The organism is Aeromicrobium sp. Leaf350 (genome assembly GCF_916858655.1).
Lineage (GTDB): Bacteria > Actinomycetota > Actinomycetes > Propionibacteriales > Nocardioidaceae > Aeromicrobium.
This window is the reverse complement of the sequence record NZ_CAKASL010000003.1, coordinates 230,687-680,383: the sequence shown is the minus strand read 5'-3', so window position 1 is coordinate 680,383 and position 449,697 is coordinate 230,687. Positions and strand designations below refer to the sequence as shown.

General features: G+C 71.3%; 453 protein-coding genes, 7 tRNA genes, 1 other RNA gene, 4 pseudogenes and 2 riboswitches (2 of these 467 only partly in view). Of the genes and pseudogenes, 166 read left to right on the top strand and 299 right to left on the bottom strand.

Annotation, left to right across the window (positions count from 1 at the left end; translation table 11 throughout):
* The 4 genes in view from LO931_RS17035 to moeZ are tightly spaced (at most 28 nt apart) and all read right to left on the bottom strand, a layout consistent with a single transcriptional unit that may run on beyond the window.
* Positions 1-762: the beginning of an ATP-dependent DNA helicase gene (locus LO931_RS17035; protein ID WP_229055055.1), read on the bottom strand. Its footprint begins 2,391 nt before the window's first position; 762 of the gene's 3,153 nt are visible here — the first part of the coding sequence; the start codon lies at positions 760-762; its stop codon lies beyond the left edge, outside the window.
* Entirely contained in the window at positions 759-3,878 is a 3,120-nt protein-coding gene (locus tag LO931_RS17030; RefSeq protein ID WP_229055054.1) for an ATP-dependent DNA helicase, read from the bottom strand. Before LO931_RS17030 ends, LO931_RS17035 begins: the two co-directional genes overlap by 4 nt.
* Before the next feature lie 28 nt (positions 3,879-3,906).
* Positions 3,907-4,206: an MGMT family protein gene (locus LO931_RS17025; protein WP_229055053.1), complete on the bottom strand. Its 300-nt coding sequence runs from the start codon at positions 4,204-4,206 to the stop codon at positions 3,907-3,909.
* A gap of 18 nt (positions 4,207-4,224) precedes the next feature.
* Positions 4,225-5,397: an adenylyltransferase/sulfurtransferase MoeZ gene (gene moeZ / locus LO931_RS17020; protein WP_229055052.1), complete on the bottom strand. Its 1,173-nt coding sequence runs from the start codon at positions 5,395-5,397 to the stop codon at positions 4,225-4,227.
* A 163-nt stretch (positions 5,398-5,560) separates the two neighbouring features.
* On the opposite strand from moeZ, the gene LO931_RS17015 reads away from it, so the two are divergent.
* Both LO931_RS17015 and LO931_RS17010 read left to right on the top strand, forming a co-directional pair.
* Positions 5,561-6,208 (top strand): TetR/AcrR family transcriptional regulator, encoded by a 648-nt coding sequence (locus LO931_RS17015; protein WP_229055051.1) that lies wholly within the window; start codon positions 5,561-5,563, stop codon positions 6,206-6,208.
* A gap of 43 nt (positions 6,209-6,251) precedes the next feature.
* Positions 6,252-6,482, top strand: a complete 231-nt coding sequence (locus tag LO931_RS17010; RefSeq protein ID WP_229055050.1) for a DUF3107 domain-containing protein — start codon at positions 6,252-6,254, stop codon at positions 6,480-6,482.
* Positions 6,483-6,500: 18 nt separating this feature from the next.
* On the opposite strand, the gene LO931_RS17005 is transcribed toward LO931_RS17010, so the two are convergent.
* The 5 genes from LO931_RS17005 to LO931_RS16985 all read right to left on the bottom strand — a co-directional run bounded on the left by LO931_RS17005 (position 6,501) and on the right by LO931_RS16985 (position 11,292).
* Complete coding sequence (locus tag LO931_RS17005; protein ID WP_229055164.1) at positions 6,501-7,142, bottom strand: response regulator transcription factor; 642 nt, start codon at positions 7,140-7,142, stop codon at positions 6,501-6,503.
* Positions 7,139-8,362, bottom strand: a complete 1,224-nt coding sequence (locus tag LO931_RS17000; RefSeq protein ID WP_229055049.1) for a sensor histidine kinase — start codon at positions 8,360-8,362, stop codon at positions 7,139-7,141. Before LO931_RS17000 ends, LO931_RS17005 begins: the two co-directional genes overlap by 4 nt.
* 17 nt (positions 8,363-8,379) lie before the next feature.
* Positions 8,380-9,723 carry an ABC transporter permease gene (locus tag LO931_RS16995; RefSeq protein WP_229055048.1) on the bottom strand — a complete coding sequence of 448 codons (1,344 nt, stop codon included), beginning with the start codon at positions 9,721-9,723 and terminating at the stop codon, positions 8,380-8,382.
* The gene (locus tag LO931_RS16990; protein ID WP_229055047.1) at positions 9,720-10,478 is read right to left on the bottom strand and encodes an ABC transporter ATP-binding protein; all 759 of its coding nucleotides are present in this window, start codon (positions 10,476-10,478) and stop codon (positions 9,720-9,722) included. Before LO931_RS16990 ends, LO931_RS16995 begins: the two co-directional genes overlap by 4 nt.
* A 94-nt stretch (positions 10,479-10,572) precedes the next feature.
* The gene (locus LO931_RS16985; protein WP_229055046.1) at positions 10,573-11,292 is read right to left on the bottom strand and encodes a ferritin-like fold-containing protein; all 720 of its coding nucleotides are present in this window, start codon (positions 11,290-11,292) and stop codon (positions 10,573-10,575) included.
* A 274-nt stretch (positions 11,293-11,566) separates the two neighbouring features.
* Between LO931_RS16985 and LO931_RS16980 the strand changes: the two genes are divergently transcribed.
* Positions 11,567-12,949 carry a DEAD/DEAH box helicase gene (locus LO931_RS16980; RefSeq protein ID WP_370636165.1) on the top strand — a complete coding sequence of 461 codons (1,383 nt, stop codon included), beginning with the start codon at positions 11,567-11,569 and terminating at the stop codon, positions 12,947-12,949.
* Positions 12,950-13,026: 77 nt separating this feature from the next.
* Here the strand turns inward: LO931_RS16980 and LO931_RS16975 are convergent, their stop codons facing one another.
* Positions 13,027-13,788 (bottom strand): ParA family protein, encoded by a 762-nt coding sequence (locus tag LO931_RS16975; protein ID WP_229055045.1) that lies wholly within the window; start codon positions 13,786-13,788, stop codon positions 13,027-13,029.
* A gap of 74 nt (positions 13,789-13,862) precedes the next feature.
* On the opposite strand from LO931_RS16975, the gene LO931_RS16970 reads away from it, so the two are divergent.
* Together LO931_RS16970 and LO931_RS16965 are read left to right on the top strand one after the other, a co-directional pair.
* The gene (locus LO931_RS16970) at positions 13,863-14,621 is read left to right on the top strand and encodes an SDR family oxidoreductase (protein WP_229055044.1); all 759 of its coding nucleotides are present in this window, start codon (positions 13,863-13,865) and stop codon (positions 14,619-14,621) included.
* Complete coding sequence (locus tag LO931_RS16965) at positions 14,618-15,454, top strand: alpha/beta fold hydrolase (RefSeq protein ID WP_229055043.1); 837 nt, start codon at positions 14,618-14,620, stop codon at positions 15,452-15,454. Before LO931_RS16970 ends, LO931_RS16965 begins: the two co-directional genes overlap by 4 nt.
* A 129-nt stretch (positions 15,455-15,583) precedes the next feature.
* Here the strand turns inward: LO931_RS16965 and LO931_RS16960 are convergent, their stop codons facing one another.
* Positions 15,584-16,414, bottom strand: coding sequence for a PHP domain-containing protein (locus tag LO931_RS16960; protein ID WP_229055042.1), 831 nt, complete (start codon positions 16,412-16,414; stop codon positions 15,584-15,586).
* 25 nt (positions 16,415-16,439) lie between these two features.
* On the opposite strand from LO931_RS16960, the gene LO931_RS16955 reads away from it, so the two are divergent.
* On the top strand, positions 16,440-16,742 hold the full coding sequence (locus LO931_RS16955) for a hypothetical protein (protein WP_229055041.1): 303 nt from the start codon (positions 16,440-16,442) through the stop codon (positions 16,740-16,742).
* Here LO931_RS16955 and LO931_RS16950 read toward each other — a convergent pair.
* The 7 genes from LO931_RS16950 to ftsE all read right to left on the bottom strand — a co-directional run bounded on the left by LO931_RS16950 (position 16,739) and on the right by ftsE (position 22,851).
* A complete protein-coding gene (locus LO931_RS16950) occupies positions 16,739-17,311 on the bottom strand; it encodes a histidine phosphatase family protein (RefSeq protein ID WP_229055040.1) in 573 nt (190 codons plus the stop codon). The genes LO931_RS16955 and LO931_RS16950 overlap by 4 nt on opposite strands.
* Complete coding sequence (locus LO931_RS16945; protein WP_229055039.1) at positions 17,311-18,345, bottom strand: MaoC family dehydratase; 1,035 nt, start codon at positions 18,343-18,345, stop codon at positions 17,311-17,313. The genes LO931_RS16950 and LO931_RS16945 overlap by 1 nt, the downstream gene beginning before the upstream one ends.
* 23 nt (positions 18,346-18,368) lie before the next feature.
* The gene (locus tag LO931_RS16940; protein WP_229055038.1) at positions 18,369-19,265 is read right to left on the bottom strand and encodes an amidohydrolase family protein; all 897 of its coding nucleotides are present in this window, start codon (positions 19,263-19,265) and stop codon (positions 18,369-18,371) included.
* Entirely contained in the window at positions 19,265-19,738 is a 474-nt protein-coding gene (smpB, locus tag LO931_RS16935) for an SsrA-binding protein SmpB (protein WP_229055037.1), read from the bottom strand. The genes LO931_RS16940 and smpB overlap by 1 nt, the downstream gene beginning before the upstream one ends.
* Before the next feature lie 42 nt (positions 19,739-19,780).
* Positions 19,781-21,094 (bottom strand): M23 family metallopeptidase, encoded by a 1,314-nt coding sequence (locus tag LO931_RS16930; protein ID WP_229055036.1) that lies wholly within the window; start codon positions 21,092-21,094, stop codon positions 19,781-19,783.
* 148 nt (positions 21,095-21,242) lie between these two features.
* Positions 21,243-22,142, bottom strand: coding sequence for a permease-like cell division protein FtsX (gene ftsX / locus LO931_RS16925; RefSeq protein ID WP_229055035.1), 900 nt, complete (start codon positions 22,140-22,142; stop codon positions 21,243-21,245).
* A 19-nt stretch (positions 22,143-22,161) separates the two neighbouring features.
* Complete coding sequence (gene ftsE, locus LO931_RS16920; protein WP_229055034.1) at positions 22,162-22,851, bottom strand: cell division ATP-binding protein FtsE; 690 nt, start codon at positions 22,849-22,851, stop codon at positions 22,162-22,164.
* 106 nt (positions 22,852-22,957) lie between these two features.
* Between ftsE and glpX the strand changes: the two genes are divergently transcribed.
* Genes glpX through LO931_RS16905 form a run of 3 tightly spaced genes read left to right on the top strand, consistent with a single transcriptional unit; the run spans position 22,958 to position 25,593 of the window.
* Positions 22,958-23,965: a class II fructose-bisphosphatase gene (gene glpX / locus LO931_RS16915; protein ID WP_229055033.1), complete on the top strand. Its 1,008-nt coding sequence runs from the start codon at positions 22,958-22,960 to the stop codon at positions 23,963-23,965.
* A gap of 34 nt (positions 23,966-23,999) precedes the next feature.
* The gene (locus LO931_RS16910) at positions 24,000-24,941 is read left to right on the top strand and encodes an alpha/beta fold hydrolase (RefSeq protein WP_229055032.1); all 942 of its coding nucleotides are present in this window, start codon (positions 24,000-24,002) and stop codon (positions 24,939-24,941) included.
* 13 nt (positions 24,942-24,954) lie between these two features.
* Positions 24,955-25,593 carry an FMN-binding negative transcriptional regulator gene (locus LO931_RS16905; RefSeq protein ID WP_229055031.1) on the top strand — a complete coding sequence of 213 codons (639 nt, stop codon included), beginning with the start codon at positions 24,955-24,957 and terminating at the stop codon, positions 25,591-25,593.
* Between the two features lie 60 nt (positions 25,594-25,653).
* Here LO931_RS16905 and LO931_RS16900 read toward each other — a convergent pair whose 3' ends face one another.
* From LO931_RS16900 to LO931_RS16870, 7 genes are read right to left on the bottom strand one after another with little or no spacing between them, the layout of a single operon-like run.
* The gene (locus LO931_RS16900; RefSeq protein WP_229055030.1) at positions 25,654-26,007 is read right to left on the bottom strand and encodes a VOC family protein; all 354 of its coding nucleotides are present in this window, start codon (positions 26,005-26,007) and stop codon (positions 25,654-25,656) included.
* A 60-nt stretch (positions 26,008-26,067) separates the two neighbouring features.
* Positions 26,068-27,360 carry an ABC transporter substrate-binding protein gene (locus tag LO931_RS16895; protein WP_229055029.1) on the bottom strand — a complete coding sequence of 431 codons (1,293 nt, stop codon included), beginning with the start codon at positions 27,358-27,360 and terminating at the stop codon, positions 26,068-26,070.
* A gap of 32 nt (positions 27,361-27,392) precedes the next feature.
* On the bottom strand, positions 27,393-28,583 hold the full coding sequence (locus LO931_RS16890; RefSeq protein WP_229055028.1) for a branched-chain amino acid ABC transporter permease: 1,191 nt from the start codon (positions 28,581-28,583) through the stop codon (positions 27,393-27,395).
* Complete coding sequence (locus LO931_RS16885) at positions 28,580-29,467, bottom strand: branched-chain amino acid ABC transporter permease (RefSeq protein ID WP_229055027.1); 888 nt, start codon at positions 29,465-29,467, stop codon at positions 28,580-28,582. The genes LO931_RS16890 and LO931_RS16885 overlap by 4 nt, the downstream gene beginning before the upstream one ends.
* Positions 29,464-31,338, bottom strand: coding sequence for a long-chain fatty acid--CoA ligase (locus LO931_RS16880; protein ID WP_229055026.1), 1,875 nt, complete (start codon positions 31,336-31,338; stop codon positions 29,464-29,466). The genes LO931_RS16885 and LO931_RS16880 overlap by 4 nt, the downstream gene beginning before the upstream one ends.
* On the bottom strand, positions 31,335-32,225 hold the full coding sequence (locus LO931_RS16875; RefSeq protein ID WP_229055025.1) for an ABC transporter ATP-binding protein: 891 nt from the start codon (positions 32,223-32,225) through the stop codon (positions 31,335-31,337). The genes LO931_RS16880 and LO931_RS16875 overlap by 4 nt, the downstream gene beginning before the upstream one ends.
* Positions 32,222-33,007, bottom strand: a complete 786-nt coding sequence (locus LO931_RS16870) for an ABC transporter ATP-binding protein (RefSeq protein WP_304523522.1) — start codon at positions 33,005-33,007, stop codon at positions 32,222-32,224. The genes LO931_RS16875 and LO931_RS16870 overlap by 4 nt, the downstream gene beginning before the upstream one ends.
* 242 nt (positions 33,008-33,249) lie before the next feature.
* Between LO931_RS16870 and LO931_RS16865 the strand changes: the two genes are divergently transcribed.
* Positions 33,250-34,635: an aspartate ammonia-lyase gene (locus LO931_RS16865; RefSeq protein WP_229055023.1), complete on the top strand. Its 1,386-nt coding sequence runs from the start codon at positions 33,250-33,252 to the stop codon at positions 34,633-34,635.
* A 180-nt stretch (positions 34,636-34,815) separates the two neighbouring features.
* On the opposite strand, the gene LO931_RS16860 is transcribed toward LO931_RS16865, so the two are convergent.
* The 7 genes from LO931_RS16860 to LO931_RS16830 form a co-directional block, all read right to left on the bottom strand.
* Positions 34,816-36,132, bottom strand: a complete 1,317-nt coding sequence (locus LO931_RS16860) for a DUF2079 domain-containing protein (protein ID WP_229055022.1) — start codon at positions 36,130-36,132, stop codon at positions 34,816-34,818.
* Positions 36,129-37,289, bottom strand: a complete 1,161-nt coding sequence (locus tag LO931_RS16855; protein ID WP_229055021.1) for an ABC transporter ATP-binding protein — start codon at positions 37,287-37,289, stop codon at positions 36,129-36,131. The genes LO931_RS16860 and LO931_RS16855 overlap by 4 nt, the downstream gene beginning before the upstream one ends.
* A complete protein-coding gene (locus LO931_RS16850) occupies positions 37,286-38,275 on the bottom strand; it encodes an ABC transporter permease (RefSeq protein ID WP_229055020.1) in 990 nt (329 codons plus the stop codon). Before LO931_RS16850 ends, LO931_RS16855 begins: the two co-directional genes overlap by 4 nt.
* Positions 38,272-39,129 (bottom strand): carbohydrate ABC transporter permease, encoded by an 858-nt coding sequence (locus tag LO931_RS16845; RefSeq protein WP_229055019.1) that lies wholly within the window; start codon positions 39,127-39,129, stop codon positions 38,272-38,274. Before LO931_RS16845 ends, LO931_RS16850 begins: the two co-directional genes overlap by 4 nt.
* A complete protein-coding gene (locus LO931_RS16840; protein WP_229055018.1) occupies positions 39,126-40,367 on the bottom strand; it encodes an extracellular solute-binding protein in 1,242 nt (413 codons plus the stop codon). The genes LO931_RS16845 and LO931_RS16840 overlap by 4 nt, the downstream gene beginning before the upstream one ends.
* 89 nt (positions 40,368-40,456) lie before the next feature.
* On the bottom strand, positions 40,457-41,761 hold the full coding sequence (locus LO931_RS16835) for a PhoH family protein (protein ID WP_229055162.1): 1,305 nt from the start codon (positions 41,759-41,761) through the stop codon (positions 40,457-40,459).
* A 187-nt stretch (positions 41,762-41,948) separates the two neighbouring features.
* Entirely contained in the window at positions 41,949-42,707 is a 759-nt protein-coding gene (locus LO931_RS16830; RefSeq protein ID WP_229055017.1) for an isoprenyl transferase, read from the bottom strand.
* Between the two features lie 18 nt (positions 42,708-42,725).
* Between LO931_RS16830 and LO931_RS16825 the strand changes: the two genes are divergently transcribed.
* Positions 42,726-43,424, top strand: coding sequence for a hemolysin III family protein (locus LO931_RS16825; RefSeq protein WP_229055016.1), 699 nt, complete (start codon positions 42,726-42,728; stop codon positions 43,422-43,424).
* A gap of 129 nt (positions 43,425-43,553) precedes the next feature.
* Here the strand turns inward: LO931_RS16825 and LO931_RS16820 are convergent, their stop codons facing one another.
* The 3 genes from LO931_RS16820 to mca are packed head-to-tail and all read right to left on the bottom strand — an operon-like array spanning position 43,554 to position 46,661.
* Complete coding sequence (locus tag LO931_RS16820; protein WP_229055015.1) at positions 43,554-45,545, bottom strand: thioredoxin domain-containing protein; 1,992 nt, start codon at positions 45,543-45,545, stop codon at positions 43,554-43,556.
* Positions 45,545-45,775 (bottom strand): hypothetical protein, encoded by a 231-nt coding sequence (locus tag LO931_RS16815; RefSeq protein WP_229055014.1) that lies wholly within the window; start codon positions 45,773-45,775, stop codon positions 45,545-45,547. Before LO931_RS16815 ends, LO931_RS16820 begins: the two co-directional genes overlap by 1 nt.
* Positions 45,776-45,779: 4 nt before the next feature.
* Positions 45,780-46,661 carry a mycothiol conjugate amidase Mca gene (mca, locus tag LO931_RS16810; protein WP_229055013.1) on the bottom strand — a complete coding sequence of 294 codons (882 nt, stop codon included), beginning with the start codon at positions 46,659-46,661 and terminating at the stop codon, positions 45,780-45,782.
* Between the two features lie 75 nt (positions 46,662-46,736).
* On the opposite strand from mca, the gene LO931_RS16805 reads away from it, so the two are divergent.
* Positions 46,737-47,114 carry a DUF4307 domain-containing protein gene (locus LO931_RS16805; RefSeq protein WP_229055012.1) on the top strand — a complete coding sequence of 126 codons (378 nt, stop codon included), beginning with the start codon at positions 46,737-46,739 and terminating at the stop codon, positions 47,112-47,114.
* A gap of 67 nt (positions 47,115-47,181) precedes the next feature.
* On the top strand, positions 47,182-47,685 hold the full coding sequence (gene greA, locus LO931_RS16800; protein WP_229055011.1) for a transcription elongation factor GreA: 504 nt from the start codon (positions 47,182-47,184) through the stop codon (positions 47,683-47,685).
* A 1-nt stretch (position 47,686) separates the two neighbouring features.
* Here the strand turns inward: greA and ilvA are convergent, their stop codons facing one another.
* Together ilvA and LO931_RS16790 are read right to left on the bottom strand one after the other, a co-directional pair.
* A complete protein-coding gene (ilvA, locus tag LO931_RS16795) occupies positions 47,687-48,886 on the bottom strand; it encodes a threonine ammonia-lyase (protein WP_229055010.1) in 1,200 nt (399 codons plus the stop codon).
* Positions 48,883-50,004, bottom strand: coding sequence for an AI-2E family transporter (locus LO931_RS16790; RefSeq protein ID WP_229055009.1), 1,122 nt, complete (start codon positions 50,002-50,004; stop codon positions 48,883-48,885). Before LO931_RS16790 ends, ilvA begins: the two co-directional genes overlap by 4 nt.
* An 86-nt stretch (positions 50,005-50,090) precedes the next feature.
* Between LO931_RS16790 and msrA the strand changes: the two genes are divergently transcribed.
* The 3 genes from msrA to LO931_RS16775 all read left to right on the top strand — a co-directional run bounded on the left by msrA (position 50,091) and on the right by LO931_RS16775 (position 51,836).
* Entirely contained in the window at positions 50,091-50,726 is a 636-nt protein-coding gene (gene msrA, locus LO931_RS16785) for a peptide-methionine (S)-S-oxide reductase MsrA (RefSeq protein ID WP_229055008.1), read from the top strand.
* A 122-nt stretch (positions 50,727-50,848) separates the two neighbouring features.
* On the top strand, positions 50,849-51,313 hold the full coding sequence (locus LO931_RS16780; protein ID WP_229055007.1) for an Hsp20/alpha crystallin family protein: 465 nt from the start codon (positions 50,849-50,851) through the stop codon (positions 51,311-51,313).
* An 85-nt stretch (positions 51,314-51,398) separates the two neighbouring features.
* Complete coding sequence (locus LO931_RS16775; RefSeq protein WP_229055006.1) at positions 51,399-51,836, top strand: VOC family protein; 438 nt, start codon at positions 51,399-51,401, stop codon at positions 51,834-51,836.
* On the opposite strand, the gene LO931_RS16770 is transcribed toward LO931_RS16775, so the two are convergent.
* The 5 genes from LO931_RS16770 to LO931_RS16750 all read right to left on the bottom strand — a co-directional run bounded on the left by LO931_RS16770 (position 51,837) and on the right by LO931_RS16750 (position 56,655).
* A complete protein-coding gene (locus LO931_RS16770; RefSeq protein ID WP_229055005.1) occupies positions 51,837-52,394 on the bottom strand; it encodes a Uma2 family endonuclease in 558 nt (185 codons plus the stop codon).
* Positions 52,395-52,500: 106 nt separating this feature from the next.
* On the bottom strand, positions 52,501-54,012 hold the full coding sequence (locus LO931_RS16765) for a cytochrome P450 (protein WP_229055004.1): 1,512 nt from the start codon (positions 54,010-54,012) through the stop codon (positions 52,501-52,503).
* 3 nt (positions 54,013-54,015) lie between these two features.
* Positions 54,016-54,843: an SDR family oxidoreductase gene (locus tag LO931_RS16760; RefSeq protein WP_229055003.1), complete on the bottom strand. Its 828-nt coding sequence runs from the start codon at positions 54,841-54,843 to the stop codon at positions 54,016-54,018.
* A gap of 205 nt (positions 54,844-55,048) precedes the next feature.
* Entirely contained in the window at positions 55,049-55,963 is a 915-nt protein-coding gene (locus LO931_RS16755) for a pirin family protein (RefSeq protein WP_229055002.1), read from the bottom strand.
* A complete protein-coding gene (locus tag LO931_RS16750; protein ID WP_229055001.1) occupies positions 55,960-56,655 on the bottom strand; it encodes a tyrosine-protein phosphatase in 696 nt (231 codons plus the stop codon). The genes LO931_RS16755 and LO931_RS16750 overlap by 4 nt, the downstream gene beginning before the upstream one ends.
* 62 nt (positions 56,656-56,717) lie before the next feature.
* On the opposite strand from LO931_RS16750, the gene LO931_RS16745 reads away from it, so the two are divergent.
* Positions 56,718-57,632 (top strand): SGNH/GDSL hydrolase family protein, encoded by a 915-nt coding sequence (locus LO931_RS16745; RefSeq protein WP_229055000.1) that lies wholly within the window; start codon positions 56,718-56,720, stop codon positions 57,630-57,632.
* Positions 57,633-57,701: 69 nt separating this feature from the next.
* On the opposite strand, the gene LO931_RS16740 is transcribed toward LO931_RS16745, so the two are convergent.
* From LO931_RS16740 to LO931_RS16725, 4 genes are all read right to left on the bottom strand, one after another.
* Positions 57,702-58,568 (bottom strand): Bax inhibitor-1/YccA family protein, encoded by an 867-nt coding sequence (locus LO931_RS16740; RefSeq protein ID WP_229054999.1) that lies wholly within the window; start codon positions 58,566-58,568, stop codon positions 57,702-57,704.
* 122 nt (positions 58,569-58,690) lie between these two features.
* Positions 58,691-59,635: a hypothetical protein gene (locus LO931_RS16735; protein WP_229054998.1), complete on the bottom strand. Its 945-nt coding sequence runs from the start codon at positions 59,633-59,635 to the stop codon at positions 58,691-58,693.
* Positions 59,632-59,961 (bottom strand): PadR family transcriptional regulator, encoded by a 330-nt coding sequence (locus LO931_RS16730; RefSeq protein WP_229054997.1) that lies wholly within the window; start codon positions 59,959-59,961, stop codon positions 59,632-59,634. Before LO931_RS16730 ends, LO931_RS16735 begins: the two co-directional genes overlap by 4 nt.
* A gap of 65 nt (positions 59,962-60,026) precedes the next feature.
* Positions 60,027-60,572, bottom strand: a complete 546-nt coding sequence (locus LO931_RS16725; protein ID WP_229054996.1) for a DinB family protein — start codon at positions 60,570-60,572, stop codon at positions 60,027-60,029.
* Between the two features lie 35 nt (positions 60,573-60,607).
* On the opposite strand from LO931_RS16725, the gene trmB reads away from it, so the two are divergent.
* Entirely contained in the window at positions 60,608-61,348 is a 741-nt protein-coding gene (gene trmB, locus LO931_RS16720; protein WP_229054995.1) for a tRNA (guanosine(46)-N7)-methyltransferase TrmB, read from the top strand.
* A 17-nt stretch (positions 61,349-61,365) separates the two neighbouring features.
* Here the strand turns inward: trmB and LO931_RS16715 are convergent.
* From LO931_RS16715 to LO931_RS16675, 9 genes are all read right to left on the bottom strand, one after another.
* Positions 61,366-61,439, bottom strand: a tRNA-Leu gene (locus LO931_RS16715).
* Between the two features lie 9 nt (positions 61,440-61,448).
* On the bottom strand, positions 61,449-61,760 hold the full coding sequence (locus tag LO931_RS16710; protein WP_229054994.1) for a transcriptional regulator: 312 nt from the start codon (positions 61,758-61,760) through the stop codon (positions 61,449-61,451).
* Positions 61,757-62,227: a hypothetical protein gene (locus LO931_RS16705; protein WP_229054993.1), complete on the bottom strand. Its 471-nt coding sequence runs from the start codon at positions 62,225-62,227 to the stop codon at positions 61,757-61,759. The genes LO931_RS16710 and LO931_RS16705 overlap by 4 nt, the downstream gene beginning before the upstream one ends.
* Positions 62,228-62,299: 72 nt before the next feature.
* On the bottom strand, positions 62,300-63,217 hold the full coding sequence (locus tag LO931_RS16700) for a Ppx/GppA phosphatase family protein (RefSeq protein ID WP_229054992.1): 918 nt from the start codon (positions 63,215-63,217) through the stop codon (positions 62,300-62,302).
* 14 nt (positions 63,218-63,231) lie between these two features.
* Positions 63,232-63,747 (bottom strand): DUF501 domain-containing protein, encoded by a 516-nt coding sequence (locus LO931_RS16695; protein ID WP_370636163.1) that lies wholly within the window; start codon positions 63,745-63,747, stop codon positions 63,232-63,234.
* A complete protein-coding gene (locus LO931_RS16690) occupies positions 63,744-64,172 on the bottom strand; it encodes a septum formation initiator family protein (RefSeq protein ID WP_229054991.1) in 429 nt (142 codons plus the stop codon). The genes LO931_RS16695 and LO931_RS16690 overlap by 4 nt, the downstream gene beginning before the upstream one ends.
* A 190-nt stretch (positions 64,173-64,362) precedes the next feature.
* On the bottom strand, positions 64,363-65,640 hold the full coding sequence (eno, locus tag LO931_RS16685; protein WP_229054990.1) for a phosphopyruvate hydratase: 1,278 nt from the start codon (positions 65,638-65,640) through the stop codon (positions 64,363-64,365).
* Positions 65,641-65,743: 103 nt separating this feature from the next.
* Positions 65,744-66,382 (bottom strand): MazG family protein, encoded by a 639-nt coding sequence (locus LO931_RS16680; RefSeq protein ID WP_229054989.1) that lies wholly within the window; start codon positions 66,380-66,382, stop codon positions 65,744-65,746.
* Positions 66,383-66,414: 32 nt separating this feature from the next.
* Positions 66,415-67,173, bottom strand: coding sequence for an SDR family NAD(P)-dependent oxidoreductase (locus tag LO931_RS16675; protein WP_229054988.1), 759 nt, complete (start codon positions 67,171-67,173; stop codon positions 66,415-66,417).
* Between the two features lie 121 nt (positions 67,174-67,294).
* Between LO931_RS16675 and LO931_RS16670 the strand changes: the two genes are divergently transcribed.
* Positions 67,295-68,137 carry a helix-turn-helix transcriptional regulator gene (locus LO931_RS16670; RefSeq protein ID WP_229054987.1) on the top strand — a complete coding sequence of 281 codons (843 nt, stop codon included), beginning with the start codon at positions 67,295-67,297 and terminating at the stop codon, positions 68,135-68,137.
* Between the two features lie 19 nt (positions 68,138-68,156).
* On the opposite strand, the gene mfd is transcribed toward LO931_RS16670, so the two are convergent.
* From mfd to glmU, 5 genes are all read right to left on the bottom strand, one after another.
* Positions 68,157-71,702, bottom strand: a complete 3,546-nt coding sequence (gene mfd / locus LO931_RS16665) for a transcription-repair coupling factor (protein ID WP_229054986.1) — start codon at positions 71,700-71,702, stop codon at positions 68,157-68,159.
* Positions 71,686-72,252, bottom strand: coding sequence for an aminoacyl-tRNA hydrolase (gene pth, locus LO931_RS16660; RefSeq protein WP_229054985.1), 567 nt, complete (start codon positions 72,250-72,252; stop codon positions 71,686-71,688). The genes mfd and pth overlap by 17 nt, the downstream gene beginning before the upstream one ends.
* Positions 72,249-72,920: a 50S ribosomal protein L25/general stress protein Ctc gene (locus LO931_RS16655; protein WP_229054984.1), complete on the bottom strand. Its 672-nt coding sequence runs from the start codon at positions 72,918-72,920 to the stop codon at positions 72,249-72,251. The genes pth and LO931_RS16655 overlap by 4 nt, the downstream gene beginning before the upstream one ends.
* Positions 72,921-73,115: 195 nt before the next feature.
* Positions 73,116-74,129, bottom strand: a complete 1,014-nt coding sequence (locus tag LO931_RS16650) for a ribose-phosphate diphosphokinase (RefSeq protein ID WP_370636169.1) — start codon at positions 74,127-74,129, stop codon at positions 73,116-73,118.
* A gap of 5 nt (positions 74,130-74,134) precedes the next feature.
* A complete protein-coding gene (gene glmU, locus LO931_RS16645) occupies positions 74,135-75,577 on the bottom strand; it encodes a bifunctional UDP-N-acetylglucosamine diphosphorylase/glucosamine-1-phosphate N-acetyltransferase GlmU (protein WP_229054983.1) in 1,443 nt (480 codons plus the stop codon).
* 89 nt (positions 75,578-75,666) lie between these two features.
* Between glmU and LO931_RS16640 the strand changes: the two genes are divergently transcribed.
* Positions 75,667-76,578 carry an NAD(P)H-binding protein gene (locus LO931_RS16640; RefSeq protein WP_229054982.1) on the top strand — a complete coding sequence of 304 codons (912 nt, stop codon included), beginning with the start codon at positions 75,667-75,669 and terminating at the stop codon, positions 76,576-76,578.
* A 30-nt stretch (positions 76,579-76,608) separates the two neighbouring features.
* On the opposite strand, the gene LO931_RS16635 is transcribed toward LO931_RS16640, so the two are convergent.
* Positions 76,609-77,301 (bottom strand): CPBP family intramembrane glutamic endopeptidase, encoded by a 693-nt coding sequence (locus LO931_RS16635; RefSeq protein ID WP_229054981.1) that lies wholly within the window; start codon positions 77,299-77,301, stop codon positions 76,609-76,611.
* 97 nt (positions 77,302-77,398) lie between these two features.
* Here LO931_RS16635 and LO931_RS16630 point away from each other — a divergent pair.
* Positions 77,399-77,722: pseudogene (locus LO931_RS16630) on the top strand (YnfA family protein); the annotation flags it as partial.
* A 98-nt stretch (positions 77,723-77,820) separates the two neighbouring features.
* Here LO931_RS16630 and LO931_RS16625 read toward each other — a convergent pair.
* The 3 genes from LO931_RS16625 to LO931_RS16615 form a co-directional block, all read right to left on the bottom strand.
* A tRNA-Gln gene (locus LO931_RS16625) sits at positions 77,821-77,902 on the bottom strand.
* A gap of 16 nt (positions 77,903-77,918) precedes the next feature.
* Positions 77,919-78,689: a methyltransferase domain-containing protein gene (locus tag LO931_RS16620; RefSeq protein WP_229054980.1), complete on the bottom strand. Its 771-nt coding sequence runs from the start codon at positions 78,687-78,689 to the stop codon at positions 77,919-77,921.
* Positions 78,686-80,044, bottom strand: a complete 1,359-nt coding sequence (locus LO931_RS16615; RefSeq protein WP_229054979.1) for an amidase — start codon at positions 80,042-80,044, stop codon at positions 78,686-78,688. The genes LO931_RS16620 and LO931_RS16615 overlap by 4 nt, the downstream gene beginning before the upstream one ends.
* Before the next feature lie 75 nt (positions 80,045-80,119).
* Between LO931_RS16615 and LO931_RS16610 the strand changes: the two genes are divergently transcribed.
* Positions 80,120-80,620 (top strand): MarR family winged helix-turn-helix transcriptional regulator, encoded by a 501-nt coding sequence (locus tag LO931_RS16610; RefSeq protein WP_229054978.1) that lies wholly within the window; start codon positions 80,120-80,122, stop codon positions 80,618-80,620.
* 18 nt (positions 80,621-80,638) lie between these two features.
* On the opposite strand, the gene LO931_RS16605 is transcribed toward LO931_RS16610, so the two are convergent.
* The 8 genes from LO931_RS16605 to LO931_RS16565 all read right to left on the bottom strand — a co-directional run bounded on the left by LO931_RS16605 (position 80,639) and on the right by LO931_RS16565 (position 89,974).
* Positions 80,639-82,432, bottom strand: coding sequence for an ABC-F family ATP-binding cassette domain-containing protein (locus LO931_RS16605; protein WP_229054977.1), 1,794 nt, complete (start codon positions 82,430-82,432; stop codon positions 80,639-80,641).
* Entirely contained in the window at positions 82,429-83,343 is a 915-nt protein-coding gene (locus tag LO931_RS16600; RefSeq protein WP_229054976.1) for a 4-(cytidine 5'-diphospho)-2-C-methyl-D-erythritol kinase, read from the bottom strand. The genes LO931_RS16605 and LO931_RS16600 overlap by 4 nt, the downstream gene beginning before the upstream one ends.
* A 16-nt stretch (positions 83,344-83,359) precedes the next feature.
* Positions 83,360-84,190, bottom strand: a complete 831-nt coding sequence (gene rsmA, locus LO931_RS16595) for a 16S rRNA (adenine(1518)-N(6)/adenine(1519)-N(6))-dimethyltransferase RsmA (protein WP_229054975.1) — start codon at positions 84,188-84,190, stop codon at positions 83,360-83,362.
* 74 nt (positions 84,191-84,264) lie between these two features.
* On the bottom strand, positions 84,265-85,431 hold the full coding sequence (locus LO931_RS17610; RefSeq protein ID WP_304523521.1) for a resuscitation-promoting factor: 1,167 nt from the start codon (positions 85,429-85,431) through the stop codon (positions 84,265-84,267).
* 109 nt (positions 85,432-85,540) lie between these two features.
* Positions 85,541-86,428 (bottom strand): TatD family hydrolase, encoded by an 888-nt coding sequence (locus tag LO931_RS16580; RefSeq protein ID WP_229054974.1) that lies wholly within the window; start codon positions 86,426-86,428, stop codon positions 85,541-85,543.
* A 4-nt stretch (positions 86,429-86,432) separates the two neighbouring features.
* Positions 86,433-88,019 carry a methionine--tRNA ligase gene (gene metG / locus LO931_RS16575; protein WP_229054973.1) on the bottom strand — a complete coding sequence of 529 codons (1,587 nt, stop codon included), beginning with the start codon at positions 88,017-88,019 and terminating at the stop codon, positions 86,433-86,435.
* 28 nt (positions 88,020-88,047) lie between these two features.
* Complete coding sequence (rsmI, locus tag LO931_RS16570) at positions 88,048-88,875, bottom strand: 16S rRNA (cytidine(1402)-2'-O)-methyltransferase (protein WP_229054972.1); 828 nt, start codon at positions 88,873-88,875, stop codon at positions 88,048-88,050.
* 154 nt (positions 88,876-89,029) lie between these two features.
* Positions 89,030-89,974, bottom strand: a complete 945-nt coding sequence (locus tag LO931_RS16565) for a hypothetical protein (RefSeq protein WP_229054971.1) — start codon at positions 89,972-89,974, stop codon at positions 89,030-89,032.
* Positions 89,975-90,194: 220 nt separating this feature from the next.
* On the opposite strand from LO931_RS16565, the gene LO931_RS16560 reads away from it, so the two are divergent.
* A complete protein-coding gene (locus LO931_RS16560; protein WP_229054970.1) occupies positions 90,195-91,673 on the top strand; it encodes a dolichyl-phosphate-mannose--protein mannosyltransferase in 1,479 nt (492 codons plus the stop codon).
* Between the two features lie 27 nt (positions 91,674-91,700).
* Positions 91,701-91,764: riboswitch (guanidine-III (ykkC-III) riboswitch) on the top strand.
* Between the two features lie 11 nt (positions 91,765-91,775).
* Complete coding sequence (locus LO931_RS16555; RefSeq protein ID WP_229054969.1) at positions 91,776-92,090, top strand: multidrug efflux SMR transporter; 315 nt, start codon at positions 91,776-91,778, stop codon at positions 92,088-92,090.
* Between the two features lie 10 nt (positions 92,091-92,100).
* Here LO931_RS16555 and LO931_RS16550 read toward each other — a convergent pair whose 3' ends face one another.
* The 12 genes from LO931_RS16550 to LO931_RS16495 all read right to left on the bottom strand — a co-directional run bounded on the left by LO931_RS16550 (position 92,101) and on the right by LO931_RS16495 (position 102,393).
* A complete protein-coding gene (locus tag LO931_RS16550; protein WP_229054968.1) occupies positions 92,101-93,930 on the bottom strand; it encodes a hypothetical protein in 1,830 nt (609 codons plus the stop codon).
* A gap of 73 nt (positions 93,931-94,003) precedes the next feature.
* Positions 94,004-94,609, bottom strand: a complete 606-nt coding sequence (locus LO931_RS16545; RefSeq protein WP_229054967.1) for a TetR family transcriptional regulator — start codon at positions 94,607-94,609, stop codon at positions 94,004-94,006.
* 31 nt (positions 94,610-94,640) lie between these two features.
* Positions 94,641-94,808: a rubredoxin gene (locus LO931_RS16540; RefSeq protein ID WP_229054966.1), complete on the bottom strand. Its 168-nt coding sequence runs from the start codon at positions 94,806-94,808 to the stop codon at positions 94,641-94,643.
* Positions 94,805-95,074 carry a rubredoxin gene (locus LO931_RS17605; RefSeq protein ID WP_304523520.1) on the bottom strand — a complete coding sequence of 90 codons (270 nt, stop codon included), beginning with the start codon at positions 95,072-95,074 and terminating at the stop codon, positions 94,805-94,807. The genes LO931_RS16540 and LO931_RS17605 overlap by 4 nt, the downstream gene beginning before the upstream one ends.
* Position 95,075: 1 nt before the next feature.
* Positions 95,076-96,329, bottom strand: a complete 1,254-nt coding sequence (locus LO931_RS16530) for an alkane 1-monooxygenase (protein WP_229054965.1) — start codon at positions 96,327-96,329, stop codon at positions 95,076-95,078.
* A 268-nt stretch (positions 96,330-96,597) separates the two neighbouring features.
* Entirely contained in the window at positions 96,598-97,470 is an 873-nt protein-coding gene (locus tag LO931_RS16525) for a type II secretion system F family protein (RefSeq protein ID WP_229054964.1), read from the bottom strand.
* 10 nt (positions 97,471-97,480) lie between these two features.
* Positions 97,481-98,428 (bottom strand): type II secretion system F family protein, encoded by a 948-nt coding sequence (locus tag LO931_RS16520; RefSeq protein WP_229054963.1) that lies wholly within the window; start codon positions 98,426-98,428, stop codon positions 97,481-97,483.
* Complete coding sequence (locus LO931_RS16515; protein ID WP_229054962.1) at positions 98,422-99,828, bottom strand: CpaF family protein; 1,407 nt, start codon at positions 99,826-99,828, stop codon at positions 98,422-98,424. The genes LO931_RS16520 and LO931_RS16515 overlap by 7 nt, the downstream gene beginning before the upstream one ends.
* A complete protein-coding gene (locus tag LO931_RS16510) occupies positions 99,828-101,024 on the bottom strand; it encodes a P-loop NTPase (protein ID WP_229054961.1) in 1,197 nt (398 codons plus the stop codon). Before LO931_RS16510 ends, LO931_RS16515 begins: the two co-directional genes overlap by 1 nt.
* A complete protein-coding gene (cpaB, locus tag LO931_RS16505) occupies positions 101,024-101,746 on the bottom strand; it encodes a Flp pilus assembly protein CpaB (RefSeq protein WP_229054960.1) in 723 nt (240 codons plus the stop codon). The genes LO931_RS16510 and cpaB overlap by 1 nt, the downstream gene beginning before the upstream one ends.
* Positions 101,747-101,902: 156 nt before the next feature.
* Positions 101,903-102,088: a Flp family type IVb pilin gene (locus LO931_RS16500; protein ID WP_229054959.1), complete on the bottom strand. Its 186-nt coding sequence runs from the start codon at positions 102,086-102,088 to the stop codon at positions 101,903-101,905.
* A gap of 146 nt (positions 102,089-102,234) precedes the next feature.
* Positions 102,235-102,393 (bottom strand): Flp family type IVb pilin, encoded by a 159-nt coding sequence (locus LO931_RS16495; protein WP_229054958.1) that lies wholly within the window; start codon positions 102,391-102,393, stop codon positions 102,235-102,237.
* 366 nt (positions 102,394-102,759) lie between these two features.
* Between LO931_RS16495 and LO931_RS16490 the strand changes: the two genes are divergently transcribed.
* From LO931_RS16490 to LO931_RS16475, 4 genes are all read left to right on the top strand, one after another.
* Complete coding sequence (locus LO931_RS16490) at positions 102,760-103,227, top strand: TadE/TadG family type IV pilus assembly protein (RefSeq protein WP_229054957.1); 468 nt, start codon at positions 102,760-102,762, stop codon at positions 103,225-103,227.
* Positions 103,227-104,804, top strand: a complete 1,578-nt coding sequence (locus LO931_RS16485) for a TadG family pilus assembly protein (protein WP_229054956.1) — start codon at positions 103,227-103,229, stop codon at positions 104,802-104,804. The genes LO931_RS16490 and LO931_RS16485 overlap by 1 nt, the downstream gene beginning before the upstream one ends.
* An 88-nt stretch (positions 104,805-104,892) precedes the next feature.
* A complete protein-coding gene (locus LO931_RS16480; protein ID WP_229054955.1) occupies positions 104,893-105,444 on the top strand; it encodes an RNA polymerase sigma factor in 552 nt (183 codons plus the stop codon).
* Positions 105,441-106,421 carry a DUF4349 domain-containing protein gene (locus LO931_RS16475; protein ID WP_229054954.1) on the top strand — a complete coding sequence of 327 codons (981 nt, stop codon included), beginning with the start codon at positions 105,441-105,443 and terminating at the stop codon, positions 106,419-106,421. Before LO931_RS16480 ends, LO931_RS16475 begins: the two co-directional genes overlap by 4 nt.
* Positions 106,422-106,497: 76 nt before the next feature.
* Here the strand turns inward: LO931_RS16475 and rpsN are convergent, their stop codons facing one another.
* The 3 genes from rpsN to rpmB are packed head-to-tail and all read right to left on the bottom strand — an operon-like array spanning position 106,498 to position 107,209.
* Entirely contained in the window at positions 106,498-106,803 is a 306-nt protein-coding gene (rpsN, locus tag LO931_RS16470; RefSeq protein WP_229054953.1) for a 30S ribosomal protein S14, read from the bottom strand.
* The gene (gene rpmG, locus LO931_RS16465; protein ID WP_229054952.1) at positions 106,803-106,973 is read right to left on the bottom strand and encodes a 50S ribosomal protein L33; all 171 of its coding nucleotides are present in this window, start codon (positions 106,971-106,973) and stop codon (positions 106,803-106,805) included. The genes rpsN and rpmG overlap by 1 nt, the downstream gene beginning before the upstream one ends.
* Complete coding sequence (gene rpmB / locus LO931_RS16460) at positions 106,973-107,209, bottom strand: 50S ribosomal protein L28 (protein ID WP_229054951.1); 237 nt, start codon at positions 107,207-107,209, stop codon at positions 106,973-106,975. Before rpmB ends, rpmG begins: the two co-directional genes overlap by 1 nt.
* A 57-nt stretch (positions 107,210-107,266) precedes the next feature.
* Between rpmB and LO931_RS16455 the strand changes: the two genes are divergently transcribed.
* Genes LO931_RS16455 through ykgO form a run of 4 tightly spaced genes read left to right on the top strand, consistent with a single transcriptional unit; the run spans position 107,267 to position 108,957 of the window.
* Entirely contained in the window at positions 107,267-107,512 is a 246-nt protein-coding gene (locus LO931_RS16455) for a type B 50S ribosomal protein L31 (RefSeq protein WP_229054950.1), read from the top strand.
* Positions 107,509-108,603, top strand: coding sequence for a GTP-binding protein (locus LO931_RS16450; protein WP_229054949.1), 1,095 nt, complete (start codon positions 107,509-107,511; stop codon positions 108,601-108,603). Before LO931_RS16455 ends, LO931_RS16450 begins: the two co-directional genes overlap by 4 nt.
* Before the next feature lie 31 nt (positions 108,604-108,634).
* The gene (rpmF, locus tag LO931_RS16445; protein ID WP_229054948.1) at positions 108,635-108,838 is read left to right on the top strand and encodes a 50S ribosomal protein L32; all 204 of its coding nucleotides are present in this window, start codon (positions 108,635-108,637) and stop codon (positions 108,836-108,838) included.
* Positions 108,835-108,957, top strand: a complete 123-nt coding sequence (gene ykgO / locus LO931_RS16440; protein WP_229054947.1) for a type B 50S ribosomal protein L36 — start codon at positions 108,835-108,837, stop codon at positions 108,955-108,957. The genes rpmF and ykgO overlap by 4 nt, the downstream gene beginning before the upstream one ends.
* A gap of 16 nt (positions 108,958-108,973) precedes the next feature.
* On the opposite strand, the gene LO931_RS16435 is transcribed toward ykgO, so the two are convergent.
* The 3 genes from LO931_RS16435 to LO931_RS16425 all read right to left on the bottom strand — a co-directional run bounded on the left by LO931_RS16435 (position 108,974) and on the right by LO931_RS16425 (position 112,906).
* Complete coding sequence (locus LO931_RS16435; RefSeq protein ID WP_229054946.1) at positions 108,974-109,612, bottom strand: anti-sigma factor; 639 nt, start codon at positions 109,610-109,612, stop codon at positions 108,974-108,976.
* Positions 109,609-110,175, bottom strand: a complete 567-nt coding sequence (locus LO931_RS16430) for an RNA polymerase sigma factor (RefSeq protein ID WP_229054945.1) — start codon at positions 110,173-110,175, stop codon at positions 109,609-109,611. The genes LO931_RS16435 and LO931_RS16430 overlap by 4 nt, the downstream gene beginning before the upstream one ends.
* A 181-nt stretch (positions 110,176-110,356) precedes the next feature.
* A complete protein-coding gene (locus tag LO931_RS16425) occupies positions 110,357-112,906 on the bottom strand; it encodes a right-handed parallel beta-helix repeat-containing protein (protein WP_229054944.1) in 2,550 nt (849 codons plus the stop codon).
* Between the two features lie 204 nt (positions 112,907-113,110).
* Between LO931_RS16425 and LO931_RS16420 the strand changes: the two genes are divergently transcribed.
* Positions 113,111-113,890, top strand: coding sequence for a L,D-transpeptidase (locus LO931_RS16420; protein WP_229054943.1), 780 nt, complete (start codon positions 113,111-113,113; stop codon positions 113,888-113,890).
* Positions 113,891-113,923: 33 nt separating this feature from the next.
* Here LO931_RS16420 and LO931_RS16415 read toward each other — a convergent pair whose 3' ends face one another.
* On the bottom strand, positions 113,924-114,364 hold the full coding sequence (locus tag LO931_RS16415; protein WP_229054942.1) for a DUF6326 family protein: 441 nt from the start codon (positions 114,362-114,364) through the stop codon (positions 113,924-113,926).
* A gap of 161 nt (positions 114,365-114,525) precedes the next feature.
* Here LO931_RS16415 and LO931_RS16410 point away from each other — a divergent pair, with 161 nt between their 5' ends.
* Together LO931_RS16410 and LO931_RS16405 are read left to right on the top strand one after the other, a co-directional pair.
* A complete protein-coding gene (locus LO931_RS16410) occupies positions 114,526-115,671 on the top strand; it encodes a sensor histidine kinase (RefSeq protein WP_229054941.1) in 1,146 nt (381 codons plus the stop codon).
* Positions 115,668-116,327 (top strand): response regulator transcription factor, encoded by a 660-nt coding sequence (locus tag LO931_RS16405; protein ID WP_229054940.1) that lies wholly within the window; start codon positions 115,668-115,670, stop codon positions 116,325-116,327. The genes LO931_RS16410 and LO931_RS16405 overlap by 4 nt, the downstream gene beginning before the upstream one ends.
* A 161-nt stretch (positions 116,328-116,488) precedes the next feature.
* Here LO931_RS16405 and LO931_RS16400 read toward each other — a convergent pair.
* The 5 genes from LO931_RS16400 to LO931_RS16380 all read right to left on the bottom strand — a co-directional run bounded on the left by LO931_RS16400 (position 116,489) and on the right by LO931_RS16380 (position 121,124).
* Positions 116,489-116,561 (bottom strand) — tRNA-Ala (locus tag LO931_RS16400).
* Positions 116,562-116,601: 40 nt separating this feature from the next.
* Positions 116,602-117,537 carry a hypothetical protein gene (locus LO931_RS16395; protein WP_229054939.1) on the bottom strand — a complete coding sequence of 312 codons (936 nt, stop codon included), beginning with the start codon at positions 117,535-117,537 and terminating at the stop codon, positions 116,602-116,604.
* Positions 117,538-117,638: 101 nt separating this feature from the next.
* Positions 117,639-118,220 (bottom strand): GNAT family N-acetyltransferase, encoded by a 582-nt coding sequence (locus tag LO931_RS16390; protein WP_229054938.1) that lies wholly within the window; start codon positions 118,218-118,220, stop codon positions 117,639-117,641.
* Position 118,221: 1 nt separating this feature from the next.
* Entirely contained in the window at positions 118,222-119,751 is a 1,530-nt protein-coding gene (gene glp / locus LO931_RS16385) for a gephyrin-like molybdotransferase Glp (RefSeq protein ID WP_229054937.1), read from the bottom strand.
* A 5-nt stretch (positions 119,752-119,756) separates the two neighbouring features.
* Positions 119,757-121,124 (bottom strand): UTP--glucose-1-phosphate uridylyltransferase, encoded by a 1,368-nt coding sequence (locus LO931_RS16380; protein WP_229054936.1) that lies wholly within the window; start codon positions 121,122-121,124, stop codon positions 119,757-119,759.
* Between the two features lie 52 nt (positions 121,125-121,176).
* Here LO931_RS16380 and LO931_RS16375 point away from each other — a divergent pair, with 52 nt between their 5' ends.
* The gene (locus tag LO931_RS16375) at positions 121,177-121,776 is read left to right on the top strand and encodes a 5-formyltetrahydrofolate cyclo-ligase (RefSeq protein ID WP_229054935.1); all 600 of its coding nucleotides are present in this window, start codon (positions 121,177-121,179) and stop codon (positions 121,774-121,776) included.
* Positions 121,777-121,785: 9 nt separating this feature from the next.
* Here LO931_RS16375 and LO931_RS16370 read toward each other — a convergent pair whose 3' ends face one another.
* Positions 121,786-122,823 (bottom strand): hemolysin family protein, encoded by a 1,038-nt coding sequence (locus LO931_RS16370; RefSeq protein WP_229054934.1) that lies wholly within the window; start codon positions 122,821-122,823, stop codon positions 121,786-121,788.
* Positions 122,820-124,217, bottom strand: a complete 1,398-nt coding sequence (locus tag LO931_RS16365) for a hemolysin family protein (protein WP_229054933.1) — start codon at positions 124,215-124,217, stop codon at positions 122,820-122,822. Before LO931_RS16365 ends, LO931_RS16370 begins: the two co-directional genes overlap by 4 nt.
* Positions 124,218-124,351: 134 nt before the next feature.
* Here LO931_RS16365 and LO931_RS16360 point away from each other — a divergent pair, with 134 nt between their 5' ends.
* The 3 genes from LO931_RS16360 to mscL all read left to right on the top strand — a co-directional run bounded on the left by LO931_RS16360 (position 124,352) and on the right by mscL (position 125,841).
* A complete protein-coding gene (locus tag LO931_RS16360; RefSeq protein ID WP_304523526.1) occupies positions 124,352-124,693 on the top strand; it encodes an FmdB family zinc ribbon protein in 342 nt (113 codons plus the stop codon).
* Between the two features lie 65 nt (positions 124,694-124,758).
* On the top strand, positions 124,759-125,358 hold the full coding sequence (locus LO931_RS16355; protein ID WP_229054931.1) for an SAF domain-containing protein: 600 nt from the start codon (positions 124,759-124,761) through the stop codon (positions 125,356-125,358).
* Between the two features lie 96 nt (positions 125,359-125,454).
* Positions 125,455-125,841, top strand: a complete 387-nt coding sequence (mscL, locus tag LO931_RS16350; RefSeq protein ID WP_229054930.1) for a large conductance mechanosensitive channel protein MscL — start codon at positions 125,455-125,457, stop codon at positions 125,839-125,841.
* 62 nt (positions 125,842-125,903) lie between these two features.
* Here the strand turns inward: mscL and LO931_RS16345 are convergent, their stop codons facing one another.
* From LO931_RS16345 to LO931_RS16335, 3 genes are all read right to left on the bottom strand, one after another.
* Positions 125,904-126,092, bottom strand: a complete 189-nt coding sequence (locus LO931_RS16345; protein ID WP_229054929.1) for a hypothetical protein — start codon at positions 126,090-126,092, stop codon at positions 125,904-125,906.
* On the bottom strand, positions 126,085-126,999 hold the full coding sequence (locus LO931_RS16340; RefSeq protein ID WP_229054928.1) for an NAD(P)-dependent oxidoreductase: 915 nt from the start codon (positions 126,997-126,999) through the stop codon (positions 126,085-126,087). Before LO931_RS16340 ends, LO931_RS16345 begins: the two co-directional genes overlap by 8 nt.
* 61 nt (positions 127,000-127,060) lie before the next feature.
* Positions 127,061-127,999, bottom strand: coding sequence for a PHB depolymerase family esterase (locus LO931_RS16335; RefSeq protein WP_229054927.1), 939 nt, complete (start codon positions 127,997-127,999; stop codon positions 127,061-127,063).
* A gap of 85 nt (positions 128,000-128,084) precedes the next feature.
* On the opposite strand from LO931_RS16335, the gene LO931_RS16330 reads away from it, so the two are divergent.
* Both LO931_RS16330 and LO931_RS16325 read left to right on the top strand, forming a co-directional pair.
* Positions 128,085-128,564 carry a DUF2975 domain-containing protein gene (locus tag LO931_RS16330; RefSeq protein ID WP_229054926.1) on the top strand — a complete coding sequence of 160 codons (480 nt, stop codon included), beginning with the start codon at positions 128,085-128,087 and terminating at the stop codon, positions 128,562-128,564.
* Positions 128,564-128,770, top strand: a complete 207-nt coding sequence (locus tag LO931_RS16325; protein ID WP_229054925.1) for a helix-turn-helix transcriptional regulator — start codon at positions 128,564-128,566, stop codon at positions 128,768-128,770. Before LO931_RS16330 ends, LO931_RS16325 begins: the two co-directional genes overlap by 1 nt.
* Before the next feature lie 17 nt (positions 128,771-128,787).
* On the opposite strand, the gene LO931_RS16320 is transcribed toward LO931_RS16325, so the two are convergent.
* The 3 genes from LO931_RS16320 to LO931_RS16310 all read right to left on the bottom strand — a co-directional run bounded on the left by LO931_RS16320 (position 128,788) and on the right by LO931_RS16310 (position 129,267).
* Positions 128,788-128,861, bottom strand: a tRNA-OTHER gene (locus LO931_RS16320).
* A gap of 19 nt (positions 128,862-128,880) precedes the next feature.
* Positions 128,881-128,953 (bottom strand) — tRNA-Arg (locus tag LO931_RS16315).
* A gap of 44 nt (positions 128,954-128,997) precedes the next feature.
* Entirely contained in the window at positions 128,998-129,267 is a 270-nt protein-coding gene (locus LO931_RS16310) for a MerR family transcriptional regulator (protein ID WP_229054924.1), read from the bottom strand.
* 189 nt (positions 129,268-129,456) lie between these two features.
* On the opposite strand from LO931_RS16310, the gene LO931_RS16305 reads away from it, so the two are divergent.
* The gene (locus LO931_RS16305) at positions 129,457-129,717 is read left to right on the top strand and encodes a WhiB family transcriptional regulator (RefSeq protein ID WP_370636158.1); all 261 of its coding nucleotides are present in this window, start codon (positions 129,457-129,459) and stop codon (positions 129,715-129,717) included.
* Here the strand turns inward: LO931_RS16305 and LO931_RS16300 are convergent.
* Positions 129,710-130,693 carry a 1-aminocyclopropane-1-carboxylate deaminase/D-cysteine desulfhydrase gene (locus LO931_RS16300; RefSeq protein WP_229054922.1) on the bottom strand — a complete coding sequence of 328 codons (984 nt, stop codon included), beginning with the start codon at positions 130,691-130,693 and terminating at the stop codon, positions 129,710-129,712. The genes LO931_RS16305 and LO931_RS16300 overlap by 8 nt on opposite strands.
* Positions 130,690-131,232, bottom strand: coding sequence for a PGPGW domain-containing protein (locus LO931_RS16295; RefSeq protein ID WP_229054921.1), 543 nt, complete (start codon positions 131,230-131,232; stop codon positions 130,690-130,692). Before LO931_RS16295 ends, LO931_RS16300 begins: the two co-directional genes overlap by 4 nt.
* 89 nt (positions 131,233-131,321) lie before the next feature.
* Here LO931_RS16295 and LO931_RS16290 point away from each other — a divergent pair, with 89 nt between their 5' ends.
* Positions 131,322-132,629, top strand: a complete 1,308-nt coding sequence (locus LO931_RS16290; RefSeq protein ID WP_229054920.1) for a cyclopropane-fatty-acyl-phospholipid synthase family protein — start codon at positions 131,322-131,324, stop codon at positions 132,627-132,629.
* Positions 132,626-133,429: a DUF1295 domain-containing protein gene (locus LO931_RS16285; protein WP_229054919.1), complete on the top strand. Its 804-nt coding sequence runs from the start codon at positions 132,626-132,628 to the stop codon at positions 133,427-133,429. Before LO931_RS16290 ends, LO931_RS16285 begins: the two co-directional genes overlap by 4 nt.
* Positions 133,430-133,467: 38 nt before the next feature.
* Here the strand turns inward: LO931_RS16285 and LO931_RS16280 are convergent, their stop codons facing one another.
* Entirely contained in the window at positions 133,468-134,157 is a 690-nt protein-coding gene (locus LO931_RS16280) for a metal-dependent transcriptional regulator (protein ID WP_229054918.1), read from the bottom strand.
* A 55-nt stretch (positions 134,158-134,212) separates the two neighbouring features.
* Here LO931_RS16280 and LO931_RS16275 point away from each other — a divergent pair, with 55 nt between their 5' ends.
* Positions 134,213-135,556: a deoxyribodipyrimidine photo-lyase gene (locus LO931_RS16275; protein WP_229054917.1), complete on the top strand. Its 1,344-nt coding sequence runs from the start codon at positions 134,213-134,215 to the stop codon at positions 135,554-135,556.
* Between the two features lie 34 nt (positions 135,557-135,590).
* Entirely contained in the window at positions 135,591-136,295 is a 705-nt protein-coding gene (locus LO931_RS16270; protein WP_229054916.1) for a hypothetical protein, read from the top strand.
* Between the two features lie 33 nt (positions 136,296-136,328).
* On the opposite strand, the gene LO931_RS16265 is transcribed toward LO931_RS16270, so the two are convergent.
* The 3 genes from LO931_RS16265 to pdxH all read right to left on the bottom strand — a co-directional run bounded on the left by LO931_RS16265 (position 136,329) and on the right by pdxH (position 139,071).
* On the bottom strand, positions 136,329-137,600 hold the full coding sequence (locus LO931_RS16265; protein ID WP_229054915.1) for an MFS transporter: 1,272 nt from the start codon (positions 137,598-137,600) through the stop codon (positions 136,329-136,331).
* Positions 137,601-137,653: 53 nt separating this feature from the next.
* Positions 137,654-138,331, bottom strand: a complete 678-nt coding sequence (locus tag LO931_RS16260) for a DedA family protein (RefSeq protein WP_229054914.1) — start codon at positions 138,329-138,331, stop codon at positions 137,654-137,656.
* A gap of 101 nt (positions 138,332-138,432) precedes the next feature.
* Positions 138,433-139,071, bottom strand: a complete 639-nt coding sequence (pdxH, locus tag LO931_RS16255; RefSeq protein ID WP_229054913.1) for a pyridoxamine 5'-phosphate oxidase — start codon at positions 139,069-139,071, stop codon at positions 138,433-138,435.
* A gap of 35 nt (positions 139,072-139,106) precedes the next feature.
* Here pdxH and LO931_RS16250 point away from each other — a divergent pair, with 35 nt between their 5' ends.
* From LO931_RS16250 to LO931_RS16240, 3 genes are all read left to right on the top strand, one after another.
* Entirely contained in the window at positions 139,107-140,213 is a 1,107-nt protein-coding gene (locus tag LO931_RS16250; protein ID WP_229054912.1) for a citrate synthase 2, read from the top strand.
* Positions 140,214-140,275: 62 nt separating this feature from the next.
* A complete protein-coding gene (locus LO931_RS16245) occupies positions 140,276-141,103 on the top strand; it encodes an aldo/keto reductase (protein ID WP_229054911.1) in 828 nt (275 codons plus the stop codon).
* A gap of 58 nt (positions 141,104-141,161) precedes the next feature.
* Entirely contained in the window at positions 141,162-142,025 is an 864-nt protein-coding gene (locus tag LO931_RS16240; protein WP_229054910.1) for a hypothetical protein, read from the top strand.
* Positions 142,026-142,499: 474 nt separating this feature from the next.
* On the opposite strand, the gene meaB is transcribed toward LO931_RS16240, so the two are convergent.
* Positions 142,500-143,471 carry a methylmalonyl Co-A mutase-associated GTPase MeaB gene (gene meaB, locus LO931_RS16235; protein WP_229054909.1) on the bottom strand — a complete coding sequence of 324 codons (972 nt, stop codon included), beginning with the start codon at positions 143,469-143,471 and terminating at the stop codon, positions 142,500-142,502.
* A 112-nt stretch (positions 143,472-143,583) separates the two neighbouring features.
* Between meaB and LO931_RS16230 the strand changes: the two genes are divergently transcribed.
* Positions 143,584-143,895: a hypothetical protein gene (locus LO931_RS16230; protein ID WP_229054908.1), complete on the top strand. Its 312-nt coding sequence runs from the start codon at positions 143,584-143,586 to the stop codon at positions 143,893-143,895.
* A 14-nt stretch (positions 143,896-143,909) separates the two neighbouring features.
* Here the strand turns inward: LO931_RS16230 and scpA are convergent, their stop codons facing one another.
* The 8 genes from scpA to LO931_RS16190 all read right to left on the bottom strand — a co-directional run bounded on the left by scpA (position 143,910) and on the right by LO931_RS16190 (position 155,655).
* Positions 143,910-146,096, bottom strand: coding sequence for a methylmalonyl-CoA mutase (gene scpA / locus LO931_RS16225; RefSeq protein WP_229054907.1), 2,187 nt, complete (start codon positions 146,094-146,096; stop codon positions 143,910-143,912).
* A gap of 2 nt (positions 146,097-146,098) precedes the next feature.
* Positions 146,099-147,922, bottom strand: a complete 1,824-nt coding sequence (locus LO931_RS16220; RefSeq protein ID WP_229054906.1) for a methylmalonyl-CoA mutase family protein — start codon at positions 147,920-147,922, stop codon at positions 146,099-146,101.
* Between the two features lie 88 nt (positions 147,923-148,010).
* Positions 148,011-148,550: an RNA polymerase sigma factor gene (locus LO931_RS16215; RefSeq protein ID WP_229054905.1), complete on the bottom strand. Its 540-nt coding sequence runs from the start codon at positions 148,548-148,550 to the stop codon at positions 148,011-148,013.
* A gap of 81 nt (positions 148,551-148,631) precedes the next feature.
* Positions 148,632-150,140, bottom strand: a complete 1,509-nt coding sequence (locus LO931_RS16210) for a dynamin family protein (RefSeq protein ID WP_229054904.1) — start codon at positions 150,138-150,140, stop codon at positions 148,632-148,634.
* A 3-nt stretch (positions 150,141-150,143) separates the two neighbouring features.
* A complete protein-coding gene (locus LO931_RS16205; RefSeq protein WP_229054903.1) occupies positions 150,144-150,452 on the bottom strand; it encodes a hypothetical protein in 309 nt (102 codons plus the stop codon).
* Between the two features lie 24 nt (positions 150,453-150,476).
* Positions 150,477-151,721, bottom strand: a complete 1,245-nt coding sequence (locus LO931_RS16200; protein WP_229054902.1) for a C39 family peptidase — start codon at positions 151,719-151,721, stop codon at positions 150,477-150,479.
* 28 nt (positions 151,722-151,749) lie between these two features.
* Positions 151,750-153,672 (bottom strand): dynamin family protein, encoded by a 1,923-nt coding sequence (locus LO931_RS16195; protein ID WP_229054901.1) that lies wholly within the window; start codon positions 153,670-153,672, stop codon positions 151,750-151,752.
* Between the two features lie 15 nt (positions 153,673-153,687).
* On the bottom strand, positions 153,688-155,655 hold the full coding sequence (locus LO931_RS16190; protein WP_229054900.1) for an Hsp70 family protein: 1,968 nt from the start codon (positions 155,653-155,655) through the stop codon (positions 153,688-153,690).
* Between the two features lie 172 nt (positions 155,656-155,827).
* On the opposite strand from LO931_RS16190, the gene serC reads away from it, so the two are divergent.
* A complete protein-coding gene (gene serC / locus LO931_RS16185; protein WP_229054899.1) occupies positions 155,828-156,934 on the top strand; it encodes a phosphoserine transaminase in 1,107 nt (368 codons plus the stop codon).
* A gap of 58 nt (positions 156,935-156,992) precedes the next feature.
* Here the strand turns inward: serC and LO931_RS16180 are convergent, their stop codons facing one another.
* Genes LO931_RS16180 through LO931_RS16170 form a run of 3 tightly spaced genes read right to left on the bottom strand, consistent with a single transcriptional unit; the run spans position 156,993 to position 160,036 of the window.
* Entirely contained in the window at positions 156,993-157,514 is a 522-nt protein-coding gene (locus tag LO931_RS16180; RefSeq protein WP_229054898.1) for a gamma carbonic anhydrase family protein, read from the bottom strand.
* Between the two features lie 34 nt (positions 157,515-157,548).
* Positions 157,549-158,988, bottom strand: a complete 1,440-nt coding sequence (locus LO931_RS16175; protein ID WP_229054897.1) for an NCS2 family permease — start codon at positions 158,986-158,988, stop codon at positions 157,549-157,551.
* A 52-nt stretch (positions 158,989-159,040) separates the two neighbouring features.
* The gene (locus LO931_RS16170) at positions 159,041-160,036 is read right to left on the bottom strand and encodes an esterase-like activity of phytase family protein (RefSeq protein WP_229054896.1); all 996 of its coding nucleotides are present in this window, start codon (positions 160,034-160,036) and stop codon (positions 159,041-159,043) included.
* 80 nt (positions 160,037-160,116) lie between these two features.
* On the opposite strand from LO931_RS16170, the gene LO931_RS16165 reads away from it, so the two are divergent.
* Positions 160,117-160,512 carry a DUF2530 domain-containing protein gene (locus LO931_RS16165; protein ID WP_229054895.1) on the top strand — a complete coding sequence of 132 codons (396 nt, stop codon included), beginning with the start codon at positions 160,117-160,119 and terminating at the stop codon, positions 160,510-160,512.
* Positions 160,513-160,614: 102 nt separating this feature from the next.
* On the opposite strand, the gene LO931_RS16160 is transcribed toward LO931_RS16165, so the two are convergent.
* The gene (locus tag LO931_RS16160; protein WP_229054894.1) at positions 160,615-162,183 is read right to left on the bottom strand and encodes an MDR family MFS transporter; all 1,569 of its coding nucleotides are present in this window, start codon (positions 162,181-162,183) and stop codon (positions 160,615-160,617) included.
* 45 nt (positions 162,184-162,228) lie between these two features.
* Positions 162,229-163,158: a DUF3027 domain-containing protein gene (locus tag LO931_RS16155; protein ID WP_229054893.1), complete on the bottom strand. Its 930-nt coding sequence runs from the start codon at positions 163,156-163,158 to the stop codon at positions 162,229-162,231.
* A 59-nt stretch (positions 163,159-163,217) separates the two neighbouring features.
* Here LO931_RS16155 and LO931_RS16150 point away from each other — a divergent pair, with 59 nt between their 5' ends.
* The gene (locus LO931_RS16150; RefSeq protein WP_229054892.1) at positions 163,218-164,681 is read left to right on the top strand and encodes an MFS transporter; all 1,464 of its coding nucleotides are present in this window, start codon (positions 163,218-163,220) and stop codon (positions 164,679-164,681) included.
* A 12-nt stretch (positions 164,682-164,693) separates the two neighbouring features.
* Here LO931_RS16150 and LO931_RS16145 read toward each other — a convergent pair whose 3' ends face one another.
* The 8 genes from LO931_RS16145 to LO931_RS16110 all read right to left on the bottom strand — a co-directional run bounded on the left by LO931_RS16145 (position 164,694) and on the right by LO931_RS16110 (position 171,388).
* Positions 164,694-165,116: a GNAT family N-acetyltransferase gene (locus LO931_RS16145; protein ID WP_229054891.1), complete on the bottom strand. Its 423-nt coding sequence runs from the start codon at positions 165,114-165,116 to the stop codon at positions 164,694-164,696.
* A 33-nt stretch (positions 165,117-165,149) separates the two neighbouring features.
* The gene (locus LO931_RS17600) at positions 165,150-165,542 is read right to left on the bottom strand and encodes a cold-shock protein (protein ID WP_304523519.1); all 393 of its coding nucleotides are present in this window, start codon (positions 165,540-165,542) and stop codon (positions 165,150-165,152) included.
* Between the two features lie 72 nt (positions 165,543-165,614).
* On the bottom strand, positions 165,615-166,685 hold the full coding sequence (locus LO931_RS16135) for a YihY/virulence factor BrkB family protein (protein ID WP_229054890.1): 1,071 nt from the start codon (positions 166,683-166,685) through the stop codon (positions 165,615-165,617).
* Entirely contained in the window at positions 166,682-167,062 is a 381-nt protein-coding gene (locus LO931_RS16130) for a type II toxin-antitoxin system PemK/MazF family toxin (RefSeq protein ID WP_229054889.1), read from the bottom strand. Before LO931_RS16130 ends, LO931_RS16135 begins: the two co-directional genes overlap by 4 nt.
* Before the next feature lie 52 nt (positions 167,063-167,114).
* Positions 167,115-168,734, bottom strand: coding sequence for an AMP-binding protein (locus LO931_RS16125; protein WP_229054888.1), 1,620 nt, complete (start codon positions 168,732-168,734; stop codon positions 167,115-167,117).
* A 50-nt stretch (positions 168,735-168,784) separates the two neighbouring features.
* Positions 168,785-169,192: a DUF779 domain-containing protein gene (locus LO931_RS16120; RefSeq protein ID WP_229054887.1), complete on the bottom strand. Its 408-nt coding sequence runs from the start codon at positions 169,190-169,192 to the stop codon at positions 168,785-168,787.
* An 87-nt stretch (positions 169,193-169,279) separates the two neighbouring features.
* Complete coding sequence (locus LO931_RS16115; protein WP_229054886.1) at positions 169,280-170,803, bottom strand: aldehyde dehydrogenase family protein; 1,524 nt, start codon at positions 170,801-170,803, stop codon at positions 169,280-169,282.
* A gap of 123 nt (positions 170,804-170,926) precedes the next feature.
* Positions 170,927-171,388, bottom strand: coding sequence for a PaaI family thioesterase (locus LO931_RS16110; RefSeq protein WP_229054885.1), 462 nt, complete (start codon positions 171,386-171,388; stop codon positions 170,927-170,929).
* 54 nt (positions 171,389-171,442) lie between these two features.
* Between LO931_RS16110 and LO931_RS16105 the strand changes: the two genes are divergently transcribed.
* Positions 171,443-171,928 (top strand): helix-turn-helix domain-containing protein, encoded by a 486-nt coding sequence (locus LO931_RS16105; protein WP_229054884.1) that lies wholly within the window; start codon positions 171,443-171,445, stop codon positions 171,926-171,928.
* Between the two features lie 11 nt (positions 171,929-171,939).
* Here LO931_RS16105 and LO931_RS16100 read toward each other — a convergent pair whose 3' ends face one another.
* The 11 genes from LO931_RS16100 to LO931_RS16050 all read right to left on the bottom strand — a co-directional run bounded on the left by LO931_RS16100 (position 171,940) and on the right by LO931_RS16050 (position 183,367).
* Positions 171,940-173,229 (bottom strand): GAF domain-containing protein, encoded by a 1,290-nt coding sequence (locus LO931_RS16100; RefSeq protein ID WP_229054883.1) that lies wholly within the window; start codon positions 173,227-173,229, stop codon positions 171,940-171,942.
* A 31-nt stretch (positions 173,230-173,260) separates the two neighbouring features.
* The gene (locus tag LO931_RS16095) at positions 173,261-173,818 is read right to left on the bottom strand and encodes a dihydrofolate reductase family protein (RefSeq protein WP_229054882.1); all 558 of its coding nucleotides are present in this window, start codon (positions 173,816-173,818) and stop codon (positions 173,261-173,263) included.
* 110 nt (positions 173,819-173,928) lie between these two features.
* Entirely contained in the window at positions 173,929-174,621 is a 693-nt protein-coding gene (locus LO931_RS16090) for a methionine ABC transporter permease (RefSeq protein ID WP_229054881.1), read from the bottom strand.
* Positions 174,618-175,670: a methionine ABC transporter ATP-binding protein gene (locus LO931_RS16085; RefSeq protein ID WP_229054880.1), complete on the bottom strand. Its 1,053-nt coding sequence runs from the start codon at positions 175,668-175,670 to the stop codon at positions 174,618-174,620. Before LO931_RS16085 ends, LO931_RS16090 begins: the two co-directional genes overlap by 4 nt.
* 84 nt (positions 175,671-175,754) lie before the next feature.
* On the bottom strand, positions 175,755-176,660 hold the full coding sequence (locus tag LO931_RS16080) for a MetQ/NlpA family ABC transporter substrate-binding protein (RefSeq protein ID WP_229054879.1): 906 nt from the start codon (positions 176,658-176,660) through the stop codon (positions 175,755-175,757).
* A 153-nt stretch (positions 176,661-176,813) separates the two neighbouring features.
* Entirely contained in the window at positions 176,814-177,515 is a 702-nt protein-coding gene (locus tag LO931_RS16075; RefSeq protein ID WP_229054878.1) for a hypothetical protein, read from the bottom strand.
* Positions 177,516-177,556: 41 nt separating this feature from the next.
* Positions 177,557-178,762 (bottom strand): ROK family protein, encoded by a 1,206-nt coding sequence (locus tag LO931_RS16070; RefSeq protein ID WP_229054877.1) that lies wholly within the window; start codon positions 178,760-178,762, stop codon positions 177,557-177,559.
* 10 nt (positions 178,763-178,772) lie between these two features.
* Positions 178,773-180,047 carry a sugar ABC transporter permease gene (locus LO931_RS16065; RefSeq protein WP_229054876.1) on the bottom strand — a complete coding sequence of 425 codons (1,275 nt, stop codon included), beginning with the start codon at positions 180,045-180,047 and terminating at the stop codon, positions 178,773-178,775.
* A gap of 44 nt (positions 180,048-180,091) precedes the next feature.
* Positions 180,092-180,862, bottom strand: coding sequence for an ATP-binding cassette domain-containing protein (locus LO931_RS16060; protein ID WP_229054875.1), 771 nt, complete (start codon positions 180,860-180,862; stop codon positions 180,092-180,094).
* A 99-nt stretch (positions 180,863-180,961) separates the two neighbouring features.
* Positions 180,962-182,032 (bottom strand): sugar ABC transporter substrate-binding protein, encoded by a 1,071-nt coding sequence (locus LO931_RS16055; RefSeq protein WP_229054874.1) that lies wholly within the window; start codon positions 182,030-182,032, stop codon positions 180,962-180,964.
* A 135-nt stretch (positions 182,033-182,167) separates the two neighbouring features.
* Positions 182,168-183,367, bottom strand: a complete 1,200-nt coding sequence (locus tag LO931_RS16050) for an ROK family protein (protein ID WP_229054873.1) — start codon at positions 183,365-183,367, stop codon at positions 182,168-182,170.
* 63 nt (positions 183,368-183,430) lie between these two features.
* On the opposite strand from LO931_RS16050, the gene xylA reads away from it, so the two are divergent.
* Both xylA and LO931_RS16040 read left to right on the top strand, forming a co-directional pair.
* Positions 183,431-184,612, top strand: a complete 1,182-nt coding sequence (gene xylA / locus LO931_RS16045) for a xylose isomerase (RefSeq protein WP_229054872.1) — start codon at positions 183,431-183,433, stop codon at positions 184,610-184,612.
* A complete protein-coding gene (locus LO931_RS16040; RefSeq protein ID WP_229054871.1) occupies positions 184,612-186,018 on the top strand; it encodes a xylulokinase in 1,407 nt (468 codons plus the stop codon). The genes xylA and LO931_RS16040 overlap by 1 nt, the downstream gene beginning before the upstream one ends.
* Here the strand turns inward: LO931_RS16040 and LO931_RS16035 are convergent.
* The 14 genes from LO931_RS16035 to LO931_RS15970 all read right to left on the bottom strand — a co-directional run bounded on the left by LO931_RS16035 (position 185,985) and on the right by LO931_RS15970 (position 197,333).
* Complete coding sequence (locus LO931_RS16035; RefSeq protein ID WP_229054869.1) at positions 185,985-186,863, bottom strand: aldose epimerase family protein; 879 nt, start codon at positions 186,861-186,863, stop codon at positions 185,985-185,987. The genes LO931_RS16040 and LO931_RS16035 overlap by 34 nt on opposite strands.
* A 10-nt stretch (positions 186,864-186,873) precedes the next feature.
* Positions 186,874-187,245, bottom strand: a complete 372-nt coding sequence (locus tag LO931_RS16030; protein WP_229054867.1) for an MmcQ/YjbR family DNA-binding protein — start codon at positions 187,243-187,245, stop codon at positions 186,874-186,876.
* A gap of 117 nt (positions 187,246-187,362) precedes the next feature.
* Positions 187,363-188,994: a chaperonin GroEL gene (gene groL / locus LO931_RS16025; RefSeq protein ID WP_229054866.1), complete on the bottom strand. Its 1,632-nt coding sequence runs from the start codon at positions 188,992-188,994 to the stop codon at positions 187,363-187,365.
* Between the two features lie 203 nt (positions 188,995-189,197).
* Positions 189,198-189,527: a hypothetical protein gene (locus tag LO931_RS16020; RefSeq protein WP_229054864.1), complete on the bottom strand. Its 330-nt coding sequence runs from the start codon at positions 189,525-189,527 to the stop codon at positions 189,198-189,200.
* Between the two features lie 9 nt (positions 189,528-189,536).
* The gene (locus LO931_RS16015) at positions 189,537-190,793 is read right to left on the bottom strand and encodes a hypothetical protein (protein ID WP_229054862.1); all 1,257 of its coding nucleotides are present in this window, start codon (positions 190,791-190,793) and stop codon (positions 189,537-189,539) included.
* The gene (locus LO931_RS16010) at positions 190,793-191,218 is read right to left on the bottom strand and encodes a hypothetical protein (protein ID WP_229054861.1); all 426 of its coding nucleotides are present in this window, start codon (positions 191,216-191,218) and stop codon (positions 190,793-190,795) included. Before LO931_RS16010 ends, LO931_RS16015 begins: the two co-directional genes overlap by 1 nt.
* On the bottom strand, positions 191,215-191,406 hold the full coding sequence (locus LO931_RS16005) for a hypothetical protein (protein ID WP_229054859.1): 192 nt from the start codon (positions 191,404-191,406) through the stop codon (positions 191,215-191,217). The genes LO931_RS16010 and LO931_RS16005 overlap by 4 nt, the downstream gene beginning before the upstream one ends.
* Before the next feature lie 20 nt (positions 191,407-191,426).
* On the bottom strand, positions 191,427-193,265 hold the full coding sequence (locus LO931_RS16000; protein ID WP_229054858.1) for a hypothetical protein: 1,839 nt from the start codon (positions 193,263-193,265) through the stop codon (positions 191,427-191,429).
* A 192-nt stretch (positions 193,266-193,457) separates the two neighbouring features.
* Entirely contained in the window at positions 193,458-193,739 is a 282-nt protein-coding gene (locus LO931_RS15995) for a ubiquitin-like small modifier protein 1 (RefSeq protein WP_229054857.1), read from the bottom strand.
* Positions 193,740-193,776: 37 nt separating this feature from the next.
* Positions 193,777-195,051, bottom strand: a complete 1,275-nt coding sequence (gene thrC / locus LO931_RS15990; protein ID WP_370636155.1) for a threonine synthase — start codon at positions 195,049-195,051, stop codon at positions 193,777-193,779.
* Positions 195,052-195,062: 11 nt separating this feature from the next.
* A riboswitch (SAM riboswitch) is annotated at positions 195,063-195,171 on the bottom strand.
* Positions 195,172-195,224: 53 nt separating this feature from the next.
* Positions 195,225-195,665 carry a hypothetical protein gene (locus tag LO931_RS15985; protein ID WP_229054854.1) on the bottom strand — a complete coding sequence of 147 codons (441 nt, stop codon included), beginning with the start codon at positions 195,663-195,665 and terminating at the stop codon, positions 195,225-195,227.
* A 7-nt stretch (positions 195,666-195,672) separates the two neighbouring features.
* Positions 195,673-196,491, bottom strand: a complete 819-nt coding sequence (gene otsB, locus LO931_RS15980) for a trehalose-phosphatase (RefSeq protein WP_229054853.1) — start codon at positions 196,489-196,491, stop codon at positions 195,673-195,675.
* Positions 196,488-197,030, bottom strand: coding sequence for a LytR C-terminal domain-containing protein (locus LO931_RS15975; protein ID WP_229054852.1), 543 nt, complete (start codon positions 197,028-197,030; stop codon positions 196,488-196,490). Before LO931_RS15975 ends, otsB begins: the two co-directional genes overlap by 4 nt.
* A gap of 6 nt (positions 197,031-197,036) precedes the next feature.
* Positions 197,037-197,333, bottom strand: coding sequence for a DUF3263 domain-containing protein (locus tag LO931_RS15970; RefSeq protein ID WP_229054850.1), 297 nt, complete (start codon positions 197,331-197,333; stop codon positions 197,037-197,039).
* 100 nt (positions 197,334-197,433) lie between these two features.
* Between LO931_RS15970 and LO931_RS15965 the strand changes: the two genes are divergently transcribed.
* Together LO931_RS15965 and LO931_RS15960 are read left to right on the top strand one after the other, a co-directional pair.
* Positions 197,434-198,879, top strand: coding sequence for a trehalose-6-phosphate synthase (locus tag LO931_RS15965; protein ID WP_229054848.1), 1,446 nt, complete (start codon positions 197,434-197,436; stop codon positions 198,877-198,879).
* A gap of 11 nt (positions 198,880-198,890) precedes the next feature.
* Positions 198,891-199,478, top strand: coding sequence for a GNAT family N-acetyltransferase (locus LO931_RS15960; RefSeq protein WP_229054845.1), 588 nt, complete (start codon positions 198,891-198,893; stop codon positions 199,476-199,478).
* 169 nt (positions 199,479-199,647) lie between these two features.
* Here the strand turns inward: LO931_RS15960 and LO931_RS15955 are convergent, their stop codons facing one another.
* Positions 199,648-200,892, bottom strand: coding sequence for an MFS transporter (locus tag LO931_RS15955; RefSeq protein ID WP_229054843.1), 1,245 nt, complete (start codon positions 200,890-200,892; stop codon positions 199,648-199,650).
* Between the two features lie 22 nt (positions 200,893-200,914).
* Here LO931_RS15955 and LO931_RS15950 point away from each other — a divergent pair, with 22 nt between their 5' ends.
* On the top strand, positions 200,915-201,613 hold the full coding sequence (locus tag LO931_RS15950; RefSeq protein WP_229054842.1) for a uracil-DNA glycosylase: 699 nt from the start codon (positions 200,915-200,917) through the stop codon (positions 201,611-201,613).
* Between the two features lie 9 nt (positions 201,614-201,622).
* Entirely contained in the window at positions 201,623-202,813 is a 1,191-nt protein-coding gene (locus LO931_RS15945; protein WP_229054840.1) for an AI-2E family transporter, read from the top strand.
* 10 nt (positions 202,814-202,823) lie between these two features.
* Here LO931_RS15945 and LO931_RS15940 read toward each other — a convergent pair whose 3' ends face one another.
* Genes LO931_RS15940 through LO931_RS15930 form a run of 3 tightly spaced genes read right to left on the bottom strand, consistent with a single transcriptional unit; the run spans position 202,824 to position 204,851 of the window.
* Positions 202,824-203,720: a dihydropteroate synthase gene (locus LO931_RS15940; protein ID WP_229054839.1), complete on the bottom strand. Its 897-nt coding sequence runs from the start codon at positions 203,718-203,720 to the stop codon at positions 202,824-202,826.
* Positions 203,717-204,484, bottom strand: a complete 768-nt coding sequence (locus LO931_RS15935; protein WP_229054838.1) for a dihydrofolate reductase family protein — start codon at positions 204,482-204,484, stop codon at positions 203,717-203,719. The genes LO931_RS15940 and LO931_RS15935 overlap by 4 nt, the downstream gene beginning before the upstream one ends.
* 31 nt (positions 204,485-204,515) lie before the next feature.
* The gene (locus tag LO931_RS15930) at positions 204,516-204,851 is read right to left on the bottom strand and encodes a gamma-glutamylcyclotransferase family protein (protein WP_229054836.1); all 336 of its coding nucleotides are present in this window, start codon (positions 204,849-204,851) and stop codon (positions 204,516-204,518) included.
* A 77-nt stretch (positions 204,852-204,928) separates the two neighbouring features.
* Between LO931_RS15930 and LO931_RS15925 the strand changes: the two genes are divergently transcribed.
* Positions 204,929-205,732, top strand: a complete 804-nt coding sequence (locus tag LO931_RS15925) for an enoyl-CoA hydratase-related protein (RefSeq protein ID WP_229054834.1) — start codon at positions 204,929-204,931, stop codon at positions 205,730-205,732.
* A gap of 106 nt (positions 205,733-205,838) precedes the next feature.
* A complete protein-coding gene (locus LO931_RS15920; RefSeq protein ID WP_229054833.1) occupies positions 205,839-207,665 on the top strand; it encodes a phosphoenolpyruvate carboxykinase (GTP) in 1,827 nt (608 codons plus the stop codon).
* 85 nt (positions 207,666-207,750) lie between these two features.
* On the opposite strand, the gene LO931_RS15915 is transcribed toward LO931_RS15920, so the two are convergent.
* A complete protein-coding gene (locus LO931_RS15915) occupies positions 207,751-208,905 on the bottom strand; it encodes a serine hydrolase (RefSeq protein ID WP_229054832.1) in 1,155 nt (384 codons plus the stop codon).
* 55 nt (positions 208,906-208,960) lie between these two features.
* Here LO931_RS15915 and LO931_RS15910 point away from each other — a divergent pair, with 55 nt between their 5' ends.
* Positions 208,961-209,365: a DUF6314 family protein gene (locus LO931_RS15910; protein WP_229054831.1), complete on the top strand. Its 405-nt coding sequence runs from the start codon at positions 208,961-208,963 to the stop codon at positions 209,363-209,365.
* A 151-nt stretch (positions 209,366-209,516) separates the two neighbouring features.
* Here LO931_RS15910 and egtD read toward each other — a convergent pair whose 3' ends face one another.
* Complete coding sequence (gene egtD, locus LO931_RS15905) at positions 209,517-210,494, bottom strand: L-histidine N(alpha)-methyltransferase (RefSeq protein WP_229054830.1); 978 nt, start codon at positions 210,492-210,494, stop codon at positions 209,517-209,519.
* Positions 210,491-211,765, bottom strand: a complete 1,275-nt coding sequence (gene egtB / locus LO931_RS15900) for an ergothioneine biosynthesis protein EgtB (RefSeq protein WP_229054827.1) — start codon at positions 211,763-211,765, stop codon at positions 210,491-210,493. Before egtB ends, egtD begins: the two co-directional genes overlap by 4 nt.
* A 132-nt stretch (positions 211,766-211,897) precedes the next feature.
* On the opposite strand from egtB, the gene LO931_RS15895 reads away from it, so the two are divergent.
* From LO931_RS15895 to LO931_RS15885, 3 genes are all read left to right on the top strand, one after another.
* On the top strand, positions 211,898-212,107 hold the full coding sequence (locus tag LO931_RS15895; RefSeq protein ID WP_229054826.1) for a hypothetical protein: 210 nt from the start codon (positions 211,898-211,900) through the stop codon (positions 212,105-212,107).
* Between the two features lie 75 nt (positions 212,108-212,182).
* Positions 212,183-212,362 carry a hypothetical protein gene (locus LO931_RS15890; RefSeq protein WP_229054825.1) on the top strand — a complete coding sequence of 60 codons (180 nt, stop codon included), beginning with the start codon at positions 212,183-212,185 and terminating at the stop codon, positions 212,360-212,362.
* The gene (locus LO931_RS15885; protein WP_229055159.1) at positions 212,296-212,811 is read left to right on the top strand and encodes a GAF and ANTAR domain-containing protein; all 516 of its coding nucleotides are present in this window, start codon (positions 212,296-212,298) and stop codon (positions 212,809-212,811) included. Before LO931_RS15890 ends, LO931_RS15885 begins: the two co-directional genes overlap by 67 nt.
* A gap of 4 nt (positions 212,812-212,815) precedes the next feature.
* Here the strand turns inward: LO931_RS15885 and LO931_RS15880 are convergent.
* A tRNA-Thr gene (locus tag LO931_RS15880) sits at positions 212,816-212,891 on the bottom strand.
* Between the two features lie 49 nt (positions 212,892-212,940).
* Between LO931_RS15880 and LO931_RS15875 the strand changes: the two genes are divergently transcribed.
* Together LO931_RS15875 and LO931_RS15870 are read left to right on the top strand one after the other, a co-directional pair.
* The gene (locus LO931_RS15875) at positions 212,941-214,098 is read left to right on the top strand and encodes an alanine racemase (RefSeq protein ID WP_229054822.1); all 1,158 of its coding nucleotides are present in this window, start codon (positions 212,941-212,943) and stop codon (positions 214,096-214,098) included.
* A complete protein-coding gene (locus tag LO931_RS15870; protein WP_229054821.1) occupies positions 214,095-215,399 on the top strand; it encodes a D-arabinono-1,4-lactone oxidase in 1,305 nt (434 codons plus the stop codon). The genes LO931_RS15875 and LO931_RS15870 overlap by 4 nt, the downstream gene beginning before the upstream one ends.
* A gap of 28 nt (positions 215,400-215,427) precedes the next feature.
* Here the strand turns inward: LO931_RS15870 and LO931_RS15865 are convergent, their stop codons facing one another.
* The 4 genes from LO931_RS15865 to cysS are packed head-to-tail and all read right to left on the bottom strand — an operon-like array spanning position 215,428 to position 219,594.
* Positions 215,428-216,672, bottom strand: coding sequence for a hypothetical protein (locus LO931_RS15865; RefSeq protein WP_229054820.1), 1,245 nt, complete (start codon positions 216,670-216,672; stop codon positions 215,428-215,430).
* A 47-nt stretch (positions 216,673-216,719) separates the two neighbouring features.
* Positions 216,720-217,199 (bottom strand): SRPBCC family protein, encoded by a 480-nt coding sequence (locus LO931_RS15860; RefSeq protein ID WP_229054819.1) that lies wholly within the window; start codon positions 217,197-217,199, stop codon positions 216,720-216,722.
* A gap of 44 nt (positions 217,200-217,243) precedes the next feature.
* A complete protein-coding gene (gene rlmB, locus LO931_RS15855; protein ID WP_229054817.1) occupies positions 217,244-218,188 on the bottom strand; it encodes a 23S rRNA (guanosine(2251)-2'-O)-methyltransferase RlmB in 945 nt (314 codons plus the stop codon).
* Positions 218,188-219,594, bottom strand: a complete 1,407-nt coding sequence (cysS, locus tag LO931_RS15850) for a cysteine--tRNA ligase (protein ID WP_370636152.1) — start codon at positions 219,592-219,594, stop codon at positions 218,188-218,190. The genes rlmB and cysS overlap by 1 nt, the downstream gene beginning before the upstream one ends.
* A 75-nt stretch (positions 219,595-219,669) precedes the next feature.
* Between cysS and ispF the strand changes: the two genes are divergently transcribed.
* Positions 219,670-220,137, top strand: a complete 468-nt coding sequence (gene ispF, locus LO931_RS15845) for a 2-C-methyl-D-erythritol 2,4-cyclodiphosphate synthase (protein ID WP_229054816.1) — start codon at positions 219,670-219,672, stop codon at positions 220,135-220,137.
* Positions 220,138-220,215: 78 nt separating this feature from the next.
* On the opposite strand, the gene LO931_RS15840 is transcribed toward ispF, so the two are convergent.
* Positions 220,216-220,701: a CarD family transcriptional regulator gene (locus tag LO931_RS15840; protein ID WP_229054815.1), complete on the bottom strand. Its 486-nt coding sequence runs from the start codon at positions 220,699-220,701 to the stop codon at positions 220,216-220,218.
* A 174-nt stretch (positions 220,702-220,875) separates the two neighbouring features.
* Between LO931_RS15840 and LO931_RS15835 the strand changes: the two genes are divergently transcribed.
* Entirely contained in the window at positions 220,876-221,481 is a 606-nt protein-coding gene (locus LO931_RS15835) for a copper chaperone PCu(A)C (protein ID WP_229054814.1), read from the top strand.
* A gap of 68 nt (positions 221,482-221,549) precedes the next feature.
* Here the strand turns inward: LO931_RS15835 and phoU are convergent, their stop codons facing one another.
* The gene (gene phoU / locus LO931_RS15830; protein WP_229054813.1) at positions 221,550-222,200 is read right to left on the bottom strand and encodes a phosphate signaling complex protein PhoU; all 651 of its coding nucleotides are present in this window, start codon (positions 222,198-222,200) and stop codon (positions 221,550-221,552) included.
* A gap of 134 nt (positions 222,201-222,334) precedes the next feature.
* Here phoU and LO931_RS15825 point away from each other — a divergent pair, with 134 nt between their 5' ends.
* Positions 222,335-223,471 (top strand): cell wall metabolism sensor histidine kinase WalK, encoded by a 1,137-nt coding sequence (locus tag LO931_RS15825; RefSeq protein ID WP_229054812.1) that lies wholly within the window; start codon positions 222,335-222,337, stop codon positions 223,469-223,471.
* A complete protein-coding gene (locus LO931_RS15820; RefSeq protein ID WP_229054811.1) occupies positions 223,472-224,152 on the top strand; it encodes a response regulator transcription factor in 681 nt (226 codons plus the stop codon). It abuts the gene before it with no gap.
* 14 nt (positions 224,153-224,166) lie between these two features.
* Here the strand turns inward: LO931_RS15820 and LO931_RS15815 are convergent, their stop codons facing one another.
* The 7 genes from LO931_RS15815 to LO931_RS15785 all read right to left on the bottom strand — a co-directional run bounded on the left by LO931_RS15815 (position 224,167) and on the right by LO931_RS15785 (position 230,101).
* Entirely contained in the window at positions 224,167-224,499 is a 333-nt protein-coding gene (locus LO931_RS15815) for a TfoX/Sxy family protein (protein ID WP_229054810.1), read from the bottom strand.
* Positions 224,500-224,514: 15 nt separating this feature from the next.
* Positions 224,515-225,261 (bottom strand): phosphoglyceromutase, encoded by a 747-nt coding sequence (locus LO931_RS15810; protein ID WP_229054809.1) that lies wholly within the window; start codon positions 225,259-225,261, stop codon positions 224,515-224,517.
* Positions 225,262-225,286: 25 nt separating this feature from the next.
* Positions 225,287-225,769 (bottom strand): hypothetical protein, encoded by a 483-nt coding sequence (locus LO931_RS15805; RefSeq protein ID WP_229054807.1) that lies wholly within the window; start codon positions 225,767-225,769, stop codon positions 225,287-225,289.
* A gap of 4 nt (positions 225,770-225,773) precedes the next feature.
* Positions 225,774-226,295: a hypothetical protein gene (locus LO931_RS15800; RefSeq protein WP_229054805.1), complete on the bottom strand. Its 522-nt coding sequence runs from the start codon at positions 226,293-226,295 to the stop codon at positions 225,774-225,776.
* Positions 226,283-227,116 carry a hypothetical protein gene (locus LO931_RS15795; protein WP_229054804.1) on the bottom strand — a complete coding sequence of 278 codons (834 nt, stop codon included), beginning with the start codon at positions 227,114-227,116 and terminating at the stop codon, positions 226,283-226,285. The genes LO931_RS15800 and LO931_RS15795 overlap by 13 nt, the downstream gene beginning before the upstream one ends.
* Before the next feature lie 80 nt (positions 227,117-227,196).
* Positions 227,197-227,877, bottom strand: a complete 681-nt coding sequence (locus LO931_RS15790) for a DsbA family protein (RefSeq protein WP_229054803.1) — start codon at positions 227,875-227,877, stop codon at positions 227,197-227,199.
* A 49-nt stretch (positions 227,878-227,926) separates the two neighbouring features.
* The gene (locus LO931_RS15785; protein ID WP_229054799.1) at positions 227,927-230,101 is read right to left on the bottom strand and encodes a glutamine synthetase III; all 2,175 of its coding nucleotides are present in this window, start codon (positions 230,099-230,101) and stop codon (positions 227,927-227,929) included.
* A gap of 162 nt (positions 230,102-230,263) precedes the next feature.
* Between LO931_RS15785 and LO931_RS15780 the strand changes: the two genes are divergently transcribed.
* The 6 genes from LO931_RS15780 (at position 230,264) to LO931_RS15755 (ending at position 236,489) form a co-directional block, all read left to right on the top strand.
* Entirely contained in the window at positions 230,264-230,800 is a 537-nt protein-coding gene (locus LO931_RS15780; RefSeq protein WP_229054798.1) for a hypothetical protein, read from the top strand.
* A 204-nt stretch (positions 230,801-231,004) separates the two neighbouring features.
* Positions 231,005-232,150 carry a dimethylsulfone monooxygenase SfnG gene (gene sfnG, locus LO931_RS15775; RefSeq protein ID WP_229054797.1) on the top strand — a complete coding sequence of 382 codons (1,146 nt, stop codon included), beginning with the start codon at positions 231,005-231,007 and terminating at the stop codon, positions 232,148-232,150.
* Positions 232,151-232,280: 130 nt separating this feature from the next.
* A complete protein-coding gene (locus LO931_RS15770) occupies positions 232,281-233,522 on the top strand; it encodes an acyl-CoA dehydrogenase family protein (protein ID WP_229054795.1) in 1,242 nt (413 codons plus the stop codon).
* 129 nt (positions 233,523-233,651) lie between these two features.
* Positions 233,652-234,122, top strand: a complete 471-nt coding sequence (locus LO931_RS15765) for an OsmC family protein (RefSeq protein ID WP_229054794.1) — start codon at positions 233,652-233,654, stop codon at positions 234,120-234,122.
* Entirely contained in the window at positions 234,119-235,297 is a 1,179-nt protein-coding gene (locus LO931_RS15760) for an SfnB family sulfur acquisition oxidoreductase (RefSeq protein ID WP_229054793.1), read from the top strand. Before LO931_RS15765 ends, LO931_RS15760 begins: the two co-directional genes overlap by 4 nt.
* Positions 235,298-235,358: 61 nt before the next feature.
* Positions 235,359-236,489, top strand: coding sequence for an LLM class flavin-dependent oxidoreductase (locus LO931_RS15755; protein ID WP_229054792.1), 1,131 nt, complete (start codon positions 235,359-235,361; stop codon positions 236,487-236,489).
* Positions 236,490-236,565: 76 nt separating this feature from the next.
* Here LO931_RS15755 and LO931_RS15750 read toward each other — a convergent pair whose 3' ends face one another.
* Positions 236,566-237,063, bottom strand: coding sequence for a flavin reductase family protein (locus LO931_RS15750; RefSeq protein WP_229054791.1), 498 nt, complete (start codon positions 237,061-237,063; stop codon positions 236,566-236,568).
* A 148-nt stretch (positions 237,064-237,211) separates the two neighbouring features.
* On the opposite strand from LO931_RS15750, the gene LO931_RS15745 reads away from it, so the two are divergent.
* The 3 genes from LO931_RS15745 to LO931_RS15735 are packed head-to-tail and all read left to right on the top strand — an operon-like array spanning position 237,212 to position 239,875.
* Positions 237,212-238,036, top strand: a complete 825-nt coding sequence (locus LO931_RS15745) for an ABC transporter permease (RefSeq protein ID WP_229054790.1) — start codon at positions 237,212-237,214, stop codon at positions 238,034-238,036.
* A 4-nt stretch (positions 238,037-238,040) separates the two neighbouring features.
* Complete coding sequence (locus LO931_RS15740; protein WP_229054789.1) at positions 238,041-239,099, top strand: ABC transporter substrate-binding protein; 1,059 nt, start codon at positions 238,041-238,043, stop codon at positions 239,097-239,099.
* 5 nt (positions 239,100-239,104) lie between these two features.
* On the top strand, positions 239,105-239,875 hold the full coding sequence (locus tag LO931_RS15735) for an ABC transporter ATP-binding protein (RefSeq protein ID WP_229054788.1): 771 nt from the start codon (positions 239,105-239,107) through the stop codon (positions 239,873-239,875).
* Positions 239,876-239,994: 119 nt separating this feature from the next.
* Here LO931_RS15735 and LO931_RS15730 read toward each other — a convergent pair whose 3' ends face one another.
* From LO931_RS15730 to mshA, 4 genes are all read right to left on the bottom strand, one after another.
* Positions 239,995-241,446 (bottom strand): aspartate aminotransferase family protein, encoded by a 1,452-nt coding sequence (locus LO931_RS15730; protein WP_229054787.1) that lies wholly within the window; start codon positions 241,444-241,446, stop codon positions 239,995-239,997.
* Positions 241,433-242,776: an MFS transporter gene (locus tag LO931_RS15725; RefSeq protein WP_229054786.1), complete on the bottom strand. Its 1,344-nt coding sequence runs from the start codon at positions 242,774-242,776 to the stop codon at positions 241,433-241,435. Before LO931_RS15725 ends, LO931_RS15730 begins: the two co-directional genes overlap by 14 nt.
* Before the next feature lie 123 nt (positions 242,777-242,899).
* Positions 242,900-243,400: a YbjN domain-containing protein gene (locus tag LO931_RS15720; RefSeq protein WP_229054785.1), complete on the bottom strand. Its 501-nt coding sequence runs from the start codon at positions 243,398-243,400 to the stop codon at positions 242,900-242,902.
* A complete protein-coding gene (gene mshA, locus LO931_RS15715; protein WP_370636150.1) occupies positions 243,387-244,643 on the bottom strand; it encodes a D-inositol-3-phosphate glycosyltransferase in 1,257 nt (418 codons plus the stop codon). Before mshA ends, LO931_RS15720 begins: the two co-directional genes overlap by 14 nt.
* A 75-nt stretch (positions 244,644-244,718) precedes the next feature.
* Between mshA and LO931_RS15710 the strand changes: the two genes are divergently transcribed.
* A complete protein-coding gene (locus LO931_RS15710) occupies positions 244,719-245,222 on the top strand; it encodes a septum formation family protein (protein WP_229054784.1) in 504 nt (167 codons plus the stop codon).
* 43 nt (positions 245,223-245,265) lie between these two features.
* Entirely contained in the window at positions 245,266-246,024 is a 759-nt protein-coding gene (locus LO931_RS15705) for an SDR family NAD(P)-dependent oxidoreductase (RefSeq protein ID WP_229054783.1), read from the top strand.
* A gap of 112 nt (positions 246,025-246,136) precedes the next feature.
* Here LO931_RS15705 and LO931_RS15700 read toward each other — a convergent pair whose 3' ends face one another.
* A complete protein-coding gene (locus LO931_RS15700; protein ID WP_229054782.1) occupies positions 246,137-246,865 on the bottom strand; it encodes a TIGR02206 family membrane protein in 729 nt (242 codons plus the stop codon).
* An 88-nt stretch (positions 246,866-246,953) separates the two neighbouring features.
* Here LO931_RS15700 and rarD point away from each other — a divergent pair, with 88 nt between their 5' ends.
* Positions 246,954-247,868 (top strand): EamA family transporter RarD, encoded by a 915-nt coding sequence (gene rarD, locus LO931_RS15695; RefSeq protein ID WP_229054781.1) that lies wholly within the window; start codon positions 246,954-246,956, stop codon positions 247,866-247,868.
* An 80-nt stretch (positions 247,869-247,948) separates the two neighbouring features.
* Here rarD and LO931_RS15690 read toward each other — a convergent pair whose 3' ends face one another.
* The 15 genes from LO931_RS15690 to LO931_RS15620 form a co-directional block, all read right to left on the bottom strand.
* The gene (locus LO931_RS15690) at positions 247,949-248,968 is read right to left on the bottom strand and encodes a polyprenyl synthetase family protein (RefSeq protein WP_304523525.1); all 1,020 of its coding nucleotides are present in this window, start codon (positions 248,966-248,968) and stop codon (positions 247,949-247,951) included.
* 38 nt (positions 248,969-249,006) lie between these two features.
* Entirely contained in the window at positions 249,007-250,515 is a 1,509-nt protein-coding gene (gene nuoN / locus LO931_RS15685) for an NADH-quinone oxidoreductase subunit NuoN (protein WP_229054780.1), read from the bottom strand.
* A complete protein-coding gene (locus tag LO931_RS15680) occupies positions 250,512-251,990 on the bottom strand; it encodes an NADH-quinone oxidoreductase subunit M (RefSeq protein WP_229054779.1) in 1,479 nt (492 codons plus the stop codon). Before LO931_RS15680 ends, nuoN begins: the two co-directional genes overlap by 4 nt.
* Positions 251,987-253,867 carry an NADH-quinone oxidoreductase subunit L gene (nuoL, locus tag LO931_RS15675; protein ID WP_229054778.1) on the bottom strand — a complete coding sequence of 627 codons (1,881 nt, stop codon included), beginning with the start codon at positions 253,865-253,867 and terminating at the stop codon, positions 251,987-251,989. The genes LO931_RS15680 and nuoL overlap by 4 nt, the downstream gene beginning before the upstream one ends.
* Complete coding sequence (gene nuoK / locus LO931_RS15670; protein WP_229055155.1) at positions 253,864-254,133, bottom strand: NADH-quinone oxidoreductase subunit NuoK; 270 nt, start codon at positions 254,131-254,133, stop codon at positions 253,864-253,866. The genes nuoL and nuoK overlap by 4 nt, the downstream gene beginning before the upstream one ends.
* Positions 254,134-254,149: 16 nt before the next feature.
* Positions 254,150-255,010 (bottom strand): NADH-quinone oxidoreductase subunit J, encoded by an 861-nt coding sequence (locus tag LO931_RS15665; RefSeq protein ID WP_229054777.1) that lies wholly within the window; start codon positions 255,008-255,010, stop codon positions 254,150-254,152.
* Entirely contained in the window at positions 255,007-255,564 is a 558-nt protein-coding gene (nuoI, locus tag LO931_RS15660; protein WP_229054776.1) for an NADH-quinone oxidoreductase subunit NuoI, read from the bottom strand. Before nuoI ends, LO931_RS15665 begins: the two co-directional genes overlap by 4 nt.
* A gap of 76 nt (positions 255,565-255,640) precedes the next feature.
* Complete coding sequence (gene nuoH / locus LO931_RS15655) at positions 255,641-256,867, bottom strand: NADH-quinone oxidoreductase subunit NuoH (RefSeq protein WP_229054775.1); 1,227 nt, start codon at positions 256,865-256,867, stop codon at positions 255,641-255,643.
* Positions 256,864-259,275, bottom strand: a complete 2,412-nt coding sequence (locus tag LO931_RS15650; protein ID WP_229054774.1) for an NADH-quinone oxidoreductase subunit G — start codon at positions 259,273-259,275, stop codon at positions 256,864-256,866. Before LO931_RS15650 ends, nuoH begins: the two co-directional genes overlap by 4 nt.
* Positions 259,272-260,582 (bottom strand): NADH-quinone oxidoreductase subunit NuoF, encoded by a 1,311-nt coding sequence (gene nuoF / locus LO931_RS15645; protein WP_229054773.1) that lies wholly within the window; start codon positions 260,580-260,582, stop codon positions 259,272-259,274. Before nuoF ends, LO931_RS15650 begins: the two co-directional genes overlap by 4 nt.
* Entirely contained in the window at positions 260,575-261,420 is an 846-nt protein-coding gene (gene nuoE, locus LO931_RS15640) for an NADH-quinone oxidoreductase subunit NuoE (RefSeq protein WP_229054772.1), read from the bottom strand. Before nuoE ends, nuoF begins: the two co-directional genes overlap by 8 nt.
* Complete coding sequence (locus tag LO931_RS15635) at positions 261,417-262,751, bottom strand: NADH-quinone oxidoreductase subunit D (RefSeq protein ID WP_229054771.1); 1,335 nt, start codon at positions 262,749-262,751, stop codon at positions 261,417-261,419. The genes nuoE and LO931_RS15635 overlap by 4 nt, the downstream gene beginning before the upstream one ends.
* A complete protein-coding gene (locus LO931_RS15630) occupies positions 262,751-263,449 on the bottom strand; it encodes an NADH-quinone oxidoreductase subunit C (protein WP_304523518.1) in 699 nt (232 codons plus the stop codon). Before LO931_RS15630 ends, LO931_RS15635 begins: the two co-directional genes overlap by 1 nt.
* Positions 263,446-264,000 carry an NADH-quinone oxidoreductase subunit B family protein gene (locus tag LO931_RS15625; protein ID WP_229054770.1) on the bottom strand — a complete coding sequence of 185 codons (555 nt, stop codon included), beginning with the start codon at positions 263,998-264,000 and terminating at the stop codon, positions 263,446-263,448. Before LO931_RS15625 ends, LO931_RS15630 begins: the two co-directional genes overlap by 4 nt.
* A complete protein-coding gene (locus LO931_RS15620; protein ID WP_229054769.1) occupies positions 264,000-264,359 on the bottom strand; it encodes an NADH-quinone oxidoreductase subunit A in 360 nt (119 codons plus the stop codon). Before LO931_RS15620 ends, LO931_RS15625 begins: the two co-directional genes overlap by 1 nt.
* A 165-nt stretch (positions 264,360-264,524) precedes the next feature.
* Between LO931_RS15620 and LO931_RS15615 the strand changes: the two genes are divergently transcribed.
* Positions 264,525-265,058: an AAA family ATPase gene (locus LO931_RS15615; protein WP_229054768.1), complete on the top strand. Its 534-nt coding sequence runs from the start codon at positions 264,525-264,527 to the stop codon at positions 265,056-265,058.
* Between the two features lie 93 nt (positions 265,059-265,151).
* Here LO931_RS15615 and LO931_RS15610 read toward each other — a convergent pair whose 3' ends face one another.
* Complete coding sequence (locus LO931_RS15610) at positions 265,152-265,847, bottom strand: demethylmenaquinone methyltransferase (protein WP_229054767.1); 696 nt, start codon at positions 265,845-265,847, stop codon at positions 265,152-265,154.
* Between the two features lie 33 nt (positions 265,848-265,880).
* On the opposite strand from LO931_RS15610, the gene LO931_RS15605 reads away from it, so the two are divergent.
* Positions 265,881-267,137 (top strand): isochorismate synthase MenF, encoded by a 1,257-nt coding sequence (locus tag LO931_RS15605; protein ID WP_229054766.1) that lies wholly within the window; start codon positions 265,881-265,883, stop codon positions 267,135-267,137.
* Positions 267,138-267,244: 107 nt separating this feature from the next.
* Here LO931_RS15605 and LO931_RS15600 read toward each other — a convergent pair whose 3' ends face one another.
* From LO931_RS15600 to LO931_RS15575, 6 genes and pseudogenes are all read right to left on the bottom strand, one after another.
* Positions 267,245-268,003 carry an SGNH/GDSL hydrolase family protein gene (locus LO931_RS15600; protein WP_229054765.1) on the bottom strand — a complete coding sequence of 253 codons (759 nt, stop codon included), beginning with the start codon at positions 268,001-268,003 and terminating at the stop codon, positions 267,245-267,247.
* 251 nt (positions 268,004-268,254) lie between these two features.
* Positions 268,255-268,779: pseudogene (locus LO931_RS15595) on the bottom strand (SGNH/GDSL hydrolase family protein); the annotation flags it as partial.
* 118 nt (positions 268,780-268,897) lie between these two features.
* Positions 268,898-270,463 (bottom strand): aldehyde dehydrogenase family protein, encoded by a 1,566-nt coding sequence (locus LO931_RS15590; protein ID WP_229054764.1) that lies wholly within the window; start codon positions 270,461-270,463, stop codon positions 268,898-268,900.
* On the bottom strand, positions 270,460-272,037 hold the full coding sequence (locus LO931_RS15585) for a GMC family oxidoreductase (RefSeq protein WP_229054763.1): 1,578 nt from the start codon (positions 272,035-272,037) through the stop codon (positions 270,460-270,462). Before LO931_RS15585 ends, LO931_RS15590 begins: the two co-directional genes overlap by 4 nt.
* Before the next feature lie 45 nt (positions 272,038-272,082).
* Positions 272,083-273,624, bottom strand: coding sequence for a 2-succinyl-5-enolpyruvyl-6-hydroxy-3-cyclohexene-1-carboxylate synthase (gene menD / locus LO931_RS15580; protein WP_229054762.1), 1,542 nt, complete (start codon positions 273,622-273,624; stop codon positions 272,083-272,085).
* Positions 273,621-274,568, bottom strand: a complete 948-nt coding sequence (locus tag LO931_RS15575) for an o-succinylbenzoate synthase (protein ID WP_229055153.1) — start codon at positions 274,566-274,568, stop codon at positions 273,621-273,623. The genes menD and LO931_RS15575 overlap by 4 nt, the downstream gene beginning before the upstream one ends.
* Before the next feature lie 57 nt (positions 274,569-274,625).
* Here LO931_RS15575 and LO931_RS15570 point away from each other — a divergent pair, with 57 nt between their 5' ends.
* Positions 274,626-275,297 carry an SDR family oxidoreductase gene (locus tag LO931_RS15570; protein ID WP_229054761.1) on the top strand — a complete coding sequence of 224 codons (672 nt, stop codon included), beginning with the start codon at positions 274,626-274,628 and terminating at the stop codon, positions 275,295-275,297.
* A 67-nt stretch (positions 275,298-275,364) separates the two neighbouring features.
* On the opposite strand, the gene LO931_RS15565 is transcribed toward LO931_RS15570, so the two are convergent.
* From LO931_RS15565 to LO931_RS15540, 6 genes are all read right to left on the bottom strand, one after another.
* Positions 275,365-277,806 carry an FtsX-like permease family protein gene (locus LO931_RS15565; protein WP_229054760.1) on the bottom strand — a complete coding sequence of 814 codons (2,442 nt, stop codon included), beginning with the start codon at positions 277,804-277,806 and terminating at the stop codon, positions 275,365-275,367.
* Positions 277,803-278,585, bottom strand: a complete 783-nt coding sequence (locus LO931_RS15560; RefSeq protein ID WP_229054759.1) for an ABC transporter ATP-binding protein — start codon at positions 278,583-278,585, stop codon at positions 277,803-277,805. Before LO931_RS15560 ends, LO931_RS15565 begins: the two co-directional genes overlap by 4 nt.
* A gap of 112 nt (positions 278,586-278,697) precedes the next feature.
* Entirely contained in the window at positions 278,698-279,405 is a 708-nt protein-coding gene (locus LO931_RS15555; RefSeq protein WP_229054758.1) for a response regulator transcription factor, read from the bottom strand.
* A complete protein-coding gene (locus LO931_RS15550) occupies positions 279,402-280,583 on the bottom strand; it encodes a sensor histidine kinase (RefSeq protein ID WP_229054757.1) in 1,182 nt (393 codons plus the stop codon). Before LO931_RS15550 ends, LO931_RS15555 begins: the two co-directional genes overlap by 4 nt.
* A 176-nt stretch (positions 280,584-280,759) precedes the next feature.
* Positions 280,760-281,752, bottom strand: coding sequence for an AMP-binding protein (locus LO931_RS15545; RefSeq protein ID WP_229054756.1), 993 nt, complete (start codon positions 281,750-281,752; stop codon positions 280,760-280,762).
* Positions 281,749-281,970, bottom strand: coding sequence for a hypothetical protein (locus LO931_RS15540; protein WP_229054755.1), 222 nt, complete (start codon positions 281,968-281,970; stop codon positions 281,749-281,751). The genes LO931_RS15545 and LO931_RS15540 overlap by 4 nt, the downstream gene beginning before the upstream one ends.
* A 56-nt stretch (positions 281,971-282,026) precedes the next feature.
* Between LO931_RS15540 and LO931_RS15535 the strand changes: the two genes are divergently transcribed.
* Complete coding sequence (locus LO931_RS15535) at positions 282,027-282,935, top strand: 1,4-dihydroxy-2-naphthoate polyprenyltransferase (protein ID WP_229054754.1); 909 nt, start codon at positions 282,027-282,029, stop codon at positions 282,933-282,935.
* 24 nt (positions 282,936-282,959) lie between these two features.
* Here LO931_RS15535 and LO931_RS15530 read toward each other — a convergent pair whose 3' ends face one another.
* A complete protein-coding gene (locus LO931_RS15530) occupies positions 282,960-284,036 on the bottom strand; it encodes a PLP-dependent cysteine synthase family protein (protein ID WP_229054753.1) in 1,077 nt (358 codons plus the stop codon).
* A complete protein-coding gene (locus LO931_RS15525; protein WP_229054752.1) occupies positions 284,017-284,289 on the bottom strand; it encodes a DUF4229 domain-containing protein in 273 nt (90 codons plus the stop codon). The genes LO931_RS15530 and LO931_RS15525 overlap by 20 nt, the downstream gene beginning before the upstream one ends.
* A gap of 66 nt (positions 284,290-284,355) precedes the next feature.
* Here LO931_RS15525 and LO931_RS15520 point away from each other — a divergent pair, with 66 nt between their 5' ends.
* Positions 284,356-284,610, top strand: a complete 255-nt coding sequence (locus LO931_RS15520; RefSeq protein ID WP_229054751.1) for a PLDc N-terminal domain-containing protein — start codon at positions 284,356-284,358, stop codon at positions 284,608-284,610.
* 16 nt (positions 284,611-284,626) lie between these two features.
* Here LO931_RS15520 and LO931_RS15515 read toward each other — a convergent pair whose 3' ends face one another.
* From LO931_RS15515 to hemL, 8 genes are all read right to left on the bottom strand, one after another.
* Positions 284,627-285,772, bottom strand: coding sequence for an ABC transporter permease (locus LO931_RS15515; protein ID WP_229054750.1), 1,146 nt, complete (start codon positions 285,770-285,772; stop codon positions 284,627-284,629).
* Complete coding sequence (locus tag LO931_RS15510; protein ID WP_229054749.1) at positions 285,769-286,671, bottom strand: ABC transporter ATP-binding protein; 903 nt, start codon at positions 286,669-286,671, stop codon at positions 285,769-285,771. The genes LO931_RS15515 and LO931_RS15510 overlap by 4 nt, the downstream gene beginning before the upstream one ends.
* 80 nt (positions 286,672-286,751) lie before the next feature.
* Positions 286,752-287,696, bottom strand: a complete 945-nt coding sequence (ccsB, locus tag LO931_RS15505) for a c-type cytochrome biogenesis protein CcsB (RefSeq protein ID WP_229054748.1) — start codon at positions 287,694-287,696, stop codon at positions 286,752-286,754.
* Positions 287,693-289,309, bottom strand: coding sequence for a cytochrome c biogenesis protein ResB (locus LO931_RS15500; RefSeq protein WP_229054747.1), 1,617 nt, complete (start codon positions 289,307-289,309; stop codon positions 287,693-287,695). The genes ccsB and LO931_RS15500 overlap by 4 nt, the downstream gene beginning before the upstream one ends.
* On the bottom strand, positions 289,306-290,052 hold the full coding sequence (locus LO931_RS15495) for a cytochrome c biogenesis CcdA family protein (RefSeq protein WP_370636149.1): 747 nt from the start codon (positions 290,050-290,052) through the stop codon (positions 289,306-289,308). The genes LO931_RS15500 and LO931_RS15495 overlap by 4 nt, the downstream gene beginning before the upstream one ends.
* Positions 290,052-290,648: a TlpA disulfide reductase family protein gene (locus LO931_RS15490; RefSeq protein ID WP_229054746.1), complete on the bottom strand. Its 597-nt coding sequence runs from the start codon at positions 290,646-290,648 to the stop codon at positions 290,052-290,054. Before LO931_RS15490 ends, LO931_RS15495 begins: the two co-directional genes overlap by 1 nt.
* Positions 290,645-291,295, bottom strand: coding sequence for a histidine phosphatase family protein (locus LO931_RS15485; protein ID WP_229054745.1), 651 nt, complete (start codon positions 291,293-291,295; stop codon positions 290,645-290,647). Before LO931_RS15485 ends, LO931_RS15490 begins: the two co-directional genes overlap by 4 nt.
* Positions 291,296-291,319: 24 nt before the next feature.
* Complete coding sequence (gene hemL, locus LO931_RS15480; RefSeq protein ID WP_370636147.1) at positions 291,320-292,651, bottom strand: glutamate-1-semialdehyde 2,1-aminomutase; 1,332 nt, start codon at positions 292,649-292,651, stop codon at positions 291,320-291,322.
* Positions 292,652-292,816: 165 nt separating this feature from the next.
* Between hemL and LO931_RS15475 the strand changes: the two genes are divergently transcribed.
* Complete coding sequence (locus LO931_RS15475) at positions 292,817-294,004, top strand: lytic transglycosylase domain-containing protein (protein WP_229054743.1); 1,188 nt, start codon at positions 292,817-292,819, stop codon at positions 294,002-294,004.
* A gap of 55 nt (positions 294,005-294,059) precedes the next feature.
* Here the strand turns inward: LO931_RS15475 and LO931_RS15470 are convergent, their stop codons facing one another.
* The 3 genes from LO931_RS15470 to LO931_RS15460 all read right to left on the bottom strand — a co-directional run bounded on the left by LO931_RS15470 (position 294,060) and on the right by LO931_RS15460 (position 296,655).
* On the bottom strand, positions 294,060-295,232 hold the full coding sequence (locus LO931_RS15470; RefSeq protein WP_229054742.1) for an RNA polymerase sigma factor: 1,173 nt from the start codon (positions 295,230-295,232) through the stop codon (positions 294,060-294,062).
* Complete coding sequence (locus tag LO931_RS15465) at positions 295,229-295,636, bottom strand: YciI family protein (protein ID WP_229054741.1); 408 nt, start codon at positions 295,634-295,636, stop codon at positions 295,229-295,231. The genes LO931_RS15470 and LO931_RS15465 overlap by 4 nt, the downstream gene beginning before the upstream one ends.
* 119 nt (positions 295,637-295,755) lie before the next feature.
* Positions 295,756-296,655, bottom strand: coding sequence for a LysR family transcriptional regulator (locus tag LO931_RS15460; RefSeq protein WP_229054740.1), 900 nt, complete (start codon positions 296,653-296,655; stop codon positions 295,756-295,758).
* Between the two features lie 71 nt (positions 296,656-296,726).
* Here LO931_RS15460 and LO931_RS15455 point away from each other — a divergent pair, with 71 nt between their 5' ends.
* A complete protein-coding gene (locus tag LO931_RS15455; protein WP_229054739.1) occupies positions 296,727-297,653 on the top strand; it encodes an EamA family transporter in 927 nt (308 codons plus the stop codon).
* On the opposite strand, the gene hemB is transcribed toward LO931_RS15455, so the two are convergent.
* The 6 genes from hemB to LO931_RS15425 all read right to left on the bottom strand — a co-directional run bounded on the left by hemB (position 297,617) and on the right by LO931_RS15425 (position 304,936).
* Positions 297,617-298,591 carry a porphobilinogen synthase gene (hemB, locus tag LO931_RS15450; RefSeq protein WP_229054738.1) on the bottom strand — a complete coding sequence of 325 codons (975 nt, stop codon included), beginning with the start codon at positions 298,589-298,591 and terminating at the stop codon, positions 297,617-297,619. The genes LO931_RS15455 and hemB overlap by 37 nt on opposite strands.
* 385 nt (positions 298,592-298,976) lie before the next feature.
* On the bottom strand, positions 298,977-300,626 hold the full coding sequence (locus tag LO931_RS15445; protein WP_370636146.1) for a uroporphyrinogen-III synthase: 1,650 nt from the start codon (positions 300,624-300,626) through the stop codon (positions 298,977-298,979).
* Between the two features lie 70 nt (positions 300,627-300,696).
* Positions 300,697-301,638, bottom strand: coding sequence for a hydroxymethylbilane synthase (hemC, locus tag LO931_RS15440; protein ID WP_229054736.1), 942 nt, complete (start codon positions 301,636-301,638; stop codon positions 300,697-300,699).
* Positions 301,635-302,924 (bottom strand): glutamyl-tRNA reductase, encoded by a 1,290-nt coding sequence (locus tag LO931_RS15435; RefSeq protein ID WP_229054735.1) that lies wholly within the window; start codon positions 302,922-302,924, stop codon positions 301,635-301,637. The genes hemC and LO931_RS15435 overlap by 4 nt, the downstream gene beginning before the upstream one ends.
* A 172-nt stretch (positions 302,925-303,096) precedes the next feature.
* The gene (locus LO931_RS15430) at positions 303,097-303,366 is read right to left on the bottom strand and encodes a glutaredoxin family protein (RefSeq protein WP_229054734.1); all 270 of its coding nucleotides are present in this window, start codon (positions 303,364-303,366) and stop codon (positions 303,097-303,099) included.
* Between the two features lie 10 nt (positions 303,367-303,376).
* On the bottom strand, positions 303,377-304,936 hold the full coding sequence (locus tag LO931_RS15425; protein WP_229054733.1) for a class I adenylate-forming enzyme family protein: 1,560 nt from the start codon (positions 304,934-304,936) through the stop codon (positions 303,377-303,379).
* 81 nt (positions 304,937-305,017) lie between these two features.
* Here LO931_RS15425 and LO931_RS15420 point away from each other — a divergent pair, with 81 nt between their 5' ends.
* The 3 genes from LO931_RS15420 to LO931_RS15410 all read left to right on the top strand — a co-directional run bounded on the left by LO931_RS15420 (position 305,018) and on the right by LO931_RS15410 (position 307,821).
* A complete protein-coding gene (locus LO931_RS15420) occupies positions 305,018-305,914 on the top strand; it encodes an HAD family phosphatase (protein ID WP_229054732.1) in 897 nt (298 codons plus the stop codon).
* 76 nt (positions 305,915-305,990) lie between these two features.
* Complete coding sequence (locus LO931_RS15415) at positions 305,991-306,692, top strand: sigma-70 family RNA polymerase sigma factor (RefSeq protein WP_229054731.1); 702 nt, start codon at positions 305,991-305,993, stop codon at positions 306,690-306,692.
* A 94-nt stretch (positions 306,693-306,786) separates the two neighbouring features.
* Complete coding sequence (locus LO931_RS15410; RefSeq protein ID WP_229054730.1) at positions 306,787-307,821, top strand: DUF5667 domain-containing protein; 1,035 nt, start codon at positions 306,787-306,789, stop codon at positions 307,819-307,821.
* Positions 307,822-308,123: 302 nt separating this feature from the next.
* Here LO931_RS15410 and LO931_RS15405 read toward each other — a convergent pair whose 3' ends face one another.
* The 6 genes from LO931_RS15405 to proC all read right to left on the bottom strand — a co-directional run bounded on the left by LO931_RS15405 (position 308,124) and on the right by proC (position 313,068).
* A complete protein-coding gene (locus LO931_RS15405; protein ID WP_229054729.1) occupies positions 308,124-309,434 on the bottom strand; it encodes a lysophospholipid acyltransferase family protein in 1,311 nt (436 codons plus the stop codon).
* Positions 309,434-310,402 carry an NAD-dependent epimerase/dehydratase family protein gene (locus LO931_RS15400; RefSeq protein WP_229054728.1) on the bottom strand — a complete coding sequence of 323 codons (969 nt, stop codon included), beginning with the start codon at positions 310,400-310,402 and terminating at the stop codon, positions 309,434-309,436. Before LO931_RS15400 ends, LO931_RS15405 begins: the two co-directional genes overlap by 1 nt.
* 14 nt (positions 310,403-310,416) lie before the next feature.
* Positions 310,417-310,518 carry a 30S ribosomal protein bS22 gene (locus tag LO931_RS15395; RefSeq protein WP_012359487.1) on the bottom strand — a complete coding sequence of 34 codons (102 nt, stop codon included), beginning with the start codon at positions 310,516-310,518 and terminating at the stop codon, positions 310,417-310,419.
* 132 nt (positions 310,519-310,650) lie between these two features.
* A complete protein-coding gene (locus tag LO931_RS15390) occupies positions 310,651-310,836 on the bottom strand; it encodes a helix-turn-helix domain-containing protein (protein WP_370636145.1) in 186 nt (61 codons plus the stop codon).
* A 196-nt stretch (positions 310,837-311,032) separates the two neighbouring features.
* A complete protein-coding gene (locus tag LO931_RS15385; protein ID WP_229054726.1) occupies positions 311,033-312,214 on the bottom strand; it encodes an acetoin utilization protein AcuC in 1,182 nt (393 codons plus the stop codon).
* 56 nt (positions 312,215-312,270) lie between these two features.
* Positions 312,271-313,068, bottom strand: coding sequence for a pyrroline-5-carboxylate reductase (gene proC, locus LO931_RS15380; protein WP_229054725.1), 798 nt, complete (start codon positions 313,066-313,068; stop codon positions 312,271-312,273).
* A gap of 120 nt (positions 313,069-313,188) precedes the next feature.
* On the opposite strand from proC, the gene LO931_RS15375 reads away from it, so the two are divergent.
* Positions 313,189-314,145: a bile acid:sodium symporter family protein gene (locus LO931_RS15375; RefSeq protein ID WP_229054724.1), complete on the top strand. Its 957-nt coding sequence runs from the start codon at positions 313,189-313,191 to the stop codon at positions 314,143-314,145.
* Position 314,146: 1 nt separating this feature from the next.
* Here the strand turns inward: LO931_RS15375 and LO931_RS15370 are convergent, their stop codons facing one another.
* From LO931_RS15370 to LO931_RS15355, 4 genes are all read right to left on the bottom strand, one after another.
* Complete coding sequence (locus tag LO931_RS15370; RefSeq protein WP_229054723.1) at positions 314,147-314,782, bottom strand: LysE family translocator; 636 nt, start codon at positions 314,780-314,782, stop codon at positions 314,147-314,149.
* Entirely contained in the window at positions 314,782-315,567 is a 786-nt protein-coding gene (locus LO931_RS15365; RefSeq protein ID WP_229054722.1) for a sugar phosphate isomerase/epimerase, read from the bottom strand. Before LO931_RS15365 ends, LO931_RS15370 begins: the two co-directional genes overlap by 1 nt.
* Before the next feature lie 62 nt (positions 315,568-315,629).
* Positions 315,630-316,469, bottom strand: a complete 840-nt coding sequence (gene purU / locus LO931_RS15360; protein WP_229054721.1) for a formyltetrahydrofolate deformylase — start codon at positions 316,467-316,469, stop codon at positions 315,630-315,632.
* 14 nt (positions 316,470-316,483) lie between these two features.
* Entirely contained in the window at positions 316,484-317,392 is a 909-nt protein-coding gene (locus LO931_RS15355) for a Ppx/GppA phosphatase family protein (protein WP_229054720.1), read from the bottom strand.
* Positions 317,393-317,456: 64 nt separating this feature from the next.
* Between LO931_RS15355 and LO931_RS15350 the strand changes: the two genes are divergently transcribed.
* Complete coding sequence (locus tag LO931_RS15350; RefSeq protein WP_229054719.1) at positions 317,457-318,209, top strand: hypothetical protein; 753 nt, start codon at positions 317,457-317,459, stop codon at positions 318,207-318,209.
* Positions 318,210-318,246: 37 nt separating this feature from the next.
* Positions 318,247-318,885, top strand: a complete 639-nt coding sequence (locus LO931_RS15345; RefSeq protein WP_229054718.1) for a VOC family protein — start codon at positions 318,247-318,249, stop codon at positions 318,883-318,885.
* Between the two features lie 94 nt (positions 318,886-318,979).
* Here LO931_RS15345 and LO931_RS15340 read toward each other — a convergent pair whose 3' ends face one another.
* Positions 318,980-320,623 (bottom strand): FMN-binding glutamate synthase family protein, encoded by a 1,644-nt coding sequence (locus LO931_RS15340; protein WP_229054717.1) that lies wholly within the window; start codon positions 320,621-320,623, stop codon positions 318,980-318,982.
* 76 nt (positions 320,624-320,699) lie between these two features.
* Between LO931_RS15340 and radA the strand changes: the two genes are divergently transcribed.
* Together radA and disA are read left to right on the top strand one after the other, a co-directional pair.
* Positions 320,700-322,076, top strand: coding sequence for a DNA repair protein RadA (gene radA, locus LO931_RS15335; protein WP_229054716.1), 1,377 nt, complete (start codon positions 320,700-320,702; stop codon positions 322,074-322,076).
* 44 nt (positions 322,077-322,120) lie between these two features.
* On the top strand, positions 322,121-323,197 hold the full coding sequence (gene disA, locus LO931_RS15330) for a DNA integrity scanning diadenylate cyclase DisA (RefSeq protein WP_370636168.1): 1,077 nt from the start codon (positions 322,121-322,123) through the stop codon (positions 323,195-323,197).
* 66 nt (positions 323,198-323,263) lie between these two features.
* On the opposite strand, the gene LO931_RS15325 is transcribed toward disA, so the two are convergent.
* The 3 genes from LO931_RS15325 to LO931_RS15315 all read right to left on the bottom strand — a co-directional run bounded on the left by LO931_RS15325 (position 323,264) and on the right by LO931_RS15315 (position 326,402).
* A complete protein-coding gene (locus LO931_RS15325) occupies positions 323,264-323,776 on the bottom strand; it encodes a hypothetical protein (RefSeq protein WP_229054714.1) in 513 nt (170 codons plus the stop codon).
* 144 nt (positions 323,777-323,920) lie between these two features.
* On the bottom strand, positions 323,921-325,444 hold the full coding sequence (locus tag LO931_RS15320) for an MFS transporter (RefSeq protein ID WP_229054713.1): 1,524 nt from the start codon (positions 325,442-325,444) through the stop codon (positions 323,921-323,923).
* Between the two features lie 61 nt (positions 325,445-325,505).
* A complete protein-coding gene (locus tag LO931_RS15315) occupies positions 325,506-326,402 on the bottom strand; it encodes an ABC transporter substrate-binding protein (RefSeq protein ID WP_229054712.1) in 897 nt (298 codons plus the stop codon).
* A gap of 222 nt (positions 326,403-326,624) precedes the next feature.
* On the opposite strand from LO931_RS15315, the gene LO931_RS15310 reads away from it, so the two are divergent.
* The 4 genes from LO931_RS15310 (at position 326,625) to LO931_RS15295 (ending at position 331,849) form a co-directional block, all read left to right on the top strand.
* Positions 326,625-328,214, top strand: a complete 1,590-nt coding sequence (locus LO931_RS15310) for an ABC transporter substrate-binding protein (RefSeq protein WP_229054711.1) — start codon at positions 326,625-326,627, stop codon at positions 328,212-328,214.
* Positions 328,215-328,287: 73 nt separating this feature from the next.
* On the top strand, positions 328,288-329,337 hold the full coding sequence (locus tag LO931_RS15305; RefSeq protein ID WP_229054710.1) for an ABC transporter permease: 1,050 nt from the start codon (positions 328,288-328,290) through the stop codon (positions 329,335-329,337).
* Complete coding sequence (locus LO931_RS15300; RefSeq protein WP_229054709.1) at positions 329,334-330,236, top strand: ABC transporter permease; 903 nt, start codon at positions 329,334-329,336, stop codon at positions 330,234-330,236. The genes LO931_RS15305 and LO931_RS15300 overlap by 4 nt, the downstream gene beginning before the upstream one ends.
* Positions 330,236-331,849, top strand: a complete 1,614-nt coding sequence (locus tag LO931_RS15295; RefSeq protein WP_229054708.1) for an ABC transporter ATP-binding protein — start codon at positions 330,236-330,238, stop codon at positions 331,847-331,849. The genes LO931_RS15300 and LO931_RS15295 overlap by 1 nt, the downstream gene beginning before the upstream one ends.
* Positions 331,850-332,038: 189 nt before the next feature.
* Here the strand turns inward: LO931_RS15295 and LO931_RS15290 are convergent, their stop codons facing one another.
* A complete protein-coding gene (locus LO931_RS15290) occupies positions 332,039-333,130 on the bottom strand; it encodes an LLM class flavin-dependent oxidoreductase (RefSeq protein WP_229054707.1) in 1,092 nt (363 codons plus the stop codon).
* Between the two features lie 127 nt (positions 333,131-333,257).
* Complete coding sequence (locus tag LO931_RS15285) at positions 333,258-333,701, bottom strand: hypothetical protein (protein ID WP_229054706.1); 444 nt, start codon at positions 333,699-333,701, stop codon at positions 333,258-333,260.
* Between the two features lie 340 nt (positions 333,702-334,041).
* Between LO931_RS15285 and LO931_RS15280 the strand changes: the two genes are divergently transcribed.
* Entirely contained in the window at positions 334,042-335,817 is a 1,776-nt protein-coding gene (locus LO931_RS15280) for a family 16 glycosylhydrolase (RefSeq protein WP_229054705.1), read from the top strand.
* 104 nt (positions 335,818-335,921) lie between these two features.
* Entirely contained in the window at positions 335,922-337,400 is a 1,479-nt protein-coding gene (locus LO931_RS15275; RefSeq protein ID WP_229054704.1) for a potassium/proton antiporter, read from the top strand.
* Between the two features lie 17 nt (positions 337,401-337,417).
* On the opposite strand, the gene LO931_RS15270 is transcribed toward LO931_RS15275, so the two are convergent.
* Positions 337,418-337,927, bottom strand: a complete 510-nt coding sequence (locus LO931_RS15270) for a LytR C-terminal domain-containing protein (RefSeq protein WP_229054703.1) — start codon at positions 337,925-337,927, stop codon at positions 337,418-337,420.
* Positions 337,924-338,226 (bottom strand): type II toxin-antitoxin system VapB family antitoxin, encoded by a 303-nt coding sequence (locus tag LO931_RS15265; protein ID WP_229054702.1) that lies wholly within the window; start codon positions 338,224-338,226, stop codon positions 337,924-337,926. The genes LO931_RS15270 and LO931_RS15265 overlap by 4 nt, the downstream gene beginning before the upstream one ends.
* 47 nt (positions 338,227-338,273) lie before the next feature.
* Between LO931_RS15265 and LO931_RS15260 the strand changes: the two genes are divergently transcribed.
* From LO931_RS15260 to LO931_RS15250, 3 genes are read left to right on the top strand one after another with little or no spacing between them, the layout of a single operon-like run.
* Positions 338,274-339,887, top strand: a complete 1,614-nt coding sequence (locus LO931_RS15260) for a helicase HerA-like domain-containing protein (protein ID WP_229054701.1) — start codon at positions 338,274-338,276, stop codon at positions 339,885-339,887.
* Between the two features lie 15 nt (positions 339,888-339,902).
* On the top strand, positions 339,903-340,163 hold the full coding sequence (locus LO931_RS15255; RefSeq protein ID WP_229054700.1) for a hypothetical protein: 261 nt from the start codon (positions 339,903-339,905) through the stop codon (positions 340,161-340,163).
* A gap of 2 nt (positions 340,164-340,165) precedes the next feature.
* Complete coding sequence (locus LO931_RS15250; RefSeq protein WP_229054699.1) at positions 340,166-340,651, top strand: hypothetical protein; 486 nt, start codon at positions 340,166-340,168, stop codon at positions 340,649-340,651.
* Between the two features lie 4 nt (positions 340,652-340,655).
* Here LO931_RS15250 and LO931_RS15245 read toward each other — a convergent pair whose 3' ends face one another.
* Positions 340,656-341,819: a zinc-binding dehydrogenase gene (locus LO931_RS15245; protein WP_229054698.1), complete on the bottom strand. Its 1,164-nt coding sequence runs from the start codon at positions 341,817-341,819 to the stop codon at positions 340,656-340,658.
* A gap of 120 nt (positions 341,820-341,939) precedes the next feature.
* On the opposite strand from LO931_RS15245, the gene LO931_RS15240 reads away from it, so the two are divergent.
* Positions 341,940-342,557, top strand: a complete 618-nt coding sequence (locus tag LO931_RS15240; protein WP_229054697.1) for a 2-phosphosulfolactate phosphatase — start codon at positions 341,940-341,942, stop codon at positions 342,555-342,557.
* Between the two features lie 20 nt (positions 342,558-342,577).
* On the opposite strand, the gene LO931_RS15235 is transcribed toward LO931_RS15240, so the two are convergent.
* Complete coding sequence (locus LO931_RS15235; protein WP_229054696.1) at positions 342,578-343,168, bottom strand: TetR/AcrR family transcriptional regulator; 591 nt, start codon at positions 343,166-343,168, stop codon at positions 342,578-342,580.
* A gap of 99 nt (positions 343,169-343,267) precedes the next feature.
* Here LO931_RS15235 and LO931_RS15230 point away from each other — a divergent pair, with 99 nt between their 5' ends.
* The 4 genes from LO931_RS15230 (at position 343,268) to LO931_RS15215 (ending at position 348,617) form a co-directional block, all read left to right on the top strand.
* Positions 343,268-345,529 (top strand): MMPL family transporter, encoded by a 2,262-nt coding sequence (locus LO931_RS15230; RefSeq protein ID WP_229054695.1) that lies wholly within the window; start codon positions 343,268-343,270, stop codon positions 345,527-345,529.
* A gap of 169 nt (positions 345,530-345,698) precedes the next feature.
* Positions 345,699-347,075: a hemolysin family protein gene (locus LO931_RS15225; RefSeq protein ID WP_229054694.1), complete on the top strand. Its 1,377-nt coding sequence runs from the start codon at positions 345,699-345,701 to the stop codon at positions 347,073-347,075.
* Positions 347,068-348,090: a hemolysin family protein gene (locus LO931_RS15220; protein WP_229054693.1), complete on the top strand. Its 1,023-nt coding sequence runs from the start codon at positions 347,068-347,070 to the stop codon at positions 348,088-348,090. Before LO931_RS15225 ends, LO931_RS15220 begins: the two co-directional genes overlap by 8 nt.
* Entirely contained in the window at positions 348,087-348,617 is a 531-nt protein-coding gene (locus tag LO931_RS15215; RefSeq protein WP_229054692.1) for a C39 family peptidase, read from the top strand. Before LO931_RS15220 ends, LO931_RS15215 begins: the two co-directional genes overlap by 4 nt.
* A gap of 6 nt (positions 348,618-348,623) precedes the next feature.
* Here the strand turns inward: LO931_RS15215 and LO931_RS15210 are convergent, their stop codons facing one another.
* The 3 genes from LO931_RS15210 to LO931_RS15200 all read right to left on the bottom strand — a co-directional run bounded on the left by LO931_RS15210 (position 348,624) and on the right by LO931_RS15200 (position 350,397).
* Entirely contained in the window at positions 348,624-348,905 is a 282-nt protein-coding gene (locus tag LO931_RS15210) for a hypothetical protein (protein ID WP_229054691.1), read from the bottom strand.
* 65 nt (positions 348,906-348,970) lie between these two features.
* Positions 348,971-349,651, bottom strand: coding sequence for a GAF and ANTAR domain-containing protein (locus LO931_RS15205; RefSeq protein WP_229054690.1), 681 nt, complete (start codon positions 349,649-349,651; stop codon positions 348,971-348,973).
* A 59-nt stretch (positions 349,652-349,710) separates the two neighbouring features.
* Positions 349,711-350,397: a GAF and ANTAR domain-containing protein gene (locus LO931_RS15200; RefSeq protein WP_229054689.1), complete on the bottom strand. Its 687-nt coding sequence runs from the start codon at positions 350,395-350,397 to the stop codon at positions 349,711-349,713.
* Positions 350,398-350,463: 66 nt separating this feature from the next.
* Here LO931_RS15200 and LO931_RS15195 point away from each other — a divergent pair, with 66 nt between their 5' ends.
* From LO931_RS15195 to LO931_RS15180, 4 genes are read left to right on the top strand one after another with little or no spacing between them, the layout of a single operon-like run.
* Positions 350,464-351,174 (top strand): GAF and ANTAR domain-containing protein, encoded by a 711-nt coding sequence (locus LO931_RS15195; RefSeq protein WP_229054688.1) that lies wholly within the window; start codon positions 350,464-350,466, stop codon positions 351,172-351,174.
* Position 351,175: 1 nt separating this feature from the next.
* On the top strand, positions 351,176-351,877 hold the full coding sequence (locus LO931_RS15190; RefSeq protein ID WP_229054687.1) for a GAF and ANTAR domain-containing protein: 702 nt from the start codon (positions 351,176-351,178) through the stop codon (positions 351,875-351,877).
* A 49-nt stretch (positions 351,878-351,926) separates the two neighbouring features.
* On the top strand, positions 351,927-352,487 hold the full coding sequence (locus LO931_RS15185; protein WP_229054686.1) for a cytochrome b: 561 nt from the start codon (positions 351,927-351,929) through the stop codon (positions 352,485-352,487).
* 50 nt (positions 352,488-352,537) lie between these two features.
* A complete protein-coding gene (locus LO931_RS15180; protein WP_229054685.1) occupies positions 352,538-353,122 on the top strand; it encodes a hypothetical protein in 585 nt (194 codons plus the stop codon).
* Here LO931_RS15180 and LO931_RS15175 read toward each other — a convergent pair.
* A complete protein-coding gene (locus tag LO931_RS15175) occupies positions 353,100-354,323 on the bottom strand; it encodes an HNH endonuclease signature motif containing protein (protein ID WP_229054684.1) in 1,224 nt (407 codons plus the stop codon). The two genes, LO931_RS15180 and LO931_RS15175, sit on opposite strands and share 23 nt — an antisense overlap.
* Before the next feature lie 163 nt (positions 354,324-354,486).
* Between LO931_RS15175 and LO931_RS15170 the strand changes: the two genes are divergently transcribed.
* On the top strand, positions 354,487-355,203 hold the full coding sequence (locus LO931_RS15170; RefSeq protein ID WP_229054683.1) for a GAF and ANTAR domain-containing protein: 717 nt from the start codon (positions 354,487-354,489) through the stop codon (positions 355,201-355,203).
* 2 nt (positions 355,204-355,205) lie between these two features.
* Positions 355,206-355,928, top strand: coding sequence for an ANTAR domain-containing protein (locus LO931_RS15165; RefSeq protein WP_229054682.1), 723 nt, complete (start codon positions 355,206-355,208; stop codon positions 355,926-355,928).
* Here the strand turns inward: LO931_RS15165 and LO931_RS15160 are convergent.
* The 5 genes from LO931_RS15160 to LO931_RS15140 are packed head-to-tail and all read right to left on the bottom strand — an operon-like array spanning position 355,825 to position 362,412.
* On the bottom strand, positions 355,825-356,745 hold the full coding sequence (locus LO931_RS15160) for a hypothetical protein (RefSeq protein ID WP_229054681.1): 921 nt from the start codon (positions 356,743-356,745) through the stop codon (positions 355,825-355,827). The genes LO931_RS15165 and LO931_RS15160 overlap by 104 nt on opposite strands.
* A complete protein-coding gene (locus LO931_RS15155; RefSeq protein WP_229054680.1) occupies positions 356,735-358,204 on the bottom strand; it encodes a polysaccharide deacetylase family protein in 1,470 nt (489 codons plus the stop codon). Before LO931_RS15155 ends, LO931_RS15160 begins: the two co-directional genes overlap by 11 nt.
* 14 nt (positions 358,205-358,218) lie before the next feature.
* On the bottom strand, positions 358,219-360,021 hold the full coding sequence (gene glmS / locus LO931_RS15150; protein WP_229054679.1) for a glutamine--fructose-6-phosphate transaminase (isomerizing): 1,803 nt from the start codon (positions 360,019-360,021) through the stop codon (positions 358,219-358,221).
* Position 360,022: 1 nt separating this feature from the next.
* Positions 360,023-361,063, bottom strand: coding sequence for a GDP-mannose 4,6-dehydratase (locus LO931_RS15145; RefSeq protein WP_229054678.1), 1,041 nt, complete (start codon positions 361,061-361,063; stop codon positions 360,023-360,025).
* Complete coding sequence (locus tag LO931_RS15140; protein WP_229054677.1) at positions 361,060-362,412, bottom strand: nucleotide sugar dehydrogenase; 1,353 nt, start codon at positions 362,410-362,412, stop codon at positions 361,060-361,062. Before LO931_RS15140 ends, LO931_RS15145 begins: the two co-directional genes overlap by 4 nt.
* A gap of 279 nt (positions 362,413-362,691) precedes the next feature.
* On the opposite strand from LO931_RS15140, the gene LO931_RS15135 reads away from it, so the two are divergent.
* On the top strand, positions 362,692-363,942 hold the full coding sequence (locus LO931_RS15135; protein ID WP_229054676.1) for a glycosyltransferase family 2 protein: 1,251 nt from the start codon (positions 362,692-362,694) through the stop codon (positions 363,940-363,942).
* 27 nt (positions 363,943-363,969) lie between these two features.
* Here the strand turns inward: LO931_RS15135 and LO931_RS15130 are convergent, their stop codons facing one another.
* Positions 363,970-366,624 carry a LuxR family transcriptional regulator gene (locus tag LO931_RS15130; protein WP_229054675.1) on the bottom strand — a complete coding sequence of 885 codons (2,655 nt, stop codon included), beginning with the start codon at positions 366,622-366,624 and terminating at the stop codon, positions 363,970-363,972.
* Between the two features lie 282 nt (positions 366,625-366,906).
* Here LO931_RS15130 and LO931_RS15125 point away from each other — a divergent pair, with 282 nt between their 5' ends.
* Positions 366,907-368,064: a helix-turn-helix domain-containing protein gene (locus LO931_RS15125; protein ID WP_229054674.1), complete on the top strand. Its 1,158-nt coding sequence runs from the start codon at positions 366,907-366,909 to the stop codon at positions 368,062-368,064.
* A 66-nt stretch (positions 368,065-368,130) separates the two neighbouring features.
* Entirely contained in the window at positions 368,131-369,780 is a 1,650-nt protein-coding gene (locus LO931_RS15120) for an FAD-binding dehydrogenase (protein ID WP_229054673.1), read from the top strand.
* Between the two features lie 13 nt (positions 369,781-369,793).
* Here LO931_RS15120 and LO931_RS15115 read toward each other — a convergent pair whose 3' ends face one another.
* Positions 369,794-372,211 (bottom strand): PP2C family protein-serine/threonine phosphatase, encoded by a 2,418-nt coding sequence (locus LO931_RS15115; RefSeq protein WP_229054672.1) that lies wholly within the window; start codon positions 372,209-372,211, stop codon positions 369,794-369,796.
* A gap of 116 nt (positions 372,212-372,327) precedes the next feature.
* Positions 372,328-373,938 (bottom strand): peptide chain release factor 3, encoded by a 1,611-nt coding sequence (locus LO931_RS15110; RefSeq protein WP_229054671.1) that lies wholly within the window; start codon positions 373,936-373,938, stop codon positions 372,328-372,330.
* A gap of 110 nt (positions 373,939-374,048) precedes the next feature.
* Here LO931_RS15110 and LO931_RS15105 point away from each other — a divergent pair, with 110 nt between their 5' ends.
* The gene (locus LO931_RS15105; protein WP_229054670.1) at positions 374,049-374,669 is read left to right on the top strand and encodes a flavodoxin family protein; all 621 of its coding nucleotides are present in this window, start codon (positions 374,049-374,051) and stop codon (positions 374,667-374,669) included.
* On the opposite strand, the gene LO931_RS15100 is transcribed toward LO931_RS15105, so the two are convergent.
* The gene (locus LO931_RS15100; protein ID WP_229054669.1) at positions 374,648-375,574 is read right to left on the bottom strand and encodes a B12-binding domain-containing protein; all 927 of its coding nucleotides are present in this window, start codon (positions 375,572-375,574) and stop codon (positions 374,648-374,650) included. The two genes, LO931_RS15105 and LO931_RS15100, sit on opposite strands and share 22 nt — an antisense overlap.
* Positions 375,575-375,732: 158 nt before the next feature.
* Here LO931_RS15100 and LO931_RS15095 point away from each other — a divergent pair, with 158 nt between their 5' ends.
* Positions 375,733-375,897 (top strand): zf-HC2 domain-containing protein, encoded by a 165-nt coding sequence (locus tag LO931_RS15095; protein ID WP_229054668.1) that lies wholly within the window; start codon positions 375,733-375,735, stop codon positions 375,895-375,897.
* Between the two features lie 12 nt (positions 375,898-375,909).
* Here the strand turns inward: LO931_RS15095 and LO931_RS15090 are convergent, their stop codons facing one another.
* A complete protein-coding gene (locus LO931_RS15090) occupies positions 375,910-376,362 on the bottom strand; it encodes a sigma-70 region 4 domain-containing protein (RefSeq protein WP_229054667.1) in 453 nt (150 codons plus the stop codon).
* 311 nt (positions 376,363-376,673) lie between these two features.
* On the opposite strand from LO931_RS15090, the gene LO931_RS15085 reads away from it, so the two are divergent.
* On the top strand, positions 376,674-377,036 hold the full coding sequence (locus LO931_RS15085; RefSeq protein WP_229054666.1) for a DUF1801 domain-containing protein: 363 nt from the start codon (positions 376,674-376,676) through the stop codon (positions 377,034-377,036).
* A gap of 237 nt (positions 377,037-377,273) precedes the next feature.
* Positions 377,274-377,717, top strand: coding sequence for a nuclear transport factor 2 family protein (locus LO931_RS15080; protein WP_229054665.1), 444 nt, complete (start codon positions 377,274-377,276; stop codon positions 377,715-377,717).
* Positions 377,718-377,784: 67 nt separating this feature from the next.
* Here the strand turns inward: LO931_RS15080 and LO931_RS15075 are convergent, their stop codons facing one another.
* A complete protein-coding gene (locus LO931_RS15075; protein WP_229054664.1) occupies positions 377,785-378,627 on the bottom strand; it encodes an SDR family oxidoreductase in 843 nt (280 codons plus the stop codon).
* 148 nt (positions 378,628-378,775) lie between these two features.
* On the opposite strand from LO931_RS15075, the gene LO931_RS15070 reads away from it, so the two are divergent.
* On the top strand, positions 378,776-379,681 hold the full coding sequence (locus tag LO931_RS15070) for a helix-turn-helix transcriptional regulator (RefSeq protein WP_229054663.1): 906 nt from the start codon (positions 378,776-378,778) through the stop codon (positions 379,679-379,681).
* Positions 379,682-379,694: 13 nt separating this feature from the next.
* On the opposite strand, the gene LO931_RS15065 is transcribed toward LO931_RS15070, so the two are convergent.
* A complete protein-coding gene (locus tag LO931_RS15065) occupies positions 379,695-379,898 on the bottom strand; it encodes a DUF2945 domain-containing protein (protein WP_229054662.1) in 204 nt (67 codons plus the stop codon).
* Positions 379,899-380,093: 195 nt separating this feature from the next.
* Positions 380,094-380,978 (bottom strand): M48 family metallopeptidase, encoded by an 885-nt coding sequence (locus tag LO931_RS15060; RefSeq protein WP_229054661.1) that lies wholly within the window; start codon positions 380,976-380,978, stop codon positions 380,094-380,096.
* Positions 380,979-381,273: 295 nt separating this feature from the next.
* On the opposite strand from LO931_RS15060, the gene LO931_RS15055 reads away from it, so the two are divergent.
* Complete coding sequence (locus LO931_RS15055) at positions 381,274-382,134, top strand: EamA family transporter (RefSeq protein ID WP_229054660.1); 861 nt, start codon at positions 381,274-381,276, stop codon at positions 382,132-382,134.
* Here LO931_RS15055 and LO931_RS15050 read toward each other — a convergent pair whose 3' ends face one another.
* Positions 382,135-382,887 carry a GntR family transcriptional regulator gene (locus tag LO931_RS15050; protein ID WP_229054659.1) on the bottom strand — a complete coding sequence of 251 codons (753 nt, stop codon included), beginning with the start codon at positions 382,885-382,887 and terminating at the stop codon, positions 382,135-382,137.
* A gap of 196 nt (positions 382,888-383,083) precedes the next feature.
* On the opposite strand from LO931_RS15050, the gene LO931_RS15045 reads away from it, so the two are divergent.
* From LO931_RS15045 to LO931_RS15020, 6 genes are read left to right on the top strand one after another with little or no spacing between them, the layout of a single operon-like run.
* On the top strand, positions 383,084-384,007 hold the full coding sequence (locus LO931_RS15045) for a phosphate/phosphite/phosphonate ABC transporter substrate-binding protein (RefSeq protein ID WP_229054658.1): 924 nt from the start codon (positions 383,084-383,086) through the stop codon (positions 384,005-384,007).
* A gap of 39 nt (positions 384,008-384,046) precedes the next feature.
* Positions 384,047-384,904: a phosphonate ABC transporter ATP-binding protein gene (gene phnC, locus LO931_RS15040; RefSeq protein ID WP_229054657.1), complete on the top strand. Its 858-nt coding sequence runs from the start codon at positions 384,047-384,049 to the stop codon at positions 384,902-384,904.
* The gene (locus LO931_RS15035; protein WP_229054656.1) at positions 384,901-386,640 is read left to right on the top strand and encodes an ABC transporter permease subunit; all 1,740 of its coding nucleotides are present in this window, start codon (positions 384,901-384,903) and stop codon (positions 386,638-386,640) included. The genes phnC and LO931_RS15035 overlap by 4 nt, the downstream gene beginning before the upstream one ends.
* Positions 386,637-387,767 (top strand): TIGR03364 family FAD-dependent oxidoreductase, encoded by a 1,131-nt coding sequence (locus tag LO931_RS15030; protein ID WP_229054655.1) that lies wholly within the window; start codon positions 386,637-386,639, stop codon positions 387,765-387,767. The genes LO931_RS15035 and LO931_RS15030 overlap by 4 nt, the downstream gene beginning before the upstream one ends.
* Positions 387,764-388,486: a phosphonatase-like hydrolase gene (locus LO931_RS15025; RefSeq protein WP_229054654.1), complete on the top strand. Its 723-nt coding sequence runs from the start codon at positions 387,764-387,766 to the stop codon at positions 388,484-388,486. Before LO931_RS15030 ends, LO931_RS15025 begins: the two co-directional genes overlap by 4 nt.
* Positions 388,483-389,616 carry a zinc-binding dehydrogenase gene (locus LO931_RS15020; protein ID WP_229054653.1) on the top strand — a complete coding sequence of 378 codons (1,134 nt, stop codon included), beginning with the start codon at positions 388,483-388,485 and terminating at the stop codon, positions 389,614-389,616. The genes LO931_RS15025 and LO931_RS15020 overlap by 4 nt, the downstream gene beginning before the upstream one ends.
* Before the next feature lie 328 nt (positions 389,617-389,944).
* Here the strand turns inward: LO931_RS15020 and LO931_RS15015 are convergent, their stop codons facing one another.
* From LO931_RS15015 to LO931_RS15005, 3 genes are read right to left on the bottom strand one after another with little or no spacing between them, the layout of a single operon-like run.
* The gene (locus tag LO931_RS15015) at positions 389,945-390,091 is read right to left on the bottom strand and encodes a hypothetical protein (RefSeq protein WP_229054652.1); all 147 of its coding nucleotides are present in this window, start codon (positions 390,089-390,091) and stop codon (positions 389,945-389,947) included.
* A 33-nt stretch (positions 390,092-390,124) separates the two neighbouring features.
* Positions 390,125-390,391: a hypothetical protein gene (locus LO931_RS15010; RefSeq protein ID WP_229054651.1), complete on the bottom strand. Its 267-nt coding sequence runs from the start codon at positions 390,389-390,391 to the stop codon at positions 390,125-390,127.
* Positions 390,392-390,431: 40 nt separating this feature from the next.
* On the bottom strand, positions 390,432-391,580 hold the full coding sequence (locus tag LO931_RS15005) for a TDT family transporter (RefSeq protein ID WP_229054650.1): 1,149 nt from the start codon (positions 391,578-391,580) through the stop codon (positions 390,432-390,434).
* Between LO931_RS15005 and LO931_RS15000 the strand changes: the two genes are divergently transcribed.
* The 5 genes from LO931_RS15000 to LO931_RS14980 all read left to right on the top strand — a co-directional run bounded on the left by LO931_RS15000 (position 391,531) and on the right by LO931_RS14980 (position 396,080).
* A complete protein-coding gene (locus tag LO931_RS15000) occupies positions 391,531-392,580 on the top strand; it encodes a LysR family transcriptional regulator (RefSeq protein WP_229054649.1) in 1,050 nt (349 codons plus the stop codon). The genes LO931_RS15005 and LO931_RS15000 overlap by 50 nt on opposite strands.
* Positions 392,577-393,182, top strand: a complete 606-nt coding sequence (locus tag LO931_RS14995) for a uracil-DNA glycosylase (protein WP_229054648.1) — start codon at positions 392,577-392,579, stop codon at positions 393,180-393,182. Before LO931_RS15000 ends, LO931_RS14995 begins: the two co-directional genes overlap by 4 nt.
* Positions 393,183-393,412: 230 nt before the next feature.
* Positions 393,413-394,048: a hypothetical protein gene (locus tag LO931_RS14990; RefSeq protein ID WP_229054647.1), complete on the top strand. Its 636-nt coding sequence runs from the start codon at positions 393,413-393,415 to the stop codon at positions 394,046-394,048.
* Between the two features lie 289 nt (positions 394,049-394,337).
* A complete protein-coding gene (locus tag LO931_RS14985; RefSeq protein ID WP_229054646.1) occupies positions 394,338-394,847 on the top strand; it encodes a hypothetical protein in 510 nt (169 codons plus the stop codon).
* Between the two features lie 564 nt (positions 394,848-395,411).
* Positions 395,412-396,080 (top strand): TetR/AcrR family transcriptional regulator, encoded by a 669-nt coding sequence (locus LO931_RS14980; protein ID WP_229054645.1) that lies wholly within the window; start codon positions 395,412-395,414, stop codon positions 396,078-396,080.
* A 27-nt stretch (positions 396,081-396,107) separates the two neighbouring features.
* Here the strand turns inward: LO931_RS14980 and LO931_RS14975 are convergent, their stop codons facing one another.
* Complete coding sequence (locus LO931_RS14975; RefSeq protein WP_229055151.1) at positions 396,108-397,115, bottom strand: AraC family transcriptional regulator; 1,008 nt, start codon at positions 397,113-397,115, stop codon at positions 396,108-396,110.
* A 131-nt stretch (positions 397,116-397,246) separates the two neighbouring features.
* Between LO931_RS14975 and LO931_RS14970 the strand changes: the two genes are divergently transcribed.
* From LO931_RS14970 to LO931_RS14960, 3 genes are read left to right on the top strand one after another with little or no spacing between them, the layout of a single operon-like run.
* Complete coding sequence (locus LO931_RS14970; protein WP_229054644.1) at positions 397,247-397,567, top strand: 2Fe-2S iron-sulfur cluster-binding protein; 321 nt, start codon at positions 397,247-397,249, stop codon at positions 397,565-397,567.
* A 25-nt stretch (positions 397,568-397,592) separates the two neighbouring features.
* A complete protein-coding gene (locus LO931_RS14965) occupies positions 397,593-398,981 on the top strand; it encodes a cytochrome P450 (protein WP_229054643.1) in 1,389 nt (462 codons plus the stop codon).
* Positions 398,978-400,180 (top strand): NAD(P)/FAD-dependent oxidoreductase, encoded by a 1,203-nt coding sequence (locus LO931_RS14960; protein ID WP_229054642.1) that lies wholly within the window; start codon positions 398,978-398,980, stop codon positions 400,178-400,180. Before LO931_RS14965 ends, LO931_RS14960 begins: the two co-directional genes overlap by 4 nt.
* A gap of 45 nt (positions 400,181-400,225) precedes the next feature.
* Here LO931_RS14960 and LO931_RS14955 read toward each other — a convergent pair whose 3' ends face one another.
* The 4 genes from LO931_RS14955 to LO931_RS14940 all read right to left on the bottom strand — a co-directional run bounded on the left by LO931_RS14955 (position 400,226) and on the right by LO931_RS14940 (position 403,491).
* The gene (locus LO931_RS14955) at positions 400,226-400,894 is read right to left on the bottom strand and encodes a 1-acyl-sn-glycerol-3-phosphate acyltransferase (protein WP_229054641.1); all 669 of its coding nucleotides are present in this window, start codon (positions 400,892-400,894) and stop codon (positions 400,226-400,228) included.
* A gap of 43 nt (positions 400,895-400,937) precedes the next feature.
* The gene (locus LO931_RS14950; RefSeq protein WP_229054640.1) at positions 400,938-401,522 is read right to left on the bottom strand and encodes a PaaI family thioesterase; all 585 of its coding nucleotides are present in this window, start codon (positions 401,520-401,522) and stop codon (positions 400,938-400,940) included.
* A gap of 8 nt (positions 401,523-401,530) precedes the next feature.
* Positions 401,531-402,598 (bottom strand): BtrH N-terminal domain-containing protein, encoded by a 1,068-nt coding sequence (locus LO931_RS14945; RefSeq protein WP_229054639.1) that lies wholly within the window; start codon positions 402,596-402,598, stop codon positions 401,531-401,533.
* Between the two features lie 167 nt (positions 402,599-402,765).
* Entirely contained in the window at positions 402,766-403,491 is a 726-nt protein-coding gene (locus LO931_RS14940; RefSeq protein WP_229054638.1) for a transglutaminase family protein, read from the bottom strand.
* Positions 403,492-404,000: 509 nt separating this feature from the next.
* On the opposite strand from LO931_RS14940, the gene mobF reads away from it, so the two are divergent.
* The 4 genes from mobF (at position 404,001) to LO931_RS14920 (ending at position 411,549) form a co-directional block, all read left to right on the top strand.
* Complete coding sequence (gene mobF, locus LO931_RS14935) at positions 404,001-407,849, top strand: MobF family relaxase (RefSeq protein ID WP_229054637.1); 3,849 nt, start codon at positions 404,001-404,003, stop codon at positions 407,847-407,849.
* A gap of 172 nt (positions 407,850-408,021) precedes the next feature.
* Positions 408,022-408,237, top strand: a complete 216-nt coding sequence (locus tag LO931_RS14930) for a helix-turn-helix domain-containing protein (RefSeq protein WP_229054636.1) — start codon at positions 408,022-408,024, stop codon at positions 408,235-408,237.
* Position 408,238: 1 nt separating this feature from the next.
* On the top strand, positions 408,239-409,453 hold the full coding sequence (locus LO931_RS14925) for a tyrosine-type recombinase/integrase (protein ID WP_229054635.1): 1,215 nt from the start codon (positions 408,239-408,241) through the stop codon (positions 409,451-409,453).
* 68 nt (positions 409,454-409,521) lie between these two features.
* Positions 409,522-411,549 carry a GNAT family N-acetyltransferase gene (locus tag LO931_RS14920; protein WP_229054634.1) on the top strand — a complete coding sequence of 676 codons (2,028 nt, stop codon included), beginning with the start codon at positions 409,522-409,524 and terminating at the stop codon, positions 411,547-411,549.
* 784 nt (positions 411,550-412,333) lie between these two features.
* Here LO931_RS14920 and LO931_RS14915 read toward each other — a convergent pair.
* Positions 412,334-412,421 (bottom strand) — tRNA-Ser (locus tag LO931_RS14915).
* A 60-nt stretch (positions 412,422-412,481) separates the two neighbouring features.
* On the opposite strand from LO931_RS14915, the gene ffs reads away from it, so the two are divergent.
* An RNA gene (gene ffs, locus LO931_RS14910) (signal recognition particle sRNA small type) lies at positions 412,482-412,578 on the top strand.
* Between the two features lie 116 nt (positions 412,579-412,694).
* On the opposite strand, the gene LO931_RS14905 is transcribed toward ffs, so the two are convergent.
* The gene (locus tag LO931_RS14905; protein WP_229054633.1) at positions 412,695-413,810 is read right to left on the bottom strand and encodes an acyl-CoA dehydrogenase family protein; all 1,116 of its coding nucleotides are present in this window, start codon (positions 413,808-413,810) and stop codon (positions 412,695-412,697) included.
* A gap of 9 nt (positions 413,811-413,819) precedes the next feature.
* Positions 413,820-414,974, bottom strand: a complete 1,155-nt coding sequence (locus tag LO931_RS14900; RefSeq protein WP_229054632.1) for an acyl-CoA dehydrogenase family protein — start codon at positions 414,972-414,974, stop codon at positions 413,820-413,822.
* A gap of 131 nt (positions 414,975-415,105) precedes the next feature.
* Here LO931_RS14900 and LO931_RS14895 point away from each other — a divergent pair, with 131 nt between their 5' ends.
* Positions 415,106-416,500 (top strand): NAD(P)/FAD-dependent oxidoreductase, encoded by a 1,395-nt coding sequence (locus tag LO931_RS14895; RefSeq protein WP_229054631.1) that lies wholly within the window; start codon positions 415,106-415,108, stop codon positions 416,498-416,500.
* 24 nt (positions 416,501-416,524) lie between these two features.
* Here LO931_RS14895 and LO931_RS14890 read toward each other — a convergent pair whose 3' ends face one another.
* Positions 416,525-417,829, bottom strand: coding sequence for a threonine/serine exporter ThrE family protein (locus tag LO931_RS14890; protein WP_229054630.1), 1,305 nt, complete (start codon positions 417,827-417,829; stop codon positions 416,525-416,527).
* 33 nt (positions 417,830-417,862) lie between these two features.
* Here LO931_RS14890 and LO931_RS14885 point away from each other — a divergent pair, with 33 nt between their 5' ends.
* A complete protein-coding gene (locus LO931_RS14885) occupies positions 417,863-418,843 on the top strand; it encodes an alpha/beta hydrolase (protein ID WP_229054629.1) in 981 nt (326 codons plus the stop codon).
* 64 nt (positions 418,844-418,907) lie between these two features.
* Here the strand turns inward: LO931_RS14885 and LO931_RS14880 are convergent, their stop codons facing one another.
* The gene (locus LO931_RS14880) at positions 418,908-420,032 is read right to left on the bottom strand and encodes an SGNH/GDSL hydrolase family protein (protein ID WP_229054628.1); all 1,125 of its coding nucleotides are present in this window, start codon (positions 420,030-420,032) and stop codon (positions 418,908-418,910) included.
* 140 nt (positions 420,033-420,172) lie between these two features.
* On the opposite strand from LO931_RS14880, the pseudogene LO931_RS14875 reads away from it, so the two are divergent.
* The 10 genes and pseudogenes from LO931_RS14875 to LO931_RS14835 all read left to right on the top strand — a co-directional run.
* Positions 420,173-421,777, top strand: a pseudogene (locus LO931_RS14875) (DNA polymerase III subunit gamma and tau); the annotation flags it as partial.
* A gap of 391 nt (positions 421,778-422,168) precedes the next feature.
* A pseudogene (locus tag LO931_RS14870) lies at positions 422,169-424,148 on the top strand (aminodeoxychorismate synthase component I); the annotation flags it as partial.
* Between the two features lie 72 nt (positions 424,149-424,220).
* Positions 424,221-424,862, top strand: coding sequence for an aminodeoxychorismate/anthranilate synthase component II (locus LO931_RS17640; protein WP_370636167.1), 642 nt, complete (start codon positions 424,221-424,223; stop codon positions 424,860-424,862).
* Positions 424,853-426,004 (top strand): acyl-CoA dehydrogenase family protein, encoded by a 1,152-nt coding sequence (locus LO931_RS14865; RefSeq protein ID WP_229054625.1) that lies wholly within the window; start codon positions 424,853-424,855, stop codon positions 426,002-426,004. The genes LO931_RS17640 and LO931_RS14865 overlap by 10 nt, the downstream gene beginning before the upstream one ends.
* Positions 426,005-426,066: 62 nt before the next feature.
* Positions 426,067-426,684, top strand: a complete 618-nt coding sequence (gene recR / locus LO931_RS14860) for a recombination mediator RecR (protein WP_229054624.1) — start codon at positions 426,067-426,069, stop codon at positions 426,682-426,684.
* A gap of 124 nt (positions 426,685-426,808) precedes the next feature.
* Positions 426,809-427,771, top strand: coding sequence for a LysR family transcriptional regulator (locus LO931_RS14855; protein ID WP_229054623.1), 963 nt, complete (start codon positions 426,809-426,811; stop codon positions 427,769-427,771).
* A gap of 168 nt (positions 427,772-427,939) precedes the next feature.
* Positions 427,940-429,049: a S1 family peptidase gene (locus LO931_RS14850; RefSeq protein ID WP_229054622.1), complete on the top strand. Its 1,110-nt coding sequence runs from the start codon at positions 427,940-427,942 to the stop codon at positions 429,047-429,049.
* Positions 429,050-429,225: 176 nt separating this feature from the next.
* Positions 429,226-429,651: a hypothetical protein gene (locus LO931_RS14845; RefSeq protein ID WP_229054621.1), complete on the top strand. Its 426-nt coding sequence runs from the start codon at positions 429,226-429,228 to the stop codon at positions 429,649-429,651.
* Positions 429,652-429,809: 158 nt separating this feature from the next.
* Complete coding sequence (locus LO931_RS14840; RefSeq protein ID WP_229054620.1) at positions 429,810-431,087, top strand: aspartate kinase; 1,278 nt, start codon at positions 429,810-429,812, stop codon at positions 431,085-431,087.
* Complete coding sequence (locus LO931_RS14835; RefSeq protein WP_229054619.1) at positions 431,084-432,166, top strand: aspartate-semialdehyde dehydrogenase; 1,083 nt, start codon at positions 431,084-431,086, stop codon at positions 432,164-432,166. Before LO931_RS14840 ends, LO931_RS14835 begins: the two co-directional genes overlap by 4 nt.
* Before the next feature lie 3 nt (positions 432,167-432,169).
* Here the strand turns inward: LO931_RS14835 and LO931_RS14830 are convergent, their stop codons facing one another.
* From LO931_RS14830 to LO931_RS14820, 3 genes are all read right to left on the bottom strand, one after another.
* On the bottom strand, positions 432,170-433,213 hold the full coding sequence (locus tag LO931_RS14830) for a hypothetical protein (RefSeq protein WP_229054618.1): 1,044 nt from the start codon (positions 433,211-433,213) through the stop codon (positions 432,170-432,172).
* 78 nt (positions 433,214-433,291) lie between these two features.
* Complete coding sequence (locus tag LO931_RS14825; RefSeq protein ID WP_229054617.1) at positions 433,292-434,134, bottom strand: YybS family protein; 843 nt, start codon at positions 434,132-434,134, stop codon at positions 433,292-433,294.
* Between the two features lie 75 nt (positions 434,135-434,209).
* Positions 434,210-437,077, bottom strand: coding sequence for an FAD-binding and (Fe-S)-binding domain-containing protein (locus tag LO931_RS14820; RefSeq protein ID WP_229054616.1), 2,868 nt, complete (start codon positions 437,075-437,077; stop codon positions 434,210-434,212).
* A 30-nt stretch (positions 437,078-437,107) separates the two neighbouring features.
* Between LO931_RS14820 and LO931_RS14815 the strand changes: the two genes are divergently transcribed.
* Positions 437,108-437,815, top strand: coding sequence for a GntR family transcriptional regulator (locus LO931_RS14815; protein WP_229054615.1), 708 nt, complete (start codon positions 437,108-437,110; stop codon positions 437,813-437,815).
* 29 nt (positions 437,816-437,844) lie between these two features.
* Here the strand turns inward: LO931_RS14815 and LO931_RS14810 are convergent, their stop codons facing one another.
* From LO931_RS14810 to LO931_RS14800, 3 genes are read right to left on the bottom strand one after another with little or no spacing between them, the layout of a single operon-like run.
* The gene (locus LO931_RS14810; RefSeq protein ID WP_229054614.1) at positions 437,845-438,648 is read right to left on the bottom strand and encodes a MaoC family dehydratase N-terminal domain-containing protein; all 804 of its coding nucleotides are present in this window, start codon (positions 438,646-438,648) and stop codon (positions 437,845-437,847) included.
* 32 nt (positions 438,649-438,680) lie between these two features.
* Positions 438,681-439,145, bottom strand: coding sequence for a DUF5709 domain-containing protein (locus LO931_RS14805; RefSeq protein WP_229054613.1), 465 nt, complete (start codon positions 439,143-439,145; stop codon positions 438,681-438,683).
* Between the two features lie 57 nt (positions 439,146-439,202).
* Positions 439,203-439,874, bottom strand: coding sequence for a methyltransferase domain-containing protein (locus LO931_RS14800; protein WP_229054612.1), 672 nt, complete (start codon positions 439,872-439,874; stop codon positions 439,203-439,205).
* A gap of 51 nt (positions 439,875-439,925) precedes the next feature.
* Here LO931_RS14800 and LO931_RS14795 point away from each other — a divergent pair, with 51 nt between their 5' ends.
* The gene (locus tag LO931_RS14795) at positions 439,926-440,435 is read left to right on the top strand and encodes a hypothetical protein (RefSeq protein ID WP_229054611.1); all 510 of its coding nucleotides are present in this window, start codon (positions 439,926-439,928) and stop codon (positions 440,433-440,435) included.
* Here the strand turns inward: LO931_RS14795 and LO931_RS14790 are convergent.
* Positions 440,432-440,590 (bottom strand): hypothetical protein, encoded by a 159-nt coding sequence (locus LO931_RS14790; RefSeq protein WP_229054610.1) that lies wholly within the window; start codon positions 440,588-440,590, stop codon positions 440,432-440,434. The genes LO931_RS14795 and LO931_RS14790 overlap by 4 nt on opposite strands.
* Before the next feature lie 204 nt (positions 440,591-440,794).
* On the opposite strand from LO931_RS14790, the gene LO931_RS14785 reads away from it, so the two are divergent.
* The gene (locus tag LO931_RS14785) at positions 440,795-441,472 is read left to right on the top strand and encodes a sigma-70 family RNA polymerase sigma factor (RefSeq protein ID WP_229054609.1); all 678 of its coding nucleotides are present in this window, start codon (positions 440,795-440,797) and stop codon (positions 441,470-441,472) included.
* Between the two features lie 44 nt (positions 441,473-441,516).
* Here LO931_RS14785 and LO931_RS14780 read toward each other — a convergent pair whose 3' ends face one another.
* Positions 441,517-441,792 (bottom strand): SAP domain-containing protein, encoded by a 276-nt coding sequence (locus tag LO931_RS14780; protein ID WP_229054608.1) that lies wholly within the window; start codon positions 441,790-441,792, stop codon positions 441,517-441,519.
* A 96-nt stretch (positions 441,793-441,888) separates the two neighbouring features.
* Positions 441,889-442,032, bottom strand: coding sequence for a GPGG-motif small membrane protein (locus LO931_RS14775; protein WP_229054607.1), 144 nt, complete (start codon positions 442,030-442,032; stop codon positions 441,889-441,891).
* Between the two features lie 141 nt (positions 442,033-442,173).
* Here LO931_RS14775 and LO931_RS14770 point away from each other — a divergent pair, with 141 nt between their 5' ends.
* The gene (locus LO931_RS14770) at positions 442,174-443,352 is read left to right on the top strand and encodes an alcohol dehydrogenase catalytic domain-containing protein (protein WP_229054606.1); all 1,179 of its coding nucleotides are present in this window, start codon (positions 442,174-442,176) and stop codon (positions 443,350-443,352) included.
* Here the strand turns inward: LO931_RS14770 and LO931_RS14765 are convergent.
* From LO931_RS14765 to LO931_RS14745, 5 genes are all read right to left on the bottom strand, one after another.
* Entirely contained in the window at positions 443,349-443,579 is a 231-nt protein-coding gene (locus LO931_RS14765) for a CDGSH iron-sulfur domain-containing protein (protein WP_229054605.1), read from the bottom strand. The two genes, LO931_RS14770 and LO931_RS14765, sit on opposite strands and share 4 nt — an antisense overlap.
* Positions 443,576-444,514: an iron-containing redox enzyme family protein gene (locus LO931_RS14760; RefSeq protein ID WP_229054604.1), complete on the bottom strand. Its 939-nt coding sequence runs from the start codon at positions 444,512-444,514 to the stop codon at positions 443,576-443,578. The genes LO931_RS14765 and LO931_RS14760 overlap by 4 nt, the downstream gene beginning before the upstream one ends.
* A 66-nt stretch (positions 444,515-444,580) precedes the next feature.
* Positions 444,581-444,913 (bottom strand): hypothetical protein, encoded by a 333-nt coding sequence (locus LO931_RS14755; RefSeq protein WP_229054603.1) that lies wholly within the window; start codon positions 444,911-444,913, stop codon positions 444,581-444,583.
* A 28-nt stretch (positions 444,914-444,941) separates the two neighbouring features.
* Positions 444,942-445,808 (bottom strand): SDR family oxidoreductase, encoded by an 867-nt coding sequence (locus tag LO931_RS14750; protein WP_229054602.1) that lies wholly within the window; start codon positions 445,806-445,808, stop codon positions 444,942-444,944.
* Complete coding sequence (locus LO931_RS14745; protein ID WP_229054601.1) at positions 445,805-445,990, bottom strand: hypothetical protein; 186 nt, start codon at positions 445,988-445,990, stop codon at positions 445,805-445,807. The genes LO931_RS14750 and LO931_RS14745 overlap by 4 nt, the downstream gene beginning before the upstream one ends.
* Before the next feature lie 97 nt (positions 445,991-446,087).
* Here LO931_RS14745 and LO931_RS14740 point away from each other — a divergent pair, with 97 nt between their 5' ends.
* Together LO931_RS14740 and LO931_RS14735 are read left to right on the top strand one after the other, a co-directional pair.
* A complete protein-coding gene (locus tag LO931_RS14740) occupies positions 446,088-446,405 on the top strand; it encodes a hypothetical protein (RefSeq protein ID WP_229054600.1) in 318 nt (105 codons plus the stop codon).
* 75 nt (positions 446,406-446,480) lie between these two features.
* Positions 446,481-446,681, top strand: a complete 201-nt coding sequence (locus LO931_RS14735) for a hypothetical protein (protein ID WP_229054599.1) — start codon at positions 446,481-446,483, stop codon at positions 446,679-446,681.
* A gap of 30 nt (positions 446,682-446,711) precedes the next feature.
* Here LO931_RS14735 and LO931_RS14730 read toward each other — a convergent pair whose 3' ends face one another.
* Positions 446,712-447,611, bottom strand: a complete 900-nt coding sequence (locus LO931_RS14730) for a bestrophin family protein (protein WP_229054598.1) — start codon at positions 447,609-447,611, stop codon at positions 446,712-446,714.
* Positions 447,612-447,694: 83 nt separating this feature from the next.
* Complete coding sequence (locus LO931_RS14725) at positions 447,695-448,147, bottom strand: MarR family winged helix-turn-helix transcriptional regulator (RefSeq protein ID WP_229054597.1); 453 nt, start codon at positions 448,145-448,147, stop codon at positions 447,695-447,697.
* 117 nt (positions 448,148-448,264) lie between these two features.
* Between LO931_RS14725 and LO931_RS14720 the strand changes: the two genes are divergently transcribed.
* On the top strand, positions 448,265-448,693 hold the full coding sequence (locus LO931_RS14720) for a CBS domain-containing protein (protein WP_229054596.1): 429 nt from the start codon (positions 448,265-448,267) through the stop codon (positions 448,691-448,693).
* Between the two features lie 10 nt (positions 448,694-448,703).
* Here LO931_RS14720 and LO931_RS14715 read toward each other — a convergent pair whose 3' ends face one another.
* Positions 448,704-449,697: the 3' portion of an HNH endonuclease signature motif containing protein gene (locus LO931_RS14715; RefSeq protein WP_229054595.1), read on the bottom strand. The gene runs 281 nt beyond the window's last position; the window shows 994 of its 1,275 coding nt (coding positions 282-1,275); its start codon lies beyond the right edge, outside the window; the stop codon is at positions 448,704-448,706.

Sequence of the window (449,697 nt, the reverse complement as noted above, 5' to 3'; positions counted from 1 at the left end):
CTGGGCGAGCCGGGTGCCCCACGCCATCTGGTCGGAGAAGTCCATGACCCCGGCGTCGGCCTTGGCCGCGCGGTACCGCTCGACGAGGTGGCTCAGCTCGGTGCGGCGCAGCGCCGTGGCCGCGATCTCGGCGTGCATCTTGAGCCGCTTCGGCTGGCTCTGCATCTCCAGCACGACCGCCCGGTCGAGCTCGCGGAGGTCGGCGGGATCGACGAGGTGCTCGGACAGCTGGCCGTCGAGCGCCAGCACGTCACCGACCAGATGCGGCAGGCTGGTGGAGACGTGCTGCAGCGGCTCGTCGACCGACCGGAGCATCCGCACCACGAGCTGGTGCCGGCGCGCGTCGGTGAGCACCTCGAGGTCGGGCTCGAGGCCGAGTCGGAGCCCGTGCTCGGCGATGAGCCGGCCGGCGAACGCGTGGTACGTCGAGACGGTGGGCTCGCCCCCGCCGTGGAGGTCCCCGTGCTCGAGGTCAGGCACCCGTGCCAGCGACTCGCGGACACGTCCCGCGAGCTCGCCGGCGGCCTTCGAGGTGAAGGTGAGGCCGAGGACGCGCTCGGGGTCGACGCCGACGTGGCCCACGAGCCACACCACGCGAGCCGCCATGACCGCGGTCTTGCCCGACCCCGCTCCGGCGATGATCGCGTAGGTGCCCTCCCGGGGCGCCGTGATCGCGGCCCGCTGCTCGGGGCTGAACGGGATGCCGAGGACGTCGCACAGGTGCCGGACGTCGCGCACGGCGCTGACCGTGGGGCCCGTCATCGGTCGGAGCCGATCGTGAAGGTCGTCTTGGCGGGGCAGATCGCGTCGAACTCGCAGAACGTGCAGGTGGACGGGGTGGCGGCGACCTGCTCGCTGCGCATGGTGTGGACCGCCTGACGCACGAGGTCGTGGACGAAGAACTCGCCCTCCTCGGCTGGCGCCGACTGGCGCTGCACCTTCGGCGCGTCGGGAGCCTTGGCCCCCTCGGGGATGCGCAGCTGAACGAGCTCGCTGCCGCCGACGTCGTGGTGGCCCTCGATGCCGGCGGTGCGCACGGCGAGGGAGTACACGCCGAGCTGCGGGTGCTCTGCGACGTCGGCCGTGGACGGGGCGTGCTTGCTGTTCTTGAAGTCGACGACGTGCACCCGGCCGTCGGCGTCGAGCTCGACCCGGTCCATCGAGCCACGGAGCACGACGGACTCGCCGTCGACCTCGAGCTCGGCGGTGAACTCGTGCTCGGCCGCGAGCGGACGGCGGTGGTTCGCGACGTGCCAGGTGGCGAAGCGCGTGAGGGCCTGGTGGGCGTCGGCCCGCTCGCGCTCGCTGATCCAGGCGGTCTCGTGCCCCAGCCGGTGCCACACGTCGTCGAGGTGGGCGTGCAGCTCGGCGACGCTCGGGTGCTCGAGCCCGCGACGCACGACGTCGGCGGCGACGGCGTGCACCACGAGCCCGAAGCCCTGCGCCGTCGTGGATCCCCGCGAGGCGTTGACCTCACTGGCGAGGAACCACTTGAGCGAGCAGCCCGTGATGCTGGTGAGGCTCGAGCCCGACAGGCCCAGCGGCTGGTCGGGGTCGCGCAGCGGCACCTCGGAGACCGTGGGGTCGGCGAGTCCCCACCAGGTGTCGGGATGCGCGGCGCGGGCCCGCCCGGCCGAGCTGGCGGCGACGCGGGCCAGCAGACCGGCCGCGGAGGCCCGCACCTCCGGGTCGGGGTCGTCGGCCGCGCGTCGGAGCTCGGTGACGAGTCCGCGCAGCGACAGGGGCCTGGCCGGGCGTCCCTGCGGGTCGCCCGCGCCGAACCCCGCCCGGCACAGCTCGTCGTGGAACCGCGACGGCCCGCCGGACTCGTCGGACCCGGAGTCGACCGCCGTGACCAGCAGGTGCTCACGGGCGCGGGTGAGCGCGACGTACATGACGCGACGCTCCTCGTGGAGGCGCTCGCGCGCCGTGGGCGCCGGGCCCGCCAGGAGGTCGGGGCGGAGCAGGGAGGGCCTCGGTGCGAGGTCGGGCCAGACGTCCTCCTGGACCCCGGCGACCACGACGACGGGCCACTCCAGCCCCTTGGCACGGTGCGCCGTCATGAGGCGAACGGCCGCGGGACGAGCCGTGCTGTCGGCCAGACGGTCGGCCGGGAGCCGCTGGGCCCGCAGGTCGGCGAGGAAGCCGGCGACCGAGCGCCGGCGGTGGCGCTCCTCGGACCGCGCGGCGTGCTGGAACAGCGCCACGAGGGCGTCGAGGTCGCGGTCGGCCGCGACGCGGTCGCTGCCCCCGGACTCCCACGCGTGCTCGAGCCGGCTCGGCCAGTCGGTGTCGTGCCAGAGCACCCAGAGCACCTGCTCGGTCGGCTCGCCGGCCTGGATCATGCCGGCCGCCCGCGCGAGCAGACGGGCCAGACGGCGCACGACGGCGTCGCCGGGACCGTCGTCGTCGGTGGCGAGCCCCGAGACGGCGCGCGCCAGCAGCACCCGCGACGGGGTCTCGCGGTCGTCGGCCCGCAACCGCCGGCCGAGGGCCCGCAGGTCGGGTGCGTCGACCCCGGCCAGCGGGCCGGTCAGCAGCGTCTGGGCGACCTCGGGCTCCAGCTCGAGGCCCGCCGCCAGCGTGTCGGCCGCCGACAGGGCACCCAGCAGCACGCGGACCGCCGGCTCGGCCACGAGCGGCACCTCGTCGCCCGAGACCTCGCACGGCACGTCGGCCTCGACCAGCGCCCGCTGCAGGCGCCCGAGCTGGGCGGAGGTGCGCACCAGCACGGCCATGTCGGACCAGGAGCGGTCGTGCTCGAGGTGCTGGCGGCGCAGGGCCTCGGCCACGTGCTCGACCTCGGCGGTCTCGCTCGTGAAGCTGCGGACCTCGACCGTGCCGTCGGACCCGGCGGCGCAGGCGAGGTCGCGGTGCCGGCGCACGACGTCGACCGGCAGACCTCGGGCCTGCAGCGGTGGCAGCACGGCGACCGCAGCGTCGCGCACCCGCTGGCCGAAGCGCCGCGTGGTGTCGAGCACCTTCACCTCGGCGCCGGCGAAGTGGCGCGGGAACAGGCCGACCCCGTCGGCGTCGGCGCCACGGAACGCGTAGATGGCCTGGTCGTGGTCGCCCACGGCGACGAGCTGCTGACGCGGCCCGACGAGCTTGCGCAGCACCTCGACCTGGGCGGGGTCGGTGTCCTGGTACTCGTCGACCACGACGAGGCGCGTGCCGGCGCGGATCTCGTCGAGCCGCTGGGGATCGTCGAGCAGGGCCGACGTGCGGACGACGAGCTCGGCGTAGTCGGTGAGGTTGGCGGCGTCGGTGACCTCGCCGTACTCGTCGAGCACCTCGGCCACGCGGTGCCACAGCGGGCGGTCGGCGCTGACGGCGAGGGCTCGGAGGTCGTCGGTCGTGAGGGTGCCGGCGGCCAGCGCGCCCAGGAACGCGCCGAGCTCGGTGGCGAAGCCGCGGGTGCGCAGGGCCGGACGCAGCTCGGCGGGCCAGGTCTGGGCATCGTGCCCCGCCAGCAGGTCGGCGAGGACGGCGTCGGACTCGGCGGCGGTCATGAGCGTGGGCGGCGCGGCGAAGACGTCGGGGTCGGCGTGGCGGCGCAGCAGCGCGTAGCACCAGGAGTGGAAGGTGACCGCCGTGACGGGCGCACCCCCGCCGAGGCGCGCGGAGACGCGGTGGCGCATCTCCTCGGCGGCCTTGCGGCTGAAGGTGAGCATCAGCACCTCGTCGGGCCGCACCTCACCCGCCGCGATGCGCTGCGCCACGAGCTCGACCAGGGTCGTGGTCTTGCCCGTGCCCGGGCCGGCCAGCACCAGCAGCGGGGATCCGCGGTGGTCGACGACGGCCTGCTGCGAGGTGTCGAGCTCGGGCACCACGACCTCGGCCAGGCTCGGCCGGCGGAGCTCGTAGTTCAACGTCACGAGGTCATGCAACCAGAGGGCTCGGACATCATGCGGGACCCGCCGGAGCGACCGCGCGTGCGACGTCGACCCGACCGCGATTCACGGGCGTGCCCTCGCGCCTCCACTCGCGCTGGGCGTCGAGCACGAGGTGGGCGGGCAGGGAGCCGTCGGCCCGCACGACCCGCCACCAGGGCACGCCGTGCCCGTCGCGGGCCATCACCCCACCGACCTGACGCGGTCCCCCGCGCCCGATCTCCTCGGCGATCAGCCCGTAGGTCAGGACGTGGCCAGGAGGGATCGCCTCGACGATGCGCAGCACCGCCTCGGCGAACTCCTCGCTGGCCACGGACTCGGACCGAGTGCGTCAGTACGTGGGCTGGCTCGGGTCGATCTGGTTGACCCAGGCCACGACGCCGCCGCCGACGTGCACGGCGTCGGAGTAGCCGGCGCCCTTGAGCACCGCGAGCGCCTCGGCCGAGCGCACGCCCGACTTGCAGTGCAGGACGACCTGCTTGTCCTGCGACAGCTCGGCGAACGCCTTGCCGTTGAGGAACTCACCCTTGGGGATCAGGATCGAGCCCGGGATGTGGTTGATGTCGCGCTCCACCGGCTCGCGCACGTCGACGAGCACGAAGTCGCGCCCACCGTCGTTGCGCTCCTTCAGCCAGCCGTCGAGCGTGGCCACGCTGATCGTCGAGTCGGCAGCCGCCTCGGCCGCCTCGTCGCTGATCGCACCGCAGAACGCCTCGTAGTCGCCCAGCAGCTCGGTCGGCAGCGTGCCGTTCGGGTCGCGACGGATCTTGAGGGTCGCGTACCGCATCTCGAGCGCGTCGTACGTCATCAGGCGGCCGATCAGCGGGTCGCCGATGCCGGTGATGAGCTTGATCGCCTCGGTGACCATGATCGAGCCGATCGAGGCGCACAGGACGCCCAGCACGCCGCCCTCGGCGCACGAGGGGACCATGCCCGGCGGCGGCGGCTCGGGGTAGAGGTCGCGGTACTGCGGACCCTCCTGGGCCCAGAAGACGCTGACCTGGCCCTCGAAGCGGTAGATCGAGCCCCACACGTACGGCTTGTTCAGGATCACGGCCGCGTCGTTGACGAGGTAGCGCGTCGCGAAGTTGTCGGTGCCGTCGACGATCAGGTCGTACTGGCTGAAGATGTCCAGCACGTTCTCGTTGTCGAGGCGCTCGTTGTGCACGATCGTCGTGACGTACGGGTTGGTCTCGGCGACCGACTCCGCGGCGCTGACGGCCTTCGGACGGTCGATGTCGGACTGACCGTGGATGATCTGGCGCTGCAGGTTCGACTCGTCGACGACGTCGTCGTCGATGATGCCGAGCGTGCCGACGCCGGCCGCGGCCAGGTACAGCAGCGCAGGGCTGCCGAGGCCGCCGGCGCCGATGACGAGCACCTTGGCGTTCTTCAGGCGCTTCTGTCCGTCCATGCCGACGTCAGGGATGATCAGGTGACGGCTGTACCGACGGACCTCGTCGATCGTCAGCTCGTCAGCGGGTTCCACCAGGGGCGCGACCACGGCTACTCCTCGTTCGTCTCGATGTCGTCGGTGTCAACACCACGTGCGGCGGATGTGTTCCGCCGGGGCGCCGGCACCGGGATGCCCCCATTCTCCCGGCTCCCACCACGGCCGTGAGACCGAGGTCCGTGCCGTGAGATGACCGCCGGGTAACCTTGCCGACGTGACCGACGCTCCGACTCTGCAGAACTCGGCGGGCCGCCCGCGCTCCGGCCGGCTCCCCCGATCTGCCCGCAAGGCCCAGCTCCTGGAGGTCGCGCTCGCCGTCTTCGTCGAGCAGGGCTACCACGCGGCGTCGATGGACGAGATCGCCGAGCGTGCCGGCGTCTCCAAGCCCGTGCTCTACCAGCACTTCCCGGGCAAGCTCGACCTGTACCTGGCCCTCATCCAGTCGGCCTGCGACACCGTGATCGGTGCCGTGCGCGAGGCGCTCGCCTCGACCCAGGACAACCGCCGCCGCGTGCGCGCCACGATCGAGCTGTGGTTCGAGTACGTCGCCCGCGACGACGCGCCCGTGCGGCTGGTCTTCGAGTCCGACCTGACGAGCGATCCCGAGGTCCGCGACCAGCTCGACCGGGTCACGACCGAGTCGGCCTCTGCCGTGGCCGAGGTCATCAGCGAGGACACCGGCCTGCCGCAGGAGGCCGCCCACCTGCTCGCGGTCGCGCTCGTGAGCATGGGCCAGGTCTCGGCCCGCCACTGGCTCGACTCGCAGTCGACCGTCTCGCGCGAGGACGCCACCCGCATGCTGGCCACGCTGGCCTGGCGCGGCATCGGTGGCTTCCCGAAGGACGAAGCACCCACCCCCTGATCCATCCGCTGCACCCACACACGACGAACGGAAGGACCCCCTCATGGAGGTCAAGATCGGTGTCCAGAACGCTGCCCGCGAGCTCACGCTCGAGACGTCCAGCTCGCCCGACGAGGTCCTGAGTGAGCTCAACCAGGCCATCGCCGACGCCTCGGTCTTCAGCATGACCGACGACAAGGGCACCACGGTGGCCGTCCCGGCCGACAAGATCGCCTACGTGCTTTTCACGGGCGACACGGGCCGCCCCGTCGGATTCGGCCACGCCAAGGCCTGACCCCCCACCGAGGGGCGGTCAGCCCTGGAGCAGGGCCAGGACGGCCAGCACCCGACGGTTGTCGTCAGGCGCCGGCGGCAGGTCGAGCTTGGTGAAGATGCTGTGCGTGTGCTTGCCGACCGCCTTCTCGGTGACGACGAGCCGCGCCGCGATCGCCGCGTTCGAGCGCCCCTCGGCCATGAGGGCCAGGACCTCGCGCTCGCGCGGGCTCAGCCGGTCGAGCGGGCCCGCCGTGGCGCCCTGCACCAACGCGGCGACGACCTCGGGGTCGAGCACGGTGCCGCCCGAGGCGACCTGGCGCACGGCGGCGACGAATCCGTCCACGTCCGCCACACGGTCCTTCAGCAGGTAGCCGACCGCGCCCTGCCCGTCCGCCAGCAGGTCGCGGGCGTAGAGCGCCTCGACCCACTGGCTCAGCACCAGCACGGGGAGACCCGGCCGCTCGGCACGCGCCGCGATCGCCGACACCAGCCCCTCGGTCGTGCCCGTCGGCGGCAGGCGGACGTCGACCACCGCCACGTCGACGTCGTCGCGTCGCAGCACCCGGTCGAGCCCCGGCTGGTCGACGACAGACTCCACGACCTCGATGCCGTCGGCCGCGAGGATGCGGACCAGCCCGTCCCGCAGGAGCGCCTGGTCCTCGGCGAGCAAGACTCTCAGGTGGTCGGGCACGGCACCTCCATCGTCACGACGGTCGGCCCGCCGGCCGGGCTGTCGACCGTCATCGTGCCATCGAAGGCGGCGAGCCGGCGCGCGACGCCGGCCAGCCCGGAGGCCGTCGGGTCCGCCCCTCCGCGACCGTCGTCGCCGGCCACGAGCCGGAGTCGTCGCCCGTCGTGCGAGCCGCGCACCCAGGCGCGCGAGGCGCCGGAGTGCTTGACGGTGTTGGTCAGGCACTCCGCGACCGCGAAGTAGGCGGCGGACTCGACCGGCTCGGGCAGGGTCGGCACGTCGACGGCGACCGTGACGGGCAGCGGGATGGGCACGGCGAGCGCCTCGATCGCCCCCGCCAGACCCCGGTCCGCCAGGGCCGGCGGATGGATGCCCCGCACGACCGACCTGAGGTCCTCGAGGGCGCCGAGCGTCGTCTCCCTCGCCTCGCGCAGCAGCTCTGCGGCCGCCGCCGGGTCACTCGTGAGGAGCTTCTCGGCAAGGCCGACGTTCATGCCGACGGCGGCGATCCGCGCCTGCGCGCCGTCGTGCAGGTCACGCTCGATCCGGCGGATCTCGGCGGCGGTGGTGTCGAGGGCGTCGGTCCGGGTCTCCTCGACCCGCTCGACCCTGGACTCGAGGTCGGCCACGGAGTAGCCGAGCATCGAGCGCTCCACGAGGGCCCGCGCCCGCACCAGCGGCGGGGTCAGGATCCACCACAGCGGCAGGCAGAGCAGTCCGCTGAGCACCAGCACGACCGCCGCCGTGCCGCCCAGCACCACCGCCAGGATCAGGTGCACCGGCAGAGCCACGAGCAGCACGACCGGCACCCCCGACATCACGAAGCCGCCCGTCGCGGAGTAGGCGAGGTAGCCGAGGTCGCGCCAGCGGTGCGGGTCGCGCAGCCAGCCGAGTGGCGGTCCGAAGAACCCGCCCCGGGTCCGGAGGTAGCCGGCCGGGACCGTCTCGCCGAGCACCAGTCCCCCGAGGCCCCGGTGCGCGCGGGTCACGACCTCCACGAGCGGCACGACCACGTGCGCGAGCGCGAACCCGACGCCCAGCACCCCGAGCGGCACGAGCAGCACCCCGAGCACGAAGAGCACGATCGCGGGGACGAACAGCGCGAAGCCCGCAGCCGAGACGAGCGTCATCGCGAGCCGGTCGACGAGCCGCTGCTCGTCGACCGGCCACGGAGCGACCGCGGTCACGGGTCGCATCGGGCTCGCCATGGGACCCCAGTCTGGGGTCACGCGGCGGCCCCCGCCAGCACCCTGGGCGGAACGGCACGGCGGAAGGCGCTCGCGGCCGCGGCGAGAGTGACCGCCAGGACCGCGACCGCCAGCACCGGCGGGAGCCAGAGGCCGCTGTCGGGAACCACGCCCTCGTCACGGGCGATCGAGAACGGCACGATCGTCGTCAGTGCCGCCAGCAGACCGAGCGCCACGCCCACGACCGCGACCACGGCGGCCTCGAGCAGGACCGTCCGCCGCACCTGCTCGGGCGTCGCCCCGAGCAGCCACAGCCGGCGCAGCTCGTCGCGACGGTGGGCCAGCACCGCGGCGTAGGCGTTGACCACGAGGATCGCCGCGAACAGCGACAGCATCCCGACGACCACGTTGTTGAGCAGGGTGATGAGCTCGGTGTCGCCGTCCAGGGCCCCGACGACGGTGCGCCGGTCGATGTCGACGAGCACGAGGGTGCCGACCGTCGCCGCGGTCAGCACGACGACCGGCCCGAGCACGCCGCCGAGCGAGGTCGCGCGGCGCTGCGTGGCGAGGCCCGCCAGGTGCCCCGCGGGACCGCGCAGGAGAGGCCGTCCGACTCGCGCCAACCCGCGGAGCAGCCACGGTGCGAAGGTCGGCATGCCGACGCCGACCAGGATCGAGCTCGACCCGCTCGTCGACATCGCGGCGTACGGATCCGCGCTGTCGGCCGTGACCGTGATCGTGACGACGCCCATCGCGACGCCGTAGCCGACCAGCACGACCCCCAGGAGCAGACGCCACCACCGCAGGACGCTGCCCTGCGGGCCGTCCTCCGCAGGGGTCACCGTCGGCGCACCGCGGGTCGCCCGCCGTGCGGTCACGAGAGCAGCCAGGGCCGTCGTCAGCAGCACGACGGCGACCGTGACCCCGAGGGCTGCGATGCCGGGCCCTGCGACGACGTCGCCGCCGACGAGTCCGACCCCGCGCAGGGCGCCGAGCAGCAGCCGACCCGTCAGGGTGGCGACACCGGCCCCGAGCAGGGCTGCGACCGCGCCGACTGCGAGCACCTCGGACATGACCATCCGCGTCACCTGCCCGCCCGTGGCTCCGACGGTGCGGAGCGTGCCGAGCTCCGCGGCGCGCTGGCCCACCGTGATCCCGGCGGTCGAGGCCACCGCGAACAGCACGATGAGCGTCCCCCAGCCGCCCACGACCGCACCCATCACGACGAGGGTCTCGGCGTCGACGTCGGAGACCGGTCCGAACGAGGTCTCCACCAGCGTCGCGAACGAGCCCATCAGGACCGTGCCGAGACCGACCGCCAGGAGGGTCGCGACGAACGACGTGGGGCGGTGCCGCAGGGAGCGCAGAGCGAGGCCCGTCATCGTGCAGCCCCCACGAGGTCGTCGAGGTGGGCCAGCTGTCCGGCCACGGCCTCGGCCGACGGGGCGTCCATCCGTCCCACGACCCGCCCGTCCGCCAGGAAGACGACGGTGTCGGCGTGGGCCGCGTCGACGGGATCGTGCGTCACCATCACGACCGTCGCGCCGGCCTCGCGGACGGCGTCGCGCAGCAGCGCCAGCACGTCCTGGGCGGCGGCCGAGTCCAGCGCCCCCGTCGGCTCGTCGGCCAGCACGACGGCAGGCGACGTGACCAGCGCCCGGGCGATGGCCACCCGCTGCTGCTGTCCGCCGGACAGCTCCGCCGGCCGGTGCCGGTACCGGTCGGCCAGGCCCACGCGGTCCAGGAGGGCGACGACCTGGTGGCGGTCCGGCCGTCGCCCCGCGAGCCGCAGCGGCAGCTCGACGTTCTCGGCTGCCGTGAGGTACGGCATCAGGTGGAAGCCCTGGAACACGAATCCGATGCGGTCGCGGCGCAGGTGGGCGAGCTCGTTCTGGCCGAGGCCGCCCAGGTCCGTCCCGTCCAGGAGCACCTGCCCCGACGTCGGTCGCTCGAGTCCGGCGATGCAGGACAGCAGCGTGGACTTGCCGGATCCCGAGGGACCCATGACGGCCGTGAACGAACCGGCCGGGACGGTCAGGTCGATGCCCTGCAGGGCACGGACGAGGCGGTCGCCCTCGCCGAAGGCGCGGGTCAGCCCGCGCACCTCGAGGGCGGTGGAAGGGGTGTGATTCGTCATGCTCCGACGCTAGGAAGCGCGACGGGTGCACCGACAGGAGTGCAGACCGCGGAACCGGGGTGGGGTTTTGCCTACCTCGGCGGCTCGCCGGAGGTCAGCTCGCGAGGCCGAGGCGGTCCATGCGGGCCGCGTGCGCGTCGGTCAGGCGCGTGAACATGCGACCGATGGCGGCCAGGTCCATGCCCGGGGAGTCGACGCCGCCGACCAGCAGGGCGCTGAGGTCGTCGCGCTCGGCGACCACCATCTGCGCCTGGCTCAGGGCCTCGCCCATGAGTCGGCGGCCCCACAGGGCGAGCCGTCCTCCGACCTTGGGATCGGTCTCGATCGCACCGCGCACCTCGTCGATCACGAACTCGCTGGAGCCCGTGCCGCTCATGGTGTCGAGCACGAGCTGACGGGTGTCGGTGTCGAGGTACGCCGCGATCTCGCGGTAGAAGTCGGCCGCGAGGCCGTCGAACACGAAGGCCTTGACCAGGCCCTCCAGGTAGTCGGCCGGACGGGTCTTGGCGTGGAACGCCTCGAACGTCGCGGCGAAGGGGGTCATCCGCGCGTACGGCTCCTCGCCCAGCTCGACGAGCCGGTCGCGCAGCTGGATGAAGTGGCCGAACTCCGACGTCGCCATCGCGGCGACCTCGACCTTGGTGCGCAGGTCGGGCGCCATCTTGGCGTCCTCGGCGAGCCGCTCGCACGCGATGATCTCGCCCGAGGCCAGCAGGCCCAGGAGCTCGATGATGCCCGTGCGGTAGGCGGGGTCGTCGAAGGCCGGATTGCCCGCGGCCGCGGTCGGGGCCGTGTTCGCGTCTGCGTCGCTCATGATGCCCGCAGCGTATCGCCGCCCTGCCCACAGCGCCGGATGCGGGCCGACAGGGTGCCGGACGGTACGCTGGCCCTGCCCCTTCGGGCCGTATCTGGGTCGTGAGCTCTTCGGACGTCGTCGTCTGCACCATCACGACACGTACCGATCATCCCGTTCCACTTCCTCACGATTCGAGAAGACACTGACTACGTTCACCGATCTGGGCGTCCTGCCCGAGATCGCCGAGGCTCTCTCCGAGGTCGGCATCACGTCCCCGTTCCCCATCCAGGAGATGACCCTCCAGGTCGCTCTCATGGGCACCGACCTCATCGGTCAGGCCCGCACCGGCACGGGCAAGACGCTCGCGTTCTCCATCCCGGTGATCCAGCGCGTCGTCGCGCAGGCCGACGAGGGCTACGGCGAGCTCGCCGCGCCCGGCAAGCCGCAGGCGCTCATCATCGCGCCGACCCGTGAGCTCGCGCTCCAGGTCGCCAACGACGTCAAGCTGGCCTCGAAGCACCGCGGCACCCGCAACCTGACGATCTACGGCGGCGTGCCCTACGAGCCGCAGCTCGAGGCGCTCGAGGCGGGCGTCGACATCGTCGTCGGCACGCCCGGCCGTATCCTCGACCTGGCCAACCGCCGCGCGCTCGACCTGTCGCACGTCCAGGTCATGGTGCTCGACGAGGCCGACGAGATGCTCGACCTGGGCTTCCTGCCCGACGTCGAGTCGATCCTGTCCAAGACCCCCGAGTCGCGTCAGACGATGCTGTTCAGCGCGACGATGCCGGGCGCGATCGTCTCCTTGGCGCGCAAGCACATGCGCCACCCCATGAACATCCGCGCCGAGAGCTCCGAGTCCGGCCAGACCGTGCCCACCACGGCGCAGTTCGTGTTCCAGGCGCACGACCTCGACAAGCCCGAGATCGTCGCGCGCATCCTGCAGGCCGAGGACGTCACGCAGGTCATCGTCTTCACGCGCACCAAGCGCCAGGCCCAGCGCCTCGCCGACGATCTCGCCGACCGCGGGTTCCCGGCCGCGCCGCTGCACGGCGACATGGCGCAGGGTGCCCGCGAGAAGGCGCTGCAGCGCTTCCGCGAGGGAGGCGTCAAGACGCTCGTCGCGACCGACGTCGCGGCCCGCGGCATCGACGTCGCCGGCGTCAGCCACGTCATCAACTACACGTGCCCCGAGGACGACAAGACCTACGTGCACCGCATCGGCCGCACGGGCCGCGCCGGTCTGACCGGCATCGCGGTCACGTTCGTCGACTGGGCCGACATCCAGCGCTGGAAGCTCATCAACAAGACGCTGGAGCTCCCGTTCGAGGACCCGCAGGAGACGTACTCGAACTCCGACCACCTGTTCCACGACCTCGGCATCCCGCGGGACGTCAAGGGTCGCCTCAAGCCGGCGACCCCGCGGCCCAAGGAGGACAAGCCCTCCGGCGACCGTGGCGGTCGCGGCCAGGGCGGTCAGCGCAACGGCGGACGCAGCGGCGGCGGGCAGCAGAACCGCGGGCAGGGCGGGCAGCAGGGCGGCCAGAACCGTGCCGAGCAGCCGCGTGCCGAGGGCGAGGGCGGCGGCGCGAGCCGCAACCGTCGTCGTCGCCGCACCCGCAGCGGTTCCGCGTCCGGCGGCGGCCAGGGCTCGGCGGAGACCCCCACCACCTGACCACACAGATCTGACGACTTCGGGCCCGTTCTCATCGCGAGAACGGGCCCGAAGTCGTCACATCTGGAGGTTCCGCGTCAGGCGAGCAGCTGCGCAGCGACCTCGCGGTAGGCGTCGGCACCCTTGTGGCTCTTCGCCGTGCCGAGGATCGTGCGTCCGATCGCCGGTGCCTCCGCGAAGCGGATCGACTTCGGGATGGACGGCGAGATGATCGGCAGCTCGTAGGCCGAGCCGATCGCCTCGACGACCGCCTGGGCGTGCTTGGTGCGACCGTCGTACATCGTCGGCAGGACGCCCCAGATCGTCAGACCCGAGTTGATGAACTGCTGGACGTCGTTGATCGTCTCGAGCAGCTGACCGACCCCGCGGTGCGCGAGGGTCTCGGCCTGCAGCGGGATCAGCACGCGGTCGGACGCCGAGAGGGCACCGACGGTCAGCACGCCGAGCGTGGGCGGGCAGTCGATGATGATCCAGTCGTAGTCGGCCGCGACCTTGTCGAGCCCGACGCGCAGCCGCTGCTCGCGCCCGGTGCGCGTCACCAGCCCCTCCTCGGCCTGCGTGACCGTGATGTTCGAGGGCAGCAGGTGGACGCCGTCGTCGGTCACCACGATCGCGTCGTCGGCGCGGTGCGTGCCGAGCAGGACGTCGCCGACCGTGACGTCGAGGTCCTCGGGGTCGATGCCCAGCGAGAACGTCAGGCCGCCCTGCGGGTCGAGGTCGACCAGCAGGACGCGCTGATCGCGCTCCACCAGCGCCGCCCCGAGGGAGGCCACGGTGGTCGTCTTGCCGACGCCACCCTTCTGGTTCACCACGCTGATCGTCGTCGTCACGCGGCTCATTGTGCCATCGGATCGGGCAGGTCCCCGCCGTTGCTGACATCGCGCTGCTGCGCGGGTGCGGCATGCTGGGACGCATGTCCGCTCGCGCCCTGATCACCGGCCCCACCGCCGGCATCGGCAACTCCTTCGCCCACGCCCTCGCACTGCGCGGCCACGACCTCGTCCTCGTCGCCCGCGACACGGCACGGCTCGAGTCGATCGCGGACGAGCTCCGCACGGCCCACGGGGTCGAGGTCGACGTCGTGACCGCCGACCTGACCGCGCCGGCCGACGTCGACCGGGTGGCGGCTGTGCTGTCGGACCCGGACCGACCGGTCGACCTCCTCGTCAACAACGCCGGGGCATCCCTCGCCGGGTGGTTCGGCGACACCGACATCGCCGACGAGGACCGCCAGCTCGACCTGCTGGTCCGCGCTCCGATGCACCTCATGGACGCCGCCCTCAAGGCGATGTCGCCGCGCGGCAGCGGCGGCATCATCAACGTCACGAGCGTCGCCGCCTTCACCCCGCGGGGCGTGTACTCGGCGCACAAGATCTGGCTCACGAACCTGTCGCTGTGGGCGGCCTGGCACCACGCCGCCTCCGGCGTCAAGGTCATGGCCCTCGCGCCCGGCTTCACCCGCACCGAGTTCCACCAGCGGGGCGAGATGGACGTCTCGGGCGTGCCACGGTGGATGTGGCTCGACTCCGACGAGCTCGTGGCCGACGCGCTGCGGGACCTGGAGCGCGGCAAGGCGCTCTCGGTACCCAGCAAGCGCTACAAGGTGCTGACCTTCCTCGCCAAGCACGCCCCGTCGTCGCTCGTCGCCCGCGCCGCGAAGCGCGGCCGATGAGCACACCGCGCACGTTGGTGGTGCCCGAGGGCGTCCTGGCCACGCGCATCGAGACGCCGCGGGGATCGTTCGCCGCCCACGTCGCCCGGGGGTCCGCCCCCGTCGGGCACGTGCTCCTCGTGCCCGGGTGGACGGGCAGCAAGGAGGACTTCACCCAGCTCCTGCCCGAGCTCGCGGCGGCGGGCCTGGACGTCACGGCCTACGACCAGCGGGGCCAGTTCGAGACCCCGGCGGCCGAGGGCGACGACCTCTCGCTCGCGGGCCTCGCGGCTGACGCCGCCGCCGTGGCCGCGGCCGTCTCCGACCGTCCGTCCCACGTGCTGGGCCACTCCTTCGGCGGCCTCGTCGCGCAGACCGCCGTCGTGGAGCACACCGACCGCTGGCGCAGCCTCAGCCTGCTCTGCACCGGCCCGGCAGCGCTGGGCGACTCGGACGTCCGTCCGCTGCGGCGCTTGGCCGACGCGCTGGCGACGGTCCCGCTGATCGACGTGCACCGTGCTCGCGAGGCGGCGATCGGCGCCACCCACCCGAGCGACGTCGAGGCCTTCCTGGAGCGTCGCTTCGTCGCCAACTCGGCCACGTCGCTCCGGGCCATGACCCTGCACCTGCTCGATGCCCCCGACCGGCTGGACGAGGTCGCCGCGACGGGCCTGCCCGCGTGGGTCGGGTACGGCGCCGACGACGACGCCTGGCCGCTGCCCGTGCAGGACGAGATGGCGCGCCGCCTGAACACCCAGCCCGTCGTGCTGCCCGGCCTCGGGCACTCCCCCGCCGTCGAGGACCCGGCCGCCCTCGCCGCCGCCTGGCTCCCCTTCCTCCTCACCCTCCCCTGAATGACCGCTCGCGAGAGACTTTGTTCGTGGTCACGAGAGACCTTGTTGGTGCACAGGAGTGACGAACTCGCTCGTGTGCACAGACAAGCTCACTCGCGAGGGGTAACAAAGTCTCTCGGGAGGTGTACGTCAGGTGGGGAGGAGGCGGGCGAGCTGGTCGGGATGGGTGAGGTTGGCGCCCAGGCGGAAGGCCTCCGACTTGCCCGTGCCGTGGTAGTCGCTGGAGCCCGTGACCACGAGGTCGAGGTCCGTCGCGATCGCGCGCAGCTCGCGCCGCGCCCGCTCGCCGTGGTCGGTGTGGTCGACCTCGATGCCGTCGAGTCCCGCGTCCTGGAGCCGGCCGAAGGCGTCGGCCGTCAGCACCCGGTCGCTGCCCCGTGACCACGGGTGGGCCACGACCGTCCGACCGCCAGCGTCCTTCACGAGCTCCACGGCCGTGAACAGCGGCGCCGAGTAGCGGTCGACGTAGGCGCGGCCGCCGGTGTTGAGCCAGCCGTTGAAGGCCTCGTCGCGATGCCGGATGTAGCCCTTGGCGACCATCGCGTCAGCGATGTGCGGCCGGCCGGAGGCCGCCGCGTCCCCCGACTGGGCCGCCACGTCCTCGAGCGTGATGTGGACGCCGTGCTCCGCGAGCTTCTCGAGCACGGTCGGCAGCCGGTTGTCGCGCCCGTCGAGCACTCGCTGGAGCTCCGCCAGCAGTCCCGCGTGCGTCGGGTCGAACTCGTAGCCGAGCAGGTGCACGCTCTCGCCCTGGTAGCGCGTGGAGATCTCGATGCCCTTGACCAGGCGGATGCCCTGGCGATCGGCCTCGCCCTGCGCCTCGTCCCACCCCGTCGTCGCGTCGTGGTCGGTCAAGGCCACGACGTCCAGGTGCGCGACCTCCACCGCGTTGCGCACCAGCTCCGTCGGGCTGTCGGTGCCGTCGGAGCGGTTCGAGTGGGTGTGCAGGTCGATCCGCATGCCGCTCAGGCTAGCGTTCTGTCACGTGAGCGCAGCCGAGCCCGAGCCGTCCGACCCTCGCGACCGGCGCGGGCCGTCCGACGAGGCCCTGCAGCGCATGGCGGCGTCGGTCGCCAGGCCGCTGCCGATGCGCCTGCTCTGGTGCCTGCCGATGGCCGTGGTCGGGGTCGTCGCGTTCACGGCCGGCGTGACGCTGGTGGGCGGCCGCATCACGACGACGGTGGTGGTCCTGGGATTCCTCGTCGGCCTGGCCGCGAGCCTGTTCCAGTCGTTCGTGGCCCGCCCACGCGTGCTGCGTCTGCACGGGGACGGGACGAACCGCCCCTAGCGGCGTCGGCCGACGTTCCAGGTCAGGACCGCCGGGGTCCCGCGGTCGTCGCCGAGCTCGCTCCAGGTCGCGGTGTCGAGCACGAAGTGACGCCCCTCCGCGACCGGCAGTCCCAGCCACCGCGCCACGAGCGCGCGCAGGCTGTGCCCGTGCGCCACCGCGAGCGTCGTGCCGCCGGTGGCCCGCACCTGCTCGACCACGCGATCCAGCCGCGCAGCGACCTCCTCGGCGGACTCGCCGCCGGGTGCGCCGTGGGACCAGATGGTCCAGTCCGGGACCGTCTCGCGGATCTCGGGCGTCGTGACGCCCTCGTAGTCGCCGTAGGACCACTCCGCCAGGTCGGGGGTCACGACGGGGTCGGGGAAGCCGATCAGCTCGGCCGTGCGGCGCGCCCGCAGGCGCGGGCTGCTCAGCACGGCGTCGATCCCGAGCCCCGCCAGCACGGGTGCCAGCGCGACGGCCTGCTCCTCGCCGACCTCGGTCAGCGGGAGGTCGGTCGTGGACGTGTGGCGACCGGTACGGCTCCACTCGGTCTCACCGTGGCGCACGACGACGAGCCGGGCTCCCATCAGCGCGGGACGAGCGCCCAGAGGTCGAGGTCGAGCAGCACGCCGGGCGCGTACTTCCCGTCGTCGCCCTTGAGCGTCATCGACTCGTCGCGGCCCTTCGTGGCGACCAGACGCAGGCGCAGGGCGCCCACTCCGGGGGCGTCGAGCTCGGCGGTGTCGAGCACCTCGGACCACGCGTAGACCGTGTCGCCGGCGAACGCCGGGGCGGTGTGCGAGCCGCCGTTGATCGCGGCGATCAGCTGAGCGTTGGCGAGTCCGTTGAACGACAGTGCGCGCGCCATCGAGATGACGTGCCCGCCGTACACGAGGCGGTTGCCGTCGGGCCGCGCCTCCACGTTGAAGTGCACCTTCGCGGTGTTCTGCCACAGGCGCGTGGCCATCATGTGCTCGGACTCGCTCAGCGTGACGCCGTCGACGTGGTCGATCTTCTCGCCGACCTCGTAGTCGCCGAAGCGGTGGGCCTCGCCTGCAGCGACGAGGTCGTACGACGTGAAGTCGAGGCCGGTCGGCAGCACGAGGTCCTCCGGGGCGACGACCGAGGCCAGCTCGGGCACGACCGTCTCGGGCGCCTCGAGGTTCTGGTCGCGCTTGTGCACCATGACCCAGCGGGCCCAGTCGAGGGCGACCTCGCCGCGCTGGTTGGTCGCCGTCGAGCGCACGTAGACGACGCCGCTCTTGCCGTTGGAGTTCTGCTTGAGACCGATGACCTCCGAGCTCGTGCGCAGCGTGTCGCCGGCCAGCACGGGCTGGTGGAACCGCAGCTCGGCGTACCCGAGGTTGGCCACGGCGTTGAGCGAGATGTCGGGCACGGTCTTGCCGAACGCGACGTGGAAGGCGATGAGCTCCTCCACCGGATGGGGGTCGAGGCCCACGGACGCCGCGAACTGCGCCGAGGAGGGGATCGAGAAGCGCGTCGGGTAGATCGCGCCGTAGACCGCGCGGTCGCCGTCGGTGATGGTGCGGGGCGTGGCGTGGTCGAAGACCTGCCCGATCCGGAAGTCCTCGAAGAAATGACCGGGGTTCGTCTTGCTCATGCCCCCATCATGGCCGACCGATCTCAGGCGCGGCCGAACAGGGTCGCGCCGTTGTGCCAGAGCACGGCCCGCATCCAGTCGTCCCCGAGGCCGAGCCGGGCGAGCGCCTCCACCTGGTGCGCGTACACGTAGGGGATGTTCGGGAAGTCACTGCCGAACAGGACCCGGTCCTGCAGCTCGACGAGCTGGTCGACCACCTCGAACGGCTGCCGGTCGCTCCAGAAGTCGACGAACGTCATGGTCGTGTCGAGGCGGACGTGGGGGTGCTCGGCCGCGAGCGCGACGAACTCCGCGCACTCCGGCATGCCGAGGTGCGCGATGACGAGCCGCAGGTCGCCGAAACGCTCCAGCACGCGATGCACGGGCTCGACCCCCGTGTGCTCGCCCGGGGCCGGCCCCGAACCGGCGTGCAGCACGATCGGGGTGCCGCTCGCCTCGAGGGTCGACCACACCGGGTCGAGCAGCGGGTCGTCCGGGGCGAACGCCCCCACCTGCACGTGCGCCTTGAACACCTCGACCCCCGCCTCCAGCGCGGCAGCGACGTACTCACCGGCCCCCGGCTCGGGGTAGAAGGTCGCCGAGTGCAGCGACTCGGGGTGCAGGGCCGCGAACTCGTCGTTCCAGGCGTTCATGAACGTGGCGACGCCGGGCTTGTGCGCGTAGGACAGCGCCGAGTAGTGCCGCACGCCCATCGCCTGCAATGTCGCCACGCGCTCGTCGTCGCTGGTGCGGTAGGTGACGGGCCAGGCGCGACCCAGCAGCGGGCCCGCGGAGTCGAAGTATGCCCAGACCTTGGCCAGCACCTTCGGGTGCATGAAGTGCACGTGCACGTCGAAGAGCCCCGGCAGCCCCAGCGACTCCAGGTACGCCGGCAGCTCCGCGTCGGTCGTGGGCCCCGGGGTGGTGGCGAGCTCGGCCATCACAGGCCCTTGAGCTTGCGACCCACCTCGTTGCGCGCCTCGTTCATCGCGTCGCGCTCACGGATGGTGTTGCGCTTGTCGTAGGCCTTCTTGCCCTTGGCCACGGCGATCTCGACCTTGGCCCGGCCGTCCTTGAAGTACAGGCTGAGCGGGACGAGCGTGACGCCCTTGTCGGTGAGCTTGCGCTCGATGCGGTCGATCTCGACGCGGTTCAGCAGCAGCTTGCGACGCCGACGCGCCTCGTGGTTGGTCCAGGTGCCCTGCGCGTACTGCGGGATGTGGACCTGCAGGAGCCACACCTCTCCGCGGTCGACCTCGGCAAAGCCGTCGACCAGCGAGGCCCGCCCCATCCGCAGGCTCTTGACCTCGGTGCCGACCAGCACGATGCCCGCCTCGAAGGTGTCCTCGACGTGGTAGTCGTGGCGCGCCTTCTTGTTCTGGGCGATCAGCTTCTGACCGGTCTCCTTGGGCATCTGACCAGTATCCCACTCACCGCCCAGGCGACGGGTTCGGCGTCAGCCGAGCCAGTTCGCCGGGTTGGTGTGCGCGCCGTTGACGAGCACCATGAAGTGCAGGTGGCATCCGGTCGAGGAGCCGGTCGTGCCGACGTAGCCGATGACCTGACCCCGCGAGACGCGCGACCCGGCGCTGACCGCGAAGCGCGACAGGTGGTTGTAGGTCGTGACGACGTTGACGCCGTTGATGACGCCGTTGTTGAGGATCACGCGGTTGCCGTAGCCGCTGTTGTAGTACTGGCTGATGACGGTGCCGTCGGCGGCCGCCTTGATCGGCGTGCCACAGGGCGACCCGAAGTCCTGGCCGTCGTGCATGCGGCGAGCGCCCGTGATCGGGTGGATCCGGAAGCCGTAGGGCGAGGTCAGGCGCACCGTGTCGAGCGGGTAGGACAGGCGACCGGACGCGTTGCCGCCTCCGCCTCCGCCGCCACCGCCGCCACCTCCGCCACCGCCGGAGTTCGCGAGCTCCTGGCGGGCGAGCTCCTGCAGCTGGGCCTCGAGCGAGCGGCGCTCGGACTCCAGCGCGGCGATCGCCGCGGAGTCGTTCGCGACGGCCGCGTCGGCCGCGGCCTTGTTGGTGCTGTTGGCCTGCACGAGCTGGGCGACCGAGGCCTCCTGCTCGGCGGCCTGCTGCTCGAGCACCGTGATGTTCGCGAGGTTCGCGGCGGCCTCGTCGCGCTCGACCTGCACCTGGTCGCGCAGTGCCTGGACCTTCTGCTCGTTCAGGTCGAGGATCACGCGGGTCGCGTCGAGCGTGTCGAGGCGGTCGAGCTGGACGTCGGCGATCGTGTCGTTGATCGCGATGCGCTCGGTGAACTCGGTCGGGTCGGCCCCGTTCATCAGGTCGTTGAACGCCCGCAGGCCCGGGTTGCCGGACTGCAGCGACTCGACCGAGAAGCTGATGACCTCCTTGGTGGAGGCCTCGACGTTCGCCTCGCCGATCGCGAGGTCGGACTCGGCCTTGGCCAGGTCGGCCTCGCTCTGCACGAGCTTGGCCTGCATCTGCGCGTCGAGCGCCTGGGCCGCCACGAGCTGGCCGCGGACCGATCCGAGGTTCGCCTGGGCGTCGGCCAGCTGGGCCTGCGACGCGGCCAGGACGTTCGCGGCGTCCTGCGCGGCCTTGCTCGACTCGTCGTAGGACTGCTGGGCGCCGGTGATCTCGCTGTTGACGCCGTTCTTCTTCTTCTCGAGGTCGTCCTTCGACTCGGCCAGCGACGGCCCGGCCAGGGCCGCGATGAGCGCGAACGTCAGCGTGAACGCCACCAGGGCAGAACGCAGGGGCGATCGCGTGCTGGACCGCTGGGTGAACCTCATGCTGGACCTCGACCTGGGGAAGTGCCCCTGACGGAGCAGGCGAGTGCGACTCGTGTGACGCGTGGGACTGAGGAGACTCTAGTTCACCTTGAGGGTCAGGGCCACCCCTTCAGGAATCCCGGGCGGGTCCCCGACCGTCGAGCCGGCGTCAGACCTTGAGGTACTTGCGCGTCAGCAGCAGCGTCGGGAGCAGGGCCAGGGCGACCGCCAGGAGCGACGTCCAGCCCATCACCACGAAGGCCTCCTGCCATCGCACCCAGGTCGTGATCTGCAGCTTGTCGCGCAGGAACCCGTAGACCACGAAGCCCATGAAGGCAGCGATGCCCGCCGCCGCCAGGGCGGCCGAGATCACGGCCGCGACCATCGACTCCAGCAGGAATGGCAGCTGGATGTGCCAGCTGGAGGCGCCGACGTACCGCATGATGCTGATCTCGCGCCGGCGTGCGTGCGCCGTCATGCGGATCGTGTTCGAGACCTGCAGGACGGCCGCGAGGATCAGCAGGAGTGCCGTGCCGATCGCGGCCCACTGGAGCTTCTCGAGCGCGATGAACAGCGAGTCCAGCAGGTCACGCAGCGACAGCACGCTGTTGACGCCGTCCATGCCGCTGACCTGGCTCGTGACGCCGTCGAACTCCTGCGGGTCCTTCAAGGTCACGAAGTAGGAGTCGGAGAAGCTGTCGGGGCTCAGGACCTCGAGCTGCTTGCGACCGGTCTCGGACTGGCCGAACGTCTCCTGCGCGCGCTCGTAGTTCTCCTGCGCGGTGCGGACCTCGAACTCCTCGACCTCGGGGTTGTCGTCGAGCGCCTGCTGCACCGCTTCCTTCTGCGCCTCGGTGGCCGCGCCGCCGATGCACGTGGGTGCCTTGGAGGTGTCGGTGCAGAGGCTGACCTGCAGCTGCAGACGGTCGCCGAAGTAGCGCTCCGTGCGGTCGGCCTGCTCCTGGATCAGCAGGCCGAGCGCCGCGAGCAGCAGCGAGACCGACATCGTGACGACCAGCGAGATCGTCATGGACTTGTTGCGGGACAGGCTGGCGCCCAGCTCCCTCATGGTGAGATTCATGCGGGCCTCAGCTCTGGTAGCCGTAGATGCCGCGGGCCTCGTCGCGGATGACGCGCCCGTCGTCGAGCTCGATGACGCGCTTGCGCATCTGGTCGACGATCGAGGAGTCGTGCGTGGCCATCACGACGGTGGTGTCGGTGCGGTTGATCCGGTCGAGCAGCTTCATGATGCCCACGCTGGTGGCGGGATCGAGGTTTCCGGTGGGCTCGTCGGCGATCAGGATCTTGGGACGGTTGACGAATGCCCGCGCCACGGCGACGCGCTGCTGCTCGCCACCGGACAGCTCGTTCGGCAGACGGTGGCCCTTGCCCTCCAGGCCCACGAGCTCGAGGGTCTCGGGCAGGACCGCGTCGATCTCGGCGCGCGAGCGGCCGATGACCTGCAGCGCGAACGCCACGTTCTCGTTCACCGTGCGGTTCGGCAGCAGGCGGAAGTCCTGGAACACCGTGCCGACCTGGCGGCGCAGCTTCGGGACCTTCCAGCTCGAGAGCTTGTTGATCTCCTTGCCGGCCACGAAGACGCGACCCTCGGACGGCTGCTCCTCACGCAGGATCAACCGCAGGAACGTCGACTTGCCGGAGCCCGAGGCACCGACGAGGAAGACGAACTCGCCCTTCGCGATCTCGAGGTCGAGGCCGTCGAGGGCAGGGCGCTTCTGTCCGGAGTACGTCTTGGTGACGTGGTCGAAGCGAATCACTCGCCCGAGTCTAGGCAGAACACCCCCAGGTCCCCCGGACCCGCGGGGCCGCGCGCGCCGCCCTGCCGTTGACGCGAGTCCCCGCGCGCGCCGGTAGGCTGCGGCCGTGGAGAGCCTGCAGCCAGCTGACCAAGCGCCCGATCGCAACCTTGCCCTGGACCTCGTCCGGGTCACCGAGGCCGGAGCCATGGCCGCCGGACGGTGGGTGGGCCGTGGCGACAAGAACGGCGCCGACGGCGTCGCCGTCAACGCGATGCGCACCCTCATCAACACCGTCGAGATGAACGGTGTCGTCGTGATCGGCGAGGGCGAGAAGGACGAGGCGCCCATGCTGTTCAACGGGGAGCAGGTCGGCGACGGCAACGGCCCCGAGTGCGACGTCGCGGTCGACCCGATCGACGGCACCACCCTGACGGCCAAGGGCATGCCCAACGCCATCAGCGTCATGGCGGTGGCCCCGCGCGGCTCGATGTACGACCCGTCCGCGGTGTTCTACATGGAGAAGATCGCGGCCGGGCCCGAGTTCGGCGACCTGATCGACATCCGGCTCCCGGTAGCCGAGAACATCGACATCATCGCCCGCACGAAGGGCGTCTCCCACAGCGACGTCACGGTGTGCATCCTCGAGCGTCCGCGCCACGCGGACCTGGTGGAGCAGGTCCGTGCCGCAGGCGCCCGCATCAAGTTCATCACCGACGGCGACGTCGCCAGCGCCATCAGCGCCGCCCGTCCCGACACCGGGGTCGACCTCATGGTCGGCGTCGGTGGCACGCCGGAGGGCATCATCACCGCCTGCGCCATGAAGGCGCTGGGCGGCGTGCTGCAGACGCGCCTGTGGCCCAAGGACGACGAGGAGCGCCAGCGGGCCATCGACGCCGGCCACGACCTCGACCGCATCCTGCACACCGACGACCTCGTCACGGCCGACGACTGCTTCTTCGTCGCGACGGGCATCACCGACGGCGACCTCCTGGCGGGCGTCCGGTACACGAAGGGCGCGGCGATCACCGAGTCGCTCGTCATGCGCTCGCGCAGCGGCACGATCCGCAAGATCCACAGCGAGCACAAGCTGAGCAAGCTCAAGGCGTACTCCACGATCGACTACGAGCACTGAGCCACGACGAGCACCGAACCACGCAGGAGGGGCCATGACCGCCAGCACTGTCGCGATCTCCGACGAGCTGTTCGCCAGCCTGCCGTCGGGTCTCGACCTCTGCTACCAGACCTTCGGCGACGCGGGCGACCCCGCGATCCTGCTGGTCATGGGGCTCAGCGGCCCGATGGGCTGGTGGGACGACGCGCTCTGCACGCTGCTGGCGGAGCGCGGCTTCTTCGTGATCCGGTACGACAACCGCGACACGGGCCGCTCCACCAAGCTGCGCCAGCACCAGCTCGGGCGCACCGACGTCGTGCGGGCGTTCCTGGGGCTGCCGCCGCTGCGGCTCGGTCCGATCGACCTGGCCGTGAAGGCTCCGTACTCGATCAGCGACCTGGCGACCGACGCCACCGGGCTTCTCGACGCGCTGCAGATTGACGCGGCGCACGTCGTGGGCGTCTCGATGGGCGGCATGATCGCGCAGACCGTGGCGATCGAGTCGCCCGAGCGGGTGCTGAGCCTGACCTCGATCATGTCGACGACGGGCCGACGCACCGTGGGGTGGCAGGACCCGCGCCTGATCCCGTACCTGCTGCGCCGCAGCGGGCCCACGCGCGACGCGTACATCGCCAGCTCGATCGCCTCGTCGGCCCTGATCGGCTCCCCCGGCTACCCGCCGGACGCGGAGGCCGCTCGCCTGCGGGCCGAGGTCACCTACGACCGCGGCTACAGCGCCAGCGGCGTGCTCCGCCAGATGATGGCGATCCTGACCCAGCCCGACCGCACGGCGGCCCTCGGACGGCTGGAGCTGCCGGTCACGGTCGTGCACGGCACGGCCGACCGCCTGGTGCATCCGTCGGGCGGCCGGGCGACGGCCGACGCCATTCCTGGCGCCGAGCTGCGCACGATCGAGGGCATGGGCCACGACCTGCCCCCAGCCCTGTGGGACACGTTCGTCGCGGCGATCACCGACACGATCGCGCGCACCTCGTGACGGGGCACTGACCGTGCGCCCCAACCCGAAGCACGCCGTCGACGACCCCGCCTTCGTCCGCGACCTGGTGGCGCAGGAGGGCTTCGCGACGATCGTCAGCTCGACCTCGACCGGCCCCGCGGCCTCGCACTATCCCGTGGTGCTCGACACCGCCGCGGCCGAGCGCGGCGAGCTCGTGGTGCTGACGCACCTGGGCCGACCCGACGAGCGCATCCACGAGCTCGATGCGGCCGCGTCGGAGGGGCGCGAGGTGCTCGTGATCGTGCAGGGCCCGCACGGCTACGTGTCGCCGAGCTGGTACTCCCCCGGCGCCTCGAAGGCACCGACCTGGAACTTCACCGTGGCGCACCTCTGGGGCGTGCCGGAGGTGCTGACGCCCGAGGAGAACCTCGAGACACTCGTGACCCTCGTGGCGCACTTCGAGCAGCACGTCGACGAGCCGATGTGGCTCGACCGGGCGTGGGGTGCCCCCGTGGCCCGCGGAACGGTCGGCCTGCGCATCCCGGTCTCGCGGTTCGAGGTCAAGGCCAAGCTGAGCCAGGACAAGGACGCGCAGTCGGTGCAGAACGTCATCGACCACCTGCGCGCGCCCGGGCCGTACTCGCATCCCGCCCTGGCCGACGACATGGAGCGGGCGCGGGACGACGACTGAGGCCCGTGGTGACGGTGCCCCGTCGAGGCTCCATCGTCGCACCTCAGGGGGCGGGCGTGCCTACTGTCGCGACCAGGCGCCCAGCCGGTTGCCGGCGGGGTCGGTGAAGTGGAACCGTCGGCCGCCGGGAAAGGCGAAGGGCTCGTCGACGACGGTGCCGCCGGCCTCGCGGACCGCGGCGACCGAGGCCTCGAGGTCGTCGGAGTAGACCTGCACGAGGGGGCCGGAGGCCGATGGCGTGCCGGCGGGGTCGAAGCCGCCGTCCTCCTCACCGGAGCCGCCGGAGCTGAAGCCGACGTACGCGTCGCCGTAGTCGACGAACGACCAGCCGAACGCGGATCCGTAGAAGGCCTTGGCGGCGGCGAGGTCAGGGGCAGGGATCTCGACGTAGTCGAGCATGTGGTGGGTGCTCATACGACGACGCTAGGCCGCCCGACGGACAGAATCCGTCGGACGGCCCAGCGTTCGTGCGGACTACTTCTGGAGGTAGCAGGCCTCCTGGAAGTCGTAGCCCTCGGCGGTCGGGCCGGTGAAGAAGTCCACCGACGGCGCGATGCCCGTGCTGGTCCCCGGCGTCGGGACGCCGAGCTGGGTGGCCCGGACGGCGGCGTCGTTGGCGTCACCGGCGTAGTTGGCGCTGCCCTCCGGCAGCATCCCCTCGCTGTCGATGCCGTCCAGACCCGTGGCCGCCTCGAGCAGGCCTGCGCGGGTCAGGTCGTCGTTCTCGATCGCCTGCTCCAGCACCGCCTTCATGATGTAGCCACCGGTCCAGCCGAGCGCGAAGTAGTCGTTCGGCGTCGCGTCGCCGTTCGCGGCACGCATGGCCTCGAAGCCCGCGCTCTCGGTGTCCCACAGCGGGAACGACGTCGCCCACAGGTAGGAGGCCTGCAGGGCCGGGCCGGCCGGCGACTGCAGCAGCGCCGCGTTCCAGGTCGGGATCGAGCCGACGAACTTGCCCTTGAATCCCTGCTGGACCGAGCCGCCGACGACCGCAGCGACCTCGAGCGGACCCGTGGCGATGACGACCAGGTCGGCCTCGGAGTCGACGACCGCCTTCACGGCCGCAGCCTGCTGGTCCGCGCCGGGGCCGGTCTGGATGTCGGTGAACTCGACTCCGCGCTCCTCGGCCGCGATGCGGGCACCGACCATGGCGTCGTCGCCGTAGTCGCCCGGGAAGTGGACGACGGCGACCTTGTCGGCCTCGAGCTCGTCGACGCCGTAGTCGACCGCGTTCATGGCCTCGGCGCAGTAGCTCGTGCCGAGCTCCAGGACACGGTCCTCGAAGTACCAGTTGGATCCCAGCGTGGCCGGGACGACGAGCAGCTCCTCGGCGTCGGCGTCCATCAGCATGGCCTCCGTGGCGACCGTGCCGAGCGACTGCGCCATGGCCAGGACGTCCTCCTTGATCTCGGAGTAGACCTGCGCGTGGACCTCGGGGTTGTAGGCGTTGTCACGGACGTACTCGGTCACGTTGACCTCGTACCCGCCGACGCCGCCGTTCTCGTTGACGTACTGCCAGAACGCCGCCCCGCCGGCCGTCAGCGGCACGCCGACGCCCTTGAAGGCACCGGTGAGGTCGCTGATCGTTCCCAGGTAGATGCAGCCCTTGGTGTCGTCGACCGCGTCGGGACACGGCTCCTCGGTCACGCCGGGGCCGGTCGCGCCGTCGCCTCCGCCGCTGTCGTCGTCGCCCCCACGCCCGCAGGCGGTCAGGACGAGGGCCGAGACCACGGCGGCTACGGAGAGCCGTCGAATCGTTCGGTTCATGGGAGTTCCTCCATCTTTTCTCTCGCCCCGACTCAGTAGGAGAAGGGGAAGCTCTTCCAGTAGGTCCGGATGCGGACCCAGATGCCGAACAAGCCCCGTGGCTCGAACAGCAGGAACATCACGATCAGCGCGCCGTAGAGCGCGATCTCGACCTCGAAGATGTTCGGGTGCTCGTTGGCCGCCGACGTGATGAACGGCAGGAACGAGGGCAGCTCGGCGGAGATGCGCGGCAGGAGCGCGATGAGCATCGCGCCCATGATCGAGCCGGAGATCGTGGCGACGCCGCCGATCAGCACCATCGCGATGAACTGCACCGACAGCAGCAGCGTGAACCGTTCGGGCCCGAAGACCCCGTTGGCGACGAACAGCAGCGACCCGCACACCCCGGCGAAGAACGAGGACAGCACGAAGGCGATGAGCTTGTACTTGCCGAGCTCCACGCCCATCACGCCGGCCGCGACGTCGCGGTCGCGCACCGCGGCCAAGGCCCGGCCGATGCGCGAGCGCGCCACGTTGCGGGCGAGCACCGCCGAGATGATCAGCACGACCAGGAACAGCCAGTAGAGCTTCTGCTCCTGCGTGAAGGCGCCGTCGCGCGTGAGGTCGGAGCCGAGGATGACCGGTTGCGGGGCCTCGCGGCCCACCTGGGCGCCGCCGGAGAGGTCGCGCCACTCCGTGAAGATGTAGCCGCCGATGACGACGAGCCCGAGGGTCACGATCGCGAGGTAGAGGCCCCGCAGCCGGGTCGCGATGGGCGCGACGAGCGCTCCCGCGAGGGCCGCTGCGATGCCGCCGCCGAGGATCCAGACCGGCACGACGTCGATGCCGAAGCCGATGTAGCGGCCCTCCGGGTCACCCGCGATGGCCGAGGCGGCGTACGCGCCCACCCCGACGAAGAACGCGTGCCCCAGGGACACCTGGCCCGCGTACCCGACGAGCAGGTTCAGGCCGATCGCGCCGATCGCCAGCACCAGACCGGTGCCGAGGATCTTGAGCAGGTCGTCGGAGGTCGTCAGCGGCAGCAGTGCGGCGAGCACCACGATGGCCAGCACGCCCAGCTGCTTGGGCCGCGTGTTGAGCATCGCCATGTCCTGGCGGTACGACGTGTAGAGGTCGGGCCGGCCCCACACACGGCGGGAGCGGCGGGCCTCCGGCGCCGTGCCCTCGGGCTTCTGGGCCGACTTCCTCTGGCCCGACTTCCTCTGGGGCGAGATCGTGCTCATACGCGCTCGACCTCCTTCGTGCCGAAGAGTCCATGAGGTCGCACGAGGAGCACGACCATCATCAGGACGTAGGGCGCGAGGGTGCCCGTGTTGGTGGACAGGTTCGGGAACAGGTCGCTGTGATAGGCCCGCACGAGCGCCTCGACGACCCCGACCAGGAGCCCGGCGACGACGGCGCCACCCAGCGAGTCGAGCCCGCCGACGATGATGACCGGCAGCGCGGCGAGCGCGACCACCCAGAACGTCTGGTCGATCGGGTTGCCGGCCGCGGCGAACACCCCGGCCAGAGCGGCCAGGCCGCCCGCGAGGGCCCACGAGAGCGCGAAGACCGCACCGACGCTGACGCCCTGCGCCATCGCGGCCTCCTGGTCGAGGGCCGCGGCCCGCATCGCGAGTCCGGTCGAGCTCAGGCGGAAGAACAGCATCAGCGCGACGACCACGACCACCATGGCGATGAGCGCGGCGATGTGTCGCTGCTGCACCTGGACGTCGCCGATCAAGACGGTGTCGAGACCCCACGGGTCGCCCACCAAGAGCGGGTCGGTGCCGACGAAGGCCCCTGCCACGACGCGGACCACGATGTCGACGCCGATCGTGATGATGGCGATGACGAAGACCGCCTTGCCGACCATCGGCCGGATCGCGACGCGCTCGACGGCCAGCGCCACGAGCGCGATGCCGAGCGTGCCGAGCACGACGGCGAGCCAGAAGCCGAAACGCGGGGTCAGGTAGCTGACCAGGATGGCCCCGGCCATCATGAACGCCGGCTGCGCGAAGCTGACGACCTTCATCGACTTGTAGATGATGACGAACCCGAGGGCCAGCAGGACGTAGATCGCGCCCTGGCCGAGTCCCCCGGAGAACGCGGTCAGGAACCCCGTCATGACGCTCCCCCGGTCGTGTACATCTCGGCGATGAGCTCGCCGAAGATCTGGTTGATCGCCGACCGCTTCACCTTCTGGGTCGCGGTCAGCTCGCCGTCCTCGTGGTCGAGCTCCTTCGGCAGCAGCCGGAAGTCCTTGAGCTGCTCGACGGAGGAGAACTGCGCGTTGACCTCCTTGACGACGCCCTGCACGAGCTCGAGGACCTCGGGCTTGCGGCTGAGGTCGTGGTAGGTCGTGAAGCCGAGACCGCGGCGCTGCGCCCACTCCCCGACCGTGTCGAGCTCGATGCCGATCAGCGCCGCGAGGTACTTGCGGCCGTCGCCGACGACGACGGCCTCCTTGACGAACGGCGACGCCTTGAGCGCGTTCTCGATCTCCGAGGGCGAGACGTTCTTGCCGCCCGAGGTGATGATGATGTCCTTCATGCGGTCGGTGATCGCCAGGTGCGTGCCGTCGACCCACGTGCCGACGTCGCCGGTGTGGAGCCACCCGTCGGCGTCGACGGCCTGGGCGGTGGCCTCGGGGTTGCGCCAGTAGCCGGCGAAGTTCCCGGCGTGACGGGTGAGGACCTCACCGGTCTGGTCGTCGAGACGGACCTCGGCTCCCTCGAGCGGCTCCCCCACCGTGCCGAGCTTGACCCGACCCGGGCGGTTGGCGGTGGCGACGGCCGTGTTCTCGGTCATCCCGTAGACCTCGTGCACCTTGACGCCGATGCCCATGAAGAAGCGGAGCACGTCGGGCGCGATCGGCGCCGCGCCGCTCGAGGCGTACCGCACGCGGCGCAGGCCCAGGCGGCTCTGGAGCGCGCGGAAGAACAGCGGCCAGCCGATCGCGTAGCGGATGCGGGTGCCGACGGTGTGGCTGCCGCCGTTCTCGACGAGCACGGCGCCGATGTGGTCGGCCTGCTTCATCCAGAACCGCGCGTAGGCGCGCTTGACCCGGGTGGCCGAGTCGAGCTTGATGCGCGCCGTCGCGAGCAGCTTCTCCCAGATGCGCGGCACGGCGAAGAACAGCGTGGGCTGGATCTCGCGGAGGTTGGCCGGCACCGTGTCGATCGACTCGGCGAAGTTCGTCTGCACCCCGGCACCCGCGTTGAACCACGTGCTGAAGAAGCGCTCGGCGACGTGGCACAGAGGCAGGTATGACAGCGTGAGGTCGTCCTCGCCCGGGGCCGGGTCGACGAAGCTGTTCCGGTCGAAGACCGTGTGCATCGCGAACGCACAGTTCGCGAACGTGAGCATCGCGCCCTTGGGCGGTCCCGTCGTGCCGGACGTGTAGACGAGCGTCATGACGTCGTCGGGCTGCGCCTGCTCGATGAGCGCCTCGACCGCACCCGGGTGCGCCGCACGGTGCTCCGCGCCGAGCTCGAGCAGGTGGGTCCACGAGCGCAGTCGGGGCTCGTCGTAGCGACCCACGATGCCGCGGGGCTCCACGTGGATCAGGTGCTGCAGGTCGGGCGTCTGGTCGGCGACGTCGAGCGCTTTGTCGAGCTGCTCCTGGTCCTCCGCGAGGTGCACCTTCGCCCCGCTGTGGCCCAGCAGGTATCCGACCTCCGCGGCCGGGTTGGTGGGGTAGAGACCCACCGTCGTGCCGCGGACCGCGACCGTCGCGAGGTCGAGGATCAGCCACTCGGGCCGGTTCTCGGACTGGATCGAGACCCGGTCGCCCGGCTCCACGCCCAGCGCGAGCAGGCCGTGCCCGACCGTCACGACGAGGCCCCAGTACTCGGCCCAGGTGATCTCCTGCCAGACGCCGTAGTCCTTGCGGCGCATCGCGATGCCGTGGGGCGAGCGGGCCGCGCGGTCACGGACCCGCGTGACGATGGTGTCGTCGACGTGCACCGCTGCCGGTGCGGTCTCGAGCGCGGTCACGGGCGCACCTCCTCGGCCTCGACGGCGGCGGAGTGGATCTCCGCCGGGGTGGCGTCGGCCGCCGGGGCGTCGGGCACGGTGTCGAGATCGCCGCCCAGGTAGGCCGCGACGACCCGCGGGTCGCGCTGCACCTCGGCGGGCGTGCCGGTCGTGACGGGCACGCCGAAGTCCAGCACCATGACGCGGTCGGCGAGGTCCATGACCAGGCCCATGTCGTGCTCGACCATGATCATCGAGACCCCCAGCTCGCCGCGGATGTCGGAGATGAACCGGGCCATGTCCTCGGTCTCCTCCAGGTTCATGCCGGCCACCGGCTCGTCGAGCAGCAGCAGGCGGGGCTCCATGGCCAGGGCGCGGCCGAGCTCGACGCGCTTCTGCACGCCGTACGGCAGCAGGCCGACGGGCATCGCGCGCCAGGCGGCGAGACCCAGGAAGTCGACGATCTCCTCGACGGCACGGCGGTGCTGCAGCTCGGCCTTGCGCGCCCGGCCGAGCCAGACGAGGGCCGAGAGCGTGCCGTAGCCGATGTGCTGGTGGCGGCCCAGCATGAGGTTGTCGATGACCGTCAGGTTCGCGAAGAGCTCGATGTTCTGGAACGTGCGGGCGACCCCGCGGCGGGCGATCGCGGCCGGCCGCGCCCCGTCCAGCCGCTTGCCGTCGAGCGTCAGCCGCCCCTGCTGGGGCCGGTAGACGCCCGAGATGACGTTGAAGATGCTGGTCTTGCCGGCGCCGTTCGGGCCGATCACGGCGAACAGCTCGTCGGGCAGCACCTCGAAGCTCACGCCGTCGATCGCGGTGACCTGACCGAACTTCAGCTGCACGTCCTCGACCGTGAGGACCGGCTCCCGCGGTGCGGCGTGCGCACCACCCGTCGTCGGGGTGCTCATGACGCCCACCTCTTCCGTCGCCGGTAGTGCTTGAGGTCGCGGTAGCTGGTGCGGTCGCCCTCGGCACCGAGGCCGAGGTAGAACTCGCGGATGTCGTCGTCGGCGAGCAGCTGGGCGGCCGGACGGTCCATCACGATGCGACCGGTCTCGGCGACGTAGCCGTGGTGCGCGATCTGCAGCGCCATCGTGGCGTTCTGCTCGACCAGCAGCACCCCGGTGCCCTGGGCGTTGATCTCGACGATGATGTCGCGGATCTGCGCCACGACCAGCGGGGCGAGGCCCAGGCTCGGCTCGTCGAGCAGGAGGAACCGGGGGTCCGACATCATCGACCGCCCGATGGCGAGCATCTGCTGCTCGCCGCCCGAGAGGTAGCCGGCCTGCCCGGAGCGACGCTCCTGCAGGCGCGGGAAGAGGTCGTAGACCCGGGCGAGGTTGGTCTTGAGGTCCTTGCGGGCCACGTGGGCGCCGACCCGCAGGTTCTCCTCGACGCTGAGCTCCTTGAAGACGCGCCGACCCTCGAGCACGTGCCGCACGCCTCGCTTGGCGAGGGCCGTGGGGCTCAGGGCGCTGACGTCCTCGTCGCCCAGGTAGACGGCGCCCTTGCGGATCGAGCCCTCGTGGATGTCGAGCATCCCCGAGAGCGCACGGAGGACGGTGGTCTTGCCGGAGCCGTTTGCACCCAGCAGAGCGACGATCTTCCCGTCCGGGACCTCCAGCGACACCCCCCTGGCAGCCAGGACGACGTCGTCGTAGACGACTTCGAGATTCTTCACGCTCAGCACGACCGGAATCCCCACCCTCTCCCTCAACAGTGACTCGCGTCACACGGTGTGGCCAGAGTGTGTCCCACGTCACAGGTCAGCCGCAAGCAAATCGCCGAAGTCGGCCGAACTTTCTGAACACACCCGTTGCCTGATGCATCCATCTCCCGTCCAGGCGTGAAATCGAGCGTCCAGGGGAGGCTCGAGCGGCGACAGGAGAACTCCTGGACCGTCTCGGAACGGCGGACAGTAAGGTCTGCCTCATGACTGAGTACCGCATCGAGCACGACACCATGGGCGAGGTCCGCGTCCCGGCCGACGCCCTCTGGCGAGCCCAGACGCAGCGAGCCGTCGAGAACTTCCCGATCTCCGGCACGCCCATCGAGTCGGCCCAGATCAAGGCGCTCGCGCAGATCAAGGCCGCCTGCGCCTCGGCCAACGCCGAGCTGGGCATCCTCGACGCCGACGTCGCCGCCGCGATCGTCTCCGCCGCCGAGGAGGTCGCCACGGGCCAGCACGACGCGCACTTCCCGATCGACGTCTTCCAGACCGGCTCGGGCACGTCGAGCAACATGAACACCAACGAGGTCATCGCGACGCTCGCCACCCGCACGCTGGGCAGCGAGGTGCACCCGAACGACCACGTCAACGCCTCGCAGTCGAGCAACGACGTCTTCCCGACCTCGATCCACGTCGCCGCGACCGCCTCGGCCACGAACGAGCTGCTGCCGGCGCTCGACCACCTCGCGCAGAGCCTCGAGCGCAAGGCCTCCGAGTTCGCGCAGGTCGTGAAGTCGGGCCGCACCCACCTGATGGACGCCACGCCCGTCACGCTGGGCCAGGAGTTCGGCGGCTACGCCGCACAGATCCGCAAGGGCATCGGTCGCGTCGAGTCGGCGCTCCCGGCCGCGGCCGAGGTCCCGCTCGGCGGCACCGCGGTCGGCACCGGCATCAACACCCCCATCGGCTTCCCCCAGCGCGTCATCGAGCTGCTGGCCGAGCGCACGGGCCTGCCGATCACCGAGGCGAGCGACCACTTCGAGGCGCAGAGCGCCCGCGACGGCCTGGTCGAGCTCTCGGGCCAGCTGAGGACCATCGCGGTCAGCCTCACGAAGATCTGCAACGACCTGCGCTGGATGGGCTCCGGCCCCCGCACGGGTCTGGGCGAGATCAACCTGCCCGACCTGCAGCCCGGCTCGAGCATCATGCCCGGCAAGGTCAACCCGGTCCTGCCCGAGGCGACGCTCATGGTCGCGGCGCAGGTCATCGGCAACGACGCGACGATCGCGACGGCCGGCGCGTCGGGCTCGTTCGAGCTCAACGTCATGCTGCCCGTGATCGGCCGCAACATCCTGGAGTCGATCCGCCTCATCGGCAACGCCTCACGCGTGCTGGCCGACCGCTGCATCGACGGCATCACGGCCAACGAGGAGCGCTGCCTGGAGCTCGCCGAGTCGAGCCCCTCGGTCGTCACCCCCCTCAACCGCCACATCGGCTACGAGAACGCGGCCAAGGTCGCCAAGATCGCGGTCAAGGAGCGCAAGACGATCCGCGAGGTCGTCGTGCAGGAGGGCTACGTCGAGCGCGGCGACCTCACCGAGGAGCAGCTCGACACGGCCCTCGACGTCATGAGCATGACCCACCCCTGAGCCTGGGCGAGCCCGTGAACCGCCCGTCACCGGACCGGATGCCGTGGTGACGGACAAGCGGCATGGACCAGGGACGGTCGGTCGCGGCCCGGCGCACCTGACCACCTCCCCCAGATGTGTGCACTTTCCGACCTCGAGTGGGCAATTTCAGGTCGGTTCGTGCACACATCTGGCTGCACATCACTCCTGGCGGGCGAGCACGATGCCTTCCTCGGAGTAGACCGTGGTCCACGTGCCGCCGTGCTCGCTCTCGGCCCAGGTCGTGGGCTCCAGGGGTGAGCCGATCCCGACGCCGGTGTCGAACAGGACGTACTCGGGCGTGACGTCGCCGATCGTGCCGGTCCAGTAGGCCTGGTGGTCGGTGACGACGTGGCTGAGGAGGGCGATGTCGGTCTCGACGCTCGCTCCCGCGGGGATCAGGTCGATCGCGGCGCGGGCCGCCTCGGCGCGGGGCGTGTCGCGGTAGGTCTCGGCGTCGGCGAGCTCGGTGAGCGGGGAGCCCACGAACAGCACCGCCGAGACGCCGACCCCGACGGGCACGAGCCACCGCGTGCGCGGGACGCGCTCGATCGCCTCGACCGCGGCGCAGAAGACCACCGGCATCAGCACGAGCGAGTAGTGCCACTCGATGCCCCAGTACGTCGGCACGTCGCCCGCGAACCGCCACAGGAACGTCGGCACCACGACGAGCACCCACCGCGACCACAACGCCGCGAATCCCGTGATCGCGAAGGTCAGCAGCAGCGCGCCGATCTTCGTGGCGGGCTCGGCCACCACGGTCTCGAGCAGGCCTGACTCGCCCCCCAGGTTGCCGGTGTACGCGTACTGGCCGGCGTCGTTGAAGGCCGGCAGCACCACGAGCACCGCCAGCACGAACCCGGCGGCACCAGCACCGGCCGTGATCAGTCCGAGCCGCCGCTCCCCCACCCACCAGAGCAGGGCACCGACGACCATCACCGTGATGCCGAGGTCCTCCTTCACGAAGACCAGCGGGACGCTCCAGGCCGCCACGGCCGTGTAGCGCCGCTCCACCCAGGCCGCGCCTGCCAGAGCCAGGAGCGGCGCCGCGAAGGCCACCTCGTGGAACTCGGCGTCGATCGCCGCCTGAACGCCGAACGACGTCGCGCACAGCAGGCCGAGCACCAGTCCGAGCGTCGTGCCGAGCCGCCGGAGGGCCAGCGCCGTGACGACGTAGATCGCCCACGAGACCAGCAGCACCTGCACGACCAGCAGCGTCTCCGGGCCGGGAAAGAGGCGGTAGACGGGCGCCGCGAGCGCGGTGACGGGCGAGAAGTGGTCGCCCAGGACGTGGAAGTCCGGGCCCTTCACGTCGACGATCGGGGCCGATAGATCGGCGTACCCGCTGATCGCCTGCTCGAAGATCGCCAGGTCCCACGACCGCACCTCGAACCGCGCCAGGTGTCGCAGCGCGAGGACGCCGTAGGCGACCGCGGCCACGCCGGCCACGACGGCCGCGAGGACCCGCTCCCGCGTCATCCCAGCGTGAGGTTCTCGCCCGTGTCCGGGTCGAACAGGGCGATCGCGTCGTGCGGGACGACGACGTGCAGCGACTGACCGGCGCGCACCGTCGTGCCCGACGGCACCTCCGCCACCAGGAAGTCCTGGAAGAGGTCGAACTCGAACATCTCCTCGACCTCGTCCAGCACCTCGGCCAGCGCCGGGTCGAGGTCGAAGCCCAGGAAGGCGTACTGAGTGCGGGCGCGCCACTCCACGTCGTCGACCCGCGTCGTGAACTCCACGCCCCCGGCGACGTCGACCCCGCCGCGGGTCGCGTCACGGCAGTCCTCGGGGCGCACGCCGGCGATCACGACGGGACGGTCCCCGATCGCGCGACCGAGCCGCTCGTCGACGAAGATCGTCGCGAGCGGTGTGACCAGCTGGTCGCCGTCGCGGAACGCGGGCAGCAGGTTCATCGGTGGTGAGCCGAGGTAGCCGGCGACGAACATGTCGGCCGGTCGGTCGTACAGGTCGTCCGGCGATCCGACCTGCCGGATGCGGCCCTGGTGGAGCACCGCGACGCGAGTGGCGAGGCTGAGGGCCTCGTCGACCGACGAGGTCGCGACCAGCGAGGTGCGCTCCCGCTCGGCCTGCCAATGCAGCACGACCGAGCGCAGGTGCGGCCGGACCCGCTCCGACTGCGCGGCGAACGGGTCGTCGAACAACCACACGCTCGCGTCGCGCACGAGACTGCGACCGATCGCGACGCGCTGCTGCTGGTCGGCGCCCAGCCGGTCCGGACGCAGGTCGAGGACGTCGCGCAGCGCGAGCTCGTCGACGACCTGCTCGACCCGCTCGGCCAGCTGCTCGCGGTCGTGGCGACGGCGCAGCGTGGCCGCGAACGTGAGGTTGTCGAGCGCATCGCGCCGCGGGTGCAGGGCGTGGTCGGCGAAGACCATGGCGACGTCGCGGCGGCGTGGACCACGCCCGGTGACGTCGACGTCATCGATCAGGACCTCGCCGGAGTCGGGCGCCTGGAGCCCCGCGATCGTGCGGAGCAACGTCGTGCGAGCCAGGGCCGACGGACCGATCACGGCCACGGACTCACCGTCGGCGAGGTCCAGGTCGACGGCGTCGAGCAGCGGCTGGCCGCCGGGCCCGAGCACGGTGACGCCGCGCAGCTGCAGGGAACTCATCGGTACGACCCTCCCAGAAGTCGGGTGATGGTGCGGGGGACCACGAGCGCCAGGAGCGCGACGGGCAGGGCCCAGCAGATGCCGGTGGCCGCGACGAGCGCGACCGACGACGGATCCTGGGCACGGTCCAGGAGCAGCACCGGCAGGGTGGTGGACTGGGGCCCGGTGACGGACGCGGCCAGCGCTAGGTCCTGCGCCGTGACGACGACGGTGAGCGCCATGCCGACGACCAGCGCAGGCCCGACGGTGGGCACCAGGACGCGGACGGCGATCCCGAATGGCCCGGCACCGTCGACCCGGGCGGAGTCGACGACGCTCCACGGCACGGCACCCAGTGCAGCGGTGAAGACCCAGGTCGTCAGCGGCACGGCGATCGCGAGCTGGACCAGGGCGACCCGCAGCAGCGCGGAGCCCTCGAAGGGCCCTCCGAGCCCCAGCACCAGGTCACCCCCGCCGACGGCGAGGGCGACGCCCGGCAGCAGGGTGGACGCGATCGCGATCGTCCGCACGAGGCGGCGCGGAAGCCAGCGGGTGCGGACGATCAGCGCCGCCAGGCCCAGCGACGGCAGGGCGGCGACCAGGGTGGCCAGACCTGCGGCGCACACGGACAGTGCGGCGGCGTCCCGCACGGCCCCGTCGTCGGCGAGCGACCTGAAGCCGCCTCCGCCCCAGGCCTGGGGCCAGAGCGAGGTCGGCGTGCCACCGTCGCCCGTCGCGAGGGTGACGAGCCACAGCAGGGGGACGAGCGTGAACACGGCGAACGCCTCGGCACCGAGCACGGCCCAGACGGAGATCGGCCGTGGCGAGTCGGCCACGAGCACGCCCCAGGCGGCGGTGGCCATGAGGAGCGCCGCCACGACGACGCCGAGCACCTGGTCGGGCGGCGGGACCGCGAAGATCGCGAGGTTCGCGAGGGCGAAGCCCAGCACGAACGCGACGAACGAGGCCGAGAGCCGGGAGCGCACCGACGGGATCGTGGGCGTCATCGGGCCCTCACCAACCGCGCCAGCACGAGGGTCAGCCCGGCGCCCACGAGCGCCAGCACGACCAGGACCACCCCGGCGGCCGCGGCCGGTCCGGTTGCGAAGGTGCCGAACGCGTTGTCGGCCACCAGGGCGGAACCGGTGGTGCGGAACGAGCCCGGCTCACGCACCAGCAGCGGCCCGTCGAGCAGCCGCCAGGCGTCGAGCAGCCGGAACACCAAGATCGCCACGAGGGCTGGGGCCAGCGCGGGCCACACGACGCGCCACCACCGCTGCCAGGGCGTGGCTCCGTCGGCCAGCGCCGCGTCGAGCAGCGGTGCGGGGACACGGGAGAGGCCCGCGTGCACCAGCACGACGACCAGTCCGGTCGTGCGCCAGAGCTCACCGAGCACCACGCCGACCAGCAGCGTGGTCGGACCGGAGCCGTCGAGGTCGAACCACGTGGCGAGGAAGCCGCGGTCGACCGCGGCGCGACCCGCCTGGGCTCCGACGACGAGACCGATGCCGGCCGGCACGAGAGCGAGCAGACGCGCCGGCCACCACACGAGCGACAGGTGCCACAGCGCCACCGCGAAGGCCAGGGCGAGCACGAGCTGCACCAGCACGAGCGAGCCCGTGACGACCGCGGTCGTGGCGATCGTCGCCCACCACTGCGAGGAGCCGAGCACGGCCGAGTACTGGTCGAACCCGACCCACCCGCCGGAGCCGCCCAGGCCCGAGTCGGTCAGCGACAGCCAGACGAGGCGCCCCAGCGGGACGAGCACGACCGCCAGGAGCAGCAGCAGCCCAGGGGCGCCCCGGAGCAGCTGGCCCCGCGTCGCCGGACGGCGTGCGTCGACGATCTCCAGGGTGCTCACGACAGGCCTCCGTCGCGCAGGCGGCGGGCCTCGGCAGCGCTCTCGGCCGGCGTCTCGGGACCCACCGCCGTGACCGGCGTCCAGGTCGTGTCGATCGACCGCGCGAGCGACGCGTAGTCGGCGGAGGCAGGCTCGGGCGCACCGTCGGCCAGTGCGGAGGCGACGACCTGCGGGCTGATCACGAGATCGGCCACCTCGGCCGACGTGAGCACCTCCGCCAGCGTGGGCAGGTGTCCGGTGGCGGACACCAGCTCGGCCTGCGCGGGGGCCGCCGTGAGGCACGTGACGGCGTCGAAGGCGGTGTCCAGATCCGCCGCCCCTGACGTCACCGCCAGCGCGGTGCCCGAGAGCGGCGGGCGGGAGGTCTCGGAGGTCGACGACGTCAGCGGGTAGGGGGCGACGCGGAGCTCGCCGAGGACCGGCGCCAGGGCGTCGGACGCCACGAGCGAGACGGGGCCGACCAGGAAGCTCCCGCCGGGTCCCGCGAACGTCGACGCCGCCTCGTCCGACGGGCCGGGCCCGATCTGCGAGGCCGCGTACGTGCGGACGACGGACGCCGCGGCGCTGCCGGCCGTGCCGTCGAGCGCCTCGAGGAGCTCGTCGACACCGAGGTCGGGCTCGTCGGCGGCCCCCGCCACGAGGGCCCGCACCCAGTCGGCCGGCGTGCCCGCCACCTGGACGGACCCGCCGACGCGCGCGGCTCCGGCGCTGAGGAGGTCCCACGTGACCGCCTCGGTCATGTCGAGACCCGCCCGTTCGGCGACCGAGCCGCGGTGGAAGAGCACCTGCGGCTCGTACCACCACGGGGCCGCCACGAGCGTGCCGTCGACCGTGACCGCGGCGACGGAGGACTCCGACCGTCCCTCCTTCAGGTCGGCCGCGACACCCGCCGGCACGTCGGCGAGGAGGTCGGTGCCCGCGAGCTCCCCGACCAGGGCCGTGTCGACGCCGACCAGGTCGAGGTCGTCGCCCGTGCTGAGGCGCCGGACGAGGTCGGTACGGCGCTCCTGCGCGGAGGCGGGCGCCTCGACGAGCTCGATGCGGTAGGCCCCCTCCGAGTCGTCGCTGCAGCTCCGGGCGACCGCGGCGTAGGCACCTGCGTCGTCGACGTACCAGCGCAGGCTCTCGGGGTCGCCGTCACCGGCGTCGTCCGCCCCCACGGCACACGACGCGAGGCTCCCCATGACGACGGCGCTCGCCGCGAGGGCAGCGACGCGCGCCCTCCCTCGGCTGGTCACGGGACCACTGTCGCACAAGGAAGGGCGCACGCCGTGCTGCTCGGGGGGCTGCTCGGTACGGCTGCTCGGCGGGGCTGCTGGGCGGGCCCTCAGAGAGTGACGTCCTCCAGCATCTCGGTCACGAGCGCCGCGACGGGCGAACGCTCGGACCGGGTGAGGGTCACGTGCGCGAAGAGCGGGTGACCCTTGAGCTTCTCGACCACCGCGACGACGCCGTCGTGACGACCGACCCGCAGGTTGTCGCGCTGGGCGACGTCATGGGTCAGCACGACCTTGGAGTTGGCGCCGATGCGCGAGAGCACCGTCAGCAGCACGTTGCGCTCGAGCGACTGCGCCTCGTCGACGATGACGAACGCGTCGTGGAGCGAGCGGCCGCGGATGTGCGTCAGCGGCAGGACCTCGAGCATCTGGCGGTCGAGGATCTCGTCGATGACGGCCTGGGACGTCATCGCGCCGAGCGTGTCGAAGACCGCCTGGGCCCACGGCCCCATCTTCTCGGACTCGCTGCCGGGCAGGTAGCCGAGCTCCTGGCCGCCGACGGCGTACAGCGGGCGGAAGACGACGACCTTCTTGTGCTGGCCGCGCTCGAGCGTGGCCTCGAGGCCGGCGCAGATCGCCATCGCCGACTTGCCGGTGCCGGCGCGGCCGCCGAGCGACACGATGCCGATCTCCGGGTCGAGCAGGAGGTCGAGCGCGACGCGCTGCTCGGCCGAGCGGCCGTGGATGCCGAAGGCCTCCCGGTCGCCGCGCACCAGCTGCACCTGCTTGTCGGCCGTGACGCGGCCGAGTCCGCTCCCCTTGTCACTCAGGAGCACCAGGCCCGTGTGGCACGGGAGGTCGGCCGCACCGGGCGCGTCGAGGGTCGTCAGGTCGAGCGTGCCGGTCTCGTAGAGCACGTCGAGGTCAGCGACGTCGACCTCGAGCTCACGCATGCCGGTCCACCCCGACTCGAGAGCCAGCTCGGCCCGGTACTCCTCGGCCGCGAGGCCGACCGCGGAGGCCTTGACGCGCATCGGCAGGTCCTTGGAGACCAGCGTGACGGCCCGACCCTCGTCGGCGAGGTTCTTCGCGACGCTGAGGATGCGGGTGTCGTTGTCGCCCAGGCGGAAGCCGGCCGGGAGCGACGAGGAGTCGATGTGGTTGAGCTCCACCCGCAGGGTGCCGCCCTCCTCACCGATCGGGAGCGGCGCGTCGAGCGTGCCGTGGACCACGCGGAGGTCGTCGAGGTACCGGAGGGCCGACCGGGCGAAGTAGCCCAGCTCGGGATGGTGGCGCTTGGCCTCCAGCTCGGTGATGACGACCACCGGGACGACGACCTCGTGCTCATGGAACCGGGTCAGTGCGCCCGGGTCAGCCAGAAGAACGCTGGTGTCGATGACGTACGTGCGTCGCATGCTCTCGTTCACAGCCACAGCTGTCTCCTACCGAGCCCGCGCGCGCCCTGCGCCGGCCCTAGTCGTCGGTGCGAGTGGGGCGGTCGAAGTCAGGGGCGAGCATCAACACACTCGCAAAGTACGCCCGCCGGAGCGTCGATCCGAGACGACACGCTGAGCCGCGCGTTTCGCTCAGGTGAACACTGCGTCAGGTGCCGAAGCGGCGCTCGCGGTTGGCGTAGGAGCGCACCGCGCGCAGCAGGTCGACGCGTCGCAGCGCGGGCCACAGGACGTCGGTGAAGTAGAACTCCGAGTGCACCGACTGCCAGAGCAGGAAGCCCGAGAGCCGCTGCTCGCCGGAGGTGCGGATCACGAGGTCGGGGTCGGGCTGGCCCTTGGTGTACAGGTGCTCGGCGATGTCGTCGACCACGAGCGTGCTGGCGACGTCCTCGAGCGACCGGCCCTTGGAGGACTCCTCCAGGAGCAGCGAGCGCATCGCATCGGTGAGCTCCTGGCGTCCGCCGTACCCGACGCAGATGTTGACGACGAGCTCGGTGCCCGCGCTGTTCTCGGTGGCGCGCTTGAGCCTGGCGGCCGACTCGGCCGGCAGCAGGTCGAGGCTGCCGATGAGCCGCAGGTTCCAGCGGCCGTCGTCGGCGAGCCGCTCCACGAGCTCCTCGACGGCGTCGAGGATGCCGCGCACCTCGCTCTCGGGACGCTGGAGGTTGTCGGTCGAGAGCACCCAGAACGTGACGATGCGCACGCCGAGCTCGTGGCACCAGCCGAGGAACTCGTCGATCTTGGCGGCCCCGGCCTGGTAGCCGCTCTCGAGGTCGCGGCCGGCATCCTTGGCCCATCGGCGGTTGCCGTCGACGATGGCACCGATGTGGTGGGGGAGGCGCTGTTCGTCGAGTCGCCGCGCGAGGCGGCGCTCGTACGCTCCGTACGCCAGGGAGCTCAGACCCATGGGGGCTAATCTAACGCCATGCCGGAGACCTCATCGCTCACCGACGAGCCGGTACTCGGCCGTTTCCCTCGATCCGTCGACGAGATCAAGCCTCGACTGCGGGGGTGGCTGCACGCCGCGGTGGCCCCGCTGTCGTTCATCTCGTTCCTCGTCATGATGGTCATCGCCGACGACCTCACAGTGCGTCTGGGCGCCGCGGTGTTCATGGTCTCGGCGCTGCTGCTGTTCAGCTGCAGCGCGATCTACCACACGCGCACGTGGTCCGAAGAGGCCCGCGTCGTGTGGAAGCGCATCGACCACGCCAACATCTTCCTGCTCATCGCGGGCTCGTACACGCCGTTCTCGCTGCTGCTCCTGAGCACGGAGCATGCCGTCATCATGCTGAGCATCGTCTGGGGTGGCGCCCTGCTGGGCGTGGCGTTCCGGGTCTTCTGGGTCGGCGCGCCGCGCTGGATCTACGTGCCGCTGTACGTCGCGCTCGGCTGGGCCGCGGTCCTGTACTGGGGCGAGTTCGTCGACGAGGCGCCCACGGCGGTGCTCGTGCTGATGATCGTCGGCGGCGGGCTCTACACGCTCGGCGCGGTGGTCTACGGCTTCAAGTGGCCCAACCCGTGGCCCCGCTGGTTCGGCTTCCACGAGGTGTTCCACTCCCTCACGATCGCCGCCTTCGTCGTCCACTACGTCGGCATCAGCCTCCTGGCCTACACCCAACGCTGACGTACCGCTCGCGAGAGACTTTGTTACCCCTCGCGAGTGAGCTTGTTTGTGGACAGGAGTGACGAACTCTCTCGTGTGCACCAACAAGGTCTCTCGCCACGGGTAACGAAGTCTCTCGCGAGGGGTAGTTCAGGTGAGGGTGGGGAGGGCCCGGGGGTCGGTCGTGGGGGCCTGGCAGACGAAGCCGCGACAGACGTAGGCGGTCGCCCGGCCGTCGCGCACCGTGCGGGCCTCGAACAGGGGGACGTCGAGCCCCTCGGCCCCGCCGACCACGACGGCGCCCGGCGAGGTGAGCGACCACGCGGCGCGCAGCATCTCGCCCCGCGCCTCCGGGGCGCCGACGACGGCGACCTCGACGGGCCCGGCCACCAGGGCCTCGGCCGCGGCCAGGGCCTGGCCGGCGAACCGCGGGGCGGCGCGGGCCGTGGGTGACGCCGCCGAGACGGCCTCCTCGGCGGCCGAACGCCACCGCGCGTCGCCCGTGATGGCGGCAGCCGCGACGAACGCCGTCGCGGCAGCGCTGGTGCCCGACGGATAGGCGTTGTCGGCGACGTCGCGCGGCGCCACCACGAGCCCGTCGCCGGGGGCGTCGACGAACCCGCCCTCGGGGTCGGCGAAGTCGGTGACGACCCGCTCCAGCAGCGCGAGCGCGCGCTCGAGCCACACCGCGTCGCCCGTGACACCCAGCACCGTGAGGAAGGCCTCCGCCACGGCGGCGTGGTCCTCCAGGACGCCGGCATGGGCACTGGCCGTGCCGTCTCGCGACGTGCGGACCAGCTTCCCGTCGACGAGGTGCACCCGCACGAGCAGCTCGGCCGCCTCGACCGCAGCCGCGGTGAGCGCCGGGTCGTCGAGCAGCACGCCGGCCTCGACGAGCGCCGTGATGGTCCAGCCGTTCCAGGACGCCACGACCTTGTCGTCGCGCGCTGGCCGGGTGCGGCCGGCGCGCGCCTCGAGCAGGGTCGCGCGCACCCGCGCCCACCGCTCGGCGTCGTCGGGATCGTCGGGCAGCTGCAAGGTCGAGTACCCGCGCTCGAACGTGCCGGCACCGCTGACGGCGAGCAGGCTGACCGCCCAGGCCCCGTCCTTCGCGCCGAGCAGGCGCATCAGGTCGTTGGGGTTCCACACGTAGAAGGCGCCCTCGTGGACGTCGCCTCTCGCGTCAGCGCTGTCCGCGTCGAGCGCGGAGGCGAACCCACCCTCGGGCGTGCGCATCTCCGCCAGCAGGAACGCGGCGGTCTCGCGGGCCACCCGCTCGGCGAGCGGAGAGCCCGTCGCGCGCCACCAGTGCAGGTAGACCCGCAGCAGCAGCGCGTTGTCGTAGAGCATCTTCTCGAAGTGCGGCACGCGCCAGTAGCGGTCGACGCTGTACCGCGCGAAGCCCCCTCCGAGCTGGTCGTACAGGCCGCCGCGCGCCATCGCCTCGCACGTCGCGGCCACCATCGCCAGGGAGTCGTCCGCACCCGTGCGGTCGTGGTGGCGCAGCAGGAACTCGAGAACCATCGACGGAGGGAACTTCGGGGCCGCGCCGAAACCCGCGGCGTCCTCGTCGTAGCTGCGGGCCAAGGTGCCGACCGCCTCGTCGAGGTCGTCGGCCGTCAGCAGGTCGCCGTCGGGGTCGCGCGAGTCCTGCAGGTGTGCGACGACGTCGCGGCCCACGGTGAGGACCTCCTCGCGGCGCTCGCGCCACGCGTCGGCGAGCGCCTGCAGCACCTGGGTGAACGCCGGGGCGCCGCTCGTGGGCTCCGGCGGGAAGTAGGTGCCGGCGAAGAACGGCTCACCCTCCGGCGTCAGGACGCAGGTCATGGGCCATCCGCCGTGCCCGGTCATGGCCTGCGTGGCGCGCATGTAGACGGCATCGACGTCCGGCCGTTCCTCGCGGTCGACCTTGATGTTGACGAAGTGCGCGTTCATGAAGTCGGCCGTGGCGGCGTCCTCGAACGACTCGTGCGCCATGACGTGGCACCAGTGGCACGCCGCGTAGCCGACGCTCAGCAGCACCGGCCGGTCGAGCTCACGCGCGACCGCGAAGGCCTCCTCGCCCCACTCCCACCAGTCGACGGGGTTGCCGGCGTGCTGCTGGAGGTACGGCGACTGCGCGGCGGCGAGACGGTTGGCCATCAGGCGCGGTCGGCGTCAGCCTGCTCCGAGGTCTCGGGGCTCTCGACGTCCTCGCCGTCCCACGGTGCGCGGGCCCGGCGCGAGACGCGGGCGAACGACCACATCAGCAGCGCGAGGGCGATCGCCATGAGCACGAAGATGCCGAGCGCGACCCATCCCGGTCGCACGATGTTGGGGTCGAGACCCCGCTCCTCGTTGGCGACGAGCACTGCGCTCGCGAACTCGTACATGGCTTCAGCGTAGGCCCGCGAACAAGTCGTCCTCGGGCAGGGTCGTGGGCACCTTGCTGTCGACGAGCTCGAAGTCCTCCGTCGGCCAGACCTCGGCCTGCACCTCGCGCGGCACCGAGAAGAAGAAGCCGTCCGGGTCGATCTGCGTGGCGTGGGCGATCAGGGCCGCGTCACGCACGTGGAAGTAGTCGGCACACTCGACCCGCGTCGTGATGCGGTCGTCACGCTTCTGGTCGGGGTCGCGGTCCTTGAGCCACTCCGCGTACGGGTTCTCGAGCCCCCGCTCCTCCATCGCGGCCCCGATGCGCTCGATGCGCTCCCGCGTGAACCCGCCCTGGTAGTAGAGCTTGCTGACCTGCCACGGCTCGCCGAGCTCGGGGTAGCGCTCGGGGTCGGCCGCCGCCTCGTAGGCGAACACGCTGATCTCGTGGCACTTGATGTGGTCGGGGTGCGGGTAGCCGCCGTTCTCGTCGTACGTCGTGAGGACCTGCGGGCGGAACGAGCGGATCAGGCGCACCAGCGGGAGCGCGGCCTCCTCGAGCGGCACGAGGCCGAAGCAGCCCTCGGGCAGCGGCGGCTTCGGGTCGCCCTCGGGCCAGCCGGAGTCGACCCAGCCGAGCCAGTCCTGCGTCACGCCCAGGATGTCGCGGGCGCGCTCCATCTCCTCGCGGCGGATCTCGGTGATCAGCTCGGGATCGTCCTCGATGCCCGGGTGCTGGAAGCTCGGGTTCAGGATCGAGCCACGCTCCCCGCCGGTGCAGGTGACGACGTGGACGTCGACGCCCTCGGCCACGTACTTGGCGGTCGACGCGGCACCCTTGCTCGACTCGTCGTCGGGGTGCGCGTGCACGTGCATCAGTCGCAGCGGCTCGGTCACGGGCCTCATTATTCCGGGAGGCCGGGAACCGACCAGCCCTCGGGGGCAGGCCGAGCGTTCCGTGCCCCCTGAGACACTGGACCCATGACCGACCTCGCCGATCGCTACGGCACCCGATCCTCGCCGCGCTGGCTGTGGTGGGTCGTCGCCGGCGCCGGGATCGCGGTGGGGGTCGCGTGGGCCGCGTGGATCGCGCTGCAGCCGCGACCGGTCAGCACCGACATCTACTCCTACGACGTCGTGTCGGACACGCAGATCGACCTGGTGCTGGAGGTCGTCCGGGAGGAGCCCGTGGCGGTCACGTGCAGCGTCTACGCCCAGGCCCAGGACCATTCGATCGTCGGCGAGAAGACCGTGACCGTCCCGGCATCTCAGGAGAAGATCGAGCGCCAGGGCGTCACGCTGACGACCACGGAACGTGCGGTGACGGGCGTCGTTCGCTCGTGCGAAGTCTCCGACTGAGTGCTAGCCTCGGAACTTCACCCCGAGCCGGGCGCTCGGGGTTCCGTACGTCTTGAAGGAGTTCGCCATGACGCAGCCGACCGGCACCGAGACCCTCTGGGTCACCGAGGAAGCCCTCACGCGCCTTCAGGAGGAGCTCGACCACCTCAAGGACGAGGTCCGGCCTGACATCACGGCCAAGATCGCCGCCGCCCGCGACGAGGGCGACCTCAAGGAGAACGGCGGCTACCACGCCGCCCGCGAGGAGCAGGGCAAGACCGAGGCCCGCATCCGCCAGCTCGAGGACATCATCCGTCGCGCCGAGGTGGGCGAGAAGCCCGCCGACGACGGCGTGGTCGAGGCCGGCATGAAGGTCACGATCCGCTTCGAGGGCGACACCGACACCGAGACGTTCCTGCTCGGCTCGCGCGAGGTCCTGAGCCTCGACAGCGCGGTCGACCTCGACGTCTACTCCCCCACCTCACCCCTGGGCGCGGCGCTGTTGGGCAAGAAGACCGGCGACTCGGCCAGCTACGAGGCCCCGAACGGCTCGACCATCTCGGTCGAGATCGTCGACGCCACCCCGTTCTGAGTCACGGACGCCGGTAGCCCAGGGACGCCAGGCGGGTCATGACCTTCTCGGCGTGACCCGGCCCGCGGGTCGCGACCTGCAGCGCCACCTCGACCTCGCCGACACCGAGCGCCTCCGAGGCGCGGTCGTGCACGACGTTGAGGATGTTGACCTGCATCGACGCCAGGTCGGTGAGCAGCCGCATCAGCTCACCCGGCCGGTCGGTCAGGTGCACCCGGAAGCTGAGGAAGCGGCCGGCGGCCTTGAGGCCGTGGCGGATCACCTCGAGCAGGAGCAGGGCGTCGATGTTGCCGCCGGAGAGCACCGGGACGACCGGACCCGGGAAGTCGTGCGGACGGTCCAGCAGCGCGGCGACACCGGCGGCACCCGCCGGCTCGACGAGCAGCTTCGCGCGCTCGAGCAGGCCGATCAGCGCCCGGCTCATCGCCTCCTCGCTGACCGTCACGACCTCGTCGACCAGGTCGGCGACGACCGCGAACGGCACCGCACCGGGCTGGGCCACGGCGATGCCGTCGGCCATGGTCGGGAGGCCCGGCACGAGCATCGGCGTGCCGGCGCTGAGCGAGGGGACGTAGGGGCTGACCGCGGCGGTCTGCACGCCGACGACCTTGACGTCCGGCCGCACCTCCCGCAGGAGCGCGATGCCCGCGACCAGGCCTCCGCCTCCGACCGGCACCAGCACCGTGCCGACCTCGGGCAGCTGGCGCAGGATCTCCAGGCCCACGGTCCCCTGGCCGACGACCACGTCGGCGTGGTCGAACGGGTGGATGAGGATCGCGCCCGTGCGGTCGGCGTACTCGCGAGCGGCCAGGATGCTGGCCTCGACGTCGACACCGACGAGCTCGATCTCCGCGCCGTAGCCCTGGGTGGCCTGCACCTTGGGCAGGGCCGCGCCCTCCGGCATGTAGATGCGGGCCTTGATGCCGAGCATCTGGGCCGCCAGGGCGACGCCCTGCGCGTGGTTGCCGGCCGAGGCCGCGACGACGCCGGCCGCCCGCTCGGCCTCGGTCAGGCGAGCGATGCGCGTGTAGGCGCCCCGCAGCTTGAACGAGCCGGTGCGCTGCAGGTTCTCGCACTTGAGCAGGACCTCGGTGCCTGTCAGCTCGCTGAGCCAGCGGGAGTGCGCGAGCGGTGTCACCTCGGCGACGCCGTCGAGCAGCTCGGCGGCCGACTCGACACCGGCCCAGGACGGCGTGGTCATGCCTGTTCCGCGGGCAGCTCGGCGTCGGGTGGGACGTCCTCCGGCAGTCCGTCCTCCTGCAGGGGGTTGCCGGCCTGCTCGGCCAGGTGGCGCACGACGCCGTTGAGGCAGGCGACGAGCGGCACCGCGACGAGGGCGCCGACGACGCCGGAGACGGTGATGCCCGCGGCGATCGCCGCGATGATGGCGAGCGGGTGCACCGCGACGAGGCGCCCCATGAGGAAGGGCTGCAGCACGTGCGACTCGAGCTGCTGCACGCCGATCACGACGAGCAGCATGAACAGCGCGGTCCAGGGCCCCTGTGCCACGAGGGCCACCAGCACCGCGATCATGCCCGAGGCGAAGGCGCCGATGATCGGCACAAAGGCGCCGAGGAACACGATCACGCCGACCGCGAACGTGAGCGGCACGCCGAGCAGCCAGGCTCCGAGGGCGATGCCGAGGGCGTCGACAAACGCCACGAGCACCGTGGCGCGCACGAAGCTCGTGAGCGACTCCCACGCCCGGTTGCCCGAGGAGTTGACCTTGGCGCGCGCCTCGCGCGGGAACAGGGTCACGACCCAGGCCCAGATGCGGTCGCCCTCCCAGAGGAAGAACACCGAGGCGAACAGGGCGATGAAGAAGCCCGTCACGAAGTGCGCGAGGGAGATGCCGACCGCGGTGGCCTGGTCGAGCACGGCCTCGCGACCGGTGCCGGAGATCGCGTCCTGCACCTCGGTGACGTAGCGGTTCAGGTCGCTGTCGCTCAGGCCGAGCGGACCGTTGCGCGCCCAGTCACGCAGCTCGCCGATGCCGGCGACGACGCTGGAGCGCAGCTCGTCGAACTGGGTCGAGAGCTGCTGGCCGACCAGCGCGACGAGGCCGACCAGGCCCACGAGCATGAGGATCGCGACGACGATCGTGGCGAGCAGGCGCGGGATGCCACGTCGCTCGAGCCAGTCGACGAAGCCGATCGTGAGCGCCGTGCCCAGCAGGCCGATCGTGATCGGGACCGTGATCTCGGAGAAGTACTGCAGCAGGTACAGCAGGCCGAGCCCCGCGGCGGCGATGACGATCAGCCGCCAGGCCCACGCCGTGGCGATCTCGACGCCGATCGGGACCTGATAGCGCTGGCTCACTCGGTCGAGCCTACCCGCGGAACATCCGGGTCCTGGCCCGCGTTGACGGTGTGGCGAGCTTTGGCCGCACGAGGAAGGATGAACGCATGATCTTCGGAACCCGCAAGACCGAGATGCCCGCCCGCGAGGACGCCCTCCCGGGTCGCCCCTCACGCCAGCACCTGGTCGGTGACCGCCACCTGGTCACCGGAAACCCGCTCGAGACCGACGGCCCCGAGGGCTTCGAGGTCGCCGTGGTCGGCCTCGGCTGCTTCTGGGGTGAGGAGCAGACGTTCTGGCAGCTGCCCGGCGTCTGGTCGACGACCGTCGGCTACGCCGGCGGCTACACGCCGAACCCCACGTACGAGGAGGTGTGCACGGGCCGCACGGGTCACTCCGAGGTCGTGCGCGTCGTCTTCGACCCCGCCGTGCTCTCCTACGACGACCTCCTGGCCACGTTCTGGGAGAACCACGACCCGACGCAGGGCATGCGCCAGGGCAACGACCGCGGCTCGCAGTACCGCTCGGTGCTGCTGACCACGACCCCCGAGCAGCAGGCGAAGGCCGAGACGTCGCGCGAGCACTACCAGCAGAAGATGTCGGCGAACGGCTACGGCCGGATCACGACCGAGATCAAGCCGCTGACCGAGTACTACTACGCGGAGGACTACCACCAGCAGTACCTGGTGCGGAACCCGCACGGTTACTGCCCGCTGCACGCCACGGGCGTCAGCTACGCCTGACGGCACGGCCCGTGTTCGCCCATCGTGAACGCGGGTCACTCAGGGGAATTGAGTCGGGTGCACTCAAGTTGTGACAGGTGTCGGCCACGGTGGTCGGCACCTGTTTCACATCCGGAGGACACATGAGCACCATCACCCGCTTCCGCGGTCGAGATCCCTTCTTCGCCGACTTCGACACCCTCGTCCGCTCGACCTTCGCGAACCAGCCCGGCCAGTCCGGCGAGGCACTCGCCTTCACCCCCACGGCCGAGACCGTGCGCGACGGCGACGACGTCGTCGTGCGCCTCGACCTGCCGGGCGTCGACGTCGCGGAGGACGTCACGGTCGAGGTGACCAACGGCCGGCTCGTCGTGGCCGGTGAGCGCAAGGACGCCCACGCCGAGGAGTCGACCGGACGCTCCGTGCGCGAGGTCCGCTACGGCCGCTTCCGTCGTTCGTTCGGCCTCCCGGGCCACGTGGGCGCCGACGCCGTCAGCGCCCACTACGACCAGGGCGTGCTGAACGTCCGCGTCGCGGGCGTCTACGCCGGCACCGAGCCGACGCGCATCACGATCGCCGACGGAGCCCCGCAGGTCGACCAGGCCTGACGCCGCGCGATCCCCGCTGGTCGAGTGTCGCGCGAGGGACGCGTGACACTCGACCAGCGGCAGGCTCCGACGTACCGTCGAGGGCATGGAGCAACGACTCAGCCTGGTGACGCTCGGCGTCGGTGACCTCGCCCGTGCCCGCGCCTTCTACGAGGAGGGCCTGGGGTGGCGACGCGGCAACACCGAGGACGAGGTGGCGTTCTACCAGCTGCCCGGCATCGTGCTGGCGCTCTGGGACCGAGCCGAGCTCGCCGCCGATGCCGGCGTGCCCGACGCACCGCCCGGGTTCGGCGGGTTCGCCCTGGCCTACAACACCCGCAGCCGCGACGAGGTCGTCGAGGTGCTGGACCTGGCCCGGGAGGCCGGCGGCACTGTCACGAAGCCCGCCACCGACACCGAGTGGGGCGGGTTCTCCGGGTACTTCTCCGACCCCGACGGTCACCTCTGGGAGGTCGCATTCAACCCGTACTGGTCGGTCGACGAGGTGGGTAACACGGCGCTCGGTCCAGCCGACGGGAGCTGATCAGGACACGAGCGCGGCGGGACTGAAGCCGACCTCGAACGGTTCGGTGACCGCGAAGGTGTCGTCGCCGCTGACGTGCGTCACCTGGTGGTAAGCACCGTCGCTCAGGGCCCAGGCCGTGACCGCCCCGACACCGCTCGGGTCGACGACCCAGTAGTGGACGCACCCCGCACGCTCGAGCCGCTCCTTCTTCAGCAGCAGGTCGACGCGCCTGGTCGAGGGCGACAGCACCTCGACGGCCAGGACGGGAGCCACCGGAAGGTCGCGCTCGGTCAGGTCGGCCACCCGCGCCACGAGCAGGTCGGGCTGCATCACGGTGTCGTCGGCCAGCACGACGTCGAACGGGGCGAAGAACACCTCAAGGCCCCCGGGGCACGCATCGTCGACGATGCGGAACAGCCGGGCCAGCGCTCGCTGGTGGCGCATCACCGGGGACGGGCTCACGATGAGCACCCCGTCGAGCAGCTCGTAGCGGTGCCCGTCATCCGGCAGCGCCGCCAGGTCGTCGCGCGTGAGTGCGCGTCCTCGCGGGAGCCCGATGGACACCTCGGTCGCCATGACGTTCATGGTAGGTCGCCTCCTCGGTCATGACCACAGCCAACTGTCGTGAACTGACACAGGCCACGACCCATCACGGAGCCTGTGGACGAGCGGGCCCTGAGGATCAGCGCCCTGCGTCGGCTCCGTCGCGCCGGCTCCCGGAGTAGGGGCACACGCCGCCGGAGTCCGTGGGCTCGACACCCGGCTCCGGGTCGGCGGGCTGATCGTCCACGCGCACCTCCGGCGTCCGGGGCGTGAGCCGCAGCTCGAAGCCCTTCGGCACGATCGTGAGCCGCTCGGCGATGTCGAGCTGGTAGTCGGGGTCGCCCGTGATCTCGTAGCGGTGCAGCAGCCGCGCGAGCACCAGGATCGACTCGTGCTGGGCGAACTGGCGGCCGATGCACGAGCGCTCCCCCGTGCCGAACGGCTTGTACGTCTGCGGCAGGCGTCCGCGTGAACGCTCGGGCAGGAACCGGTCGGGGTCGAAGGCCTCGGCGTCCTCGCCCCACACGGAGCGGTCGCGGTGCATCGCCGGCAGCAGCACGATGGCCCAGTCCTGCGGGCGCATGACGTGTCCGGTCGAGAGCGTCGTCGTCTCCCGCGGCGACCGGCCGAACGCCGGCGCCGTGGGCCAGAGCCGCAGCGCCTCGTCGAGCACCCGCCGCAGGTAGCGGAAGCGGGCGACCTGCTCGAAGGTCGGCTCGGCGTCGCGGTCAGCGCCGAGCACCGCGTCGGCCTCGGCGTGGGCCATGGCCAGCGCCTTAGGGTTGCGGCTCAGGTAGTACAGCGCGAACGAGAGGGCGCCCGAGGTCGTCTCGTGACCGGCCACGAGGAACGTCAGGATCTGGTGGCGGATGTTGGTGTCGTCGAGCTGCTCACCGGTCTCGGGGTGCTTCGCGTTGAGCATGATGCCCAGCAGGTCGTGCTCGGACGGCGGCTCGGCCCGTCGCCTCGCGATGATGTCGTCGAGCAGCTGGTCGACGTACTCCTGGGCCGCCTGGGCCTTCTTGCGGATGCGGCGCACCGCGAGCCGCCCGCCCGGCGCGGTCTGCAGCGTCGCCATGCGCTGGCCGCTCGTCAGGGCGGTGATCATCGCCGCCACGAAGGGGTGGGAGTCGGTGCCCTCGAAGGAGGCGAAGTCACGGCTCAGCGCGGCGCGGGCCAGCGTCTCGAGCGTCAGCTTGGTCATGTCGCGCGAGACGTCGATCGGACCGTCGAGCCGCTCCCAGTACTCGAAGAGCTCGCCGAGCGTCTCGAGCATGATGGGGTGGTACGACTGCATCGCGGCGCGCGTGAAGGCCGGTCGGAGCAGGTCGTGTGCCAGGCGCCAGTTGGGCTCGTGCGTGTGCGCGGTGAACAGGCCGTCGCCCACGAACTCCCGCAGGGCCTCGAGCGCGGGTGAGAGCGCCTTGCCGAACCGCTGCTCGTCACACATCTCGGCGGCGAGCTCGGCTCCCGACACGAAGACGAACTTCTGGTCGAACACCTGGATCTCGAAGATCGGCTCCTGCAGGCGCTCGGCGTGGCCGATCATGCTGTGCAACGGCCGGGACGGGTCGACCGACCGGCCGTCCCCCACGATGGGGAGGCGACCGGGCGGGTGCGGGAAGCCCTGCCCGCCCCAGTCGTTGCGCATCGGTCAGATCCCGGACTTGCCCGACGCCCAGCGGACCACACCTTGGTAGCGCGGCCCGGCGACGCGGATGAAGGCGTCGATGACCTTCGCGTCCGCGCCGATCAGCACGCGGACCTTCTTCTTCTCGACGCCGTCGAGGATGACGTTGGCCGCCTTCGCCGGCGTGGTGCGGGCCAGGACCTTGTCGAAGTGGGCGCTGATGTCGCCCTTCTGGTCGGCGCGCTCCTCGACCGAGGTGGCGTTGCGCACGATGTTGGTCTTGATGCCGCCCGGGTGGACGCAGGTGACGGAGACGGGCTTCTTCGCCATCTTCATCTCCATCGCGAGCGACTCGGTGAACCCGCGCACCGCGAACTTCGCCGCGTTGTAGGCGCTCTGGGAGGGCACCCCGAACAGTCCGAAGACGCTCGAGATGTTGACGACGTGACCGTCGCCGGAGGCCTCGAGGTGCGGCAGGAACGCCTTGGTGCCGTTGACGACGCCCCAGAAGTCGACGTCCATCACGCGCTCGAGGTCCTTGTACGGCATCTCGGTCACGGCGCCGAAGTAGGCGATGCCGGCGTTGTTGATGACCAGGTTCACCCGGCCCAGCTCGGCAGCGACGGAGTCGGCGTACTGCTCGACCAGCTCACGCTGCGAGACGTCCAGCGGATCGAGTCGCACCGTGCCGCCTAGCGCCCGCGCCTGCTCGGCGGTCGCCTCCAGCCCGGCCACGTCGACGTCGCTGATCGCGATCGTCGCGCCGCGTCGCACCAGCTCGAGCGCCAGCGCCCGGCCGATGCCCGATCCCGCGCCCGTCACCACGGCGACCTTGCCGTTGATCCAGCTCATGTTCCCGCTCCTCTGTGCCGCACGTCACGCCTTTGCGATACCGACGGTATCTCAGTGCAGGACTGTATGTCGAGACTGAGATCCGGGCTGGGCCCGAGCGGTCGGACCGCGTGCCGGCCGGCGACCAGGTCTCGACACGCGCGCTCACAGAGCTCGCACCCACTCGACCAACGGGTGGATCGGCCCGGCGGGGTTGCTCGCCCGGTCAGAGCTTGAGGCGGACGCGGGGGCGGATGCGGACGTTAGGGAGCTCCGGGGCGGGGACGAACTCCTCGCCGTGGCCCTCGACGCGACCGAAGTGGCCGCCCACGGGCCGGCTCATCCAGGCGTCGCGCGCCTCGACGATCTCGTCGTGGTCGCGGCCGATGAAGTTCCACCACATCACGAGCTTCTCGGTGAACGGCTCGCCGCCGAGCAGCAGGATCGTGCGGCCCGCGCCGTCGATACGCACGCGCGAGGCCGGGTCGAGGTAGCGCAGGGCCCGGTGCTCGATGCGAGTCCCGTCGACCGAGACCGGGCCGTCGAGCGCGAGCACCCCGTGCTCGAAGGTCGGGTCGAGGTCGAGCACGACGTCGGGGTCGTGGAGCGAGATCTGCACACCCACGAGCGGCGTGTAGATGCGGGCCCGCGAGGACTGGCCTGCGAAGTCGCCGACGACGAGGGTGCCGGTCCAGCCGCGGCCCTCCACCGTCGGGAGGTCGGGCACGTGCTCGAAGTCAGCGGCACCGTGGCGCCGGGACTCGGGCAGGGCGACCCACAGCTGCACGCCGTCCATCGGCGTCGGGTCGGTCGGGTCGCTGATCTCGGAGTGGGAGACGCCGTCGCCGGAGGTCATGAGGTTGAGCTCGCCGGGCCGCAGCACGACGTCCGAGCCGAGGCTGTCGCGGTGTCGGACCTGGCCGGCGACGGGCCACGTGACGGTCTGCAGCCCGATGTGGGGGTGCGGGAGCACGTTCATGCGGGAGTCGGTGGGTCCGAAGTGGTCGGCGAAGCACCAGGCACCGATCGTCGGGCGCGACCGGTGCGGCAGCGTGCGGTGCACCGTGATGCCCCGGATGCCACCGAGCGGCACCTCGCGTGGCAGCAGCGTCTCAGCACTCATCCCGGCTCCCTGGCTCATGCACTCATGGTGTCACCACGGAGGTGACCGAGCAGGCGTTCGAGGTCGTCGTCGGTGCCGCCCGCGTCGCCGAACCACCCGCGCACTCCGCCCGTGTGCCCCTCCCAGACCTCGATGACGCCGCCGATGGCGTCGGGCTTGGTCTCGAAGAAGGAGGCCGGCAGCGTGAGGCGGTGGTCGTGCCCGGCCGTCGCGGACAGGCGGGCGTCGATCGCGGCGCGGTGCTTCGCGGTCTCGAGGTAGTCGTCGACGACGACGACGGTGTCGGCGCCGGCGAGCATCAGCGTCAGTGCCACCGAGATGCCCGTGCGGTCCTTGCCGGCGGCGCAGTGCACGAGGGCCGGCCCAGGAGCCGAGGAGATCGCCCGCACGACGTCGACCAGCATCGGGCCGGCGGACTCCACGACGCCCAGGTAGAGGCCCGGAAGATCCACGGGCCGCGCCGCGCCGGGACGCAGGGCGCCCAGCAGCGGCACGCGGTGGATCGTGGCGCCGTCAGCGAGGGGGTGCTCCGGCTCGATCTCGCTGGCCGACCTCAGGTCGATCACCGAGACCGGCGGCCACACCACGCCGATCGGGGCCGCGTCGCCCACGGCCGGTGCCGCACTGCGCAGGAGCCGACCGGGGGCGACGGATCCGCCGTCGATCGCGACGCCGTGAAGATCACGCAGGTTCGGGACGAGGTCGGCCATGTCACCCATGATCGGCCATGCGCCGGCGCGCTGGGCAGGCACCCGGTCACTAGGCTGGAGCCATGCGTGTCAGTCGTCGAGTCGCCACCACCACCGCCCTCGGGACCGCCGGCGCGGTCGGGGCCTCCGTGGGGTTCATCTTCGGCGAGACCGTCCTGGCGCGGCGGCTGATCGGCGTCACCGACGCGCGCCCGCCGTCCCCCGACGGCCTCTACGGCGACAACCTCTCGGGCGAGACCGTGCGGCTGCTCGTGATGGGCGACTCGGCCGCCGTGGGCTACGGCATGCAGACGCAGATGACCACGCCCCCGGCGATGCTCGGCTGGGGACTCGCCCAGCTCGTCGCGGGACCGGTCGACGTGCGCAGCGTCGCGGTCGTGGGGGCCGAGAGCAGCGACCTGGCCGAGCAGGTCGACCGCGGACTCGACTTCGGTGCCGATGTCGCCGTCATCGTGGTCGGCGCCAACGACGTGACGCACCTGAAGTCGATGTCCGACGCCGTCAGCGACCTGCAGGTGGCGATCAGCCGGCTCGTGGCCTCCGGCACCCATGTCGTCGTGGGCACGTGCCCCGACCTCGGCACCGTCAAGCCGCTGATGCAGCCGTTGCGCAGCATCGCCCGCCTGCAGAGCCGTCGCATGGCGCGCCTGCAGACCGTCGGGGCCATCGAGGCGGGTGCCCGCACGGTCTCGCTCGGCTCGCTGCTGGCGTCGATGCTGCGCGAGCACCACGAGCTGATGTTCGGCGACGACCGCTTCCACCCCTCGGCCTCCGGCTACGCCGCGATGGTCGGGGCGCTCCTGCCCTCGCTGGCCGACGCGGTGCACGAGCGCCGCAGCGAGCCGCTCGAGGACCGCGAGGGCGAGACGGAGGAGCGCATGCCGGTCGAGGAGGCCGCCGAGAAGGCCGCACAGGAGTCCGGCACCGAGGTCCGCCGCGCCGGGCGCTGGGCCGGCGTCCTGCGCCGCCTGCGCTGACGCCGCGCCGACCGGACGCAGAACGCCCCCGACCGGCGAATCGGTCGGGGGCGTCCTGGTGTCAGCTGGTCAGTCGCTGCCGCGCAGGATCGCGAGGATGCGCAGGATCTCGATGTAGAGCCAGATCAGCGTGACCGTGAGGCCGAAGGCCGCACGCCAGGACTCGCGCTGCGGAAGACCCGCCTCGACGCCCTTCTCGACGTAGTCGAAGTCGAGGACGAGCATCAGCACGGCCAGCACGACCGCGATGGCCGAGACGGCCAGACCGAGCATGTTGAAGCCGCGCAGGCCGCCGTCGTCGACGACGCCGGTGACCGACAGCAGCAAATTCAGGAGAACCGCGCCGGCGAACGCGAAGACCGCGATCGTGACGACCTTGCGGAAGCGGTCGGTGACCTGGATGTTGAAGAACTTGTAGGCCGCGAGCGTCGCGCCGAACGCGACGAACGTGCCGACGATCGCCTGGAAGACGATGCTGACGTCACCGACGTAGGTCGAGACGACCTTCGACAGCGCGCCGACGAAGACACCCTGGAACACCGCGTACGCGATGACCAGCGCCGGGCTGATGACCTTCTTGAACGAGTTGACGAGCGACAGCACCAGGCCGACGATCGCGCCAACGGCGGCGAAGGCGAAGGCCCGGTTCAGGGCGGCCTGGTCGACGACCGTCTGGCCGATCGAGTTCTCGCCGACGATGACCTGGCCGATGACGACCCAGGCGACGGCGGCAGCGGCGACCACGATGCCGAGCGTGACCGCGGTCTTCTCGACGACGGAGTCGATCGTCATGCGGTCGGAGGAGGCGCCGGCCGGCGGGGCATAGCCCGGCTGCGCGTTGGTGTCGACCGTCCACTGCGACGGGTCGGTCTGGACCGACGACGAACGCCCGTTGTAGGCGTCGTTGCGGGAGAACACGGGGTTCGAGCTGTGCATGATTCCCTCCGGGAGGTCGGCTCGCATCATCGAGCCTGATGGGGTCACCCTATACAACGCACGACAATGGCGTTTTGCTCCCGGGTTGAGAAGTTTCTGTGCGCAACCTGTGGTGGTGGCGATCAGCCCGCGGGCGTGAGGGCCGGGACCTGCAGGAACGGCGACGGGCGCGGGACCGCCGTGGCGCCCGTGACGGGTCGCAGGGTTCCGTAGTCGTCGCTGTAGGCCTCGACCATGCTCATCGGGTAGACGTTGTACGCCGGCTGCCCCGTCACCAGGGTCATGGGGGCCCACAGGCCGAGGTCGACGCAGTCGGGGTCGAGGCAGCCGTTGCCGCCGGGCACCGACGTCGCGAGCGGACGGCCGTCCTGGTCGAACAGCTGCACGTCGGACAGGGGCTGCCCGTCGGCGCCGTACGCGAAGATGTTGGTCACCTGCTGCCCGTCGAGGTACACGCCGGTCAGGTCGGCCGAGGCGTAGCTGTCGCCGTCCGTGTAGCTCGAGCCGAACGACGACGGCAGGTACGCGAGCATGGCGAGCACCACGACGGCTGCGGCGACGTTGCCGGCGACGATGATGCCGGTGACCCAGCCGGGCCAGCGACCGAGACCCAGCGCGACGCTGCCGATCGCGAACAGGACCAGCACGACGAGGGAGCCGAGACCCCCGCCCGTGCCGAGCACCCCGCCGACGAGGACCCACGCGGCCCACGCCCGGAGCAGCCACCACGCGGGGCGCAGGGAGACCACGAAGTCGACGGTGCGCTCCAGCACCGGATGGTCGGACACGAGGCTGCGGGTGTCGCGCCCGAGGTCGCGGACCTTGTCGACGACCGACGAGCGGCGCGACGTCGGCTCGGGGGCCGGAAGACCGGCCGCAGTGCGCAGCTCGACCGCGTAGACCTCGGGATCACCGAGCTCTCGAGCCAGGTCCTCGCGGAAGGCCTCGGCCAGGTCGGCCTCGAGGCCTTCGGTGAGCTCCTCGACCTCCTCGGCCGGCAGGTCGGCCAGCGCGGCACGCACGCTCGCGGCGAAGGAGGCGATCTCGGTGGGAACCGTCGTGGTCATGCTGCTGCCTCCGGGGTGAGGAGATCGGTCATGGTCGTGGAGAACTCGGCCCACACCTTGCGCTGGTGCTCCAGCATCGTGCGGCCCTGGTCGGTGATGCCGTAGTACTTGCGGTGCGGCCCCTCCTCGGAGGGGACGACGTACGAGGTGAGGGCACCGGCGGAGTACAGCCGGCGCAGCGTGCCGTAGACCGACGCGTCACCCACGTCGTCCAGGCCCGCGGAGCGCAGGCGCCGCACGACGTCGTACCCGTATCCGTCCTCGGCCTCGACGACCGCCAGCACGGCGACGTCGAGCACTCCCTTGAGGAGCTGTGTGGCATCCATGCGCTGGACAGTACCACGGATTGCACAGTACCGCGCGGACCGGAACTAAAGCGGCTCGTCGCCGTTCAGGCGCCGACGTCGACGCGGTGGTGCTCGAGGTCGTGCACCAAATACTGGGTCAGCGTCGCGGTGGTGAACTCCGAGCCGTTGGACCGGAGCCCTCGACGCTGCCAGTCCGCACCCTCGACCCGCGCGAGCGCCGCCGCGAGACGCTCGCCCTCGCGCGCGAGCTGGTCCTCCACGAGGGTCGGATCGGCGTGGGCGTAGTCGCCCTCGAGCGCCGCGGCGTCCTGGTCCCAGTTCGCGAAGCGCGCCCCCTCGGACCCCTCCGGCTCGTCGAGCATCTGCTCGATCCGGCCGGCGAACACCGTGAACACGTCGCGCACGTGGCACGCGTACTCCAGGTCCGACCAGCGCTCCGGTCGAGGCCTCACCGCGGCCGCGTCGCGACGGACCACGGCCTGCCACGTCGCCACCTGCGCGTCGATGCCGGGGCCGACGTCGGCCGGGTCGACGTCAGCCGCCACGAACCCGCACTCGGGACACGGCTCGCGCAGGACCCACGTCCAGTCCTTGTCGTCGGGCACGATCGGGTCACTTCCACTCGTCACCGGACCATCCTGACCGCCTCGCTAGGGTGCGCACCATGTCTGATTCGGCCGACACCCGTCCAGATCCTGCCGATGGCGGTCACCCGGGCTACCGCACCGAGCCCGTCTCGTTCACGCGCCGCGGCGGCCGGCTCAACGACCGCCAGCAGAAGTCCTGGGACCTGCTGGCCGACACGATGGTCGTGGACGTGCCCCGCTCCGGCCCGTCGACGTCGGTGGACCCCCAGTACGTGCTCGACACCGACGCCCTGTTCGGGCGTTCGGCGCGGCTCGTCGTCGAGATCGGCAGCGGGCGCGGTGAGGTGCTCGTGCACGCCGCGACCGAGGCGCCCGACACCGACTTCCTCGGGCTGGAGGTCTACAAGCCGGGCGTCGCGCAGACGCTGATCGGCGTGCGCCACGGAGGCCTGACCAACGTACGGCTCGCGATCGTCAACGCCGCCGAGGCCCTCACCACGACGCTGCCCGAGGCGTCGGTCGACGAGCTCTGGGTCCACTTCCCGGACCCGTGGCACAAGAAGCGACACCAGAAACGGCGCCTCGTGACCCCGGCTTTCGCCCACCTCGCCGCCCGGGTGCTCAAGCCCGGCGGCACCTGGCGCCTGGCGACGGACTGGGCCGAGTACGCCGAGCAGATGGCCGAGGTCGTGGCCGGCTCTCCCGACTTCGAGGGCGGCCGCAGCGAGCGCTGGGACGGCCGCGTGCTGACCCGTTTCGAGGCCAAGGGCATCGCCGCCGGCCGCGAGATCCACGACCTCACGGCCGTGCGCCGCTAGGCCCGGGGGGCCTGCAGTGCTCCCGGTGGGGCTCGAACCCACACTGGGACGGGTTTAAGCCGTCTGCCTCTGCCGATTGGGCTACGGGAGCGCGGTCAGCCTAGTCAGCGGGCAGGCCGGCCGTGATGCCGCGCAGTGCCGCGACGTGGCCGCGGTAGGCCGCGCGACCCTCGGGCGTGAGGCGCACCCAGGTGCGGACGCGGCCGCGTCCGGTCGGCTTCTCGAGCTCGACGTAGCCCGCGTCGGTCAGCACCTTGAGGTGCTTGCTGGCGACCGAGTCGGCCACCTCCAGGAGGTCGCGGACCGCGGCGAACTCCGCCGACGTGACCGCGTCGAGGAACGCGCAGATCCGCAAGCGGTGCGGCGCGTGGATCACGTCGTCGAATGCCGGCGCCGGTTCGGCAGGGGTCACCGCTCACCCCGCAGGTCGGCGCGGAGCTCGCGGTCGTACCGGCGGCCGATCGGCACGATCACGACGGCGATGGCAGCGGCGACGACCCAGACCCAGACGTCCGGGACGCCCGCGAAGGCCAGCAGGATCGCGGCGGCGATCCCGAGGCCGGCCACCACCCCCATCAGGGACGACCACCGGTTGGCGGGACCCGGCTCGTGACCCGAGAGCCAGATGCCGGTCCGGCGACGATAGGCGGCGACGAGGGCGCCGGCCCCAGCGGCGAAGACGACCAGCCCGACGAGCGTCACCCACCAGTCCCCCAGGGCGACGGCCACCGTGAATCCGCCGAGCAGCAGCCCGAGCGCCGGGTGGTACCACCAGGGTGTGACCAGCCGGTCGGCCACCGAGCGCCGCGCGGCAGCCACCGCCGCCAGTGCCTCGGCGTCGCCGCTCGTGGATCCGGCCTCGTGCGTGAACTCGCTCATGACGATCCTCTCCGTCGACTTTCCGTTACAGAAAGACAATAACATTCCGACTCGGAAAGTCAATCCGAGCGGTCAGACGGGGACGGCGCTCCGGGCGATGCCGTCGAGGATGTCGCGCTCGCTGACCAGCACCTCGCCCGACGCCAGCGGCACGACCTCGAGGAGGCGGTCCAGGATCAGCGCCCCGGCGCCGATGACGTCGGCGCGGCCGGGGTGCATGAACGGCAGGTGCCGGCGGTCGGCGACCGGCATCTGCACGAGCGAGAGGCACGCCTCGCGCACCTGGTCGACCGGGAGGCGGGCTCCGTGGATGCGCTCGCTGTCGTAGGTCGCGAGCTGGAGGGCGTGAGCGGCGACCGTCGTGACGGTGCCGGCGACGCCGATGAACCGCGTGACCGGCTCCCATCCGGTGACCGCCGGGGCCAGCAGTGCGTCAAGGTGGTCGACGAGCTCGGTGATCTCGGCGATCGAGGGCGGGTCGCTGGCCAGGAACCGTTCGGTCAGCCGCACCGAGCCGATGTCGAGCGAGACGGCGGAGGCGATCTCGTTCGCTGCGCCCCGCACGAGCTCGGTCGAGCCACCGCCGATGTCGACCACGAGCGAGGGCTCCGGGCCGAGCTCGGCCGTGGCCCCCAGGAACGAAGCCCGTGCCTCGGCATCACCCGTCAGGATCTCGGGCTCGACGCCCAGCACCTCGACGATCGCGGCCCGGAAGTCGTCGACGTTCTCGGCGTCACGGGCCGCGGACGTCGCGCAGAACCGCGTGGCGTCGACGCCCATCTCGCCGATCGTCAGCGCGTACTCGCGGGTCGCCGTGACGGTGCGCTCGATCGCCGCCGGATCGAGGCGTCCCGTGCGGTCCACGCCCTCGCCCAGACGGACGATGCGCATCTCGCGGACCAGGTCGTTCGCGCTGCCGTCGGGCCCGAGATCGGTGACCAGCAAGCGGATGGAGTTGGTCCCGCAGTCGATCGCCGCCACGCGCGTCATGTCGTCCACCCTAGTCAGGCGGTGGGGGCGCAGGACGAGCTGCCCCAGTAGTCGCCGAGCATCGCGACGGCCTCGTCGCCGAGGGGGTTCAGACCGGGTCCCTTCGCGAGCGCGTGACCCACGAGGACGTGCAGGCACTTGACCCGGGTGGGCATGCCGCCTGCCGTGATGCCGTCGATCTCGGGCACGTGCCCGATCGCCTCGCGCTCGGCGAGGTACGACTCGTGGGCGCGGCGGTACCTGGCCGCGAGCTCCTCGTCCTCCTCCAGACGCTGGCTCATGTCGGCCATGACTCCTGCCGCCTCGAGCGTGCCGATCGCCCCGGCGAGGCGAGGACACGTCAGGTAGTACAGGGTCGGGAACGGGGTGCCGTCGGGCAGCCGCGGCTCCGTCATGACGACGTTCGGATGGCCCGACGGGCAGCGCGACGCCACGGTCACGACGCCGCGGGCGGGGCGGCCGAGCTGTTCGCGGATCGCCGCGAGGTCCTCGTCGCTGGGGGGCACCGGGGCGGGGTTCTGCGGAGTCACTGACCTTCTTCTCCTGCGGGCTCCTGGCCCAGCGGCTCCTGCGGGGTGACCGTGGGCGGCGCCTTGGGCTCAGGCTCCTGGCCCGCCACCTTGACGCTCTCCCACAGCTGGCCGTACCACTCGGGTCCGGCCTCGCTGGGGGGCTCGGCGAGCTGCGGGACGTCACCCTCGACCTGGCCGTCGGCGTCGACCACGCGGTAGCCGACCTCACCCGGCAGCACCCAGCCGAAGCGCTCCCGCGCCTGCTGCTCGATGTACGCCGGGTCGTCCCAGCGCGCGGCGTCGTCCTCGAGGCTCTCGATCACGGCCTTGCGCATCTCGATCTCGGCCGTGGTCGCGCGGACCTCCTGACGCTGCTGCCACCACGTGTGCACCTGGGCGGTGTACGACGCGATGAGCAGCACCATGACGGCCAGCAGCACCATGGCGCGAGCCGTGAATCGCGATCCCCCCGTGCCGCTCGGGGTGGCCGGTCGCCGGGGCTGGCGGCGGGTCGAGGCCGACGGCGTGGTCGGACGTGACGGTCGCGCGCTCGCGGACCCACGCGGGCGCGAGGCCGGGCCGGAGGACTTGCCCCGGCCCGGTCCCGACGACCCGCGTGCTCCCGCCATCAGCTCAGAGCGACAGACGCGGGAAGGCCGACGCGCCGGCGTAGCTGGCGGCCGAGCCGAGCAGCTCCTCGATGCGCAGCAGCTGGTTGTACTTGGCGACGCGGTCGGACCGGGCCGGCGCACCGGTCTTGATCTGGCCGCAGTTCGTCGCGACCGCGAGGTCGGCGATCGTCGTGTCCTCGGTCTCGCCCGAGCGGTGGCTCATCATGTTGGTGAACCCGGCACGGTGGGCGAGCTCGACGGCGTCGAGGGTCTCGCTGAGCGAGCCGATCTGGTTGACCTTGACCAGCATCGAGTTGGCCGCGCCCTCGGCGATGCCGCGCGAGAGCCGCTCGACGTTGGTGACGAACAGGTCGTCGCCGACGAGCTGGACCTGGTCGCCGAGGTCGGTCGTGATGCCGATCCAGCCGGCCCAGTCCTCCTCGTCGAGCGGGTCCTCGATCGAGACGATCGGGTAGGCGGCGACGAGCTCGGCGTAGTAGGCCGACATCTCCTCGGCGCTCTTCGAGGCACCCTCGAACGTGTAGACGCCGTCGGCGTGGAACTCGGTGGCGGCGACGTCGAGCGCGAGCGCGATGTCGGTGCCGAGCTTCAGACCGGTCAGGTCGACGGCCTTCGCGATGAGGTCGAGCGCGGCGCGGTTGGACGACAGGTCCGGCGCGAAGCCGCCCTCGTCACCCAGGCCCGTCGACAGGCCGTCGGACTTCAGGACGCCCTTGAGCGCGTGGTAGACCTCGGCGCCCTGGCGCAGGGCCTCGGCGAAGGTCGGGGCGCCGATGGGCGCGATCATGAACTCCTGGATGTCGACGTTGGAGTCCGCGTGGGCGCCACCGTTGAGGATGTTCATCATCGGCACGGGCAGGACGTGCGCGTTGGGGCCGCCGACGTAGCGGAACAGCGGCAGGCCGGCCGACTCGGCGGCGGCGTGCGCCGTCGCGAGCGAGATGCCGAGGATCGCGTTGGCGCCGAAGGTCCCCTTGTTGGGCGTGCCGTCGAGGTCGCGCAGGGCGTTGTCGATCGCGCGCTGGTCGTCGGCGTCGAATCCCTCGACGGCCTCGCCGAGCTCGCCGTTGACGGCCGCGACGGCCTTGAGGACGCCCTTGCCGACGTACCGGTCGCCGCCGTCACGCAGCTCGACGGCCTCGAACTGGCCGGTCGAGGCGCCGGACGGGACCGCGGCACGGCCGATGCTGCCGTCGTCGAGGGCCACCTCGACCTCCACGGTGGGGTTGCCGCGCGAGTCGAGGATCTCGCGTGCTCCGACGGCTTCGATGCTGGCCATGGGTCTCCTCAGAGAAGGGGTGTGACGTGCGGGGTCCAGCCTAGAGCCCCGGCACCGCGGGGCCGGAGAGGCACGGCGGAGAGGCCGCGTAACCGTGACCTCTTCAGCCGACGGGCGGCCGATCGGGGAGGGCGCGGACCGTGCGGCGCAGGGCCTCCTCCGGGTCGACGCCTGCGGCGCGGGCCTCGGCGACGAGGGCGAGCAGGCGGGTGCCGAGGTCGCCGGCTTCGCTGCTCACCGCGGGATCGCCCAGTCGCTTGAGCACCTTGTCGGCGTAGCTCAGCGCGGGCAGCGTCGACGGGATGCCGTCGTGCACCGACGCCGACGCTTCCCGCCCCCCTGACTTCTGGGCCTTCTCCTCGGCCTTGACCGCCTGCCAGGCGGCGTCGATCTCGTCGGGCGTGCGGGCCGTGCCGTCGCCGAAGACGTGCGGGTTGCGGCGGCGCAGCTTGTCGGTGATGCCGCGGGCCACGTCGTCGACGTCGAAGCGGTCGTCGCCCGCCTCCTCGGCGATGCGCGCGTGGAACACGACCTGCATGAGGAGGTCGCCCAGCTCGTCGCGGAGGGCCTCGCGGTCACCCGAGTCGAGCGCGTCGAGCACCTCGTGCGTCTCCTCGAGCACGTAGCGCGCCAGCGTCTCGTGCGTCTGCTCGGCGGTCCAGGCGCACTCGCGTCGCAGCCGGTCCATGACCTCGACGAGCTCCAGGAGCGCCTCACCCGTCCGCTGGTGCTCGTCGCTCATGCGCCCATTCTCCCCCGGCCGGGAAGCGCGGGTCAGAGCGCCTGGCCGCCGGAGGCCTCCACGCGCTGGCCCGTGATCCAGCCGGCGCTCTCGGAGGCCAGCGCACGGATCGCTCCCCCGATGTCCTCCGGCTCGCCGACCCGGCCGAACGCGTGGTTGGCGGTGATCATCGCGCGGTAGTCGTCGTTGTCGCGGATCATGCCGCCACCGAAGTCGGTCGCCGTGGCGCCGGGGGCGACGACGTTGACCGTGATGCCGCGCGATCCCAGGGCCTTGGCCGCGTAGGTCGTGTAGACCTCGATCGCACCCTTCGCCGAGGCGTAGGCCGAGTACGCGGGGGTCGCCACGAACCGGGTCAGCCCGGTCGACACGAACAGCACCCGCCCACCGTCGACGACCAGCGGGGCCAGCAGCTCGGTCAGGAGGATCGGACCCTTGACGTGCACCGCGAGCAGGTCGTCCAGCTGCGCCTCGGTCGTCTCGCCGAACGGCGTCCAGCCGGAGTAGCCCGCGTTGTTCACGAGGACGTCGAACGTCTCGCGGTCGAACACCTCGCGCAGGGTGCTCGTCAGCGCCTCGGCGAACGCGGCGAAGCCGGACGGCACGGTCGTGTCGAGCTGCAGGGCGGCGGCGCGACGGCCGAGCGCCTCGACCTCGGCCACGACGGCGGACGCCTCCTCGGAGCCGCCGCGGTAGGTCAGGACGACGTCGGTGCCGTCGGCGGCCAGGGAGAGGGCGGCGGCGCGGCCCAGGCCACGGTTGCCGCCGGTGATGAGAGCGATGCGAGTCATGTCAGGTTCCTTCGATCGGGTGCGTCCAGCCTTGCGACCATCGCGGCGGCCCACCAGGCACGGCTCATCCCTGGATCGCGGATCCCTGGATGCGCGTGGCCGGGCGCGGGAGGATGGACGCATGGACCGCGAACAGCTCGCCGACTTCCTGCGCACCCGCCGCGAGGCGCTGCAGCCAGAGGACGTCGGCACCGTGCGGGGCGCTCGTCGGCGGACGACGGGGCTGCGCCGCGAGGAGGTCGCCGCGCTGGCGGGGATGTCGACCGACTACTACAGCCGGCTCGAGCAGCGGCGAGGTCCGCAGCCGTCGACGCAGATCGTCGGCGCCCTGGCACGGGCACTGCGGCTCGACCTGCCCGAGCGCGACCACCTCTTCCGCCTCGCCGGACACGCGGCCCCGGCCAGGCTGCCCACGAGCGACCACGTGGCGCCGGGGGTGCAGCGCATTCTCGACCGACTCACCGACACCCCCGCGCAGGTCGTGACGTCGACGGGCGAGACCCTCGTGCAGAACCCCGTGGCGGTCGCCCTGCTCGGCGACCAGACCTCGTTCACCGGCCTCGCCCGGTCGACGGTCTACCGCTGGTACACCGACCCGACGAGCCGCGACGTGTATCCGGAGGACGACCACGCGCTGCGCGGCGGCATCTTCACCGCCGAGCTGCGGTCGGCCGCCGCGACCGGTGGGGCCGGCTCGCGCGCTGCGCAGATCGTCACCGCGCTGACGCGGGAGAGCGCGGAGTTCCGCGAGGTGTGGGCCCAGCACGACGTCGACGAGAAGCACACGCAGACCAAACGCTTCGTGCACCGCGAGATCGGGCCGCTGACGCTGGAGTGCGAGTCGCTGCTCGACACCGAGACGGGCCAGCGCCTGCTGGTGTTCACCGCTCGGGCCGGCTCCGACGACGCCGCCAAGCTCGCCCTCCTGGGCGTCGTCGGCACCCAGCGCCTCACCACCCCCTGACCGCCCGCCGGGGAGGGGGTCAGGCGGCGAGGGTCTCGATGACGACGCGGGTCCACTCCAGGAGCTCGCGGCCCGCCAGCGGCTTGCCGCCGACGTGGGCCTCGCGCGGACGCGGCACGAGGACGATGTCGGTCGCCGCCTTGTACATGCTCTTCGGGTAGATCCGGCGCAGCCGCATCTGAGCCGAGTCCGGCAGCTTCACCCCGGCGAAGCGGATGTTGCTGCCGGCGCTGGTGACCTCCTCGACCCCGGCCCCGGCCACGGCGACCCGGAGGCGCGCGACCTCGAGCAGGGTCTCGGTGACCTCCGGCGGCTCGCCGTAGCGGTCGACCAGCTCGGCGCGCAGCTCGGCGATCTCCTCGACCGAGCCCACCGCCGACAGCCGCTTGTAGACCTCGAGCCTCAGGCGCTCGCTCGGCACGTAGTCGGTCGGCAGGTGCGCCTCGATGGGCAGCTCGATCTTGACGTCCCGGCGCGTCGGCTCGGTGTCGCCGCGGAACTCCGCGACGGCCTCGCCGACGAGCCTCACGTACAGGTCGAAGCCGACGTCGGCGATGTGGCCCGACTGCTCACCGCCGAGCAGGTTGCCCGCACCACGGATCTCGAGGTCCTTCATCGCCACGGCCATGCCACCGCCGAGCTCGGAGTGCTGCGCGATCGTGGCGAGCCGGTCGTGCGCGGTCTCCGTCAGCGGCTTGTCCGGCGGGTAGAGGAAGTACGCGTACGCGCGCTCGCTGCCTCGACCCACGCGGCCCCGCAGCTGATGCAGCTGCGACAGGCCGAGGACGTCGGAGCGCTCGATGATCATCGTGTTGGCGTTCGAGACGTCCAGGCCCGACTCGACGATCGTGGTGCACACGAGCACGTCGTAGCGCTTCTCCCAGAAGTCGACCATGACCCGCTCGAGCTCGGACTCGCTCATCTGGCCGTGCGCGCCGGCGACGCGCACCTCGGGCACGAGCTCCTGCAGCCGTGCGACCGCCTTGTCGATGCTCTGCACCCGGTTGTGGATGTAGAACGCCTGGCCCTCGCGCAGCAGCTCGCGCCGGATCGCGGCGACGACCTGACGGTCCTCGTAGGCGCCGACGAAGCTCAGCACGGGGTGCCGCTCCTCCGGCGGGGTCGCGATGGTCGACATCTCGCGGATGCCGGTGATCGCCATCTCGAGCGTCCGCGGGATCGGCGTGGCCGACATCGAGAGCACGTCGACGGCGGCGCGCAGGTGCTTGAGCGCCTCCTTGTGCTCGACGCCGAAGCGCTGCTCCTCGTCGACGATCACGAGACCGAGGTCCTTGATGTGCACGCCGGGCTGGAGCAGGCGGTGGGTGCCGATCACCATGTCGACCGAGCCGTCGGCCAGGCCGTCCATCGTCTCCTTCGACTCCTTCTCGGACTGGAAGCGCGAGAGGGGCCGGATCGTGACGGGGAACTGGCCGAAGCGTTCGGCGAAGGTCGCGTGGTGCTGCTGCACCAGCAGGGTCGTCGGGACGAGCAGGATGACCTGCTTGCCGTCCTGGATCGCCTTGAACGCCGCGCGGACGGCGATCTCGGTCTTGCCGTATCCGACGTCGCCGCACACGAGGCGGTCCATCGGGACGGTGCGCTCCATGTCGCGCTTGACGTCCTCGATCGTGACGAGCTGGTCGGGGGTCTCGACGTGCGCGAAGGAGTCCTCGAGCTCGCGCTGCCAGGGCGTGTCGGGACCGAAGGCGTGACCCTTGGTCGACTGCCGCGCGGCGTAGAGCTTGATGAGCTCGCCCGCGATCTGCCGGACCGCCTTGCGCGCCTTGGCCTTGCGCTGGGTCCAGTCGGCGCCGCCCATCTTGTCGAGCGTGGGGTTCTCGCCACCGACGTACCGGCTGACCTGGTCGAGCTGGTCCATCGGGACGAACAGCCGGTCGCCCGGTTGGCCGCGCTTGCCCGGCGCGTACTCGATGACGAGGTACTCGCGGGCCGCGCCCTGCACCACGCGGTTGACGAGCTCGACGTAGCGGCCGACACCGTGCTGCTCGTGCACGACCGGGTCGCCGGCCTTGAGCTCGAGCGGGTCGACCTGCTTGCGGCGGCGGGCCGGCATCGAGCGGGTGGCCTTCTCGGCGGCACGCTGTCCCACCAGGTCGTCGTGGGTCAGGACCGCGAGCCCGAGCGGACGCGCCACGAAGCCGTGCGCGAGCTCGGCGCACAGCACGCGGACGACGCCCTCGGCGGGCTGAGGGGAGTCGGACCCGGGGGCGGCACTGACCTCGGCGCCCGCCAGGTCGACCTCGGCGAGCCACTCGAGCGTGCGCTGCACCTGGCCGTGCCCGGGCACGACGAGGACGACCTCGAGCCCCTCGGTGCGCCAGTTGCGGATGACGGTGGCTGCGGCGTCGAGGTCGCCGCGCAGCTCGGGCGACTCCTCGACCTCGAGGTCCCACTCGCCGCCGTCGGTGGTCTCGGCGTCGAGCCCGAACGGCGTGACGCCCCACCAGAGGTGACCGAGCGAGAGCGTGTGCTCCCGGACCTGGTCGAGCGTGTGGAAGGCGGCCGAGGTCAGGTCGATCGGCGCCTCGGCGCCGGTGGCCGCAGCGGCCCAGGAGGCCTGCAGGAACTCCTCGCTCGTGGCGACGAGGTCGTGCGCGCGGGCCCGGACCCGCTCGGGGTCACAGAGCAGCACGGAGGCGTCGCCCGGCAGCAGGTCGACCAGCAGCTCCATCTCGTCGACCAGCGCGGGCGTGAACGACTCCATGCCCTCGACGGCGTGGCCCTCCGCGATCTTGGAGAGCATCTCCACGAGCGACGGGTGGCTCCCGGCGAGCGCCTTCGCGCGGGCCCGGACCTCGTCGGTCAGCAGGAGCTCGCGGCACGGCGGCGCCCACACCCGGGTGACGGGCTCGAGGGAGCGCTGGTCGGCCACCGAGAACTGCCGGAGCTCCTCGACGGTGTCGCCCCAGAACTCGATCCGGACGGGATGGTCGGCCGTGGGCGGGAAGACGTCGACGATGCCGCCGCGGACGGCGAACTCGCCGCGTCGCTCCACGAGGTCGACCCGGGCGTACGCGGCGCCGGCGAGGTCGCGCACCAGCGCGTCGAGCTCGTAGTCGTCTCCGACGGAGAGCTCCACCGGCGTCAGGTCGGCGAGTCCGCGCACCTGCGGCTGCAGGATCGAGCGGACGGGCGCGACGATGGCGCGCAGGGGTGCGCTGCCCTCGTTGGCCTCGGGGTGGACCAGGCGTCGGAGGGTCGCGAGGCGGCGACCGACGGTGTCGGACCGCGGCGACAGCCGCTCGTGCGGCAGCGTCTCCCAGGCCGGGAACGACGCGACGAGGTCGGGGCCCAGCGTCTCGCCGAGCACGGCGGCGACCTCGTCGGCCTCGCGCGCCGTGGCCGTGACGACGAGCACGGGCCCGGCGCGGCCCGCGAGGGCGTGCGCCACGAACGGGCGGAGGGCGGACGGACCGCGCACCGACTGGGCACGCACGCCGTCGGCGCTCTCGCCGAGAGCGGACGTCAGGCCGGGCAGGCCCGCGACACGGGCGGCGAGCCCTCCCAGCAGCGGTCCGGGGACCTCAGCGGTTGAAGGCACTTTGCGTCTCCACGAGACCTCGGGTGATGAGCGACTCGACGGCGTCGGCCGCCTCCTCGACGTTGACGTCGAGCTCCTTGCGCTCGGCCGCGGACCACGGCTTGAGCACGAAGTCGTGCACGGTCTGCTGCCCGGGAGGCCGGCCGATGCCAACCCTCACGCGGTGGAACTCCCCCGTGCCGAGCGAGCCGCGCAGCGACTTGAGCCCGTTGTGGCCGTTGTCGCCGCCTCCGAGCTTGATGCGCAGGCGTCCGAAGTCGATATCGAGCTCGTCGTGGATCACGACGTACTCCTCCGGAGCGACGTCGAAGAATCCGCCGAGCGCCTTGAGCGGTCCGCCGCTCTCGTTCATGTACGAGCGGGAGCGTCCGAGCACGACGCGCTCGCCGGCCAGACGGCCCTCGACGACGTCGGTACGGCTCTTGCGGTGCGACGACCACTTCCCGCCCATGCGGGCGGCGAGGACGTCGGTCACCAGGTACCCGACGTTGTGTCGGGTGGTGGCGTACGCCGGGCCCGGGTTGCCGAGCCCGGCGATCAGCCAGGTCACTCCGACTCGGCGTCCCCGGCCTCGGCCTCGGCGTCAGCCTCGGCGTCGTCGCCGGTCTCGGACTCGGGCTCGTCCTTCTCGATGCCGACCTCGGCCTCGGCCTCGGCGAGCTCCGCGTCGACCTCGGCCGCGGTGGGCGCGGCGGTGACGTTGATGATCAGCAGGTCGTCCTCGACGGCCAGGGTCGAGCCCTTCGGCAGCGTGACGTCCTTGGCGAGCACCTGGTCGCCGACCTGGAGGCCCTCGATGCTGACCTCGATCTCGTTCGGGATCGCGGTGGCGTCGACCTCGACCGACAGGGTCGTGGTGTCGGTGACGACGAGCGTCTCGGGAGCGGCCTCGCCGGTGACGTTCAGCGGGATGTCGACGGTGACCTTCTCGCCGCGCTTCACGATGAGGAGGTCGACGTGCTCGAGGAAGCCCTTGAGCGGGTCACGCTGGACCTGCTTGGGGATCGCGAGGTGCTGCTCGCTGCCGAGGTCGATCGTCAGCAGCGCGTTGGAGTTCTTGAGCGCCAGCATCAGGGTGTGGCCCGGCAGGGTCACGTGGACGGGGTCGGAGCCGTGGCCGTAGAGCACGGCGGGCACCTTGTCGTCGCGGCGGATGCGGCGGGCGGCGCCCTTGCCGAACTCCGTGCGGGTCTCGGCGGGAATCGTGATGTCGGCCACGGGAAACTGCTCCTCGAATTGCTGATGCGGGGTTCTGGGGGTGAGCCGTCGGGCGCGCGACACAGCACTCGGTACGAGCGCCCTGTCGATCACGGTCGGACGATTCCGACCCTCGCCGAGGCAACCGGACGAGCCTACCGCAGCAGGTGCGAAGGCTGGTAATCCGTCACCCGGGGGCGACGGTCGACGTGCAGGTCAGTCCTTGAACAGGCTCGTGACCGAGCCGTCCTCGAACACCGCGGCGATGGCCTGCGCCAGCAGCGGGGCGATCGACAGCACCGTGAGCTTGTCGAACGTCTGCTCCGGGCCGAGCGGCAGGGTGTTCGTGACGATGACCTCGGTCGCGACCGAGTCGCGGAGCCGCTGGACGGCGGGCCCGGAGAACACGGGGTGCGTCGCCAGGATGACGACCTCCGCGGCACCGTCGGCCATGAGCGCCTCGGCGGCCTGCACGATCGTGCCGCCGGTGTCGATCAGGTCGTCGACCAGGATGCAGGTGCGACCGGCGACCTCACCGACGACGCGGTTGGCCTTGCTCTCGTTCGGCCGCGTGACGTCGCGCGTCTTGTGGATGAACGCCAGCGGGGCGCCGCCAAGGGCGTTGGCCCACGACTCGGCCACCTTGATGCGGCCCGCGTCGGGCGAGACGACGGCGAAGGAGTGGTCGGCGTACTTCTCCCGCACGTAGCGCGTGAGGATCGGCATCGCCAGGAGGTGGTCGACCGGGCCGTCGAAGAAGCCCTGGATCTGCGCCGTGTGCAGGTCGACCGTCATGAGCCGGTCGGCACCCGCGGAGAGGAAGAGGTCGGCCATGAGGCGCGCCGAGATCGGCTCGCGGCCGAGATGCTTCTTGTCCTGGCGGGCGTAGCCGTAGAACGGCAGCACGACCGTGATGCGCTTGGCCGAGGCGCGCTTGAGCGCGTCGATCATGATGAGCTGCTCCATGATCGCCTGGTTGATCGGCGCCGCGTGGCTCTGGATCACGAAGGCGTCGCAGCCGCGCACGGACTCGTCGAAGCGGACGTAGATCTCGCCGTTGGCGAAGTCGTAGGCCGTCGTGGGCACGAGGTCGACGCCGAGGAGCTCGGCCACCTCCTGCGCCAGGGTCGGGTGGGTGCGACCCGAGAACAGCATGAGGTTCTTGGTCGTCGTCCTCTTGCTGGACGTGCTCGACGACGTGGCCTCGGCGGGTCCAGAGGTGGATGACAGGCTGCTCACTCGCGGGTCTCCCGTGCTCGACGTGCGGCCTCGGCGGACGAGGTGCCGGGTCGCTTCGACTCGACCCACCCGTCGATCATCCTCTGTCGTCCCTCGCCGATGGCGAGCGCCCCCGCGGGGACGTCGTCGCGGACCGTGGTACCTGCGGCCGTGTAGGCGCCGTCGCCGATCGTGACCGGAGCGACGAAGACGTTGTCGGAGCCCGTGCGGGCGTGCTTGCCGACCGTCGTGCGGTGCTTGTGCTGGCCGTCGTAGTTCGCCGTGATCGTGCCGGCGCCGATGTTGGAGCCCTCGCCGATCTCGGCGTCGCCGACGTAGCTGAGGTGCGGCACCTTGGCGTCCGGACCGATGTGCGCGTTCTTGGTCTCGACGAACGTGCCGATCTTGCCGCCGGCGTCCAGCAGGGTGCCCGGCCGGAGGTAGGCGAACGGGCCGACGCTGGTGTCGGGGCCGATCACGGAGTCGGAGCCGTGCGTGCGCACCACGGAGGCACCCTGCCCGACCTCGACGTTGCGCAGGGTGGTGTCGGGCCCGATCGTGGCGCCGGTCGCGACGACCGTGGCCCCCAGCAGCTGGGTGCCTGGCAAGAGGGTGACGTCCGGCGCGAGCTCGACCGCCGAGTCGATCCAGGTCGTGGCGGGGTCGACGACGGTGACGCCCTCACGCATCCAGTGCTCCACGAGTCGCTCGTTGAGCTTCTGCCCGAGCTGGGCCAGCTGCACGCGGTCGTTGACCCCCTCGGTCTGCCAGACGTCCTCCAGGACGTGCGCACCGACGGGGAGACCCTCACCGACGGCGTGGGCGACGATGTCGGTCAGGTACAGCTCGCCCTGGTCGTTGTCGTCGCGCAGGGCGGCGACGGCCCGCAGCAGGAAGTCGGCGTCGACGGCCAGCACGCCGCTGTTGATCTCGGGGATCAGCAGCTCCTCGGCGCTGGCGTCGCGGTGCTCGCGGATCGCCAGCACCCGGCCCTCGCCGTCGCGGACGATGCGTCCGTAGCCGGCGGGCTTGTCGGAGACGGAGCTGAGGATCGTGACGGCCCGGCGGTCACCCGCGTGCTCGTCGATCAGACCGACGAGGGTCTCGGTCGTCAGCAGGGGCACGTCTCCGTAGGTCACGACGACGGTGCCCGTCGGCGCCTCGGCCAGGGCCTCGAGCGCGACCTTCACCGCGTGGCCCGTGCCGCGCTGCTGCTCCTGCACGACCTGCAGGGCGTCGGGCGCGAGGCCGCTGACGACCTCCGCGACCTGCTCGCGACCGTGCCCGATGACGGTCACGGTGACGTGCGCGCCGAGGCCGGCGACCGCAGCGAGCGCATGGCCCACGAGGGGCAGTCCGCCGATCTCGTGCAGGACCTTGGGGCGTTCGGAGCGCATCCGGGTGCCCGCCCCTGCGGCGAGCACGATGGCGGTGACGGAGCCAGACGAGGGTGCAGACACGTCCGCCAGTGTAGGGACGGGTGCCGTCGGCGGCCGAGGACCGATCCGCTCGTGATGCTGAGGTGGGTTCCCGCACCTAGGCTCACGGCATGTCCTCCTCGCTCACGGTCCTCGTCACCGGGGCCACCGGATTCATCGGCCAACGCCTCGTCCCCGAGCTCGTCGAGCGCGGGCACGAGGTGCGCGCCATGACGCGCAGGCCTGAGGAGTACGACGGCGAGGGCACCGCGGTCGGGGCCGATGTCGACGACTCGGCGTCGCTGGCCGCTGCACTCGAGGGCGTCGACGTCGCGATCTACCTCGTGCACTCGCTCGACCAGGACGACTTCGAGAAGATCGATGCCGAGGCGGCCTCCCGGTTCGGCACCATCGCTGCCGAGTCGGGTGTGAAGCAGATCGTCTACTTGGGTGGGCTCGGGGCCGACGGCGACGACCTGTCCGCGCACCTGCGCTCGCGCCGCGAGGTCGAGGGTCTCCTGGGCAGCGGTGGCGTGCCCGTCACGGTGCTGCGCGCCGCGATCGTCGTGGGTCACGGCGGGATCTCGTGGGAGCTCACCCGCCAGCTCGTCAAGAACCTGCCGGCGATGATCGTGCCGAAGTGGACCGCCACGCGCACGCAGCCCGTCGCCATCGACGACGTCGTGCGCTACCTGGCGGGCGTGATCGACCACCCCGACGCGATCGGGCAGACCTTCGAGATCGGCGGCCCCGACTCGATGACGTACCGCGACATGATGCAGATCGCCGGCGAGCAGATCCAGGGCCGCAAGACGCCCATGGTGACGGTGCCGGTGCTGTCGCCCGGGCTCTCGTCCCGGTGGCTCGCGCTCGTCACCGACGTGGACGCCACGACCGGACGCAACCTCATCGACTCGATGGGCGTCGAGGTCGTGGTGAGCGAGCAGCGCATCCGCGAGGTCGTGCCGGGCGAGCCCCTGACCTACACCGAGGCCGTCAAGCGGGCCCTTGCCGAGCGCAAGGCCGCGCTCGGCGACGACTGAGCCCGCCCTTCCCTCAGCCGAGGACCTCCGTCAGGCGAACAGCACCGGCAGCACGAACAGCATCGAGATCGACCACGTGCAGTGCGTGAGGATCGGCGCCAGCACGCCACCCGAGGCCCGGCGCTGCAGCCCCACGATGGCACCGAGCAGGATCGCCGCGAAGGCCAGCATCACGTTGCCCGTGCCGAGGGTCGCGAGCACGTAGGCGATCGTCGTCCAGGCGACGGGGTTGCGCGGGATCGCCGCGTAGGCCGCGCCTCGCCAGAAGAGCTCCTCCGCGATGCCGTTCACCGCGGTCACGATGACGACGAGCCAGATCGCGCCCTGGTCGGCGAAGTCGGTGACGGAACGCACCTGGTCGAACAGCCACGGGATCTCCCGCACGACGAGCCCGCCGACGACGAAGAGCAGCGCGAGGGCCAGCCCCAACAGGATCGGCTCGACGATCGGGCGGACCGTGATGTCCGGTGCGGGGCGCGAGGCGATCCGCCCGGCGTGCAGGCGACCCGACACGAACGCACCCGCGGCCCAGACCCCTGCGAGCGCGAGCGTCGCCACGTAGAACGACACGCTGCCGGGCTCGAGGCGCAGCGAGATCCCGAGGAGCACCGCCCCGACCACGACGGTGGCCACCACGACGACCTGGCGGCGCCGGAGCCCCTCCGGGGTGTCCTGCTGGTCCCGGGGCACGACGTCCCACACCGACCTGCGGACCCAGCGCATCGCCACTCCCCTCGTCGGGTTCCACCGTCTCCGTCGAATCTACGTGCGCGGGCGCAGGGCCGCACGGCGTCGGCGCTCGCGCCGGTACCGTCGACGGGTGACCGTGACCCGCTCGATCGTCCTCTTCCTCGTCGCCGCGCTGTTCGAGATCGGCGGTGCCTGGCTCGTGTGGCAGGGCGTCCGCGAGAACAAGGGCCTGCTCTGGGTCGGGGGCGGCGTGATTGCGCTCGGCGTCTACGGCTTCGTCGCGACGCTGCAGCCCGACGCCAGCTTCGGGCGGATCCTCGCGGCGTACGGCGGGGTGTTCGTGGCGGGGTCGCTCGCCTGGGGCATGGCCGTCGACGGCTTCAAGCCTGACCGCTGGGACGTCGCCGGCGCGATGGTCTGCCTCGTCGGCGTGGCGCTGATCATGTACGCCCCCCCGCGACGCCTGACCCCACCCGCTCCGCCGAGATGTGTGGAGCTCCGCCCCATTTCCCGACCCGAAACGGGGCGAAAGTCCACACATCTGGGCGGACGTGGCTCCCCGGGCAGGAGTCGAACCTGCGTCGCTTGTCCTGATTCAAAGTCAGGCGGGCCCTGCCGGCAGACCAACCGGGGATCGTGCCGGAATCAGGCTACCGGTCCGGACGGGTCGCCACCGCGAACGTGCGGGCGAACGGGAACACCGTGCCCCAGTCGCGCTGCGGATAGGCGGCGCGGAGCTCGGCCTGGTACTCGGCGACGAACTGCTCGCGCAGGCCATCGGGCAGCGCCTGGACGTAGGGGCGCGCACCCGTGCCGGACACCCAGCCCCAGACGGCGTCGTCGCCCTCCAGCACGTGCAGGTACTCGGTCGTCCAGACGTCCGCGGTCCAGCCGAGCCCCGCGAACAGCTCGAGGTAGGCAGGGGCGTCGGTGGCCGAGAACTCGCGGACGCCCTGCGTGTGGTCGGCGAACGCCGGCCGCGCGGCGACCTCACGCATGAGGCGGTGACTCGGCGCGTCCTGGTTGTCGGGCACCTGCACGGCGAAGGCCCCGCCGTCCTGCACGGCGTCGAGCAGCCGCGTGATCACCGCGAACGCGTCCGGGAGCCACTGGAACATCGCGTTCGAGACGATCACGTCGTACGGGCCGTCGGGCGTGAGCGCGTTGACGTCCGCGACCTCGTACCGGCCGTCGGGGTCGACCTCGCGCGCGTGGGCGATCATCTCCTCCGAGGCGCCGACCCCGAGCACGTCGGCCCCCGGCCAGCGGTCGCGGATGACCGACGACAGGTTGCCGGCCCCGCAGCCGAGGTCGAGCACCCTCGCCGGTGCGGTGGCGGGCACGCGGGCCAGCAGCTCCACGAACGGCCGGCCGCGGTCGCCGGCGTGCTGGAGGTAGAGGCTCGGGTCCCAGCGGGTCACGCTCCCACCGCTCCCTGGGCCGCCTCGAGCTGGGCGGAGAGCGCCATGAGCCGCACGTCGTCACCGTGGCGGCCGACGAGCTGGACCGCGAGCGGCAGACCGTCGCCCGCTCGCCCCGCCGGCATCGAGACGGCGGGGACGCCCGCGTGGTTCCACTGCACGGTGTACGGGTAGAACGCGTTCATCGCCAGGATCAGGCGCAGTGGGCCGAGATCGCTCCACGGTCCCACCGGCAGCGCCGTCGAGGTCATGACGGGCGACAGGAGCACGTCGACCCCGAGGTCGTCGTGGACCGTTCGGCCGAATTGCTCGCCAGCCCGCTTGGCCCAGGCGATCGCGCGCTGCGGGACCGGCTTGCCGAGCCGCACGATGCCGCGCGTGCGCGGCTCGAGCAGTGACGCGTCGTCGAGCCGCTCGACCGACTCCGCGATGCCGCCGAGGTACCGGAGCGTGGCCGACTTCGCCCGGAGCCCGTAGGCCACGTCGACCTCCACCACGGTGTGGCCCGCGGCGCGCAGCAGCGCAGCCGTGCGCTCGAGCGCGGCGTCGACCTCGGGGTCGAGCTTCGCGGCCCGGGTCGCGGCGGCGGCACTGCGGGTGAGCCCGATGCGCAGGGCACCCGGGGAGGCCGACGCTGCGGCCTCGACCAGCGAGCCGGCGAAGGTCCCGATCTCGTCGAGGTAGAGGGCGGTGTCGGCCACGGTCGGGGTGACGCAGCCCTGCGTGGAGAGCCCGCACCACCCGCCCGATCCGGGCACGGTCCCGTTCGTGGGCTTGAACCCGACGAGACCGCAGGTGGCGGCGGGGATGCGGATCGAGCCCGCGCCGTCGGAGGCCGTCGCGATGCCCACCGCACCCGCGGCCACGAGCGCCGACGAGCCGCCCGATGAGCCGCCACTCGTGCGGCTCGGATCGATCGGGTTCCGGGTCACGCCGGAGATCGCCGGCTCCGTGAAGCCGACGATCATGAGCTCCGGCAGCGTCGTGGTCGCCACCGGCACGGCACCCGCGCGTCGGAGGTGGGCGACGAGCTCGCCGTCCTCGGTCGCCGTGCGGGTGACGGCCCGGCTGCCGAGCGTCGTCACGTGCCCGGCGACGTCGAGGTCGTTCTTCAGCGCGATCGGCACGCCGGTCAGCGGGCCGGCCGTGCCCTCGGGACGCCGGCGGTCGGCCTCGTCGGCCCCCGCGAGCGCCTCCTCGTCGAGCACCTCGACGACCGCGTTGATCCGCGGGTTCTCCCGGGCGATCGCCGCGAGCGTGGCTTCCGTGAGCTCGCGCGAAGTGATCTCACCGGCGGCGAGCAGGGCGGACTGGTGGGCCGCGCCTGCGGCCACGACGCTGTCGAGGGAGGACATGCCGCCACGCTAGACCTGCCCACCGAGCCGATCAAGAATCTCGACATCAAGAATCTCGAGGAGTAGCGTGGCGGCATGTCCGAGCGAGCCGACGAGGTCGACGAGATCGTCGAGGCCTGGCTCCGCGAGCGACCCGACCTCGACGTCAGCCCGATGCAGGTGCTGAGTCGCGTCTCACGCCTCGCGCGTCACGTCGACAACGTGCGCAAGGAGGCCTTTGCAACCCACGGCCTGGAGTCGTGGGAGTTCGACGTGCTGGCCGCCCTGCGCCGCTCCGGCGAGCCCTACGCGCTCTCCCCCGGTCGCCTCGTCGCCCAGACCCATGTCACGAGCGGCACCATGACGAACCGCGTCGACCGGCTCACGGCCCGCGGACTGGTCGAGCGTCAGCCCGATCCGGGCGACCGCCGTGGCGTGCTCGTGCAGCTGACCGGCGCGGGCCGCGAGCAGGTCGACGGCGCGATCGCCGAGCTCATGCGCAGCGAGGCCGGTCTCCTGGAGAACCTGTCAGCCGCCGAGGCCGAGAGCCTCGCCACGGCCCTGCGCACGCTGATGGTGCCGTTCCGCACTCCCTGAGCGGCATCGAACCGGACCTCAGCCCAGGTCGTCGGAGATCTCCAGCCAGCGGTCCTCGAGCTCGGCCAGGCGGGTCGCGACCTCGGCGTGCTCGGTCGCGAGCTCGGTCAGGCGCGGGCCGTCCGAGGCGTGCTCGGCCATCAGCGCCTCGAGCTCCTTGGTGCGCTGGTCGGACTGCTTGATCCAGCGCTCGACCCGCGTGAGCTCCTTGCGGAGCTCGCGATCCTGCTGCGCGTCGCGAGCCGGCGCCGCCGCGCCGGCCGTCGCGCCCGCGGTGTCGGGTCGCGTCGACGACTCCGTGCGGCCGGCACCGGCTCCCCCGGCCAGCGTCAGGTACTGGTCGACCCCGCCCGGCAGGTGCCGCAGGTGCCCGTCGACCACGGCGAACTGGTGGTCCGTGACGCGCTCGAGCAGGTAGCGGTCGTGCGAGACGACCAGCAGGGTGCCGGGCCAGGTGTCGAGCAGGTCCTCGACCGCGGCGAGCATGTCGGTGTCGAGATCGTTGGTGGGCTCGTCGAGGATCAGCACGTTCGGCTCCTCGAGGAGCACGAGCAGCAGCTGCAACCGCCGACGCTGCCCGCCCGAGAGGTCCTTGACCGGTGTCGAGAGCTGTCCGGTGCGGAAGCCGAGCTGCTCCAGCAGCTGGGTGGGCGTCTGTTCCTTGCCGCCCGCCACGACCGACGTCCGCTGCCGCGAGATGACGTCGGTGACCCGGTCGTTCGCCACGGCGTCGAGCTCGGCCAGCGACTGGGTCAGCGTCGCGATCTTCACGGTCTTGCCCCGCTTGACCTTGCCGCCCGTCGGCAGCACCTCGCCGGTCACGAGGCCGAGCAGCGTCGACTTGCCGGCGCCGTTGCGGCCCAGGATCCCGGCCCGCTCGCCCGGCCCGATCCGCCACTCGACGTGGTCCAGGACCTGCTTGTCGCCGTACGAGACCGAGACGTCGAGGATGTCGACGACGTCGCGGCCGAGGCGGGAGGTGGCCATCTTCTTCAGCTCGACCGTGTCGCGCGGGGGCGGCTCGTTCGAGATCAGCTCGGTCGCCGCGTCGATGCGGAACTTCGGCTTCGACGTGCGCGCCGGGGCGCCGCGGCGCAGCCAGGCGAGCTCCTTGCGCATGAGGTTCTGCCGTCGCCCCTCGATGACCGAGGCCTGGCGGTCGCGCTCGACCCGCTGCAGGACGTAGGCGGCGTAGCCGCCCTCGAACGCCTCGACGATCGCGTCGTGCACCTCCCACGTGGTGGTGCAGACGGCGTCGAGGAACCACCGGTCGTGGGTCACCACGGCGAGGGCGCGGTCGCGCACCGCCCAGGCGTTCAGGTGCCGCGCGAGCCAGTCGATGCCCTCGACGTCGAGGTGGTTGGTCGGCTCGTCGAGGAACAGCACGTCCCACTCCCCCGCCAGCAGTGCCGCGAGGGCGGTGCGGCGGCGCTGGCCACCGCTCAGGGAGCCGATCTCCGCGTCCCACGCGACGTCGCCGAGCAGCCCCGCCACGATGTCGCGGATGCGGGGGTCGCCCGCCCACTCGTGGTCGGGTCGGTCGCCCACCACGACCGCGCCGACCGTGGCGTCGTCGGCCAGCGAGTCGGCCTGGTCGAGGAACCCGACCCGGAGGTCGCGCCGCCACGTGATGCGGCCGGCGTCGAGCTCGCGCTTGCGGGCGAGGGCTCCCATGAGGGTCGACTTGCCGTCACCGTTGCGACCGACGACGCCGATCTTGTCGCCCTCACCGATGCCGACCGTGACCCCGTCGAGCACGCGCTTGGCCGGGACGTCGATCACGACGCCCTCGCCGACGATGAGCGGGTTCACGCGATGATGCGGGCGCCGGACGCCGGGCCGTGGGTGTGGATGACGTCGGCACAGCCGGGAGCCGACCACAGCTCGGCCGTGAGCTGCTGGGCGTCGGCGTCGTCCTCGAGCAGGAACACGCACGTCGGCCCGGAGCCGGAGACGATGCCGGCGAGAGCCCCCGCGTCGACCCCGATCTGCAGGACGCGGTCGAGCTCGGGACGCAGCGAGAGCGCGGCGGCCTCGAGGTCGTTGGTGAGGTGCTCACCGAGCCGCTCGGCGTCGTGGCCCCGCAAGGCGGACATGAGCTCCGGGGCGACGTGCGGCGGAGCCGGGTCGGGCTCGAGGCGGTCGAACTCGGCGTAGACCTCGGGCGTGGAGAGCCCCTCGCTGGCGACGACGACGAGGAACGCGTAGCGGCCCCGCGAGAGCACGGGCGAGATCTGCTCACCCCGCCCCGTGCCGATGCCGACCCCGCCGTGCAGCAGGAACGGGACGTCGCTGCCGAGGTCGGCCGCGAGCTCCGCCAGGGCCTCGCGGCTCCAGCCCAGCCCCAGCTCGGCGTTGGCGCCGACCAGCGCGGCGGCGGCGTCCGAGGAGCCGCCCGCCATGCCGCCGGCGACCGGGATGACCTTGCGGATCATGAGGTCGACACCCGTCGTGACACCCGCCGCGCTGCGGAGCATCTCGACCGCCCGCACCGCGAGGTTGTCGGCGTCGAGGGGCACCGCCGTCGACTCGGCGCGACCATCGGCGTCGGCGTGCACCGCGACGGTGACCTGGTCGTCGTCGCGCAGCGAGACCCGCACCGTGTCGTGGAGGTCGAGCGCCATGTAGACCGTGGCGAGCTCGTGGAAGCCGTCGTCGCGAAGCGGGCCCACCGACAGACCGAGGTTGATCTTGGCGGGCGCCCTCACGGTGGTCGACGTCACCCGACCAACCTAGCCGTCATCGCGACGGGCGCTCCTTGCGGCCGGGCACCCCGGCGTCGAGCGACGTCATGTGCTGCGCCACGGCGCGGAACGCGAGGACGTCGAGCTGCTCGCCACGCGTGCGGGGATCGATGCCCGCGGCCACCAGGGCCGCCTCGGCGTCCACTCCTGACCCGGCGAGGCCGGAGAGGGCCGAGCGCAGGGTCTTGCGCCGTTGGGCGAAGGCCGCGTCGACGACCGCGAAGGTGCGGCGGCGAGCCGTCTCGTCGCCCAGCGGCTCGGTGTGCCGCCGCCACGCGACGAGCTCGGAGTCGACGTTCGGCACCGGCCAGAAGACGCCGCGACCGACCGTGCCGGCGGCGTCGACCGTTCCGTACCAGGCCGCCTTGACGCTGGGGACGCCGTAGGTGCGCGAGCCGGGGCCCGCGGCGAGCCGGTGGGCCACCTCGGCCTGCACCATGACGAGCGCCCGCTGGATCGTGCTGAACCGCTGCAGCACGTGGAGCAGCACCGGGACGGAGACGTTGTACGGCAGGTTGGCGACCAGCGCGGTCGGCGCGGCGCCGGGCAGCTCCTGCACGTGCATCGCGTCGGCGAGCACGACCTCGACGTCACGACCGGGCGCGAACTCGGCCATCGTCGACGGCAGGAGCTCGGCGAGGACCTCGTCGATCTCGACCGCGACCACGCGGCGCGCGACCTCGGCGAGCGCGAGCGTCAGCGACCCGAGGCCAGGGCCGATCTCGAGGACCACGTCCTCGGGCTGCACGCCGGCGACGCGCACGATGCGACGCACCGTGTTGCCGTCGACGACGAAGTTCTGTCCCTTCTGCTTCGTGGGACGCACCTGCGCCCCCTCGGCGAGCCGACGGACGTCGGTCGCGCCGAGGAGGCGCACGGTGGGGTGAGGCGGTTCGCTGCTCAGCGCAGACCCAGCTTCGACGAGCAGGCGGGCCACTGGCCCCAGCCCGAACGCGCCTGGAGCGTCTGGGCGCGCATCGTCTGCTCCTCGGCGGAGGCCTCCGACGGCAGGCCGGAGCCGCCGACGGCGCGCCACGTGCTGGCCGAGAACTGGTACAGACCGTAGTAGCCGTTGCCCGTGTTGGCCGCCGGGTTGCCACCCGACTCGCACTGGGCGAGCGCGCCCCAGACACCGTCGGGCGCGACACCCGTGGCCACCGGAGCGGCCTTGGTGCCGTGCTTCTCGACCTGGGCCACCGGCTCGGTGGTCACGGTGCGCTCGAGCACGACGCGGTCGCGCACCTGGCCGTCGGCGATCACGACGTCGACCTTCTCCGTGGCCTTGCCCGGGGTGCCGGGCGTCACGACGGTGGTCTCGCCCTCGAAGGCCTCCGGGTCCTCCTGGACCTGGGTCTCGAACGGGACGTCGACCTCCTCGGTGCGCTGCTCCTTCTGGATGCGCACGACCTGCAGGACCGCGTCGGGCGTGACGTAGCCGTCCTTGCCCAGCGTGACCTCGTCGTCGGCGCCGAGCTTGACCTCGGCCTCGTCCAGGACCTCGGCGACCGTGGGGGCCGCCGTCTGGAGCTGCTGGGTCTGTCCGTCGGCGACGACGGTGAGGTTCTTCTCCGAGCTCACGACGACGTCGAGTCCCTTGCGGGGGATCTGCTTGTCGTGCTTGTCGGACACGTAGTCGTCGGACGTCGGCTCGACGCCGTGCTCGTCCAGGAGATCGCCCACGGTGGGGGCGTACGTGACCTGCTCGCTGCTGGCGCCGTCGACCGTGACGGTGACGGGCTTGGCGTACTCCACGACGACCGGCTGGTCGGACGAGGGCGCCGACGTCAGGTCGACGTTGATCTTGTCGGACTCCTTGAGGTCGATGCCCTGGGCCTCGAGGACCTCTTCGACGGTGCCGTCGAACGTGCGGATGGTCTCGGTCTTGCCGTCGACCGTGAGCTCCACGGTGGTGCTCATCGCGGCGTACGCCGTGGCGCCTCCGCCGAGGACCAGGAGCACGAAGACGTTGAGCGCGATGACCCAGGGGGCCTTGGCTCCGCCGTCCTCGCCCCGGCGGAACTTCGCCAGGAGATCAGGTCGGGTGAATCGGGGGTGGGGGAACTTCACAGATGCTTTCCTCGTCTGTTGGCACAACGCTTCACGCGCTCGGTCAGCCGTGCCACCGTAACGAGCATTCGGGTCAGGTCAAACCCGAATGCCCGGATTCACGGTCTTTTCAGGTTGTCCTCACCTGGTGACGGGGCCACGCACCCCCGAAGGCGCGGTCGGTGTTCGCCTCGACCTGACGGCACAGGTCGAGCAGGTCGTCACCCCGCGTTTCGGCCATGTTTCGCAGGGTGAACGGCACGAGGAACGACGCGTTCGGCCGTCCACGGTGCGGCATCGGCGTCAGGAAGGGCGCGTCGGTCTCGACGAGGACGCGATCGGCGGGTGTGACCTTCAACGCATCCCGGAGATCCGGGGCGTTCGAGAAGGTCACGGTGCCCGCGAACGAGAGGTAGGCGCCGCGCTCGACGCACTCGCGCGCGAAGGCTGCGTCACCGGAGAAGCAGTGGAAGATCGTGCGTTCGGGGAGGCCCTCGTCGTCGAGGATCGCGAGCACGTCGGCGTGCGCGTCGCGGTCGTGGATCACGAGGGCGCGGTCGTGCTTCTTGGCGATGCGCACGTGCTCGCGGAAGGAGTGGTGCTGGGCCTCGCGGCCCTCGGGGCCCGTGCGGAAGTAGTCGAGGCCCGTCTCGCCCACGGCCCGCACGACCGGGTCGGCGGCGAGCGCGTCGATCTCGGCGATCGCCGCGTCGAGCTGTCCTGTCTCGGCGAGGCGCGGAGCCTCGTTCGGGTGCAGCGCCACGGCCGCGACGATCGCGTCGAACTCCCGCGCCACCTTTACGGCCCAGCGCGAGTCGTCCAGGTCGCACCCCACCTGGACGATGCGCGGCACCCCGACCGCCGCCGCACGGTCGAGCGCCTCGGCGACCTCGATGCGCCGACCGCCCTTGATGCCCACGTCGAGGTGGCAGTGGTTGTCGACGACCGGGGCCGGCAGCGGCTCAGGCGCGTCGGGCCACGGCCACTCGTCGGTCTCGCTGGTCGCGCTGCCGCTCATCGACTCACTCCTCCGTGAGGTCGATGCGAGGGAACAGCGGTGCGGTCTTGACGATGGGGGTGCCCGCCGGCACCTGGCCCCAGCGCGGCACGTCGGCGATGCGCTGCTCGGCGAGGTCGCCGATCGTCGCGCCGCCGACCGACTCCCACAGCACCGCCGTGGCCTTCGGCATGACGGGGTGCAGCAGGACCGCGAGCGCCCGCAGGCCCTCGACGGTCGTGTTGAGGATCGTGCCGAGGCGCTCGCGCTGCGACTCGTCCTTGGCGACCTGCCACGGCTGCTGGTCGGTGACGTAGCCGTTGAGCGCGTCGACGATGCGCCAGATCGCGGCCACGGCGTCCTGCGGCGCGACGGCGTCGATCGCGGCGTCGGCATCGGCCGTGGCAGTGGCCACGAGCTCGACCACCGCGCGCTCGGCGTCACCGTGCTCGCCGGCCGGCGGGAGCGCGCCGTCGAAGTACTTGCCCACCATCGCCGCGGCCCGCGAGGCCAGGTTGCCGAGGCCGTTGGCGAGCTCGGCGTGGTAGCGCGCGCCGATGTCCTCCCACGAGATCGAGCCGTCGTTGCCGAACGTCAGCGCGCGGGAGAAGTAGTAGCGGTAGGCGTCGGAGCCGAAGGTGTCGACGATCTGCGTGGGGTGGATGCCGTTGGCCTTGCTCTTGGACATCTTCTGCCCGCCCACGAGGATCCAGCCGTGCGCGAAGACCTTCTTCGGCGCGGGCAGCCCGGCGGCCATCAGCATCGCCGGCCAGATGATCGCGTGGAAGCGCACGATGTCCTTGCCGACGATGTGCAGGTCGGCCGGCCACAGGTCGTCGAAGCGCTTCTCGGCGGCCTCGTCGCCCCCGTAGCCCACGGCCGTGACGTAGTTCAGCAGCGCCTCGATCCACACGTAGAAGATGTGGTCGGCGTCCCACGGCACCGGGATGCCCCAGTCGAACGTGGACCGCGAGATCGACAGGTCGGTCAGGCCGCGCGAGACGAAGGAGACGACCTCGTTGCGCGCCGACGCGGGCTGCACGAAATCGGGGTTGGCGTCGTAGAAGTCGAGCAGCTTCTGCTGGTAGTCGCTCAGCCGGAAGAAGTAGTTGGACTCGGTCACGTGCTCGACCCGCGAGCCGTCGAGCGTGGAGATCTTGTGGCCCTCGTCGTCGCCCTCGCCGTCGGCGACGTCGTCCTCGCCCACGAACTCCTCCGAGCCGACGGAGTACCAGCCCGAGAACTCGCCCTGGTAGACGGCGCCGTTGTCGTTGAGCTTCTGCCAGAACGCCTGGACGCCGGTCGCGTGGCGCTCCTCCGACGTGCGGATGAAGTCGTCGTTGGCGAGGTCGATCGTCTCGAGCATCGGCTTCCACTCGCGCTCGACGAGGCCGTCGACCCAGTCCTGCGGGGCCGCGCCGTTCTCGTCGGCCTTGCGGAGCACCTTCTGCCCGTGCTCGTCGACGCCGGTGAGGTACCAGACGCCCTCGCCACGCTGCCGGTGCCAGCGGGTCAGCACGTCGCCCACGGTCTGCGTGTAGCCGTGCCCGATGTGGGGCGCGTCGTTGACGTAGAAGATGGGCGTGGTGACGTAGAACGTCCGATCAGCCATGCCGCAATCCTAGTGAGCGGGCGAACGGTCAGGCGTGGGCGGCGTCGTACACGAGGTTCTTCGGTGCGCCGGTCGTGCTGGCGACGTGCGCGATGGCGTCCTTGCGGCTCAGGCCCGTGGCCTCGGCACGGTCGACGAGGTCGGCCAGCACGTCGGGGTCGAGCTCGACCTCCTCGGCCGCGGCGCCCTCGACCACGATCGTGATCTCACCTCGCACGCCCTGCTCCAGGCCCTCGACCCACTCGAGCAGGTCGAGGGTCGTGCCGCGCACGACCTCCTCGTAGGTCTTGGTGAGCTCGCGGCACACGACGACGCGGCGCTCGGGGCCGAAGACCGCGTGCATCGCGCGGAGGGTCGACTCGGTGCGGTGCGGGGACTCGAAGAAGACCAGCGTGCGGCGCTCGGCCGCGACGTCGGCCAGGAAGCGGTCGCGGGCCTTGGGCTTGCGCGGCAGGAAGCCCTCGAAGGTGAAGCGGTCGACGGGCAGGCCGGAGATCGCGAGGGCCGTGAGGACCGCCGAGGGTCCGGGGATCACGCTGACGTCGATGCCGGCGGCGACGGCCTCGGCCACGAGCCGGTAGCCCGGGTCGGAGATGCTCGGCATGCCCGCGTCGGTCACGAGGACCACGGAGTAGCCGACCCGCAGCAGGTCGACGAGCTCGGTCGTGCGGGCCTGCTCGTTGCCCTCGAAGAACGACACGATCCGGCCGCGGGTCTCGATGCCGAGCTCGGCGGTGAGCCGCGCGAGGCGTCTCGTGTCCTCCGCCGCGACCACGTCGGCCGACGACAGCGCGGGCCCGAGGCGCCGGGAGACGTCCGAGACCTGACCGATGGAGGTGCCCGCGAGGATCAGCATGCCTGCATCGTGCCACCCCTCCGCTCCCCCGTCCGCCGGGGCGGTGAGTCTTCCACGTATGAGCGCGACGGTGCCCTGGGCGGTGAGTGTTCCACCCTGTGAGCGCTCATACGGTGGATCACTCACCGACCTCGGTGGAGGACTCACCGCCCCGTCAGCGCGCCGAGGAGGGAACGCGCAGCCGAGGAGCCCTGAACAACCATTCCCACACGACCCCGAACTCAGGAGGCGGGCCGTCGTAGCCCTGGGCCACCAAGGCACGGTGGACGAGCCGCACCAGACGGCGCGGGTTGGCGAGGTCGCGTGCCGTGATGCGGAGGTAGTTCCACCCTGCTTCCCGCAGCCGACGGTAGCGCTCGATGTCCCAGGCGAACTGCTGCGGATCCATCGCGTGCTGACGCCCCTCGTACTCCACGATCAGCCGCCACCGCCGGAACACCAGGTCGCCGATGGCCAGGAGGTCCGGGCCGTCCATGATGCGCGCGTTGACCTCCGGAGCCTCGAGACAGGCGGCGCGGATGATCGTGCGGGTCTGGCTCTCCGGGATGGAGGCCGCGGCCGGATCGATCCATGGCATCAGGTGCTCGACGAGCTCGGCCCCGGGCCGCCACGGGTCACGTGCTGCGACCGCCTCGATCGCCTCGCGCGTCGCAAGCCCCGAGGCCAGCAGCCGGTCGGCCACTGCCACGGCCCGAATCGGCGGAAGGATCGACGCCGACTGGACCCAGGCCGCCGGGATGGTGACGCCGCTCGCGTCGGTCGGCGGGAGCTTCACGGTGCGATGCAGCATGACCCCGTCGTACGTCAGGTGCAGCTCGCGACCGATCGTGAAGTGCAGCAGCCGCTCGCCGGCGTGCACCCCGGCGATCTCCAGCCGCGTCGTGTGACTCACCACCGCGTCCTGGGGCAGCGCCAGGCAGGCGGCGGCCAGGAGACCCGTGCGGTCGAGCGTGGTCGAGGCGAGCCGGAAGACGCAGGGATGCATTCGCACGAACCGCGGGTGATCCAGCATGCGGTCGGTGAGCCCGGCCTCGATCGCCTCGCGTCGGTGGAAGGCGCGATGCGCCAGGTGAGCCGGGAGCGGTGTGGGTCGCTGCATGCCGTCACGCTGCCCAGCGGCGGCCGACTGCGGGGCCGGACTTCCCTGCCCTGTGCACGACCAGACCCTGGGGATTTCTCGGGGCGGTGAGTGTTCCACCTACGCCGGTGAGTGTTCCACCGTATGGGCGCTCATACGGTGGAACACTCACCGCCCACCCGCTCGCGCGGGGTCAAAGGTGGAACACTCACCGCCCCCTCGGGGTCGCTAGGGTGAGCGGGTGCGGCGGATCGACGAACGCGTGTGGGGGTGGCTCGGTCCGATCGGGGTCGCGCTCCTGGCGTTCGCGACACGCGTGTGGAACGTGGGGTCGCCGAACCAGCTGCTCTTCGACGAGACGTACTACGCCAAGCACGCGTGGTCGATGCTCGAGGTCGGCTACGCGCGCGACGCGGTCACGGGGGCCGACGACAAGATCGCGGCCGGCCAGACCACCGACCTGTTCACCGAGCTGCCCACGCAGGTCGCCCATCCCGAGGGCGGCAAGTGGATGATCGCGCTCGGCGAGCACTTCTTCGGTCTCGACGGCTTCGGCTGGCGCATCAGCGCGGTCGTCGTCGGCGCCCTGACCGTGCTGGTGCTGGCCCGGCTCGTGCGCCGGCTGACCGGGTCGACCTGGCTCGGCTGCCTCGCCGGTCTCCTGCTCTGCGTCGACGGCATGCACTTCGTGATGTCGCGCCTCGCGCTGCTCGACGGCTTCCTCACGTTCTGGATCGTGTGCGCCGTCGCCTGTCTCGTCGCCGACCGCGACCGCATCATGCGCCACCTCGAGACCAGCGGGTCCTGGCGACCGCTCCGTCCGTGGCAGCTGCTCGCCGGCGTCTGCTTCGGCATGGCCGTGGCGACGAAGTGGAGCGGCCTGTTCCCGCTCGCGGTCGCCGGCATGCTCGTCGTCGGCTGGGAGGTGCTGCAGCGCTGGAGGTCGCCCTGGCGCGACCCGGAGACCCCGCTGCTGCACTGGTGGACCCGCACGCTCCTGTTCGTCGGCGGCCCTGCCTTCGTCTCGCTCGTCGTCGTGGCCCTCGTGGTCTACGTCGCGACGTGGACCGGATGGCTCGTCCACCACGAGGTGTACGCCCAGCGCTTCGACCTCGGCGACGGCAACCGGTTCAGCCAGCTCTGGCAGTTCCACCTGCTCGACTACCGCTTCCACACGGGCGACTTCCTGGCCGACCAGTCCCACCCCTACCAGTCGAGCGCCTGGGGCTGGCCCGTGCTGAGCCGCCCGGTCGCGGTCGAGGCGCAGAACGACCTGCCCGCCGTGATGTGCGGAGCCGGCCCGGGCGACTCCTGCATCCGTGTCATCACGCTGCTCGGCAACCCGCTGGTCTGGTGGCTGGGCTCGGCCGCCGTCGTCGCCTGCGCGGCGATGTGGCTCTGGGAGCGGGCCTGGCGGTACGGCCTCGTGCTCGCGATGATCGCCGCGCTGTGGCTGCCGTGGTTCCGCTACGACGACCGCCCGATCTTCTCGTTCTACGCCGTCACGATGCTGCCGTTCATCATCGTCGCGATCTGCCTGGTGCTGCGCGACGTCTGGGCGGCGGCCGGCGTCGTGGCGCGCCGGGTGCTGATCGGAGGCATCGTGACCTACGTCCTCGTGGCGGTCGGCCTGTTCTGGTGGTTCCACCCCGTGCTCACGGGTGAGACGATCCCGCGCTCGGCGTGGGAGGCCCGCATGTGGTTCCGCGCCTGGATCTAGGCGGCACCCCGTGCCTTGCTAGCGTCTGAGGTGCCCGATCCGGGCCCCGGACGAGGCGCGTCGTACCCGGCCAGCGACAAGACGATGCGAAGGAGCATCGTCATGCACTGGATCGTCCTGGTCGTCTCCGGAGTCCTCGAGGCCGTGTGGGCCACGGCCCTCGGTCGCTCGGAGGGCTTCACCCGGCTCACCCCGTCCGTCGTGTTCGCCACGGCCCTCGTCGCCAGCATGGCCGGACTGGCCTACGCGATGCGCGGGCTCCCTGTGGGCACGGCCTACGCCGTCTGGGTCGGCATCGGCGCGACCCTGACGGCGGGGTACGCGATGGCCAGCGGTGACGAGGCCGTGTCGATCGTCAAGGTGCTGCTGCTCCTCGGCATCGTCGCGTGCGTCGTGGGCCTCAAGCTCGCCCACTGACCACGACGCGTCAGGCGCGGTGCCGCGCCGGAGCCAGCTTGCGTCGCATCCCGACGGCCACCATCAGCAGTCCGAGGGCGGCGAGAGCGAGGCCGCGCGTGAGGTCGCCGGCGAAGCTCGAGGCACCCGTGTCGGGCAGCGCACCGTTGCCGGGACTCGACGAGCCGACGCTCGGGAGGCTCGTGCCCGGCGTGGTGCCGCCACCACCACCGCTCGGCGGGGTCACCACGGCCGGGATCGCCGTGAACGACGCGGCGACCGGCTGACCGGTGGTCGCCCCGGTGCCGTAGACCCGCGGGTCGACGGCACCGGCCGCGCCGACGCGGTCGATCGAGAACGTGAGCGTGGCCGGACCCGGAGCTGCGGGAGCGGTGTACGTGAGTACAGCCGATCCGGCGGCGAGCGTGCCGGTCGTGGGAGCGACCGTGCCTCCGGTGGCGGCGGCGCCGAACGGGAGCGTGGCCAGCACTCCGGTCGGCGTGTAGGCGGAGCCGTCGCTCGTGGCCAGGCGTCCCGTGACCGGGAAGCTGCTGCCGACCGTCACCGGCGCCGTCGGGAGACCCGAGAGCACGGGCAGCAGCCACGGGCCGGTGACGATCGAGCCGGTGCCGGTGTTGACCGCGGGCGAGCACCCGGCGACGACCGGCCCGGCGGGATCGGCGACGCAGCCCCACCAGTTCAGGGCCGCGCCGACCGCGACCGTCGTGCCGTTCTGCACGCCGACGGCGTCGCCGATGAGCCGGTTGCCCGTCAGCGTGACGCTCTGCGGGTTCTGGGCCTTGACCGTGTCGACGGAGACGCCTCGCCCGACTCCCGTGACGGAGTTGCCGGTGACGTCCGCGTCGATGACGTAGCCGCCGATCGTGACGCCCCGGGTGTCGGTCGACGTGCCGTCTCCGCTGATCACGTTGTCGGCGATCTGGACGCTGCCGAACCGGGTGGGATCGGTCGCGACGGTCGAGTTCGTGCTCACGAGGATGCCGCTGTCGGTGCCGGCCAGGCCGGTCACGGTGTTGCGACGGATCGTGACGTCGTCGAACCCGCCGCGCGAGTCGAGCGTCGCGTTGTTGTCGATGTTGCGCACGTAGACGAGTCGACCGACGCTCGTGTTGTCCTCGATCACGACCGGATCGGTGATGCGGCTCGGGCTGTACTCGTTGAAGACGAGGATCGCGGAGTTGCCGAACCCGCCCTCGCGCAGGTCGTTACGGGCGATCGTGACGTCGCCGCGCCACGCGTCGACGCCGATGGCGTTGTAGTAGTGGCCCGTGAAGGTGCTGTCGGTGATCGTCAGGTTTGGGGCGACGCGCTCGGTCGTGCCGGTCAGGCCGCCGTCGGCGTAGACGCCGTAGCCCGGGCGCGTGACGTCCTGGTTCGCCTGGAGGTCGAGGTTGTCGAGGATGACGTCGGTGATGCCGGTCGTGACCTGCTTGACCCCGATCGAGATGCCGAAGTACTGCGATCCCGTCGTGTTCTTGCCGGGGTTGCGCAGCGTCAGGTCGCGGATCACGACCTGGCCGGTGCCATTGGCGACCACGCCGGGCAGGATGCGGAAGATGCCGGGCACGGTGCCGACGCTCGCACCGCCGCCGTCGATGATCGTCGTGCCCGTGCTCGCTCCCTGGATGGTCAGCGGCTTGTCGATGATCACGCCGAACGCCTGGTAGGTGCCGGCTCCGACCGAGATCACGTCACCCGGGTCGGCGGCCGTGACGGCCGCCTGGATCGTGGTGAAGTCGCAGCCGGTCGCGCACACCGTGCGCGTCGCTGCCTGGGCGGGCGTGGCCACGAAGAGCACCGGGACGGCGATCAGAGTCATGGCCAGGAAAAGACGACGCATCACGGCGACCTCCGAGGTTCGGGTCACCGTACCCCGGGAAACGCCGTTTCAGGACATTCGTCCGAAAAAGGTTTCAGCCGCGGGCGCCCTTGAGGGCCAGTCGCAGGATCCAGCCGATGTCGGCGGCCGCCTGGGCCGGCGGCTTCGAGGGGCGCGTGATCGCCGAGAGCACGAGCCGCACGACGCTCTCGACCGCGACGTCGACCTCGGCGTCGGTGAGCGGCAGGTCGAACGCGCCGTCGAGGATGCACTGCTTCACCGCGGCGCCGGCGGTGTCGATGATCTCGCCGGACTCGACCGTGAGGATCGCCAGCAGGTCGGGGTCGTGCTCACCCGGCACGGAGCCCACGATGGTGCGGACCAGGAGGCTGCGCTCGCCCAGCTCCAGCGCGCCCTCGCAGGCGGCCACGACGGCGTCGACGACATCGACCTGTCCGGCCATGCGCTCCTGCACGACCTCGAGGAACCGGGCCAGCTCGCGCATCGCGAGGTGCTCGGCGAGCTGCCGCTTGGTGCCGAGCTCGTTGTGGACCGTCTGACGACTGACGCCCACCTCGTCGGCGATGCGCGACATCGTGACCGACGACCAGCCCCGCTTCTCGATCTGCCCCTGGGCGGAGTCGAGCAGACGGTCGCGCAGCTGTCCCTGCACGGAGGCCCGGAACGTCACGACGGTCATGCCGCGACCGTACCTGGCGTCCGGTCGCGCATCAGCCGACCTGCACCATCGTGAAGTCGGCCTTCGCTGCGCCGCAGTCGGGGCACGTCCAGTCGTCGGGGATGTCCTCCCACTTGGTGCCGGGCGGGAATCCCTCTTCCTCCCAGCCCTCGGCCTCGTCGTAGAGGAATCCGCACTGCTGGCACTCCCACTGCTTCACGCCTGCTCCTGTTCCTTCAGGTGCTCGGCCCGCTGCCGGGCCAGCGCCTGCTCGCGCGTCTCGGCGCTGATGACGTTGCCGTCCTGGTCGTTGCGGATGAACTCTTCCACAGGCACGAAGTCGACCTGCTCACGCACGCCGCAGTCCGGGCACGTCCAGTCCTCGTCGACCTCGGCGAACGGCGTGCCCGCGGGCCAGCCCTCGCGGGGGTCGCCCTTGGCCTCGTCGTAGACGTACTCGCAGTTGGGACAGATGAACTGGGCCATGTCAGACCGCCACCTCCTCGGGCGCCGCCTGCGGCGGGGTCGCACCGTACTTCTCGTAGTACTTCTTCTCCAGGCGCGGATGCACGTTGGCCTGCGTGATGTCGCCGTCGTAGTGACCGAGCACGCGTTCGTCCATGACGCGGCGCCAGATCTGCGGGACCCAGGTCGCGACGATCATGCCGGCGTAGCCCGTGGGCAGGACCGGGGCCTCCTTGAAGTCGCGGAGCGCCTGGTAGCGGCGGGTCGGGTTGGCGTGATGGTCGCTGTGGCGCTGCAGGTGGTACAGCAGCACGTTGGTGCCGATGTTGTTGCTGTTCCACGAGTGCGAGGGGTTGACGCGCTCGTAGCGGCCGGACTCGAGCTTCGCGCGCTTCATGCCGTAGTGCTCGAGGTAGTTGACGCTCTCGAGCAGCCAGATGCCGAGGACCGCCTGGACCAGGAGGTACGGGAAGATCTGCCAGCCGAAGGCCGCCATCGCGGCGCCCCAGAGCAGCACGGTGAACATCCACGCGTTGATGAGGTCGTTCTTGAGGCTGTAGGGCGACTTCTTGAGGCGGGCGAAGCGCTTCTTCTCCAGCTCCCAGGCACTGCGCAGGCTGCCGATCACGGTGCGGGGCATGAACTCCCAGACCGTCTCGCCCATGCGGCTGGACGCCGGGTCCTCGGGGGTCGCGACCCGCACGTGGTGGCCGCGGTTGTGCTCGATGTAGAAGTGGCCGTAGGCGGTCTGGGCGAGCGCGACGCGGGCGAACCAGCGCTCGAGCTCCTCCTTCTTGTGACCGAGCTCGTGGGCGGTGTTGATGCCGATGCCGGCGACCATGCCCATGCCGGTGGCCAGGCCGACCTTGTCGTACCAGGTGAGGTTCTCGGCGATGCCCGGCAGCACCGAGGCCGTGAACGGGTCCCAGCCGAAGATCGTGCCGTCGCCGAGCAGGAAGCAGCCCCACAGGAACCCGGCGATCTGCAGCGGGATGAAGGCGAAGGTGACCCAGCGGTAGTAGCGGTCCTCCTCGAGCGCCTCGATGAGCTCGTCCGGCGGATTGTTGGGGTCGAGGCCGGCGACCAGGTCGAACAGCGGGATCAGGACGAACACGAAGAACGGCCCGAAGTACCACCACACGTGCCACTCGGTGGCGGCGACGAGCCCCCAGATCATCATCGGGATGAGCGGGATGACCGCTCCCATGATCCAGAGATAGCGCTTCTTGTCGGTCCACTCGACCCGCTGGCCGTCGACCACTGCTGACACCGTCATGACATGCTCCTCGCTTCGCTTGACACAAAGGTATGACATGTCAACCAACTTGACAACCCCGTGTGACCTGTCAAGCAGTCGGCTCCGGGCCGTGGCCAGCACCGGCCGTCACCATGACGAGCGAAGCGAGCAAGAGAGGGCGCGTGGCCGAGGAACGAGGGCACGAGACCGAACGACACAGACCCGGACCCACCTCCCTCACAGGATGGGCCCGGGCTGTGCCCCCGAGGGAGCGGGTCTGAGTCTGCCTGGGCAGACGGTCTCGGGTCTACTGCGCGTAGGCAGAGACGATCGCGGGGCCGAGCACGATGATGAAGAGCACGGGCAGCACGCAGAGCATCAGGGGCACGAGGATCTTGACCGGCACCTTCTGCGCCTCCGCCTCGGCACGCATCCGTCGGGCGTGCCGCAGCTCGGTGGCCTGCGAGCGCACGACCGACGCGATCGAGATGCCGTACTCCTCGGCCTGCACGACGGCCCCACAGAAGTTCTTGAGGTCGTCGATGCTGGTGCGGTTGGCGAGACCGAGGTAGGCCTCGCGCCGCGACAGGCCGAGCGTCATGTCCTGCACGAGGCGCATGACCTCCTCGGCGAGCGGTCCGGAGTTGCGCTCTCCGGCGCGGGCCAGGGCCTGCTCGAACCCGACGCCGGCCTCGATCGAGATGACGATCTGGTCGAGCAGGTCGGGCAGCTCCTTCTGGATCTGCTGCTGGCGCTTGACCGCCATGTTGTAGATCAGCAGGTCCGGCACGAAGTACCCCAGCGGCACGGCCAGCACCCCGACGAGGACGAGGGCCGGCGCTCCGCCCTTGAGCACCATGACGAGGCAGAAGAGCGAACCCACGGCCAGGCCGATCGGCTTGTACGTCACCGCCTTGTCGACCGTCCACGCCGCCGGACGCCCCGCGAGCACGAGGTTGCGCTCGATCGCGTCGACGAAGCTGGGGGGCGTGAAGCTCGCGACCCAGCCGCGCGGCAGGCGGTTGACCTGCATGAGCCGCTTCTTGGGCAGCTTCTCCTCGCGGTGCGCGAACTCCTGGGCGCGGCGTTGCACCTCGCCGTTGGGCGTGGCGACGATGCCGAGACCGACCGCGAGCGCGGCGAGCGAGGCGATCAGCAGGACTGCAGCGATGAGCACCATGACATCCCCCTCAGAAGTCGATCTTGACGATGGAGCGCATCCACAGGCCACCGAGCGCGTAGAGGATCACGCTGCCGATGAGGAGGATCTTGCCGATCCCCGCCTCCAGGAAGATGCCGAAGGTGTCGCCCGCGATGAGGGCGTAGTAGCCGCCGATGCCGACGGGCAGCAGCATGAGGATCACGGCGGACAACCGGCCCTCGGCCGAGAGCGCGGCGACCTGCTGGCGGATGTGCTGACGGTCGCGGATCGTGGCGGCCACCTGGTCGAGGATCTCGTTCAGGTTGCCGCCGGTCTCCCGCTGGGCGCCGATCGCGGCGCCGACCCACCGGAAGTCGTCGCTCTGCATCCGCACGGCGACGTCGTCCAGCGAGGTCAGGACGTCGCGTCCGACCTTGGTCTCGTTGACCACGCGGGCGAGCTCCGGCCCGATCGGGGCGTCGGCCTCCCGCGACACGGCGTCGAGGGCGCGGGGGAAGCTGTGACCGGCGCGGAGCGAGGCCGCCATGATCTGCAGCGCGCCCGGCAGCTGGTCGGCGAACTTCTTCTGCACGCGACCCGTGCGCCATCGGACGAAGATCTTCGTCACGACCGGCACGGCGACGGCCAGGAGGATGCCGACCAGCAGGCTCCCGAGCAGCACGAGCCCGAGAGCGGCGGCGACGACGGCCGCGCACCCCATCAGGATGACGAGGGTCGTCACGGGTGTGCGGATGCCGGCGAGCGCGAGCTCCTCGACGGTGAAGAGCTTCATGCCCCGCTCCCGCATCGCCTCGTCGACGCGGTCCTCCACGGCGACGGCGACGCGGTTGAGCATGCTCTGCTGCTCCACCACGGCGTACTCGGCGACCCGCTGCCGCTCGACGCGGCGGCCGGGAGGCCCGGCCAGCGCGATGTAGAGCGAGGACAGCGCGCCGATGATGAACAGGCTGGCGATGACGACGAGCACGGTCACCACCCCCCGGCGTTCGCCGTGGCCCCGGACAGGTTGCCGAGGTCGAAGTGGATGCCATGATCGGCGAACTTCTCGCTGAACCTCGGTCGCACGCCCGTCGGCTTGGCCTGACCCAGGAACTTGCCGTTGGCGTCGACCCCCGCGGAGTAGTCGAACGTGAAGACGTCCTGCAGCGTGACGGTGTCGCCCTCCATGCCCAGCACCTCCGTGACGTGCGTGATGCGGCGCGTGCCGTCGCGCAGTCGCGCGATCTGCACGATCAGGTCGACGGCCGACGCGCCCTGCTCACGGATGGCCCGCAGCGGCAGGTCCATGCCGGCCATCAGCACGAGGGTCTCGAGCCGCGACATGGCGTCACGCGGGCTGTTGGCGTGCAGGGTCGAGAGCGAGCCGTCGTGGCCCGTGTTCATCGCCTGCAGCATGTCGAGCGCCTCGCCACCACGACACTCCCCGACCACGATGCGGTCGGGTCGCATGCGCAGCGAGTTGCGCACGAGGTCGCGGATCCGCACCTCGCCCGCTCCCTCGATGTTCGGCGGGCGGCTCTCGAGCCGCACCACGTGAGGCTGCTGGAGGTTGAGCTCCACCGCGTCCTCGATCGTGACGATGCGCTCGCCCGGCGGGATGAACGCCGACAGCACGTTGAGCAGGGTCGTCTTTCCGGTGCCGGTACCGCCGCTCACCAGGATGTTGAGCTTGGCGAGCACGCAGGCCTCCAGCAGGCGACCCATCTCCTCGGTCATGCTGCCGAAGCCGATCAGGTCGCCGACCCGCAGCGGGGTCTTGGAGAACTTGCGGATCGTCAGCGACGAGCCGTCCACCGCGAGCGGCGGGACCACCGCGTTCACACGGGATCCGTCGGCGAGGCGGGCGTCGACCAGCGGGGAAGACTCGTCGACGCGACGACCGATGCGCGACACGATGCGGTCGATGACCCGGCGCAGGTGGTCCTCGGACGTGAAGCGTGCGGACGACAGCGTGAGCCGGCCGTTCCGCTCCACGTAGACCTGGTTGTACCGGTTGACCATGATCTCCGAGACGCTGTCGTCGTCGAGCAGACGCTCGAGCGGGCCGAGACCCAGCGCGTCGTTCTCGACGTCGCGGACCAGGCGGCGCCGCTCCTCCGGCGAGAGCAGCTGCTGGTCCTCCTCGATGATCTCGGTCAGCTCTTCGCGCACGATCTCGTGCAGCTGGTCCTCGGTCAGGCTCGAGTCGCTGACCCGGGCACCGAGGCGGTCGAACAGCGCGTCGGTCGTGCGCTGCTTGATCTCGCCGAAGGCGTCGTTGGCCGCCGAGATGGCCGCGATCGAGTCGTCGTAGTCGGGCACGGTCTCGGCCTCGACGGCGTCGATCCGGGCGGCGTTGAGCTCGCGGGCGGAGGCGAGCCGGTCGCTGAGACTCATCACGCCACCTCCAGTCGCTTGTGGCCGGCCTTGGGCTCGACCTCACGGGCGCGGTCGAAGATGCGCTTCGCGAGTGAGCGGATCGACTTCGAGAACGGTCCGTTCTTGATCGTCGTCAGGGCGGGGACGCCGCGGTTCGCGGCCGACTGGATCTCGACCATGCGAGGCAGCACGGTGTCGGCCGGCATGCCGACGACCGCCTCGACGTCCTTGATGCGCAGACCCGACTGCTTGTCGGCGAAGTTCACGGCGAGGTACTTCGAGGCCGGCAGCAGGGCCAGCTCGGTCAGCAGCTCGACCGCCTTCCGAACGCCGCGCAGGCAGGCCATGTCCATCGTGGTCACGACGATCGCGTCGTGGCTGACCTCGAGCGCCGCCAGCGTCGCGTCGTCGAGCCCGGAGGCCGTGTCGATCACGACGTAGCGGAACTGCGTCTGCAGCTGACGGATCAGCTCGGTGACGTCGGCACCGGTCACGTGGTCGTTGGCCGCCGGCGACTCCGCGCCGCAGAGCACGTAGAAGCCCTGGTCGTGGACGGTCAGGTACGTCTTGAGCAGCAGGCTGTCGCGGCCCGCAGCGCCGAAGGCGTCCTCGAGCGTGTGGGTCGGCTTGAGGTTCAGCACCGTCGAGACGTCACCGAACATCAGGTCCAGGTCCAGCAGCACGACGTCCATCGGCGACTGCTCGGCGAGTGCCACGGCCAGGTTGACCGAGATGTTGGTCTTGCCCACCCCGCCCTTCGGCGAGAGCACCGTGATGGTGCGCGAGCTGAAGTCAACGGGCTGCGGGGGCGGCGGCGCCATGACCCCGGCCTGGTTGGCGCCGCCCTGGCTGTCGAGCCGCTTGCGCAGGTTCGACAGGAACAGGGCGTCGTCCAGGGACGGAGCGATGTCGCGGATTCCCGCGCGCATCGCCTCGAGCAGCATCGACGGCTCGGCGTTCGAGACGAGCACCATCGCGACGTCCGGGCGCACGGCGTGCACCTCCGCCGCCATCGCGATGGAGCGCTCGAACGGCACGTGGTTGGTGAACACCATGACCCCGGGCAGCTGCGAGGCGTCCATGCCGCGCAGCAGGCTCACGCTCGGCGCGGAGACCGAGGCGGCGCTCAGGGCCACGGCGCGGTAGCCGATCGCCGAGCCCACCCGCTCCGCCGTCACGTCGTCGGCACCGACGATCAGGACGATGCCGATCATCACGGCACCTCGAACGGTGCGACGTTCTGGTACGTGATCGTCATGCCGCCACTCGTGTCGGTCTTGTCGGTCTGACGGGTCAACCAGATCGTGCCGAACTCCTTGGCATGGACGATCTGCTCGGCCTGCATCGTCGTGACCGCGACCGTGATGACGGTGCCGGTCGTGGCGCCGTTGGCCTCCTCGGCCGGGTCCTCGACGAGGGCACCGTTGTCGACCTTGAGCACGAGCAGGTTGTTGATCGGGTTCGAGGTGATGCGGATGTTGCCGTCGAGGGTGAAGGACGTGAACACACCGACCTTGTCCCCTGCGGTGACCGCGCCACCGACGAAGCGCTCGCCGTCGATCTGGATCGACAGCTCCTGCATGCCGGCCGGCAGCGACGCCGGGCCCTTGACCGAGTCGGCGTCGTCGAACTTGGCCTCCGACAGCTGGTCGCCCGCGAGCAGCGCGACCTTGGTGACCTGGTCCTTGACGTCGTCGAGCGAGGTCAGGGCGTCCGGGACCTGCGCGGCCTTCGGGATCTTGACGAGCTCGACCTTGTCGGCGATCTCGGAGACCGGCGTCTTGACGTCGATGTCCTCCGTCGCCTGCAGCACCTCGACGGTCTCGGTGCCGTCGAGGGCGCGGTCGTTCGCACCCTTGGCGTACAGCACGAGCGCGACGACGGCCATCAGGGCCAGCACCGCGGCCACGAGAATGGCAATGACCTGCTTCTTCATCTCTGCTCCCTCAGATCTGAAGTGGAACCGCGGACGTCTCCCTACGTCCGGCGGGTGCCGGGCTCAGAGCCCGACGCGAGGCTCGAGAGCCTCGAAAATGAGTGAGGGGGCGCGGCGGGCAGCAGCCCGGCGCGCCCCCTCCTCGCGACTGCTAGCTCAGACGAGCTCGCCGGCGACGCTGTTGAACAGCGTCGACAGGTTGGTGCCGAAGAGCGTGACGGCGACGATGATCGCGGCGGCGATCAGGGCGACGAGCAGGCCGTACTCGACGGCGGTGGCGCCCTTCTCGTCCTTCTTCGGCGCGGCGACGAACGACAGCAGCGTGGCGTAGAACTTGGTCATGATGTTTCTCCCTCAGTGATGTGTTGCCACCGACTTGGTGGCTCTCCCTGGGAAGAAACGTAAGGGGACCAACGACCGTCGAACCATAGAAGTTACGGGCTATCTTTCCCTAGTCCGTTCGGGCCATACGTCCCGAGGTCTCGGGATCAGTCCGACAGGAACGACAGGTCGTAGAGCGCGGGCACGACCTCACCCAGCGCCACGATGCCGATGAGCACAATCGCTGCAACCAGAGCGATCAGCAGCGCGTACTCCACCCCGCTGGCACCGCGATCTGCGTGCCTCGTGCTCCAGAGCCTCTTCATCAGATGCCCCTCCCTCCCCCGTGAGGGGAGCGTAGACCTCGGTCGGCCCCCTGTCACAGGCCCGGGACTTTTGGTGGCTCGACCCGGGCCGGTCCCGGGACCCGTCCCGGTCCGCGACCTGCAGCTCCCTCGCGCGCGAGGGGTGCCCGGCGCCGGCGACGGTGCCCTACCGCCGCTTCCACGCCTGGAACGACGGCAGTTCCGGACTCATCTAGTTCCAACGGGCCAGTGACGATGACTGCAACGGACCCTAGGATCGGCCGGGTAGTTGGTCCCGTGACCGGTGGGGAGACCGGGCTCGGAGCACGATCGACTACCCGTTCCTGAGGAGACAGGGACGGAGCAGACAACACAGGGAGAGTTGTCATGAGTTGCCGTCGACGCCGCGAGCGCGGTGCGGCTGCGGTCGAGTTCGCGCTCATCGCGCCGCTGTTCATCGCTCTGCTGTTCGGGATCATCAGCTACGGCTACATGCTGAGCTTTCGGCAGGGCATCAGCCAGGCCGCTGCCGAGGGCGCGCGCGTGTACGCCGTCTCGCCCCAGGGCACCGACTTCAAGACGAACGCCATCAGCGCGATCAACCGGAGCCTGAGCTCGTACAACGTCACGTGCACCGCTGCCGGGAGCCTCACGCGCAACGGCACGGTCGTGGGGGCGTGCACGGTGCCGACGACCGCGTCGACCTGCACGGGCAGCACCTCGACGACGGCGCGGTGCGCGAAGGTCGAGATCCGCTACAACTACCGCGACCACCCGCTCATCACGTCCTTCCCCGGGCTCGGCTTCACGCTGCCCGAGACCCTGCGGTACGACACGACGGTGCAGGTCAACTGATGACGTGGCTCCGGAGCCGCCGCCCCGACCGTGACGAGCGAGGTGCCATCGCCCCGATGGCCGGGCTCCTCATGGTCGTGGTGCTCGCGGTCACCGCGATCGCCGTCGACCTCGGTCTCGGCCGCGCGGCCGCGCGCGACATGCAGGCGGTGGCCGACGCCGTGGCGCTCGACGCCGCACGGGCGCTCCCCGCCTCCTGCGGGTCGGGCACCGTCACCACGGCGGCCCAGCAGAGTCTCGCTCGCCAGGGTCAGCGCATCGGGCGCAACGACACCATGACGGTCCGCACCGGCAAGCTCAGCGCCACCGGCCAGTTCCTGTTCACGTCCTCCGGCACCTGCAACGCCGTCGAGGTCCGCATTGGTGCGACGGTCGACTACGCCTTCGCCCCGGTCATCGGCCAGGAGTCCGGCCCGGTCGCCCGCACCGCGGTCGGCAGCCGCGCCGAGCCGGCCCTCTGCTTCTCTGTCGGCACGAAGACCCTGTCGCTCAACACCGCCGAGAGTGCGCTCGCCCCGCTGCTCGCCGGCGTGCTGCAGGCCGACTTGAGCGTCGTCGGCTACGAGGGCCTGGTCAACATCAAGAACACCTACGTCCCCCTCGCCCAGATCGCGGTCGAGCTCGGCCTCGGTAGCCCCGACGCCATCACCAACGCGAACGTGTCGCTCGGCGCCCTCATGCTCGCGACGGCCCGGGTGCTCGCCCGCGAGTACCCGGCGGTGAACCTCACGGCGCTGAACGCCGTGGCCGCCCAGGTCAACCACGTGCGGGTGCGCCTCGGCGACATCCTGACGCTCGACACGACCGGCACCAATCCGCTCGAGGCGAACATCGGTGCACTCGACCTGCTGACGGCCGGCATCCTCAAGGGCGCCCTGAACCTCAAGGGCGCCACCGGGCTGCACGCCATCGACGCGTCGGGCCAGGTCACGGCCGGCTCCGGGCTCTCGATCAGCGAGGTCAAGCTCACCGTCATCGAGGCCCCGAAGATCGCGTGCGGCCCCGTCGGCACGAAGGCCGAGAGCGCGCAGGTGCGTCTCGGGCTCAAGACCGGCATCCCCGTGCTCGGCCTGCTGCGCGCGGCCGACCTGTCCCTCGGCGTGAAGGTCGGCGAGGGCAGTGCCACGTTCTCGAGCGTCAACTGCTCCACCACCTCACCGACGGCCGGCTTCAACGCGACCTCGGCCGGCGCCTCGATCGTCGGCTTCGACGGAACGGGCCACGCCAAGCTCGACATCGTGACACTGCTCGGCATCCGCCTGCTGGGCATCGACATCGGCGGCTCCGTGGCTGCGGGCAGCTCGACCTTCACCTTCCCCTACCCGGCCAACACGGGCAATGCGAACCCGGCGACGAAGAGCGTCACCGGCGGGGTCAACCTGAGCCTGAACGTCCTGCCCACGACGCTGCTCGGGCTGCTGCTGAGCCCGGTGACCTCGGTGCTGAGCAACGTCGTGTCCCTGATCGGGAACAACGTCCTGACCCCCGTCCTGGGAGCCCTCGGCATCGGCATCGGCCGGACCGACGTCACCGTCATGGGACGGCCGTCCTGCAACGGGGTCAAGCTCGCCGGCTGACTCTCTCGGGGTCATCCGGCAAGGCGGTGAGACGGTCGGGGGGCCGCCGGACATCTACGGTCAGAACGATCCTGACGGAAGGTGTGCCGTGGACGACGTCACCGACGCGACGCTGATCGGTCGAGCCCGCTCGGGCGACCGGCAGGCGTTCGGCCAGCTGTACGACCGCCACGTGCGGCCGGTGTTCTGGCAGGCGTACGCCGTGCTGGGCGAGGTGGGCGCGGCCGAGGACGCCGCGCAGGAGACCTTCGTGACCGCCTGGCGGAAGCTGGGCTCCATCCCGGCCGCCGACTCCGCGCTGCCGTGGCTGCTGGTCACCGCCCGCTACGTCGCGCTGAACGCCCGCCGCGGCGACACGCGACGGCAGCGCCGCTCCGCCGAGATGCCGGACGACGTGGCGGCCGACGACGACGTCGAGGCCACGGTCGAGGCGGCCGACGTGCGGGCCGAGATCGCCCAGGCCGTCGCCGCCCTGTCGCCCACCGACCGCGAGCTGTACGAGCTGTGCCTGGAGGACGGCCTGACCTACGCCGAGGCCGCCGAACAGCTGGGCCTGACCCACGCCTCGGTCCGCAACCGCCTCTCGCGGCTGCGTGCCCGACTCCGTTCCGACCTTCGAGCCGTCAAGGAGACCGCATGAACACCTCGACCGTGCTCGACGACGAGCGCATCGCCGACCTCCGCTCCCGCGTCATGGGAGAGGTCGAGACCGACGTCCGACGCCGCGGTCGCCGCACCCGCATCGCCGCCGGCGGCGTGGCCGCCTCGATCGTGCTGATCGGCGGCGCTGCGGGGTTCTCGGCCGTGATCAGCGGCACCGACCCGACGCCGAGCTTCGAGGGAGCCCCCGTCCCGGGTGGTGCCTCGTCGACCGACGGCGACTTCTCCGAGTCGATCGAACCGGCTCCGGGCGGCGACGCCGCGGTCGGCCCGAGCAAGGTCGCCGAGCCCGACCAGCAGACCGTGCCGTCGGAGCCAGGCCGCGACGTCATCACGACGGGCCAGGTCTCCCTCACGGTCTCCGACCCGGACGCGTCCGCCACGGACTTCGGCGCCTGGGTCGAGGGGGTGGGTGGACGCGTCGACCACCGGTCCGACCACTCCGAGAGCTCGTCGCTGACCGTGCGGGTCCCGGCCGGCCAGGTCAACGCGGCCCTCGAGCAGCTCCGGGCCCTCGGCGACGTCGTGAGCACGTCGGTCGATCGGGTCGACGTGACGACCGAGGTCGTCGACCTCGACGCCCGGATCGCCGCTCTTCAGGCCTCGATCGCCCGCCTGACACAGATCCTCAGCACGGCGGCGACGACCAGCGAGGTCGTGGAGGCCGAGGCGAACCTGACGCAGCGCCAGGCCGAGCTCGACGGGCTGGTCGCCCAGCGCGCCGCGCTCGGCGAGCAGGTCGACCTGTCGACGATCGACGTCTCGTTCACGGCGACGGAGTCGGCCTCGAGCGTCGAGCCCGACGGCTTCCTCGGCGGGCTGCGCACCGGGTGGAACAGCCTCGTCGACACCGTCAACGGTCTCGTGACCGGTGCGGGCGTCGTCGCACCGTGGCTCGTCGTGGTGCTGGTGCTGGCCGGTGGCGCCTGGGCCGTCACCCGCCGCCGCAAGAGCTGACGCTCCCCAGATTTGCGCCGAGCCAGGCGGAATGTGCACGACAGTTCCGCACATCTCGGCGCAAATCTGGGTACGGCTACCAGGAGGACTTGGTGATGCCGGGGAGGTGACCGGCGTGGGCCTGCTCGCGGAAGCGGATCCGCGAGAGCCCGGTCTTCCCGACGTGGCCGCGCGGCCGGCCGTCGACCTGGTCACGGTTCCGCACCCGCACCGCCGCCGAGTCGCGCGGCAGCCTCGCCAGCGCCCGCGACGCCTCGATCCGTTCGTCCATCGACAGGCTGACGTCCTTGCTGGCACGACGCAGCTCGGCGCGCTGCTCGGCGTAGCGGGCGACGACCTCCTTGCGCCGCTCGTTCTGGACGATCTTCGACCGCTTGGCCATCAGCGCTCCTCCTTGAAGTCGACGTGCCGGCGCAGCACGGGGTCGAACTTGCGCAGCACGATGCGGTCGGGATCGTTGCGGCGGTTCTTGCGGGTCACGTACGTGTAGCCCGTGCCGCCGGTCGACCGGAGCTTCACGATCGGTCGGACGTCGTTGCTCTTGCTCGCCATCAGAGCTTCTCCCCTCGGGATCGGATGTCGGCCACCACGGCGTCGATGCCGCGCTGGTCGATGGTCTTGATGCCGCGTGCGCTCAGCGTCAGCGTGACGTGACGGCCGAGGCTCGGCACCCAGTAGCGCTTCTTCTGCACGTTGACGTCGAAGCGGCGCTTCGTGCGGCGGTGCGAGTGCGAGACGTGGTGGCCGAAGCCGGGCGCCGCTCCCGTCACCTGGCAGGTGCGTGCCATTCGTCCTCCTGATGTACTATGAGACTCATTCTCATTAAGCATACGGGAGACGCCATCATGAAGCAGAACCTGCACCCCGAGTACCGACCCGTGGTCTTCCGCGACCGCTCCGCCGGCACCGCCTTCCTGACCCGGTCGACGCGCACGAGCGACGAGACCGTCGAGCACGAGGGCGCCACCTACCCCGTCGTCGACGTCGACGTCTCCAGTGCGAGCCACCCGTTCTGGACCGGACGCGGCCGGGTCGTCGACTCCGAGGGTCGGGTCGAGGCGTTCCGCCGCCGCTACGGGAGCGGCCGATGACCCACGGCCGGTCGACACAGACCCCCGTCATCCTCGTCACCGGCATCGACGACGCGGCGATGGAGGCCGCGACGGTGGGCCTGCAGTTCGACCTGCCGCACGCCGCCGTCATGCGGCACACGCTCGACGTGCCGTCGCAGCTGCTCACCCGCCGTGTCAGCGACCTGACCGGGCTCGTCGAGTCCGAGCAGATGGACCTCGACCACGCCTGCGTGAGCTGCGCCCTGCGCGAGGACATCGTGCCGACCCTCGAGCGCCTGGCTGCCACCGGTCGGTGGGGCGCGATCATCGCGCACCTGCCGGTCTCGGCCGAGGCGCTCCAGGTCTGCCGGGTCGTCGCCATGGACCAGCGCATCGCGCCGCACGTCCGCATCAGCGCCGTGGTGCACGCCCTCGACAGCAGTCGCGCGAACCACGACCTGCTGGGCGACGACCTGCTGGCCGAGCGCGGGGTCCACACCAGCGAGGAGGACACACGCGGCCTGGCCGAGGCGCACTGCGCCCTCGTCGAGTACGCCGACGTCGTCGTCACGGTGGGAGATCTCGACGAGCCGGACGCCGACCTGGTGCGGGCCCTCGCCCGACCCGAGGCGCTCCTCGTGCCCGACGGCTCGACGCTCGACCCGACGCTGCTGACCGGCGCCCTGCACCAGCACGGTCGCACGGAGCGCTGGGTCGACGTGGTGCGGCGTGGGACGCTTCCCGCGCTCGAGTCCGAGCACGTGTGGCGGCTCGACCTGCGCACGACCCGCCCGCTCCACCCGGGGCGCCTGCTCGACGGCATCGAGTCGCTCGGCGGCGGACCCCGGCGGTCGCGCGGCTGCTTCTGGCTGCCGACCCGTCCCGGCACGATCTGCGCCTGGGACGGCGCGGGCGGTCAGCTCAGCATCGGGCCCGCCACGCCCTGGGGTCGCGCCACTCCCCTGACCCGCATCGTCGTGACCGGTGTCGACGACGAGCGCGCGGCCCTCGTCGAGGCGTTCCACCACGCCCTGCTCTCCGAGGCCGAGGCAACCGAGCGCGGCCTGTACTGGGAGGTCGCCCACGACGGCCTCGAGCCCTGGCTCGGACGCATCACCCGCGCCGCCTGACCTCAGCCCGACCTCGAGAAGGAGCACCACCATGGCCGTCCCCAAGCGGAAGACCTCCCGCAGCAACACCCGCCACCGCCGCTCGCAGTGGAAGGCGACCGCCCCCGACCTCGTGCCCGTCACGGTCGACGGGCGGACCGTCCGGGTCCCCCGACGCCTGGTCACCGCCGTCCACCGCGGCCTGGTCGACGTCACCCACCTGCCCAGCACCACCCCGAACAGGAGCACCCGATGAAGGTCCGCAACTCACTGAAGTCGCTCAAGAACCAGCCCGGCTCGCAGGTCGTCCGCCGCCGTGGGCGCACCTTCGTGATCAACAAGCAGAACCCGCGGCTGAAGGCCCGCCAGGGCTGAGCCATGGCCCGGGGCGTCAGTCGATCAGGTCGACCGTGCCCCGGGCCACCAGGTCGCCGGACGGAGCCGGGTTCCCGTCGCGGGGCTCGCGCGTGATCTGGACGTCCGTGACGACGCTGGGGTCGACCGCGGCGTGGAGCACCACGACCGTGTTCCCCTCCTCGTCGGGGTGGAACGTGCCGGCCGAGACCCACGTCGAGCCGCCCTCGTCGGTCAGGAACCACAGCTCGTAGAACTGCTCGTAGGGCACCACCGGCAGCGTGTCTGACCGCAGCGTGACGATGCGCCCCTCGGGAGCCGCGGCGCCGTCGATGACGACCCGTGCTCCCGCCGGGCCGGTCAGCTCGGCCGAGAACTCCTCGGATCCACGGGCCAGGAGGTCCTCGTCGTCGGCACCGACCCAGGTCGTCGCGCCCACACCGATTCCCGCGCCAGCCACCAGAAGTGCGGCGGCCGCAGCGAGCAGGCGCCACCGCCCGCGCGCCGGCCGACGACGCATCGAGGCCACGTGGTCGCGCAGCAGGGCGACCTGCTCCGGCGACGGAGCCAGGTCCTCGGCGGGGAAGGCCTGCCGCAGCTCGGCACCCAGAAGACGCTCGAGCTCGGCGTCGTCGCGACTCGGGTCGTCGGCGGGGATCCCGTCCTCGTTCGTCATGCGTCCACCTCCTCGATGAGCGTCCGGAGGCGCGCGAGCGCCCGGAAGTTTGCCTGTCTGACCGCACCGTGCCCCTTCTTCAAGACCTCGGCCACCTCGGCGACCGACAGCTCCGCGACCTGCCGGAGCCACAGCACCTCCTGGTCGTCGACCGAGAGCCGCTCGAACGCCGCCCGCACGGAGCTGACCTGTTCGTCGCGCAGCACGTGCTCGAGCGGTCCCCGCTCGTCCGCCACCTCGACGAGACCGAGCGGACTGTCGGCGACCGGTCGTTCCCGCTCCTGCCGGCCGGAGCGCCTGATCTGCTCCAGCACCACGAGGCGCAGGATCCCGTAGAGCCAGGCCTCGACCCGGACCCCATGGTCGGCGAGGTCGTCGATCCGGTCGACCGCTCGGGCCAGGCACTCGCTGACCGCGTCGTGCGGGTCGTAGCCGCCAGGGAGCCGTCGACGGGCGTACTCCACGAGGCGTGAGTACGAACGGCGGTAGACGGTCTCCCAGGCATCGGGATCGAGCGCGCGGAACCTGGCCAGCAGGTCACGCTCCGACGTGCCTGGCTCCACGGACCCGATGATACGCACTCCCGCTGCTCCCTTCCCCTGCCCCGTGCTCCCACACCCCGCGCGCGAACACACCGTGCTCCGGTGCGTCCCGTGCTCCGGCTGCGGAGTCACGCCGCACCCTGACGACGTCGGCGTGCGTGATGACCGGTACCCGGTCACCACGCACGCCGCCATCGTGGACTCAGCCGGTGTAGTTCGGCTGTCGGGTGGTGGCCGTGGCCGGCGCCGCCGGGACGCCGCCGTTGTTGCCCGCGCGATCGCCGCCGTCGACGGCTGCACCGACCTCGACCGCGCCGGAGTCCGGCGCGGAACCGGCCACACGGGCGGCCCCACGCTGGTCGGTGGTCAGGTCACCCAGGCCGCCGACACCCGCGTTGATGGCCGGGCTCCCGGTTGCGGGCAGGTGGGTGAAGGTCGGACCACCGTTGTCGGCCAGCGCCCCGAGGCGCGGGTCGTCGGTCTCGACGTCGCTACCGACGTTGCCGTCGACATCAGTGCCCAGGACGTTGCCGCCCAGGGACGTGACCGGGGTCTGGGCGTCAGCCGCCGTGTTGCCGGACAGGATGCTGTTGCCCAGCGTCACCGGTCCGGCCGTGCCGGAGCTGTTGGCCGTGACGGTGACGTGGATCAGCGTGGTGGCGTCGTCGGCCGCACCGGGATCGGTGGCCACACCGCCGCCGACGGCGGCCGTGTTCCCACTGAGCGTGCTGCCCTCGACGGTGAGGTTGCCACCGACGTTGTACAGCGCACCACCCTGACCAGCGGTCGTGTTGGCGTCCAGCGTGGTACGCGTGACCGTCATCGTGCCGGTGCCGGAGTTCCAGAGGCCGCCACCCTGGTTGGTGGCGCTGTTCTGGCTGACCTGCGAGTCCTCCACGGTCACGGTGCCCGCACCGGTCAGGTGCAGGCCGCCGCCGTTGCCGGGAGTGGGGCCCGTCGAGTTGCCCTGCAGCATGACCGCGGTCACGGTCGTGACCGACCCGTCGCCGGTGGCCTCGATGCCACCGCCCGCGCGGACCGCGTCGTTGCCGATGATGTCGGTGTCGCTGACCGTCAAGGTGCCGCCGCCGGCGTTGAGGATGCCGCCGCCCGAGCCCGCGGCGCCATCGGCGCTGTTGGCCTCGATGAGGGAGGTCTCGACGACCAGGTCGCCGCCGTCGTTGTGCAGGCCGCCACCGCCGGAGTCCGCGGGGGCGCCCGAGGCGGTGTTGTTGCTGATGTTCGACGACGTGACCGTCATGGTGCCCGCGGCCGAGTTCCACAGGCCGCCGCCCTCGTTGGCGGCCAGGTTGCCCACCACGATCAGGTCGCTGACGTCGACCGTGCCGGCACCGGTCAGGTGCAGACCGCCGCCGTTGCCCGGACCAGCGCCGCCGCCGGTGAGGTTCTCGCTGAGCGAGCCACCCGAGAGCGTGGTCGTGCTGCCCGCGGTGGCCTCGACGCCACCACCGGCGCGGACGGCGGTGTTGTTGTCGATCGAGGAGTTCGTGACCGTGAGCGTGCCGGCGAGGGTGAGCACGCCACCGCCGGAGCCGGCGGCACCGTCAGCCTCGTTGCCCTCGATGATGCTGCTGGAGATCTCCAGCTTGCCGCCGTTGTTGAACAGGCCGCCGCCACCGTCGTCCGCGGCCGCACCGGAGGCGGTGTTGCCGATGATGTCCGAGCTGGTGACCGTCATGGTGCCGGTGCCGTTCCACAGGCCGCCGCCCTCGAGCGTCGCGGTGTTGTTCGTGACGGTCGAGTCGCTGACGGTGGCGGTGCCGGCACCCGTGATGTGCAGTCCGCCGCCGTTGCCCGGCGCGCCGCCCGTGCTGTTGTCGTCGAGCGTCACCCCGGTCAGGGTGGTCGAGCCGATGTTGGCCTCGACGCCGCCGCCGGCGCGCAGCGAGGTGTTGCCGGAGATCGTGGAGTCCACCACCTCGACGTTGCTCTGGTCGTTGAGGATGCCGCCGCCCGAACCCGCAGCACCGTTGGCGACGTTGTTGCTGATCGTCGCGTTGCGGACGGTGAGCTTTCCGGCTCCGGCCTCCTGGAACAGGCCGCCACCACCCTGGTCCGCGGTGGCGCCGGACGCCGTGTTGCCGGTGACCGTGGTGCCGTTGACCGTCATCGTGCCGGCGCCGGAGTTCCACAGGCCGCCGCCCTCGGCGGCCGCGGTGTTGCCGGAGACGGTGCCCCCGGTGATCGAGACGGTGCCCGCACCGGTGAGGTGCAGGCCACCGCCGTTGCCCGGCGCCGCGCCGGTCGCGTTGTCCGTCAGGTCCGTGTCCGTCAAGGTCGTGGTGCTACCGGCGGAGGCCTCGATCGCGCCGCCGGCCCGCTCGGCCGAGTTGCCGTCGAGGGTCGAGTCGGAGATCGTCAGCGTGCCTGCGTTGAGGAAGGCTCCGCCGGAGCCGCCACCGGCTGCGGACGGGGCGTCCGCGGGCCGGCCGCCCGTGACGGTGACTCCGGAGATGGTCAGGTCGCCGCTCGCGAGCACGTGGAAGGCGCGGTCGCCGAGAGCGGAGGCGTCGATGGTCGCGCCGTTGCCCACGATCGTGATGTCGGTCGTGATGTCGAGGTCGCCCGCAGCATCCGTCAACGCGTAGGTGGTGCCGCCCTGGAGCGTGATGACGTCGGCCTCGGGAGTCGCCTCAGCCGCAGCGATCGCGCCACGCAAGGTGGCGGGGTCGGCCGGGTTGTCGGCGGTGCTCGACACCGTGAACGATGCGGCACTGACTGTCGTCGGCACCGCGACCATCACTCCTCCGGCGAGAGCAGCTACCCCCGCGGCGTGCATCCATCTGCGCATTGACTCGTCCCTCTCGACGTTGGGCGAGGACGACGGACGCGCCCTCACCGCCTACATGACCACTGCGGGCGATTCGTCACAGGTCGATGTGGGCGACGTCGGGTTGACCGGCGCGCCTCGGTGCCGGGTCGTAGCGTGTGCGCCATGACCGACACCTCCCTGCCGGGCTGGACACGCCGTACCTTCCTCGTCGCCGCCGGCGGTCTCGCTCTCGTCCCGCTGGTCGGGTGCACCAACGACGACGAGGCCACGCCCGAGTCCGAGCCGGAGGAGACGTCCGGGACCGGGGCCGATCCGGAGGTCACGATGGTCGCGACCTCGATCGTCCCGTCCCTCCAGGTGTACGGAGAGCCGGGCGACCTCGACGACCCGGACGACGCAGGAGCCGAGCAGCTCGTCCTGAACCGTGCCGACGAGGCCTCCGGAGACGTCGTCCTGCTCGCGCTGGCGGCGGGAACCGCGTGGCTCCACGTCCAGCTCCCGGTCCGACCCAACGGCACCACCGGATACGTCCGGGCCCGCGACGTCCGCCAGAGCAGTCACACCTTCGCGATGGAGATCGCCCTCGCCGACCACGAGCTGGTCGTGACCCAGGCGGGCGAGGAGGTGCTGCGCTCCCCCATCGGCGTCGGCACCACGGACCGCCCGACGCCTGGTGGCGACTACTACATCAAGGAGCTCCTGCAGGCGCCCGACCCGACCGGCGTCTACGGGCCGTACGCCTACGGACTGTCGGGGTTCTCCAACGTCCTCACCGAGTTCGCGGGCGGCGAGGGCGTCATCGGCGTCCACGGGACCAACCAGCCCGAGCTGGTCGGCACCGACGCGAGCTCGGGGTGCATCCGGCTGCCGAACGACCAGATCACCGAGCTCGTCGAGAGGATCGGTCTCCCCCTCGGGACCCCGGTCACGATCCGCGCCTGAGCGCTGCGACTCGTGCCATGATCCGAGCCGGGGCTACCGGCGACGCGGCCAGGCCCAGGCGGACCGCAGGACGAAGCCGAGCAGCACGAGCTCGAGCGCGATGGAGAAGCCGTAGAAGTAGGCGTAGCTCCACGGCTCCCCCGCCGCGTTGAAGATCGTGACGGGCACGTAGAGCGCGGCCACGACGAGGTTCGCGGTGCGGTTGGCGCGAGCGGGCAGCGTCACGGAGAGCAGGATCATGAGGATCGGGACGGCCATGAGCGTGAGCGCCAGGGCGACGAAGGTCGGCCCGGTGTCGAACTCGTGGACGACGCCGTTGAGGATGTCGTCGACGACGCCGGGCTTGTAAAGCGCGAGGTAGTCGACGTAGATGTACAGGAACATGAAGCTGGTCCATGCTGCGGCGAGCCGCGCCTGCACGGGCAGTCGGAGGTCCTCCAGCGTGCTCTGAGTCGGGGTCGTCGTCGTGCTCATCGTGGTGCTCCTGGGGTCGAGAGGTGGGATGCCTCGACCTTCACGGATGCCGGCAGCCCGCACATCAGCCCGGGAGCCTGACTCGGGTTGACCCGTGGCACAGCCCGGCTCTCGTACTTTCGGGGGATACCCCGAGCGCGCGGGCTGCCTAGGCTGGCCGGATGGCCGCCACCGCACTGCGCTCGCTGTGGGCCGAACCCCGCCCCGCGGACGCCCCCCGCCGGGGACCGCGCGACGTGGTCCTGGTCGGCGTGCTGACCTGCTGGTCCCTGGCGGAGGTGCTGCTGCGGCAGGGTCTGGCGCCGCGCCCGCTGCTGCTGCTCGCGGCGCTGGCCGTCATCGCACCGCAGCCGTGGCGACGCTCGCACCCGCTGCTCTCGGCGGCCGTCGCGTTCGGCACGCTGACGATCGTCGACGTGGTCAGGATCCTCGACGACACCGACGGCACGCTGCTGAACAGCACGGCCGCGGCCCTGGTGCTGGCCTACGCCCTGTTCCGCTGGGGCTCCGGCCGCGAGGCGGCGAGCGGCCTCGCCCTCGTCCTGCTGTGGCTGGCCGTCACCAACGTCGCCGACACCACGAACCTGGCCGACTCGCTCGGCGCCTACGGCTTCTTCCTCGCCGCCGCCGCGATCGGCGTCGCGAACCGCTATCGCGCGCGGATCCGGGTGCGCGACCTCGAGCAGGCCAAGGCCCTCGAGCGCGAGCAGCTCGCGCGCGACCTGCACGACACGGTCGCCCACCACGTCTCGGGCATCGCCATCCAGGCCCAGGCCGGACGGGCCGTCGCCGCCGCCCACCCCGAGCGTGCCGTCGAGGCCCTGGCCGTCATCGAGGACGCCGCGACCCGCACCCTCACCGAGCTGCGCTCGATCGTCGGCGTCCTCCGCGCCGCCGAGAGCACCGACTTCGCACCGCAGCCCGGCGTCGCCGAGGTCGCGCAGCTCGGCACCGCCGACCGGACGAGTCCCCGCGTCACGGTGACGCTCTCCGGCGAGCTCGACGACCTCAGCCCGGCGGTCGGAGCCGCGATCTACCGCCTGGCCCAGGAGTCCGTCACGAACGCCCGCCGGCACGCCCGCCACGCCACCCAGGTCACCGTCACCGTCGCCGGTGACCCCAGCCAGGTACGGGTGACGGTCGACGACGACGGCTCCGCCACCGCCGGCCGCCCCGCGGCCGGCTACGGCCTGGTGGGCATGCGGGAACGCACCTCGCTCCTCGGCGGCACCTTCCACGCGGGCCCCGCCGCCGAGCGGGGCTGGCGGGTCGAGGCCGTGCTCCCCCGGACCGGGAGGCCACGATGAGCATCCGGGTCCTCGTCGCCGACGACCAGCCCATCGTGCGCACCGGACTCACGATGCTCCTCGACGCCCAGCCCGACATCGACGTCGTCGGCGTGGCCGCCGACGGACGCGAGGCGGTCCGCCTCGCGCTCGAGCTGCGCCCCGACGTCGGCCTGTTCGACATCCGCATGCCGCTGATGGACGGCATCGAGGCCACCCGACGTCTCGCCGGTCCCGACGTCGCCGATCCCCTGCCGATCGTGGTCATCACGACCTTCGACCTCGACGAGTACGTCCACGGCGCGCTCCGGGCCGGCGCCCGCGGCTTCCTGCTCAAGGACGCCGGGCCCGCCCTGCTGACCCAGGCCATCCACGCCGCCGCCGACGGAGACGCGCTCATCGCGCCCAGCGTGACCGTGCGCCTGCTCGCCGCCTTCGCCCACGCCCAGCCCTCACCACCGAGGCCGCTGATCGAGCCGCTCACCGTCCGCGAGGAGGAGGTGCTCGTGACCGTCGCCCGTGGCCGCACCAACCACGAGATCGCCGGCGACCTCCACATCACGCCCAGCACCGTCAAGGCCCACCTCGCCAGCATCATGCGCAAGCTCGGCGCCCGGAACCGCGTCGAGGTCGCGATGTGGGCCCACGAGACGGGGCGGGTGAACGCGCGGAGCTGATCGCAGGGACCAGTTCAGGCCCGGCGGCCTGCTGTCGCTGTCACCCGCGGGCGCTCGATCCTCCCCGGACCACGGTGCTGAATTCGCAGCTCAGCGCCCCACGACCAGGCAGCCCAACAGCAAGGGCCCCACGACGGTGTCGTGGAGCCCTGAGCTGCGAGTGGAGCATAGGAGATTCGAACTCCTGACCTCTTCGATGCGAACGAAGCGCGCTACCAACTGCGCCAATGCCCCAGGTCGATGACCGGGCAAGAGCCTAGCACCCCCGAGGGGATCAGTGACCGACGGCCCGGCGGGTCTCGGGACCCTCGTCACCGGTGGTCGCGGCCTCCTCGGCGTGACCCGGAAGGGCCACACCCTCGGCCTCGACGTGCCCCGACGACCAGGTACCGGCTTGCGCGAAGTCGATCGTGCGGACCGTGCGTCCGACGCGCGGCTTCGTGACGTACGTGGGCAGCGTGACCGGGAGCGGGTCCCAGAGGGCCTCACCCGTCGTGGCCACCGAGGGCACCGCGATCTGCAGCTGCTCGTCGAGCGCGTCGACCGAGAGCGGCTCCTGCTCCATGACCCGAACACGGTTCGGCTCGACGTCCTCGAACTGGTGCGAGACGACGAGCGTGGTCTCCTCGTCGGCAGCCGTGCCGCCGCGACGAGCCGCCGTCGTGCCGGCCTCGGCCGAGCGGCGCAGCGAGAACTTCTGCGGGCGGGGCATCGACGGCATGCTCAGGCCGAGCTCACCGCGCACCTGCACCCGGCAGGCCACGAGCCAGGCCGCCATGAAGGCGACCGGCACGGCGGTCCAGACCTGGGCGACGACCCCGGCCACACCGAGACCCGCCACCACGACCAGGGAGACGATCAGGGTGATGAGCACCCGCCGGCGCCGGCGCGCCGCGAGGCGCGCAGCAGCACGGTTGACGGGGCGGGGAGCTGCCTCGGTGACCGTTGCCATGGCGCGTGCCTTCTCGGAGGGGGTCTCGGTGTCGGTGTCGGTGCTCTTCTCGGCCTTCGGGGCAGGATCGGCACCGGTGTCGGTGTCGGGCTCTGCCGAGCGTGAGGGACGGGCGATGACCCGGCTGAGGGAGGAGAACGACCCGAGCGACGAGGTCTTGGAGGCCTCGTCGTACCGGCGGAGCATCAGGGGCACGACGTACGCCACCCACACGATGACGACGACGGCAAAGATGACGCCGCTGGCTCCTCCGATCACGTACAGAACGGTAGGTCCCGCAGCGGGCCGAACGTGGGAGCCTGCGCGTGTGTCGTGACAGAAGTTACGGATGTGACTCGGCGAGCACGATCCGTAGTCCGTCAGAGGCGGTCGAGCACCCGGCCGTGGACGTCCTCGGTCGTGAGCTGGAAGAGCCGGTGGTCGGACCACCGGCCGGCGATGTGCAGGTAGCGCGGCGCGAGCCCCACGTCGGCGAACCCCAGTCGGCGCACGACCGCCAGGCTCGGGTGGTTCTCGGGGCGGATCGCGATGTCGATCCGGTGCAGCCCGACCCTCGTGAACAGGTGGTCACAGACCAGCGCGACCGCGGTCGGCGTGATGCCGCGCCCCGCGTGGTCAGCCGCGACCCAGTAGCCGATGCTGGCCGAACGCGCCGAGCCCCAGACGATCGAGCTGACGCTGACCTGGCCGACCATCTCGCCGTTCCACGTCGAGACGAACGGCATCCCCTCGGACTGCTTGGCCCGCCGCCGGAGCACCGCGATCATCTGCCGGTACGAGGTCGACTGCTGACCACCCTCCGGCGGCAGCGTCGCGTCCCACGGGGTCAACCACGAGGCGTTGGCGCGGCGCAGCTCGGCCCATCGGCTCGCGTCGGAGCGGCGCAGCGGCCTGACCCCGATCGGCCCGTGGGCCAGCTCGACCTCCCAGGGGGCGGCCACCTCAGAACGGGCGGTCGAGCACGAGCGTCCGGACCGTGTCGCCGAGGTTGAGCGCCGTCTCGTCCTCTCCGACGACGACCAGGGCGTTGGCCTCGGCCAGGCGGGACAGGAGGAAGTCGTCGGAGTCGGGCAGCGGTGTCACCTTCGCGCCCCGGTGCGTGACCTCGAAGATCGCCGGCACGTACTGGCGACGGCCCGACGGCGACGCGACGTCGGCGGCGAGGACGGCGTGCACCATGGGCCGCCGGTAGGGGGTGCGACCCATGAGCCGCCGCAGGGCCGGGAGCACGAAGACCTCGAACCCCACGTAGGCGGCGACGCCGTTCGGGGGCAGCGTGATGATCGGCGTGTGGTCGTCGAAGACGCCACCGAAGCCCTGCACCCGACCGGGGTGGATCGCGACCTCGTGGAAGTCGACCGTGCCGACCGACCGCAGCGTCTGCCGGATCGCGTCGCGGTGGCCCGACGAGATGCCCCCGGTCGTGACGACGAGGTCGGCCCGCACGAGCTGCTCGCTCAGCACCCGGCGGAACTCCTTCGGGTCGTCGCCCACGGCGCCGACCCGGAAGGCGATCGCGCCAGCGGCACGAATCGCCGCCGCGAGCATGTAGCTGTTGCCGTCGAAGGAGGAGTCGTGGGAGACGTGGTCGCCCGGCTCGCGGAGCTCCGAACCCATCGAGATGACGACGACGCGCGGACGCGGACGCAGCGCCACCCGGTGGGCGCCGAGCGAGGCCAGCAGGCCGATCTCGCGGGCCCCGAGCACGGTGCCCGCCGTGATGGCGGTGGACCCGGCGACGACGTCGGAGCCGGTGCGCCGGATGCCCTGCCCGACCTCCGGGGCGACCTTCACGGCGACCTTCGACTGGCTGCGGTCGGTGTGCGAGAGAGGCACGACGCAGTCGGCGCCGCGCGGGATCGGGGAACCTGCGCTGATGCGGGCCGCGGTCGCCCGACTGATCGCGAACGGGCGGGACACGCCCGCGCGGATCTCGCCGGACACCGGAAGGACCGTGGGCGCGTCGACCGTCGCGGAGGTGGCGTCGCCGGCAGCGATCGCGTAGCCGTCGACGAGGGCCTGGTCGAAGCGCGGCAGGTCGACCGGGCTGACGTAGTCGGTGAACAGCGGCAGACCGAGCGACTCCACGAGCGGCTGGTCGTACGGCGCCAGGGGTCCGAGGCCGCGCAGGATCTTCTCGAGGTGGTCCTCCACCGTGAGCACGCCCTCGGCGATGCTCGAGGAGCGCGGCCGGGGCCGCGGACCGGGCGACTCGGGCTTGCGCTCGACGGGCGCGGCCGCGGCCGGCTCGCGCTCGGACTCCGCCGGCGCGATCGCCTCCGCCTCGTCGTCGGCGTCGTCGGCAGCCTCGTCCGCGGCGTCGTCCTCGGGGCCGCTCGCACCGTCTGCGTCGTCGACGTGGGTCTCGGGGTCCCGGTCCTCGGTCGTGGTCGACGCGGTGGTGGAGACGGGATCGACGTCGGGCAACGGGTCCTGTCCCGGCACGGCGTCGTCGCTGTCTCCGGAGACCATGGGGGTCAGCCTAACCGGGTGCCCTCCGCGACCCGTGCGGCCCGACCGGGCGCGTCGCCTGTTTTCGCGGTGGTCTCGTCGTCCTCCAGGACGACCTCCCCGGCGACGACGACGTCGGCTCCGAAGCTCCAGTCGCCCCGCACCGTGAAGCGCTCCGCAGACGCGAGGGACGGCACGTGCGGGAAGCGGGCCTCGAAGTCGGCGATCGTGCCGAAGTACCGCTTGTCGAGGTCGACCAGCGGCGGGGAGGTGGTGGCGCGGACGCGGAAGTCGTCGCCCACGCCGTACACGTCGGAGCGCAGCAGGAGGAGGTCGTTGGTCGTCTTGACCGGCAGGAAGCGGGCGCGGTCGACCTCGATCGCGGTGGCACCGTCGAAGACCTGCACGGCGGCGCCCATCGCGGTCTCGATCTGGATGACCTCCGGCGACGTCGGGTCGGCGGGGTCGACGACCTTGCGGTTGCGGATCAGCGGGAGGCCGAGGATGCCCTGGCGCTCGTCGAGCGTCTTCTTGAGCACCCGCAGGTCGAACCACAGGTTGTTGGTGTGGAAGTAGCGGTGGCGCGTGAGGTCGGAGGCCTGATCGGCGTCCTCGGACGGGGTCTGCGCCGTCTCCCGCAGGACGAGGCGACCGTCGCTGCGGCGCACCACGAGGTGGCCGCCCTTGACGTCGGCGGGCGTGCGGCGGCACACCTCGGCCGCGTACGGGGCGCCGGACCTGGCGAACCACGCCATCATCTCCGGGTCGGGAGCCGCACCGAGGTTGTCGGAGTTCGAGACCGTCGCGTAGAGGTAGCCCGCGTCGAGGAGCTGGTCGAGGATCCCCGAGGTCTGCAGCGCCGTGTAGAGGTCGCCGTGCCCGGGCGGACACCACTCGAGCTCGGGGTCGGCCGGCCAGTCGACGGGGGTGAGGTCGTCAGCGCGGAGCCGCGGCTCGAGGTTCTGCACGAAGTCCATCGGCAGCCCGGGGACCTCGATGCCGGGATGCCCGGCCAGCGCGGCCCGGGTGTCGTCGCGCGTGCGGAAGGAGTTCATGAAGATCAGCGGCAGCCGCACGTCGTACGCCTTCCGCACGTGCTCGACCTGGCCGACGATGATGTCGAGGAACGTCATGCCGCGGCGCACGGGCAGCAGCGACTTGGCACGGTCCATGCCCATCGAGGTGCCGAGGCCGCCGTTGAGCTTGATGACGACGGTCGCGTCGGCCGCGGTGCGGACGGCCTCGGGGTCGACCTCGAGCGTCGCGGCCCGCTCGATCCCGGTCAGCGGCTCGACGTCGGCCTCCGGGATCATCCCGGTCGCGCCCGCCTGCAGCTGGTCGTAGTAATGGGTGAAGACGTCGATCGCCTGCTGGGGCACGCCCGCGTCACTCATCCTCCGCTGCGCTTCCACCAATCCGTCCACGCCGACACGATAGCGTCGCAGCGTGGGTCCCACCTTTTCAGCGAAGAATGACCTACGTCGCATCCTGCTCGCCACGCGCCGCGGCCGCACCGACGCCGCGCTGGCGGACGCCGGACAGGCGATCGCCGCCCACCTCTCCGGCGACCGGGCCCTTCGGGGCGCCCGTCGGGTCGCCGCATACCTGTCGATGAAGGGCGAGCCGCCCACCGGACCGCTCCTGGCCGACCTGCGCGCGGCATGCGCCGAGGTCGTCGTGCCCGTCACGCGCCCCGACGGGACGCTCGCCTGGGTGTCCCACGACCCGCAGGCGGAGACGGTGCGCTCCGCGATCGGGGTCGACGAGCCGGTCGCCGAGCCCCTGCCCGCCTCGCCGCTGGGCGACCTGGACCTCGTGCTCGTGCCGGCACTGGCGGTCGACCACCACGGGCGCCGGCTCGGCCGAGGCGCGGGCTACTACGACCGCGCGCTCGCCGAGGTGGTCGCGCGGTCCGACCGGCCGCGTCCGCTGCTCTGCGCCGTGGTCTTCACCGACGAGCTGCTTGCGGAGGTCCCGCACGAGTCGCACGACGTGCCGGTCGACCTCGTGCTCACCCCCGGCGGGGTCTTTCGACCAGAGCGCTGACCGGCGGCCTCAGGCGCGCTGCACGTCGCGGATCTCGCCGACGAGCTCCTCGAGGACGTCCTCGAGCATGATGACGCCGACGACGTGCCCCTGCTGGTCGGCGACCCGGGCCATGTGCGAGCCGCGGGACTGCATGAGCCGCAGCGCGTCGAACAGCCCGGCTCCGACGGGGACCGTGACGAGCGGGCGGACCCACTTGTCGGCGATGACGCGGCCGCGTGCCTCGTCGTCGGTCTCGAGCGCGTCCTTGAGGTGCAGGTAGCCCGTGAGCTCGCCCGACTCGTCGCGCACCGGGAACCGCGAGAACCCCGACTCGGCGCAGGCGACCTCGACGTCGGCCGCCGTGGCGTGCCGGTCGATCGTGACGAGCACGTCCGTGGGGAGCACGACCTGGTCGATCGTGCCGCCCTGGAACTCCAGCGCGCCCTGCACCAGCTCGTACTCGTCGTCGTCGAGGAGGCCCTCGCGCCGCGACTCCTCGACGAGGTCGGCGACCTCGTCGTGCGAGAAGGTCGAGGCCACCTCGTCCTTGGGCTCGATGCGCAGGAGGCGGAGCGTGACGTTGGAGATGCCGTTGAGGGCCAGCACGATGGGCTTGAGCACCGCGACGACCGCCAGCATGAACGGGCCCAGCAGCAGGGAGGCCTTGTCGGGCGCCGCCAGGGCGAGGTTCTTCGGCACCATCTCGCCGATCACGACGTGCGCGTAGACCACGAGGGTCAGCGCGATCGCGAAGGAGATCGGGTGCACGAGGACCTCGGGCACGCCGAGCGCGTCGAAGCCGGGCTCGAGCGCGTGGGCGATGACCGGCTCGCTGACGGCGCCGAGCAGCAACGACGAGATCGTGATGCCGAGCTGCGCGGCGGCCATCATCAGCGAGACGTTCTCGATGGCCCGCAGGGCCAGCTTCGCGGTGCGTGAGCCCTGCGCCGCGGCGGGCTCGAGCTGGGTGCGCCGCGCCGAGAGCAGGGCGAACTCCGAGGCGACGAAGAGGGCGTTGAACGCCAGCAGCAGGACCGTGACGGCGAGACCGAGCCAGATGTTCATCGGCGCGTCCCCTCGGCGTCGGCCCGTGAGCGCACGACCGGGGCCGGGGGCTCCGGACGCTCGGCGGTCATCGTGAGGCGGTCGATGCGGCGGCCGTCGACGCGGTCGACGGTCAGCACGACGGGGAGCGGCTCGGGCTCGTCGTCCTCGTCCTCCGGCGTCGGGTCGACCATCAGCGTCACGACGTCGCCGCGCTGGGCGAGGCGGCCGAGCTCCTGCATCACGAGGCCGGCGACGGTCTCGTAGTTGGGGCCCTCCGGCAGCGGGATGCCGGTCTGCTCGAAGATCTCGTCGGGGCGGAGCAGGCCGGACAGCGACCAGGTGCCGTCGGTGCGGTGGCGGCTCGTGGCCGCGCCCCGGTCGTGCTCGTCGGCGATGTCGCCGACGATCTCTTCGACCAGGTCCTCCAGCGTCACGACGCCGTCGGTGCCCCCGTACTCGTCGAGCACGACGGCCATCTGCATGCCCTGGTCGCGCAGGAAGGCGAGCAGGGGGTCGAGCTCGAGGCTGTCCGGGACGGTCGCGGCCGGCGCGCAGATGTCCTCGATGCGCGTGGAGCGACGACGGTCGACCGGCACGGCGACGGCGTGCTTGACGTGCACCACGCCGACGATGTCGTCGGGGGTCTTGCCGATGACCGGGAACCGGGAGTGCCCCGTCGAGCGGGCGGCCTCGATCACGGCGGAGGCCGTGTCGCGGCCCTCCAGGAACGTGACCCGCACGCGTGGGGTGCGGACGTCGGCAGCCGTGCGGTCGCCGAACGTGATGCTGCGGGCGACCAGCCGGGCGGTGTCGTCGTCCATCGCCCCTTCCTGCGCCGAGCGCAGCACGAGGGAACGGAGCTCGAGCGGAGAGCGGGCGGACCTCAGCTCCTCCTGCGGCTCGACGCCCCACGACCGCAGGATCGCGTTGGCGGTGCCGTTCAGCGAGCGGATGGGCCAGGCCATGGCCTTGGTGAACCACCGCTGCGGCAGCTGGGTCCAGCGGGCGGCGGCCATGGGCACGGCCAGGGCGATGTTCTTGGGGATCAGCTCGCCGATCAGCATCGTGGCGAAGGTGCTGAGCGCCAGGGCCACGAAGTAGGACGCGAAGCTGAGCCCGCCGCCGCTCAGACCGAGGTCCTCGAAGGGACCGCGCAGAAGGCTGCCGATCGCGGGCTCGGCCAGGTAGCCGATCGCGAGGTTCGTGATGGTGATGCCGAGCTGGGCGCCGCTCAGCTGGGTGGAGAGGGTGCGCAGCGCCTTGCGGGTGCCGGCGGCCCCGGGACGGTTCTCCTGGACCGCGCGCTCGACCGCGGCGCGGTCGACCGTCACGAAGGAGAACTCGGCGGCGACGAACACGCCGCACGCGAACATCAGCAGGACGGCGACCCCGAGGAGCACGAGCTCGGTCACGACCGACCCTCCCCCGTGCGACCACGGCCGGCGGAAGGGGCGGTGACGGTACTCGGAGGCTCGTTCACAGTGGCGCCAACTGTACCCTTGAGCGGCAACGTCCACGAGTCGTCATGAGTGTCGGAGTCAGACCAGTGCCCACCTATCAGTACCAGTGCACCGAGTGCGGTGAAGGCCTTGAGGTCCAGCAGTCCTTCAGCGAGGATGCGCTGACCGTCTGCCCCGTCTGCCAGGGGCGGCTGCGCAAGGTCTTCAACGCCGTCGGCGTCGTCTTCAAGGGGTCCGGTTTCTACCGCAACGACTCCCGCGGCACCAGCACCTCGTCGTCACCCGGATCCTCCGGATCCGGATCCGGGTCGTCGTCGTCCGACTCCGGCAGCTCCAGCTCGAGCGGCTCGTCGTCGGCCTCGACCTCCACCCCGTCCTCGGGCTCCACGTCGTCCGGCGGCTCCGGGGGCTCGGGCTCCGCGGCCTGACCCCTCGGTCCACGCCCTGTGGACGACGTCAGCACGGATCGGCCGGCCGCACCTAGCCTGCCGGGATGGATCGACTCGACCGCCTCGTCTTCGCCCATCGGCGCCTGCTCGCCGCGGTCTGCGCCGGCCTGGCGGTGCTGCTCGTCACCGCGTCCTTCCAGCAGGACGGCGACAGCCGCGAGGCCGTGGTGGTGCGCGACGACCTCGACGCCGGCACCGTGCTGACCGCCGAGCACCTCGACACGGTCGACCTGCCGCGAGCGGCGGTGCCTGACGGTGCACTCACCGTCGTGAGCGCAGCCGTCGGCCGCCCGCTCGCCGGTCCCGTCCGTGCGGGGGAGGTCGTGACCGACCGCCGGGTGGTCGACGCGCGCGACCTGGTCGGCTTCGGCGTCGACGACCCGGCCCTCGTCACGGTGCGGGTCGCGGACCCCGCCGTCGTCGGCGGGCTCCGGGTCGGTGACCGCGTCGACGTCGTCGCGATCGATCCCGCGGGCGAGCTGTCGCCGTCGGTCGTCGCCCGCGGGGCGGTCGTGGCGACCCTCCCCGCCGCGACCCGGCTCGACGAGGCCGGCGACGCCGTCGGGCTCGTCGCTGCCGGCGAGATCGCGACCACCCTGGCCGCCGCCGGGCTCGAGGCCGGACTCACGCTGATCGCCCGTTGAGCAGGGGTGTGGGGTGCCACGGGTCTGGGCTACGTTGGCGGATCAGGGCTTCCCGCAGCCCGCTCTCCCGACCTCAACCATCTCGAAGGGTGCGACATGATCAAGGGTTTCAAGGACTTCCTGCTTCGCGGCAACATCGTCGACCTCGCGGTCGCCGTGGTCATCGGTACTGCGTTCACCGCGCTGGTCGCTGCGTTCACCGGCTCGTTCATCAATCCGCTCATCGGCCTGGTCGGCGGCGGAGGTGTCGACGGCGGCACCTTCACGGTCAACGGCCAGGTCTTCACCTACGGCGCGTTCATCAACGCCGTCATCACGTTCGTCCTGACCGCTGCGGTCGTGTACTTCGCGATCGTCGTCCCGATGAAGAAGCTCAACGAGCTCCGAGCCCGCGGCGAGGAGCCGGAGCCCACCGGCGTGGCCGAGGACATCGAGCTGCTGCGCGAGATCCGCGACGCCCTGGTGGCCCGCCGCGACCTCTGAGTCGCCGCGGCACCAGCCACGCACGAGCACGGGACCGGCCCTCGGGCCGGTCCCGTCGCACGTCAGCCGTGGTGGGGCGGGACGTTGCGACGCAGGTCGTCGTCGTTGCCGCCGGGGTTCTCGCCCCAGCCGGCGTCGGTGTCGTCGCGGGTGCCACCCGGTTCGAGGTCACCCAGCAGCTCGGCCGCCCGGCGCAGTCGGGCCCGGCGCGCCTCCTCCGCGGAGGGGGTCGCCTTCTCGGCGTCAGCCACGGGCCCGCTCCTGGGCGGGAGTCGTGAGCCAGCCCGTGCCGAGCGTCGGCCACGCCGGCGCCCACCCCGTCACGTCGGCGAAGCGCTGCGAGCTGACGCGCTGCGATCGTGTGAGGATCTCGAGCTTCTCGGCCCCGACCCGCCTGACCCAGGACGGCAGGGGCCGCGGCGGCGGGCCGCCCGCGACCTCGGCGACGACCCCCGCGAACTCACTGCGGCGGACCGGCTCGGCCCCCACGTTGTAGATCCCGGCCGGCGCCTGCAGGGCGTGGGCCACCGCGGTGCCGACGTCGGACGGGTGCACGACGTGCATCCAGGACCGCGGGTCGCCGAGCGTGAAGGCGCGACCCGAGGCGGCCCGCCGCACCTGCCAACGCGTGTTCGGATCGGTGCCGGTGACCAGGCCGAGGCGCAGCGAGACCGCCCGCCCGCCGTCACGCGTGAACCCGGCCATGTGGTCCTCCGCGACGACGATCGGCTCGGTGGCGCGGGAGACCTCGACCAGGCCGTCCTCGTCGATCCAGTCCTCACCGGCGTCGGCGTAGACGAAGCTCAGGCTCTGGTGCACGAGGACGCTGACCTCGGCGCGGCGGGCCGCGGCCGCCACGATGCGGGAGCCCCGGATGCGGAGGCGGTCGATCTCGCGCAGCGAACCGGGCCGCAGGGCGGCGGAGCCGACCGGCACCTTGGTGGCGAGGTTGGCGACGGCGTCGCAGCCTCGCATCGCCTCGGCCAGCTCCTGCACGTCGAAGAGCTCAGCCGAGACGGGACGGGCTCCCAGGTCGGTCACGGTGCGGGCGGCCTCACGGGAACGGACGAGGCCAGTGACCTCGTGCCCGGCGTCCAGCAGTGCGGCGACGGCAGCGCGGCCGACGACGCCTGACGCCCCGGTGACGAACACCTGCATCGGACCACTCACCTCCAGACCGGGTTGCGCGGATCCTCGATCCTACGCGAACCGCCTGTGCTCACTTCCGGTCGTCGAGGCCGAAGAAGGTGATGACCTCCTCGGTCGCGTCGATCGAACGGGTCGTGACGCCTGCCGCGGGCAGCTCGGGCGCGCCGGGCCAGGTGTGCCCTCCACCGTCGATCACGTAGGCCTCGATCCGGGACTCCGGACAGGCCCACTCGAACTGCTGGACGTCCTTCGCGAGCACCTCGTCGGTCGGTTCACCACACGCGTCGTGGGCGATCCACTGCTGCAGCGTGTCGGCGACCGGCGCCACCGGACCGATCGCCGTCTGGCCGCCGCTGTAGGGGACGATCGCGTCGGCCGTGCCGTGGAAGTAGATGAAGGACGACGGCGGGGCGCTGCCGCACTCCTCGCCGTACGAGATGTAGGCCGCGCCGGCGAACGCGACGAACGGGGCGTCGCCCTCGCACGCGACCTTGAACATCAGCGCCGAGCCGTTCGAGATGCCCACCCCGTACTGCTGCTCCGGGTCGCCGCAGTGCCGTTCCACGGCCGCCGTGGTCACGGCGTCCACGAACGCGAGGTCGGACTCGGGGTCGTCGAGACCTGCGTCGAGGTCCCAGCCGACCGGGTCGCCGGTGCCGCGCGGGGCCACGATGATGAGGCCGTACTCGGCCGCCGCCTCGTCGAGACCGGCGTAGGCGACCGCCTCCTCCGGCTCCTGCCCGAGGCCGTGGAACAGGTAGAGGACGGGGATGCGCTCGTCGGTCGGGAGCCCCTTGGGGGCATAGAGCAGGTACTCGCGCTCGTCGCCTCCGACGTCGACCTTGTGCACCACGTCACCGCGCTCCGAGGCCACCTCGCACGGACCCGTGGGCGGGAACGTCGGTTCCTCGCCCTGGTCCTTCGTGTCGGGGCCCGAGGTGCAGGCCGCGAGCATGACCACGACGCTGACCGCCGCCAGGCCTCGAGCGAGCCACCTTCTCGTCCCCATGGCACCAGTCTGCCGGACGCGCAGCAGGAGCACGCCATGAACCCCACCTCTTGATATTCGATAGATAATGGTCGATCATCGATGCATGACCCGAGACCGTGCGGCGATCGTCGCCGTCAAGACCGCCCTGGCCGCGCTGCTCCTGCTGCTCCTCGTGCTGCAGCTGTTCTCCTTCCCCGGCCAGTTCGCCCACCAGGCCCAGGAGTCGCCCGACGAGGCCTGGCTGCGCTGGCCGCTCACCGGGCTCGCCGCCTTCTGGATCCTGTGCGTGCAGGTCGTCGTGGTCTGCACGTGGCGCCTGCTGACGCTCGTGACCCGCGACGACATCTTCAGCGAGGCCGCGTTCGCCTGGGTCGACACGATCATCGGGGCGGTCACCGCCGCCTGGGTCGTGCTGGTGGGCGTCTTCCTCGCCGTCGGCTTCACGGCCGACGACCCGGGTCTGCCGCTCCTGCTGTTCCTGGTGGTGCTGCTGGGTGCGGTCGCCGGGCTGCTGCTGGTCGTGATGCGCACGCTGCTGCGCCGGGCGTGCACCCTGCGCACCGAGATGGACGCGGTGATCTGATGGCGATCGTCGTGCGCATCGACGTGCAGCTCGCCCGGCGCAAGATGGGGGTCGGCGAGTTCGCCGAGGCCGTCGGCCTGACCCCGGCGAACGTCGCGGTGCTCAAGAACGGCCGCGCCAAGGCGGTCCGCTTCAGCACGCTGGAGGCGATGTGCCGCGTCCTGGGGTGCCAGCCGGGCGACCTGCTCGAGTTCGTCCCGGACTAGGTCCGCCTCACGCGCGGTGCCCCCGAGAGGATTCGAACCTCCGACCTGCGGTTGAGGACAACCGCTGCTCTGTCTCACGAGGTCCGAGGGCTGTCGACCACCACGCGCGGTGCCCCCGAGAGGATTCGAACCTCCGACCTGCGGTTTAGGAAACCGTTGCTCTATCCCCTGAGCTACGGGGGCGGGGGATCACCGGCCCTGGCTCTCCGGACCGGGCGATCGCCTCATCATCCCACGGGCGGTTCGTCGTCCAGCACGACCCGCGCCGCCGACTCCGGCGTGGCGCCGCCGTCGATGAGCTCGGCCATGCGGCGCACACGGGCGATGTCGTCGGCGTTGTAGCGCCGGTGACCCCCGACCGTGCGGACGGCCGGCCCCACGTCGTAGCGGCGGTCCCAGGTGCGCAGGGTCGACGCGGCGACACCGAGCTGGTCGGCTGCTGCACTCACCCCCCACGTGAGTCCGTCGGGCTTCGCGCGCTTGCTCCGGCTGGCCATGGCGGCCTCCCCTTGGTCGACGACGCACTCCGACCATAAAACTTGTTCAGACACCTTGCACTTCTGAACAAGTTCTGAGTAGGTTATGAATCGGTTTCGAACGCAACGGAACCGCGGCCACATCGGCCAACGGAGCACGGTTGTGAGACCAGGGGGGCCTCAGACATGCCGAACCTCAAGCGACTTCCCATGCCTCTGATCGAGGTTTACGAATGGCAGCACTCCGGGGCCTGCGTCGGCCTCGACTCGTCCGTCTTCTTCTCGCCCGAGGCTGAGCGCGGAGCTGCCAAGCAGCTGCGCGAGCAGGGCGCCAAGGCCGTCTGCGGCCGGTGCCCCGTCCTCGAGCAGTGCCGCGACCACGCCCTCAAGGCGCGGGAGCCGTACGGCGTGTGGGGCGGCCTGACCGTCGACGAGCGGGACCACCTGATCCGCGAGCGCCGCGTCAGCTGATCGCACCCGGGCCGCGGGGCCCGTGCGTGTTCAGCACCAGGACGGGGCCGGCGGTGCGCGACGCGACGTCGCGCACCGCGGCGAAGGCCTTGGCGGTGTACACGGGCTCGAGCTCGAGGCCGTCGGCCCGGGCGGACTCCAGCGCCGCGACTCCCTCGGGCGTCGTCGCGCCGTAGGTCTGCCCCAGATAGGCGTCGGTCGTGGTGAGATCGGACTCGTGCACGACGTGGTCGATCGTGGCGCCCCGGCGCTGCAGGAGCTCGACCGTGCCGTTCGCGAGCGTGGCCACGACCTCGGCGTCGAGGCGGAACGCGTCGTTCACGACGATGCCCAGCACCTGCGAGGACAGCCCGCCGAGGGCGAGCCCGACCGTCAGACCGGCTGCCGTGCCGGCCGAGCCGACCGCCGTGACGACCACCGCGGGTTCCGGCAGGGCGCCTGACCGGACCTGCTCGGCGATCTCGAGCCCTGCGTCGACGTAGCCGAGCGTGCCGACGGGCGACGACCCACCGGCGGGCAGGTAGTAGGGCAGGCGCAGACCCTCGCGATGGCGCCACAGCAGCCCGGGTGCCGCGAGCTTGAGCCGGCCCACCGACGGGTAACGGTGCACTAGCGCGCCACTGGCCTCGAGCCGGTGCAGCTGGTCGCGCACGTGGTCGTCGACGGGCTGGTCGACCAGCCCGAGCACCGTGCGGAGCCCGTGCTCGCGCCCGTAGAGGGCGGCGGCCAGGCCCCAGTGGGTGCCGATGCCGCCCACCGTGAACAGCGTGCGCCGGCCCCGGCGGTGCGCCTCGGGGATGATCCACTCCAGCTTGCGGACCTTGTTGCCGCCCCAGTCGCCGTCACCGAAGACGCTCTCGTCCTTGAGCCAGACCTCGCCGCCCCACCCCTCGAGGCGCCGCACCGGCGTGGGGCGCGTGCCGAGCGCGACGTGCGGCAGGTCGGCCTCGGGGAACCGGTCGTGGAGGAGCGTCACGCCTCGGCCGGCTCCACCGGCTCGATCACGTCGGCCACGGCGGGTGGGAGCACCGGGGTCTCGGGCTCACGCCACCTGACGAAGCTGTAGACCAGGAGTCCCCAGGCCACCAGAGCCGACACGATCACGCCGATGCCCGTGACCCAGCCCTGGGCCGGCAGCTCGGGCCCGAAGCCCACGTTGAGGACCTCGAACTCCGGGATGGTGGGCCCGACGATCCAGACGACGCCGACGGCCAGCAGCCAGAGCCCGCCGAAGGCGCTGGCCACGATGCGGGGCCAGGTGGCGACGCCGTACCGGGCGGCCTCGACCGCCTTGACCTGCAGGCGGTCGCGCAGCTGGCGGGCCCACGAGTAGTGACGGGCCAGCAGCGCGAAGCCGCCGACGATGATGAGCATGCCGGGACCGGGCAGCGGCATGAGCACGATGCCGACCGGGATGAGCACCCAGCCGAGGATCTCCGAGCCTGTGCGGTCGACCCAGGCGCGCAGGCGTCCGGCCCAGGTGCGGCGGCCGGTGGATCGACCCTCCCCGTTCATGCCTCCATGATGCCACCGGGGGCCGACACACTGCGGGGGACCGACGATTTCAGTTGGCGCGAACAGCACGCACACGGTGGAATGGTGCGGTGACTGCAGCCTCTCGCCTTCTCGCCCTCGCCGAGGACGTCCTCGGCCTCTCCCTCCCGATCCGCCTGCGAGCCTGGGACGGCTCCGAGGCCGGACCCGCCGACGGACCCGTCGTCGTCATCCGCGACCGTGCCGCCATCCGCCACGTCCTGTGGCAGCCGGGCGAGCTCGGCATCGCCCGCGCCTACGTGCAGGGTCACCTCGACGTCGAGGGCGACCTCGGCGACGGCCTGCGCGTCATGTGGGACGCCGTCCGCGTGGCCCGTGCCTCCGACCCCGACGCCGGACGACCCGACGTGCGCCCGAAGCACGTCGCCCGCGCGCTGGGCCTCGCCGCCCGGTACCGCCTGGTCGGTCGCCGTCCCGCGATCCCGCAGGCGGAGGCGGTGCTCACGGGCGACCTGCACAGCCGTGAGCGTGACCGCGCGGCCATCAGCCACCACTACGACCTGTCGAACGACTTCTACGAGCTCATCCTCGACGAGACCATGGCCTACTCCTCCGGCTACCACCGCGAACCGTCGTGGTCGCTGCACGAGGCGCAGGTCGCCAAGCTCGACCTGATCTGCCGCAAGCTGGGCCTGGAGCCCGGCATGCACCTGGTCGACATCGGCTGCGGGTGGGGCTCCCTGACCTTGCACGCCGCCGAGAAGTACGGCGTCCGAGTCACCGGCGTGACGCTGTCGAGCGAGCAGCGCGACTTCGTGCACAAGCGGGCCGCCGAGCGGGGCGTGGGTGACCGCGTCAACGTGAGCCTGCGTCACTTCCGCGACCTCTCGGGCGCCGGCGTCGGCGACGGCGAGATCGACGCGGTGGCCTCGGTCGAGATGGGCGAGCACGTCGGCGACGCGGAGTACGAGGTCTTCACCTCCTCGATCTACCGCTACCTCCGCCCCGGCGGTCGCGTGATGATCCAGCAGATGTCGCGCAGCAACGGCGCGAAGGGCGACCGCCCCGGTGGCGGTCCGTTCATCGAGACCTACATCGCGCCCGACATGCACATGAAGCCGCTGCACCGCACGCTCGAGCTCATCGCGGGCGCCGGGCTCGAGATCCGTGACGTGCAGGCGATGCGCGAGCACTACCCGGAGACCGTCGCCGGGTGGGCCGCGAACCTCGAGCAGAACTGGGGCACCGCGGTGGCGCTCGTGGGCGAGGAGATGGCCCGCGTCTGGCGCCTCTACCTCGTCGGCGGAGCGCTGGCGTTCGAGGAGAACCGCATGGGCGTCGACCAGGTCGTCGCGGTCAAGCCCTCGCCGGCCGGTGTCAGCGACATGCCGACCTCGCAGCTCGCCTGGCTGGCATGAGCGCTGACGTCACGGTCAGCCTGACCGCTCTCGGGGTCGGGCTGGTCGTCGTGGTGGCCGTCATGGCCGCGGGCCTGACCAGCGCGAAGCGCACCGAGCGGCTCACGATCGTCGACACCCTGTGGCCGCTCGGGTTCGTCGCCGTGGGTCTGTCCAGTGCGCTCGTGTCACTGTCCGGCGACACCGACCCGGTGCTGCCGTGGGTGCTGGCCGGGCTCACCGCCGTGTGGGGCCTGCGCCTCGCGGGCTACCTGCACCGCCGCAACCACGGCAAGGGCGAGGACCCGCGCTACGCCGAGCTGGCCGAGCAGGACGGACGGTCCTTCGCCGAGGTGGCGCTGAAGCGGGTCTTCCTGCCCCAGGGCATCGCGATGTACCTCGTCGCGACGCCTCTCATGGTCGGCGCCGGCACGCAGGATCCCGTGTGGTGGCTCGTCGGCGTGGGTGCGGCGGTCTGGCTGCTCGGCTTCGTCTTCGAGTCGGTCGGCGACGCCCAGCTCGCCCGGTTCAAGGCCGACCCCGCGAACCGCGGCCAGCTCATGGACCAGGGGCTGTGGCGCTTCACCCGCCACCCGAACTACTTCGGTGACGCGTGCGTGTGGGCCGGCCTCTGGCTCGTCGCGGCGTCGTCGTGGGTCGGGATCGCCACCGTGATCAGCCCGGTCGCCATGACGGTGTTCCTGACGAAGGTCACGGGCGCGGCGAACAACGAGAAGGGCATGAAGAAGTCCAAGCCCGGCTACGACGAGTACGTCCGCCGGACGAGCGGCTTCATCCCCTGGTTCCCCAAGAAGGCCTGACTCCCGTGCGGTGACCACGGGCCGAGCCGCGTGCCGTCTCAGCTGGAGACGAAGATGTGCACCGCGGCGTCGTGGTCGATCTCGGCCGACTCGCCCTGGCGGGCGATGACGACCCCGTCGTGGCCGCGGCTCACGAGGACGTCGTTGCCCGGGAGGGCACCGACGCGGCGCAGGACCGACATGACCTGCGTGTCCTTCTGGATCTCCTCGGCGATGCGGCGGACGACGAGCCGCTGGGGCTCGTCGTGGCCGGAGACCGCGCGGGGCAGCGACTGCACACCCTCCAGGAAGTCACCGTCGTCGACGTCCTCGCCCAGCTCGGACAGGCCCGGGATCGGGTTGCCGTAGGGCGACTCGGTCGGGTGCTCGAGCAGCTCGATGAGGCGACGCTCGACCTGCTCGGAGATCACGTGCTCCCAGCGGCAGGCCTCCTCGTGGACGAACTCGAACTCGAGCCCGATCACGTCGGTCAGGAGTCGCTCCGCGAGGCGGTGCTTGCGCATCACGCGGGTCGCGAGCTGACGGCCCTTGTCGGACAGCTCCAGGTGGCGATCGCCCTCGACGCTCAGCAGCCCGTCGCGCTCCATGCGCGCGACGGTCTGGCTCACGGTCGGTCCCGACTGGTGGAGGCGCTCGGCGATCCGGGCGCGCAGAGGGACGATGCCCTCCTCCTCGAGCTCGAAGATCGTGCGGAGATACATCTCGGTGGTGTCGATCAGGTCGCTCACGAGACTCATTCTTCCATGAGGTGCGCGACGCGGAGCAAGCACGCACGATGGGCCGGTGACAACTTCCGTGATGTGGTTCCGTCGCGACCTGCGACTGCACGACCAGCCGGCCCTGCGCGAGGCCGTCGAGGCCGGTCCCGACGGCGTCGTGCCGCTGTTCGTGCTGGACGACAAGCTGTGGGAGGCGGCCGGTCCCGTCCGGCGTGCCGGGCTCGTCGCGGTGCTCCGCGACATGTCCGAGCGCATCGACGGGCTGCACGTCGTGCACGGCGATCCGCGCACCGAGGTGCCGCGGGTGGCCCGCGCCGTCGAGGCCGCCTCGGTGCACGTCAGCGGCGACCACGGACCGTACGGCGCGGCGCGCGACCGCGCGGTCGAGGAGGCTCTCGCGGACCAGGACGTGCCCCTCGTGCGCACCGGCTCGGCGTACGCCGTCTCCCCCGGTCGCATCACGAAGTCCGACGGCAGCCCCTACCGCGTCTTCACCCCCTTCTACCGGGCCTGGCGCGAGCACGGCTGGCGTGCTCCGGCCCCGGCGGTGCGGTCTGCCCCGTGGATCCGCCCCGAGGGCCGCACGCACCGGATCCCGGACGTGTCCCTGCCCGACGGCCTGGAGCTGCCCGCCCTCGGCGAGGAGGCGGCACGGCGGCGCTGGCACTCCTGGGTCGACGACGTCGGCGCCTACGACGACGTGCGCAACCTGCCCGGACGCGACGAGACGTCCCGGATGTCGCCGCACCTGAAGTGGGGCACGATCCATCCCCGCACGATGCTCGCCGACCTCGCCGAGCGCCGTTCCGCGGGCGCCGATGCCTACGCGCGCGAGCTCGCCTTCCGCGACTTCTACGCCGACGTCCTGCACCACCGTCCCGACTCGGCGAGCGGCTACTACGACCGCAAGTTCGAGGCCATGCGGTACGACGCGCCGGGCGACGGCTTCAAGGCCTGGCAGGACGGCACGACCGGCTTCCCGATCGTCGACGCCGGGATGCGGCAGCTGCGCGGCGAGGGGTGGATGCACAACCGCGTGCGCATGATCGTGGCGAGCTTCCTGGTCAAGGACCTCCACGTCGAGTGGACCCACGGCGCGCGGCACTTCCTGGAGTGGCTCGTCGACGGCGACCTCGCCTCCAACCAGCACGGGTGGCAGTGGACGGCTGGCTGCGGCACGGACGCCTCGCCCTTCTTCCGCGTGTTCAACCCGACCACCCAGGGCGCGAAGTTCGACCCGGAGGGCGCCTACGTGCGGCGCTGGGTGCCGGAGCTGAGGGACGTCGAGACCCGCTACGTGCACGAGCCGTGGAAGGCCCCGGCGCCGCCCGCCGACTATCCGGCCCCGGTCGTCGACCACGCGGAGGAGAGGACCGAGGCGCTCGCCCGGTACGACGAGATCCGGTGACCGGATCGGCCGTGCGCCCCACTAGCGTGGTCGCATGGTGACGATCCCGGCGCGCTTCAACGGGCCCGACCACTCCGGCAACGGCGGCTACGTCTGCGGTCTCATCGGTGAGCAGGTGCCGACGGACGGACCCGTGACCTCGATGCTCCGGCTTCCCCCGCCGCTCGACGTGCCCCTGGCGTGGGAGCGCTCCGGCCAGGAGGTCCGCCTCGAGACCCACGGCGGTGCACTCATCGGCACGGCGTCCCCCGGCGCGTTCGAGCGGGAGCCGTTGCCGTTCCCCGACGCCGACCTGGTCGCGGCCGGGCTCGCGAGCTACCCCGGCTTCCACGACCACCCGTTCGACCGCTGCTTCACCTGCGGCACCGCCCGCGAGGAGGGCGACGGCCTGCGCCTGTTCACCGGCCCGGTCGGCGCGGACCGGACCGCGGGACCGTGGCACGCCCACGCGGCCCTGGCCAGCGGCGGGGCGATCCCCGATCCCGTGACCTGGGCGGCGCTCGACTGTCCCGGTGGGTGGGCCGCCGACTTCACCGCCCAGACCATGGTGCTCGGGCGCATGACCGCCCAGCTGATGGAGCCCGTCGCCGCCGGCGACGACCTGCACGCGAGCGGCCGCCTGGACGACCGTCAGGGTCGCAAGTTCATGACCTCGACCGCGCTGCACCGCCCGGACGGCACTCTTGTCGGTCGCTCCGAGCAGGTCTGGATCGAGGTCGACCCCGCCCTGTTCGCGTAGCCCCGCTCGTCCAGCCCAGCTCGCCACCGGCTCCTAGGGCGTCGGCTCGCGCGCGTCGTAGGCCCGGAAGCCGGGCTGACGCCACGCCAGCACGCCGACGACCAGCACGCAGAGCGAGCCTCCGACGACCATCGCGCCGCCCTCGCCCATGCCCGCCGCGAGCGCGCCGATCAGGAAGTCGCCGAGGCGCGGCCCGCCCGCGACGACGAGGGTGAAGATGCCCTGCATGCGGCCGCGCAGCTCGTCGGGAGCCGCGGTCTGCAGGATCGTCGAGCGGAACGCAGCGCTGACCATGTCGGCGCCGCCGGAGACCGCGATGCAGCCGACGCACAGCCACAGCAGACCGGCCGCACCCGTCGCGGCGAAGCCGGCCACGGCGACCGCCGCCCCGTAGACCGCCACCGCGACCAGCACGGCCAGGCCCTGGCGCCGCACACCACTGACCCACCCGGACACGAGGAACGCGGCGAAGGAACCGAGGGCCGGCGCCGCCTGCAGGAGTCCGAGGGTGCTGGCCGAGGACGCGAACACGCTCAGCGCCAGCGCTGGCATCAGGGCGCGCGGCTGGGCGAGCACCATCGCCACGATGTCGACCACGAACGTGGCCCGCACGTTCGGCGCCCTCCTCAGGAAGGTCAGGCCGTCGACCACCGACCGCAGTCCCGGCACGGACGGCGCCCCACTGGGTGGGGGCATCGCCGGCAGGCGGACCAGGGCGTAGAGCGAGGCCGTGAACGTCAGGACGTCGACGCCGTACGCCGCCTCGACGCCGTGCCAGGCGATCACGGCACCGCCACCCAGGGCACCCACCGAGAACCCCAGGGTGAAGGCCGCCATGCCCAGCGCGTTGGCGGCCGGCAGCAGCTCGGGAGGCAGCAGGCGCGGCAGCATCGCGCCGCGCGCCGGGTTGTTGACCGCGAACATCGCCGACTGGACCGCGACGAGCCCGTAGAGCAGGCCGACCGACTCGTTGCCGAGCAGGGCCTGCACGAAGAAGGCGATCGAGCAGATCCAGAGCCCCATCGCCGACCACAGGGCGACCGTGCGCCGGTCGTACGCGTCGACGAGTGCGCCTCCGTACAGCCCGCCGGCCACGAGAGGGAGCAAGCTGCTCAGGCCGATCAGGCCGACGGCGAAGGACGACTCGGTGAGGCGGTACACCTGGTAGCCCGTCGCGACGATCGTCATCTGGGCGCCGATGTTGGAGATCGTCTGCCCGGTCCAGACCCGTCGGTAGTCCGCGGAGTGCCGCAACGGCCGGAGGTCGGTCAGGAGCCCGGCACCGCGCCGCGTACGTTCAGCCACCGCAGCATCGTCGCACCCTGCAACCACCGCGTGACGACCCGTCCGCGGGACGGTCAGAGCTGGATCTCGCCGATCAGCGGGGAGAAGGACGACCTGCGGGCCCGCGGTGCGTCGATCGCCCGCTCCGCCGACACCACGTCAGGCGCGGCCACGACGCGGCGGACCCCTCCGACGACGCGCACCACGAGCATCGGGGTCACGACCAGCACCGCCACGACCAGACCGATCCACACCGCACGCCCGAGCAGCCCGTCCGCGGCGTCGGCAGCGACCGCGACGACCGATCCCCCACCCACGTAGACGCCGGCCCACGTGCAGGAGCCGGCGAACGACGCCAGCACGAAGGAGCGGTAGGAGAGCCCCGACGCTCCCGCGGCAGCGGGAGTCACGGTGCGGAGCACCGGCAGCAGACGCGTGCCGAAGACGGCCACAGCGCCGCGGCGACGCATGAGGTCCATCGCGCGGTCGAAGTGCTCCACGCCGAGCCGCTGCACCGGGCGGAGGGTGCGCAGCCGGTCGCCGTAGCGCCGACCGAGCAGGTAGCCCACGTGGTCACCAGCGCACGCTCCGACGGCGACGAGCCCGGCCAGCAGGAGCATGAGCTCCCAGGTCGGCATCGTCGCGGTGAGCACGACGATCGCCGTCTCGCCGGGCAGGAACATGCCGATCCCGAGGCCGGACTCCGCGAAGGCGATGCCCAGGCCCGCCAGGAGAGACCACACGACGTGCACGAGGCCAACCTCCACCCGCCGGGCGTCCTCCGGCGGACGGCGCGTCGACGACCGGGTGAACTCCCGGTGCAGAGCCGGTGCAGGGCGCGTTCAGGGCCGGTTCAGGGCGCCAGACGCTCCCGCCGCCACGCGTCGCCCTCGGCGACGAAGCGGATGCGGTCGTGTAGACGGTTCGGTCGGCCCTGCCAGAACTCGAAGGACTCCACCCGCAGCCGCAGCCCGCCCCACGTGTCGGGTCGGGTGCCGGCGGACGGGGAGGCGGCCACGGCGTCCCACCGACGCTCGAGCTCGGCGCGGTCGGCGACGACCTGCGACTGCGGCGAGGCCGCGGCGCTGATGCGCCCGCCCGGCGGCCGGGACTCGAAGTAGGCGTCGGACTCCTCGGCGCTGATCGGGGCGACCGGGCCCTCGAGCCGGACCTGCCGGGACAGGTCGTGCCACAGGACGACCGCCGCGGCCCGCGGGTTCGCGGCGATCTCCGTGCCCTTGCGCGACGCGTAGCTCGTGTGGAACACGGCGCCTGCGGCATCGAGCGACTTCAGGAGCACGATGCGGACCGACGGCACTGCGTCGGTCGTGGCCGTCGCGAGGGCCATCGCGTTGGGCTCGGTGATGCCGGCCGAGACCGCGTCGGCGAGCCAGCGGTCGAACAGGACGTACGGATCGGTGCCGGCCGCCTGCTCGTCGAGGCCCGTCTCGCCGTACTCACGCCGCATCGCGGACAGTTCGGGGGTGACCATGACCACACCGTAGCGAGGGTGGCACGATGAGCCCCATGACTGAGGTACACCACGGACTCGAGGGCGTCATCGCATTCGAGAGCGAGATCGCCGAGCCCGACAAGGAAGGATCGGCCCTGCGCTACCGCGGCGTCGACATCGACGACCTGGTCGGCCGCGTGCCGTTCGAGAAGATCTGGGGCCTCCTGGTCGACGGCGCCTACGAGCCGGGCCTCCCGCCCGCCGAGCCGTTCCCCATCCCGGTTCACTCCGGCGACATCCGGGCCGACGTGCAGAGCGCCATCGCGCTGACCGCACCGGCCTGGGGCATGAAGCAGCTCTACGACATCGACGACGTCCAGGCCCGCGAGGACCTCGCCCGCGCAGCCGTCATGGTGCTCTCCTACGTCGCCCAGGCCGCCCGCGGCGTCGGCCAGCCGTTCGTGCCGCAGAGCGAGATCGACGAGTGCTCGACCGTCACCGAGCGCTTCCTCAAGCGCTGGCGTGGCGAGGTCAACCCCGACCACGTCAAGGCCATCGACGCCTACTGGGTCTCGGCCGCCGAGCACGGCATGAACGCCTCGACCTTCACCGCCCGCGTCATCGCCTCCACCGGCGCCGACGCCGCGGCCGCCCTCTCGGGTGCCGTGGGCGCCATGTCGGGACCGCTGCACGGCGGCGCCCCGGCCCGCGTCCTCACGATGATCGAGGAGGTCGAGAAGCTGGGCGACGCCGAGGCGTACGTCAAGAAGCTCCTCGACTCCGGCGAGCGCCTCATGGGCTTCGGCCACCGCGTCTACCGCGCGCAGGACCCCCGTGCGCGCACGCTGCGTCGCACCGCGCAGGAGCTCAAGGCACCCCGCGCCGAGGTCGCCGAGGCGCTCGAGAAGGCCGCGCTCAAGGAGCTGCGCGAGCGCCGCCCCGACCGCGTGCTCGAGACGAACGTCGAGTTCTGGGCCGCGATCATGCTCGACTACGCCGAGATCCCGCCGCACATGTTCACGGCGATGTTCACGTCCGCCCGCACCGCCGGCTGGAGCGCGCACATCCTCGAGCAGAAGCGCACGGGTCGCCTGATCCGCCCCTCCGCGATCTACACCGGCCCGGCCTCGCGTCGCGCCGACGAGATCGAGGGCTGGAACCCCGAGTGGGCCACGGTCTGACCGGCACCCGCCTGGACTGAGACGCGCGGGCGGGCTCACCACCCACGCCCTAGCGTGGGGGCATGACCATTCGCGACCTTCCCCTGAACGACTCCGTCACGATCCCCCAGCTCGGCTTCGGGGTCTTCCAGGTCGATCCCTCGGAGACCCAGAAGGCCGTCGAGACGGCCCTCGAGGTCGGCTACCGGCACATCGACACGGCCCGCATCTACGGCAACGAGGAGGCCGTGGGCGCCGCCCTCAAGGCGTCCGGCCTGCCGTCCGACGAGGTGTTCGTGACGACGAAGCTCTGGAACTCCGACCAGGGCGTCGACGAGACCCTGGCGGCCTTCGACGCGAGCCTGGACCGCCTGGGGCTCGACGTGCTCGACCTCTACCTGATCCACTGGCCCACGCCCGAGCGCGGCCTGTTCGTCGACACCTGGAAGACGTTCGAGAAGCTGCACGCCGACGGCCGGGTCCGGGCCATCGGCGTGTCCAACTTCCGCGCCCAGGACCTCCAGACGCTCTCCGACCAGGGCCTCACGACGCCGTCGATCAACCAGGTCGAGCTGCACCCGGCCCTGACCCAGGTCTCGCTGCGCGAGTACCACGCGGCCAACGGCATCCTGACCGAGGCGTGGAGCCCGCTCGCGCAGGGCGAGGTGCTCGAGGAGTCGGTCATCACCGGCATCGCTGCCGCGCACGACGCCTCTCCCGCCCAGGTCGTGCTGGCGTGGCACCTGGCGATCGGCAACGTCGTGATCCCGAAGTCGGTCACCCCGTCGCGCGTCGCCGAGAACTTCGCCGCGACCGAGGTCGAGCTCACCGACGCCGAGATCGAGCAGATCAGCTCCCTGGACCGCGGCCACCGCACGGGGCCGGACCCGGGCACCTTCAACCGCGGCTGAGCCCAGCGCGGTCGAGCCGACCGCGAGGCGCGCCCCCGACCGGCCCTATCCTGACGCCGTGAGATCTGTCGCGGTCAAGGTGCTGGTCGGGGTCGTGTCCCTCATCGCCTTCGTCGCCGTCTCGATCGGGCTGGTCACCCCCGGCGGGACCGAACGACCGGACTCCGCCCCGGACCCCTCACCGTCACCGTCGTCGAGCGTCCCCTCTGCCGAGCCCACCGCCGAACCACCGCCTGCCGACCCGGCGGCCCTGGCGCCCGCGTCGGTCGCCGGAGTCTGGCCGGGCCGTCCGGCCTCGACGACCGAGACGGCAGGCGTCGTCGACTGGTGCCCCGCCGTGCAGGCCGACGTCTCCGCGGCCGCCGCCCGCGAGGTCGGCGACGAGGCCGCCCGGGCCGCCGCCTGCAGCGCCGTGGCCTTCACCTTCGACGTGCGCTACTCGCGCCTCTCCCTGCCGCGGCAGACGTACGCCCGGGAGGACTTCGCGCCGGCGGAGGCACGCCTGACGGACGCGAGCCGCGCCGAGACCTACCCGGGTCGGATCGACGCGGTCGTCGCCGCGCCGCGCAGCAGCGCCGCGCGTGAGGCGACCGGACTGGTGCTGCTCGACGGCCCCGGGCCCGGCGCCGGCCGCCAGTTCTTCGGCGAGCCGTGGACCGAGACCGGCTACACGGACCGGGCGGTGTGGGTCGACCCCGCGTGGTCGACCGTCCGGGTCGACCTCGAGCGGGGTGGCTCGCGACCGCGGCTGCGGGTCAGCCTCGAGGCGTCGGCCGGCGTGCCGGTCTGGAACCCGGGGAAGGGCGTCGCCGAGAAGCTCACCATCGCGACGACGTCGACCTACGTGCTGGACGGGCCCGACTGGCGGGTCAACGGGTGGACCCTGACCCAGGACCGGGCCGGATTCGCGCCGCTCCCGTAGGGCGAAAGTCCCGGAAAATGATGCCGGGCCGACCATCCCCCCGAGATGGTCGGCCCGTATGGCACTGAGGAAAGACTAGCCCGGCCTAGTCCTTTGTGACTAGTCATTCATCCAGATTCTCCGTACCTGGTGACGGGACGTGCCCGGTCGCTCGGGTCTGGCGGCGCCGCACTCGAGGCGCTGACCTGCGACGATGCCCGCCTGGAGACCACACTCCGGTGCGCCGAACCGCGCCCACGACTCTCACAGGCGTCTCGCATCCTGAGATCTTGGGATCCTCACAGCGAGATCGACCGAGGAGCCCTCGCCTAGTTCGACCGGGCTATGTTTCACTGGTCATGTCGGACCGGAGAGTCGTCCATCTCCCTGTGACGCGATCGCCCCCATCATCTGCGGTCGCCGGTCCTGACCTAGGGCCCGCGCCGCTCCCTGCGCGGGCCCTCCCTCTTGCCAGAAGGACCCGGCGTGGCGGCACTACTCGTCGTACGCGGCGAGCAGACGGTCCGCAGCCTCTGCGGCGCCGAGGCGGCCCGCGAGGATCTCCTCGCGCACCTCGGCGCGGACGTCGCGCACGCCCTCGTGACGGCGCAGGCGGTCCTCGAGCTCGTCGCGCACGAGTGCCCAGGTGAAGTCGAGCTGCTGCTGGGCGCGCTTCTCGGCCAGCCCCCGGTGACCCAGGAACTCGCGGTGCCGGAGCACCCGGCTCCACACCGTGTCGATGCCGGTGCCCTCGAGGCCCGAGCACGTCAGCACGGGCGGAACCCAGTCCTGCGTGCCGGCGTAGACCATCCTCAGGGCGCCCGCGAGGTCCTTGGCCGTGACCTCGGCCTCCCGCACCCGCTCGCCGTCGGCCTTGTTGACCGCGATGACGTCGGCGATCTCCAGGATGCCCTTCTTGATGCCTTGGAGCTGGTCACCGGTCCGCGCCAGGGTGAGGAACAGGAACGTGTCGACCATGCCGGCGACGGTGATCTCGGACTGACCCACGCCGACGGTCTCGACCAGCACGACGTCGTAGCCGGCCGCCTCCAGGATCGTCATGGCCTGGCTCGTGGCGCGGGCGACGCCGCCCAGCGTGCCGGCCGACGGCGACGGGCGGATGAACGAGTTCGGGTCGATCGCGAGGGTCGACATCCGGGTCTTGTCGCCCAGCACGGAGCCGCCGGTGCGGACGCTCGACGGGTCGACGGCGAGGACCCCCACCTTGTGGTCGCGCCCCGTCAGGTGCGTGCCGAGCGCCTCGATCGTCGTGGACTTGCCGACTCCGGGCACTCCCGAGATCCCGACGCGCACCGCGCCCCCGGCATCGGGGGTCAGGGCTGTCAGCAGCTCGCGCGCCGCGGCCCGGTGATCGGCCCGCCGGGACTCCACGAGGGTGATGGCCCGCGAGATCGAGGCACGACGCCCCTCGCGAACTCCGTCCGCCAGCTCACCCAGGTCGATCACCCTCGAAGTCTAGGGCGGTGCTTGTCCACAGGCAGCCTGCCGGGTCCTCGCAGGGTGTCGGCAGGCCCTGGCAACGTGCGCCGAGAACCGCGACACTGAAGGAGTGCTGTCCATGAACGAGCCCCAGGTCTGGACGTCGATCGGCGTCCTCGCCTCCTCCCTGTTCGCCGCCCTCGCGTTGATGTCGACCCTCTTCGTCCGCGTCATCCAGGCCGAGTTCGGGTCGGTCCGTTCGGAGATCGGTTCCCTGCGCAGCGAGATGACGACCGAGATCGGATCTCTGCGCAGCGAGATGAAGGCCGAGATCGGGTCGGTCCGTTCCGAGGTGCGTCGGGTCGAGGAGGTCATGACGGCGCGCTTCACCCATCTCGACCGCGACGTCCAGGCCGTCGCGCGCAAAGTCTTCGGCGACGACGCCGCCTGAGCGGCGCCCTCGCCTCAGTCCTGCAGCTGGGTGCGGAGCTTGTCGAGCAGCGACAGCGCCGAGTCGGCGATGACGGTGCCGGGGAGGAAGACCTCGGCCGCGCCCATCTCCTTGAGCGTCGGCACGTCGTCGGGCGGGATCACGCCACCCATCACGACCATGATGTCGGCCCGACCCTGCTCCTCGAGCGCTCGCTTGAGCTCGGGCAGCAGCGCCAGGTGGCCCGCCGCCAGGGAGGAGACACCGACGATGTGCACGTCGGCGTCGATCGCCTGCTGGGCGACCTCCTCGGGCGTCGAGAACAGCGGGCCCACGTCGACGTCGAAGCCCATGTCGGCGAACGCCGTCACGATGACCTTCTGGCCGCGGTCGTGCCCGTCCTGGCCCATCTTGGCCACCAGGATGCGCGGGCGTCGGCCCTCGGCGTCCTCGAACTCCGCCGTCGCGTCGATGACGCGCTGGACGTTGCCACCCTGACCGGCCTCGGTGCGGTACACACCCGAGATCGTACGGATCACGGCCTGGTGCCGCCCGTAGACCTTCTCGAGCGCGTCGGAGATCTCGCCCACCGTGGCCTTCGCCCGCGCCGCGTCGACCGCCAGCGCCAGCAGGTTGCCGTCGAGCGAGCCGTCCTTGGACGCCCCACGCTCGGCCGAGGCCGTCAGGGCCTCCAGGGACCGTCGGACGTCGTCGTCGTCGCGCTCGGCGCGCAGACGCTCGAGCTTGGCCACCTGCGCCGCGTACACGGCCGCGTTGTCGACCTTGAGCACGTCGAGCGGATCCTCGTCGCGCAGACGGAAGGTGTTGACACCGATGACGGCCTGCTGGCCGGAGTCGATGCGAGCCTGGGTGCGGGCGGCGGCCTCCTCGATGCGCATCTTCGGGATGCCCTCCTCGATGGCCTTCGCCATGCCGCCGGCGGACTCGACCTCCTGGATGTGGGCCCAGGCGCGGTTCGCCAGCTGCCGGGTCAGCTTCTCGACGTAGTACGAGCCGCCCCACGGGTCGATGCTGCGCGTCGTGCCCGACTCCTGCTGCAGCAGCAGCTGGGTGTTGCGGGCGATGCGAGCGCTGAAGTCGGTCGGCAGGGCGATGGCCTCGTCGAGCGCGTTGGTGTGCAGGCTCTGCGTGTGGCCCTGCGTCGCGGCCATCGCCTCGATCGCGGTGCGCTGCACGTTGTTGTAGACGTCCTGCGCGGTGAGTGACCAGCCGGAGGTCTGCGAGTGCGTGCGCAGCGAGAGCGACTTGGGGTTCTGCGGGTCGAAGTCCTTGACCAGGCGGGCCCACAGCGCGCGGCCGGCGCGCATCTTGGCGACCTCCATGAAGAAGTTCATGCCGATGGCCCAGAAGAAGCTCAGCCGCGGCGCGAACGCGTCGACGTCCAGGCCCACGTCCAGGCCCGCCCGGATGTACTCCACGCCGTCGGCCAGCGTGTAGGCGAGCTCGAGGTCGTTCGTCGCCCCGGCCTCCTGGATGTGGTACCCCGAGATGCTGATGGAGTTGAACCGCGGCATCTTCTGCGCCGTGTACGCGAAGATGTCGGAGATGATCCGCATCGACGGCGCCGGCGGGTAGATGTAGGTGTTGCGGACCATGAACTCCTTGAGGATGTCGTTCTGGATGGTCCCCGCGAGCTGTTCCGGCTTCACCCCCTGCTCCTCGGCCGCGACGATGTACAGCGCCAGCACCGGCAGGACGGCGCCGTTCATCGTCATCGACACGCTCATCTCGTCGAGCGGGATGCCGTCGAAGAGCGTGCGGGTGTCGTAGATGGAGTCGATCGCGACGCCGGCCATGCCGACGTCGCCCTTGACCCGCGGGTGGTCGGAGTCGTAGCCGCGGTGCGTCGCCAGGTCGAAGGCGACCGAGAGGCCCTTCTGGCCGGCCTTGAGGTTGCGGCGGTAGAAGGCGTTGGACTCCTCGGCGGTCGAGAAGCCGGCGTACTGGCGCACGGTCCACGGCTGCGTCGTGTACATCGCCGGGTACGGACCACGCAGGAACGGCGCCTGACCCGGGTACGTGTCGAGCGCGTCAGCACCCTCCAGGTCGTCCGACGTGTAGAGCTCCTTGACGTCGATGCCCTCGGGGGCGGGCCACGGCTCGACGCCGTCGGCCGCGCGGGCGTAGGCCTCGGCATCCCCCGTGGGCTCCTGCTCGGGGTCCAGCGGGAAGTCGGCGAAGCTGCTGGGGACTGTCGACATGATCAGACCAGCTCCTCTCGGGTCGTGCGGAGGAAGGCGAGGGCGTCGAGCCCCGCGAAGGCCTGCGCGTCGGCGCCCACGTCGACCTTGCCGGCCACGACGACGTGGCGGGCACCGGCCTCTCGGAGTGCCGCGACGAGCTCGCTGCCCCACTCCGCGTAGGCCTTGTCGTTGCCGGTCAGGCACACCACCGGGGAGCCGTCGTAGGCCGCGACGACCTCGTCGACACCGGCGGTCGGTCCGGCCGTGACCGTGTCGATGCCACCCGCGGCGAACAGGTTGGCCGCGAAGGTCGCGCGGGCGGTGTGCGCCGCGACGGGGCCCATCGTCGCGAGGAAGACCGTGGCGGCCGCGCGGTCGTCGCGCATCTCCTCGAACTCGTGGGCGTAGCGGAAGACGACCTGCTCGGTCGGGTAGGGGCGACGTTCGGGCAGCTGCTCGTGCAGGTTCGGGAACTCGCTGACACCGGTGAGCGGCATCGCGCGCTTCGCGATCTGAAGTCCGCGGGCGTCACGCGTCGCGTCGATGCGCTCGGCGACGAGGTCGAGGGACGACAGCACTCCCCCGGCCGACTCGAGCTCGCCGAATCCGGCCCAGGCCGCGCGGGCGAGGTCGTCGGTCAGCTGCTCGACGAGGTGCGAGCCTCCGCCGGGATCGGTGACCTTGGCGACGTGGGACTCGCTGATCAGCAGGCTCGAGGTGTTGCGCGCGATGCGGCGGCTGAACGCCTCGGGCAGGCCCAGGGGCTCGTCGAAGGGCAGCACCGTGACGGACGCGGCGCCACCGACGCCGGCGGCGAACGAGGCCACCGTCGTGCGGAGCATGTTCACGTAGGGGTCGTACGTCGTCATCATCGGGCGCGAGGTCACCGCGTGCTGACGCTGACCACGCTGCGCCTCGGCCACACCGGCGAGCTCCGCGACGCGGGCCCACGTGCGGCGGGCCGCACGGAACTTGGCCATCGTTGGGAACTGCTCGTCGGTCGCCGCGATGCGGAACTCCAGCAGCCCGGCCGCGTCGTCGACCGACAGGCCGGCCTCGGTCAGCACCCGCAGGTACGTGGCGCCGGCAGCCAGCAGGTAGGCGAGCTCCTGCACGTCGGAGCCGCCGGCGTCGTGCACGGCCGTGCCGTCGACCACGATCGCCCGGATGCCGAGCGGGAGCGCCAGGCGGGCGGCCTCCACGGCCAGGTCGAGGTCGGTCTGCCCGGTGCCGCTGCCCAGACGGGTGCGCACCGCGGTGCCGATGGGGTCCACACCGAGGTTCGTGCCGTGGTGGGCCTGCACGGCCTTGTCCTCGATCACGGCGGCCAGCGCGCGGGCCGCGGACAGCGGGTCGTGGGCGTCCTGCACGACGACCGGGGCGAGATCGACGAACACGGGCTCGAGGATGCGCGCCAGGGCGTCGGTCGGGGTGCCGGCCTCGCCCAGCGTGATCCACAGCGAGCTCACGCCGTTCTCGAGGTCGGTCATGACGTCGTCGGCGGTCCGCTGGGCGTCCGGGTCGGTGAACCAGGCGCGGACGTCCCACGCGCGGTTCTCGCGGAGCGCCTCGGCGCCGCGCGTGAACGGCGCCTGGCCCGGCAGGCCCGTGGCGGGCAGGTCGGCCGTCAGCTCGGGCGTGCCGAGCGGCGTGACCTCGATGCCGTCGAGCGTCGTGGTCGTGAGCGTCGACCAGGCCTCCGCGTCGGGGGCGTCGTCGGCGAGCCTGCGGCTCTTGCGCAGGACGGTGGCCGTGGCCTTCTCCCACGCCTCACGCGTGGACGTGAGGCCCTCGGCGAGCGGGACGGTCACCTCGGCGGGGGCGGCCGGCGTATCGGCTGACATGAGTCGCATCGTACGAGGCCCGGGGCCGACACGCCCACTCGGCCCGGTCACCGCTGACTGCACCGCAGGACGGACCGACGCGGAGGCCTCAGGCGGTCGCGCCGCGGACCGCGTCGGCCAGCTGGCTGCGCGCGCGGTTGATGCGGCTCTTGACGGTCTGCACGCCGATGCCCTGGTGGGCGGCGATCTCGTCGTAGGTCATGTCGCCGTACTCGCGCAGCACGAGCGCCTCGCGGAAGTCGGGCGAGACCTCGCGCAGCGCTGCGGTGACGAGGTCGCGGTCGTCGACCTGACCCGTGGCGTCGGCGACGACCACGAGGTCGACGATGTCGTCGGTGTCGATCGGGATCGAGCGGCGCTTGCGGCACACGGCGATCGAGGCGTTGGCGGCGATCCGATAGCACCAGGTGCTGAACTTGCTGTTGCCGCGGAACTTGTGGATGTTCTGCCAGGCCGCGATCAGCGTGTCCTGGAGGGCGTCCTCGGCGTCCAGCGGATCGGCCGTGATGCGCAGGCACACCGACCACAGGATGTCGCGGCTCTCGGTGACGAGCTGCGTGAAGGCGTCCGGGTCACCAGCGCGCGCACGCTCGACCAGCGTGCTCTCGGCACTCACGGTCTCCGTCATCGGTCCCCCATCGCTCGGACGGGCACCAGTATGACCTCTGCAGGTGTCGACGGGAAGTCAAAGGCGCGGGGACCTCTCCCCTCACCCCGGAGGCGGGGGCGGAGGAGGGACCGGTCGCCGTGCCGAGGCCGCCGCCGGAGGCAGCGGGACCGGAGGAGGTTCCGGCGACTCGGCCCGCTGGGCGATGGCCCGGTACGACTGCGCCAGCACCCGAGCCGCCTCGGCCTCGCCCGGGGCGTAGGCCAGCGTCGCGCGGCTCTGCGCCTCTCCCGAGCGGCGCCGCGCCTCCGACGCGATCTCGGCGACGGGGGTGTCGCGTCCCAGGCCCAGCTGCTCGGCGGGGTGATCGGTGCGGCTGAGCCGCTCGAGCTCGGGGATCAGGTCGGTCGCGACCCGGGTCGAGCGCAGCATGCCGATCGCCTGGATCTCACGCACGATCTGCAGCTCCGGCGCCACGAGCGCCTGCTCGACGAGGTCGAGCACGGCCTGGTCGGCCCCGCTGTGCCGCGCGGCGCGCTCCACCGCGTCGAGGGCGCGGAGTGCCTTGAGCCCGCCGGCGCGGGCCTGGACGTGGTCACGCACCAGCCGCTGGAGACCGTCGATGCCGGAGACGTCGGAGAGCCACTGCCCGAAGCGGTCCGAGCCCTCGCTCGCCTCCAGTCGACCGGCCTCGAGCCCGAACGGACCCAGCTTGTCCTGCAGGTCGCGGACGCGTTCCTTGGCCAGGACGGCCTCCAGGCCGACTCCGGTGCGCAGTCGCACGGGGGCGACCTCGGAGAGCGTGGCCAGGTCGACGACGTCACGCTCCCGCAGGCGCCCGGTCCGCGACGTCTCCGCCAGCAGGCCCGAGACCGGGACGACGTCACCGACCTCGCCGATCCGTGACGTCGCGAGGCGGCGGGCCTGGTCGCGGGCCGGTCGCATGGGGTCGTCGCCGGCCGCGTCGGCCAGGAGGTCGGCCTGGGAGAGCACGCCGACGGCGTTGACCGCCGAGCCGTTCATCTCGCCCGAGGCAGCCCGGAACTGCTTGAGGAACTCCGCCTCGTCCTCGCGCTGCTCCTGGCGGAACAGGAACAGCACGGCGTCGGCGTCGCCGCTGGCGTGCTGGGAGGTCAAGGAGTCGCCGAGCACGGCGCTCCGCGTGACCTCCTCGTTCTCGCGGGTCAGCGACGACAGGCCGGGCGTGTCGATGAGGGTGAGCCCCCGCAGCGAGGCCGACTGCAGCCGCACCACGAGGCGCTTGACCTCCTCGGCCGGCACCGGGAGGTCCTCCGGAAGTCGGCCCTCGACCAGCGAGATCGGGATCTCGCGACCGTCGTGGCAGTGGACGACCGCGGCCCCGTCGGGCGAGCCGAACTCGAACCACGTGACGACCCGGGTGCACTCCCCCGCTCGGGTCGGCGCGATGCGCCGACCGATCAGGGCGTTGACGAGGGTCGACTTGCCGGCCTTGACCCGCCCCACGACGGCGAGTCGGAGCGGGTCGTGCAGGGCGGCCCGACGGCGTGAGGCGACCTCACGGACCGTCGGGCTCGCCACGGCCTCGATCTGGTGGAGCAGCGTGTCGACACGCCGCACGACGGGCGTCACCCGTCACCCGATCCCGTCGTCGCCGTGCAGGTCGTCGTGCGCGTCGTGGTCGACGGCGTCGCTGGTCGGCGTCCAGTCGTCGTCGGCGTCCCAGACGTGCGGGCCGTCGTCGGCGGAGCTCCCGAGGACGTCGGACGCATCGTCGGCGTCGTCGTCCGCGTCGTCGGACTGGTCGTCGAAGTAGTCGGCGACCGGGTCGTCCTCGGGCGCCAGGGCGTCGTCGGACGTCTCGGCGTCGGGGTCGAGGGCCTGGGCGAGGGCCCGGAGCCACGTGGACTCCGGGACCTCGGCGAGGGGCAGCTGATCAGACATCGTGATCCAGTCTCCCGATCCGGATCAAGCCGTGGCCGCGGCGACCTCGTCGCCCCGGAGGACGACGGGCAGCAGCGCCCACTTGCCGTCGAGCATCGTGGAGACCGCCTCGGACTGCGGGAGGCCCGAGCCGACCGTGGAGGCCGCGGTGTCGGGCGCCGGCTCGTCGCAGACGACGGCCTGGTTGTTGCCGTCCTCCCACGCGTCCTCGAAGTACTCGATCGGGATCTCCATGGCCTCGCCGTCGGGCGTGCCGGTGTCGTTCACGTAGACGACGCCCTTGTCCTCGTCGATGCCCGTGACCATCACGATGTGGTTGACCGCGTTGTTCTCGGGTCCCGGGTCGTAGCCGTACATCGGGCCCCAGTACTCGTCGGCGTCGACCATGACGGCCACACCCACGTCGTCGGCCAGCATCTCCTTGAGGTCCTGGATCTCCAGGCCCTCCTCGAGCTCGGCGGGAACGCCGTGCGCCTCGAGCATCTCGACGATGTCGTCGGCGTACATGCCGGTCGTGGTGCCGTCGGGCAGCACCTCCATCACGCCGTTGTCGATCGCCCAGGTGGCGAACTCCTCCTCGTTGGCGAAGGTCTCGCCGGTGTACTCCGAGACGATCTGCGCGATCGCCGAGGGACCACACGTGCCGTTCACGGCCTGCTCGAACCACAGCTCGGCGTCGCCGAACGGGTCACCGACCAGGCCGGTGCTGCTCGGGTCGCCCTGCGGGTGCTTGCCGTCGTCGTCGGAGTCGTCCTCGTCCTCGTCGTCGAAGTCGACCGGATCGGCGTCCTTGTCGTCGGAGTCGTCGGCGGGAGCGAACCAGCTCGTGGGGGTGTCGGAGTCCTTCTCGTCCTCGTCCTCGTCGTCCTGGGGCGAGTCCTTGTCGTCCTCGTCCTCGTCGTCGGAGTCGGTGTCGAAGTCCGTCTGCTCGAAGTCGGACTCGCCGAGCTCGTCGCCGAAGGTCGAGACCAGGTCGGGGGCGACCTCGGCCGCCTCCTCGAGGTCCATGACGACCGGCTGCGCCGACGGGTTGCTCGGGTCCTCGTAGACACCGACCTCACCGTTGCCCAGGTCGACGACCGCGAGGTCGACCTTGCCGTCGCCGTCGGAGTCGATGTCGGCCGCGTCGACCTCACCGTCGCCGTCGGTGTCGTACGTCGCGATGGACGTGTTGTCGTCGAAGTACTCGACGACGGTGTCGATGACGCCGTCTCCGTCGAGGTCGTCGAACTGCTGGTTGCCGATCAGGTCGTCGCTCGGGTCGGACATCGTGGGCTCCTCGGTCGCTGTGGGTTCGTCACACCTCTGAGGTGTCGCCCTGCGCGTTTGTTCCCGAGGACTTTCGGGTCCGTGGCGCCGGGGCCGGTCGAGGCGCGAGCGCCTCTGCCATGACAGCCTGCAGCTCCTCGCGCTGTGCGCGCAATGCCTCGAGGTGACGCGTCTCGTTCGCGACCTCCCGCCGCAGCCGCTCCGGGGTCTCGGCGGCGGCCCTGCGCGCGGCTTCGAGCTCGGCCTTCGCGGAGTCGAGCGCCGCCTTCAGCTCGTAGCGGAAGGCGATCGTGACGTCGCGGAGCATCACGGTGCGGGCCCGGTCGACGGCGAAGCGCAGGTGCGTCTCGGCCCGGTTCACGGCCGTCGAGGCGGTCTGGGTCACGAGGCGCTCGAGGTTGTGGGCCCGGCGGGTGCGGTAGTTGACGATGTACCAGGCCGCGCCGCCGACGATCGAGAACACCGGCGCGATGATCGCCGGGGCGATCAGGCCGGCCACGAGCCCGCCCATGCTCGAGCCGATCATCGCGGTGCTGGCCAGCGTGGCGTCGAAGCTGCCGCTGTACTCGGCCTCCGCGACCTCGGCCATGGCGAGGTCGTCGACGTCCGGGTTGAGTCGCACCGCGGTGGCGAGGTCGCGCCCGATCGAGCGGAACAGCTGGTCGGCCTGCAGGTGGAATCCGCCGATGAAGTCCGAGATCGAGGTGGACACGATGGCCCGCAGCTCGGCCGTCAGGCTGACCGCGACCTCCTCGATGACCTTCTCCGGGTTCTCCTTGCGGCGCTCGTGCGCGACGCCCGTCCAGTACTGCCGGACCGCGACCAGGTGCTGCGAAGCACGGTGGAGCACATCGGCGCGCAGGACGCTGGAGTCGGAGTTGAGGTCGAGCGACCAGCGGTCGCCCTGCTCCTGGAGCCCGCGCAGGCGCGTCACGAGGGCGTCGAGCTCGGGCACCTGCTGCCCGGCCGACTCGAGGGCCGAGATCGTGCGCCGCCGCTTCGCCTCGTACCGCTCGATGCCGGAGAGCCCGGACCGGAGGGCGTTCGCGACCGCGATGGACGACGGTTCGACGAGGCGCTCACGCACGGCCGAGGCCAGGGCGTCGATCCCGGCGTACTCCCGCAGGTCCGCACTCTCGGCGGGGTCGAGGCCGTTGTTCTCGAGCGCGCTGACCTCGAGCGCCACGGTCGAGGACACGGGGCAGATGGGTGCGTCGGCGAACCGCGGCGCGTGCTGCCGCAGGAGGGCTCGGTTCTCGGCCATGACCTCCTCCCACCCCGAGGGGTGGTGGTCGATCTTGGTCAGGGCGAAGACGGCCTGCTCGACCCGCGCCGAGACCTCGGTGAGGAACTCGAGCTCCGGCCGGGTCAGGACCTGGCCCGCGTCGGTCACCACGACCAGCACACCGCCCTGGGCGGCGGCGAGCGCCGCGAGCTCGGTGTGTCCCTTGGTCAGGCCGGCGATGCCCGGGGTGTCGACGAGCGCGACACCCGGCAGCGACGCCGAGTCGTGCGCGATCGTGATGCCGACGAAGGCCGGGTCGTCGTCGCGCCCCGTGGTGCCGGCGACGGCGACCTCGCGGGCCACGTCGAGTCCGACCTGTCGGGTCGTGCCGTCGGCGAACTGGAGGCGCGCCTGCCCGTCGACGAGGTCGTCGGTGGGCGGGGCGACACGCACGAACCCGGCCGTCACGACGCCGAGCCCGGCCGGGACCAGGTCCGCCTGGCCGAGGATCGCGTTGACGAGCGTGCTCTTGCCCCGCTTGACCTCGCCCACGACGACGGCCGACGCGACGGACGGCGCCGCCGAGGCGAGCGCGGTCGACATGGCGTCGGCCCACGGCTCGAACTCGGTGCCCTTGAGCGCCATCACGGTCGAACGGACGGCGCGACCCTGGGCCGCGGTCAGACGGGGCCGGTCAGGCGACAGCGAGGGACGGGCCGGGCTCATGGAGTCGGACCCGGCTCACGCACTCGCCCACCACTGGTACATCTCCGGGAGCTGGCTTCCGTCGACCGTGGCCCAGATCTCGATGAGGTTGTCGGTGTCGGTCCAGGCCACGTAGCTCAGGTCCTCGGCCTCGCTGTACTGCAGCAGGATCTTGCCGGCGTCGACCGACTCGTTCTCGTAGTTCCAGGTGCCCCAGCCGGGTGATCCGTCGAGCTTCTGCGGGCCCGTGAGCCCCTCCGTCTCGATCACGCCCTGGAACACCTCGTCCATCGACGTGGCGTCGCCGTAGCCGTAGATGTTGAGGAACTCGGGCTTGAACCCTGAGTCGTCCTCGGTCGCGAAGCAGGTGATGGCGATCTGGGCGCCCAGCGGGTCGATGCCCTCGCAGTCACCCGGCTGCAGGGGCGCGTTGGCGGCGATGGCGTCGTTGAGGAGCGTGCACTCCTGCGTCGTGAGGTCGGGACTGTCGGCGCAGTCCGTGTCCTCGCTCGGCTCCTCCGTGGGCGTCTCGCGCGTGGGTTCGGGGTCCGACGACGTCTGCGGGTTCGGGTCGTCCCCGCCGCCGAGCAGAGTCACGGCGGCAGCCACGCCGCCGCCCACCAGCACGAGGGCGGCTGCGGCGAGCCCGATGAGCAGCGTGCGCCGCTTGCGGGGGCCCTGAGGTCCTCCGCCGCCGTAGGACGCATGCGGCTGGTACGGGGTGGGGGCCGGGCTGTAGGCCTGGACCGCCGGGAATCCACCGGTGGTCTCGGCCGGAGTGGGTGTCGCAGGCGCGGGGGCCGGGGCGGGAGCGGGTCGCGGAGCGGGCGCCGGGCGCGGGGCCGGCGCCGGACGCGGGGCGGGAGCCGGAGCCGGCGCGGCCGGCGAGGCCATCGGCGCGATGGCGGGCTCGCGCAGCTGGCGACCGAGCGGCGACAGCGCGCCGAGGCACGTGATGAGCTTCGGGTCGTCGAGCGTGGCTGCGGGCTGGCCGACGACGCGGGCGAGGGAGGTCTGCAGCGGGCGCACCAGCGAGGCGCCGCCCGTGAGGTACACCGTGGCGAGCTCGGTGGGCTTGAGGCCGGCGCGGCTGCACGCCTCGACCGTCAGCGCGGTGATCTGCTCGACGTCGTCGGCGATCGACTCGGCGAACTCGTCGGCCGTGACCGTGACCGTGACCGCTCCGCCACTGGTGACGACGGGCACCGTCGTCGACTCGCTCTCGGAGAGGGCGTGCTTGGCCTGGGCGACCTGCTCGCGCAGGGCGCGACGAGCGCCGAGACCGGCCGTGCTCTCCAGTGCTGCCAGGACCTCGGGGTGACCGCCGGCACGCACCGCGTCGAGCACGATGTTCTCGAGCCGGAGGTCGAACAGTCCGCCGCCGAGGTCGGGGCGACCGGCCGTCGAGACGACCTCGAAGGGACGCAGGGCGTCGCCGGTGACCCGCATGACCGCGATGTCGGCGGTGCCGCCGCCGACGTCGACGACGCAGAGGTGGCTGCCCCCCGGAGGCAGCGGGGCGTGCTGGGCGTAGCGGGAGACCGCGGCGACCGGCTCGGGCAGCAGTCCGACCGCGGAGCGCGGGAAGCCGGCTCGCTCGGCCGCCTCGACGAGGACGTCGCGGCGGGCGCGCTGGTAGCCGGCCGGGTAGGTCAGGGTGAGCTCGGCGGGGCGTCCGCCGCCGGCGACGCGGGCGGCCCGCTGCGTGACCGTGCGCAGGACCGCGGCGACCAGGTCGACGACCTCGCGATCGGTGCCACCGAGCTGCACGACGCGTTGCCCGACGAGTCGCTTGGGGTTGCGCTCGAACGCGCTGGGGTCCAGGAGCATGCGCCGCGTCGCCTCGACGCCCACCGTGAGACCACCCGCGTCGGCGAACACGGCCGACGGCATGACGTCGCCGCTGTCGGACAGCCGGACCGTCTGCGGGTCACGGCCGTCGATCTGGATGGCCGCCGTCGAGTTCGAGGTGCCGAAGTCGATGGCGAGTCGCCAGGTACTCATGACGGCGCCCACCCTCCGGTCCGGCCAGCCCCGTCGGGTCGGGGCTGAATTGTCTGGCAGCACCCTAGCCGTTCAGGGCGTCCGCGTCTGACGTCCGGTATATCGCTCAGGGGCCGGGCCGGACAACGGGGACCGCTCCCCTCCGCACCGCGTCGCGCGCGACAATGGTCCCGTGAAGATCCCCGCAGAGCTGCTCCCCCGCGACGGTCGATTCGGATCCGGACCCTCCAAGGTGCGACCCGAGGCCGTCGCGGCCCTCGCCGCGACCGGCACCGGCCTGATGGGCACCTCGCACCGCAAGGCCCCGGTCAAGATCCTGGTCGGCGCGATCCGCAGCGGGCTCGCCGACCTCTTCTCCTTGCCCGACGGCTACGAGGTCGTGCTCGGCGTCGGCGGCTCGCACGCCTTCTTCGACGCGGCGACCTTCGGCCTCGTGGAGCGCACGGCCCAGCACCTCGTTCACGGAGAGTTCAGCCGCAAGTTCGCGCAGGCCGTCGCCGCCGCCCCGTTCCTGGACGACCCCGACGTGCGTGAGAGCGAGCCGCACACCCGCCCGGCGACGGAGGCCGTGGCCGGTGTCGACACCTACGCCTGGGCGCACAACGAGACCTCCACGGGCGTGTGGGTGCCGGTCGAGCGGGTGGTCGGGGCCGACGAGGGAGCCATCAGCCTCGTCGACGCGACCTCCGCCGCCGGTGGTCTCGCGGTCGACGTCGCCCAGTGTGACGTCTACTACTTCGCGCCGCAGAAGTCGTTCGCCTCCGACGGGGGCCTGTGGGTCGCGCTGATGTCACCGGCCGCGATCGAGCGCGCCGAGCGCCTCAAGGCGTCCGGCCGGCACATCCCCGGCTTCCTCGACCTGCCCACGGCCATCGACAACTCCCGCAAGGACCAGACCTACAACACCCCGGCCCTGGCGACGCTGTTCCTGCTCGAGCAGCAGATCGCGTGGCTGAACGGCCAGGGCGGTCTCGACTTCGCGGCGCGGCGCACGGCCGACTCCGCCTCGCGTCTCTACGCGTGGGCCGAGGAGCGCGACTACACGGTGCCGTTCGTGCCCGACCCGGCCGAGCGCTCGAACGTCGTCGGCACGATCGATCTGGTGGGCGTGGAGGCGTCGGCCGTGTCGGCCGCGCTCCGCGAGAACGGGATCGTCGACGTCGACGGCTACCGGGGGCTCGGACGCAACCAGCTCCGCATCGGCATGTTCCCGGCGGTCGACCCCGACGACGTCAGCGCGCTGACGGCCTGCATCGACCACGTGGTCGAGAACAGCTGAGCGTGGAGAACAGCTGAGCGTGGAGAACAGCTGACCGCCCCCTGAGGTGCGACGACCCTCAGTCGACGATCGTGGCGCCGCGGTGCAGCTCGCGGTGCTCGGTGTAGGTCCGCGCGTTGCGGTGCAGCGACTCGACCTCCTCGTCGGTGAGCTCACGGCGCACCTTGCCGGGCACTCCGGCGACGAGCGAGCGCGGCGGCACCTGCATGCCCTCGGTCACGAGCGCACCTGCGGCGACGAGCGACTCCGCGCCGATGACCGAGCCGTTCATGACGACCGCGCCCATGCCGATCAGGCAGTGGTCGCCGATCGTCGCCCCGTGCACGACGGCGTTGTGGCCCACCGAGACGCCGGTCCCGAGCGTGACGGGCTTGCCCTTGTCGACGTGGAACGCGCACCCGTCCTGCACGTTGGAGTCGGGCCCGATCACGATGGGCTCGTTGTCGGCGCGCAGCACGGCTGAGTACCAGACGCTGGCCCCCTCGGCGAGCTCGACCGAACCCACGAGCGTGGCGTTCGGTGCGACGAAGGCGGACTCCGGAACGGTGGGACGGCGGCCGTCACCCAGGTCGATCAGCATGCAGCCAACCTAGCCCGGGCGACGGCCGGCCACCTCAGGTGAGCCAGCGGGTGATCGGGTCGATCGCGAAGTACACGACGAACAGCGCGGCCACGATCCACATCAGGGGGTGCAGCACGGCCGCCTTGCCACGCACGACCTTGAGCAGCACGTAGGTGACGAAGCCGGCACCGATGCCGACCGTGATGGAGTACGTGAACGGCATCAGCGCGATCGTGAGGAACGCCGGCAGTGCGATCTCGATGTCGTTCCAGTCGATGCCGCCGACCTGCGTCATCATCAGGAAGCCCACCAGCACGAGCGCCGGCACGGCGGCCTCGCTCGGGATGTGCTGCACGAGCGGAGCCGCGAAGACCGACAGCAGGAACAGCAGGCCCGTCACGATCGAGGCCAGGCCGGTCCGCGCGCCGTCCCCGACACCGGAGGCCGACTCGATGTACGAGGTGTTGCTGGAGACACCGGCAGCGCCACCGGCCGCGGCGGCGACCGAGTCGACGATGAGGATGCGCTGCGCGTTGGGCGGCGTGCCCTCGTCGTCGTTCAGACCTGCCTCGGCGCCGACCGCGGTCATCGTGCCCATCGTGTCGAAGAAGTCGGCGAGCAGCAGCGAGAAGACCAGCAGGAAGGCGGCCACGACGCCGATGCGGTCGAAACCGCCCAGCAGGTTGAACTCGCCCAGCAGGCCGAGGTCCGGCGACTGGAAGACCTGGTCGGGCCACGACGGGACGTTGAGGTTCCAGCCCTTGGACGTCGGGTCGCCTCCACCACCGGGCGTGTCGGTGAGGGCCTGCACGATGCCGGCCAGCACCGTGCCGAACACGATGCCGATGAGGATCGCCCCGGGCACCTTGCGGGCGTGCAGCGCGAACATCACGAGCAGCGTGATGCAGAAGACCAGGACCGGCCAGCCCGAGAGCGTGTTGCCGATGCCCAGCTGCACGGGCGGGGCGGGGATCCCGGACGTGCGCACGAAGCCGGCGTCGACCAGACCGATGAAGGTGATGAACAGGCCGATGCCCACCGCGATCGCGGTCTTGAGCTGCGTCGGCACCGCGTCGAACACGGCCTTCCGGAAGCCCGTCAGCACCAGCACCAGGATCACCAGGCCCTCGAGGACCACGAGGCCCATCGCGTCGGCCCAGGTCATCTGCGAGGCGACGGAGTAGGCCACGAAGGCGTTGAGGCCCAGACCGGCCGCGATGGCCAGCGGGAAGTTGGCGACCGCGCCCATCGCGATCGACAGCAGGCCGGCGATCAGCGCGGTGCACGCCGCGATCGTCGCGAAGCCCGAGCCAGGCTCCGAGCCGCCTCCGAGGAAGTTGCCCTCGACGTCGGGGACGCCCGCCAGGATGATCGGGTTCAGCACGATGATGTAGGCCATCGTCAGGAACGTGACGACCCCGCCGCGCACCTCCCGGCCCACGCTCGAACCCCGCTGGGAGATCTTGAAGTAGCTGTCGACGGCGGTGGCCATGGTGCTCCTGACGTGCTGAGGGACGGCGCCCGAGTCGGCGCGCCGCACAGCATCATGGCCGACGGCGTCGGCGCAGGAGAAGGGCCCCGGCGAAAAGACCCAGGATCGTCACACTGGCGACCCACACCACGGTCGGCACGCCCTCGGCCGCACTGCTCTCGGAGGCGGGACGTGACGGCTCCGCGACCTCGGCCGGCTCGACCGGCTCGGGTGTCTCGAACGTCAGTCGGTGCAGCGGCTCGCCCACGCCCTCGCTGCCGACGAGCACCGTGGTCCCCGACGGCTCGACGGCGATCGTCTCGCCCTGGCTCTGCGCGGGGAGCTGGATCGTGCCGACCTCCGCGAAGTCGTCGCGGACGTCGTGGAGCGTCGCCCCGAGGTAGGTGCGCACGACCGCGTAGTGGCCGTCCGGCGTCATGGACGCGTCGGTCACGAGGATCGGCATCGTCACTCCGGTGGAGGTCGCGGTGCTGACCTCGTCGGTCGGGAGCGCGTCGGGCATGGCGAGCAGCTCTCCGCCCGTCCACCCCTTCGTCACGACCCACTTCGCCGAGCTGGTCGGGTCGACCAGCAGGGCCTCGACGTCCTCGCGCCCCGTCTCGAACGCGACGGGGTGGACGTCGGGCCGCACGCTGTCGTCCTCGCGACCCGGCTCGGGCAGGGAGTAGAGGCGGGCGTCGTCGCGGACGGCGTCGTTGTCGCCCGTGTCGGCGATCCAGAGGGTGCCGTCGCCGTCGAGAGCCAGCGCCTCGGGGTCGCGCCACGGCACGTCCTCGATCTCGGTCACGCCCACGACCTCGCAGGTCGCCAGGTCCACCGCGTAGACCTCGGCGTCGCTGCCCGAGTCGTTGACCAGGTATGCCGTGTCGGGGTGCGTCGCGCTGACGGCGAGGCCGCTCTGCTCGTCGATGCGGTCGTCGGTGAGCGTGCACGCGACCGAGCCGCCGGTCGCGGCGTCAGCGCGGCCGGTCACGGTGGCGACGACGACCACGACGAGCAGCGCGATCAGGAGGCCCGGGATGAGCAGGCGACGGTGACGGGGGTTCATCGCCCACCAGCATGACAGGCAGGACCGGCGACCCGTGCGCGGAGCGCCACGATCGAGGCCGCGCTAGTAGGGTGGGGGCCGTGAGTGACGACGACGTGGTGCGCCCCGAGGACGGGCCCGCGACGATCGAGCGCAAGCTGGGCCACCGCGAGCGTGAGCGGCTCGAGCGCGCGGCCCGCCGCCACGAGCTGGGTCGCCCCGACATCACCGAGCTCGAGATCGGTCGCAAGACCCACAAGGTCGCCGAGGTCGAGCCGATGGACGTCGACGGCGTCCGCACGATGGTCGTCGGCACGATCTTCTGGGCCGTGGCCGCAGTCGCGCTCCTGCCGTTCCTCGGCACCCTGCGCGACCAGGGCGACGACTGGTGGTTCTGGACGACGGTGGCCGGCTTCGGCCTCGGCTGCATCGGTATCGAGTACTGCCGCCGCCGGCGCAACGCCCTCGCGCGTCGCCCCGGCCGCCGCCGCGCCTGACCGACGCGCGCAGCGCGGAGGTCGGCTCTCCGCCCCTTGAGGTGCGAGCGAGGAACGAGCGAGCCTCGAAAGGGGTCCCTCAACCTGCCGGCGGTGGCTGGCTCAGGCGACGGGGACCTGGATCTCGTCGGTGTCGGGCTGGCGGTCCTCGGCGCGGTCGATCGTGGTGCGCAGCGGGATCTCCTTGATGAACAGCGCTGCGACCAGGCTGACGACCGCGACGACGGCGGCGATCGCGAAGATGTGGCCCGTGGCGTCGCCGTACGCAGCGCGCACGATGCCGACGACCGGCGCCGGGAGGCTGTCGAGGTCCAGCAGCGATCCGCTGCCTGCTGAGGGACCCGAGGCGCCCGTGGCGGCCAGCTGGTCGGTGACCGAGGTCTTGACGTCGTGCGCCAGGATCGCGCCCAGTACCGAGACGCCCACCGCGCCGCCGAGCGACCGGAAGAAGGCGACCGTCGCGCTGGCGGCCCCGACCGTCGAGACCGAGACGGTGTTCTGCACCGCGAGCACGTAGTTCTGCAGCAGCATGCCCATGCCGAGGCCCATGACGGCCATCGAGGTCATCGCGTGCCACTCGGGGGTCGTGTGGTCGACCGTCGAGAGCATGGCCAGGCCGACGACGAGCAGGCTCGAACCGGTCACGAGGAACCGCTTCCAGCGCCCGTAGCGGGTGATGAGCTGACCACTCAGCACGGTGCCCACGAGGGAGCCCGTCATGAGCGGGATGCTGAGCACGCCGGCCCACGAGGCGGAGTGGCCGCCGGCGACCTGGAAGTACTGGCCGAGGAAGACGGAGCCGCCGAACATCGACATGCCCACCGCGATGCTGCCCACGATCGCCAGCGCCGTGGTGCGCTCTCGCACGACGGCGATCGGCAGGAGCGGCTCCGGGTGGCGGGTCTCCACGACGACGACCAGCACGGTGGCGATGATCGTCGCAGCCCAGAACAGGGCGGTCTCGGTCGAGAGCCAGGCGAACGAGTCGCCGGCGAAGGTGACCCACAGCAGGGGCAGCGAGGCCGCGATCGTGATCAGCACGGCGCCCCAGATGTCGAGCTGCACCTTGCGGCGCTGGGTCGGCAGGTGGAGCTGGCGGTGCAGGATCGCCAGGGCCATGACGGCCAGCGGCACGCAGACGTAGAAGCACCAGCGCCAGCCGAGCCCGGGGGTGTCGACGATGACGCCGCCGAGCAGCGGCCCGCTCACGGTGGCGACGGCCATCGTGGCGCCCATGTAGCCGCTGTAGCGGCCGCGCTGCCGCGGCGGGATGATCGAGCCGATGATCGACTGCGAGGTCGCGATCAGCCCACCCATCGCCAGGCCCTGCAGCACGCGGCACGCGATCAGCCACGGCACGCTCTGGGCGGCGCCGGCGAGGATCGAGCCGATCACGAAGCCGACGAGCGCGACCTGCACGAGCGTCTTCTTGTTGAACAGGTCCGAGAGCTTGCCCCAGATCGGCATGGAGACCGTCATCGCGAGCAGCGACGAGGTCACGACCCAGGTGTACTGGGTCTGGGAGCCGTCGAGGTCGGCGATGATCGTCGGCAGCGCGTTGGAGACGATCGTGGAGCTGATGAGCGCGGTGAACATTCCGGCGAGCAGACCGACGAGGACCTGGAGGATCTCGCGGTGGCTCAGCGCGGCAGGAGAGTCAGTTTGTTGCACAAAGCAACTATACAGCCCGGACCGCAGTCCGCAGGGTCGTTCGCGTCACACCGAGGAGTCGGGCTGGTCCGCGTCGGGCTGCTCCGCGGCGACGGGCTCGGCCTCCGCCACCGGTTCGGGCTCGGCGGCGGACTCGACCGCGACCTCCACCGGGACCTCGAGCTCGACGCCCGGCTCCTCGACGATCGGCTCTGCCTCGGCCACCACCTCGGGCTCCGGCTCCGGCTTCGGCTCCGGCTTGGCGACGACGTCGTTGGTGATCGTGTCGAAGTAGGGGTCGGGCAGCTCGCGCACCGCGGTCGCGCGGCTCAGCTTCACGCCGGAGTGGGCGCCGCACCCGTGCTCGAGGTCGACGACGCGGCCGTCGTCGTTCGCCATGCCGTTCGCGCACACGCCGAACCGGTCGGCCAAGGCTCCGACCAGGCCCAGGCGGAAGCCGCACGTGCGGCACGTGCCGGAGGCCTGCTGGGCGATCGCGGTGTGAGGGCCGCCGTCGCCGTCGTGCCAGCGCTGAGCCGCCATGTCACGCCCCTCGCGGGACAGCACCCAGGTGCGGCCGCCGGTCAGCTCGCGCGCCTCGTGCCGGTCGGTCTCGACGTCGACGTCGCCGGCGGACCACGCCGGCACGAGCCGGAGGTCGTCGGCGTCCGGGGGCAGGACGTCCCCGGGTCCGAGGTCGCCCGGGCGGATGCGGTCGCGGTACGGGGTCCAGGCCGGGGCCACGATCGCCTCGGAGCCCGGCAGCAGGACGAGGTCGTTGACCGTGGGCTCGGCATCGGCCGCGACTGCCGTCAGGCTCACGACCCAGGACCAGCCGCGGTAGCCGGGCTGGAGGGCCTCGAACGCGTGGGAGACCCAGCCGTCGGCGTCGACGTCGGTGCGCAGGTGGGCGCCGACGACGTCCTCACCGGCGGCCTCGACCACGACGGCGCGGGCGAAGGGCTCGGCGGCCTGCAACATCTGCTCGACGGACATGCCCCGATTGTCCCTCATGCCACCACACGCACGGGACACGGGTGAGGCAGGATGGACGCATGGGAGTGCCGCACGACGACGCCGACGGCCGGTGGGACGAACCCGCACCGCCCGTCGACCAGCCGGAGCACGACCCGTGGGCAGATCCTGACGCTCCCGCGCGCGAGCCCCAGGGCCCGCACGCCGCGGTCAAGGCCGTCAAGGGCACCGGCCGGGCCGTCGCCGGCGGCAGCCGGTGGGCCTTCATCCGGGCACGCCGCTTCACCCACTCGGGCGGGGCCGGCGAGAGCGGGCTGTCGCGCCTGCTCGAGCTGCACGCGTTCAACACCGCGGGCGACGCCGCCGTCGCGATCTCCTTGGCCGGCACGGTGTTCTTCACGGCACCCACGGACGAGGCCACCGGGCAGGTCGCGCTCTTCCTCGTCCTCACGATGCTGCCGTTCGCCGTCGTCGCGCCCCTGATCGGCCCGTTTCTCGACAAGTTCCAGCGCGGCCGGCGCTGGGCCATCGGCGCGACGCTCGCCGTGCGCGCCTTCAGCTGCTGGGTCCTGGCGGGCGCGGTCGCCGAGCAGTCGGCCACGTTCTTCATCGCCGCGCTCCTGTGCCTCGTGTCGTCCAAGGCCTACGGCATCACCCGGGCCTCTGCCGTGCCACGCCTGCTCCCCGAGCAGCTGACCCTCGTCAAGGCCAACTCCCGCATCTCGCTCACCGGTACGGCAGCCGGCGCGATCTCCGCGCCGCTGGCCGTCGGCGCGGCGTACTTCGGTGCCGAGTGGTCGCTCCGCTACGCGTTCGTGCTCTTCGTGGTGGGCACGGTGCTGGCCGTCCTCCTGCCGGCGAGGGTCGACTCCAGCGACGGCGAGGACAAGATCGACCTCACGGCCGCGAACGGGGTGAAGGGCGTGCTGGCACCGCGGGGCGTGGTCAATGCCCTGCGCTGCAACGCGGGCCTGCGCCTCATCACCGGCTTCCTCACGATCTTCATGGCGTTCGTGCTGCGTGAGCCGCCGGAGTCCTTGGGGTGGAACGGCAACGCCACGATCCTGCTGGGCCTGGTGATCGGCGCCGCCGGCGCGGGCAGCACGGTCGGCGTGCTCCTGGGCAACGTGCTGAAGTCGCGCGCCCCCGAGGCGATCGTCGTGTTCGTGCTGATCGTCGACACCGCCGTCCTCGTCGTCGTCTCGCTGACGTTGAGCTGGGTGACCGCGGTCGTGCTCGGCCTGACGGCGGGTCTCTGCCAGTCGCTCGGGAAGCTGAGTCTCGACGCCCTGATCCAGCGCGACGTCCCCGAACGCGTCCGCACGTCGATGTTCGCGCGCTCCGAGACGCTCATCCAGCTCAGCTGGGTCACCGGCGGCCTGATCGGCATCGGCCTGTTCACGATCGAGGCGAGCGTCAACGTCGGGCTGCTCGTCGTCGCCGGCATCGGGCTCGCGTGGCTCGCCTTCGTCGTGGTGAAGCTGCGCAACGGGCCTCGCCAGGCGGTCGAGGTCGACCGCGGCGAGACCGACCCCTCGATCTGAAGCGCCAACTCCTCAGCGGAGCGGCGCTGACCAGGCCTGCTCCAGCGCGATCTGACCCGTCGCGCGGAACAGCCGGACCTGCTCCGCGCGCGGCAGGGCGGCGGCCAGGTCGTCGACCGAGGCGGGCGAGAAGCCGAGCGACTGCCAGAACGGGCCGGACCGGCGACTGAAGAGCCAGGCCGTCCGCGCACCCTCCTCGGCCGCTGCGTCCAGGGCGAACCGTGCCAGCTGCGTCCCCCGACCCCGGCCGCGCGCGCTCGGGTCCACCGCGACGCTGCGGACGAGAGCGTGTCGGCCGTCCGCGCTCATCTCGTACCCGGTGCTCCCGACCGGTCGGCAGGATGCGTCGCGCTCGAGCCACAGGCGCACGCCGGGAGCGGTCAGCCCGCTCACCGTGAGGTCGACCCGGGCGAGGAGCTCGACCAGGTCGTCCACGTCGCCCGAGGCGAGGCGGTACAGCTGCAGGAGTCAGTCCAGCTCGGAAGCGAGCGCGCGCAGCACCTGGGCGACGGGCTTGGTCTTCTTCGCGTCGGGGTGGCGTCCGTGGCGGTAGCCCTCACCGAGGTCGTCGAGCATCCGGATGAGGTCCTCGACGATCACGACCATCTCCTCGGGCGTCTTGCGCTTGGCGGGGGCCGCCTTGCGCCCGGCCGGAGCCGCCGCCTCGATGATGCGGAGCTGCAGCGCCTGGTCGCCGCGACGACCCTGCACGATGCCGAACTCGACCCGCTGACCCTGCTTGAGCGTTTCGACGCCCTCGGGCAGCGCGTCGGCGTGCACGAACACGTCCGCACCCTCGTCGGAGGACAGGAAGCCGAAACCCTTGGCGGCGTCGAACCACCTCACCTTGCCCGTGGGCATGCCGTGCCTTTCGTCGAGAGCTGTCACGCGCGAGTGCGCGTCGGACCAGCCTAGTGGGTCGCCCCGACCACGTCAGTCGCGCGCGGCCTCGGGGCTCTCCGAGACGGGCTCAGCGACCGGCCCAGTGACCGGATCCGCGGAGTCGTCCTCCGCCGGCGACGGCTCCTCGAAGCGGGCCTCGATCGTCTGGAACCCCTTGTGCCGCTGCATCTTGGCGTAGCTGATGTAGGCGCGCTGGTCGGCGTCGGTCAGCACCACGTTGTCGGTGAACGGCGTCAGCAGCGCCCGCGGGTACAGGTGTCGGGCCACCACGACCATGCTCTCCAGACCGATCACGACCATCAGGGCGGCCAGGAAGATGAAGCCCATCAGACCGAGCACCAGGGCGAACGTGCCGTTCATCTGGCTGGCCCGGTTGATCACGCCCGAGACGTAGGCCTGTCCGAGGATCTGCAGGAGCTGCCACAGCAGTGCCGTCACGACCGCGCCGGGCAGGACGCGTCGCCACGTGGCCCTGCTCCCGCTGATCAGGTGGAAGATCATCATGAACACCACGACGGTCAGCGCGAAGCCCACCCAGCCGAAGATGCGGTTCAGGTCGTCGCCCCACGACGTGCCGATGTTGTCGAGGTTGGCCAGCACCGAGCTCGCGATCGCGATGCTGAGGATCCCCAGGCCCCCGATCGCGAGGAAGATCAGGCTGCGGAACCGCTGCAGGAACGGGTTGGCACGACTGTTGCGCGGGACCGCCCAGACCTGGTTGGCCGCGTTCTGCACGGCCTGGCCGAGGTTGATCGCCCCGTAGAGCGCCGTCACGACACCGATCACGATCGCCGTGGTGCTGCCGCTCAGTCCCTCGGGGCGACCGAGCTGGTCGCCGACGATCGGGAACTGGCTCAGGGCGGTGTCGAGGAGACGGTCGCGCAGCTCCGGATCACCCTGCAGGAAGAAGCCGAGCACCGAGGTGCCGATCAGCAGGATCGGGAAGATCGCGAAGAAGGCGTAGTACGCGATGATCGCCGCGAGGTACGGGCCCTGGTCGTCGAAGTACTTGTAGATCACGGCGAGCGGCAGGCCGAGGACGCGGTGTCGTCGCTGGAACCCGTCGAAGCGGCCGATGCTCGGCCCCTGGTCCTCGCTCATGAGGTGAGGTGCTGGCGGGCGGCCCGGACCACGGTCGCGAACCGCGGCTCGTCGAGCACCGCACCCTCCCGGCGGACCTCGGTCGGGTCGATGCGGAGCAGGCGGTTCAGGCGCACCTCGCTCGGGCGGCCACGGGAGTCCCAGGGCCCGGTGCCGACGTCGAGCCAGTACCGGCCGGCCTGCGCCTCCTGCTCGAGGTCGCGGTCGTGGTCCTTGCTCGTGAGCATGAGCCCGAGGAGGTCCTCGCCGTCGCGGCCGACCAACAGAACCGGTCGGTCCTTGCCCTGCGTCGGGTCGTCCTCGTACGGGACCCAGGTCCAGACGATCTCCCCGGGATCCGGGTCGCCGTCGACGTCGGGCGCGTACTCGAACTTCACGGCATCAGCGTGCCACACGGGACGTCACCCGCATGACCGATCGGGCGGTCCGTCAGTCGAAGTCGGGGAGCTCGCGCTTCATGACCTTGCCCGTGGGGTTGCGGGGCAGCTCGTCGAGGAACTTCACCTTGCGCGGCACGGCGAAGCGGGCCACCCGCTCCTTGGCGTAGGCCACCACCTCGTCGAGGTCGAGCGACTCACCGTCCTTGACCACGACGTAGGCCGCGAGGCAGTGGCCCCAGTCCTGGTCGGGGATGCCCGTCACGACGACGTCCGTGATGGCGGGGTGCTCGATGAGGGCGTCCTCGAGCTCGCGCGGGAAGACGTTCTCGCCGCCGGAGATGATCATGTCGTCGTCGCGGCCGGCCACGAAGAGTCGCCCGTCCTCGTCGAAGTAGCCGAGGTCGCCGGAGTGCATCAGGCCGTCGGCGAACGACTTGGAGTTGCCGTCGGTGTAGCCACCGAACTGCATCTCGTTGCCGACGTGGATCACGCCGGTCTCGCCCTGCGGGACCTCCTTGCCGTCGGCGTCGAGGATCTTGACGATCGTGCGCCACGGCACGCGGCCCGCGGTGCCAGGCGCGGCACGCAGGTCCTCGGGCGAGGCGATCGAGACCCAGCCGGTCTCGGTGGCGCCGTAGAAGTTGTAGACCGAGTCGGTGAACAGGTCCATGAAGTGGTTGGCGAGGTCGCCGGCGAGGGCCGAGCCGCTGCTCGCCGTGATCTTGAGCGAGGACACGTCGCTCTTCTCGACGGCGGTCGTCGAGGCGTCGACCAGACGCTGCATCATCAGCGGCACCACGACCAGCACGTCGGCCTTGTACGTGTCGATGTCGGCCAGCACCTGCTCGGGCTTGAACTTGCGGCGCAGCACGTAGGTGGGGACGGTCGAGAGCCCGAACCCGAAGTTCAGCAGGCCCCAGGAGTGGAACAGCGGGGCCGCCAGCACGACGGTGGAGTTGCCCGAGTACGGGATCGCCCCGAAGAACGTCATGAGCGGGTCGAGGTTCTCCGGCTCCTTGCGATTCGCACCCTTGGGCAGGCCCGTGGTGCCGGAGGTGAAGATCACGATGCCGCCGGGACGCTCGGGCTTCTTGTGCGGCTTGGACGACTCGTCCGAGGCCAGCTTCGCGAGGGTCGGCAGACCGTGCGAGTCGTCGTCCTCCCAGGCCACCAGGATCTGCTCGCGGTCGAGCTCGGAGGCGACCTCCAGGAACTCCTGGTCGACGATCGCCAGACCCGCGCCCTCGCGGCGGGTCAGCTCACCGAGCTGCGACGAGCTGGCCATCGTGTTGAGCAGCAGGACCTTCGCCCCGCGCTGCATCAGCGCGATCATCGCGACGACCATGTGTCGGTGGTTGCGGCACAGCAGCGCGACCGAGTCGCCCGCGCCGATGCCCTTCGTGGCGAGGGCCGCGGTGGCGCGGTTGACCTCGTCGTAGAGCTCCTGCCAGGTGATCTCACCGGCGTCGTCGATGATCGCGAGCTGGTTCGGGAACCGGGCCGCGGCGGCACCGGCGGCGGACGGGAAACCCGGACCCCAGGTCGCAAGCTTGATGCCGGCCTTGAGCAGGCGGTGCGGCGGCTGGACCTTGAGAAGTCCGATCTGACGCAAGACCTTCAGCTTGTAACCGACATCGCCCACGAGGGTGCCACCTGTTCCGTCCGACATGCACCGACCGTACGACGGCCGGGCCTGGTCCGCAGCAGCGTAACAGCGGTTTACCGAGCGGGCTCCGCGGCCATCAGCTCGGCTTCCTCGTCGGTGAAGATGCGCGACCGGATGATGAAGCGGTTGCCGGTCGGGCCCTCGATCGAGAAGCCGGCCCCGCGACCGGGGACCACGTCGATCGTGATGTGGGTGTGCGACCAGTAGTTGAACTGCTCGCGCGAGATGTGCACCGGGACGATGCCGGCGGGGTCGATCTCCGGGTCGGGACCGATGTCGAGGTCGCCGAGGTGCACGTCGGTCGGACCGACGATGTAGAAGCCCTGCGTGAAGCACATCGGGGCGGAACCGTCGCAGCAGCCGCCCGACTGGTGGAACATCAGCGGCTTGCCGTGCGAGGCCCGCAGCTCGCGCAGCAGGTCGGCGGCCTTGTCGGTCATGGCGATGCGGTCCACGGTCATCACGGCTCCTACGTCAGTGGGCGGTCGGGAGGGAAAGGGGTGCACCCCGGCCGGGGGCCGGGGTGCACCAGTTCGGGGTGGGTCGGCTCAGAAGAAGCCCTGGGCGTTGTTCGAGTAGCTCACCAGCAGGTTCTTGGTCTGCTGGTAGTGGTCGAGCATCATCAGGTGGTTCTCGCGCCCGATGCCCGACGACTTGTAGCCGCCGAAGGCCGCGTGCGCCGGGTAGGCGTGGTAGTTGTTCGTCCACACCCGGCCCGCCTGGATGTCGCGACCCGCGCGGTACGCGGTGTTGGTGTCGCGCGACCACACCGCGGCACCGAGGCCGTAGAGCGTGTCGTTGGCGATGCTCATCGCGTCGTCGTAGTCGTCGAAGCCCGTGACCGAGACGACCGGGCCGAAGATCTCCTCCTGGAACACGCGCATCTTGTTGTGGCCCTGGAAGATCGTCGGCGCCACGTAGTAGCCGCCCGACAGGTCGCCGCCGAGGTCGACGCGCTCACCACCGGTGATGATGCGCGCGCCCTCCTGCACGCCGATCTCGAAGTAGCTGAGGATCTTCTCGAGCTGGTCGTTGCTGGCCTGCGCGCCGATCATCGTGTCGGTGTCGAGCGGGTTGCCCTGCTTGATGAGCTTGGTGCGCTCCGTCGCTGCGGGCAGGAACTGCTCCAGGATCGAGTTCTGGATCAGCGCGCGGCTCGGGCAGGTGCAGACCTCGCCCTGGTTGAGCGCGAACATCGTGAAGCCCTCGAGCGCCTTGTCGTAGAACGCGTCATCCTTCGTGGCGACGTCCTCGAAGAAGACGTTGGGCGACTTGCCGCCCAGCTCGAGCGTGACCGGGATGAGGTTCTGGCTGGCCATCTGCATGATGAGGCGGCCGGTCGTGGTCTCACCCGTGAAGGCGATCTTGCGGATGCGGTTGCTCGACGCGAGCGGGGCGCCCGCCTCGGTGCCGAAGCCGTTGACGACGTTCAGCACGCCCGGCGGCAGCAGGTCGGCGGTGAGCTCGACCAGCAGCATGATCGACGCCGGGGTCTGCTCGGCGGGCTTGAGCACGACGGCGTTGCCGGCGGCCAGCGCGGGGGCCAGCTTCCAGACGGCCATCAGGATCGGGAAGTTCCACGGGATGATCTGACCGACGACGCCCAGCGGCTCCTGGAAGTGGTAGGCGACGGTGTCGTCATCGATCTGCGACAGGTGGCCCTCCTGGGCGCGGATCGCGCCGGCGAAGTAGCGGAAGTGGTCGACGGCCAGGGGCAGGTCGGCCGCCATGGTCTCGCGGACGGGCTTGCCGTTGTCCCACGTCTCGCCGACGGCCAGCATCTCGAGGTTCTCCTCGATGCGGTCGGCGATCTTGTTGAGGATCACGGCGCGCTCGGCGACCGACGTCTTGCCCCACGCGGGTGCGGCGGCGTGCGCGGCGTCGAGGGCGGCCTCGATGTCCTCAGCCGTGCCGCGGGCGACCTCGGTGAAGACCTTGCCGTTGACCGGCGAGACGTTCTCGAAGTACTGACCCTTGACCGGGGCGACGTACTCGCCGCCGATCCAGTGGTCGTACCGGGACTTGTAGCTGACGACGCTGCCGTCGGTGCCGGGCTGTGCGTAGATGGCCATGCGGACCACTCCTTCGGGGTCGGGAGCGCCACCGAACGGTGGCGGACGTGACGCTAGTCACATCGTCGTTGCTCCCGGGTTGCCCGAACGTTGCGCCGCAGGTCAGCCCAGCGGACGCCCGCCTCAGCTGAAGATCAGGCAGGACGACGTCGCGTGCGCCACGAGGCGCCCCTCGCCGTCGAGGATCTGGGCCTCGGCCAGGGCCGTGCGTCGGCCGCGCTGGAGGACCCTGCCGTGGGCCTCGATGCGTCCGGTCGCCTCGGTCACGGCGCGCAGGAACTTCACCGTCAGGTCGAGCGAGGTGTAGCCCTCCCCCACCGCCAGGGTCGAGTGCACGGAGCACCCCGCGGCCGTGTCGAGCAGGGTCGAGATGACCCCGCCGTGCACCGTGCCGAGCGGGTTGTAGTGCCGGTGTTCCGGCACCAGGGCGACACGGATCGCGCCGACCTCGCCGTCGAAGTCGATCATGCCGACGAGCGACGAGATCGGGGCCGGCGGAGCCAGTCCGTCGCGCATCGCCATGAGCTGCTCGTAGCCGGTCATCTCGGCCAGGTTCGGGGCGGCGGCGTTCTGGGTCTCGGTCACGATCTCAGCGTGCAGGACCTGGCTGAGTCTGTCAAACAGACGTAGAGTGGCGACATGAGCACGTCAGCACCCGCCGCCCTCGCCTGGTCGACCGACAACTGCCCCGTCGGACGGGCGATGGACATCCTTGGCGAGTCCGGCACCGTGATCGTCCTGCGCGAGATCTTCAACGGCGTGCGCCGGTTCGAGCTCATGCAGCGCCACAGCGGGCTCTCCCGGGCCGTGCTCAGCCACCGCCTCGCCCTGCTCGTCGAGCACGGCATCGTGCAGCGCGTGGCCTACCGCGAGCCCGGCGACCGCGAGCGCCACGAGTACCGCCTCACCCAGCGCGGCTTCGACCTGCAGCCCGTCATGGTCGCGCTGGCCGACTGGGGCGGCCGGCACCTCTCGGGGGCCGACGGACCCGCGGTCGAGGTCGAGCACGCCGGCTGTGGCGCTCGGGCCCACGTCGCGCTCGTCTGCGAGGACGGCCACCAGATCGACCGGCTCCGCGACGTGCGCACCCGGCCCGGGCCCGGCGCCCTCCCCTTCACCCCCTGACCCGGACGGCGTCAGCCGAGGGAGTCGTCCAGGCGGGCGACGTGCGTCTCGACCTGCGCGTAGCGCGGCGACGAGACGGGCAGGATGTCGAGCGCGTGCTCCCAGATCTCGAAGTCGTCGCGCCCGTGCGCCGTGTCGGCGAAGGTCAGGATGGCGTCGGCGTCGTCGCTGGCCAGCAGCGAGGAGCGCACCCGCAGGTGCAGGGCGTCGCGGATCTCGACGACGGCCGGCGCGGTCGACTCCGGCAGCACGGGCCCCCGGTAGTCGGCGACCGCCCGACGCAGCTGCCCGGCGGCGAGGTCGCGGCGCACCGCGGCGACGTCGGTGGCCACCGCGTTGTCGAGGCGGTACGGACGGGAGACCAGGTCGACCGGCCCCAGGACGCTGCGCAGGCGCGAGATCTCGGCGCGGATGGTCACGTCGGCCTGCTCGTCGTCGCTGAGCGCGACCGCCAGCTCACCGGCCCGCCAGCCCTCGGGACGCTCCGTCAGCAGCAGGAGCAGCTCGCTGTGCCGCAGGCCGAGCCGCGACATCGTGGTGCCGTGGCGAAAGGTCGCGCCGCGCGTGCCGAGCACCTCGAGCGACGGCATCGTCCAGCCTGACCCGCTGACCGACGAGGTGGGTCCGGGCGGGCTGAGTCGTTGGATCCGCAGCTCGGCCTCGACGGCGGCGACGGTGGCGCGCACGAGTGACAGGCTCTGCACGGTGGCGACCTCGGCGGTGCCGGTCAGGTCGAGCACGCCGAGCACCGCCCCGGTGTCGGGGTCGTGGATCGGAGCCGCCGAGCACGACCACGGCGTGACGTTGCGCGACAGGTGCTCGGGTCCGAAGATCTGCACCGGCCGGTCGAGCGCGAGTGCCGTGCCCGGGGCGTTGGTACCGGCGCTGCCCTCGCTCCAGTCGGCACCGGGCAGGAAGTGCATGCCCTCGGCCCGGGCCCTCAGGTCGTGCGACCCCTCGACCCACAGCAGCTGGCCGACCGCGTCGCTGACGGCCACGAGGTGGCCGGCCTCCGCGGCGGACTCCACGAGGAGCTGACGGATGACGGGCATCGCGATCGCGAGCGGGTGGGCCGACCGGATCTCCTCGAGTCGGTCGTCGTCGAGCACGATCGAGGCGAGCGAGTACTCCGGATCGACACCTCCGGCGAGGCTGCGCTGCCACGAGTCGTGCACGAGGGTGCGCAGCGCCGGGTCGGCGAGGCCGGTGGAGACGAACGTGTCGTGGGCGCGCGACAGGTAGCGCGCGAGCTGCTCGGCGTCAGCCCCCGGCGGCACCGCCAGGTCGTTGCTGCGTCCCATGCGCGAAGCGTACTCCGGCATGTGACACGGGTCACGTGGAGGCGGGGAGCACCTGGTAGCGCGCGCAGAGGAACTCGCCGTTGACGCCCGAGTCGAGCAGCTCGAGCTCGACCTTCCCGTCCAGCAGTGGCATGCCCGATCCGATCGTCACCGGCGCGATCGACAGGACCACCTCGTCCAGCAGCCCGGCGGCGGCGAACGCGGCCGCGAGCCCGCCACCTCCGACGACCCACACGTCGCGGCCACCGGCGGCCTCGACCATCTCGGCGTGCACCGCGGCCACGTCACCCGACGCGACCCGCACGTCACCACCCTCCGGCACCTCGAGCTCGCGGTGCGTCATGACCCAGGACGGCTGGGTGTAGAACCACGCGTCGCCCGACTCCGCGCGGTGCCGCTCGACCCAGTCGAAGGTCGAGCGACCCATCACGATCGCTCCGACCCCGGCCATGAACCGGTCGTGGGACCACGGGCTGTCCTCGTCGAGCCGGCGGCTCAGCAGCCATCCCAGGTCGTGGTCGTCGGTCGCGATGAACCCGTCGAGGGTCGTCGCGGTCGTGTAGACGGTCTTCGCCGCGCTGCTCGTCATGGGCGGTGAGTCTTCCACCTGACGCGGTGACTGTTCCACCGTCTGGAGGCTCGTACGGTGGATGACTCACCGCCCGCCCCGGCAAGGGTGGAACACTCACCGCCCACGGGTCAGCGGCGCAGGACCTTGCGGGCCAGTGCGTTGCCGGCGAACTGCCCGGCCTGGACGATGAGGATCACGATGACCACGGCGGTCCAGGTCACGACGGACTCGTACTGGCGGTAGCCCTCGGTGAGGGCGAGCTGGCCGAGACCGCCCGCACCGATCGTGCCGACGACCGCGGTCATGTCGACGATCGCGACCATCGCGAACGTGAAGCCCAGGATCAGCGGACCCAACGCCTCCGGCAGCAGCACGGTGCGGATGACCTGCCACCGCGAGGCACCCATGGCCCGGGCGGCCTCGAGCACGCCGGGATCGACGCTGACCAGGTTCTGCTCCACGATGCGGCCGATGCCGAACGCGGAGCCGAAGATGATCGCCACGACGGCGTGGCCCGTGCCGATGCCGTCGACCCCGATCGCTCGCGAGAACGGCTGCAGCGCGACCGCGAGCAGGATGAACGGGATGGGCCGGAAGAAGTTGACCAGCACGTTGAGCACGAAGCTCGCGAAGGCGTTCGGCGCGATGCCGCCCGCCCGGGTCACGTACAGGGCCGTGCCGATCACGAGGCCGAGGAACCCGCCGACGACCAGGCCGGACCCCGCGAGGAACAGCGTCTCGCCGAAGGCCGAGACGAACTCCGACTGGAGGTCGATGACCGGCTGGAAGAAGTCGCGGAGCCCGTCGAGGATGGCGCTCATCGGGCCACCCCTCCCTCACCCGTGCCGAGGTCGGTGAGCGGGACGAGCTCACCGACCCGCGCGACGACGGCGTCCACCGCAGCCGTGTCGCCGCGCAGCTCGAGCGTGAGGTGGCCGAAGCTGCGACCCCGCACGTCCTCGAGCCCTCCGTAGACCAGCTCGAGCTCGATGCCGGCGCGGACGATCTCCGCGAAGACCTGCGACTGCGTCGCCGCGTCCTCCTTGAAGGAGAGCGTGACCAGCCGACCGGGGTGGCGCCGGCGCAGCTGCTCGAGCTCGTGCTCCTGCGGCACGTCGTCGACGATCGTGCGCACGAAGCGCCGGGTGGCGGCGTGCCGCGGCGCCGAGAAGATCTCGAAGGCGCTGCCGCTCTCGACGATGCCCCCCTCCTCCATCACGACGATGCGGTCGGCGATCGTCTTGACGACCTCCATCTCGTGCGTGATCACCAGGACCGTGACACCGAGCTCGGTGTTGACCCGCTTGAGCAGGTCGAGCACCTCGACCGTCGTCTCCGGGTCGAGCGCACTCGTGGCCTCGTCGGCCAGCAGGATCGACGGCCCTGCCGCGAGCGCCCGGGCGATGCCGACGCGCTGCTTCTGCCCGCCCGAGAGCTGCTCGGGGTAGGCCAGCGCCTTGTCGAACAGCCCGACGAAGCGCAGCAGCTCCGAGACCCGCTCGCGCTGCTCGGTCTTGGACCTTCCGGCGACCTCGAGGGGGTAGGCGACGTTCCCGTAGACCGTGCGCGAGGTGAACAGGTTGAACTGCTGGAAGATCATGCCGATGGTGCGCCGCACCTCGTTGAGGTCGCGCTCGCGCAGCCGCGTGATGTCGACGCCGTCGACGACGACGCGGCCCTCGGTGGCCCGCTCGAGCGCGTTCACGACGCGCAGCAGCGTGGACTTGCCCGCGCCGGAGTAGCCGACGATGCCGACGATCTCGCCGGCCTTCACCGACAGCGACACGTCCTGGACTGCGTTCACGGGCTCGCCACGCCGATTGCGGGGCGGGAACGTCACGGAGACGTTCTCCAGCTCGATGATGGCCATCTCGATCCTCCGGTCAGCCACGCGCCACGGTCCGGTGCCGCCTGCCTGAGCAGGATGGCACCGGACCGCGCGACGGGGACAGCGTTACTTGTTCTCCTCGACGACCTTCTCGGTGTCGCTCAGGAGCTTGGCCAGCTCGTCGACCGGGGTCGTGAGGAGCACCGCCGTGCCGCCCGAGACCTCGAGGACGCCGTCGGTCACGGCCTTGGTGTCCTGGTAGATCTCGACGAGCTTGAGGTAGTCCTCGTTGTCCTTGTCCTCGTCGCGGGCGACGAACACGTTGACGTACGGCGCGGCGACCGGGTCGGACGGGTCGTCCGTCGCCAGGGCGGCGTCGAAGTCGAGGCCGGCGTCCTCCACGAAGTCGTTGTTGACGATCGCCGCGGCGACGTCGTCGAGGCTCGAGGCGGTGAAGTCGGCGCCGGCCGTGATGACCTCGACGCGCGAGTTCGCCGTGTCGACGTCGGAGATGCCCGAGAAGATCGTGCCGCCGTCGGTCAGCTCGATGAGGCCCGCGTCCTGCAGGATCTTCAGGCCACGGGCCTGGTTGCTGGTGTCGTCGGGCACGATGACGCGCGAGCCGTCGGGGATGTCCTCGGCCGAGGTGTACTGCTTGGAGTACAGCGCCAGCGGGTAGATCGCGGTGGCGCCGATCGGCGTCAGGTTGTCGTCGTTGGAGACGTTGTAGTCCGCCAGGAAGACCAGGTGCTGGAACTGGTTCAGGTCCAGCTCGCCGTTGCTCAGCGCGGCGTTGAGCTGCGTGTAGTCGGAGAAGTCGACGATCTCGACCTCGATGCCGTCGTCGGCGGCGGCCTCCTCGAACGTCTTCCAGTACGGGTCGCTCGCGCCGACCACGCCGATCTTGATGGCGTCACCGCTGCCACGCAGGAAGAGGAAGTACCCGCCGGCGAGCAGGGCGAGGACGATGACGATGACGACGGCGAGCAGACCCTTGCGGCTCTTGGGGGCGTCGACGAGCTGGTCGGACATGAGGTGTTCCTTCGGACGTTCTGGAGGCCGGGTCGCGGCCCCGCGGGGGACACCGGGGATCTCCCGGTCCGACCACCGTAGGAACCCTCCGACCACCACCCGGAACGGTGTTCACGATGCGAGACATCGCGGCGTGGGCCGCCTCACGTGTGCCTAGGGGGTGTCGTCGAAGCTCCAGGTCGTGTCCTCGCGGACCACTCGGGCGGGCACGCCGGCCACGACGGTGCGTGAGGGCACCTTCTGACCGCGGACCATGCTGCGCAGCCCGACGCAGACGTCGTCGCCGATCTCGACGTGGCCCGTCACGACGGCCTCGCGACACAGCCACACGTGGCGACCCAGCCGGATGTGGGCGCCGAAGGGGTTGAGCCGCTCCCCCGTCGTGCGGTCGGTGAGCCGGTGCATGTCGTCGGTCGCGAGGTAGACCCCCGCGGCCCAGAGCTGGTCACCGTCCACCAGGATCGAGCCGCCGTTGCGGGCGTCGATCAGCGGCTGGCGCGTCGCGACGACCGGACCGTGCAGCACGACCTGCGAGTCGGCGCCGCAGTAGATCTCGCCTGCGGTCAGCACCACGTCGCGGTCGAGGAAGACCGTCGCCCGGTCACCGCCGACGAGCAGCGACGTCAGGTGCTCCATCGGCGAGCCGATCGCGATCACGACGTCGCGCATCGGGAACAGGGTCAGGTGCGCGAGCACGCTCTCGGGCAGGTAGGCGCCCTCGGCCACGTACAGCGCGTTGTCGCAGTCGTGCCACCAGTCCGGCACCCCGTGCTCGACCCGCGTCCAGGTGAGCGCGTCGAGCGCCTCGGCCCTCACTCCTGCCGACCGCAGCCGCTCCCGATGTGCCTCGTGCATCCCGGCATCATCGCGCACGAGGCCCGGGGCCGTGACGGCGCTCAGCGCGCGACGGCCCCGGCCGGCACGCCGAGCATGCCCACCGGGTCGGCCAGCAGCGACTCGAACGCCGCCTCCGCGGCCCCGACCAGCACCGCGTCGCCGCCCAGCGCCGGCCGCGTCACCCGCAGCTGGGAGCCGGGTCCGGACATGACCCCGGCCCGAACCGCGGCCAGGATCTCCGGCTCCACGAGGCGGTGCAGCGACGCGAGGTAGCCCCCGAGCACGACGACCTGGGGGTTGAGCAGGTTGACCACGTTGGCCAGCCCGTGCCCCACGTGCCGCGCGATCTCGTGCAGCGACTCCAGCGGTCCGTCGAAGTCGTCGAGCACGGTGTCGAGGGTCGCCACGACGTCGGTGGGCGCGCCGATCGCGCGGGCGATCGCGACCGCCCCGACCTGGGTCTCCCAGCAGCCACGGCTGCCGCAGTGGCACCGCAGGCCCTGGGGGTCGTAGGACATGTGTCCGAGCTCGCCCGCGAACCCGCCGGCTCCTCCGAGAGGTCGGCCGGCGGTGATCACGCCGGCACCCACGCCCACGTCACCGGAGACGTAGATGAGGTGGTCGACGTCGACGCCCGCGCCGCGCACGTGCTCGGCCCGCGCGCCGAGGTCGGCGTCGTTGGCGATCACGTGGTCGACGTCGAGGTCGAGCTTCTCGCGGACGATGGCCGCGAACGGCACCTCGTGCCAGCCGAGGTTCGGGGCGAAGACGACCATGCCGTCGGCCTCGCGCACCACGCCCGGGACGCTGATGCCGACACCCACGAGGGTCGACTCCGGGGACGCGTCCGCGCGCACCGCGGCGACGAGTCCGACGATCGTGTCGGCGACGTGCTCAGGGGCGGGCTCCGGCGGCAGGTTGACCCGCGCCTTGACCTCCACGTCGCAGCCGAGGCCCACGCGACCGACCACCACGCGGTCGACGCCGACGTCGATCGCGAGGACGTACGCCCGACGCGAGACGACCTCGAGCCCGGCGGACGGCCGGCCCGCCCCGGCGCGGGAGGAGACCGGCGTCGAGCGTCGCACGACCCCCAGCTCCTCGAGCGTCGCGGCCAGCCCGCCGATCGTGCTCCGGTTGAGCGCCATCTGGGTCGTCAGCGAGGCCCGTGACGTGCTGCGGGTGCGGTGCACGTGCCGCAGCACCGTGCCGAGGTTGTGACGTCGCACGGCCTCCTGGTTGGTCCCGGTCCCCGTGCGCGTCACTCCGGCCACGTTAACCGACGCCGGCGGCCGACCGCCGACGTCGCGAGACCGCGTCGACGGCCGCAGCGAGCAGCAGGACCGACCCGGTGACCACGAAGTTGATGTAGCTGGGCTGGTCGAGCAGGCCGAGTCCGTTGGCGATCGTGGCGATCACGAGACCACCGATGACCGCGTCGCGGGCCTTGCCCTTGCCGCCGAAGAGGCTCGTGCCGCCGATCACGGCCGCGCCCACGGCGTACAGCAGCGTGTTGCTGCCGCCGGACGAGGCCGAGACCTTGCCCGCGTTGGACGCCGCGATGATGCCGCTGATGGCCGCCATCGACGAGCAGATCATGAAGGCCGAGACGCGGATGCGGTCGACGTTGATGCCGGCGCGGCGCGCTGCCTCGCGGTTGCCGCCGACGGCGTAGAGGTGCCGACCGAAGGCGGTGCGGGTGAGCACGTACGTCCAGAAGATCAGCAGGAAGCCGACGAGCGGCAGCACCCACGGGATGCCCTCGATCGGGAAGTTCGGGTTGCGGCTGCGGTTGGTGTTGAGCACCGCGGCCAGGCCCAGCACCGGAACGGCGAGGCCGATGATCTTGAACCACACGACGCTCAGCGGCAGGTGCTGGAGGTTCTGACGCACCTGACGGCGATGGCGCAGCAACGAGAGGATCGCGAAGGCGGCGACGACGCCGCCCGCGAAGGCCCAGCCCGCTCCGACCGGCATGTTGTCGATCGAGATGCCACGGATGAACTCGTTGTCGACCCGGACCGATCCGCCCTGGCCGATCATGCGCAGCAGGGCGCCCTGCAGGCCGAGGAAGAACGCCAGCGTCACGACGAAGGACGGGATGCCGAGCTTGGCGACGAGCATGCCGAGGGCGAACCCGATGACCGCGCCCGTCGCGATGCCCGCGAGGACGGCCACCGGCCAGGGCTGGCCCTGGTCGCGGATCAGCAGGGCCGCGACCGTGGCCGACGTGGCCCCGGCGAAGCCCGCGGACAGGTCGATGTCGCCCAGGAGGAGGACGAAGACGAGGCCCATCGCGAGCACGCAGATCGCGCCGGCCTGGGTGATGAGGTTCGCGATGTTGAGCTCGGTCAGGAAGGTGTCGCTCGCGATGGCGAAGCCGATCACCAGCGCCAGGAGGCCGAGGGTCGCCGGGAGGGCGCCCATGTCACCGCCCCGGAGTCGGTTCAGGTAGTCGCGGCCGGCCTCGCGCAGGCCGGCGGCGCTGTGGGAGTCCGAGGCGAAGTCGGATCCGGCGAGCCCGGGCGTCGGGGTCGTGTCGGTGGACATCTGGTGCCTGCTCTCGAAAGTCGTGGGGGTGTGGGGCGGGCGGGTCAGAGGGCCGCGGCCGGAGCGAGGCCGAGGTTTCCACTGCGGCCGGCCGTGATGAGCTCGACGACCTGCCCGTGGGTGACGTCCTTGGTGGCCACGTCGGCCGCGACGCGCCCGAGGTAGAGCGCGGTGATGCGGTCGGCGACCTCGAACACGTCGTTCATGTTGTGCGAGATCAGCACGACGCCGAGACCCTGGTCGGCGAGGCGGCGCACGAGGTCGAGGACCTGGCGCGTCTGGGCGACGCCGAGCGCGGCGGTCGGCTCGTCGAGCAGCACGACCTTGGAGTTCCACAGCACGGCCTTGGCGATCGCGACGGTCTGGCGCTGGCCGCCCGACAGGCTGGCGACGCCCTGGCGCACCGACTTGACGGTGCGCACCGACAGCGACGCCAGCGTCTCGCGGGCGCGCTCCTCCATCGTCGACTCGTCGAGCAGCGGGCCCTTCTTGAGCTCACGGCCGAGGAACATGTTCTCGACGATGTCGAGGTTGTCGCACAGCGCGAGGTCCTGGTAGACGACCTCGATGCCGAGCTCGGAGGCTTCCTTGGGGCTGGTGATGTTGACCTGCTGCCCGTCGAACCACTGCTCGCCGGAGTCGGCGGCGTAGATGCCGGCCACGGTCTTGACCAGCGTGGACTTGCCGGCGCCGTTGTCGCCGACGAGGGCCGTGACCTGGCCGGGGTGCACGGCGAAGTTCACGTCGTGCAGCACGTGGACGGCGCCGAAGATCTTGTTGACGTTCTTCAGCTCCAGGAGCGGGGTGCCGGTCATGCGGTCCTCCGAGACAGGGTCATTCTTTGGGGTGGTGGGGGCGGGACGGGCCCGCCCCCCGAGGTGCTCGCGCACCTCGGGGAGCGGGCCGGGCGAGCATCAGGAGATGCCGGCCTCCTCGCAGAACTGCGCGAAGTCACCGGCGCAGAGGTCCTCGGCCTTGACGGCGCCGTCGTCGACGACCTTCTTGACCGAGTCCTTGGTGATCGACTCCGGCGTCAGCAGGACCGACGGGACCTCGCGGTCGCCCTCGGCGTCCTCGGTCGTGCCGTTGGTGTCGGCCTCGTCGCCGTTGACCAGCGCGATCGCGGCGTCGGCGAGCGCACCGGCCTCGAGCTTGGCGGACTTGTAGACCGTCATGCACTGGGTGCCGGCGAGGATGTTCTGCAGGCCCTCGACCGTGGCGTCCTGGCCCGTGACGGGCACCTGACCGGCCTGGCCGTTCTTCTCCAGGATGGAGATGACCGAGCCTGCGAGCCCGTCGTTGGCCGCGTAGACGCCCTGGACGTCGCCGCCGGCCTGCGTGTACAGCTGCTCGAAGATCGTGACGGCCTGCTCGTTGTCCCAGTCCGGAACGGCCTGCTCGCCGACCTTCGTGTACGAGCTGATCGGGTCGAGCACGCTGTGCGCACCCGCCGAGAACAGCGTCGCGTTGTTGTCGGTCGGGCTGCCGTTCAGGTAGATGACGTTGGCCGCCTCGTCACCGAGGCAGTCCGCGAGACCCTGTCCCTGCAGCTCGCCCACGACGGTGTTGTCGAAGGAGACGTAGTAGTCGGCGGAGCCGCCGAGGGTCAGACGGTCGTAGTCGATCGTCTTGACGCCCTGCGAGGCCGCCTTCTCCTGGATCGCAGCGCCCGACTCGGAGTCGAGGTTCACGATCGCGAGGACCGTGACGCCGTCGGCGATCATGCCGTCGGCGATCGTCGCCATCTTCTCGGCGTCGCCCTCGGCGTTCTGGATCGTGTAGTCCACGCCGGCGTCCTCGAACGCGGCCTCGAGGGCCGGGCGGTCGGCGCTCTCCCAGCGGACGGAGGACTTGGTGTCGGGCAGGATCACGCCGATCTTGCCGTCGGACGACGAGCTGCCGCCGCCGTCGTCACTGCCGCAGGCGGCGAGCGAGAGAGTCGCTCCCAGAGCGAGTGCCATCACGATGTTGCGCGTTCGCTTCATGCGGAACGCCTCCTAGCTGTCTCGGGCGAGTGGGAGTGCCGGCCCCGGCCGTGGCTGGGGGGACGACGCCAATTGTTGTGTCGCACAACATATGCACGTGATGGGGGTCACGTCTAGTGTTTCGCCGAGATTTCCTCAGACCCAGGCAGCGGGGCGGGCCAGCACGTCGCCGAGGGCGCTGTGGGCGGCACCAGTCGCCGCCGCTGCGTCGTCGCCGCGCGCAGCCCGCACCCGCACCGGGGTCCACCGCGACCCGAGCACCCGCGCGTCGAGCCGCTGCTGGATCGCGTCGAGCGTTGCAGGCGGGAGCGTGGCGAGATGACCACCGAGCACGACCGACGAGATGCCCACGACGTTGACGACGCTCGCGAGCGCCACGCTCAGCGCGTGCGTGACCTGCTCGAGCGCCACCTGGCACCGGACGTCGCCTTCCGCGGCGCGCGGCCCCATGCCTGCCGCGACGTCGTCACGGTCCAGACCCGACACGGCCGCGAGCGCCTCAAGACCGACGTATCGCTCGAGGCAGCCGGTCGACCCGCAGGCGCAGGCCGGGCCGGACGGGTCGACGCACACGTGCCCCAGCTCGCCCGCGGCACCGTGCTCACCGGCCACCACCCGGCCACCCGTCACGATGGAGCCGCCCACCCCGACCGCGGCCGAGACGTGCACGAAGTCGCTCCAGTCGCCCGGGCGTCCGGGCGCGGGCTCGGCCTCGACGAACGCCGCCATGTCCGCCTCGTTCGCGACGAGCACCCGGTGCCGACCGGCGAACGGCTGCAGCGCTCCCGCGACGTCCACGTCGTTCCAGCCGAGGTTGGGAGCCCGCAGGAGACGGCCGTCGTCGGTCACGATCCCCGGCACCGCGACACCCACGCCCACGACGCGTCGGCCGCGCAGGCGGGCGCGCACCTCCCGCGCCTCCCGGGCCAGCGCGTCGAGGACGCTCTCCGGGTCGCGCGAGGCCGTCGGGGCGACCCGATCGACCACGACGTCGCCCCGGAGGTCGACGGCACGGGCGAGCACCCGGTCGGTCTCGATCGCGAGCCCGACGGCCACGATCCCCGACCCGGGCCGCAGCGCCAGGGCGGGTCGGCCGCGCCCCGTGCGCTCCCGCTCGACCTCGTCCACGACCTTCGCGGCCACCAGCTCGTCCACGAGTCGCGCAGCCGTCGCGCGGGTCATCGAGAGCTCGGTCGCCAGGTCGGCGCGCGACGGCGGGGACGTCGCTCGGCACACGCCGGCCACCAGGGCGGCGAGGTTCCGCTCGCGCAGGTTGGCCTGGCGGACGGCGACGCTCGCCGGACCGTGCCACGGAGTGCCTGGTGCATCGACCATGCGTTGACAGTAGCGGAATCACGTCTTAAGTTCGACCATCAAACATATTGCGAGGAGCTCTTCATGACCGTGCGCCCACCCACCCCCGACGACCGCTTCTCCTTCGGTCTGTGGACCGTCGGCTGGACGGGCAACGACCCCTTCGGCACCGCGTCGCGCCCCGCGCTCGACCCCACCGAGTACGTCTCGCGCCTGGCCGAGATCGGCGCCTGGGGCATCACGTTCCACGACAACGACGTGTTCGCCTTCGACGCCGACGAGGCCGAGCGCGAGAAGGCCGTGGGCCGGGTCAAGGACGCCGCGGACGCCGCGGGCCTCGTGATCGAGATGGTCACCACCAACACCTTCAGCCACCCCGTCTTCAAGGACGGCGGACTCACCTCCAACGACCGCGGGGTGCGCCGGTTCGGCCTGCGCAAGGTCCTGCGCGCGGTCGACATCGCCGCCTCCGTCGGCGCGTCGACGTTCGTCATGTGGGGCGGCCGCGAGGGCTCGGAGTACGACGGATCGAAGGACGTCCACGCGGCGCACGAGCGCTACAAGGAGGGCCTCGACACCGTCGCCGGCTACATCAAGTCGCAGGGCTACGACCTGCGCATCGGACTGGAGCCGAAGCCGAACGAGCCGCGCGGCGACATCTTCCTGCCGACCGCCGGGCACGCGCTGGCGCTCATCGCCGAGCTCGAGCACGGCGACATCGTGGGCCTCAACCCCGAGACCGGCCACGAGCAGATGGCCAACCTCAACTACACGCACACGATCGGCCAGGCGCTCTGGCACGACAAGCTCTTCCACATCGACCTCAACGGCCAGCGCGGCCTGAAGTACGACCAGGACCTGGTGTTCGGGCACGGCGACCTGATCTCGGCGTTCTTCACGGTCGACCTGATCGAGAACGGCTTCCCGGCCACCCCCGACGGCCCGCGCTACACCGGCCCGCGCCACTTCGACTACAAGCCGTCGCGCACCGAGCACATGACCGGCGTCTGGGCCTCGGCCGAGGCGTGCATGAGCACCTACATCGCCCTGGCCGAGAAGGCGAAGGCGTTCCGCGCCGACGGACGCGTGCAGGAGGCCATGACGTACGCGGGCCTGTTCGAGCTCGCCGAGCCCACGCTCGCCCCGGGTGAGAGCGTCGCCGACCTGCTGGCCGGTGACGACGACTTCGATCCCGAGAAGGCGGCCGAGCGCGACTTCGGCTTCGTCGCCCTCCAGCAGCTCGCGGTCGAGCACCTCATCGGCTGATGACGACGCTCGTCGCCGGCGTCGACTCCTCGACCCAGTCGTGCACCGTCGTCGTCGTCGATGCGGCTGACGGCCACGTGGTGCGGTCCGGCCGCGCGGCCCATCCGGACGGCACCGAGGTCGACCCGGAGCACTGGTGGGTCGCCCTGCAGGAGGCCCTCTCGGCCGCGGGCGGTCTCGACGACGTCGCAGCGGTGTCGGTCGGTGGACAGCAGCACGGCCTGGTGGCGCTCGACGCCGCCGGTGCCGTGCTGCGCCCCGCGCTGCTCTGGAACGACACCCGGTCGGGCCCGTCGGCTGCCGACCTGGTCCGTGAGCGCGGCGCGCGGGCGTGGGCTGACGACACCGGCACAGTCCCGGTCGCCTCGATCACCGTCACCAAGCTGCGGTGGATGGCCGACCACGAGCCCGGCCTCGCCTCCCGCATCGCCGCGGTGGCCCTGCCGCACGACTGGCTGACCTGGCGCCTGGGGGGCACCGGCCGCCTGGAGGACCTCGTGACCGACCGGTCCGACGCCTCCGGCACGGGCTACCTCGACACCCGCGGCGGGTACCGCCGCGACCTGCTGGGCCTGGCCCTGCGGCGCGATGCGAACGACGTCGTCCTGCCGCGCATCCTCGGCCCGTCCGAGGGCGTCGAAGGTCCCGGTTTCCTGCTCGGCCCGGGATGCGGCGACAACGCCGGTGCTGCGCTCGGTCTCGGTCTGCGCCCCGGCGACACGAGCATCTCGATCGGCACGTCGGGCGTGGTGGCCGCGGTGTCGGCCTCCTCCACGCACGACGCGACCGGACTGATCGCCGGGTTCGCCGACGCCACGGGTCACCACCTGCCGCTGGCCGCGACCCTCAACGGGGCACGGGTGCTCGACGCCACGGCGCGACTCCTGGGCGTCGACCACGCCGGACTGTCGGCCCTCGCCCTCGCGGCGGAGCCCGGCGCCGGCGGACTGGTCCACCTGCCCTTCCTCGAGGGCGAGCGCACCCCGAACCTGCCCACGGCGACCGGCTCGCTCGTCGGGATGACGCTGGGCTCGATGACCCGGGAGAACCTCGCCCGGGCCGCGGTGGAGGGCCTGTGGTGCCTGCTGCACGGCGCCCTCGACGCGTTGCGCGCCCAGGGCATCGCCGCTCGCTCGGTGACGCTCGTGGGCGGGGGCGCGCAGTCCGCGGCCGTGCGGGCCATCGCACCGTCCGTGCTGGGTCTGCCCGTCACGCTGCCCGAGGCCGCCGAGTACGTGGCGCTCGGCGCGGCCCGCCAGGCCGCCTGGGTGGTCGCCGGCGGCGACGAGCCGCCGGGCTGGGCCGCGGCGACCGTCGCCGAGCTCGAGGGCGAGCACCGCCCCGAGATCATCGACCGCTACCGGGCCCTGGCCTACGAGTACGCCCAGCGCGTGCGCGAGGAGTAGAGCTCTCCGGGGCGCAGCACGACCTCGGCGTCGGCGCGGTTCGGGCCGTCCGGCACCCGTTGGGCCTCGATCGCGACACCGCCGGCCGGACTCCCGGTGTAGACCTGCACCGACGGCTGGTCGCTCGTGACCCGGACCTGTCGCGTGCCGTCGGCGGACCGCAGCACCGCCAGGGTCCGCAGACCCTCCCCCGGCACGAGCCACGCGTGGTCGAGACCGCTCTCGGCCGTGACGGCCCGAGGCGACCGCCGGTCGAACGGGGTGTCGTCGACCGCCTCGGAGCCGGGGTGCGGGAGGCCCTCGGCGTCGACCGGCAGGTAGTGGTCGGCCGGCACCACGAGGACAGGCGCGGGGCCCAGGTCGAGGTACGGGTGGCTCGCGAGGCTCACCACCGTGGGCGCGTCGGTGACCGCCGTCAGGACCACGTCGACCGTCGTGTCGCCCAGCACGTACTCGACCGTCGCGGTCAGGGTGCCCGGGAACCCCTGGTCGCCGTCGGGGCTCACGAGGTTCAGCACGAGGCGGTCGGGGTCGTGCTGAACGACGCTCCAGCGGCGACGGTCGAAGCCGTCCGGGCCGCCGTGCAGCGTCGAGGACCCCTCGTTGACGTCGAGCCGGTGCTGCACGCCGTCGAGGACGAACCGGCCCGCGGCCACGCGGTTGGCGTACCGGCCCACGACGACACCGCAGTAGGGCGCCGCCGCGGCGAGCCGCTCGGCCGGCGTGCGCGCGACCAGCAGGTTCGGCCCCGTGCCGGGGGCGGGCAACCAGACGTCGACGGCCGCACCGTGGTCGAGGACCTCCAGCCGGGCACCGCCGGGGCTGCGCAGCTCGAACCGTTCCACCAGCCGGACGCTACTCCCCGGGGCGCTCGACCTGAGCGGCGAGCACCTCGGGTGCCTGTCGGCAGTACGAGTCGGTCAGCAGCTCGCCCAGCTCGGTGAGGTCGGTGGCCTCGTCGAGCACGAGCCCGACGGCGTCGGAGCCCCAGCTGCCCACCCGGAACCGCGGGCCGCCGAGGTGCACGAAGGCGGCGACCTCGTCGGGGTCGGCCCGGAAGGTGATGCGCAGCAGGCCGTCCTCGCCGCCGAACACGTGGGCCACGGTCGAGCTGCGCACCCGCCACCGGGTGCCGGTCCACGCCCGCTCGCGCCGGCACTCCGGGAACGCCGAGAGCACGCCGTCGATGCGCTCGACCCACTCGGGCGGGACCTCTGACCGTGCCACGAGGACCACCCTGCCAGGCAGGTCGGACACTCCCCTCGCCCGTCGAACCGGTGGGGACGCAGAAGTGCCCCGGACCGTGTGGTCCGGGGCCCCTCGGCGATCAGTGCTGGGCGTGGATCAGAAGCCCATGCCGCCCATGTCGCCCATGTCCGGGGCGCCACCGGCAGCGCCGGCGGGCTCGGGCTTGTCGGCGACGACGGCCTCGGTCGTCAGGAACAGCGCCGCGATCGAGGCGGCGTTCTGCAGCGCCGAGCGCGTGACCTTGGCCGGGTCGATGATGCCCGCGGCCAGGAGGTCGACGTACTCGCCCGTGGCAGCGTTCAGGCCGTGGCCCGGCTCCAGGTTGGCGACCTTCTCCGCCACGACGCCGCCCTCGAGGCCGGCGTTGATGGCGATCTGCTTCAGCGGGGCCGACGACGCCTTGCGGACGATGTTCGCGCCCGTGGCCTCGTCACCCTCGAGCTCGAGCTTCTCGAACGCGAGCTTGGTGGCCTGGACGAGCGCCACGCCACCACCGGCGACGATGCCCTCCTCGACGGCAGCCTTGGCGTTGCGCACGGCGTCCTCGATGCGGTGCTTGCGCTCCTTGAGCTCGACCTCGGTGGCCGCGCCGACCTTGATGACGGCCACGCCGCCGGCCAGCTTCGCGAGGCGCTCCTGGAGCTTCTCGCGGTCGTAGTCGGAGTCCGAGTTCTCGATCTCCGCACGGATCTGCTTGACCCGACCGGCGATCTGCGCCTCGTCGCCGCCACCCTCGACGATCGTCGTCTCGTCCTTGGTCGTGACGACCTTGCGAGCGGTGCCGAGCAGCGTGATGTCGGCGTTCTCGAGCTTCAGGCCGACCTCCTCGCTGATGACCTCGCCACCGGTGAGGATCGCGATGTCGGTCAGCATCGCCTTGCGGCGGTCGCCGAAGCCGGGGGCCTTGACGGCGACCGACTTGAAGGTGCCGCGCATCTTGTTGACGATCAGCGTCGCGAGCGCCTCGCCGTCGACGTCCTCGGCGAGGATGACGAGCGGCTTGCCCGACTGCATGACCTTCTCGAGGACCGGGACGAGGTCCTTGATCGAGCTGATCTTGCTGTTGACGATGAGGATGTAGGGGTCGTCGAGGACCGTCTCCATGCGCTCGGGGTCGGTGACGAAGTAGCCCGACAGGTGACCCTTGTCGAAGCGCATGCCCTCGGTGAGCTCCAGGTCCAGGCCGAAGGTGTTCGACTCCTCGACCGTGATGACGCCCTCCTTGCCGACCTTGTCCATCGCCTCGGCGATGATGTCGCCGACCGTGGTGTCGGCGGCCGAGATGGACGCGGTGGAGGCGATCTGCTCCTTGGTCTCGACGTCGACGGCCATCGCGAGCAGCTGCTCGCTGACGGCGGCCACGGCGGCCTCGATGCCCTTCTTCAGGCCCATCGGGTTCGCGCCGGCGGCGACGTTGCGCAGGCCCTCGCGCACGAGCGCCTGGGCCAGGACGGTGGCGGTGGTGGTGCCGTCGCCCGCGACGTCGTCGGTCTTCTTGGCGACCTCCTTGACGAGCTCGGCGCCGATCTTCTCGTAGGGATCCTCGAGCTCGATCTCCTTGGCGATGGACACACCGTCGTTGGTGATCGTGGGGGCGCCCCACTTCTTCTCCAGGACGACGTTGCGACCCTTCGGTCCGAGGGTGACCTTGACGGCGTCGGCGAGCTGGTTCATACCGCGCTCGAGGCCGCGACGGGCTTCCTCGTTGAATGCAATGGACTTGGCCATGGTGCTGTCTCTCCGCGTCAGTTGCGTGGAATGGGGATCGGTCGGGGGTGCCCGCGACGGACGGCCGAGACGTGCGGGGGAACCCTGCTCCCCTGCCGCACTCGACCTCACCGGTCCGACCGATGGGTTTCTGGCACTCTCAGCCTACGAGTGCCAGTATCGAAGTTAGCACTCGCCCCAGGTGAGTGCAAAGAGGTGGTGCCCTACTCCCGGGGCTTGAGCTCGTGGTCGTCACCGCGCTCGTCGACGATCACGACCGACGGCATCCGGTCGCGCCAGCGGCGCCGCGGCACGTCCGGCAGGTCGGACGACGGTGCGTCGGGGTCCGTGTCCTCGGCGTCGGCCTCGACCTCGGTGTCGGCGCCCTCCGTGTCGGCCGCCTCGCGCAGCTCGCGCGCCTCCGCGAGGCGGTCTCGGCGCGCGACCCACAGCACCGTGACGATCACGACGACCACCGGCACGAAGGCCGGGATCGCCAGCACGGCGACGGGATGCGCCCAGATCTCGTGAATCGGGGCGACGACGGGGTCCACCGTTCCAGCCTAGACCGAGAACAACAGGTAGATCCCGCCGAAGGTGTACGCCACCATCAGCACCAGCATCGCGAGCTGCCCGGTCAGACGGTGCGCCCTCGGCAGCACCTTGAGGGCGATGTCGTGCGCCGCCACGACGGCGACCACGTGTCCGGCCACCACGAACATGACCTTGTAGATCGCCAGCACGTCGGGGTGCTCGCTCAGGAAGTACGAGACGGTCAGGCCGTCGCCGAGGCCGATCTGCTGCAGCAGTCCGATGACGGCCCGCTGGCCTCCCTCGGCGAGGTAGGAGAGGTAGTGGGCGAACATGTAGCCCACCACGATCGGCACGAGCGTGTGGGCGGTCTCGCCGGGCAGGGCTCGGCGCGCCTCGCGCGAGACGCCTCCCGTGGCTCGCGAGGCGAGCCAGAACGCGGTCGCGACGACGGCGCAGAACAGCAGCAGCATCCCGGTCGAGGCCGGGGTCGAGGGGCTCGTGCGCTGCCAGACCGAGGACGCCGAGAAGCTGTCGAAGGCGGTCGAGCCCAGCAGCACCGCGATGACCGCGACGAGACCCGCCCGGACGGGCAGGTGCGGCAGCGAGACGAGCGGGTTGTGCGGCACGAGGCGGCGGCGGTCGACCAGCGGGGCCAGGCGCGCCACGAACGAGCTGTAGACGTCGAACGGGTCGCCGCGGTCGAACCAGCGCGGGCCGAACACGACGCCCGCCACGACGGTCAGCACCACGTAGGCGGCGACCCACGTGCGGACCGTCGCCACGTCGCCGGCGTCGGGCGAGACGAGCTCGAGCCAGACGAAGCCGAACAGGCCGAGGGCCGCGGGCCAGTAGCCCCAGCGCTCCGGGTACTCCACGAATCCGCCCGGACGCCGCAGGACCGCGCCCACGAGCCACTGCGCGGAACGCCAGGGCGACAGGTCCTTCCACACGTGGCCGGCCAGCAGGGCCAGGGGCACCAGGCCGACCCACACGAGGATGTAGATCGAGGCCAGTCCGGGGTTCGAGGCGTCGTCGGGTCCGAGGAACAGGGTGCCGAGGAACCAGGCCGTCAGCACCAGGCCGAGCACCGCGAGCCAGGGGCGGCGGGGCGGCTCGTCGACATCGGCCTCGGGGCGCTGGAGCCGCGGCTCCTTCCAGGCGAAGGCCAGGACGGCGAACGAGATCGCGAGGGCCCACGCGGCGCCGACGACGGCGTACGCGTACGGGATGGGCAGGTCGGTCGCCCCGCCCACGCCGTGGGCGGGGAGCTGGATCGCCGGCAGCATCAGGGCTGGACCACGAGCTGGAGGATCGTCGCGCCGGACTCGTGCGACTCGACCGCGACCTGACCGGGTCGGTCGATCGTGAAGGTGCGCTCGACGGTCTCCCCCGGCGCCACGTCGATCGAGACCTCCGGGTCGGAGTGCACGTGCACCTCGTCGGTGACCTCGCTGGTGACGACGAGAGTCACGGGCTCGCCCACGCCGACGTCGACGCGGTCACCCGTCGGCGTCGTGCCGTCCTCGGTGATCGTGATCTCGACCCGCACGCCCGGCTCGGCCGCTGCCTCGGTGGCCCCGCTCGCGGCGCTCGGCGAGGCCGAGGACTCCGGTGACGGGGTGGCGTCGGACCCGTCGGTGCCGCCGCAGGCCGCCGCGAGCACCAGGGCCACGGCCGCCGGCAGCAGCGTCAGACGTCGCTCCACGATCACGGTGTCTCCTCGTCGTCCTTCGTCTCGTCGTCGGGCTCGAGGGCCCGCTCGATCACGTCCCGCTCCCACTTCTCCGTGCGCCGATCCTGCCGCACGACGTGCACCAGCACCGCCGAGACCGCCACCGCGGCCAGGACCACGGACAGCGTCAGGACCAGGGGCGGTCCGGCGGACAGGTACTCCTGCACGAGAAGGGGTGGGTGGTCGGTCAGGGCTTGGGGCCCGCGCCGACCGTGTCACCGGCGCGACGGCGCTCGCCCTCCCGGGCGATGGCGCCGGAGACCCGGGCGACCGACGCACAGATGCCGGCGAGGATCGCGAGGCTGCAGATCAGGACCACCGCGTTGGCGATGCTCCACAGCACCGGCGTGGTGTCGAGGTCGCGCTCGCGCTGGAGGATCTCGATCTCGGGCACGAAGTCACGCGTGACCTCGGCCGAGGCCGGGACCTCCTCGGCGTCGATCGCCGGGTCGGCCGGCAGGTAGATCGGGGCCGCGGTGAGCATCCGGCCGTCCTGCACGCGCAGCAACGTCTTCCAGTTGCCGCCGATCGGGACGGGCTCGGTCGTGGTCCAGGAGTTCGGGCCGGTGCGCTCGAGCTGCTGGGTGACGACGCCCGCGCCGCCTCCCTGCCACGCCGTGACCTGCACCCACGTCGGGTCGTCGTCGATCAGACCCTCGCTGACCGTGACGTCGAAGAGGATCTCGGGGTTGTCGCGCGTGCCCGTCTCCGTGATCTCGAACGTCGCCTGCGCGTCGTCGGGAACCGTGGCGGCCAGGCCGTTGGCCACGGCGCCGCCCGTCACGAGGATCGAGAGCGTCACGATGGTGCGTCCGACCCAGCGGTTCGCCGGCAGACGGCCGTTGAGGCCGAGGTGGAACAGGGCTCCGCAGAGGCCGGCGCCGATCGCGACCGGCACGGCCATCAGGAGGCCCTCGAGCCACATGTCGCTGGTCCACGGGAACTGGAAGACGGCGTCGTTCCAGAGCTTCTCGACGACCGTGCCGACGGTGCCGATCAGCAGGCCGCCGACGGCGCCGAACAGCAGGGGCCGGTCCTTGAGCCTGCTGAGCGCCAGGAGCTCGATCAGCAGCGCGCTGCCGAGGTAGAGCGGGAACACGTGGCTCGCCTGCCCGAAGACGTCGCCCACGATGAACGCGACGACTCCGCGGACGATCACGAAGAAGAACGCCGCGAAGAGGGCGGCGCCGGGCCCGGCGTACAGCCGGGCGGCGATCAGGGTGAGGGCGGCAGCGGCCGCGATCATCATCGGCGCGAAGACCATGCGGAACTGCGCGATGCCGAAGTCGAACTCGGCCTGGAAGACCGACAGGCCGATCAGCAGGCCGCCGAAGGCCATCGCGAGCGTCAGCTTGTGCATGACGTTGGCCGCGTGGTTGTCACCACGGCCCTTCCACTCGTCGGAGAACTCGGCCTCGCGGTGCAGCAGGATGATGCCGGCGGTCGAGAGGCCGGCACCGCCGATGAGCATGAGGTGCGTGGGGCCCCAGAGCGTGACATCCTGGCCGAAGAGGCGGTGCCACACGTCGTCGAGCGGGAAGCCGATCAGCGCGTACAGACCACAGGCCGCGATGTAGATGCCGGCGACCGGGGCGTACCACTTGCGGGTGATGCGGACCGACGCGATGCCCGGCTTCATGCCGTCGCGCGGGTAGACGATCGCGCTCATGCCGGCGATGAACAGCGCGAAGAGCCCGTAGAGGATCAGGTAGTGCGCCGGGTTGGCGAGCGGGCCCTCGTCGCGGCCGCGGCCCGCGTGCAGGCTGACGTCCCACAGGAAGCCGAGGAGCGCGACGACGAGCGAGCTCGCGACGAACAGCGCGGGGATCGACGACCAGCCCGGCTCGCCCGTGCGCGCCTGCAGCGAGTCGCCGAGGCGTTGGAACCACTGGATGCGATGGGTGCGGTGGCCCCAGGCGATGCCGAGCAGGATCGCGGTCACGACCGCGGCTCCCACGCTCAGGCCGAGCACCTGGTCCAGCGCCGCACCTCCGACGGGGGCGACTTCTTCAGCACGAAGGTCCATACCGAGAGTATGGCTTCCCGGATGTGCCATGGCAACTGTCACGTAACGCTCCTGTCACGCGGCGTCCGTCACACGGACGCGACTGGAGCCATCGTGACCGTGACCCCCGTCACCCGCAACCGGTCCGACCGGACCGGTCGCACCTCCCGGTGGCCGACGACCGAGTCCGAGGCGGTCAGGTGCGGGACGGTCTCAGCGCGCTCCGCCGGCGACGGCGGGGATGATGCTGATCTGCGTGCCGTCAGGGGTCGTGGTGTCGAGGCCTTGCGCGAAGCGCACGTCCTCCTCGGCCACGTAGATGTTGACGAAGCGGCGCAGCTTGCCGTCCTCGTCGACGACGCGCGCCTTGATGCCGGGGTACGTCGACTCCAGGGAGTCCAGGACCTCGGCGAGGGTCGAGCCCTCGGCGGTCACCTGCGACGAGTCGCCGGTGTAGGCACGCAGGATCGTGGGGATGCGGACGGAAACGGTCACAGGAGTGCTCCTCGGGAGAAGAAGGGGACGGGCTCGCTCAGGCGAGGTCGGCGGCGACGAAGGCGTCGTACGTGGGGGCGATCGTGGCGGCCGGGCCCACCACGCCCGACACCGCGTCGAGCGTCTTGAGGCCGTGGCCGGTGTTGATGAACACGGTCTCGAGCTCGGGGTCGAGCTGACCCGTCGCGACGAGCTTCTTCAGGACGGCCAGGGTCGTGCCGCCGGCGGTCTCGGTGAAGATGCCCTCGGTGCGGGCGAGCAGCACGATCGCGTCGCGGATCTGGTCGTCGCTGACCTGCTCCACGCCGCCGCCGGTCTGGCGGGCGATGTCGAGCACGTAGATGCCGTCGGCCGGGTTGCCGATCGCGAGCGACTTGGCGATCGTGTCGGGCTTGACCGGCCGGATCGCGTCGTGGCCCTCGGCGAACGCCGTGGCGACGGGGTTGCAGCCCTCGGCCTGGGCGCCGAAGACCTTGTACGGCTTGTCCTCGACGAGCCCGAGCGCGATGAGCTCCTGGAAGGCCTTGTGCACCTTCGTGAGCTGCGAGCCGGACGCGACCGGGATGACGATCTGGTCGGGCAGGCGCCACCCGAGCTGCTCGGCGATCTCGTAGCCGAGCGTCTTGGAGCCCTCGGCGTAGAACGGACGGACGTTGACGTTCACGAACGCCCAGCCGTCCTCCTCGCCCGCGATCTCGCTGGCGAGCTTGTTGACGTCGTCGTAGTTGCCGTCGACCGCCACCAGGTTCTCGGTGAACACCGCCGAGTTGACCTGCTTGGGCGTCTCGAGGTTGCTGGGGATGAACACCACGGTGCGGATGCCGGCGCGGGCCCCCGCGGCGGCGACCGCGTTGGCGAGGTTGCCCGTGGAGGGGCAGGCGAAGACCTTGCTGCCGAACTCGCGGGCGGCGCTCAGGGCGCAGGCGACCACGCGGTCCTTGAAGGAGTTGGTGGGGTTGGTGCTGTCGTCCTTGACCCAGAGCTTGGTGATGCCGAGCTCGGCGGCGAGGTTGCGGGCCTCGAGGAGCCGCGTGAAGCCGGGCTCCAGGTTGGGGCTGGACTCGATGTCGTCGGGCACCGGGAGCAGGGCCTTGTAGCGCCAGATGTTCGCCGGGCCGGCCTCGATCTGCTCACGGGTGACGGCGCCGAACTCGTAGCCGATCTCGAGCGGGCCGAAGCACTCGTGACACGCGTAGTGCGGTCCGAGCTCACGGGTCGTGCCGCACTCGCGACAGACGAGCGAGACGGCGGGGCCGAAGGCACCCTCGCGCAGCGTCGGGAGGGTGGCGGGGGCGGTGGGCGTGGTGGTCACGAGAGTCTCCTCGTTCATCTTCCCCGGCTCTGAGGCCGGGCCGGACGGAGCACCTGGTCGAAATCCGACTGGTTGCTGGGGCTTCAGCGGGCCGTGTCCCTCCACCCCTCATGATGAGTGGGTCAAGCCTACGAACGCGTCTCGCGATGTGTCCAATCGGTCCGCATCGTGGACTACCGGTCGCGCCGCCGGGACCGCCGCGTCCGCGGCTCCGGGTACCCGCCCTCACGCAGCCCAGCGAGGCGCTCGAACGGGTTGTACGAGGAGTGGTCGCCCGCCACGACCCAGGACGCCGCGACCCCCAGCAGGTAGGGCACGAGCATGACCGGCCCGAGGCACCAGGCGTACTGCGTGCAGTGTCGGTCCTCGTGCCGCAGCAGCGTCGGGCGGGAGCGCAGCGCCGCCAGGTCGCGCGTGCTGATCACGACGCTGCCGATCGTGAAAGCCCCGGCCCGCGGGAAGTCCCACCGGTAGCCGCCGGCGAGCCACGTGCCACGCCCCCGGCGTTCGAGGCGGGCTCCCCCGAGCCGCGCGACCGCCAGGCCCAGCAGGGTCGAGAGGTTCAGCCAGTTGACGAGCGTCCGCACCCGCGTCCAGGGCGTGTGCGGGAGCATCGGCGGCTCAGACGGCCGCGTCGACGGGATCGACGAGGTCGGCCAGCTCGGTGAGCCAGTCCGCGATCCCGTCAGGGCCGTCGAGCACCAGGTCGGCCCGGGCCACGAGCGCGTCCTGCTCGGTCGAGGCGGAGCAGACCTTGAGGGTCGCGACGCCCCGGCTCGCCAGGTCGTCGAGCGCGTCGTAGGCCGGGAGGTCGCCCAGGTCGTCGCCGGCGAACACGACGGTGTGCACCGCGAGCCCCGCCACGACGTCGAGCAGGGCGTCGCTCTTGGTGATCGAGGCGGAGCGGAGCTCGTAGACCTGGCGGCCCGGCTCGAAGGTCAGCTCCAGGGACCGGGCCAGGTCGCGCAGCGGGTCGATCACCGCGGCGGCGGCAGCGGGCGTCAGTCCCCGCGTGTGCACCGCGACGGCCAGGCCTTTGTCCTCGACGAGAGCCTCGGGCGCGCCCCACGCCGACAGGAGCCCCGGCAGGTCGGCGACCAGCCGGTCGACCACGTCGTGACGGTCGGCGCCCTCCACGACGCCCGTCGCCGGCGACCAGCGCTCGGCGCCGTACTGCCCGCGCACGAACAGCTCGTGCAGACCCGGGTGCGCGTCGAAGTCGCCCAGGCGACGAACCTGCTCGACGGGGCGACCCGTGATGATCGCGAGGCCGCCCAGGCGGGGTCCGAGGCGGTCGAGCGCGGCCAGCGACCGGGGGTGGACCCCGGCCGTCGTCGGGTCCACGACGATCGGCGCGAGCGTGCCGTCGAAGTCCAGGGCGAGCAGGACTCCGGCGGGGTCGTTCGCGACGGTCTCGAGCAGGTCGTCGGCAGAGGTCACGACAACGATGATGGACGACTGATCAGCACGGCCGTCAGCCGGTCGTCCCTCATGCCGTCGACACTCGGTCGGACACGCGTGATTCCGAGGTCCTGCGCGAGCGTCTGGGCCTGCGCCTCGAACTGCGGCGGGTAGTAGACGGTGTTCTCCGGGTACGAGCCCGCGGTGTCGCCGGTGCGACGGTCGGCCCAGCCTGCGTCGCTCAGGAAGTCGGACGCCTCGGAGGCGAGACCGTCGATGCCGGTGCCGTTCAGGATCGAGACGCCCGGCGTGCGATCGACCGCGGGCTGGGTCGGTGCGGGCGGCTCGGGCACCGGGGTCGTCGGCACCGGCGTGGGCTCGGGCTCCGGCGACTCCTCGGTCGGCTCAGACGTGGTCGGGCTGGACGAGGCGCTCGCCGCGGGGTCGTCGTCGCGGGTCGAGTCCCACGCGAACCAGCCGATCGTCGCGGCACCGGCGACGGCCGCCACGACGGCGACCATGATCAGCCACACCGGCGGGACGAACGCCCGGCGGGAGACCGTGCGGCGATGATCCACGGCGACTCAGACGTCGATGCCGAGCCGTCGCGCGGTGCGCGACCGCGCACGATCGGCTCGCAGGCGGCGCAGGCGCTTGACCAGCAGCGGGTCGGACGCGAGGGCGTCCTCGCGGTCGAGCAGGGCATTGAGCACCTGGTAGTAGCGCGTGGCCGACATGTCGAACTTCTCGCGGATGGCCTGCTCCTTGGCACCGGCGTACTTCCACCAGGTGCGCTCGAGATCGAGGATCTCGCGTTCGCGATCACTGAGGGTCCCGACCGGCGTGTCGGGCGTCTCCTGGGATCGGGGCGCAGCGCTCATGCCGCCATGGTAGCCGCGAATGACAGCGATGTCATTCGTTCTGCGGCGGGTCGCGCGGCGACGGAGCGCGGGTGCGCCTCCGTCTGGATAGGCTGCGGTCATGGCCTCCGGGAGCGACACGTTCGGCAGCGCGGAGTTCGTCGTCATCGCCAACCGCCTTCCGGTCGATCGGGTCGTCGCGCCCGACGGCAGCACCACGTGGCGCACCTCCCCGGGCGGCCTGGTCACGGCGCTCGAGCCCGTCATGCGTCGCAAGGGCGGCGCGTGGATCGGCTGGCACGGCGCGCCCGACGAGAAGCTGCGCCCGTTCACGCACCAGGGCCTGCGGCTCGTGCCCGTGCACCTGTCCGAGAGCGAGGTCGTCGAGTACTACGAGGGCTTCTCCAACGGCACGCTCTGGCCGCTGTACCACGACGTCATCGCGCCGCCGGCCTTCCACCGCGAGTGGTGGGACGCCTACGTCACGGTCAACCGACGCTTCGCCGAGCGCGCCGCGAAGGTGGCCGCCGAGGGCGCCATCGTGTGGGTGCAGGACTACCAGCTGCAGCTCGTGCCGGCGATGCTCCGCGAGCTGCGTCCCGACGTCCGCATCGGCTTCTTCCTGCACATCCCGTTCCCGCCCACCGAGCTCTTCCAGCAGCTGCCGTGGCGCCGCGAGATCCTCGAGGGCCTGCTCGGCGCCGACCTGGTCGGCTTCCAGCTCAACGGCGCGGCGGGCAACTTCATCCGCCTCGTCCGCCAACGGGTGGGCCACAAGACCCATCGCGACTCGGTGTACCTGCCCGACGGTCGGGTCGTGCGTGCCAACGCGTACCCGATCTCGATCGACGCCGCCGGTTTCGAGGAGCTCGCCCGCGACCCCGCCGTCGTCGCCCGGGCCGCCGAGATCCGCGAGAGCCTCGGCAACCCGCGCACGATCGTGCTCGGCATCGACCGGCTCGACTACACCAAGGGCCTGCGGCAGCGCATCCGCGCGTTCGGCGAGCTCATCACCGAGGGCTCGGTGCATCCCGACGACGCGGTGTTCGTGCAGGTGGCCACGCCGTCGCGCGAGCGGGTCGACCAGTACCGCCTGCTGCGCGACGAGATCGACCGGCTCGTCGGCCGGCTCAACGGCGACGTGGGCCGCATCGGCCAGCCGCCCATCACCTACCTGCACGCCTCCTACCCCCGCGAGGAGATGGCGGCGCTGTACCGGGCCGCCGACGTCATGGTCGTGACCCCGCTGCGCGACGGCATGAACCTCGTGGCCAAGGAGTACGTCGCGTGTCGCTACGACGACCGCGGGTCCCTGGTGCTCAGCGAGTTCGCGGGAGCGGCGGGTGAGCTCAAGCAGGCGTACCAGGTCAATCCGTACGACATCAACGGCATGAAGCAGGCGATGCTCGACGCGATCAAGGCCGAGCCGAAGGAGCAGAGCCGTCGCATGAAGGGGCTCCGCAAGCAGGTCATGGAGAACGACATCGACCAGTGGGCGAACGACTTCCTGTCGGACCTCGCGCCTGCGACGCACACGAAGCGCATCCGCCCGTCGCATGAGCGCTGACCTCCGGTCGCATGAGCGCTGACCACTGGCACGAGCGGCCGGTCCTGCCGGGCGAGCGGGTCACCCTCGTGCCGCTGCAGCCCGAGCACGCGGACGGCCTCCTGGCGGCGGCCGACTCCGACGAGGTGTTCCGCTGGATCCGCCTGCGCCGGCCGACCGAGCCGTCGCAGATGCGGGCCCTGGTGGGCGAGGTGCTCGGGCGCATGCCGGTGCAGCTCACCTGGACGCAGATCGTGACCGCGACGGGTGAGATCGCGGGCCTCACGTCCTTCTACGACATCGATCCGGTCGAGCGCAGCGTCGCGATCGGCTGGACGTGGCTCGGCCGGCGCTTCTGGCGCACGGGACTGAACCGCGACGCGAAGCTGCTCCTGCTCTCCCGCGCCTTCGACGACCTCGGCTGCGTGCGGGTCGTGTGGCACGTCGACCACCTCAACGAGAGGTCGCAGACCGCGGTCGAGGCCCTCGGCGCCACGAAGGAGGGCGTGCTCCGCAAGCACAAGCGTCGCCTCGACGGCTCCTGGCGCGACACGGTCACCTACTCGATGCTCGACACCGAGTGGCCCGCCGCCCGCGCCCGCCTCCTCACCCCCACCTGACGTACCGCTCGCGAGAGACTTTGTTACCCCTCGCGAGCGGGATTGTTTGTGGACAGGAGTGACGATCTCGCTCCTGTGCACCAACAAGGTCTCTCGCGAGGGGTAACAAGCTCACTCGCGAGGGGTAACAAGGTCACTCGCGAGGGGTAACAAGGTCACTCGCGAGGGGTCATGTGCCGGGGCGGGGGTGGGGGCGGGTGCGGGTGCGGTACTGGAGGGCAAGGGCCGTGGCGAGGGCGAGGACCGTCGCGGTCACCGTGACGGCGAAGGCCGGGATGTGGCCTCCATCCGGCGCGATGCCCGGCACGCCGTCGGCGAGACGGCCGGCAAGGGAGGACCCCAGCGCGTAGCCGACGCCCGTTGCCCCGGCGAGCAGGGTCATGGCCGTGCCCACCCGGGCCGGGTCGACGAGCTGTCCTGCCATCGTGAAGGTGCTGATCATGTACGGCGCGACCGCGAAGCCGAGCAGAGCGATGACCGCGACGAGCTGACCGACCGTCTGCACGAACAGCAGCGGCGTCGACAGCACGACCAGACCCGTCGCCGCGACCACGAGACGGCGCGGATAGCCGATCCGCTCGGGGAGGGCCGCGACCGCGAGCCCGGCGATCGCGCTGCCGATGCCGAGCGTCGCGTGGATGACGCCGGCCAGACCGGCCTGTCCCTCGGCCGTCGCGAGCACGGTCGACCCCGTCTGCGTCGCGCCGAACAGCATGCCGATGAGCAGCTGCGCGACCGCCAGCGTCACGAGCACGCCGGTCAGCAGGCGACCCGTCGCCCGCGCAGCGCCGGGCTCGGGGCGGGTCAGCGCCGCGGTCGGGTGCAGCGCGAACGCCGACCCGAACAGCGCCAGCACGGCTCCCGCGAGCAGCAATGCCTCGGAGGGATCGACCAGCACCGCCAGCAGACCGACCGTGGCCGGTCCCAGCACGAACGACAGCTCGTCGGCGGCACCCTCGTAGGAGAACGCCGCGTCGAGCAGCCGCCGACGGTCGGGCGCCGCCGACCGGGTCAGCACCGGCCCCCAGCGCACTCGCGCCAGCGGACCGATCTGCGGGATCGCGAGGCCCGCCAGCGCCGACACCGCGATGACGACCGGCGCCGACCCGCCGCCGTGGGTCACCGCGACGAGCAGCACCAGCCCCGCCCCGCCTGCGACCGACTGCCCGAGCACGACCGGACGCTGTCCGATGCGATCGGCGAGGCCCCCGAACACCGGCGCGCCCAGCGCGTTCGCCACCGCGAGCGCACCTGCCGCACCACCGGCGATCGCGTAGCTGCCGGTCGCGTCGCTGACGAGCAGGAGCGTGCCCATCTGACTCATCGCGAGGGGGACCCGCCCGAGGAACGCGACGACGACGTACAGCGGTCCCACCGTGCGGACGAGCAACCGGTAGGACTGCAGAGCACTCACGGACCGAGGCTACGCTGCCGACGTGCCCCGCCCCCTCGCCGACATCGTCGCCCCCGACTGGGCCGAGGCGCTCGCCCCGGTCGCCGACGACGTCGCGGCGATGGGCGACTACCTGCGCGAGGAGGTCGCGAAGGGCCGCCGCTACCTGCCCGACGGCGAGCACGTCCTGCGGGCCTTCACCCGCCCGCTGGCCGAGGTGCGCGTGCTCATCACGGGGCAGGACCCGTACCCGACGCCCGGCCACCCGATCGGCCTGAGCTTCGCGGTCGCCCCCGACGTCCGACCGCTCCCCCGCAGCCTGACCAACATCTACGCCGAGCTGAGCACCGACCTCGGCATCGCTCCGGCGCCCCACGGCGACCTGACGGCCTGGGCCGACCAGGGCGTGCTCCTGCTGAACCGCGTGCTGACGGTGCGCCCCGGCAATCCCGGCAGCCACCGCGGCAAGGGCTGGGAGCGGGTCACCGAGCAGGCCATCCGGGCACTCGTCGACCGCGGCGGCCCGCTGGTCGCGATCCTCTGGGGCCGCGACGCGCAGAACCTCTCCCCCCTCCTCGGCGACGTCCCGCAGATCGCGTCACCCCACCCGAGCCCGCTCTCGGCGTCTCGCGGGTTCTTCGGATCGCGTCCGTTCAGCCGCGCGAACGAGCTCCTCGTCGCCCAGGGAGCCGAGCCGGTCGACTGGAGCCTCGACCAGGGGGCGTCGCGCCCCGCCAACTAGGGTGGGTCCATGAGCGACCGCCCAGTGACCGAACGTCGCGTCCGGGACCGAGCTGTCGTGATCGACCGTGGTTTTGCGGTCATCCAGAAGTGGGCCCTGCGGGCCGTCCTGATCGCCGCGGCGCTCTACGTCATCGGCTGGGCGCTGGGGCGCACGTGGATGATCTGGTTCCCGGTCGCGCTGGCCCTCGTGCTGGCCACGGTGCTGGCTCCGCCGGTCACCTGGCTGCGTCGTCACCGCGTGCCGGACGGCCTGGCAGCCGCCGGCGTCATGATCGGCTTCATCGGCCTGATCAGCACGATCATCGCGATCCTCGCGCCCCAGGTCGCCGGCCAGGCCCCCGACATCGCCGACAAGGCGGTCAGCGGCCTGACCGAGGTGCGTGACTGGCTGCGCGACGGTCCGTTCGAGGTGACCGACGGCCAGATCACCAACGCGATCTCCGCCGTCCAGGAGCAGATCCGGTCGAGCGCCTCGACGATCAGCGCCGGCGTCTTCTCGACGATCGGCGTAGCGACGAACGTCGTGCTCAACATCGTCGTGACCCTGATCCTCACGTTCCTGTTCATCAAGGACGGCCACAAGTTCCTGCCGTGGGTCGGCTCGCTGGCCGGCCGCCGCGCGGGCGCCCACACCGTCGAGGTGCTGGCCCGCTCGTGGAACACCCTCGGCGGCTTCATCCGCACCCAGACGCTCGTGTCGTTCATCGACGCGGTCATCATCGGCGCGGGCCTGGCGATCGTCGGCGTGCCGCTGTGGGTGCCGCTCGCCGTCGTCACGTTCTTCGGTGGCTTCATCCCGATCGTGGGTGCGTTCGTGTCCGGCGCCCTCGCGGTTCTGGTGACCCTCGTGACGAACTCGCCGAAGGACGCCCTGATCGTCCTGCTCATCGTGTTCGCGGTGCAGCAGCTCGAGGGCAACGTCCTGTCACCCTGGCTCCAGGGCAAGACCATGAACCTGCACGCCGCGGTGGTGCTGCTCTCCGTGCTGGCCGGCGGCTCGCTGTTCGGCATCACCGGCGCGTTCCTCGCAGTGCCCACGGTCGCCACGGTGGCCACGGTCCTGCGCTACCTGAACGAGCAGATCGACGACAACGTCTCGTTCGGCGCCCCGCCGGAGGACTCGCGCGCGGCGGTGCCCCACCAGCCCGACCTCACGGCTGACGAGGACGGGCCCGCCTCCCGCCCCGACGACGCCTAGCCGGCTTCGCTCAGGCGAGCGAGTCGACCAGCGAGACCGCCTCGAGCACCGCGCGGACGTGGGCCACCTCGTGCGTGCGGTAGACCCCCGTTCCACCCAGGTGCCCCAGGACGGCGAAGAATCCCTCGGCCGTGCGGAACTGGTCCTCGAAGACGTCGAAGGCGTGCGGCAGCGAGTGGCAGATCGGCGCCCCGAGCCGGCGCAGCCGGAACGAGCTCACCAGCGTCGTCGCCTGGTAGCGGGCGCGTGAGGCCGGGTCGTGCATCCGGAAGCCGAATCCGATGCCCGGATCGATCGCCAGGCTCGGCACGCCCAGCTCGGACGCCCGCTCGAGGCGCCGACCGAACGCGTCGAGCATCTCCTCGAACGGATCGTCCTGGACGTCGGTGCCGTCGAGGTCGCGGGCGTGGACCCCGCGGATGTGGCACAGGATCACGGTCGCGCCGTGCTCGGCGGCCTGGGCGAACATGACGTCGTCGTCGCCCGAGCCGGTGAGGTTGAGGACGGTGGCCCCGGACTCCAGGCCCACGCGCGCCACCTCGGTGTCGTAGCACTCGACCGACACCGGGATGCCCTCCGCGCTGATCGCCTCGACGACCGGACGGAGCGCCCGGAGCTGCTCACCCGGGTCGACGCCCGAGGCCGAGGGTCGGCTGGACTCGGCTCCGACGTCGACCACGTGGGCACCCTGGGCGACCTGCACGCGGGCCTTGCGCAGCGCCGACTCGGCACTGACCGCGATGCTCTCGCGGTAGGCGGAGTCGCGCGACAGGTTGACGACCCCCATGAGCACGGGATCGACGTCGGTGTCGATCGAGCGGTCGCCGATCGTCAACGGCTTCACGGGCTGGTCGAGGTCGTCGGCGTACCGTTCCGCCAGCCGTGCCAGCTGTCCGAGCCAGGTCACGACGACGTGAGGAGGTAGCGGGCCATCAGGAAATCATCCCCCACGAGCAGGCCGGCCAGCTCACCCCGCACCGCCTCGGACAGCAACGGGGTGGACGGCGAACCTGCGGTACCCACGAACATCGGGGACACCGTGATGTCGGCCTCGTCGACGACGCCGGCGGCCAGCAGGTCGCGCAGGAGGTGCGGGCCGCCCTCGCAGACGATGCGAGGGAGCCCACGACCGACCACGGCCTCCACGAGACGCTGAGGTGCGAGGTCGTCCAGCGTCACGACGTCGACACGGTCGTGGGCCGCGGCGGTGCGCTCGGGCGTGGCCGAGCCGTCCGTCACCACCACCGGCGGGTGCGTCGACTCCGCCCACACCGGCAGCTGCCACGGCAGGTCGAGCGACCGACTGACGACGACGAGGACGGGAGCGTCGAGCTGACCTGCGGCCCGACGGTCCGCGAGGTCGGCGTCCTTGGCCCGCATCGGGGTGTACTCCTCGGCACGCAGGGTGCCGGCGCCCACGAGGACGGCGTCCGCACGACGTCGCACCTCGCCGAAGACGAGTCGGTCGGCGTCCGAGGAGACCGACCCGCTGACGCCGTCGCCGCCGGCGGCGGCTCCGTCGAGCGTCGTGGCCATCATCGCGCGCACCCACGGGCGGTCGTCGGGCCAGCGGTAGAGATCCGTGAGGCGATCGGTGTCGACGGACCTCCCCTCGAGGCCTGGGCCCCACGTCTCGCGCAGGGGTGTCGGGCGGGCGCCGGAGGACGTCATACGGGCAGCCTAGGCAGGATCACCGAAATCATCAGGCGAGCGCGTACACCCAGGCCGTGCGACCGGACTGCAGCGGCACCTCGACCCGCCGGTAGGCGTCGACCTCGTAGGCGTCGGCCGCCGCGAGCTGCTGGTCGTCGAGCACGAGCACGACGCCGTCGACCCGCGCGTCGGGGTCGGAGCTCGGCAGCAGGACGGGATGCACCTCGATGCCGCTGAGCTCGAGCACCCGCGGGTCCTCGATCCGCACCTCTCCCAGCACGTGGCCGACGACGGCGTCCGCCTCGCTCGGCACGGGCCCGCCGAACACGTCGGCCTGCACCGCCGGGAGGCGGAGCGTCCCGTAGGAGAAGAGGAGATAGGTCATGCACCCAGTGTCGGGGACCGCTACCGCCGGCACTGCGGACCCGGTGCGGTCACCGCTGACTGCGCTAGGGTCGCGGCATGACTGACCTGACTCCTGGCACCCGGTCCGGCGACGCCGTCGGCTCGTCCCTCGACCACGACGTCCTGACCGTGTGGCTCCGCCGTGGCTCGACCCTCAACGCGGTCAACACCGAGATGCTCGACGATCTCGCTGACGTCGTCGAGGGTGCCGCCGAGACGGGCGCGAGGGTCATCGCGCTGCGTGCCGAGGGACGCGGCTTCTGCTCCGGCGCCGACATCGGCGGCGACGTGAGCGCCGACGACGGGCCCCCGGCGACCGACACGATCGTCGCCGGCGAGCGTCTGGTGCGAGCCCTGACGACCTCTCCCCTGCCCGTCGTCTCGGTGGTCCAGGGACCGTGTGCCGGCATCGGCGTGCCGATCGCGCTCGCCGCCGACATCACCCTCGCGAGCGACCAGGCGTTCTTCATGCTGGCCTTCACCAAGATCGGCCTGATGCCCGACGGCGGGGCGAGCGCCCTCGTCGCGGCGGCGGTCGGCCGCGCCACGGCCATGCGCATGGCGCTGCTCGCCGAGCGCGTCACCGCCGAGGAGGCCGCGGCGCTCGGGCTCATCGCGTCCGTCTCGCGGGCTGACGCCTTCGACGCCCACGTGAGCGACGTCCTCGCCCGACTCTCGAACGGCCCCTCCGTCGCGTACGCGCGGACGAAGGCCGCGGTCAACGACGCGACCCTCGGGAGCCTCGACCACGCCTTCGCGGTCGAGCTCGACGGTCAGGCGGGGCTCCTGGCGGCCGACGACTTCACAGAGGGCACCACGGCCTTCCGCGAGAAGCGCGCCGCGAACTTCACCGATCGCTGACCGACGCCCCTCGATGCTGCCGGGCCCCACGTCGCCCGTATGTGGCACGATGCCCTGCAAGGTGCCCGCGGAGGCACCCTGTACAACCGAGAGGAACCCACGGGCGATGACCGACGTCGACGCAACCCTGGACGCTGCCGGACTCACCAACACCCACGTGCGCGAGTACGTGAAGCACTGGTTCGAGGTCACCGGAGCCGAGCGACTTGAGGTCGTGAACGCCAGTGACGACGACCGCCTGGTCGCCGAGGCCGTCGAGGCCGGTGAGCTCCTCCCGGTCGGCGAGGGCCGCTACTACTCGCGCAGCTACTTCAAGGACACCGCCCGCGCCGAGGAGCGCACGATCGTCGCCACGAGCGACGAGAACGACAAGGGCATCTACAACAACTGGCGTCCCGCGGCCGAGATGAAGGACAAGCTGGTCGGCCTCATGACCGGCGCGTCGGCCGGCAAGACGATGTACGTGATCCCCTACCTGATGGCGCCTCCCGGCTCCCCGCTGGAGGAGTTCGCAGCCGGTGTCGAGCTGACCGACAACCGCAACGTCGTCATGCAGATGATCCGCATGGCGCGCGTGGGCGTGGAGTACATCAACGACCTGGGCGCCTCGTTCGTCCACGCCGTGCACGTCACGGGCGACCTGCCGAACCTGGGCCAGGGCACGCCGGAGGACCAGCGCTACTTCGTGACGGTCGCCGACGAGCGCACGATCCTGCACTTCGGCTCGTCCTACGGCGGCAACGCGCTGCTGGGCAAGATCGCCCACGGCCTGCGCCAGGGCTCCTACGACGGCTGGAAGAACGGCTTCCTCGTCGAGCAGTTCATGCTGCTCGGCGTCGTCGACAAGGAGACCGGCAAGAAGTACCACATCTGTGGCGGCTTCCCCTCGGCCTCGGGCAAGACGAACCTCGCCATGACGCTGGCCCCCGACGCGCTGGGCGACCGGTACTACGTCGAGTTCTACGGCGACGACATCGCGTGGCTGTGGGTCGGCGAGGACGGCAAGCTCTACGGGATGAACCCCGAGAACGGCGTCTTCGGCGTCGCGAAGGACACCAACGAGAAGACCAACCCCACCGCGGTCGACTCCATCGTGCCCGGCACGGGCGCGATCTTCACCAACGTCGCCTACAACGCCAAGACCCAGGAGGTCTGGTGGGAGGGCAAGGGCGACAAGCCGGCCGACCTCGACGGCTGGGAGGACTGGAAGGGCGACCTCATCGCCGACCGCACGGGCGACGAGGTCGACGCCCCGTGGGCCCACCCGAACAGCCGGTTCACCACGACGCTGGCCAACGTGCCGAACGTCGCGAAGGACTTCGAGAACCCGGCGGGCGTCGAGATCCACGGCGTCATCTTCGGTGGCCGCACCCGTGACCGCGAGCCGCTGGTGCGCGCGATCAACGACGTCGCCGAGGGCGTGTACGACGGCCTGACGCTGGGCGCGGAGGCCACGGCCGCGGCCGACGGCCTGGAGGGCGTGCTGCGGTACGACCCCATGTCGATGCGCCCCTTCATGTCGTACTCCGAGGCTGACTACGCCGCGCACTGGCTCGAGGTCTTCAGCCGGGCCACGACGAAGCCGATCTTCGCGCACGTCAACTGGTTCCAGCGGGGTGACGACGGCCGCTTCCTGTGGCCGGGCTACCGCGAGAACCTGCGTCCGCTCGTGTGGCTCATGCAGTACATGAACGGTGAGGTCGAGGGCGTCGAGACGCCCGTCGGCGTCATCCCGAAGCGCGAGGAGCTGCTGCTCGAGGGTCTGGACGAGCAGGGCCTCGCCGACCTCGACACGGTCCTGACGATCGACATCGAGCGCTGGAAGCAGGAGATGAGCCACCGCGAGAAGCACCTCGCGCAGTTCGACGGCCTGCCGGAGGAGATCTGGGAGGCGCACCGCCGCGTCGCCGCCGCGCTCGACGCCGCCGAGTAGTCACGCAGCACTGACGCCGCAGGGGCGGGCCCGATCCGGGTCCGCCCCTGCGGCGTTCCTGCGCCTGCAGCCGGCAGTGCCCGGGTCACACGGCGTGGACGGCCGACCAGAACGTGTCGAGGTAGTCCGCGCCGTTCGGGTCGCCCAGGCCGTGCTGGGTCAGCAGCACCGCTCCGAGGCCGGCGGTGGGATCGACCCACATCGACGTGCCCGTGCCTCCGTGCCACCCGAACCTCCCGACGTGCGAGCCGGGGTAGGCCGGCTCGAGGTCCACCGCGACGCCGTGGCCCCAGCCGAGCTTCGGGCCGAGGTCGGCCTGCGCCATCACCCGCGCCTCGTGACCGAGTCGGTCGCCCGCCAGGTGGTGCAGCACCGCCGCCGGGACCACCGGCCCGCGCGGGCCGGCACCGTCCTCGAGCAGCAACGACACGAAGGCGGCCAGGTCGGCAGCGGTCGAGAGCAGTCCTGTCGCGGCCGAGCGGAACGCCGGTCGCTCGGCCAGGGAGGGGTCCGCCTCCGGTGACACCTCGACGTGCCCACCGCTGCCGTCGGGGAAGAACTGGGCGGGCACCCGACCGAGCTGGTCCGGGCCGACCTGCCAACCGGTGTCGGCCATGTTCAGCGGCTCGAGCAGCCGCTCGGCCAGGATCTCGTCGAGCCCTGCTCCTGCGGCGCGTTCGAGCACGACTGGCAGCAGGTCGAACGACATCTGGTAGAGCCAGCCCTCACCCGGCTGGTGGGCCATCGGGACGTCGCGGAGGCGCCGCACCCACTCGTCCGGCTCCAGCGGGCTCGGCTGCCACGTCGACTCCAGCTCCGTCTCGACCTGGGCCCGCTGCAGCGGGGTGCCCTCCAGCACGGGGCTCCACCCGAGCCCGGCGCCCATCTCCAGGACGTCGGCGACGGTCAGGTCGCGGGCGGGAGGGACGACGTCGTCCAGCTCGGCGCCCGGCGACCGCAGCACCTGCCGACCCTCGAGCTCCGGCACCCAACGGGTGACCGGGTCGGCGAGACCCAGCACGCCCTCCTCGACGAGGATCCTCGTGAGGACGCCCACGACCGGTTTGGTGAGCGACGCGATCCGGAAGATCGTGTCGTCGGAGCAGGTGCCTGCCGACTCGACGTGGACCGTCCGCTGCTCACCCCTGCCCACCACCAGGGCCCACGTGGCGCCCGGGAGGTCGCCGTCGTCGATCAGCTGGGTGAGGGCGGTGCGCACCCGGGGCTCGAGGTCGGTCATGTCCTCATCGTCGCAGCGACTTGACCCGCCCGCCCGCGACGACCAGGCTCGACGCGTGAGCTCCACCGACCCTCGTGACCTGCTGGGGACCTGGCAGCTCTCCCGCCGGGTCGACGACCGGCTCGGACCCGTGCGGCACGTCCACGGCACCAGTGAGCTCAGCCTGGACGACGACGGCCGCATCCGCTGGTCCGAGAACGGCACCATGACGTGGGAGGGCGGATCGGCACCGATCTACCGCACCCTGTTCGTCGAGCAGCGCGACGACGGCTGGTGGGTCACGTTCGACGACGGCCGCGACTTCCACCCGTGGGAGACCGATGCGCCCGTCGTGCACCCGTGCGGTGCCGACGTCTACGAGGGCCGCATCGACACCGCGGCGTCAGACGCGTGGGCGGTCGTCTGGAACGTCACCGGGCCCGCCAAGGACTACACGATGACGTCCCGACTCACCCGCTGACCCGACCCGCTGACCCCTCGCGAGTGCGCTTGTTACCGCTCGGGAGTGAGCTTGTCACCGCTCGTCCGCCGACCAGGCGAAATACTCACTCCTGACCACAGACAAAGTCTCTCGCCAGGGGTAACAAAGTCTCTCGCGAGCGGTCATTGGGTCAGGGGAGGCGGCGGGCGAGGGTGAGGGCGAAGTCGCCGTCGGTCCAGAGGTGGTCGGTCGCGAAACCGGCGGCCGCGAGCTCGTCGCGGAGCTGGTCGGGCCGGAACTTCGTGGAGATCTCGACCCGGATCTCCTCCCCCGCCGCGAGCTCGACGACCAGGTCGGCGCCCGGCAGGGTGACCCGCTGCGGGGTCTCGGCCCGCAGCCGGAGGTCCATGCGCTCCATCGCGGGGTCCCAGAACGGCACATAGGTGAAGGCGTCGAGGTCGAAGTCGGCGCCGAGCTCCCGGTTGAGCACCGCCAGGCTGTTGGTCACGAAGGCCTCCGTGACCCCCGCCGAGTCGTTATACGCGGCCACGAGGCGGTCAGCGTCCTTCACGACGTCGGTGCCGAGCAGCAGGAAGTCGCCCGGCGCCAGGGAGTCGGCCAGCGCGCCGAGGAACGCGGCCCGCTCCTCGACGTAGAAGTTGCCGATCGTGCCACCGAGGAACGCCACGACCTTGCGGTCACCCGAGGGCAGGTGGCCGAGGTGGAGGGTGAAGTCGCCGACGAGGGGCTCGACCGTCAGGCCCGGGTAGCGCTGCACCAGCATGCTCGCGGCCGAGCGCAACGTCGCCTCGCTGACGTCGACCGGGACGAAGCGCCGCAGGATGCCGCCCTCGGTGAAGGCGTCGAGCAGCGTGCGGGTCTTGTCGCTCGTGCCGCTGCCGAGCTCGACGAGGGTCGAGGCGGCGGTCTCGCGCACGACGTCGGCGGCGTGCTGGGCGAGCAGACGGCGCTCGGCCTCGGTCGGGTAGTACTCGGGCAGCCGCGTGATCTGGTCGAACAGCTCGGACCCACAGTCGTCGTACAGCCACTTCGGCGGGAGGGTGCGCGGCACCGAGCCAAGCCCCCGACGGACGTCGGCCACCAGGCTGCTCGTGGTGCCCTCGGCGTCGAGCGCCACGTGCACGGACGGTTCAGGCGGCCGGCTCATGCCGGAGCCCCGCCGTCGGCCAGGCGGACGCCCGTCATGGCCCAGCGCGCACCCGGCGGGAAGAAGTTGCGGTAGGTGTGCCGCGCGTGACCCGCAGGCGTGAGAGCGGAGCCGCCGCGCAGCACCATCTGGCCCGACATGAACTTGCCGTTGTACTCACCGATCGCACCGGCCGGGGCAGAGAAGCCGGGGTACGGCAGGTACGCCGACCCGGTCCACTGCCAGCAGGAGTCCTGCACCTGCCGCAGGCGTCCGGTGGCCGGCTCGGCAGCGCGGGGGTGCAGCGTGGGTCCGGATCCGGAGAACGAGGGGCCGGGGCCCGCGACGTCGACCGCGTGCTCCCACTCCGGTTCGGTGGGCAGGCGGAGACCCCGCCAGGTGGCGTAGGCGTCGGCCTCGTAGTGGCTGACGTGCGTGACCGGCAGACCCGGATCGACCGGGTGCGTGCCGTGCAGGGTGTGCTCGGACCACGTGCCGTCGTCGTCGCGCCAGTAGAACGGGGAGCGCCACTCCTCGGCCTTGACCTTCGCCCAGCCGTCGGAGAGCCACAGCTCGTGGCGCTCGTAGCCGCCGGCGGCCATGAACTCCATCCACTCGCCGTTGGTGACGAGCCGGTCGGCGACGCGGTAGGGCTCGAGCCAGGCGCGGTGCCGCGGGAGCTCGTTGTCGAAGCTGAACCCTGAGCCCTCGTGGCCCACCTCGACCAGGCCGCCCTCGACGTCGATCCAGCCCATCTCGTCAGGCTCGGACGGCACGGCGGGCGCACCGGCGTAGACGGGGCGGAGCGGGTTGACCGAGAGCACGTGCTTGATGTCCATGAGCAGCAGCTCCTGGTGCTGCTGCTCGTGGTGGAAGCCGAGCTCGATCGTGGAGCCGAGCTTGTCGAGCGTGCCGCCGTCGACGCTGCTGATCAGGTCACGCACGCGGGCGTCGACGTTCTGCCGGTACAGGCCGACGTCGTGCGCGCCTGGCCGGGTGATGTAGCCCCGGTCGGCACGGGTGTACCGCGGCCCGACGGCCTCGTAGTAGCTGTTGAAGAGGAACCAGTACTGCTCCTGGAAGGGCGAGAAGTGCGACTCCGCCTCGGCCAGCAGGAAGGTCTCGAAGAACCACGTGACATGGGCGCGATGCCACTTGGTGGGCGAGACGTCGGGCATCGACTGCACCGTCTGGTCCTCGGGCGAGAGGGGCTCGGCCAGGGCCTCGGTCTCGGCGCGCACCTGCTCGAAGCGCGCCTCCAGCTGGGCGGGGTCCCACAGCGGTTCCGGCATCCTCGACTCCTCGCCTCGGTTGACCTCAACGATAGGCACCGGCACCGACAACTGCACGGCACGTGGCGGCTCTCGGCGAGAAGTTCACCCAGTTCTCACGTGGGGCGAGCCGGCGGCGTGCCACGATGCCGCATGACGTCGTCGCCCCCGCCTCCACCGCCGCCCGAGCAGCAGCCGCCGTACTACCAGCACCCGCAGCAGCCGCAGCCGTTCCTGCCGCCCTCGTCGTCCGGTCCGATCATGCCGGGATGGGCCTGGGTGCTGGTCGTGGTCTTCGGCGGCGTCGTCCCGATCGCTGCCGGCATCATCGCCTTCGTCGTGGGCTGGAACACCGGGTACTGAGGGACCGCAGCGGCGCTCGAGCCCCCGTCGAGCTTCACCTGGCGTTCTCGGACCGCGACGCTAGAATTTTCAATCATGCTCGACGCAGTGCAGCGATTTGCTGAGTTCTCCCGATTGATGAGTGCCGAGAAGGGCCTCCAGGCAACGCTCGACCTCGCCGTCGCGATCGCCCTGGAGACCACGCCCGGCTGCGAGCACGCCAGTACGAGACCACCTCCGGGCCGTGCCTCCAGGCCGTCGCCGACGTCGAGCTGACCGCGAGCACCGACCTCAGCCGCGACGAGCGCTGGCCCCAGTGGACGCCGACCGTGCAGCGCGAGCTCGGGATCCGCGGCGTCCTGAGCCTTCCGCTCGTCACCGACCGCCTCCGCGGCTCGCTGAACCTCTACTCGTCCGTCGCCGGCGCCTTCGACCCCTCCGGCGTGCCCGAGGCGCAGGCGCTTGCCGCCCACATCGCGGTGGCGATGGAGGCCGCCCAGAGCAAGGACGGCCTCGAGACGGCCGTCGTGAACCGCACCGTCATCGGCCAGGCCGAGGCCATCCTGATGCAGCGCTACGGCGTGTCGGCCGACGAGGCCTTCGCCGTGCTCGCACGCACCTCGCAGGCCGCCAACCGCAAGCTGATCGACATCGCTCGCCAGATCGCCGAGGCCCGCGTCGACCCGGACGTCGTGCTCGGGTCGATCCGCCAGACCGACGGCTGAGTGATGGAGCCCCCGACAGGAGTCGAACCCGCGACATCTTCTTTACAAGAGAAGCGCTCTACCAACTGAGCTACAGGGGCGTACGGCGGAAGCCGCGTACGACATCGTAGTCGTGGGCATACTGAGGCCGTGACCGACGCCGCCCATCTTCTCGACGCGACGCGCGACCTGCCCGCGCCGCTGGCCCTGCTCGACGGCATCGCGCTCGACGCGAACCTGGCGGACCTCGCCCGGCGCGCCGACGGCGTGCCGATCCGCGTCGCGACGAAGTCCGTGCGCGTCCGATCCGTCATCGACCGGGCGCTCACCGACCCCGCGTTCCGGGGCCTGATGACGTACTCGCTGGCCGAGAGCGTCTGGCTCGCGGACCTCGGGCACGACGACATCCTGCTTGCATACCCCACCGTGAACGCACCGGCACTGCGCGACCTCGCCGCCGAGCAGCACCGCCTGGACGCGATCACGGTCATGGTCGACTCCCTGGACTCCCTCGACGCGATCGACGGCGTCCTCGGGCTGCGGCACCCGACCGTGAAGGTCTGCCTCGACGTCGACGCCTCGCTGAAGGTCGGCCCGGTGCACCTCGGCGTCCGCCGCTCCCCCGTGCACAGCGCCAAGCAGGCGCGGCGCCTGGCCGAGGCGATCTCCCGGCGACCTGGCTTCGACCTCGCCGGACTCATGTTCTACGACGCCCAGATCGCGGGCCTGCCCGACAGCTCCGCCGCCGTGCGCCTCGTGAAGAAGCGGTCGGCCGCCGAGCTGTTGGAGCGCCGCTCCGAGGTCGTCGAGGCCGTGGGCGCCGTGGCCGACCTCCGGGTCGTCAACGCCGGCGGCACGGGAAGCCTCGAGGTCACCGGCGCCGACCCCGCCATCACCGAGCTCACGGCCGGATCCGGGATGTTCTGTCCCACGCTCTTCGACGGGTACGAAGCCTTCGAGTCGCGACCCGCCGCGTTCTTCGCCCTCGACGTCGTGCGGCGGCCCGCCCGCGGCATCGCGACGTGCTTCAGCGGCGGCTACGTCGCGTCGGGGCCGGCCGGCGACTCCCGCGTGCCGACGCCGGTCCACCCCGAGGGCCTGTCACTCGTCGGCACGGAGGGCACCGGAGAGGTCCAGACCCCCGTCACGGGCAAGGCCGCCCGGCAGCTCCGCCCCGGCGACCGCGTCCTGTTCCGCCACGCGAAGGCGGGCGAGATGTGCGAGCGCTTCGACGCCGTGCACGTGGTGGGCGAGGGCGACGTCGAGACCCACCCGACCTACCGCGGCGAGGGGAAGAACTTCGGATGACGACCTCGACCACCTGGAGCAACTGGGCCGGCAACGTCCGCACCTCCCCCGTGGCGCTGGAGCACCCCGCCTCGACCGCGGACGTGCAGGCCCTCGTCGCCCGTGCCGCGCGCGAGAAGGTCACGATCAAGGCCCACGGAGCCGGCCACTCGTTCACGTCCATCGCCGCGACCGAGGGCATCAGCCTCAGCCTGTCCCGCATGAATCGGGTGCTCGACCACGACACCACCACGGGGCTCGTGCGCGTGCAGGCCGGGATCTCGCTGCACGAGCTCAACCCCCTCCTGAAGGCGCTCGGACTGGCCCTGCCCAACCTCGGCGACGTCGACCCGCAGTCGGTCGCCGGCGCGATCTCCACCGGCACTCACGGCACCGGCGGACGCCTGCACGGCATCGCCGCGGCAGTCGAGGCCCTGCAGCTCGTGACGGGTGACGGCGAGGTGCTCGAGATCGGCCCCGACCACGCGTGGGCCCGCGCCGTGCCGGTCGGTCTCGGTGCCCTCGGCATCGTCACCGAGGTGACGCTCCGCTGCGTGCCGGCCTTCCTCCTGGAGGCGCGCGAGGAGCCCGCGGAGCTGCCCGACCTGGTCGGCCGCCTCGACGAGCTGGCCGACGACTACGACCACGCCGAGTTCTACTGGTTCCCGCACACCGAGAAGGCCCTGCTCAAGCGCAACAGCCGGGTGCCCTCCGGCACGGAGCCGCGGCCGCTCAGCCGCCTGCGCCACTGGTGGGACGACGAGCTGCTCTCGAACACCGTCTACGAGCGTGTGCAGCGCGTCGCCGCCCGCCGACCCTCGGTGATCCCCCGGATCAACTCCGTGTCGGGCTCGATGCTCGGCGCCCGCACGTACGTGTCGGACTCCTACGACGTCTTCGTCTCGCCCCGTCGGGTCCGATTCCGCGAGTCCGAGTTCGCCGTGCCGCGCGCGGCCCTGCCCGCGGTGATCGCGGAGCTGCAGGCGTGGTTCGCGGCCCGCCACGAGCTGGTGTCGTTCCCGATCGAGGTGCGCTTCACGGGGGCCGACGACGTGTGGATGTCGACCGGCTTCGAGCGCGACAACGCCTACGTCGCGGTGCACCAGTACCACCGCACGGATCCGACCGCCTACTTCGCCGCCGCCCAGGACGTCTTCACGGCCCACGAGGGCCGCCCCCACTGGGGGAAGATGCATACCCTCGGATCCGAGTACTTCCGCGAGCGCTACCCGCGCTTCGACGACTTCCTCGCGATCCGCGAGGAGACCGACCCGCGACGGCTGTTCACCAATCCCTACCTCGACCGGGTGCTGGGGACCTGAGCCCCAGCACCCGGTCGGGGCGCCGCGGTCAGTGGCTGTGGCCTGCGTGGTCGGCGTTCACGACCACCAGACGGCCGGGCCCACCCTCGACCTCGGTGGTCTCGAGCGCACTGGTCGCGAGGTCGAGCGTGTGGATGGCTCCCGCCTGCGGGTCGGTGATCCACACCGTGTCGCCGGCCACCGCGAGGTACGGACGCGGCTCCTGCCAGTCGTCGGTCTTCTCCCACTCGGCGATCGCGGGCACCGTGGTCACCTCGCCGCTCGCCAGGTCGACCACGCGCAGCGCGCCGTCGGTGCCGACGACGATCGCACGCCCCTCGCTCACCACGAGGTTGCTGAACGGCGCACCGAGCTCGACGGCGCGCGACGCGCCGGTCGCCGTGTCGTAGAGCGCGAGCTGCGAGCCGAGCTCCGGACGGTCCTCGGCCGACAGCGCGCCCGCGACGATCGTGCTCTCGTGGTCGGACGCGAGGGTGCCCGTGCCGGCGCCCTCGACGGGCGAGGGGATCGAGGTCGCCTGGCCCCCGTCGACGACGAGGATGCCGGTGCCACAGCCGAAGGCGTAGCCCGTCTCACCGACGTGGCTCTCGCCGTGCAGACCGGGGCAGGTCTCGAACCGGTTGGTCTCGGCGCCCGTGGCGTCGAGCACGGCGACGCCGGTGGCCTCACCGTCGGCCGAGACCGAGGCGAGGAATCCGCCGTCGGCGGTCGGCACGGCGACGCCGTGGTGCGGCTCGCCGACCTCGAACATCTGCGGCTCGATCGTGCCTCCCTCGAGCTCGTCGTGGTCGAGCACGCCGAACGCCCCGAGGTCGTCGAACCAGATGACGCTGCGCTCGTCGTCGCTGACCGCGTGGTACGAGAGGCCGTCCAGGTCGAGGGCCGTGCTGCTCGGGTCGAGCGTGAAGGAGTGGCCGTGGTCGCCGTGCGCCTCGGTCCAGGTGCCGGAGTCGACCAGGCCGATCTTCTCGTCCTGGTGGGCCAGCGTGAAGACGTGACGACCGTCGGCGGCGGTCTGCACGTAGACGGCCGAGTCGGTCTCGACGGTGCCGAGCGACTCGATCGTGGTCGCGTCGAAGAACTCGACGTGGTCGGGGTACGCGACGACGAGACGGGGCTCGGCGTGGTCGACCTCGACCGGCTCGGCCGCGGTGGCTGCCGTGTCGTCGTCGGCGTCGGTCTCGGTTCCACAGGCGGCCAGGCCCAGTGCCACGGCACCGAGCACGGCCGCGTGGCGGCGTCGCAGGAGAAGGGAGCAAGCAGGAAGGATCATGGGCGTCACCCCATCACTTCCTGAGAACGATTGTCAATTCCATCTAGTCAGACGTCGAGCTGCTCCGCTCCGAGGCGGCGGAGCAGCGCGCTCGAGAAGCCTTTGCCCATCGAGGCGAGCACGCCCTGCATCGAGGTCGTGACCGCTGGTTTGGTGAGCCGCGGCAGCGGCAGGTCGACCCGCACGGTCAGGTCGATCTTCAGTCGTGTCCCCTGCTCGACCTCGCTCAGCAGGTAGATGCCCTCCACACCGGCCCGTTCCCGCTCGCCCTCGGGCGGGTCGTGCACGAACGCGATCCGGTCGGGCTCGTCGGTCTCGAGCCGCACGGTGAACGCCGGAGCGATGCTGACCCCCAGGCCGGGCACGTTCTGCAGCTGCCAGCGCCAGTGGTCACCGTCGGCCTCGATCCGCTCGACGAGCGGAGTCATCTCCGCGATCGCCGAGGGATCGACGAGCGCCGCCCACACGTCGGCGCGGTCGGCCGTCACGACGGCCTCGGAGGTCCTGCTCGTCTCGAACCAGGTCATGCACCCATCCTGCGGGCGCGCGACCGAAGCCGCGCGCCGACGGATCAGCGCTGCTGCGAGACGGCGTAGAGGGCGATGCCCGCGGCGACACCCGCGTTGAGGGACTCCAGGTCCGAGGCCATCGGGATGCTCACGAGCTGGTCGCAGTTCTCCGCGACGAGTCGCGAGATGCCCTTGCCCTCGCTGCCGATCACGACGACGAGCGGTCCGTCGGAGAGCTCGAGGTCGGGCAGCGACACGTCGCCGTCGGCGGCCAGGCCGATGACCATGAGTCCGGCCTCCTGGTACGCCTTGATCTGGCGCGTCAGGTTGGTCGCCCGCGCCACGCGCACGCGCGCGGCAGCGCCGGCGGAGGTCTTCCAGGCCGAGGCCGTCATCTGGGCCGAGCGACGCTCGGGGATGACGACGCCGTGGGCGCCGAAGCCGGAGGCGGAGCGCACCACCGCTCCCAGGTTGCGCGGGTCGGTGACGCCGTCGAGCACGAGGATGAGCGGGTCCTCGCCGCGCTCGGCGGCCAGATCGATCAGGTCGTCGGGGTGCGCGTAGTCGTAGGCGTTGAGCTTGGCGGCGATCCCCTGGTGCACGGCCCCGCCCGTCAGCCGGTCGAGCTCGTTGCGGGAGATCTCGAGCATCGGGACGTGGTGCTCCGACGAGAGGCGGAAGATCTCGCGCAGGCGCTCGTCGCGCTCGATGCCCTCACCGATGTAGAGCCCGGCCACGGGCACCTTGGCGCGCAGCAGCTCGACCACCGGGTTGCGGCCGGCGACCCACTCGGGACCGCCGTCGCTGCCCTTGCGCTTCGGCCGGGCGGCCTGACGCTTGTCGGCGGCGCGGGCCATCTTGTAGGCCTTGTGGTTGGGACGCTCCTCCGCGCGCGGCGTCGGCCCCTTGCCCTCGAGCCCCTGGCGGCGACGGCCGCCGGACCCGGCGGTGGGGTTGCCCTTGCCGGACTTCTTGATCGCCCCTCGGCGCTGGCTGTTCCCTGGCATCAGAGTCCCTTCACGGACCACCGCGGACCGTGCGGCGTGTCCTCGATCTCGATTCCGGCGGCCGTGAGCTGGTCGCGCACACGATCGGCCGCCGCGAAGTCCTTGTCGGCGCGCGCGGTCGCGCGCTGCTCGAGCAGGTCGCCCACCAGGCTGTCGAGCGCGGAGCCGGCCCCGGAAGGGTCCTGCCGTCCGCTCCACACCGGCGACAAGGGGTCGACCCCCAGCACGTCCAGCATGCCTCGCACCTGGGCGAGCGTGGTGACGAGCTCAGGTCCGCCGGTCGCGAGCTGGCCGTTGCCGCGGGTGACGACACCGTTCAGCACCGCCAGCGCCGCGGGCACGGACAGGTCGTCGTCCATCGCTGCCGCGAAGTCGGCCGGCACCTCGCCCGGCTCGCCCGGGCCAACCAGCTCCGCGGCGCGCGTGACGAATCCCGCGATGCGCTCGAAGGCGACGGCCGTCTCGCCGAGCGCCTCCTCGGAGTACTCGATGATCGAGCGGTAGTGGGCCGCGAGCAGGTAGTAGCGCACCGCGATGGCGGGGAAGCGCTTCACGACCTCGCTGACCGCGAGGGTGTTGCCGACGCTCTTGGACATCTTGGCGCCGCCGAGGTTCAGCATCGCGTTGTGCATCCACCGTCGGGCGAAGGCCTGGCCGGCCGCCGTGGACTGCGCGAGCTCGTTCTCGTGGTGCGGGAAGCGCAGGTCGAGGCCGCCGCCGTGGATGTCGAACTCGTGGCCGAGGTACTTGGCCGCCATCGCGGAGCACTCCAGGTGCCAGCCGGGTCGGCCGCGGCCCCACGGCGTTGGCCACGAGGCCGACTCGGGGTCGCCCTCCTTGTGGCCCTTCCAGAGCGCGAAGTCGCGGGCGTCGCGCTTGCCCTCCGGCGGCGCGTCCTCGGCCGCCTGCATGTCGTCGACCTTCTGGTTGCTGAGCTCGCCGTAGGCGGGCCAGGAACGCACGTCGAAGTAGACGTCGCCGGAGCCGTCGTCGGCCGGGTAGGCGTGACCGCGCTCGATGAGCGTCTGCATCATCTCGATCATCTCGGGCACGTGGCCCGTGGCGCGCGGCTCGTACGTGGGGGGCGTGCAGCCCAGCACCTCGTACGCGGCATGGAGGGCTCGCTCGTTCTCGTAGGCCACGGCGTACCAGGGACGGCCCTGCTCGGCGCCCTTCGCGATGATCTTGTCGTCGATGTCGGTGACGTTGGCGACGATCGTGACCTCGTAGCCGGCGCGCTCGAGCCACCGTCGCAGGACGTCGAAGACGACCTCCTTGCGGATGTGGCCCAGGTGCGGCGGGCCCTGCACCGTGAGGCCGCAGTGGTAGATGCCCACGCGGCCGGGGACCACCGGCACGAGGTCGGTCGTCTCCCGGCTGACGGAGTCATAGAGCCGCACAGTCACGGCCCCAGCCTATCGGCCCTGGGACCCTGCCCCTTCCACCGTGACGCGGGGGCGTCGTGCGGCATGATCGACGACATGAGAACCGGCATCGGCACCGACGTGCACCGGCTCGTCGACGGGCGTCCCCTGTGGGTCGCAGGGCTCCTCTGGCCGGACGCCGTCCAGGGTCTCGACGGGCACTCGGACGGCGACTGCGCGGCCCACGCGATGGTCGACGCCCTGCTGAGCGCCGCCGCGCTGGGCGACATCGGCTCGGTGTTCGGAGTCGACGACCCCCGCCGTGCCGGCGCCTCCGGGGTCGAGTTCCTGACCGAGGCCGCTGCTCGCGTCCGCGACGCGGGCTTCGAGATTGCCAACGTGGCGGTGCAGGTCATCGGCAACACGCCTCGCGTCGGCACGCGCCGCGCGGAGTCGCAGGAGGTGCTGGGCGCCGCGATCGGAGCCCCGGTGAGCGTGTCGGGCACCACGACGGACGGCCTCGGGCTCACGGGCCGCGGCGAGGGCGTCGCGGCGATCGCGACCGCCCTGCTGCTCGACGCCTGACACGCGCTGCGGCACCCCCACAACGAGCTCGACCACCGGCGGCGAACCGCGCGGTGGTCGAGTGCTGTTGGTGCGAGATCAGCTGGCGAGGACCTCGTCGAGGCGGGCCTCGGCCTTGTCCTCGTTGGTGTTCTCGGCGAGCGCGAGCTCGGAGACCAGGATCTGACGCGCCTTGGCGAGCATGCGCTTCTCGCCGGCCGAGAGACCGCGGTCGTTGCCGCGGCGCCAGAGGTCGCGGACGACCTCCGAGACCTTCATGACGTCACCGGAGTGCAGCTTCTCCAGGTTCGCCTTGTAGCGACGCGACCAGTTGGTCGGCTCCTCGACGTGCTCCGCACGCAGGACGCTGAAGACCTTCTCGAGACCGTCGGCATCGACCACGTCACGCACACCGACGAGGTCGAGGTTGCAGGCGGGGACGCGGACGACCAGGTCGTTCTGCGCGATGATGCGCAGAACCAGGTAGTCGCGGTCCTCTCCCTTGATCTTTCGGGTCTCGATGTCTTCGATGACTGCCGCCCCGTGATTGGGATAGACAACCGTTTCGCCGACCGTAAAAGTCATGGAGGAAGCACCTTTCCTAGAGAACCCACTTTACCACGGCGCGCTCAGGCCGTTCTTGGCCGTTTTTCATGCCGGACGCCTGCGAGCGTGCGACGACGGCACTCGGTGGCTCGTCGGTCACCTGACTTCGCTAGGATCGGCCCCGTTGCCCGCCCCCCGCGAAAGGCCCTCGCCGTGCGTCTCGCCCGCCACCGTCGAACCCTCGCCGCGACCGCCGTCGCCGCGCTCGTCCTGACCGTCGGTGCCTGCGGCACCAGCTTCAACGCACAGACGAACCAGCAGTACCAGGCCAGCATCGGCGCCGACGACCGCGCCGCCGACGTCCAGGTGCTCAACGGCCTGCTCGTCACGGGCGAGAACGGCAGCGCCACGCTCTCGGCCACCCTCATCAACACGACCGACACCGACCAGCGCCTGACGGCGGTCTCGCTCGTCAGCAGCGCCGGCATCGAGCTCCAGCTCGTCAGCACCGACACCGAGGACCTCGTGATCGCCCCCGGCGAGGCCCGCACGCTCGGCCTGGCCGACGACAGCACCCAGCGGCTCGGCAGCAAGGTCTACACGACCTTCGGCATCGACACGATCGGGCTGTACTACACGCTGACCCTCACGTTCGCCGACGCCGGCGACCTCGAGATCAAGATCCCGTCCGTCGCCCGCAACGCGATCTACGCCGACGTGGCGCTGCCGCCGACCGGCGACCCGGCCGAGAACCTCAAGGAGTCCGGTGCGGACGCCATGGAGCGCTCCGGCGAGCACGGCGAGTCCGGCGGCCACTGAGTCGTCCCAGCAACGTCGAAGGGCCCCGACCAGATCTCCTGGCCGGGGCCCTTCGACGTGAGGGCGGCTCAGTCCTGCGACGGCACCTCGCCCGTGACGAGGTAGACGACGCGGCGGGCCATCGAGACGGCGTGGTCGCCGATGCGCTCGTAGTAGCGACCCAGCAGCGCCAGGTCGATCGCCGGCTCGACACCGTGGTTCCAGCTGTCGCTGAGGAGCACGCGGAACAGCTCCTTGCGGAGCTTGTCCATCTCGTCGTCGGTGTCCTCGAGCTTCTCGGCGGCGACGAGGTCGCGGTTCGCCACGATGCGCGAGGCCGCGTGGATCATCTGGTCGGCGACCGAGGCCATGGCCATGATGGTCGGCTGCAGGTTGGTCGGCACGGCGACCTCGGGCATGCGCAGGCGAGCGACCTTGGCGACGTGGACGGACAGGTCGCCCATGCGCTCGAGGTCGGTCAGCATGCGCAGGGTCGCGACGAGCTGGCGCAGGTCGGTCGCGACCGGCTGCTGGGTGGCGAGGAGCAGCAGTGCGCGCTCCTCGATGCCCTCGATGGTCTCGTCGATGACCTTGTCGCCGTCGATGACCTGCTCGGCGAGCGGCGCGTCGGCGTTGAGGAGGGCGGCAGTGGCAGCGGCGACGGCACGACGCACGGAACCCGTGAGGGTCACCATGTCGTCGACGATCGCGTCGAGCTGCTCGTAGTAGAGATCACGCATGACCCCGAGGCTAGTCCGAGGCGGTGAACGATGGGCGACCTCCGGTGAACGAGACGTGAACGCCCGCAGAAAGCCCCGCGATGTCGGGGGTTGGAAGGCAAGGTCCAGGTGAACAGCGCCGTACGATCACGAGTGTGGACACAGAAGTCGCCTGGGTGCTCTCCGGAGCCGTCGGCCTCGTGCTCGGCGCCGCGATCACCTTCATCTGGAAGGCCGACGAGAAGCGGCAGATCGAGCCCGAGGCGGTCGAGGCTCCCCTGGTGCCCCCGGGGGCCGAGGCCGTGCTCCGCTCCCTCGCCTCCTCGGCCGTCATCGTCGACACCGACGACGAGGTCGTGCAGGCGTCGGCGCCGGCGGTCGCGCTCGGCATCGTGCGCGAGGGCGAGCTGCATCCCGAGTCGCTCGTCGAGCTGGTGCGCCAGGTCCGCCGCGACGGCCAGATCCGTGAGGCCGACGTCGAAGTCCCGATCAAGCGCTCCGCGCCGCTGCAGGTGCACGCCCGGGTCGCTCCGCTGACCTCGCGCCTCATGCTCGTGCTCGCCGAGGACCGCACGCAGGCCCAACGTCTCGACATGATCCGCCGCGACTTCGTCGCCAACGTGAGCCACGAGCTGAAGACCCCGATCGGGGCGATCAAGCTGCTGGCCGAGGCCGTGGGCGAGGCGACCGACGACCCCGAGGCCGTCACCCGGTTCTCGGGTCGGATGGGCGACGAGGCCGAGCGCCTCACCCGGCTCGTCCAGCAGATCATCGACCTCTCCCGCCTCCAGGCCGACACGTTGAGCGAGGACGCGGTCACGATCAAGGTCGGCGAGCTCGTCGCCGAGGCGTGCGAGCACTCGATGACCGAGGCCGAGTCCAAGGCCATCAGCCTGCGCTCGAGCATCGACGGCGACCTGTTCGTGCACGGCGACCGCGCCCAGCTGCACGCCGCCGTGAGCAACCTGGTCGAGAACGCCGTGACCTACTCCCCCGAGCAGTCCCGCGTCGCGGTCTCCGCCAAGCGGGTCGAGGACGACGTGAAGATCACGGTGTCAGACAACGGCGTGGGCATCCCCGCCTCCGAGCTGGAGCGCATCTTCGAGCGCTTCTACCGCGTCGACCCCGCCCGTGCGCGGTCGACGGGAGGGACGGGCCTCGGCCTGTCCATCGTCAAGCACGTCGCCGCCAGCAACGGCGGTTCCGTCGAGGTCTGGAGCGAACCTGGACTCGGTTCCACGTTCACGTTGGTGCTCCCGGCGTTCGACCCCGAGATCGATGAGGAGAAGTAAGTGACCCGAGTTCTGGTGGTCGAGGACGAGACCAGCTACAGCGAGGCTCTCTCGTACGTGCTGCGCAAGGAAGGCTTCGACGTCGCGATCGCCGAGACGGGTCCGGACGCCCTGCTGGAGTTCGACCGTGGCGGCGCCGACATCGTGCTGCTGGACCTGATGCTGCCCGGCCTGTCGGGCACCGAGGTGTGCCGGCAGCTGCGCCAGACGTCGGCCGTGCCGATCATCATGGTCAGCGCGAAGGACACCGAGGTCGACAAGGTCGTGGGCCTGGAGCTCGGCGCCGACGACTACGTGACCAAGCCGTACTCGCCGCGCGAGCTCGTGGCGCGCATCCGGGCGGTCCTGCGCCGAGGCACGGTCGACGAGATCGACGACACCGCGTCGCTCGACGTCGGCCGCATCCGCATGGACGTCGACCGCCACCTGGTCAGCGTCGAGGGCGAGGAGGTGCGCCTGCCGCTCAAGGAGTTCGAGCTGCTGGAGTTCTTCCTGCGCAACCCGGGTCGGGTGCTGACCCGCGGGCAGCTCATCGACCGCGTCTGGGGCGCCGACTACGTCGGTGACACCAAGACGCTCGACGTCCACGTGAAGCGGCTGCGCGCCAAGATCGAGCGCGACCCGGCGAACCCGGTGACCCTGACCACGGTCCGCGGACTCGGCTACAAGCTGGACGACTAAGCCGGCGCCCCGCCCTACTTCGGGGGCAGGGTGCGGGCGTAGGCGAGGGCTGACTCGAGCCACTCGTGCAGGGCGGCGTCGTCGGTGACGACGGAGGCGTCGACCAGCAGCCACCCCTTCATGGGGCGGCCGCGCATCACCATCGGCTCGACGCCCTCCTGGGCGCAGAGCTCGTCGGTGCGCACCGGGTCGCACCGCACCATCAACGCGCCGCGCGAGTTGGCGCACGCCGACATCCGGCCGCCGTCGAGGAAGGTCGTCCCTCCGAACATGCGGCGCTCGTCGACCACTCCGCGCTCGGCGAACCAGTCGCGAAGTCGGGCGACGAGGTCCGGGTCCTGCACCACGGTGGGCACCGAGGCCTAACGGCCCTGGTTCGCGACGGCAGCGATGGCGTCGGCCGCCGCGGCGGGGTCGAGGTACTCGCCGCCGGGCACGGTCGGACGCAGGTCGGCGTCGAGCTGGTAGACGAGCGGGATGCCGGTCGGGATGTTGAGGCCCACGACGTCGTCCTCGCCGAGGCCGTCGAGGTGCTTGACGAGCGCGCGCAGCGAGTTGCCGTGCGCCGTCACCAGCACGGTGCGGCCGTCGAGCAGGTCGGGCACGATCTCGTCGTACCAGTAGGGCAGCATCCGGTCGAGCACGTCGGCCAGGCACTCGGTGCGCGGCAGCAGCTCGTCGGGCAGCGCCGCGTAGCGGGGGTCGGCGGCCTGGCTGAACTCCGAGTCGTCGGCCAGGGCCGGCGGGGGCGTCGTGTACGAGCGGCGCCAGGTCATGAACTGCTCCTCGCCGAACTCCGCGAGGGTGGCCTTCTTGTCCTTGCCCTGCAGCGCACCATAGTGCCGCTCGTTGAGGCGCCACGAGCGCTTGACCGGGATCCAGTGACGATCGATGCCGTCGAGCACGATCTGCGAGGTGCGGATGGCGCGGCGCAGCAGCGACGTGTGCGACACGTCGGGGGCGATGCCCGCGTCGGCCAGCAGCGTCGCGCCGCGGCCCGCCTCCTCGACGCCCTGCTCGTTGAGGTCGACGTCGACCCATCCGGTGAACAGGTTCTTGGCGTTCCACTCGCTGTGCCCGTGGCGCAGCAGGACGAGCGTGTAAGTCATGGAGCGAGACTACCTACGCCGTCGCTCACCCCGTGAACCCCCGGACGCGAGCGCCTCGGAGCAGGATGCGCTCAGCGGCGAAGACCAGCATTCGGCACACCACGACGATCGCGACGACGAGGCCGAGTCGGCCCGAGGAGGCTGAGCCGTCGATCAGCCAGATCGCCGTCACGACGAGCAGGTACGGCGCACAGAGCGCCAGGACGAGCCCGACCGCCACGATCGACATCGCGCACCACGCGGCCACCCGCAGTCCGACGTTGCGCCAGCCGGACCCGCTCCGCTGCAGATACGGGATGTCGGGATCGGGCACCGGGCACGAGGCCGTCGCGCTCTCGTGCCCCAAGGGCCGTAGCCACCAGCGAAGGGTGCACGCCGCAACAGCGGCACCGATCGCGACGACGAGGCCTGCCTCCCGTGGGAGAGGCGTCAACAGCTCGAGCGTCGTCGCCACGGTGATCAGCCACAGGACACCGGCGCGCGTGACGGCTAGGCGGTCCGCTGTCACGACGTCAGAGAGCGATGCCGTGCCGCGCCGCGATCGGATCGACGATGTAGTGCTGAGCCAGCATCTGCAGTGCTCCACTCGCGACGATCACGAGAACGACCTCGCCGAATGAGGGGGCGGTGAAGGCTGCGAACACCAGGACGACCACGATCGTCTTGACGACGAATGCGGCGAAGAGAGCGACGACTGCTCCCATCACCAGAAGACCGGCTAGCGCCTTCCACCCCAGGTCGGACCACCACGGCACGTCCTCTTCATGGCCCGGCTCGGTGTCAGATTCTGGCTCGAAGGCCGGATCGGGATCTACACCCAGCGAGACGGCAGTCACGTGGATGAGTAGATAGGTCAAGGCGTAGCCAGCAGCACCCGCAACACCCCAGGACAGAGATTTCACGGCGTCGGCATGTGCGAAGAGCCGCGAGCACAGCAACACGTCGAGGAAACCAGCCAGCGCGAACGTCGCACAGTAGGCCGAGCGCCGGAACCGGCGGCGGCCTGCACGAGTGGCGCCATTTACGGCCAGCACGTCGACACGACCTCGTCGACTCCCTTCGCTCCGGAGAGCTCGTAGGCGATGGCTCGGACCGCATTCGCCTTCGACTTGTACTGCTTCAACACCTTGTAGAACTTTGCAGCGTTGCCGATCACCTTCGCGATCTTTCCCACTAGGTTGCCATTACTCGCTACGAAGATTCCGATGGCGGCACCGCACCGCGCGAGGTAGATGAAGTCAGGGTCCGCGACGACCGGATATGCAACTCCGTCAGCGCGGTGCTCAACGACCTGGACGAGCGTCGTGCCTCTCACCTCATATCTCGTCGGTACATCGATGCCGTCTGCATCAACAGCCCACGGCGCCTCTGAGACACCAAGCACTCTGCCGTCCGCGGCCAGCACCGCGACAGACCCGTCGAGTTGAACCTCGAGGGAAGCGACATCGCCCCCGACGTTGACCTCGAACTCCATCGGCGACTCCACCGAATCGATCTGGTTGAGTACCCGAAGACCGGCCTCAGTCGACTCCACCGTGACCAGGGTGTCGGGCCCAGTACCTTCGAACGTCTGAGAAACCGACCCGGCCGTCCCCTCGACGCGCTGGCCGGCCTCGACCGAGATCTCGAGCACAGCGCCGGGCACCCCAACGATCGCGGTGGCGTCAGACGAGGATGGGAGTACCGCCAGATCGTTCACCGCAGCAGGCTCTGCGCCCACGCTCTCGACGGCTTCGGCTGCCGGCGACGGCGACTCCGTTTCTGCCGAAGCATCACCCCCGCCGAGAAGGGTGACCACCAGTGCCGATGCCAGCACGGCGGCTACCCAGGAATAGCTGTGCGATTGCGTCTCCATGACAGTCCCCCTCGAGCGATACCCGTGCTTCGGAACGTAGCGGCGGGTTAGCCCGGGGCCTGCGTGAGAGCGAGGGCCTCCTAGCGGCTCTCGGGCCAGGGCTCGCCGCGCTCGTTGCGCACGCGCTCGAGCGACTGGACGTAGTCGTGCTGGGAGTGCACGCCCGAGAGCGACCACTCGTCGTCGACCACGATGGCCGGCAGCTGGTCGAAGCCGACGTCGAGCGCCCCGATCTCGAGCGAGGCGGCGTGCTGTGCGTGCACGGCGTCGGCGTACTCGGTGCTGGCGAGCAGAGCCTCCGCCGTCTCGAGGTGGAGCCCGACCAGCGCGGCCCGCGTCGCGAGCACGAGGTGGTCGGCGATGTCGGCGCCCTCCAGCAGGTGGGCGCGCCACAGCTGCTGCGCGAGGTCGAACTGCACCCCCGGGCCGGCCTCGTCGGCCCACGTGAGCAGGCGCCAGGCGTCGAAGGAGTTGGCCTCGACGGCGTCCTCGAAGTTCAGGTCGATGCCGGTGATGCGGGCGGCGCCGGTGACCCGGATGTTGAGCAGCTCGGCCTTGTCGGCGCCGCCGAGACGCTCGGCGAGCGCCGACATCAGTGGGCGGCCGCTCGAGACCACGTCGGGCTCCAGCAGGTGCGCGCGCAGGGTGGTGCGGACCGGCTCGCCCGTGAGGATCGTGTACGTCGCGGCGGCCCGAGTGAACCGCGTGGCGCCGATGAAGGACCACGGATCGGTGACGTCGACGAACAGCGTGGCCTTCATGCACCCCACGCTACCGGCGCGTCGTGACGCGCCGGCAGCGTGCGGCGTCTCAGAGGATGTAGAGCATCTCCTGGTAGGTCGGCAGCGGCCAGAGGTCGTCCGCGACGGCGGCCTCGAGGCCGTCGGCGGCCGCCCGCACGACCGCCATCGCCGGCAGCAGCGCGGTCTGGGCGTGCGTGGCCTCACCGAGCGCGTCCTCGGCGTGCCCGGCGTGGATCGCCGTTCGCAGGGCGCCGATGCCGGTGCGCAGGTCGGTGATCATCGCCGAGACCTCCTCGAGCAGGTCCATGTCGGCGTCGACGCCCACGGCCTTCAACGCGGCGACGTTGGTCGCGAGCTCGGTCTGGTAGCGCACGGCCGCCGGGAGCACCGACGTCTGACCGATCTCGAGGGTCGAGAGCGCCTCGACCATGATGCTCTGCGTGTAGTGCTCGAGCCCGATCTCGTAGCGGCTGTGCGACTCGCTCTCGCTGAAGATCCCGTAGCGCTCGAACAGCTGCACCGCGGGCTCCGAGATCAGCTCGGGCAGGGCGTCGAGCGTCGTGCGGAGGTTCGGCAGCCCACGCTCGGCGGCCTCCGCCTGCCACTCGTCGGAGTAGCCGTTGCCGTTGAAGACGGCCGACCCGTGCTCGGTGATGAGCTCGGTCAGCAGCTCCTGCACGGCGGTGTTGAACTCCGCGCCGAGCTCGACGGCGGTCTCCAGCTTGGTCGCGATGTGGTCGAGCGCCTCGGCCATGATCGCGTTGATCGTGGTCATCGGCCCCGCCACCGACTGCAGCGAGCCCGGCGCGCGGAACTCGAAGCGGTTGCCGGTGAACGCGAACGGGCTGGTGCGGTTGCGGTCGCCCGGGTCGGTCGGCAGCTCCGGCAGGGTGTCGACGCCGATCTGCAGGGTGCCACGGCCCTTGGAGGACGTCGCCGGCCCCTTCGCGAGCTGCTCGAACACGCCGGCGAGCTGGTCGCCCAGGAAGATCGAGATGATCGCCGGCGGGGCCTCGTTGGCGCCCAGGCGGTGGTCGTTGGACGCCGACGCGACCGAGGCGCGCAGCAGCCCGCCGTACTGGTGCACGGCCCGGATCACGGCCGCGCAGAACACGAGGAACTGGGCGTTGTCGTGCGGGGTGTCGCCCGGCAGCAGCAGGTTGCCCTCGGTCGCGTTGCCGAGCGAGAAGTTGACGTGCTTGCCCGAGCCGTTGACGCCCTCGAAGGGCTTCTCGTGGAACAGACACTCCATGCCGTGCTTGCGCGCGATGGTCTTGAACGTCGTCATGAGCAGCTGCTGGTGGTCGGCGCCGACGTTGGCGGCCTCGAACATCGGGGCGACCTCGAACTGACCGGGGGCCACCTCGTTGTGACGCGTCTTGGCGGGGATGCCGAGCTTGAAGAGCTCGCGCTCGGTGTCGGCCATGAAGGCGAGCACGCGGGCCGGAATGGCACCGAAGTAGTGGTCGTCGAACTCCTGGCCCTTCGGCGGCTTGGCGCCGAACAGCGTGCGGCCCGAGTTGAGCAGGTCGGGACGGGCGACGAAGAAGTGGCGGTCGACCAGGAAGTACTCCTGCTCGGGACCGCAGTAGGAGACGACGGCGGCCGGGTCGTGACCGAACAGCCGGAGCACGCGCTCGGCGTGGATCGCCATCGCCTGCTGCGCCCGCAGCAGCGGCGTCTTGTGGTCGAGGGCCTCGCCCGTCATCGAGATGAACACCGTCGGGATGCAGAGCGTGTTGCCGTAGGGGTTCTCGAGGATGTACGCCGGGCTCGTGGCGTCCCAGCCGGTGTAGCCACGGGCCTCGAAGGTGTTGCGCAGGCCGCCGTTGGGGAAGCTCGACGCGTCGGGCTCGCCCTGCACCAGCGTCTTGCCCGCGAACTCGGCCAGCGCCGTGCCGTCGCCCACCGGGTCGAAGAAGCCGTCGTGCTTCTCGGCCGTGAAGCCGGTCAGCGGGTAGAACACGTGCGCGTAGTGCGTGGCGCCCTTCTCGAGCGCCCAGTCCTTCATCGCCGAGGCGACCGCGTCGGCGACCAGCGGGTCGAGCTTCTCGGACTTCTCGATCGTGGCCATGAGGGACTTGAAGATCGACTTCGGCAGGCGCTTCTGCATCACCGTCTTGCTGAAGACGTTGCTGCCGAAGATCTCACCGGGCCCCTCCTCCGGACTGAAGTCGGGAGCGGGCGGGACGTACGCCTCGACATCGGTGATGGCCTGCAGCCGGACGGGGTTCGCGCTCATGGGGGGGTCCTTCGTCGGGGGAACAGCGGCGCCGTCGCGCCGTACCGGCCAAGGATGATCGACCTGGATTACGGATCCGTGTCGGTTGCGCGTCGCTGGCTGACACGAGCTCGGCGTGCTGACCGCCGGGTGTCAGGATGAGTCCGTGGACAGGGAGGCGCCATGACCTGGCTGATCATCGCCGTGGCCGTGGCGACGGCGGTGCTGGTGGCCGTGCTCGCCGTGGTCTTCACGCTCTCGGCGACCCGTCGCGCGCGCCCAGGGCTCGGCCCGCGACCACCGGCCGGTGCCGCGCCCGGCCCCGCAGGTGCCGTCCTCCCCCCGCCTCGCCCCGGAGCGGTCGACGGCACCTGGAACGCGATGGTCGCCGGCGGCGGCCTGTTCGGCGCGATGGGCGGCACGATCAACGCCACCTTCGGCAGTCTCGACGTGACCCGGGGCGTGCTCACGTTCACCCGGGACGGCGCTGGCGGACCCGACTGGAGCGTCTCGTGCACCCAGCTGCGAGTCCGGCAGCTCGGGCTGCTCGTGGCCAAGGGCGACATCGAGCTGAACGGGCCGATGGGCACCGTGCGCTGCACCGTGAGCCGCGAGCGCGTCAACCGCTTCACGCAGAACGGGTTCAAGGACCTGCGTGAGCAGGGCTACGCGCGCGAGTTCGTGCACGCCGTGCTCAGCCACGGCGCCCGACACGGCTGACCCGCCGACGCGCGCCCGGGTACCACGTCGCGACGAACAACGAGGGCGGGTGACCACCATCCGAGCGGACGTCCTGGAGGGCTCTCGGCGACCTACGTTCGAGGAGTGCCGGACGCGAGGTCCACCACCTCGATGTCGGAGGTGGTTGCCGACGGCACCGGGCCCCGGCCCGCCCGACCGTCAACCCTGAGAAGGACATCCGTCATGACCACTCCCCCGCCCGGCTCCGACCCGCTGAAGTTCGCCTACTGGGTGCCGAACGTCTCCGGCGGCCTCGTGACCAGCACGATCGAGCAGCGCACCGACTGGAGCTACGACTTCAACGTCGAGGTCGCGCAGCTCGCCGAGAAGGTCGGCTTCGAGTACGCGCTGAGCCAGGTCCGCTACACGGCCTCGTACGGCGCCGACCAGCAGCACGAGTCGACGAGCTTCAGCCTCGCCCTGCTGACCCAGACCGAGAAGCTCAAGGTCATCGCCGCCGTGCACCCCGGCCTGTGGCACCCGGCGGTGCTCGCGAAGTTCATCATCACCGCCGACCACATCTCGGGCGGGCGCGCCGCGGTGAACGTGGTCTCGGGCTGGTTCAAGGACGAGTTCACCGGGCTCGGCGAGCCGTGGCTCGAGCACGACGAGCGCTACCGACGCAGCGAGGAGTTCATCCGGGTCCTGCGCGGGCTCTGGGAGGCCCAGGGCAAGGGCGAGGGCTTCGAGCACCGCGGCGACTTCTACCGGATCCACGACTTCACGCTGCAGCCCGGCCCGGTCGACGTGCCCGGCCGGCCGCACCCGGAGATCTTCCAGGGCGGCAACTCCACCGCGGCCCGTCGCAACGGCGGCACCGTGGCCGACTGGTACTTCTCCAACGGCAAGGACTTCGACGGCTTCACCGAGCAGTACCTCGAGGTCAACCAGAACGCCGCCCTGGCCGGCCGCGAGGGACAGGTGCGATTCGGGCTGAACGGCTTCGTCGTGGCCCGCGACTCCGAGGACGAGGCGCACGCGGTGCTCGAGGAGATCATCGCCAAGGCCAACCCGGAGGCCGTCGAGGGCTTCCGCCAGGCCGTGCAGCAGGCCGGCTCGTCCACGGGTGACGGCAAGGGCATGTGGTCGGACTCCACGACCCGTGACCTGGTGCAGTACAACGACGGCTTCCGCACCGGGCTGATCGGAACGCCCGAGCAGATCGCGACGCGCATCGTCGAGTTCAAGAAGCGCGGCGTCGACCTGTTCCTGCTCGGCTTCCTGCACTACCTCGAGGACATCGCCTACTTCGGCGAGAAGGTCCTGCCGCTCGTGCGCGAGCTCGAGGCGCAGGCGATCCGCGACGGCGAGCTGGCCCCCGCACACTGAGCGCATATCGATCCACCACTGAGACCCACAACTGAATACGCAGTCACCACACCCTGAGAAACACAGGTGCCCGCCGGAGCGGTCCGGCCCCGGCGGGCGTCATCCCTGAGACAGAGACAAGGAAGAGGATATGACCATCACCGTTCGCGAGGCACTGACCTCGTCGCCCTGGGCCCACCAGGAGATCCCCACGACCCCGGAGGGCTGGCTCGAGCGGGCCGCCGAGGTCGCCGGCATCCTGGCCGTCGACGCCCTCGAGCGCGATCGCGCGCAGGCCGTGCCGACCGCCGAGGTCCGTCTGCTCAAGGACGCCGGGCTCGTCACGCTGCTGGGCCCCGTCGAGCACGGAGGCGCCGGCCAGAGCTGGGAGACCGCCTACCGGGTGATCCGCGAGATCGCCTCGGGCGACGGCTCGATCGGCCAGCTCATCGGGTACCACTACATCTGGGCGTGGGCCGTGCGGCTCGTCGGGACGCCGGAGCAGATCGCCGCGGTCGAGGAGCTGTACACGACGCAGAACCTGTTCTTCGGTGGCGCGGTCAACCCGCGCGACAGCGACCTGACGATCACCGAGGACGGCGACGAGCTGGTCTACAACGGCCACAAGTCGTTCTCCACCGGCTCCAAGGTCAGCGACCTGACGGTCCTGGAGGGCGTGCTCTCCGGGACCGAGACGCACATCTTCGCGATCGTGCCGACCCAGCAGGACGGCATCGTCTTCCACGACGACTGGGACAACCTCGGCCAGCGCCTCACCGAGTCGGGCAGCGTCACCATCACCGACGTGCGCATCCCGTGGGCCTCGGCGGCCGGGTTCGTCGACAAGGAGTTCGTGGAGCTGGCGTACGGCACGCTCAACCTGCCCACGATCCAGCTGATCTTCAGCAACTTCTACCTCGGCATCGCCCAGGGCGGGCTCAAGACGGCGACGGCCTACACGCGCGACAACACCCGCGCGTGGCCCTACGGCGGCGACGACAAGGCCCAGGCCCGCGACGAGTGGTACCTGCTCGAGGGCTACGGCCGGCTGCAGTCGCAGCTCTGGGCCGTCGAGGCGCTCGCCGACGACGCCGGCCGGGAGATCGCCTCGCTCCTGCACGCGGAGCGCGAGGCCCTCACGCCGGAGCAGCGCGGCCACGTCGCGGTGCGGATCGCGGCGGTCAAGCAGCTCGCGACCGACATCGCGCTCGAGGTCGGCACGAAGATCTATGAGCTGACCGGCGCCCGCGCCACGAGCAACAAGGTCGGCCTGGACATCTTCTGGCGCAACGCCCGCACGCACACGCTGCACGACCCGGTCGCCTACAAGCGCCGGGAGGTCGGGGCCTACGCGCTGCTCGGCGAGCTGCCCGAGCCGACCTGGTACACGTGAGCACCCGACGGAGGCGCGGCTAGCACGCTTCCTCGATCGCGCTGGGCAGTCTCGCTCCGTGGGGCTGCCCAGCGCGCCGTGGTCCGGGCATCCACGATCGAGACGACAACCCCCGCGAGAGGAAACCCCATGGCCAAGCAGATCGTCCCCTTCACCGTGACCGGCACCGGCACCGGCGTCGCGCAGTCCCTCACCGTCACCGGCGACAACGCCCACACCTTCGAGTCCGACACCTACCCGGCCTTCGGTGGGGACGACGCCGCGCCGAGCCCCCTGTCGTACACGCTCGGTGCCCTGACCTCCTGCAACCAGATCTCCGCCCAGCTGGTGGCGAAGGACCTGGGCGTGACGCTCGGCGAGTTCACGTTCTCGGCCCGGGGCGACTTCGACCCGTCGGTGTTCGTGGGCGGCGCGGAGGGCAACGCGAACTTCGACGCCGTCACGGTCGAGGCCTCGGTGCAGACCGACGCCGACGAGGAGACCTTCGCGAAGCTCGTCAGCGAGCTCGAGCGTCGGTGCCCCGTGACGCAGCTGTTCAAGCGCAGCGGCCTGGAGTACACGTCGAGCTGGTCTGCCCTCCCCCTGGGGACGTCGGCTTGAGCGAGTCCGCCGCAGCCGTGCTGGAGCGCGTGGCGGCGCTGCTGCCCGAGGTGGCCAGCGGTGCCGCCGAGCGCGACCGCTCGCGGACGCTCCCCCGGCACCAGCTCGACCTGCTCTCGTCCGCCGGTGCCTTCTCGGTCACGATCCCCGTGGCCGACGGAGGCCCCGGCGGCGGCGCAGCCGAGGCCTTCGAGGTCGTCCGGCTCCTGGCGACGGCCGATCCCAACGTCGCGCAGATCCCACAGAGCCACTTCGCCTACCTCCGCCTGGCGGCCCACGCCGGCAGCGCGGCGCTGCGCGACGAGCTGTTCGGAGCGGTGCTGACGGGCGAGCGCGTCGCCAACGCCCAGTCCGAGCGCACGGGCCGGACCGTCGCGGACCAGGCCACCCGCATCCGCCACGTCGATGGCGGGGCCGTCGTCGACGGCCGGAAGTTCTACTGCACCGGGAGCCTCACGGCCGACTGGATCGCGGTGCTCGGCCGCGACGAGGCCGACGTCGAGCAGGTCGGCTTCGTGCGTGCCGGCACGTCGGGGCTCACGATCGTCGACGACTGGACGGGCATGGGCCAGCGCACCACCGCCAGCGGCACGATCACGTTCGAGGGGGTGCGCATCCCCCGCAGCCACGTCGTGCCGCGCGCCGAGACCGTGGCGGGACCGCACGCGTACGGCGCGTTCGCCCAGGGGCTGCACGCGGCGATCGACGCCGGCATCGCCCGCGGCGCGTTGCAGGACGCCGCGGCGTTCGTGCGCTCGTCGAGCCGGCCGTGGTTCGAGGCCGGCGTGGACCGCGCGGAGGACGACCCCCTCCTGGTGCAGCGGTTCGGCGAGCTCGAGGTCGACGTGCGGGCCGCCGAGTCGGCCCTCCTCGTCGCCGCCGGGGCCGTCGACGCGGTGGCCCGGGCGACGCGCGACGTCGTCGACGACCTCGCGCGGGAGGCCTCGCTGCAGGTCGCGGCAGCGAAGGTGCTGGCCGACCGTGCGGCGCTGGCCGTGACCTCGGCACTGTTCGAGCTGGGCGGCACCCGTTCGAGCGACGACGGCCTCAACCTGCACCGGCACTGGCGCAACGCCCGCACCCACACCCTCCACGATCCCGTGCGCTGGAAGCTGCAGCACCTGGGGCGTTGGGCCGTGGCCGGAACCCCGCCCCCGCGAGGGCCGCAGCTGTGAGGCGTACCGCGATGCAGGACGGCCTCCACGCCGGCCTCGTCCGTGATGCACACTCGGGCGCATGAGCCTCACGTTCGACTGGTTCCTGCCCACCACCGGCGACAGCCGGGCGCTCGTGGGCGGCGGACACAGCGTCCCGAGCGACCTCGGCCGCGCCGGCGGCTCGCTCGACACCGCGGGCCGGTTCCGCGAGCCCGACCTGCGCTACCTCGCCCACGTGGCCCGCACGGCGGAGGACCTCGGCTTCGACGCCGTGCTCACGCCGACCGGCACCCCGTGCGAGGACGCGTGGATCGTCGCCTCGGCGCTGATCCCGGAGACCGAGCGGCTCAAGTTCCTCGTGGCGCTGCGGCCTGGGCTGATCACGCCGACCCTGCTGGCGCAGATGGCCTCGACGTTCCAGCGACTCTCGGACAACCGCCTGCTGCTCAACGTCGTGGTCGGCGGCGACCCCTCCGAGCAGCTGCGCTTCGGCGACCGCGTCACGAAGGACGCGCGGTACGAGCGGGCCGCCGAGTTCCTGCAGGTCTTCCGCCAGTCGTTCACCGAGGCGGGCAGCTCGTTCACCGGCGAGTACTACGACGTCGAGGACGCGCGCACCCGCCAGGCCGCGCAGGTGCCGGAGATCTACCTCGGTGGCTCCTCGGCCGCGGCCGGTCCGGTCACGGCGGCGCACACCGACGTCTATCTGACGTGGGGCGAGCCGCCGGCCGCCGTGGCCGAGAAGATCGCCTGGATCCGTGGGCTGGCCGAGGCCGAGGGACGCACCGTGCGGTTCGGCGTGCGCCTGCACACGATCTCGCGCGACCACTCCGAGGACGCCTGGCGCATCGCCGACGCGATGCTCGCCCAGCTCGACCCGGCGGAGGTCGCCAAGGCGCAGGAGGTGCTCAAGACGAGCGAGTCCGAGGGCCAGCGCCGCATGCGCGAGCTGCACGGCGGCGCCTTCGACCCGACGGACGCGCGCTCGCTCGAGGTGCACCCCGCGCTGTGGTCGGGCGTGGGCCTGATGCGCAGCGGCGCCGGCACCGCCCTGGTCGGCAGCCACACCGAGGTCGCCGACCTGATCGCGGAGTACGCGGCCGTCGGCATCGAGGAGTTCGTGATGTCCGGCTACCCGCACGTCGAGGAGGCGTACTGGTTCGCCGAGGGCGTGCTGCCGATCCTCCGCCGCCGCGGCCTCCTCACCTGACTCGTACCCAGATTTGCGCCGAGATGTGCGATGAAACCGAGGTGGATCCGCACATCTCGGCGCAAATCTGGGTCGGTCAGAAGGCCTGGTGGGTGCCGAACGTGCGCTTCCAGTAGGTCAGCGGGGCCGAGGGGGTCGAGTCGGCGCCGATGACGTCGCCGATCAGCAGCACGTGGTCACCGGCCTCGACGAGCTGCGAGATGCGCAACGCCACCCAGGCGTGCCGGTCCACGAGGGCCGGAGCGCCGTTCTCGAGACGCCACGGGACGTCGGCGAACTTGTCGTCGCCCTTGCCGGCGAAGCGCAGCGCCACCTGGTCGTGGTGCGCGGCCAGCACGTTGACGCCGACGATCGAGTCGACCGTGAGCCGGCTCAGCAGGTTCGAGCCTCGGTCGAGGGCGAACGTCAGCTTCGGCGGATCCATCGACAGCGACATGAAGGCGCTGACCGTCGTGCCGTGCGGCACCCCGTCGGTCAGGGTCGTGACGACCGAGACCGAGGCCGTCACGTTGCCCATGGCGTCGCGGAAGGCGCGCTGGGTGGACGTGTCGGGGACGCTGGACGTGACGGGCATGTCCACGACGGTAGGCGTTCGACGCCGCCGCGCGCGCCGATCCCAGATGCCGGACGTGTGACGATCGCCGCTCGTCCCCCGCCTGGCAGGCATCCACTCCTTGAGACGGCGTCTCGACAGGTGTCGGCGGCCCCTAGGGTCCTGCCTCGTGACCCGACCCACGACGGCTGACCGCGCCCGCGCTCTGCTGCCCCACGTGGTCCTCCTGGCGGTCGTGCTCGCCGCCTGGACCGCCGTCGCCGCGTCCGACCTCGTGTCGCCGTCCTACCTCACCCCCAGCCCGCTCGAGGTCTGGAACGCCTTCGTGCGCGCCAACTCCGACCACCCGATCGGCGGCGGCGTCGACCGCATCGTGCGGGGCGAGGAGAACTACTACCTCTGGGAGCACCTGCTCGCGAGCCTGCAGCGCATCGGCCTCGGCCTGGTGTTCGCCGTCCTCGTCGGCATCCCGCTCGGACTGCTGATGGGCGTGCGCGCGATCGGCGCCCTCCTCGGCCCGTACGTCGACTTCCTCCGCTCGATCCCGCCGCTGGCCTACATCGGCTTCCTCGTCGCGTGGTTCGGCATCTACGACACCTCGAAGGTCTGGCTGCTGTTCCTCGCCGCCTTCCCGCCCATCGCCCTGGCCACGCTCAACGGCGTGCGCGGGGTGCGCGGCGACTACCTCGACGCCATCCGCACCCTCGGCGCCGGGCGCCTCAGCACCGTCACGCAGGTCGTGCTCCCCGCGACCCTGCCCGACATCCTCAGCGGCCTCCGGGTCGCCGTCGGCTTCGCCTGGACGACCGTCGTCGCCGCGGAGCTCGTCAACGGACTGCCAGGCATCGGGGGCCTGGCGTATCTCTCGGGATCGCAGAACAAGATCGCCCTGTCGGTCGCCTGCATCATCGTCATCGGCCTCACCGCGATCGCCCTTGACCTCCTCATCCGCCTCGCGGAACGACGACTCGCCGGCTGGCGAGGGAAGGACTGACCCCATGAACCGTCACACCCTCCGAAGGGGCGCCGCTGCCGCAGCGGTCGCCGCCCTGCTCCTGTCCGCCTGCAGCCTGGGCGGCGACACCGAGGCCGACAGCAGCGCCTGCCCGTGGGAGGCCGACGAGTCGGTCGACACGACGGTGCGCATCGGCTACCAGAAGATCCCCAACGGCGACGTCATCGTCAAGGACCAGAAGATCCTCGAGAACTGCCTGCCCAACGCCACCATCGAGTGGAGCAACTTCGCCTCCGGCGGCGACGTCATCCAGGCGTTCGGCGGCGGCAGCCTCGACATCGGCCTGGCGGGCTCCTCCCCCAGCACCCGGGCGCTCTCCGAGCCGCTCAACATCCCGGTCTCGGTCATCTGGATCCACGACGTCATCGGCTCGGCCGAGTCGCTCGTCGTGCAGGAGGGCGTGGCCACCGACATCGTCGGGCTGAAGGGCAAGACGATCGCCACGCCGTTCGGCTCGACCGCTCACTTCTCGTTGCTGCAGGCCATCGCCGACGCGGGCGAGGACCCGGCCGCGTACAACCTCATCAACTCCGAACCCGAGCAGATCGCCCCGGCCTGGGGCCGCAAGGACATCGACGCCGCCTGGATCTGGGACCCGACGCTGAGCGAGCTCAAGAGCCAGGGCGGCGAGGTCATCCTGACCAGCGAGGACACCGCCGAGGCCGGCAAGCCGACCTACGACCTCGCGATCGCCGACAACACCTTCATCGCCGAGAACCCCGAGGTGCTCGAGACGTGGGCCAAGGCGCAGGACTACGCCGTGAAGCAGATCTCGGAGGACCCCGACAAGGCCGCCGAGAGCGTCGCGGTCGAGGTCGGCGTGACGACCGAGGAGGCCAAGGGCCTGTTCGACGGCTTCGTCTTCCTGACCGCCGAGGAGCAGGCGAGCGCGGACTGGCTCGGCGGCAAGCTCGGCCAGGACCTCTTCGCCACGGCGCAGTTCCTGCTGACGCAGGACGGCATCGCCGCCGTCGCCGACGCGTCGGTCTACGCCGCGGGTGTCGACGCCGGACCCGCCGAAGCTGCCGCGCAGGCGGACTGAGAAGCATGACCCAGCACGAGGTCGTCGTCGCGGGACTGGAGCACGAGTTCCGGTCCCGCGGCGGCGCCGTGCGAGCGCTCGACCGCATCGACCTGACGATCGCGCCCGGCGAGCTCGTCACGCTCGCAGGGCCCTCCGGCTGCGGCAAGAGCACGCTGCTCCGCATCCTCGCGGGGCTCACCCAGCCGACGACCGGCACGGTCCACGTCGGCGCGGACCCGGTCACCGCGCCCGGCGCCGACCGCGGCGTGGTGTTCCAGCGACCGACGCTCTACCCGTGGCTCGACGTCCGCGCCAACGTCGAGATCGGCCTCAAGCTGCGCGGCGTGCCGAAGGACGAGCGTCGCGCGATCGCCGAGCGCCAGCTCGAGGTCGTCGGCCTGGCCGATGCCGCCGACCGCCGGCCGTACGAGCTCTCCGGCGGCATGCAGCAGCGCGCCCAGATCGCCCGCGTGCTCGCGAACGACCCCGACATCATCCTGATGGACGAGCCGTTCGGGGCCCTCGACGCCCTGACGCGCGAGAAGCTGCAGGCCGAGCTGCTGGACCTGTGGCGACGCACCGGCAAGACGATCCTGTTCATCACCCACAGCGTCGACGAGGCCGTGTACCTCGGGTCGCGGGTGCTGGTCATGAGCCCCCGGCCGGGACGCATCGTCTTCGACGAGCCGGCCCGGTTCGTGCGGGGCGGCGAGCTCGTGCCGACCGACGAGGTGCGCACCCTCGCGGAGTTCACCGACCTGACGACCCGCGTCCGCGAGGCCATCAACCACTAGACCTCGGAATGCCCTTCGAGGCCCCTCGTTCCTCGTCGCACCTCAGGGCCCGGAAACCTGATCGCCCCTTGAGGTGCGAGGAACGAGCCTCGAGAGGGGCACCTCGACCAGCGGGTGGTTCAGCGCGTCAGGTGGTCGAGGAAGGCCACCAGCAGGGCCTCGCGGAGGCGCGGCGGTGCGACGTCGAGGAGGGCGTTGACCGGAGCCATCTGCGCCGGAGCCTCGACGGCTCCTCCCTCGCCCGCGAGCCCGGCGACCTGCAGCAGTCCGGCGAACGCCGCGTCGTCGAGCGTGGCGGGGTCGATCGCCTCGGCGGCAGCGCGCAGCCCCTCGTCGACCTGGATCGGCCCGCGCTCGACGGCCGCGGTCACCGCACCGACGAGCGCGACGAGGAAGTCCGGCACCGAGGCCGCCGTGGCGGCCGACAGGCTCACGTGGAGCGTCGCGGGCGAGCCCTCGAAGCCCATCTGCGGCTGCACGAACCAGCCCTGCTCGAGCATCAGGTCGCTGATCGTGAACACGTCGCAGGTGTCGTCGGCCGCGATCGCGACCAGGGTCGAGTCCGGTGCCACGACGACGCTCAGGTGGTCGATCTGCTCGACTCCTGCGACGACGGCCGCGGTCCCCACGAGCGCGGTGTCGACGAGGCGCGCGTACCCGTCCGCACCGAAGTACCGCACGACGGCCCACGCGGCGGCGAGCGGACCGCCCGACTTCGTGGACTGCACCGTCGAGTTGAGCATCGTGTAGCCGGGCCAGTCGGCGCTCGCGAAGAACTGGTCGCGCCGCAGCTCGGGCGTCGCGTGCAGGAGCAGCGAGACGCCCTTCGGCGCGTAGGCGTACTTGTGGAGGTCGGCCGAGATGCTCGTGACGCCCTCGACGGCGAAGTCCCAGGCAGGTGCACCGGGCGCCCAGGGCAGCACCCAGCCTCCGATGCAGGCGTCGACGTGGAACCGGAGCCCCCGCTCCCGTGCGAGCGCCGCGATCTCCTCGATCGGGTCGATCACCCCGTGGGCGTACGACGGGGCCGAGGCGGCGACCAGCACGACCCGCCCGGCGTACCGGTCGAGCTCGGCAGCCATCGCCTCCGGATCGGCTCGGTAGGTCGTCGGGTCGACGGGCACGGTCACGCGCTCCACGCCGAAGTAGTGCGCGGCCTTGTGGAAGGCGGCGTGGATCGTGGTCGGCACGACCATGACCGGGCGCTCGACGGCCGCCGCGTCGCGTGCCGTCTTGACCGCCAGCAGGATCGACTCGGTGCCGCCGGACGTCGCCGAGCCCACGACCTGGTCGGAGCCGTGGAGCACGCGCCGCGCGAAGGCGACGAGGTCGGTCTCCATCCGGAGCAGGCTGGGGAACGCCGTGGGATCGAGACCGTTGGTGGAGCCGTACATCGCGAGCGCCTGACGGCCGAGCTCGTCGGCCTCGGCGACGCCCGAGTCGTACACGTAGGCGAGGGTGCGTCCGCCGTGCGTCGGCAGGTCACTGGCGCGGAGCGCCTCCAGCTCGGCCAGGACGGAGGACGCCGGCAGTGGGGTCGGACCCGGGGCGGCGTGTTCAGGCAGGGTCACGGGTCCTGATCTCCTCGTCGAGTCGGTAGCCCCGCAGGGCGAGCAGGCTGGCCGCGGTGATGAGCGCCGGCAGAACGGTGAAGCCGAGACGGATCGCGAGCTCCGCGCCGTCCGACTGAGTGACGTCGACGTCGGCCGACGACGACACGTAGCCGCCGGCAGCCAGCACCACCGCGAACACCGCGGGGCCGAGGGCGAGACCGAGGGTCTCCCCCGCGGTCCACACGCCGGTGAACACGCCGACGCGGTTCTCGCCCGTCCGAGCGGCGTCACGAGCGGCGACGTCGGGCAGCATCGCCATCGGGAAGACCTGGGCCCCCGCGTAGCCGACGCCGACGACCGCGGCACCGCCGTAGGCCAGCGCGGGCACGGCCGGCAGCGCCGCCGCGATCACGAGCATCCCGGCCACCATGAGCACCGTCGACACGACGTACCCCGAACGCTTGGTCCGGGTGCGTGCGTACCTCTCCCAGAGTGGCGTCACGAGCAGCGCGGGCCCGACGAAGGCGGCGAACAGGATCGTCGCGGCGGCGGTGCGGTCGAGCACGTCGTCGGCGACGTAGGCCACTCCCGCGAGCATCGTGCCGATGCCGAGCGCCTGCAGCACGAAGGTCAGCAGAAGGGGCCGGAAGTCGGCCGAGCCCCCCACGAGCCGCAGCTGGTCGCGGAAGCTGCCGCTCGGCGTCTCCACCCGGTGCTCGGGAGCACCCCGCGTGCCCCACCACGCGCCGACGACACCGACCACGAGGATGACCGCGACGTAGACCCCCATGAGCCGGTACCCCGCTGGGGAGTCCTGGCCGACGGCGTCGACGACCATCGGCGCGGTCGCGCCCGACAGCAGGATCGCGACCGCGAGGATCGCCACGCGCCAGGTCATCAGGCGCGTGCGCTCGTCGTAGTCGAGGGTCAGCTCGGCGGGCATCGCGACGTACGGGACCTGGAAGAACGCGTACGCCGTCGCGCACAGAAGGAAGGTGACGACGACCCAGGCCGCCGCGAGACCCGTCGGCTCGCTGGGCCCGGCGAACATCAACGCGAAGAAGAAGGCCAGCGCGAGGCCGCCACGCAGCAGGAACGGCCGACGCCGTCCGGAGGGGTGCGTGCTGCGGTCGCTGATGCGACCGGCCACCGGGTTGAGCAGCACGTCCCAGGCCTTGGGCAGGAACACGATGACACCGGCGAGCACCGCGGCGACGCCCAGCGTGTCGGTCAGGTACGGCAGCAGGAGCAGCCCCGGGACGGTGCCGAACGTGCCGGTCGCGACGCTGCCGAGCCCGTACCCACGCCGCACCCGCGCCGCGAGCGGAGCCGGGGTCACGTCCGTCATGCCCGTCAGGCTAGGCCAGGCCGGGGGCGTCCGGGGCAGCATCCCGCCCCTTGAGGTGAGACGAGGAACGAGGAGCCTCGAAAGGGGTACCGCCACCCACCGAGTCGCCACCGACCCCGGCGGTCAGTTGGGGCTGGAGTCCTCGGGCTTCGGACGGAGGTGGGTGAAGGCGTCGAGGTTGCGCGTGGACTCCCCGCGGGACTCGCGCCACGCCCACTCCTTGCGGATCGAGGAGGCGAAGCCGAGCTCGAGGATCGTGTTGAACGACTCGTCGGAGTACGTCAGCACTGCGCCTAGCAGCCGGTCGACCTCGTCGGCGGTGACCGCGTCGAGCGGGATGCGCCCGTCGAGGTAGATGTCACCGGCGGAGTCGACGGCGAACGCGACCCCGAACATCTTGAGGTTGCGCTCGAGCAGCCACCGGTAGACGACCTCGTGGTTCTCGTCGGGTCGCCGCGCGACGAACGCGTGGATGCCGAGGGCGTGCTTGCCCACCTCGAGCCGCACGTTGGTCTTGAGCTTGCGCTCACCCGGGAGGTCGACCTCGAACACGCCGGGGCTGTGCTCGACGTGCTCGATCTCGGAGTCGGTGAGGGCCTGGGCGATGACGTCACGTGCGGACATGGAGGGAACCTTCCCGAGCGGCGGCATAGGACTCCAGGGTGCGGGCCGCCGTGGTGTCCCAGCCGAACCCTTCGGCGTGCAGGACGGCCTTCGCACCCATCGCGTCGCGCAGGCCCCGGTCGACGAGCAGGGGGCGCAGCGCGGCGGCGTAATCGGCCGGGTCCTGCCGGTCGACCAGCAGCCCGCTGACCCCGTCGGAGACCGCGGTCGGCAGACCGCCGACGCGGGCCGCGACCACGGGGGTGCCGCACGCCTGCGCCTCGATCGCGACCAGCCCGAAGGACTCGTTGTGCGACGGCACGCAGACGACCGTGGCCGCGGCGTACCAGTCGGCGAGCACGTCCTGCGGCACGGTGGGGACGAAGCGGACCAGGTCGTCCAGCCCCAGGGTGTGGGTCAGCTCGGCGAGCGCCGTCGGCCGGTCGAGACCCGAGCCGGAGGCGCCGCCGACGACGGCGACCTGGAGGCGGGAGCGCAGCGACGGGTCGTCGGCGACGAGGCGGGCCGCGGCCGCCACGACGAGGTCCGGCGCCTTGAGCGGCTGGATGCGTCCGGCGAACAGGACGAGCGCGGCGTCCGGGTCGATGCCCAGGCGGGCCCGCGCCTCGGCCTGGCGGCCCGAACGGAACCGGGCGAGGTCGACGCCCGGGTGGATGACGTCGACCCGGGCCGGGTCGGCGTCGTAGAGGTCGACGAGCTGGGAGCGCTCGTCGTCGGTGTTCGCCACGAGACGGTCGGCGAGGCGCACGATCTCCTCCTCGCCCCAGACACGACCACGCGGCTCGGGGGCGTCACCCTCCGCGAGGCGGGCGTTCTTGACCTTCGCCATGGTGTGCATCGAGTGCACGAGCGGGATGCCCCAGCGCTCGCGGACCACGGTGCCGACCTGGCCCGAGAGCCAGTAGTGCGAGTGCACGAGGTCGAAGTAGTGCGGGCCGTGCTCGGCCTCGACCCGCAGGACGTCGCGGACGAAGGCGCAGAGCTGGGCCGGCAGGTCCTCCTTGCGCAGCCCCTCGAACGGGCCGGCGGCGACGTGACGCACCGTGATGCCGGGGGCGACCTCGGCGAAGGGCTCCTGGTGGCGCGACGTCGCACGGGTGAACAGCTCGACCTCGACGCCGAGCGCGGCGAGCCGTCGCGACAGCTCCAGCACGTAGACGTTCATGCCGCCGGCGTCACCGTCGCCGGGCTGGGCCAGGGGCGAGGTGTGGGCCGACAGCATCGCCACCCGTCGAACACTCACCTCCCCATCATCGCTCACACCTGGCAATCGGCGAATCGCCACCTCCCTGACCTGTGCGTCGCCTACGATTCCGCCATGACGACATCTCGCCGCCTGCTGACGCTGGCCGCCATCGCCTTCTCCGGCCTCATCCTGTCCGCCTGCTCCGACACCGCCACCGAGACCCAGCGCGACGAGGAGGGCTCGGTCACCGAGCGCAACGACGACGCGAGCGTCTTCGAGATCCAGGTGGGCGACTGCTACAACTTCCCGGACGAGTCGGCCAACTCGACCGAGGTCGAGACCCTTTCGGCCCTTCCGTGCGACCAGCCGCACCAGGCCGAGGCGTACCACGAGGTCGAGATCGACGGCGACGACTTCCCGGGCGCACCCGCGGTCGAGGAGCAGGCCGACGCCGCCTGCCTCGACGCCTTCGAGCCCTTCGTCGGCGCGCCGTACGACACCTCGGTGCTCGACTTCACCTACCTCGCCCCCACCGAGGCCTCGTGGGAGCAGCTCGACGACCGTCTGGTCTCGTGCCTGATCGTCGACACCGAGAACCCCGAGGTCACGGGCTCGCTGCAGGGCGCTGCTCGCTGACCCCCTCGATCCGCTGCGGGCCCCGGCGCGCGACGATGGACGCATGACGAACATGCGAACCGCCGTCGTGACCGGGGCCAGTAGCGGGATCGGCGCCGCGACCGCCCGTGAGCTCGCCGCTGCGGGCTTCCACGTCTACTGCGCGGCCCGGCGGCTCGACCGCCTCGAGTCCCTCGCTGCCGAGATCGGTGGCACCGCCGTCAGCTGCGACGTGACCGACGCCGCCGACGTCGCCCGGCTCGCCGAGACGGTGGGCGACACGCTCGACGTGCTCGTCAACAACGCCGGAGGCGCCCTCGGCGTCGACCCCGTCGCGGAGTCCGACGTCGACCAGTGGCGCCGGATGTACGAGATCAACGTGATCGGCACGGTGCAGGTCACCTCCGCCCTCGTGCCGGCGCTCGACGCGAGCGGTGCGGGAACGGTGGTCAACATCGGCTCGACCGCCGGGCACTGGGTCTACGAGGGCGGCGGCGGGTACGTCGCCGCCAAGCACGCCGTCGCGGCGGCCACCGAGACGCTCCGCCTGGAGCTCAACGGGCGCCCGATCCGCGTCACCGAGATCGCTCCCGGCATGGTGCACACCGAGGAGTTCTCCCTCGTGCGGCTCGGTTCGCAGGAGCGGGCCGACGCGGTCTACGACGGCGTCGAGGACCCGCTCACGGCCGCGGACATCGCGCAGACGATCGGCTGGGTCGTGGGCCGGCCGCCGCACGTCAACGTCGACCTGCTGGTCGTGCGCCCCCTGGCCCAGGCGAGCAACAAGAAGGTCCACCGCGGCCCCCTCCTGCGCCGCCCCTGACCCCGGGCGGTGACTTAGGGACGTGTCACGCGGGTGGGCGGTGAGATAGGGACGTGTGCGGGGTCCCCACACGTCTCTAGCTCACCGCCCGGAGGCCGAACACGTCGGTAACTCACCGCCCGGGGGCGGGAGAGGTCTCTGGCTCACCGCTCCGGGGGTGGCGGAGGGCCCAGGGCAGCACGAGCAGCGCCCAGACGACCGTCAGCACCACGATCTCGACCGCCACGTACCAGGGCCACTCCGGCAGCAGGTCGAGCGCCGAGGCCCGCTGCGGCTTGCGGTTGACGTAGCCGTAGTTGGTGCCGGCGGCGACGTTGAAGGCGTAGACCCCGACGAGCCACACGAGCGTCGCCGCGACCGCCCGCCGGTAGGTGCGCCAGGTCGGCCCGATCCCGAGGCCGGGCACCAGCCAGAACCCCGCCCAGATGATCAGCACGTGCATCGCCCAGAACATCAGGAACCGCGGCTCGGGGAACGGCGACGACAGGTCCGGCGTCAGCATGCCCTGCATCGTCAGGGTCAGGCCCCACAGCCACGTGATCGTCGCGGTGGTGCGGTTGCCGGTCCAGAGCGCGTGCACCGCGACCATCCAGGCGAGGTCGCACAGCTGCAGCGGCAGCGAGGTGTTCAGGTTCCACTCGTCGGGCGTGAACTGCAGGACCTGCAGCGGGATCGTGACGGCGGCGACGGCCACCGCCCCCGCGCGTGAGGCCGCGGCGGCAGCGGGAGTGCCGCGTCGCGCCCGCCCCGCGAGCACCACCGCGACGATGCCGATCGCGAAGATCGCCAGCACCGCCAGGTGCGAGGTGTCGTACGCCTCGAAGTCGTCGGCCGCGATCATGCCCGCAGGCTAGCCCGCCGAGACGTCGCTCGGGGGTCAACCGTCATCCGGTTGCACGATGCGACCTCACCGGGTGTTGACTGCTCTCGTGGCGGAGGAGACGAAGGAGCGCACGGGCGGCATCGCCTACGGCGTGGCGGCGTACCTGTTCTGGGGCTTCATGCCGTTGTACTGGCCGCTGCTGGATCCCGCGGATCCGCTGGAGGCGCTCGCCCACCGCGTCGTCTGGTCGCTCGTGTTCGTCGGGCTGCTGCTGACCGTGACCCGGCGCTGGGGGTCGTTCCTGGAGATCCTGCGACAGCCGCGCCTCGTGGTGCTGCTGTTCCTCGCGTCGGTCGTCATCGCGGTCAACTGGGGCGCCTTCATCTACGGCGTCACGAACGACCGGGTCATCGAGACCTCGCTGGGCTACTTCATCAACCCCCTCGTCACGGTGCTGGTCGGCGTGTTCGTGCTGGGCGAGAACCTGCGCCGGCTGCAGTGGACGGCGGTCGCGATCGGCTTCGTCGCCGTCGTGATCCTGACGGTCGACTACGGCCGGCTGCCCCTCGTGGCCCTCGCCGTGGCCTTCTCGTTCGCGGCGTACGGCTTCCTGAAGAAGAAGGTCGACCTCGGCACGATCGAGACCCTCGGCGTCGAGACGCTGCTGCTCTCGCCGTTCGCGCTCGCGTTCCTCGTGTGGCTCGGCGTGCAGGGATCACTCGCGTTCGGCCACGCGGGCACGGGCAACGCGCTGCTGCTCGCGGGCACCGGCGTCGTGACCGCGATCCCGCTGCTGCTGTTCGGCGCGGCCGCCACGCGCCTCAAGCTCTCGACGATCGGGCTCCTGCAGTACCTCGGACCCGCCCTGCAGTTCGTGCTGGGCCTGCTGGTGTTCGACGAGGCCATGACCGGCCCTCGGTGGGCGGGCTTCGGCCTCGTCTGGCTCGCCCTCGCGCTCTTCACGACCGACGCCCTGCGCAACCGCAAGCGCCCCGTCCCGGTCGAGCCCGTCCCCGTCTGAGGACGCCACCGAGAATTGCGCCGAGATGTGCGTGACTGCGCCGCGCAAAGCGCACGACTCGGCGCAAATCTGGGAGAGGGTCAGCCCAGGCGGGTGGCGACGGCGTCGCAGAGCTGCTCGAGCGCGGCGCGGGCCGGGATGTCGGGCAGCGAGTGCAGGAGGGCGCGAGCGGCGTCGGCCTCGGCGTGGACGTAGGCGCGCGCCTCGTCCATCGCGGGATGGGCCCTTAGCGCCACGAGGGCCTCGGCGTGCTCGTCGTCGTCGACGAGCGGCTTGGACAGCAGCTCACGCAGGCGCGCGTCGGCCGGGTCGGACGACTGCAGCGCCAGCAGCACCGGGAGCGTGGGCACTCCCTCGCGCAGGTCGGTGCCGGGGGTCTTGCCCGACTCCCCCGTCTCGCTGGCGATGTCGATGATGTCGTCGCGCAGCTGGAAGGCGGCGCCGATGCGCTCGCCGAACTCGGTCAGCGCCCGCTCGACCTCCACCGGAGCCGCCGCCATCATGGCGCCGAAGCGCGCCGCGGTGGCGATCAGCGAGCCGGTCTTGTCGGCGACGACCTCGAGGTAGTGCTTGAGCGGATCGGACTCGCCGGGGCCGATCGTCTCGCGGATCTGGCCGTGCACCAGCCGGGAGAAGGTGCGGGCCTGGATGCGGACGGCCTCGGGACCGAGGGACGCGACGATCTCGGAGGCCTGCGCGAACAGGAAGTCACCGACCAGGATGGCGAGCGTGTTGTCCCAGCGCGCGTTGGCGCTGAGCGCACCGCGGCGCTTGTCGGCCTCGTCCATGACGTCGTCGTGGTACAGCGTGGCCAGGTGGGTCAGCTCGACCACGACGGCCGACGGCACGACCCCCGGGGCGGCGGGGTCGCCGAACTCGGCAGCCAGCGTGACGAGCAGCGGCCGGAAGCGCTTGCCGCCCGCGCGGAGCAGGTGCGTCGCGGCCTCGGCGACGAACGGCTCGTCGCTGTGCGCGGCGTCGGCCAGCTGACGCTCGATCTCCGAGACCCCCGCGAGGATGCGCGCCTCCAGGGCCGGGTCCTCGACCGTGACGGGCAGCGCGGACGACGGGGTCGGCCCTGAGCCTGCTGGCTGCCCCACGGTCGTCACGGCGCCTCCTGGTCGGTCGAGGGCACCCGTCAAGGGATCAGGGAGCCCGTTTGCTGCACCAACTCAAGCACAGGGCCCGGAGCGATGCCGAGGATCACCGTACCGACGGCTGCCACCACCACGACCGCGGTGGTGATCTTCGCGCCCGAGGCGACCGCGAGACCGTCGGGATCGGTGAAGAACATCACGGTGATCATGCGGACGTAGAAGAATGCGGCCATCGCGCTGACGAGCACGCCGAGGACCACGACGGGCCAGTAGCCGGCCCGTCCCGCCTCGACGAACACCGACAGCTTGCCGATGAAGCCACCGGTCAACGGGATGCCCGCGAACGACAGCATGAAGACCGCGAAGCTGACGCCCAGGACGGGGTTCTGTCGTCCGAGTCCGGCCCAGCGGGTCGTCGCCGTCGCCTCGCCGCCGGCGTCGCGCACCAGCATCACGACCGCGAAGGCGCCGATCGAGGCCAGGCCGTACGTCACGAGGTAGAACAGCACGGCGGAGGCGTCGCTGCCGCCGAGGACACCGGTCAGCAGGAAGCCCGCGTGGGCGACCGAGGAGTACGCCAACATCCGCTTGACGTCGCTCTGGGCGATCGCGAACAGCGAGCCGACCAGCATCGTCAGGCCCGCGACGACCGCCACGGTCGGCTGCCAGTCGACCTCGGTCGAGGCGAACAGCACGCGCATCAGGGCCACGAAGGCCGCCGCCTTGGTGCCCGCCGACATGAACGCCGTGACCGGGGTCGGTGCCCCGACGTAGACGTCGGGGGTCCAGGCGTGGAACGGCACCGCGCCGACCTTGAACAGCAGGCCGACGGCCATCAGACCCACCGCGGCGATCCGCAGCTCGGTGTCGTCGTGGACCTCACCCAGCGCGCCGATCGCGAACGAGCCGGAGTAGCCGTACGCCAGGGCGACGCCGTACAGGAAGAACGCCGAGCTGAACGCGCCGAGCACGAAGTACTTGAGCGCGGCCTCCTGGCTGACGAGGCGCCGCCGGCGGGCGATGCCGCACAGCAGGTACAGCGGCAGGCTCAGGACCTCGAGCGCGACGAACATCGTGAGCAGGTCCGAGCTCGCGGCGAACATCATCATGCCGAGGAGCGCGAACAGGGCCAGCGGGAAGATCTCGGTGTGCTCGACGCGGAAGCGGATCGCCTCGGCCTCGTCGGGCGATCCCGGCCGGTCGGCGGCGCGACCGGTGAAGGCGCTGAGCCCGGCGTCGAGCGTGCGGTCGGCGAACAGCAGCACACCCAGCAGCCCGAAGACCGCGAGCATCATCCACGTGATGACGCCCGCCTCGTCGGCGACGATCGTGCGACCGGGCTCGTCGGTGACGCCCAGGTCGCCCGCCACGTAGACGGCGATGCTCGCGCCGAGGGCGGCCAGGCTGGCGCCGGCCGCCAGGCCGGTCTGCACGACGAAGCGTGGGCCCCGCGGGCAGAACGCCTCCACGAGCACGCCCAGCAGGGCCGCCGCCGCGACGATCAGCAGCGGTGAGAGCAGGGCGAAGTCGAGCTCCGGAGCCGGGATCACGGGAGACCTCCCAGGACGACGGCCACGGCCGGGTTGACCAGGTCGAGCAGCGGCTGCGGGAACAGCCCCAGCCCGACGATGACGACGACGAGCGGCGAGAGGGCCGCGACCTCACGGGCGGTCAGGTCGGTGACGACCTTCGCCTGATCGGTGAGGGGCCCGGTCATCGTGCGTTGGTACAGCACGAGCACGTAGACCGCGGCGAGCACGATGCCGAGCGTGGCGACGACCGCGAGCGGGACGTTGACCGTGAACGTGCCCGCGAGCACCAGGAACTCGCTCACGAACGGCGCGAGGCCCGGGAGCGACAGGCTCGACAGGCCCGCGACGAGCAGGACGCCCGACATCACGGGGGCGATCTTCTGCACGCCGCCGAAGGCGGAGATCTCCGCCGAGCCGCGACGGCTGATCATGATGCCGGTCACGAGGAACAGCGCCGCGGTCGAGAGACCGTGGTTGAACATGTAGAGCACCGAGCCCGTCGTCGACGTCTGCGTGAACGCGAAGATGCCGAGGATGATGAAGCCGAAGTGCGAGACCGACGTGTAGGCGACGAGCCTGCGGATGTCGGTGGAGCCGATCGCCGCCAGCGCCCCGTAGACGATGCTCACGACAGCCAGCGCCATGATCGTCGGCGAGGCCCAGTCGGCGGCGCCCGGGAAGAGCTCGAGCCCCCACCGGATCATGCCGAACGTGCCGACCTTGTCGATCACGCTGACCATCAGCACCGAGGTCGCCGGCGTGGCGGACGCCGCGGCCTCCGGCAACCACGTGTGGAAGGGCCACAGCGGTGCCTTGACGGCGAACGCCGCCATGAAGCCGAGGAAGAGCAGCCGCTCCGTGGTCTCGTCCATCGGGATGCTGGCCAGGTCGGCGAGGCGGTAGCTGGCCTCCCCCGCGTCGGACGACACGACGTACAGCCCGACGATCGCGGCCAGCATCAGCAGGCCGCCGAGCAGGTTGTAGAGCAGGAACGTGACGGCGGCCTTCTGCCGGCCGGGCCCGCCGTAGCTGCCGATCAGGAAGTAGATCGGCACCAGCGTCGCCTCGAAGGCGACGTAGAACAGGAAGGCGTCGGTGGCGGTGAAGACCAGGATCGCCAGGCCCTCGAGCACCAGCATCCAGGCGACGTACGAGTTCGCGCTGCGGTTGCCGGGCAGCTCGTCGCGGTAGGCCGCGAGGATCACGACGGGCGTCAGCACCACGGTCAGCAGCACGAGCGTCAGCCCGATGCCGTTGAGCCCGACGGAGTAGAACGCGCCCAGGGGCTCGATCCAGGAGTGCTCCTCGACCATCTGGTAGCCGCCGGAGCCGACGTCGAAGCGGGCGGCGGCCACGAGGGCCACCGCGAGCGCGACGAGGCTGACGCCGAGGGCCACGTGACGTGCCAGGAGCTGCTGGGAGCGCGTGCCGCGCGGCAGCAGGGTGACGAGGAGGGCGCCGACGACCGGCACCGCGGCGAGCAGGGTGATCATCGCCAGATCACCACCAGCAGGGCCAGGGTCAGCGCGAGCGCACCGACGAACACCCCGAGCGCGTAGGAGCGGACGAAGCCGTTCTGCCAGGCGCGCATGCTGCTGGCACCCTCACCGATCAGGCCCACGGCGCCGGTGATGGCGCGGTGGAACCCGTGCTGGTCGAAGCGGGCGATGCCACGGGCCAGGGTCATGGTGGGCCTCACCGCGACCCACTCGTTGACGGTGTCGCCGTACAGGTCGTTGCGGGCGAACCGGGTCAGGAACGAGACCTTCTCGGGCGTCTCGCCCGCGACCTCGCGCCGGCCGTAGGTGAACCAGGCCAGGGCGACCCCCACGGCCACCACGACGGTCACCAGCGCGGAGACCGCGATGGGCGGCCACTCGGCGCCGAGGATCACGACGTGCTCGTGCTCGGTGTGGCCGACGACCGGCTCGAGCCAGTCGGTGATCCAGTCGCCCAGCAGCAGGATGCCGCCGAGCACCGACGCCGCGGCCAGCACCATGAGCGGCACCGTCATGACGCGGGGCGACTCGTGCGGGTGCACCTCGTCCTTCCAGCGCTTCTGGCCGGCGAAGGTCATGGCCATGAGCCGGGTCATGTAGAACGCCGTGATGCCGGCGCCGAGGACCGTCGCCAGACCGATCCAGACGTTGTGCGCGAGTGCGGCCTCGATGATCTTGTCCTTGCTGAAGAAGCCCGAGAACCCCGGGAAGCCGATGATCGCGAGATAGCCCAGGCCGAAGGTGGCGAACGTGACGGGCAGGGCCGTGCGCAGGGCGCCGTAGTGCCGCATGTTCACGTCGTCGTCCATCGCGTGCATGACCGAGCCGGCCCCCAGGAACATGTTGGCCTTGAAGAAGCCGTGCGTGACGAGGTGGAAGATCGCGAAGGCGTAGCCCGCGGGACCGAGTCCGGCGGCGAGCATCATGTAGCCGATCTGGCTCATCGTGGAGCCGGCCAGCGCCTTCTTGATGTCGTCCTTCGCGCAACCGATGATCGCACCGGCGATCAGGGTCACGAGCCCCACGACCACCACCGCGGTGCGCGCGGTCTCGGAGGCGTCGAAGATCGCGTTGCTGCGCACCACGAGGTAGACGCCTGCCGTGACCATCGTGGCCGCGTGGATCAGGGCCGAGACCGGCGTCGGGCCCTCCATCGCGTCGAGCAGCCAGCTCTGCAGCGGCACCTGGGCGGACTTGCCGCACGCGCCGAGCAGGAGCAGGAGGCCGAGCGCCGTGATGGTGCTGGCCGCGGTGCCGGCCACCGAGTCGCCGACCGCGGCGATCTCGGTCGTGCCGAACTCCTTGAACATCAGCATGATCGCCAGCGCCATGCCGATGTCGCCCACGCGGTTGACGACGAACGCCTTCTTGGCGGCGGCAGCGGCAGTGGGCTTGTGCTGCCAGAACCCGATCAGCAGGTACGACGCCAGGCCCACGCCCTCCCAGCCGAGGAACAGCACGAGGTAGTCGCCCGCGAGCACCAGCACGAGCATGGCCGCGACGAAGAGGTTGAGGAACGCGAAGAACCGGCGGCGCCGCTCGTCGTGCTCCATGTAACCGATCGAGTAGACGTGGATCAGCGTGCCGACGCCCGTGATGAGCAGCACGAAGAGGGCCGCCAGGGGGTCATAGACGAACGACATCTCGACGTGGAAGTCGCCCGTGGAGATCCAGGTGAACAGCGTGTCCGTCACGGTGCGGTCGTCGTGGTCGCGACCCAGCAGCCGGACGAAGAGCACCACGCCCCAGACGAACGACGCGGCCGAGGCGGCGGTCGCGATGAGGTGCCCGAACCGGTCGGACTCCTTGCCCCACGTCAGCAGCAGCGCGGCCCCCAGGGCGGGGAACGCGACGAGCAGCCAGACCATCATCCGCGCACCTGCCTGACCTCGTCGACGCTGATGGACCCCCGCGACCGGTGGATCGCGATGATGATCGCCAGGCCGACGACGACCTCGGCCGCCGCGACGACCATGACGAAGAAGGCGGCGAGCTGGCCGTCGAGGTTGCCGTGCTCGCGGGCGAAGGCGACGAACGCCAGGTTGGTCGCGTTGAGCATGAGCTCGACGCACATGAACACGATCAGCGCGTTGCGGCGCACGAGGACGCCCACGGCGCCGATCGTGAACAGGATCATCGACAGGCTGAGCAGGTCACTCACTCTGCTCTCCTTCCGCCCGTGGCCCGGAACCCCCGCCGGCTTCGCCGTCCGCCCGTGGCCCGGAACCCCCGCCGGCCTCGCCGTCCGCCCGTGGCCCGGAACCCCCGCCGGCCTCGCCGTTGCCCTCACCGAGTCCCGGCCCGGTGACGGGCGGGCGGATGACCTGGCCGCGCTTCACGAGGCTGCCGGGCACCGAGGACTCCAGCGGAGTGCCGTCGGGCAGCAGCGCGGGCACGTCGACCGCGTTGTGCCGGGCGTAGACGCCCGGGGTCGGCGCGTTGCCGGGGTGCTTGCCGTCGGCCCCGAAGTCACGCACCCGCTGCGCGGCGAGCTCGGCCTGGCTGGCCTTCGGGGTGAGGCGGTCCTGGTGCGCCAGCACCATCGCACCGAGCACCGCGGTCACGAGCAGGGCGGCCGTGAACTGGAAGGCCAGCACGTACGGACCGAACATCAGGGCCGCGAGGCCCTCGACGTTCTCGTCCTCGACGGCCGCGACCGGCGCCGAGAACCCGTTGGCCAGCACCTGGCCGACGCCGATCACGAGCATGACGCCGAACGCGAGACCCACGAACGAGGCGGCGACCCGCTGGCCGGGGATCGGGTCGGAGACGGCCTCCGGGCCGGACTCGACACCCACGAGCATCACGACGAACAGGAACAGCATCATGATGGCGCCGGTGTAGACGATGATCTGCACCGCGAACAGGAACGGCGCTCCGTTGGCGGCGTACAGGACCGCGAGGCCGATCATCACGACGGCCAGCGCCAGGGCGGCGTGCACCGCCTTGCGCGCGAAGAGCAGGCCCAGGGCGGCGATCACGATGATCGGCGCCACGACCCCAAAGGCCGTCACTCCTTCGTCCCCGTGTCGGCCTCGACGATCGGGAGGGTCTTTCCGCGGTAGTAGTCGTGGTGGTCGTCGCTGATCTGCATCGCGTGCGGCGGCTCGGTCATGCCGGGCAGCAGCGGGGCGAGCAGGTCGGACTTCTCGTAGATCAGTGCCTCGCGGTTGTCGTCGGCGAGCTCGTACTCGTTGGTCATCGTCAGCGCGCGCGTGGGGCACGCCTCGATGCACAGGCCGCAGAGGATGCAGCGCAGGTAGTTGATCTGGTAGACGCGGCCGTACCGCTCCCCCGGGCTGAAGCGACCCTCGCCGTTGGCCGACTCGTCGTTCGAGGCTCCCTCGACGTAGATCGCGTCGGCCGGGCACGCCCAGGCGCACAGCTCGCAGCCGACGCACTTCTCCAGGCCGTCGGGCCAGCGGTTGAGCTGGTGCCGACCGTGGAAGCGCGGCGCCGTGGGCACCTTCTCGAACGGGTACTGCTCCGTCACGACCTTCCTGAACATCGTGCGGAACGTGACGCCGAACCCGGCGACCGGGTCCCACAGGTTGCCCTTGATGCTCATCGCGACACCTCCATGAGGAAAGAACGGTATGGCGGCATCGCGATGAGGAGCCACCGGCTCGCTCGCTGGCGCTCGCTCATCGGGCACTCTCCTTCTCGGAGTCGTCGAACGGGAGCGGCACCGGGTAGCCGTCGGCGGCCGAGCCGGTGGCCGGGTCGGGCCGGTCCGGGGTGGGCTTGTCGCGGCGCAGGGCGATGAACGCGATCAGCAGCACCGCGACGGCGACGCCCGCCCAGTTCACGACGACCTCGTCGATCGAGCCCTCGTTCTGCAGCTTCCGCAGCACGATGACGACGAAGATCCAGGCCAGCGAGAACGGGATCAGGACCTTCCAGCCGAAGGCCATGAACTGGTCGTACCGCATGCGCGGCAGGGTGCCGCGGAGCCAGATGAACAGGAAGATGAAGAACAGCGTCTTGCCGAGGAACCACAGCACTGGCCAGTAGCCCTCGTTCGCGCCCTCCCAGACCTGGGCGATGCCGAACGGGGCCCGCCAGCCGCCGAGGAACAGCGTGGTCGCGAGCGCCGAGACCGTGACCATGTTGATGTACTCGGCCAGGAAGAACAGCGCGAACTTCAGCGAGCTGTACTCGGTGTGGAAGCCGCCGACGAGCTCGCCCTCGGCCTCCGGGAGGTCGAACGGGGCGCGGTTGGTCTCGCCGACCATCGAGATCAGGTACACCACGAACGACGGCAGCAGGGGCAGGAAGTACCAGAGGTCGGTCTGGGCCGAGACGATCTCCGAGGTCGACATCGAGCCGGCGTAGAGGAAGACCGTCACGAAGCTCAGGCCCATGGCCACCTCGTAGCTGATGACCTGGGCGCTCGAGCGCAGGCCGCCGAGCAGGGCGTAGGTCGAGCCGGACGACCAGCCGGCGAGCACGATGCCGTAGACGCCGATCGAGGTGACCGCGAGGACGTACAGCACCGCGACCGGCATGTCGGTCAGCTGCAGCGGCGTGACCGTGTCGGTGAACGGGATCGTGACCTCGGGCCCGAACGGGATGACCGACCACGCGAGGAACGCCGGGATCGTCGCGAGGATCGGGGCCAGGACGTAGACGACCTTGTCGGCCGCCTTGACGACGATGTCCTCCTTGAGCGCGAGCTTCACGCCGTCGGCGAGGCTCTGCAGCAGGCCGAAGGGACCGTGCACGTTGGGGCCCACGCGGTGCTGCATGCGGGCCACGACGCGGCGCTCGAGCCATATGTTGAACAGCGTGTAGACCACGAGGATCACGAAGATCAGCAGCGCCTTCAGCGCCACGACCCAGAAGGGCTCGTTCCCGAAGACGTCACTCATGCGTCGTCCCCGGATCCGGCGGTGGTGGTGCTGCCGTGGCCGAGGCCCAGCTCGCGCAGGTTCACGCCGTTGTTGCCCGGCACCCACACGACGTCGTCGGGGAGGTCGTCGACCACGGCCGGGAAGGCCGCGGAACCCCCGAGCACGACCGTGCCGCCGGCAGCGACGCCGAGGGACGACCAGGTGGCGGCGCTGGCGCGGGCCACCGGACGGCGGGCCGTGGCCTTGTACTCGGCCTGTCCGTCCTGACCGCGGCCGTCGTCGACGAGCTGGCGCCAGGTGGAGACGACCACGTGACCGGCCGGGGGGCGGGTCGGGGCCGCAGCCGCGGCCGACGGACCCTCGGGGTGCTGACCGTCCCAGCGCCCGACCGAGTCGTGGTCGGCGAGGGCGTCGGCCGTGGTGCGGAAGCCGATCGGGCGACCCATCTCCTCCGCGATGCCGGCGAGCACGCGGGTGTCGGTGACCGACCCCGGCTCGTGCAGCGCGGTGTCGAACGGCCGGCGACGGCCCTCCCAGGTCACGAACGTCCCGGACTTCTCGACGGGCGGGGCGACCGGGAGCACGACGTCGGCGTGGTCGGTGACCTCGCTGCGGCGCACCTCGAGGCTGATGACGACCTGGGCTCCGGCCAGGGCGGCGCGTGCACGGGCCGGATCGGGAAGGTCGCCGACCTCGACGCCGCCCACGACCAGACCCTGCAGCGCGTGGTCGGCGGCGTCGTCGACGATGCCCACGACGTCACGCCCGCGGATGCCGGGGATCCCGGCGACCTGCCAGGCGGCCGCCAGGTCGGCGCGCGCCTCGGCCTCGGTCACCGGACGAGCGCCGGGCAGGAGGTTGGGCAGCAGGCCGGCCTCGACCGCGGCGCGGTCGCCGGCACGTCGTGGCACCCAGGCGATGCGGGGGCCGTTCAGGGCCGCGACGGCCGAGAGGAGCCCGGGCACGAGGGCGGCACGCTCACCGACGAGGACGACGTCGCCGGCTCCGAGGTCGAGCGCTGCCAGGGCCTCGGTCTCGTGACCCGGCACGGCCGGGACGAGCTCGGCGGAGAGCTTCTCGCTGCCCCGGCTGCGATGGCTCGCGATCGTGACGACCTTCAGACCACGGGCCCGCACCGCCTTGCGCAGGCGCAGGAAGATGGCGGACGCCTCGTCCTCGGGCTCGAGCGCCACGAGCACCACGCGCCGAGTGCGTTCGAGGTCCGCGTAGGTGACGTCCAGGCCGCGACCGGCGACGTGGGCCGCGAGGAAGTCGGCCTCCTCCGGGCCCACCGCGCGGGAGCGGAAGTCGACGTCGTTGGTGCCGAGCGAGATGCGGGCGAAGGCCGACCAGGCGTGGGCGTCCTCGAGTGTCAGGCGACCGCCGGGCAGCACGCCCACGGATCCCCGGACGCCCTCGAGCAGCCTCCCGGCGACGGCCAGGGCGCCCGGCCACGACATGGGCTGGAGCTCACCGTTCTCGTCGCGGACCAGTGGCGTGCGGAGGCGATCGTCCTGACGGGTCCAGGTGAACGCGAAGCGGTCCTTGTCGCTGATCCACTCCTCGTTGACCTCCGGCTCATCACCGGCGAGGCGGCGCATCACCGCACCACGGCGGTGATCGATGCGGACGGCAGCGCCGCACGCGTCGTGCTCGGCGACGGACGGCACCGAGACGAGGTCGAAGGGGCGCGACCGGAAGCGGTAGTCGGCGCTGGTCAGGGCTCCGACGGGGCAGATCTGGATCGTGTTGCCGGAGAAGTAGGAGTGGAACGGCTCGGTACCGGTCGTGTCGTCGGAGCCGCGGTGGTCGGTGCTGGGCCCGACCCCGATCTGCTGGCTCGCGCCGCGCTCGACGAGGGCGATGAACGGGTCGCCCGCGATCTGGTCGGAGAACCGCGTGCACCGGGCGCACAGGACGCAGCGCTCGCGGTCGAGCAGGACCTGCGCCGAGACCGGCACGGGCTTCGCGAAGGTGCGCTTCGTCTCGTGGAAGCGCGACTCGCCGCGGCCGTGGCTCATGGCCTGGTTCTGCAGGGGGCACTCGCCGCCCTTGTCGCAGACGGGGCAGTCCAACGGGTGGTTGACGAGCAGGAACTCCAGGGTGCCGCGCTGCGCCGCGGCAGCGACCTCGGACGTGGCGTGCGTGCGCACGACCATGCCGGGAGCGACCTCGATCGTGCAGGAGGCCTGCGGCTTGGGGAACCCGCGGCCGTTGCCCGCGTCGGGCACGTCGACGAGGCACTGTCGGCACGCGCCGACCGGCTCCAGCAGCGGGTGGTCGCAGAAGCGCGGGATCTCGATGCCGAGCAGCTCGGCCGCGCGGATCACGAGCGTGCCCTTGGGGACGCTGATGCCCACGTCGTCGATCGTGACGGTCACCAGCTCGGCGGGAGCCTGTGCCTCAGGATTGGCCTCGAGCGTCATGCCGTCACCTCCGCGGCGAACAGGGTCGACGCTGCGGGCGGGAACAGCTCGCTCGACGGGGTGTGCATGCCGGCCTCGAACTCGTCGCGGAAGTGCTGGATGGCCGAGGTGATGGGGCTCGTGGCGCCGTCGCCGAGCGCGCAGAACGAGCGGCCGAGGATGTTGCCGCAGAGCTCCTGCAGCAGCTCGATGTCGCCGGTGCGCCCCTCGCCGGAGTCGAGGCGCCGCAGCACCTGGACGAGCCACCACGTGCCCTCGCGGCACGGGGTGCACTTGCCGCACGACTCGTGCTTGTAGAACTCGGTCCAGCGCAGCACGCAGCGCACGACCGACGTCGTCTGGTCGAAGACCTGCAGGGCCTTGGTGCCCAGCATCGAGCCGGCCGCGCCGACGCCCTCGTAGTCGAGCGGGACGTCGAGGTGCTCGGCGGTGAGGATGGGGGTGGACGACCCGCCCGGGGTCCAGAACTTGAGCTCCGAGCCGTCGCGCAGCCCGCCGCCGAGCTCGAGCAGCTCGCGCAGCGTGATGCCGAGCGGGGCCTCGTACTGCCCGGGGCGCTTCACGTGGCCGGAGAGCGAGTAGAGCGTGAAGCCCTTGCTCTTCTCGGTGCCCATGGAGCCGAACCACTCGATGCCGTGGTCGACGATCGCCGGGACCGAGGCGATCGACTCGACGTTGTTGATCACGGTGGGCGAGGCGTACAGCCCCGCGACGGCGGGGAACGGCGGCCGCAGCCGCGGCTGGCCGCGGCGGCCCTCGAGCGAGTCGAGCAGCGCCGTCTCCTCGCCGCAGATGTAGGCGCCGGCACCGGCGTGGACCACGAGCTCGAGGTTCTGGCCGGAGCCACCGATGTCGGTGCCGAGGTGGCCGGCCTCGTAGGCCTCGCGCACCGCCGCCCGCAGGCGCCGCACGACGTGCAGCACCTCACCGCGCACGTAGATGAAGGCCGTCTGCGCGCCGATCGCGCGCGAGGCGATGATGACGCCCTCGACCAGCGTGTGGGGGCTCGCCATCATGAGCGGGATGTCCTTGCAGGTGCCCGGCTCGGACTCGTCGGCGTTGACGACCAGGTAGGTCGGGTTGGGGTTGTCCTTCGGGATGAACGACCACTTCATGCCGGTGGGGAAGCCGGCGCCGCCACGGCCGCGCAGACCGGACTCCTTGACGAGCTCGATGAGGTCGGCCGGTGCCATCTCGAGCGCCTTGCCGAGCGCGCGGTAGCCACCGCGGGCGGTGTACGCCTCGAGGGTCCAGGCCCGGTCGTCGGCCCATCCCGCGCTCAGCACGGGTGTCAGCACGTCAGTCATCTCTGCCTTCTTCCGCCCGTGGCCCGGAACCCCCGCCGGAGCCGCCACCTTCCACGTCGACCTCGGACTCCTCGGCGACCGTCTCCGACTCGGCGCGCGACGTGTCGGCTCGCGCTGAAGCGCTCGCCTTGCTCGCGTCGGGGGCTTCGCCCGCGACGCTCGTCGTGGCTGGGTGGGAGCCGGCCTCGCTGCTCGGCGCCGACCAGCCACGCTCGTTCGCGATCTCGAGGCCCGCGAGCGAGGCCCCGGCGGCGGCCGGACCCTCGTCGGCCCGGCCGTCCTCGAAGCCCGCGAGCACGCGCTCGGCCTCGCGCCACGACGTGATGGTGGCGCCGCGAGGCGACGCGACCCCCTCGCCCGATCGCAGGCGGTCGACCAGGTCGACGGCGCTGCTCGGGTCCTGGCCGTCGAAGAACTCCCAGTTGACCATCACGACCGGCGCGAAGTCACAGGCCGCGTTGCACTCGACGCGCTCGAGGGTGACCTGGCCGTCGGAGGTCGTCTCGTCGTTGCCGACCTCGAGGTGCTCCGAGAGCCGCTCGAAGATCGCGTCGCCGCCCATCACGGCGCACAGCGTGTTGGTGCAGACGCCGACGTGGTGCCGGCCCATCGGGCGGCGCTTGTACATCGTGTAGAACGTCGCGACGCCCGAGACCTCGGCGGCCGTGAGGCCCAGCATCTCGGCGCAGGTCTCGATGCCGCCGGCGGTCACGTGCCCCTCGACCGACTGCAGCAGGTGCAGCATGGGCAGCAGCGCCGACCGCGGCTCCGGGTAACGCCCCATCAGCTGCCGCAGCTCGGCCAGCGTCGTGTCGTCGACACCGTGACTGTCGCTCATCGGTCGACACCGCCCATCACCGGGTCGATGCTCGCGATCGCGACGATGACGTCGGAGATCATGCTGCCCTCGCTCATGATCGAGGTGCCCTGGAGGTTGACGAAGGACGGGTCGCGGAAGTGCACGCGGTACGGGCGGGTGCCGCCGTCGGAGACCGCGTGGCAGCCGATCTCGCCGCGGGGCGACTCGACCGCCGCGTACACCTGCCCGGCCGGGACTCGGAAGCCCTCGGTCACGAGCTTGAAGTGGTGGATCAGCGCCTCCATCGACTCGCCCATGATGTGCGCGATGTGCTCCGGGGAGTTGCCCTGGCCGTCGGCGCCCACCGAGAGCTGCGCGGGCCAGGCGATCTTGCGGTCGGCGATCATGACCGGGTCGCCCTGGGAGGCCTCAAGACGGCTGAGCGCCTGCTCGACGATCTTCAAGGATTCCCACATCTCGTCCAGGCGAACGCGGAAGCGGCCGTAGGCGTCGGGCTCGTCCCACGTGACGACGTCGAAGTCGTAGGTGTCGTAGCCCCAGTAGGGCTGCGTGCGGCGGAGGTCCCAGTCATAGCCGGTGGCGCGGACGACCGGTCCGGTGAGGCCCAGCGCCAGCGCGCCCGCGAGCTCGAGGTGGCCCACGCCCTTGAGGCGTCGCTTGAAGATGGGGTTGGCGTTGCAGAGGGCCGCGTACTCCGGGAGCCGCTTCTTCAGAAGGGCGACCGTGTCGCGCACGCGCTGCAGGCCGTCGTCGGGGAGGTCCTGGGCGACGCCGCCGGGCCGGAAGTACGCATGGTTCATGCGCAGTCCGCTGATCGCCTCGAAGCAGTCCAGGATCAGCTCACGGTCGCGGAAGCCGCACGTCATGACGGTGAGGGCACCGATCTCCATGCCACCCGTGGCCAGGCAGACCAGGTGCGAGCTGATGCGGTTCAGCTCGAGCATCAGCACGCGGATGTCCATCGCGCGCTGCGGGACCTGGTCCTCGATCTGCAGGAGCTTCTCGACCGCCGCGACGTAGGCGGCCTCGTTGGAGAACGGCGCCACGTAGTCCATGCGGGTGCAGAAGGTGACCCCCTGCGTCCACGTGCGGTACTCCATGTTCTTCTCGATGCCCGTGTGCAGGTAGCCGATGCCAGCGCGGGCGTCGGTCACGGTCTCGCCGTCGATCTCGAGGACCAGGCGAAGCACGCCGTGGGTCGAGGGGTGCTGCGGGCCCATGTTGACGACGATGTGGTCGCTGTCGGCCAGGGAGGGGTCGATCGTGTCCCAGTCCTGGCCGGTGACGGTGAAGACGGGACCGTCGGTGGAGTCGGTCGTGCTCGCGTACGGGTCGGTCGTGGCGCTCATCAGCTGTACCTCCGCCGCTGGTCGGGGGCCGGGATCGTGGCGCCCTTGTACTCGACCGGGATGCCGCCCAGGGGGTAGTCCTTGCGCTGGGGGTGGCCGGGCCAGTCGTCGGGCATGAGGATGCGCGTGAGCCCGGGGTGGCCGTCGAAGACGATGCCGAACATGTCGTAGGTCTCGCGCTCGTGCCAGTCGGCCGTGGGGTACACGGGCACGATGCTGGGCAGGTGCGGATCGCCCTCGGGCACCGACACCTCGACCCGGATGCGACGGCGGAAGCTCATCGAGAGCAGGTGGATCGCGACGTGCAGCTCACGGCCGGTCTCGTTCGGGTAGTGCACGCCGGACAGCGACGAGCAGAGCTCGAAGCGGAGCGTCGGGTCGTCGCGCAGGTGGCGCACGGTCTCGAGCAGGTGCGAGCGGGCGATGTGGAAGGTGATCTCGCCGCGGTCGACGACGACCTTCTCGATCGCACCCGAGACGCCGTCCTCGAGGTGCTCGGCGACCTCGTCGAACCAGCCGCCGAACGGGGCGGTGCTGGCCGGCGGCATGACGATCGTGGTGTTGAGCCCGCCGAAGCCGCTGGTGTCGCCGGATCCGTGGACGCCGAAGGATCCCTCGCGGACGTCGATGACCTCGAACGGCTGCGCGCCGGCCGGCACGACCTCCTCGCCGGGGGTCTCGTCCTTCTCCGGAGTCACCTGAGCAGACCCTTCTGCACGAGGGTCGGGGTGGCGGAGAGGGCGACGGTCTCCTGCTCGCGGATCTCGAGCTCGCGGTTCACGCCGAGCTTGGTGTGCTGCACCTTGTCGTGGAGCTTCAGGACCGCGTCGATCAGCATCTCGGGCCGCGGCGGGCAGCCGGGCAGGTACATGTCGACCGGCACGACGTGGTCGACGCCCTGCACGATCGCGTAGTTGTTGAACATGCCGCCCGAGCTGGCGCAGACGCCCATCGCGAGCACGTACTTGGGCTCGGCCATCTGGTCGTAGATCTGGCGCAGGACCGGGGCCATCTTGTTGCTGACGCGGCCGGCGACGATCATCAGGTCGGCCTGGCGCGGGCTGGGGCGGAACACCTCCATGCCGAAGCGGGAGGAGTCGAAGCGCGGGGCGCCGAACGTCATCATCTCGATCGCGCAGCACGCCAGGCCGAACGTGGCCGGCCAGAACGACGCCTTGCGCATGTAGCCGGCCAGTCCCTCGACGGTCGACAGCAGGACTCCACTGGGGAGCTTCTCCTCAAGACCCATCAGGTCCACTCCATTCCACCGCGGCGCCACTCGTAGGCGTAGACGATCGTGAGGTTGACGAGGAAGAGCAGCACCGCGAGGACCGCGAACCACGTGAGCTGGTCGAACGCGACCGCGAACGGGTACAGGAAGACGATCTCGATGTCGAAGACGATGAACATCATCGCGGTGAAGAAGTACTTGACGCTGACCTTGCCGCCGCCCTCCGGCAGGGGGCTCGGCGAGATGCCGGACTCGTAGCGATCGAGCTTGGCGCGGTTGTAGCGGCGCGGGCCCGTCAGCGGGGCGATCGCGATGCTGAACACCGCGAATCCAGCCGCGAGGGCACCCAGCACCAGGATCGGGGTGTAGGCGTCCATCTCACCTCCCGCAGGGCATTCGGTCGGATGACTGAGGCGTTGTGATCCGCACCACAGCGCCACCGTGAGACACGCTACGCCCGCCTGGGGGCACCCTGTTACTTAGGTCACACTAAGCGCGTCGCGAGGGGTGGTCCCCGCCTGGGCATGGGGCAGCATGGGGTCGTGACCGACGCTCCTCGACGCCTGCTGGTGGCCGGTCGGCCCGGTGCCGGCAAGTCCACCCTGGCGCGGCGCGTCGCGGCGGCCACGGGCATCCCGTACACCGAGCTCGACGTCCTGCACCACGGCCCCGGCTGGAACGCGCGACCGGAGTTCGACGACGACGTCCTGGCGCTGGCGCAGTCGCCGGCGTGGGTCACGGAGTGGCAGTACCCGCAGGCCCGACCGGTGCTCGTCGCCCATGCCGACGCGATCGTGTGGCTGGACCTCCCGGTGCGGGTCACGATGACCCGCCTGACGCGCCGCACGGTGAGCCGGGTGCGGCACGGCACCGAGCTCTGGGCCGGCAACGTCGAGCCCCCGCTGCGGACCATCCTCACCGAGCCGAACCACATCATCCGCTGGGCGTGGCGCACGCGGCACGACTACCGCACGCTGGTCGCCGACGCCCGCGCCGAGCACCCGGACCTGCAGCTGGTCCACCTGCGCAGCCAGCGCGCCGCCGACGCCTACCTCGCCACCCTCTCCCCTGAATGACCGCTCGCGAGAGACTTTGTTACCCCTCGCGAGAGACCTTGTTCGTGGTCAGGAGCGACGTCGTCTGTGGAGACGAGGGCGTGAGGGCGCAGGTCAGGCGGGCTTGACGGAGTAATGCATCGCGACGATGCCGCCCGAGAGGTTGTGCCACTCGACGCGCCCCCAGCCGGCCTCCACGAGGCGCAGGGCCAGACCCTTCTGGTCGGGCCACGCGCGGATCGACTCCGCCAGGTAGACGTACGAGTCGGGGTTGGAGGAGACCGCGCGGGCCACCGGCGGCAGGGCGCGCATGAGGTAGTTGATGTAGATCGCGCGGAACGGCTTCCACGTCGGCGTGCTGAACTCGCACACCACGATGCGGCCGCCCGGCTTGGTCACCCGGTGCAGCTCACGGAGGCCCTCGACCGGGTCGTGGATGTTGCGCAGACCGAACGAGATCGTCACGGCGTCGAAGGAGTCGTCGGCGAACGGGAGCCGCATCCCGTCGCCCGCCGTGAAGGCCAGGTCCGGGTACTGCGCCTTGCCCACGCGCAGCATCCCGAGCGAGAAGTCGCACGGCACGACGTGCGCGCCGGCGTCCGCGAAGGGCTGGCTCGAGGTGCCGGTGCCGGCCGCGAGGTCCAGCACACGCTCCCCCGGCTGCGGCGCGACGAGGTCGACCACGGCCTTGCGCCAGCGCCGGTCCTGCCCGAGCGACAGGACGTCGTTCGTGATGTCGTACCGCTGCGCGACCTGGTCGAACATGCTCGCGACCGCGCGGGGGTCCTTGTCCAGTCCGGCTCGACTCACCAGATCACTCTCCCACGGGTAATGTGGATCGTCGTGACCAACCCCGCCGGACCCGCCGCCTCGGACGCCCCCGAGCGTCTGCTGGTGCGCACGCGCCCGGTCGAGGTCGACGACCTGCTGGCGCTGCTGCCCGAGCGCGACTTCCTCGCGTGGGTGCACGACGGCGACGGGATCGTCGGCTGGGGGCGGGCTGCGTCCTTCGACGTGGACGGACCCGACCGGTTCTCCGCCGCGTCCCGCTGGTGGGACGAGGTGCGGCACCAGGCGGTCGTGCGTGACGAGGTCGGGGTCGCCGGCTCAGGCCTTGTGGCGTTCGGCACGTTCGACTTCGCGGCCGACGGTGCCGGCCACCTCACGGTGCCCGAGGTCGTCGTCGGTCGCCGTGACGGTCGTGCCTGGATCTCCACGATCGGCAGCGCGATCGGTCCGACGCCCGAGCTGCGACCGACCACCCGGCCGGAGCGGCCGGGTCCGGTCACGTTCGACGACGGCGACGTCGCCACCTGGACCGCCACCGTCGCCGCTGCGGTCGAGCGGATCACGGCCGACCAGCTCGACAAGGTCGTGCTCGCCCGCGACTGCCGGGCCGACTTCGACCGACCGCTCGACGTGCGCTGGCCACTCGCCCGCCTCGCCCGCGACTACCCCGCGTGCTGGACGTTCCACGTCGACGGATTCTTCGGGTCGACCCCGGAGATGCTCGTCCGCCTCGAGCGCGGTCTCGTGACGTCGCGGGTGCTCGCCGGAACCATCCGCCGCACGGGCGACGACGCGCACGACGCCGCCCTCGCCGGTTCGCTCGCCCGGTCCAGCAAGGACCTCGAGGAGCACGAGTACGCGGTGCGCTCGGTCGCCGACGCCCTGCACGCGCACTGCTCGGCGGTCACCCGCTCCGAGGCGCCGTTCGTGCTCCACCTGCCGAACGTCATGCACCTCGCGACCGACATCGCCGGCGTGGTGCCCGACGGCACGTCGGTGCTGTCGGTGGTCGCCGACCTCCACCCCTCGGCCGCCGTGGGCGGCACGCCGACCGCCGAGGCCGTCGCCCTGATCGCCCAGATCGAGGGGCTCGACCGCGGCCGCTACGCCGGACCGGTCGGATGGATGGACGGGCACGGCGACGGTGAGTGGGGCATCGGCCTGCGCTCAGCCGAGCTCGCGCCCGACGGCCGCTCCGCGCGCCTGTTCGCGGGCTGCGGCATCGTCGCCGACTCGGTTCCGGCCGACGAGCTGGCCGAGTCCGACGCCAAGCTCATCCCGGTTCGCACCGCGCTCTCCCCCCGCGACTGACGACCCCTCGCGAGAGACCTTGTTGGTGGTCAGGAGCGAGTTCCGCATCTCCTGACCACCAACAAAGTCTCTCGCCAGCGGTAACAAAGTCTCTCGCGAGCGGTCATTCAGGTGGGGGTGGTCAGGGTGGGGTAGCGGGGGGCGAGGGCGTCGCCGGAGGAGGTGCCGCGCAGGCGGCGGCCGACCCAGGGGCCGGCGTGCTCGCGCGCCCAGGCCACGTTCGCGGCGCGGCGCTGGGCGGCGGTCTGCGGGGCAGGCGGCACGAGAGGCAGCGGCTCCAGGTCGTGCGTCACGCCGAGCGCGTCGAGCACCGCGATCGCCATCCGCTGGTGGCCGATGCTCGACATGTGCATCCGGTCGGTGTCCCACAGCTGGTCGTCGCGGTACTCGCGCAGACGCCAGAAGTCGACCAGCGTCGCACCGTGGCGCTCGGCGACCTCCCGGACGAGCTCGTTGTAGATCGCGAACCGGCCCCGCAGGAACGCGAAGACCGGCGCCTCACCCGGGTCGTAGGCCGTGAACATCACGACGTGGGCCTGCTGCGAGAGCATCCCCACCGCCGCGTCGTACTCGGCCACCAGGGCGTCGACGTCGATCCGCGGGCGCAGCACGTCGTTCGCGCCCGCGTAGATCGAGACCAGGTCGGGATCGAGCGACAGCGCCGGAGCGACCTGCTCGGCCAGGATCGGCCGGAGCTTGCGCCCCCGGATCGCGAGATTCGCGTAGGTCAGGTCGGGATCGTGCTGCGCGAGGGCGGCGGCACATCGGTCGGCCCATCCACGAACGCCGTTGGGGCGTCGGGGATCGGCGTCGCCGACCCCTTCGGTGAAGGAGTCTCCGAGGGCGACGAAGCGGCGGAATCGCATGGCGCCAGGCTAGACGGCAGCTCCTCGACCGCGAGGCCTGCGGGCAGCACCGGAGGCGTGAGCGTGGGGTACCGCGGGGTCAGGCCGTCACCCAGGGAACGCCCCCGCAGGCGACGGAAGAACCACGGCACCGCGTGCCGCACGAGCCACGCCAGCCGCTGCCGACGGGTGCGCGCCGCGCCGCTCGTCGCCGGGTCGACCTGGAGGGTGTGACGGATGCCGATGGCCTCGCACACCGCTCCGGCCACGATCTCGTGACCGGGCGTCGCGAGGTGCAGGCGGTCGTCGCCCCAGAGGCGACGGTCACCGAGGTCCAGCACGTCCCACAGGTCGACCACCGTCGCGTCGTGGCGTCGGGCGATCTTGCGGACGAGCTCGTTGTAGATCGCGATGCGCCCGCGGAAGGGGCGGAACACCCACACCGGCTCCGGATCGCTGATCGTGAACAGCAGCACCCGGGCGCCCGTGGCCCGCACCCGCGCCACGACGTCCTCGTACACCGCCATGAGCTCGTCCATCCGCACCCGCAGGTGCATCAGGTCGTTGACCCCGGCGAACAGCGCCACGAGGTCGGGCCGCAGCGCGAGCGCCGGCCCGAGCTGCTCGGAGACGATCTGGTCGAGCCGCTTGCCGCGGATCGCGAGGTTGGCGTACTGCACGCCGGGCGCCGCGACCGACATCTGCTCGGCGACCCGGTCGGCCCAGCCGCGCACCCCGTTGGGCAGCAGCGGGTCGGGGTCGCCCATCCCTTCGGTGAAGGAGTCACCGAGGGCCACGAAGCGCCGATGGATGATCCGCCTGTTCACGCGTTCAGGCTACGGGGCACCAGGCCAGCAGCCGACACGCGTCCGGTGAACGACACGTGGCCCGGCGGACAACTCTCGCGACGCGAGATCACCGCAACGTCTTGCGGCCTCCGTAGAGCAGGTTGATGAGCGTGGCCGCGTTCTTGTCGGTCGCCTCGTCACGCTGCATCGAGGTGAGGTTGAGCAACGGCTTGAACCGCTGCCGCGTGATCGCCTTGGCGTAGGTGAACTCGCGCAGGCCGTCGGGACCGTGGATGCGGCCGAAGCCGGACTCACCGACGCCACCGAACGGCAGCGACGGGACGCCCGCGAACATCGCGACGGCGTTGATCGAGGTCATGCCCGAGCGCACCCGCTCGGCGATCGAGACCGCGCGGCGCTTGCCGTACACGGACCCGGCGAGGCCGTACGCCGTCGCGTTCGTCAGCTGCACCGCCTCGTCCATGTCGTCGACCGGGTTGACGACCAGCGTCGGACCGAACGTCTCCTCGGTCACGGCCGCGGAGTCCTCCGGCACGTGGGTGATGATCGTCGGCTGCACGAAGCGCTCGCCGACCGCGTCGGACCCGCCGAGCACGACCCGGCCGCCCTTCGCGATCGCGTCGTCGATGTGGCGCTGGATGACGTCGAGCTGCGACGGCATGGTGATGGGTCCGATGAGCGAGTCGGGCGACGCGTGCGCCGTGACCGTGCGGGCCTGCTTGAGCAGCTCGGTCATGAAGGGCTCGAACACGGCCCGGTGCACGTACACGCGCTCCGCGCCGATACAGGTCTGGCCCGCGTTCGACATGCCGGACCACAGCGCACCCTCGGCCGCAGCGACCAGGTCGGCGTCCTCGTCGACGATGACCGAGTCCTTGCCGCCGGCCTCGATCACGACGGGCACGAGGTTCTCGGCGCACGCCGCCATGACGCGCTTGCCGGTGTTGGCCGAGCCGGTGAAGGCGACCTTGTCGACGCCGGCGCGGCAGAGTGCAGCGCCGGTCTCGCCGTAGCCCGTGACGAGCTGCAGGACGGGACGGCCCCCGACGACCTCGGTGAAGGTGTCGACGAGCCAGCGGCCGACGCCGGGCGTGTACTCGCTGGGCTTGAACACGACGCCGTTGCCCGCCGCGAGCGCGTACGTGATCGAGCCGAGCGGCGTGAAGACCGGGTAGTTCCACGGCCCGATGACGCCCACGACGCCGAGCGGGTTGTACCGCACCGACGACGCGTGGTTGATCGCGAAGATGCCGGACGACACCGACGTGGCACCCAGGACCTTCTTGGCGTTCTTGGCGGCCCAGTTCACGTGGTCGATCGCGAGACCGATCTCGAGCTGCGCGTCGCCGTGGGGCTTGCCAGTCTCGAGGTGCACGAGGTGCGAGATCTGCGCGAGGCGACGCGTGATGACGCTGCGCCACTGCAGCAGGAACTCCTTGCGGCCCTCGAAGCCGATGTCACGCCACCAGATCGCCGCGAGGCGGGCCTTCTCGACCGCCGCCTCGACCTCCTCGGCGCTGTGGATGGCGTGCACGCCGACGACGTCACCCGTGCGCGGGTCGAGCGACTCGAACGTGGGCCCCTCGCGGACCGGCAGCGACGAGATGGGCGGCTCGCCCGCCCCGAACAGGGGGCCGGACAGCTCGGGACCGGTGGGGGATGCGCTCGTCATGCTGACTCCTTGATGAGGTCGGCGGCCTTCTCGCCGATCATGATGGTGGGGGCGTTGGTGTTGCCGCGCGGGACCCGCGGCATGACGGACGCGTCGGCGACGCGCAGGCCCTCGACGCCCATGACCCGCAGGTCGGCGTCGACGACCTTGCCGAGCGAGCACGTGCCCACCGGGTGGTAGACCGTCTGGCCCATGCGGGAGATGGCACCGATGATCTCGTCGTCGCTGGGGTTCCAGCTGCCGGGCGCCCACGGCTTGTCGACGTACCGCGTGAGCGGGCCGACCGACGCGACCTCGAAGGCCTTGCGCATGCCGACCAGGATGCGGTCGAGGTCGGAGGGGTCGGAGTAGTACGCCGGGTCGATCTCCGGGTGCCACGTCGGGTCGGCGGAGCGGAGCGTGATCTGCCCGACGCTCTCGACCCGCACGAGCGTGGGGGCGATGACGAGACCGCGCTTGGTGACCTCGTGGAGACCGTTGTCCCAGAAGCCCGTCGGCAGCACGTGCAGCTGCAGGTCGGGCGCCGGCTGGTCGTCGCTGGACCGGAAGAAGGCGCCCGACTCGGCGACGTTCGAGGTCAGCGGCCCGCGGCCCAGCTTCTGCGCCTTGAGCAGGTTGCCGAGGCTGAGGTTCTCGGAGAAGTCGGAGGTGTTCTTGGTGTCGAACAGCACCGCGGTGATGGGGTGGTCCTGCAGGTTCTTGCCCACCTCGGGCGAGTCGACCTTGACGTCGATGCCGTGCTCGCGCAGGTGCGCGCCCGGGCCCACGCCCGACAGCATCAGCAGCTGCGGGCTGTTGACGGCGCCGCCCGAGAGGACGATCTCGGCGTCGGCGCGGACCGTCTCGGTGACGCCGTGACGCTGGTAGGTGACGCCGGTGGCGCGCGTGCCGTCGATCTCGATCTTCGTGACGAAGGCCTCGGTGCGGACCGTGAGGTTGGGGCGGTCCATCGCCGGCCGGATGAAGGCGTCGGCGACCGACCAGCGGCGGCCCTTGCGGCACGTGACCTGGTACAGGCCGGCGCCCTCCTGCTCGGCGCCGTTGAAGTCGTCGGTGGGCTTGAAGCCGGACGCGACGGCGGAGTCGACGAACGCGTGGGTCAGCTCGTGGTCGTACCGGCGGTCCTCGACCCAGAGCGGGCCGTCGGTGCCGTGGTACTCGCCGCCGAGGCGGCGGTTGCCCTCGGACCTCTTGAAGTACGGCAGGACGTCGTCGTAGCCCCAGCCCTCGGCACCGTAGACGTCGCGCCACTCGTCGTAGTCGGCGCGGTTGCCGCGGATGTAGATCATCGCGTTCATCGAGGTGCAGCCGCCGAGGCCCTTCATGCGGGGCCAGTCGGAGCGTCGCCCGGACAGCATCTTCTGCGGGGTCGTGCGGTACGCCCAGTCCCACTTCGTGCGGAACAGCGTCGAGAATCCCGCCGGCAGGTGGATCATGTCGTCGTCGTCCATGGGGCCTGCCTCCAGCAGCAGCACCCGTACCTGGGGGTCCTCGCTCAGGCGAGCGGCGATGACGCCACCCGCACTGCCGGACCCGATGACGACGTAGTCGAATACCTCAGCGTTGTGACCCACGCCACCCACCGTACTCGCGGTCGGTTGACCGTGCCAGTGCCACTGTCAGAATGCGGACCTGACGGCCGCGGAGACCGCCAGCGCATCGGCGCGACGGGTGGAGCGATCGAGCGGGACCTCGACGACGGCGAGTCCTGACGGGGTCGCGTCGAGCGACGCACGGAGGTCGTCGACCTCGACCCGCGCGTGCGGGACGCCGTGGGCCCGGCACAGCGCCGACAGGTCCGTCCCGGTGGGCGTCGCGTACACCCGCTCGAACGCCTCGGCGTACTCCACCGAGCCCTGCTCGAGCAGGGAGAAGATCGCACCACCGTCGTCGGACACGACGACGATCGTGAGGTCGGGTCGCGGCTCGTGCGGGCCGATCAGCAGGCCGTTGGCGCCGTGCAGGAACGTCAGGTCGCCCATCACGGCGAGGCTCGGGCGTCCTTCGACGAGCGCGACGCCGACGGCGGTCGACACCATCCCGTCGATCCCGGCCAGGCCACGGTTCGCGACGACGATGTCGGGAGACGGACCGGGGGCCACCAGGTCGAGGTCGCGCACGACCGACGACGAGCCGATCACGAGGACTCCACCTGCCGCGGCGCGCCACACGGTCTCCGCGAGGCGGTGCGCGGGCGGGGAGACCGAGTCGATCGCGGACCGCGCGACCCCGTCGGCCTCGTGCCACGCGTCGAACCAGTCGGTGTCGTCGGCCTCCTCGACCTGCACGTGGTCGACGAACCGGACGCCGGGTCCCGGCACGCCGGGGAAGGTCGTGACGCCGCCGACGTGCACGACCTCGACGTCCGAGCGCGCCAGCAGGGCTGACACCGGCCGTGACAACGTCGCGTGGCCGAAGCTCACGACCCTCTCGATGCGCGCGGACAGCGGGTGGTGGTCGAGCAGGAGCCGGTAGGCGCCGACCACCTGGTCGCCGCGCACTCCGGAGCTGGGCTCGGCGAAGAGCGGCCAGCCGCCGTCGCGCGCCACGTCGCGGGCCCGCGTGTCCTGGGCTGCGTCACCGGCCAGCACGACGGTCGCCGGGCCGGGTCCGAGCGTCACCAGCGCGCTCTCGTCGAGCGTGGCCGGCGCCGTGGCGACGACGTCGAACGTCCACTCGACCGTCTCGACGAGCGGCTCGTCCAGCTCGAGGTTGAGGTGCACGGGTCCCGACCAGGGCGCGCCGGGCAGCGATGCCGGGTCCTCGATGAACGGGACGCGCGGGAAGATGCGCCGCTGGTCGGTGGTCTGGTTGGCTCCCGTGCCCCGCAGGCGCGCGGGGCGGTCGGCCGTCACCGCCACCACCGGAACCCCCGCGTGCAGTGCCTCCAGCATGGCGGGGTGCAGGTTCGCGACCGCCGTGCCCGACGTCGTCACGACCGGCACGGGCGACCGGGACGCCTTCGCGAGCCCGAGCGCGAGGAAGCCGGCCTCCCGCTCGTCGACCCGCACGTGCAGGCGCAGCAGGCCCTGCTGGTCGGCGGCGTGCAGCGCGAGGGCGAGCGGGCCCGAGCGGGAGCCCGGCGCGAGCACGGCCTCCGTCGCGCCGAGTCCGAGCAGCCGGCCGACCAGCTCGCGGGCCGTGTCTGTCGAGCGGCTCACGCGAGTCCCCCGGCGAGGCCCTCGACGCGCGCGAGTCGGTCGAGCCACCAGGCCGTGCGCTCGGCGTCGGCGCGGCACCGCTCGAGGAGGTCAGGGTCGACGACCGGCCGGCGCACGTCCAGCATCCCGCCCACGGGCGCGAGCGGATCGGTCACGACGTCGGTCTCCAGGAGCGCCTGCGTGCCGAGACCGCAGGCGAACGGCAGGTCCGGCAGGGCGGCCGCGAGCGCGAGCCCGGCGGCCAGTCCGACGGAGGAGTCGACGGCGCTCGAGACCACGACGGGCAGGCCGATCTGCTCGGCGATCGTCAAGCACGCCGCGACGCCGCCCAGCGGAGCGACCTTGAGCACCGCGACGTCGGCGGCCTCGTGCTCGGCCACCCGGTAGGGATCCGCGGCCTTGCGGATGGACTCGTCCGCCGCGACCAGCACGCCCGTCTCGCGGCGCACCCGAGCCAGGTCCTCCACGCTCGCGCAGGGCTGCTCGACGTACTCCAGGCCCACCTCGTCGTCGAGGGCGAGCACGGCGACGAGCGCCTCCCGCAGGCCCCACGCGCCGTTGGCGTCGACCCGCACCCGACCGTCGGGACCCAGCGCCTCACGCACCGCGGCGACCCGAGCGAGGTCGTCGGCCAGGTCCTGGCCCTGCTCGGCGACCTTGACCTTGGCGGTGCGGCACCCGGAGGCGAGCACGATCTCGGCGGCGCGCTCGGGCGTGACTGCGGGCACGATGCAGTTCACCGGCACCTGCGCGCGGACGGGCTCGGGCCACCCGACCGTCGACGCCTCGCGGGCGGCCGCCCACCAGTGGAGCGCCTCCGCGTCGTCGTACTCCAGGAAGGGCGCGAACTCGCCCCAGCCCGCCGGGCCCTCCACCAGGACCCCCTCGCGGTGCGTGATGCCGCGGAACCGGTCGCGGAGCGGCAGCGAGTAGACGATCGGCATCGCGCGGGGCTTCACACTCAGGGAGCCTAGTCACCGCCGCGACCCTAGGCTCGAGACATGGCCACCATCGCAATCGTCGGAGGGGCGGGCCAGATCGCTCGCCTCGTTCATCCCAAGCTCATCCACGCAGGTCACCAGCCTCGCGCCCTCGTCCGCCGTCAGGAGCAGGCCGACGAGCTCGAGCGCTCCGGAGTCGAGACCCGGTTGTTCGACCTCGAGAACGACGACGACGAGGCGCTGCGCGCCGCGCTCGAGGGCGCTGACGCCGTCGTGTTCGCGGCCGGCGGCGGCCCCGACGGCAACGCCGACCGCAAGCGCACGGTCGACCTCGAGGGCTCGATCCGCTCCGCCCAGGCCGCCGAGGCACTCGGCATCGCCCGCTTCGTGCAGGTCTCGGCGATCGGCGTCGACGAGCCGCTCGGCGACGACGTCGAGCCCGTCTGGCGTGTCTACGTCGAGGCCAAGCGCGACGCCGACGACCACCTCCGCAAGACCTCCCTGTCCTGGACCATCCTGCGTCCCGGCAAGCTCACCGACGACGAGGGCACCGGCCACGTGACGCTCGGTGTGGACGTCGCCAAGGGCGACGTGACCCGCGACGACGTCGCCGCCGTGATCGCGGCGGTCGTCGACGACGGCCGCTCGGTCCGCCAGCAGTGGGACGTCGTCGGCGGCACCACCCCGGTCATCGAGGCCGTGGGCGAGGCGACCGCCGGCCAGGACCTCTGACCGGACTGCCTGCGACAGACGACGAACCGGCCGTGCACCTGGTGCACGGCCGGTTCGTCGTCCCGACTCAGTCGGCGACGAGGCCCTCCGCCGGGGCGATCCGCCCCGCTCGCCGGGCCGGGACGATGCAGGCGACGACCCCGGCCGCCGCGGCGGCCAGCACCACGAGCGCCAGCTGCCCGAACGGGATGACCATGGTGGCGTCCGGCACCGCGACGTCGATGACGGTGCGCACTCCGGCCCACGCGTAGCCGATCCCCAGCGCGGTCCCGAGCAGGCCCGCCGCCGCCGCGAGCAGCAGCCCCTCGACGCCGAGCGACCTGCGCAGCTGCCCGCGCGTCAGCCCGAGGGCCCGCACCAGCGCGTTCTCGCGTCCCCGCTCCAGGACCGACAGCCCGAGGGTGTTCCCGATGCCCGCCAGGGCGATCAGCACCGCGATGCCGAGCAGGCCCACGACGGCTCCGACGAGGATGTCGAGCTGGACGTCGACCCAGGCCCGGCGGTCGAGCTGGTTCGCGAGGTCGAGACCGCCCTCACGGGCCACCAGCCCCAGGCTCCCGCCGAGGTCGTCCGGATTCGCGCCTGCTTCGGCGCGCGCCCACACCGCCTGCATCTCCGCCTCGGGCGTCAGCTGCTCGAGGGTCGCCGGAGCCACCACGAGCGCCCCGCCCCAACGGCTCGGCACGAGTCGGGTCGCCAGCTCGACGACCCCGGCCGGCCCGGTCAGCGTCAGCCGCTCGGGGATCGTGACGTCGCCGCCCCGCTCGACGTCGTACGGCACCAGCACCTCGCCCGGCTCGACCGCGAGAGCCGCACCGTCGTCGTGCGCGATGTCGAGCGCGGCCTCCCCCGGGGCGAGGACCGCGAGCTCACCCAGGTCACCGGCCGTCGCGGTCGTGCCGGGAACGCCGGCAGCGCTCTCGACCTCCGGCGTCGACCTCACCCGCTCGAGCACCTCCGCCGAGGCCGCAGTCGTGGACGACAGCACCAGGTCGACCGGGTACTCGCCGTCGAGCTCGGCCTCCATCGCGCCGCGCCCCGTGGCCATGACGGTCAGGACCGTCGCGGTCAGGGTGACCCCGACCAGCAACGAGGCCGTGGTGGCGGCCGTGCGTCGCGGGTTGCGCACCGCGTTGTCGACCGCGAGGCGGGACGTGGCGCCCGTGCGACCGACCAGGCGGCCGAGCAGCCGGATCACGGCGGGGACGACGACCGGGCCGAGCACCAGCACACCGACGAACGTCGTGAAGCTGCCGAGGATCGCGAGCTGGACGTGCATCGTGGACGTGCCCACGGCCAGCGGCACGGCGCCGAGCGCGAGGACGGCGGCGCCGAGCACGATGCGACGGCGTCCCACCGCACTGCGGGCGTGGGTCGGTTCGTCCGGACGCAGGGCGGCGAGCGGACTGATCCGCACGACCGCGCGGGTCGGCCACCAGGACGCGACGACCGTCACGACCACACCACCGACGAACGCGCCGACGAGCCACGCGGGCGACCAGCCGACCGCGCCGATCCTCTCCGCACCGGCGAAGGCCCTCACCACCGCCGCGATGCCCCAGCCGCCGATCGCTCCGGCGAGGAGCCCGAGCGCGGAGGCCAGCACACCGATCGCGAGGGCCTCGAGGCGCACGGCGCGCAGGAGCTGGCGCTTGCGCGCGCCGACGGCCCGCAGCAGCGCGAGGTCGCGTGAGCGCTGCGCGAACAGGATCGTGAACGTGTTGGCGACCACCAGGACCGCGACGAACGCGGCCACGGCGGCGAAGACCAGCACGAGGTACGAGACCACGTCGATGCCGTCGTTCACCTGGGTGCGTCGCTGGTCCACGTACGCGTCCGTGGTGCTGACAGAGGTGTCGACGGCGGCGGTGATCGTCTCCGCGACGGCGTCGACACGGTCGTCCGGCGCGGCCACCAGCACGGTCTCGGGCTGCGCCGTGGGCAGGGCACGCAGGCCGTCCCACGGCACGTAGACGGGTGCCGAGAGGTACGCCGCGGGTGCGGCGATGCCGACCACCGTGACCGTCAGGGCCTCGGGACCGGAGCCGATGGTCAAGGTGTCGCCGACCGCGACCTCGCGCGACGTGGCGGCGCGCTGGTCGACGAGGGCCTCGTCGGCGGCCCGGGGCGCCCGACCCTCGACGACCTCCTGCCACCGGTGGTCGGCGTCGAGGTCGACCGTGCCGATCGAGGCCTCCGCGTCGAGCTGCCGACCGTCCTCGGAGGTGATCTGCTCCCAGGCGCGCCCGATCGTCCATGCCGCGGCCCCCTCGGCCTCGGCCGAGTCGACGGCACGTTCCTGGTCCTCCGTCGAGATGCCGTACGACTCCCCCACGACCAGGTCGGCTGCCGCGTACGGAGCCCCGACCCCGGCGTTGAGGCCGGAGCGCGCGGCGGTCGACAGGGCGTCCGTCGCGACGACGAACGCCACCGCCAGGCCCACCGCGAGGACGGCCGCGACGTACCGACGCGTGTGCACCCGCAGCGAGGCGAGCAGGACCGTCCTCATCGGGTCACCTCCAGCACCGGGGCGATCAGCGCGGCCGCGACCGTCTCGGCCTCCGGCGAGGCGAGGTGCTCGCGCACGCGCCCGTCGGCCAGCACCACGACGTCGTCGGCGTAGGCGGCGGCGTCGAGCTCGTGGGTCACCATCACGACGGTCTGCCCGAGCTCGTGGACGCCGCGGTGCAGCAGGCCGAGCACCTCGGCCGCCGTCTCGCTGTCGAGGTTGCCGGTCGGCTCGTCGGCGAACACCAGGTCCGGCTCGCACACGAGTGCGCGGGCGATGGCGACGCGCTGCTGCTGGCCGCCGGAGAGCTCGCCGGGGCGGTGGTCGAGACGGTCGGCCAGGTCGAGCACCTCCACGACGTGCTCGAGGCGGGCCCGGACACCGCGGTCGACGCGACGGCCGGCGAGCTCGAGCGGCAGCAGCACGTTCTGGCGAGCGGTGAGCATCGGCAGCAGGTTGAACGCCTGGAACACGAAGCCCAGGTGGTCGCGGCGGAAGCGGGTGAGGTCGTCGTCGCCGAGGCCCGTGATGGTGGTGCCGGCGATCGTGACCGTCCCGTCGCTCGGACGATCCAGGCCCGCGAGGCAGTGCATCAGCGTCGACTTGCCGGATCCGGAGCGGCCCATGACGGCGGTGAAGCGGCCCTGCGGGAGGTCCAGGTCGACCTCGCGAAGAGCGTGCACCGCGGTCGGGCCGGCTCCGTAGGTGCGGGTCAGCCCGCGGGCCGACGCGGCCGGAGGAGACGTGGTGACGGGTGGACGGGGAGCGGGATTCGTCATGCCCACGACGCTAGGAAGATCCGGGAGGCCGATCGTCACCCTGCGGGACCGTCCTCCGACGGCTCGTGTCCACCCGTGGTCGTACGCACGTCAGCGCCCGGCCAGCCCCGCGTCAGCGCCCGGTGAGTCCCGCGTCGTAGGCGAGCACCACGAGCTGCACGCGGTCGCGGGATCCCGTCTTGGCCAGGAGCCGACTGACGTGGGTCTTCACCGTGGCCTCCGCGACCACGAGGTCGCCCGCGATCTCGGTGTTCGAGCGGCCTGCTGCGACGAGCAGCAGCACCTCGCGCTCCCGCTCGGTCAACGAGGCCAGCCTGCGGTCGAGGTCGGAGGTGTCGGGCACCGCCTCGGCCTCCGGGTCCGGGGCCGCCCGCACGAAGTGCTCCAGCAGTCGCCTGGTCGTGGACGGCGCGACGACCGCGTCACCCGCGTGCACCGACCGGATCGAGCCCAGCAGCTCGGGAGGGGCGGCATCCTTCAGCAGGAAGGCGGACGCCCCGGCGCGCAGGGCCGAGAACGCGTACTCGTCCAGGTCGAACGTCGTCAGCACGATGACCCGCGGGGCCTCGTCGGGATCGGGGGCTCGCTCGAGGAGCTGCCGGGTCGCCTCGACGCCGTCGAGCCGGGGCATGCGGACGTCCATCAGCACGACGTCGGCCGCCGTGACCGTCAGGAGGTCCAGCGCCTCGCCGCCGTCGCCGGCCTCGCCCACGACGACCATGTCGGGCTGGCTCTCGACGAGCATGCGGAAGCCGGCCCGCACCATCTGCTGGTCGTCGACCAGGAACACGCGGATCGCGGGGTCGTCGGAGGCGCTCATCGTCTCCACCGTGCCCGCACGACCCAACCGCCGTCGGCGCCGGGCCCGGCCGTCAGGGACCCGCCGTGCACCGCGACGCGCTCCCCCATGCCGACGAGACCGAGCCCGTCGGCCGTCGGCGCCTCCGCGCCTCGTCCCGTGTCGGCCACCTGCACCAGCACGACGTCGCCCACGGTCACGTGCACGCGCACCTCGGCGTCGTGCCCCGCGTGCTTGCGCACGTTGGTGAGCGACTCCTGCACGATGCGGTAGACGGTGAGGGCCTCCGCCTCGGGGAGGGACGCGCCGTCCGGCGGGAGCTCCGCCGAGATGCGCGTGCCGGACCTGCGGGCGAGGTCGACCAGCTCCTGCAGGTCGGGCAGCCCCGGCTGGGGCGCCCGTCCGGACTCCTCACCGGTGCGCAGCAGCCCCAGGAGCCGACGCATGTCGGCCAGCGACGCGCGGCCGGTCTGCGCGACGGTCTCGAGGGTGCGCACCGCGACGTCCGGGTCCTTCGCCGCGGCGTACCGACCGCCATCGGCCTGGACGACGATGACCGAGAGCCCGTGCGCCACCACGTCGTGCATCTCGCGAGCGATCCGCGAGCGCTCGCGGCCGGCGGCGAGCAGGACACGCTGCTCGGCCTCGACGACCCGGCGCTCACCCCGCTCGACGAGGGCCGCGACGTAGGCGTCGCGCACCCGGCTCAGCGTGCCGAGCGACCACGCGACGATCACGATCGCGCCCACCGTGAACAGGTACGGCACGTAGTCCGACCACACGGCCTGCACGTAGTCGGGGCGGTAGCCCTCGATCCAGGTCACGGAGGCGACCGCGGCGCCGATCAGGCCGACGAGCAGGCCGATCGCCCCGGCGACGGCCGAGCCGTGGCGGGCGAGGTTGTAGAGCGCGACGGGGTAGGCCAGCTGGCTGACGATCGGGGTGTCGATGACGAGCGCCTGCACGGCGCTAGCGCCGGCGATGATCGTGTAGGCGAGCACCGGGTGCGTGCGCCGGACGACGAGCGGGAGGGTCTGCACGAGGCCGAGCACGATCCAGGCCGTGCTCCCGGAGGACGCGCCGACCAGCAGCACCACGAACGCGAGCAGAGCGACGGGGACGACGTCGAGCGCGCGCCGCAGCCCCGGTCCCGGGCGCCACGGCTCCCGCACGCTCTCGGTCCCTGTGCCGTCCACCACGGCCTCGACCCTAGGCGAGCCCCGCTCGCCCGTCGTCCACCCACAGGATGACGTCCCCCTCGCGAGAGACTTTGTTGGTGGTCAGGAGAGACCTTGTTGGTGCACAGGAGTGACAAACCCGCTCGTGTCCACAGACAAGCTCACTCGCGAGGGGTGACAAAGTCTCTCGCGAGGGGTCATGTGAGGAGGGAGCGGGCGGCGAGGCGGTCGGGCTTGCCGTTCGGGAGCATCGGGATCGCGTCGACGAGCCGCACGTCCCGCGGACCCCAGGCCCGCGGATGGCCGGCGTCCTCGACCGCGTCGCGGAGGCGCTCGGCCGACAGGCCCTCCAGGCACACCACGTCGGCCGGCACGACGAGAGCCACGACCCGCTGACCCCACTCCTCGTCGTCGACCCCGATCGCCAGCGCGTCCGCCACGCCGGCGGCGTCCTGCAGGGCACCCGTGACGGCGGGGAGCGGCACGTTGACGCCGCCGCTCAGCACGACGTCGTCGACGCGGCCCAGGATGCGCAGCTCGCCGGCCACGATCTCGCCGAGGTCGTTCGTCGCGAACCACTCCTCGGTGCGCGGGGCGCCGACGTAGCCGTCGAACAGGACGTCGCCCGCCACCATGACCTGCCCCTCGTCGATCCGCAGGCGCACGCCGTCGAGCGGGAAGCCGTCGTACACGCATCCTCCGCAGGTCTCGGACATGCCGTAGGTGCGCACGACGTGGATGCCCGCCTCGCGCGCCCGCTGCACGAGTGACGGCCGCACCGGCCCCCCGCCCACGAGCACGGCGTCGAGCTCGGCCCACGGAGCCGCCTCCCCGGCCTCCAGCACGCGGTGCAGCTGCGTGGGCACGAGCGAGGCGTAGCGACGATCGGCAGTGTAGGCGTCGAGGGACGTGACGGGCTCGATGCCCGTGAGCAGCGACCGCACCACGACCTGCAGCCCGGCGACCCCCGTCGGCGGGACGGCGAGCAGCCACTGCCCCGGCCCCCCGAGGCGTGCGTGCGTCGCCGTCGCCGAGGCGCGCACCGCACGGGGCGGGAGCACGACGTCCTTCGGCTGCCCCGTGCTGCCGCTCGTGCGGATCCACAGCGGGTCGTCGCCCTCGATCCACTCCCGCAGCAGCGGGACGAGCTCGTCGAGGCTGCCGGTGACCGGACGCAACGAGACGCTCATGCCTCGTCCCACGGGTCGGGGACGTCCTCCTCGGACTCACGTCGCTTCTCGGCCGCGCGGGACTTGTCGCGCTGGGTGATCTGGTACGCCAGGGCTCCGGCCACGACGACCACCGCGGCGAGCCCGCCGTACTGGGCCCAGCCGTCCTCGAGCGTCAGCGTGCCCCAGCCGAGCAGCACGGCGATGACGAGCAGGCCCCACGGGAACGGTCGATCCACCCCGTCACGGTACCGAGGACTGCCACCCCGGGCGCCGGCTGGCAGACTCTCGCTCCATGACCGACGGCACGACCCCCCTCTCCGCGCAGCCGCCCCAGGGGCTGGCCCTGTGGCTCGCGGGTGCCCGGCCCCGCACCCTTCCCGCGGCGGTCGCGCCGGTCGCGGCCGGTACCGGCGCCGCCGTGCTCGCCGACGGGTTCGTGTGGTGGAAGGCGCTGCTGGCGCTCGGGGTCTCGCTCGCGCTGCAGGTCGGCGTCAACTACGCCAACGACTACTCCGACGGCGTGCGCGGCACCGACGACGACCGGGTCGGACCGCTGCGGCTCGTCGGTTCCGGTCTCGTCCCGGCCGGTCGCGTCAAGGCCGCGGCAATCGGATTCCTCGCCCTGGGCGGCCTGCTCGGGCTCGTGCTCGCGGCCACCACGAGCTGGTGGCTGCTGCTGGTCGGCGTCGCCGCCCTGGGTGCTGCCTGGACCTACACCGGTGGTCCGTCGCCGTACGGGTATCGGGCGCTCGGCGAGGTCAGCGTCTTCCTGTTCTTCGGGCTCGTCGCGGTCGTCGGCACGACGTTCGTGCAGGTCGAGGACATCACCCGGGCCAGCGTGCTCGCGGGCGTCGGGGTCGGCGCCCTGGCCTGCGCGATCCTCGTGGCCAACAACCTGCGCGACATCGCGACCGACGTGGTGGCCGGCAAGCGCACCCTCGCGGTGCTGCTCGGCGACGGCCGTACCCGCGGGTTCTATGTGCTGCTGGTCCTCGTGGCCGTCGCGACCGCGGTGGCGCTCGCCGTGACCGAGACGCCCTGGGCCCTGCTCGCGCTGCTGTTCACCCCGCTCGCGGTGCGCGGCGTCCGGGTCGTGACCTCCGGCGCGACCGGCCCCGCGCTGATCCCCGTGCTGCAGTCCACCGGCGTCGCCGAGCTCGTCTTCGCCCTGGGGCTGACCCTCGGCCTCTGCCTCGCCTGAGCGGGCAGTGACCCGGCGCGGGCGTCAGGCCAGGCGGCCCGTGGCGTCGTAGCGGTCGAGCTGCTCGGCGAACGGGGCCGGGTCGAGGCCGTGAGCGGCGACCCACGTCGCGTCGGCGTGGCTCGCGCGGTAGCGCTCGCCGCCGTCGCACAGCAGCGTGACGATGCTGCCGGACTCCCCCGCCTCGGCCATGCGCGTGGCCAGCTGGAGCGCGGCCCAGACGTTGGTGCCGGTCGACGGGCCGACTTCGCGCCCGAGCCGGGCCGACGTCCAGGCCATCGCGGCGAGCGAGGCGCTGTCGGGGACCTGCAGCATGTCGTCGATGACGCCGCCCACGAACGACGGCTCGATGCGGGGGCGACCGATGCCCTCGATGCGGGAGGTCGTCGTGGTGACCACGTCGGAGCGGTCGGTCTGCCAGCCCTCGTGGAACGCCGAGCCCTCCGGGTCCGCGACGAGCACCCGCGTCTCGTGGCGGCGGTACCGCACGTAGCGCCCGATCGTCGCGGACGTGCCGCCGGTGCCGGCACCCACGACGACCCAGCTCGGGATCGGGTGCGGCTCAGCCGCCATCTGCTCGAAGATCGACTCGGCGATGTTGTTGTTGCCGCGCCAGTCCGTGGCCCGCTCGGCGAACGTGAACTGGTCCATGTAGTGCCCGCCGCAGTCGGCCGCGAGGCGTCGCGCCTCGTCGTAGGTCTGCGACGACGACTCGACGAAGTGGCAGCTCCCGCCGTGCCACTCGATCAGCGCGACCTTCTCGCGGCTGGTCGACGCGGGCATCACGGCGACGAAGGGCAACCCGATCAGCCGGGCGAAGTACGCCTCGCTGACGGCCGTGGAGCCGCTCGAGGCCTCGACCACGGTGGAGTCCGAGCGCAGCCAGCCGTTGCACAGTGCGTAGAGGAACAGCGACCGCGCGAGGCGGTGCTTGAGGCTGCCGGTCGGGTGGACCGACTCGTCCTTGAGGTACAGGTCGACGCCCGGCGTGGGCAGCGCGAGCGCGTGCAGGTGCGTGTCGGCGCTGCGGTTCGCGTCGGCCTCGACGATGCGGACCGCCTCGGCGATCCAGGCCCGCTGATCAGTCGACGTCTTCGGCACTGCGCGACTCCTCGATGCGCGCCGAGATCTTCTCGGCCCGCTCCTGCACCTGCAGGGCGAGGGCCTCGCGCTGCTTCGTCAGCAGCACGAACGCGAGGACCGAGGAGATCACCATGGCGACGAACAGCACGACGAGATTCGTCAGCTCCTCGAACTTCACCAGGCCGAACCCGAAGCCGATGCCGGCCAGGACTCCGTAGGTGACGGCGAAGAGTCCGATGCGCGAGAGCGTGTAGGTCCAGAACGGCGACATGACGTCAGCGTAGTCGCGGCCCGTGCGACGGCCGAACTCCTGGCGTCGTTCGCTACGGTGACCGCCATGGGCAAGTTCCTGCTGGCGGCTCTCGCGATCGTCCTGGTGATCTACGCGTTCTTCGACGCGGCCGCCACTCCCCGTCAGCAGGTCCGCCTGCTGCCGAAGCCCGCATGGCTCGTGATCATCGTGCTGGTGCCCGTGGTCGGCGCGCTGGCGTGGATCGGATTCGGCACCAAGCGACTGCGGCCCGGGCCCGGCCGGCCCGCTCGTCCGCCGCGCGGCCCCGACGACGACCCGGACTACCTGCGCGGCATCTGAGTCACCCCCGGCGGGCTCAGGCCTCCCAGCGGAAGAGCCGCGCCGAGACCGCCGCGAACACGGCGGCGAAGCCCAGCAGGATCGCGATGGGCACGACGATGGCGCCGGGCCCTTGCTCGCGCACCATGACGTCGAGCATGCCGTCGTTGAGGTGCTTGAGCGGCAGGCAGTTGCTCACGATGCGCAGCCACGCGGGTGCCCCGTCGAGCGGGAAGAACGAGCCGGACAGGAACGCCATCGGCAGGACGATGAAGTTCGCGAGCCCGATCGCGCCCTCCTCGGTCTTGGAGACCGCCCCGGCGAGCATGCCGATCGACAGGAACGCCAGCGTGCCGGCCAGCAGCAGCGGCACCATGAGCGGCCACCAGCCCGACAGCGTGAGGCCGAAGGCGCCGACCCCGAGCCCGACGAAGATCACGGCCTGCACGACCGCGATGACGAGACTGACCCCGACCCGCGCGAGGACGACCGAGCTGGTGCGCACCGGGGCCAGTCGCAGCCGTCGGAGCAGGCCGCTCTTGCGCCACATGACGAGGTTGGCCGCGGCGCCGAACGTGGCGCTCATCGCGACGGCCCAGCCGAGCAGGCTCGGCGTGACGTACTGGATCTGCTCGAGCGAGTCGTCCTCGACCTGGCTCGCGTCGAACGTGAACGTGGGCGGTTCTCCCGTGGACTGCTGGTAGACCGCCGTGTTCGCCTGCTGCACGATCGCCTGCATGATGCCCTGGATCTGGGCACCTCCGACCGCGTCGGCCGCCGAGTAGTGCACCGTGACGGTGCCGCCCTCCTCGGTGACGGCCGCGGCGGCGTCGCCGTCGCGCACCTTCTCGAGGGCCTCGTCGAGGTCGTCGCTGCGGGTGATGTCGATGGCCTGGTCGATGCCCTCGCGCGCCTCGGCGGGGGCGTCGTCGATGACCGACACCTCGCCCACCACGATGACCTCGGCCGGATCGGCCTCGCCCTGGCTCGTGAAGATGCCCCCGAAGAGCACCAGGAACATCAGCGGGAACGCGATGGCCCAGAACAGCGTCATGCGGTCGCGCACGAAGCCCTTGAACATCGCGACGGTGAGCGCCTTCAGGGGGCGTGCGGCCTTGGCGTCGCCGGCGCCGGTGGTCGGCGCGGGGGTGGTCTGGCTCTCGGGCCGGGTGCTCGTGCTCATGCGCGGTACTCCCGACCGGTCAGGTCGAGGAAGACGTCCTCGAGCGTGCCCTTGCTGACGCTGAGCCCCTCGAGGGCCTCGCGGCGACCGAGCTCGCCAAGCACCGTGGCGGCGTCACGCGTCTCGATCACGAGACCGGAACCCCCGAGCGTGACCGTGTCGACCGCCGGCAGGGTGCGAGCGTCGTCGAGCGAGATGGCCTCGGCGGCGAGCCCGATGCGGGTCGCGGCGTCGAGGCCGCGGATGAGGGCGGAGGGCGTGTCGAGCTCGAGGAGCCGGCCGCGGTCGACGATGGCCACCCGGTCGCAGAGCACCTCGGCCTCCTCCATGTAGTGCGTCGTGAGCACGACGGTGCGCCCGGAGTCGTTGATGCCGCGCAGGACGTCCCAGAGGTTGCGCCGCGCCTGCGGGTCGAGAGCTGCGGTCGGCTCGTCGAGGAACACGACCTCGGGGTCGTGCACGAGGGCGCACGCGATGGAGAGCCGCTGCTTCTGGCCGCCGGAGAGGTCCTCGACCTGGGCGTCGGCCTTCTCGGTGAGGCCGACCTGCTCGAGCAGCTCGTCGAGCCGTGCGGTGGAGACCCCGTAGATCGCCCCGAACGTGCGGAGCTGCTCGACCGCGGTGAGCCGCTCGAAGAAGGCCGAGGACTGCAGCTGCACGCCGATGCGTCGCTGGAGGTCGGGCTCGCGCCGGGCCGGGTCACGCCCGTCGATCGAGACCCGACCCTCCGAGGGCTCGCGGAGCCCCTCGATCGTCTCGAGCGTCGTGGTCTTGCCGGCGCCGTTGGGACCGAGCAGGCCGAAGAACTCGCCTGGCTCGACCGTGAAGCTGATGTCCTCGACCGCGGTGACGGCGCCGTAGCGCATCGTCAGGTGATCGACCTCGATCTGTACCCCCATGGCCTCGACGCTATCGGCTCGGGCGGACACCCCGCGTCGGCCGAAAGTCGTAGAAGGGGGGACGTCCGGCGGGGGTCGGCTTACTTGGCGTAGCTGTGCAGGCCGGGGACGAAGATGTTGACGCCGTAGTAGCTGAACAGGAACGTCGCGAAGCCCGCCAAGGCGATGATCGCGGCGCCGCGGCCCTTCCAGCCGGCCGTGGCCCGCGCGTGCAGGTAGCCCGCGTAGACGACCCAGGTGATGAAGGCCCAGACCTCCTTGGGGTCCCAGCCCCAGTACCGGCCCCAGGCGTAGTGCGCCCAGATGGGCCCGGCGATCAGGGCGCCGAAGGTCCACAGCACGAAACCGACCGCGTGGGTGCGGTACGCGAGGCGGTCCATCGTCGCGATCGTGGGCACCCGGCTCAGGATGGGGCCGACGTGCCCCTTGTTCTCGGCCCGCTCCTTGAGCAGGTAGAGCAGCGACGCCGAGGCGCCGACCAGGAACAGCGCGCCGGCGATCATGACCGCGGCGACGTGGATGACGAGCCAGTAGGAGTGCAGCGCGGGCACCAGCGGGCCGGCCGGCACGTAGGCCGACCAGGCGAGGCCGAGGATCGCCAGACCGAAGCCCGTGACGAGGGGCCCGATCCACTGGATCGCGGTGATGCGCACGAGCACGAGGTAGACGACCAGAGCGATCGAGACGCCCGTCAGGCCGAACTCGTACATGTTGCCCCAGGGCACGCGGGTCGAGGCCAGCGCGCGGGTGACGACGCCGGCCACGAGCAGACCCGTCGCGACGATCGTCAGCGCGATGCCGACGCGGCTCAGCACGGCGCTGCGCGGCTCGACCTCGTCGTCGTCCTCGTCGGCGACCGCGACGGAGCCCTGCGAGGCGCCACCGACGGAGGCCGTGGCCGGGACGACCGCCTCCTGGCGGACGAACAGCAGCTCGGCCAGGTGGGCCAGGAAGGCGAGCGCGAGCACGAGCGTGCCCGAGGCGACGGCGTAGTTCGAGAACTCGGCGTACTCGGCGAGGGTCATGGCGTCTCCTGGGGCTCGATCTCGTCACGGAGACGGTCGATGAAGGCGGTGAGGTCGTCAGGCAGGTCGTCCCGGGGGACCCGGTCCAGCGCGGCAACCTCCACCACGGTACGTGAGCCGTCCGAAGTCGCACGAACCCAGGTGCGACGGGGACGGACGAACAGCGACAGCACGAGCCCGCCCAGGCCGACCGCGACGCCGCCGAGCGGGAGCCCCGCGAGCGGGGACGAGCTGATCTGGAACCGGGCGAACTGCTGGAGCCGGGTGAACTCCACGACCGTGCCGTCGGGCAGCGTCGAGGACTGCCCCGGCTGCAGCTCGATGCGGAACGGGTCACCGTTCTCGTTCAGCACCTGCGTCATGTCGGTGGTGTCGAGGACGTAGACCGACTGCGGCGTGCCCTCGTCGAGCCCGAGGTCGCCGGTCCAGGCCTGCAGGGCGATGTAGGGGTTGGCCGCCGCCGGGAAGATCGAGATCGAGGCCTCGCCCTCGCCGGTGCTGGCGGCGGTGGGCAGGAAGAAGCCCTGCATGCCCAGCTGCTCCGGCTGGATGTCGGGCACCTTCACGACGCCGCCCGACGTGTAGGTCGCGTCCTCCGGCAGGAACGGCACGGCCTCGTCGAACACGACGTTGCCCTCCGGATCGGTGACCCGGATGACGGGCGAGTACCCCTGGCCGACCAGGAAGATGTCGGTCGAGCCGATCGAGAGCGGGTGGTTGACCCGGATCGAGTAGTCCTCCTCGTCGCCGTCGAGCCCGTCGCGGAAGGTGCCGTTCGCCTCGAACAGGCGGGGCGCGCCGCGCTGGGGGCCGTCGCCGATGTCGAACTCCGCCACGAGGTCGTCGAGCTCGAGCGAGAACGGCGGCAGGCTGTCGGGGTCGAACCACGTGCCCGAGGTGAACTCGTCGTACTGCGTGAGCACGTTGGAGAACCGGTTGCCCTCGGTGACGATCACGGCGCCGCGGTACCCGATCAGCGAGCCGACGGCGACCCCCACGAGCACCACGACGACGCTGATGTGGAAGACCAGGTTGCCGAGCTCGCGGAGGTAGCCGCGCTCGGCCCGCAGCTCGCCGCGCGACCCGCCCTCGCCGTCCTCGGTGACGACGTCGACCCGGGAGCGCCGGACGACCCGCCGCGCGGCCGCCAGGACGGTGTCGACGTCGGCGGAGGTCTCGAACGTGCCGGACGCGGGCAGGCGCTCGAAGCGGCGTGGCGCCTTCGGCGGCCGGGCGCGCAGGGCCCGCAGGTAGATGCGGGAGCGCGGGATGATGCAGCCGACCAGCGACACCATGAGCAGCAGGTAGATCGCGCTGAACCAGGGCGAGCTGTAGACGCTGAAGACGCCGAGCCGGTCGAGCCAGGGCGAGAGGTCGGGGTGGCGTCCGCGGAAGGCCTCGACCGCTCGCGCGTCGACCCCGCGCTGCGGCACGAACGAGCCGGGCAGCGAGGCCACCGCGAGCAGCAGGAGCAGCAGCAGGGCCGTGCGCATCGAGGTGAGCTGCGCCCACATCCAGCGCAGGAACTCGAGACGACCGAGCGCCGGAGCCGGCCCCCTGCGCCGCTCGGCCCGGAGCTCTCGCTTGCTCTTGCTCGGGGATCCGTCGCTCACAGCGGCGTCCCGAATCCGCCGGCCCAGCTCTGCAGGTCAGAGATCAGGGAGTCCCACCAGCCGGTCACGAGCATGACGCCGACGACGAGCAGCAGCACACCCCCGGCGACCTGGATGGCCCGCTGGTGACGGCGCACCCAGCCCGCCGTGCGGGTGAACCGGGCGAAGCCGAGCGCCGCGAGGACGAACGGCACCCCGAGCCCGAGGCAGTAGACGGCGGTGAGCGCCGCTCCCCGCGTGGCCGTGGCCTCGTTGCCGGCGAGCGCCAGCACCGCGCCGAGGGTCGGGCCGATGCACGGGAGCCAGCCCAGGCCGAAGAAGACGCCGAGGACCGGGGCGATCGCCACCCCGACGGTCGGCACTGCGTGAATGCGGAAGTCGCGCTGCATGCGCGACCCGAGGCCGAGGAACACCAGGGCCAGCAGGATCACGAGCACGCCGGCCACGATCGAGAACGTGCGCTGGTGCTGGGCGAGGCGCAGGCCGAAGGCTCCGAACAGGGCCCCGCCGGCCACGAAGATCGCCGAGAACCCGAGCACGAAGAGCACCGAGCCGAGCACGATCTTCGACCGTCCCTCGCGGTCGAGGTCCTGCACCCCCACGCCCGAGACGTACGAGAGGTAGCCCGGCACGAGCGGGAGGACGCACGGCGAGAAGAACGAGACGAGACCGGCGACGACCGCCACGGGGATCGCCAGGAGCATCGATCCCGTCAGCACCGTCTCATTGAGCCAGCCGTCCATCACGCGCCCTCGGACTCGGCCAGGAGGTCGTCGATGATGCCGCCGAGCGTCGAGGCGTCGACCTCGTCGAGGATGCGGGCCGCGACGCGTCCCTCCGCGTCGATGACCCAGGTCGTCGGGATGGCCTGCGACGGGAGCGAGTCGACGAAGCGCAGCTCGAGGCTGCCGCCCTCGTCGGAGAAGCTCGGATAGGTGATGCCGTACGTGGTGTTGAAGGCCTTCGCCGCCGCGTCCTTGCTGCGGTTGACGATGCCCAGGAACTGCGCGTCGTCCCCGTAGGTCTCGGCGAGCTCGGCGAGGGTCGGGGCCTCGGCACGGCACGGCGGGCACCACGAGCCCCACACGTTGATGACGGTGACGGTGCCGGTGAAGTCGTCGGTCGACAGCGGCTCGCCGTCCAGGTCGGTGCCGGTCAGCGTGGGGGCGTCCTCGCGGTCCTCGGGCTCGACGATCGTCACGGTGCCGTCGGAGCTGACGTAGCCACCCGTGGAGCCGCCGGTGCCGGCACCCTCGCAGGCGCCCAGCAGGGCCAGGCCCAGGACGGCGACGGTGGCGACGAGCCGGCGGGCCCGTGCCGTCGCGAGGACGATGGTCATGCGCCCCCGACGAACTTGCCCTTGAGCGCCTCGGGCAGCAGGTCCCCGGCGGGCTCGGCGTAGCTGAAGCCGGCGTAGTCGTCGCCGTCGAACGTCAGGCTCGTGATGCTGGCGAGCGTGCACTGCCGCTTGCGGGGGTCGTGGAGGTAGGAGTTGCCCTCGTAGGCCTGCCGCGCGATCCACACGGGCAGCTGGTGCGACACGATGACGGCCTCGTGACCGCGCGCGGCGTCGCGGGCGTCGGCGACGGCGGCCTGCATGCGGGCCGCGATCTCCTTGTACGGCTCGCCCCACGAGGGACGCCACGGGTTGCGGAGCATCCACCAGTTCTTGGGGTGACGGAACGCCTTGGGTCCCGCGCCGACCGTGCGACCCTCGAAGAGGTTGTCGGCCTCGATGACCCGGTCGTCGGTCGTGATCGGCGCGTCGAGGATCTTCGAGAGCGGGGCTGCGGTCTGCTGGGCGCGCTCCAGGGGCGAGGCCACGAGGTGCACGATCTCGTTCTTGGCGAGGAAGTCCGCAGCGCGCTCGGCCATGCGGTGCCCCAGCTCGCTGAGGTAGAACTCCGGCAGCCGGCCGTAGAGCACGCCGCCGGGGTTCTCGACCTCGCCGTGTCGCATCAGGTGCACGATCGTTCGGGTGCTCATGGTGTCCTCGAGTTCGGGGGCGGGTCAGACCGGCTGGGCAGCCGCAGCAGCCCGCGCGGCGGCGGGCAGTGCCTCGACGATTCTAGAGAAGGCTTCCTCGTCGTGAGCGGCCGAGACGAACCAGGCCTCGAAGGCGCTCGGCGGCAGGTACACGCCCGCGTCGAGCATCGCGTGGAAGAAGGCCGGGTAGCGCCAGGTCTCCTGCGCCTGGGCACCGGCGAAGTCACGGACCTCGTCGACGCCCCAGAACACGCTGAACATCGTCCCGGTGCGCTGGACGGCGTGCCGCACCCCCGCGGCCGAGAGGGCCTCGCCGACGGCGGCCTGGAGGCGGTCGGAGACGTCGAGCAGGTGCCGGTACACGTCGGCCGTCGCAAGCCGCAGGGTCGTGAGGCCGGCGGTGGTCGCGACGGGGTTCCCCGAGAGCGTGCCGGCCTGGTAGACGGGTCCGGCCGGCGCGAGCAGGTTCATGAGCTCGGCGCGCCCGCCGAACGCCGCGGCGGGGAAGCCGCCGCCCATGACCTTGCCGAAGGTCATGAGGTCGGGGGCCCAGCCCTCGACGGCGCCGTCCAGGCCCCACTGGCCGTGGCGGCTGGCGCGGAAGCCGGTCATGACCTCGTCGCTGATGAGCAGGGCGCCGTTCTGCCGGCAGGTGGCGGCCAGGAAGGCGTTGAACCCGGGCTCGGGCGGCACGACTCCCATGTTGCCCGGGGCCGCCTCGGTGATCACGCACGCGATGCGGTCGCCCAGCTCGGCGAAGGCCGCCGTCACGGCGTCGCGGTCGTTGTAGGGCAGCACGACCGTGTCGGCGGCGACGTGCGCCGGCACCCCGGGGGTGCCGGGGATGCCCAGGGTCACGACGCCCGAGCCGGCCTCGGCCAGCAGCGCGTCGACGTGGCCGTGGTAGCAGCCGGCGAACTTCACGATCGTGTCGCGACCCGTCGCGCCGCGGGCGAGGCGGATCGCCGACATCGTCGCCTCGGTGCCCGACGACACCAGGCGGACGCTCTCGACCGGGGTGCGCGCGACGATCTCCTCCGCGAGGGCGACCTCGGGCTCGCTCGGCGTGCCGAACGAGGTGCCCCGGGAGACGGCGTCGGCCACGGCCGCCAGGACCTCCGGGTGCGCGTGGCCCAGGAGCATCGGCCCCCACGAGCCCACCAGGTCGACGTAGGTGTTGCCGTCGACGTCGGTCAGCCAGGCACCCGAGCCGGAGCGCATGAAGCGCGGCGCACCACCCACGGCACGGAAGGCCCGCACGGGGGAGTTGACCCCACCCGGCGAGACGGCGAGGGCACGCTGGAACAGCTCCTGGGAACGGATCACGTCAGACACGGCGTCAGTCTCCCAGTCCATCCTGAAGGCACCCTGGGGGCGGGCTCCGGTCAGGCGTGAGCCGTAACCCAGGTCACACAGGTTCGTTGTACCGATGCCGCTCGCATGGCGCCGGACCGTAACCTCCGGTTACCATGCGAGCGGGGGGATCTCGAGGGCCGAGGTCGCAGGACCGGAGGGAATTCGATGCGGGCAGGAAAGTTGACCCGGTGGCAGAAGGCCGGCGCGCTGGTGCCGATGGCCGTGCTCGTGGGCGCGTGGGGTGTGGCTCTGGCCAACTCCGGACTCGCCTCCGCGACCGACGGCACCGACCCCGCTGACGTCCCCTCCGTCCCGAGCACCGCGTTCGACGACCCCGCCAGCGTCCAGGAGGCCCCCGCGGGCATCGACCCCCGCGCCGGCACCGAGGGCACCGTCGCCACATTGTCGACCGACGGCATCCCGAACGCCGCGCTCTCGGCCTACAAGCGGGCCGAGACCCTGCTGGCGCAGGCCGACGCCACGTGCCGCCTGCCCTGGAACCTCGTCGCGGCGATCGGTCGCGTCGAGTCCAACCACGGCCGCACGGGTGGCAACCAGCTCGACGGTCGCGGCACCGCGACGCCCGGCATCTTCGGCCCGCAGCTCAACGGCAGCAACAACACCGCCAAGATCAACGACACCGACAGCGGCACGCTCGACCAGGACGCGGTCTTCGACCGTGCGGTCGGGCCGATGCAGTTCATCCCGGGCACCTGGAAGGCCGTCGGCGTCGACGCCGACAACGACGGCGTCAAGAACCCGCAGAACATCAATGACGCGGCGACCTCCGCGGGCATCTACCTGTGCGCCGGGCCGGGCGACCTCAGCAACGAGGCCGACCTCCGCTCGGCCGTGCTGCGCTACAACCGCTCCGACTCCTACGCCGACACGGTCATCGCGATCTCGCAGGCGTACGCGCAGGGCAACTTCACGCAGTCGCCCAACAACCTGACCTCCTCGAGCCCGCTGGTGCAGCGCAGCTCGGACCAGTCGATCACCTCCGACCAGCGTCAGGCCGCGGCCAACGACGAGGTCGCCGCGACCACCCCGCCCCCGGGCGGCGGCACGACCACCAACCCCGGTGGCGGCGGCACCAGCACCCCGGGCGGTGGCGGTGGCACGTCCACCCCGACGTCGCCGGGTGGCGCCACCGGATCGGGCAGCACGAGCGGTCTCGTGACCGGCCTCGTCAACGACCTGACCGGCCAGCCCGTGCCCGGCTCCACCGCGCCCGCCGCACCGCTCGGCAACACGATGAGCTGGCTGGACGCCAAGACCAGGTGCCTGGCGACGGGTCTCACCGAGCTCAACGTGGTCGGCCTGCTGACCTGCATCACCGACCTGCTGGGCTAGCACTCGACGGCTCACGACGAAGGCCCTGCCGGGTGACCGGCAGGGCCTTCGTCGTTCAGCGGTCGCGGGCGTTCAGGCGAGCCGCCTGCCGCACCAGGTGGTCACGCTCGGCCGAGCTCGTGGCCTGCTCCGCGGCAGCGGCGTAGAGCACGGCGGCCCTCCCCGGGTCACCGTCGCGCTCGCGCAGGTGCGCCTCCACGGCCACGCGCCGCGGCAGGCCCTCCTCCACCTCGGCCAGCGCTGCGAGGCCGGCTCGGGCGCCGTCCGCCTCACCCACGGCGACCGCGCGGTTGAGCCTGACCACCGGGCTGTCCGTCAGGCGCAGCAGCTCGTCGTACCACTCGACGACCTGCACCCAGTCGGTCTCGGTCGTCGAAGGGGCGTCGGCGTGCAGGGCGGCGATGGCGGCCTGCGCCTGGTACTCCCCCAGGCGGTCCCGCGACAGCGCGCCCTGCAGCAGGTCGACCCCCTCGGTGATCGCCCGGGTGTCCCACCTGCTCCTGTCCTGCTCGGCCAGCGGCACCAGGCTGCCGTCCGGCGCCGTGCGCGCGGGCCGGCGGGCGTGGTGCAGCAGCATGAGGGCCAGCAGGCCATCGACCTCCGGGTGGTCGATCGTCGACGCGAGCTGGCGGGTCAGGCTGATCGCCTCGGCCGCGAGGTCGAGGTCGCCGGAGTACCCCTCGTTGAAGACCAGGTAGAGCACGCGCAGCACGGTGCCGACGTCGCCCGCCCGGTCGAGGCGCACGTCGGCCACCGTCTTCTTCGCCCGGGAGATGCGCTGCGCCATGGTCGCCTCGGGCACCAGGTACGCCTCGGCGATCTGCCGGGTCGTGAGGCCACCGACGGCGCGCAGCGTCAAGGCGATCGCCGAGGACGTGCTGAGCGACGGGTGCGCGCACAGGAAGTAGAGCTGCAGGGTGTCGTCGGTCGCCGCGGCCCGGCCCGGGTCCGGCTCGGCCTCGACCAGGTCCTCACGACGACGCCGAGCCACCTCCGACCGCGTGGCGTCCAGGAACCGCCGCCACGCCACCGTCACGAGCCAGGCCTTCGGGTCGCGGGGCGGGTCCTCCGGCCACGCGCGGACCGCCTCGACCAGAGCGTCCTGCACAGCGTCCTCGGCCGCCGCGAAGTCGGCTCCGCGGCGGACGAGGATGCCGAGCACGCTGGGCGTCAGGCGCCGCAGCACGGCCGGGTCGAACGACCCGTGCGGGTCCACGACCGGGGTCACTCCGTGACGGTCTCGGGATGCGCCAGGAAGGGTCGGACCTCGAGCCACTCGTGGATCGGCTCACCACCGGCACCCGGGGCGGCCGAGAGCTCGCCGGCCAGCTCGATCGCGCGCTCCTGGCTGTCGACGTCGATGATCATCCAGCCGGCGATGAGGTCCTTCGTCTCGGCGAACGGGCCGTCGGTGACCGGCGGCTTGCCCGGGCCGTCGTGCTGGACCCAGAGGCCCTCGGGGGCCAGCGCCTGGCCGTCGACGAACTCGCCGGTGCCCTCGAGCCGAGCCGCGAAGTCGTTCATGTACTGGATGTGGTCCGAGATCTCCTCGGGCGTCCACTGGTCCATGCGCACGTCGTTGCGGGCCGCCGGGGCGCCGCGGTAGTGCTTGAGCAGCAGGTACTTCGCCATGATGTTCTCCTCGGTGTGTCCGACCCATTCTGGTCGCGTTCACACCGGGGACGGAACCGTCAGGCCGTTCTCGACATCGCCGGCGAAAGTTTTTTCCCGATCGTCCGCAGCCGTGCGCCTCAACGTGCCTCGAGCGTGCGACCGGCGAGCAGCAGCTGGTCGACGACCGTCCGGACGGCGAGCCGCGCCGCGCGGTCCGGTCGGCTGAGCGCCACGATGCTGCGCACCGCCCTCACCTCCTCCAACGGACGCAGCACCACACCCGGGCGGGGCCGGGTCGTGAACCTCGGCAGCAGGGCCAGGCCGACGCCGGAGGCGACGAGTGCCTCGACGAGGTGGTTGTCGCGCAGGCGGAGCCGGCGCTCCAGCGAGGCCCCGGTGCGGTTCTCCATCGCCGTCAGGATCGAGTCGAAGGGATAGCCCACGGGGACGCCGATCCAGGTCGAGCCGACGAGGTCCTCCGGCGCCAGCCGGTCATGCGCGGCGAGCGGGTGGTCGCTCGCCAGGGCCACGTCGATCGGCTCCCGCACCAGCGGCGTGCTGACCAGGCCGTCCGCTCCCTGCGGCACGTCGCCCGCCAGGCTGTGGGCGATCACGATGTCCACGTCGTTGGCCCGCGTCGCGAAGTCGGCCTCGGCCAGGTCGAAGTCGTCGACCAGCAGCTGGATCGCCGAGCCCTGCAAGCGGTCGACGAGGCCGGGCAGCAGGGCCTCCCCCGCGCTCGGCAGCGTGCCGATCGTGACCGCACCGCGCGGCTCGCCGAGGCTCGCGTCGAGCCGCGCCTGCACCCGCGCGATCGCCGCACTGACGTCGCCGGCCCCCTCGGCGAGGATCTGACCGGCGCCGGTCAGCCGCACGCCGCGCGAGTGCGGCTCGACGAGGGCGACGCCCATCTCGCGCTCCGCCGTGCGCAGCTGCTGGGAGACCGCCGACGGGGTGCGGTGGGTGGCGGCGGCGACGGCGGCGAGCGTGCCCCGCTCGCCGAGCTCCCGCAGGAGCTCGAGGTGACGGACGTCCATGTAGGCAGCCTAATGACTCCCTGCACAACTATTCGCTAGTCCTTCACGGATCGATCGCGCAGACTCGCCACGTGCCTGCCCGCCACCTCGCCCTCGCGTGCCTGGTCGCCGTCCTCTGGGGCGTCAACTTCCTCGCGATCCACGCCTCCCTCGAGCAGTTCCCGCCGATCTTCCTCGTCGCGTTCCGCTTCGCCCTCCTCGCCGTCCCGACGCTGCTGTTCGTGCCCCGGCCCGACGTGCCGACCCGATGGCTGCTCGGCTACGGGATCGGGTTCGGCATCGTGCAGTTCCTCGGGCTCTACCTCGGGATGGCCGCCGGCTTCCCGACCGGCCTCGCGTCACTGGTGCTCCAGGCCTCCGCACCCTTCACCGTCGTGCTCGGCGCCGTGCTCCTGCGGGAGACGCTGTCGGCCCGCCGCGTCGCGGGCATCGCCGTCGCCGTCGCCGGCCTCGCCCTCGTGGGCGTCTCACGCGGCGGGTCCGGCGGGTGGTGGCCGTTCGCGCTCGTGGTGCTGGGGGCGCTCGGCTGGGCGTTCGGCAACCTCTCGACCCGCCTCGCCGCCCCGGAGCGACCGCTGCACCTCATCCTCTGGATGACGGTCGTGCCGCCACTGCCCATGCTGGCGCTCTCGCTCGTGGTGGAGGGCCCGACGCAGATCGCTGACTCCTTCGCCACCGCGGCCACGCTCGACGCCGTGCCGGCCTGGATCGGCCTGGTCTACACCGTGGTGCTCGGCACGATCGTGGGGTCCGGCATCTGGGTCTGGCTCATGAAGCGCCACCCCGCGGGGGTCGTCGCCCCGTTCTCGATGCTCGTGCCGGTCGTGGGCATGCTCAGCGCCGCGCTCGTGCTCGACGAGCGGCCGGCCGGACTGGCCGTCGTCGGCGGCCTGCTCGTGGTGGGTGGCGTGCTGTGGTCCGGGCGGCTCCCCCGGGTCCCCGACCTGGGCGGCTCCCGGCGTCAGCGCAGGCGGCTGGCGAGCTCGGCGGCCCAGTAGGTCAGCACGATGTCGGCGCCGGCGCGGCGGATCGACGTGACGGTCTCCTCGATCGCGCGGTCGCGGTCGATCCAGCCCTGGGCCGCGGCAGCCTCGACCATCGCGTACTCGCCCGAGACGTTGTAGGCGGCGACCGGGACGTCGGTGCGCTCGCGCACCTTGGCGACCAGGTCGAGGTAGCCGAGAGCCGGCTTCACCATGACGACGTCGGCGCCCTCGGCGAGGTCGAGGTCGAGCTCGCGCAGCGCCTCGCGGGCGTTGGCCGGGTCCTGCTGGTAGGTGCGACGGTCGCCCTGGAGCGAGGAGTCGACGGCCTCGCGGAACGGGCCGTAGAAGGCCGAGGCGTACTTCGCGGTGTAGGCGATGATCGCGACGTCGTCGTGGCCCGCCGCGTCGAGCGCGGCCCGGATGACGCCGACCTGGCCGTCCATCATGCCGCTGGGGCCGACCCAGTGGGCCCCGGCCTCGGCCTGGGCGACGCCCATGCGCGCGTAGACCGCCAGGGTGGCGTCGTTGTCGACCCGCCCGCGGTCGTCCAGCACGCCGCAGTGGCCGTGGTCGGTGAACTCGTCGAGGCACAGGTCGCTCATGACCAGCAGGTCGTCACCGACCTCGGCCCGCGCGTCGGCGATGGCCAGGTTGAGGATGCCCTGCGGATCGAGGGCTCCGGAGCCGGTGGCGTCCTTGTGCTCGGGCACGCCGAACAGCATCACGCCGCCGAGGCCCAGCTCGGCCGCCTCGCGGTACGCCTTCTTGGCCGAGTCGCGGGTGTGCTGCACGACGCCGGGCATGCTCGAGATCGGTCGCGGCTCGTCGATCCCCTCGGCCACGAACATCGGCAGCACGAGCTGGGACGCCGCGGTGTGCGTCTCGCGGACGATCCGACGCGTGGCCGCGGACGATCGCAGGCGACGCGGACGGTGCGGCAGGTTCGTCATGAGATCGAGGGTAGTCCGACGACGGAGCTCGGGGGGTCGTGGTCGTCCTGACCACCGTCGACCCAGGTTCTCAGGTGGCATCCGTCAAGAGCGCACGGACGGGGCGGCCGGGTCCGCCTCTGGTCATCCTGACCGCCCCCGACGACGAAACTCGGGGGCTTGCGGTCGTTCGGACGACCACGACCCCGGGATCTCCGTCGCCGCTTGACCAAGGTCCGGGGGACATGGCCCCTAGGACGACCACAAACCCCCGACCTCCGTCGACCTGCACGCTGGACGCAGGCCGACGCCACCGCTGTCTGGTCCATGCCGCTCTTCGGTCACCCCCGGGAACGACCGAGGGGTCGCGGCCGCCGAAGCGACCGCGACCCCTCTGAAACCTCTGTCAGGCCTTGCGCCGGCTCGACGGGCGGCGCTGCGACGGCTTGGTGACGGGCTCGCCCGCCTCCAGGAACGCCACGCGACGGGCCGCGCCGAACGCGGCGAGCGCGTCGGCGAGCACCTCGACGGAGGGCGACTCCGCCATCACGTCGACGCGCAGCCCGTGCTCCTCGGCCGTCTTGGCCGTGGCCGGACCGATGCACGCGATGATCGTCGACGGGTGCGGCTTGCCCGCGATGCCCACGAGGTTGCGGACCGTCGAGCTCGACGTGAACAGGACCGAGTCGAACTTGCCGGTCTTGATCGCGTCGCGCGTCGGCGCCGGCGGCGGGGCCGCCCGGACGGTGCGGTAGGCGGTGACGTCGTCGACCTCCCAGCCCAGGTCGATCAGACCGGCCACGAGGGTCTCGGTCGCGATGTCGGCCCGCGGCAGGAAGACCCGGTTGATCGGGTCGAGCGACTCGTCGTACGGCGGCCAGTCCTCGACCAGACCGCGGGCGCTCTGCTCGCCCGTGGGCACGAGGTCGGGACGGATGCCCCAGGTCGCGATGGCCTCGGCGGTCTTCTCGCCGACCGCGGCGATCTTGAGCCCGGAGAACGCGCGGGCGTCGAGCCCGTACTCCTCGAACTTCTCGCGCACGGCCTTGACCGCGTTGACGCTGGTGAAGGCGACCCACTCGTAGCGACCCTCGACCAGGCCGCGCACAGCCTTGTCCATCTGCTGCGGGTTGCGGGGCGGTTCGACCGAGATGGTCGGCACCTCCTCCGACACCGCGCCGTAGCCGCGAAGGCGCGCGGCCAGGCTGGCCGACTGCTCCTTGGTGCGGGGCACCAGGATGCGCCAGCCGTAGAGCGGCTTCGTCTCGAACCACGACAGCGCGTCGCGCATGTGCACGACCTCGCCGACGACCGTGATGGCCGGCGACGTCATGCCGGCAGCCTTCGCGTCGGCGGCGATGCCCTCGAGCGTCGAGACGATCGTGACCTGGTCGGTCGTGGTGCCGACGCGGGTCATCGCGACCGGGGTCTGCGGCGAGCGTCCGGCGGCGATGAGGCCGTCCGCGGCCTCTGCCATGCGCGCGACGGCCGAGAGCAGCACGAGCGTGTCGTCGCCGCCCAGCTCGGACCACGACACCGTGGTGTCGCCGACGCTGATGACGCGGAACTCGCGGTGCTGACGGTTCGTCAGCGGCACGCCGGCGTAGGCGGGCACGGCCTGCACCGACGAGATGCCGGGGACGACCTCGAACTCGATGCCGGCCTTCGCGCAGGCGGCGGCCTCCTCGGGCGCCGTGGCGTACGTGAACGGGTCGCCGCTGATGAGGCGCACGACGTGCGCACCCGTCTTGGCGTGCCGCACGACGAGGCGGGCGCGGGCGGCGTGCGTGAGGGTCTCGCCGTCCTCACCGACGCCTCCGTCGACGATCTCGGCACCGTTGAGGACCAGGGCGTCCTGCTCCGGCAGCTCGGTGATGACGACGTCGGCCTGGGCGAGGAGCTCGGCGGCTCGCACGGTCAGCAGGCTGGCGTCGCCGGGACCGGCGCCGACGAAGCTGACGCGACCGAGCTTCTTGCCCGGCTTGCTGGCACGGGCGGACGCGGTGCTCGTCGGCGCGGACGTCGTGGGGTCCGGCGTCGCGGTGGTCATGGTCACAGGGTTCTTCCTTCTGGTGCAGACGGTGTCGAGCGACGGTGCCTGCGTCGGGTCGGGTCGGGGTCGGGGATCAGGAGGCGACGGGCGCCATGATCTGGTCGGCTCCCTCGGCCAGCATCTCGGTGGCGAGACGATGTCCGAGCGCGGCGGCGTCGGTGGGGACGCCGATCGCGGACAGGCGGATGGACGGACTTCCGGAGGGATCGGTGACGACCGCGCGCAGCCAGAGCTCGTCACCGTCGTCGCCCCAGGCGACCTCGGCGAGGGCTCCGACCGGTGCGCTGCAACCGGCCTCCAGCGTGGCGAGCAGCGTGCGCTCGGCCGTGACGGCTGCTCGGGTGTCGACGTCGTCGAGCACCGCCAGCAGCGCGATGAGATCAGGGGCGTCGGCGCGGCACTCGACGGCCAGGGCGCCCTGCCCGGGGGCGGGCAGCACCTGGATCGGGTCGAGCACCTCGGTGGCCTCGTCGGCACGGCCGAGCCGCACGAGCCCGGCGCGGGCGAGCACCACGGCGTCGACCTCGCCGGTGCGGACCTTGCCGAGCCGGGTGTCGACGTTGCCGCGGATCGGGACGATCTCGACCCCGAGGCCGAGCGCGTTGATCTGCGCGGCGCGGCGCGGCGATCCGGTGCCGATCGTCGAGCCGACGGGCAGCTCGCCGAGCGTGAGGTCGTCGCGCGCCACCAGGGCGTCGCGCACGTCCTCGCGGGGCGGCACGGCCGCCAGCACGAGTCGCGGGTCGTCGGCCGTGGGCAGGTCCTTCAACGAGTGGACCGCGAAGTCGACCTGGTCGGCGACGAGGGCCTCGCGGAGCGCGGCGACGAACACGCCGGTGCCGCCGATCTGGTCGAGCGGCGCCGAGGAGCGGTCGCCCTCGGTGCTGATGGTCACGAGCTCGACCTCGCGCCCGGTCAGCTCGGTCAGGCGCGCGGCGACGTGGCCCGACTGGGTGCGGGCCAGCTCGCTGGCCCGGGTGCCGAGGCGCAGGGCCCGGGGCGCGGAGGTGCTCATGAGCCCTCCTTCGCGGCCGAGACGCGGTCGACCGCGGCCGGGTCGAGCGCGAACAGGTCGGCCAGCGCGTCGGCGTAGGTCAGGCCGTTCGGGCCGTCGGCGAGCTGCTGCACGCGCACCGTGGGCTGGTGGAGCAGCTTGTCGGACACGCGGCGCAGGGCCTGACGGACCTCGGCCCGCTGGGCGTCGGTGAGGTCGCCGAGGCGCGCCTCGAGCCGGTCGGTCTCGGCCTGCACGATCTCGGTGGCCATGCCCCGCAGCGCCACGACGGTGGGGGTCACGCGGGAGGCCGACTTGGCGGCCAGGAACGTGCCGACCTCGCCGTCGACGATCGAGCGCACCGCGGCGACGTCGGCGACGACCTCGGAGTCGGCGGCCCGGTCGGCCAGGACCTGCATGTCGATGTGGGTCACGTTCGGCAGCGACGCGGCCTCCGCGGCGATGTCGCGCGGCAGGGCCAGGTCGACCACGGTCATGGGTCGGCCGTCCGCGGTGGCGAGCTCGATGCGCTCACGGTCGAAGACGACGCCCGTGGCACCCGTGCAGCTGATGAGGACGTCCGCTGCCTGCAGCTCGACGTCGAGCGCCTCCCAGCGCACGGCCCCGACGCCGAACGTGGCGACGAGCTCGTAGGCGCGCTGGTAGGTGCGGTTGGTGACCATGACCCGCTCGGGGGCGATGCCGCGGTCCATCAGGGTGCGGACCGCCAGGCTGGCCATCGTGCCGGCGCCCGCCACCAGGTACCGCGTCTCGGGGGTCGTGTCGCCGACCGCGTCGAGCGCAGCCGTGACGATCGACGGGGCGAGACGGTCGATGCCGGTCTCGGCGTGGCCGCGCTTGCCGATGCGCAGCGCCTGCTGGAACAGCGCGTTGAGCGCCGGACCGACCGTCGACTCGGCCTGGGCCGACTGCAGCGACTGGCGGACCTGGCCGAGGATCTGGCTCTCGCCCAGGATCATCGAGTCCAGGCCGGAGGCGACCGAGAACAGGTGCGCCACGGCGGCGTCGTCGTAGTGCACGTAGAGGTGGTGAACGAGCTCCTCACGCCCGAGGCGCGCGTGCTCGGCGAACAGCCGGGACAGCTCCTCGATGGCGCCGTGGAAGCGCTCGGCCTCGACGTAGACCTCGACGCGGTTGCAGGTCGAGATCACGACGGACTCGGTGATGTGCGGCGACTCGAGCACCTTGTGCGACAGCTTCACGCCGTCGTCGGTGTCGAGGGACGCGCGCTCGAGCACCTCGATGGGTGCCGTGCGGTGGGACATCCCCAGGACGAGAACGCTCATGCGGTCACCACCAGGGTGCCTGCGCCCTCACGGGGGCAGTAGGGCAGAATTGTCACAGTGCTCCTGCACCGCGCGACCTCGGGATTTCCCTGTCGGGACAGGCCTGCGGCGCCTGCACAGTCTACGATCCGGTTTCCTCGTTCACCAAATCGTCACGCGTGACGCTGCCGCGTCAGCTCGCGAGGGCCCGCCGCAGGCGCTCCGGGTCGACCCGCCAGAAGTCGTGCTGGCGTCCGTCGACGAACGTCACCGGCACCTCGTCGGACCAGCGCGAGGCCAGGGCGGGATCGCCGTCGACGTCGACCCGGATCCAGGTGTCGCCGGTCTCGGCGGCGACCTCGGCGATGGTCCGCTCGGCCGCCTCGCAGAGGTGACACCCCTCCCGCGAGAGCACCACGACCCGCGCCGACGCGAGGACCTCGGGCGCCACGCCGTCGGTCATCGCAGGCCCGTCATCGCAGACCGAGGGCGGTGCCGCGGGCCAGCGCCCGCAGGCGGCCCTTCGCGACCTTGCCCGTGGCCGAGTACGGCAGACCCTCGACGACCTCGATCGTGGTGGGCTGCTTGAACCGCGCCAGCCGGGTGCGGCAGGCCGCCTCGACCGCCGCGCGGACCTCGTCCTGGTCGGTGCCCGCGAGCGGGACCACGAAGGCGATGACCTGCTCGCCGGTCTCCTCGTGGGGCAGACCGACCACGGCGACCTGGGCGACGCCCGGCGCCTCGGCGATGACGTCCTCGACCTCGCTGGGGTAGACGTTGAAGCCCGAGACGATGACGAGCTCGCGCAGGCGGTCGACGAGCGTGAGGTCGCCGTCGGCGTCGAGCAGGCCGACGTCGCCCGTGGGGTACCAGCCGTCGGCATCGGGACCGTCGGCCCCGTCGGGCCAGTAGCCCGTGAGCAGGTTGGCGCCGCGGACCCAGATCTCCGCCGGGTCGCCGGGAGCGGCCTCGCGGCCGTCGACCGTCTCGACCACGCGGATGTCGATGCCGGGGAGCAGGGCTCCGACGGAGTGCGCCTTCGGCTCACCGTCCGGGCCTCGGGTGGCGCCGATCGTGACCGCGATGACGGGGGACGCCTCGGTCAGGCCGTAGCCCTGCTCGATGACGTGCCCCGAGGACTCGCGGAAGTCACGCGCGAGATCGGGGTCGAGGGCGGACGCGCCCGAGACCACGACCCGCACCGAGGCCAGCTTCTCGCGCAGGTCGGGGCGTCCGGACCACGCGGCGACGACCGGCGGCGCGACGGGCAGGTAGGTGATGCCCTCCGAGCCGATCAGGTCGAGCAGTCCGTCGGGGTCGAACCCGTCGACCAGCACGAGCGGGGAGCCCTGGTGAACGGCCTGCCCGAGCACGCAGTTGAGCCCGTAGATGTGGAACATCGGCAGGAGTCCGAGGCACACGTCGTCGGCACCCACGACGTCGAGGGTCGCGACCTGCTCGATGTTGGCCAGCAAGGCACGGTGCGACAGCATCACGCCGCGCGGGCGGCCGCTGGTGCCGGAGGTGTAGAGGATGACGGCGAGCGACTCCGGGTCGGCTGGCGCAGCCGGCTCGGCCTGGACCGCGGCGTCGAGGAAGTCGGCGAACGCGACCTCCGCACCCTCGGGCGCGGGTCCGTCGACGACGACCGTGAGGTGGTCGATCGCGCCGGCGGCCGCGCGCACCGCGTCGACCGCGGTGCCGTCGGCCAGCACGACCCGGGCCCCGGAGTCGGCGAGCATGCGCTCGACCTCGCGCGGTGTGGAGCGAGGATTGATCGGCACCGCGACCATGCCGCCGCGCAGCACGGCGAAGTAGGCGATGACCAGGTCGATGCGGTTGGCCATCACGAGCCCCACCCGGTGGCCGGCTCGCAGGCCGCGCGCGCTGAGTCCCCGCGACACGGCGGTGGCCGCGGCGTCCAGCTCGGACCACGTGACGGCGCGACGCTCCTCGCGACGCTCGACCAGGGCCGTGCCCTGCGGGTCGCGACGCGCAGCGACGGCAAGGATCTCGCTGACGTTCACGGTCACGGTGACAACTCTTCCACACCAAGCACCCACCCCGGAGACGAACCTCGACCCCCGCCCTCGGACGCGCGGTAGCCTCGCGACATGAGTCGCCCGCCGTCAGCTCCTCGGCCCGTCTCGCCGTCGGACCGCCGGCGCAACCTGAAGTCGCGATCGGTCCTCGCCGGCCAGGCGGCCGCAGCGGCCGCCGAGGTCGAGATGGCCCTGGCACCGCGCACCGACGCGACCGCGGCGGCGTTCTTCGACGTCGACAACACGATCATGCAGGGCGCCTCGATCTTCCACCTCGCCCGCGGCCTCTACCGCCGCGACTTCTTCTCGGCCCGCGACCTCGCCGGCGCCGTCTGGCAGCAGGCGTACTTCCGCGTCTCCGGCATCGAGGACCCCGAGCACATCGCCAAGGCGCGGTCGTCGGCCCTGTCGTTCATCGCCGGGCACAGCGTCGCCGAGCTCGAGGAGATCGGTGAGGAGATCTTCGACGAGCACATGGCGCACAAGATCTGGCCGGGCACCCGGGCCATCGCCCAGACGCACCTCGACCGCGGCCAGCGCGTCTGGCTCGTGACCGCGGCCCCCGTCGAGATCGCCCAGGTCATCGCCCGGCGACTCGGACTGACGGGCGCCCTCGGCACGGTCGCCGAGCACGTCGACGGCATCTACACGGGCGAGCTCGTCGGCGAGATGCTCCACGGCGAGGGCAAGGCCGTGGCCGTCCGGGCCATCGCGGAGCGCGAGCGGCTCGACCTCGCCCGCTGCTCGGCGTACTCCGACTCCAGCAACGACCTTCCGATGCTCTCGCTCGTGGGACATCCGTGTGCGGTCAACCCCGACACGACCCTGCGGGCGCACGCGAAGGCGAACGACTGGGAGATCCGCGACTACCGCACGGGGCGCCGCGTGGCCCTCGCCGGGGCGCGCAGCGCGGGCGTCGCCGGTCTCGCCGTGGCCGGCTGGCAGGTCGCCCGACGCCTGCGTCGGTGAGGTCCCGGGCCCTTTTCCGGAATCCCTGGGCGAAAGTCCTTTTGCGGGTTAGACTTCCGATGATCTGGGAGGGATCATGCGGGAGTTTCTGGGAGATCTGCGCATCGCGTTGGCCTTGGCCGGCGCGCACGCCGACGACCCCTCGCTCCTGACGGCCCTGGCGCACGTCACGACGCCGTCCGGCCCCGCCTCGAGCGGCGGCTCCGAGCCCGACTCGCAGCTCGACCCCGAGGCCCAGCGCCTGCGCGCGCTGGTCGACCTCGCGGTCCAGGGCGACTCCGAGGCCTTCGGCCAGCTGTACGACCACTACGTCAACGGCATCTACCGGTTCATCTACTACCGCGTCGGATCCGCTCCTCTCGCCGAGGACCTCACGAGCGAGACGTTCGTGCGCGGCCTGCGGGCGATCAGCCGTTTCAGCTGGCAGGGCAAGGACTTCGGCGCCTGGCTGACCACGATCGCGCGCAACCTCATCACCGACCACTTCAAGTCGAGCCGCTCCCGGCTAGAGATCGTCTCGGACTCCGTGCCCGAGACCCGCTCGAGTCCGCCCACCCCCGAGGACGAGGTCCTGAGCCTCGTCTCGAACGAGATGCTGCTGACCGCCGTCAACGCGCTCCCGGAGGAGCAGCGCGACTGCATCCTCATGCGCTTCATGCAGGGACTCTCGATCGCGCAGACCGCCGCCGCTCTCGGCCGCAGCGAGGGAGCCGTCAAGCAGCTGCAGCTGCGCGCGGTCCGCCGGCTCGCGAAGAACATCTCGGAGGACGTCCGATGACATTGGCCAGTCCTTTTCGCGTCACGATCCGTAACTCCGCCCGTCTCATGGTCGTTCGCACCAGTGAAGACCTTTTGTCGACGAGGCGGGACTCATGACGACCCACAAGCACGAGGCCGAGGCCTTCGACGCTGCCCTGCGCGGAGCCGCGCGTCCGGGCACGGTCGACACGGCTGTCCTCGAGCTCGTCCGTCACGCCGAGGCCGTCTGCGCCACGGCTGCGACGGTCGTCCCCTCCGACGACTTCCGCGCCTCGCTGCGTGAGCGCCTCATGGCCGAGGCCCCCGAGGTGCTCACGGCCACGGCCCGTCCGGCCGCCCACGTCCCGCGCACCGTCGGCGTCCGCCGCCGCTTCGCCCGCCTGAGCGCCGCTGCCGTCATCGCGGTCGGCGGCGTCGGCATCATCGCCTCGAGCGCGCAGGCCGTGCCGGGCGACATGCTCTACGGCGTCAAGCGCAGCGTCGAGTCGGTCGAGCTCGCGCTGCACCGCTCCGACGAGTCGCGCGGCCAGTTCCAGCTCGACCAGGCCCGCGAGCGTCTCGCCGAGGCCGAGCACCTGGCCGACGAGGGCGACCTCGAGCGCTCGGCGACCGCGCTGGCCGACTTCCGGTCGCAGGCCGATGCCGGCACCGCCGACCTCTTCACCGCGTACGAGAGCGATGGCACGGCCGCCCAGGTCGAGTCCGTCAACGAGTTCGCGGCCGAGTCGGCCTCGATCCTGACCGACATGGCCGACCTCTTCCCGGCCGAGGCGTCCGACCCGCTCGACCTCGCGATGGACACCGTCCGCGAGATCGCCACGCAGGCCAGCGTCCTGTGCGTCGAGTGCAGCAGCGTGTCGCTGCCCGACCTCGCGACGATCGCCAGCCCGGCCAGCAGCGCGCCGGCGGCCGCCCCGGCGGCGCCCAGCGCAGCCCCGGCCGCGCCCACCTCGGCTCCGTCGTCCGCCGCGCCGGCACCCACGCCGACCAAGACCCCGGTGCTCACGCTGCCCACGCTGCCGACCCCCGCGCCGGCCGCCACGGCACCGCCGCAGATCCCGGTCGTCACGCCGCTCGTGCAGGGTCTCCTCGGCGAGAACGGCCTCGTGCCGACGCTGCTCGGCAACCTCCTCGGCACGAACAAGTAGGCAGTCCCGCTCCCGCGAGCGGCTGTGAGCGCGGCTGCCGTCGGCGGTGAGCCAGGTGTCGTTCGGCATGGACCAGCAGCGGGGTCGCCGCTCGCGATGATGCTTTCGGGGTGCCCTGGCGACCGAAAAGCATCATTCCCGGTCCCTCACGACGAAGTTCGGGGGATTGTGGCTGCTCCGACGACCGCTACGCCCTGACCTTGACGTCCTCGCGACCAAGGCCCAGGGATCGTGGTCGCTGGGGCGACCACGATCCCCCGACCTCCGTCGTCAAGCCGTCGGATGAGGGGCGGAGCCGACCCTCAGAAGAAGGCGCTGCCGCGATCGACGAGGAGCTTGTATAGGGTCTGCTGGATCGTCTCGCGCACCTGGTCGGTGACGTTGAACAGCAGCATCGGGTCGTCGGCCGCCTCGGGGTCGTAGGCATCGGTGCGGATCGGCTCGCCGAACTCGATGATCCACTTGCTCGGCAGCGGGATGAGGCCCAGCGGACCGAGCAGCGGGAAGAACGGCGTGATCGGCAGGTAGGGCACACCCAGCAGACGCGCGAGCGACGGCACGTTGCCGATGAGGGGGTAGATCTCCTCGGCGCCGACGATCGAGACCGGGACGATCGGCACCTGGGCGCGCATCGCGGACGACACGAAGCCGCCGCGGCCGAAGCGCTGCAGCTTGTAGCGCTCGGCATACGGCTTGCCGATGCCCTTGAAGCCCTCGGGCCAGACGCCGGCGAGCTCGCCGCTGCTGAGGAGGCGCTCGGCGTCCTCGGTGCAGGCGAGCGTGGCGCCGAGCTTGCGTGCCATCTGGCTGACGAACGGCAGCGCGAACACCAGGTCGGCACCCAGCGGGCGCAAGTTGCGGTTGGCGTACTTCTTGACCGCGTAGCCCGTGATGACGCCATCGATGGGCACGGTGCCGGAGTGGTTGGCCACGAGCAGCGCGCCGCCGTCGGTGGGGATGTTCTCGATGCCACGCACCTCGAGGCGGAACCACTTCTCCGCGAGGGGCTCGACGGCACCGATCAGCACCTCGGTGATCTGCGGGTCGAAACCGAAGTCGTCGACCGCGTACTCACCGTTGAGGCGACGACGCACGGTCGCCAGGAGGGTCGCGAGCCGCGCCTCCCAGTCGGAGCCGAGCACGCGCTGGGCAGCCTGCACGACGGCCGCGAAGATCTCGTCGACCGGGATGCCGGCGGCAGCCGGGGTCGCACCGGCCGACCGGGTGCGACGCTGCGCCTCCTCGGCCGCCTCAGCGGCCGCGCGGGCCGCGTCGTCGTCGGTGACCGCTCGGAGCCGCCGGCCCGTGGCCGTGCTGCGCGCCGAGGCGCTGGCCGTCGGTCGCGCGGACTCCTTGGCGCCGGCGGACTTCTTCGCCGCGGGCTTGGCTGCCGACTTCTTGGGAGCGGCCTTCTTCGCGTCGGCCTTCGGGGCCGCCTTCGCCGCGGGCGTCTTCGTCGGCTCGTCCGCTGGTGCCTTCGGCTTGGCCTTCGTGGGGGGCTTGCGCGGAGCGGATCCGCCCGCGAGCGAGCGGGCCGCCGTGGACGGCGACGTGCGGCCGGCCCCGGGCTTGGCCGAGCGGGCCCCGATGTTCTTGCGCGTGTCCTCGGACATCAAGAGCCTCCCAGGCCGGACAGCACACCAGGACGGATCGCGGCGCGGAACTGCTCCACGACCTGCTCGGTCGAGTAGGTCGGTTCGAAGCCGAAGATGTCACGCAGGGCGGAGGTGTCGACCGCCCGGCCGTACATCAGCAGGCGGTGCAGGTCGGGCGAGATGTCGGACCCGACCGAGCGCAGCACGCGGCGCGCGCCGCTGGCGAAGCCGAACGGCGGAACCGGCACGACCGGACGGCCGAGCCGCCGGGCCACCTGGGTCAGCAGCACGACGCCGTCGCCGGCCACGTTGAAGGTGCCCGGTCGGTCCTTGCGCACGGACTCCACGAAGATCTCCAGGAGGTCCTGCACGTGCACGAACTGCAGGCGCGGGTCGAAGCCCAGCGCAGCAGGCAGCAGCGCGCTGCGGAAGTACTGGCCGAGCGGGGAGTAGTGGTCGGCGTCGAGCAGGTGCGCGGGGCGCAGGGTCGTGATCAGGACCTCGGGGCGTCGGCGGGCGAAGCCCCGCACGTACGCCTCGACCTCGACGATGTCCTTCGGGAAGCCCGAGCGGATGCCGCCGCGGGCGCTCGTGGACTCACGGAACAGTGCGGGGTCGCGCGAGGAGGAGCCGTAGACCGCGGTCGACGAGCCCAGCACGAGCTTGGAGACGACGGCGGAGCGCTGGCACGCGGCGAGCAGCTGCATCGTCCCGATGACGTTGAGCTCCTTGCCGCCACCACGGCCCCGCACCTGCGGGCTCAGGTCGAGGTGCACCACGGTGTCGACGTCCTCGACCGCGATGACCTTGCCGATCACGGGGGTGCGGATGTCGGCCCGCACGAACTTGACGCCCGTGAGGTCGCCGTCGGGCAGCACCGTGTCGACGCCGACGACCTTGTCGATCGAGGGCTCGTCGGCAAGGTTCCGCGCCACCAGCGTGGCGAACGAGTCCGACACGCCCGTGACGAGAACGACCTTGCCCATGGCGTCGGCCCGGACTACTTACCGAGCTTGCGACGCTGGACGCGCGTGCGCTTCAGCATCTTGCGGTGCTTCTTCTTCGACATCCGCTTGCGACGCTTCTTGATGACAGAACCCACGAAAATCCCCAGTACTGATTGATTGAGATGACGGCTCAGAGTACCCGCAACGTCGAGCCCATCACACATCGCCAAGCGGCGTGAGACCTGGCGGCCGTGCCAGGCCTGTGGACAGGACGCGAAAGAGCGGTCTCAGCCGGCCTGGTAGAAGGACTTGTCGATGAAGGCATCGACGGCCTGCTGCGTGACGCGGAACGAGCGGCCGACACGGACCGCCTCGAGCTCGCCACCGTGCACCAGGCGGTAGACCGTCATCTTGGAGACACGCATCTGAGCGGCCACTTCGGCAATCGTCAGGAACTCGCCAGCGGACGCCATCTGCATTCCCCTTTCGCACCTAGGGCACGCGCGCTCTCCGGCTTCCCCACCGGAGAGGCAGCGCGCGTGCTTGATGGGAGCGTAGTGGACCCGACTCCCGGGCGTACAGGGGTTGCCGCAAATCGTCTCAGCAGACCCTCAGGAACCCCGAGCCCCAGCAGCCCCGCTGGTGACCAGACCGGGTCGGCCGACCGGGTCAGTAGAGCGGGTCGATGCCGAACGCGGGGAACGTGGCCTGGCGTGCGGCGTTGATCTGCCGGTCGAGCCAGCTCGCCGGGTCGAAGCCGTTCTCCCAGGGCCGGTACGACGGCGTGCGTCCGTCGCCCATGCGGGTCGGCGCGAGCACGCCGCGCCGGTGCTGCACGAACGACTGCCACTCCGCCGGCGTCGGCGTCGCGGGGTCGATCGGATGGTCGGCCACGATGCCGAGCAGGTGGGTCCAGGCGCGGGGCACGACCTCGGAGACGGCGTAGCCGCCGCCACCGGTGACGACCCACTTGCCGTCGCAGAGCTCCTCGGCGAGCCCGCGGAGGGCGAGGTAGGACTCGCGCTGGCCGTCGACGCTGAGCATCAGGTTGGTCAGCGGGTCGTCCATGTGGGAGTCGCAGCCGTGCTGCGTGACCATGATCTGCGGCTGGAACTCGCGCAGGATCTGCGGCACCACGGCGTGGAAGGCGCGGAACCAGCCGGCGTCGGACGTGCCGGGCGGCAGCGGGACGTTGACCGCCGAGCCGGGGGCCTCGGGCCCGCCCGTCTCGGTGGCGAAGCCCGTGCCGGGGAACAGCGTCTGCGGGCCCTCGTGGATCGAGATCGTGAGCACGCGGGGGTCGTTCCAGAACATCGTCTGCACGCCGTCGCCGTGGTGGGCGTCGATGTCGACGTAGGCGACGCGCTCGGCGCCGTTGTCCAGGAGCCACTGGATCGCCAGGGCGACGTCGTTGTAGATGCAGAAGCCGCTGGCCCGGTCGGGCATCGCGTGGTGCAGGCCGCCGGCGACGTTGGCCGCCCGCGGCGCCTGGCCGGTCCAGACCCGACGGGCCGCCTCGACGCTGGCGCCGGCGATCAGGGCGCTGACCTCGTGCATGCCGGCGAAGACCGGGTTGTCGTCGTTGCCGAGCCCGGCCTCGATGTCGACGTGGATCGGGTGGGCGCTGAGCTTCTGGACGCGTTCGATGTAGCTCGCCGAGTGGATCGCGGCCAGCTCGTCGTCGGTCGCCGATGCGGCGCCGACCCGGTCGAAGTGGTCGAGCACGCCGAGACTGCCGGCGAGCTCCAGGGTGAGCTCGACCCGTACGGGCGCCATGGGATGCGTCGGACCGAAGTCATACGACGAGACGGCGTCGTCGAACACGACGACGGGGCGAGGACTGTGACCCACCTCTCGAGCGTAGTCCCCAGGGGTGCCCGGGGCGGTCACGCCCCTGCCGGGCGGCGTCAGCCGGACAGCTCCGACGAGCGGCGCGCGGCGGCCACGACACCGGCCCGCAGGCCCGCGGCGACGCCGGTGTCGTCGAAGGTCGAGATCGCTGCGGCGGTCGTGCCACCCGGAGACGTCACGCGACGGCGCAGCTCGGACGGCTCGTCGCCCGAGCGATCGAGGAGGGTCGCCGCGCCGACCAGGGTCTGGGTCGCGAGGGTGCGCGCGGTCTCGGGGTCGAGGCCGGCCTCCACTCCCCCGGCGATCATCTGCTCGACGAGGTAGAACACGTACGCCGGCCCGGATCCGGAGACCGCGGTGACCGCGTCCTGCATCGACTCGTCGACCACCACCACCCGACCGGCCGTGCCGAGCAGGGAGGCGACCGCCTGCACCTGCTCGTCGGTGCAGCTGGAGCCGGCCGAGACACCGAACATGCCCTCGCCCACGAGCGCCGGCGTGTTCGGCATCGCCCGCACGACCGCGGTGCCGACAGGCAGGGCCGCCTCGAAGGTGGAGGTGCGGACCCCGGCGGCGATCGAGACCACCGTGGCCGCGGGCGACACGGCGTCGGCCACGTCGGCCAGCACGGCCGGCACGTCCTGCGGCTTGACCGCGACGACCACCACGTCAGCACCCTCGACGGCCGCACGCGCCTCGGTCACGACGACCCCGTGGGTCTGCTCCAGCGACGCGGCACGCTCGGGGCTCTTCTCCGCGACGCGGACGTCGGCCGGCGACTGCCCCGCCCGGAGGATCGCGGCGAGGATCGTCTCGCCCATGACACCGGCACCGAGGAACGCGATCGTCGTCATGACCTCCACCCTAGGACGCCCGCCCCGTGGTGACGGTGCCCCCTTCGAGGCTCCTTCGTCGCACCGCATCGGGCGGGCACCTGCCCGCGGACCACCGTGTGGCCCACGTAGTGTCGGCGGGTGCGCATCGACCCGTTCCTCGTGGTGCTCCTGGCCGCGGCGGGGCTCGGCGGGTTCCTCCCGGCGACGGGCGACGGCCTCCAGGCGATCAAGATCGCGGCGATGGTCACGATCGGTCTGCTGTTCTTCCTGTACGGCGCGCGCCTGTCGACGGCCGAGACGGTGCGCAACCTGCGGCACTGGCGCCTCCAGCTCGCGATCCTCGTGACGACGTTCGTCGTCTTCCCGCTCGTCGGCCTCGGCGTCCGCCTGCTGCCCGACGCCGTGCTGCCGGACGGTCTCGCGGCCGGCGTCCTCCTGCTCTGCCTCGTGCCCTCGACGATCCAGGGCTGCGTCGTCTACACCCGCATCGCGCACGGCAACAGCGCCGCCGCGGTCGTGAGCGCGTCGATGTCGAACCTGCTCGGAGTCTTCCTCGTGCCGCTGTACGTGGCGCTGCTGATGGGTGCCGACACCCAGGTCGACGGCAGCTCGGTGCTGCGGATCGTGGGTCAGCTGCTGGCGCCGTTCCTGGCGGGCCAGCTGCTGCGGCCCCTCATCGGCCGCTGGGTCGAGCGCAACGACCCCTGGCTGAAGCCGTTCGACCGCAGCACGATCCTGCTGGTGGTCTACGTCGCCTTCAGCGAGGGCACGGAGGCCGGCATCTGGACCGCGGTGCCGGTCTCCTCGTTCGCCGTCGTCGCCGGGATCTGCGCCGTGCTGCTCGCGCTGGCCTTCGGCTGGACGGCGCTGCTCGGACGCTGGCTGCGGTTCTCGCGCCCCGATCGCGTGGCGCTGCTGTTCTGCGGCTCCACGAAGAGCCTCGCGAGCGGACTACCGATGGTCGCGGTGCTGTTCCCTGGGTCCACGGCGGCCCTGGTCGTGCTGCCGCTGATGATCTACCACCAGCTCCAGCTGCTCACGAGCACCGTGCTGTCCGAACGGCTCGCGCGGTCCGCTCCGGACGATCCCGCCTGAGTCAGCGGTGGTTCGTGACCGCGAGGCTCACGCCCAGGCCCACCATCGAGACCCCGCCGACCGTGCCGACGGCCCGGCCGCGCCGCGGGGACCGGGCGAACCAGTCACGCAGTCGGCTGGCGATCAGCGCCCAGAGCCCGTCGGAGGCGAGTCCGATCACGAACCCCAGGAGCCCCAGCAGGAGCATCTGTACCGGCAGGTGCCCGGCGCTGCGGTCCAGGAACTGCGGCAGGACGGCGCCGAAGATCATGAACGCCTTCGGGTTGGTGATGCCAACGACGAATCCCTGGCGGACCGCGCGCCCGATCGGCAGGGTGCGTTCCTGTCCGACCGTCACGGCGGTGAAGTCCGCGCGGTGCCGCAGGGCCTGCACGCCCAGCCAGACCAGGTAGGCCGCGCCGACGAGCTTGATCACGGTGAACACCAGGATCGACTCGGCCACCACGACGCCCAGCCCCAGCGAGACCGCGGTGATGATGACGAGCAGCCCCAGCGAGTTGCCGAGGACGGTCGCCAGCGCGACGGCGCGGCCGTAGACCAGGGCGCGACCGATCACGAAGACGACGCTGGGGCCCGGGATCGCGATGAGCACGAACGCCGCCAGGCCGAAGGCGAGCAGCTGCTCGGTCGTGACCATCAGGCCTTCAGGTGACGTCGGCAGAAGTCGAGGGCCTCGATCAGGCCGTCCTCGCGGGTGCGGGCGTCGAGCGCCTTGCGGGTGTTGATCTCGACGACGACCTCGCCGGTGTAGCCGCTCTTGACCACCTCGGCGAGGAACTCCGCGCAGGGCTGGCTGCCGCGGCCCGGGATCATGTGCTCGTCCTTGGCGCTGCCCTTGCTGTCGGCGATGTGGACGTGCGCCAGCCGGTCGCCCAGGTCGCGCACCATCTGGACCGGGTCCTGCTTCGCGGTGCCGCTGTGGGACAGGTCGACCGTGACGTGGGCGTAGTCCTGTCCCACCGGGTCCCAGTCGGGCGCGTAGGCCTGGAACTCGCGGCGACCGGTGCGCCACGGATACATGTTCTCGACCGCGTAGGTGATGCCGTGCTCGGCCTCGAGGTCGGCGATGCCCTGCACGAAGTCGGCGGCGTACTCGCGCTGCCAGCGGAACGGCGGGTGCACGACGATCGTGTCGCAGCCGACCGCGTGAGCCATGTCGGCGGCGCGGTGCAGCTTGCCCCACGGCTCGATGCCCCAGACCCGCTGGGTCAGCAGCAGGGTGGGCGCGTGCACCGAGACGACCGGGATCTCGTGGAACTCCGAGAGCCGGGTGACCGCCTCGATGTCGGCGCTGACCTCGTCGGTGCCGACCATGATCTCCACGCCGTCGTACCCGATGCGCGCGGCGGCCTCGAACGCGCTGGCCGTGGAGCCGGGGTACACCGACGACGTCGACAGCGAGACGCGCGCAGGGGTGGACACGATCTCCAGCCTAGGGGCGCGAGCCAGCGTCGGGGAAAGTTTCCCCCCAGGGGCTGGCCGGGTCAGCCGAAGACGACGGTACGGGGGCCGTTGAGCAGGACGCGGGACTCGGCGTGCAGCGCCACCGCGCGCGAGAGGGTGCGCGCCTCGACGTCGCGGCCCACGCGGGCGAGGTCGGTCGGGCCCAGACGGTGGTCGACGCGCTGGACGTCCTGGTCGATGATCGGCCCCTCGTCGAGGTCGGCCGTCACGTAGTGCGCCGTGGCCCCGATCAGCTTGACCCCGCGGTCGTGCGCCTGGTGGTACGGACGCGCGCCCTTGAAGCTCGGCAGGAAGCTGTGGTGGATGTTGATCGCCCGGCCCGCCAGCGACCGGCAGAGGTCGTCGCTCAGGATCTGCATGTACCGCGCCAGCACGACGAGGTCGACGTCGAGCTCCTCGACGAGCCGCAGCACCGTGGCCTCGGCCTCCACCTTGTCGCCGGAGGGGACGTGGTGGAACGGAACGCCGTACATCGTCGCGAGCCGCTCCAGGTCGCGGTGGTTGGACACGACCGCGGGCACCTCGATCGGCAGCGCGCCGGTGCTCTGCCGGTACAGCAGGTCGTTGAGGCAGTGCCCCTCCTTCGAGACCATCACCAGCGTGCGGGTGGGCTGCTCGGCCACCACGAGCTGGAACCGCATCGCGTGCTCGACCGCGACGGGGCCGAACGACGCACGCAGCTCGTCGACCGGCTGCGGGTGGTCGAAGTGGACCCGGAGGAAGAACTCCGCGTCGGCCGTGTCGGTGAACTGCTGGCTGTCGAGGATGTTGCCGCCCGACTCGGCGATCCAGCGGGTCACGGCGTAGACGAGTCCCGCCCGGTCCGGGCAGGTGAGGGTCAGGACGACGGTCGTCGACACGGGCCGCTCCTTCGTCAGAGGGCGTCGATGCGCTCGAGCAGCACGCCCTCGCGCAGCGCCCACGGGCAGACCTCGAGGCGCTCGAGGCCGAACAGGCTCATGGTGGCGTCCGCGACGAGGGCGCCCGCCAGCAGCTGGTGGGCACGGTCGGTCGAGACGCCGGGAAGCGCCGCGACCTCCTCGACGCTGAGCTCGCGCAGCTTGTCGACGAGGGTCGTGAGGTCGGCGTGGGTGAGGGAGCGGCGCACGTAGTGGCCGTCGCCCGACGGCGCAGCGCCGCACACGCGGGCGAGCGAGCGGAAGGTCTTGCTGGTGGCGACGGCGTGGTCGAACGAGCCCGCGCGCAGGATCGGCCCGGCGCCGTCGGCGATCTCGGCCCGCACGTGCTTGCGCAGGTCGTCGACCGTGCGACCCGCGTCGACCCACTCCCGGGTCAGCCGGCCGGCACCGAGGGGCAGCGAGTAGGCGACGTCCGGCGTCTCGTCGGCTCCGGCGGCGATCTCGAGCGAGCCTCCACCGATGTCGAAGACGCCCATGCGTCCGGCCGACCAGCCGAACCAGCGACGCACGGCGAGGAACGTCAGCCGGGCCTCGTCGGCGCCCGCGAGCACCTGGAGGTCCAGGCCCGTGGCCGCGTTGACCTCGGCGATGACGTCCTCGGCGTTGCTGGCCTCCCGCACCGCGGAGGTGGCGAACGCCATGACCTCCGAACAGCCCTGGTCCTCCGCCGCGCGCTTGGCCTCCTGGCAGAAGGCGACCAGCCGGCGGACGCCCTCCGCGGACACCGAGCCGTGCTCGAGGTGCTCCGCGAGGCGCAGCGGCTCCTTGTAGGAGTAGGCCGCCACCGGCGGACCCCCACGGAACGCGTCGACCACGAGGAGGTGCCCGGTGTTCGACCCGATGTCGAGGACGCCCATGCGCATGAGCACCATCGTCCCACGCGGTCGGCTCGCGAACCTGTCGGGCCGACGTAGAGTGGCCGACACCATGCCCGAAGTCGCCCTCGGATTCCCCCGCTCATGGGTGGAGTTCACGAACCCGGCCGACACCTCAGAGGCGTTCCGGTGCGACCTCACGTGGCTGACGTCCCGGTGGACCTGCATCTTCGGAGCGGGCTGCCCCGGCATCTTCGAGTCCAGCCCTGACGCCGGCTGCTGCACCCTCGGGGCGCACTTCGCCGACGCCGAGGACCACGCCACGGTCGCGACCTTCGTCGACCGGCTGACGCCCGAGCGGTGGCAGCGGTACGACGAGGGGATGGCGAACGGCTGGACCGAGCTCGACGACGAGGGTGACCTGAAGACCCGGGCGGTCGGCGGCGCGTGCATCTTCCACAACGCCCGCGACTTCGCCGGCGGCTACGGCTGTGCCCTGCACGGGCTGGCGCTCGCGGAGGGCATCGAGCCTCTCGAGGCCAAGCCGCAGGTGTGCTGGCAGCTGCCGCTGCGGCGTCAGTTCCGCGAGGTCGACCCGGGCGACGGCGAGGAGTACACCGAGGTCACGATCGGCGAGTACGTGCGCGCCGGCTGGGGACCGGGCGGCCACGACCTCGACTGGTACTGCTCCTCCAACACCGACGCGCACGTCGGGATGGAGCCGGTCTACCGCGCCAACCGGGCCGAGCTCGTCGCGCTGATGGGGGCCGACGGGTACGCCGAGCTCGTCCGCCACTGCGAGGAGTTCGAGGCCGCCGGCATCCCCGTGCCGCACCCGGCGTCCGACCCACTAAGGCGACCCTGAGAAATCGATCGACCGCGCGCCGGGCGACACTGACGGCATGCATCTCGACCACGTGACGTTCGCCGTGGGGCCCCAGGGGCTCGACGCCACGACCGAGAAGCTCGGGTCCCAGCTGGGCTCGACCTTCCTCGACGGGGGCGTGCACCCGCGCTTCGGCACCCGCAACCGCATCCTCCCGCTGGCGAACCGCCAGTACCTGGAGGTCGTGGAGGTCCTCGACCACCCGGCGGCCGACAAGCTGGCCTTCGGCCAGGTCGTGCGCCAGCGGTCCGAGGCCGGCGGCGGATGGCTCCACTGGTGCCTCGCGGTCGAGGAGCTCGCCGAGGTCGAGGAGCGGATGGGCCGTCACGCGGTGCCCGGCAACCGCCGTCGTCCCGACGGCTTCAACCTCGAGTGGCACCAGATCGGCACGAGCTCGATGAAGGCCGACCCGCAGCTGCCGTACGTGACCCGGTGGGACATCGCCCCCGAGGAGCACCCCTCGCAGGAGGCGCAGACCGACATCGAGCTGGTGCAGATGGAGATCGCGGGCGACCCCCAGCGCGTCGCCGACTGGCTCGGCGAGAAGGTCTTCGACGCCCTGGAGTCGATCAAGGTCGACTGGGCCGCCCCGAACGCGATGCCCGGCATCCTCGCGGTCACCTTCCGCACCCCCCACGGCGACGTCCGCATCTGACGAACGGCGGCCCCGCCCCCGCGAGATGTGTCGACTTTGGCCCCATCCTTGGCGTCAAAACGGGGCCAAAGTCGTCACATCTGGGCGGACACCGTCAGTGGTTGCTGCGGGACATGGCCGGCTGGTCCTCGCGCGGCCCTGAGTTGCTCGCGGGCTCGAAGGTGTCGGTGGCGGCCTCGAGCCAGTCGCGCTCCCAGGCCTCGGGCGGATCGGTGAGCAGCTGCTCGGGCTCGAGCCACTCGAAGAGGTCGTGGTACGTCTTCGTGACCTGCGGGTCGACGCGGCGGAACAGCTTGCGCGGGTTGAGCTGGTCGAAGTCGTCCAGGCCCATCGACGCGACGATCTGACGCGCGGAGTTGACGGTCTTCTCCTGGTACTGGAACACGCGCTCGGCCTTGTCTGGCACGACGAGGGCGCGGGCCCGCTGCGGGTCCTGCGTCGCGACGCCGACGGGACACGTGTTGGTGTGGCACGTCTGCGCCTGGATGCATCCGACCGCGAACATCATGGCGCGCGCCGACATCGTGAAGTCGGCGCCCTGGCAGATGCGCTTGACGATGTCGATGCCGGTCGCGACCTTGCCGCTCGCGCCGATGCGCACCTCGTGGCGGAGCCCGACACCGACTAGGGCGTTGTGCACGAACATCAGGGCCTCGGTCAGCGGCATGCCCACGTGGTCCTCGAACTCGACCGGGCCGGCACCCGTACCCCCCTCGGAGCCGTCGACGATGATGAAGTCCGGGGTGCTGCCGCGCTCGAGCATCGCCTTGCAGATCGCGAGGAACTCACGCCGTGAGCCGATGCAGATCTTGAAGCCGACCGGCTTGCCGCCGCTCAGCCCGCGCAGCCGGTCGATGAAGTCGATGAGCTCGGCGGGGGTCGAGAACTCCGGGTGCACCGGCGGCGAGACGACCGTGGTGCCGACGGGCACGCCGCGGGCCTCGGCCACCTCGGCGTTGACCTTCGAGCCCGGCAGGAGGCCCCCGAGGCCGGGCTTGGCGCCCTGGGAGATCTTGATGTTGATCGCCTTGACCTGGTCGAGCCCGGCCCGCGCGGCGAACTTCGCGTCGTCGAAACGACCCTCGGGCGTGCGGCAGCCGAAGTAGCCCGAGGCGACCTCCATGATCAGGTCGCCCCCGCCGCGCGTGTGATAGGTCGAGACCGAGCCCTCGCCGGTGTCGTGCGCGAACCCGCCCTTCGCCGCGCCGCGGTTGAGCGCCTCGATGGCGTTGCCGGACAACGAGCCGAAGCTCATGGCCGAGACGTTGAGCAGGGCGATGTCGTAGGGCTGCGTGCAGTGTCGACCGCCGAGGCGCACCCGGGGCTGCGGGGTGTCGGGCTTGGGGCGGGCGCGCATCGAGTGGGCCACGAACTCGTAGCCGACCGCAGTGACGTCGCGCTCGGTGCCGAACGGCTCGTCGCCGTGGTTGCCCTTCGCTCGGTCGTAGACCAGGTCGCGCGTCTCGCGGTCGAAGGGGGTGCCCTGGGTGTTGGTCTCGACGAAGTACTGCTGGATCTCGGGCCGGATGTGCTCGAGCAGGAACCGGGCGTGGCCCGCGATCGGGTAGTTGCGGGTGATGCTGTGCCGGGTCTGCACGAGGTCGTACACGCCCGTGAGGCCGAGGAGCAGGACCCCGAGGCCCACCACGTCGAGGAACCACTTGTCGGTCGTCCCGCCGACGAACAGGGCAGCGGCGCCGACGATCAGGACGCCACCCACCACCAGTGCGCGCTTCACCTCGTCAGCATGGCACCGCGCACCGTCACGTGCACACCACGAGGAGATGTCGGTCCGGCGACCTAGGGTGGCCCCCATGGCGACCACCAAGGCGAGCAAGCCGGCGCGCCCGGCCTACCGCTGCGCGGAGTGCGGCTGGACCACCTCGAAGTGGGTCGGTCGCTGTGGCGAGTGCCAGGCGTGGGGAACGGTCGACGTCGCGGGCGGTGAGCGCACGGCCGGTCGCACGGCGGCCGCCGCCGTCACGCGCCCCGCCGTCCCCATCGGGCAGGTGTTGACCGAGGAGGCCCGCGCGGTCACCTCCGGCATCCCCGAGCTCGACCGCGTGCTCGGCGGCGGCGTCGTGCCCGGCGCCGTCCTGCTCATGGCGGGCGAGCCGGGCGTCGGCAAGTCCACGCTGCTGCTCGAGGCCGCGGCCCGCTGGGCCCGCGCCGGGCGTCGCACGCTCTACGTCTCGGGCGAGGAGTCGGCCGCCCAGGTCCGCCTGCGCGCCGAGCGCATGGACGCCGTCGCCGACGAGCTGTACCTCGCCGCCGAGACCGATCTCGGCGCCCTGCTCACCCACATCGAGGAGGTGCAGCCCAGCCTGCTGATCGTCGACTCGGTGCAGACCTTCGGCTCGGCCGACGTCGACGGCGTGCCGGGTGGCGTGACCCAGGTGCGCGAGGTCGCCGCCGCCGTCATCGGGCGGGCCAAGACCGCCAACATCGCCACGCTCCTGGTCGGCCACGTCACGAAGGACGGCTCGGTCGCCGGCCCCCGGGTGCTCGAGCACCTCGTCGACGTCGTGCTGCAGTTCGAGGGCGACCGCACCTCGCGCCTCCGTCTGCTGCGGGCGGTCAAGAACCGCTTCGGTCCCGTCGACGAGATCGGCTGCTTCGACCTCACCAGCGACGGCATCGTCGAGGTGCCCGACCCCACCGGCCTGTTCGTCTCACGCCACGAGCAGCCGGTCGCCGGCACCTGCGTCACCGTGACGATGGAGGGCCGGCGCCCGCTGCTCGCCGAGGTGCAGGCGCTCACGGTCGTGGCCACGTCGGGCGGCAACCCGCGCCGCACGTCGAGCGGTCTCGACGGCTCGCGCGTGGCGATGATCCTGGCCGTGCTCACGAAGCACGTCGGGGTCCCCGTGCAGCAGCTCGACGTCTACACCGCCTCGGTCGGCGGCGCCCGCCTGACCGAGCCCTCGGTCGACCTCGCCACGGCGGTCGGGCTCGCCTCGGCCGTGCTCGAGAAGCCGTGCCCCAGCGACCTGGTGGCGATCGGCGAGGTCGGTCTCGCGGGCGAGGTCCGCCCGGTGCGCGAGCTCGGCGCGCGCCTGCGCGAGGCGTCACGCATCGGGTTCAAGCGCGCCATCGTGCCGGCCGGCAGCGAACTCGCCGGGGTGCCCGACTCGATCAGGATCGCCGCGGTCGGCGACGTCGCCACCGCGGTGCGCGCCGCCCTCGACTGACGCCTCGAACGACGGGGTCCGCGGTGGGCCTGAAGACATCTACACTGGCGGCTGTGCCGACTCCACCCGACCTGCGGACCGTCCTCGCGTCCGTCGCGCCCGGCACCGAGCTCCGTGAGGGCTTGCAGCGCATCCTGCGTGGCCGCACGGGCGCCCTCGTCGTGATCGGGCAGGACAAGCAGATCGAGGCGCTGTCGACGGGCGGGTTCGTGCTCGACGTGCCGTTCTCGGCCACCGGGGTCCGTGAGCTCGCCAAGATGGACGGCGCGATCATCCTGGACGCCCAGGCCGAGCGCATCCTGCGTGCCGGCGTGCACCTGATGCCCGACCCCAGCATCCCGACCGTCGAGTCGGGCACCCGGCACCGCACCGCCGACCGCGTCGCCCGCCAGACGGGCCTGCCCGTCATCTCGGTGTCGGCCTCGATGCACACGATCGCGGTCTACAGCGGCGACGTCCGCCACGTGCTGGAGGAGGCCGCGGCCATCATCGGTCGCGCCGACCAGGCCCTGCAGACGCTGGAGCGCTACCGGCACCGGCTCGACGAGGTCGCCGACTCGCTGTCGGCGCTCGAGATCGAGGACCTCGTGACGGTCCGCGACGTCGCGCAGGTCGCGCAGCGCCTCGAGATGGTCGACCGCATCGCCCGCGAGATCGACCAGTACGTCCTCGAGCTCGGAGTCGAGGGCCGCCTGCTGGCGCTGCAGCTCGACGAGCTGGTCAGCGGGGTGCAGAACGAGCGCGAGCTGCTGATCCGCGACTACATGCCGCGCGGCCGTCGGGCTCGCCCCACGACCCAGGTGCTCAGCGACCTGGAGGCCGTCGACGCCCCCGACCTGGTCGACCTCGGCCGCATCGCCCGCGCCATGCGCATCGGCACCGACGACACCCTCGACGCACCGCTCTCGCCGCGCGGCCACCGCATGCTGGCCCGAGTGCCGCGCATCCCGGCCACGGTCGCCGAGCGCGTCGTGGAGCACTTCGGCTCGCTGCAGAAGCTGCTGGCCGCGAGCGTCGACGACCTCACCTCCGTCGACGGCGTCGGCGAGCTGCGCGCCAAGAGCCTGCGCGAGGGCCTCTCACGCCTGGCCGACTCGAGCATCCTCGAGCGCTACGTCTGACCCCTGCCGTCTCCACCGGAGTCGTGGCCCGGTTCTCGTGGGGCCCGGACACCTGCAACCGCGCCCTCAGCCGATCGGACCTTCAACGAGCTGCAGACCGATGAGGTAGGCCCGAGCACCTTCAGCGGACACCGCAGACGGCGTACTACCCGCGGTGGGCCCTGACTTCTCAAAGATGAATTCGACCCTCCACCTGTAGAGACAATCAATGGGCGGACCGTAGAGATAGGCCGTCTGGATGTTGAAGTCCATGTCGGCCTGGTACATGGTCTTGGGAAGCAGCGTTGGCATCTTCGGACCGATTGGTGGCCCCAGGGCATTGAAGAAGCTCGTCAAGATGTAGCGGCCAGACCGTTCCATGTACGAAGAAGTCGCGCGATAGCGACCACCACCGAGGTGTGAGAACTCCGGCACGGACGACTCCACCGGCACGGGCCGGCTCCTGAGGGTCAATCCGAGGGCCAGCGGGAAGATGTCGCCGACTCGGAGCACCGCAGTCTCGCCGGCGAAGAACTGCCAGTTCCCGACCGAGATGTGGACGATCCTGTCCTCTTCCGCACCCTCATCCATCATGCTCATCGTCTCCACATCATGAATCAGTAGCGCTTTGAATGTGCAAAAGACAGATCTCTTGACTCGCCGGGCCAGATGACAGCACGAGGTCGAGGCCAGCGCCTCGGCCCAGGTGAGGACCCTTCGAGGCTCGTCGTTCCTCCTCGCACCTCAGGGAGCGGTGACCCCGGCCCCTGAGGTGCGTGGCACGAGCCTCGAAGGGTCCGCCGCCTCAGGGAGCGAACGAGCGTCGCGGCGGGTCCGGCGCAGGTCGAGCAGCACCACGACGAGCGCGACGAGCAGGAACCCCAGCGCGACAGCGGTGGAACGGGCCAGCGCCTCGGTGTGCAGCTCCGCCGACGCGGTCGTCAGCGTCGCGCCTGAGCCGTAGACCACGGCGTAGTACGCCATCGATGCCGTCGCGACACCCAGGCTGTTCGCGACCCGCTGGCCGAGCTGTCCGATCGACGAGGCCGCGCTGCCCTGCTCGCGCGGCACGTCCTGCAGCGTCATCGAGTGGTTGGGCGAGACCACGAAACCGGCGCCGAGCCCACTGAGCAGCTGCAGGGCCGGCAGTGCGGTCACGACCAGGAGCGTCGAAGGACCGGAGAGCAGGATCGTGACGGTGCCGAGCACGCTCACGAGGGTCAGGAGCATGCCTGTCACGGTGAGCGCCCGGCCCCACCGCTGCACGACGCGTCCGCCGACCCAGGCGCCGACGACCGAGGTCGCCGACGAGGGCAGCATCAGCAGGCCGGCCACGAACGGGGAGAGCCCCTGGGCCTGCTGGAGATGGATCAACAGCCCCAGGTTGACGCCCGGACCGCTGGCGAACCAGGTCAGGGAGACCAGCACTCCGGTGCGGAAGCTCGGGATGCGGAGCAGGTCGGGATCGATGACCGCAGCGCGACCGTCCGCGACCCGGCGGCGGCTGCGGCGCACGAAGGCCACGGCCAGCAGCACCGCCGGCAGGAGCGCCAGCCAGCGCAGCTCGACGTCGCCGGGCCGACCCGTCGTGAAGATCAGGGGTGCCAGCAGCAGCACGAGCGCGATGCTGCCGAGCCCGAGCCCCAGCACGTCGAGGTCGGGGCGCAAGGTCCGGTCAGCGCGCGCCGGGCCCACGGCCGGCAGCAGGCGGTGGGCGGCCACGAGCAGCCCCACCACGACCGGCAGGTTCAGCACGAACACGCCGCGCCAGCCGAGCAGCGGCGTCGTGATCAGCAGTCCGCCGACCGTCGGGCCGAGGGCGGTCGCCAAGCTCACGCAGACCCCGTACGTGCCGAACGCGCGCCCCCGCTCGGCCGGGGCGAACAGGTGCTGGACGAGACCCATCATCTGCGGCATCAGCAGGCCGGCCGACACCCCCAGCAGGGCGCGACCCAGCACCAGGACGGGCGCGGTCGGCGCGATCGCGCACACCAGGCTGGCCGCCAGCGAGAGCCACAGACCCACGTAGACGAGCTGGATGCGCCGACCGCCGTCACCCAGGCGTCCGGCAGGCACCAGCGTCACGGCGAAGGCCACGACGTAGGCGGCCGAGACCAGCTGGATCCAGACCGGGCCCGCGCCGAGGGCACGCTCGATCGACGGGATCGCGATCGTGACCTTGTGGATGTCGAGCAGCAGCATGCCCGCCGTGACCCCGCAGAGCACGAGGACGGCGGAGCGGTTGGCCGTGGTGGGCGCCGTGGTCATGACACGGCACCGGCGGTGCGGACCGAGGTCCGCACCGCCGGGTTCAGCCGTGGGCCGAGGCTCACGCCTCCTGCAGCAGCTTGGTGTTGTCGACGAGCTTGACGAAGTCGTTCTCGCCGCCGATCAGGCCCCAGCTCGCGACCCAGTCGACCGTGCGGTTGAAGTGGTCCTCCGGGTACGGGCCGGCGTGGATGTACCGCAGACGGCCGAGCTTGAAGTCCTCGGGCTGCAGGTCCTCGCCCTCGGCGGCGGCCGTGGCGATCAGGTGCTTGAGGTACGGGCGGATGTCGGTGCGGATCAGGTCGACGGCCCGGTTCACGGCGCGGTTGATCTTGGTGAACTCGTCGTCGGTCAGCGACTCCCCGGCGATCTCGGCGCCGAAGTAGTGGCCCTCGGTGAGGATCTTGTAGCCGGCCTTCTCGGCGACCGTGATCCACGGCTCCATGACCGCGACCGCGTCGATGTCGCCGTCGCGCAGCGCCTGGAAGCGGCCCTTGCCCTTGATGCCGACCAGGTTGATGTCGGTGCGGGCGAGGAAGCCCTCGAGCAGCTGCAGCACCAGGTAGTGCGAGCCGTGGTGGAAGTTGACGCCCACGCGCACGCCGGCGAGGTCGCCGGGAACCTCGTACGGCGAGTCGGGCCGCACGATGATGGCCTGGCTCGCGACGGCCGAGCGGCGCGCGACGACCTTGCCGGAGACCTGGCTGTCCTGCGACCGGCGGAGCTGGCCCCACTCGCAGGCGTTGTACAGCTGCGACTGGCCGGCCTCGAACAGCTTGAAGCTGCTGAAGGACGAGACCGCGTCGGGGCGCTCGATGAACCGGAGCTCGGTCTCCTCGTTGGCGCGCTCGCGGATGAGCTCGACGTCCAGGCCCTCGTCGGCGAAGAAGCCCTCCTCCTCGGCGACGTAGTACGGGAGGTAGAAGACGGCGCCTGCCGCCTCGATCTTGATGGTCATGAAGGACTCCTTGAAGTGGTGACAGGGGCTGTCGTGTCGCTGTCGTGGTCAGGGGCGCAAGCCCGTAGAAGCACGCACCGCACATTAGAAGATCTAGCAGGTACTTCGTAAAAGTTTCATATATTGAGATGGGCATCTTTCACCATGGACGCCGTCCTACGGTTCCCGTGCACGATGACGCCGAACCCGTCGGCGTCGGCACGACGAGAGTGAGTCACGACGATGAAGCGCCACCCCCGACGCGCTGGAACCGCGCTGATGGCCGCCCTGGCCGCAGCGACCCTCCTGCTGTCCGCCTGCGCCGGCGGAGGCGCCGACGCCGCCGGGTCCGAGGACCCGATCCAGGGCGGCACCCTGAAGTACCGCTCGACCAACGTGCAGTCCGCCGACCCCGCCGCCAACACGGGCTACGGTCCCGTCGTCCCGCTGCGCGGCCTGGTCGACTCGCTGGTCTTCAACGCCTACGACGGCTCGTTCGAGCCCTGGCTCGCGACCGAGTGGACCGTCAACGAGAACGCCACGCGGTACGAGTTCACGCTGCGTGACGGCGTGACCTTCAGCAACGGCGAGGTCCTGGACGCGGCCGCCGTCAAGACGAGCTTCGACGCACTGCGCGCCCAGGGCGCCAAGTACGCGGTCGTGAACTCCTGGATCGGCAACCTCAAGGAGATCACCACGCCGGACGCGCAGACGGTCGTCTTCGACTTCAACGCCCCGAACTCCTCGTTCCTGCAGGCCGTCTCGACGACCTCGCTCGGCATCGTGGCCCCCGAGACGTCGGCGCTCTCCTTCGACCAGCGCCAGGAGGGGCTCACGATCATCGGATCGGGCGCCTTCACCCTGAGCGAGAACAACGGCGACGAGGGCTACGTCCTGACGCGCCGCGACGACTACGCCTGGGCGCCGGCCGTGGCCGAGAACCAGGGCGCGGCCTACCTCGACACGATCGAGGTGTTCACCACGCCCGACAACAGCATCGCCGCCGCAGAGCTGCGCGCCGGCAACCTCGACCTGCTGCACAACACCGAGCCGGCCGACAAGACCGACTTCGCCGCCAGCGACGAGATCACGATCCGCAAGGAGCCGCTGCCCGGCAGCGCGCTCGGCTTCGTCGTGAACACCGACGTGCCCGGACTCGACGACGTCGAGGTCCGCCGGGCCCTGGCCCTCGGCATCGACCGTGACGCCGTGCTGGAGCGCGCCTCGACGATCGACGTCGCCCCGACCAGCGCGTTCACCGCGAGCAACCCCTTCTACACCGACCAGTCCGACCTGATCTCGAGCGACGCCAAGCAGGCCGCGCAGATCCTCGACGACGCCGGCTGGGAGGTCGGCAGCGACGGCGTCCGCGAGAAGGACGGCAACCGCCTGTCCTTCGAGCTGATCTACGGCGCCTCGACGGTCTCGCACGAGCCGAACCTGGCGGTCGTGCAGTCGCAGTGGAAGGACCTCGGCGTCGAGCTGAAGTTCAACAGCCTGACCCCGGCCGAGCTCAACCAGCGCCAGATCTCCGGCGACTACGCGCTGACCTGGGCCTCGAGCACCCGGCCCGACACCGACGCGTTGCGGACGAACTACAAGGGCCTCGACCCCGAGCTCGACGCGCTGTTCACCGAGATCCTCGCCGAGCCCGACTTCGAGGGCCGCAAGGCGCTCGCCGCCGAGGCCTCGGAGCTGATCCTGACCGAGGCGTACTACCTGCCGCTGTACGACTTCATCCAGCCGCTGGCGTACCGCAACACGACGAAGCTCCCGACGTTCGAGGCGAGCCACATCCCGTGGCTCGGTGACGTCTGGCTCGACAAGGCCTGACCTTCACCGGAGGCGGCGCACGGCTCGGGCCGTGCGCCGCCCCGCACGACTCCCACCCCAGGAGACCAGCACGATGACCACGACGACCGACACGACCGAGCCCACGCCGCTCGAGACCCCCGCGACCCCACGCTCGACCGTCGTGCGCGACGTCTCGCGGGTCGTCGCCGGACGCCTCGTGCACGCCGCGCTCGTCATCTACGCCGCCTACTCGGCCTCGTTCTTCCTGCTCTTCGTGCTGCCCGGCGACGCCGTCCTGGCCCGCATCGGCACCACCGACACGGTCGGCGTGGCCGACATCTCCGACCTCGACCTCGACGTCCTGCGTGACGAGGTCGGTCTGTCCGACAGCCTCTGGACGCAGTACTGGAACGGCATCGCCGGCCTGTTCCGCGGCGACCTGGGCAGCTCGCTCGTCAACGACCGCGCCGTGACCGACCTGCTGGCGGAGGCGCTGCCGAACACGCTCGCCCTGGCCGGGCTCTCGCTCCTGCTGTCGGTGCCGCTCGGCTTCCTGCTGGCCCTGCTCGCGGTCAACCCCCGCTCGCGCCTCGTGCGCTCGTTCGCCGCGCTCGTGCCGTCGGCCTACGTGAGCCTCCCGGTCTTCTGGATCGGCATCCTGTTCATCTACCTGTTCTCGATCACGCTCGGCTGGTTCCCCTCCGGCGGCAGCCAGAGCGCGTCGGCGCTGGTGCTGCCCGTCGCGGTGCTGGCGCTCCTCGGGGCCGCGCAGTTCGCGCAGGTGCTGATCAGCAGCCTGCGCACCGAGCTCGGCACGACCTACGCGTCCGTGACGGCTCCGGCGAAGGGCGCCAGCCGCTTCTACACGCTCTGGCACCACTGCCTGCGCAACGCGGCGTTCCCGTTCCTCGCGGTCTTCGGCCTGCGGGTCGGGCAGCTGCTCGGCGGCACCGTCGTGATCGAGGTCGTGTTCTCGCGCACCGGCATCGGTCGACTCATGGTCGACTCCGTCAAGGCCGTGGACCTGACCGTCGTGCTCGGCCTCGTCGTGGTGCTCGCGATCGTCTACGTCGTCGTCAACATGCTCGTCGACATCGGCTACTCCCTGCTCGACCCGCGGCTCCGCCGACGCGCGAGCACGACCCAGGAGGTCACGTCATGACCGACACCCTGCTGCCCGACACGCCCGTCGGGGTGGGTGCCGCGAAGACCGGCTCCGGCCCCGTCGCCGCAGCGGTCGCCCGGGCCGCCGAGCCGCCGCGGCGCCGTCGTCGCCGACTCAAGGAGATCCACGTCCACCTGCTGCTGCTCGCGGCGCTCGTGGTCATCGCGGTCTTCCCCACCCTCGTGGCGACGCACGACCCGTTCGAGCTCGACGGCATCCCGTTCACCTCGCCGAACGGCACGCACTTCTTCGGCACCGACGAGATCGGCCGCGACCTGTACTCGCGGGTCGTGCACGGTCTGCAGATCTCGCTGTTCTCCGCGACGCTCGCGGTCGTCGTGGCGCTCGTGCTCGGCAGCGTCGTGGGCATCCTCTCGGGCCTGCGGCCGGGCAGCTGGCTCGACCGGGTCCTCGGCGTGGGCACCGAGGCCGTCATGGCCGTGCCGGCGGTGCTGCTGGCGCTCGCCGTGATCACGACCTACGGCCGTGGCGCCTTCGTGGCCGCCATCGCGATCGGGCTGGGTGAGGCGACCGGCTTCGCCCGTCTCGTGCGCGGCGTCGTCATCCAGTCGAGCACGTTCACGTTCGTCGAGGCCGCCCGCACCTGCGGTGCCGGACCGATCCGCACGATCACGCGGCACATCGTCCCGAACGTCTTCCACCCGGTGCTGTCCTACACGGCCCTCCAGTTCGGCCTCGCGCTGCTCGCGATCGGCTCGCTGAGCTACCTCGGCTTCGGCGAGGCGCCGCCGTCACCCGAGTGGGGCGTGCTGATCGCCGGCGGCCAGAAGTACCTGGCCCACGCGTGGTGGGTGGCGATCATCCCCGGCCTCGCGCTCACGGCGGTCGTGGTGCTGCTCAACCGCATCGCCTACCTGCTGCAGGAGGACCACTGATGACCGATGCCATCCTGCGGGTCACCGACCTCACCGTCACCTATCGCCGCGACGACCAGGTCGACACCGCGCTCGACGCCGTGTCGATCGAGGTGCCGCGCGGCAAGGTGACCGCCATCATCGGCGAGTCCGGCTCGGGCAAGAGCACGCTGGCGCACGCGATCGTGCGCCTGCTCCCCCACAACGGCGGCATCCCGGCGGGCGCGATCGACTTCGAGGGCGAGAACGTCCTCGAGCGCAGCGACAAGGCCTTCCGGCCGCTCCGGGGTCGCCACGTCGGCTTCGTGCCGCAGGACCCGATCGCCTCGCTCAACCCCACCCGCACGATCGGGGCGCAGCTGCGCGAGTCGTTCAAGCTGGCCCACTCCCCCCTCTCGCCCGCCGCCGTGCAGGAGCGGATCCTGACCGACCTGCGTGACGTCGGGTTCACCGATCCCGAGACCCTGCTGACGCGGTACCCGCACGAGCTCTCCGGTGGCATGCGTCAGCGGATCCTGGTGGCCATCGCGTTCAGCCAGCGACCCGCGCTCGTGATCGCGGACGAGCCGACCAGCGCGCTCGACGTGCTCGTCGGGCAGGACGTGCTGCGCAGCATCCACGAGGCGCGCACCAAGCACGACAGCACCGTCGTGCTCATCACCCACGACCTCGCCCTTGCCAGCCGCAACGCCGACCACGTGATCGTGCTGCAGCGCGGCGTCGTGGCCGAGGCGGGGCCGGTCGCCGAGGTCTTCGCCGACCCGCAGCACGAGTACACGCGGGCGCTGCTCGCCAGCTCGGCCCGCGTCGCCGAGGGGCGGGTGCTCAGCATCGCCGAGGCGTACGCCCGGCACGACCGCGGCACGGCGCCGGCCCTGTCGACCGACGTCGCGATCCGGCTCGACGGCGTGCACAAGCGCTTCGGCAGCGGCCGGGGCGGGACCGTCGCGATGGAGGGCGTCTCGCTCGAGGTGCCCCGGGGGTCGACGTTCGCCCTCGTCGGTGAGTCGGGGTCGGGCAAGACCACGACCAGCCGGGTCATCCTCGGGCTCGAGTCGGCGGACGCCGGCACCGTGCAGGTGCTGGGCCAGGACGTCGGGTCCCTGAAGCGCAAGCAGCTGCGCGACCTGCGTCGGCGCGTGCAGGTCGTCTACCAGAGCCCGTTCGAGTCGCTGAACCCGCGGCTCAGCCTGCGCGGCATCATCGGCGAGCCGCTCGACGCGTTCAAGGTCGGCACGCCGACCGAGCGTGCGGCGCGGGTCGCGGAGCTGCTCGAGCTCGTGCAGCTGCCGGCGGCGTACGCCGAACGTCGGCCGCGCGAGCTGTCGGGCGGCCAGCGGCAGCGCGTCGCGATCGCGCGGGCGCTGGCGATCCAGCCCGAGGTCGTCGTGCTCGACGAGCCGGTCTCGGCCCTCGACGCGACGGTGCAGGCGCAGGTGCTGGACCTGCTCGGCGAGATCCAGCGTGAGCTCGGCCTGACCTACTTCCTCGTCACGCACGACCTCGCGGTCGTCGCCGACGTCGCCCAGACCGTCGCGGTCATGCGCCGCGGCCGCATCGTCGAGCAGGGCACGACCGACCAGGTCATCCTCCGCGCCGAGGACACCTACACGAAGGCCCTCCTCGCCGTCTGATGACCCCTCGCGAGAGGCTTTGTTACCCCTCGCGAGTGAGTTTGTTGGGGCTCGCGAGCGGGTTTGTCGGACCTGAGCCGACCGTCCTCGTCCAGATGTGTGCGGTTACCGGGCTCAGTTCGAAAGATGTGTGCGCCAACCGGCCTCAAACGGCCCCCGCGACGCCGATAAGTGCACACATCTTGAAAGTCAGACCGCGGCCGCCACGCGGCTGCGGACCTGGGCGGGGTCGGGGAGCTGCTGGGTCCCGATGTGGGGCAGGATCTCGTCGAAGATCAGCGAGAAGGTCTCCTCGCGGTCCTCGGCGCGGCCGGCCACCACGGCTGGGATGAGGCGGAGCGCGTGCGAGCCGGCCTCCTTCATGCGGAGGATCTCCTCGACGATGCGGGCCGGGTCGCCGACCAGCGAGCCCGAGGCACGGGCCACCTCACGGTGCGTCCACTCCTTCTCCCACGCGGCCGCTCCGCCGAGCCGGCCGGGCTGCGGACCCTCGCCGCCGACCTCCACGTACTCGCGCCAGTTCTTCTCCGCCTGCGCCTGCGTGGGCGCCACGACGATCGTGAGACCGAAGCCGAGCCACCGCAGGCACTCGTCGACCGTCTCCTGGTCGTGGCCCGCGCCGAGCAGGGCGTCGGTGTAGATGCCGAGCTGGTCGCGCGCGTCGCCGTCCTTCGTCAGCCACTGGCCGAAGATCGCCGGGGTGCCCTCGCGGCCGAGGCGCGCGATGGTCTCGGGCGTGCGGGTCGCGCGGCCGATCAGGGGTCGCGGGTAGCGGTAGGACGCCGGGTTGATGCGCGCCTCGACGAGACCGCGGTCGACGCTGGTGCCCACGTCGACCCCCGGCTGCTCCCCGTCCCACTCCCAGGCGCGCAGCATCGCGTCGATGCGCTCGGCGGTCACCCGGTTGCGGTCGAGGTCCTCGGCACCGAACGCCTGCAGCTCGGTCCTCGACGCCGACCCGGGGGCCAGTGCCACCATGCTGCGACCGCGCGTCAGGACGTCGAGGAGGTTGATCTTCTCGACGAGCCTGAGCGGGTGCTCGAGCGCCACCTGCGCGACGGTGACCGATACGTACGCCTGCTCCAGCCTGGCCGCCAGGTGGGCGCCCAGCATGAACGGATCGACGTAGGTGTTGAACCCCGCGAGGTGGTGCTCGGTCAGGCCGATCGAGGCGCAGCCGGCGGCCTCGGCGCGGATGGCCTGGTCGACGATCGTGTGGATGATCTCGGCGTCGTCGCGCGCGTCACGGCTCTGCGGGCTGAAGTGGATCGAGGTGTACATCGGCGGCGCGTCCTTGTCCCGTGAACGCGCCGGCCTCTCTACGGTCGAAGGCCCAGCACGCTAGAAGTTTTATTGCATTCTATACGGAACGAAGGCTGACCGAACGGTTCGGTCGTAGCGTGGACGATCAGGCGGCGACGTCGGCAGCGGCCACCGGACGGATGGTCACGTCGAGCACCGTCTCGATCGCCGGCAGCACCCGGCAGCCCGCCCGGTACTGCTCCAGCAGCACCTCGGTGTCGAGGGCGTCCAGCTCGTCGATCACGACCTCGACGAGGAGGTGACCGGCCTTGAGGCGGTCCGGCATGTACCGGGTCGCCCGCGCCCGGACCTGCACGGCGCGCGTCTCGACCTCGTCGAGGTCCAGGTCACCGCCACCCCGCAACACGTTGAGCATGTTCGTCACGAGCGCCGAGACCAGCAGGTCGAGCGGACCAGGCGCACGGCCGGGACCACCCGTCGCGACCGAGCCGTCGGCCAGCATCTGGAAGCTCGCGCCGCTCAGCGTGAACCGTCCGCGGACGTCCGTCGTGCAGCCGGTGACGGCGCTGATGTAGTCGTAGCCGGACATCGCGAGCTCCTGAGAGGTGGGTGACGGTGCCCAGTCTGCGGCGAGGAACTCCCTGCGGACCCCGCGTCCCGACATCTGGGACGCCCGCGGCGCCGGCGAGGTCAGGTCCTGCTCCCCTCGGCGGATCGACCTTCGACAGGGCCGAGCTCCAGCCCGGATGGAGCACTCCGGACAGGCCCAAAGTCCCAAAATAGTTCGACCGGACCATGCGGCACCCCCCGATCAGCAGTAATCTCCCCGTAGGGAGAGTGGTTCCTGATCCGCTTGGGAGGGCGGAAACGGCACCTGTCTGTGGCATCCGGTCGCGAGACCGCTCTCTCGTGGACCTAGGGAGAACCACATGAACGCCATCACTCGGTGGCGTGGCTCGGCGACGGCGTCTCGCGTCGTCGCCGTCGCCACCGCCACGTTGCTGGTCACGAGCGTCGCCGTCACCGCGGCCCATGCGGCGGGTCCGAAGGCTGCACCTGCCGCCCCGGCAGCGCCGGCCGTGGAGTCGTCGACGCAGACCTGGACCCAGGAGGAGACCGTCACGGTCACCGAGACCGCCGAGGTCGGGGGCCACGTCGCCACCGCGTCGGCGACGGCCACCGCCTCGGCGACCGCCACCAAGACGGCGACCGGCCCGACGTTCTGGGACGCCTACTTCTCGGCGTTCTGGTCGGCCTACGCCGCCGCCGCGGAGCAGGCGCGCGCCACGGCCGACGCGCAGGCGCGCCCCGTCGCGAAGGCCCAGGCCCAGGCGCAGGCGCAGGCGATGTACGACGCCGGCGTCACGGAGACCTACACCTGGACCCAGGAGGAGACCGTCACCGTCGAGGAGACCTACGAGCTCCAGGGCCACGTCGGACACGGGTCGGCGACCGCGACGGCCTCGGCCACGGCCACGGGGTCGAGCCATGCCCACACGTACTGGGAGGCCTACGTCGGCGCGTTCTGGAACGCCTACGCCGCGGCCGGCGAGCAGGCGCGCGCCAAGGCCGACGCCCAGGCGCGACCGATCGCCCGGGCGAAGGCCAAGGCCGACGCCGAGGCGCTGCTCGCCGCCGGCGTCGAGCAGACCTACACCTGGACGCAGGAGGAGACCCTGACCGTCTACGAGACGGCCGAGGTCAACGGGTTCACCGCCACGGCCTCCGCGACCGCCACGGCCACCGCCACCGAGACCGTCACGGTCAACCGACCCACGTTCTGGGACGCGTACTACGCCGCGATCTGGGGCTCCTACGCCGCCGCCGTCGACTCCGCCAAGGCCAAGGCCGACGCCCAGGCCCGTCCCCTCGCGAAGGCGCAGGCCCAGGCCGACGCCCAGGCGAAGTACGACGCCTCGGTCGCGCTGGCCGCGTCGTGCGGCCCGTCGATCACCAAGTCCGACGGCAGTCCGTGGGCCTGCACCTTCTCCGACGACTTCGGCGGCACCGAGCTCGACCGCGCCAAGTGGCTGCCGATCCGCACCGAGGAGAACAGCTACACCGTGAACCACGACTGCTACGTCGACAGCCCGGAGACCGTCGCGGTCAGCAGCGGCACCCTGAAGCTCACGGCCAAGGCCGCCACGCCGTTCACGTGCGACGCCCCCGACGGCCCGTTCACGTCGGCGCACATCGCCGGCATGGTCTCGACCCAGGGCCTGTTCAGCCAGACGTACGGGCGCTTCGAGATCCGCGCGAAGATGCCCGCGACGACGACCGGCGGCGCGCACTCGGCCTTCTGGCTGTACCCGGAGGAGCCGAAGTACGGCGCATGGCCCCTGTCGGGCGAGATCGACATCGCCGAGTTCTTCTCGGTGCACCCCGACCGGCTGATCCCGATGATCCACTTCGACACGACGCAGCCGGAGTCCGAGCGCAGCAACTACCAGTGCCTGATCCAGGACCCGACCCAGTTCCACACCTACACGGCCGAGTGGACGCAGACGAGCCTCAAGATCTGGTACGACGGCGCCCTGTGCCTGAACTACCAGCTGGGTCTGCTGGAGGGGCTGCTGTCACATCCCTTCGACCAGCCGTTCGCCATCAACCTGACGCAGGGCATCGGTCTCGGGGAGAACGCCCCGACCCCCGCGTCGACGTTCCCGGCGACCATGGAGGTCGACTACGTGAAGGTCTGGTCCTGATCTGGGGCCGACCTCCGCCCGGGCTGTCGGTCCGGCTGCCGTGACCCCCGCACGGTGGCCGGGCCGATAGACTTCAGCCCACGCACCAGACCCGGGAGGCCGCGGTGGACGTCCACGACCTCGACCAGTTCCTGCTGATCGGGTCCGCGGTGCTGATCGTCGCCGTCCTCGCCGTTCGCCTCTCCGTCACGGCGGGTCTGCCGTCGCTGCTGATGTACCTGGGCCTCGGCCTGCTGCTCGGCACCAACGGGCTGGGCATCGAGTTCGACGACGCCGACCTCGCGCTCTCGCTCGGCTTCGCGGCGCTCATGCTGATCCTCGCCGAGGGCGGCATCACGACGAACTGGGCTCACGTGCGCCCCTCGATCGGCTTCGGCCTCCTGCTCGCGACGCTGGGGTCGGTCGTGAGCGTGCTGGTCGTCGCGGTGTGCGTGCACACGTTCCTCGGCATGGACTGGACGCTCTCGGTCCTGCTGGCGGCGGTGCTGACGCCCACCGACGCCGCGGCCGTCTTCTCGGTGCTGCGCACGGTCAACCTCAAGCACCGGGTCAGCGGCACGCTCGAAGCCGAGTCGGGCCTCAACGACGCGCCGATCGTCGTGCTCGTGATCGCGATCAGCACGGGCGAGCTCGCCGAGAACGGGGTGTGGGCCTTCGTGGCCCTGATCCTCTACGAGATCGTCGTGGGCATCGGCATCGGCCTCGCCGTCGGCGCCCTGGGCGGCGCCCTGCTGCGTCGCGTCGCGCTGCCCGCCTCCGGCCTGTACCCGCTCGTGGTCCTGGCATTCACGATCCTGGCGTACGCCTCGGCGGCCGCTATCCACGCCTCCGGCTTCGCCGCGATCTACATCGCCGCCCTGGTGCTCGGCAACACGGTGCTCCCCCACCGCACCGCGACCCGCTCGTTCGTCGAGGGGGTCGGCTGGCTGGCCCAGATCGCCCTGTTCGTCATGCTGGGGCTGCTCGCCAACCCGGACGAGTTCTCCGCCTGGCACGTCTGGATGGGTCTCGCGGTCGGCGCCATCCTGACCTTCGTGGCGCGACCCCTGTCGATCGCGGCGTGCGCCGTGTGGTTCGGGATCGACTGGCGGGAACAGCTGTTCCTCGGCTGGGCCGGGCTCCGAGGAGCCGTGCCGATCATCCTGGCCACGATCCCGCTCGCCAACGGCGTGGCCGGCTCGCGCGACCTGTTCAACATCGTCTTCGTCGCCGTCGTCGTCTACACGCTGGCGCAGGCGGCGCCTCTGGGGGCGCTCGCCGCGTGGAGCGGGGTGCTCGGCGACGTGCGTCAGCTCGAGGTCGAGTCCGCCCCGCTCGAGCGGGTCGAGGCCGACCTGCTGCAGGTGCGGGTCGCCGAGAGCTCACGACTGTCCGGCATCGAGGTGGGCGAGCTCCGGCTGCCCGAAGGGGCGATGGTCTCGCTCCTCGTGCGCGGTGAGCGCACGATCGTGCCCACCACGACGACCCGCATCATGGCCGGCGACGAGATGCTGATCGTCAGCTCACGTCACGTGCGCGACGAGGTCGACCGTCGCCTGAGCCAGGTGGCGCGTCACGGCCGGCTCGCCGGCTGGGGCGACTGACCGTCGTCGGCGCGTGCTCAGAGCTCGACGAGCGGCACGCACACGTTGACGTCTCGCGTCGCGGCGATCTCGGTCGGCGGAGCCGGGTTGAGGTCGGTGTAGTTCGGGCCCACGACGACCGTGACGCCGTCGCCGATCTTCACGTCGGGTGCGACGATCTGCGGCGGCACCTGGAACTGCTGCGCGACGAGCTGGACCATCGGGTCCTCCGGGTCGTCGGTGAAGATCGCGACGTGGTCGACGGGGATCTGGCTCGTCGTGTTGTCGATCGTGCCCGCCAGGAAGCCGTAGCGCTGCAGGTTGATGCTGACCCGGTTCGCCAGGCCGCTGCGACCGGAGGCGTTGAGCACGTTGACCTGCACGAGGTTGGGGGTCAGCGGCTCGCCGGTCGCGACGCTGCGCTCGGTGCAGGTCGGGCCGCCACCGGTGTCGGCCTTGGCCGTCAGCAGGTTCCAGCCGATCAGGGCGCCACCGGCGAACACCGCGATCGCGACGAGCGACGTCAGCAGGTTCCAGGTCCGCGTCATCGGCGGGCTCCCATCGTGTAGACCCTGGCGTGCAGCATGTGGCGCTGCTGGAGGGCGGTGCGGACCGCGCGGTGGAGGCCGTCCTCGAGGTAGAGGCGACCCTGCCAGCTCACGACGTGGGCGAAAAGGTCACCGTAGTACGTGGAGTCCTCGTCGAGCAGCAGGGCGAGGTCGAGCTGGCTCTTGGTGGTCGTGAGGTCGTCGAGACGGACCTGACTGGGCGAGATCTCCGCCCAACCGGAGGCACTGAGCCCGTGCTCGGGGTACGGCCGCCCCTCGGACACCTCCCGGAAGATCATCACGCCAGTCTAGGAGACGCCGGCCGTCACACGGTTAGGCTGCGCGCATGGCGAGTGGGAGTGGCGAGGCCCCCGGGGCCGCCGACGACGTCCGCGCGACGGTCCGCGAGGGATACGCCTTCAGCGGTGAGACCGTCGAGCTCGGTGTGCTGGTCGACGGGGAGGCGGTGCCCGACGTCCCGGTGCGCATCCCGGTGGCGATGTTCAACCGGCACGGCCTCGTCGCCGGGGCGACCGGCACCGGCAAGACCCGCACCCTGCAGCTCCTCGCCGAGCAGCTGAGCGCGCTGAGCGTCCCCGTGTTCGCCCCCGACCTGAAGGGCGACCTGTCCGGCATGGCCGTCGCCGGCGTGGCCGACGAGCGGCTCACCGAGCGCACGCAGGACATCGGCCAGGACTGGCGACCCGCGGCCTGCTCCGTCACGCCGTTCGTGCTCGGCGGCGTCGGCACCGGTGTGCCGATCAGGGCCTCGGTGGCCGACTTCGGGCCCGTCATGCTGGCGAAGGTGCTCGGGCTCAACGAGACGCAGGAGTCGTCGCTGGCGCTGGTGTTCCACCACGCCGAGCGGACCGGGCGCCCCCTCGTGACGCTCGAGGACCTGCGTCAGGTCGTGCACCGCCTGACCAGCGCCGAGGGCAAGGTCGACCTGGAAGATCTGGGCGGGCTCTCGAAGGCCACGGCCGGCGTGATCCTGCGCGAGCTCGTCGTGTTCGCGGACGCGGGGGCCGACGTGTTCTTCGGCGAGCCCTCGTTCCAGGTCACGGACCTCCTGGCCACGGCCGCCGACGGCCGCGGACAGGTGTCGCTGCTGGAGCTGCCGGGGGTGCAGGACCGCCCCGTGCTGTTCTCGACGTTCTTGATGTACCTGCTGCGGCGCCTGTTCGCCGAGCTGCCGGAGGTCGGCGACCTGCCCCGTCCGAAGCTCGTGTTCTTCCTCGACGAGGCGCACCTGCTGTTCGCCGACGCGTCGAAGGACTTCCTCGAGGTCGTGACGCAGACCGTGCGCCTGATCCGGTCCAAGGGGGTGGGCATCGTGTTCGTGACGCAGAGCCCCACCGACCTGCCGGATGCCGTCCTCGCCCAGCTCGGGTCGCGCGTGCAGCACCAGCTGCGGGCCCACACACCGGCCGATGCGAAGGCGCTCAGGTCCGCCGTGTCGACATATCCACATTCCTCCTACGACCTGGCGGCCGTGCTCACCCAGCTCGCGACCGGCGAGGCCGTCGTGACCGTGCTGAGCGAGAAGGGCGCGCCGACGCCCGTCGCCTGGACCCGCCTCCGCGCCCCGAAGGCCTCGATGGCGCCCGCGCCTCCCGAGGTGCTGCAGTCGCTCGTCGCGAGCTCGCCGCTGACCGCGAAGTACGCGGCCGCCGCGGCGCCGACCGCCCCACCGGCCGCACCCGCGCCGTCGCCCGAGGCCGCGCCTCCGGTCCGCGACGACCGTCTGGCCGAGGAGGCCGGACGCCTGGAGGACCAGCTCCGCGAGCGGTCGCCCGAGCCGGAACCCGCGCCGAGCCGCACCCCGCGCAGCCGCAGGCGCTCGCGCGCACCGCGCCGCACGACACGCCGGCAGTCACCGCTCGACCGGGCCGCCGGAGAGGCCGGCAGGACGATCGGTCGGGAAGTCGTGCGCATCCTGTTCGGCAAGCGGCGAAGGTGAACGTAGAGTTGACCCATGCCCCGCCCGTCGCTCTACCTGACGCTCCTTCACCGCAACCTGGGTGAAGGGCACTCCTGGGTGGAGGCCTCCGACCGGGCGCTGTCGGGTGTCGCGCACGCGTACGACCTGGTCAAGCAGGCCGTGATCGGTCCCCCGGCGTTGCGCGCTGCCGCCTCCTCGAGCACTTCGTCCGAGACGCCGGCCCCGCCGCGCGACGAGCCCACGGGCGCCGACGAGAACGAGTCCGCTGTCGTCGACGAGCCCTCCGCCAGCTGAGCATGGCGGCGGCGCCCTCCGACCACGACCTCCTCGGGTCGAGCCGTGAGGACACGGTCTGGACGTACGTCCTCCTCGGCGGTGGTGGCGCGCTGGTCCTCCTGCTGGCGCCGCTCCTGGCCGCCTGGCTGGCCGACGTGCCGTTCATCCCCTTCAGCGAGCCACTGCGCTGGGTCGGCGACTTCGACGAGCCGTGGCAGTGGGTCGTGCGGGGAGTGGTGGGCCTCGTGCTCGGACTCGTGCTCGCAGCCGTCGAGCTGGAGTCCCAGTACAGCCTCGAGGTGCACGACGACCGGGTGGTCGTCGTGCACGGCCAGGACCGTCGGACGCTGACCCGCGACCAGGTCGTGGGCATCCACCGCGACCGCAAGAAGGTCGTGATCGACGGCACCCAGGGCCGCCGCCTGTTCGAGGAGACCGTGGAGGCCAAGCGCGAGGCCGTGCGCCGCGCGTTCGTCGACCGCGGCTACCCCTACGAGTCGGAGTAGTCCGCTAGGCGCTGGTGGCGGCGCTCTCGGGGTCGACCAGGATCTTGGCGTGCGCCTCCGGGTCGCCGAGCTGGTCGAAGGCCGTGGCCACGCCGTCGAGACCGACCGTGCCGGTGTGCAGCGGCGACGGGTCGACGGTGCCGTCGGCGAGCCACACCAGCACCTGGCGGAACTCGGCCGGGTCGTAGCAGAACGCGAACCTCAGCTCGTGCTCCTTGTTGATCGCCATGACCGGCCGGAACGTGTCGGGCTCCATGCAGACGCCGACCACGACGATGCGGCTCTGCAGCGGAGCGGCCGTGCTGATCTGCTCGAGGATGCCGGGCACGCCGACGCACTCGAACACGACGGGCCCGGTCGGCAGGGCGCCGACCTTCTCGGCGATCTGGAAGGCCCGCCACCACGGCACTTTCGGCAGCCGGCGGAGCTTCTCCATCGTCGACATGCCGAGCTCCATGAAGCTCGGGGCGTCGGTGACGTAGCGCTTGCTGGTCTCGAAACGGGTCCACGGCGACTCGACAGCCGGGTCGACCACGACGTCGGCACCACACTGCCGGGCGAGCTCGCGCCGACCGGCCGAGAAGTCGCTCGCGACGACGTTCTTCACCCCGGACGCCTTGAGCATGAGGATCACGGCGAGCCCGATGGGCCCGCAGCCGATGACGACGGCGGTGTCCTTGCGGCCCACCCGACCCTTGCGCACCGCGTGCCAGGCCACGGCCAGCGGCTCGGTCATCGCAGCGTGGTCGACCGGCACCTTCGACGGGACCTCCATCGTCACGGCCTCGGAGACCAGCACGTGCTCGGCGTAGCCACCCGGAGCCCTCGGGGTCAGACCTGTCATCTGCAGGCCGTGCTCGGTGCGGACCAGCGGGAGCGAGACGACCCGGGTGCCCACGGGCCAGCGACCGTGCGTCTTCGGTCCGTAGGCCACGACCTCACCGACGAACTCGTGCCCCATCACGACGTGGTCGTCGGGGGTCATGAAGTCGTCGTACCCGACCTCGGCGACGGTGTCGTGCGTGACCTGGGAATGGTGGCGGGCGTGCAGGTCGGACCCGCAGATCCCGGCCCGCAGGACCTTGAGCAGCACCTGTCCCGGCCCCGGCTCCAGGTCCGGGACGTCCTCGACGGTGAGCTCGGTCTGGTGGCAGACGACGGCGCGCATGGGTGACCTCCGATCGTGCGTGGAGCCTAGCGGTCGCTGTGGCCCGGGTCACGCGTTTCAGTACAGGAATGTATCTGATCGGCGTGCGTGGTCTGACCGGGCGCGCGGCAGACTGGAGGCATGGAACCCGCGCTCGCCCAGCTCGCGCACACCGTGCGCTTCGAGTGGGGCGCCTCCGGTGCCGCGGCCGTGGCCGACGGCGTCGACGTCGTGGTGGTGGTCGACGTCCTGCACGCCACGACGGCCGTGACCCACGCCCTCGATGCTGGCTCTCCGGTCTGGGCCGTCGATCCGACGGACCCGACCGGTCGCCTCGCCGCCGACCTCGCCGAACGCGTGACCACGGTCGTGGCCGGGTCCCTGCACAACGCCCGCGCGGTGGCCGACTGGCTCGCCCGCGAGCACGACGAGGAGGAGCAGACCGTCGCGGTCATCGCCGCCGGAGCCACCTGGCCCGACGGCTCGCTGCGACCCGCCGTCGAGGACCTCTGGGGTGCGGGAGCGATCCTCGCGGCGCTCGAGGACCACGACTGGCGCGGGCTCTCGCCGGAGGCGGCCTGGGCCGCCGACTCGTACCGCCTCATCGCCGGACGCGAGGAGTCGCACCTCGTCGCCTGCGCCGGCGGTCAGCTCTGCATCGCGGCGGGCGAGCACGACGAGCTGCACCGCGCGGCCGACGTCGACGGCTCGCGCACGGTGCCCCTGCTCGGCACACGCGGCTTCGTCCCCGCCCCGTAGGGGGTGCCGCCGGGCGGGTCCTACTCCGCGCGGGGGGTGCGCAAGGTGCGGGTCGACAGGTCGCGCATCACGGCGACGACCTCGTCGCGGGCCCGGGTCGGGTCGTCGACGTCGGAGCCCAGCGTCGCCTGCTGGAGCACGAGGATCGCGACCCACGCCTCCGCCGCGGCACCGACGTCACCCGCGGGGAGACCCTCGCGGTCGGTGAGCGCGTCGCTCAGCGCGACGTGCGCGTCACCGAGCCACTCCAGGAGCCGCGCGCGCACCCGGCTGCTCTCCTCCATCACGCCGCCGAAGATGCGACCCTCCTCCGGGGTCGACGTCACCTGGTCGATGAAGCCCAGCAGCACCTGCCCGAGGGCGACCTCCGTCGGCTCGTCGACGGGGCGGGCGCGGAGCTCTTCGCCCATCAGGCCGGGATCGCCGAGGTAGGCCGTCGCGAGCTGCTCCTTGGTCGGGAAGTACCGATACAGCGTCGAGAGACCGATGTCGGCGCCGCGCGCGACGTCCTCCATCGTCGTAGCGTCGTACCCGCGGTCACCGAACTCCCGCATCGCCGCAGCGGCGATGTGCCGGCGTGTTCGCGCAGCGTTCTGCTCCCGCAGTCCCATAGGTGCAGTTTATATCACACTTGAAGTTCCTCCCAAGATGGGATTTACTTCCATATTGGTGGTCCGCAGTCGGTGGATCGGGGGAGAGCGGGAGTCGTCGTGGCCTGGTACCTGTACAAGCTCGGGCGCTGGAGCTTCCGGCGTCGCTTCGCGGTCATCGGGGTCTGGGTCGCCCTCCTGCTGGGCGGCGGCGTCGCCGCGCTGACCCTCTCGGGCGAGACGAGCGACTCCTTCGAGCTGCCCGACATCGAGTCGAGCCAGGCCGCCGACCTCGTCCAGGACCGCACCGGGGTCACGACCAACGGCGCGGTCGCCCGCGTGGTCGTGCAGGCCCCCGATGGCGAGACCCTGGCCGACTACCAGGCCGACGTCACCGCGGCGGTCGAGACGCTCTCGACCGACCACGTCGTGTCGGCCACCGATCCCTTCGCGGCGGGCACCCTCTCCGAGGACGGCACGACGGGCTACATCACCGTCTCCTACGACCGCCAGGCCTCCGAGCTCGCCGAGGCCGACCTGTCCGCGCTCGACGACGCGGTGGCCGACCTCGAGGACGCCGACCTGACGGCACTCGTCAGCGGCGACGCCGTCAGCGCGACCGAGCTCTCGCACACCGCCGAGGCGATCGGCATCGCGATCGCCCTCGTCGTCCTCACCATCACGTTCGGCTCGCTCGTGGCGGCCGGCATGCCGCTGGTCACCGCGGTCGTGGGCGTCGGCATCGGCATCCTGGGCGTCACGACGCTCTCGGGCTTCCTCGAGCTGTCGTCCGTCACCCCGGCCCTCGCCTCGATGCTCGGCCTCGCCGTCGGCATCGACTACGCGCTCTTCATCATGTCTCGCTTCAAGCACGAGGTGCAGGAGGGTCGCGACCACGAGCAGGCCGCCGCGATCGCGGTGGGCACCGCCGGGTCGGCGGTCGTGTTCGCCGGCCTGACGGTCGTGATCGCGCTCTCGGGGCTCGCCATCACCGGCATCTCGTTCCTGACGCAGATGGGTCTGGCCGGCGCCGCCACGGTCGCCGTCGCGGTCCTCGTCTCCCTGACCCTGCTGCCCGCGATCCTCGCGCTGACCGGCAAGCGGGTCGTCTCGGGCCGCATCCCCGGGCTGAAGAACCGCGACCCGGAGGCGAAGGGCGGCGTCACGACCGGTCGTCGGTGGGTCGACCTCGTCACCCGGTTCCGCGTCCCGGCCCTGCTCGCCGGGCTCGCGTTCGCGGTCGTCGCATCGATCCCGGTGCTGCAGATGGAGCTGGCGCTGCCCGACGACGGCTCGAAGCCCTCGAGCGACGAGGCGCGGCAGTCGTACGACCTGATCGCCGACTCGTTCGGTGCGGGAGCGAACGGCCCGCTGACCGTCATCATCGACACGGCCGGCGCCGACGACCCGGCCGCCGCGGTGGACGAGGCCCTCGCGGAGGTCGGCTCCGTCGACCAGGACGTCGCCGCGGTCGTGCCCCCCGTGACCGATCCGTCCGACCCCGTGGCGGTGCAGACGTTCGCGGCGCAGCTGGAGCAGACCCAGTTCGCGTCCATCACCGTGGTGCCCGAGAGCGGCCCGTCGGGCCAGGCCACGAAGGACCTCGTCGCCGACGTGCGCGACGCCCTGTCCTCCCTCGAGGCCGACACCGGCGCGGTGCCCTACGTGACCGGTCAGACGGCGGCCGGCGTCGACATCTCCGAGAGCCTGGCCGAGGCGTTCCCGAAGTACCTCGTGGTGGTCATCGGGCTCGCGTTCGTGCTGCTGGTGCTGGTGTTCCGCTCGATCCTGGTGCCGCTGAAGGCCACGCTGGGCTTCCTCGCCTCGGTGGGCGTCTCGCTCGGCGCCACGGTCGCGGTGTTCCAGTGGGGCTGGCTGCAGGGTCTCGTCGGCCTCGACGCCGAGGCGCCGGTCATGTTCATCCTGCCGCTGCTGCTCACCGGCATCCTGTTCGGACTCGCGATGGACTACGAGGTCTTCCTCGTCTCCCGCATGCGTGAGGAGTTCGTCCACGGTCGCGAGGCCCGCGACGCCGTGGTGCACGGGTTCGCGCACAGCGCCCGCGTCGTGACGGCCGCGGCGCTGATCATGGTCGGCGTCTTCGGCGGGTTCGCCGGCAGCGCCGACATCATCATCAAGACGATCGGCTTCGCGCTCGCGGTCGGCGTGCTGGCCGACGCCTTCCTCGTGCGGATGCTGATCGTGCCCGCCGTGATGTCGATCGTCGGCAAGCACATGTGGTGGCTCCCCCGCTGGCTCGACCGGGCGATGCCCGACCTCGACGTCGAGGGCGAGTCGCTCGCACGACGCCTCGAGGCCGAGCAGTCGGGCGGGGACCACGACGGCGCGAAGCACGCTGCCGGGACCCACGCCGCCTCCTGACACAGACGCTCCACAGGTCCCGCACACAGCAGGCGTGCGGGGCCTTGGTGCCGCTGCTAGATTCAGCGCATTCACCGACGACTCCAGTGAGGGAGCCAGTGCCCGGTCACAGTCCGAGATCCGGTCCGTATCAAGCCAGGAGAGACTCTCTCCTGACGGGCCGGATGTCATGACCATCGCTTTGTCCCTGCTCCTCGGCGTGCTCGTGGTCTTCGTGATCACGCTCGCCACCGGCTACTTCGTGGCCCAGGAGTTCGCCTACATGGCCGTCGACCGGTCTCGACTGCGCGCCCGCGCCGAGGCCGGCGACGCCTCGGCCGAGCGCACGCTCAAGGTCACCGGCCGCACCTCGTTCATGCTGTCGGGCGCCCAGCTCGGCATCACCGTGACCGGCCTGCTCGTCGGCTACGTGGCCGAGCCGCTCATCGGTGCCGCGTTCGGTGACCTGCTCTCCGGCTCCGGCGTCTCGACCGGCACGGGGGTCGCCATCGGCACCGTGCTGGCGCTGGCGTTCGCGACCCTGGTGCAGATGGTCTTCGGCGAGCTCGTGCCGAAGAACCTCGCAATCGCCCGGCCGGAGCCCGTCGCGCGCTGGCTCGCCCGGTCGACGCTGGCCTACCTCGCCGTCACCGGCTGGCTCATCTGGTTCTTCGACCAGTCCTCCAACCTGCTGCTCAAGGCCCTGCGCATCGAGCCGGTCCACGACGTCGAGTCCTCGGCGACCCCGCGCGACCTGCGGCACATCGTGGCCGAGTCGCGCGCGGCCGGCGACCTCACCGACGAGATGTCGATCCTCCTCGACCGCGTGCTCGACTTCCCGCGCCGGGACGTCGACCACGCCCTCGTGCCCCGCTCCCGCGTCGACACGGTCGAGGGCGACACCACGGTCGAGGAGGTGCGGCGCCTCATGAGCACCGAGCACTCGCGCTATCCCGTGATCGACGAGGACGACCGCATCCTCGGGGTCGTGCACCTCACCGACCTGCTCGTGCCCGACGACCTCCCGGACGTCGACCAGGCCGACGACCGCCCCGTCACCGACGTGATGCGACCACCGGTGGTGGTGCCCGAGCTCATGCTCCTGCCCGAGGCCCTGGCCCAGATCGTGGCCGCCGGCGACCAGCTGGCCTGCGTCGTCGACGAGTACGGCGGACTCGCCGGCATCATCACGATCGAGGACCTCGTCGAGGAGATCGTGGGCGACCTGCAGGACGAGCACGACGAGACCGAGGAGCCGCTCCTCGTGCAGGACGGCGACGGCTGGATCGTGCGCGGCGACGCACCGCTCGACGAGATCGAGCGCGAGCTCGTCCTGACCCTGCCCCGCGGCGACTTCGAGACGATCGCGGGCCTCGTGATCGCCGAGAACGGCGCGCTCCCCGACGTGGGAGACACCCTCCACGTCCGCCTGCCCGACGACCCGGGCGACCTCGCCCACGAGGACGAGCCGATCGTCCGCCACCTGGTGGTCGACGTGATCGAGGTCGACCAGTACGTGCCGTCGTCCGTCAGGCTCAGCGTCCTCGAGGAGGCCACCCGTGGATGACCCGTGGATCGTGCTCGCGGCGACCGTCGTGATCATCGCGGCGAGCGCCTTCTTCGTCGCGATCGAGTTCGCCCTCATCGCGGCCAAGCGCCACCGTCTCGAGGAGGTCGCGGCCGAGAGCCGCGCGGGACGCGCCGCCCTGCGCAGCGCCTCGGAGCTGTCGGTGCTGCTGGCCGGCTCACAGCTCGGGATCACGCTGTGCGTGCTGGCGCTCGGCGCCATCACCAAGCCCGCCGTGCATCACTGGCTGACCCCGGCGTTCGAGGACCTCGGCCTGCCCTACTGGAGCGCTGACGTCGTCGGATTCGTCCTGGCGCTCGTGATCGTGACGTTCCTGCACCTGGTGGTCGGCGAGATGGCGCCGAAGTCCTGGGCGATCGCGCACCCCGAACGGTCGGCGACGCTGCTCGCACTGCCGATGCGGGGCTTCATGTGGGTCACCCGGCCGCTGCTGCACCTGCTCAACAACCTGGCCAACTGGATCCTGCGCCGGGTCGGCGTCGACGCGGTCGACTCCCTCAGCGCCGGCCAGAACCCGGACGACCTGCGCGCCCTGGTCAAGCACTCGTCCTCGGTCGGCGTGCTGGACGAGTCGTTCTCCGAGCAGCTCTCGGGCGCGCTCGACCTGGGCCGGCTCACGCTGGCCGACGTCGTGCGCCCGTCGGTGCCGGTCGCGGTCGACGCGGACGCGACGATCTCGCAGGTGCAGCGCGCGAGCCACGAGTCCGGGCACCTCCGCATCCTGGTGCGCACCGGCGACGAGACGATGGACGTCGTGCACGTGCGCGACACCATGACGCTGCCGGGCAGCACCCCGGTCACCGGCCTGCTGCGCGACTGCCACGTGCTCGACTCCGGCATGACGGTGCTGGAGGCCCTGGCCACGATGCGTGAGACCAGCACCCAGCTCAGCATGGTCCGCCGTGAGTCGGGCGACCTGGGCGTCGTGACGATCGCCGACATGCTGCAGGGCCTCGTGCCCAGCGGCTCGAACGGGGCTACGGTCGGTCCGTGACCTCGGGGCTCGTCCGCTTCCCTCAGCACTTCCACCTCCAGCCGGAGGCAGAGCTGCCGCTCGGGATCGGTGCGGCGGAGCTGGAGGAGTGGGGCGAGCGGGTCTGCGGACTCGCGTGCCTGCGGACGGTACTGGCGTTCCACGGCCTCCCGGTGCCGCGCACGTGGGACCTGGTCACGGTCGCTCGCGAGCTCGACGCCTACGTGCCGGCAGGCATCGTCCACGCGCGCCTCGTGGAGGTCGCGAGTCGGTTCGGTCTCGGTGGTGCCGCGGTCGCCCTGCCCGAGATCGGCGACGTCGTGCAGATCGCCGACGCCGGGTTGCCGACGATCGTCTCGGTCTCGCCCGCGCTCCCCGACGACGGATCACGCGGCGGACACCTGATCGTGGTCGGAGGCTCCGAAGGGGACGGGTCGGTCCGCATCGCCGACCCCGGTCGTTGGGGTGCCACACACGATCGCGTGCCGCTCGACCGCTTCGCGTCCTACACGGGCCGCGCGATCCTGCTGTGGCCGCTCAGCACCTGAACCGGCTCAGCGGCTGAACTGGAAGGCGTACGTCGTCGGGGTGCCGGTGCCCGCACTCTTGAGGGGGTAGCAGCCGGTCAGGATCGTGGTGCCCGGCCAGCGGTCGACGTTGGTCCGGCCCGTCAGGCACGCCGACAGCGCGCCCGAGCCGTAGTGGTAGCCGGGGTAGGTGATGGTCTCGACGCGGGACTTGGCGGCCTCCGCGGGGGCGGCGCTCAGCGCGGTGGCGCCACCGATCGTCAGGAGGGTCATCAGGGTGGCGGCCGTCGCACGGCGGAAGCTCTTCATGGGGACGACGCTACGAGCCCGGCACCGCCTGCGCGATGGGGACGACTCCCCCGACGCGAGCAGGCTCAGGACGGTCGAGCGTTGGCGTCGCGCTGCACCACGATGGCCTCCGCCAGGGCGACGAGACGGTGGTTCTCGTGCTGCGAGATGCGCTTGAGGAACTCGAAGGCGGTGTGGGCGTCGATCGCGAAGGTCTGCATCACGATGCCCTGGGCCTGACCGATGAGCGAGCGTGAGTCCATCGCGGTCTGCAGGCCCTCGGCCTGGTGGGCGGCCGCGAACGCGGTGGTGGCGTGCGCCGCGAGCATCTCGATGATCTCGGCGTCGCGCTCGCTGAAGGCGTCCTCCTCGTTCGCGTAGACGTTGAGCGAGCCGTAGCTGCGGCCCCGGGTCGCCAGCTGCACGCCCACGGCGCTGCGGATACCGATCTCGGCGACTGCGGGCCCCCACTGCGGCCACCGCTGGTCGTGGCACACGTCGTTCGTGAGGTACGTGGCCCGCCCCGTGATGGCGTCGTAGCAGGGACCTTCCTGGAACTGCAGCTGCAGCTGGTGTGCCTGGCCGACGCGCTCCGAGGTGGCAGCAGGGGTCTCGATGCGTGAGCGCCCGTGAAGGCGCAGGACGCCGGCGTCCTCGGCGGTCACCACCCGGAGGGCGTAGTGGCTGACCCGCTCCAGGACGGTCGTCGGACTACCGACCTGCTCGAGCTCGAGCGCCATGTCGGCGAGCATCCTCGCGACGTCCATGCTGCACCTCCGTGGTCGACCTGGCCTCGTGCGATCCTACGACCCGCCCGTCGGCGCTGCTACGACTCGTCCCCCGCGGGGTACGTGGCGACGAGGCGCTCGGCGACGTCGCGCAGCTTCACGTTGCGGTCCTGCGAGTAGCGCTGGAGGACCTGGAAGGCGCGGTCCGCGTCGACGCCGAACCGCTCCATGAGGATGCCCTGCGCCTGACCGATCAGCGTGCGTGAGGTCAGCGCCTCCTGGAGGTTGTGCTCGGTGCGGAGCCGCAGCACCGCCGCGGACGCCTGCCTCCCGAGCAGCTGGGCGAGGTCGCGGTCGTCGTTCCCGAACTCGTGCGCGTGAGCGCCATACAGGTTGAGGGCGCCGATGCGGCGCTCCTTGCTGTGCATCTCGACCGAGAGGATCGACCCGAGTCCGAGGTCCGCGGCCAGCGGTCCCCACGTCGGCCAGCGCTCGTCGTGGCGCAGGTCGACCGACCACACGATGCGGGAGGCGATCGACGCCTCCAGGCACGGGCCCTCACCGAGCTGGTGCTGCAGCAGGTCGGCCCGTTCGACCCGGTGGTCCGACGCGCCGATCGACACCGGGGGGGTCCCGCCGCCCTGGAGGAAGGTCACCCCGCCGCCGACCACCTCGAGCATCGCGACCGCTGACGCCACGACCTGCTCGACCGTGCTCTGCTCGGTGTCGGCCTCGACGATGTCGGTCACCAGACGCGCTACGGTGACGGGATCGAGTGGCCTCATGCGGTCACCCTAGGGCCTGGGCACGTCACGCTCGCCAGTCTCGCCGGCTCGAACCGAGGAGCACCCGTGTCCGCCACCGATGAGCAGCTCGTGCGTCGCTTCGTGCACGTGCTGAGCGGGCTGGATCGCCACGTTCCCGTGCCCGTCCGGCTCTGCGAGGCAGCCCGACGGCTGCTGGTGGCCGACGGCGCCGCCATCACCCTGCGCAGCAGCAAGGACCCGCGACTCCTGATCGCGGCGACCGACGACATCGCCACGCGCCTGCAGGACGTGCAGGACGTCGCCGGCGAAGGCCCCAGCATCGACGCCCAGGCCAGCGGCAGGGTGGTCGTCGCGCGACTCGACCGGCGCAGCAGCGACTCCTGGTCGATCCTTCACGAGCAGGCCCGTGCGCTGGGTCCCATCGGCACCGTCGTCGCTGCACCGTTGCTCGGCGAGACGTCCACGATCGGCACGCTGACGGCGCACCGGTCCGGCGCACCGCTCGACAACGACGCCCGCACCGCCGAGTTCCTGGGGCACGCCGTCGGTGCCGCACTCCTGCAGGACAGCGCCGCGGTCGGCGCCGAAGAGGTCGGGCGACAGTCCTGGGCCGTGCGGGCCGAGGTGCACCAGGCCACCGGCATGATCGTGGCGCAGGTGGGGGTCCTTCCGGAGGACGCGCTGGCCCTGCTCAAGGGGCAGGCCTTCATGCAGAACGTGCCGCTGCTCGAGGTGGCGCGTCAGGTGGTCCGACGCGAGATCAACTTCCGCAACTTCACGATCGAGGGCGACTGACATGGACGCAGCGCGCGCTGCCCACGCCCTCGCCTCCGCCACCGCGGCCCTCGCGCACCAACGGGACGTGCACACCGGCCTCCTCGCCGTCATGGACGGAGCCTGCGAGGCGCTCGAGGCCGACACGGCGGCCATCCTCGTGTCGACGGGTGGGCACCTGGAGATGCTGGCCGCGACGAGCCATCGCGCCGCCGACCTCGAGCTGCACCAGCTGCACCTGGAGGAGGGTCCTTGTGTCGAGGCGATCAGCACGCGACGACCGGTCGTCGCCGCGGGTGATGCCGAGATCACCCGGCGCTGGCCGCAGGTCGCCCCGCTGATGCTCGCCGCCGACCTGCACTCGGTGATCGCCTCGCCCGTCTCGTGGCACGACACGGCCCTCGGTGGCCTCAACCTCTTCCGGCACGAGCCACGGGAGTTCAGCGGGTCCGACCAGGAGATGGCTGCCGCCTTCGCGAGCCTGTCGGCCAACCACCTGCTGCACGCGGCGGACGTGAGCGCCGACGAGATCCGCCGCCGGGTCGACGGGTCGTTCGCCGACCGCATCGTGATCGAGCAGGCGAAGGGGGTCATCGCCGAGATGCAGGGCTCGACGATGGCCGAGGCGTACGACGAGCTCGTGCGCGACGCCCGCGACCGGAGCGAGTCGATCACCGACACCGCGCGCCGGGTCCTGACCGAGGCCCAACGCCAGATGCTCTGACGATCCGCTTCGTCGGGCATTCGCCGTCCGCCGGTGGTTCGATGGCGGGATGCCGATGCTCAACGGTCCCCACGGGTACGGGGGCGTCACGCGCTTCCTGCACTGGCTGACGGTCGGGCTGCTCCTCATCCAGCTGGTCCTGGGCTACACGATGGAGGCCGTCGCCGAGGCGCTGTTCGAGGAGGACTCCTCGGGCGGGTCGGGAGGAGATCGTGTGCGGGCGGGCGACGACCAGCTGGTGTTCCTCCACGCCGGCATCGGCGCCCTGATCCTGGTGCTCGCCTCCGTCAGGCTGCTGTGGCGCCTCTCGACGCCGTTGCCCCCGTGGTCCGAGCGTCTCGGACCGGTGGCACGGCGGGTGGAGAGCTGGGTCGAGCGCGTGCTCTACGCGACGCTGTTCGTCATCCCCCTGAGCGGCATCGGGCTGCTGTTCTTCTCGGGCGAGGAGCGCGAGCTCGAGAACCGGCGCGAGTGGTTCCCGCCGCTGGACGTGGTCAGCGACGACCTCATGCTCGTGCTGCACGTCGGGGGTCACCTCACGTTCTACGCCGCGCTGCTCGTGCACGTGGGCCTGGCCGTGCGGAGCCGCACTCTCAGCCGGATGCTCTGACCTGGTCCGCGCCACCGGCGGGAGCGGCCGACCGCGCCTACCGTGAGGGCATGGACCACCGCGCTCGTCTGCTCGCCGCCGTGACGGTCCCGCCGCTCGTCACTGCGGCCGTCGGGCTGACCCACCCGCCCACGCTCACGTTCGAGGCCGCCCACCACTGGCAGATGATGCACACCGTGCTGCTGCCGGTGTTCCCGCTGCTGGCGCTCGGGCCGTGGCTCGTCGCCCGCCGGTCCAGCCGCGTCGCCGGTGTCGTCGCGGGCGTGCTCGCCTTCGTCTACGCCTGCTTCTACACGAGTCTCGACGTGATCGCCGGCATCACGGCCGGGGCCCTGAAGCACGCCCGCTCGGAGGACCTCGGGGTCGTGTTCGGCGTGGCCGGCGACCTCGGCGACGTCGGCATCCTCGCGTACGCGGGCGCCTCGGTGGTGGCGATCGTCGTCGCTGCCCGCGACACCGGGCTGCTGCGGGCCGTGCCCGGAGCCGTGCTCGTCGTGGTCGGCACGGTGATGTTCTGGCAGGAGCACGTGTACCGCCCCTGGGGCGTCACCGCGATGGTGCTGCTCGCCGCCGGGTGGGGCTGGTTCGCGTGGCTGGGCCGCACGACCGAGGTCACTCCCGCTGCGCCCGCCTAGGTGCTGGCGAGACGTACTGGTGTCCGGTGGGGGTGGTCCACTCGATCTGGCCGTCGGTGTGGGCGCGGACGTTCCAGCCGGGGAGCTCCTTGACCTGGTGGGAGAGCTTGCAGACGCCCTGGCCGTTGGTCTGGGTGGTGGGTCCGCCTCGGCTGTGAGCCTGGATGTGGTCCACTTCCCGCGACCGACATTCGCAACTCGGTTGTCGGCAGCGGTGGTGGTCGCGGGTGTGGATCCACTTCGCGAGCAGGCCGGTGAAGCAGCGTCTGCGGGTGTCGAGGCCGACCAGGGTGCCGGTGGGGTCGGTGAACAGTCGCCGGAACCACGCCTGACCGGCCTGGTCGACCAGCTCGGCCGCCAGGTGGGGGGTGATGGGGCCGTGGCCGGCGAGCTCGGCCGCGACCGGCTCGCCCTGCAGCGCCTCGATGGGCATCAGGATGTCGAGGTGCGTGTCGGGGCCGTCGAGGACGACCTGTCCGGTGGCCCGCTCGAACAGGCTGTTGAGCATGATCTGGCCACGGTCGCGGGGGTCGCCCTTCGCGCGCAGCGTGTCGGCATGCTTGGCCAGGGAGTCGCGGATCAGGAGCAGCTGCTCGGCCGGTCCCCGGGCGATCAGGGTGCCCATGCCGTGCGCTTCACCGACGTAGGTCACGTACTGGTTCTTGCGTTCCTGCTTCTCCCGCTCGACGGCGGCCTCCATGTCGATCGTGACCACCAACGAGCGCGTCAGCTCGGCTGCCCGCCGTGGTGTGAGGCCGGGGAGGTGCTCGGCGATCGCCGCATCCAGGTCACCGGCGGCTGCCGGGTCGAGGGTGTCGGACTCGCGCACGATCGCACGCATCGTGGCCTCGTTGATGACCCCGTTGGTCAGGGCCGTGCGGACGTTGACCATGGGCCGCAACCCCAGGGCCACGTTGAGCAACCCGATGCCCGAGCTGGGTGACATGCCGCGGGCCATGGCGACCTCGGCCGCGACCGACAGGAACGGATCACCCATCCCGAACGGGGTCACGCTGCGGCGATCAGCCAACAGTGCCGCGGTCTGCTCGGCCTGCAGGGCCTGCGCCGCACGCACCAGCCGCTCCAACGCGGCGATCGCGTCGATCCGCCTGCCACCCATCACGTCGATCGGCTCAGCCATCGCGAAATCCGTGCCCGCCACGGCGGCGAGCACCTCCGCAGGCGCCAGATCGTCGAACATGAGACCAGCCAACCCGCCCCCACCGACACCGCGCCCCGAACCACCAGAAGGGCTGTGGACAACGGTGGACGACCGACGTCCTGGAGCCGACCCGCAGGGCGAGTAGGCTGCCATCAGGCTCCCCCGCACCTGCGGACGCCGGCATCAGACCGGAGGTCCAGCCGTGGACGTGTCGCACGAGCACCTCCTCGCTCAGCTCGCCGTGACCCTCGTCAACCTGCGGGACACGACCTCGCTCCCCTTGCGCCTGTGCCAGGCGGCCCGAACGCTGCTCGACGCGGAAGGCACTGCGATGACTCTCTCGACCCTCGACGGCATTCGTCTGGTCGTCGCCGCGACCGACGACCTAGCAAGCGCGCTCGAGGACGTTCAGGACCTGACGGGCGAGGGTCCGAGCTTCGCAGCGCTCGACTCGGGCGTCCTCGAGGTCGCCCACCTCGGTCGCGGGTCCGACGCAGACGAGCCCTGGCCTCTGATGCGAGCGCGCAGCTCACGGCTCGGTTTCATGGGCGCTCTTCTCGCGATCCCTCTGAAGCTCGACGACCAGGTGATGGGAGTGCTCAGCGCCCGCCGGTCAGACGGTCCGACGTCCACCGTCGAGCAGGTCGGATCATTCCTGGGCACCGCCCTCACGGCGGCGCTGCTACAGGACGCCGAGCTCGGTCTCGACCCTTTGGCCCACCCCAGCTCCTGGCCCGCGCAGGCCGAGATCCACCAAGCGACCGGCATGGTCGTGGCCCAGGTCGGGGTCCTGCCGGAGGATGCGATGTCACTGCTCCGTGGCCACGCCTTCGCGCAGGACACGACGTTGGCCGACGTCGCCGGGCAGGTCATCGCGCAGCAGATCAGCTTCCGCCACTTCACCGTCGAGGGGGACTAGACATGGACGTCAGCGGAGCCGCCCACGCCCTGGCCCGCGCCTCGGCCTCGATGACCGACCACCACGACGTCTCGGGCGGGCTCGCCGCGCTGGTGCGTAGCTGCGTCGTGACGATGCACGTGGACTCGGCCGGCATCCTGGTCGGCGCAAGTGGGGAGCTCGAGCCGGTGTCCTCCGCGAGTCACGGCTCGGCGGAGCTCGACCTGCTCCACGCCCAGGTGGCGGAGGGGCCGTGCGTCGACGCCTTCCGCACCGACACGGCGGTCGAGGTCGTGGGCCGCGAGAACCTGCTGGCCCGCTGGCCGACGTATGCCTCCACGATGATCGGCAGCGGGTTCGAGGCAGTGCTCGCCTCACCCTTGCGGTGGCAGCACCGTTCGATCGGCGCGCTCGGCCTCTTCCGCCGTGCCGACGTCTCGTTCTCCGCCGAGGACATCGTGTTCGCCCAGGCGTTCGCTGACATGGCGACCCTGCTGATCCTCAGCACCGAGGGGCCGAGCACCGAGGCACTCGCCGAGAGGCTCGACTCCGTCCTGAGCGACCGCATCGCGATCGAGCAGGCCAAGGGCGTGCTCGCTGAACGACACGGACTCACGATGGCGGCCGCCTACGACCGACTGGTCAGTGGCGCCGTGGACCATCACGCCCCTCTGGCGACCTGGGCGGTCCAGGTCGTGCGCGACGCCCTCCGCTCCCCCGACGAGCTCGACCTGCCCCCGGCCTGACGCGCACCTCCCTGCGGTACGGATCGGGAGAGGTGCTGTCGGCCTGGGGTGGCGTCGTCGTGACGAGCCGCGTCCACGGACCCTCGGGGACGTCCTGCTCGTCCACGAAGCGCCAGTCGACCCGGTCGTCCTCACCGTTCAGCTCGGTGAAGCCGAGACAGCCGTTGATCGCGGGTGAGACGTCCATGCCGGCGCCATTGAAACGCCCGTTGGTCGGTCGGGCGTCCCTCGACCCGAACACGTAGCGCGCGTCGTCGTACCGGCCTGGCCCGGCGTCCTCCACCTGACCGAAGCACGTCCGCCCGCCGCGTCGCAGCTCGACCCAGCGGTCCTTCATGATGCTGGTGTCCGGGTCGTCCAGCATCGAGGCGTACGGCTCCTCGTCCGCCCAGGGCACCACCTCGGCCCGCATCGCAGCCGCCCTCGGATCGTTGACGTCGTCGAAGGGCAGGTCCAGGTAGAACGGGTTCTGGAGGGGGTTCATGCTGGTCGGGAACCAGCCGTTCGCCGCGCTGCGGCGCTCGGTGCGGCACACGCCGTCCTCGATCACGCCGTCGCACCCGCCGTAGCTGAGCAGCCACGCGTCGTCGTACGTCGAGATCGACTGGCTGCCGTCCTCGGCCGTCGGGTCGAACTCCTCACCCACCCAGAACGTCGTGGCGACGATGTCGGTGTGCCAGGGATACCGGCGCTCGCCCTCCCCGCGGTCGACGGCGCTCGTCACGAGCACGCCGACCGCGAGGAGGGTGATGAGCACGACCACGGCCGAGAGCACCGCGATCCCGCCATGGGGAGCAGGTGACCTCTCAGTCGACATGCGTCTCGGTGAGGCCCTGCGGCTCGACCCCGGGTGCGACCGCCGGTGCCTGAGCCGGTGTCGGCGCCTCGACCGCCGATGCGGCGACCGCGGGGGCCCCGACCGTGTCGTAGATCGCCGCGTCATCGGTCACGAGCGTCCCGTTGCTGAACAGGTTGAGCCCGAAGCTGATGCCGGTCATCCCGGCCGGGATCGCCGGCGTCGTCCAGGCCGCCTCGGTGTACGACGAGCTCGCCGCGAACCAGGGGCTGGAGGTCCAGTAGTGCCAGACCCCGGCAGCATCGCGGAGATAGACGGCGAACTGGGTCACGGCGCTCGAGGTGTACCACTGACGCAGCGAATACGTCCGGCCTGCCTGGACGGTCGGGGTGCACGCTCCGAGATCGAACTGCTGGACCCACTTGGCGTCACCGTCGGAGTAGCCCGACATCGTGAGGGTGCCGGCACGGGAGCCGCCGTGAGCGGGAGTCCCGAGCCCGAGCACTGCGGTGTTGGCCCCATAGCCGCCCTTCATCCAGCAGCGCGGCGACCCGTCAGCCGTGACGTCCTCCATGCCGGGATTGACGACCCCGTTGACGCCGGGGCCGATCGGGCCCGCGACGGGACCACGGACGACGGGCTTGACGGCGCCACCGACGACGTCGCCCACGGTCTTCACGGTCGTGCGCATCAGCACCCGTGGTGCGAGCCACTTCGCGAAGGCATCGAGCACGGCCGGAGTCACGTTCAGCTCGCACGTCGCCGCACAGACGTTGTGGAACGTCAGCTGCAGCCATCCACCTGCCGCCTCGGCCCGCGTCACGGTGCCTTTGAGGTCGTTGAGGGTCCAGGAGCTCTCGACCTGCGGGAGGGCCTGGGTCGCGAAGGGGTCGACCGGGGGGAGCTTGGCCGCTGAGGGGCACCCGACGCAGTCGGGGTCGCCGGGGTACGCGAGGTCCCCCAGGGCGCGGGCGCTGTTGTAGCCACAGTTCTTGACGATCGTCTCGAGCGCCGGCGTCAAGCTGGCGAACGGGTAGGCGAAGCTGCGGACGCTGAAGCCCTTCGCGGTGAGTGCCGCACGATCGTCGCAGACCTGGCGCTTGGCCTCGTCGGGGGCGATCGTCGCGAGGTCGGGGTGGCTGAGGGTGTGACCACCGATCTCGTTGCCCTGGCTCTTGAGCGTGTTCAGATCGGCCCAGGTCATGAAACCTGGTGCGCCGATCGTGCCCGAGTTCACGAAGAAGGTGCCCTTGAGGCCGTACTTCTTCAGCGTGGCCCCGGCCGCGGCCTGGTTGGCGTTGCCGTCATCGAACGTGAGGCTCACCGTAAGGGGGCGGAGCAGCGAGGTGCCGACCGCCTCGGTCGGTGCCGGGGTAGCCGTGAGCGAGGTCAGGGCGAGCAGACCGGTGGTGGCGAGGACCACGGCGATCCGACGACGGAGCGATCGAGATCGGTGGGGGCGGGGGGCGGGCGTTGACATGGCGACTTCCTTCTTCAGTGGACGGTGACGGACTTGGCGAGGTTGCGGGGCTTGTCGACGTCGCACCCGAGGGTGAGGGCCAGCTCTCGAGCGAGGACCTGCATCGCGACGACCGACTCGAAGGGACCGCACCAGGGGATTCCCAGGACGGTGGCCTCGCGGTTCCCCAGAGCGGGGATGGTCGATCCGGGTCCGCCGATGCGCACGACGCGGCCGCCCCGGGCCGCGACCTCGGAAATGTCGACCGCGAGACGCCGCGCCTGGTCGTCGACGACGACCACCGGGGTGCCCCGCTCGACGAGGGCGAGCGGCCCGTGCTTCAGCTCGCCGGCCGGGTAGCTGACGGCCCAGCGGTACGTCAGCTCGGTCAGCTTCAGCGCCCCCTCCTCGGCGAAGCGCCACCCGGCACCCCGACCGAGGAAGAGGAAACCGGGGGCCTCGGACGTCGCTTCCGCGATGGCCGGCACCGCCCGCCGCGAGGCACCGATCGCCTGGGCCAGCAGGTCGGGCGCTCGTTGCAGGTCGCCGACGAGCTGGGCCGCTCTCACCGGGTCGAGAGTCCCGCGGGCGACGAGCGCCGACAGGATGATGCAGGTGCCCGTGAGGAGCTGCGCCATGTAGGTCTTGGTGGCGGCGACCCCGATCTCCGGGCCGGCCGAGCACTCGACGACGGCGTCGGCCCGGCGGCCGAGCGCCGAGTGACCGACGTTGGTGACGGCCAGGACGGGGGCGCTTCCGAGCAGGTTCGACGACAATGCACGCAGCACGTCGGCTGTCTCACCGGACTGACTGAGCGCCATGACCAGGGTCTTGTCCTCGACCGAGGCCGTGGCGACCTCGCTCGCGACGATGCACTGGTGGGGGACCCCGGAGTTCCGCGTCAAGAGCTGACCGAGGGCGCGGCCGGCGTTCAACGACGTGCCACAGCCGAGGAAGGTCACACGCGCGAAGTCCGGCAGGCCGAGAGAGCGCCAGAGCTCGCCGTCGGCGACCCTCGGCCCGAGCTCGGTCATGATGCGCGCAGCGACCTCGGGCTGCTCCTCGATCTCCTTCGACATGTAGTCGGCGTGCACGACCAGCGACGGCTGCACGTGCATGGGCGGACGGGCGCGCAGCTCCGGCTCCGGGGGCAGGCCCTCTCGGCGGTGCCACCGCGGCGAGGCGTTGATCTCGACGACGTCCCCGTCCTCCAGCACCTGGAAGTCCTCGACCCACGGAGCGATCGCGCCGATGTCGCTCGCGGCGAAGTGGCCGTGCACGGAGTGCGCGACGACCAGTGGCGACTGGTGAGACGCCACCACGAGCTCGTCGGTGGTTCCGTCGAAGACGGCGAGCGCCCAGGATCCGACGAGGGCATCGGTGGCTTCCCTGACGGCGTCGAGGAGGGAGGACCCGGCCCGCGCCTCCTCCACCAGGTGGGCGACGACCTCGCTGTCGACGTCCGAGCCGAACCCGTGTCCGAGGCCCACCAGCAGCTCACGGAGCTCGGCGGCGTTCTCGATGACCCCGTTGTGCACGATCGCCAGTCGACCCGTGCAGTCGTTGTGCGGGTGGGCGTTGCGGGTCGACACCTCTCCGTGGGTCGCCCACCGCGTGTGACCGATGCCGATCGTGCCGAGGCGGGGGACGTCCAGGTCGCGGACCCGTCGGCCCAGGTCCTTGACCCGCTTCGTCGACCGGAGCCGCATGACCAGGTGCGACCCCCCGGCCACGGCGATCCCGACGGAGTCGTAGCCGCGGTACTCCAGTCGCTCGAGCCCTTCGAGGAGGTAGGGCGCGATCGGCGTGCTCGAGACGCCCGCGATGATGCCGCACACGTCAGTGCCACCGGGGGTGCGTGAGGGGCGACGGCACTGGTACCGACTCTGTCGCGCCGACGAGGACGCCACCTCGGGCAGGTCGCTGGCTCAGGTCGGCGGCAACGGCCACGATCATGTCGTCGAGCGACGTCGTCGGCGTGAATCCGACGAGCTCGTGCGAACGCGTGTTGTCCGGCACCCGTCGCCGCATGTCCTCGTAGCCCGGAGCGTAGGCCTGCTCGTAGGGCACGAGCCTCACGCCGCTCGCGCTCCCCGTGACCGAGAGGATGCGGGCCGCGAGCTCGAGCACGCTGATCTCCTCGGCACCTCCGAGGTTGTACGCGAGCCCCCTCGACCGAGGCTCCTCGGCCAGCGCGACGATGGCCGGCACCACGTCGCGGACGAAGGAGAAGCAGCGGGTCTGGTGGCCATCACCGTGGACCGTGAGGTCCTCGCCGGCGAGCGCCTGCCCGACCAGCCGCGGCACGACCATGCCGTAGGTGCCGGTCTGGCGCGGGCCGACGGTGTTGAAGAGCCTCACGATCGTGACGGGCAGCCCGTGCTCGCTCCAGTAGGCGTGGGCGAAGGCCTCGTCGATGCCCTTGGCCGCGGCGTACCCCCAGCGGGACTTGAGCGTCGAGCCGAGGATGCGGTCGGCGTCCTCGTGCAGACGGTCGGCCGTGTTCTTGCCGTAGATCTCGCTCGTCGAGGCGAGCAGGACCGGCACACCGACCTGCTGGGCGGTCTCGAGCACGAGCTCGGTGCCGTGGATGTTGGTGCGCAGGGAGGCCAGCGGCGACTCCACGATGAGGTGCACGCCGACGGCCGCAGCGAGGTGGAAGACCCGGTCAACCCCCCGCATGGCCCACTGCACGTCTGACCGGACCGTCACGTCACCCTGGTGCCAGGACAGGTGCGGGTCCGCGTGCACGAGCTCGAGGTTGTCGAGCGACCCGGTCGAGAGGTTGTCCAGCACGACGACGTCATCGCCCATCTCGAGCAGCTGCTCGACCAGGTGGCTGCCGATGAATCCGGCACCGCCCGTGACGAGGCTCCTCACAGCGCCACCGCGTCGGCCACGTCGAGACGGCCGAAGGTCGCGTCGAGCACGGGCTGACCCGGGGTGAGCCAGGAGAGGTCGGTGTCGGCATGAGGGGTGTGCAGCAGGACGAGCGCGGGGTTGAACCAGCGCGGGTCGACGAGCGACTTCAGCACGACGCCGTCGCGGAGCCGGACCTCGGGCACGTGAGGGTCGACGTAGCCGATCGCGGCACCGAGGTCGCGCAGACCCTGAAGGATCTCCAGCGCCGGCGACTCCCGCACGTCGGCGACGTCCGGCTTGTAGGCCACGCCGACCACCAGCACCCGGGCACCCTTGACCGCCATGGGGCGCTCCGCGAGCATCTCCCGGACCCGGTCCACGGTCCGGCCCGGACGACCGGCGATCTGGCGCATCGCCTCGGTGATCATCGGGGCGTCCGTCCGGTCCTTGCGCAGCTGCCACAGCAGGTAGTGCGGATCGCACGGGATGCAGTGGCCGCCGACCCCGGGCCCGGGCGTGAAGGCCATGAACCCGTAGGGCTTGGTGGCGGCAGCCTCGATCACGTGCGTCACGTCGATGTCGAGGGTGCGGCAGATGTCGGCGAACTCATTGACGAGGGCGATGTTGACGGCGCGAAACGTGTTCTCCAAGAGCTTGGTCATCTCGGCCGTCGCCAGGGACGGCACCTGGTGCACGTGCTCGGCGTAGCCGGCGAGCGTCGCCGCCGCCCGTTCGGCGCAGGCCGGTGTCGCTCCACCGATGACGCGAGGCAGCACCTCCTGCGCCGTGCCCGAGTTGCCCGGGTCGATGCGTTCGGCGCTGAACGCGACGAACACGTCCTCGCCGGCACGCAAGCCGCGGCGGGCGAGCGGCTCGACCAGGAGGTCGATCGTGCACCCGACGTAGGTCGTCGAGGTCAGCACGATGACCTGGCCAGGGGTGGCGTGCCGGACGGCGGTGTCGCAGGCAGCACGCAGCGCCGTGAGGTCGGGGACGAAGTGTGAGTCGACCGGGGTCGGCACGCACACGATGACGGCCGCGGCCGTCGAGAGCATCGCGGGATCGGCCGTGAGCTGGAAGCGGTCGTCGAACATCGCGCTCTCGAGGCGCGCCCGGTCGGTCGGGATGACGTCGACCTGTCCTGCTCCGATGGCGACGAGCCGTGCGGCCGACGCATCCAGGCCGAGCACGGCCTGGTCGGCGGCGAAGTAGGCGAGCGCCGTTGGCAGACCGACGTAGCCGAGGCCGATCACGGCGACGTCCCGGGTGAACCCGGTCGCGGGCGAGGGGTCGACGATGTTGAGGTCGGGCTGGCGGCCGTGGGCAGCCGGCTCGAGCTGAGGACCGGTGACAGGTGCTGTGGACATGCTGTTGCTCCCTGGGCGACTGAGGTCGAACGGACGTCGGCGGGTCAGTGACGGGTGTTGGCTCCCACCGACCCGGCCAGGACCGACTGTCCCGTTCACCAGGGGCTGTGACAACGAGTTACCGTCAGGACTGCGGCACCCCGCAACGACTGCAGTTCCAGGCCTTGCGGGCTGCAGCGCGGCAGTGCGGGTTCCCGCACGAGTGTGCGGTCCCGCATCCCTCCCTCGGCCCTAGGCTGGGCCGGCGCGGGAGCCTTCGCCCCGGACTGGAGGCGGACGATGATCTGGTTCGCGGTGACCGCCGTGCTGGTGCTCGGCGTCAGCACGATCTGCTGGGCCTGCGTCGGTCTGGCCCGAGCCGTGATGGGCGAGGCCTTCCCCGACCGCGACCCGCGCTGGCTGCCGGCCGAGGTCGCACCCGAGGACGTTGCGGTGATCATTGCGGCGCGCAACGAGGAGCTCGTGCTCCCGGCGACCCTGGCCGCGGTACGAAAGCTGCTGCCCGGGCGGCAGATCTTCGTCGTCTCGGACGCCTCCTCGGACTCGACGGTCGAGCTGGCTCGCGCCGCAGGGGCGCGCGTGATGGAGCTGGTGCACAATCGCGGCAAGGCAGGCGCCCTGGTCGCGGGCCTGCGGCACTTCGACATCCCGGGTCGTTTCGCCGTCGTGCTCCTGCTCGACGCCGACACCCACCTGTCGGCCGACTACCTCTCGTCGGGCCTGCCGCTGTTCAACGGCCGTGACGTGGTGGCGGTCGCGGGTCGGGCAGCGACGTTGAACGGCGCACGCGCCGGCACTCGCACGGGCCGGGTGCTGCTGGCACACCGGGAGCGGACCTACGTGGCGGTGCAGACACTGCACAAGTACGGCCAGGCGGCCGGTCGGGCCAACGCGGTGACGATCGTGCCGGGGTTCGCCAGCATGTACCGGACCGAGATCCTGCACGAGGTCGACATCGCCGCACCCGGCCTGGCGATCGAGGACTACAACATGACGTTCGAGATCCACACGAAGCGGCTCGGCCGCGTGGCTTTCGACCCCGGGGCAGCCGTCGCCTACACGCAGGACCCGGACTCCCTCTCGGAGTATGTGCGCCAGATGGATCGCTGGAGCCTCGGCTTCTGGCAGACGACGATGCGACACAGGATCCGTCCGGACGTCTTCTGGGCGGGCCTGCTGGTCTTCGTCGCCGAGATCTTCCTGGCCAGCCTGCTCCTGGTGCTGGTCGTGCCGGTGCTGGTCGTGCTGCTCCTGGCCGGCCTGCTCGCCGAGGCGGGGTTCGATCCGGGCGGTCTCGCGAGCGGCACCGCCGCGGTGGTCCCGGTCACGACCGTGCTCGCCGGGATCGTGGTGCCGGACCTGATGCTCTCGCTCTACGCAGCCGTCATGACGCGCAACCTCCGCTTCGTGGCCTACGCGCCGGCCTTCCTCGCCCTGCGTGTGGTCGACTCGATGTCGTCGCTGCGAGCGTTGGTGCGCGCCTTCCGGGGCGGATCGAGCGGCGTCTGGCGCAGTCCCGTTCGCCGGTAGGACCCGCGCGGGCCGAGGTGGGACCGGTCAGGTCTGGTCGCGATCGGCCAGCAGCGCCATGAGCTCCACCCGGGAACGCACGCCGAGCGTCCGGTACACCTGCGTGAGACGCAGCTCGACGGTGCGCAGCGAGACGAACATCGCCGCCGCGACCTCTCGGGTGCGCATGCCGCGCAGGACGCACTGCACCACTTCCTGCTGCTCGGGCGTGAGCTGGTCGAGCAGGGAGGCGCTCGGTGTCGGCGCTGCCTCCGGCGCCTGGGCCGCGCGGGCCGCCCACGCGTGCGCCCCGCACGCCTCGAACGCCGTGATGGCAGCGATGCGGTTGTACCGAGCCTGGTTGGCGAGCCCGAGCGACTCCTGCCGCTCGGCGAACGCGGCGGTCGTGCGACCGAACTCGTAGGGCACCTCCCCCCACTCGAACGTGTCGACCGCTCGGGCGAACAGGGCCAGGGACTCCTCGCCGGGCTGCAACAGGGCTCGGCAGCGCGCGAGGGCGAGGGCACCCCAGCGTGACTCGCGCTTCGTCAGGCGGCGTTCGAGGGCGACCGTGGCCGACTGCGCCTCCTGGACGCGGTCGACCAGGACACAGGCCTCCACGTAGTCGGCCCAGTGACGCAGCAAGGACGGGTTCGCAAAGCGCTGCGACATGGCCGTGACACGACGGAGGTCGGCCACGGCACCCTCCGGGTCCCCGTTCAGCAGACCGATAGCGCCGCGGAGGGCGTAGGCGCGGGCGCGGAGACCCGTGCTCGACTCCTTCGACGCCAGCTCCACGACCGCGTCGACGATCTCCAGCGCCGTGTCCGTCGCCCCGAGTGAGTACTGGTGCCAGGCTCGGATCATGGTGTGAGCGGCGGTGTGGCGGTTGACCCACGGTGAGGAGGTGCCCCACGTGGCGATGGCGTCCCGCGCGAGCTGGAACTCCCCGGCACTGATCTCGTTGCCGATGGTCCCGTAGAGCGCCAGGTCGGACCAGACGCGCTGGCGCTGCGTCGGGTGGTTGAGCACGAGGTGGAAGACGCCACGTGCCTGCGGATAGCGTTCCCGCAGCGTCAGGGCGCGCGCCCGCATCAGCAGGACGTCCGGAGGGAGCCTCGCCGGCTCGACTTCGTCGACGGACGGCGTGCGCGGGGGGCCGGGGCGGCCGTCGACCGCGTCGAGGATGTCGACCAGGGTCATGACCTTCGAGCGGGTGTCGGCGGAGACCTCGTCGACGCGGGTGAGCGCCGGCTCGATGAGGTGTCGCGCCTCCTGGACCTCCCAGCGCTCGGCCCGGTAGAACGCCGTCAGGGTCAGGAGGTCGCTGGCGCGGTCGACGCCGGCCTCGGCATGCAGCGCCACGAGCGCCTGCGCCTCGTCGTCGCCGATCCGTTGACGGTCGAACAGCTGGGCGACGATCTTGAAGACGGCCGCCTCCAGCAGCAGCCCCGGTTGCTCGTGCGAGGTCTGGATCCGCTCGCTGTAGCGCGCCGCGAGGCCGACCTCGCCCACCTGGAGCAGGTGACCACAGAAGCGGATCAGCACGGCGGAGTGGTCCCCGGGTCGTGTCGTGTGGCGCAGGGCCCGTTCGGCGAACTCGATCGCCTCCGGAACGCGCTGGTCGTCGACCAGCCTGATGGCGGCAAGGATGAGCTCGGCGACCCTGTCCTCGCCCAGGCTCGCGAAGCTCCCGTGCCAGGTCGCCAGGTCGCCGTCGTGATGCTCGGCGAGTCGGGGCAGGGTCTCGAAGTGACGCTCACGCCTCAACCGGGCCGGCTGCCGCCAGTACAGCATCGACCTCAGACGCTGGTCCCCGAAGGTCACGTGGAGTCCGCGGGGTCGCAGGACCCCGGCGTCCGTCAGGTCCTCGATCGCGTCGGTACCGTCGTCATGGACCTCGCCCAGCGTCTGGATGTGGGCGAGTGGTGCGAGCGCGGCCACCTCGAGGAGCTGGGTCACGGCCTCTTGCCCCCCGCGGGACGGACAGCTGACGGCCTCGATCAGCGTCGGGGTCGCGCGGGGCGGGAGCGTGAGCCAGGCGTCGCCTGCGCGCTGGTCCGGTCGTAGCGCGGCGAGCTGCTCGGCGAGGATGGTCGGATTACCTGCGGCGTACGGAGCCATGATGCGCACCGTCGACTCCTCCGCGCGCTCGTCGTGGCGCAGGGCGAGATCGACGAGGTCCCCCACGCTCCACGGCGCCAGCTCGATCGCCGGGAGCCCGGCCAGTGCGCCGTCCACACGGCCGTCGCGGGCTGTCGCGACGATCCGGACCCCGGTGCCCAGCAGGTGGGCGGCCATGGTCCCGACCAGGGACCGGCTCACGTCGTCCATGGAGTCCAGGTCGTCGACGAGGACGAGGCACGGCGGCAGGTCCAGGCCGTGGAGGAGGTCGAGCACGTCCTGCGCTGCGGAGAAGAGCCCCGCCGGTGTGGTGGACCGGAGCTCGAGGTGGCGTCCGAAGCTGGTGGCGTGCTCACCCCGCATGGCGTCGAGCACCACGGAGAATCCGGACAGGGGGATCGCCGACTCCCCGGCCGGGGCGCTGACCAGCTCGGTCCTGATCGTCATCGCATCCATCGCCGACCGGAGCAGGTGGCTCTTGCCGAGCCCTGGCTCGCCGTGCACCAGCAGCGCGCCCTCGTCCCCGCGGGCGAGCGCCGTGATCCGTGCCAGCGCGGCGCGACGGTGGACCTGGTCCATGCCCGACCCCCTCTCGGGGTGGAAGCCAGTGCTCGGGAGTTCCGCGGTGCGGCCGATGACGTTCTGACGGAGGAGCGACGGCGCGTGAGTTGTCGGGGCCCTAGTTCCACTTTCAACGGTACTCCGGATCCGGGTCACGCAGTGCGGTTCGGCCCTGATTTTCCGGGCTCAGGCGGGGATACCGGCGGCGATCGAACCGCGTTGCTGGGACGATCGTGACCGACAGGACGTCGCCTCGACCCCCGAAGTGACCACCACGAGACCCGCAGCGAGGTGAGATCAGTGACGGGCCACGACGCACGAGCGCGCATCCGCGCCCAGGTGCTGGAGCACCTCGGCGAGGTCACCGACCGGGTCGTGGCCGCGATCCAGCTGGAGATCCCAACCTACGCGACGCTGTCGCGCGAACAGGTCGCGGAGGTCACCGAGATCGCCTCCTGGGGCACGACCCGGATCCTCGATCTCTGGGTCGACGGCGCGGAGCTGACGACCGAGGACCTCCGCCGCTTCAAGGGCATCGGCGCCGCCCGCGCTCTCGACGGCCGCCCCCTGCCGGCGGTGCTGCGGGCCTACCGACTGGCGGGGGCCGAGGTCACGGCGATGGTCGAGCGGGTCGGACCCGACCTGCTGACCGTGGCCGACACGATGGCGATGGCCCGGCTCTGGATGGCCTCGATGGATGCCCTGTCCGAGGCGATCTACGAGGGCTACCACGCAGCCTCGGAGCGGGTCAGCGTCGACCGCGTGCGCGCGATCGGTGACCTCGCCGGCGACCTGCTCGTCGGCCGGCAGGTGACGCGGACCAACCTGGCCGACCGGGCGCGCGAGCTCGGGGTGGAGATCGCGCCACGCCTGGTGCTGACGGTGCTGCGTGCGGCAGCCGCGGACGAGGTGGCGCTCGCGATGCTCGGTGACGCGGCCGACACGTCGATCGTGCGGGTCCACGGCAGCTCGGCGGTGCTCGTCACACCGCCGCAGGTCGTGCTCCTGACCAACGCCGCTGGCACGGGGCGCGGATTCCGCTCGACCGGGCTGCGGGTCGACGACCTCCCCGCGACCTCGCGCCTGGCCGAGCACCTCCTCGACCACGCACCCTCCTCCGCGTTCTCGCGGCCAGGGACGCTGCTCGACGAGGGCGACGCCCACGCCCTCGGCCTGGTGCGCCGTCACCCGGACGCCGACCCCTCACGCCTGGCCGACCTCGTGCTGGGCCCACTGGCCGGCGGCGACCACGCCCACGTGGCCGAGGGTCTCGCGGCCTTCCTGCGCGTCGGGTCCGCGGCCGGCGCGGCCGCCGACCTGGGCCTGCACGCCCAGACGTTGCGGCAACGGCTCAAGCGACTCACCGCGCTCACGGGCCGCGACCCGCACCGGCCCTGGGACCGGTTCGTGCTGGAGTGCGCGGTCCTCGGCGATGAGCGCGGCACCGTCACCACCTGACACTCGAGACGCTCACATCGAGCGAAAGCCCTTGGCGCGGAGGACAGCCACCCCCAGAGTGGTCCCATGGACGCAGACATCATCGTCGTGGGCGCAGGCTTGGCCGGACTCGTCGCCGCAGCGGAAGCGGCTGACGCCGGCCGGTCCGTGCTGCTGCTCGACCAGGAGGGCGAGCAGAACCTCGGTGGGCAGGCCTTCTGGAGCCTCGGTGGGCTCTTCCTCGTCGACAGCCCCGAGCAGCGTCGCATGGGGGTCAAGGACTCGATCGACCTCGCACGGCAGGACTGGTACGGCAGTGCCCAGTTCGACCGCGAGGAGGACCGCTGGCCCCGCGCCTGGGCCGAGGCCTACCTCGACTTCGCGGCCGGGGAGAAGCGCTCGTGGCTCCACGACATGGGCCTGCGGCTGTTCCCGGTGGTCGGCTGGGCCGAGCGTGGTGACGGTCGGGCCGAGGGTCACGGCAACTCGGTGCCCCGCTTCCACCTGACGTGGGGCACGGGTCCTGGCGTCGTCGCTCCGTTCGAGCGACGGGTCCGCGAGCACGTCACGACCGGGCGGATCCGGTTCGCGTTCCGCCACCGGGTCGACGGACTGGTCGTCGAGGACGGTGCCGTGGTCGGCGCGCAGGGAGCGTTGCTGGAGCCGACCACGGTCGACCGCGGCGTGGCGTCGAGCCGCGTGGAGGTCGGTGAGTTCGAGCTGCGCGCCCAGGCGGTCATCGTCACCTCCGGCGGCATCGGCGGCGACCACGACCTCGTGCGCAAGGTATGGCCCGAGCGGCTCGGCACCCCGCCCGCGACGATGGTCGCCGGGGTGCCGGCGCACGTCGACGGCCGCATGCTCGCGATCAGCAGCGACGCCGGCGCCACCATCATCAACCCCGACCGCCTGTGGGCCTACGTCGAGGGTCTGCGGAACTGGAACCCGATCTGGGAGAACCACGGCATCCGCATCCTGCCCGGCCCGTCGTCGATGTGGCTCGACGCCACCGGCAAGCGCCTGCCCGCTCCCTTCTTCCCCGGGTTCGACACCCTGGGCACGCTCAAGCACCTCCGCGGCACGGGACACGACTACTCGTGGTTCGTGCTGACGCAGAAGGTCATCGAGAAGGAGTTCGCCCTCTCGGGCTCGGAGCAGAACCCCGACCTGACCGGCAAGGACGTCAAGCTCCTGCTCGGCCGACTGAAGGCTGGGGCGCCCGGACCCATCGAGGCGTTCAAGACCCACGGCGAGGACTTCGTCGTCGCCGACGACCTCACCGCGCTCGTCGCCGGCATGAACACCGTCGGCGACACCGGACACGTGGACGAGGCCGAGCTGCGCCACCTGCTCGAGGCCCGCGACCGCGAGATCGACAACGACTTCACGAAGGACGCGCAGATCACCGCGATGCGCGGCGCACGGAGGTACCGCGGCGACAAGCTCATCCGTGTGGCCACCCCTCACCAGTTCCTCGACCCGAAGAACGGTCCGCTCATCGCGGTGCGGCTCAACATCCTGACCCGCAAGACCCTCGGCGGGCTCGAGACGGACCTGTCCGGCCGCTGCCTGACCGCCGACGGCACCCCGCTGCCCGGCCTCTACGCCGCTGGCGAGGTCAACGGCTTCGGAGGCGGCGGGATGATGGGCTACAACGCCCTCGAGGGCACCTTCCTCGGCGGGTGCCTGTTCTCCGGCCGGGTCGCCGGCCGTGCCGCGGCCGAGGCATCGGCCTGACCCAGGGATCGGGTCAGGCCCGCGCGGACTCGGCCTCTTCCTCGTGCAGGCACAGGGCCACGACCACGACGTCGTCGTCGGCGTCGCCGATGCGGTCGGACCGGTCCCCGACGAGCTCGGCCAGCACGTGGTCGACGAACGCCTCGACCCCGTCGGGCGCGCTCGCGGCGGCGCGGATCAGGCGCTGCTCCGCCTCGTCGCGGCGGTCGGAGCGACGCTCGATCAGCCCGTCGGTGTAGAAGAGCACGACCGAACCGGCGGGCAGCAGGAACGTGGCGTCGTGGCGGCGACGGGTCAGTCCGAGCCCCAGCAGCGGGCCCTGGGCGAACGGGGGGTCGAGGAAGACGACCTCGCCGTTCGGGAGCCGGGTCAGGGGCGGCGGGTGCCCGGCCGAGGAGAGCGTGAGCGTCCAGGTGGGGCCCGGCCGCATCTCGTCGCGCACGACGCTGACCGAGGAGTCACGCAGACCCACGCGCTCGAGCTGCTCGGGGTCGTCGGTCGGTGGTTCGTCGGCGGCGGACAGGGCCCTGACCGGCGAGAAGTCGATGGCCGAGGCGCGCGGAGGCTCGAGGTGCGCCAGTGACAGCGTCGCGAGTCGCGCCACGTTCTCCGGCTCGGGCGCCCCGGGACGGTCCGGACCCTGGTCGTCGCCGCGAGGAGCCGGCGAGGGGCGGGTCGGCGACTGGGAGACCAGGCGGTCGACCTGCTCGAGGATGGCGGCCGGCATGGCGCGCTGCGTCAGGGCCGTGGCGCGCAGGAGACCTTTGAGCTGACCCATCGCCGCGGCGGCGTAGATGTCGTGACCCTCGACGTCGCCCACGGCGACGCCGATGCCGCCGTCCGGGTACTCGAAGACGTCGTAGAAGTCGCCGCCGATCTCGGCGTCGTCCGCGCCGGCCAGGTAGCGCGCGTCGACGTCGAGCCAGCCCAGCTCGGGCAGGGTCGGCAGCAGGCTGCGCTGCAGCGTGCGGGCGATGCGCGACTGGGTCACGTACAGGCGCAGGTTCTCCAGGATCAGACCGGTCCGCCGGCCGAGCTCCTGGGCGAGCGTGGCGTCGTCGTTCGTGAAGGCCGGTCGCTGTGCCGTGCGGTTGAGCACGAGCACGTCGCGGATCGAGTCGCGGCCCGGGAGACCGACGATCAGGGTCGAGCTGACCTCGAGCGACGTCTCGAATCGTTGCAGGAAGCTGCGGTCGGTCACGAACTCGCGGGCCGCCTCGCGGCTCGCCTCCGAACCGACGTCCGTGATGAGCCGCAGCGAGTCGTCGCCGAGCAGGGCCCGCACGAGACCGCCGCGCGGTGTCAGCGGACGGACCTCGGCCGCCAGGCGCTCGGTGGCCTCGGCCAGGTCGCTGTCGCGGTGCCGGGTCATGTGGTCGGTCACGAAACCGCGCTGGTCGAGCTGGAACAGGGCGGCAGAGTCGGCGAGGTCGGGGACGATCAGGTCGAGCAGCCGACCTCGCGCGTCGGCCTCCTCGAGCTCGTCGGCCACCGCCTGGGTGGCCTCGGCCAGGAGGCTCAGCCGCGCCTGCGCGGCCTCGGCCTCGGCCCGCGCCGTCTGCTCGGCGAGCAGCGCGCGGTCACGCTCGACGTCCGCGAAGACGCGGCCGCTCACGTCGGTCTGGACCCCGACGAAGTGCGTCACGACGCCCTCGGCGTCGCTGATCGGGGTGATGGTCACCTGGTTCCAGAACGCCAGTCCGTCCTTGCGGTAGTTCAGCACCGTCGCGACCACCGGCTCACGCTTCCGGATCGCGGTGCGGATGCGGGCGATCTCGTCGCGGTCGGTGCCCTCGCCCTGGAGGAACCGGCAGTTCCGGCCGACCGCCTCGTCGAACTCGTAGCCGGTGGCGGTGGTGAACGCGGGGTTGACCCACACCAGGGGGCAGTCGGGCTCGCGGGCGTCGGCCACGGTGAAGGAGAGCCCGGTGGCGAGCACGGCGCGCTGGCGCAGCTGGGCCTCCTGGCTCGCGATCGCCTCGGCCGCCACCACACCGTCCTCCGCGTGCTGCGCCTCCTCCACCGAGAGCAGGACCACCAGCGCGTGGGACTCCAGCATCGGCGCCCCCGCCATGGGGATGCCGATCAGCCACAGGGGTTCGCGCGACTCACCGATCTCGCTGCGCCGGTGCGCGTTGACCGGCTGCCCGGGCACGCCCTCGGCCCGCAGGAGCCTGCTGAGCGGGTGGTCGGTGTCCTCCAGCTCGACGCCCGCCGGGTCGCGCAGGCCGGCGGACCGGCCCCACGCGTCCAGGCGCACCGGCAGCTGCGCCTCGGGGGCGAGCTGGGTCGCGACGTCGTTGGCGTGCACGACCTGCCCCGAGTCGAGGTCGACCACCAGGACCGCCAGAGGGGCCTCCCCCAGGATGGTCCGGAGCCCCACGCCTGCGGAACCGATCGCCTGGGCCCGGCTTGCCATCGTCTCAGCCACGCCACCAGCTCCAGCCACGATTACCGCTGCAATTGCGGCCCGGGTGCTCGAGCTCGCCCAGAAATTATCCCATCGCGAGGCGAGGACCGCACGGCAAGGACGGTCGGGACTGACGGTCAGACGACGCCGGCGGCCAGGGGCTCCAGCACGAGCTCGGGGTTCGCCCGGGCGATGCGCTGCATGCGCCACCGGTCGGTGAAGACGGCCAGCAGGGTGCCGTCCGTGCGCTCCAGCACCTCGGCCCCGGCGGAGGAGTTGACGGTGTCGGCGCCGGCCCGGTCGACCTGGAGCGCCAGCTGGTAGTCGAGGTGGTCGAGGCTGACCTCGGTGGAGAACTCCCGCTTCAGGCGGTCGACGACCACCTCGAACTGCATCGGGCCGACGGCCGCGAGCACCGGCGCCTGGTCGCCACGCAGGTTGGAGCGCAGCACCTGCACGACACCCTCGCGGTCGAGCTGCTCGATGCCGCGACGGAACTGCTTGTAGCGGCCCGTGTCGCGGGCCCTGATGACGGCGAAGTGCTCCGGGGCGAAGCTCGGGATCGGCGGGAACTGCACCGGCACGTCGGCGAACAGGGTGTCGCCGATGGCCAGCTGCGAGGCGTTCACCAGACCGATGACGTCACCGGGGTAGGCGATCTCGGCGGTCTCGCGCTCCCGGCCGAACAAGCTCTGGGCGTACTTGGTGGCGAACGGTCGACCGCTCTGCGCGTGAGTCAGCACGTCGCCACGGCGGAAGACGCCCGAGCAGATGCGCGCGAAAGCCACGTGGTCGCGGTGGGCGGTGTTCATGCCGGCCTGGATCTTGAACACGAACGCGCTGAAGTCAGCGTCGACCGGTCGCAGCTGACCGTCACTACCGGGGCGCGGCGCAGGGGCGGGTGCCACCGTCAGCATCGTGTCGAGGAGCTGGCCGATGCCGAAGTTCAGCGCAGCGGCGGCGAAGAGGACCGGCGTCGACTGTCCGGCGAGGAACGTCTCGCGGTCGTAGGTGCTGCCCGACGCGTCGAGCAGGTCGGCCTCCTCGCGGGCCGCCTCCCAGACCTCGCCGAACAGCTCGGACGCCTCCTCCGGGGAGTGGATCGCCTGCGGCGCGATCGTGGCTCCCCCGGCGGTGCGGAGGTACTCGATGCAGGTCCCGTCCCGACGGTCGATCACGCCGCGAAAGTCACCCGCGATACCGACCGGCCAGGTCAGCGGCGTCGGGTGGAGGGAGATCTCGGTCTGGATCTGGTCCATGAGCTCGAGGGGTTCCAGGCCCGGCCGGTCCCACTTGTTCACGACCGTGATGACCGGGATCCCGCTGCGGCGGCACACGTCGAAGAGCTTCAGGGTCTGCGGCTCGAGGCCCTTGCCGCCGTCGAGGAGCATCACGGCGAAGTCCACCGCGGACAGCACGCGGTAGGTGTCCTCGGAGAAGTCGGCGTGCCCCGGGGTGTCGACCAGGTTGAACACGGTGCCCTCGTACTCGAGCTGCAGCGCGGTCGAGGAGATCGAGATGCCGCGCGCCTGCTCCATCTCCATCCAGTCCGAGACGGTCGCCTTGCGCCCCGCCTTGCCGTGCGTGGCGCCGGCCTCGGTGATCGCGTGGGCGTGGAGGGCGAGGGCCTCGGTGAGCGTCGACTTGCCAGCGTCCGGGTGGGAGATGACCGCGAACGTGCGCCGGCGGGCGGCCTGCGTCAGGACGGCGGCCGACTGGCTCGACGTCGGTGCGGCAGGAGGCGTCACGGGCCAGGGTCCTTCGGGGAAGTCACCACATGACGGTAGCGACTGGGTGTGTGCCCAGCCCCCACCCCGGGTACACGGCTCGTGGAAGTCACCCACGATCCGAGGAAGCCATGACCCAGAACCCGCTGACCGCCATCGCCCTGAACTGCACGCTCAAGCCCGCCCCGGCGGCCTCCAGCTCCGACCTGATGGCCCACCAGTTCCTCGACGCCCTGGCCGAGCTCGACGTCGCCGGCACCGTGGTGCGTGTGGTCGACCACGACATCGCACCCGGTGTCGAGGCCGACATGGGCGACGGCGACGCGTGGCCCACGATCCGCGACCAGGTCCGCGGGGCCGACATCCTCGTGGTCGTCGCCCCGACGTGGCTCGGCCACATGTCGAGCGAGGCGCAGCGCGTGCTCGAGCGCCTCGACGCCGAGCTGTCCGAGACCCGCGACGACGGCAACCCGATCATGTTCGGCAAGGTCGCGGTCGTGGGCGTGGTGGGCAACGAGGACGGCGCCCACAAGATCACCGCCGACCTGTACCAGGGCCTGGGCGACATCGGCTTCACGATCCCGGCCCAGGGCGGCACCTACTGGAACGGCGAGGCGATGCAGGGCGTCGACTACCTCGACCTCGACGAGTCGCCGGATGCCACCATGACGGCCCTGCGGACCGCCGCGGCGAACGCCGCACACCTGGCCCGCCTGCTGAAGGACTCCGCCTACCCCGCCTCCGGCGCGTAGCTCGGGAGCGCCAGGGGAACGGCCCGCTGGATCAGGCTGGCCGCCTCGACCATGCGCTCACCGAGGTAGACCCCGGGGACCTGCTGGCGCGACCTCGGTGACAGGAACGCGTTGCCGCAGTAGAAGGTCAGGCACTCCGCATGCGAGACGCTGATGAGCGACTCGATGGCGGAGCGTCGTTGTGTGGAGAGGTGGGAGACGATCACCACCGCCGCGGGCTCCGTGGCGGACACGGCGGCGGCCAGGTCACGGAGTGACGTCCGGGCGCCGAGCACCCGGCATCCCGTGCCCTGGGTCCGGAGCACCGCACCGAGCGCCTCGATGCCGAGGGTGTGCATGTCGCGCGGCCCCGTCGCGAGCAGGACCTGCTGACCGGAGGCGGCGGGAGGCGCGAGGGTCGTCATCCGCGCGAGCCACCCTCGCACGACGGCGGTGGTGAACTGCTCCTGCGCGACGTCGCAGCGACCCGACTCCCACCACGAGCCGATCTGCCGCATCGCCGGCAGCACCACCTCGTCGAGGGTCGCAGCGAGCCCCCGGTCGTCCAACGACTCCTGCAGGACTGCTTCGATCTCGGAGGAGTCACGCCGGTCCGACCCGGCCATGACGGCGTCGATCCGCGCACGAGCAGGGCTCAGCTCGTCGAGGAGCACACGCACCCTCTGCGCGGCGTCCGAGGCCTGCTGCCCCGTCGCGATCTCGTCGCGCATGAGACCCAGCTGGATGAGAGCGGCCTCGGTGTAGCGCCGGTGCCCTCCGTCGCTGCGCAGGGTCATCGGCAACCCGTAGCGCAGCTCCCACGACCGCAACGTCACCGCGGGCACACCCAGGAGCTCGCTGGCCTCACGGATGCGAAGGCCCTGGTCACGCGGTGTTCGATCGCTGCCGGTCACGGCGTCGCCCATCGTCGTCAAGATCGAGTGGGCCGGTGTGCTCTGGCCTGTCGCCGCACCGTAGCAGTCCGCGTCGCCGAGATGATCGCGTCGACGGCCAAGCGCCGGTGCCCTCCGTGACGAATCACCTCCATGAGGGCCACCGACGTCACGGAAGCGGGCGCACACCCGTGACGAGCGACCCCCACGCCCTCCTGGGCGCCTACGCGCTGGGGTCACTCGGCGAGCTCGAGAACGCGCGTTTCGCGTCGCACTTGCGTGGCTGCCACGAGTGCCTGGCGGAGCTGGTGTCCTTCGCGGCGACGTCTGCCGCGCTGGACGACCTCGACCTCTGAGGCCGCGCCGGCTCAGGCCGCCGAGGACGGCTCGGCGCCGCTCGCCGCGGGGGTTCCCAGGTGACGGAGGGCCTCGCAGAGCAGCTCGGCGACGCGCTCGGGTGCGAGCCCCATGACGGCGGCCGCACGGCGATAGTCGTGACCGCCGTACCTGCACAGTCCCAGGGCGGCGCGGTGCTCCGCGGGCAGCTCGTGGACCTGCTGCACCAGGCCGGTGCTCGACGCGGCGCCCGCTCCGACGGCCCACGACGGCTCCCACCGCTCCATCCACGCGACGTAGATCGCGGCCGAGAGCGCCTGGAGCTCGGACCGGGCCGGCTCCGCGAGGACGGCCCGCACCACGAGTCGTCCGGCGAGCTCGTCGTCGTCGGTGAGGAGGCCGGCCAGCAGGTACAGCCGCTGACCCACCTCGTCGTACGTCTCCGATGCCGGGGTCCGAGGCGTGCCCGCGAGCTCATCCGTCATCACCGCGCTCCTGTCCGGGCCCCCACCCACCTTCACTGTGGGTGAGGAACGCGGCCGGCGCCAGGCCCAAACCTCTGCAGCTCATCGGCGAACGCGGATGAACCTGGCCGGGCGGGTGCTTGGTATCGTCGGCCGCGGCACTCTGTGCCCTCGCGCAGTCGATGACGAAGTGCTCGTCTGACACGTTCGCGGAGAGGACTGGCCCCGGCCAGGACACGTCTGCGATGGAGATTGCGCAACCCGGCCCCGATCCACGGGCGGGTTGTGATCACCATGCCGCGCACGCGGCGCGAGAGAAGAGGTGGGACATCGTGTCCACGACGAAGCCCGACAAGGCGACGGCCGACCTGACGGCGGTCCAGGACAAGATCGCCGCATGGCCCGAGCCGTTCAGGTCGATCGGCACCCAGCTGCACGAGACGATCCTCGCGGCGGGACCGAAGGTCAAGCCCCGCATCTGGTACGGGATGCCCGGCTATGCCGCGGGGCGCAGCACGCCCGTCCTGGTGTTCTTCCGCCTCGACGACGGCGTGATGTCGTTCGGCATCTCGGAGAAGGCCGCCGTCGAGCAGGAGCCCGACACCACGCTCAAGCCGTCAGCCTGGTTCCTCGACTCCATCGACGACGCCACGCTCGCGAAGATCGCCGGCCTGGTGCGCACGGCGTTCTCCTGACGGGACCTGCTGGCCGGACCTCGGCCACGCGCTGCCGAGAGCGAGCGGAACGGCTTGGAGAAGCGCACGGGCGTGCCATCCATCATCGCGAGGTGCTTGTCGCCGGCGTGGCCGAGCGTCTCGCCCTCGATGGTGCCCCGAAGGCATCATCTGGGCGAAGACCTCCTCGCCCAGGTGCTCATGGCTGTCGCCTCGCCTTCGAGTGGCAGTGCTCTGAGGAGGGGTGAGACTGGAGGCATGACGACCGAGTCGCTCCAGGACGAGCTGCGCCAGTTCATCGCCGACCGGGTGCGGGCGGTGGGAGCCGGGGACGCATCAACGCTCATCGACGCGCACGACACCCAGGTGCTGAGCTTCCCCGTCCTCCCACCCGCGAGAACTCGCGGCACCTCCGCTGTGGCTGAAGCACTCACCGCCTGGGTGGACTCGTACTCCGTCGGGCCGGGGTACGAGGTGCACGAGCTCGAGGTCGATGCCGACAGCACTCTCGGGTACTGCGCCTTCCGCTACCACGTGACCGGCACCCTCACGGCCGGAGGTGAGGTCGACATGTGGGTACGAACCACGCTCGTCTGCCGCCGCGTCGACGCCACCTGGAAGATCGTCCACCAGCACGAGTCCGTGCCCTTCGACCCCGAGACCGGCCAGGGCATCATCGACGCCGCACCGGAATCCGCCTGAACGCCGACGCACCTCCACCGAGTCGCAGCGCTGAGCCCGTCATCGTCTCGACCTGACGTCAGCTGGCTCACGCATCGAGGGCGAGGGAGGCCGACAGCTCCCGGTGCGCGTCGATCTGGCCCTGGATGGTGGCGAGATTCTGCTCGACGCCGGCCATGACGTCGCTGCCGGCGACGAAACGTCGGGGGAGATCGCCGGAGTCCGACAGCGTGACGAGTGCGCCGGCGAGCTTGGCCGGGTCGCCGACCTGCTGGCCGTTCATGCCGGACCAGGCCTTGATGGTCTGCTCGGTGCGAGTCGCGTAGTCCTCGATCTCCAGCTCGGGCCAGATCGTCGAGGCGCCCTCGACGAGGAGCTCGGTGCGGAAGAAGCCCGGCTCGACCGCCATCGTGCTGATCCCGAACGGGGCGAGGTCGTAGTGCAGCGACTCCATCCATCCCTCGAGGGCGAACTTCGACGGCGCATAGGCGGCACAGAACTCCTGGCCCATGAGCCCGGCCGCGGAGGTGATGGTGATGACCTGGCCGGAGCGCTGGGCCCGCATCACGGGCAGGACCTCGCGGGTCACGTTGAGCGGACCGAAGAAGTTGGTCTCCATCTGGGCGCGGAGCTGGGCAGGGCTGATGTTCTCGAAGTAGCCGGCGTAGAAGTTGCCGGCGTTGTTGACCAGCACGTCGATGCGACCGAAGCGTTCGACTGCGGCCTGGGCAGCGCGCTCGGCCGCGTCGGGGTCGGTGACGTCGAGCGCGACGGTCAGGAGGTTCTCGTGGGCGCCGACGGCGTCCTCGACCTTCTGGGGGTCGCGGCCGGTGGCGACGACGTGGTGACCGGCGGCGAGTGCCGCCCGGGCGATGTCGATGCCCATGCCGCGGCTGGCTCCGGTGATGAACCAGACCTGGGTGTTCGTCATGACTGCTCCTTCTGTCCGACCGTTCACGGCCGGTGGTGGTGATCGGTTCCACCAGTCAAGGACGGTCGACCGATCCGAGACAGTCCCTGTCGTGAGGGGTACCGGCAGGGACCGGCTAGCGACGCGGCCGGGTCGTACCGTGGACGACATGGACAGCAACGAGGAGATCCGCGAGTTCCTCATGTCGCGTCGCGCGAAGCTGTCGATCAACGACGTCGAGCTGCCCGACTTCGGTGGACGCCGGCGCGTCCCCGGCCTGCGGCGTGAGGAGGTCGCGATCCTCGCCGGCGTGAGCCCGGAGTACTACAAGCGCCTCGAGCGCGGCAACGCCAAGGGCGTCTCGGAGTCCGTGCTCGACGGAGTCGCCCGTGCGCTGCAGCTCGACCAGGCTGAGCGGACCTACCTCGACGACCTCGTGCGGGCGGCGAACGCCGGCACCCACCCGTCGCGCAGGCGACAGCCCGCGCGGCGGCTCCAGGTCCGACCGCGCGTTCAGCAGATGATCGACGCGATGTCGACGGTGCCGGTCTTCGTCCAGAACGGGCGGCTCGACGCGATCGCCACCAACCAGCTGGGCCGCGCCCTGTTCTCGGCGATGTTCGACGACCCGACCGCACCGACGAACGCCGCCCGGTTCATCTTCCTCGACCCGCGGGCCCAGGAGTTCTACGCCGACTGGGACGGCAACGCCCGCCAGGTCGTCGCGCTGCTGCGCGCCGAGGCCGGACGATCGCCGTACGACCGCACCCTCGGCGACCTCGTCGGCGAGCTGTCCACCCGCAGCGATCTCTTCGCCAGGCTCTGGGGGTCCCACGACGTCCGCGTGCACCAGACCGGCCTCAAGCGTGTCCGCCACTCCGTCGTCGGCGACCTCGACCTCGACTTCGAGGCGATGCCCCTGGCCTCCGAACCGGGTCTGCAGACGCTCGTCTTCTCTGCCGAGCCCGGTTCCACCTCAGCTGAAGCACTCCAGCTCCTCGCGAGCTGGGCGGCCACCGCGCATCTGGCACCGCTCGGCGCGCTTCGGGATCGCACCGGTTCCGGCGGATCCTGACGCCGTCAGGCGCTCAGATCTTCCTGAGCGAGGACTCCTTGTGCGCCGCCGTGGCGCCCGTCTTCTCGCTCTCGACGATCCAGTACGGATCGTCGTCACTCGCGTTGAACTTCTGCTTGTCGTGCTGGAACGTCGAGGTGCGCTTCTCGAGGGCCTTGCCCTGCGTGCGCCCCTGCGAGGTACCCCACGACACGCGGTCTCCCTTGCTGATCGTCATGCCGACGACTGTCCCAGCCTCCCGCTGGCCACGCGCGTCGAAGGTGTCGGCGATCGATCGGGGATGGTGGCCCAGGTCGTCGACACTCGCGATGTCTCCTTGGCGATCTTCGCGATCGCCTGCGACGTCGATCCTTCGGCACTCTCAGCCATTGCCAATGGAGACTAGCCGAGACCACGGGCGAGCCGAATCGAGCTAGAAGAAGGTGCCGTGCACGTCCCAACCCTCCGTCTCCATGCGGCGCAAGGTCGTCATCCGGCGGAAGCCGACCGGGTGGTCCGCACGGAAGTTCGCGACCTTGAGCCAGAACCCGTCCTTGTGGCGCTCGACCGAGGCGAAGTACGGCTCGAGCCGGACGTCCTTCTGCATGTGCTTGCCGGCGTACAGGCCGATCATGTCGGGGGCACCCTCCAGTGACAGGAAGGCCCCAACACGGTCGGCGGTGTACTCCTGCGCTCGCGAGAACGACGGCCACAGCTGCAGGGGGCGGAGGACACCCTGCAACATCAACCGACGGAACTGGGTGTGCCCGCAGTGGTGGTGTCCGAGCTCGTGACCGAGCACGAATCGCATCAGGTCGAAGTGACCGTGCTGATACGCGAGGTCGAGCAGGTCGCTGTAGATCACGACGTAGCCCCTGCGGATGCGGCACTTGGTCGCGTAGGCGTTCATGACGCCGTTGCCGTTCACGAGGTAGAGCCGCGGCGTCTTGCCCATGCCCGTGCCGTCGGGGGTCATGCCCAGGCGGGCCGCCTGCTCGACGAAGATCTGGTGCAGCTCCGGGAGCTGGTCCGCCGTGACCTCGACAGCGTTGGAGACCGTCGCCCAGTACTGGTAGCGGGCGAACACCACGCTGGCGAGAACCGGTCCGACGACGGCGACCACGACGATGCTGCGCAACCAGCCGGGGGCGTCCAGCCCGTCGACGACCATGACCACGACGACCAACATGGCGATCGCGAGAAGCGTCGTGGCGGTCAGGAGCATCGGCACCTCGGCCCGGTGGCGCAGATGTCGAACGGGCGGCAGGTGCTCGCCCTGGTCGGTCGGAAGGTGGGCTGCAGGGTTCTTCGCTGACATGGACATCTCCCTCAAGGGTCCACGGGACTGATGGACCACGACGCTATCGGCTGCGTCAGCCGTCGCCTAGGGGGTTCACAGGTAACACTCAGTTAGTTTTTCCTCCCTCTCGACGCGCACGCCGGCGGCGACCGCTGCTAGCGTGGATCTCGACAGCGCCTAGGGTTCCGGAGCTTCGGCTCGCCTGGTCCGAGCGGCGCCACGGCGCATCCCGATGGTGCGGCGTCATCTGAACGGACAAAAGCCTGGAGGACCCGGTTCGTCGCACCCTGCGACGGACAGATCTGGGTCCCGCATGTCCACGACCGCCGTCGTCCTCGTCCTCTCCGCCGCCGTCGCCCACGCCGGGTGGAACATCCTCGCCCACGGAGCGAGCCGCACCGGGCTGCTCTTCCTGTGGTGCGGCTCCGTCGCCAGCACCCTGATCTGGCTGCCGGTGATCCCCCTGACCGGCGGGCTCGACACCGACGACCTCCGCGCCTTCGGTGTCGGGATCGGTGTCTCGGCGGTCCTCCACGTCGCGTACATGATCGTGCTGCAACGGGGATATGCCGCGGGCAACCTGTCGACCGTCTACGCCGTCGCTCGCGGCAGCGGACCACTCCTGACTGTGGTCGTGGCCGTGGGGATCTGGCAGGAGTCGGTCGGTGTGGTGGCCCTGCTGGGCGTCGCCGCGATCATCCTCGGCGTGGTGGCGATCGGGCTGGTCGACCGCGGCGGCGCGGCGGACGGCCGCCTGAGGCTGTCGCTCGTCTACGGCTCGCTCACGGGAGTTGCGATCGCCGCCTACACGTTGTGGGACGCCGCTTCCCTGCGAGACACGGGCGCCTCGCCGGTCGCGTACATGGTGGGGTGCACAGCGCTGGAGATCCCGTTCTTCACGATGCTCCTCCGCCGCGAGCTCCGCGGCGCGGCGACGCTGGTGCGGCAGGAGTGGAAGCGGATCCTGGCGTTCGCGGTGCTGTCGCCGCTGTCGTACATCCTGGTGCTCTCGGCGGTGACGATCGCACCGGTGGCGCTGGTGGCACCGATGCGCGAGGTCAGCGTCGTCCTGGTCAGCCTGTTCGGCGCGTTCGTGCTGCGCGAGAACAGGCCGGCCCGACGAGTCGCGGCGTCCGTCGTGGTGCTGGCCGGCATCGTGATGCTGGCGACGTGATCAGGCCCTGCCGAGCGGGCGCACGTACGCGTCACCCTGGGGCGAGCGGCCGGAGGCCAGCACCGTGAAGCGAACGATGTCGCTCAGGTAGCGGTCGTCGGAGGCCTCGAACGTGCGGCCGTCGGCATCGCGGGAGATCCGCCGAAGGCGCAGGATCGGCGAACCGACCGGGACCTCGAGCAGGTCGGCGTCGATCTCGTCGGCCGCCACGGCGTCGATCTCGTGGTGGACGTCGGCGGAGCCGTGCCCGCGTTCCGCGAGGTACTCGGTGATCGAGACGGTGTCGAGGTCGACGTCGAACAGCAGGCGCCCCACCGGTTCGAGGTAGGTCAACCGTTCCACCATCGTCGGGCGGCCGTCGAGCAGCCGCAGGCGCAGGACGTCGACGACCGGCGTGCCCTCGGGCACCTCGAGGAGCGTCGCCTTCTCGGCGTCGGTGCGGCGCAGGCTGACCTCCTGGGTGCGCGCCCCGGGCTCGGCGCCGATGTCGCGCGCCCAGCGCGTGAAGGGGATCGAGACGTCGACCGCCTGGTGCGCCTTGCGCTCGCGGACGCGAGCGGGGCGACCCCGGGTCGTCTCGATCAGGCCCTCCTGCCGGAGCGCGGCCAGGGCATTGCGGATCGGTCCCCGCGAGGTGCTCCAGCGCTGCGCGAGCTCGGCCTCGGTGGGCACGTCGTCGCCCGGGGCGAGCTCGCCACTGGCGATGCGTTCGCGCAGGTCGTCGGCGATCAGCTTGTAGACAACTTCGGTCACGTCGGCATCGTACCGACGTCGCGGCCCCAGGGTCGGCAGGACACCGGCCCCCGTTCGGCGCCGCCATCTGGCCAAGTTAGGTGAACAACTTCTGAACAACGTCCACGTAGGTATACAGGTAGTGATTCTCCGTGCCACGCTTCTTCACGTTCACCCCTCCACCTCCTCCGTGATCCCCCGCCACGAAAGGCACGTCATGACCCGCTCCTTCCGCCGCCCGATGGCCGCCGTCGCCAGCGCCGCGATCATCGCGCTCGGCCTCGCCGCCTGCTCGAGCTCCGACGCCTCGGACAGCGATTCCGGCTCCGACGCTGGATACGCCGTCGACTCCGACACCCTCGTGTTCGGCGTCGTGCCGGACTCCGCCGACACCGAGACGAACTACCAGCCGCTGATGGACTACATCGAGCAGGAGACCGGCAAGACGGTCGAGTACAGCGAGTCGACCGACTACGCAGCGCTGATCGAGGCCTCGATCGCCGGCCGCGTCGACATCGCCTCCTTCTCCGGCTTCACCTACGTGACCGCGCTCAACAACGGCGCCAAGATCACCCCGATCTCCTCGATCGTCACCGCCGAGGGCCAGGAGCCGGGCTACTTCTCCCAGGCCATCGCGCCGAAGGACAGCGACGTCGAGTCGCTCGCCGACTTCGCCGGCAAGAAGGTCTGCTTCGTCGACCCGTCGTCGACCTCCGGCTACCTGTTCCCCTCGTACAACCTCATGGAGGAGGGCATCGACCCCGAGAAGGACGTCACCCCGGTCTTCGCGGGCAAGCACGACGTCAGCGTCCAGAAGGTCGGCGAGGGCACCGAGTGCGAGGTCGGCTTCGCCGAGGACAGCGAGGTCGAGGCCTCCGACCAGGTCAAGGTCGTCGCCGAGACGATGGTGCCCGGCGCGCCGATCGTCGAGTCCGACACCCTGCCCGACGACATCAAGCAGCAGCTCCGCGACATCCTCACCGACGTCACGATCGACGAGATCATCGACAGCGGTGTCGAGAGCGCCGACTCCGAGGGCTTCCGCAGCGTCTTCTTCGAGACCAAGCCGGTCGACGACGCCTACTACGACCTGATCCGCGACATCTGCAAGCAGACCAACGCGGAACAGTGCCAGGCCTGACGGCCGGCTGACGCGACGAGACCAGGAGCCTGAGCAGCCATGACGCTTCACCTCACCACCGAGACCGCCACCGCACCCGAGACCGAGACGGTCGTCCGTCTGACCGACGTCACCAAGCGGTTCGGCGACACCACGGCCATCGACGGCGTGTCCCTGACGGTCGAGCGCGGCGAGATCGTCGTGCTGCTCGGGCTGTCCGGCTCCGGCAAGTCCACCCTGCTGCGCCACCTCGACGGACTCGAGACCCCCACGTCCGGGTCCGTCGAGGTGCTCGGCCAGGACGTGCCACGCCTGCGCGGCCGACGCCTGCGCACGCTGCGCAGCGACGTCGGGTTCATCTTCCAGCAGTTCGAGCTCGTGGGGTCGCTCACGGTGCTCGAGAACGTCCTGACCGGCGCCCTTGCCGCCCAGCGCGGTCCGCGGCTCGGGGTCAGGTCCTACCCGAAGGCCCTGCGCCTGACGGCGTTGCGTCACCTCGAGCGGGTCGGCCTGCTCGACCGCGCCTACCAGCGCGCCGACACCCTGTCCGGCGGGCAGCAGCAACGTGTGGCCATCGCCCGCGCCCTGATGCAGAACCCCACCGTCCTGCTCGCCGACGAGCCGGTCGCCTCGCTCGACCCCGAGTCCAGCGAGTCCGTCATGAGCCTCATCCGCGAGATCGCCACCGACGAGGGCCTCACCGTCGTGTGCAGCCTGCACCAGGTCGACCTCGCGATCTCGTGGGCCGACCGCATCGTCGGCCTGCGTCGCGGGCAGGTCGTGCTCGACCTGCCCACCGCCCAGCTCGACCGCGAGCGCGTCATGGAGGTCTACGGCCGGGTCGCCTCCTCGCCCGCCGAGCTCCGCGCGATCCAGGGTGTCGCAGCCGCGGACCTGCTCCAGGCGGGCCAGGCATGACCACCACGCTCGAGCGTCCCGAGCCGACGCTGCCCGACGACGACGTCCTCGAGCGGGCACCGCGCAAGCCGTTCTCGGTCGAGCGGCTCGCCGCGAGCCTGACCTTCATGGCCCTGCTCGTGCTGTCCGCGATCGCCCTGCGCAACGTCGGCATCTCGGTGCCCGACATGATCGCGAGCTGGGACAACGCCGAGAACTTCTTCGGCCGCGTCGGCGGGCTGTCGTTCCCCGAGGCGGGAGAGCTCCTCGGGCTGATCGGCCTGACCCTCGGCCTGGTGCTGACCGGCACCCTGCTCGCCGCGGTGATCTCGGTGCCGCTGGCCTTCCTCGCGGCCTCCAACACGACGCCGGGTCGAGGCTGGCGCATGACGGCCCGCTTCCTCGGCGTGCTGGCCCGGGCCCTGCCCGACGTCGTGCTCGCGATGGTGTTCGTGCTGATGCTGTCGCTCGGCGCGCTCCCCGGCATCCTCGCCATCGGCCTGCACTCGGTGGGCATGATCTCGAAGATGTTCGCCGATGCCGTCGAGCAGATCGACGAGGGTCCCCGCCTGGCCATCCGCGCCGCCGGCGGATCCCGGCTCCAGGAGTTCACGAGTGGGGTGCTCCCCCAGGTCATGCCCTCGTGGGTCGCCACGGTGCTGCACCGCAACGACATCAACCTGCGCGGCTCGGTCGTGCTGGGCTACGTCGGCGTCGCCGGTCTCGGCCTCGAGATGTCGCAGGCGTTCCGGTCGCTGAACTACGGGCTGGGGCTCGGCATCGCCCTCGTGATCTTCGGTCTGTGCGTCGTGATGGAGATCGTGTCCAGCGTCGTCCGTGCCGCGATGCTCGGTCCCTCGGGTGGCGGCCGGCGCACGTGGGCCGACCGCTTCGGACCGCGCATCGTCGCCGCGCGAGGGCGCCCCGCCCGCGAGACGTCGAGCAGCCCGGCCTGGTCCGCCAGCCCCGAGTCGGCACTGCGCCGGCCCTGGAACGCGAACCGCGTCCGCAACGTCTCGGCGGGTTGGGTCAGCGTGATCGTCGTCGTGGCCGCCGTCTGGGTGTGCGACATCGCCTGGGGCGACTTCCTCACCGTCTGGGCACGCATCCCCGACGTCGCCGTGCAGTTCTGGCCACCGACGTTCGGCGTCTACGGCGCCGACGTGATGTTCGAGGCGCTGCGCGAGACGATCGCCATCGCGCTGGCCGCGACGCTGCTCGCCCTGCTGCCCTCGCTGCTGCTCGGGTCGTTCGCCGCCCGCAACGTCGCACCGACCCGCAGCGCCCGCAGCTCTGCGCGGTTCCTGCTCGTCGGGGTGCGTGGCGTGCCCGAGATCATCCTGGCCATCGTGCTGATCGTCATCACCGGGCTCGGCATGCAGGCCGGAACCCTGGCCCTGGCCTTCGGCGGCATCGGACTCCTCGGCAAGCTCATCGCGGACTCCCTCGAGGAGGTCGACCGGGGCCCGGAGCGCGCGCTCGTCGCGGCCGGCGCCTCCCGCACGCAGGTCTACGTCGGCGCAACGGTGCCGCAAGGGACCCGGGCGCTGATCGGCCACAGCTTCTACCTGCTCGACACCAACATCCGCGCCGCCACGATCCTCGGCGTGGTCGGCGGCGGCGGCGTGGGCTACTACCTGCTCAACGCCAGCCAGGGATCGAACTACGGCCAGGTGACCGCGATCGTCCTGATGATCCTGGTGACCGTGCTGGTCATCGAGGGCCTGGCGATGTGGATGCGGCGGGTGTTCCGATGAGTCGGCAGCACGTCGTCGTCGTCGGCGCCGGCATCGTCGGCCTCGGTGCGGCCCTCGCGGCGGTCAAGCGCGGATGCACCGTCACGGTCGTGGACCGGGCCGGCGAGCCGAGTGGCTCGACGGTGCGCAACTTCGGCCACCTCTGCATCGGCGCCCAGACCGGGCGCGCTCGCGCCTACGCCGACGTGGCCCGGGGCATCTGGATCGACCTCGCCCGCGAGACGGGCCTCTGGCTGCGCGCGTCGGGCACGCTCGTGGCTGCGCGTCACGACGACGAGATGGCGCTGCTCGCCGTGGCGGCCCGGGACGGGGGCATCGCCCTTCTCGAGGCCACGGCGATCGAGGCACGCGCGTCGCTTCGCGCGGGCTCGACCGTCGGCGGTGCCCACATCGCTCCCGACCTGCAGGTCGACCCCCGCACCGCCAGCGCCGCGATCCGGTCGCACCTGGCCTCCCTCGGCGTCGAGTTCCGGCTCCGCACCGCGGTCGGTCGTGTGGCGCCGGGCCTGGTCTCGACGACGCGCGGCGACCTGCACGCCGACGTCGTCGTCGTCGCGGTCAACCACGACCTCGACCAGCTGCTGCCGGACCTCGCCGAGTCCGTCGGGGTGCAGCGGTGCGGCCTGGACATGATGCGGGTGCACGCACCTGGCGTCACGCTCCCGGCGCCTCTGCTGACCGGCTGGTCGCTGACGCGGTACGGGCGGTTCGCCGGGTTCGACGAGGCCGTCGCGGTCCGCGACCGTCTCCACGCCGAGCGACCGGACCTGGCGGCGATCGACCTGAACCAGATGTACACGCAGCTGCCCGACGGATCGCTGATCGTCGGCGACTCCCACGTCAAGGGCATCGACGTGTCCCCGTTCCAGCCCGAGGCCACGAGCCAGCTGTTCCTCGACGAGCTCGCCGATCTCTTCGGGACGACGCCGGTCGTCACCGAGCGCTGGCAGGGCGTCTACGCCAGCGGGCCCGACGAGTTCCTCGTCGACGAGTCCGATCCCGGTGTGCTCGTGCTCGCCGCGACGACCGGCATCGGCATGACGACCGGACTCGGGCTCGCCGAGCTGCACCTCGGCGCCCACCTCGACCAGACCACCATCCCCCTCCTGGAAGGAACCACCCGATGACCGTCACCACCCCCGCCCCGCAGACCCTCCGCACTGTCCCGGCCGAGCTCGTCGTGCTCGACATGGCCGGCACCACGGTCCGCGACGACGGCATCGTCGAGCGCGCGTTCCAGCGTGCCGCCGAGGTCACCGGCGTCGCCGCACGCATGTCGTGGGACGACGCGATCGCCTACGTCCGCGAGACGATGGGGCAGTCGAAGATCGAGGTCTTCACGCACCTCTCCGGCGGCGACCGCGCCAAGGCCACCGAGGCCACCTCCGCGTTCGAGTCGGCCTACGAGGAGCTGATCGCCGAGCTCGGGGTCGAGCCGATCCCCGGTGCCGAGGAGACGCTGCGGCGGTTCCGCGAGGCCGGACTGGCCGTGGCGCTCACGACGGGGTTCTCCCCCGTCACTCGCGACGCGATCCTGCGTCAGCTCGACTGGGCCTCGCTCGTCGACGTCGCCCTCTCCCCGGTCGATGCCGGCCGCGGCCGACCGTTCCCTGACCTCGTGCTCGCCTCGATCCTGCGCACCGGCGCGTCGTCCGTGGCCTCCGCCGTCGTCGTCGGCGACACCGCCAGCGACGTCCGATCGGGCCGTGCCGCAGGTGCCGGGCTCGTGGTCGGCGTGCTGTCCGGCGCCCACGACCGCGAGACGCTCGACGCCGCCGGCGCCGACCAGGTGGTCACCGACGTGACCGCGCTCCCCGAGCTGCTCGGTCTGGACGACGCCTCGTGACGTCGCTGGTGGAGCCGGCACCGTCGACGACGGTGCGGCTCGACCCCCCGGCCACGGCCATGAGCTGGGTCGAGCCCGGTCGACGGCACGTTCCCTTCGAGGTCGACCGTGTCGCGCTCGCCGACGGCGAGGTCCTCGTCGAGATCGAGCTCGCCACCATCTGCGGGTCGGACGTCCACACCACCCGCGGCGACCGGAGCGGACCGGCCCCGTCGGTCCTCGGCCACGAGTACGTCGGGCGTGTCCAGGCGATCGAAGGACGTGTCTCCACCGTCTCCGGGGATCCGGTGCGCATCGGGGACCGCGTCGTGTGGTCGATCATGGCGAGCTGCCACACGTGCGACCGATGCCGACGTGGACTCCCTCAGAAGTGCCGGTCCCTGCTGAAGTACGGCCACGAGCGCATCACGCCGACGTGGCAGCTCAACGGCGGCTTCGCCACCCACGCCCACCTCCGCGCCGGCACCGCGATCGTCGCCGTCGGTGAGGACCTGCCGGGTGCGGTGCTCGTGCCGGCGTCGTGCGGCACCGCCACGGCCCAGGCCGCGGTCGAGCGTGCAGCCGCCGTGGTCGACCTCGCCGGCTCCGTCGTCCTGGTCTCGGGTGCCGGGTTGATCGGCCTGACGGCCAGCGCCATGGCGACCGATCGCGGCGCACGAGTGATCGTCTCGGACCCCGATCGGCGGCGTCGCGAGCTGGCGCTGGACTTCGGAGCCGAGCGCGTCGTCGACCCGGCCGACTCCCCGTGTCTCGCCGAAGCAGTGCGCACGCTCGGCGCCACCGAGATCGACATCGCCCTCGAGGCCTCCGGAGCCCCGTCGGCGGTCACTGCAGCGATCAAGGCCGTGGGCGTCGGAGGCGTCGTGGTGCTCGTCGGCAGCGTGTTCCCCACGCCTCCGGTCCCACTCGATCCCGAGAGCGTCGTGCGCCGCCTCGTCACGGTGACCGGCGTCCACAACTACGCCCCGGCCCACCTCCACGCCGCAGTGACGTTCCTCGAGGACCGCGCGACGCACTACCCCTTCGCCGCGCTCGTCGGGCCGCCTCGCCCCCTCGCCGACCTCGACCGCGCGCTGGCGGCCGCCGGCCGCGCCGAGGCCGTCCGTGTCGCGATCGACCCCCGGGGCTGAGCGAGGCGCGCACTGAGACCGCCAACGATGAACGGACCCCGCACCGCGAAGGTGCGAGGCCCGATTCTCACTGGCGTCTGGCGGAGGATAGGGGATTCGAACCCCTGAGAGCTTTCACTCAACCCGCTTTCCAACCGCGCCAGCGCCAATTTCGACCAGTTCACCAGAGTCTGTTTCGCTGGAATTGCAGCGATTTCCATCACTGCCCATCACGCCCAATCAGGGCACATCATGGTCCAACTGAGACCAAAACTGAGACCAAAACCGACGAGCCTCCGCGCACCCGATCGCATCGCCAGGCGATGGTCAGCAACACCAGAATTGTGGCTCAGGCGTCGTAGGCGAGCGAGGCCGACAGCTCCCGGTGGGCATTGCTCTGCTCCTGAATGGTGGCAAGGTTCTGCTCGACTCCGGCCATGACGTCGCTCCCGGCGAGGAAGCGCAGCGGCAGGTCGCCGGAGTCCGACAGGGTCACGAGTGCTCCGGCGAGCTTGGCCGGGTCGCCGCCCTACTGGCCGTTCATGCCCGACCACGCGGTGATGGTCTGCTCGGTGCGCTCGGCATAGTCAGTGATGTCCAGCTCGGGCCAGATGTCGGCTTCGGCGATGGCCAGAGCCATTCCCATGACGGCGCTCAAGCCGGCAAGGGCGAGCCCGAAATTGGTCCACGGGAGGGCTTGGAGCGTGTCGTTCTGCGCCAGGACTAGGAGCATGAGTCCGCAGATGCACATGGCGGCGACGGACCATTCGATCGTGCTCTGACGGGGCGTCTTCATCAAGGCTTCCCCTTCATCGGAGGTATGGGTCTGTCGGAGTTCAGGGCTTCTTGAGCAGCTTCCCGGAGTGCACGCCGCGAAGGGTGCGGACGGCAACGACGGCCCAGGCGCTGAGAAGGAGGATGAACAGTGCGCCGGCCGCGACCTGGAGCACGTGGTTGCCGGTCAGCTGGGCCAGCCCCGACGTGCCGGTGACCACGGTGCCGACCGGGAAGGTGAAGGACCACCACGTCAGGCTGAACGGAAGTCCTTCCTTGGCGGTGCGGGCGGTGAGGGTGGCGGCGATCGCCAGCCACAGCATCGCGAATCCCCACATGGGAATGCCGTAGACGAGGGCGAAGGCGTGGAACGCGGTGCCATAGGGGCTGTCGAGCACGTCGGGGGTCACGTTGCCGAGGTGGTGGGCCGCGGTGATCGACTGACCGACGGGGCCGAGGACGATCCATAGGGTGGGCACGGCACCGGCCGCTCCGATGCCGTGGCGCAGGAGCCGGTTCCAGATGAACGCGATCATGATGATGCTGCACATGAGAGTGAGGCCAAAGAGCATGTAGCAGGCCAGCAGCATCGTCTGCTGGGCCTGGCCGGCCGGCAGGCGCGGGATGAGGGCTGCGCCGGTGGCGGCGCTGACCATGGGCGGGACCACGGGCATGAGCCAGCCGCCGAAGGCGGAGTCCTCGTGGACCTCGTGCGAGGTGAAGGCGCGGATCGGCACCAGCACGGCGGTGGTCAGACCGAGCAGGGTCCCAGCGGTCCACAGCACCCAGTCCAGCGTCAGCGCGGCAGTCATGCCGATCAGGTGATGCCCCACCAGCACTGCGCCGGCACCAACGGTCATGAGTCCCATCGCGGGCGCGCCGTAGAAGTGCGACATCACAGGATCGTCCAGGTGACCGCGAGCCACCTCGCCGTGCAACGTCCAGTGGCCTGCAGTCGCCACGACCACCACGACGAGCAGCAGGAGGGCGAGGACCCAGACGGTGGTGGCGAAGACCGTGATCCCTGGGACGGAGAAGGGCAGGGAGGCAGCGGCGACTGCGACGATGCCGGTGCCCATGACCGAGGCAAACCAGTTGGGTCCGATGAAGCCGAGAGCCGGAGCGCCCTCGAGCTCGCGGAGCCAGCCCGTTCGGTCGCGGGTGCTGGAGGCGGCGTGCCCGCTGGTCGTCGTGAGGTGTGCGGTGGTCATGACTCCACAGTGGTCTCGATGCGGGGCTGCCGGTAGAACCCGCCATCCTGTGGCTCCACAGGGCAAACCTGTGGAGGGAGGGTATTCTTGGAAGATGCGCAACATCCCCGATCTAGCTGCTTTGCAGCTGCTGGTCGACGTGGCTACTCATGGCAGCATCAGCGCTGCGGGTCGAGCGAACGGCATCACGCAGCAATCGGCGTCCGAACGGCTCAGAGCCGTCGAGGCCCAGACGGGATTGACCCTCCTGCGTCGTGCTGCCGGAGGATCGACGCTCACCGAGTCCGGTGTCCTGATGGTCGGCTGGGCCGCACGTCTGATTGATCTCGCGCACGAGATCGACGAGTCGATCGCGACCCTGCGCGACGACCGGGCCCACCAGCTGAGCATCGCGGCGAGCATGACCGTCGCCGAGCACCTGTTGCCCCTGTGGCTGGTTCGGCTTCGCCAGCAGCACGACACCGTCGTCAGCCTGACCGCCACCAACAGCGAGAACGTGCGGACGGCCGTAGCGGACGGGTCGGCCGACATCGGTTTCGTCGAGGACGGTGCCGACCCCGGTGACCTGGCATCACTGGTCGTCGCTCGCGACGAGCTGGGCCTGTACTCGGCACCGCACGACCCGTGGGCCAAACAGGACTCGCCGCTGGCGCCAGATGAGATCGTCACCCGGCCTCTGACGTGGCGCGAGCAAGGGTCAGGCTCCCGGCGCGTCGTCGACGACGCGCTCGCACGACTCGGCTTGACCGCCACGGCGCCCGCCGTCGAGCTGACCACCACGTCCGGCATCCGATCGGCGGTCAGCGCAGGCAGCCCACCGGCGTTCATGAGCCGGCGCTCGGTGCGCAGCGATGTGGAGGCGGGCCGGCTCGTCGAGGTGCCGATCATCGGGCTGGACCTTTCGCGCGACCTCACCGCGCTGTGGGTCGGCAGCGGCCGCCCGCCGGCCGGTCCGGTCCGCCACCTGCTGGCGATCGCCACGAAAGCCCGCACGAGATGAGCACCGATCGCCGGTCCCGAGTGGACGAGCCGCACGTCTTCGCGCTCAACGCGCTGGTCCGTGCTTGGCGTGCGGCTGTCGACGAGCAGCGGTTCGTCCCGTGGTTCGACCCGGACGGTCCTGGCGTGAACGCGAGGATCCTGGTGCTGATGGAGTCGCCCGGCCCTCGCACGGTTGCCGCAGGTGACCTCGGGTTCAGCACCGAGGACAACGACGACCCGACCGCGGCCGCGCTCCGTGCAGCACGAGCTTCTGCGGGCGTGGCCCGTGACGGGTACGTGAGATGGAACGTGGTGCCGTGGCCCACCTACGACGCTACCGGCCATCGAAGGCCGCCACTGGTGCGAGACCTTGAGGAGGCGCGTCCGGCATTGAAGGAGCTGTGGGCGGCTCTGCCCGACCTCCACGTCGTCGTCGCCGTCGGCATGCCGGCACTTCAAGGTGTGATGCGGCTGATGACGATCGATGAGACAGCCCGGGTTGTTCCCGTGCTGGCTGTCCCGCACCCGTCACCACGCAACGCCCACGCACGCGCAGAAGCCTTCAATCGACTGCGTGTGGCTCTCGAACGATCCCAGAAGATCGCCCGTTTGAGAGCGTGAAGACGGCCTCGATTCGTGTCCGCCACCGACCCTGTCGCACCCGGTCCACGCCCAGCTGTCGTCGCGCCGTGGGGCTACCGTTGCGGCAATGTCCTCTCGTGATGCGGCCACGAGGGTGGGGCCACCCACCTGGGTTCGCGCTGCGTTGATTGCCGTGGTCGTCGGTGGCATCGCGGCCATGCACGGCCTACAGCTCGGTGAGGCAGTCGAGTATCCGCGAGCTCGAAACCGTGCTGACGAAGCGAGTCATCGATCTCGACAAGCGCGAGGAACGACTTCTGGATCTCGCCGAGCAAGGTCTCCCGCAGCACAAGATCCGGCAGCGGATCAACCAGCTACGTGAAGATCGGGAGCGAGTCGAAGCCGAGCGCAACCACGCAGGCAAGGCACTCGCTACCGGTGCTGAGCTACTCGAGGAATGCCTGGCGCTACTCGCAGATGTCGGCGCGATCTACCGACAGGCGAACGACGCAGCGCGTAGCAGCCTCAATGACGCCAACTTCAAACGGCTCTTCCTCGATGAGGACGGCATCCACGACGCCGAGGTTCGCCCGCCGTTCGACGCGGTCCTCGGAGCCGACCAAGCGCATCGGCGCGCGATGTCACGTGCCGCACATGCAAACAGCGCCACGGTGGGCGATCACGATGTGACCGTGTCCCGAGGCGCTGCGCTGACCTTGAGCCGCTTACTCCCGATCCCCGGAGGTGAAACCTCACGTGGTTGGAACAAGCGCCTCATGGCGGAGGATAGAGGACTCCGTCGCTCGTCCCTCCCCGAATCATTGCGCTCAAACGGCACCGGGGCCCGCAGCGACGAACGCTGCGAGCCCCGATTGCGGCGGAGGATAGGGGATTCGAACCCCTGAGAGCTTGCACTCAACCCGCATTCCAACCGCGCCAGCGCCAATTTCGGCAGGTTCGCGCCGCGGAGCCGGAACCTCGCGGGCGTCAGACCGTTGATTTACAGCTTGAGTCCGGCATGGGACATTATCTGTTGTGACTAGTCGGGAGTTCCTCACCATCGAGGAGACAGCGAACGCCCTCGGGGTGTCGGCTCGTCACGCCCGGCGACTCGCGGACACCGGCGCCATCGATCGCGTCGCGCGAGGACTGGTCGACCGGGGCTCGGTCGATCGTTACCTCCAGTCGCAGCGTATGGGCCGCACTCGAGCCTGGGCTGAGCACACCGCGTGGGGGGCCGTCGCGATGCTCGCCGGTCAGGATGCCGACTGGCTCGGCGCGACTCAGGCCTCGCGCCTGCGGCAGAGCCTTCGCGAGCTCACTGAGGTCGACGATCTCCTGACCCGGACCCGCGACCGCGCTCAGGTTCGCACCTTTGAGGCACACCGCGCGGCACTCCCCCGGCTTCGCGAGGTCGTCGCCCTCTCCAACACCCGGGCACTCGGCCTCACCGACGCCGTCGACGCCACCATCGACGGCTACCTCGCCGCCAGCGACCTCGACAGGATCTCTCGGGATCTCAGCCTGCGCGCCGACCCGACCGGGCCGGTCACGCTGCGGGTTACCGGCTTCGACTTCGAGCAGGTCCGCGCCCTGGTCGACACCTCCGTCGTCGCGGCCCTGGATGCGGCCACGAGCACGGACCCACGTCTTCGCGGTGTCGGCCGTCGTGTGCTGGCCGACTCGCTGGAGGCGTACCGATGAGCGCCGCCCGCCCGACTATCGAGGTCGCCGCCCCACCCGGCGGATGGCCGACTCCGTGGCCCGCTGTCGCGGAACTGGCACACGCCCTCCCGGCCGGGAGCTGGACCTTGGTCGGCGGACTGATGACATAGCTCCACACGATCCACCACGGCATCGGCGTCGTGCGCCCCACCAACGACGTCGACGCACAGAGGGACGGACGGTCCCACTCGTCCCGAGTCAGGTTCTGCAGAAGTTCGACAAGACTGATGCGCTCGTGTCTGGCAAGCGTCGGCATGTGATTCGACATTGCAGACCCTTCCGGCGAACCGTGGGCCCACCACGGGGATCGTCGCATTTGCCGCCTCCTCCCGCAGAGCAACCGAACCGGCTACCTGCGGCTGAGCCGCCGAGGCCGAGACCCCAGCAGTGCGCACATACATCGATCCTGGAGCTCGCGAGGTTGGACGATCGCCTCACTGGGGTGGCCGGGCGCGACTGTCGCCCGGGCGACGTCGGCGCCCAGGGACGGCTGGCTCCGCCCAAGTCACTGTCACCGTCGCGACAATCACCTAGAATTTGTCCATGGCCACGCCGCTCCGGGAGTCCTACAGAGCTCACCTGCGGAGGCGTGTGTTGGAGGCGGCTTACGCCGAGACGGTCGAGAAGGGCTGGGACAAGGTCCGGGTGGGTCACATCGCGATCCTGATCGGCGCCCCGCGCGCCATGCTCTACAAGGAGTTCGGTGACAAGCAGGCCCTTGGCGAAGCCCTGGTCCTCCACGAGGCCGACCGGTTCTTAGCCGGCATCAAGGACGTACTGGCCCATTACTCAACCGACGCCGCGGGCGGGATTCAGGCGGCGGTGCATTACACCTTGGCCGAGGCGGAGAGAAGTCCCTTGTTGCGTGCAGTCCTCGTCTCGCACCGCGATCCGGCGCTGAAGACCGACGTCCTCGACGCCCGCAAGGGCATGCTTCCTCTCATCACGACCTCCGGACGTCTGCTCGACGTCGCGAGCGAGGCCCTGGCGGCGTGGATGCACCAGCAGTTCCCCCAACTGGACGTCACCGACGTCCAGAACGCGACGGACGCCCTTGTCCGACTCGCCGTCAGCCACCTGGCCCTTCCGGGGGCAGATGCCGAGGCCACCGGCCAGCAGATCTCCGAGGTGGCACTTCGGTACCTCGGACTGCGTCGATCCGAGACCGCCGACGGGGCCCGGGGAGTCGACCCCGCCGTCACCGTCCGCTGATTCGGCGCACCTGGGAGAGCGCTCGCGTCACCGCACTCCCCGCTCGCGTTGGAACTGGCTCGGAGACTGTCCGGTCCATCGCTTGAACGCGTGCGAGAAGTTCGTGAGATCGCCGTATCCAAGGTCGCTGGCAATCTCGCTCACCGTCGCCGTTCGTTCGAGCAGACGCAGCACCGCGCGCTCTCGCAACGAAGTCTCGCGCAGCTCACGGAATGTGGTGCCCTCATCAGCGAGTCGTCGCTTGAGGGTGCTGGCCGACATCGACAGCTCATCGGCGACCGATTGGCTGCTTCTCAGGACGTCGCCTTCATCCACCAGAAGCCTCACGGTTCGCGAGAACGACAGCGGCCCATTGCGGCGCTCGAGAGCCTTCTCCAGCTCGGCGATCGCGTGCCGATAGGCGATCGGATCCGAGAACCGACACACCTCGCTGAGGGTCTCAGCAGGTACCCGGAGGAATGAGATCGGGGCATCGAAGGCCAGCTGACCGCTCACCACATCCGAATCATCGGCCAGGCCGGGGGGCGCCGACCATGCCAGATGCAGGGTGACGGTCGACATGTCACCTACGAGCAGCTTCAGCAGACGCACGAGTGCCGATCCGCAGTAGGTGATCACCAACCGATCCAGGTCCGGATCACCCATGTGGCCGGTGAAACCGACCGTCAGACCGTGATCGGAGTGATGCAGCTGAGGACTGAGCGCGGTCGAGATCAACGGCAAGTAGGTCAGCAGCTCCACGATCTCCGCGACCGAGCCGGCACTGACCAGCGGCAGGCTCAGTGGCCCGAAGGTGGTCAGCTGCGCCTGCGCTGCGCACGCCCGCCCGAGATGAGTCGCCTGAGCGGAGTCCAACGCCGGGTACACCTCCCTGAACCAGCGCAGAGGTGCCTGGACGTCACGCTCGACCATGGTCGACTCGCTGACTCCCTCGCGAGTCATGACACGACGGAACCGCGCGACGGCGTCCGGCTCGAGCGCCTGGCTCGCGAGCAGTTGCACAAAGGCGAGTGGCGGAACGCAAGGCTCGACCATGATCACGAAACCGCCTCTCCGTGAGCCGAAATCACAAGTAATTGACTCCGGCGACCATAGCCACCGATATCCAACCCGGCAACACTCGTATGAAGTTCATCACGCGCGGGACAGTTCTTCAGGAGACCCACATGGCAGTTGTCACCTTCGTGTCGCACGACGGCGAGAAGTACGAAGCCCCCCTTGAGGAGGGACGGTCGTTGATGCAGGTCGCGGTCAACGAGGCGATCCCCGGTATCGACGGGGACTGTGGTGGCGAGGCTGCCTGCGGGACTTGCCACGTGGTCGTCGACCCGCAGTGGTCCGAGCAGGTCGGCCTGTCCGGAGCGGAAGAGGAAGAGATGCTCGCGATGAACCCCGAGCGGCAGCCGACCTCGCGGCTCGCGTGCCAGATGGCGGTCTGCGCCTCGTGGGACGGCTTGACCGTCGAACTGCCCGAATTCCAGCTGTGACGACGAGAGAGACGGAAGCCACGCCATGAAGATCTCAGAAGCCATCACCACCAAGGTCCAGTCGACCATCCCGGTTGACCGGCAGATCCAGGGTGCGCACCTCTACGACAAGACCCGCCGCTGGGTAACGGGAACCAACGGTCAGAAGATGTTCGTCGAGGAGCCGATCCCGCCCGTGGAGGACGTGGAGCTGACCGACATCGACGTCAGCAACCCGTTCATGTACCGCCAGGGTCGCTGGCTCTCCTACTTCGAGCGTCTGCGCAGGGAAGCCCCGGTCCACTACCAGGCGAACAGCCCATTCGGACCGTTCTGGTCCGTTACGCGCCACGCCGACATCGTGGCCGTCGACAAGAACCACGAGGCCTTCTCCGCCGAGCCGTTCATCATCATCGGCACTCCGCCGCGATTCCTCGACGTCGAGATGTTCATCGCGATGGACCCGCCGCGACACGACCTCCAGCGAGCCGCTGTCCAAGGCGTCGTCGCCCCCAAGAATCTGCGTGAGATGGAAGGACTCATCCGTTCACGCGTCCAAGAGGTCCTCGACGACCTACCCGTGGACAAGCCGTTCGACTGGGTCAGCAATGTCTCGGTGGAGCTCACCGCGCGGATGCTCGCCACGCTGCTGGACTTTCCGTACGAGCAACGCCACAAGCTGGTCGAGTGGTCGGACCTGGCGTCCTCGATGGAGCAGGCCAACGGTGGCCCCTCCGACAATGACAAGGTGTTCCGCGGCATGCGCGATGCGGCGCTCGGTCTGAGCGCCCTCTGGCGCGACAAAGCCGCAAGGACTGCCGCCGGCGAGGCGCCCGGCTTCGACCTGATCACCATGCTGCAGAGCAACGAGGACACCAAGGACCTGATCGATCGGCCCATGGAGTTCATCGGCAATTTGACGCTGCTGATCGTCGGCGGAAACGACACGACCCGGAATTCGATGAGCGGCGGCGTGCTGGCCCTGAACCGCTTCCCCGACCAGTTCGAGAAGCTGAAGGCAAATCCCGACCTGATTCCCAACATGGTCTCGGAGATCATTCGCTGGCAGACCCCGCTCGCCTACATGCGCCGTGTCGCCAAGAAGGATGTCGTGCTCAACGGCCAGTTCATCCGCAAGGGCGACAAGGTCGTCATGTGGTACGCCTCCGGCAACCGCGACGAGGCGCTGTTCGACCGCGCCGATGACCTGATCATCGACCGGGCAAATGCGCGCAACCACATCTCGTTCGGTTTCGGCGTCCACCGGTGCATGGGTAACCGGCTGGCCGAGCTGCAGCTGAAGATCCTCTGGGAAGAGCTGCTGCCGCGATTCGAGAACATCGAGGTCGTCGGCGAACCGGAGTACGTCCAGTCGAACTTCGTGCGGGGCATCAGCAAGCTGATGGTGCAGCTCACGCCGAAGACCAACGCATGACCAAGTCGCGAGCTGTGATCGTCGGAGCGAGCCACGCTGGAGCACAGCTCGCGGCCAGCCTGCGCCAGGAGAAGTGGGACGGGGAGATCATCCTCATCGGCAACGAGTCAGCGCTGCCCTACCAACGCCCTCCTCTTTCGAAGGCCTACCTCGCGGGCAAGAACACACTCGAGGACTTGGCAATCCGCAGCGCCGAGTTCTACGCCAAGCAGGACATCCAGCTCCAGGACGTCACGGTCGACGCGATCGACCGCCCGGCGGGGCAGCTCGCGTTGAGCAATAGAGAGTCCCTGCGCTACGACAAGCTCGCGCTGTGCCTGGGCGCTCGCGCCCGTCGACTTCCGGCACCAGGAGCCGACCTGGCCGGAGTTTTCTACCTGCGCACGGCAGCCGACGTCGAACTCATCCGCGAAGCCGCCGCCACCGCGCGTCGCGCCGTGATCGTCGGTGGCGGCTACATCGGACTCGAGACGGCCGCCTCGCTTCGGGCGCTAGGCCTGGACGTGACCGTCCTGGAGGCGACCGAACGGGTCCTTGAACGCGTCACTGCACCTGAGGTCTCGGCGTTCTTCGATCGGATCCACCGGGAGGAGGGGGTCGTCGTGCGGACCGGTGCCCTCGTCCAGGCACTCACCGGCGACGCCCAGGTTCGCAAGGTGGTCCTCGCATCCGGTGAGAACATCTCCGCCGACATCGTCATCGTCGGCATCGGCGTCGAACCGAACGTCGAGCTGGCTGCAGCAGCGGGCCTCGTCGTGGACAACGGCATCCTGATCGACTCGCACGCACGCACCAGCGACCCCAATATCGTGGCTGCCGGCGACTGCGCCAGCCACGACATCGCCCGCTACGGCCGACGAATTCGGCTCGAGTCGGTGTCGAGCGCGAGCGAGCAGGCCAAGGTCGCCGCAGCATCGATGTGCGACAAGCCCAAGGAGATCGCCGCATTGCCATGGTTCTGGTCGGACCAGTACGACCTCAAGCTCCAGATCGCCGGCCTCAACACCGGGTACGACGAGGTCATCCTGAGCGGCGACCCAGCTCGCGACCGAGACTTCACCTGCTTCTATCTGCGCGACGGCGAACTCATTGCTGCCGACTGCGTCAACCGGCCGCGCGACTTCATGTTCAGCAAGCGAGTCATCACCCAGCGGACACCCGTGCTGCGGGAGGAACTCGTCGGCCAGTCCGTCGGTTGAAGTGGTGGGCGGACGCCTCGGCGTCCTGAAGTACGTCGAACGGCCTCACACGAGGCTCCGGTCTCCTGCCAGATCCTCGATCATGGTGGCCAGGATGTCTGCCAAGCGACGCGTCCCGACTTGGACGGCATCCGGATCCGATCCGCGCCCGCGGAGGTCGTCCAGCCCTAGAGGTCGACCGACGTCGATCGTGACCACGGGACGCTTGAGAAGCCGCGGACGACGGCTGTACGCCGGGAGGATCTCCTGGGCTCCGAGCTGCGCCACCGGGATGAGCGGAACACCTGACTCCAGCGCAAGTCGCACGGCTCCCGACTTCAGCTCCATCAGACGACCGTCACTGTTCTTGGTGATGGACCCTTCCGGGTACACGACGACAAGAGCTCCGCTGCGGAGTGCTTGCAGGGCCGCATCGAATCCCCCACGACCACGGTCGCGGTCCACCTCGACGTGGCCGGCAGCCCGGAACCACCAGCCCACAATTCCGCTGCCGAACAAGCTGCTCTTGGCCAGGAAGGCCGGCGTCCGACCCGTGGCAAGCACGGCTTCGGCGACGAGCAGCGGATCAACTTCCGAGACGTGATTGACGGCGAGCAGCGCGCCTCCATGCCGCGGGATGCCGTCGAGACCTCGCCAGTCGCGGCGACGCACGATCAGCAACACGGGTTTGCAGACCAGGAACGCGGTCCACCACGCCGCGCCCCACCGCGGCATCGTTCTCCCTCTCCACGGCCTGGTCACCACAGCTCGCCCGCCGTCAGCCCTCGACGCCCGGAGTCGACTTCGTGCCTGGGACGAAATGTCCAGCACCCACTACGACGAAAGTGGCTGTGGCCGAGCCCGCGCTCCGTCCAGCGTCGTCCCATGCCTCAGCGTCGAGGAGAAGCCGCCGACCGTCTTGTTCTCGCAACTGCGCGCGGAAGGTGTACGGGCGGTGGAGACGGAACGGGGCCCGGTACTCGACGGTGATGCTGCGGGTGACTGCGAGCGCGCCGACGGTGTAGAGGGTGAAGCCGAACAGGTCGTCGAAAGCGAGCGCGACAGCGCCTCCGTGGGCGATGCCAGGTGCACCGACGTGCGCGTCAGAGAAGCTGTGGACCGCCTCAACCCCGTCCGCGGTGCGTACCACCTGCAGGCCGAGACCTGCAGGATTGGCTGGTCCGCACCCGACGCATTCCTGCGAATGAGGAGGCAGCGTCTGGCCGATAGCCGCGGCCTCCTGAGCTGCGAGGTGGGATGTCCACTGCGCGAAGAGCACCGCGTCCGCTCGTCGGATCTCAGCGTCGCTACTCAGGGTCGGGTCGTTGCCACCAGGTCGCTGCACGTCCATCTCGCCTGTCACCTCAACACTCAACGATCCGCTGCCGCCAGGGATTCGGCGGCCGCTTCCAGTGACTCGACCACCTTCGCCTCGAGGTCGGGCAAGGCGCTGGCTGCCTCGGCGACCGCCTCGGCGCGAGCTCGGGTGTCGACGTCGCGCTGCACTCCAGCGCGCGCAGTCTGCGTCCACGCCTGCGCGCATCGGAGTGCAGCTTCCGCAAGGTCAGCGGTTGCCCCGTCTCCGGTCAATCGGGCGACGTCCTCGCATCCATCGGCGAGCAACCGGCGGAACAGTCCGCCCCCGGTCCCGGCCTTCTCGACAAACGCGCTCAGGCTGAACAGCAGCACCTCGAGCTCGTCGGTCGGGAGGTCGACCCAGGTCTGCACATCGGAGGCCAGCAGCGCCACCCCGGCGAGGCCTTCGGCGCCGTGGCCTGCCGCCGCGAGATCGATGATCCCCGGACCCGACGGGTGGCTCATCCGCGATGCGGACTGCTGGAACGCCTCGGACGCCACCGTCGAGAGGTCCGGGAGATCATCGGGCCAAGTGATCCGGTACGTGCAGTGGCGCGTTGGCTCCGGGAAGGACTTCGATGACCGCGCGCGCGCCAGGGCGTCGAGGGGGACTTCTTGAACGCCGGCGCGGTCGTTGTCCACGACATAGGCCACGCCCTGCTCCTCGTCGTAGCCAATCACCACGATGTCGTGACGGCTCATCTGGAGCTTGACCCGCAGGTACGGGAGCTCGGCAATGTCACCCCAGACAAGGCTGGGACGGCCTGCATCGACCTCGTCGCGGACCCACGTCCACCCTTCGTCGGGATCGTCTGTCGTCAGGACTTTGACCTTCCCTCCGAGGCGCACCGGGAGGTCGATCTCGAAGTCCGAGCCTCGACCCACCAAGTAGACCGGAGGCATCAGACCGCTAGATCGCACGTACGACAACCCCAGGGCTCCACCGAGCGCGAAGACCAGACCCTCACGCGGCGGACCCTCCCATCCCAAGCCGTTCCAGTGCAGCAGGTCGCGAAGGGCCCCAGAGCCACAGTGGCCCCCCATCTGGTGGGGGTAGTCCTGAATGAGCGTGGTGTCTGGCATATGACGTCCTCTGGCGGGTCTCGGTACGGAAGGGTTGAAGCAGGAGCCTCAGCCGGCGTACGTATGAGGCGCAGCGCGCCTCATACGTACGCGGTGATCTGAGGACTGGGCAGGACCGAGTGGGGCGGCCGGGACCCTCGCAACGAGCGAGCCCACGGCGGTCGTTTTCATCGGCGATCCGCCGGCGAGTCGAGCGGATGAGAGCTGCCACCGGAGGATGCGCTGGTGGCAGGACCTTCAGTGAACTCGTCCGCGACCGACGCCACGGAGGTGACCAATAGCGACCCATAGGAACGCCGAAGCTCCGTCAGGATCTCGGCTAGCGGCAAGTCGTCGAAGACACCCCGGTCCCGGACGTACTCCATGTGCTGAGTTCCGTCAGCGGTGAAGGCGTGCATCAGCGCGTCGTGCTCGCCATCGAACTCGACCGGGGGAACGCCGAATCGAGCACACAGCTCGGAGTTGAACGCGGGCGTCGCCTTCACCCATTTACCGTCGATGAAGAGCGAGCTGTAGCCGTGGTAAACGAACAAGTCCGACCCGCTCATGAGGCTGCGCAGTGAATCAGTCTGCAGATGATTGCGGACGTCGGCGAAGCCGAGCCGAGCCGGGATCCCGGCGGCCCGGCACACTGCAGTCAGAAGCACCGCCTTGGGAACGCAGTAGGCACGCCCCGCTTCTAGGACGAAGCTCGCTCGGTAGTGAGCAGGGTCTTCCGACGCCGAGTAGGGGTCGTACCAAATCTGATCGCGGACCGCCGTGAACAAGCGAGCCGACTTCTCTCGTTCGGTGCTCGCACTACCAACTGCCGTTGCCGTGAACTCGCGGACAGCCTCGTGCTCGATGTCGAGAAACTCCGTGGCTCCGAGAAAGGCTTCCGGCGGCTGACTCATCAGAGTTCCACGCTGCTCTGTGCCCCGGCGGCACGGACCATCGAGCGCCCGACCCGATCCAGGTCGTCGCCACCTACGTCGTGTCGACGAACAGGCGCGACGCCGACCTTCAACCACGACGGGAGGCTCGTCACCGGATGTCCTTTCGCCGCGATCTCGATCGACGTCGTTTGCTCGCCGAACGTCGTACCTTCGAGAGGACGAGCAGCGCCGACATGACTTGACTTCTGACGGTGACGACACCCAACCGACCGGGCATCATCACGCCCACGCCATGCTGTGACATTTCTTCGTTTTTGTCAACGACGCAACAGAGCCTCACTTCTGTCCACTTCGGAGTTCGCACGGCTCAGCGCGTCACCACCTCGACCGCGAATCAGGCACCGACCACTCACGGCCCCTCGCCGCACCAGGTCAGCACCACGTCAGCACGCTAGAACCACACCACTCTCCCGAGCCCAGCCCGACCATCCCTCAAACTCAACACACCTCTTTCACTCAGCGTTCGGGTGATCACCGAGAGGCACTTTCGGGCCTTGGGGGGTGTGACGGTTTCTCTGCACAAGCTCTCGGCCGGGTCGGGGTACGACTACCTGACCCGTCAGGTTGCCGTGCAGGATTCGACCGAGTTGGGGCGTTCGCAGCTCGCGGACTACTACTCGGCGAAGGGGGAGGCGTCGGGTCGGTGGATGGGTTCTGGTCTGGCCGGTATCGGAGGTATCGAGTCGGGGGACGTCGTCACTGCCGAGCAGATGTTGCGGCTCTTCGGGCACGGATGCGATCCCATCACCGAGATTCCGTTAGGCCGACGGTTCGCGGTGCTGACCGACGAAACCGGCGCTGAGTTCGACCGGCGGGTCAAGGAGAAGCTGCAGCAACTGCTCGCTGATCCGGGCCTCGACGTAGCCGACAAGAGGGTTCTGCGGTCGCGGGCGATGACCGATGTCGCGCGGGAGATGTTCGTCGCGCAGCACGCCCGAGAGCCGGCGAATCAGCGGGAGCTCGACGCCGCGCTGAAGCGATTCAGTCGTCCGTCACGGGCAGCAGTGTCGGGATTCGACCTGACGTTCTCGCCGGTGAAGTCAGTCTCCACCTTGTGGGCGATCGCGCCGCGTGAGGTCGCTGAGGCGATCGAGCAGGCACACGATAAGGCGGTCGCGGACGCACTCAAGCTGTTGGAGCGGGAGGCGTTGTTCACTCGCGAGGGCAAGCAAGGTGCACGCCAGGTAGAGACTCGCGGACTGATCGCGGCGGCGTTCACGCACCGTGATTCGCGCGCTGGCGATCCGGATCTGCATACGCATGTGGCGGTCGCGAACAAGGTCCAGACCAGGGACGGCAAGTGGTTGTCAATCTATGGTCGGGTGCTCTACGAGTCGGTTGTCGCGGTCTCGGAGACCTACAACACCGCTCTCGAACGGCACCTCGTCGCGGACCTCGGCCTGCGATTCGAAGAGCGACCTGACACCAGCTGCGGTCGCCCGATCCGTGAGGTCGCGGGCGTTGACCCGGAGTTGAATGCGGCGTGGTCGAAGCGCCGTCGCGACATCGTGTCGCGCCAAGGCGAATTGTCGGCTCAGTTCCAGCGCGACCACGGCCGTCCACCGACGCAGGCCGAAGCGATCGCCCTGGCACAGCAGGCGAACCTCGAGACCCGCACCGCCAAGCACGAACCCCGATCATTCGCCGAGCAGCGAACCACCTGGCGGGGCGAAGCCATCGACGTTCTGGGGTCAGAACGCGCCATCGACACCATGGTCGACGCGGCGTTGACGTCGCCGATCTCACCCGGGAATCGGGTCACGCAGCAATGGTTCACCGACGCTGCGCACCGCACGATCGCCGAGCTGGAATCACGACGCGCCACGTGGAAACCGACCCACGTGAGAGCCGAAGCCCAACGGCAGGTCCGGGCTGCTGACTGCCCGGCCCTACACATCGAGCGCGTCGTCGACGACCTCGTCAATGCCGTCGTCGCCCACCTATCAGTCGCGCTGACGCCGGACCTTGACTCCATCGATGACCCGGACATCCTGCGACGTTCGGACGGCACTCGCGTCTACCGGCACACCGGACACGATCTCTACACGAGCCCGGGGATCTTGGCCGCCGAAGCGCGCATCGGCGACGCCGCCGCCATGACCGGCGGCCGCACAGTGGCACCCGAGACGGTGCGAGCGGCGGTGGTCGAGGCGGCCGCGAACGGCACCACACTCAACCCCGGCCAGGTCGATCTGGTCTCGCAGATGGCCACGAGTGGTGCCCGTCTCCAGGTCGCCATCGCCGCCGCCGGCGCCGGCAAGACGACCGCCATGCGCGTCCTCGCGCACACCTGGGCTGCCGATGGTGGTGACGTCATCGGGTTCGCCCCGTCGGCGTCGGCGGCCGCGAAGCTGCAGGCCGAGACCGGCATCAGGTCCGACACCCTCGCCAAGCTCACCCATGCATCCGGCGAGGAACTCAGGGCTTCGATCGGGCTCCGGACACTGGTGGTCATCGACGAAGCTGGCATGGCGGACACCCTCAGCCTGGATGCCGCGATCACCCACGCGATCGACCGCGGAGCACTGGTTCGTCTGATCGGCGACGACCGACAACTCTCCGCCGTCGGCGCCGGCGGAGTCCTCCGCGACATCGCCGCCACCCACGGGGCCGTGCGTCTGGACGAGGTGATGCGGTTCTCCGACCCCGCCGAAACAGCCGCGACCCTCCAGCTCCGCGAAGGCGACACCGCCGCCCTCGGGTTCTACTTCGACACCAATCGCATCCACCTCGGCGACGCCACGACCTGCGCCGACGACGCACTCCACGCATGGTCGGCCGACCGGGCCGCGGGTCTGGACTCGATCATGATCGCCCCCACCCGCGCCCTGGTCTCCACCCTCAACGAACAAGCACGAGTCGACCGCCTCGCCGGTACTCGACCGGCAGTCGAGGTGCCCCTGGCCGACGAAAACCACGCCTCGGTCGGCGACACGATCCTGACCCGCCGCAACGATCGACGCCTCGCCACGAGCGAGTCGGACTGGGTGAAGAACGGCGACCGCTGGACCATCACCGGCATCAGCGACGCCGGCATCCGAGCGCGCCACACCGACAGCGGTCTGCACGTTGACCTACCGAAGTCCTACGTCGCCGAGCATGTCGACCTCGGCTACGCGACCACCGTCCACACCGCCCAGGGGGTCACCGCCGACACCATGCACGGCATCGCGACCGGCGATGAATCGCGTCAGCTCCTCTACACGATGCTGAGTCGAGGCCGGCACGCCAACCACCTCCACCTGGCCATCGCCCCCGACGGCGACCCGCACCAGGTCGTCCACGCCGACAGCCTCGAAACGACCACAGCGACCGAGGTCCTCGAGGCCATGATCCGCCGCGACGACACCACCCTCACCGCGAGCGAGACCGCGCGGCTCGCATCCAGCGACGAGGCCCGCCTACACACCGCGGTCATCCGGTACGCCGACGCAGTCCACGCCGGATCAGTGCAAGCTGCCCCACCCGGACGCGCCGCGGAACTGGCTCAGCACGCCGAGAACTGCGTCCCGGGCATCACCGAAGAGAAGTCGTGGGCGTCACTGCTCGCCGAGATCCAACTTCGCGAAGCCGATGGCAGCAACGGCAAAGACCTGCTCGAGATGCTCGCCCGGCCCTCGATCCTCTCCGGAGCGGACAGCCCAGCCGACGCCATGGGACGAGTGCTGCACGAGATTGAGCCCATCCGTGGTGGGCCCCTTCGCTGGCTCCCGCGCATCCCCTCACAGGTGGCCCAAGACCCGACTTGGGGGCCGTACCTCCGCGAACGCCAGGACCAGGTCGCGGACCTGCGACACGTCGTTTGGCAGGCCGCGGTCGACGAGCCCGAAGCCGCCGTGTGGGCCCCCGCCGGGGCACCGCTTGACCGTCACACCGTTGCCGAGGTCGACGTCTGGCGTGCCGCCCACGGCATCACCGATCCCTCTCAGGTCACCGGCCCACCACGAACGGACTTCGTCGAACGAGCCCATCAGAGCACCCTCGACCGGCTTGTCGTCAACGGAGCCGGTCGCGATGCCAAGACCTGGATCGGTCCGATCGTCGACATCGTCGGGCGGTACGACGCGCATACCGTCGCTCTCGCCAACGAGCTCGCGGTGCTCGCGGGCTCTGGCCGCGACAGCCGTGGCCTTCTCACGACTGCGGCCGCCGAGGGTGATCTGCCCGACGATCACGCCACCGCCGCACTCCACTCCCGGATCACGCGGCTCGCCGCACCGCCCCAGAGAGACCGCACCTATGCGCCGTTGCCTCGCCCCGTGGCCACACCTGAATATCGCCCCGACCGCTCGCACCCTCGGGGTCCATCGCGCTGACGGGTCCTCGGTGCTGACCTGCCCTCATCCACAGGCTGCGCGGTTCCGAAGTTATCCACCGACCGAGATTCAGCTGCCGCGATGCGAACCAATGTGAACCAACGTGATCACCGACGGCCCCATTTGGGCCTTGTAGTAGGAACCCGAGGTCAGTCACGAAGCGAGGCGAACCATGAATGAACCAGCCGCCGGACAGCCATTGGTGCCGCTGCTTTTGAGCGTCGAGCAAGCCGCAGAGATGTTGGGCATCGCACGCACGTCGATGTTCAAACTGATCGGCACAGGAGAGGTCGAGTCGGTCCAGGTCGGGCGGCTTCGACGCATACCCATGGCCTGCTTGGAGGAGTTCGTCGAGCGCCTCCGCGGGACCGCTCAGCCGGAGACCTGACGTGACGGGGCGCAATCCGAACGCAGCCTCGACGGTCTACCTCGGCAATGACGGCCGCTGGCACGGACGAGTCAGCGTGGGCGTGAAAGGCGACGGATCACCGGACCGACGGCACGTCACGGGCAAGACCAAGTCCGCCGTGGTGACGAAGGTCCGCAAGTTGGAGAAGCTTCGCGACGCAGCACGCACACCGGCAGTCGGATCGAAATGGACGGTAGAGACCTGGCTGCTCTATTGGCTCGAATCCATCGTCCGGCCGAGCCTTCGCCACTCCAGCTACCAGGCGTATCGGACTGCGGTGGTGAAGCACCTGATCCCCGTCATCGGCGCCCAGCGACTTGATCGCCTGACACCCGAACACCTCGAGTCGGCATACGCCCGGATGATCGATCGTGGTGCTCGACCGGCCACCGCGCACCAAGCCCATCGCACCGTCCGCACCGCTCTTGGCGAAGCGGAACGGCGCAACCACGTCGTGCGAAACGTGGCGACTCTGGCTCGCGCACCCAGGGTCCATGTCGAACAGGTCGAGCCCCTGACGCTCGAGGAAGTGCAGTTGATCCTCGCCGAAGCGAGGGAGGTTCGGAACGGCACGCGGTGGGCGGTCGCACTCGCACTCGGACTCCGACAGGGAGAAGCGCTCGCGCTCAGGTGGTCGGACATCGACCTCGAGACGCGCTCGCTTCGCGTGCGCGCGACGCGACTTCGCCCCGTCTACGAACACGGCTGCGAGGGCACGTGCGGCAAGACCCCGGGTCGGTGCCCGCAAGCCCGACGCAGCAACGGAGTGCTTGGACCGACGAAGTCCTCAGCTGGTCAGCGCGTCATCGGTCTGCCCACGGCGCTGGTGGACCTCCTCGAGCAACACCGCGAGGCGCAGGCCGCCGAGCGTCGACATGCCGCATCACTCTGGACCGAGGAGGACTGGGTCTTCGCCACCCACACCGGCGGACCGATCAACCTCAACTCCGACTACGTCGCTTGGCGCGACCTGCTGAAGTCAGCAGGCGTTCGCCACGTCCGGCTGCACGACGCTCGCCACACCGCCGCCACCGTGCTGCTTGTCCTCGGCGTCCCGGAACGGACCGTTATGTCGATCATGGGCTGGTCCAGCACCTCGATGGCCGCGCGGTACCAGCACGTCACCGACCCGATCAGGCGCGAGGTCGCAGACCGGGTCGGTGGACTTCTGTTTCCGCCAACTGGATCGCACTAGCGCGCTGGACCGAGGTTGCTCCCGAGGTTTCAAGTCGTTCTGAGCCTCAACGGTGCAAGCATGTGCGTGTGACTGGAGATCGCAGCGCGGTGAAACTGCGCTTCCTGAGGTCTCAGTCGGACCCCGCGATGCCAGCAGTTCGCGATCTCAGCGACAAGAACAAGCAATGGCTGGGGATACTCCCCTACGGCGCGATGGGGGATTACGCCGACCGAGGACGGATTCTCGTCGCAGAACAACGTCGCGCTGTCGTGGGGTACGCCATTTTCGATCTGCCCTCGAACCGCGTACGTCTCGCGCAACTGTGCATCGAACCGGATGTCCGCCGGCAGCGCGTCGCACTGATGCTGGTCGAGCACCTGTCGTCCACCTTCAGCGATCGGACTGGGATCGCTGTGCGTTGCAGACGAGACTGGCCAGCCGATACAGCATGGCCGGGATTGGGATTCGAGCCCCGATCGAACGCGCCGGGTCGCAGTGCTGCACGTCATCTGGTCACGGCTTGGTGGCGAGATCACGGCCATCCAGATCTGTTCGGATCGCAGGTAGACGACGCTAGGACGGTCGTAGCTATCGACGCGAACGTGTTCAGAGACATCCACGAATCCGAGCGCCTGGAGACGAATGAATCACGAGCCCTCCGCTCGGACTGGCTTGAAGAGAGCATCGAGCTTGTTGTGACGAGCGGCGTGAGGGCAGAACTGAATCAGCACCCCAACAGCCAAGAGCGCGAGCGGTTGCTCGGCGCGCTCGTCAACTATCGATCTCTCCCTACCGACCCCTCCGCCGCACGGGCGTTGAGGGAGCTCGTGCTCGCCAATTTGTCCGTCGGCGCCGCAGAGCAAGACCCCAGTTTGCGAAGCGACTCGTTGCTTGCCGCCGAAGCGAAGGTGGGCGGCGCCGACGCGTTCGTATCGAGGGATCAGTCCGCGGTCGAGGCTCTCTCGCGTTCAGACGCTCTTGAACCACTCTGGATTTCAACACCCTCGGACCTGATCGTCCACCTTGACGAGCTGAGTGACGCCGCGAACTACGCGCCCAGTCAACTCCTCGACACCGGATACTCGATCGGATCTGTGCCGAGTTCATCCGAGTCGGACCTGCACCATCTGATGAGCCACTCGACAGGCGAGTCGAAGTCGCAGTTCCGCAAGCAATGTCGGAGGTCGGCCACGCTCGTAGGTAGTTCAGCGTCGCGAAGAGTGCTCCGCGACCGCCACGGGAAGATTCAGGGCTCCCTCTTCTCCGAGCGTCGCGACGACGCGCTTGAGGTCAGTCTCATCCGCGCCGTGGATCCGAGAATTGCCCGCACGATGACCATTCAGATGGTCCACCTGCTGCGGCAGGAAGCCAGGGATCACGGACTCCGGCTCGTGCAGATCGCGGACCCGTCGATCACGACGCCGGTTCGTGCAGCACTCCGCGACTCGGGCTTCGCGGAAGCTGAGGACGGCAGTCTCAGTTGCCGGGTCATCGACGGATGTTGGACATGGTCGGAGATCTCAGAGGCGGTCCTGACCGGAGAAGCCTTCGGCACCCTCGCTGGGTCCTCGCCTGCGGGCGTGATCGCTGCAGAGATTGAGCGAATCTTCTGGCCGCTGAAGGTCACCGATTCCGACCTGCCGTGCTTCATGATTCCGATCCGGCCGGCACCAGCTCAGGAGCTGTTCGGACTCACTCAGACGCTTTTTGCCAGGGACCCAGAACTCGGCCTGTCGCGGCAGCATGTCTACTACCGGTCCCCCGCGCCGAAAGTTGTGTCGGCGCCGGGCCGGGTGCTTTGGTACGTCAGCAACGACCCAAAGGCCGTCATCGCTTCGTCAAGGCTCGATGCTGTCGAGCTTGCCCACCCAGGCACACTCCACCGCAAGTACCGCCGGTTGGGGGTCCTAGACCGCACTGTCATCGAAGGACGCGCGAAGGAGGGGCGCGCGCAGGCGATACTCTTCAGCGACACCGAGTTCTTCCGTGAGCCCGTATCGCTGAGTCGGCTGCGAGCTATCGATGAGAACGGTCACCTCGAGCCGTTAGCGTCGCCAAGGAAGATCAGCGCAGCAAACTTCTTCTCCGTGTACCAGGAAGGGCGCCCTCGATGACAGCCAGTTCTTGGCCCGAGCCCGCTGAGTCGAGCGCCGCTCTGGGTCACGCTGCGTTGCTCATGTCGATTCGCCCCCATTTCGTCGACCTAATCCTGTCGGGTGAAAAACTCGTGGAGCTCAGGCGCAAGCCGCCGAAGACCGTTCCATCAACGGCCGTGCTGTATGCCTCGGGAACGTCCCGAAGGATTGAAGGCGTCGTCAGCCTCGAGGGCATCGTCACGTCTTCACCTGCCGACGTGTGGAGAAGGTTTCACCCTGTGTCGGGGCTTACCCGTGCGGAGTTCGACGGGTACTTCGAGGGTGCAACGGAAGCCTCGGCGCTGATATTGAGCGCGCCTCGTCGTGCGCTCCACACGCTCTCGCTCTCCGAGCTTCGCACTCTCGGTCTCGAACCACCGCAGAGTTGGCGATACCTCGATGAAGCCCGTCTCCGGAAGTTGGATGCATCACTCTTTCCGCCCGAGCTGGCCGCGGATGCTGACGTCGCTTCGCCCCAACTCTCCTTGAGTGCACTCTGGTCGCGAGTTCAACCCCGGATCCCTCGCGTCGTCTCGAGATCTCCGCTCAGCCACTGAACTCACCAGCAAGCGTCGCCCTCGATCTCCATCGCCAGTTCGTTCGCGCCCTTGTGACCATTCCTGGAGACCTAGATGGCGCAACCGTCGAACAGAAGCAACCTCCAACAGCCTCAAACGTGCATCAACTGAGACCAAAACTGAGACCAAACGCGAAATCGGGCCCCGTACCGCGTAGGTGCGAGGCCCGATTTTCCCTGCAATTCTGGCGGAGGATAGGGGATTCGAACCCCTGAGAGCTTTCACTCAACCCGCTTTCCAAGCGAGCGCACTAGGCCACTATGCGAATCCTCCGCGGACGAGGTTACCGGTCGCCCTCTGGTTGGTGTGCACCCGGCCGGTCGGTACAGTGTTCGCAGCCCCTCGCGTGGCGACATCTCACCCAACTCCCCCAGGGCCGGAAGGCAGCAAGGGTCAGTGTGCTCTGTCGGGTACGCGAGGGGTCCTTGCTTTCCCGGCACCCGCCCCGGGCGGTGAACCAGCGTCCGAACATGCGAACGGGCGGCGAGCCAGCGTCCGTTCCGGAGTGGGAAACAGACGCTGACTCACCGCCCGAGGGCGGGTGCGTCAGGCGAGGGGCTCGAGGGCCCCGTGGTCGGTGACGTCGGCGGCGAGGACCGCGCGGTGGTCGGCACCGTCGCCCAGCCAGTGGTCGAGCGCCGTGAGGCGGCTCGTGTAGTGGCCCACCGAGTACTCCGCCGTCATGCCGATGCCGCCGTGGAGCTGGATCGCCTCCTGGCCGATGTGACGGCTCGTGCGGCTGACGATCGCCTTGGCCCGCGAGGCCGCCTCGGCCGCCCGCTCGGGCGCGTCGGCGAGCACGAGCGTGGCCCACATGACCGTGCTGCGCGCGAGCTCCATCGACACGTACAGGTCGGCCGCACGGAACGTGAGCGCCTGGAACGTGTTGAGCGTGACGCCGAACTGCTTGCGCGTCTTCAGGTACTCGACGGTCTGCGCGAGCGCGACCTCCATCGCCCCGAGCGCCTCGTGGCAGTACGCGATGCGCGCCGCCGCCAGCACCTGGTCGATCGCGGCCGATTGGTCGCCCTGGTCACCGAGCCGCACGGCAGGCGTGCCGTCGAGCTCGATGCGCGCAGCGCGCCCACCGTCGAAGGTGCTGTAGCCCGTGCGGGTCAGCCCCTCGGCGTCACCGGCGACGAGGAACAGCTCGACGCCGCGGTCGGTCACGGCGCTGACGACCAGCTCGTCGGCCCGGGCCCCGAAGAGCACCGGCTCCTTCGCGCCCGTCAGCGTCACCGAGTCGCCCTCGCCGGAGGCCGAGACGGCCTGACCGGAGTCGAGCAGCGCCGGGATCAGCAGGGTCTCGCCGGCCGACAGGCGGCCCAGCACGTCGGCCCGCTGCTCGGCCGTGCCCGCAGCGGCCACGAGGCCACCGCCGAGGACGACCGACTCGACGAAGGGCTCGGGCGCGAGCACGCGTCCGACCTCCTCGGCCAGGACCGAGACCTCGACGGGTCCGGCACCGGAGCCGCCGTCCTCCTCCGAGAAGGGCAGGCCCAGGGCGCCGAGCTCCGCCAGGCGTCCCCAGACGCCGTCGCCCAGTCCGGGCTCGGCGTCGACGACGCTGCGGCGGTCCTCCGAGGAGGGGTAGGCCTTGCCGAGGAGCGATCGCACCGCGTCGCGCAGCGCCACGGTCTCGCTGTCATAGGTGAAGTCCATGTTCCGTCCTCACAGTCCCAGGATCGTGCCGGCGATGATCTGTCGCTGAACCTCGTTGGAGCCGCCGTAGATCGACGCCTTCCGGTAGTTCAGGTACTGCGGCGTCGAGACGCGCGCCCAGTCGGGGGCGGACGAGCCGTCTCCCGCGCCCGAGGCGAGCGACCAGGGCCCGGCCAGGTCGACGTAGAGCTCGGTCACGGCCTGCTGCAGCTCCGTGCCGCGCAGCTTGAGCACCGACGACGCCGGGTGCGGCTTGCCGTCGGCCGAGTGCGCCACGACCCGCAGGGCCGTGAGCTCGAGGGCGAGCAGCTCGTTCTCGAGCTCGGCGACGCGCGTCGCGAGGACCGGGTCCGAGGCGAGGCGGTCGCCCGCGATCTCCTTGGCCTCGGCGAGCTGACGCTTGGTCGAGCCGACCGGCGCGACGCCGACCCGCTCGTTGCCGAGCAGGAACTTGGCGTAGCCCCAGCCCTTGTTCTCCTCGCCGACCAGGTTCTCGGCCGGCACGCGCACGTCCTCGAAGAAGACCTCGTTGACCTCGACGCCGCCGTCGATCAGCTTGATCGGGCGGACCGTGAGGCCCGGCGTCGTCATGTCGATCAGGAGCATCGAGATGCCGGCCTGCTTCTTGACGTCGGGATCGGTGCGCACGAGCGTGAAGATCCAGTCGCCGTACTGGCCGAGCGTGGTCCACGTCTTCTGGCCGTTGACGACGTACTCGTCGCCGTCGCGGACGGCCGTGGTGCGCAGCGACGCGAGGTCGGATCCGGCGTCCGGCTCGGAGAAGCCCTGCGACCACCAGATGTCGAGGTTCGCGGTCTTCGGCAGGAAGCGCTCCTTCATCTCCTGCGAGGCGAAGGCGATGAGCACGGGGCCGATCATGCTGGCGTTGAACGCGAGCGGGACCGGCACGCCGGCAAGCTGCATCTCCTCGTGCCAGAGGTGGCGCTGGAGCTGCGTCCAGTTCTTGCCGCCCCACTCCTCGGGCCAGCTGGGCACCGCGAGCCCGGCGGCGTTGAGGACCTGCATCGACTCGACGATGTCCTCCTTGCTCAGCTCGTGGCGCTCGATGACCTTCGTGCGGATGTGCTCGGGGAACTGCGTCGTGAAGAACTCCCGCATCTCGTCGCGGAAGCGGGCGTCCTCGTCGGACAGGCGAAGCTTCATGTGACCTCCAGGCCAGGCTAAGCAGGTGCTTACTGGACAGTAGCCTCCACGCGGGCAGGTGGCCAGACCAGGCCGGGGTCCCCCGTCACGTTCCCGCGCGCGCCCCACCACACCGGGGACATGATGGAGCCATGAGCGCAGACACCTCGGCCTTCCCCACCGCGTGCGACGTCGTCGTGATCGGCACCGGACCAGGGGGCGAGGCCCTCGCGACCCGCCTCGCGAAGGCCGGCCTCGAGGTCGTGGCGGTGGAGTCGCGCCTCGTGGGCGGTGAGTGCCCGTACTGGGGCTGCATCCCCTCGAAGATGTTCATCCGCGCCGCCAACGCGCTGGCCGAGGCCCGGCGCGTGCCGCAGGTCGCCGGCACCTCGACGGTCGAGCCCGACTTCTCCCTCGTCGCGAAGCGCATCCGCGAGGAGGCCACCGACGACTGGGACGACACCGTCGCCGCCGACCGGCTCGAGAAGGCCGGTGTCACGCTCGTGCGCGGCCACGGCCGGCTCACCGGTGCGCGCACCGTCGAGGTCGAGGCGACGGACGGCAGCCGTCCGAGCTTCAGCGCCCGCCGCGGCGTCGTGCTGAACCCGGGCACGCGCCCCTCTGCCCCGCCGATCGGCGGCCTCGCCGGCACCCCGTACTGGACCAACCGCGAGGCGCTCGAGACCGAGACCCTCCCCGGTTCGCTCGCCGTACTCGGCGGCGGCCCCATCGGGCTGGAGCTCGCGCAGGCGTTCGCCCGCTTCGGCTCGGTAGTCACGGTGCTGCAGTCGGGTCCGCGCATCCTCGCACCCGAGGAGCCGGAGGCCTCGCAGGTCATCACCGACGTGCTCACGAACGAGGGCGTCACCGTGCTGACCGACGTGAAGGTGACGCAGGTCGAGCACACCGGCGGCACCTTCACGATCACCCACGGCGACGGGACGCTGCAGGTCGACCAGCTGCTCGTGGCCGCCGGCCGCACCCCCAACATCGACGACCTGGGCCTCGACACGATCGGCCTCGAGCCCGACCGGTCGCTCGAGGTCGACGACGCGCTCCGCGTCGCGGGCCACGACGGCCTGTGGGCCATCGGCGACGTCGTCGGCCGCGGCGCCTTCACCCACGTCTCGATGTACCAGGCGCAGCGCGCCGGCTCCGACATCCTCGGCGAGGACCTGCCGCCCTACGACGAGTCGTTCCCGCGCTCGACCTTCACCGATCCCGAGGTCGGCGGCGTGGGCCTGACCGAGAAGCAGGCGCGCGACCGCGGCATCGACGTCCGCACGGGCGTCGCCCCTCTGAACGAGAGCAGCCGCGGGTTCGTGCACGGACCCGGCAACGAGGGCGTGGTCAAGGTCGTCGTCGACGCGGCTCGGGGCGTGCTGGTCGGCGCCACGTTCGTCGGACCCGCGGGCGGCGAGTCCGTCTCCGGCCTCGGCGTCGCGGTGCGCGCCGAGGTGCCCGTCGAGGTGCTGCGCAACAGCATCTACGCGTACCCGACCTTCTGGCGCGCCGTCGAGACCGCCCTGGGCGACGCCGCGGAGTGAGGCACCCCCTTCAACCGCCGGCCGCTACCGTTTGCGGGCCCTCGCACGGAGGGGGCCGACGAGGCGGGGGCCGGCGAGGCGCTGCTCGAGCTTGCGCGACTCGCGGCGCAGCGGCTGGGCGACGTACTCGCCGAGGATCGCGCCCGCCGACAGCGCCAGTGCCACGGCAGCCGCGGTGATGAGGGCGATGACGCCCGTGACGTCGTCGTCGGCCAGCAGCGAGAGCGCGCGGTAGATCGACAGGCCCGGCAGCAGCGGGATGATGCACGCCGTGATGACCACGAGCGGCGGCACCTTGACCCAGCCGGCCACCCAGTAGCTGATCAGGCCGACGACGATCGCCGCGACGCCCGCGCAGGCCGCCCGGCCCACGCCGTGCTGCAGCAGCACGAAGTACGCGCCTGACGAGAGGGCCGCCAGCAGGGCGACCGGCAGCACCACGCGCTTCGGCGAGTAGGCCGTGAAGGCGAAGCTGCCGGCCGTGATCGCCGCGCCGATCGTGATCGCAGGCAGGTCGGACAGGCCCGAGGCCCCCGGCTCGATCTGCACGTCGACCCCCAGAGCACCACCGATGCTGAGGCCCGCCGCAACCCCCACGATGATGCCGGCGGTCGCGATCATGACCTCGAGGATGCGGGCGTTGGCCGTGATGTAGAAGCCGGTCAGGGCGTCCTGGATCGCGCCGATGAACCCCTGCCCCGCGAGCAGCATGATGATGCTCGCGGTCACCACGATCGACGGGTCGACCGGCACCTGGAGCGCGCGCAGCACCACGGCGAACGTCGTGGCGAGCACGCCGCCGGCGACCTGCGCGTAGAAGAACGGCAGCCGCATCCGCGCCATCTTGCGCTGCAGCACCTCGATGAGGGATCCGGCGACGGCCGCGATGAGCAGCACGATCCAGTCACCGCCGAGCAGCAGCGCCACCCCCGCGCCGGTCAGGCCCGAGCCGGCCGTGATCGCCCACCGCTTGCGCGGGTGCCCCGACGAGGCGATCTGCGCCATCTCGGCCGCGGCCTCCTCGCGCGTCATCTCGTCGGCCAGGAGCCGGCTCACGACGTAGTCGACCGCCGTCAGGTCGGCGAAGTCGGTCTCGCGGTGCGTCACGTGACGCGTCATCGCGAGCACTGGCTCGTCGATGCTCGACTGGTGGCTCAGCGTGAGCGTCGTGAAGGTGACATCGACCAGCGTCTGACGGAGTCCCAGATGGTGCGTGATCGACGACATCGTGGCGGTGACGTCGGCTGCGCCGGCGCCGTTGGACAGCAGCATCTCGCCGACTCGGAGGGCCAGGTCGAGGGTGCGTTGGCGTTCGTGGATCTCGGACATCGCGTCCCATTGTGCGTGGCTATGCTCAGAGCCATGGCAGCGTGGGTCGAGGACGTGCTGGGAGCCGGCTACGAGCAGCGGACGCTCGACCTCGGGAGCGATCCCGACGGCGAGGGCGAGGTCGTCGCGACCCTCGTCAGGGCCACCCCGCCGAAGAACGCGAAGCGGGCCTTCCTCTGGGTCCACGGCTTCAGCGACTACTTCTTCCAGACCGCGCTGGCCGACTTCTTCACCGAGCGCGGCTACGCGTTCTACGCGCTCGACCTGCGCAAGTGCGGACGCTCCCGGCGACCCGGTCAGACCCCGCACTACGTGTCAGACCTGGGCCTCTACGACGCCGAGCTCGACCAGTCGCTCGCCATCATCCGCGAGGAGACCGGCGGCCTGGACGTCATGCTCGGCGCCCACTCGACCGGCGGCCTGATCCTGCCCCTCTGGCTCTCCCGCCTGAACAAGGCGCCCGGCGGCACGCGCGAGGCGGGCATCACGGGCCTCGTGCTCGACGGCCCCTGGTTCGACCTCCAGGGCGCGGCGTGGATGCGCTCGATCGGCACGCAGGTGATCCGGGCCGCGGCCCGGGTGAGGCCGTTCGAGGCCCTCCGCCTGCCGCCCGGCAACGCCTACGGCTCGAGCCTGCACGTCAGCAGCGGCGGCGAGTGGGACTACGACCTCGAGTGGAAGCCGCTCACGGGCTACCCCGTGACGTACGGCTGGCTCAACGCGGTGCGCCGCGGGCACGCGGTCCTGCACCGCGGGCTCGACATCGGCGTGCCGTCGCTCGTTCTGCGCTCGGACGCGTCCCACTTCGCGCGCAAGCACGGACCGCGGACCGACGTCAGCGACGCGGTGCTCGACGTGAAGCAGATCGCCCGCTGGGCCGGATGCCTCGGCGACGCCGTGACCTCGATCCCCGTCCCCGGCGCCCGGCACGACGTGTTCCTCTCGCAGAAGGAGGCGCGTGAGGCCGCCTACGCCGCGATCGACCGCTGGCTGGAGTTCCACGGGCTCACCTGAGCGCGGTCCCGCTGGCTGAGGTGCGAAGGCCGCCTGCGGCCTGAGCCTCGAAGCCCACCAGCCCTCAGGGGGCGGTGGGCGGAGCGGCGTCGAGCTCCGCGAGCCGAGCCAGCACCTCGGCGACCGCGGCCGGCTCGATCACGACCGCGTCCTGGACCTGGGCGTCCTCCAGCACCTCGGGCGGGACCGACCCGCCGGAGGCCACGTACTCCAGCAGCCCCGCGACGTCGAGCACCGCCGGGAGACGCTTGACCAGCTGCAGCAGCGGCAGGGCGAACGGGTTGGGCTCCTGGCCGGTCAGCTGCATCAGGATCGTGTCGGCGATGCCCTCCATGCCCGAGCGGAACGGGTGGTAGCTGAAGGCGTCGGGCCGGATCTGCGCTCCGTTGACCCAGGCGTCCGCACCCGCGCACGCGTCGTGACCCTCGGAGGCGGCATACATGTCGACGTAGGTCGCGCCGTACGCGGCGGCGGCCCGCTCGAGCGAGGTGTTGAGCGCCTGGTGCACCTCGGTGCCCCAGGCGTAGTCGCCGGCGGCGAACGGCACCGCGTCGCACGTGCCCTCCTCCGGGAGGATGTGGAGGTAGCCCACGACCACCACGGTGGCGTCCGGAGCGCGCTCGGTGATCGCGGCCAGGGCGCCCTCGACGTTCTGCTGGATCGCGGCGGCGTCGCGCAGCTTGGTGTCGACCCCGTCGACCGTGAAGTGGTCACGGCACGGCGTCTGCGCCCCGGGGTTCTCGGCAGCAAGGGCGGCGCACTGCTCGATCAGCTCGCCGAACAGGCTGAAGTCGTTGCCGCCGATGCCGAGCGTGACCAGGTCGGTCTCCTCCGTCACCGCGAGCAGCTGCGGCGCGTTCTGGTTCTCCGGGAGGCCGTCCGGGAGCACGCCCGTCTGCGAGCTGAACAGGTGCTCGGTGCGCGCGGCCGAGCAGCTGACGTCGGTGAACGTGCCGACCTGCAGGTAGGAGGCGAGGAACGCCGGGTAGTTCGAGCTCGACCGCACGCAGCCGAGGGGGCCCGGCGTCGGCACCGGCACGAGCGGGCCGGCCGTGTACGAGTCGCCGAGCGCGACGTAGTCGAGCGTGCCGCCGGGCGGCGTCGGGAGCTCGGCGGAGGCGGGCGCCGTGGCGGCCAGACCACCCATCACGACGAGTGCGGTCAGGACGGCGGCCACTCGGGTGCGCATGGGTCTCCTCACGTGGCGCCCGCCGGATCGGGGACGTCTACCGAGTACAACGCACCAGTGTGAGCCGGGTCACGCCGGGGCCCTCGCCCGGCGCTCGGCGCGATGGTGACCGCGTCGGTGCCCGCGGCTAGGCTCACGGGGTGGACGCGCCCCTCGCCCTGTACCGCCGCTACCGGCCCGAGACCTTCGAAGAGGTCATCGGACAGGAGCACGTCACCGATCCCCTGCGTCACGCGCTGGCCAACAACCGCGTCAACCACGCGTACCTGTTCAGCGGCCCCCGCGGCTGCGGCAAGACCACCAGCGCCCGCATCCTCGCCCGTGCCCTGAACTGCGAGCGCGCCCCCATCGCCGACCCGTGCGGCGAGTGCCAGAGCTGCCGCGACCTCGCGCGCGGCGGGCCCGGCAGCGTCGACGTCATCGAGATCGACGCGGCCAGCCACGGCGGCGTCGACGACGCCCGCGACCTCCGCGAGCGGGCCTTCTTCGCACCGGTCAGCAGCCGCTACAAGGTCTACATCATCGACGAGGCCCACATGGTGAGCCCGCAGGGCTTCAACGCGCTGCTCAAGCTCGTCGAGGAGCCGCCGCCGCACCTCAAGTTCATCTTCGCCACGACCGAGCCCGACAAGGTCATCGGCACCATCCGCTCGCGCACGCACCACTACCCCTTCCGGCTCGTGCCGCCGAAGACGCTGGGCGACTACCTCAACCAGCTGTGCGCCAGCGAGGGCGTCACGCTCGACGCCGCGGCCCTGCCCCTCGTGGTGCGCGCCGGCGGCGGCTCGGTGCGCGACACCCTCAGCGTGCTCGACCAGCTCATCGCCGGCGCGAGCGACGAGGGCGTCACGTACCGGCTCGCGGTGCAGCTGCTCGGCTACACGCCCGACTCCCTGCTCGACGAGGCCGTGGGCGCGTTCGCCGCCCGCGACGGCGCCACGTCGTTCGGCGTGATCGACAAGGTCATCGAGTCCGGCCAGGACCCGCGCCGCTTCGCGGAAGACCTCCTGCAGCGCCTGCGCGACCTCGTCGTGCTGCGCGCCGTTCCCAACGCCATCGAGACGGCCCTGCTCGAGGCCCCGGCCGATCGCGCCGACCTGCTCACCCAGCAGTCGCAGTCGTTCGGCCCGGCCGAGCTCGTGCGCATCGCCGACCTGGTCGACGCCGCCCTGACCGACTTCCGCGGTGCCACGGCGCCGCGTCTGCTGCTCGAGCTGCTGTGCGCGCGCGTGCTCGTGCCGGGCGCCGACCACGCCACCGAGGGCTACGCCGCGCGGCTCGACCGCATCGAGCGTCGCCTCGACGCCGGTGGCGCCCCGGCCGCGTCCCCGGCTCCCGTCGCCGCTCCGCCCGCTCCCGCCGCCCCGACGCCGACGCCGGCGCCGACGCCGGCGCCGACGGCGACCGTCGTGGAGCCCGAGCCGGCACCCGCACCCACGCCCGAGCCTGCCCCGACGCCGACTCCGGAGCCGACGCCCGAGCCAGCCCCCACGCCGACCCCGGAGCCGACCCCCGCACCTGAGCCGTCGCCCGAGCCGACCCCCACGCCCGAGCCCGCGCCCGAGCCGACCCCCGAGCCCGAGCCGGCTCCCGCCCCCGCCGCTGCGGCACCCACCGCTGTGGCACCGGGGCAGCTCGGCGTGGCCGACGTCCGCAACCTGTGGCCCGAGATCCTCGAGGCCGTGCAAGGCATCCGCCGCTTCGCGTGGATCCTGCTGGGCCAGAACGCCCACGTCGCCGGGGTCGACGGCGACGTGCTGACCATCGCGCTGGTCAACCAGGGTGCGCGCGACTCGTTCCACTCCAGCAAGTCCGACGAGATCCTGCAGCAGGCCGTGCACCAGGTCATCGGCGTCACGTGGCGCATCGAGTCGATCATCGACGCCGGGGTCGCCCAGCGCGAGCAGTCCGCGGCTCCCGCCGCCCCCACGCCCGCGCCCGCGGCGCGCCCGGAGCCCGCCAAGCCCGCCTCCGCGCCGGTACCTGCGTCGGTGCGTGAGGCACTCGCCAACCCGTCCGCCCCGGGTCAGCGCGTCAACCCCGACGCGCACGCCGACCCGGGCGACCCGGTCGTGCAGGAGTCCGACGAGGACGTCGAGGCCATGCTCAGCCGCGAGCTCGGCGCGAAGTTCATCGATGACGACGCCGCAGGGCCCCGCTGAGCCCGGTCCGGCCAGCCGGCGACGGCTCGACCTGACCGCCTCCCCCACCGAGGTCCTCCGCCGGCTCCGTCACCGCCGCCGACCCGTCGCGCTCATCGGCGCGTGGCACCACGGCGACGCGCTCGTCGCCGTCGACCCGGTGGCCGAGCTCGCCCCCGAGGCCGATCCGTTCGAGCTCGGCATCGATCCGGCGCCCGCCGACGGCACGTTCGGAGGCGGCTGGATCGGCCTGTGGGGCTACCGGCTCGGCCAGCGCCTCGACGACGCCGGCGGGGGTTCCGGGCCGCGGGCGCAGATCGAGCACCGACCGCACCCCCAGCCCGACCACGTCGTGGGCCACTACCGTCACGTGCTGCGCCGGGCCGGTGGCCGCTGGTGGGCCGAGTCGCTGGACGGCCCGGAGGCCCTCGACGCGTGGGTCGCCGAGCTCGCCGCCGACCTGGCGCTCGACGCCGCACCCCAGGCCTACTCGTTCACCCCCTTCTCGCCCGTGCCCAGCCCGGCCGAGCACGAGGCCGCCGTCGCCCGCGTGCTCGAGCACGTCGCGGCGGGCGACGTGTTCCAGGCCAACCTGTGCCAGCGACTCGAGTCCGACCTCTCGGGCCACCCGCTCGACGTGTTCTGCGCCGGCGTCGAGGCCCTGCGCCCCGCGTACGCCGCCTACGTCGGCTGGCCGGACGGAGCCGTCGCGAGCCTCTCGCCCGAGCTCTTCCTGCGGCGCACGGGCCAGGAGGTGCTGACCTCGCCCATCAAGGGCACCGCGCCGCTCGACTCCGACCCCGCCGAGCTCGAGGCCTCCGCCAAGGACCGTGCCGAGAACGTCATGATCGTCGACCTGATGCGCAACGACCTCGGCCGCGTCTGCGAGCCGGGCTCGGTGCGCGTGCCGGCGATCGCCAGGGCCGAGCGACACAGCGTGTGGCACCTCGTGTCCGACGTCGTCGGGCACCTGCGCGCCGGCGCCACCGACGCCGACCTGCTGCGCGCCACCTTCCCGCCCGGCTCCGTCACCGGGGCGCCGAAGATCCGCGCGATGGAGGTCGTCGGCGCGCTCGAGACCACGGCCCGCGAGGCCTACACGGGCGCCATCGGCCACGTCAGTCCGCACGCCGGCCTCGAGCTCAACGTCGTGATCCGCACCTTCGAGTTCGCCCGCACCGCCCCGGGCACCTGGGCCGCCTGGCTCGGGGTCGGCGGCGGCGTGGTCGCCGACTCCACCCCCGAGGCCGAGCTCCGGGAGTGCTTCACCAAGGCCCTCCCCCTCCTCCACGCCATCGGCGCCGAATTACCGCTCGCGAGAGACTTTGTTACCGCTGACGAGAGACTTCGTCACCACTCGCGAGAGACTTTTCCGCACCGCGGGGAGGCGGTCTTCGAGACCGTGCTGGTCGTCGACGGCGAGCCCGTCGACCTCGACGCCCACCTGGCCCGCCTCGACGCCAGCGTGCGATCGCTGCACGGGCGCACCGTGCGCGCCGGCCTGGAGTCGGCGGTCCGCGGCAAGACCCGCGGCCTCGTCGGTCAACACCGCCTGCGCATCGACGCCGAGCCGGTCAGCGACGGCGACGTCCACGTCGGCCTGACCGTCGCACCACTCGTGCCCGAGCCGACACCCTGGACGCTCGACGTGCAGGTCGTCGACGGGGGCTGGGGCGGGCACAAGTGGGCCGACCGGCAGGCACTGGGACCTGTCGAGCCCGGGCGCGACCGTCTGCTCGTCGACACCGACGGCTCGGTGCTCGAGACCGCCCGTGCCTCGCTGTTCCTCGTGCGCGACGACGGCGTGCACACCCCCGCCCTCGACGGCCGCATCCTGCCCGGCACCGAGCGGGCACGGGTCGTCGAGCGGTTGCGCGCCGCCGGCATCCCCGTGCACCAGCACCGCCTCACGACGCGCGACCTCGCCGCAGCCTCGGAGGTGTTCGTGACCAACGCGCTGCGCGGCACGGTGCCCGTCGTCGAGGTCCCCGGCGTGGGCCGGTGGGAGGTCGGCCCCGTCGCCTCGTTGCTCGTCGAGCGCACCGAGCTGGCCGAGGCCCCGCAGCCCCCGCGGGCCGACGCCGCGCGTGTCCTCTTCGTCGACAACTACGACTCGTTCGTCTACAACCTCGTGCAGTACGTCGGCGAGCTCGGCGCCGAGGCCGAGGTGGTGCGCAACGACCGCGGCGACGTCAGCGACCTCGTGGCCCGTCGCCTCGCCGGCGAGTTCACCCACCTCGTCGTCTCCCCGGGCCCCGGGGCACCGAGCGAGGCCGGCATCAGTGCCGAGCTCGTCCGGCGACTGGGCCCGAGCACGCCCACGCTCGGCGTCTGTCTCGGGCACCAGGTCATCGGCGAGGTGTACGGCGGCCGAGTCGTGCGCGCCCCCGAGGTCGTGCACGGCAAGCCGTCGCTGGTGCACCACGCCGGCGCGGGAGTGCTCGCCGGGCTGCCCAGCCCGCTCACCTGCGCCCGCTACCACTCCCTCGTGATCGACCCCGACAGCCTGCCGCCCCAGCTCGAGGTCACGGCACGCACGGCCTCGGGGGTGATCATGGGGGTGCGACACCGCACCCACCCGGTCGAGGGCGTGCAGATGCACCCCGAGTCGATCCTGACCCACCGCGGCCACGACATGCTGGCGACCTTCCTCGCCGGCGCATCCCACCGGAGGACCCCATGGACCTGAACCTCACCGACGAGCAGCGCGACTTCCGCCGCACCGCCCGGGAGTTCCTGGACCGCGAGGTCGTGCCGTTCCGCACCGAGTGGGACCGCCGCGAGTCGGTCGACACCGCGATCATCCCGAAGCTCGGCGACCTGGGCTTCTTCGGCCTGACGATCCCCGAGGAGTACGGCGGCATCGGCGGCGACTACACGACCTACGTGCTGGCGGCGGAGGAGCTCGGCCGCGCCGACTCGTCGATCCGCGGCATCGTCTCGGTCTCGGCCGGCCTGTTCGGGTCGTCGGTCCTGCGCCACGGCACCGAGGAGCAGAAGCAGCGGTGGCTGCCGGTCATCGCGACCGGCCGCGCCCTCGGATGCTTCGCCCTGACCGAGCCCGGCCACGGGTCCGACGCCGGCAACCTCACCACCAAGGCGGTTCTCGACGGCGACGAGTGGGTCATCGACGGCGAGAAGATCTTCATCACCAACGGCACCTGGGCCGACGTCGCGCTGGTGTTCGCGCGCACCGACGGCCCGGGCGCTCGCGGCGTCTCGGCATTCCTCGTGCCCACCGACACCCCCGGCTTCGGGCGCACCGAGGTCACCGGCAAGCTCGGCCTGCGCGGCCAGGCCACGGCGTCCCTGTCGTTCGAGGGCGTCCGCGTGCCTGCCGACGCGCTCCTCGGCGAGCGGGGCGAGGGCTTCAAGATCGCGATGAAGACCCTCGACAAGGGCCGCGTCACGATCGCGGCCAGCTGCGTCGGCATCGTGCAGGGCTGCCTCGAGGAGGTCGTCGCCTACACGACGCAGCGCGAGCAGTTCGGCAAGCCGATCGCGTCGTTCCAGCTGGTGCAGGACATGATCGCCGACATCTCGGTCGACGCCGACGCCGCGCGCCTGCTCACCTGGCGGGCCGCGGACCTGATGAACCGGGGCGAGCCGTTCGGCACCGCGGCGTCGAAGGCCAAGCTGTTCGCGTCGGAGGCGGCGGTGCGCGCGGCGAACCTCGCGGTGCAGTCGTTCGGCGGCTACGGGTTCATCGACGAGTTCCCCGTGCAGAAGTACCTGCGCGACGCCCGGGTCATGACCTTGTACGAGGGCACGAGCCAGGTGCAGAAGCTGTTGATCGGTCGGGCCGAGACGGGCATCAGCGCCTTTACCTGATTCCCGCTCGCGGGTCGCGCGGCGCGAGCGCCGTGATGGGCCCGGCCCCGTAGGCTGGCGGGGTGTACGACGGCGTGATCCAAGACCTCATCGACGAGCTCGGTCGGCTGCCGGGCATCGGTCCGAAGAGTGCGCAGCGCATCGCGTTCCACCTCCTCGACGCCGATCCCGACGACGTCCGACGTCTCGCCGCGGTCCTGACCGACGTCAAGGCGAAGGTGCACTTCTGCTCGATCTGCTGCGTCGTCACGACCGACACCGAGTGCCGCATCTGCTCCGACCCGCGTCGCGACACCACCGTGCTGTGCGTCGTCGAGGAGAGCAAGGACGTCGTCGCGATCGAGCGCACCCGCGAGTTCCGCGGCCGCTACCACGTGCTGGGCGGCGCGATCAGCCCGATCGAGGGCGTCGGCCCGGAGAACCTCCGCATCAAGGAGCTCTACGCGCGGCTCAACGACCCGGCCATCACCGAGGTCATCATCGCGACCGACCCGAACCTCGAGGGCGAGGCCACCGCGACGTACCTGATCCGCTCGCTCACGACGTTCGGCATCAAGGTCAGCAAGCTCGCGAGCGGCCTGCCCATCGGCGGCGACCTGGAGTACGCCGACGAGCTCACGTTGGGGCGGGCGTTCGAGGGCCGCACCTCGGTGGTCCAGGCGACCACCCCCTCCGCCTGACGCGAGCGCGCGATCTCGCTCGCGGCAGCGAACTAGCTCGCTCGCGAGAGGTTACAAGGTCTCTCGCGAGGGGTAACAAAGTCTCTCGCGAGCGGTAGTACCGGGGGGTTTCTAGACTCGGGGGATGGACCTCGAGCTGCGGCACCTGCGCATCGTGTGCGCGATCGCCGCGTCCGGCAGCATCACGAAGGCTGCGGGCGAGCTCGGCATCGCGCAGCCCGCGCTCACCGCCCAGCTGCGCCGCATCGAGCGCCTCCTCGGCGGGCCCCTGTTCGAGCGCGACCACCGGGGCGTGCGGCCCACCGCGCTCGGCGACCTCGTCATCTCGCGGTCGGCCCTGCTCCTGCCTGCCGTCAGCGGTCTGCTCGACGACGCCGCACGGCTGACCGAGACCAGCCGCTCCGCCCTCCCTGACCAGGTGTCGCTCGGGTCGTCGACGACGTCGATCCTCGCGCCGCTGATCCGTCGCCTGACCGAGACACAGCCCGAGCTCACCGTGAGCACCACTGCCTCGTGGTCGGCCGACGACCTGGCCACCGAGCTCGCCGCCGGGCGCCTCGACTTCTGCATCGCGGGCGTGTGCGGGGGCTCCGGGCCGCCCGCCGGCGACGACCTGGAGTGGCGCACCTTCTCGGTCGACCCCGTGTTCGTGCTGCTGCCCGAGGACCACGCCCTCGCCCGCCAGACCGAGGTCACGCTGGCCGACCTCTCCGACGCGGAGTGGGCGGCCACCCCGGGTGACGGGTGCTTCGAGACCTGCTTCCACCAGGCCTGCCTGCGCGCCGGGTTCACCCCACGCAGCCTCTACGTCGCCGACGCCGCGAGCTGCATCGAGCTCGTCACGTCGGGCACCGCCGTGGCCCTGTGCCAGGCCACGCGCACGCTGCCCGGGCTCGTGACGCTGCCGCTCAAGGACGTCCCGCTGCGCTGGATCCACATGGTCGGGTGGCGACCCGGCTCGGCCGCCGCCGGGCTCGCGCCGGCCGTCCACCGCAGCGTCGAGCTGGCGCACGCCGACCTGGTCGCCCGCAGCGAGGTCTACTCCGGCTGGCTCGACGACCACCCGGAGTTCGGCGTCGCGTCCTGATCAGCCACCGTCGCGCGCGGATCCACGGCATCACACCGGTGGTATGACCTCGCCGGTATCTCCCCAGGACCGTCCCCGGTCACTAGCGTCGAGCCAAGCCCTCGGGGGGCTTCGGGGAAGCCGGCACCTGCCGGATTCGTCGTCCGGCACGACGGAGGAGAAGATCCAGTGGCATCACGTCCCACCCGCATCGGAGCCGTCCTCGGCTCGCTCGCGGCAGCAACCATCCTGACCACCACCGCACCGGCCAGCGCGCAGGACCCGGACGGGGCGCCGGACCGCAGCTCCCAGGCCGCCGCGCTGGAGCGTGACCTCGGGCTGTCGCCGGCCGAGGCAGAGGCGCGGTTCGCCAGCGAGGCCACCGCCGCGCAGGCCGAGCAGACCGCCGTCGCGCAGCTCGGCACCTCCTACGCCGGCTCCTGGTACGACGCGGAGCGCGGCGTCCTCGTCGTCGCGGTCGCCGGACCCACCACGAAGGCCGCGGTGCCGAACGCCGAGCTGGTCTCGGTCGAGCACGCCGGTGCCGAGCTCGAGTCGGCCAAGGCCGCGCTCGACGCCTCGGCCGAGCAGGCACCCGACACGGTCGCCGGCTGGCACGTCGACCCGGCCTCGAACCAGGTCGTCGTCACGACGCGCGACGTCGCCGCGGCCGAGAGCTTCGTGGCCGCCTCCGGTGCGGCGCCGGAGCTGGTGACGGTGCAGCACGCACCCGAGAACCCGCAGCCGCTCGCCGACGTCGTCGGTGGCGAGTCGTACTTCATCAACAACCAGTACCGCTGCTCGGTCGGCTTCGCCGTGCAGGGCGGCTTCGTGACGGCGGGCCACTGCGGCTCGACCGGTGACAGCACGACCGAGCCCACCGGCACCTTCGCGGGCTCGAGCTTCCCCGGCAACGACTACGCCTGGGTGCGCACGCCGAACGACCGACCCGTCGGCGCCGTCGACAACTACAGCGGCGGACGCGTGGCCGTGAAGGGCTCGACGGACGCGCCCATCGGCTCCTCGATCTGCCGCTCCGGCTCGACCACCGGGTGGCACTGCGGCACGATCCAGGCGCGCAGCTCGACCGTGAACTACCCCGAGGGCTCGGTCTCGGGCCTCATCCGCACCACGGTCTGCGCCGAGCAGGGCGACTCCGGTGGCTCCGCGATCTCGGGCAACCAGGCGCAGGGCGTCACCTCCGGCGGCTCGGGCAACTGCAGCTCCGGCGGCACGACGTACTTCCAGCCGGTCAACGAGATCCTGAACGCCTACGGACTCTCGCTCATCACCTCCTGAGCCATCACCGACGCCGTCGGCCCCGGATCCACCAGGACCCGGGGCCGACGGCGTTGCCAGGCGGGGAGCGGTCCCCATCCGGGCGATTGGGCGACGGGGCCGAGACGCCGCTAGGCTCCCCGTGACACGGCACCGGCCGAGATGCGGACCGGGCCATCGACGAACGGGGGACGACGATGAAGCTGCGCTCACGACTGACGGGGGCCGCCCTGGTGGGCACCCTGGCCGTCTTCGGACTGGCCGCCTGCGGTTCCGACGACGAGGGTGACTCGAACAACGACAGCAGCGACTCGAGCTCGCAGTCCGAGGAGTCCACCGAGCCCTCGGAGGACACCAGCGAGGGCGACGGCGACAAGCCCAGCAAGGACGACGTCGTTGCCGGCTACTCCGGTCTCATCACCGAGATCCTCGGCGGCACCGAGCTGCCCCAGGACATCCTGAACTCCGTGGTCACCTGCTTCGTCGACGAGGTCTACGACGACGCGTCGGCCCAGACGCTGCAGGCCATTGCCGACGGCAACGCTGCAGGCATCGACCCGGCTGACACCCAGCTGTTCACGGACGCCTCGACGACCTGCCAGAGCCAGATCGCCGGCGGCTGATCCACGCCTCCACCGAACGGCCCCGGACCTCACGGTCCGGGGCCGTTCGCGGATCGCCGACGAAGGCCACCCTTCGCGGCCGGTAGGATTGGCGCGGACGCCGAACCGCGGCGGCCAGGAGCCGTTCGAGGGCTCCGCTGACCAGCAGGGAAGGGCCCATGGGCATCGTCGTCCAGAAGTACGGCGGCTCGTCGGTGGCGGACGCCGCCAGCATCAAGCGAGTCGCACAGCGCATCGTCGCGACCAAGAAGGCGGGTCACGACGTCGTCGTGGTCGTCTCCGCGATGGGCGACACGACGGACGAGCTCATCGACCTCGCCAACGAGGTCTCCCCGCTGCCCCCGGCCCGCGAGCTCGACATGCTCCTGACCGCCGGTGAGCGCATCTCGATGGCCGTGCTGGCCATGGCGATCGGCAACCTCGGCCAGGAGGCACGCTCCTTCACCGGCTCGCAGGCCGGCGTCATCACCGACGCCGACCACGGCCGCGCCAAGATCATCGACGTCACCCCCGGCCGCATCGAGCAGGCGCTCGCGGAGGGCGCCATCGCGATCGTCGCCGGCTTCCAGGGCGTCTCGCAGACCACGAAGGACATCACCACGCTGGGCCGTGGCGGCTCCGACACCACGGCCGCCGCGCTCGCCGCGGCGCTGCATGCCGACGTGTGCGAGATCTACTCCGACGTCGACGGCGTGTTCACCGCGGACCCGCGCATCGTGCCGACCGCGCGCCGCATCCCGCAGATCTCCTACGAGGACTGCCTCGAGATGGCCGCCAACGGCGCCAAGATCCTGCACCTGCGCTGCGTCGAGTACGCGCGCCGCACCAACCTGCCCATCCACGTGCGCTCCTCCTTCTCGCAGAAGGAGGGCACCTGGGTGGTCCCCGCTGAATCCGTCGAGAAGGACGCCGCCATGGAAGCCGCCATCATCACCGGCATCGCGCACGACCGCAGCGAGGCCAAGATCACCGTCGTCGGTGTGGCCGACAAGGTCGGCTACGCCGCGTCGGTCTTCAGCACGCTGGCCGAGGCGTCGATCAACATCGACATGATCGTGCAGAACATCTCGGCGGCCGCGACGGGCCTGACCGACATCTCCTTCACCCTGCCGCGCTCCGACGGCGCCAAGGCGATGGAGGCCCTGACCCGCGCGAAGGACGTGATCGGCTTCGAGCGCCTGCAGTACGACGACAGCGTCGGCAAGGTCTCGGTCATCGGCGCCGGCATGCGCAACGCGCCGGGCATCAGCGCCACCTTCTTCACCGCGCTCGCCGACGCGGGCGTCAACATCGAGATGATCTCGACCTCGGAGATCCGCATCTCGGTCATCACGGCCGAGAGCCAGGTCGACGAGGCCGTGCGCGCCGCGCACGCCGCCTTCGGACTGGGGTCCGGCGAGGTCGAGGCCGTGGTCTACGGAGGTACCGGACGATGAGTGCAGCAGACGGAGCCACCGGCGGGGGTGCCGGGCGACGGGCGGCAATTGGAATTGTGGGAGCGACCGGGCAGGTCGGTGTCGCGATGCGCCAGATCCTCGAGGAGCGGAACTTTCCCGCCTCGCAGGTCCGCTTCTTCGCGTCGAGTCGCTCGGCCGGCACCGTGCTGCCGTTCAACGGCGGCGAGGTGACGGTCGAGGACGCCACCACGGCCGACCCCGCCGGCCTGGACATCGCCCTGTTCTCGGCCGGCGCGACCACCAGCCGCGCTCTGGCGCAGAAGTTCGCCGACGCGGGCGTCACGGTGGTCGACAACTCCTCGGCGTTCCGCAAGGACCCGGCGATCCCGCTCGTCGTCAGCGAGGTCAACCCGCACGACATCCCGGCCGGCGACGGCCCGGGCGGTCGCGGCATCATCGCCAACCCCAACTGCACCACGATGGCCGCGATGCCGGTGCTCAAGCCGCTCGCCGACGCGGCGGGGCTGAAGCGCCTCGTCGTCAGCTCGTACCAGGCGGTCTCGGGATCGGGCGTGGCCGGCGTGCAGGAGCTGCACTCCCAGGCCCTCGCCGTGGTCGAGAAGGCCGACGCCCTCGCCTACGACGGCAGCGCGCTGACGTTCCCCGACCCGGTCAAGTACGTCGCACCGATCGCCTTCAACGTGGTTCCGCTGGCCGGCTCGATCGTCGACGACGGCTCGTTCGAGACCGACGAGGAGCAGAAGCTCCGCCACGAGAGCCGCAAGATCCTCGGCCTGCCCGACCTGCTGGTCGCAGGCACCTGCGTGCGCGTGCCGGTGTTCACGGGCCACTCGCTCTCGATCCACGCCGAGTTCGACCGCGCCATCACCCCCGAGGAGGCGACCGAGATCCTCTCGGGTGCCCCGGGCGTCAAGCTCGTCGACGTGCCCACGCCCCTGCAGGCGGCCGGCACCGACCCGAGCCTCGTGGGTCGCATCCGTCAGGACCAGAGCATCGCCGACGGCAAGGGCCTCGTCCTGTTCGTCAGCGGTGACAACCTGCGCAAGGGCGCGGCGCTCAACACGGTGCAGATCGCCGAGCTCCTGCTCGGTAACTGAAGTTCAGTCGCGGGCGACGAGCTCGATCGGGGCGTCGCCCAGACCGAAGACCGAGCCTGACGGGAGCGCCTGCGCCTCGTCCTGCGGGGTCGCGAAGCACGTGACGGCGTTGCTGAGGCCACCGGTGCCCCAGCCCTCGTCGCCGCGCAGGGCCTGACCAATCACCGACTCGTCACGGTCGTCACCGATCACGAGGCCCAGGACGTCGTTGCAGGCCTGGTCGAGCAGCTCCTGCACGTCGCCGGGGAACGGCCCGGCCGGGTCGGCTGACGCCGCTGCGAGCTGCTCGTCGTCGAGCATCGGCGTCGCGTCGAAGCTGACCGTGTACTCGGCGTCGTGGACGCTCTCGCACGACGTGTCGGCCGGGAGCCCAGCGGCGTCGAAGGAGAAGCACAGCCGCTGCGACAGCGGGCGCTCGCTCGAGAGCAGCGACACCGTGGTGGGTCCCGTCACCGGGGCGACGGGCGCCTCGTCGGGCGTCGCGGACTCCTCGACGAAGCGGTTGACGCACAGCAGCGACGGCTGATCAGTCCAGCCGTCGACGGGCAGCACCGCGTAGGGGGCCGAGGTGTGCGAGATCGGGATCACCTGGAGGGAGGCGATGTCGGTGCCGGCCAGCTCGGTGCCGCCGTCGAGACCGAGGGCGCGCTGCAGCGCGATGTCGCAGTACGCGCGGGCGAACGCGGCGAAGGTGATCTGGACCGGCTCGGTGCGCGCGCCGTCGAGGCCCGCCTGCAGGCGCACCCGGTCCTCCTCGGTGGCCTCGGTGGACGCGAGGTAGCGGCCGGGGATGTCCTGCGCCGCGAGCACCTCGTAGACGTGCTCCTCACCGCAGTCGACGATGGCGTCCTCGGTCACGGGGGTGTCGCCGAGAATGCTCGGATCACCGGACGAGGCGATGCACGCGCCCGGCACCAGACCGCTCGCGACGCCGGTGGGGGCGGGCTGCGGCTCGGGCACGTCGGGATCGGACTGACAGGCCGCCAGGGAGACGGCGAGCGTGGCGGTCATGGTCGCGATGAGCAGTCGTCGCACGGGCAGTCGCACAGGGGTCCTCGTCCTCGGTCGGGACGCCGGACGGCGCCGGTGTCCCCGCAGATGTCTCCCGGACAGGGTACGGGCAGGTCAGCGGACGGAGACAGGATCCCCGGCGTCGGCCGGCTCGTCGTCGTACGCCTCGCGGTCCTCGGCCTCGGCGATGCGTGCGCACCCGTGCGCGACCAGGTGGGAGGTCACGGCCACGGCCGGCACGATCAGGAGCGACCAGAGGCTCTGGGCGTTCGTCGGCAGGAGGATGAGCAGGAGCACGATGCCGACGAGCTGCGCGAGCGCCGCGACGACCGTGGCGGACGAGTGCCCGAACCAGCGCAGGAGGGTGCGGCTGACCAGGAAGGCCGCCACGGCGATGAGGGCGAAGGCGAGCACGCCCCAGCCACCACCGGACTTCACGCCGAAGACCGCCTTGAAGACGGCCAGGGCACCGGCACCGAGGGCGACGACCGCCAGGCCGCTGACGACCGCGGTGACGAGGACGCCACGGACGCCGGGCCAGTGCGGCAGACGGACGGCCAGCACCCGGCGACCGCTCGCGCGGACGCCCGTGCCGACGGCTCCGGCCCCGCGACGGACGGCCTGGCCGGCGCCGCTGGTGCGCTCGGACGCCGAGAGGCGCCAGTCGTCGACGACGTCACGCGGTGAGCGGCGCGGCGTGTTGGGCACGACCGCCGGCTTCGCCTGCGACGTCTTCTGCGCCCCGGTCTTGTTCTTGGGGGTCGGCCGGGCCGTGGTGCTGCCACCGAGCGTCACGGTGCGGCCGGTGCTGGGGTTGGTGACGGTGCGCGTGCGTGGCGTGGAACCGCGTCCGGGCGCGGCCACGCGAGGTCGCTCCTCGCGACCCACGTCGCTGACCGGGCGCACGACCGTCTTCCTGACGACGCGACGCACGACCTTCTTCGGCTCGTCGTTCACGTCACCAAGTGTGTCACAGGGCACAGGCCACGACCGGGCGTCCGGGGCCCTGCCGGAGCGGGGCAGGGCGGTGGCTCAGGGGAGCTTGGAGGCCAGGAGCTCCGCGAGGTGCAGGGACGGGCGCTCGCGCAGGTCGGCGACCTGCGTGCGGCAGCTGAATCCGTCGGCCAGGACGATCGCGTCAGGCGCAGCGTCGAGGGCCGGCAGGAGGTTCTGCTCGGCCACCGCGACCGAGACCTCGTAGTGCCCGATCTCCACCCCGAAGTTGCCCGCGAGACCGCAGCAGCCGGCGAGGGTCGTCACCTCGGCGCCGGTGCGCCCGAGCAGCTTCTCGTCGGGCGTCCAGCCGAGCACGGCGTGCTGGTGGCAGTGCGGCTGCACCACGACCGTGGTGCCGGACAGGTCGGGTGCCTCCCAGCCGTCGGTCTCCCCCAGCAGCTCCGAGAGCGTGCGGGTGGCCGCCGCGACGGTACGGGCGTCGTCGCCCCGCTCGGGGTCGTTGCCGAGCAGCTCGATCGCGTCACTGCGCAGCACGGCGGTGCACGACGGCTCGACGCCGACGATCGGGATGCCGGCTCGAGCAGCCACGGCGAGCTCGGCGACGGTGCTGCCGAGGATGCGCTTGGCCGCGTCGAGCTGGCCCGTGGTGATCCAGGTCAGGCCGCAGCAGGTGCCGGCCGACGGCAGCTGCGGCTCGTAGCCGGCATCCCGGAGCACCGCCACCATGGCCTCGGCGACCGACGGCGAGAAGCTGTTGCTGAAGGAGTCGACGAACAGCATCACGGGCTGGCGCAGCGGCGCGGACCCGCGGGCCTTGCGCTCCTGCCGAGCCCACCAGCGACGGAACGGCGTCGTCGCGAACGCGGGGATGCTGCGGCGTTGGTCGACGCCAGCGCCCCAGAGGGCGAGTCGGCCGACGAGCGGCAGCCTCATGCCGAGGTTCGCCAGACGGGGGAACCGGCCGGCGATCCGGCTCCAACGCGGCAGCCACCCGAGCGTGTAGTGCGAGCGCGGCCGCAACCGCTTGCGATAGCTCTGGTGCAGGACCTCGGACTTGTAGGTCGCCATGTCGATGCCCGTGGGGCAGTCGGAGGCGCAGCCCTTGCAGGCCAGGCAGAGGTCGAGCGAGTCGTGCACCTCGGGCGAGCGCCAGTCGAGGCGCTCGCCACGCACGAGCTCCTGCAGCACGCGGGCGCGGCCACGCGTGGAGTCCTTCTCCTCTCGCGTCGCGAGGTAGGAGGGACACATGACCCCGCCGGACGCCGTGTTGTCGGCCCGACACTTGCCCACGCCGGTGCAGCGGTGCACGGCTCCGGCCAGGCTGCCGTGGTCCTCCTCGTACGCGAAGGCGAGCGGACGCCGGTTCGGGAAGGTGCCCGCGACGCGGACCTCCTCGTCGGCCGCGTCGGGCTCGACGAGCACGCCGGGGTTGAGCAGGTCGGTCGGATCGAAGACGCCCTTGACCTGACCGAACAGGCCGATCGCCTCCGGCGAGTACATCGTGGGCAGCAGCTGGCTGCGGGCGCGGCCGTCGCCGTGCTCGCCGGAGAGCGTGCCGCCGAAGGACGCGACGAGCTCGGCCGCCGACTGCAGGAACGCGCGGAACACGGCGGTGCCGTCGGGGCGGTCGAAGGGGAAGTCGAGACGCACGTGCATGCAGCCGTCGCCGAAGTGGCCGAACGGGGCCGAGGTCAGACCGTGCTCGGCGACCAGGGCGTCGAACTGCGCGAGGTACTCGCCGAGGCGGTCGGGCGGGACGGCGGCGTCCTCCCAGCCGGGCCAGGCCGGCTTGCCCGAGGGCGCGCGGCCGGCCAGGCCGGCGCCGTCCTCGCGGATGCGCCAGAGGCGGGCCTGCACCTTCGGGTCGGGCACGACGAGGCTCTCGACACCGAGGCCCTCGGCCGCCAGCCGCTGGGCCCGCTCCATGACGTCGTCGGCGTCCTCGCCGGCCAGCTCGACGAACAGCCACGCGTTGCCGCGTGGCAGGTCCGGCACCGCGCCGGCGCCGCGGCGGCTGACGAGCACGTCGATGAGCCGGGAGTCGAGGCCCTCGCACGCGGTCGGGCCGTGGGCGACGACGGCTGGGGAGGCCTCGCCGGCCTCGACGATGTCCTCGAAGCCGATCGCCACGACCACGCGGTGCGCCGGGTCGGTGACGAGCCGCACGGTCGCCTCGGTGATGACACCGAGGGTGCCCTCGGAGCCGACGAGCGCCTGCGTGAGGTCGAAGCGCTCGGGCAGCAGGTGGTGGACCGCATAGCCGGAGACCTGACGTCCGAAGCGGTCGAACTCGGTGCGCGCGACCTCCAGGTGGCGGCCCATGACCGAGCGGAGGTCGGCGACCAGCTGCTCCCCGCCCTCGACGAACGGCTTGCCGTCGGCGCCGTATCCGGTGCGGAACAGGTCACCGGCGGCGGTCATGACCTCCAGGCCGGCGACGTTGTCGGACGTGCGGCCGTAGCCGAGGCTGCGCGAGCCGCAGGCGTTGTTGCCGACCATACCGCCGATCGTGCAGCGCGGGTGAGTCGACGGGTCGGGGCCGAAGCGGCGTCCCTGCGCCATGGCCTGCTTCTGCAGGACGGCGTGCACGGTGCCGGGCTCGACCACCGCGAGGCCGGCCTCGCCGTCGACCGACAGGACACGATTCATGTGGCGGCTGAAGTCGAGCACGATGCCGCGACCGATGGCGTTGCCCGCGACCGACGTGCCGGCCCCCCGCGAGGTGACCGGCACCTCGAGCGTGCGGGCGACCTCGAGGATCTCGGCGACCTCGTCACGCGAGCGCGGTCGCACCACGGCGGTCGGCGGGATGCGGTACAGCGACGCGTCGGTCGAGTACATCGCACGCGTGCCCTCGTCCGCGAGCACGTCGAGGCTCCGGGCCTCCAGGGCGGCGACGACGTCGAGGCGCACACCGGGAGTCGCGATGTCGAGGGTGGTCATGCGGACTGCTCCATGAGTAACATGTTACATGTGAGTCAACCCTTAGCGGATCGACCGACCCTGGCCGAGGCCGTCGTCGAGGCGATGCGCGACGGCATCCGCCACCGCACCTTCGTGCCCGAGCAGACGTACTCGGTGCAGCAGGTGGCCGACCTCCTGGGCGTCTCGCGCAGCCCCGTGCGCGAGGGCCTCCTCAAGCTCGAGGAGGCCGGACTCGTGCAGTTCTCGCGCAACCGCGGGTTCCACGTCGTGCTCCCGCGCTCGCGCGACATCGCCGAGATCTTCGGCGTCAGGCTCGCGCTGGAGCCGGCCGCCGCGGCGCGCGTGGCTCGCCGCGCCGACGCCGAGCTGCTGGGCTCGATCCGCGCCGCGATGGAGGCCCTGCGGGCAGCCGCAGCCACGGGCGACGAGGCCACCTTCTGGCGCCACGACCGCGAGCTGCACCGGCTCCTGCTGGTCGGCGGAGGCAATCCGCGAGCCGCCTCGATCGTCGCCGCCCTCCGCTCCACGACCGCCCTGCTCGGACCACCGACCTCGGCCGGACCGCGCGACCTGCGCCAGATCGGCGAGGAGCACGCCCCGATCGTCGCGGCCGTCCTCGCGGGCGACGGCGACGGCGCCGAGGCCGCAATGGCCGCGCACCTCACCTCCACCGGCCTCCTCCTCGTGGCACAGGCCGAGGGCACGGCGGTCGACCATCCCGACGTCCAGCGCATCTGGGACGACGTCGCGGGCTAGGCCGGTCCCGAGCGACCGCGGGACTCGGCCTACGTCCAGGTGGCCCTCGCGGTGACCACGCCGGCGTCGTCCTGCACGCGCACCTCGACGCCGCCGTCGATCCGGTCCGCGACGACGTGCAGGCCGCGGCCCTCGTGCAGGGGCGACGTGAGCCGATAGGCGAACGTCGACGCGTCGGGCTCGAGCCCCGTCGCGAGCTCGGCCATGAGCACGGCCTGCAGGGGGCCGTGGACCACGAGACCCGGGTGCCCCTCGACGTCGCGGGCGTACTCGCGGTCGTAGTGGATCCGATGTGCGTTGTAGGTCAGGGCCGAGTACCGGAACAGCAGCGTCGGGTCGACGTCGACCGAGCGCACGGCGTCGCCCGTCGGCTCGACCGGGGTCGACGAGGCACCGGCAGCCGCACCGCCGGCCGGCGCCGACTCGAGGTAGACGATGTCGCGATCGTCGACGAGCGCGACGTCATCGCCGACGCTCGTCGTCGTGCGGGTCGTGACGAGCGTCATCGGGCCGTGGCGACCCTGCTTCTCGGTGCTGCTCGCGACCGCGGTGCGCGCGACCGCCTCGTCACCGACGCGCAGCCCCCGTTCGAGGCGCACGCGCCCGCCCGCGAACATCCGGCGCAGTCCCGCGCGAGGCGGGGTCGGGAAGCCCACGTTCACGTGACCGTCCGGCGCGAGCTCGTGCTGCGCCGGACGCGGCAGGAAGTAGGCGAAGTGCCACAGCAGCGGCAACGCGTCACCCTCCACCGGAGCGACCTCACGTCCCAGCAGGCCGGCGAGGGCCAGGGCCTGGTCGGCACCGATCCGGTCGCCCACCACCTGTTCGTCCACCACCTGCTCGTCGGTGCCGGAGCGATCGCCGCTCACGCCGTGTCGGGCCTGATCTCGTCGTCCGTCTCGCCCTCGAGCGCGTCGAGCTGTTCCTCGCTCCAGGTGTGCACCGCGGCCTCCTCGGCGCTCGCGCCGGCTCCGTCGATGCCGACGTCTCCGGCCACCTGCTGCTGGACGTCGTCGACGTCCGTGCCCTCGTCCGGCGCGACCAGACGGCCGGAGCGCTCCTCCCCCGCGAACGTGTCGGAGGGGTCGTCCAGCTCGCCCGCGTCGGTGTCGGGGTCGCGGGCGTCGGTGGGCGTGATGCCCGTGTCGTCCGGGACCTCCTGCGCGAGCCGCTCCTCGAGGCTCTCGCCCTCCCGCTGCTCCTCGGCCGTGACGCCCTTGGCGATCGAGCCGCGCAGCCTCTCCGGCGGGGAGATCCCCTCGTCCAGCACGTCGTCGACCCCGCGGTCGACCAGCGAGTCCTCGGGCTGCAGCTGTCCGTCGTTGCTCATGATGCCTCCTGCTCGATGGGGATCGGGGTCCTCGTCGAGCCTGTCACGCGCCACCGCTCACGCAAGGCGAGCGGGAGCGGGCCGGAGCAGCGCCACGGCTCCGCCGTCGAAGCCGCGGACCTCCGCGACGACCAGACCTGCCGCGCTCAGCTCGGGCGCCAGCCGGGCGACCTGCTCGTCCGATCCGAGCTGCAGCAGGGCAGCGCCCTCCGCCAGCAGGTGCCGCGCGGCCACCGCGACACAGGTCCGGGCGACGTCGAGCCCGTCCTCGCCACCGTCGATCGCCAGCACCGGGTCGTCCGGGAACCGACTGACCTCCGCCGTCGGGACCCACGGCGGGTCGGCCACGAGCAGCACGAAGCTCTCGTCGGCGCGCAGCGCGCGATCCATCGGCCCGCACCGGACGTCGACGTACGCCCCGGCGGCCGCTGCGTTCTCCCGCGCGTAGGCGCAGGCCGTCTCGTCCTGGTCGACCTGCACGAGACGGCGACCCGAACCGTGGACCGCGGCGAGCCCGATGTGCCCGGCGCCGCTGCAGACCTCGAGCACCGGCCCGGCAGGGAGGCCGTCGAGGAGGTCTCGCGCCCACGTCGCCTGGGCCAGCGTCCACGGACGCGGCACGAGCACGGAGTCGTCGAAGCTCACGTCGATGTCGCCGAAGGGCATGCGCGCCGCGATCGGGGTCGTGGACCTCGCCTGCTCGACGCGATCGGTCGGGACTTCGTTCACGGGGGCTCCTTCGTTCCGGCAGGGGAGTTCCCCGCAGGACGTCCGCCATGCGTGACGCGGCGGCTCGATGGGTACTCCTCGCTCATGGACCTCCTCGCGCACTACGTCCGGATCCACCTGACCGGCGCCTCGGCCGGCATCGAGCTGTTCTCGCGCGGCCCGGGTCTCGACGACCCGAAGGCGCGCCAGATCACCGCCGACATCCGCGGCGAGCTGTTCGAGGAGCGCTCGTGGCTCCGCGGCTTCGCCCGCGAGATCGGCGCCTCGGAACCCCTGCTCGTGGAGACCGTGGCGAAGATCGGCGAGCGGGTCGGCCGACTGAAGCCCAACGGCTCCCTGCTCCACCGCACACCCTTGACCGACGTGATCGATCTCGAGACGATGCACGACGCGGTCTCCGGCAAGGTCGCGGGCTGGGAGGCCCTCCTGCAGTTCGACGATCCGCGCGCGGACAAGGCGGAGCTGGAGCGACTGCTCGCGCAGGGACACTCGCAGCTGGAACGACTCCGGGACCGCCACCGCGCGGCGGCGAAGCGGGCCTGGGAGTCGCGCCGCGCCTAGTCGGCCTCGGCCTCGTCCGGATCCGACGATTCGCGAACCAGCTGGAACTCGGCGTCGCACCGCACGCAGGCGTAGAGGGAGAAACCCTCGACGTCGCCCAGGTGGACGGCAGCGTCCTCGTGGCACTCGGGACAGGCTCTGATGATCTCGCGCACGCGGCGGGACATCCTTTTCGGACGAATCCTCGCCGCCAGTTGCGTCAGCGGTTCGACCCGATCTTAACCGTCCGAGCGACGCCTCCTGACCCCACCCCACGGCGCGTGGCCGCGCTCGGGTTGCGGGGCCTGCAGAGCGGTGGGAACGTGGCTAGTGGTTGAGCACCAGCCATCGACGTTCCAATCCTTTTGGGGGAACAGATCATGGCTGTCACAGCTGCCGACCAGCACGACCTCATTCTCGGCCACCTCACACTGGCCAACCGACTGGCCCGCGGCTTCCGCGGCCGCGGTGTCGACGGCGACGACCTCGAGCAGGTCGCCCGTCTGGCTCTGGTGAAGGCCGCCGCCGGCTTCGACGCCGGACGCGGCGCCTTCGCCGCCTTCGCGACCGCCACGATCCGCGGCGAGCTCAAGCGACACTTCCGCGACCGTGCCTGGGGGGTCCGCCCCCCGCGGCGGCTCCAGGAGCTGCAGGCGCGTCTGTCGGCCGAGCACGTCGGTGACGTCACGACCGACCAGGTCGCCGCCCTCGCCGACCGGATGGGCGTCGACCCCGCGGAGCTGACCGAGGCGGCCGCGGCCCGAGGCTGCTACTCCCCGGACTCGATCGACGCCGCCGAGGAGGCGGGTCACGAGATGGGTCTCCGCGACGAGAGGCTCGACATGGTCGACGACTGGGTGACCTTCGGCCGCCTCTGCCGCGACCTGTCGGACGCCGATCGGCGACTGCTGTTCTGGAGGTTCGTCGAGGACCGCACCCAGGTCGACATCGCCGAGCGGCTCGGCATCAGCCAGATGCAGGTCTCGCGCCGGCTCACGGCCCTCCTGGCGCGGATGCGGGCCGCGGCCGAGGGCGCACCCGCGCCGCAGGCCGCCTGACCCGCACGCCGCCCTGACGCGCACATCCACCTGGTGCGCTCGGCTCAGTGGTCGCGGAGCCTCTCGACGAGCTCGTCCTTCGTGAGGTCGGAGTAGCCGCTGAGGCCGAGCTCCTTGGCGCGGTCGCGGAGCTCGGCGACGGTCCAGTCCTCGTACGAGCCGGATCGACCTCCCTTGGCACCGACGCTCTTCTCGGACCTGCCCTTCTGGGCGGTCGCGTTGGAGATGCGGGCGGCCTTCTCCTTCGAGGCTCCGTCATCGCGGAGCGCCTCGTAGAGATCGGGGTTCTTGATGCTGTTCGGTGTGTCCTTCTCGGGCATGGTCTTCCTCCTCGGTCACCGTTCGTCGAGGGAGTACCCACCGGCGCGGACCTCACCCGGCTCCGAAGAGCCTGGGCGGGTCCGCGCCGGCTCACATCAGGTGAAGATGCTGACGCCTCCGGGGCCCACGAGCAGGCCCACGACGATCAGCACGATGCCCCAGAGCATCTCCTTGCGCAGCAGTGCGAACACGCCGGAGACGACGAGCACCACGGCAATGATCCAGAGAATGAGTGACATTCTTTTCTCCCTTCGTTCGGAGATCTCGACGCTAGTCCTGTTCCGACGATCCGCATGTCGGGAGCGCTGCGGCGTGACTCGCACCCCTCGTTTCGGCCCGCGGCACAGGGGTACCTGACGGTGACCCCCTAGGAGATCACCATGCGAGCCCTCACCTGGCACGGCCGTCGCGACGTGCGTGTCGAGGACGTCCCGGACCCGACCATCCAGGCACCGACCGACGCGATCATCGAGGTGACCACGACGGGTCTGTGCGGCTCGGACCTGCACCTCTACGAGACGCTCGGACCCTTCCTGCACCCGGGCGACGTGCTCGGGCACGAGTCGATGGGCGTCGTGGTCGAGAAGGGCAGCGACGTGCCCGACCTGGAGGTCGGCGACCGCGTCGTGGTGCCGTTCCAGATCAGCTGCGGCTCGTGCTTCATGTGCGACCGCGGCCTCCACACGCAGTGCGAGACGACCCAGGTGCGCGAGCACGGGATGGGTGCCCAGCTCTTCGGCTACACCGACCTCTACGGGTCCGTCCCGGGCGGTCAGGCGCAGTACCTGCGCGTGCCGCACGCCGACTTCGGACCGCTCAAGATCGAGTCCGACCGCCCTGATGAACGCTTCGTCTACCTGTCCGACGTCGTGCCCACCGCGTGGCAGGGCCTGGAGTACAGCGGCGCCCAGCCCGGCGACACCCTGCTGATCCTCGGCCTGGGCCCGATCGGCGAGATGGCGGCGCGACTCGCGATCCTGCGCGGCATCCGGGTCGTCGGCGTCGACCTCGTGCAGGCGCGGCTCACCCGCTCCGCGTCCCTCGGGGTCGAGACGATCGACCTCGGTGCGGGCGACACCGTCGCCCACGTGCTCGACCTCACCGACGGTCGCGGCGCCGATGCCGTCATCGACGCGGTCGGCATGGAGGCTCACGGAAACCCCGTCGCCGGGGCCGCGCAGCGGATCGCCGGGATGCTCCCGGACGCCCTGGCGCAACCCCTCATGAAGACCGCGAGCGTCGACCGTCTCGCGGCGTTCACCACGGCGATCGAGGCCGTGCGCCGTGGCGGCACGATCTCCCTGTCCGGCGTCTACGCCGGGGCCGCCGACCCGCTGCCGATGCAGACGATCTTCGACAAGCAGCTGACGCTCCGCATGGGCCAGGCCAACGTCCGCCGATGGCTGCCCGACCTGCTGCCGCTCGCGCTGGACGACGACGACCCGCTGGGTCTGGAGAGCTTCGCGACGCACCGCCTCCCGCTCGAGGACGCCGCGGCGGCGTACGCGATGTTCCAGGCCAAGGACGACGACGCGATCAAGGTCGTCTTCACGCCCTAGGGGCGGAGCTTGTCCGGCAGCGCCTTGTGGGTGCCGTCGCACCACGGTGCGGCGGCGCTCCGGCCACAGCGACAGATCGCGCTGACCGGACGGTGCGTGCGGTGACGCTCGCCGTCGGCGTCCTCGACGACCAGGTCGCCGAAGACCAGCATCGGCCCGCCCGGGCAGATCACGACGTCGGGGCGCGGCGCGGCCGGCCCGTCATGCTCCGCGCTCGAGCCCGTCATGCTGCCCACCGCTCGAGTGCCCACGTCGCGAACCGGTTCTCCAGGTCGAGGCACGTGAACGCACCGAGGACGACGTCGCCGCGCGTCTCCGGCTCGTCCTCGACGAGAGTTCCGCAGATGAGCCGGACGGCGAGCTGCTCGTGCACCGCGTCGGCCTCGACGTGCTCGTCGTAGTACGCCGCCACGGACTCCGGCAGCCCGACGCGCCGCAGCCCCGCTGCCATCCGGCGCGACGGGAGCGAGCTCGTCGCCTCGAAGGCCGCTAGGTGCCCGAGCGACGCCCCGCGCAAGCGGCGGTGCAGCCCGAACATCGACAGCGCGTTGTTCTGCTCCAGCACGATCGCCGGCGCCTCGTCGACGTACGCGCCCTCGTCGGGGCGCAGTCCGGCGTCCGACATCCCGGTCGCGAACAGGTGCCGATGGAGCCGTGCCGGATCGCCGCCGCCGTACTCGTCGTACTGCAGCGCAGCCAGGGCAGCCTGCGCCCGGACCGGCAGACGCGGCAGCGTGAACGAGGTCGGGTCGGCCTCCTTGAGGTGGTAGATGCTGCGCCACCGCAACAGCTCCAGCACCTGCTCCCGCGTCGCCTTCCGCTGCGCGAACCCCGCGAGGGAGGCGCCGTCGTCAGCCTCGATGAAGCTCATGAGCCCGTCGGCGAACGGCTCCTGCACCTCAGCGGCCTCGGCACGAGAGCGCCAGCGGGCCTCGACGACCGACTCCAGGGACGCGCGCAGACCCAGGAGGCCCGGATCCCACTCGAGGGCGGCATCGACGTCGTCAAAGCCGCGGTAGGCCAGCTCGTAGAGCGCCCACAGGCTCAGCTGCAGATCGTCCTCGTCGAGCGAGGCGACGTCCCAGCCCGTCGTCGGGCGGGAGCCGTGCAACGCGTCGAACAGGTCCGCGCTCAGCGGACCACGTGCCTTCGGCGTCAGCACGCCGGGTTCCCCGTCAAGTTCTGCATGACCACGAGGTACCCCTCCGGGGGCGCCGTCACACCGTCGTCAGAGCTTCGCCTCGTCGAGGTCGTCGCCGACCTTGCCGCGCCAGATCGTCGAGATCAGCGCGATCGCCGCACCGATCAGTCCGACGGCCGTCAGCGGCACGGTACGGCTCGCCGTGTTGTCGCCGCCGATCGCGAGGCCGATGACCGCTGTCGCGACCATGACGACTGCGAGCAGCATCGCGCCGGCCCACCACCACGAGACCTTGCGGACCTGTCGTCGGCGCTTCGCCGGCGGCACGGGCGGCGGGTCCTCGAGGGTCCCGTCCTCGCGGATCTGCTTCGCGACCTCGTCGTCCGGACCGTCGCCCGGCTCGTGCAGGTGTGATCTCATCGCGGTTCTCCCATGGGGTGTCGAAGGGTCAGAAGACGGGCTTGCCGCCGGTCACGCCGAGCACGGTGCCCGAGACGTAGCTGGCGGTCTCCTCGCAGGCCAGGAACACGAAGGCCGGGGCGACCTCGGCGGGCTGGCCGGCGCGTCCGAGTGGCGTGTCCTCGCCGAAGTGCTCGAGCTTCTCGGGCGGCTGGGTGGCGGGCTGCAGCGGCGTCCAGATCGGCCCGGGCGCCACGGCGTTCACACGGATGCCCTGCGGACCCAGCTCCGCGGCGAGGTTGACGGTGATGTTGTTGAGCGCCGCCTTGGTCGAGGCGTAGTCGATGAGCGACGTGGACGGCTCGTACGCCTGGATCGAGGTGTTGTTGATGATCGAGCCACCGCGCTCACGCAGCGCCGGCACGGCCGCCCGGGTCAGCCAGATCGTGGCGTAGAGATTGGTCTTGAAGGTCGAGTCGAGCGACTCGTCGGTGATCTCCTCGATGCCCTGCTCACGGGCCATCTGGAAGCCCGCGTTGTTGACCAGGACGTCCAGCCCGCCGAGGGCGTCGACCGCCTGGTGCACCACGGCGTCGCACTGGTCGCGCAGACGAAGGTCGGCCTCGATCGCGGTGATCGTGCGTCCGGTCGCAGCAGCGACCTCGACCGTCGCAGCGGCGTCCTCGTGCTCCCCCGCCTGGAAGGTGAAGGCGACGTCGGCACCCTCGCGGGCGAACGCCAGCACGACGGCTCGACCGATGCCCGAGTCACCCCCGGTCACGAGGGCCCTGCGGCCGTCGAGCCGCCCCGAGCCCACGTAGGAGCTCTCGCCGTGGTCGGGCTGCGGCACCATCGGACCGGTCAGACCTGGCGGGTCCTGCTGCTGGGCGGGGAACCCTGCGGACTCCTCGCTCATCGGACCGCCTGGTCGTGCGGCGAGGTCGTCTGGGGCCCGACCGGCTGGCCGGGTTCCGGCATCTCGGGCACGTCATTGGGATCGGACGGAGCGTTGGGATCGGACGGAGCGTTGGGATCGGACGGAGCGTTGGGATCGGACGGAGCGTCGGGGTTGATCGGTTCGTCGGGCGCGAGCGTCATGGTGACTCCTTCTCGGGTGGACGTCACTCACCACGTACCCCTGCCGCCGTTGCTCATGCGCGCCTTGGCGTGCCCGCATCGTGAGTACACTCAGCATGTGACCCCGACTCCGCTGACCCGCGAGGAGCGTGCCCTCGAGCTGGCCGCGCTCAACCGGGTCCGGCGCCGTGTCGCCGCGATCGGTTTCCTCGCGATCATCGGCCACGGCGTGATTGCTCTCCCCATCGTCGCCCACCACCTGGTCGACGACGGTCGCACGAGCGACGCCGTCATCCTGCTCGTGCTGACGGTGTTCGTCACGACCGTGGCGATCGTCGTGTCGCGCCTCATCCTCGGCCGGAAGCCGATGACCTTCGCCTGGGCACTCGTGCCGGTCGCGGTGCCGCTCGTCGCGGCGCTCTGGATCTGGGGCTGACCCCCGACCTTCGGCCGACGCGGTCGAGACCATCGGTCGATGCGAGCCCGGTCCGCAGCGTCCTACGGTGGCTTCATGAACGCCACGATGCACCTGCTCACCGGAACGCTGCTGGTCCTGGTCGGCGCCGTCCTCGCGCTCGTCTTTCCTGACGCGGAGTTCGCCTGGTTCACCGGCCGGCCGCTCGGCGTCGTGCTCGTGATCGTGGGTGTCGTCGACCTCGCGCAGGGCATCACCGAGCGACGCAAGAGCGGCACCCCGCCCACCGACCGCTGAGTACCGACGGACGTCTGCCGAGGCCGACCGTCACCACAGCACCTGGTTGACGGGGCCCACCGCCTCGGGCGTCTCGGCGCCGATCATCTCCAGCAGGTCGATCTCGATCGAGCGGCAGATCGCCGTCATCGGCACGTCGTGCACGCGGTCGAGGAAGGGGTCCGCCAGGTCCCGGCCCACCTGCACGGCCAGCAGGAACATCATCCCCACCAGGCCCGACCCGATGGGCGTGAACCACTGCAGGTCCTTGAAGATCGCGAACGGCAGGATCACGCAGAACGCCCGCGCGAAGAACGACGGCAGGAACTGGTACTGCACGGGCAGCGGCGTCTTCTTGATGCGCTCCAGCCCGCCCTGCGCGTCGGTCAGGACGCTCAGCGTCGACTCGACCTGCACCCGAGCGATGTCGTCGACCATCCCGCGACGATGCGCTTCCGCGAGCAGCTGCCCGACGTGGGAGAGGACGGCGGTCGGGCCGTTCGCGGACGAGCGGACCCGGCTCAGCGCCTCGCCCTGCAGGTAGACCTCGACCTCGGGAGGTGAGGCCTGCTCGCGGAGCGACGCCCGCAGCGCGTGCACGTAGGCGATCTGCGCACGGACCATCTCGCCCACGATCTCGGGGCGGGCCTCAGGAGAGGTCGCGTCGAGGAAGGTCGTCGCCTCACGACCGAGGTTGCGGGAGTGGTTGACGATGCTGCCCCACAGCGTCCGCGCCTCCCACCACCGCGCGTAGGACGCGTTGACCATGAAGCCGAGAAACAGGGCGATCGCGGTGCCGTAGAGGGTGTACTGGATCGTGATGCCGCGGAACTCGATCCAGCCGGCCTGGAAGGCGACGGTCACCAGCACGTCCCACGCCAGCAGGACGACCATCGGCACCAGCAGCGGTCGCCACGCCGGCGCGGTCCGGGGAAGGCGCGAGGTGATCATGACTCCCAGACTGCGGGCTCTCGGAGCTCCCGGCACGTGAGGATCGACGTGTCCCTCGACACCCTGCGGAGTTCCCGCCGGACCTACCGGTTCGGGGCGTCCTCGGCGGCGGCGATGACGCCGTGCAGAAGAGCGTTGACGGACCGCAGCTCGTCGACCGACATGCCGAGGCGGGCGAGCATCTGCTCGGGCACGGCGAGCGCCTCCTGCCGCAGGTCGAGCCCCTGCGGGGTCAGCGTCACCTCGAGCGCACGCTGGTCGCTCGCCGAGCGGGCGCGCTCGACGAGGCCCGACTGCTCGAGGCGTCGCACGAGCGGCGAGACCGTGCCGGGCTCGAGGTGCAGGAGCCGCGCGAGCTCGGTGACGCTCGTCGGCCCGTGCTGCCACAGCGCGAGCATCACGAGGTACTGCGGGTGCGTCAGGCCCAGGGGTCGGAGCACCGTCCCGTAGGCAGCGACGACGCTGCGCGACGCTACGGCGAGCGCGAAGCAGACCTGCTCCTCGAGCGCCAGCGGGTCGAGGGCGTCGGACGTCATCTGGCGATCGTAGCCAGGCGGGGTCGCGCGCCTGGGCGCGCCGCTCGCGCCACCGCCCCTTGCACCCGCCTGTGATCTGACTCACACTCGAAGGACCCGACCCAGGAGGAACACCGCATGCGCGTGAAGGACGTCCTGACGAGCAAGGGGTCATCGATCGTGCACACGATCGACCCATCGGCGACGGTCGCGGAGCTGCTGGACCGTCTCGCCGAGCACGACGTGGGCGCCCTCGTGGTCAGCTCCGACGGCGAGCACGTGGCGGGCATCGTGTCCGAGCGTGACGTGGTGCGGAAGCTGCGGGGTGTCGACGACCCGGGGAGCGAGACCGTCGCGACGATCATGGTGGCCGAGGTGGTGACCTGCGGGCCTGACGACTCGGCGGATGCGCTGATGCTGATCATGACCAACCGGCGGGTGCGGCACGTGCCGGTGCTGGAGGACGGGGTGCTGGTCGGCCTGCTGAGCGTCGGCGACGCGGTCAAGCAGCGCATGGACACGCTCGAGTTCGAGCGTGACCAGCTGAGCTCCTACGTGCAGGGGTAGAGCGGGGCCCTCACGTGCGGAGTGGGGCCTGATGCTCTCGGGCCTGCTGCGCGTTCTTGCGGATGGTGCGGAGTCGTTCGCGGGTGGTGCGCCTGAGGGTGAGGTCGATGGGTCGGCCGTCGCGGGTGGTCATGGTGAACCGACCGCCCCCGCGGACTTCGACATTCAAGAGACCTTGGTGAATGAGCACGTGGCAGCACTCGCAGTAGCCGACGAGCTCGTCGATGTTGGTCTTGCCGCCCTGGGACCACCAGTTCACGTGGTGGATCTCGAGGTGAGTGTTGGTGCAGCCCGGGGCGGCGCACTGGCCGGCCTGCTTGGCGATGACCGCCTTGCGCTGGGCGGGTGTGGCGAGGCGGATCGTGTCGCCGACGTTGAGGATCTGCGCCTGCTCCACATCTCCGCAGGAGGTGAGGATCGGCGTGCTCTCACCGGTGCAGGTGATGTAAGAGAGGAGCTTGGGTCCGATGGGGCCGAAGCCTTGAAGCTCGGCCGACTCGCCACCACTCGCGGCGGTCGTGGTCATCGCGTCGTGAAGGGTGTCGACCGGCACGATGACACTGACCTGGGGTCGGATCCCCTTGCTGGTCGGCAGACCCGATTCGAGGATCGCCGTCATGGTCCGGTCGAGGGCAGCCACGCGTCGTTCGGCCGAGCTGCGGTCGTCGTTGGCGGTTGTGGGGATGGAGAAGGAATCGAGGACGGCCTTGAACTTCGCGCCAGTGAGCGTGTTGAGGAATCCGGTGACGTGCCACCCGTCCGGAACGGGTGAGAGCTGGAAGTCTTCTTTGGCCATGCCCTTGATCCACGCCACGTCCAGCTCGTCGGGATAGACGGCCTCCCGGAGCTTGCGGACCACACGGCGCAGCTCGACGGGCTCGTTCGTGCGGGCGACGTCGAGGAGCCAGGGCTGGGCGTTCGCGATGATCTGCGGGCTGATGTGCTTCATCCCGAACGTGAACAGCTTGACGTGCTCCAGTCGGATCTGGCCCGCTGTCGCGGCC

Coding starts and splice junctions, on each gene's coding strand:
- LO931_RS17010 (WP_229055050.1), top strand. CDS start 6,252: ATGGAGGTCAAGATCGGTGTCCAGAACGCTGCCCGCGAGCTCACGCTC.
- LO931_RS17000 (WP_229055049.1), bottom strand. CDS start 8,362: ATGGCGAGCCCGATGCGACCCGTGACCGCGGTCGCTCCGTGGCCGGTC.
- LO931_RS16995 (WP_229055048.1), bottom strand. CDS start 9,723: ATGACGGGCCTCGCTCTGCGCTCCCTGCGGCACCGCCCCACGTCGTTC.
- LO931_RS16990 (WP_229055047.1), bottom strand. CDS start 10,478: ATGACGAATCACACCCCTTCCACCGCCCTCGAGGTGCGCGGGCTGACC.
- LO931_RS16985 (WP_229055046.1), bottom strand. CDS start 11,292: ATGAGCGACGCAGACGCGAACACGGCCCCGACCGCGGCCGCGGGCAAT.
- LO931_RS16980 (WP_370636165.1), top strand. CDS start 11,567: ATGACCCTCCAGGTCGCTCTCATGGGCACCGACCTCATCGGTCAGGCC.
- LO931_RS16975 (WP_229055045.1), bottom strand. CDS start 13,788: ATGAGCCGCGTGACGACGACGATCAGCGTGGTGAACCAGAAGGGTGGC.
- LO931_RS16970 (WP_229055044.1), top strand. CDS start 13,863: ATGTCCGCTCGCGCCCTGATCACCGGCCCCACCGCCGGCATCGGCAAC.
- LO931_RS16965 (WP_229055043.1), top strand. CDS start 14,618: ATGAGCACACCGCGCACGTTGGTGGTGCCCGAGGGCGTCCTGGCCACG.
- LO931_RS16960 (WP_229055042.1), bottom strand. CDS start 16,414: ATGCGGATCGACCTGCACACCCACTCGAACCGCTCCGACGGCACCGAC.
- LO931_RS16950 (WP_229055040.1), bottom strand. CDS start 17,311: ATGGGAGCCCGGCTCGTCGTCGTGCGCCACGGTGAGACCGAGTGGAGC.
- LO931_RS16945 (WP_229055039.1), bottom strand. CDS start 18,345: ATGAGCAAGACGAACCCCGGTCATTTCTTCGAGGACTTCCGGATCGGG.
- LO931_RS16940 (WP_229055038.1), bottom strand. CDS start 19,265: ATGGCCGAGCTCGCCACCACCCCGGGGCCCACGACCGACGCGGAGCTG.
- smpB (WP_229055037.1), bottom strand. CDS start 19,738: ATGCCCAAGGAGACCGGTCAGAAGCTGATCGCCCAGAACAAGAAGGCG.
- LO931_RS16930 (WP_229055036.1), bottom strand. CDS start 21,094: ATGAGGTTCACCCAGCGGTCCAGCACGCGATCGCCCCTGCGTTCTGCC.
- ftsX (WP_229055035.1), bottom strand. CDS start 22,142: ATGAGGGAGCTGGGCGCCAGCCTGTCCCGCAACAAGTCCATGACGATC.
- LO931_RS16910 (WP_229055032.1), top strand. CDS start 24,000: ATGACCGCCAGCACTGTCGCGATCTCCGACGAGCTGTTCGCCAGCCTG.
- LO931_RS16900 (WP_229055030.1), bottom strand. CDS start 26,007: ATGAGCACCCACCACATGCTCGACTACGTCGAGATCCCTGCCCCTGAC.
- LO931_RS16895 (WP_229055029.1), bottom strand. CDS start 27,360: ATGAACCGAACGATTCGACGGCTCTCCGTAGCCGCCGTGGTCTCGGCC.
- LO931_RS16890 (WP_229055028.1), bottom strand. CDS start 28,583: ATGAGCACGATCTCGCCCCAGAGGAAGTCGGGCCAGAGGAAGTCGGCC.
- LO931_RS16885 (WP_229055027.1), bottom strand. CDS start 29,467: ATGACGGGGTTCCTGACCGCGTTCTCCGGGGGACTCGGCCAGGGCGCG.
- LO931_RS16875 (WP_229055025.1), bottom strand. CDS start 32,225: ATGAGCACCCCGACGACGGGTGGTGCGCACGCCGCACCGCGGGAGCCG.
- LO931_RS16865 (WP_229055023.1), top strand. CDS start 33,250: ATGACTGAGTACCGCATCGAGCACGACACCATGGGCGAGGTCCGCGTC.
- LO931_RS16860 (WP_229055022.1), bottom strand. CDS start 36,132: ATGACGCGGGAGCGGGTCCTCGCGGCCGTCGTGGCCGGCGTGGCCGCG.
- LO931_RS16855 (WP_229055021.1), bottom strand. CDS start 37,289: ATGAGTTCCCTGCAGCTGCGCGGCGTCACCGTGCTCGGGCCCGGCGGC.
- LO931_RS16850 (WP_229055020.1), bottom strand. CDS start 38,275: ATGACGCCCACGATCCCGTCGGTGCGCTCCCGGCTCTCGGCCTCGTTC.
- LO931_RS16835 (WP_229055162.1), bottom strand. CDS start 41,761: ATGCGACGCACGTACGTCATCGACACCAGCGTTCTTCTGGCTGACCCG.
- LO931_RS16830 (WP_229055017.1), bottom strand. CDS start 42,707: ATGGGTCTGAGCTCCCTGGCGTACGGAGCGTACGAGCGCCGCCTCGCG.
- LO931_RS16825 (WP_229055016.1), top strand. CDS start 42,726: ATGCCGGAGACCTCATCGCTCACCGACGAGCCGGTACTCGGCCGTTTC.
- LO931_RS16820 (WP_229055015.1), bottom strand. CDS start 45,545: ATGGCCAACCGTCTCGCCGCCGCGCAGTCGCCGTACCTCCAGCAGCAC.
- LO931_RS16815 (WP_229055014.1), bottom strand. CDS start 45,775: ATGTACGAGTTCGCGAGCGCAGTGCTCGTCGCCAACGAGGAGCGGGGT.
- mca (WP_229055013.1), bottom strand. CDS start 46,661: ATGAGGCCCGTGACCGAGCCGCTGCGACTGATGCACGTGCACGCGCAC.
- LO931_RS16805 (WP_229055012.1), top strand. CDS start 46,737: ATGACCGACCTCGCCGATCGCTACGGCACCCGATCCTCGCCGCGCTGG.
- greA (WP_229055011.1), top strand. CDS start 47,182: ATGACGCAGCCGACCGGCACCGAGACCCTCTGGGTCACCGAGGAAGCC.
- ilvA (WP_229055010.1), bottom strand. CDS start 48,886: ATGACCACGCCGTCCTGGGCCGGTGTCGAGTCGGCCGCCGAGCTGCTC.
- msrA (WP_229055008.1), top strand. CDS start 50,091: ATGATCTTCGGAACCCGCAAGACCGAGATGCCCGCCCGCGAGGACGCC.
- LO931_RS16780 (WP_229055007.1), top strand. CDS start 50,849: ATGAGCACCATCACCCGCTTCCGCGGTCGAGATCCCTTCTTCGCCGAC.
- LO931_RS16775 (WP_229055006.1), top strand. CDS start 51,399: ATGGAGCAACGACTCAGCCTGGTGACGCTCGGCGTCGGTGACCTCGCC.
- LO931_RS16770 (WP_229055005.1), bottom strand. CDS start 52,394: ATGGCGACCGAGGTGTCCATCGGGCTCCCGCGAGGACGCGCACTCACG.
- LO931_RS16765 (WP_229055004.1), bottom strand. CDS start 54,012: ATGCGCAACGACTGGGGCGGGCAGGGCTTCCCGCACCCGCCCGGTCGC.
- LO931_RS16760 (WP_229055003.1), bottom strand. CDS start 54,843: ATGAGCTGGATCAACGGCAAGGTCGCCGTGGTGACGGGCGCGGGATCG.
- LO931_RS16755 (WP_229055002.1), bottom strand. CDS start 55,963: ATGAGCCAGGGAGCCGGGATGAGTGCTGAGACGCTGCTGCCACGCGAG.
- LO931_RS16750 (WP_229055001.1), bottom strand. CDS start 56,655: ATGGCCGACCTCGTCCCGAACCTGCGTGATCTTCACGGCGTCGCGATC.
- LO931_RS16745 (WP_229055000.1), top strand. CDS start 56,718: ATGCGTGTCAGTCGTCGAGTCGCCACCACCACCGCCCTCGGGACCGCC.
- LO931_RS16740 (WP_229054999.1), bottom strand. CDS start 58,568: ATGCACAGCTCGAACCCCGTGTTCTCCCGCAACGACGCCTACAACGGG.
- LO931_RS16735 (WP_229054998.1), bottom strand. CDS start 59,635: ATGACCACGACGGTTCCCACCGAGATCGCCTCCTTCGCCGCGAGCGTG.
- LO931_RS16730 (WP_229054997.1), bottom strand. CDS start 59,961: ATGGATGCCACACAGCTCCTCAAGGGAGTGCTCGACGTCGCCGTGCTG.
- trmB (WP_229054995.1), top strand. CDS start 60,608: ATGTCTGATTCGGCCGACACCCGTCCAGATCCTGCCGATGGCGGTCAC.
- LO931_RS16705 (WP_229054993.1), bottom strand. CDS start 62,227: ATGAGCGAGTTCACGCACGAGGCCGGATCCACGAGCGGCGACGCCGAG.
- LO931_RS16700 (WP_229054992.1), bottom strand. CDS start 63,217: ATGACGCGCGTGGCGGCGATCGACTGCGGGACCAACTCCATCCGCTTG.
- LO931_RS16690 (WP_229054991.1), bottom strand. CDS start 64,172: ATGGTGCTGCTGGCCGTCATGGTGCTGCTCATCGCGTCGTACACCGCC.
- eno (WP_229054990.1), bottom strand. CDS start 65,640: ATGGCCAGCATCGAAGCCGTCGGAGCACGCGAGATCCTCGACTCGCGC.
- LO931_RS16680 (WP_229054989.1), bottom strand. CDS start 66,382: ATGAGCGACGAGCACCAGCGGACGGGTGAGGCGCTCCTGGAGCTCGTC.
- LO931_RS16675 (WP_229054988.1), bottom strand. CDS start 67,173: ATGACTCGCATCGCTCTCATCACCGGCGGCAACCGTGGCCTGGGCCGC.
- LO931_RS16670 (WP_229054987.1), top strand. CDS start 67,295: ATGGACCGCGAACAGCTCGCCGACTTCCTGCGCACCCGCCGCGAGGCG.
- LO931_RS16640 (WP_229054982.1), top strand. CDS start 75,667: ATGTCCTCCTCGCTCACGGTCCTCGTCACCGGGGCCACCGGATTCATC.
- LO931_RS16635 (WP_229054981.1), bottom strand. CDS start 77,301: ATGCGCTGGGTCCGCAGGTCGGTGTGGGACGTCGTGCCCCGGGACCAG.
- LO931_RS16615 (WP_229054979.1), bottom strand. CDS start 80,044: ATGTCCTCCCTCGACAGCGTCGTGGCCGCAGGCGCGGCCCACCAGTCC.
- LO931_RS16610 (WP_229054978.1), top strand. CDS start 80,120: ATGTCCGAGCGAGCCGACGAGGTCGACGAGATCGTCGAGGCCTGGCTC.
- LO931_RS16580 (WP_229054974.1), bottom strand. CDS start 86,428: ATGAGCGGCAGCGCGACCAGCGAGACCGACGAGTGGCCGTGGCCCGAC.
- metG (WP_229054973.1), bottom strand. CDS start 88,019: ATGGCTGATCGGACGTTCTACGTCACCACGCCCATCTTCTACGTCAAC.
- rsmI (WP_229054972.1), bottom strand. CDS start 88,875: ATGCTGATCCTCGCGGGCACCTCCATCGGTCAGGTCTCGGACGTCTCC.
- LO931_RS16565 (WP_229054971.1), bottom strand. CDS start 89,974: ATGCAGCGACCCACACCGCTCCCGGCTCACCTGGCGCATCGCGCCTTC.
- LO931_RS16555 (WP_229054969.1), top strand. CDS start 91,776: ATGCACTGGATCGTCCTGGTCGTCTCCGGAGTCCTCGAGGCCGTGTGG.
- LO931_RS16550 (WP_229054968.1), bottom strand. CDS start 93,930: ATGCGTCGTCTTTTCCTGGCCATGACTCTGATCGCCGTCCCGGTGCTC.
- LO931_RS16545 (WP_229054967.1), bottom strand. CDS start 94,609: ATGACCGTCGTGACGTTCCGGGCCTCCGTGCAGGGACAGCTGCGCGAC.
- LO931_RS17605 (WP_304523520.1), bottom strand. CDS start 95,074: ATGGCCCAGTTCATCTGTCCCAACTGCGAGTACGTCTACGACGAGGCC.
- LO931_RS16530 (WP_229054965.1), bottom strand. CDS start 96,329: ATGACGGTGTCAGCAGTGGTCGACGGCCAGCGGGTCGAGTGGACCGAC.
- LO931_RS16525 (WP_229054964.1), bottom strand. CDS start 97,470: ATGGTGCTCATCGCTGCAGTCCTGCTGATCGCCTCGCTCGCCGCGCTC.
- LO931_RS16515 (WP_229054962.1), bottom strand. CDS start 99,828: ATGAGTCTCAGCGACCGGCTCGCCTCCGCCCGCGAGCTCAACGCCGCC.
- LO931_RS16510 (WP_229054961.1), bottom strand. CDS start 101,024: ATGATCGGCATCGTCCTGATCGTCGGTGCCGACGACGTGACGGCGGAG.
- cpaB (WP_229054960.1), bottom strand. CDS start 101,746: ATGAAGAAGCAGGTCATTGCCATTCTCGTGGCCGCGGTGCTGGCCCTG.
- LO931_RS16500 (WP_229054959.1), bottom strand. CDS start 102,088: ATGACCAAGTTCTACGCCACGCTGCTGTCGTTCGTCGCCGCGCCGAAG.
- LO931_RS16495 (WP_229054958.1), bottom strand. CDS start 102,393: ATGAAGAGGCTCTGGAGCACGAGGCACGCAGATCGCGGTGCCAGCGGG.
- LO931_RS16490 (WP_229054957.1), top strand. CDS start 102,760: ATGAGTTGCCGTCGACGCCGCGAGCGCGGTGCGGCTGCGGTCGAGTTC.
- LO931_RS16485 (WP_229054956.1), top strand. CDS start 103,227: ATGACGTGGCTCCGGAGCCGCCGCCCCGACCGTGACGAGCGAGGTGCC.
- LO931_RS16475 (WP_229054954.1), top strand. CDS start 105,441: ATGAACACCTCGACCGTGCTCGACGACGAGCGCATCGCCGACCTCCGC.
- rpsN (WP_229054953.1), bottom strand. CDS start 106,803: ATGGCCAAGCGGTCGAAGATCGTCCAGAACGAGCGGCGCAAGGAGGTC.
- rpmG (WP_229054952.1), bottom strand. CDS start 106,973: ATGGCGAGCAAGAGCAACGACGTCCGACCGATCGTGAAGCTCCGGTCG.
- rpmB (WP_229054951.1), bottom strand. CDS start 107,209: ATGGCACGCACCTGCCAGGTGACGGGAGCGGCGCCCGGCTTCGGCCAC.
- LO931_RS16455 (WP_229054950.1), top strand. CDS start 107,267: ATGAAGCAGAACCTGCACCCCGAGTACCGACCCGTGGTCTTCCGCGAC.
- LO931_RS16450 (WP_229054949.1), top strand. CDS start 107,509: ATGACCCACGGCCGGTCGACACAGACCCCCGTCATCCTCGTCACCGGC.
- rpmF (WP_229054948.1), top strand. CDS start 108,635: ATGGCCGTCCCCAAGCGGAAGACCTCCCGCAGCAACACCCGCCACCGC.
- ykgO (WP_229054947.1), top strand. CDS start 108,835: ATGAAGGTCCGCAACTCACTGAAGTCGCTCAAGAACCAGCCCGGCTCG.
- LO931_RS16435 (WP_229054946.1), bottom strand. CDS start 109,612: ATGACGAACGAGGACGGGATCCCCGCCGACGACCCGAGTCGCGACGAC.
- LO931_RS16420 (WP_229054943.1), top strand. CDS start 113,111: ATGACCGACACCTCCCTGCCGGGCTGGACACGCCGTACCTTCCTCGTC.
- LO931_RS16415 (WP_229054942.1), bottom strand. CDS start 114,364: ATGAGCACGACGACGACCCCGACTCAGAGCACGCTGGAGGACCTCCGA.
- LO931_RS16410 (WP_229054941.1), top strand. CDS start 114,526: ATGGCCGCCACCGCACTGCGCTCGCTGTGGGCCGAACCCCGCCCCGCG.
- LO931_RS16405 (WP_229054940.1), top strand. CDS start 115,668: ATGAGCATCCGGGTCCTCGTCGCCGACGACCAGCCCATCGTGCGCACC.
- glp (WP_229054937.1), bottom strand. CDS start 119,751: ATGGTCTCCGGAGACAGCGACGACGCCGTGCCGGGACAGGACCCGTTG.
- LO931_RS16380 (WP_229054936.1), bottom strand. CDS start 121,124: ATGAGTGACGCGGGCGTGCCCCAGCAGGCGATCGACGTCTTCACCCAT.
- LO931_RS16370 (WP_229054934.1), bottom strand. CDS start 122,823: ATGAACATCTGGCTCGGTCTCGCCGTCACGGTCCTGCTGCTGGCGTTC.
- LO931_RS16355 (WP_229054931.1), top strand. CDS start 124,759: ATGGATCGACTCGACCGCCTCGTCTTCGCCCATCGGCGCCTGCTCGCC.
- mscL (WP_229054930.1), top strand. CDS start 125,455: ATGATCAAGGGTTTCAAGGACTTCCTGCTTCGCGGCAACATCGTCGAC.
- LO931_RS16340 (WP_229054928.1), bottom strand. CDS start 126,999: ATGCAGGTGTTCGTCACCGGGGCGTCAGGCGTCGTCGGCCGCGCTGCC.
- LO931_RS16335 (WP_229054927.1), bottom strand. CDS start 127,999: ATGGGGACGAGAAGGTGGCTCGCTCGAGGCCTGGCGGCGGTCAGCGTC.
- LO931_RS16330 (WP_229054926.1), top strand. CDS start 128,085: ATGACCCGAGACCGTGCGGCGATCGTCGCCGTCAAGACCGCCCTGGCC.
- LO931_RS16325 (WP_229054925.1), top strand. CDS start 128,564: ATGGCGATCGTCGTGCGCATCGACGTGCAGCTCGCCCGGCGCAAGATG.
- LO931_RS16310 (WP_229054924.1), bottom strand. CDS start 129,267: ATGGCCAGCCGGAGCAAGCGCGCGAAGCCCGACGGACTCACGTGGGGG.
- LO931_RS16305 (WP_370636158.1), top strand. CDS start 129,457: ATGCCTCTGATCGAGGTTTACGAATGGCAGCACTCCGGGGCCTGCGTC.
- LO931_RS16295 (WP_229054921.1), bottom strand. CDS start 131,232: ATGAACGGGGAGGGTCGATCCACCGGCCGCCGCACCTGGGCCGGACGC.
- LO931_RS16285 (WP_229054919.1), top strand. CDS start 132,626: ATGAGCGCTGACGTCACGGTCAGCCTGACCGCTCTCGGGGTCGGGCTG.
- LO931_RS16270 (WP_229054916.1), top strand. CDS start 135,591: ATGGTGACGATCCCGGCGCGCTTCAACGGGCCCGACCACTCCGGCAAC.
- pdxH (WP_229054913.1), bottom strand. CDS start 139,071: ATGGTCACCCCCGAACTGTCCGCGATGCGGCGTGAGTACGGCGAGACG.
- LO931_RS16250 (WP_229054912.1), top strand. CDS start 139,107: ATGACTGAGGTACACCACGGACTCGAGGGCGTCATCGCATTCGAGAGC.
- LO931_RS16245 (WP_229054911.1), top strand. CDS start 140,276: ATGACCATTCGCGACCTTCCCCTGAACGACTCCGTCACGATCCCCCAG.
- LO931_RS16230 (WP_229054908.1), top strand. CDS start 143,584: ATGAACGAGCCCCAGGTCTGGACGTCGATCGGCGTCCTCGCCTCCTCC.
- scpA (WP_229054907.1), bottom strand. CDS start 146,096: ATGTCGACAGTCCCCAGCAGCTTCGCCGACTTCCCGCTGGACCCCGAG.
- LO931_RS16220 (WP_229054906.1), bottom strand. CDS start 147,922: ATGTCAGCCGATACGCCGGCCGCCCCCGCCGAGGTGACCGTCCCGCTC.
- LO931_RS16215 (WP_229054905.1), bottom strand. CDS start 148,550: ATGACGGAGACCGTGAGTGCCGAGAGCACGCTGGTCGAGCGTGCGCGC.
- LO931_RS16205 (WP_229054903.1), bottom strand. CDS start 150,452: ATGTCTGATCAGCTGCCCCTCGCCGAGGTCCCGGAGTCCACGTGGCTC.
- LO931_RS16200 (WP_229054902.1), bottom strand. CDS start 151,721: ATGTCCGACCCGAGCGACGACCTGATCGGCAACCAGCAGTTCGACGAC.
- LO931_RS16195 (WP_229054901.1), bottom strand. CDS start 153,672: ATGAGCCCGGCCCGTCCCTCGCTGTCGCCTGACCGGCCCCGTCTGACC.
- LO931_RS16190 (WP_229054900.1), bottom strand. CDS start 155,655: ATGAGTACCTGGCGACTCGCCATCGACTTCGGCACCTCGAACTCGACG.
- LO931_RS16180 (WP_229054898.1), bottom strand. CDS start 157,514: ATGCTGATCGACCTGGGTGACGGCCGCCGTCCCACCGTTCCGGAGTCC.
- LO931_RS16175 (WP_229054897.1), bottom strand. CDS start 158,988: ATGGCCACCGCCGTCGACAGCTACTTCAAGATCTCCCAGCGGGGTTCG.
- LO931_RS16170 (WP_229054896.1), bottom strand. CDS start 160,036: ATGAACCCCCGTCACCGTCGCCTGCTCATCCCGGGCCTCCTGATCGCG.
- LO931_RS16155 (WP_229054893.1), bottom strand. CDS start 163,158: ATGTCCGTCGAGCAGATGTTGCAGGCCGCCGAGCCCTTCGCCCGCGCC.
- LO931_RS16150 (WP_229054892.1), top strand. CDS start 163,218: ATGGGAGTGCCGCACGACGACGCCGACGGCCGGTGGGACGAACCCGCA.
- LO931_RS17600 (WP_304523519.1), bottom strand. CDS start 165,542: ATGCCCACGGGCAAGGTGAGGTGGTTCGACGCCGCCAAGGGTTTCGGC.
- LO931_RS16135 (WP_229054890.1), bottom strand. CDS start 166,685: ATGAGCGAGGACCAGGGGCCGAGCATCGGCCGCTTCGACGGGTTCCAG.
- LO931_RS16125 (WP_229054888.1), bottom strand. CDS start 168,734: ATGTCGGACGGAACAGGTGGCACCCTCGTGGGCGATGTCGGTTACAAG.
- LO931_RS16120 (WP_229054887.1), bottom strand. CDS start 169,192: ATGACCGTGGACCGCATCGCCATGACCGACAAGGCCGCCGACCTGCTG.
- LO931_RS16115 (WP_229054886.1), bottom strand. CDS start 170,803: ATGGCCATCTACGCACAGCCCGGCACCGACGGCAGCGTCGTCAGCTAC.
- LO931_RS16105 (WP_229054884.1), top strand. CDS start 171,443: ATGAGCACGTCAGCACCCGCCGCCCTCGCCTGGTCGACCGACAACTGC.
- LO931_RS16100 (WP_229054883.1), bottom strand. CDS start 173,229: ATGGGACGCAGCAACGACCTGGCGGTGCCGCCGGGGGCTGACGCCGAG.
- LO931_RS16095 (WP_229054882.1), bottom strand. CDS start 173,818: ATGACGAGCAGCGCGGCGAAGACCGTCTACACGACCGCGACGACCCTC.
- LO931_RS16090 (WP_229054881.1), bottom strand. CDS start 174,621: ATGAGCGCCATCCTCGACGGGCTCCGCGACTTCTTCCAGCCGGTCATC.
- LO931_RS16085 (WP_229054880.1), bottom strand. CDS start 175,670: ATGGCCATCATCGAGCTGGAGAACGTCTCCGTGACGTTCCCGCCCCGC.
- LO931_RS16080 (WP_229054879.1), bottom strand. CDS start 176,660: ATGTCCGACCAGCTCGTCGACGCCCCCAAGAGCCGCAAGGGTCTGCTC.
- LO931_RS16075 (WP_229054878.1), bottom strand. CDS start 177,515: ATGCACGAGGCACATCGGGAGCGGCTGCGGTCGGCAGGAGTGAGGGCC.
- LO931_RS16065 (WP_229054876.1), bottom strand. CDS start 180,047: ATGTCCACCGACACGACCCCGACGCCCGGGCTCGCCGGATCCGACTTC.
- LO931_RS16060 (WP_229054875.1), bottom strand. CDS start 180,862: ATGACCGGCACCCCGCTCCTGGAGCTGAAGAACGTCAACAAGATCTTC.
- LO931_RS16055 (WP_229054874.1), bottom strand. CDS start 182,032: ATGAAGCGAACGCGCAACATCGTGATGGCACTCGCTCTGGGAGCGACT.
- LO931_RS16050 (WP_229054873.1), bottom strand. CDS start 183,367: ATGGTCGATGCACCAGGCACTCCGTGGCACGGTCCGGCGAGCGTCGCC.
- xylA (WP_229054872.1), top strand. CDS start 183,431: ATGACCGTGCGCCCACCCACCCCCGACGACCGCTTCTCCTTCGGTCTG.
- LO931_RS16040 (WP_229054871.1), top strand. CDS start 184,612: ATGACGACGCTCGTCGCCGGCGTCGACTCCTCGACCCAGTCGTGCACC.
- groL (WP_229054866.1), bottom strand. CDS start 188,994: ATGGCCAAGTCCATTGCATTCAACGAGGAAGCCCGTCGCGGCCTCGAG.
- LO931_RS16015 (WP_229054862.1), bottom strand. CDS start 190,793: ATGCTGCCGGCGATCCAGCTCCCCGCCCACGGCGTGGGCGGGGCGACC.
- LO931_RS16000 (WP_229054858.1), bottom strand. CDS start 193,265: ATGGACCTTCGTGCTGAAGAAGTCGCCCCCGTCGGAGGTGCGGCGCTG.
- LO931_RS15985 (WP_229054854.1), bottom strand. CDS start 195,665: ATGCTCCCGCACACGCCCTGGACGCGGGTGCGGACGCTCGTCAACTGG.
- LO931_RS15970 (WP_229054850.1), bottom strand. CDS start 197,333: ATGAGCGCTGCGCCCCGATCCCAGGAGACGCCCGACACGCCGGTCGGG.
- LO931_RS15965 (WP_229054848.1), top strand. CDS start 197,434: ATGGCCTCCGGGAGCGACACGTTCGGCAGCGCGGAGTTCGTCGTCATC.
- LO931_RS15960 (WP_229054845.1), top strand. CDS start 198,891: ATGAGCGCTGACCACTGGCACGAGCGGCCGGTCCTGCCGGGCGAGCGG.
- LO931_RS15945 (WP_229054840.1), top strand. CDS start 201,623: ATGAGCGACCGCCCAGTGACCGAACGTCGCGTCCGGGACCGAGCTGTC.
- LO931_RS15935 (WP_229054838.1), bottom strand. CDS start 204,484: ATGACGTCCTCCGGCGCCCGCCCGACACCCCTGCGCGAGACGTGGGGC.
- LO931_RS15930 (WP_229054836.1), bottom strand. CDS start 204,851: ATGACCTATCTCCTCTTCTCCTACGGGACGCTCCGCCTCCCGGCGGTG.
- LO931_RS15925 (WP_229054834.1), top strand. CDS start 204,929: ATGACTGACCTGACTCCTGGCACCCGGTCCGGCGACGCCGTCGGCTCG.
- LO931_RS15920 (WP_229054833.1), top strand. CDS start 205,839: ATGACCGACGTCGACGCAACCCTGGACGCTGCCGGACTCACCAACACC.
- LO931_RS15915 (WP_229054832.1), bottom strand. CDS start 208,905: ATGACCGACCTCGAGCCCCGGGTGCGCACCGCCCTCACCCAGCTGATC.
- egtD (WP_229054830.1), bottom strand. CDS start 210,494: ATGAGCCGGCCGCCTGAACCGTCCGTGCACGTGGCGCTCGACGCCGAG.
- egtB (WP_229054827.1), bottom strand. CDS start 211,765: ATGCCGGAACCGCTGTGGGACCCCGCCCAGCTGGAGGCGCGCTTCGAG.
- LO931_RS15895 (WP_229054826.1), top strand. CDS start 211,898: ATGACGTCGTCGCCCCCGCCTCCACCGCCGCCCGAGCAGCAGCCGCCG.
- LO931_RS15890 (WP_229054825.1), top strand. CDS start 212,183: ATGCTCGACGCAGTGCAGCGATTTGCTGAGTTCTCCCGATTGATGAGT.
- LO931_RS15870 (WP_229054821.1), top strand. CDS start 214,095: ATGACGACCTCGACCACCTGGAGCAACTGGGCCGGCAACGTCCGCACC.
- LO931_RS15865 (WP_229054820.1), bottom strand. CDS start 216,672: ATGATCCTTCCTGCTTGCTCCCTTCTCCTGCGACGCCGCCACGCGGCC.
- LO931_RS15860 (WP_229054819.1), bottom strand. CDS start 217,199: ATGACCTGGTTCGAGACGAGCAGGACCTCCGAGGCCGTCGTGACGGCC.
- rlmB (WP_229054817.1), bottom strand. CDS start 218,188: ATGCCAGGGAACAGCCAGCGCCGAGGGGCGATCAAGAAGTCCGGCAAG.
- ispF (WP_229054816.1), top strand. CDS start 219,670: ATGAGAACCGGCATCGGCACCGACGTGCACCGGCTCGTCGACGGGCGT.
- LO931_RS15840 (WP_229054815.1), bottom strand. CDS start 220,701: ATGACTTTTACGGTCGGCGAAACGGTTGTCTATCCCAATCACGGGGCG.
- phoU (WP_229054813.1), bottom strand. CDS start 222,200: ATGCGTGATCTCTACTACGAGCAGCTCGACGCGATCGTCGACGACATG.
- LO931_RS15810 (WP_229054809.1), bottom strand. CDS start 225,261: ATGACTTACACGCTCGTCCTGCTGCGCCACGGGCACAGCGAGTGGAAC.
- LO931_RS15795 (WP_229054804.1), bottom strand. CDS start 227,116: ATGGAGACGCAATCGCACAGCTATTCCTGGGTAGCCGCCGTGCTGGCA.
- LO931_RS15790 (WP_229054803.1), bottom strand. CDS start 227,877: ATGAAGGCCACGCTGTTCGTCGACGTCACCGATCCGTGGTCCTTCATC.
- LO931_RS15785 (WP_229054799.1), bottom strand. CDS start 230,101: ATGAGCGCGAACCCCGTCCGGCTGCAGGCCATCACCGATGTCGAGGCG.
- LO931_RS15780 (WP_229054798.1), top strand. CDS start 230,264: ATGACCTGGCTGATCATCGCCGTGGCCGTGGCGACGGCGGTGCTGGTG.
- sfnG (WP_229054797.1), top strand. CDS start 231,005: ATGACCACTCCCCCGCCCGGCTCCGACCCGCTGAAGTTCGCCTACTGG.
- LO931_RS15770 (WP_229054795.1), top strand. CDS start 232,281: ATGACCATCACCGTTCGCGAGGCACTGACCTCGTCGCCCTGGGCCCAC.
- LO931_RS15765 (WP_229054794.1), top strand. CDS start 233,652: ATGGCCAAGCAGATCGTCCCCTTCACCGTGACCGGCACCGGCACCGGC.
- LO931_RS15755 (WP_229054792.1), top strand. CDS start 235,359: ATGAGCCTCACGTTCGACTGGTTCCTGCCCACCACCGGCGACAGCCGG.
- LO931_RS15750 (WP_229054791.1), bottom strand. CDS start 237,063: ATGCCCGTCACGTCCAGCGTCCCCGACACGTCCACCCAGCGCGCCTTC.
- LO931_RS15740 (WP_229054789.1), top strand. CDS start 238,041: ATGAACCGTCACACCCTCCGAAGGGGCGCCGCTGCCGCAGCGGTCGCC.
- LO931_RS15735 (WP_229054788.1), top strand. CDS start 239,105: ATGACCCAGCACGAGGTCGTCGTCGCGGGACTGGAGCACGAGTTCCGG.
- LO931_RS15725 (WP_229054786.1), bottom strand. CDS start 242,776: ATGACGGACGTGACCCCGGCTCCGCTCGCGGCGCGGGTGCGGCGTGGG.
- LO931_RS15720 (WP_229054785.1), bottom strand. CDS start 243,400: ATGTCCGCACGTGACGTCATCGCCCAGGCCCTCACCGACTCCGAGATC.
- LO931_RS15710 (WP_229054784.1), top strand. CDS start 244,719: ATGACGACATCTCGCCGCCTGCTGACGCTGGCCGCCATCGCCTTCTCC.
- LO931_RS15705 (WP_229054783.1), top strand. CDS start 245,266: ATGACGAACATGCGAACCGCCGTCGTGACCGGGGCCAGTAGCGGGATC.
- LO931_RS15700 (WP_229054782.1), bottom strand. CDS start 246,865: ATGATCGCGGCCGACGACTTCGAGGCGTACGACACCTCGCACCTGGCG.
- LO931_RS15680 (WP_229054779.1), bottom strand. CDS start 251,990: ATGATCACCCTGCTCGCCGCGGTGCCGGTCGTCGGCGCCCTCCTCGTC.
- nuoL (WP_229054778.1), bottom strand. CDS start 253,867: ATGATGGTCTGGCTGCTCGTCGCGTTCCCCGCCCTGGGGGCCGCGCTG.
- nuoK (WP_229055155.1), bottom strand. CDS start 254,133: ATGATCCTGTTCACGATCGGCGCCGTGGGCGTCCTCGTGCGCCGCAAC.
- nuoI (WP_229054776.1), bottom strand. CDS start 255,564: ATGAGCATCAAGGGCAACCTGTGGGACCCGGTCGCCGGGTTCGGCGTC.
- nuoH (WP_229054775.1), bottom strand. CDS start 256,867: ATGAGTGACGTCTTCGGGAACGAGCCCTTCTGGGTCGTGGCGCTGAAG.
- LO931_RS15650 (WP_229054774.1), bottom strand. CDS start 259,275: ATGACGCTCGAGGCCAATCCTGAGGCACAGGCTCCCGCCGAGCTGGTG.
- nuoF (WP_229054773.1), bottom strand. CDS start 260,582: ATGACTGACGTGCTGACACCCGTGCTGAGCGCGGGATGGGCCGACGAC.
- nuoE (WP_229054772.1), bottom strand. CDS start 261,420: ATGAGCGACAGTCACGGTGTCGACGACACGACGCTGGCCGAGCTGCGG.
- LO931_RS15635 (WP_229054771.1), bottom strand. CDS start 262,751: ATGAGCGCCACGACCGACCCGTACGCGAGCACGACCGACTCCACCGAC.
- LO931_RS15625 (WP_229054770.1), bottom strand. CDS start 264,000: ATGGGTCTTGAGGAGAAGCTCCCCAGTGGAGTCCTGCTGTCGACCGTC.
- LO931_RS15620 (WP_229054769.1), bottom strand. CDS start 264,359: ATGGACGCCTACACCCCGATCCTGGTGCTGGGTGCCCTCGCGGCTGGA.
- LO931_RS15600 (WP_229054765.1), bottom strand. CDS start 268,003: ATGCGATTCCGCCGCTTCGTCGCCCTCGGAGACTCCTTCACCGAAGGG.
- LO931_RS15590 (WP_229054764.1), bottom strand. CDS start 270,463: ATGACGAGCGCATCCCCCACCGGTCCCGAGCTGTCCGGCCCCCTGTTC.
- LO931_RS15575 (WP_229055153.1), bottom strand. CDS start 274,568: ATGCCGATCGTCTACTCGCTGCCGCTCCGCGACCGGTTCCGCGGCATC.
- LO931_RS15570 (WP_229054761.1), top strand. CDS start 274,626: ATGGCCACCATCGCAATCGTCGGAGGGGCGGGCCAGATCGCTCGCCTC.
- LO931_RS15565 (WP_229054760.1), bottom strand. CDS start 277,806: ATGAGGACGGTCCTGCTCGCCTCGCTGCGGGTGCACACGCGTCGGTAC.
- LO931_RS15560 (WP_229054759.1), bottom strand. CDS start 278,585: ATGACGAATCCCGCTCCCCGTCCACCCGTCACCACGTCTCCTCCGGCC.
- LO931_RS15555 (WP_229054758.1), bottom strand. CDS start 279,405: ATGAGCGCCTCCGACGACCCCGCGATCCGCGTGTTCCTGGTCGACGAC.
- LO931_RS15545 (WP_229054756.1), bottom strand. CDS start 281,752: ATGAGCGTCTCGTTGCGTCCGGTCACCGGCAGCCTCGACGAGCTCGTC.
- LO931_RS15535 (WP_229054754.1), top strand. CDS start 282,027: ATGACCGACGGCACGACCCCCCTCTCCGCGCAGCCGCCCCAGGGGCTG.
- LO931_RS15525 (WP_229054752.1), bottom strand. CDS start 284,289: ATGTCGCCGTTCTGGACCTACACGCTCTCGCGCATCGGACTCTTCGCC.
- LO931_RS15520 (WP_229054751.1), top strand. CDS start 284,356: ATGGGCAAGTTCCTGCTGGCGGCTCTCGCGATCGTCCTGGTGATCTAC.
- LO931_RS15515 (WP_229054750.1), bottom strand. CDS start 285,772: ATGAGCACGAGCACCCGGCCCGAGAGCCAGACCACCCCCGCGCCGACC.
- LO931_RS15510 (WP_229054749.1), bottom strand. CDS start 286,671: ATGGGGGTACAGATCGAGGTCGATCACCTGACGATGCGCTACGGCGCC.
- ccsB (WP_229054748.1), bottom strand. CDS start 287,696: ATGACCCTCGCCGAGTACGCCGAGTTCTCGAACTACGCCGTCGCCTCG.
- LO931_RS15495 (WP_370636149.1), bottom strand. CDS start 290,052: ATGGACGGCTGGCTCAATGAGACGGTGCTGACGGGATCGATGCTCCTG.
- LO931_RS15490 (WP_229054746.1), bottom strand. CDS start 290,648: ATGACCATCGTCCTCGCGACGGCACGGGCCCGCCGGCTCGTCGCCACC.
- LO931_RS15485 (WP_229054745.1), bottom strand. CDS start 291,295: ATGAGCACCCGAACGATCGTGCACCTGATGCGACACGGCGAGGTCGAG.
- hemL (WP_370636147.1), bottom strand. CDS start 292,651: ATGGACTGGGAGACTGACGCCGTGTCTGACGTGATCCGTTCCCAGGAG.
- LO931_RS15475 (WP_229054743.1), top strand. CDS start 292,817: ATGCGGGCAGGAAAGTTGACCCGGTGGCAGAAGGCCGGCGCGCTGGTG.
- LO931_RS15465 (WP_229054741.1), bottom strand. CDS start 295,636: ATGGCGAAGTACCTGCTGCTCAAGCACTACCGCGGCGCCCCGGCGGCC.
- LO931_RS15460 (WP_229054740.1), bottom strand. CDS start 296,655: ATGGACGTCCGTCACCTCGAGCTCCTGCGGGAGCTCGGCGAGCGGGGC.
- hemB (WP_229054738.1), bottom strand. CDS start 298,591: ATGACGAACCTGCCGCACCGTCCGCGTCGCCTGCGATCGTCCGCGGCC.
- hemC (WP_229054736.1), bottom strand. CDS start 301,638: ATGAGCACCTCCGCGCCCCGGGCCCTGCGCCTCGGCACCCGGGCCAGC.
- LO931_RS15435 (WP_229054735.1), bottom strand. CDS start 302,924: ATGAGCGTTCTCGTCCTGGGGATGTCCCACCGCACGGCACCCATCGAG.
- LO931_RS15430 (WP_229054734.1), bottom strand. CDS start 303,366: ATGACCGACGGCGTGGCGCCCGAGGTCCTCGCGTCGGCGCGGGTCGTG.
- LO931_RS15420 (WP_229054732.1), top strand. CDS start 305,018: ATGAGTCGCCCGCCGTCAGCTCCTCGGCCCGTCTCGCCGTCGGACCGC.
- LO931_RS15415 (WP_229054731.1), top strand. CDS start 305,991: ATGCGGGAGTTTCTGGGAGATCTGCGCATCGCGTTGGCCTTGGCCGGC.
- LO931_RS15410 (WP_229054730.1), top strand. CDS start 306,787: ATGACGACCCACAAGCACGAGGCCGAGGCCTTCGACGCTGCCCTGCGC.
- LO931_RS15405 (WP_229054729.1), bottom strand. CDS start 309,434: ATGTCCGAGGACACGCGCAAGAACATCGGGGCCCGCTCGGCCAAGCCC.
- LO931_RS15400 (WP_229054728.1), bottom strand. CDS start 310,402: ATGGGCAAGGTCGTTCTCGTCACGGGCGTGTCGGACTCGTTCGCCACG.
- LO931_RS15390 (WP_370636145.1), bottom strand. CDS start 310,836: ATGGCGTCCGCTGGCGAGTTCCTGACGATTGCCGAAGTGGCCGCTCAG.
- proC (WP_229054725.1), bottom strand. CDS start 313,068: ATGACGACGATCGCGTTCCTCGGTGCCGGTGTCATGGGCGAGACGATC.
- LO931_RS15370 (WP_229054723.1), bottom strand. CDS start 314,782: ATGGTCACGACCGAGCAGCTGCTCGCCTTCGGCCTGGCGGCGTTCGTG.
- LO931_RS15355 (WP_229054720.1), bottom strand. CDS start 317,392: ATGCGCATGGGCGTCCTCGACATCGGGTCGAACACCGGGCACCTCCTC.
- LO931_RS15350 (WP_229054719.1), top strand. CDS start 317,457: ATGCCCGAAGTCGCCCTCGGATTCCCCCGCTCATGGGTGGAGTTCACG.
- LO931_RS15345 (WP_229054718.1), top strand. CDS start 318,247: ATGCATCTCGACCACGTGACGTTCGCCGTGGGGCCCCAGGGGCTCGAC.
- radA (WP_229054716.1), top strand. CDS start 320,700: ATGGCGACCACCAAGGCGAGCAAGCCGGCGCGCCCGGCCTACCGCTGC.
- LO931_RS15325 (WP_229054714.1), bottom strand. CDS start 323,776: ATGAGCATGATGGATGAGGGTGCGGAAGAGGACAGGATCGTCCACATC.
- LO931_RS15320 (WP_229054713.1), bottom strand. CDS start 325,444: ATGACCACGGCGCCCACCACGGCCAACCGCTCCGCCGTCCTCGTGCTC.
- LO931_RS15315 (WP_229054712.1), bottom strand. CDS start 326,402: ATGACCATCAAGATCGAGGCGGCAGGCGCCGTCTTCTACCTCCCGTAC.
- LO931_RS15310 (WP_229054711.1), top strand. CDS start 326,625: ATGAAGCGCCACCCCCGACGCGCTGGAACCGCGCTGATGGCCGCCCTG.
- LO931_RS15305 (WP_229054710.1), top strand. CDS start 328,288: ATGACCACGACGACCGACACGACCGAGCCCACGCCGCTCGAGACCCCC.
- LO931_RS15300 (WP_229054709.1), top strand. CDS start 329,334: ATGACCGACACCCTGCTGCCCGACACGCCCGTCGGGGTGGGTGCCGCG.
- LO931_RS15295 (WP_229054708.1), top strand. CDS start 330,236: ATGACCGATGCCATCCTGCGGGTCACCGACCTCACCGTCACCTATCGC.
- LO931_RS15290 (WP_229054707.1), bottom strand. CDS start 333,130: ATGTACACCTCGATCCACTTCAGCCCGCAGAGCCGTGACGCGCGCGAC.
- LO931_RS15285 (WP_229054706.1), bottom strand. CDS start 333,701: ATGTCCGGCTACGACTACATCAGCGCCGTCACCGGCTGCACGACGGAC.
- LO931_RS15280 (WP_229054705.1), top strand. CDS start 334,042: ATGAACGCCATCACTCGGTGGCGTGGCTCGGCGACGGCGTCTCGCGTC.
- LO931_RS15270 (WP_229054703.1), bottom strand. CDS start 337,927: ATGACGCGGACCTGGAACCTGCTGACGTCGCTCGTCGCGATCGCGGTG.
- LO931_RS15265 (WP_229054702.1), bottom strand. CDS start 338,226: ATGATCTTCCGGGAGGTGTCCGAGGGGCGGCCGTACCCCGAGCACGGG.
- LO931_RS15260 (WP_229054701.1), top strand. CDS start 338,274: ATGGCGAGTGGGAGTGGCGAGGCCCCCGGGGCCGCCGACGACGTCCGC.
- LO931_RS15255 (WP_229054700.1), top strand. CDS start 339,903: ATGCCCCGCCCGTCGCTCTACCTGACGCTCCTTCACCGCAACCTGGGT.
- LO931_RS15250 (WP_229054699.1), top strand. CDS start 340,166: ATGGCGGCGGCGCCCTCCGACCACGACCTCCTCGGGTCGAGCCGTGAG.
- LO931_RS15245 (WP_229054698.1), bottom strand. CDS start 341,819: ATGCGCGCCGTCGTCTGCCACCAGACCGAGCTCACCGTCGAGGACGTC.
- LO931_RS15240 (WP_229054697.1), top strand. CDS start 341,940: ATGGAACCCGCGCTCGCCCAGCTCGCGCACACCGTGCGCTTCGAGTGG.
- LO931_RS15235 (WP_229054696.1), bottom strand. CDS start 343,168: ATGGGACTGCGGGAGCAGAACGCTGCGCGAACACGCCGGCACATCGCC.
- LO931_RS15225 (WP_229054694.1), top strand. CDS start 345,699: ATGACCATCGCTTTGTCCCTGCTCCTCGGCGTGCTCGTGGTCTTCGTG.
- LO931_RS15210 (WP_229054691.1), bottom strand. CDS start 348,905: ATGAAGAGCTTCCGCCGTGCGACGGCCGCCACCCTGATGACCCTCCTG.
- LO931_RS15205 (WP_229054690.1), bottom strand. CDS start 349,651: ATGGACGTCGCGAGGATGCTCGCCGACATGGCGCTCGAGCTCGAGCAG.
- LO931_RS15200 (WP_229054689.1), bottom strand. CDS start 350,397: ATGAGGCCACTCGATCCCGTCACCGTAGCGCGTCTGGTGACCGACATC.
- LO931_RS15190 (WP_229054687.1), top strand. CDS start 351,176: ATGGACGCAGCGCGCGCTGCCCACGCCCTCGCCTCCGCCACCGCGGCC.
- LO931_RS15185 (WP_229054686.1), top strand. CDS start 351,927: ATGCCGATGCTCAACGGTCCCCACGGGTACGGGGGCGTCACGCGCTTC.
- LO931_RS15180 (WP_229054685.1), top strand. CDS start 352,538: ATGGACCACCGCGCTCGTCTGCTCGCCGCCGTGACGGTCCCGCCGCTC.
- LO931_RS15175 (WP_229054684.1), bottom strand. CDS start 354,323: ATGTTCGACGATCTGGCGCCTGCGGAGGTGCTCGCCGCCGTGGCGGGC.
- LO931_RS15165 (WP_229054682.1), top strand. CDS start 355,206: ATGGACGTCAGCGGAGCCGCCCACGCCCTGGCCCGCGCCTCGGCCTCG.
- LO931_RS15160 (WP_229054681.1), bottom strand. CDS start 356,745: ATGTCGACTGAGAGGTCACCTGCTCCCCATGGCGGGATCGCGGTGCTC.
- LO931_RS15155 (WP_229054680.1), bottom strand. CDS start 358,204: ATGTCAACGCCCGCCCCCCGCCCCCACCGATCTCGATCGCTCCGTCGT.
- LO931_RS15140 (WP_229054677.1), bottom strand. CDS start 362,412: ATGTCCACAGCACCTGTCACCGGTCCTCAGCTCGAGCCGGCTGCCCAC.
- LO931_RS15135 (WP_229054676.1), top strand. CDS start 362,692: ATGATCTGGTTCGCGGTGACCGCCGTGCTGGTGCTCGGCGTCAGCACG.
- LO931_RS15130 (WP_229054675.1), bottom strand. CDS start 366,624: ATGGACCAGGTCCACCGTCGCGCCGCGCTGGCACGGATCACGGCGCTC.
- LO931_RS15120 (WP_229054673.1), top strand. CDS start 368,131: ATGGACGCAGACATCATCGTCGTGGGCGCAGGCTTGGCCGGACTCGTC.
- LO931_RS15105 (WP_229054670.1), top strand. CDS start 374,049: ATGACCCAGAACCCGCTGACCGCCATCGCCCTGAACTGCACGCTCAAG.
- LO931_RS15100 (WP_229054669.1), bottom strand. CDS start 375,574: ATGGGCGACGCCGTGACCGGCAGCGATCGAACACCGCGTGACCAGGGC.
- LO931_RS15090 (WP_229054667.1), bottom strand. CDS start 376,362: ATGACGGATGAGCTCGCGGGCACGCCTCGGACCCCGGCATCGGAGACG.
- LO931_RS15080 (WP_229054665.1), top strand. CDS start 377,274: ATGACGACCGAGTCGCTCCAGGACGAGCTGCGCCAGTTCATCGCCGAC.
- LO931_RS15075 (WP_229054664.1), bottom strand. CDS start 378,627: ATGACGAACACCCAGGTCTGGTTCATCACCGGAGCCAGCCGCGGCATG.
- LO931_RS15070 (WP_229054663.1), top strand. CDS start 378,776: ATGGACAGCAACGAGGAGATCCGCGAGTTCCTCATGTCGCGTCGCGCG.
- LO931_RS15065 (WP_229054662.1), bottom strand. CDS start 379,898: ATGACGATCAGCAAGGGAGACCGCGTGTCGTGGGGTACCTCGCAGGGG.
- LO931_RS15060 (WP_229054661.1), bottom strand. CDS start 380,978: ATGTCAGCGAAGAACCCTGCAGCCCACCTTCCGACCGACCAGGGCGAG.
- LO931_RS15055 (WP_229054660.1), top strand. CDS start 381,274: ATGTCCACGACCGCCGTCGTCCTCGTCCTCTCCGCCGCCGTCGCCCAC.
- LO931_RS15045 (WP_229054658.1), top strand. CDS start 383,084: ATGACCCGCTCCTTCCGCCGCCCGATGGCCGCCGTCGCCAGCGCCGCG.
- phnC (WP_229054657.1), top strand. CDS start 384,047: ATGACGCTTCACCTCACCACCGAGACCGCCACCGCACCCGAGACCGAG.
- LO931_RS15035 (WP_229054656.1), top strand. CDS start 384,901: ATGACCACCACGCTCGAGCGTCCCGAGCCGACGCTGCCCGACGACGAC.
- LO931_RS15030 (WP_229054655.1), top strand. CDS start 386,637: ATGAGTCGGCAGCACGTCGTCGTCGTCGGCGCCGGCATCGTCGGCCTC.
- LO931_RS15025 (WP_229054654.1), top strand. CDS start 387,764: ATGACCGTCACCACCCCCGCCCCGCAGACCCTCCGCACTGTCCCGGCC.
- LO931_RS15010 (WP_229054651.1), bottom strand. CDS start 390,391: ATGAAGACGCCCCGTCAGAGCACGATCGAATGGTCCGTCGCCGCCATG.
- LO931_RS15005 (WP_229054650.1), bottom strand. CDS start 391,580: ATGACCACCGCACACCTCACGACGACCAGCGGGCACGCCGCCTCCAGC.
- LO931_RS14995 (WP_229054648.1), top strand. CDS start 392,577: ATGAGCACCGATCGCCGGTCCCGAGTGGACGAGCCGCACGTCTTCGCG.
- LO931_RS14985 (WP_229054646.1), top strand. CDS start 394,338: ATGGGCCGCACTCGAGCCTGGGCTGAGCACACCGCGTGGGGGGCCGTC.
- LO931_RS14980 (WP_229054645.1), top strand. CDS start 395,412: ATGGCCACGCCGCTCCGGGAGTCCTACAGAGCTCACCTGCGGAGGCGT.
- LO931_RS14975 (WP_229055151.1), bottom strand. CDS start 397,115: ATGGTCGAGCCTTGCGTTCCGCCACTCGCCTTTGTGCAACTGCTCGCG.
- LO931_RS14970 (WP_229054644.1), top strand. CDS start 397,247: ATGGCAGTTGTCACCTTCGTGTCGCACGACGGCGAGAAGTACGAAGCC.
- LO931_RS14965 (WP_229054643.1), top strand. CDS start 397,593: ATGAAGATCTCAGAAGCCATCACCACCAAGGTCCAGTCGACCATCCCG.
- LO931_RS14960 (WP_229054642.1), top strand. CDS start 398,978: ATGACCAAGTCGCGAGCTGTGATCGTCGGAGCGAGCCACGCTGGAGCA.
- LO931_RS14955 (WP_229054641.1), bottom strand. CDS start 400,894: ATGCCGCGGTGGGGCGCGGCGTGGTGGACCGCGTTCCTGGTCTGCAAA.
- LO931_RS14945 (WP_229054639.1), bottom strand. CDS start 402,598: ATGCCAGACACCACGCTCATTCAGGACTACCCCCACCAGATGGGGGGC.
- LO931_RS14940 (WP_229054638.1), bottom strand. CDS start 403,491: ATGAGTCAGCCGCCGGAAGCCTTTCTCGGAGCCACGGAGTTTCTCGAC.
- LO931_RS14930 (WP_229054636.1), top strand. CDS start 408,022: ATGAATGAACCAGCCGCCGGACAGCCATTGGTGCCGCTGCTTTTGAGC.
- LO931_RS14905 (WP_229054633.1), bottom strand. CDS start 413,810: ATGGACTTCACCTATGACAGCGAGACCGTGGCGCTGCGCGACGCGGTG.
- LO931_RS14900 (WP_229054632.1), bottom strand. CDS start 414,974: ATGAAGCTTCGCCTGTCCGACGAGGACGCCCGCTTCCGCGACGAGATG.
- LO931_RS14895 (WP_229054631.1), top strand. CDS start 415,106: ATGAGCGCAGACACCTCGGCCTTCCCCACCGCGTGCGACGTCGTCGTG.
- LO931_RS14890 (WP_229054630.1), bottom strand. CDS start 417,829: ATGTCCGAGATCCACGAACGCCAACGCACCCTCGACCTGGCCCTCCGA.
- LO931_RS14885 (WP_229054629.1), top strand. CDS start 417,863: ATGGCAGCGTGGGTCGAGGACGTGCTGGGAGCCGGCTACGAGCAGCGG.
- LO931_RS14880 (WP_229054628.1), bottom strand. CDS start 420,032: ATGCGCACCCGAGTGGCCGCCGTCCTGACCGCACTCGTCGTGATGGGT.
- LO931_RS14865 (WP_229054625.1), top strand. CDS start 424,853: ATGGACCTGAACCTCACCGACGAGCAGCGCGACTTCCGCCGCACCGCC.
- LO931_RS14855 (WP_229054623.1), top strand. CDS start 426,809: ATGGACCTCGAGCTGCGGCACCTGCGCATCGTGTGCGCGATCGCCGCG.
- LO931_RS14845 (WP_229054621.1), top strand. CDS start 429,226: ATGAAGCTGCGCTCACGACTGACGGGGGCCGCCCTGGTGGGCACCCTG.
- LO931_RS14840 (WP_229054620.1), top strand. CDS start 429,810: ATGGGCATCGTCGTCCAGAAGTACGGCGGCTCGTCGGTGGCGGACGCC.
- LO931_RS14835 (WP_229054619.1), top strand. CDS start 431,084: ATGAGTGCAGCAGACGGAGCCACCGGCGGGGGTGCCGGGCGACGGGCG.
- LO931_RS14820 (WP_229054616.1), bottom strand. CDS start 437,077: ATGACCACCCTCGACATCGCGACTCCCGGTGTGCGCCTCGACGTCGTC.
- LO931_RS14805 (WP_229054613.1), bottom strand. CDS start 439,145: ATGAGCAACGACGGACAGCTGCAGCCCGAGGACTCGCTGGTCGACCGC.
- LO931_RS14785 (WP_229054609.1), top strand. CDS start 440,795: ATGGCTGTCACAGCTGCCGACCAGCACGACCTCATTCTCGGCCACCTC.
- LO931_RS14780 (WP_229054608.1), bottom strand. CDS start 441,792: ATGCCCGAGAAGGACACACCGAACAGCATCAAGAACCCCGATCTCTAC.
- LO931_RS14775 (WP_229054607.1), bottom strand. CDS start 442,032: ATGTCACTCATTCTCTGGATCATTGCCGTGGTGCTCGTCGTCTCCGGC.
- LO931_RS14770 (WP_229054606.1), top strand. CDS start 442,174: ATGCGAGCCCTCACCTGGCACGGCCGTCGCGACGTGCGTGTCGAGGAC.
- LO931_RS14765 (WP_229054605.1), bottom strand. CDS start 443,579: ATGACGGGCTCGAGCGCGGAGCATGACGGGCCGGCCGCGCCGCGCCCC.
- LO931_RS14755 (WP_229054603.1), bottom strand. CDS start 444,913: ATGAGATCACACCTGCACGAGCCGGGCGACGGTCCGGACGACGAGGTC.
- LO931_RS14750 (WP_229054602.1), bottom strand. CDS start 445,808: ATGAGCGAGGAGTCCGCAGGGTTCCCCGCCCAGCAGCAGGACCCGCCA.
- LO931_RS14745 (WP_229054601.1), bottom strand. CDS start 445,990: ATGACGCTCGCGCCCGACGAACCGATCAACCCCGACGCTCCGTCCGAT.
- LO931_RS14735 (WP_229054599.1), top strand. CDS start 446,481: ATGAACGCCACGATGCACCTGCTCACCGGAACGCTGCTGGTCCTGGTC.
- LO931_RS14730 (WP_229054598.1), bottom strand. CDS start 447,611: ATGATCACCTCGCGCCTTCCCCGGACCGCGCCGGCGTGGCGACCGCTG.
- LO931_RS14725 (WP_229054597.1), bottom strand. CDS start 448,147: ATGACGTCCGACGCCCTCGACCCGCTGGCGCTCGAGGAGCAGGTCTGC.
- LO931_RS14720 (WP_229054596.1), top strand. CDS start 448,265: ATGCGCGTGAAGGACGTCCTGACGAGCAAGGGGTCATCGATCGTGCAC.